Origin of the sequence: Streptomyces solicamelliae, from assembly GCF_045348655.1 — a bacterium.
In the GTDB taxonomy this organism is placed as follows: domain Bacteria; phylum Actinomycetota; class Actinomycetes; order Streptomycetales; family Streptomycetaceae; genus Streptomyces; species Streptomyces solicamelliae.
This window is the reverse complement of record NZ_CP160404.1, coordinates 5,492,184-5,949,905: the sequence shown is the minus strand read 5'-3', so window position 1 is coordinate 5,949,905 and position 457,722 is coordinate 5,492,184. Positions and strand designations below refer to the sequence as shown.

At 72.8% G+C, this 457,722-nt stretch carries 393 protein-coding genes (2 of these 393 running past the window's edge); 159 read left to right on the top strand and 234 right to left on the bottom strand.

The window, feature by feature from the left end; translation table 11 throughout:
- Positions 1 to 39 carry the 3' portion of a S1 family peptidase gene (locus ABZO31_RS27455; protein WP_406863973.1) on the top strand. 1,461 nt of this gene lie to the left of the window's left edge, so 39 of the gene's 1,500 nt are visible here — the last part of the coding sequence; its start codon lies beyond the left edge, outside the window; its stop codon occupies positions 37 to 39.
- Positions 40 to 87: 48 nt separating this feature from the next.
- Here ABZO31_RS27455 and ABZO31_RS27450 read toward each other — a convergent pair whose 3' ends face one another.
- Entirely contained in the window at positions 88 to 393 is a 306-nt protein-coding gene (locus tag ABZO31_RS27450) for a 4a-hydroxytetrahydrobiopterin dehydratase (protein WP_406863972.1), read from the bottom strand.
- Positions 394 to 511: 118 nt separating this feature from the next.
- Between ABZO31_RS27450 and ABZO31_RS27445 the strand changes: the two genes are divergently transcribed.
- Complete coding sequence (locus tag ABZO31_RS27445; protein WP_406863971.1) at positions 512 to 1,330, top strand: helix-turn-helix domain-containing protein; 819 nt, start codon at positions 512 to 514, stop codon at positions 1,328 to 1,330.
- Here ABZO31_RS27445 and ABZO31_RS27440 read toward each other — a convergent pair.
- Complete coding sequence (locus ABZO31_RS27440; RefSeq protein WP_406863970.1) at positions 1,317 to 1,736, bottom strand: hypothetical protein; 420 nt, start codon at positions 1,734 to 1,736, stop codon at positions 1,317 to 1,319. The genes ABZO31_RS27445 and ABZO31_RS27440 overlap by 14 nt on opposite strands.
- Positions 1,737 to 1,973: 237 nt before the next feature.
- Here ABZO31_RS27440 and ABZO31_RS27435 point away from each other — a divergent pair, with 237 nt between their 5' ends.
- Positions 1,974 to 3,176 (top strand): low temperature requirement protein A, encoded by a 1,203-nt coding sequence (locus ABZO31_RS27435; RefSeq protein WP_406863969.1) that lies wholly within the window; start codon positions 1,974 to 1,976, stop codon positions 3,174 to 3,176.
- 14 nt (positions 3,177 to 3,190) lie between these two features.
- On the opposite strand, the gene ABZO31_RS27430 is transcribed toward ABZO31_RS27435, so the two are convergent.
- From ABZO31_RS27430 to ABZO31_RS27420, 3 genes are all read right to left on the bottom strand, one after another.
- Positions 3,191 to 4,633: an amino acid permease gene (locus ABZO31_RS27430; RefSeq protein WP_406863968.1), complete on the bottom strand. Its 1,443-nt coding sequence runs from the start codon at positions 4,631 to 4,633 to the stop codon at positions 3,191 to 3,193.
- A 66-nt stretch (positions 4,634 to 4,699) separates the two neighbouring features.
- A complete protein-coding gene (locus tag ABZO31_RS27425) occupies positions 4,700 to 6,847 on the bottom strand; it encodes a phage holin family protein (RefSeq protein ID WP_406865494.1) in 2,148 nt (715 codons plus the stop codon).
- 87 nt (positions 6,848 to 6,934) lie between these two features.
- A complete protein-coding gene (locus tag ABZO31_RS27420) occupies positions 6,935 to 7,339 on the bottom strand; it encodes a hypothetical protein (RefSeq protein ID WP_406863967.1) in 405 nt (134 codons plus the stop codon).
- 340 nt (positions 7,340 to 7,679) lie between these two features.
- On the opposite strand from ABZO31_RS27420, the gene ABZO31_RS27415 reads away from it, so the two are divergent.
- Together ABZO31_RS27415 and ABZO31_RS27410 are read left to right on the top strand one after the other, a co-directional pair.
- Positions 7,680 to 8,447 (top strand): MBL fold metallo-hydrolase, encoded by a 768-nt coding sequence (locus tag ABZO31_RS27415; protein ID WP_406863966.1) that lies wholly within the window; start codon positions 7,680 to 7,682, stop codon positions 8,445 to 8,447.
- Positions 8,444 to 9,103 carry a DedA family protein gene (locus ABZO31_RS27410; RefSeq protein ID WP_406863965.1) on the top strand — a complete coding sequence of 220 codons (660 nt, stop codon included), beginning with the start codon at positions 8,444 to 8,446 and terminating at the stop codon, positions 9,101 to 9,103. The genes ABZO31_RS27415 and ABZO31_RS27410 overlap by 4 nt, the downstream gene beginning before the upstream one ends.
- On the opposite strand, the gene ABZO31_RS27405 is transcribed toward ABZO31_RS27410, so the two are convergent.
- Complete coding sequence (locus ABZO31_RS27405; RefSeq protein WP_406863964.1) at positions 9,083 to 10,264, bottom strand: MBL fold metallo-hydrolase; 1,182 nt, start codon at positions 10,262 to 10,264, stop codon at positions 9,083 to 9,085. The genes ABZO31_RS27410 and ABZO31_RS27405 overlap by 21 nt on opposite strands.
- Positions 10,265 to 10,310: 46 nt before the next feature.
- Entirely contained in the window at positions 10,311 to 11,528 is a 1,218-nt protein-coding gene (locus ABZO31_RS27400; protein ID WP_406863963.1) for an aminotransferase class I/II-fold pyridoxal phosphate-dependent enzyme, read from the bottom strand.
- Between the two features lie 263 nt (positions 11,529 to 11,791).
- Between ABZO31_RS27400 and ABZO31_RS27395 the strand changes: the two genes are divergently transcribed.
- The 3 genes from ABZO31_RS27395 (at position 11,792) to ABZO31_RS27385 (ending at position 13,458) form a co-directional block, all read left to right on the top strand.
- Entirely contained in the window at positions 11,792 to 12,616 is an 825-nt protein-coding gene (locus ABZO31_RS27395) for a class I SAM-dependent methyltransferase (protein ID WP_406863962.1), read from the top strand.
- Positions 12,617 to 12,626: 10 nt separating this feature from the next.
- The gene (locus ABZO31_RS27390) at positions 12,627 to 12,980 is read left to right on the top strand and encodes a VOC family protein (protein ID WP_406863961.1); all 354 of its coding nucleotides are present in this window, start codon (positions 12,627 to 12,629) and stop codon (positions 12,978 to 12,980) included.
- A gap of 145 nt (positions 12,981 to 13,125) precedes the next feature.
- Entirely contained in the window at positions 13,126 to 13,458 is a 333-nt protein-coding gene (locus ABZO31_RS27385) for a DUF6204 family protein (protein WP_406863960.1), read from the top strand.
- Here ABZO31_RS27385 and ABZO31_RS27380 read toward each other — a convergent pair.
- The 4 genes from ABZO31_RS27380 to ABZO31_RS27365 all read right to left on the bottom strand — a co-directional run bounded on the left by ABZO31_RS27380 (position 13,442) and on the right by ABZO31_RS27365 (position 16,167).
- Positions 13,442 to 13,984: a GNAT family N-acetyltransferase gene (locus ABZO31_RS27380; protein WP_406863959.1), complete on the bottom strand. Its 543-nt coding sequence runs from the start codon at positions 13,982 to 13,984 to the stop codon at positions 13,442 to 13,444. The two genes, ABZO31_RS27385 and ABZO31_RS27380, sit on opposite strands and share 17 nt — an antisense overlap.
- 26 nt (positions 13,985 to 14,010) lie before the next feature.
- Positions 14,011 to 14,361, bottom strand: a complete 351-nt coding sequence (locus ABZO31_RS27375; RefSeq protein WP_406863958.1) for a hypothetical protein — start codon at positions 14,359 to 14,361, stop codon at positions 14,011 to 14,013.
- A gap of 5 nt (positions 14,362 to 14,366) precedes the next feature.
- Positions 14,367 to 14,603, bottom strand: coding sequence for a lipopolysaccharide assembly protein LapA domain-containing protein (locus ABZO31_RS27370; RefSeq protein ID WP_406863957.1), 237 nt, complete (start codon positions 14,601 to 14,603; stop codon positions 14,367 to 14,369).
- 136 nt (positions 14,604 to 14,739) lie between these two features.
- Positions 14,740 to 16,167, bottom strand: coding sequence for an MFS transporter (locus ABZO31_RS27365; RefSeq protein WP_406863956.1), 1,428 nt, complete (start codon positions 16,165 to 16,167; stop codon positions 14,740 to 14,742).
- A 240-nt stretch (positions 16,168 to 16,407) separates the two neighbouring features.
- Here ABZO31_RS27365 and ABZO31_RS27360 point away from each other — a divergent pair, with 240 nt between their 5' ends.
- Together ABZO31_RS27360 and ABZO31_RS27355 are read left to right on the top strand one after the other, a co-directional pair.
- Positions 16,408 to 17,136, top strand: coding sequence for a GntR family transcriptional regulator (locus tag ABZO31_RS27360; protein ID WP_406865493.1), 729 nt, complete (start codon positions 16,408 to 16,410; stop codon positions 17,134 to 17,136).
- Between the two features lie 99 nt (positions 17,137 to 17,235).
- The gene (locus ABZO31_RS27355) at positions 17,236 to 18,342 is read left to right on the top strand and encodes an adenosine deaminase (RefSeq protein ID WP_406863955.1); all 1,107 of its coding nucleotides are present in this window, start codon (positions 17,236 to 17,238) and stop codon (positions 18,340 to 18,342) included.
- Here ABZO31_RS27355 and ABZO31_RS27350 read toward each other — a convergent pair.
- The 8 genes from ABZO31_RS27350 to ABZO31_RS27315 form a co-directional block, all read right to left on the bottom strand.
- Positions 18,339 to 20,129 (bottom strand): CocE/NonD family hydrolase, encoded by a 1,791-nt coding sequence (locus tag ABZO31_RS27350; protein ID WP_406863954.1) that lies wholly within the window; start codon positions 20,127 to 20,129, stop codon positions 18,339 to 18,341. The genes ABZO31_RS27355 and ABZO31_RS27350 overlap by 4 nt on opposite strands.
- 301 nt (positions 20,130 to 20,430) lie before the next feature.
- Positions 20,431 to 21,378 carry a S66 peptidase family protein gene (locus ABZO31_RS27345; protein WP_406863953.1) on the bottom strand — a complete coding sequence of 316 codons (948 nt, stop codon included), beginning with the start codon at positions 21,376 to 21,378 and terminating at the stop codon, positions 20,431 to 20,433.
- Positions 21,375 to 23,363, bottom strand: a complete 1,989-nt coding sequence (locus tag ABZO31_RS27340) for a prolyl oligopeptidase family serine peptidase (RefSeq protein WP_406863951.1) — start codon at positions 23,361 to 23,363, stop codon at positions 21,375 to 21,377. The genes ABZO31_RS27345 and ABZO31_RS27340 overlap by 4 nt, the downstream gene beginning before the upstream one ends.
- 49 nt (positions 23,364 to 23,412) lie before the next feature.
- The gene (locus tag ABZO31_RS27335; protein ID WP_406863950.1) at positions 23,413 to 24,753 is read right to left on the bottom strand and encodes a M20/M25/M40 family metallo-hydrolase; all 1,341 of its coding nucleotides are present in this window, start codon (positions 24,751 to 24,753) and stop codon (positions 23,413 to 23,415) included.
- Entirely contained in the window at positions 24,746 to 25,579 is an 834-nt protein-coding gene (locus tag ABZO31_RS27330; protein WP_406863949.1) for a M55 family metallopeptidase, read from the bottom strand. The genes ABZO31_RS27335 and ABZO31_RS27330 overlap by 8 nt, the downstream gene beginning before the upstream one ends.
- 80 nt (positions 25,580 to 25,659) lie before the next feature.
- Positions 25,660 to 26,007: a hypothetical protein gene (locus tag ABZO31_RS27325; RefSeq protein ID WP_406863948.1), complete on the bottom strand. Its 348-nt coding sequence runs from the start codon at positions 26,005 to 26,007 to the stop codon at positions 25,660 to 25,662.
- Between the two features lie 149 nt (positions 26,008 to 26,156).
- Positions 26,157 to 26,279: a hypothetical protein gene (locus ABZO31_RS27320; protein WP_406863947.1), complete on the bottom strand. Its 123-nt coding sequence runs from the start codon at positions 26,277 to 26,279 to the stop codon at positions 26,157 to 26,159.
- A gap of 189 nt (positions 26,280 to 26,468) precedes the next feature.
- Positions 26,469 to 26,912 (bottom strand): SRPBCC family protein, encoded by a 444-nt coding sequence (locus tag ABZO31_RS27315; RefSeq protein ID WP_406863946.1) that lies wholly within the window; start codon positions 26,910 to 26,912, stop codon positions 26,469 to 26,471.
- A 160-nt stretch (positions 26,913 to 27,072) separates the two neighbouring features.
- Here ABZO31_RS27315 and ABZO31_RS27310 point away from each other — a divergent pair, with 160 nt between their 5' ends.
- Positions 27,073 to 28,101, top strand: coding sequence for an Rv2578c family radical SAM protein (locus ABZO31_RS27310; RefSeq protein ID WP_406863945.1), 1,029 nt, complete (start codon positions 27,073 to 27,075; stop codon positions 28,099 to 28,101).
- 73 nt (positions 28,102 to 28,174) lie between these two features.
- On the top strand, positions 28,175 to 29,815 hold the full coding sequence (locus ABZO31_RS27305; RefSeq protein WP_406863944.1) for an alpha/beta hydrolase: 1,641 nt from the start codon (positions 28,175 to 28,177) through the stop codon (positions 29,813 to 29,815).
- A 47-nt stretch (positions 29,816 to 29,862) separates the two neighbouring features.
- Here ABZO31_RS27305 and ABZO31_RS27300 read toward each other — a convergent pair whose 3' ends face one another.
- Complete coding sequence (locus ABZO31_RS27300) at positions 29,863 to 30,459, bottom strand: HEAT repeat domain-containing protein (protein WP_406865492.1); 597 nt, start codon at positions 30,457 to 30,459, stop codon at positions 29,863 to 29,865.
- Positions 30,460 to 30,782: 323 nt separating this feature from the next.
- Between ABZO31_RS27300 and ABZO31_RS27295 the strand changes: the two genes are divergently transcribed.
- From ABZO31_RS27295 to pssA, 9 genes are all read left to right on the top strand, one after another.
- Positions 30,783 to 32,564 carry a 3-hydroxyacyl-CoA dehydrogenase family protein gene (locus ABZO31_RS27295; protein WP_406863943.1) on the top strand — a complete coding sequence of 594 codons (1,782 nt, stop codon included), beginning with the start codon at positions 30,783 to 30,785 and terminating at the stop codon, positions 32,562 to 32,564.
- 91 nt (positions 32,565 to 32,655) lie between these two features.
- Positions 32,656 to 33,483 (top strand): TetR family transcriptional regulator, encoded by an 828-nt coding sequence (locus tag ABZO31_RS27290; RefSeq protein ID WP_406865490.1) that lies wholly within the window; start codon positions 32,656 to 32,658, stop codon positions 33,481 to 33,483.
- 408 nt (positions 33,484 to 33,891) lie between these two features.
- Positions 33,892 to 35,229, top strand: a complete 1,338-nt coding sequence (gene ccrA / locus ABZO31_RS27285) for a crotonyl-CoA carboxylase/reductase (protein WP_406863942.1) — start codon at positions 33,892 to 33,894, stop codon at positions 35,227 to 35,229.
- 29 nt (positions 35,230 to 35,258) lie between these two features.
- Positions 35,259 to 37,286: a protein meaA gene (locus ABZO31_RS27280; RefSeq protein ID WP_406863941.1), complete on the top strand. Its 2,028-nt coding sequence runs from the start codon at positions 35,259 to 35,261 to the stop codon at positions 37,284 to 37,286.
- Positions 37,283 to 38,248, top strand: coding sequence for an HpcH/HpaI aldolase/citrate lyase family protein (locus tag ABZO31_RS27275; protein WP_055640579.1), 966 nt, complete (start codon positions 37,283 to 37,285; stop codon positions 38,246 to 38,248). Before ABZO31_RS27280 ends, ABZO31_RS27275 begins: the two co-directional genes overlap by 4 nt.
- A 5-nt stretch (positions 38,249 to 38,253) precedes the next feature.
- Positions 38,254 to 38,766 (top strand): MaoC family dehydratase, encoded by a 513-nt coding sequence (locus ABZO31_RS27270; protein WP_406863940.1) that lies wholly within the window; start codon positions 38,254 to 38,256, stop codon positions 38,764 to 38,766.
- A 2-nt stretch (positions 38,767 to 38,768) separates the two neighbouring features.
- Positions 38,769 to 39,974 carry an acyl-CoA dehydrogenase family protein gene (locus tag ABZO31_RS27265; RefSeq protein WP_406863939.1) on the top strand — a complete coding sequence of 402 codons (1,206 nt, stop codon included), beginning with the start codon at positions 38,769 to 38,771 and terminating at the stop codon, positions 39,972 to 39,974.
- 170 nt (positions 39,975 to 40,144) lie between these two features.
- A complete protein-coding gene (locus ABZO31_RS27260) occupies positions 40,145 to 40,801 on the top strand; it encodes a phosphatidylserine decarboxylase (RefSeq protein ID WP_406863937.1) in 657 nt (218 codons plus the stop codon).
- Positions 40,794 to 41,666, top strand: coding sequence for a CDP-diacylglycerol--serine O-phosphatidyltransferase (gene pssA / locus ABZO31_RS27255; protein ID WP_406865489.1), 873 nt, complete (start codon positions 40,794 to 40,796; stop codon positions 41,664 to 41,666). Before ABZO31_RS27260 ends, pssA begins: the two co-directional genes overlap by 8 nt.
- Before the next feature lie 56 nt (positions 41,667 to 41,722).
- Here pssA and ABZO31_RS27250 read toward each other — a convergent pair whose 3' ends face one another.
- On the bottom strand, positions 41,723 to 42,283 hold the full coding sequence (locus tag ABZO31_RS27250) for a GNAT family N-acetyltransferase (protein ID WP_406863936.1): 561 nt from the start codon (positions 42,281 to 42,283) through the stop codon (positions 41,723 to 41,725).
- A 64-nt stretch (positions 42,284 to 42,347) separates the two neighbouring features.
- Here ABZO31_RS27250 and ABZO31_RS27245 point away from each other — a divergent pair, with 64 nt between their 5' ends.
- Entirely contained in the window at positions 42,348 to 43,220 is an 873-nt protein-coding gene (locus tag ABZO31_RS27245; protein WP_406863935.1) for an NAD-dependent epimerase/dehydratase family protein, read from the top strand.
- A 104-nt stretch (positions 43,221 to 43,324) separates the two neighbouring features.
- Here ABZO31_RS27245 and ABZO31_RS27240 read toward each other — a convergent pair whose 3' ends face one another.
- The 6 genes from ABZO31_RS27240 to ABZO31_RS27215 are packed head-to-tail and all read right to left on the bottom strand — an operon-like array spanning position 43,325 to position 48,451.
- Positions 43,325 to 44,599 (bottom strand): ABC transporter substrate-binding protein, encoded by a 1,275-nt coding sequence (locus ABZO31_RS27240; RefSeq protein WP_406863934.1) that lies wholly within the window; start codon positions 44,597 to 44,599, stop codon positions 43,325 to 43,327.
- Positions 44,596 to 45,687: a branched-chain amino acid ABC transporter permease gene (locus tag ABZO31_RS27235; RefSeq protein ID WP_406863933.1), complete on the bottom strand. Its 1,092-nt coding sequence runs from the start codon at positions 45,685 to 45,687 to the stop codon at positions 44,596 to 44,598. Before ABZO31_RS27235 ends, ABZO31_RS27240 begins: the two co-directional genes overlap by 4 nt.
- Positions 45,680 to 46,570 carry a branched-chain amino acid ABC transporter permease gene (locus tag ABZO31_RS27230; protein WP_406863932.1) on the bottom strand — a complete coding sequence of 297 codons (891 nt, stop codon included), beginning with the start codon at positions 46,568 to 46,570 and terminating at the stop codon, positions 45,680 to 45,682. The genes ABZO31_RS27235 and ABZO31_RS27230 overlap by 8 nt, the downstream gene beginning before the upstream one ends.
- On the bottom strand, positions 46,567 to 47,490 hold the full coding sequence (locus ABZO31_RS27225) for an ABC transporter ATP-binding protein (RefSeq protein WP_406863931.1): 924 nt from the start codon (positions 47,488 to 47,490) through the stop codon (positions 46,567 to 46,569). The genes ABZO31_RS27230 and ABZO31_RS27225 overlap by 4 nt, the downstream gene beginning before the upstream one ends.
- Positions 47,487 to 47,639, bottom strand: coding sequence for a hypothetical protein (locus tag ABZO31_RS27220; protein ID WP_406863930.1), 153 nt, complete (start codon positions 47,637 to 47,639; stop codon positions 47,487 to 47,489). The genes ABZO31_RS27225 and ABZO31_RS27220 overlap by 4 nt, the downstream gene beginning before the upstream one ends.
- A complete protein-coding gene (locus tag ABZO31_RS27215) occupies positions 47,636 to 48,451 on the bottom strand; it encodes an ABC transporter ATP-binding protein (RefSeq protein WP_406863929.1) in 816 nt (271 codons plus the stop codon). The genes ABZO31_RS27220 and ABZO31_RS27215 overlap by 4 nt, the downstream gene beginning before the upstream one ends.
- Before the next feature lie 170 nt (positions 48,452 to 48,621).
- On the opposite strand from ABZO31_RS27215, the gene ABZO31_RS27210 reads away from it, so the two are divergent.
- From ABZO31_RS27210 to ABZO31_RS27190, 5 genes are all read left to right on the top strand, one after another.
- Positions 48,622 to 49,458: an inositol monophosphatase family protein gene (locus tag ABZO31_RS27210; protein ID WP_406863928.1), complete on the top strand. Its 837-nt coding sequence runs from the start codon at positions 48,622 to 48,624 to the stop codon at positions 49,456 to 49,458.
- Positions 49,459 to 49,535: 77 nt separating this feature from the next.
- Positions 49,536 to 50,957 carry a phytoene desaturase family protein gene (locus ABZO31_RS27205; protein WP_406863927.1) on the top strand — a complete coding sequence of 474 codons (1,422 nt, stop codon included), beginning with the start codon at positions 49,536 to 49,538 and terminating at the stop codon, positions 50,955 to 50,957.
- Between the two features lie 58 nt (positions 50,958 to 51,015).
- Positions 51,016 to 51,615, top strand: coding sequence for an O-acetyl-ADP-ribose deacetylase (locus ABZO31_RS27200; RefSeq protein ID WP_406863926.1), 600 nt, complete (start codon positions 51,016 to 51,018; stop codon positions 51,613 to 51,615).
- Positions 51,616 to 51,665: 50 nt separating this feature from the next.
- Positions 51,666 to 53,141, top strand: a complete 1,476-nt coding sequence (locus ABZO31_RS27195; protein ID WP_406863925.1) for an AlkA N-terminal domain-containing protein — start codon at positions 51,666 to 51,668, stop codon at positions 53,139 to 53,141.
- Positions 53,142 to 53,156: 15 nt separating this feature from the next.
- Complete coding sequence (locus ABZO31_RS27190) at positions 53,157 to 53,645, top strand: methylated-DNA--[protein]-cysteine S-methyltransferase (RefSeq protein WP_406863924.1); 489 nt, start codon at positions 53,157 to 53,159, stop codon at positions 53,643 to 53,645.
- Between the two features lie 92 nt (positions 53,646 to 53,737).
- Here ABZO31_RS27190 and ABZO31_RS27185 read toward each other — a convergent pair whose 3' ends face one another.
- Both ABZO31_RS27185 and ABZO31_RS27180 read right to left on the bottom strand, forming a co-directional pair.
- Positions 53,738 to 54,898, bottom strand: a complete 1,161-nt coding sequence (locus tag ABZO31_RS27185; RefSeq protein ID WP_406863923.1) for an endonuclease/exonuclease/phosphatase family protein — start codon at positions 54,896 to 54,898, stop codon at positions 53,738 to 53,740.
- A gap of 237 nt (positions 54,899 to 55,135) precedes the next feature.
- A complete protein-coding gene (locus ABZO31_RS27180) occupies positions 55,136 to 55,855 on the bottom strand; it encodes an SIR2 family NAD-dependent protein deacylase (RefSeq protein ID WP_406863922.1) in 720 nt (239 codons plus the stop codon).
- Between the two features lie 65 nt (positions 55,856 to 55,920).
- Between ABZO31_RS27180 and ABZO31_RS27175 the strand changes: the two genes are divergently transcribed.
- The gene (locus tag ABZO31_RS27175; RefSeq protein ID WP_406863921.1) at positions 55,921 to 56,127 is read left to right on the top strand and encodes a type II toxin-antitoxin system VapB family antitoxin; all 207 of its coding nucleotides are present in this window, start codon (positions 55,921 to 55,923) and stop codon (positions 56,125 to 56,127) included.
- Between the two features lie 5 nt (positions 56,128 to 56,132).
- On the opposite strand, the gene ABZO31_RS27170 is transcribed toward ABZO31_RS27175, so the two are convergent.
- Positions 56,133 to 56,633, bottom strand: a complete 501-nt coding sequence (locus ABZO31_RS27170; RefSeq protein WP_406863920.1) for an NUDIX domain-containing protein — start codon at positions 56,631 to 56,633, stop codon at positions 56,133 to 56,135.
- On the bottom strand, positions 56,630 to 57,700 hold the full coding sequence (locus tag ABZO31_RS27165) for an ADP-ribosylglycohydrolase family protein (protein WP_406863919.1): 1,071 nt from the start codon (positions 57,698 to 57,700) through the stop codon (positions 56,630 to 56,632). The genes ABZO31_RS27170 and ABZO31_RS27165 overlap by 4 nt, the downstream gene beginning before the upstream one ends.
- Positions 57,701 to 57,838: 138 nt before the next feature.
- Here ABZO31_RS27165 and ABZO31_RS27160 point away from each other — a divergent pair, with 138 nt between their 5' ends.
- Positions 57,839 to 59,005: a glycerate kinase gene (locus ABZO31_RS27160; protein ID WP_406863918.1), complete on the top strand. Its 1,167-nt coding sequence runs from the start codon at positions 57,839 to 57,841 to the stop codon at positions 59,003 to 59,005.
- Positions 59,006 to 59,551: 546 nt separating this feature from the next.
- Complete coding sequence (fusA, locus tag ABZO31_RS27155) at positions 59,552 to 61,537, top strand: elongation factor G (RefSeq protein ID WP_406863917.1); 1,986 nt, start codon at positions 59,552 to 59,554, stop codon at positions 61,535 to 61,537.
- A gap of 106 nt (positions 61,538 to 61,643) precedes the next feature.
- Here the strand turns inward: fusA and ABZO31_RS27150 are convergent, their stop codons facing one another.
- From ABZO31_RS27150 to ABZO31_RS27125, 6 genes are all read right to left on the bottom strand, one after another.
- Positions 61,644 to 64,553 (bottom strand): TIR-like protein FxsC, encoded by a 2,910-nt coding sequence (locus ABZO31_RS27150; RefSeq protein WP_406863916.1) that lies wholly within the window; start codon positions 64,551 to 64,553, stop codon positions 61,644 to 61,646.
- On the bottom strand, positions 64,546 to 65,523 hold the full coding sequence (locus ABZO31_RS27145; protein ID WP_406863915.1) for an AAA family ATPase: 978 nt from the start codon (positions 65,521 to 65,523) through the stop codon (positions 64,546 to 64,548). The genes ABZO31_RS27150 and ABZO31_RS27145 overlap by 8 nt, the downstream gene beginning before the upstream one ends.
- Positions 65,520 to 67,649, bottom strand: coding sequence for a hypothetical protein (locus ABZO31_RS27140; RefSeq protein WP_406863914.1), 2,130 nt, complete (start codon positions 67,647 to 67,649; stop codon positions 65,520 to 65,522). The genes ABZO31_RS27145 and ABZO31_RS27140 overlap by 4 nt, the downstream gene beginning before the upstream one ends.
- The gene (locus tag ABZO31_RS27135) at positions 67,646 to 68,608 is read right to left on the bottom strand and encodes a hypothetical protein (RefSeq protein ID WP_406863913.1); all 963 of its coding nucleotides are present in this window, start codon (positions 68,606 to 68,608) and stop codon (positions 67,646 to 67,648) included. The genes ABZO31_RS27140 and ABZO31_RS27135 overlap by 4 nt, the downstream gene beginning before the upstream one ends.
- A gap of 61 nt (positions 68,609 to 68,669) precedes the next feature.
- Positions 68,670 to 70,079, bottom strand: coding sequence for an amidase (locus ABZO31_RS27130; protein WP_406863912.1), 1,410 nt, complete (start codon positions 70,077 to 70,079; stop codon positions 68,670 to 68,672).
- A gap of 320 nt (positions 70,080 to 70,399) precedes the next feature.
- Positions 70,400 to 71,908, bottom strand: a complete 1,509-nt coding sequence (locus tag ABZO31_RS27125; RefSeq protein WP_406863911.1) for an NCS1 family nucleobase:cation symporter-1 — start codon at positions 71,906 to 71,908, stop codon at positions 70,400 to 70,402.
- Between the two features lie 237 nt (positions 71,909 to 72,145).
- On the opposite strand from ABZO31_RS27125, the gene ABZO31_RS27120 reads away from it, so the two are divergent.
- The 3 genes from ABZO31_RS27120 (at position 72,146) to ABZO31_RS27110 (ending at position 74,377) form a co-directional block, all read left to right on the top strand.
- Positions 72,146 to 72,622 carry a pyridoxamine 5'-phosphate oxidase family protein gene (locus ABZO31_RS27120; RefSeq protein WP_406863910.1) on the top strand — a complete coding sequence of 159 codons (477 nt, stop codon included), beginning with the start codon at positions 72,146 to 72,148 and terminating at the stop codon, positions 72,620 to 72,622.
- A gap of 189 nt (positions 72,623 to 72,811) precedes the next feature.
- Positions 72,812 to 73,801, top strand: a complete 990-nt coding sequence (locus ABZO31_RS27115) for an Acg family FMN-binding oxidoreductase (RefSeq protein ID WP_406863909.1) — start codon at positions 72,812 to 72,814, stop codon at positions 73,799 to 73,801.
- Between the two features lie 75 nt (positions 73,802 to 73,876).
- The gene (locus ABZO31_RS27110; protein ID WP_406863908.1) at positions 73,877 to 74,377 is read left to right on the top strand and encodes a GyrI-like domain-containing protein; all 501 of its coding nucleotides are present in this window, start codon (positions 73,877 to 73,879) and stop codon (positions 74,375 to 74,377) included.
- On the opposite strand, the gene ABZO31_RS27105 is transcribed toward ABZO31_RS27110, so the two are convergent.
- The 3 genes from ABZO31_RS27105 to ABZO31_RS27095 all read right to left on the bottom strand — a co-directional run bounded on the left by ABZO31_RS27105 (position 74,355) and on the right by ABZO31_RS27095 (position 76,957).
- Positions 74,355 to 74,861 carry a hypothetical protein gene (locus ABZO31_RS27105; protein WP_406863907.1) on the bottom strand — a complete coding sequence of 169 codons (507 nt, stop codon included), beginning with the start codon at positions 74,859 to 74,861 and terminating at the stop codon, positions 74,355 to 74,357. The two genes, ABZO31_RS27110 and ABZO31_RS27105, sit on opposite strands and share 23 nt — an antisense overlap.
- 147 nt (positions 74,862 to 75,008) lie before the next feature.
- On the bottom strand, positions 75,009 to 75,344 hold the full coding sequence (locus ABZO31_RS27100; protein WP_406863906.1) for a hypothetical protein: 336 nt from the start codon (positions 75,342 to 75,344) through the stop codon (positions 75,009 to 75,011).
- Positions 75,345 to 75,904: 560 nt separating this feature from the next.
- Positions 75,905 to 76,957 (bottom strand): PucR family transcriptional regulator, encoded by a 1,053-nt coding sequence (locus tag ABZO31_RS27095; RefSeq protein ID WP_406863905.1) that lies wholly within the window; start codon positions 76,955 to 76,957, stop codon positions 75,905 to 75,907.
- A 176-nt stretch (positions 76,958 to 77,133) separates the two neighbouring features.
- Between ABZO31_RS27095 and ABZO31_RS27090 the strand changes: the two genes are divergently transcribed.
- Positions 77,134 to 77,640 (top strand): hypothetical protein, encoded by a 507-nt coding sequence (locus ABZO31_RS27090; protein WP_406863904.1) that lies wholly within the window; start codon positions 77,134 to 77,136, stop codon positions 77,638 to 77,640.
- Between the two features lie 60 nt (positions 77,641 to 77,700).
- Positions 77,701 to 79,110 (top strand): flotillin family protein, encoded by a 1,410-nt coding sequence (locus ABZO31_RS27085; RefSeq protein ID WP_406863903.1) that lies wholly within the window; start codon positions 77,701 to 77,703, stop codon positions 79,108 to 79,110.
- Positions 79,111 to 79,134: 24 nt separating this feature from the next.
- On the opposite strand, the gene ABZO31_RS27080 is transcribed toward ABZO31_RS27085, so the two are convergent.
- The 7 genes from ABZO31_RS27080 to ABZO31_RS27050 form a co-directional block, all read right to left on the bottom strand.
- Positions 79,135 to 80,148: a TIGR03842 family LLM class F420-dependent oxidoreductase gene (locus ABZO31_RS27080; protein WP_406863902.1), complete on the bottom strand. Its 1,014-nt coding sequence runs from the start codon at positions 80,146 to 80,148 to the stop codon at positions 79,135 to 79,137.
- A 48-nt stretch (positions 80,149 to 80,196) separates the two neighbouring features.
- Positions 80,197 to 81,594, bottom strand: a complete 1,398-nt coding sequence (gene hydA / locus ABZO31_RS27075) for a dihydropyrimidinase (protein WP_406863901.1) — start codon at positions 81,592 to 81,594, stop codon at positions 80,197 to 80,199.
- A gap of 3 nt (positions 81,595 to 81,597) precedes the next feature.
- The gene (locus tag ABZO31_RS27070) at positions 81,598 to 82,893 is read right to left on the bottom strand and encodes an aspartate aminotransferase family protein (RefSeq protein WP_406863900.1); all 1,296 of its coding nucleotides are present in this window, start codon (positions 82,891 to 82,893) and stop codon (positions 81,598 to 81,600) included.
- Positions 82,890 to 83,732 carry a nitrilase-related carbon-nitrogen hydrolase gene (locus ABZO31_RS27065; protein ID WP_406863899.1) on the bottom strand — a complete coding sequence of 281 codons (843 nt, stop codon included), beginning with the start codon at positions 83,730 to 83,732 and terminating at the stop codon, positions 82,890 to 82,892. Before ABZO31_RS27065 ends, ABZO31_RS27070 begins: the two co-directional genes overlap by 4 nt.
- A 274-nt stretch (positions 83,733 to 84,006) precedes the next feature.
- Positions 84,007 to 85,260 carry a UL36 very large tegument protein gene (locus tag ABZO31_RS27060; protein WP_406863898.1) on the bottom strand — a complete coding sequence of 418 codons (1,254 nt, stop codon included), beginning with the start codon at positions 85,258 to 85,260 and terminating at the stop codon, positions 84,007 to 84,009.
- A 128-nt stretch (positions 85,261 to 85,388) separates the two neighbouring features.
- Positions 85,389 to 85,769: a PPOX class F420-dependent oxidoreductase gene (locus ABZO31_RS27055; RefSeq protein ID WP_406865488.1), complete on the bottom strand. Its 381-nt coding sequence runs from the start codon at positions 85,767 to 85,769 to the stop codon at positions 85,389 to 85,391.
- 8 nt (positions 85,770 to 85,777) lie between these two features.
- Entirely contained in the window at positions 85,778 to 86,029 is a 252-nt protein-coding gene (locus tag ABZO31_RS27050) for a helix-turn-helix domain-containing protein (RefSeq protein ID WP_406863897.1), read from the bottom strand.
- Positions 86,030 to 86,062: 33 nt separating this feature from the next.
- On the opposite strand from ABZO31_RS27050, the gene map reads away from it, so the two are divergent.
- On the top strand, positions 86,063 to 86,830 hold the full coding sequence (gene map / locus ABZO31_RS27045) for a type I methionyl aminopeptidase (protein WP_406863896.1): 768 nt from the start codon (positions 86,063 to 86,065) through the stop codon (positions 86,828 to 86,830).
- An 11-nt stretch (positions 86,831 to 86,841) separates the two neighbouring features.
- On the opposite strand, the gene ggt is transcribed toward map, so the two are convergent.
- Complete coding sequence (ggt, locus tag ABZO31_RS27040; RefSeq protein ID WP_406863895.1) at positions 86,842 to 88,638, bottom strand: gamma-glutamyltransferase; 1,797 nt, start codon at positions 88,636 to 88,638, stop codon at positions 86,842 to 86,844.
- A gap of 139 nt (positions 88,639 to 88,777) precedes the next feature.
- Here ggt and ABZO31_RS27035 point away from each other — a divergent pair, with 139 nt between their 5' ends.
- On the top strand, positions 88,778 to 89,509 hold the full coding sequence (locus tag ABZO31_RS27035) for a hypothetical protein (RefSeq protein ID WP_406863894.1): 732 nt from the start codon (positions 88,778 to 88,780) through the stop codon (positions 89,507 to 89,509).
- Here ABZO31_RS27035 and ABZO31_RS27030 read toward each other — a convergent pair.
- Positions 89,463 to 90,758: a cytochrome P450 gene (locus ABZO31_RS27030; protein ID WP_406863893.1), complete on the bottom strand. Its 1,296-nt coding sequence runs from the start codon at positions 90,756 to 90,758 to the stop codon at positions 89,463 to 89,465. The two genes, ABZO31_RS27035 and ABZO31_RS27030, sit on opposite strands and share 47 nt — an antisense overlap.
- Positions 90,759 to 90,916: 158 nt before the next feature.
- Between ABZO31_RS27030 and ABZO31_RS27025 the strand changes: the two genes are divergently transcribed.
- Positions 90,917 to 92,104, top strand: coding sequence for a hypothetical protein (locus ABZO31_RS27025; RefSeq protein ID WP_406863892.1), 1,188 nt, complete (start codon positions 90,917 to 90,919; stop codon positions 92,102 to 92,104).
- A 231-nt stretch (positions 92,105 to 92,335) separates the two neighbouring features.
- Here ABZO31_RS27025 and ABZO31_RS27020 read toward each other — a convergent pair whose 3' ends face one another.
- The 19 genes from ABZO31_RS27020 to ABZO31_RS26930 form a co-directional block, all read right to left on the bottom strand.
- Positions 92,336 to 92,776 (bottom strand): DUF6278 family protein, encoded by a 441-nt coding sequence (locus ABZO31_RS27020; protein WP_406863891.1) that lies wholly within the window; start codon positions 92,774 to 92,776, stop codon positions 92,336 to 92,338.
- Between the two features lie 105 nt (positions 92,777 to 92,881).
- Positions 92,882 to 93,661, bottom strand: a complete 780-nt coding sequence (locus ABZO31_RS27015) for an exodeoxyribonuclease III (RefSeq protein ID WP_406863890.1) — start codon at positions 93,659 to 93,661, stop codon at positions 92,882 to 92,884.
- Between the two features lie 39 nt (positions 93,662 to 93,700).
- Positions 93,701 to 94,333, bottom strand: coding sequence for an MBL fold metallo-hydrolase (locus ABZO31_RS27010; RefSeq protein WP_406863889.1), 633 nt, complete (start codon positions 94,331 to 94,333; stop codon positions 93,701 to 93,703).
- 54 nt (positions 94,334 to 94,387) lie between these two features.
- On the bottom strand, positions 94,388 to 95,668 hold the full coding sequence (locus tag ABZO31_RS27005; RefSeq protein WP_406863888.1) for an alpha/beta fold hydrolase: 1,281 nt from the start codon (positions 95,666 to 95,668) through the stop codon (positions 94,388 to 94,390).
- A gap of 299 nt (positions 95,669 to 95,967) precedes the next feature.
- Positions 95,968 to 97,026, bottom strand: coding sequence for a threonine aldolase family protein (locus ABZO31_RS27000; RefSeq protein ID WP_406863887.1), 1,059 nt, complete (start codon positions 97,024 to 97,026; stop codon positions 95,968 to 95,970).
- Between the two features lie 68 nt (positions 97,027 to 97,094).
- Entirely contained in the window at positions 97,095 to 98,375 is a 1,281-nt protein-coding gene (locus ABZO31_RS26995; RefSeq protein WP_406863886.1) for an MFS transporter, read from the bottom strand.
- Entirely contained in the window at positions 98,368 to 99,723 is a 1,356-nt protein-coding gene (locus ABZO31_RS26990) for an ATP-grasp domain-containing protein (protein ID WP_406863885.1), read from the bottom strand. The genes ABZO31_RS26995 and ABZO31_RS26990 overlap by 8 nt, the downstream gene beginning before the upstream one ends.
- Positions 99,720 to 101,360, bottom strand: a complete 1,641-nt coding sequence (locus ABZO31_RS26985; protein ID WP_406863884.1) for a class I tRNA ligase family protein — start codon at positions 101,358 to 101,360, stop codon at positions 99,720 to 99,722. Before ABZO31_RS26985 ends, ABZO31_RS26990 begins: the two co-directional genes overlap by 4 nt.
- The gene (locus tag ABZO31_RS26980) at positions 101,357 to 102,508 is read right to left on the bottom strand and encodes an NAD(P)/FAD-dependent oxidoreductase (RefSeq protein WP_406863883.1); all 1,152 of its coding nucleotides are present in this window, start codon (positions 102,506 to 102,508) and stop codon (positions 101,357 to 101,359) included. The genes ABZO31_RS26985 and ABZO31_RS26980 overlap by 4 nt, the downstream gene beginning before the upstream one ends.
- Complete coding sequence (locus ABZO31_RS26975; protein ID WP_406863882.1) at positions 102,501 to 102,878, bottom strand: cupin domain-containing protein; 378 nt, start codon at positions 102,876 to 102,878, stop codon at positions 102,501 to 102,503. The genes ABZO31_RS26980 and ABZO31_RS26975 overlap by 8 nt, the downstream gene beginning before the upstream one ends.
- Positions 102,875 to 104,104 (bottom strand): lysine N(6)-hydroxylase/L-ornithine N(5)-oxygenase family protein, encoded by a 1,230-nt coding sequence (locus tag ABZO31_RS26970; RefSeq protein ID WP_406863881.1) that lies wholly within the window; start codon positions 104,102 to 104,104, stop codon positions 102,875 to 102,877. The genes ABZO31_RS26975 and ABZO31_RS26970 overlap by 4 nt, the downstream gene beginning before the upstream one ends.
- 14 nt (positions 104,105 to 104,118) lie before the next feature.
- Positions 104,119 to 105,381: an ATP-grasp domain-containing protein gene (locus ABZO31_RS26965; RefSeq protein ID WP_406863880.1), complete on the bottom strand. Its 1,263-nt coding sequence runs from the start codon at positions 105,379 to 105,381 to the stop codon at positions 104,119 to 104,121.
- Between the two features lie 148 nt (positions 105,382 to 105,529).
- Entirely contained in the window at positions 105,530 to 106,684 is a 1,155-nt protein-coding gene (locus tag ABZO31_RS26960) for a hypothetical protein (RefSeq protein WP_406863879.1), read from the bottom strand.
- An 83-nt stretch (positions 106,685 to 106,767) separates the two neighbouring features.
- Positions 106,768 to 107,346: a hypothetical protein gene (locus ABZO31_RS26955; RefSeq protein WP_406865487.1), complete on the bottom strand. Its 579-nt coding sequence runs from the start codon at positions 107,344 to 107,346 to the stop codon at positions 106,768 to 106,770.
- A 2-nt stretch (positions 107,347 to 107,348) separates the two neighbouring features.
- Positions 107,349 to 108,524 carry an ROK family glucokinase gene (locus tag ABZO31_RS26950; protein ID WP_406863878.1) on the bottom strand — a complete coding sequence of 392 codons (1,176 nt, stop codon included), beginning with the start codon at positions 108,522 to 108,524 and terminating at the stop codon, positions 107,349 to 107,351.
- Between the two features lie 33 nt (positions 108,525 to 108,557).
- Positions 108,558 to 109,364: an ATP-binding cassette domain-containing protein gene (locus ABZO31_RS26945; RefSeq protein ID WP_406863877.1), complete on the bottom strand. Its 807-nt coding sequence runs from the start codon at positions 109,362 to 109,364 to the stop codon at positions 108,558 to 108,560.
- Entirely contained in the window at positions 109,361 to 110,413 is a 1,053-nt protein-coding gene (locus ABZO31_RS26940) for an ABC transporter permease (RefSeq protein WP_406863876.1), read from the bottom strand. The genes ABZO31_RS26945 and ABZO31_RS26940 overlap by 4 nt, the downstream gene beginning before the upstream one ends.
- Positions 110,410 to 111,387, bottom strand: coding sequence for a sugar ABC transporter substrate-binding protein (locus ABZO31_RS26935; RefSeq protein ID WP_406865485.1), 978 nt, complete (start codon positions 111,385 to 111,387; stop codon positions 110,410 to 110,412). The genes ABZO31_RS26940 and ABZO31_RS26935 overlap by 4 nt, the downstream gene beginning before the upstream one ends.
- 206 nt (positions 111,388 to 111,593) lie before the next feature.
- Positions 111,594 to 112,313: a GntR family transcriptional regulator gene (locus ABZO31_RS26930; RefSeq protein WP_406865484.1), complete on the bottom strand. Its 720-nt coding sequence runs from the start codon at positions 112,311 to 112,313 to the stop codon at positions 111,594 to 111,596.
- Positions 112,314 to 112,461: 148 nt separating this feature from the next.
- Between ABZO31_RS26930 and ABZO31_RS26925 the strand changes: the two genes are divergently transcribed.
- Positions 112,462 to 113,460 (top strand): Gfo/Idh/MocA family oxidoreductase, encoded by a 999-nt coding sequence (locus ABZO31_RS26925; protein ID WP_406863875.1) that lies wholly within the window; start codon positions 112,462 to 112,464, stop codon positions 113,458 to 113,460.
- Between the two features lie 179 nt (positions 113,461 to 113,639).
- On the opposite strand, the gene ABZO31_RS26920 is transcribed toward ABZO31_RS26925, so the two are convergent.
- The 3 genes from ABZO31_RS26920 to ABZO31_RS26910 are packed head-to-tail and all read right to left on the bottom strand — an operon-like array spanning position 113,640 to position 116,728.
- Positions 113,640 to 114,818, bottom strand: a complete 1,179-nt coding sequence (locus ABZO31_RS26920; RefSeq protein ID WP_406863874.1) for a cytochrome P450 family protein — start codon at positions 114,816 to 114,818, stop codon at positions 113,640 to 113,642.
- A gap of 9 nt (positions 114,819 to 114,827) precedes the next feature.
- On the bottom strand, positions 114,828 to 115,511 hold the full coding sequence (locus ABZO31_RS26915; protein ID WP_406863873.1) for a response regulator transcription factor: 684 nt from the start codon (positions 115,509 to 115,511) through the stop codon (positions 114,828 to 114,830).
- Positions 115,508 to 116,728, bottom strand: a complete 1,221-nt coding sequence (locus ABZO31_RS26910) for a sensor histidine kinase (RefSeq protein WP_406863872.1) — start codon at positions 116,726 to 116,728, stop codon at positions 115,508 to 115,510. The genes ABZO31_RS26915 and ABZO31_RS26910 overlap by 4 nt, the downstream gene beginning before the upstream one ends.
- Positions 116,729 to 116,874: 146 nt before the next feature.
- Here ABZO31_RS26910 and ABZO31_RS26905 point away from each other — a divergent pair, with 146 nt between their 5' ends.
- Positions 116,875 to 117,096: a hypothetical protein gene (locus tag ABZO31_RS26905; protein ID WP_406863871.1), complete on the top strand. Its 222-nt coding sequence runs from the start codon at positions 116,875 to 116,877 to the stop codon at positions 117,094 to 117,096.
- A gap of 2 nt (positions 117,097 to 117,098) precedes the next feature.
- On the opposite strand, the gene ABZO31_RS26900 is transcribed toward ABZO31_RS26905, so the two are convergent.
- On the bottom strand, positions 117,099 to 118,022 hold the full coding sequence (locus ABZO31_RS26900; RefSeq protein WP_406863870.1) for a DMT family transporter: 924 nt from the start codon (positions 118,020 to 118,022) through the stop codon (positions 117,099 to 117,101).
- A 207-nt stretch (positions 118,023 to 118,229) separates the two neighbouring features.
- Here ABZO31_RS26900 and ABZO31_RS26895 point away from each other — a divergent pair, with 207 nt between their 5' ends.
- Positions 118,230 to 118,961, top strand: a complete 732-nt coding sequence (locus tag ABZO31_RS26895; protein ID WP_406863869.1) for an SDR family NAD(P)-dependent oxidoreductase — start codon at positions 118,230 to 118,232, stop codon at positions 118,959 to 118,961.
- A gap of 97 nt (positions 118,962 to 119,058) precedes the next feature.
- On the opposite strand, the gene alc is transcribed toward ABZO31_RS26895, so the two are convergent.
- The gene (gene alc, locus ABZO31_RS26890; protein WP_406863868.1) at positions 119,059 to 120,180 is read right to left on the bottom strand and encodes an allantoicase; all 1,122 of its coding nucleotides are present in this window, start codon (positions 120,178 to 120,180) and stop codon (positions 119,059 to 119,061) included.
- Complete coding sequence (gene allB, locus ABZO31_RS26885) at positions 120,177 to 121,511, bottom strand: allantoinase AllB (RefSeq protein WP_406863867.1); 1,335 nt, start codon at positions 121,509 to 121,511, stop codon at positions 120,177 to 120,179. The genes alc and allB overlap by 4 nt, the downstream gene beginning before the upstream one ends.
- Positions 121,512 to 121,750: 239 nt before the next feature.
- Between allB and ABZO31_RS26880 the strand changes: the two genes are divergently transcribed.
- Positions 121,751 to 122,560, top strand: coding sequence for an IclR family transcriptional regulator (locus ABZO31_RS26880; protein ID WP_406863866.1), 810 nt, complete (start codon positions 121,751 to 121,753; stop codon positions 122,558 to 122,560).
- A gap of 187 nt (positions 122,561 to 122,747) precedes the next feature.
- On the opposite strand, the gene ABZO31_RS26875 is transcribed toward ABZO31_RS26880, so the two are convergent.
- Together ABZO31_RS26875 and ABZO31_RS26870 are read right to left on the bottom strand one after the other, a co-directional pair.
- Positions 122,748 to 123,431, bottom strand: coding sequence for an ABC transporter ATP-binding protein (locus ABZO31_RS26875; protein ID WP_406863865.1), 684 nt, complete (start codon positions 123,429 to 123,431; stop codon positions 122,748 to 122,750).
- Positions 123,428 to 124,513, bottom strand: coding sequence for an ABC transporter permease (locus tag ABZO31_RS26870; RefSeq protein ID WP_406863864.1), 1,086 nt, complete (start codon positions 124,511 to 124,513; stop codon positions 123,428 to 123,430). Before ABZO31_RS26870 ends, ABZO31_RS26875 begins: the two co-directional genes overlap by 4 nt.
- A 112-nt stretch (positions 124,514 to 124,625) precedes the next feature.
- Between ABZO31_RS26870 and ABZO31_RS26865 the strand changes: the two genes are divergently transcribed.
- Positions 124,626 to 125,819: a sensor histidine kinase gene (locus tag ABZO31_RS26865; RefSeq protein WP_406863863.1), complete on the top strand. Its 1,194-nt coding sequence runs from the start codon at positions 124,626 to 124,628 to the stop codon at positions 125,817 to 125,819.
- Positions 125,816 to 126,442, top strand: coding sequence for a response regulator (locus ABZO31_RS26860; protein WP_406863862.1), 627 nt, complete (start codon positions 125,816 to 125,818; stop codon positions 126,440 to 126,442). Before ABZO31_RS26865 ends, ABZO31_RS26860 begins: the two co-directional genes overlap by 4 nt.
- Positions 126,443 to 126,484: 42 nt before the next feature.
- Here ABZO31_RS26860 and ABZO31_RS26855 read toward each other — a convergent pair whose 3' ends face one another.
- On the bottom strand, positions 126,485 to 126,799 hold the full coding sequence (locus ABZO31_RS26855; protein ID WP_406863861.1) for a DUF5955 family protein: 315 nt from the start codon (positions 126,797 to 126,799) through the stop codon (positions 126,485 to 126,487).
- Between the two features lie 177 nt (positions 126,800 to 126,976).
- Here ABZO31_RS26855 and ABZO31_RS26850 point away from each other — a divergent pair, with 177 nt between their 5' ends.
- The 6 genes from ABZO31_RS26850 (at position 126,977) to ABZO31_RS26825 (ending at position 133,980) form a co-directional block, all read left to right on the top strand.
- Entirely contained in the window at positions 126,977 to 127,609 is a 633-nt protein-coding gene (locus ABZO31_RS26850) for a nucleotidyltransferase family protein (protein ID WP_406863860.1), read from the top strand.
- Between the two features lie 246 nt (positions 127,610 to 127,855).
- Entirely contained in the window at positions 127,856 to 129,478 is a 1,623-nt protein-coding gene (gene aceB / locus ABZO31_RS26845; protein WP_406863859.1) for a malate synthase A, read from the top strand.
- Between the two features lie 294 nt (positions 129,479 to 129,772).
- Entirely contained in the window at positions 129,773 to 130,927 is a 1,155-nt protein-coding gene (locus ABZO31_RS26840; protein ID WP_406863858.1) for a GDSL-type esterase/lipase family protein, read from the top strand.
- Between the two features lie 221 nt (positions 130,928 to 131,148).
- The gene (locus ABZO31_RS26835) at positions 131,149 to 131,955 is read left to right on the top strand and encodes a hypothetical protein (protein WP_406863857.1); all 807 of its coding nucleotides are present in this window, start codon (positions 131,149 to 131,151) and stop codon (positions 131,953 to 131,955) included.
- 260 nt (positions 131,956 to 132,215) lie between these two features.
- Positions 132,216 to 132,791 carry a DUF5819 family protein gene (locus ABZO31_RS26830; protein ID WP_406863856.1) on the top strand — a complete coding sequence of 192 codons (576 nt, stop codon included), beginning with the start codon at positions 132,216 to 132,218 and terminating at the stop codon, positions 132,789 to 132,791.
- Position 132,792: 1 nt separating this feature from the next.
- Positions 132,793 to 133,980, top strand: coding sequence for an HTTM domain-containing protein (locus ABZO31_RS26825; RefSeq protein WP_406863855.1), 1,188 nt, complete (start codon positions 132,793 to 132,795; stop codon positions 133,978 to 133,980).
- Here the strand turns inward: ABZO31_RS26825 and ABZO31_RS26820 are convergent.
- Positions 133,899 to 134,825 (bottom strand): fibronectin type III domain-containing protein, encoded by a 927-nt coding sequence (locus tag ABZO31_RS26820; protein ID WP_406865483.1) that lies wholly within the window; start codon positions 134,823 to 134,825, stop codon positions 133,899 to 133,901. The genes ABZO31_RS26825 and ABZO31_RS26820 overlap by 82 nt on opposite strands.
- A gap of 178 nt (positions 134,826 to 135,003) precedes the next feature.
- Here ABZO31_RS26820 and ABZO31_RS26815 point away from each other — a divergent pair, with 178 nt between their 5' ends.
- A complete protein-coding gene (locus ABZO31_RS26815; protein WP_406863854.1) occupies positions 135,004 to 135,660 on the top strand; it encodes a hypothetical protein in 657 nt (218 codons plus the stop codon).
- Positions 135,661 to 135,679: 19 nt separating this feature from the next.
- Here the strand turns inward: ABZO31_RS26815 and ABZO31_RS26810 are convergent, their stop codons facing one another.
- The 8 genes from ABZO31_RS26810 to ABZO31_RS26775 form a co-directional block, all read right to left on the bottom strand.
- Entirely contained in the window at positions 135,680 to 136,399 is a 720-nt protein-coding gene (locus ABZO31_RS26810; RefSeq protein ID WP_406863853.1) for an aspartate/glutamate racemase family protein, read from the bottom strand.
- Between the two features lie 2 nt (positions 136,400 to 136,401).
- Complete coding sequence (locus tag ABZO31_RS26805; protein ID WP_406865482.1) at positions 136,402 to 137,751, bottom strand: nucleobase:cation symporter-2 family protein; 1,350 nt, start codon at positions 137,749 to 137,751, stop codon at positions 136,402 to 136,404.
- Positions 137,752 to 138,166: 415 nt separating this feature from the next.
- Positions 138,167 to 139,558: an 8-oxoguanine deaminase gene (locus ABZO31_RS26800; RefSeq protein WP_406863852.1), complete on the bottom strand. Its 1,392-nt coding sequence runs from the start codon at positions 139,556 to 139,558 to the stop codon at positions 138,167 to 138,169.
- 101 nt (positions 139,559 to 139,659) lie between these two features.
- On the bottom strand, positions 139,660 to 140,583 hold the full coding sequence (gene pucL, locus ABZO31_RS26795) for a factor-independent urate hydroxylase (protein WP_406863851.1): 924 nt from the start codon (positions 140,581 to 140,583) through the stop codon (positions 139,660 to 139,662).
- Positions 140,584 to 140,588: 5 nt separating this feature from the next.
- The gene (gene uraH / locus ABZO31_RS26790; RefSeq protein WP_406863850.1) at positions 140,589 to 140,987 is read right to left on the bottom strand and encodes a hydroxyisourate hydrolase; all 399 of its coding nucleotides are present in this window, start codon (positions 140,985 to 140,987) and stop codon (positions 140,589 to 140,591) included.
- Complete coding sequence (gene uraD / locus ABZO31_RS26785) at positions 140,987 to 141,496, bottom strand: 2-oxo-4-hydroxy-4-carboxy-5-ureidoimidazoline decarboxylase (RefSeq protein WP_406863849.1); 510 nt, start codon at positions 141,494 to 141,496, stop codon at positions 140,987 to 140,989. The genes uraH and uraD overlap by 1 nt, the downstream gene beginning before the upstream one ends.
- A gap of 156 nt (positions 141,497 to 141,652) precedes the next feature.
- Positions 141,653 to 141,991: a helix-turn-helix domain-containing protein gene (locus ABZO31_RS26780; protein ID WP_406865481.1), complete on the bottom strand. Its 339-nt coding sequence runs from the start codon at positions 141,989 to 141,991 to the stop codon at positions 141,653 to 141,655.
- Between the two features lie 44 nt (positions 141,992 to 142,035).
- On the bottom strand, positions 142,036 to 142,290 hold the full coding sequence (locus ABZO31_RS26775; protein WP_406863848.1) for a hypothetical protein: 255 nt from the start codon (positions 142,288 to 142,290) through the stop codon (positions 142,036 to 142,038).
- 244 nt (positions 142,291 to 142,534) lie between these two features.
- Here ABZO31_RS26775 and ABZO31_RS26770 point away from each other — a divergent pair, with 244 nt between their 5' ends.
- The 3 genes from ABZO31_RS26770 (at position 142,535) to ABZO31_RS26760 (ending at position 145,953) form a co-directional block, all read left to right on the top strand.
- On the top strand, positions 142,535 to 143,368 hold the full coding sequence (locus ABZO31_RS26770; protein WP_406863847.1) for a TIM barrel protein: 834 nt from the start codon (positions 142,535 to 142,537) through the stop codon (positions 143,366 to 143,368).
- A 41-nt stretch (positions 143,369 to 143,409) separates the two neighbouring features.
- Entirely contained in the window at positions 143,410 to 144,300 is an 891-nt protein-coding gene (locus tag ABZO31_RS26765) for a 2-hydroxy-3-oxopropionate reductase (protein ID WP_406863846.1), read from the top strand.
- A 198-nt stretch (positions 144,301 to 144,498) separates the two neighbouring features.
- Positions 144,499 to 145,953 (top strand): catalase, encoded by a 1,455-nt coding sequence (locus tag ABZO31_RS26760; RefSeq protein ID WP_406865480.1) that lies wholly within the window; start codon positions 144,499 to 144,501, stop codon positions 145,951 to 145,953.
- 245 nt (positions 145,954 to 146,198) lie between these two features.
- Here ABZO31_RS26760 and ABZO31_RS26755 read toward each other — a convergent pair whose 3' ends face one another.
- Positions 146,199 to 147,461: an MFS transporter gene (locus ABZO31_RS26755; protein WP_406863845.1), complete on the bottom strand. Its 1,263-nt coding sequence runs from the start codon at positions 147,459 to 147,461 to the stop codon at positions 146,199 to 146,201.
- A 59-nt stretch (positions 147,462 to 147,520) separates the two neighbouring features.
- On the opposite strand from ABZO31_RS26755, the gene ABZO31_RS26750 reads away from it, so the two are divergent.
- Positions 147,521 to 148,492 carry a transcriptional regulator gene (locus tag ABZO31_RS26750; protein ID WP_406863844.1) on the top strand — a complete coding sequence of 324 codons (972 nt, stop codon included), beginning with the start codon at positions 147,521 to 147,523 and terminating at the stop codon, positions 148,490 to 148,492.
- Positions 148,493 to 148,564: 72 nt separating this feature from the next.
- Here ABZO31_RS26750 and gcl read toward each other — a convergent pair whose 3' ends face one another.
- Positions 148,565 to 150,343, bottom strand: a complete 1,779-nt coding sequence (gcl, locus tag ABZO31_RS26745; RefSeq protein WP_406865479.1) for a glyoxylate carboligase — start codon at positions 150,341 to 150,343, stop codon at positions 148,565 to 148,567.
- 232 nt (positions 150,344 to 150,575) lie between these two features.
- Between gcl and ABZO31_RS26740 the strand changes: the two genes are divergently transcribed.
- The 3 genes from ABZO31_RS26740 (at position 150,576) to ABZO31_RS26730 (ending at position 152,930) form a co-directional block, all read left to right on the top strand.
- A complete protein-coding gene (locus tag ABZO31_RS26740) occupies positions 150,576 to 151,298 on the top strand; it encodes a hypothetical protein (RefSeq protein WP_406865478.1) in 723 nt (240 codons plus the stop codon).
- 101 nt (positions 151,299 to 151,399) lie between these two features.
- On the top strand, positions 151,400 to 152,260 hold the full coding sequence (locus tag ABZO31_RS26735; RefSeq protein ID WP_406863843.1) for a TIGR04222 domain-containing membrane protein: 861 nt from the start codon (positions 151,400 to 151,402) through the stop codon (positions 152,258 to 152,260).
- A gap of 139 nt (positions 152,261 to 152,399) precedes the next feature.
- A complete protein-coding gene (locus tag ABZO31_RS26730; RefSeq protein ID WP_406863842.1) occupies positions 152,400 to 152,930 on the top strand; it encodes a GNAT family N-acetyltransferase in 531 nt (176 codons plus the stop codon).
- Here the strand turns inward: ABZO31_RS26730 and ABZO31_RS26725 are convergent.
- Together ABZO31_RS26725 and ABZO31_RS26720 are read right to left on the bottom strand one after the other, a co-directional pair.
- Positions 152,927 to 154,540, bottom strand: coding sequence for an AMP-binding protein (locus ABZO31_RS26725; protein WP_406863841.1), 1,614 nt, complete (start codon positions 154,538 to 154,540; stop codon positions 152,927 to 152,929). The two genes, ABZO31_RS26730 and ABZO31_RS26725, sit on opposite strands and share 4 nt — an antisense overlap.
- Positions 154,537 to 156,213 carry an AMP-binding protein gene (locus tag ABZO31_RS26720; protein WP_406863840.1) on the bottom strand — a complete coding sequence of 559 codons (1,677 nt, stop codon included), beginning with the start codon at positions 156,211 to 156,213 and terminating at the stop codon, positions 154,537 to 154,539. The genes ABZO31_RS26725 and ABZO31_RS26720 overlap by 4 nt, the downstream gene beginning before the upstream one ends.
- 128 nt (positions 156,214 to 156,341) lie before the next feature.
- On the opposite strand from ABZO31_RS26720, the gene ABZO31_RS26715 reads away from it, so the two are divergent.
- Positions 156,342 to 157,178, top strand: a complete 837-nt coding sequence (locus ABZO31_RS26715) for a helix-turn-helix transcriptional regulator (protein WP_406863839.1) — start codon at positions 156,342 to 156,344, stop codon at positions 157,176 to 157,178.
- Here ABZO31_RS26715 and ABZO31_RS26710 read toward each other — a convergent pair.
- On the bottom strand, positions 157,171 to 158,271 hold the full coding sequence (locus ABZO31_RS26710; RefSeq protein WP_406863838.1) for a winged helix DNA-binding domain-containing protein: 1,101 nt from the start codon (positions 158,269 to 158,271) through the stop codon (positions 157,171 to 157,173). The genes ABZO31_RS26715 and ABZO31_RS26710 overlap by 8 nt on opposite strands.
- A 157-nt stretch (positions 158,272 to 158,428) precedes the next feature.
- Here ABZO31_RS26710 and ABZO31_RS26705 point away from each other — a divergent pair, with 157 nt between their 5' ends.
- The gene (locus ABZO31_RS26705; protein WP_406863837.1) at positions 158,429 to 159,562 is read left to right on the top strand and encodes a magnesium and cobalt transport protein CorA; all 1,134 of its coding nucleotides are present in this window, start codon (positions 158,429 to 158,431) and stop codon (positions 159,560 to 159,562) included.
- A 158-nt stretch (positions 159,563 to 159,720) separates the two neighbouring features.
- On the opposite strand, the gene ABZO31_RS26700 is transcribed toward ABZO31_RS26705, so the two are convergent.
- Positions 159,721 to 160,191: an ArsI/CadI family heavy metal resistance metalloenzyme gene (locus tag ABZO31_RS26700; RefSeq protein ID WP_406863836.1), complete on the bottom strand. Its 471-nt coding sequence runs from the start codon at positions 160,189 to 160,191 to the stop codon at positions 159,721 to 159,723.
- A gap of 37 nt (positions 160,192 to 160,228) precedes the next feature.
- Entirely contained in the window at positions 160,229 to 161,593 is a 1,365-nt protein-coding gene (locus ABZO31_RS26695) for an FAD-dependent oxidoreductase (protein WP_406863835.1), read from the bottom strand.
- Between the two features lie 150 nt (positions 161,594 to 161,743).
- On the opposite strand from ABZO31_RS26695, the gene ABZO31_RS26690 reads away from it, so the two are divergent.
- The gene (locus ABZO31_RS26690) at positions 161,744 to 162,109 is read left to right on the top strand and encodes an ArsR/SmtB family transcription factor (RefSeq protein ID WP_406863834.1); all 366 of its coding nucleotides are present in this window, start codon (positions 161,744 to 161,746) and stop codon (positions 162,107 to 162,109) included.
- Positions 162,110 to 162,160: 51 nt separating this feature from the next.
- Here the strand turns inward: ABZO31_RS26690 and ABZO31_RS26685 are convergent, their stop codons facing one another.
- From ABZO31_RS26685 to ABZO31_RS26675, 3 genes are read right to left on the bottom strand one after another with little or no spacing between them, the layout of a single operon-like run.
- Positions 162,161 to 163,246 (bottom strand): ArsO family NAD(P)H-dependent flavin-containing monooxygenase, encoded by a 1,086-nt coding sequence (locus ABZO31_RS26685; protein ID WP_406863833.1) that lies wholly within the window; start codon positions 163,244 to 163,246, stop codon positions 162,161 to 162,163.
- On the bottom strand, positions 163,243 to 164,013 hold the full coding sequence (locus ABZO31_RS26680) for an aquaporin (protein ID WP_406863832.1): 771 nt from the start codon (positions 164,011 to 164,013) through the stop codon (positions 163,243 to 163,245). Before ABZO31_RS26680 ends, ABZO31_RS26685 begins: the two co-directional genes overlap by 4 nt.
- 33 nt (positions 164,014 to 164,046) lie before the next feature.
- Positions 164,047 to 164,355 (bottom strand): ArsR/SmtB family transcription factor, encoded by a 309-nt coding sequence (locus ABZO31_RS26675; RefSeq protein WP_406863831.1) that lies wholly within the window; start codon positions 164,353 to 164,355, stop codon positions 164,047 to 164,049.
- A 325-nt stretch (positions 164,356 to 164,680) separates the two neighbouring features.
- Between ABZO31_RS26675 and ABZO31_RS26670 the strand changes: the two genes are divergently transcribed.
- Both ABZO31_RS26670 and trxB read left to right on the top strand, forming a co-directional pair.
- On the top strand, positions 164,681 to 165,094 hold the full coding sequence (locus ABZO31_RS26670) for an arsenate reductase ArsC (protein WP_406863830.1): 414 nt from the start codon (positions 164,681 to 164,683) through the stop codon (positions 165,092 to 165,094).
- Positions 165,095 to 165,108: 14 nt separating this feature from the next.
- Positions 165,109 to 166,080: a thioredoxin-disulfide reductase gene (gene trxB, locus ABZO31_RS26665; protein ID WP_406865477.1), complete on the top strand. Its 972-nt coding sequence runs from the start codon at positions 165,109 to 165,111 to the stop codon at positions 166,078 to 166,080.
- 135 nt (positions 166,081 to 166,215) lie between these two features.
- Here the strand turns inward: trxB and ABZO31_RS26660 are convergent, their stop codons facing one another.
- The 13 genes from ABZO31_RS26660 to ABZO31_RS26600 all read right to left on the bottom strand — a co-directional run bounded on the left by ABZO31_RS26660 (position 166,216) and on the right by ABZO31_RS26600 (position 181,579).
- Positions 166,216 to 166,923, bottom strand: a complete 708-nt coding sequence (locus tag ABZO31_RS26660; RefSeq protein WP_406863829.1) for a hypothetical protein — start codon at positions 166,921 to 166,923, stop codon at positions 166,216 to 166,218.
- Positions 166,923 to 167,969, bottom strand: a complete 1,047-nt coding sequence (locus tag ABZO31_RS26655; protein ID WP_406863828.1) for a hypothetical protein — start codon at positions 167,967 to 167,969, stop codon at positions 166,923 to 166,925. The genes ABZO31_RS26660 and ABZO31_RS26655 overlap by 1 nt, the downstream gene beginning before the upstream one ends.
- 1 nt (position 167,970) lies before the next feature.
- Positions 167,971 to 168,816 carry a hypothetical protein gene (locus ABZO31_RS26650; protein WP_406863827.1) on the bottom strand — a complete coding sequence of 282 codons (846 nt, stop codon included), beginning with the start codon at positions 168,814 to 168,816 and terminating at the stop codon, positions 167,971 to 167,973.
- Positions 168,810 to 169,625 carry a gamma-glutamyl-gamma-aminobutyrate hydrolase family protein gene (locus ABZO31_RS26645; protein WP_406863826.1) on the bottom strand — a complete coding sequence of 272 codons (816 nt, stop codon included), beginning with the start codon at positions 169,623 to 169,625 and terminating at the stop codon, positions 168,810 to 168,812. Before ABZO31_RS26645 ends, ABZO31_RS26650 begins: the two co-directional genes overlap by 7 nt.
- A gap of 6 nt (positions 169,626 to 169,631) precedes the next feature.
- The gene (locus ABZO31_RS26640; RefSeq protein ID WP_406863825.1) at positions 169,632 to 170,807 is read right to left on the bottom strand and encodes an ATP-grasp domain-containing protein; all 1,176 of its coding nucleotides are present in this window, start codon (positions 170,805 to 170,807) and stop codon (positions 169,632 to 169,634) included.
- A gap of 112 nt (positions 170,808 to 170,919) precedes the next feature.
- Positions 170,920 to 172,671: a hypothetical protein gene (locus tag ABZO31_RS26635; protein WP_406863824.1), complete on the bottom strand. Its 1,752-nt coding sequence runs from the start codon at positions 172,669 to 172,671 to the stop codon at positions 170,920 to 170,922.
- Between the two features lie 112 nt (positions 172,672 to 172,783).
- Positions 172,784 to 174,052: an MFS transporter gene (locus tag ABZO31_RS26630; RefSeq protein ID WP_406863823.1), complete on the bottom strand. Its 1,269-nt coding sequence runs from the start codon at positions 174,050 to 174,052 to the stop codon at positions 172,784 to 172,786.
- Positions 174,049 to 175,104 (bottom strand): GNAT family N-acetyltransferase, encoded by a 1,056-nt coding sequence (locus tag ABZO31_RS26625; RefSeq protein WP_406863822.1) that lies wholly within the window; start codon positions 175,102 to 175,104, stop codon positions 174,049 to 174,051. Before ABZO31_RS26625 ends, ABZO31_RS26630 begins: the two co-directional genes overlap by 4 nt.
- Positions 175,101 to 178,337 (bottom strand): amino acid adenylation domain-containing protein, encoded by a 3,237-nt coding sequence (locus ABZO31_RS26620; protein ID WP_406863821.1) that lies wholly within the window; start codon positions 178,335 to 178,337, stop codon positions 175,101 to 175,103. Before ABZO31_RS26620 ends, ABZO31_RS26625 begins: the two co-directional genes overlap by 4 nt.
- A gap of 14 nt (positions 178,338 to 178,351) precedes the next feature.
- Positions 178,352 to 179,473, bottom strand: a complete 1,122-nt coding sequence (locus ABZO31_RS26615; protein ID WP_406863820.1) for a zinc-binding dehydrogenase — start codon at positions 179,471 to 179,473, stop codon at positions 178,352 to 178,354.
- Positions 179,470 to 180,285 carry a phytanoyl-CoA dioxygenase family protein gene (locus ABZO31_RS26610; protein ID WP_406863819.1) on the bottom strand — a complete coding sequence of 272 codons (816 nt, stop codon included), beginning with the start codon at positions 180,283 to 180,285 and terminating at the stop codon, positions 179,470 to 179,472. The genes ABZO31_RS26615 and ABZO31_RS26610 overlap by 4 nt, the downstream gene beginning before the upstream one ends.
- 53 nt (positions 180,286 to 180,338) lie before the next feature.
- The gene (locus tag ABZO31_RS26605) at positions 180,339 to 180,518 is read right to left on the bottom strand and encodes a hypothetical protein (RefSeq protein ID WP_406863818.1); all 180 of its coding nucleotides are present in this window, start codon (positions 180,516 to 180,518) and stop codon (positions 180,339 to 180,341) included.
- Between the two features lie 203 nt (positions 180,519 to 180,721).
- Positions 180,722 to 181,579, bottom strand: a complete 858-nt coding sequence (locus ABZO31_RS26600; protein WP_406863817.1) for a helix-turn-helix transcriptional regulator — start codon at positions 181,577 to 181,579, stop codon at positions 180,722 to 180,724.
- A 356-nt stretch (positions 181,580 to 181,935) separates the two neighbouring features.
- Between ABZO31_RS26600 and ABZO31_RS26595 the strand changes: the two genes are divergently transcribed.
- From ABZO31_RS26595 to ABZO31_RS26585, 3 genes are all read left to right on the top strand, one after another.
- Positions 181,936 to 183,210, top strand: a complete 1,275-nt coding sequence (locus ABZO31_RS26595) for a PucR family transcriptional regulator (protein WP_406863816.1) — start codon at positions 181,936 to 181,938, stop codon at positions 183,208 to 183,210.
- 231 nt (positions 183,211 to 183,441) lie between these two features.
- The gene (locus ABZO31_RS26590) at positions 183,442 to 183,723 is read left to right on the top strand and encodes a hypothetical protein (protein ID WP_406863815.1); all 282 of its coding nucleotides are present in this window, start codon (positions 183,442 to 183,444) and stop codon (positions 183,721 to 183,723) included.
- Positions 183,723 to 185,345: a cation acetate symporter gene (locus ABZO31_RS26585; protein WP_406863814.1), complete on the top strand. Its 1,623-nt coding sequence runs from the start codon at positions 183,723 to 183,725 to the stop codon at positions 185,343 to 185,345. Before ABZO31_RS26590 ends, ABZO31_RS26585 begins: the two co-directional genes overlap by 1 nt.
- Before the next feature lie 73 nt (positions 185,346 to 185,418).
- Here the strand turns inward: ABZO31_RS26585 and ABZO31_RS26580 are convergent, their stop codons facing one another.
- The 4 genes from ABZO31_RS26580 to ABZO31_RS26565 all read right to left on the bottom strand — a co-directional run bounded on the left by ABZO31_RS26580 (position 185,419) and on the right by ABZO31_RS26565 (position 189,028).
- Complete coding sequence (locus ABZO31_RS26580) at positions 185,419 to 186,207, bottom strand: SDR family oxidoreductase (RefSeq protein WP_406863813.1); 789 nt, start codon at positions 186,205 to 186,207, stop codon at positions 185,419 to 185,421.
- A gap of 5 nt (positions 186,208 to 186,212) precedes the next feature.
- A complete protein-coding gene (locus tag ABZO31_RS26575) occupies positions 186,213 to 187,226 on the bottom strand; it encodes an NADP-dependent oxidoreductase (protein ID WP_406863812.1) in 1,014 nt (337 codons plus the stop codon).
- Positions 187,227 to 187,379: 153 nt separating this feature from the next.
- Positions 187,380 to 188,255 (bottom strand): hypothetical protein, encoded by an 876-nt coding sequence (locus tag ABZO31_RS26570; protein WP_406863811.1) that lies wholly within the window; start codon positions 188,253 to 188,255, stop codon positions 187,380 to 187,382.
- A 155-nt stretch (positions 188,256 to 188,410) separates the two neighbouring features.
- Positions 188,411 to 189,028: a DUF1707 SHOCT-like domain-containing protein gene (locus tag ABZO31_RS26565; protein WP_406863810.1), complete on the bottom strand. Its 618-nt coding sequence runs from the start codon at positions 189,026 to 189,028 to the stop codon at positions 188,411 to 188,413.
- A 179-nt stretch (positions 189,029 to 189,207) separates the two neighbouring features.
- On the opposite strand from ABZO31_RS26565, the gene ABZO31_RS26560 reads away from it, so the two are divergent.
- The 3 genes from ABZO31_RS26560 to ABZO31_RS26550 all read left to right on the top strand — a co-directional run bounded on the left by ABZO31_RS26560 (position 189,208) and on the right by ABZO31_RS26550 (position 193,141).
- Positions 189,208 to 189,981 (top strand): polysaccharide deacetylase family protein, encoded by a 774-nt coding sequence (locus ABZO31_RS26560; RefSeq protein ID WP_406863809.1) that lies wholly within the window; start codon positions 189,208 to 189,210, stop codon positions 189,979 to 189,981.
- 367 nt (positions 189,982 to 190,348) lie between these two features.
- Positions 190,349 to 192,430 (top strand): RICIN domain-containing protein, encoded by a 2,082-nt coding sequence (locus ABZO31_RS26555; protein ID WP_406863808.1) that lies wholly within the window; start codon positions 190,349 to 190,351, stop codon positions 192,428 to 192,430.
- Positions 192,431 to 192,529: 99 nt separating this feature from the next.
- Positions 192,530 to 193,141 carry a hypothetical protein gene (locus ABZO31_RS26550; RefSeq protein ID WP_406863807.1) on the top strand — a complete coding sequence of 204 codons (612 nt, stop codon included), beginning with the start codon at positions 192,530 to 192,532 and terminating at the stop codon, positions 193,139 to 193,141.
- A 16-nt stretch (positions 193,142 to 193,157) separates the two neighbouring features.
- On the opposite strand, the gene ABZO31_RS26545 is transcribed toward ABZO31_RS26550, so the two are convergent.
- Complete coding sequence (locus ABZO31_RS26545) at positions 193,158 to 193,949, bottom strand: DUF4239 domain-containing protein (RefSeq protein WP_406863806.1); 792 nt, start codon at positions 193,947 to 193,949, stop codon at positions 193,158 to 193,160.
- Positions 193,950 to 194,101: 152 nt separating this feature from the next.
- The gene (locus tag ABZO31_RS26540) at positions 194,102 to 194,458 is read right to left on the bottom strand and encodes an STAS/SEC14 domain-containing protein (RefSeq protein ID WP_406863805.1); all 357 of its coding nucleotides are present in this window, start codon (positions 194,456 to 194,458) and stop codon (positions 194,102 to 194,104) included.
- A gap of 263 nt (positions 194,459 to 194,721) precedes the next feature.
- Between ABZO31_RS26540 and helR the strand changes: the two genes are divergently transcribed.
- Complete coding sequence (gene helR / locus ABZO31_RS26535) at positions 194,722 to 196,929, top strand: RNA polymerase recycling motor ATPase HelR (protein WP_406863804.1); 2,208 nt, start codon at positions 194,722 to 194,724, stop codon at positions 196,927 to 196,929.
- Between the two features lie 32 nt (positions 196,930 to 196,961).
- On the opposite strand, the gene ABZO31_RS26530 is transcribed toward helR, so the two are convergent.
- From ABZO31_RS26530 to ABZO31_RS26520, 3 genes are all read right to left on the bottom strand, one after another.
- Positions 196,962 to 197,750, bottom strand: a complete 789-nt coding sequence (locus ABZO31_RS26530) for an SCO2400 family protein (RefSeq protein WP_406863803.1) — start codon at positions 197,748 to 197,750, stop codon at positions 196,962 to 196,964.
- A 184-nt stretch (positions 197,751 to 197,934) separates the two neighbouring features.
- Positions 197,935 to 198,141 carry a hypothetical protein gene (locus ABZO31_RS26525; protein ID WP_406863802.1) on the bottom strand — a complete coding sequence of 69 codons (207 nt, stop codon included), beginning with the start codon at positions 198,139 to 198,141 and terminating at the stop codon, positions 197,935 to 197,937.
- Positions 198,138 to 198,566, bottom strand: coding sequence for a hypothetical protein (locus tag ABZO31_RS26520; protein ID WP_406863801.1), 429 nt, complete (start codon positions 198,564 to 198,566; stop codon positions 198,138 to 198,140). The genes ABZO31_RS26525 and ABZO31_RS26520 overlap by 4 nt, the downstream gene beginning before the upstream one ends.
- Positions 198,567 to 198,708: 142 nt before the next feature.
- Between ABZO31_RS26520 and ABZO31_RS26515 the strand changes: the two genes are divergently transcribed.
- Positions 198,709 to 199,362, top strand: coding sequence for a hypothetical protein (locus ABZO31_RS26515; RefSeq protein WP_406863800.1), 654 nt, complete (start codon positions 198,709 to 198,711; stop codon positions 199,360 to 199,362).
- Here the strand turns inward: ABZO31_RS26515 and ABZO31_RS26510 are convergent.
- A complete protein-coding gene (locus ABZO31_RS26510; RefSeq protein WP_406863799.1) occupies positions 199,316 to 199,948 on the bottom strand; it encodes a TetR/AcrR family transcriptional regulator in 633 nt (210 codons plus the stop codon). The genes ABZO31_RS26515 and ABZO31_RS26510 overlap by 47 nt on opposite strands.
- Positions 199,949 to 200,002: 54 nt before the next feature.
- Positions 200,003 to 201,241, bottom strand: a complete 1,239-nt coding sequence (locus ABZO31_RS26505) for an amino acid deaminase/aldolase (protein ID WP_406863798.1) — start codon at positions 201,239 to 201,241, stop codon at positions 200,003 to 200,005.
- 177 nt (positions 201,242 to 201,418) lie between these two features.
- Between ABZO31_RS26505 and ABZO31_RS26500 the strand changes: the two genes are divergently transcribed.
- From ABZO31_RS26500 to ABZO31_RS26485, 4 genes are all read left to right on the top strand, one after another.
- On the top strand, positions 201,419 to 202,747 hold the full coding sequence (locus ABZO31_RS26500) for a D-arabinono-1,4-lactone oxidase (RefSeq protein WP_406863797.1): 1,329 nt from the start codon (positions 201,419 to 201,421) through the stop codon (positions 202,745 to 202,747).
- Positions 202,748 to 202,779: 32 nt separating this feature from the next.
- The gene (locus tag ABZO31_RS26495) at positions 202,780 to 204,375 is read left to right on the top strand and encodes an AMP-binding protein (RefSeq protein ID WP_406863796.1); all 1,596 of its coding nucleotides are present in this window, start codon (positions 202,780 to 202,782) and stop codon (positions 204,373 to 204,375) included.
- 111 nt (positions 204,376 to 204,486) lie between these two features.
- Positions 204,487 to 205,461 carry an NADPH:quinone reductase gene (locus tag ABZO31_RS26490; protein WP_406863795.1) on the top strand — a complete coding sequence of 325 codons (975 nt, stop codon included), beginning with the start codon at positions 204,487 to 204,489 and terminating at the stop codon, positions 205,459 to 205,461.
- Between the two features lie 78 nt (positions 205,462 to 205,539).
- Positions 205,540 to 207,105 (top strand): class I adenylate-forming enzyme family protein, encoded by a 1,566-nt coding sequence (locus ABZO31_RS26485; protein ID WP_406863794.1) that lies wholly within the window; start codon positions 205,540 to 205,542, stop codon positions 207,103 to 207,105.
- Between the two features lie 60 nt (positions 207,106 to 207,165).
- On the opposite strand, the gene ABZO31_RS26480 is transcribed toward ABZO31_RS26485, so the two are convergent.
- Positions 207,166 to 208,299 carry an N-acetylmuramoyl-L-alanine amidase gene (locus tag ABZO31_RS26480; RefSeq protein ID WP_406863793.1) on the bottom strand — a complete coding sequence of 378 codons (1,134 nt, stop codon included), beginning with the start codon at positions 208,297 to 208,299 and terminating at the stop codon, positions 207,166 to 207,168.
- A 252-nt stretch (positions 208,300 to 208,551) separates the two neighbouring features.
- On the opposite strand from ABZO31_RS26480, the gene ABZO31_RS26475 reads away from it, so the two are divergent.
- The 3 genes from ABZO31_RS26475 to ABZO31_RS26465 are packed head-to-tail and all read left to right on the top strand — an operon-like array spanning position 208,552 to position 211,510.
- On the top strand, positions 208,552 to 209,703 hold the full coding sequence (locus ABZO31_RS26475; RefSeq protein ID WP_406863792.1) for an acyl-CoA dehydrogenase family protein: 1,152 nt from the start codon (positions 208,552 to 208,554) through the stop codon (positions 209,701 to 209,703).
- A gap of 28 nt (positions 209,704 to 209,731) precedes the next feature.
- Complete coding sequence (locus ABZO31_RS26470) at positions 209,732 to 210,517, top strand: electron transfer flavoprotein subunit beta/FixA family protein (RefSeq protein ID WP_406863791.1); 786 nt, start codon at positions 209,732 to 209,734, stop codon at positions 210,515 to 210,517.
- A 36-nt stretch (positions 210,518 to 210,553) separates the two neighbouring features.
- Positions 210,554 to 211,510 (top strand): electron transfer flavoprotein subunit alpha/FixB family protein, encoded by a 957-nt coding sequence (locus ABZO31_RS26465; RefSeq protein WP_406863790.1) that lies wholly within the window; start codon positions 210,554 to 210,556, stop codon positions 211,508 to 211,510.
- A gap of 70 nt (positions 211,511 to 211,580) precedes the next feature.
- Here ABZO31_RS26465 and ABZO31_RS26460 read toward each other — a convergent pair whose 3' ends face one another.
- The 4 genes from ABZO31_RS26460 to ABZO31_RS26445 form a co-directional block, all read right to left on the bottom strand.
- Entirely contained in the window at positions 211,581 to 211,967 is a 387-nt protein-coding gene (locus tag ABZO31_RS26460; protein ID WP_406863789.1) for a hypothetical protein, read from the bottom strand.
- Positions 211,968 to 212,088: 121 nt separating this feature from the next.
- The gene (locus ABZO31_RS26455) at positions 212,089 to 212,793 is read right to left on the bottom strand and encodes a TetR family transcriptional regulator (RefSeq protein ID WP_406863788.1); all 705 of its coding nucleotides are present in this window, start codon (positions 212,791 to 212,793) and stop codon (positions 212,089 to 212,091) included.
- A 56-nt stretch (positions 212,794 to 212,849) separates the two neighbouring features.
- The gene (locus tag ABZO31_RS26450) at positions 212,850 to 213,611 is read right to left on the bottom strand and encodes an SDR family NAD(P)-dependent oxidoreductase (RefSeq protein WP_406863787.1); all 762 of its coding nucleotides are present in this window, start codon (positions 213,609 to 213,611) and stop codon (positions 212,850 to 212,852) included.
- A 41-nt stretch (positions 213,612 to 213,652) separates the two neighbouring features.
- The gene (locus ABZO31_RS26445; protein ID WP_406863786.1) at positions 213,653 to 214,798 is read right to left on the bottom strand and encodes an acyl-CoA dehydrogenase family protein; all 1,146 of its coding nucleotides are present in this window, start codon (positions 214,796 to 214,798) and stop codon (positions 213,653 to 213,655) included.
- A gap of 125 nt (positions 214,799 to 214,923) precedes the next feature.
- Between ABZO31_RS26445 and ABZO31_RS26440 the strand changes: the two genes are divergently transcribed.
- Positions 214,924 to 215,529 carry a TetR/AcrR family transcriptional regulator gene (locus tag ABZO31_RS26440; RefSeq protein WP_406863785.1) on the top strand — a complete coding sequence of 202 codons (606 nt, stop codon included), beginning with the start codon at positions 214,924 to 214,926 and terminating at the stop codon, positions 215,527 to 215,529.
- 217 nt (positions 215,530 to 215,746) lie between these two features.
- On the opposite strand, the gene ABZO31_RS26435 is transcribed toward ABZO31_RS26440, so the two are convergent.
- From ABZO31_RS26435 to ABZO31_RS26425, 3 genes are all read right to left on the bottom strand, one after another.
- On the bottom strand, positions 215,747 to 216,892 hold the full coding sequence (locus ABZO31_RS26435) for a glycoside hydrolase family 6 protein (RefSeq protein ID WP_406863784.1): 1,146 nt from the start codon (positions 216,890 to 216,892) through the stop codon (positions 215,747 to 215,749).
- A 95-nt stretch (positions 216,893 to 216,987) separates the two neighbouring features.
- Complete coding sequence (locus ABZO31_RS26430) at positions 216,988 to 218,139, bottom strand: XdhC family protein (RefSeq protein WP_406863783.1); 1,152 nt, start codon at positions 218,137 to 218,139, stop codon at positions 216,988 to 216,990.
- A gap of 45 nt (positions 218,140 to 218,184) precedes the next feature.
- Entirely contained in the window at positions 218,185 to 219,660 is a 1,476-nt protein-coding gene (locus tag ABZO31_RS26425; RefSeq protein ID WP_406863782.1) for an NCS2 family permease, read from the bottom strand.
- Positions 219,661 to 220,087: 427 nt separating this feature from the next.
- Here ABZO31_RS26425 and ABZO31_RS26420 point away from each other — a divergent pair, with 427 nt between their 5' ends.
- On the top strand, positions 220,088 to 221,776 hold the full coding sequence (locus ABZO31_RS26420) for a PucR family transcriptional regulator (protein WP_406863781.1): 1,689 nt from the start codon (positions 220,088 to 220,090) through the stop codon (positions 221,774 to 221,776).
- A gap of 27 nt (positions 221,777 to 221,803) precedes the next feature.
- Here ABZO31_RS26420 and ABZO31_RS26415 read toward each other — a convergent pair whose 3' ends face one another.
- Positions 221,804 to 222,379 (bottom strand): TetR/AcrR family transcriptional regulator, encoded by a 576-nt coding sequence (locus tag ABZO31_RS26415; protein ID WP_406863780.1) that lies wholly within the window; start codon positions 222,377 to 222,379, stop codon positions 221,804 to 221,806.
- Positions 222,380 to 222,484: 105 nt separating this feature from the next.
- On the opposite strand from ABZO31_RS26415, the gene ABZO31_RS26410 reads away from it, so the two are divergent.
- A complete protein-coding gene (locus ABZO31_RS26410) occupies positions 222,485 to 222,856 on the top strand; it encodes a DUF4267 domain-containing protein (protein ID WP_406863779.1) in 372 nt (123 codons plus the stop codon).
- 39 nt (positions 222,857 to 222,895) lie between these two features.
- Here ABZO31_RS26410 and ABZO31_RS26405 read toward each other — a convergent pair whose 3' ends face one another.
- Both ABZO31_RS26405 and ABZO31_RS26400 read right to left on the bottom strand, forming a co-directional pair.
- Entirely contained in the window at positions 222,896 to 223,528 is a 633-nt protein-coding gene (locus tag ABZO31_RS26405; RefSeq protein WP_406863778.1) for a hypothetical protein, read from the bottom strand.
- Between the two features lie 162 nt (positions 223,529 to 223,690).
- Positions 223,691 to 223,909, bottom strand: a complete 219-nt coding sequence (locus tag ABZO31_RS26400; protein ID WP_406863777.1) for a hypothetical protein — start codon at positions 223,907 to 223,909, stop codon at positions 223,691 to 223,693.
- A 250-nt stretch (positions 223,910 to 224,159) separates the two neighbouring features.
- On the opposite strand from ABZO31_RS26400, the gene ABZO31_RS26395 reads away from it, so the two are divergent.
- The gene (locus ABZO31_RS26395; protein WP_406865476.1) at positions 224,160 to 224,954 is read left to right on the top strand and encodes a hypothetical protein; all 795 of its coding nucleotides are present in this window, start codon (positions 224,160 to 224,162) and stop codon (positions 224,952 to 224,954) included.
- A gap of 30 nt (positions 224,955 to 224,984) precedes the next feature.
- A complete protein-coding gene (locus ABZO31_RS26390) occupies positions 224,985 to 225,503 on the top strand; it encodes a protein-tyrosine phosphatase family protein (RefSeq protein WP_406863776.1) in 519 nt (172 codons plus the stop codon).
- A 7-nt stretch (positions 225,504 to 225,510) separates the two neighbouring features.
- Here the strand turns inward: ABZO31_RS26390 and ABZO31_RS26385 are convergent, their stop codons facing one another.
- Together ABZO31_RS26385 and ABZO31_RS26380 are read right to left on the bottom strand one after the other, a co-directional pair.
- A complete protein-coding gene (locus ABZO31_RS26385; RefSeq protein ID WP_406863775.1) occupies positions 225,511 to 227,235 on the bottom strand; it encodes a hypothetical protein in 1,725 nt (574 codons plus the stop codon).
- Between the two features lie 6 nt (positions 227,236 to 227,241).
- On the bottom strand, positions 227,242 to 228,003 hold the full coding sequence (locus tag ABZO31_RS26380) for a GntR family transcriptional regulator (protein ID WP_406863774.1): 762 nt from the start codon (positions 228,001 to 228,003) through the stop codon (positions 227,242 to 227,244).
- A gap of 149 nt (positions 228,004 to 228,152) precedes the next feature.
- Here ABZO31_RS26380 and ABZO31_RS26375 point away from each other — a divergent pair, with 149 nt between their 5' ends.
- On the top strand, positions 228,153 to 229,010 hold the full coding sequence (locus ABZO31_RS26375; RefSeq protein WP_406863773.1) for a (2Fe-2S)-binding protein: 858 nt from the start codon (positions 228,153 to 228,155) through the stop codon (positions 229,008 to 229,010).
- A 223-nt stretch (positions 229,011 to 229,233) separates the two neighbouring features.
- Positions 229,234 to 230,322: a DUF2637 domain-containing protein gene (locus tag ABZO31_RS26370; protein WP_406863772.1), complete on the top strand. Its 1,089-nt coding sequence runs from the start codon at positions 229,234 to 229,236 to the stop codon at positions 230,320 to 230,322.
- Between the two features lie 36 nt (positions 230,323 to 230,358).
- Here ABZO31_RS26370 and ABZO31_RS26365 read toward each other — a convergent pair whose 3' ends face one another.
- The 4 genes from ABZO31_RS26365 to ABZO31_RS26350 form a co-directional block, all read right to left on the bottom strand.
- Positions 230,359 to 230,817 carry an ATP-binding protein gene (locus ABZO31_RS26365; protein ID WP_406863771.1) on the bottom strand — a complete coding sequence of 153 codons (459 nt, stop codon included), beginning with the start codon at positions 230,815 to 230,817 and terminating at the stop codon, positions 230,359 to 230,361.
- A gap of 146 nt (positions 230,818 to 230,963) precedes the next feature.
- On the bottom strand, positions 230,964 to 232,706 hold the full coding sequence (locus tag ABZO31_RS26360; RefSeq protein WP_406863770.1) for a pyruvate dehydrogenase: 1,743 nt from the start codon (positions 232,704 to 232,706) through the stop codon (positions 230,964 to 230,966).
- A 58-nt stretch (positions 232,707 to 232,764) separates the two neighbouring features.
- Complete coding sequence (locus tag ABZO31_RS26355; RefSeq protein WP_406863769.1) at positions 232,765 to 234,399, bottom strand: protein phosphatase 2C domain-containing protein; 1,635 nt, start codon at positions 234,397 to 234,399, stop codon at positions 232,765 to 232,767.
- A gap of 108 nt (positions 234,400 to 234,507) precedes the next feature.
- Complete coding sequence (locus ABZO31_RS26350; RefSeq protein ID WP_406863768.1) at positions 234,508 to 238,266, bottom strand: S8 family peptidase; 3,759 nt, start codon at positions 238,264 to 238,266, stop codon at positions 234,508 to 234,510.
- Between the two features lie 193 nt (positions 238,267 to 238,459).
- Here ABZO31_RS26350 and ABZO31_RS26345 point away from each other — a divergent pair, with 193 nt between their 5' ends.
- A complete protein-coding gene (locus ABZO31_RS26345) occupies positions 238,460 to 239,443 on the top strand; it encodes a helix-turn-helix domain-containing protein (RefSeq protein ID WP_406863767.1) in 984 nt (327 codons plus the stop codon).
- 145 nt (positions 239,444 to 239,588) lie between these two features.
- Positions 239,589 to 240,071, top strand: a complete 483-nt coding sequence (locus tag ABZO31_RS26340) for a DUF456 domain-containing protein (RefSeq protein ID WP_406865475.1) — start codon at positions 239,589 to 239,591, stop codon at positions 240,069 to 240,071.
- A 4-nt stretch (positions 240,072 to 240,075) separates the two neighbouring features.
- Here the strand turns inward: ABZO31_RS26340 and ABZO31_RS26335 are convergent, their stop codons facing one another.
- The 5 genes from ABZO31_RS26335 to ABZO31_RS26315 form a co-directional block, all read right to left on the bottom strand.
- Entirely contained in the window at positions 240,076 to 241,440 is a 1,365-nt protein-coding gene (locus tag ABZO31_RS26335) for an AlkA N-terminal domain-containing protein (protein ID WP_406865576.1), read from the bottom strand.
- Positions 241,441 to 241,563: 123 nt separating this feature from the next.
- Positions 241,564 to 242,685: a ribosome small subunit-dependent GTPase A gene (gene rsgA / locus ABZO31_RS26330; RefSeq protein WP_406863766.1), complete on the bottom strand. Its 1,122-nt coding sequence runs from the start codon at positions 242,683 to 242,685 to the stop codon at positions 241,564 to 241,566.
- Between the two features lie 330 nt (positions 242,686 to 243,015).
- Positions 243,016 to 245,175 carry a protein kinase domain-containing protein gene (locus tag ABZO31_RS26325; RefSeq protein WP_406863765.1) on the bottom strand — a complete coding sequence of 720 codons (2,160 nt, stop codon included), beginning with the start codon at positions 245,173 to 245,175 and terminating at the stop codon, positions 243,016 to 243,018.
- Positions 245,175 to 247,346, bottom strand: a complete 2,172-nt coding sequence (locus ABZO31_RS26320) for a protein kinase domain-containing protein (RefSeq protein ID WP_406863764.1) — start codon at positions 247,344 to 247,346, stop codon at positions 245,175 to 245,177. The genes ABZO31_RS26325 and ABZO31_RS26320 overlap by 1 nt, the downstream gene beginning before the upstream one ends.
- Before the next feature lie 17 nt (positions 247,347 to 247,363).
- Positions 247,364 to 248,182, bottom strand: coding sequence for a hypothetical protein (locus ABZO31_RS26315; protein WP_406863763.1), 819 nt, complete (start codon positions 248,180 to 248,182; stop codon positions 247,364 to 247,366).
- Between the two features lie 299 nt (positions 248,183 to 248,481).
- Here ABZO31_RS26315 and ABZO31_RS26310 point away from each other — a divergent pair, with 299 nt between their 5' ends.
- Complete coding sequence (locus ABZO31_RS26310) at positions 248,482 to 250,782, top strand: N-acetylmuramoyl-L-alanine amidase (RefSeq protein ID WP_406863762.1); 2,301 nt, start codon at positions 248,482 to 248,484, stop codon at positions 250,780 to 250,782.
- On the opposite strand, the gene ABZO31_RS26305 is transcribed toward ABZO31_RS26310, so the two are convergent.
- On the bottom strand, positions 250,751 to 252,001 hold the full coding sequence (locus ABZO31_RS26305) for a cation:proton antiporter (RefSeq protein WP_406863761.1): 1,251 nt from the start codon (positions 251,999 to 252,001) through the stop codon (positions 250,751 to 250,753). The genes ABZO31_RS26310 and ABZO31_RS26305 overlap by 32 nt on opposite strands.
- A 1-nt stretch (position 252,002) precedes the next feature.
- Entirely contained in the window at positions 252,003 to 252,476 is a 474-nt protein-coding gene (locus ABZO31_RS26300) for a cation:proton antiporter regulatory subunit (protein ID WP_406863760.1), read from the bottom strand.
- Positions 252,477 to 252,686: 210 nt separating this feature from the next.
- On the opposite strand from ABZO31_RS26300, the gene ABZO31_RS26295 reads away from it, so the two are divergent.
- Positions 252,687 to 253,082 (top strand): VOC family protein, encoded by a 396-nt coding sequence (locus tag ABZO31_RS26295; protein ID WP_406863759.1) that lies wholly within the window; start codon positions 252,687 to 252,689, stop codon positions 253,080 to 253,082.
- Here ABZO31_RS26295 and ABZO31_RS26290 read toward each other — a convergent pair.
- Together ABZO31_RS26290 and ABZO31_RS26285 are read right to left on the bottom strand one after the other, a co-directional pair.
- Positions 253,022 to 253,741 carry a helix-turn-helix domain-containing protein gene (locus ABZO31_RS26290; RefSeq protein ID WP_406863758.1) on the bottom strand — a complete coding sequence of 240 codons (720 nt, stop codon included), beginning with the start codon at positions 253,739 to 253,741 and terminating at the stop codon, positions 253,022 to 253,024. The genes ABZO31_RS26295 and ABZO31_RS26290 overlap by 61 nt on opposite strands.
- A gap of 21 nt (positions 253,742 to 253,762) precedes the next feature.
- Positions 253,763 to 254,875 carry a YihY/virulence factor BrkB family protein gene (locus tag ABZO31_RS26285; protein WP_406863757.1) on the bottom strand — a complete coding sequence of 371 codons (1,113 nt, stop codon included), beginning with the start codon at positions 254,873 to 254,875 and terminating at the stop codon, positions 253,763 to 253,765.
- A 17-nt stretch (positions 254,876 to 254,892) separates the two neighbouring features.
- Here ABZO31_RS26285 and ABZO31_RS26280 point away from each other — a divergent pair, with 17 nt between their 5' ends.
- From ABZO31_RS26280 to ABZO31_RS26215, 14 genes are all read left to right on the top strand, one after another.
- Positions 254,893 to 256,539, top strand: a complete 1,647-nt coding sequence (locus tag ABZO31_RS26280; protein ID WP_406863756.1) for an acyl-CoA dehydrogenase family protein — start codon at positions 254,893 to 254,895, stop codon at positions 256,537 to 256,539.
- A gap of 222 nt (positions 256,540 to 256,761) precedes the next feature.
- Positions 256,762 to 258,063 (top strand): GAF domain-containing protein, encoded by a 1,302-nt coding sequence (locus ABZO31_RS26275; RefSeq protein ID WP_406863755.1) that lies wholly within the window; start codon positions 256,762 to 256,764, stop codon positions 258,061 to 258,063.
- A gap of 160 nt (positions 258,064 to 258,223) precedes the next feature.
- Positions 258,224 to 258,796 carry a GNAT family N-acetyltransferase gene (locus ABZO31_RS26270; RefSeq protein WP_406863754.1) on the top strand — a complete coding sequence of 191 codons (573 nt, stop codon included), beginning with the start codon at positions 258,224 to 258,226 and terminating at the stop codon, positions 258,794 to 258,796.
- A 167-nt stretch (positions 258,797 to 258,963) separates the two neighbouring features.
- On the top strand, positions 258,964 to 259,047 hold the full coding sequence (locus ABZO31_RS26265) for a putative leader peptide (protein ID WP_329125294.1): 84 nt from the start codon (positions 258,964 to 258,966) through the stop codon (positions 259,045 to 259,047).
- A 126-nt stretch (positions 259,048 to 259,173) separates the two neighbouring features.
- Positions 259,174 to 260,871, top strand: coding sequence for a nitrite/sulfite reductase (locus ABZO31_RS26260; RefSeq protein ID WP_406863753.1), 1,698 nt, complete (start codon positions 259,174 to 259,176; stop codon positions 260,869 to 260,871).
- Positions 260,868 to 261,050 carry a hypothetical protein gene (locus ABZO31_RS26255; protein WP_406863752.1) on the top strand — a complete coding sequence of 61 codons (183 nt, stop codon included), beginning with the start codon at positions 260,868 to 260,870 and terminating at the stop codon, positions 261,048 to 261,050. Before ABZO31_RS26260 ends, ABZO31_RS26255 begins: the two co-directional genes overlap by 4 nt.
- Positions 261,047 to 261,754: a phosphoadenylyl-sulfate reductase gene (locus tag ABZO31_RS26250; RefSeq protein WP_406863751.1), complete on the top strand. Its 708-nt coding sequence runs from the start codon at positions 261,047 to 261,049 to the stop codon at positions 261,752 to 261,754. Before ABZO31_RS26255 ends, ABZO31_RS26250 begins: the two co-directional genes overlap by 4 nt.
- A complete protein-coding gene (gene cysC, locus ABZO31_RS26245; RefSeq protein ID WP_406863750.1) occupies positions 261,751 to 262,317 on the top strand; it encodes an adenylyl-sulfate kinase in 567 nt (188 codons plus the stop codon). The genes ABZO31_RS26250 and cysC overlap by 4 nt, the downstream gene beginning before the upstream one ends.
- A 91-nt stretch (positions 262,318 to 262,408) precedes the next feature.
- Complete coding sequence (gene cysD, locus ABZO31_RS26240) at positions 262,409 to 263,344, top strand: sulfate adenylyltransferase subunit CysD (RefSeq protein ID WP_406863749.1); 936 nt, start codon at positions 262,409 to 262,411, stop codon at positions 263,342 to 263,344.
- 2 nt (positions 263,345 to 263,346) lie between these two features.
- The gene (locus tag ABZO31_RS26235; RefSeq protein WP_406863748.1) at positions 263,347 to 264,687 is read left to right on the top strand and encodes a sulfate adenylyltransferase subunit 1; all 1,341 of its coding nucleotides are present in this window, start codon (positions 263,347 to 263,349) and stop codon (positions 264,685 to 264,687) included.
- Between the two features lie 197 nt (positions 264,688 to 264,884).
- A complete protein-coding gene (locus ABZO31_RS26230; RefSeq protein ID WP_406863747.1) occupies positions 264,885 to 265,994 on the top strand; it encodes an aliphatic sulfonate ABC transporter substrate-binding protein in 1,110 nt (369 codons plus the stop codon).
- A gap of 34 nt (positions 265,995 to 266,028) precedes the next feature.
- Entirely contained in the window at positions 266,029 to 266,826 is a 798-nt protein-coding gene (locus ABZO31_RS26225; RefSeq protein ID WP_406863746.1) for an ABC transporter ATP-binding protein, read from the top strand.
- Positions 266,813 to 267,700, top strand: coding sequence for an ABC transporter permease (locus tag ABZO31_RS26220; protein WP_406863745.1), 888 nt, complete (start codon positions 266,813 to 266,815; stop codon positions 267,698 to 267,700). Before ABZO31_RS26225 ends, ABZO31_RS26220 begins: the two co-directional genes overlap by 14 nt.
- Before the next feature lie 4 nt (positions 267,701 to 267,704).
- The gene (locus ABZO31_RS26215; protein WP_406863744.1) at positions 267,705 to 268,454 is read left to right on the top strand and encodes a sirohydrochlorin chelatase; all 750 of its coding nucleotides are present in this window, start codon (positions 267,705 to 267,707) and stop codon (positions 268,452 to 268,454) included.
- A gap of 11 nt (positions 268,455 to 268,465) precedes the next feature.
- Here ABZO31_RS26215 and ABZO31_RS26210 read toward each other — a convergent pair whose 3' ends face one another.
- The 6 genes from ABZO31_RS26210 to ABZO31_RS26185 all read right to left on the bottom strand — a co-directional run bounded on the left by ABZO31_RS26210 (position 268,466) and on the right by ABZO31_RS26185 (position 274,271).
- Positions 268,466 to 269,095 carry a DsbA family protein gene (locus ABZO31_RS26210; protein WP_406863743.1) on the bottom strand — a complete coding sequence of 210 codons (630 nt, stop codon included), beginning with the start codon at positions 269,093 to 269,095 and terminating at the stop codon, positions 268,466 to 268,468.
- A 71-nt stretch (positions 269,096 to 269,166) separates the two neighbouring features.
- Positions 269,167 to 269,721 carry a DUF1697 domain-containing protein gene (locus ABZO31_RS26205; RefSeq protein WP_406863742.1) on the bottom strand — a complete coding sequence of 185 codons (555 nt, stop codon included), beginning with the start codon at positions 269,719 to 269,721 and terminating at the stop codon, positions 269,167 to 269,169.
- Positions 269,722 to 269,809: 88 nt separating this feature from the next.
- A complete protein-coding gene (locus ABZO31_RS26200) occupies positions 269,810 to 271,012 on the bottom strand; it encodes a S8 family peptidase (protein ID WP_406863741.1) in 1,203 nt (400 codons plus the stop codon).
- A 180-nt stretch (positions 271,013 to 271,192) separates the two neighbouring features.
- Positions 271,193 to 272,491, bottom strand: coding sequence for an ABC transporter substrate-binding protein (locus ABZO31_RS26195; protein ID WP_406863740.1), 1,299 nt, complete (start codon positions 272,489 to 272,491; stop codon positions 271,193 to 271,195).
- Positions 272,491 to 273,333, bottom strand: a complete 843-nt coding sequence (locus tag ABZO31_RS26190; protein WP_406863739.1) for a carbohydrate ABC transporter permease — start codon at positions 273,331 to 273,333, stop codon at positions 272,491 to 272,493. The genes ABZO31_RS26195 and ABZO31_RS26190 overlap by 1 nt, the downstream gene beginning before the upstream one ends.
- Positions 273,330 to 274,271 (bottom strand): carbohydrate ABC transporter permease, encoded by a 942-nt coding sequence (locus ABZO31_RS26185; RefSeq protein WP_406863738.1) that lies wholly within the window; start codon positions 274,269 to 274,271, stop codon positions 273,330 to 273,332. Before ABZO31_RS26185 ends, ABZO31_RS26190 begins: the two co-directional genes overlap by 4 nt.
- 136 nt (positions 274,272 to 274,407) lie before the next feature.
- Here ABZO31_RS26185 and ABZO31_RS26180 point away from each other — a divergent pair, with 136 nt between their 5' ends.
- Positions 274,408 to 275,265, top strand: a complete 858-nt coding sequence (locus ABZO31_RS26180) for a phosphotransferase enzyme family protein (protein WP_406863737.1) — start codon at positions 274,408 to 274,410, stop codon at positions 275,263 to 275,265.
- A 45-nt stretch (positions 275,266 to 275,310) separates the two neighbouring features.
- Positions 275,311 to 276,141, top strand: coding sequence for an alpha/beta fold hydrolase (locus ABZO31_RS26175; RefSeq protein WP_406863736.1), 831 nt, complete (start codon positions 275,311 to 275,313; stop codon positions 276,139 to 276,141).
- 6 nt (positions 276,142 to 276,147) lie between these two features.
- Here the strand turns inward: ABZO31_RS26175 and ABZO31_RS26170 are convergent, their stop codons facing one another.
- From ABZO31_RS26170 to ABZO31_RS26155, 4 genes are all read right to left on the bottom strand, one after another.
- On the bottom strand, positions 276,148 to 276,867 hold the full coding sequence (locus ABZO31_RS26170) for a 3'-5' exonuclease (protein WP_406863735.1): 720 nt from the start codon (positions 276,865 to 276,867) through the stop codon (positions 276,148 to 276,150).
- A gap of 106 nt (positions 276,868 to 276,973) precedes the next feature.
- On the bottom strand, positions 276,974 to 278,239 hold the full coding sequence (locus ABZO31_RS26165; RefSeq protein WP_406863734.1) for an SAV2148 family HEPN domain-containing protein: 1,266 nt from the start codon (positions 278,237 to 278,239) through the stop codon (positions 276,974 to 276,976).
- Positions 278,240 to 278,338: 99 nt separating this feature from the next.
- Positions 278,339 to 279,664 (bottom strand): copper amine oxidase, encoded by a 1,326-nt coding sequence (locus tag ABZO31_RS26160; protein WP_406863733.1) that lies wholly within the window; start codon positions 279,662 to 279,664, stop codon positions 278,339 to 278,341.
- A gap of 56 nt (positions 279,665 to 279,720) precedes the next feature.
- Positions 279,721 to 280,539: a Tat pathway signal sequence domain protein gene (locus ABZO31_RS26155; RefSeq protein WP_406863732.1), complete on the bottom strand. Its 819-nt coding sequence runs from the start codon at positions 280,537 to 280,539 to the stop codon at positions 279,721 to 279,723.
- A gap of 135 nt (positions 280,540 to 280,674) precedes the next feature.
- Between ABZO31_RS26155 and glgX the strand changes: the two genes are divergently transcribed.
- Together glgX and treY are read left to right on the top strand one after the other, a co-directional pair.
- The gene (gene glgX / locus ABZO31_RS26150) at positions 280,675 to 282,795 is read left to right on the top strand and encodes a glycogen debranching protein GlgX (protein WP_406863731.1); all 2,121 of its coding nucleotides are present in this window, start codon (positions 280,675 to 280,677) and stop codon (positions 282,793 to 282,795) included.
- A gap of 76 nt (positions 282,796 to 282,871) precedes the next feature.
- Entirely contained in the window at positions 282,872 to 285,181 is a 2,310-nt protein-coding gene (gene treY, locus ABZO31_RS26145; protein ID WP_406863730.1) for a malto-oligosyltrehalose synthase, read from the top strand.
- A 49-nt stretch (positions 285,182 to 285,230) separates the two neighbouring features.
- Here the strand turns inward: treY and ABZO31_RS26140 are convergent, their stop codons facing one another.
- The 3 genes from ABZO31_RS26140 to ABZO31_RS26130 form a co-directional block, all read right to left on the bottom strand.
- Positions 285,231 to 287,018: a protein kinase domain-containing protein gene (locus tag ABZO31_RS26140; protein ID WP_406863729.1), complete on the bottom strand. Its 1,788-nt coding sequence runs from the start codon at positions 287,016 to 287,018 to the stop codon at positions 285,231 to 285,233.
- Between the two features lie 178 nt (positions 287,019 to 287,196).
- Positions 287,197 to 288,153 carry a cytochrome P450 gene (locus ABZO31_RS26135; protein WP_406863728.1) on the bottom strand — a complete coding sequence of 319 codons (957 nt, stop codon included), beginning with the start codon at positions 288,151 to 288,153 and terminating at the stop codon, positions 287,197 to 287,199.
- 132 nt (positions 288,154 to 288,285) lie between these two features.
- Positions 288,286 to 288,834, bottom strand: a complete 549-nt coding sequence (locus tag ABZO31_RS26130; RefSeq protein WP_406863727.1) for an FHA domain-containing protein — start codon at positions 288,832 to 288,834, stop codon at positions 288,286 to 288,288.
- Between the two features lie 111 nt (positions 288,835 to 288,945).
- Here ABZO31_RS26130 and ABZO31_RS26125 point away from each other — a divergent pair, with 111 nt between their 5' ends.
- The 3 genes from ABZO31_RS26125 (at position 288,946) to ABZO31_RS26115 (ending at position 292,747) form a co-directional block, all read left to right on the top strand.
- Positions 288,946 to 289,944, top strand: coding sequence for a GNAT family N-acetyltransferase (locus ABZO31_RS26125; RefSeq protein ID WP_406863726.1), 999 nt, complete (start codon positions 288,946 to 288,948; stop codon positions 289,942 to 289,944).
- A 69-nt stretch (positions 289,945 to 290,013) separates the two neighbouring features.
- Positions 290,014 to 291,807 (top strand): malto-oligosyltrehalose trehalohydrolase, encoded by a 1,794-nt coding sequence (treZ, locus tag ABZO31_RS26120; protein WP_406863725.1) that lies wholly within the window; start codon positions 290,014 to 290,016, stop codon positions 291,805 to 291,807.
- 130 nt (positions 291,808 to 291,937) lie between these two features.
- Positions 291,938 to 292,747: a hypothetical protein gene (locus ABZO31_RS26115; protein ID WP_406863724.1), complete on the top strand. Its 810-nt coding sequence runs from the start codon at positions 291,938 to 291,940 to the stop codon at positions 292,745 to 292,747.
- Between the two features lie 21 nt (positions 292,748 to 292,768).
- Here the strand turns inward: ABZO31_RS26115 and ABZO31_RS26110 are convergent, their stop codons facing one another.
- From ABZO31_RS26110 to ABZO31_RS26100, 3 genes are all read right to left on the bottom strand, one after another.
- Positions 292,769 to 293,911, bottom strand: coding sequence for an aminopeptidase P family protein (locus tag ABZO31_RS26110; RefSeq protein ID WP_406863723.1), 1,143 nt, complete (start codon positions 293,909 to 293,911; stop codon positions 292,769 to 292,771).
- 63 nt (positions 293,912 to 293,974) lie between these two features.
- Positions 293,975 to 294,937 (bottom strand): hypothetical protein, encoded by a 963-nt coding sequence (locus tag ABZO31_RS26105; protein ID WP_406863722.1) that lies wholly within the window; start codon positions 294,935 to 294,937, stop codon positions 293,975 to 293,977.
- A gap of 96 nt (positions 294,938 to 295,033) precedes the next feature.
- Positions 295,034 to 295,669: a nucleoside/nucleotide kinase family protein gene (locus tag ABZO31_RS26100; protein WP_406863721.1), complete on the bottom strand. Its 636-nt coding sequence runs from the start codon at positions 295,667 to 295,669 to the stop codon at positions 295,034 to 295,036.
- Between the two features lie 48 nt (positions 295,670 to 295,717).
- On the opposite strand from ABZO31_RS26100, the gene ABZO31_RS26095 reads away from it, so the two are divergent.
- From ABZO31_RS26095 to ABZO31_RS26060, 8 genes are all read left to right on the top strand, one after another.
- Positions 295,718 to 296,896, top strand: coding sequence for a hypothetical protein (locus ABZO31_RS26095; RefSeq protein WP_406863720.1), 1,179 nt, complete (start codon positions 295,718 to 295,720; stop codon positions 296,894 to 296,896).
- A 71-nt stretch (positions 296,897 to 296,967) separates the two neighbouring features.
- Positions 296,968 to 297,090 carry a hypothetical protein gene (locus tag ABZO31_RS26090; RefSeq protein ID WP_406863719.1) on the top strand — a complete coding sequence of 41 codons (123 nt, stop codon included), beginning with the start codon at positions 296,968 to 296,970 and terminating at the stop codon, positions 297,088 to 297,090.
- Between the two features lie 65 nt (positions 297,091 to 297,155).
- Positions 297,156 to 299,015 (top strand): RiPP maturation radical SAM C-methyltransferase, encoded by a 1,860-nt coding sequence (locus ABZO31_RS26085; RefSeq protein ID WP_406863718.1) that lies wholly within the window; start codon positions 297,156 to 297,158, stop codon positions 299,013 to 299,015.
- A complete protein-coding gene (locus ABZO31_RS26080) occupies positions 299,012 to 299,485 on the top strand; it encodes a DUF5825 family protein (protein ID WP_406863717.1) in 474 nt (157 codons plus the stop codon). Before ABZO31_RS26085 ends, ABZO31_RS26080 begins: the two co-directional genes overlap by 4 nt.
- A 3-nt stretch (positions 299,486 to 299,488) precedes the next feature.
- Positions 299,489 to 300,808 (top strand): MFS transporter, encoded by a 1,320-nt coding sequence (locus ABZO31_RS26075; RefSeq protein ID WP_406863716.1) that lies wholly within the window; start codon positions 299,489 to 299,491, stop codon positions 300,806 to 300,808.
- A gap of 588 nt (positions 300,809 to 301,396) precedes the next feature.
- Positions 301,397 to 303,250: a choice-of-anchor P family protein gene (locus ABZO31_RS26070; protein WP_406863715.1), complete on the top strand. Its 1,854-nt coding sequence runs from the start codon at positions 301,397 to 301,399 to the stop codon at positions 303,248 to 303,250.
- A gap of 17 nt (positions 303,251 to 303,267) precedes the next feature.
- Positions 303,268 to 304,722, top strand: coding sequence for a choice-of-anchor P family protein (locus tag ABZO31_RS26065; RefSeq protein WP_406863714.1), 1,455 nt, complete (start codon positions 303,268 to 303,270; stop codon positions 304,720 to 304,722).
- Between the two features lie 92 nt (positions 304,723 to 304,814).
- Positions 304,815 to 305,513, top strand: coding sequence for a DNA alkylation repair protein (locus ABZO31_RS26060; protein WP_406863713.1), 699 nt, complete (start codon positions 304,815 to 304,817; stop codon positions 305,511 to 305,513).
- Between the two features lie 12 nt (positions 305,514 to 305,525).
- On the opposite strand, the gene msrB is transcribed toward ABZO31_RS26060, so the two are convergent.
- From msrB to ABZO31_RS26040, 4 genes are all read right to left on the bottom strand, one after another.
- Positions 305,526 to 305,933, bottom strand: coding sequence for a peptide-methionine (R)-S-oxide reductase MsrB (gene msrB / locus ABZO31_RS26055; protein ID WP_406863712.1), 408 nt, complete (start codon positions 305,931 to 305,933; stop codon positions 305,526 to 305,528).
- A gap of 18 nt (positions 305,934 to 305,951) precedes the next feature.
- Positions 305,952 to 307,358 (bottom strand): UDP-N-acetylmuramate--L-alanine ligase, encoded by a 1,407-nt coding sequence (gene murC, locus ABZO31_RS26050; protein WP_406863711.1) that lies wholly within the window; start codon positions 307,356 to 307,358, stop codon positions 305,952 to 305,954.
- Between the two features lie 266 nt (positions 307,359 to 307,624).
- Positions 307,625 to 308,104 carry an indole-3-glycerol phosphate synthase gene (locus tag ABZO31_RS26045; protein ID WP_406863710.1) on the bottom strand — a complete coding sequence of 160 codons (480 nt, stop codon included), beginning with the start codon at positions 308,102 to 308,104 and terminating at the stop codon, positions 307,625 to 307,627.
- Between the two features lie 105 nt (positions 308,105 to 308,209).
- Complete coding sequence (locus ABZO31_RS26040; RefSeq protein ID WP_406863709.1) at positions 308,210 to 308,986, bottom strand: pyrimidine reductase family protein; 777 nt, start codon at positions 308,984 to 308,986, stop codon at positions 308,210 to 308,212.
- Between the two features lie 35 nt (positions 308,987 to 309,021).
- On the opposite strand from ABZO31_RS26040, the gene zapE reads away from it, so the two are divergent.
- From zapE to ABZO31_RS26015, 5 genes are all read left to right on the top strand, one after another.
- Positions 309,022 to 310,113: a cell division protein ZapE gene (gene zapE, locus ABZO31_RS26035; RefSeq protein WP_406863708.1), complete on the top strand. Its 1,092-nt coding sequence runs from the start codon at positions 309,022 to 309,024 to the stop codon at positions 310,111 to 310,113.
- Positions 310,114 to 310,146: 33 nt separating this feature from the next.
- On the top strand, positions 310,147 to 310,572 hold the full coding sequence (locus ABZO31_RS26030) for an OsmC family protein (protein ID WP_406863707.1): 426 nt from the start codon (positions 310,147 to 310,149) through the stop codon (positions 310,570 to 310,572).
- Between the two features lie 169 nt (positions 310,573 to 310,741).
- The gene (locus ABZO31_RS26025) at positions 310,742 to 312,109 is read left to right on the top strand and encodes an alkaline phosphatase PhoX (RefSeq protein ID WP_406863706.1); all 1,368 of its coding nucleotides are present in this window, start codon (positions 310,742 to 310,744) and stop codon (positions 312,107 to 312,109) included.
- Positions 312,110 to 312,200: 91 nt separating this feature from the next.
- Positions 312,201 to 313,127, top strand: a complete 927-nt coding sequence (locus ABZO31_RS26020) for a PPK2 family polyphosphate kinase (RefSeq protein ID WP_406863705.1) — start codon at positions 312,201 to 312,203, stop codon at positions 313,125 to 313,127.
- Positions 313,128 to 313,133: 6 nt separating this feature from the next.
- Positions 313,134 to 314,123, top strand: a complete 990-nt coding sequence (locus ABZO31_RS26015) for a polysaccharide deacetylase family protein (RefSeq protein WP_406863704.1) — start codon at positions 313,134 to 313,136, stop codon at positions 314,121 to 314,123.
- A gap of 41 nt (positions 314,124 to 314,164) precedes the next feature.
- On the opposite strand, the gene ABZO31_RS26010 is transcribed toward ABZO31_RS26015, so the two are convergent.
- Positions 314,165 to 314,842: an AIM24 family protein gene (locus ABZO31_RS26010; RefSeq protein ID WP_406863703.1), complete on the bottom strand. Its 678-nt coding sequence runs from the start codon at positions 314,840 to 314,842 to the stop codon at positions 314,165 to 314,167.
- A gap of 77 nt (positions 314,843 to 314,919) precedes the next feature.
- On the opposite strand from ABZO31_RS26010, the gene ABZO31_RS26005 reads away from it, so the two are divergent.
- Positions 314,920 to 315,654: a peptidyl-tRNA hydrolase gene (locus ABZO31_RS26005; protein ID WP_406863702.1), complete on the top strand. Its 735-nt coding sequence runs from the start codon at positions 314,920 to 314,922 to the stop codon at positions 315,652 to 315,654.
- Between the two features lie 41 nt (positions 315,655 to 315,695).
- Here ABZO31_RS26005 and ABZO31_RS26000 read toward each other — a convergent pair whose 3' ends face one another.
- From ABZO31_RS26000 to ABZO31_RS25985, 4 genes are all read right to left on the bottom strand, one after another.
- Positions 315,696 to 316,442: an ATP-binding cassette domain-containing protein gene (locus tag ABZO31_RS26000; protein WP_406863701.1), complete on the bottom strand. Its 747-nt coding sequence runs from the start codon at positions 316,440 to 316,442 to the stop codon at positions 315,696 to 315,698.
- Positions 316,439 to 317,026 carry a hypothetical protein gene (locus tag ABZO31_RS25995; protein WP_406863700.1) on the bottom strand — a complete coding sequence of 196 codons (588 nt, stop codon included), beginning with the start codon at positions 317,024 to 317,026 and terminating at the stop codon, positions 316,439 to 316,441. Before ABZO31_RS25995 ends, ABZO31_RS26000 begins: the two co-directional genes overlap by 4 nt.
- A 2-nt stretch (positions 317,027 to 317,028) precedes the next feature.
- Positions 317,029 to 318,312 (bottom strand): DUF7224 domain-containing protein, encoded by a 1,284-nt coding sequence (locus ABZO31_RS25990; protein ID WP_406863699.1) that lies wholly within the window; start codon positions 318,310 to 318,312, stop codon positions 317,029 to 317,031.
- A 61-nt stretch (positions 318,313 to 318,373) separates the two neighbouring features.
- Positions 318,374 to 318,802, bottom strand: coding sequence for a hypothetical protein (locus ABZO31_RS25985; RefSeq protein ID WP_406863698.1), 429 nt, complete (start codon positions 318,800 to 318,802; stop codon positions 318,374 to 318,376).
- A 340-nt stretch (positions 318,803 to 319,142) separates the two neighbouring features.
- On the opposite strand from ABZO31_RS25985, the gene ABZO31_RS25980 reads away from it, so the two are divergent.
- The 3 genes from ABZO31_RS25980 (at position 319,143) to ABZO31_RS25970 (ending at position 322,538) form a co-directional block, all read left to right on the top strand.
- Positions 319,143 to 319,895 (top strand): DUF4142 domain-containing protein, encoded by a 753-nt coding sequence (locus ABZO31_RS25980; protein ID WP_406865474.1) that lies wholly within the window; start codon positions 319,143 to 319,145, stop codon positions 319,893 to 319,895.
- Between the two features lie 271 nt (positions 319,896 to 320,166).
- On the top strand, positions 320,167 to 321,561 hold the full coding sequence (locus ABZO31_RS25975; protein WP_406863697.1) for a DUF692 domain-containing protein: 1,395 nt from the start codon (positions 320,167 to 320,169) through the stop codon (positions 321,559 to 321,561).
- Positions 321,562 to 321,566: 5 nt separating this feature from the next.
- Complete coding sequence (locus ABZO31_RS25970; protein WP_406863696.1) at positions 321,567 to 322,538, top strand: TIGR04222 domain-containing membrane protein; 972 nt, start codon at positions 321,567 to 321,569, stop codon at positions 322,536 to 322,538.
- 175 nt (positions 322,539 to 322,713) lie between these two features.
- On the opposite strand, the gene hemQ is transcribed toward ABZO31_RS25970, so the two are convergent.
- A complete protein-coding gene (gene hemQ, locus ABZO31_RS25965) occupies positions 322,714 to 323,427 on the bottom strand; it encodes a hydrogen peroxide-dependent heme synthase (protein WP_406863695.1) in 714 nt (237 codons plus the stop codon).
- 17 nt (positions 323,428 to 323,444) lie between these two features.
- Positions 323,445 to 324,926 (bottom strand): protoporphyrinogen oxidase, encoded by a 1,482-nt coding sequence (gene hemG / locus ABZO31_RS25960; RefSeq protein ID WP_406863694.1) that lies wholly within the window; start codon positions 324,924 to 324,926, stop codon positions 323,445 to 323,447.
- A 157-nt stretch (positions 324,927 to 325,083) separates the two neighbouring features.
- On the opposite strand from hemG, the gene ABZO31_RS25955 reads away from it, so the two are divergent.
- The 3 genes from ABZO31_RS25955 to ABZO31_RS25945 all read left to right on the top strand — a co-directional run bounded on the left by ABZO31_RS25955 (position 325,084) and on the right by ABZO31_RS25945 (position 328,034).
- Positions 325,084 to 326,088, top strand: coding sequence for a DUF4349 domain-containing protein (locus tag ABZO31_RS25955; protein ID WP_406863693.1), 1,005 nt, complete (start codon positions 325,084 to 325,086; stop codon positions 326,086 to 326,088).
- 27 nt (positions 326,089 to 326,115) lie between these two features.
- Positions 326,116 to 327,537 carry an FAD-dependent oxidoreductase gene (locus ABZO31_RS25950; RefSeq protein ID WP_406863692.1) on the top strand — a complete coding sequence of 474 codons (1,422 nt, stop codon included), beginning with the start codon at positions 326,116 to 326,118 and terminating at the stop codon, positions 327,535 to 327,537.
- A gap of 65 nt (positions 327,538 to 327,602) precedes the next feature.
- Entirely contained in the window at positions 327,603 to 328,034 is a 432-nt protein-coding gene (locus ABZO31_RS25945) for a hypothetical protein (RefSeq protein ID WP_406863691.1), read from the top strand.
- A 49-nt stretch (positions 328,035 to 328,083) separates the two neighbouring features.
- Here ABZO31_RS25945 and hemE read toward each other — a convergent pair whose 3' ends face one another.
- On the bottom strand, positions 328,084 to 329,157 hold the full coding sequence (gene hemE, locus ABZO31_RS25940; protein ID WP_406863690.1) for a uroporphyrinogen decarboxylase: 1,074 nt from the start codon (positions 329,155 to 329,157) through the stop codon (positions 328,084 to 328,086).
- A gap of 91 nt (positions 329,158 to 329,248) precedes the next feature.
- Here hemE and ABZO31_RS25935 point away from each other — a divergent pair, with 91 nt between their 5' ends.
- The 6 genes from ABZO31_RS25935 (at position 329,249) to ABZO31_RS25910 (ending at position 337,121) form a co-directional block, all read left to right on the top strand.
- Complete coding sequence (locus tag ABZO31_RS25935) at positions 329,249 to 329,986, top strand: DUF3000 domain-containing protein (protein ID WP_406863689.1); 738 nt, start codon at positions 329,249 to 329,251, stop codon at positions 329,984 to 329,986.
- 250 nt (positions 329,987 to 330,236) lie between these two features.
- On the top strand, positions 330,237 to 330,899 hold the full coding sequence (locus tag ABZO31_RS25930; RefSeq protein ID WP_406863688.1) for a LuxR C-terminal-related transcriptional regulator: 663 nt from the start codon (positions 330,237 to 330,239) through the stop codon (positions 330,897 to 330,899).
- A gap of 77 nt (positions 330,900 to 330,976) precedes the next feature.
- On the top strand, positions 330,977 to 332,251 hold the full coding sequence (locus ABZO31_RS25925; RefSeq protein ID WP_406863687.1) for an HRDC domain-containing protein: 1,275 nt from the start codon (positions 330,977 to 330,979) through the stop codon (positions 332,249 to 332,251).
- Between the two features lie 198 nt (positions 332,252 to 332,449).
- A complete protein-coding gene (locus ABZO31_RS25920) occupies positions 332,450 to 333,676 on the top strand; it encodes a thiolase family protein (protein WP_406863686.1) in 1,227 nt (408 codons plus the stop codon).
- Positions 333,673 to 335,802: a 3-hydroxyacyl-CoA dehydrogenase NAD-binding domain-containing protein gene (locus tag ABZO31_RS25915; protein WP_406863685.1), complete on the top strand. Its 2,130-nt coding sequence runs from the start codon at positions 333,673 to 333,675 to the stop codon at positions 335,800 to 335,802. Before ABZO31_RS25920 ends, ABZO31_RS25915 begins: the two co-directional genes overlap by 4 nt.
- Before the next feature lie 233 nt (positions 335,803 to 336,035).
- The gene (locus ABZO31_RS25910) at positions 336,036 to 337,121 is read left to right on the top strand and encodes an LCP family protein (protein WP_406863684.1); all 1,086 of its coding nucleotides are present in this window, start codon (positions 336,036 to 336,038) and stop codon (positions 337,119 to 337,121) included.
- A 67-nt stretch (positions 337,122 to 337,188) separates the two neighbouring features.
- Here ABZO31_RS25910 and ABZO31_RS25905 read toward each other — a convergent pair whose 3' ends face one another.
- The gene (locus ABZO31_RS25905; RefSeq protein ID WP_406863683.1) at positions 337,189 to 338,379 is read right to left on the bottom strand and encodes a hypothetical protein; all 1,191 of its coding nucleotides are present in this window, start codon (positions 338,377 to 338,379) and stop codon (positions 337,189 to 337,191) included.
- 59 nt (positions 338,380 to 338,438) lie between these two features.
- Between ABZO31_RS25905 and ABZO31_RS25900 the strand changes: the two genes are divergently transcribed.
- The gene (locus tag ABZO31_RS25900) at positions 338,439 to 338,828 is read left to right on the top strand and encodes an NTP pyrophosphohydrolase (RefSeq protein WP_406863682.1); all 390 of its coding nucleotides are present in this window, start codon (positions 338,439 to 338,441) and stop codon (positions 338,826 to 338,828) included.
- A gap of 24 nt (positions 338,829 to 338,852) precedes the next feature.
- Here ABZO31_RS25900 and ABZO31_RS25895 read toward each other — a convergent pair whose 3' ends face one another.
- The 11 genes from ABZO31_RS25895 to ABZO31_RS25845 all read right to left on the bottom strand — a co-directional run bounded on the left by ABZO31_RS25895 (position 338,853) and on the right by ABZO31_RS25845 (position 352,775).
- Positions 338,853 to 340,373, bottom strand: coding sequence for an amino acid permease (locus ABZO31_RS25895; RefSeq protein WP_406863681.1), 1,521 nt, complete (start codon positions 340,371 to 340,373; stop codon positions 338,853 to 338,855).
- Positions 340,374 to 340,519: 146 nt separating this feature from the next.
- A complete protein-coding gene (dxs, locus tag ABZO31_RS25890) occupies positions 340,520 to 342,445 on the bottom strand; it encodes a 1-deoxy-D-xylulose-5-phosphate synthase (RefSeq protein ID WP_406863680.1) in 1,926 nt (641 codons plus the stop codon).
- Between the two features lie 218 nt (positions 342,446 to 342,663).
- A complete protein-coding gene (locus ABZO31_RS25885; protein WP_406863679.1) occupies positions 342,664 to 343,941 on the bottom strand; it encodes a sugar ABC transporter permease in 1,278 nt (425 codons plus the stop codon).
- Positions 343,938 to 344,732 carry an ATP-binding cassette domain-containing protein gene (locus ABZO31_RS25880; protein ID WP_406863678.1) on the bottom strand — a complete coding sequence of 265 codons (795 nt, stop codon included), beginning with the start codon at positions 344,730 to 344,732 and terminating at the stop codon, positions 343,938 to 343,940. Before ABZO31_RS25880 ends, ABZO31_RS25885 begins: the two co-directional genes overlap by 4 nt.
- Before the next feature lie 124 nt (positions 344,733 to 344,856).
- The gene (locus ABZO31_RS25875; protein ID WP_406863677.1) at positions 344,857 to 345,954 is read right to left on the bottom strand and encodes a sugar ABC transporter substrate-binding protein; all 1,098 of its coding nucleotides are present in this window, start codon (positions 345,952 to 345,954) and stop codon (positions 344,857 to 344,859) included.
- Positions 345,955 to 346,076: 122 nt separating this feature from the next.
- Positions 346,077 to 347,300, bottom strand: a complete 1,224-nt coding sequence (locus tag ABZO31_RS25870; RefSeq protein WP_406863676.1) for an ROK family transcriptional regulator — start codon at positions 347,298 to 347,300, stop codon at positions 346,077 to 346,079.
- A gap of 161 nt (positions 347,301 to 347,461) precedes the next feature.
- Entirely contained in the window at positions 347,462 to 348,391 is a 930-nt protein-coding gene (locus ABZO31_RS25865) for a carbohydrate ABC transporter permease (RefSeq protein ID WP_406863675.1), read from the bottom strand.
- A gap of 14 nt (positions 348,392 to 348,405) precedes the next feature.
- Positions 348,406 to 349,341, bottom strand: a complete 936-nt coding sequence (locus tag ABZO31_RS25860) for a carbohydrate ABC transporter permease (protein WP_406863674.1) — start codon at positions 349,339 to 349,341, stop codon at positions 348,406 to 348,408.
- Between the two features lie 49 nt (positions 349,342 to 349,390).
- On the bottom strand, positions 349,391 to 350,830 hold the full coding sequence (ngcE, locus tag ABZO31_RS25855; protein ID WP_406863673.1) for an N-acetylglucosamine/diacetylchitobiose ABC transporter substrate-binding protein: 1,440 nt from the start codon (positions 350,828 to 350,830) through the stop codon (positions 349,391 to 349,393).
- 318 nt (positions 350,831 to 351,148) lie between these two features.
- Positions 351,149 to 351,802: an MBL fold metallo-hydrolase gene (locus tag ABZO31_RS25850; RefSeq protein ID WP_406863672.1), complete on the bottom strand. Its 654-nt coding sequence runs from the start codon at positions 351,800 to 351,802 to the stop codon at positions 351,149 to 351,151.
- A 10-nt stretch (positions 351,803 to 351,812) separates the two neighbouring features.
- Positions 351,813 to 352,775, bottom strand: a complete 963-nt coding sequence (locus ABZO31_RS25845; protein WP_406863671.1) for an aldo/keto reductase — start codon at positions 352,773 to 352,775, stop codon at positions 351,813 to 351,815.
- A gap of 159 nt (positions 352,776 to 352,934) precedes the next feature.
- Between ABZO31_RS25845 and ABZO31_RS25840 the strand changes: the two genes are divergently transcribed.
- Entirely contained in the window at positions 352,935 to 353,384 is a 450-nt protein-coding gene (locus tag ABZO31_RS25840) for a MarR family winged helix-turn-helix transcriptional regulator (protein ID WP_406863670.1), read from the top strand.
- Between the two features lie 243 nt (positions 353,385 to 353,627).
- A complete protein-coding gene (locus ABZO31_RS25835; RefSeq protein WP_406863669.1) occupies positions 353,628 to 354,719 on the top strand; it encodes a hypothetical protein in 1,092 nt (363 codons plus the stop codon).
- 98 nt (positions 354,720 to 354,817) lie between these two features.
- Here ABZO31_RS25835 and ABZO31_RS25830 read toward each other — a convergent pair whose 3' ends face one another.
- Positions 354,818 to 363,895: a DNRLRE domain-containing protein gene (locus ABZO31_RS25830; RefSeq protein WP_406863668.1), complete on the bottom strand. Its 9,078-nt coding sequence runs from the start codon at positions 363,893 to 363,895 to the stop codon at positions 354,818 to 354,820.
- A gap of 1,125 nt (positions 363,896 to 365,020) precedes the next feature.
- The gene (acnA, locus tag ABZO31_RS25825; RefSeq protein ID WP_406863667.1) at positions 365,021 to 367,735 is read right to left on the bottom strand and encodes an aconitate hydratase AcnA; all 2,715 of its coding nucleotides are present in this window, start codon (positions 367,733 to 367,735) and stop codon (positions 365,021 to 365,023) included.
- 258 nt (positions 367,736 to 367,993) lie between these two features.
- Here acnA and ABZO31_RS25820 point away from each other — a divergent pair, with 258 nt between their 5' ends.
- Together ABZO31_RS25820 and ABZO31_RS25815 are read left to right on the top strand one after the other, a co-directional pair.
- Positions 367,994 to 369,220: a hypothetical protein gene (locus ABZO31_RS25820; protein ID WP_406863666.1), complete on the top strand. Its 1,227-nt coding sequence runs from the start codon at positions 367,994 to 367,996 to the stop codon at positions 369,218 to 369,220.
- Positions 369,221 to 369,485: 265 nt separating this feature from the next.
- Positions 369,486 to 371,015 (top strand): helix-turn-helix domain-containing protein, encoded by a 1,530-nt coding sequence (locus tag ABZO31_RS25815; protein ID WP_406863665.1) that lies wholly within the window; start codon positions 369,486 to 369,488, stop codon positions 371,013 to 371,015.
- A gap of 62 nt (positions 371,016 to 371,077) precedes the next feature.
- Here the strand turns inward: ABZO31_RS25815 and ABZO31_RS25810 are convergent, their stop codons facing one another.
- From ABZO31_RS25810 to ABZO31_RS25795, 4 genes are all read right to left on the bottom strand, one after another.
- Complete coding sequence (locus ABZO31_RS25810) at positions 371,078 to 373,150, bottom strand: nuclease-related domain-containing DEAD/DEAH box helicase (RefSeq protein ID WP_406863664.1); 2,073 nt, start codon at positions 373,148 to 373,150, stop codon at positions 371,078 to 371,080.
- 130 nt (positions 373,151 to 373,280) lie between these two features.
- Positions 373,281 to 374,828 (bottom strand): MFS transporter, encoded by a 1,548-nt coding sequence (locus ABZO31_RS25805; protein ID WP_406863663.1) that lies wholly within the window; start codon positions 374,826 to 374,828, stop codon positions 373,281 to 373,283.
- A gap of 166 nt (positions 374,829 to 374,994) precedes the next feature.
- Entirely contained in the window at positions 374,995 to 375,393 is a 399-nt protein-coding gene (locus tag ABZO31_RS25800) for a RidA family protein (protein ID WP_406863662.1), read from the bottom strand.
- A complete protein-coding gene (locus tag ABZO31_RS25795) occupies positions 375,390 to 376,628 on the bottom strand; it encodes an acyl-CoA dehydrogenase family protein (RefSeq protein WP_406863661.1) in 1,239 nt (412 codons plus the stop codon). Before ABZO31_RS25795 ends, ABZO31_RS25800 begins: the two co-directional genes overlap by 4 nt.
- 109 nt (positions 376,629 to 376,737) lie before the next feature.
- Between ABZO31_RS25795 and ABZO31_RS25790 the strand changes: the two genes are divergently transcribed.
- From ABZO31_RS25790 to ABZO31_RS25775, 4 genes are read left to right on the top strand one after another with little or no spacing between them, the layout of a single operon-like run.
- On the top strand, positions 376,738 to 378,351 hold the full coding sequence (locus ABZO31_RS25790) for an AMP-binding protein (RefSeq protein WP_406863660.1): 1,614 nt from the start codon (positions 376,738 to 376,740) through the stop codon (positions 378,349 to 378,351).
- 4 nt (positions 378,352 to 378,355) lie between these two features.
- Positions 378,356 to 379,195, top strand: coding sequence for a PaaX family transcriptional regulator C-terminal domain-containing protein (locus ABZO31_RS25785; RefSeq protein ID WP_406863659.1), 840 nt, complete (start codon positions 378,356 to 378,358; stop codon positions 379,193 to 379,195).
- Positions 379,192 to 379,593: a hypothetical protein gene (locus tag ABZO31_RS25780; RefSeq protein ID WP_406863658.1), complete on the top strand. Its 402-nt coding sequence runs from the start codon at positions 379,192 to 379,194 to the stop codon at positions 379,591 to 379,593. The genes ABZO31_RS25785 and ABZO31_RS25780 overlap by 4 nt, the downstream gene beginning before the upstream one ends.
- A 32-nt stretch (positions 379,594 to 379,625) precedes the next feature.
- The gene (locus ABZO31_RS25775; RefSeq protein ID WP_406863657.1) at positions 379,626 to 380,027 is read left to right on the top strand and encodes a hypothetical protein; all 402 of its coding nucleotides are present in this window, start codon (positions 379,626 to 379,628) and stop codon (positions 380,025 to 380,027) included.
- Here the strand turns inward: ABZO31_RS25775 and ABZO31_RS25770 are convergent.
- Together ABZO31_RS25770 and ABZO31_RS25765 are read right to left on the bottom strand one after the other, a co-directional pair.
- On the bottom strand, positions 380,005 to 382,395 hold the full coding sequence (locus tag ABZO31_RS25770) for an FAD-dependent monooxygenase (protein WP_406863656.1): 2,391 nt from the start codon (positions 382,393 to 382,395) through the stop codon (positions 380,005 to 380,007). The two genes, ABZO31_RS25775 and ABZO31_RS25770, sit on opposite strands and share 23 nt — an antisense overlap.
- A gap of 2 nt (positions 382,396 to 382,397) precedes the next feature.
- On the bottom strand, positions 382,398 to 383,225 hold the full coding sequence (locus ABZO31_RS25765) for an enoyl-CoA hydratase family protein (protein WP_406863655.1): 828 nt from the start codon (positions 383,223 to 383,225) through the stop codon (positions 382,398 to 382,400).
- A 278-nt stretch (positions 383,226 to 383,503) separates the two neighbouring features.
- On the opposite strand from ABZO31_RS25765, the gene ABZO31_RS25760 reads away from it, so the two are divergent.
- Positions 383,504 to 383,947, top strand: coding sequence for an ATP-binding protein (locus ABZO31_RS25760; protein ID WP_406863654.1), 444 nt, complete (start codon positions 383,504 to 383,506; stop codon positions 383,945 to 383,947).
- Between the two features lie 75 nt (positions 383,948 to 384,022).
- On the opposite strand, the gene argF is transcribed toward ABZO31_RS25760, so the two are convergent.
- The 16 genes from argF to ABZO31_RS25680 form a co-directional block, all read right to left on the bottom strand.
- Positions 384,023 to 385,033: an ornithine carbamoyltransferase gene (gene argF / locus ABZO31_RS25755; protein ID WP_406863653.1), complete on the bottom strand. Its 1,011-nt coding sequence runs from the start codon at positions 385,031 to 385,033 to the stop codon at positions 384,023 to 384,025.
- Positions 385,034 to 385,131: 98 nt separating this feature from the next.
- Positions 385,132 to 386,364, bottom strand: coding sequence for an arginine deiminase (locus ABZO31_RS25750; RefSeq protein ID WP_406863652.1), 1,233 nt, complete (start codon positions 386,362 to 386,364; stop codon positions 385,132 to 385,134).
- Positions 386,365 to 386,397: 33 nt separating this feature from the next.
- Positions 386,398 to 388,713 carry a hypothetical protein gene (locus ABZO31_RS25745; protein ID WP_406863651.1) on the bottom strand — a complete coding sequence of 772 codons (2,316 nt, stop codon included), beginning with the start codon at positions 388,711 to 388,713 and terminating at the stop codon, positions 386,398 to 386,400.
- Positions 388,713 to 390,887, bottom strand: coding sequence for a hypothetical protein (locus ABZO31_RS25740; RefSeq protein WP_406863650.1), 2,175 nt, complete (start codon positions 390,885 to 390,887; stop codon positions 388,713 to 388,715). The genes ABZO31_RS25745 and ABZO31_RS25740 overlap by 1 nt, the downstream gene beginning before the upstream one ends.
- On the bottom strand, positions 390,884 to 393,358 hold the full coding sequence (locus ABZO31_RS25735; protein ID WP_406863649.1) for a hypothetical protein: 2,475 nt from the start codon (positions 393,356 to 393,358) through the stop codon (positions 390,884 to 390,886). Before ABZO31_RS25735 ends, ABZO31_RS25740 begins: the two co-directional genes overlap by 4 nt.
- The gene (locus ABZO31_RS25730) at positions 393,355 to 397,473 is read right to left on the bottom strand and encodes a tubulin-like doman-containing protein (protein WP_406863648.1); all 4,119 of its coding nucleotides are present in this window, start codon (positions 397,471 to 397,473) and stop codon (positions 393,355 to 393,357) included. Before ABZO31_RS25730 ends, ABZO31_RS25735 begins: the two co-directional genes overlap by 4 nt.
- Positions 397,474 to 397,534: 61 nt before the next feature.
- The gene (locus ABZO31_RS25725; protein ID WP_406863647.1) at positions 397,535 to 399,979 is read right to left on the bottom strand and encodes a VWA domain-containing protein; all 2,445 of its coding nucleotides are present in this window, start codon (positions 399,977 to 399,979) and stop codon (positions 397,535 to 397,537) included.
- An 8-nt stretch (positions 399,980 to 399,987) separates the two neighbouring features.
- Positions 399,988 to 400,491, bottom strand: a complete 504-nt coding sequence (locus tag ABZO31_RS25720) for a Pycsar system effector family protein (protein WP_406863646.1) — start codon at positions 400,489 to 400,491, stop codon at positions 399,988 to 399,990.
- A complete protein-coding gene (locus ABZO31_RS25715; protein WP_406863645.1) occupies positions 400,488 to 401,837 on the bottom strand; it encodes a hypothetical protein in 1,350 nt (449 codons plus the stop codon). Before ABZO31_RS25715 ends, ABZO31_RS25720 begins: the two co-directional genes overlap by 4 nt.
- A complete protein-coding gene (locus tag ABZO31_RS25710; RefSeq protein ID WP_406863644.1) occupies positions 401,834 to 404,188 on the bottom strand; it encodes a hypothetical protein in 2,355 nt (784 codons plus the stop codon). The genes ABZO31_RS25715 and ABZO31_RS25710 overlap by 4 nt, the downstream gene beginning before the upstream one ends.
- The gene (locus ABZO31_RS25705) at positions 404,185 to 405,027 is read right to left on the bottom strand and encodes a hypothetical protein (protein ID WP_406863643.1); all 843 of its coding nucleotides are present in this window, start codon (positions 405,025 to 405,027) and stop codon (positions 404,185 to 404,187) included. Before ABZO31_RS25705 ends, ABZO31_RS25710 begins: the two co-directional genes overlap by 4 nt.
- A 79-nt stretch (positions 405,028 to 405,106) precedes the next feature.
- Positions 405,107 to 405,853, bottom strand: a complete 747-nt coding sequence (locus ABZO31_RS25700) for a Crp/Fnr family transcriptional regulator (protein WP_406863642.1) — start codon at positions 405,851 to 405,853, stop codon at positions 405,107 to 405,109.
- Positions 405,854 to 406,102: 249 nt separating this feature from the next.
- On the bottom strand, positions 406,103 to 408,667 hold the full coding sequence (locus ABZO31_RS25695) for a polynucleotide kinase-phosphatase (RefSeq protein WP_406863641.1): 2,565 nt from the start codon (positions 408,665 to 408,667) through the stop codon (positions 406,103 to 406,105).
- Entirely contained in the window at positions 408,664 to 410,157 is a 1,494-nt protein-coding gene (locus tag ABZO31_RS25690) for a 3' terminal RNA ribose 2'-O-methyltransferase Hen1 (RefSeq protein ID WP_406863640.1), read from the bottom strand. Before ABZO31_RS25690 ends, ABZO31_RS25695 begins: the two co-directional genes overlap by 4 nt.
- Positions 410,158 to 410,181: 24 nt before the next feature.
- Positions 410,182 to 411,096: a homocysteine S-methyltransferase gene (mmuM, locus tag ABZO31_RS25685; protein ID WP_406863639.1), complete on the bottom strand. Its 915-nt coding sequence runs from the start codon at positions 411,094 to 411,096 to the stop codon at positions 410,182 to 410,184.
- A gap of 4 nt (positions 411,097 to 411,100) precedes the next feature.
- Positions 411,101 to 412,024, bottom strand: coding sequence for an LLM class F420-dependent oxidoreductase (locus ABZO31_RS25680; protein WP_406863638.1), 924 nt, complete (start codon positions 412,022 to 412,024; stop codon positions 411,101 to 411,103).
- Between the two features lie 274 nt (positions 412,025 to 412,298).
- Here ABZO31_RS25680 and ABZO31_RS25675 point away from each other — a divergent pair, with 274 nt between their 5' ends.
- On the top strand, positions 412,299 to 412,532 hold the full coding sequence (locus ABZO31_RS25675) for a hypothetical protein (protein WP_406863637.1): 234 nt from the start codon (positions 412,299 to 412,301) through the stop codon (positions 412,530 to 412,532).
- Positions 412,533 to 412,555: 23 nt separating this feature from the next.
- Here the strand turns inward: ABZO31_RS25675 and ABZO31_RS25670 are convergent, their stop codons facing one another.
- The 4 genes from ABZO31_RS25670 to ABZO31_RS25655 all read right to left on the bottom strand — a co-directional run bounded on the left by ABZO31_RS25670 (position 412,556) and on the right by ABZO31_RS25655 (position 415,270).
- Positions 412,556 to 413,059, bottom strand: coding sequence for a DUF6099 family protein (locus tag ABZO31_RS25670; protein WP_406863636.1), 504 nt, complete (start codon positions 413,057 to 413,059; stop codon positions 412,556 to 412,558).
- A gap of 126 nt (positions 413,060 to 413,185) precedes the next feature.
- Positions 413,186 to 413,569, bottom strand: a complete 384-nt coding sequence (locus ABZO31_RS25665; RefSeq protein ID WP_406863635.1) for a nucleotide pyrophosphohydrolase — start codon at positions 413,567 to 413,569, stop codon at positions 413,186 to 413,188.
- Positions 413,566 to 414,786: an ATP-binding protein gene (locus ABZO31_RS25660; RefSeq protein ID WP_406863634.1), complete on the bottom strand. Its 1,221-nt coding sequence runs from the start codon at positions 414,784 to 414,786 to the stop codon at positions 413,566 to 413,568. Before ABZO31_RS25660 ends, ABZO31_RS25665 begins: the two co-directional genes overlap by 4 nt.
- 91 nt (positions 414,787 to 414,877) lie before the next feature.
- Complete coding sequence (locus tag ABZO31_RS25655) at positions 414,878 to 415,270, bottom strand: cell division protein SepF (protein ID WP_406863633.1); 393 nt, start codon at positions 415,268 to 415,270, stop codon at positions 414,878 to 414,880.
- A gap of 154 nt (positions 415,271 to 415,424) precedes the next feature.
- Here ABZO31_RS25655 and ABZO31_RS25650 point away from each other — a divergent pair, with 154 nt between their 5' ends.
- Together ABZO31_RS25650 and ABZO31_RS25645 are read left to right on the top strand one after the other, a co-directional pair.
- Positions 415,425 to 416,372: a MurR/RpiR family transcriptional regulator gene (locus tag ABZO31_RS25650; RefSeq protein ID WP_406863632.1), complete on the top strand. Its 948-nt coding sequence runs from the start codon at positions 415,425 to 415,427 to the stop codon at positions 416,370 to 416,372.
- A 239-nt stretch (positions 416,373 to 416,611) separates the two neighbouring features.
- Positions 416,612 to 417,055, top strand: a complete 444-nt coding sequence (locus ABZO31_RS25645) for a hypothetical protein (RefSeq protein WP_406863631.1) — start codon at positions 416,612 to 416,614, stop codon at positions 417,053 to 417,055.
- Here ABZO31_RS25645 and ABZO31_RS25640 read toward each other — a convergent pair.
- From ABZO31_RS25640 to ABZO31_RS25625, 4 genes are all read right to left on the bottom strand, one after another.
- Positions 417,012 to 417,590 (bottom strand): Type-2Aa cytolytic delta-endotoxin, encoded by a 579-nt coding sequence (locus tag ABZO31_RS25640; protein WP_406863630.1) that lies wholly within the window; start codon positions 417,588 to 417,590, stop codon positions 417,012 to 417,014. The two genes, ABZO31_RS25645 and ABZO31_RS25640, sit on opposite strands and share 44 nt — an antisense overlap.
- Positions 417,591 to 417,697: 107 nt before the next feature.
- Positions 417,698 to 418,744, bottom strand: coding sequence for an ABC transporter ATP-binding protein (locus ABZO31_RS25635; protein ID WP_406863629.1), 1,047 nt, complete (start codon positions 418,742 to 418,744; stop codon positions 417,698 to 417,700).
- Positions 418,741 to 420,330 (bottom strand): ABC transporter permease, encoded by a 1,590-nt coding sequence (locus ABZO31_RS25630; protein WP_406863628.1) that lies wholly within the window; start codon positions 420,328 to 420,330, stop codon positions 418,741 to 418,743. The genes ABZO31_RS25635 and ABZO31_RS25630 overlap by 4 nt, the downstream gene beginning before the upstream one ends.
- A gap of 1 nt (position 420,331) precedes the next feature.
- Positions 420,332 to 421,351, bottom strand: a complete 1,020-nt coding sequence (locus ABZO31_RS25625) for an iron ABC transporter substrate-binding protein (protein ID WP_406863627.1) — start codon at positions 421,349 to 421,351, stop codon at positions 420,332 to 420,334.
- Between the two features lie 170 nt (positions 421,352 to 421,521).
- On the opposite strand from ABZO31_RS25625, the gene ABZO31_RS25620 reads away from it, so the two are divergent.
- Entirely contained in the window at positions 421,522 to 424,107 is a 2,586-nt protein-coding gene (locus ABZO31_RS25620) for an AMP-binding protein (protein ID WP_406863626.1), read from the top strand.
- On the opposite strand, the gene ABZO31_RS25615 is transcribed toward ABZO31_RS25620, so the two are convergent.
- Positions 424,046 to 424,585 carry a DM13 domain-containing protein gene (locus ABZO31_RS25615; RefSeq protein ID WP_406863625.1) on the bottom strand — a complete coding sequence of 180 codons (540 nt, stop codon included), beginning with the start codon at positions 424,583 to 424,585 and terminating at the stop codon, positions 424,046 to 424,048. The genes ABZO31_RS25620 and ABZO31_RS25615 overlap by 62 nt on opposite strands.
- A gap of 254 nt (positions 424,586 to 424,839) precedes the next feature.
- Here ABZO31_RS25615 and ABZO31_RS25610 point away from each other — a divergent pair, with 254 nt between their 5' ends.
- Both ABZO31_RS25610 and ABZO31_RS25605 read left to right on the top strand, forming a co-directional pair.
- The gene (locus tag ABZO31_RS25610; protein WP_406863624.1) at positions 424,840 to 425,568 is read left to right on the top strand and encodes a YoaK family protein; all 729 of its coding nucleotides are present in this window, start codon (positions 424,840 to 424,842) and stop codon (positions 425,566 to 425,568) included.
- 19 nt (positions 425,569 to 425,587) lie between these two features.
- Complete coding sequence (locus ABZO31_RS25605; protein WP_406863623.1) at positions 425,588 to 426,631, top strand: 2-dehydropantoate 2-reductase; 1,044 nt, start codon at positions 425,588 to 425,590, stop codon at positions 426,629 to 426,631.
- 26 nt (positions 426,632 to 426,657) lie between these two features.
- On the opposite strand, the gene ABZO31_RS25600 is transcribed toward ABZO31_RS25605, so the two are convergent.
- From ABZO31_RS25600 to ABZO31_RS25555, 10 genes are all read right to left on the bottom strand, one after another.
- Positions 426,658 to 428,265 (bottom strand): FAD-dependent monooxygenase, encoded by a 1,608-nt coding sequence (locus ABZO31_RS25600; protein WP_406863622.1) that lies wholly within the window; start codon positions 428,263 to 428,265, stop codon positions 426,658 to 426,660.
- Between the two features lie 83 nt (positions 428,266 to 428,348).
- Positions 428,349 to 429,176: an ABC transporter permease gene (locus tag ABZO31_RS25595; protein ID WP_406863621.1), complete on the bottom strand. Its 828-nt coding sequence runs from the start codon at positions 429,174 to 429,176 to the stop codon at positions 428,349 to 428,351.
- Entirely contained in the window at positions 429,145 to 430,185 is a 1,041-nt protein-coding gene (locus tag ABZO31_RS25590; RefSeq protein ID WP_406863620.1) for an ABC transporter substrate-binding protein, read from the bottom strand. Before ABZO31_RS25590 ends, ABZO31_RS25595 begins: the two co-directional genes overlap by 32 nt.
- On the bottom strand, positions 430,182 to 430,952 hold the full coding sequence (locus ABZO31_RS25585; RefSeq protein ID WP_406863619.1) for an ABC transporter ATP-binding protein: 771 nt from the start codon (positions 430,950 to 430,952) through the stop codon (positions 430,182 to 430,184). The genes ABZO31_RS25590 and ABZO31_RS25585 overlap by 4 nt, the downstream gene beginning before the upstream one ends.
- A 133-nt stretch (positions 430,953 to 431,085) precedes the next feature.
- On the bottom strand, positions 431,086 to 432,321 hold the full coding sequence (locus ABZO31_RS25580) for a beta-ketoacyl-[acyl-carrier-protein] synthase family protein (RefSeq protein ID WP_406863618.1): 1,236 nt from the start codon (positions 432,319 to 432,321) through the stop codon (positions 431,086 to 431,088).
- Complete coding sequence (acpP, locus tag ABZO31_RS25575; protein ID WP_406863617.1) at positions 432,318 to 432,575, bottom strand: acyl carrier protein; 258 nt, start codon at positions 432,573 to 432,575, stop codon at positions 432,318 to 432,320. The genes ABZO31_RS25580 and acpP overlap by 4 nt, the downstream gene beginning before the upstream one ends.
- 94 nt (positions 432,576 to 432,669) lie before the next feature.
- A complete protein-coding gene (locus tag ABZO31_RS25570; protein WP_406863616.1) occupies positions 432,670 to 435,234 on the bottom strand; it encodes an aminotransferase class III-fold pyridoxal phosphate-dependent enzyme in 2,565 nt (854 codons plus the stop codon).
- A 70-nt stretch (positions 435,235 to 435,304) separates the two neighbouring features.
- Positions 435,305 to 437,779 (bottom strand): hypothetical protein, encoded by a 2,475-nt coding sequence (locus ABZO31_RS25565; RefSeq protein ID WP_406863615.1) that lies wholly within the window; start codon positions 437,777 to 437,779, stop codon positions 435,305 to 435,307.
- A 269-nt stretch (positions 437,780 to 438,048) separates the two neighbouring features.
- Positions 438,049 to 440,325: an MMPL family transporter gene (locus tag ABZO31_RS25560; RefSeq protein ID WP_406863614.1), complete on the bottom strand. Its 2,277-nt coding sequence runs from the start codon at positions 440,323 to 440,325 to the stop codon at positions 438,049 to 438,051.
- A gap of 142 nt (positions 440,326 to 440,467) precedes the next feature.
- Positions 440,468 to 441,097, bottom strand: coding sequence for a TetR/AcrR family transcriptional regulator (locus tag ABZO31_RS25555; protein ID WP_406863613.1), 630 nt, complete (start codon positions 441,095 to 441,097; stop codon positions 440,468 to 440,470).
- Between the two features lie 80 nt (positions 441,098 to 441,177).
- Here ABZO31_RS25555 and ABZO31_RS25550 point away from each other — a divergent pair, with 80 nt between their 5' ends.
- Genes ABZO31_RS25550 through ABZO31_RS25540 form a run of 3 tightly spaced genes read left to right on the top strand, consistent with a single transcriptional unit; the run spans position 441,178 to position 444,354 of the window.
- A complete protein-coding gene (locus tag ABZO31_RS25550; RefSeq protein WP_406863612.1) occupies positions 441,178 to 442,380 on the top strand; it encodes an MFS transporter in 1,203 nt (400 codons plus the stop codon).
- Positions 442,377 to 443,201 (top strand): thioesterase family protein, encoded by an 825-nt coding sequence (locus ABZO31_RS25545; RefSeq protein ID WP_406863611.1) that lies wholly within the window; start codon positions 442,377 to 442,379, stop codon positions 443,199 to 443,201. Before ABZO31_RS25550 ends, ABZO31_RS25545 begins: the two co-directional genes overlap by 4 nt.
- Before the next feature lies 1 nt (position 443,202).
- Positions 443,203 to 444,354, top strand: coding sequence for a sugar ABC transporter permease (locus tag ABZO31_RS25540; RefSeq protein WP_406863610.1), 1,152 nt, complete (start codon positions 443,203 to 443,205; stop codon positions 444,352 to 444,354).
- A gap of 62 nt (positions 444,355 to 444,416) precedes the next feature.
- Here the strand turns inward: ABZO31_RS25540 and ABZO31_RS25535 are convergent, their stop codons facing one another.
- From ABZO31_RS25535 to ABZO31_RS25520, 4 genes are all read right to left on the bottom strand, one after another.
- A complete protein-coding gene (locus ABZO31_RS25535; RefSeq protein WP_406863609.1) occupies positions 444,417 to 445,661 on the bottom strand; it encodes an acyl-CoA dehydrogenase family protein in 1,245 nt (414 codons plus the stop codon).
- 160 nt (positions 445,662 to 445,821) lie between these two features.
- Positions 445,822 to 447,471, bottom strand: coding sequence for a class I adenylate-forming enzyme family protein (locus tag ABZO31_RS25530; RefSeq protein ID WP_406863608.1), 1,650 nt, complete (start codon positions 447,469 to 447,471; stop codon positions 445,822 to 445,824).
- A complete protein-coding gene (locus tag ABZO31_RS25525) occupies positions 447,468 to 449,357 on the bottom strand; it encodes a CoA transferase (protein WP_406863607.1) in 1,890 nt (629 codons plus the stop codon). Before ABZO31_RS25525 ends, ABZO31_RS25530 begins: the two co-directional genes overlap by 4 nt.
- Positions 449,358 to 449,594: 237 nt before the next feature.
- Positions 449,595 to 451,259, bottom strand: coding sequence for an AMP-binding protein (locus ABZO31_RS25520; protein ID WP_406863606.1), 1,665 nt, complete (start codon positions 451,257 to 451,259; stop codon positions 449,595 to 449,597).
- A 274-nt stretch (positions 451,260 to 451,533) separates the two neighbouring features.
- On the opposite strand from ABZO31_RS25520, the gene ABZO31_RS25515 reads away from it, so the two are divergent.
- Together ABZO31_RS25515 and ABZO31_RS25510 are read left to right on the top strand one after the other, a co-directional pair.
- Entirely contained in the window at positions 451,534 to 452,997 is a 1,464-nt protein-coding gene (locus ABZO31_RS25515; RefSeq protein WP_406863605.1) for an MFS transporter, read from the top strand.
- Positions 452,998 to 453,160: 163 nt separating this feature from the next.
- Complete coding sequence (locus tag ABZO31_RS25510) at positions 453,161 to 454,477, top strand: flavin monoamine oxidase family protein (RefSeq protein ID WP_406863604.1); 1,317 nt, start codon at positions 453,161 to 453,163, stop codon at positions 454,475 to 454,477.
- Between the two features lie 78 nt (positions 454,478 to 454,555).
- On the opposite strand, the gene ABZO31_RS25505 is transcribed toward ABZO31_RS25510, so the two are convergent.
- Positions 454,556 to 456,049 carry a long-chain-fatty-acid--CoA ligase gene (locus ABZO31_RS25505; RefSeq protein WP_406863603.1) on the bottom strand — a complete coding sequence of 498 codons (1,494 nt, stop codon included), beginning with the start codon at positions 456,047 to 456,049 and terminating at the stop codon, positions 454,556 to 454,558.
- 403 nt (positions 456,050 to 456,452) lie between these two features.
- On the opposite strand from ABZO31_RS25505, the gene ABZO31_RS25500 reads away from it, so the two are divergent.
- Positions 456,453 to 457,472: an AraC family transcriptional regulator gene (locus ABZO31_RS25500; protein ID WP_406863602.1), complete on the top strand. Its 1,020-nt coding sequence runs from the start codon at positions 456,453 to 456,455 to the stop codon at positions 457,470 to 457,472.
- 219 nt (positions 457,473 to 457,691) lie between these two features.
- Positions 457,692 to 457,722: the 5' end (the start) of a 3-keto-5-aminohexanoate cleavage protein gene (locus ABZO31_RS25495; protein WP_406863601.1), read on the top strand. The gene runs 1,022 nt beyond the window's last position; only the first 31 of its 1,053 coding nucleotides appear in the window; the start codon lies at positions 457,692 to 457,694; its stop codon lies beyond the right edge, outside the window.

Genomic DNA, 457,722 nt, shown 5'->3' with positions numbered 1-457,722 from the left:
GGTTCCGGCGCGTACACCCTCGGCCTGTCGCGGCCGTAAGGGGTGCACGGCCGCTGACGGGGACGCCCCGGGGCGCGGTGCGGGCGGTCAGCTCGCGCCGTGCCCCGGGGCGATCTCCTCGACACGGGCGGCCAGCGCGAAGTCCTTCTCCGTGACGGCGCCGCCCGCGTCGTGGCTGTTCACCGAGACGGAGACGGTGTTGTAACCGAGCGTCAGGTCCGAGTGGTGGTTCAGCTCCTGCTGGATCTGCGCCACATGCACGACCATCGCGGTGGCGGCGAAGTGGTCGCCGAGGCGGTACAGCCGTTGGATCCGGTCCTCGGCGAACGACCAGCCGGGGAGTTCCCGCAGCCGGTCCTCGATCTCCTTCTGCGACAGCGGCTCAGTGGGCATGCGCGGACTCCCTCCGGTTCGTGGCCGACAGCGGTGACGATACGGTCTCGGGCCCCGCTCCCCAGGTCAACACATGCGCGTCGCCCGATCGGCCGAGCCGGTGGGTTACCTTCGGAGCATGACAACTGTCGCGTCCGGTACGGGAGTAGGGCAGCTGCTGCGCGAATGGCGCGAGCGACGACGGCTGAGCCAGTTGGAGCTGGCGCTGCGCGCCGCGTCCTCGTCCCGGCACATCTCCTTCATCGAGACCGGCCGGTCCCGGCCGAGCGAGGAGATGATCCTTCGGCTCGCCGAGCACCTGGACGTGCCGGTCCGCGACCGGAACGCCCTGCTGCTCGCCGCGGGGTACGCGCCGAAGTACGCGGAGTCGACGCTCGACGACCCGGGCCTCGCCACCCTGCGCGAGGGCATCGACAACCTGCTGCAGGGCTACGACCCGTACCCGGCGCTCGTGGTGGACGGCGCGTACACGGTGCTCGCGGCCAACCGGGCCATCGGGATGCTGCTGGACGGCCTGCCGGAGCACCTGCTCACGCCGCCGCTGAACGCGATGCGGATCACCCTGCACCCGGAGGGCCTGGCGCCGCGGATCCGCAACCTGCGCGAGTGGCGGGGCCATCTCCTGGCGCAGATGGAGCGGCAGATCGGGCTGGCCCGCTCGGAGGCGCTGCGGGCGCTGTACGAGGAGGTCGCCGCCTATCCGCTGCCGGACGGCGGCGACCCGGAGGACCGCGAGGACCCGCATCCGTACCCGTACTTCGCGCTGCCGATGCGGATCGAGCACGACGGGCACGTGCTGTCGTTCGTGTCGTCGATCTCGACGTTCAACACCCCGATGGACGTGACCGTCTCCGAGCTGGCGATCGAGACGCTGCTGCCGGCCGACCCGGCGACGGTCGCGTATCTGCAGGGCGTGGCCGCGGCTATGCGCGGGTAGTCGCACGGAGCGCGGCCCACTGCAGGCCGGCGAAGCCGGCGACCGTCGCCGCCTGCATCGGGATCCACAGCAGGCCGGCCGTGGTCGGCTCCAGCCAGCCGGCGAGGGCGAGCAGACTGCCCACCGTCCACAGGATGTTGCAGTCGATGACGGCCTTCACCCCGGCGGCCGGCGGCTGCGGGCGGGCGGCGAGCAGGGCGACGCCGATCGCGTACGCGGTGAGGAAGAGCCCGAGGTCGAACAGCAACCCCGCGTCGAGGCCGAGCAGTTCGCCGAGGGCGTCGGAGGCGAGGAGGTAGGCGAGTCCGTTGCCGCCGGTGACGACGGCGTCGAGGGCCAGGAAACGGCGCAGCGCGGACTGCGGCCGGGTGGTGCGGGAGATGCCGGCGATCAGGGCCTGGGACATGACGGATCAGCCTCCTCGGAAGGCGTACGTGCGGGTGAGGTCCGGTGCCCGGGCGGAGTGCGCCGCCCGGGTCCCGGTGCACTTCACGATGCCGGGTGCGGGGGCGGGGGTCGATTACGTCGGAGGTAATGCGGGCCTGCGCGATATGCCGGTGCGGTCGTGGGCTGCGTGGGTATGCTGCCGCGCGGGTCGGTCCGGAGGGGGAACGCCGTGGGGTGGGGCAGGCAGGGTTCGCGCATGGTGGCGACCGCGGACGACCACAAGGTCACGCCCGCGGAGCTGTTCTTCGATCTCGTCTTCGTGTACGCGATCACTCAGGTCACCGCGCTGATGGCCGCGTCGCCGACGCCTACGCGGGTCGTCGGGGCGATGGTGGTGCTGGCGCTGCTGTGGTGGTGCTGGTGCTGTTTCGCCTGGCTCGGGAACGTCGTACGGGCGGACTCCGGCGCGCTGTTCGCGGTGCTCGTCGCGGTGATGGCGGTGGTCTTCATCGTGTCGCTCGCGGTGCCGGATGTCTTCGAGGACGCCGCCGACGGGCTGCCCGCACCGCTGCTGTTCGTGCTCTGCTACGCCGCCGTGCGGGTGCTGCACCTCGTCTCGTACTGGCTCTCCAGCCCCGGTGACCCGGTGCTGCGGGCGACGCTGCGCCGCACGGCGCTGGCCTCGGTGCTGCCGCCGCTGGTGCCGCTGCTGATCGGGGCGACGCTGGCCGAGGGCACCACGCAGCTGCTGCTGTGGCTGCTCGCGGTGGTGATCGACTACGCGGGCATCTACGTCACCGGCGCGTCCGGCTGGCGGGTCAACTCCCCCGGCCACTTCGCCGAACGGCACGGGCTCATCGTGATCATCGCGCTCGGCGAGTCGTTCATGGCCATGGGCATCGGGGTGTCCGACCTCCCGCTGACGGTGGCCGTCCTCGGCGCGTCGGCGGCCGGTCTGCTGCTCTCGGCCGGGCTGTGGCGGCTGTACTTCCGGCGGCTCGGCGAGTCCGCCGAGCACCGGCTCTCCGCGCTGGACGGCGACGACCGCACCCGGTTCGCCCGGGACGCGTACACCTTCCTGCATCTGCCGCTGGTCGCCGGGGTGGTGCTCACCGCGCTCGGCATGAAGAAGGTGCTCCAGCAGGTCTCCGACACCGGGCACTACGGGCTCGCCGAGCCCCTGCACGGCGTCGCCGCCTGGTCGCTGACCGGCGGCGTCGGGGTGTACCTGCTGGGCGCGGCGGCGCTGGCGCACCGCACCACCGGCCGGCCCTCCGCCGCGCTGCTCGCGGGCGGCGCGCTCTGTCTCGTGGCGGGCGCGGCGGTGACGCTGGTCCCGGCGCTCCTGGCGCTGGCGCTGCTGGCCTGCGCGGTGGCGACGGCGGTGGCCGTGGACGGCCGCGTCGCGGCCCGGCGGGAGCGGACCGCGACGGTGCCCGCGCAGACCGCCCCCGAGTAGCCGCCGGGCGGCCGTCACTCCGCGGTCGCGGCGGCCTTCCGGCGGGCGGAGAGCACCGCGTACACGAGCACACCCGCGAAGAGGAACAGCACACCCTGGTAGACCGCCGCGTACCCGGAACCGGCGGCCAGCCACATCGAGAAGCCGAAGGCGAGCACGGCGAGGGCGGCGTCGCGGACGAGACGGCCGCGGTGCACCCGGTCGCCGCGGCCGGAGGCCAGGAAGTGGATCTGGGCGGCCGTGGACAGCAGGTACGGGACGGTGGCGGTGAACGTGGTGACGAGGACGAGCATCTCGAACACGCCGCCGGAGCCCGCGGTGTAGTTGTAGACGGTGAGCAGCGAGGCCAGGGTGACGGTGACCGCGACGCCGGCCGTCGGGACGCCGCGCCGCTTGCGCAGGAACACCTTCGGGAACAGTCCGTCGCGGGCGGCGGCGTACGGGGTCTGGGCGCTGAGCAGCGTCCAGCCGTTGAGCGCGCCGACCATGGACACCAACGCCATGCAGGCGACGGCGGCGCCGCCCCAGGCCCCGCCGAACATGGCGTCGACGGCGTCGGAGAACGGCGCGTCGGAGTCGACGAGCTTGTCGTGGGCGACGAGGCCGAAGACGGAGACGGTGCCGAGCAGGTAGAGCGCCGCGGCGGCGAGGGTGCCGAGGACGGTGGCGCGCGGGACGTTGCGCCGCGGGTCGCGGACCTCTCCGGCGCTGACGGCCGCGGACTCGACGCCGAGGTAGCTGAAGAGCAGGATCGCGGCGGAGGCGGAGAGCGCGCCGAGGGTGCTCCGGCCGCTCGCCTCGAAGGGGCCGAGGTTGGCGGAGTCGAAGAAGAACAGCCCGCCGACGGCGACGAGCAGCAGCGGGACGAACTTGAGCACGGTGGCGGCGATCTGCACGGCGCCGACGTACCGGGTGCCGGCGAAGTTCGCCAGCGCGGGCAGCCACTGGAGGGTCAGGGCGGCGGCGAGGGTGGCGGCCGTCGACTCCAAGGGGATCAGCACGTCCAGGTAGCCGACCGCGGCGACGGCGAGGGCCGCGTTGGAGACCCAGGCGGTGGCCCAGTACGACCAGGCGGAGAGGAAGCCGGCGAAGTCGCCGAAGGCCTCGCGGGCGTACACGTACGGGCCGCCGGTGCGGGGGTCGCGCCGGGCGAGCCGGCCGAAGACCAGCGCGAGGGCGAGGGCGCCGAGGGTGAGCACGCCGAAGGCGACCAGGCTGACGGTGCCGTACGGGGCGACGGAGGCGGGCAGCAGGAAGATGCCGCCGCCGATGATGTTGCCCATGACCAGGGCGGTGGCGACGGGGAGTCCGAAGCGCCGGGTGTGGGGGTCTTCCGCGCGCCGGTCTTCCGTGTGCCGGTCTTCCGTGTGCCGGTCCCGGGTGTCGCCGGTGTCCGTGTGCGGTGCCGCGTTCCCGGGGTCGCCGGTCCGCTGCTGTGGAGTTGTGGCCGTGCTCATGAGGGGTGGTGCGCCTTCCGTCGTACAACCCGGCCATGCTGGGACAACGACGAACGCACGTACAAATCAGCCGCTTTCGTCCCGTCCGGGCGGGCCGTCCACCGGAAGAAGTCCTTCCTGTACGGCCCTGGACCGCGAATCCTCCACCATCGGCACCTGCGGCCCCGAGCTCTCCCGCAGCCAGCCGCGCAGCACCTCGTGCACCTGCTCGGCGCCCGCCAGGACGGCAGGCGGCGCGGACAGGGTGAGCGGGGAGAGCAGGAAGGGACGGGACTGCTCGCCGCCGAGCCCGCCGTGCGAGCCGATCTGCTCCTCGAAGGCGTGGACGGTGCCGGCGGCCGGGTCGTGCATCGAGTTGACCATGATGTCGGCGACGTGCGGGAACCCGTCCGTGCGGCGCACCGCGTCCGCCGCGCCCGGCCCGAAGCCGGCCAGCGGCCCCTTGTCGTCCTCCAGCTCCGCGACCGGCGTCTGCCGCCCGTCCCGGTCCAGCACCACCGAGCCGTGCTCCTCGCTCGCGACCAGCAGGAAGCCGATCCCGGGATGGTTGGCGAGGGTCCGCAGCAGCGCCGGGTGGCGCAGGTCGATCTGCTCCCGCGTCATCCGGCCCGGCACCTCCGGGAAGGAGACCAGGCCGAGATTGCCGGAGGCGAGCACCATCGGCTCGGAGGGCCGGCCGCGCAGCTGGCGCGCCGCCTCCGCCTCCTCCTCGCGCCCGTCCACGGGCCGGTGCAGGGCGCTGAGCAGCGCGTCCCGGGCCGCGTCGCGGGCCTCGGCCCCGCTGTGGGTGCGGCGCACCCGGCGCGGAACCGGCAGCCCGCAGCCGGCCCGGACCAGGTCCTTCAGGGTCAGTCCGTACGCGCCCTCGAAGGTGGGCCCGGGGCTCTGCCCGTGGTCGGACAGGAGCACGATCCGGTACGGCCGGGGGGCGTGCTCGGCGACCTTGGCGATCAGCGCGATCACCCGGTCGAGGCGGTGCAGGACCTGGTCGGTGTCCCGGCCGTGCGGGCCGGAGTGGTGGGCCACCTCGTCGTACGCGACGAGGTCGGCGTACACGGCGGTACGGCCGGCCAGCAGGTCGCCCATCACCGCGGCGACCACCACGTCCCGCTCGACGACGGTGGCGAAGGCGCGGACGAACGGGTAGAGACCGCCGCGCGGCACCCGCGGGGTCTCCTTGCGGAGCCTCGCGCGGACCGACTGGTACAGCTCCCGGAAGACCTCGGCGAGGAACGAGCCGGCGGTGCGGACCGCGTTGGCGGGGTCGGAGAAGTATGCGAAGTACCCGGACCGGGAGCGGTTGGCCCGGCCGCGCCGGGCGGCCATCGACAGGACGAGGGCGAGCTGGTCGGCGCCGCCGCTGAACAGGTTGCCGCGGGACGCGCCGTCGAGGGTGAGCAGCCCGCCGTCGCCGGTGCGCGCGATGGCGCGGCGCTGCAGCTCGACGGCGCTCGCGGGACGGTTGCTGACCATGAGCCGGCCGGTGTCCTTCTCGTACCAGCGGAAGGCGGGCACGTCCTCGTTGGAGCCGTGCAGGATGCCGAGCTGGCTGGCGCCGGTCTGGCTGGACCAGTCGGTGCGCCAGGGGGTGAGCCGGTGGGTGGTGTCGAGCCAGCCGGCGACGGTCGGCATCAGGCCCGCGCGGACGGCGTCGCGCAGGACGCGGTGGCCGACGCCGTCGAGCTGCAGGAAGAGGGTGCCGGGCTCGGGATGCGGGCCGCCGGTGACCGCGCGCGGCCGTCTGCGGTCGGCGAGCCGGTAGAGCCGGCGGCGGTACGCGTCGTCGTCGCGGACGGCGAGGCCGGTGGAGGTCGCCGAGGCGACGGCGGACATCACGGCGGCGACCACGACGGCGGTCTCGGGGGCGACGACGCCGCGGCTGTCGGGGACCAGCCAGAGGGCGATCAGCAGCAGCGAGCCGTTGAGGAAGAACACCAACAGGCCGAGGACCAGTGCCGGTACGAGCAGCAGCGCCCGCACGACGACCGGCCAGACCAGCGCGCTCAGCAGACCGAACACGCCCGCGCCGGTGGCGGCGGTGAGCGCGGTACGGGTCAGGCTCTCGCCGTCCTCGGAGCGGAGCCGGAAGTCGGGCAGCAGCCCGGCCAGGGCCAGCATGGTCAGCGTCGAGACCGCCCACACCACGAGCACCCGCAGCAGCGCGCCGCCCGTGCTCCGCCAGCGGCCGGTGAACCGCCCGCGCACCTTCCCCACGCCCACGCCAGGTTCGCCTTTCACCCGTTATCCGACTCAAGCGTGGCACAACACCCGCTCGGGTGGATTCGGGCGAAACGCGCGTGCTCAGCAGCCGTCGTAGCCGGCGGTCGGCATCGAGAGCCGCCGGTGCACACCCGCCTTGTCCGCCGCACCGTACGAGGGCTCGTCGAGCCCCGCCGTCTCCAGCCGCACCCCGCGCCGCTCGCACTCCGCGAAGAAGCCGGAGACCGAGGTCAACGCGCGCGCGAGCACCCGTTCGTTGGGTGCGACGAACAGGTCGACGTCACCGGACTCGACGTCGACCCACAGGGCGCTGTGGTCGGGTCTGATCCCGTAGAAGAGCAGCTGCCGGGTGATCACGTAACCCTTGTCGCCGGCCCATCGCGCGCACATCGCGTGCTGGCTGCGCGTGTCCACCAGGAAGGGGTCGCTGTCGAGTTCCTCGAGCGGGGTGAGGCTGGCGATCGCCGCCACCCGAACGTCGTCCATGCGCCGACCCTACTCCGAACGGGCCGGGGCGAGGAGGGCGCGCTCGGGGCACGTTCACGGCGGTGAGGAGTATCCGCAGGTGTGACAGATCCTCCAGCCGTCCTGCGTGACGGCGAGGACGCCCCCGCAACGCGGGCACTGCGCCGAGTGCCGGACGGTCCCGATGCTGCTCGTGGTCCTCACAGCGGCTCCCATCCCTTGCTCTTCGATGGCTACCCGCCGCGCCGCGCGCGACGCCCCCTCGTGATCGCTTCTCCCCCGCCGTCGGCCCCGGACATTTAGGCTCGTACGGGAGGACTGGGGTCGGCGGGGTTCGGTTCCGTGAGAAGGGCGGGCGACGGTGGAGATCACCTGGTGGGGTCATGCGACCTGCACGGTGGAGGACTCCGGGGTCCGGTTCCTGACCGATCCGCTGTTCGTGCGGCGGCTGGCCCATCTGCGGCGGCGGCGCGGGGAACTCCCGCCGCCTGAGGCCGCGGTCGCCGAGGCGGTGCTGGTCTCGCATCTGCACTCCGACCATCTGCACCTGCCCTCGCTGGCCCGGCTCGCACCGGGGACGCTGCTGGTCGTGCCGCGCGGCGCGGCCCGGTCGGTCCCCGCGCTGCGGAAGCTGGACGGGCTGCGGCTGACCGAGGTGGCGCCGGGCGACGAGGTGCGGGTGGAGGGGCTGACCGTACGGGCCGTGCCGGCGAGACACGACGGGCGCCGGCTGCCGGTGGGGCCGCACCGCTCGCCCGCGCTCGGGTACGTGGTGGAGGGCGAGGCGCGGACGTACTTCGCCGGGGACACCGGGCTGTTCGAGGGGATGGCGGAGGCGGTGGGCCCGGTGGACGTGGCGCTGCTGCCGGTGGGCGGCTGGGGGCCGTACCTCGGGCACGGCCATCTGGACGCGGGACGGGCGGCACAGGCGCTGGCGGCGCTGGGGCCGGCGGCCGCGGTGCCGGTGCACTACGGCACGTACTGGCCGATCGGGATGGACGCGGTGCGGCCGCACGAGTTCCACGCGCCGGGCGACGAGTTCGTCCGGCACGCGGCGCGGCTGGCGCCGAAGGTGGCGGTGCACCGGCTGGGGCACGGCGAGCGGGTGCGGCCGGAGGTCGCCCGGTGATCGAGCCGATCGCGGCGGCGCAACGCATCGCGGCGGCCTTCGGGGACCTGCCGCCGGAGTCGACGCAGCAGGCGGTCGGCCTTCCGACGCTGTTCCTGCTGGTGGCCCTGGGGGCGCTGGTGCCGGTGGTGCCGACGGGGGCGATCGTGAGCTCGGCGGCGGTGGTGGCCTTCCACCAGACGGCGCCGCTGTCGCTGCTGTTCGTGTTCCTGGTGTCGGCGGGCGCGGCGCTGCTCGGGGACCTGGCGCTGTACTGGCTGGGACAGCGCGGGGTGCGCTCGCGCAACGGCTCGCGCTGGCTGGAGGCGCTGCGGGCCCGGGCGGCGCCGGAGCGGCTGGCCTGGGCGCAGGACCGGCTGCAGTCGCACCAGGTGTCGGTGCTCGTGCTGTCGCGGCTGGTGCCGGCGGGGCGGATCCCGGTGATGCTGGCGTGCCTGCTGGCGGAGATGCCGCTGCTGCGGTTCCTGCGGGGCGATCTGCCGGCGTGTCTGGCGTGGGCGGCGACGTACGGGCTGATCGGGATCCTGGGCGGCTCGCTGTTCGACGAGCCGTGGGAGGGCGTGGTGGCGGCGGTCGCGCTGACGATGCTGATCAGTGCGGCGCCGGCCTTGTGGCGCAGGCTGCGGCGCCGGAGTTCAGGGCACGAGCACGCGTGAGCCGCCGACCGGCAGGTCCCACAGGCGGTCGGGGGCGAGGCCGGCCGCCGTCCAGGCGGCGCGGAGCCGGGTGAGGGGTTCGAGGACCGGCTCGGCGGAGAGCACGAAGGTCGCCCAGTGCATGGGGGCCATCCGCAGGGCCCCGAGGTCCTGGAAGGCGCGCACGGCCTCCTCGGGGTCGGTGTGCACGTCGCGGAGCCACCAGCGCGGGGCGTACGCGCCGATCGGCAGCAGGGCCAGCTCGATGCCGGGGTGACGGCGGCCGATCTCGGCGAACCAGTGGCCGTAGCCGGTGTCCCCGGCGAAGTGGACGCTGCGGCCGGACCGGTCGGTGAGCACCCAGCCTCCCCACAGCGAGCGGCAGGTGTCGAGCAGGGTGCGCTTGGACCAGTGGTGCGCGGGAACGAACGTGAAGCGCACGCCGCCGAGTTCGGCGGCCTCCCACCAGTCGAGCTCGGTGATCCGGGTGAACCGGCGGCGACGGAACCAGCGGGCGAGCCCGGCGGGGACGAAGACGGGGACGTGCCGGGGCAGCCGCCGGAGGGTGGGGGCGTCGAGGTGGTCGAAGTGGTTGTGGCTGATGACCACGGCGTCGACGGGCGGCAGGTCCTCCCACCGCACCCCGACGGGCGTGATCCGCGCGGGCGTCCCGAAGATCCGCCGCGACCAGACCGGGTCGGTCAGCACGGTCAGCCCTCCGATCCGCACCACCCAGCTCGCGTGCCCGGCCCAGGTGACGGCCAGGGTGTCGGGCCCGGCGACGGGCAGCGGCCCGGGCGCGAACGGCAGCTCCGGAATGTCCCGCAGCCCCTCGGGCCCGGGCCGCACGGCCCCCTCCCGGGCGAACCGCGCCAGCGCCCGGACCCCGGGCAGCGGGGCGGTGAGCCGGTCGACGAAGGAGCGCGGCCAGTCGGTACGGGTGCGTCCGACGGGGTGCAGGACGACGGGGGCGGGCCGGCCGGGGGCGGGGTGGGCCGGGGCGGGTGGTGCGGGTTGGCCGGGGGCGGGTGAGGCGGCGGAGGCGGTCGGGCCGGCGAAGGCGAACCGGGCGCCGGTACCCGCCGGGGAGGAGCCGTCGGAGGCGGGCGGGCTCTCGGGGCCGGTCGCGGGGATGCGGTTCGTCTGTGGCGGCTGTGGTGTCCGCTCCGTCTGTTCCGTCATCTGCGTGCTCCGTTTCGGCGCGGGTCGCTTCCAAGAGGGGCCGGGGTCAGCGGAGTTCTTCCAGTACGGCCACGAAGGCGCGCAAGGCCTCCGCCACATGGGGCAGTTCGAGCGGCTCGGCCGAGCGGAGCGACTCGGCGCGCTCCTCGCGGGTCGCACCGAGCAGCGGCCCGGTGTCGAACCGCACGCGGAGCGCGCCCAGTTCGTCGCCGAACCGGTGGCCGCCGGGTACGGCGAAACCGAGCCGGCCGCTCAGGTGGTCCTCCAGCTCCATGGAGTCGCTGACCCCGCGGGCGGCGAGCCCGGTCCGCAGCGGGCCGAGGTCGGCGTACAGGTGACGGCCGGCCTGCGGGGGCCGGGCGATCGCGCCGGAGGCGAGTACGGCGCGGTGGACGGCGGAGGCGACGCGGGCGTGCAGCGCGGCGCCGGCCGCCGCGTGGGCGGCGACGTCGGCGGGCTCGTCGAGCGCGTGCGCGGCGACGTGCGCGACGGGGGCCGCGACGTGCGCGCCGAGGGCGGTGAGCACGTCGAGGGCGCGCGCCCGCCGGGCCGGGCTGTCGGCGGCCGGCGGGAAGCGGGCGACGGCGCACGGCCAGGCGGCGGGCGCGAGCGCGCCGCACAGGTCGGTGAGGACGGTGATGTCGTCGGGGCACATCTCCGCGGGGCTGAGCAGCACGGTGTCGCGCGGCCGGTGCAGGGTGTCGCGCCAGGTCTCGTCGCTGATGACGTGCAGCCCCTCGGCCACGGCCGCCTCGCAGGCCTCGCGGACGAGTTCCGGCGGGGCGACGGTGGCGGTCGGGTCGTCGGCGACGGAGAGCAGCAGCACGGCGGGCCGCCCGCCCTCGGCCCGGACCCGGCGGACGGTCTCCAGGAGCGCGTACGGGTCGGGCACGCCGCCGCACTCGGCGGGGGTGGGCACGTGGTACGCGGGGCGTCCCAGGAGCCGGGTGTGCGGGGTCCACCACGCCGGGCACGGCCTCGGCATCAGGACGTCGCCCTCGTGGGCGGCCAGCAGGGAGAAGAGCAGGGGCTGCGCGCCGGGGGCGGCGAGGACGTCCTCGGCGTGCGCGTGCAGGCCGCGCCGCCACCAGTAGCCGCAGGCGGCCTCGCGCAGGACGGGCCCGCCGCCGGACGGCTCGGCGAGCGCCCGGCCGGCGGCCGCCGCGAGCACCCCGGCGAGCGACTCGGGCACGGGCAGGCCGGACTCCGGGGCGAGCGGCCCGTACCGCACCGGTCCGCGCCCTTCCGACGCCGCCTGACGCATGGCGTGACCTCCCGAGCGACGCTGCGTGACGTGGTCCCACGCCCCTTTATACGGAGGAATCGCCCGTTTCGCCGCCGGAGCGGGTGAGGGAGGGGGCGGAGGAGGTATCGGAGGGGTGCCGCAGGGGCCGTTGGCGTGCCGTCCGGCTGGTGGGACGCCATCAAGAATCTGTCCACATGGCAAGATTCACGTCTCATGATACGACCGCATCCCGCTACCGTGATCACACCGCTTCACGAGCCCCTGCGAGAGGACGTTCGGCCATGACCCATGCCGTCTACACCCACGGGCACCACGAGTCGGTGCTGCGCTCACACGCCTGGCGCACCGCCGTCAACTCGGCCGCCTATCTGCTGCCCGAACTGAAGCCGGGGCTGGACGTCCTGGACGTGGGCTGCGGTCCCGGCACCATCACCGCCGACCTGGCCGCGCTGGTCGCCCCCGGCCGGGTGACCGCGGTGGACCCCGCGCCGGACGTCCTGGAGAAGGCGGCCGCCGTCGCCGCCGAACGCGGCCTCGACAACGTCGAGTTCGCCGTCGCCGACGTCCACGCGCTGGACTTCCCCGACGACTCCTTCGACGTGGTCCACGCCCACCAGGTGCTGCAGCACGTCGGCGACCCGGTGCAGGCGCTGCGCGAGATGCGCCGGGTGTGCCGGCCCGGCGGCGTGGTCGCGGCCCGGGACAGCGACTACGGCGTCTTCGCCTGGTACCCCGAACCGCCCGTTCTGGAGGAGTGGTTGCGCCTGTACCGCACCGTCGCCCGGCACAACGGCGGCGAACCGGACGCCGGGCGGCGGCTGTTCGCCTGGGCGCGGGCGGCCGGCTTCACCGAGATCACGGCCACGGCCACGAACTGGTGCTTCGCCACCGGGGAGGAGCGGGCCTGGTGGAGCGGTCTGTGGGCGGACCGCACGGTGGCGTCGGTGTACGCGGAGCTGGCGGTGGCCGGCGGGCACGCCACCCCGGAGCTGCTGGCGGAGATCGCCGAGGGCTGGCGGGAGTGGGGCCGCAGCGAGGACGCCTGGTTCATGGTGCCGCACGGGGAGATCCTGTGCCGGGTGTCGTCGTCCGGCGACTCCAACTAGGCTCGCCCGCATGGAGATTCTGGGCACCACACTGCGCATCTGTGTCGACGACCTCGAACCCGCCATCACGTTCTACGAACGGCTCACCGGCTCCCGCGCGCAGCGCTTCGAGCGCGGCGGCGTGTCGGTCGCGGCCGTGGGCTGCTTCCTGCTGATGAGCGGTCCGGAGTCGGAGCTGGAGGTGCTGCGGAAGGTGAGTGCGACGATCTCCGTCGAGGACGTGGACAAGGCGCACGCCACGCTGACCGAGGCCGGCGCCCGCGTCGTGGCCGGCCCGGTGCCGACACCGGTGGGCCGCAATCTGATCGCGGTCCACCCGGACGGGTCGGTCTTCGAGTACGTGGACCGGCGTACGAACGCCTGAGGCCGGCCGAACGCCCGACGTCACCCGGACCGCCCCGGGCCGCCCGCGCCCCGGCACCGCCCGCCCCGGCGGAAATTGCGGTGCCGGGCGGGCGGCGGCTTCGTAGGGTGGGGCCTTCGTGCCCGGACGACGTGAGGACGCAGGAATGAGCACCCAGCACACCTACCGGGTGATCGTGCGCGGCAGGTGGGACGCGCTGTCGCAGGACAGCCGGACCCGGCTCCTCGCGGAGGTGGACGACCACGGCCTGTCGGCGCTGCGCTTCACGGAGGAGGGCGCCCTCGCGTACGACCGGGCGCTGCAGCACTTCTCGTACCGCGTCGTGGTCCGCTCGGACGCGGAGGACGGCGAGGAGATGGCCGCGGCCCTCGCGGAGGACCGGGTGGAAGGCGCGCTGCGCGCACTGGGTCACGGCTACCGGGACCTGAGGTCCACGGTGACGGACCTCGACACCATGAAGATCAATCGCAAGCGGTGATCGCCCAGCGTTCGTGGTCGCGCCAGGCGCCGTCGATGAAGAGCATCGCGGGCGAGTAGCCCTCGAGCCGGAATCCGGACCGCATGACGAGGGCGCGGGACGCCGCGTTCCCCGGCTGGATGTTCGCCTCGAGCCGGTGCAGCTCCAGCGGGCCGAAGGCGTGCCGGACCACCAGTCCGAGCCCCTCGCCGAGCAGTCCGCGCCCGGCCGCGTGGGCGAAGGCGCCGTAGCCGAGGGCGCCGTTGCGGAAGGCGCCGCGGACGATGTTGTTGATGTTCACGAAGCCGGCGATCCGCCCCGCCGCGGCGCGTTCGCAGACCAGCAGGCCGAGCCGCGCGGGGTCCTCGTCGAGGGTGCGCCGGTACGTCGCGTACGCCTCGGCCGTCTCCGGCGGGAACAGCCAGGGCCGGTGCAGGGCGCGGCTGTCGCGGGCCGCCGCGGTGAACTCCTCGGCGTCGGATGCGGAGTAGGGGCGCAGGGCGACCCGCTCCCCGACGACGGTGTACGACTCATGATCATCGGCCATGGGCTCAGACTAGGCGGGCGGAGCGCTCAGCGGCGGGACTCCAGGACCCGGGAGGGGCACCGTTCGGTCCGCTTCACGACGCCGAGGGTGACGCTGCCGCCCGTGCCGCCGCTCGCGCCGGGCAGGGGGTACTGGGTGCAGACCGTCCAGCGCGGGGGCCACAGGACGCGCCGGTCGCCGCCGCTCGCGTCGTGGACGTGCACACGGGTGCGGTGGTCGAGGGCGGCGAAGGCACGCAGCAGGCTGCGCCCGGTGAGGTCCGGCATGGGCTGCGGCGGGGTCCGTGTCCCGGCCTCGTCGTCCTCGTCCGTCTGCTCGGCCGTCCCGGCCACGACCACCGCGAGGGCGACGACCGTGATCGCGCAGACCGCTGCCACGCGCCTCACCGGCGCCGCCTCCGGGTCGCGCCGTACCAGCCGCAGACGGCCCCGATCAGCGCGGTGCCGAGCAGCGCGAGGTACAGCGGCATGGTGACCAGCGGGATCAGCAGGCGGATCTCCACCCGGGTGGTGTTCTCGAAGATGAGGATCAGCGTGAGGACGATGAGGACCGCGATCGCGATCCGGCCCGAGGTGACGCCGCCGCTGCGTCCCGCGTCCGATGTCTCCTTGGGACCCATGGGCCGCCCTCTCGTCCGTCCTGCACCACTGCCCCCGTGTGTTCAGACCAGGATGCGCGGATCCGGTCCGTACGGGGGCGGTGGGCGGAGCCGTACGGGTGATGCCCGGCGGGCCCGGCCGGGGCGTGCGGGCCCGTCAGTGGTGGACGAGCACCCGCTGCGGCTCCTCGGCCGGGGCCTCGGCCGGGTCGGGCCGCTTGATCAGGAAGGCGGTGACGACACCGACGCCGAGCAGCGCCAGGGCCGTGTACATGGCGTTCTGGTAGCCGGCCGTGGTGGGGCCGCCCGCGTCGCTGCCCGCGGTGATCATCGCGGAGGCGAGGGCGATGCCGAGGGAGGCACCGATGCCGAAGCAGGCACCGTTCAGACCGGAGAGCGAGCCCGGCTTGTCCTTCGGGGCGCTGGTGACGGCGAGGCCGTTGAGGCCGGTGAGCATGAAGCCGCCGTACGTGACGCCGAGCGCGGCCAGCGCGGCGATCAGGATCCACTCGTGCTGCAGGAAGAGGGTGGCGACGAGGAAGAGCGCGAAGTTGGCGACGGCGCCGGCGACGACGATCCTGCGCCAGCCGATCCGCGGGCCGATCCGGCCGGTCAGCGGGGCGGAGATCACTCCGATGAGCTGGATCGGGGTGAGGAAGAGGACGGCGGCGGTGACCGCCGACAGGCCGAGGCCGACCCGGGCGTCCTGCGAGAAGAGCGGGATGGTCAGGGCGACCGCGCCGAACGCGCCGCCGAGGGTGCAGACGGTGGTGAGCAGCAGCGGCCAGGCGCGGCGGGAGGCGAGCACCGCGATGTCGATGACCGGGTCCGCGGCGCTCTTCTGGGAGACCACGAAGAAGACCAGCGAGGCGACGCCGCCGAGCAGGAAGCCGAGGGTGAGCGCGGAGGTCCAGCCCCAGGCGGCGCCCTGGGCGAGGCCGACGAGGACGCCGGTGAGGCCGAGCGCGAGGGCGGTGATGCCGCGGGCGTCGAAGCGGCCGCCGGCGGTGGCCGGCCGGGTGTCCGGGACGTGCTTGCGGACGAGGAGCAGGCCCGCGATGGCGATCACGGTGGAGCAGACGAAGATCCCTCGGAAGCCGATGGTGTCGGCGATCTGGCCGCCGGCGATGGCGTCGATGCCGGCGAGGCCGCCGTTGACGGCGGTGATGATGCCCGCGGCCTTGCCGAAGCCGGCCGGGGTGAGCAGCTGGTTCAGGGTGAGGAAGGCCAGGGTGAACATCGCCGCGGAGACGCCCTGGAGGACGCGGCCCGCGATGAAGACCTCGATGTTCGGCGCGAAGACGCAGAGCAGGTTGCCGAGGATCAGCACGCCCGCGCAGAGCAGCATCATCGGCTTGCGGCCGCGCAGGTCGCCGAGCCGGGCGAGGGTGACCTGACCGATCGCCGCCATCAGGAAGAACAGCGTCTGCGAGAGGCCCGCGGCGGCGGGACTCGTCTCGAGGCGCTCGATGACGTCCGGCAGGGCGGGGCTCAGCATCGTGGCGTTGATCTGGTAGCCGAGCACGGCGAGAACCAGCGCCAGGAGCAGCGGCCCGCGGCCCGCGAGATCGGATCGGGTGGACATGTCGGGCCCCTTTGCCTCGTCCGTTTCGAGCTTGTCAGACAAGCGATGCGGAGACAGGTTCGGTTCTACGCGCGTAAAACGTCAAGTCACCCTGGTCTGTGAGATGTGCCAGACATTGCCCGGCGGCCGCTCGTGGGATTAGCTTGCCGACAAGTGGGAGGAGCAGGGCCTGTGGCAGTCAGCGGAAGCGGAAGCGTCAACGGATCCGGCAGCGGGGGCGGCAACGCCGGCGGCCGGCGCATGCGGCCGGTCGTGGTGCTGTACGAGCGCATCGCCGACGCCCTGCACGACGGCACCTACCCGCCCGGTTCCACCCTCCCCTCCGAGCCCCGGCTCGCCGCCGAGCTGGGCGTCAGCCGCCCCGCGCTGCGCGAGGCGCTGCTGCTGCTCCAGGAGGACGGGCTGCTCACGGTGCGCCGCGGGGTCGGCCGGACGGTCAACGACCGGCCGCCGCGGCGCGGCTTCGAGCACGTCCAGCCGCTGGAGGAGCTGATCGGCGCGGGCGGACCGCTGCGCGTCCGGGCCCTGCTGCGGGCGGTCGAGGAACCGACCGACTTCACCACCCAGCACCTGCTGGCCCCGGCCCGCGCGGAGCTGCGGTTCTGGGAATCGCTGCTGACCGGCGAGGGCATCGCGGCGGCGCTCAGCCAGGAGTGGGCGGCCGCCGACGACGTACTGGACCGGGCGCACCCCGCGTTCGCCGAGGCGCTGCGCACCGCGGCCGCGCCGGAGCGCACCTCGATGCTCGCCGTCCTGACCGCCGCCTCCCGCGACGTGCGGCTCAGCGCGCACAGCAGCGTCACGGCGACGCTGCTCGGGCAGCGCCGGGGCGAGCAGCTGGCGCGGCCGGCCGACACCCCGGCGGTGCTGGTCACACAGGTGGTCCGGGTGGACGACGTGCCGATCCTGGCGGCCAAGCACATGCTGCCCACGGGCGCCCCGGCGCTGCCCCTCCTCCAGTCGAACTGAGGCCGCGCCCCGGCTGCGGGGCCTCTGTCCCGGCTGCGTAGCCCACCCTGTCGTCACCGTCACAGCGCTCCCTCCCCCGTTGCCGTACACTTCCGCGCCATGCACTTGTCTGACAACTCCGTCGCCGCCTCCGCCCCCGTGGCCGAGTGGATCCGCCGCGCCCCCAAGGCCGTGCTGCACGACCACCTGGACGGCGGGCTGCGCGCCGCCACCATCGTCGAACTGGCCCGGGCCTGCGGCTACACCGCGCTGCCCACCGAGGACCCGGCCGAGCTCGCGGTCTGGTTCCGGGACGCCGCCGACTCCGGTTCCCTGGAGCGGTACCTGGAGACCTTCGCGCACACCTGCGCGGTGATGCAGACCCGCGAGGCGCTGGAGCGGATCGCGGCCGAGTGCGCCGAGGACCTGGCGGCCGACGGTGTCGTGTACGCGGAGATCCGGTACGCCCCCGAGCAGCACCTGGAGGGCGGGCTGACCCTCGACGAGGTCGTGGAGGCCGTGAACGCGGGCTTCCGCGAGGGCGAGCGTCGCGCGGGCGGGCGGATCACCGTCCGCGCCCTGCTCACCGGCATGCGGCACACCGACCGCTCTCTGGAGATCGCGCAGCTCACCGTGGCGCACCGGGACAAGGGCGTGGCCGGCTTCGACATCGCCGGCGGCGAGATCGGCAACCCGCCTGCCCGCCACCTGCCCGCCTTCCAGCACCTGAAGCGGGAGAACTGCCACTACACGATCCACGCGGGCGAGGCCGTCGGCGCCGAGTCGGTGCACGAGGCCGTGCAGGTCTGCGGCGCCGAGCGGATAGGCCACGGGGTGCGGATCACGGACGACATCGCCGAGGACGGCACGCTGGGCCGCCTGGCCGCGTACGTCCGCGACAACCGGATCGCCCTGGAGGTCTGCCCGACCTCCAACCTGCAGACGGGCGCGGCGAAGGACTACGCCTCGCACCCGATCGACGAACTGCGCCGGCTCGGCTTCCGGATCACCCTCAACACGGACAACCGGCTGGTCTCCGGCACCACCATGAGCGAGGAGTTCCAGCACATGGCGAACGCCTTCGGCTACGGCGCGGAGGTCTTCGAGGAGTTCACCGTCGCCGCGCTCGAGGCCGCCTTCCTGCCGCTGCCGGAGCGGCAGCGGCTGATCGACGAGGTCGTCCGCCCGGGGTACGCGGCGCTCCAGGGCCGTCCGGCCAGGCCCTAGCCCACCCTGCCCCGGACGAGGGGCAGTTCCAGCGTCCCCGTGTCCTCGGGGGCGCTGGTGACGGTGACCGGCTTGACGCCGCGGTTGCCGAAGTACGCCGTGTCGCTCGCCGCGATCACGAACCGCAGCCGGTGGCCGGTCTCGTAGCGGTGCACGATGCCGGGCAGTTCGACCGTGAACGGCCGGGTGACGTCCGGTACGCGTACGGGCGCGACCAGCCGGTTGACCAGGGTCTTCGTGCCGTCGGGGGCCACGTCGTAGACCTTGGCGAAGAGGACCAGTTTGTCGGCGGCGTCGCCGGAGTGCTGGACCCGCTCGGTCTTCGGCGAGATCACCTTCAGGGTGGCCTTCGGCGCGCCCACGAGGTCGACGGGCGCGGTGAGCGGGGCGCTCGTCCAGTCGAGGTACGTGCCCCGGATGTCGTACGGCTTCGGGTCGGGCAGTCCGATCATCCCGGCGAGCGACGACTCCGAATGGCTCGTCGGCACCAGCCAGTTGGCGTACTGACGGGAGCCGCGGGCGACCTTGGCGCGGTTGTCGACGAGCTTGCCGTCGCCGGAGAGGTACAGCTTCTGGCTGAGCGCGGGGACGGAGGGGGCGGTGCCGTACCCGCTCGTCCAGTCCCGGTAGTACGCGAACGTGGGCCCCGTGTCGACGCTCTGACGCTTCTTCAGGTATCGGTCGAACCAGGTGAGGATGCGCTTCCCGACGTAACTGGTCTCCAGATTGCCCTGGCCCAGGTTGAGTTCGCCCGAGGCCGGGTCGGTGAGGCCGCCGCTGTGGCCCCAGGACTGATAGATCAGCTTGGCCGGGACGCCCTGCCGGCGCAGCTGCCGGTAGGTGTCGCGGGCCTCGTTCAGGTTGAACAGGCTGTCGGACTGGCCCTGGACGACCAGGGTCGGCGCCTTGACGCGGTGCAGGTACGAGACGGGCGACACGCTGCGCGCGAACGCGAGCATGTCGCGGGACTCGGCCTCGGGGTAGCGGCCGGAGTTCAGCAGACGGACGGTGTCGCAGGCGTCGCTGACGAAGTGCAGACAGCCGAGGGAGTTGATCCGGGACGGGTCGAGGGAGGGCGAAAGCAGCGGCTGGCCCTCTCCGATCAGGTAGAAGCCGTTCGCCCACTGCCATTTGAAGACGCCGGGGGTGGTCCGGTCGGCGCTGTTGGGCGCGAGCGAATAGGCCAGGTCGTTCCAGGTGATGAGCGGGACGAGGGCGTCGAGCCGGGGGTCGACGGAGGCGGTGGCGAGCTGGATCGCGCCGCCGTACGAGCCGCCGATCATGCCGACCCGGGGGTCGCCCGTGCCGTCGCGGAGCACGTAGTCGACGCGGGTGCCGTCGTCGGCGGCGCCGGTGCCCCCGAGGAAGTCGAGGAGCCGGGCGGCGGCCCGGCCGTCGATCCGCGGGTCGTCGAGCGAGACCAGGCAGCCCGACTTGCCGAAGCCGAGGCCGGAGTAGACGAGGGCGACGTAGCCGCGCGCCGCGAAGGCCTTGCCCGCCGCGGCGGTCGAGCCGTCGGACTTGCTGCCGCCGAAGCCGTTGGTGGTGAGGACGGCGGGGGCGGGGTGCGCGGCGTCCGCGCCGGCGGGCCGGTACAGGTCGGCGTCGACGGCGCAGGTCCGGTCACCGGCGCGGACGGTGAAGGTCAGGGGCGTGACGGTGTACGAGCCGTCTTCGGCCGCCGCTGCCGGCGCGGCGAGCGCGAGCGGGCCGGCCAGCGCGGCTGCGGCGGCGAGCGCGAGGGCTCTGCGAGTGCGGGGCACGGTACGGGACACGGGTACCTCCATGCGGACGACACGGATCACTCGCCGGCCGACGTACCGACCGGTAGGGCAGCGGGCGGCCTCATGGTGTGACACGTGTCAGGGCAGCGTCAACGCGTCGGACAGTGGGAGTTGACGGAGATTCAGTGAAGGCGAGGGCGCCGGGGTCCAGGTGTGCCGGACCTCCCACCGGCGACGGTCCGGACCGACGCGCGGCGCGTCGGCAGCCGTGTCCGGCCGTCGAAGGGCAGCGCTTAAGCCGCCGTACACCGGCCGCGGGCGAAGTGGAGACGTCCACCGGCCGCACGGGGCGCGGCCCCCGCCGTCAGTCCAGCGCCGGGGCGTCCAGCGTCAGCGTGCACGTGTCCGCGTCGAAGGCAGCCGCGGCGCCCAGCGGGATCGTCAGCGTGCTCGGGCAGTGCCCGAAGCCGTACTCCTCGACCACCGGGACGCCGAGCCCCGCGAGGCGGTCCTCGAAGAGGGCGTGGAGTTCGCCGTACGGGCCGCACTCCTCCCACGAGCCGAGCAGGATCCCGGTCACGCCCTCCAGCAGTCCCGCGCGCAGGAGTTGGGTGAGCATGCGGTCGAGACGGTACGGCTCCTCCCCCACGTCCTCCAGGAGCAGCAGGCCGCCGCGGCCGGTGGGCCGGTCGTCCGGCGTGCCGAGACCCGCGGCGAGCAGGCAGGCGCAGCCGCCGAAGGTGACACCGCGGGCCCGGCCGGGGACGAGGGTGCGGGCGGTCTTGAGGGCGGGCACGGTGCGGACCGACTCGGGCTCCAGGAGCGTGGCGCGCAGGTGCTCCTGGGTGGGCGCGTCGTCGAGGAAGGTCGCCGCCGCGACCATCGGCCCGTGCAGGGTGGCGAGTCCGGCGCGCAGCGCGAACGCCTCGTGCAGCGCGGTGACGTCGCTGTACCCGACGAAGACCTTCGGGCCGGCCGCGCGGATCGCCGTCCAGTCGAGGAGGTCCACCATGCGCTGCACCCCGTAGCCGCCGCGCCCGCAGAGCACCGCGGCGACCGACGGGTCGCACCAGGCGTCCTGGAGGTCCCGGGCGCGCGCCCGGTCCGTGCCGGCGAGGTAGTCGTGGCGGGGATGGGCGTCCAGGACGTGCGGGGCGACGACCGGCTCCAGGCCCCAGCCGCGCAGGATCGCCAGGCCGCGCGCGAGCCGCTCCTCGGGGATCGGACCGCTGGGCGCGACGACGGCGACCCGGTCACCGGAGCGCAGCCGCCGGGGCCGGGTCAGCGGGACGAGCGGCGGGGCGGCACTCACGGCTTCAGCTCCAGTCGCGGCACGTCCGGCCGCTCGACCCCGAAGACCTGGGCGTACAGGGAGAGTTCGGCCTCCAGGGCCCGCACCATGGTGTCCGCCCGGCGGAAGCCGTGCCCCTCCCCCGGGAACGCGAGGTACGCGTGCGGGACGCCCCGCCCGGCGATCCGGGCGAGGAAGCGCTCGCTCTGCGCGGGCGGGCAGATCACGTCGTCGAGGCCCTGCAGCAGCACGAACGGCGCCCGGATCCGGTTCACCCCGGACGCCGGTGAGCGTTCCCGGTAACGCGCCGGCACCTCGTCGTACGGGCCGATGAGCGTGTCCAGGTAGCGGGACTCGAAGTCGTGGGTGCCGCCGCCGGCCCAGCCCTCCAGGTCGATGACCGGGTACACGATCGTCCCGCAGGCGTACACGTCCGTGGCGACCAGGGACGCCGCGGTCGTCCAGCCGCCCGCGCTGCCGCCGCGGATGGCGAGCCGCGCCGGATCGGCGGTGCCCTCGGCGGCCAGCGCCTCGGCCACGGCGGCGCAGTCCTCGACGTCGACCACGCCCCACTGCTCGCGCAGCCGGTTGCGGTACGCGCGGCCGTACCCGGTGGAGCCGCCGTAGTTGACCACGGCGACGCCGATGCCGCGCGAGGTGAAGTACGCGATGTCCAGGTTGAGCACGAGCGGCACGTGCCCGGTGGGGCCGCCGTGCGCCCAGATCACGAACGGCGGCAGTTCGTCGCCGGGCGCCACCCGGTCGGGGTTGTGCGGCGGGTGGACGTGGGCGTGGATCTCCCGGTTGTCGGGGCCGGTGAAGGTGCGGATCTGCGGCTCGGGGTAGTACACCGGGTCGACCGGGTCGTCGTGCGCCCGGCCGACCACACGGGTCCGGCCGGTGCGGGTGTCCAGTTCCACGATCTCGTACGCGCTGCGCGGGCTGGCCGCGACGCCGACGACGCGGGTGCCGTGCACGGCGATGTACGCGTCCCATTCGGTCCACGGCCCGGCGGCGTCGACGAGTTCGCCGGACTCGGGGTCGAGGATGCCGAGCGCGGTGGCGCCCTTGCCGTGGACGGCGGCGATCAGCCCGTCGGCCAGCGGGCGGAACCAGCTGAGGCCGATCCGCCACAGCGGGCCGCCGAACTCCTCCTCACGGGGGCAGAGCGCCACCGGCGGCTCGTCCGGGCGGGCGGGGTCATAGCGGTGCAGGTTCCACCAGCCGCTGCGGTCGCCGACGTACAACAGGCGTCCGTCCGGGGCCCATTCGACCTGCGGGATCGACTCCTCGGGCCCGCCGAGGACGGTGCGCACGTCGTGGAAGGCGCCGTCCTCGCCGACGTCGGCAAGCAGCACCTCCGTGCCGTCCCAGGGCATCCGCGGATGGTCCCAGCCGATCCAGGCGGCACGGCGGCCGTCCGGGGAGAGCCGGGGTCCGGTGACGAACCGGTGCCGTTCGGCGGCGAGTTCGAGTACGGCGCCGCGGTCGTCGGCGGCCGAGCCGTCCAGGGGGACGGCGACGAGGACGCGGCGCACGTCGCCGGGCCCCTCGCCGGTGAACTCCTCCAGGACGCACCAGACTTCGCCACGGTCGAGGTGGATCACCGGGTCCGCCCAGCGCCGTCCGCCGCCGAGGCCGGAGACCGGGGTGAGCGGGCGCGGCGGGGCGTCGCCGTCCGGCTCGTGGGCGTACAGGCGCTGGTCGGGGAAGTGGCTGAAGACGATCAGCGGACCGCCGGCGGGGCGCACGGCGCCGGCCCAGGGCCGGCCGCCGTACTCGATGACCCGGCTGCGCACGTTCCACGGCTCCGGCAGCACGGACTCCTCCGTGCCGTCCGTCCGGCGCCGCACGAGCGTCCGGCGGCCGCCCTCCGCGGGGCGGGGAGCGGTCCACCACAGTTCGTCGCCGACCGCGTCCAGGTACTCGGGCCGGCCGTCGTGCGCGGCGGTGAGACGGGCGTCGATCGGGGACGGCCAGGTGCCGTAGGCCGCCGTGGGTACCATCGCAACTCCCCTGTGCGTTCGGTGCGTCACTGACTGCCCGGGGTCCGCGTCAGGCGGACCGCAGATACCGGTCGAGCACCCGGACACCGAAGTGCAGGGCCTCCACCGGCACCCGCTCGTCGACCCCGTGGAACATCGCCCCGTAGTCGAGGTCGACGGGCAGCTTCAGAGGGGAGAAACCGTAGCCGGTGATGCCCAGTCGGGAGAACTGCTTGGCGTCGGTGCCGCCGGCCATGCTGAACGGGAGGACGTGTCCGTCCGGGTCGAAGTGCTCCAGCGCGGCACGCATCCTGGCGTACGTCGGGGAGTCGACCGGGGCTTCGAGCGAGGGCTCGCGGTGGTGGAAGTCCCAGTCGACGTGCGGCCCGGTGAGTTCGTCCATGGTGGCGGCGAACTCCTCCTCGCCGCCGGGCACGGTGCGTCCGTCGACGCGGGCGGTGGCACTGCCGGGGATGACGTTCACCTTGTAACCGGCGCTGAGCATGGTGGGGTTGGCACTGTTGCGCAGGATGGGGGCGACGAGGGCGGCGGCGCGTCCCAGCTTGTCGAGCAGCGGCAGGGGGTCGAAGCCGGGGGCGTGGACGTCGACGTCGAGCCCGTACACGGCGGCGAGTTCGGCGAGGCAGGCGCGGGTCGTGGCGGTGAGCCGGACCGGCCAGTGGTGCTCGCCGATGCGGGCGACGGCCTTGGCGAGGTGGGTGACCGCGTTCTCGTCGTTGATCTTCGAGCCGTGTCCGGCGCGGCCGCGGGCCGTCAACTCCAGCCAGGCGGTACCGCGTTCGCCGGCGCCGATGGGGTAGAGGGTGATGCCGGGCTCGGGGTGGAAGGAGAAGGCGCCGGACTCGCTGATGCCCTCCGTGCAGCCCTCGAACAGTTCGGCGTGCCGGTCGGCGAGGAAGGCGGAGCCGTCGGCGGCGCTGTCCTCCTCGTCGGCGGTGTAGGCGAGGACGATGTCGCGGCGGGGGCGTACGCCCTGGCGGGCCCAGGAGCGGACGACGGAGAGCACCATCGCGTCCATGTTCTTCATGTCGACCGCGCCGCGGCCCCAGACGACGCCGTCGCGAACCTCGCCGGAGAAGGGGTGCACGGTCCAGTCGGCGGCTTCGGCGGGCACGACGTCGAGATGACCGTGGACGAGCAGGGCGGGGGCGGAGGGGTCGGTGCCGGGGATGCGGGCGACGACGTTGCCGCGCCCCGGGGTGCGTTCCAGCAGGACGGGGTCGAGCCCGGCGTCGGTGAGCCGCTCGGCGACGTACTCGGCGGCGGGCCGCTCGCGGCAGTCGCCGCCGCCGCGGTTGGTGGTGTCGATCCGGATCAGCTCGGACGTGAACGCCACGACCTCGTCGAGCGCGACGGCGTCGACCGACTGCGGGTCCTGCTGCTCACCCATACTGCTCCTCCACTGCTGCGGAGACGATCGTGGTGACCGCCTTGAACGTGCGAATGCCCTCGTACATGGTCGCGCTGGTGTACGCGACACGGCGCTCGCCGGAACGCGCCACGCCGGGAACCACCGTCGCGGCGGCGGCCAGATGCTCGGCGTCGAACTCGACCTCGACGGTGTGCGGCCCCCGGGCGAGCGGCTCGTGGCGCACGGCCAGGCCCGCGGCGGCGGTGGCGGCGGCCCGGATGGCGGCGGAGGTGCGACTCGGCGTCCGGCAGACGGCGGCGTACCGCGACACATGGTCCTTGACGGCGACCTTGTGCGCCTCGGGCGCATACCCGAGCGCGTCCTCGCAGGTCAGATCGTCCCCGGTGACCAGCACGACGGGCACCCCGTACTCCGCCACGACATGCGCGTTGAGCAGCCCCTCACTGGCCCGGACCCCGTCGAGCCAGACGCCGGTGATGGAGTTGGCGAGATAGGTGTGCGCGAGCACGCCCTCCGCCCCGGCCCCGGTGTGGTACCCCACGAACGCGATCCCGTCCACGTCACCGTGCTGCACGCCCTCGACCATGGACAGCGACTTGTGCCGCCCGGTCAGCATCTCGACCCGCTCGTCCAGCCGCTCCAGGAGCAGGTTCCGCATGCTCCAGTGCGCCTCGTTGACGAGCACCGCGTCGGCCCCGCCCTCGAAGAACCCGAGCGCCGCCGCGTTGACGTCCGACGTGAACATCCCCCGGCACCGCTCCCACTGCGGCGTCCCCGGCAGCACGTCTCCCGGCCAGGTGACCCCGGTGGCGCCCTCCATGTCGGCACTGATCAGGATCTTCATGCCACTTCCGTTCCCCGGCCGTCCCGCCCGGACACCCGCCTGCCGCCGAACGGCATCCTTGTCGACCGGCCCGGCGCCTGTCACCTTCCGAGCAACTCCGCCAACGGCACGCCCGCCCGTTCGGCGGCAGTCCTGTCCGCGCGGAGCTCCGCGCGGCTGCGGGGGCGGGGTTTCGGTTCGCGGGAGCAGCCACAGGTGGTGCGGCCTTCGTAGCGGAGGCCCTCGGCCAGGAGCGCGGCGACCACGGACCAGGCGCGGGTGTCGCGGCGCGGCGGGGCGGCGAAGTCGTGGCCGGCGCAGAGGAGGGGGGCGGAGCAGTTCGGGCAGCTGTGCCGCGTGTCCGGCTCCGGCGGGTGCCGTTTGAAGCTGACGCGGCAGGAGACGCAGGCGTAGTGGAGTTTGTAGGAGGTCATCGCGTAGACGCACACGCCCTCGACCGTAGCCGCCTCGGCAGGGGAATGACACGGGGTTTGCCGGGCGGCGAGCAAGGCCCGATGACTCTCGTGTTCGAGGGGCCGGTGGTCGACGGAGAGCGGGTGCGGCTGGAGCCGCTCGCTGCGCGGCTCGTGCCTGAGGCTCAGTCCTCGTGCCCGAGCTGCACGTCGCGTTCCGTCCGGCCGCCGCTCGCGACCTGCAGGACCGTGGCGATGGGCGGGTAACCCGCCGCGACGACCGTGTACTCGCCGGAGGACAGGTCCACGAAGCGGAACGTGCCGTCCGGCCGGCGGGCCGACGGCGGGGTGAACGACCCGGCGTGAGGGCGCAGTTGGCGCGCCCGTCAGCGGCTTTCCCGCGCCCCGGGGAGCGCACCGGGGGCGCTCCCGGTTCATGAGCGAGAACCGCTCGAACCGGTGAGCGCCGGGCCGTGACGCGAGCCGGAGGGCGAGGGTTACTTCTCGACCTCGGCGGCCAGCTTCTCGAGCACCGCGTCGTAGATCCGGGCGAGGCCCTTGGGCGCGAAGGTCCGCTCGAAGAAGCCGCCGATGCCGCCGGCGCCGTTCCAGACCGTGGTGACGACGGCCTTCGACTTGCCCTCGCCGGCCGGGGTGACGGTCCAGGTGGTGACCATGGACGAGTTGCGGTCCTTCTCGACCAGCTGCCCGTCGGTGGGCTCGGTGACGTCGAGGAGGCAGTCGCGGACGCGCTTGCTGGTGGCCTGGAGCTTCCAGTGGACGAGGCTGCCCTCGCCGTCGCCGCCCTCGCGGACCTCGTACTCGCTGAAGTGCTCGGGGAGCAGCTTCGCACGGGTGTTCCGGTAGTCGGCCAGCGCATCGAACACGGTCTCCGCGTCCGCCGCGATGATCCGTTCCGTCGTGGCCTCGACCTGCGCCATTCCACTTCCTCCAGCTTCCGGGGTGCTCGGGCGGTACGGGGGTACCGGGGGCCATCCCATCACCTGTGCGGCGCCGCGCGAAATCGGGGTTGCAGCGATCAAGGGAACAAGTGTTCTATTCTCGGATCCGGGCCGAGGAAGTGCTACCGAGGAGGCGTCCATGCGTTGGGACCATCTGGGCGAGGAGCCCGCCGCGACCGCCGACCCCGTCCTGTTCGGCACGGACGCGGTCCGCACGCGCACGTTCGACACCCCGGAGTTCCGCGGGATCACGTTTCACGAGGTCCGGGCCAGGTCGATCCTGAACCGCGTGCCGGGCGCCTCCCGGATGCCGTTCGAATGGACGGTCAATCCGTACCGGGGCTGCACGCACGCCTGCGTGTACTGCTTCGCCCGCAAGACCCACAGTTATCTGGACCTCGACACGGGCCTGGGTTTCGACAGCCAGATCGTGGTGAAGGTCAACGCCCCCGAGCTGCTCCGCCGCCAGCTCGCCTCCCGCCGCTGGCAGGGCGCGCACATCGCGATGGGCACCAATGTGGACTGCTACCAGCGCGCCGAGGGCCGCTACCGGCTGATGCCGGGGATCCTCGCGGCGCTGCGCGACCACGCCAACCCGTTCTCGATCCTCACCAAGGGCACGCTGATCCTGCGCGACCTGGACCTGCTGGTGCAGGCCGCCGAGGTGACCGAGGTCGGCATCTCCGTCTCCGTCGGCTTCACGGACCAGGACCTGTGGCGCACGGTCGAGCCCGGCACCCCCTCGCCGCAGCGCCGGCTCGACGTGGTGCGCACGCTGACCGGCCACGGCATCGGCTGCGGTGTCCTGATGGCCCCGGTCGTCCCCTTCCTCGGCGACCGCCCCGAGCAGCTGCGCGAGACGGTCCGCGCGATAGCGGAGGCCGGCGCGACGTCGGTGACCCCGCTCGTGCTGCATCTGCGGCCCGGGGCGCGCGAGTGGTACATGGCCTGGCTGCGCGAGCACCACCCCGGACTGGTGGGGCGGTACGAGCGGATGTACGCGGACGGCGCCTACGCCCCGACCTGGTACCAGCGCCGGATCACGCGTCAGGTGCACGAGCTCGCCGCCGAGTTCGGGATCGGACCGGCGCATCGGGGCGCGGCCCGGCGCATACCCGAGCCGGACGCGCCGGCGCTCGCGGGCCCGACGCAGCTCACCCTGCTCTGATCGCCCTCCTCCTATGGGGTCAACTCTCGCCGGAAGAGGTCCCTCCGTCCGGCCCCCGGGGCACGGACGCCCTATGAACCCACGCGCAGGAGTGCTGTTCGCCGCGGGGGCGCTGCTGGCCGGGACGGTCACCGCCCTGCCCGCGTCCGCGTCGCCGGCACCGCAAACCCCCACGACGACGCCCGCCGACGACCCGACGACCCGCCCCGCCGCCCCGGTGATCTGGAAGAGCTGCGGCTCCACGCGCTACCCCCGCCTGGAGTGCGGCATGCTCAAGGTGCCGCTGGACCACGCCGACCCGAAGAGCCGGACGATCTCGCTCGCGCTCTCCCGCGTGCCGCACACCGCGAAGACGTCCCAGGGCCCGCTCCTGGTCAACCCCGGCGGCCCGGGCGGCAGCGGACTGGGCATGGCAGGTTTCGTGGCCGCCTCGCTGCCGCCGAAGCTGGCCGCGCAGTACGACGTGATCGGCTTCGACCCGCGCGGCGTCGGCCGCAGCGAGCCCGCGCTGAACTGCAGGCCCGGCCACTTCGAGCCGGTGCGCCACGCGTCCGTGCCCCTCGACGCCGCCACCGAGAGCGCCGCGCTGGAGCGGGCCCGGGGCTTCGCGGAGGCGTGCGGCACCAAGTACGGGGCCCTGCTGCGGCACATCGACACGGTGAGCGCGGCGCAGGACCTCGACGCGATCCGCCGGGCGCTCGGCGCGGAGCGGGTCAACTACTTCGGCTACTCGTACGGCACCTACCTCGGCGCGGTCTACGCCAGGCTGTACCCGGAGCGGGTGCGCCGGTTCGTGCTCGACTCGATGGTGGACCCGAAGGGCGTCTGGTACCGGGGCAACCTGGCGCAGGACTTCGCGTTCGACACCCGGCACAAGGCCTTCATGGCCTGGGTGGCCGAGCACGACGCCGCGTACGGACTCGGCACCGACCCGGCGGCCGTGGAGGCCGCCTGGTACCGGATGCGCGACGAGCTGCGCTCCGTGCCGGCGGGGGACAAGGTCGGCCCGGCCGAGCTGGAGGACACCTATCTGCCGGGCGGCTACTACAACGGGTACTGGCCGCAGCTGGCCGAGGCGTTCGCCGCGTACGTCAACGAGAAGGACACCGCGCCGCTGATCGGCGCGTACGAGGACCTGGGGGCGTCCGACGCCTCGGACGACAACGGCTACTCGGTCTACGCGAGCGTGCAGTGCCGGGACGCGGCCTGGCCGCGCGACTGGCGGGTGTGGCGCGCGGACAACTGGCTGGCGCACGCGAAGGCGCCCTTCTCCACCTGGAACAACGCCTGGTACAACGCGCCCTGTGCGTTCTGGCCGGTGGAGCCGCGCACGCCGGTCGACGTGACGAACGCCGAGGTCCCGCCGATGCTGCTGTTCCAGGCGACGGACGACGCGGCCACCCCGTACGAGGGCGGCGTGAGCCTGCACCGCGCGGTGGGCGGCTCCCGGCTGGTGGTCGAGGAGGGCGGCGGGAACCACGCGGTGACGCTGGGCGGGAACACCTGCCTGGACGCGCATCTGGTGCGGTACCTGGAGTCGGGCACGGTGCCGCGGGCGGCGGAGGGCTCCGGCGAGGCGGACGCGGTCTGTCCGGCGCTCCCGGGCCCGCAGCCTGCGCCGGCGAAGAAGGCCGCGAAGTCCCGTGCGGTTCCGGCCCCCGCCCCGGCCACGGGCGGCGCGGCACTGCACCGGCTGCTCGGCCACCGGCACTGAGGATCCGGCCCCGCGGACCCCGGCACCGAGGGCGAACCACCTCGCGCTCAGCCCTCGATCCGCTGCAGCGCCGTCCGTGCCGCCCCGCCGAGCCGCGGGTTCCGGACGGCCTCCATGAGGACCGGCCGGGCGCGCCGGTCCCCCAGCGCGCCCAGGCCCTCGACGCAGGCGACGCCGACCCGCCAGTGCGGGTCGTCGTCCTGCAGCCGCCGCTCCAGGACGGTGATCAGGGCGGGCACGGACTCGGGGGCGCGCAGCGTGGCGAGCAGACGGACCGGCAGCAGCGCGTAGGCGACGCGGAGTTCGTTGGTGGCGAGGGCGGCGGCGGCCCGCGCGGTGCGCGGGTCGCCGAGCCGTGTCAGGGCGTAGGCGGCGGAGACGCAGCGTTCGGGATCGCGGTGGTTGAGGAGCAGCACCAGGGCCTCGAAGGCGCGCGGGTCACCGGCGAGTCCGAGCCGGAAGGAAGCGAGCTCCCGGGCCCAGAGCGGCTGCCCGGGTGCGGTCAGGACGCGCGCGAACTCCCTTTCGTCCCCGGTCGTGACGAGTTCCTCGAAATCCGCGCGGACGCCTTCCGGCTCCTCCTGGATCTCCTCCCGCAATCGATCGATCATCGATAGGAATTCGGGATCCCGAGCGATATCCATGGCGTTCAGCGTATCCGCGATCCAGATCACATTTTCCGGACTCATCAGGGCTGGCGCGCTCGTTACCCGGCAGTTAATCTCAAGTGAGCGGGCCACCCCCCGCACCTCCCACCACGGCCTGGTGACGCAGCCGTTGTGGGTTCGAGTTTGTCGGTTCGGCAGTTTTCGGCGTGACTCCGGGACAGGGTCCGTCGCTCTTTTCACACGCGTTCCCCGCGCATCTCGCATCTCTTCCCGCGACCGCGCCCCGTGTGTTCCCGAGCGTTCGTGCGCTCCGTATTCGCCGCCCTCAGTCGTCACTCTTCACTTCCTGGAGTCCCCGGATGGACACCCCTCTCTCCACCATCGCCGTCGTCGGCCTCGGCACCATGGGCACCGGCATCGCCGACGTGCTCGCCCGGGCCGGCCGCGAGGTCATCGGCATCGACATCAGCGAGGCCGCCGCCACCCGCGCCACCGCCGCCCTCGAGGCCTCCACCGCCCGCGCCGTGAGCCGTGAGCGCATCACGGAGGAGGAGCGGCAGGACGTCCTGGCCCGCTTCCGTACCTTCACCGATCTGCAGGCCGCCGCCGAGGCCGACCTCGTCATCGAGGTCGTGCCCGAGTCGTACGAGGCCAAGCAGGAGGTGTTCCGGGCGCTGGACGCGATCGTCCGCCCGGACACGATCATCGCCACCGGCACCAACGCGCTGTCCGTCACGCGGCTGGCCGCCGACTCGGCGCGTCCCGAGCGGGTCCTGGGCCTGCACTTCTTCACCCCGGTCCAGGCCATGAAGCTGGTCGAGGTGGTCTCCTCGGTGCTCACCGCCCCGACCGCCGTCGAGGCCGTCACCTCGCTCGCCCTGGACCTCGGCAAGGAGCCCGTGGCGGTCGGCGACCGCTCCGGCTTCGTCGCCGACGGTCTGCTCTTCGGCTACCTCAACCAGGCCGCGGCGATGTACGAGGCCAAGTACGCCTCCCGCGAGGACATCGACGCCGCCATGCGGCTGGGCTGCGGCCTCCCGATGGGCCCGCTCGCGGTCCTCGACCTGATCGGCATCGACACCGCCCGTACGGTGCTCGAGGCGATGTACTCCGAGTCCCAGGACCGGCTGCACGCCCCCGCGCCGATCCTGAAGCAGCTCAGCGAGGCGGGTCTGACCGGCCGCAAGTCGGGCCGCGGCTTCTACACGTACGAGGCCCCCGGCTCCGCGACCGTGGTCGCCGACGCGCTGACCCCGGCCGCGTCCTCCACCGGCGGCGCCGGCCGTGAGGTCCGCTCCGTCGGCGTCGCCGGCTCGGGCACGATGGCCTCCGGCATCGCCGAGGTCTTCGCCAAGGCCGGTTACGACGTGATCCTCGCCGCCCGTTCCGACGAGAAGGCCGAGGCGGCCAAGGCGTTCATCGCCAAGTCGCTGGGCCGCTCCGTCGACAAGGGCCGGATGACCCCGGAGGCGCGCGACGAGACGCTGGCCCGGATCACCCCGGCCGGTTCGCTGGAGTCCTTCGCGGACGTCGACCTCGCGGTCGAGGCGATCGCCGAGGACCTGCAGATCAAGCAGCAGCTCTTCGCCACGCTCGACAAGATCTGCAAGCCGGGCGCGGTGCTGGCCACCACCACCTCCTCGCTCCCGGTCGTCGCCTGCGCCAGCGCCACCTCGCGCCCGCAGGACGTCATCGGCATGCACTTCTTCAACCCGGCCCCGGCGATGAAGCTGGTGGAGATCGTCCGTACCGCGCTGACCGCGGACGACGTCCACGCGACCGTCCGCGAGGTCACCACGAAGATCAAGAAGCACCCGGTGGACTGCGGCGACCGGGCCGGCTTCATCGTGAACGCGCTGCTGTTCCCGTACCTGAACAACGCGGTCAAGATGGTCGAGGCGCACTACGCCACGATGGACGACATCGACACCGCGATGAAGCTGGGCGCGGGCTACCCGATGGGCCCCTTCGAGCTGCTCGACGTGGTCGGCCTGGACGTCTCGCTCGCCATCGAGCAGGTGCTGCACGGCGAGTTCCGCGACCAGGGCCTGGCCCCGGCGGCGCTCCTGGAGCATCTGGTGGCCGCGGGCTGCCTGGGCCGCAAGACGGGGCGCGGCTTCCGCGAATATGCCCGCCGCTGACCCGTACACGGCGTGGGGCGGGCTGCTCGAGCCCACCGGCGGTCCGCCCCCGCAGGAGCACTCCGCGGCGCCGATGCAGTACGTTCAGGACATGTCCAAGGCCGCCAAGACACCCCGTGCCACCGCCCAGCCCGATGCTCCGGAGAGCGCCGCGGGCAGCCGCGCCGCCGCCCAGCGGCTCAAGATGCGCCGCGAGCTCGCGACCGCGGCCATGGAGCTCTTCGCGACCAAGGGCTACGAGGCGACCACCGTCGACGAGATCGCGGCTGCGGCCGGCGTCGCCCGCCGGACCTTCTTCCGGCACTTCCGTTCCAAGGAAGAGGCGATCTTCCCGGACCACGACGACACCCTGGTGCGGGCGGAGGCGGTGCTGAACGCCGCGCCGCCGCACGAGCACCCGCTGGACACGGTCTGCCGGGGCATCAAGGAAGTCATGAAGATGTACGCGGGGTCCCCGGCGGTCTCCGTGGAGCGCTACCGGCTGACCCGCGAGGTGCCCACCCTGCGCGAGCGGGAGATCGCCTCGGTGGCCCGCTACGAGCGGCTGTTCACCCGGTACCTGCTCGGCCACTTCGACGAGCGCGACCACCACGACGGCAACGACGACCCGCTGCTGGCCGAGGTGGCCGCCTCGGCCGTCGTCACCGCGCACAACCACGTGCTGCGGCGCTGGCTGCGGGCGGGCGGCCAGGGCGACGTGGAGGCGCAGCTGGACCACGCCTTCGCGATCGTGCGGGAGACCTTCGGCTCGGGGATAGGCGCGCGGCCCTCGACGGCCGCCCCGGCGGCTCCGGCGGAGCCGGCGCAGCCCGCAGCGAAGGCGTCCACGGAGGGCGGCGTGCTGGTCGCCGTGGCACGTACCGACGCGCCGCTGGACGAGGTCATGCGGACCATCCGGCAGGCGCTCGCGGACGGCTGAGCCTCCTCGAGACGATCGATCAGAACGACGGCCGCCCCTTCCGGGGCGGCCGTTTTCGCTGGTGAGGGGCCATCCTGATCGATCATCGCTCATGTGTGAATGGCAGATTGCATCTGAGTGAAACTGTTGGCACCCAGTGCCTTGCGCGGTGACACGCCGTGCCATACGTTGAGAGTGTCCGGGCGGCCGGCGCGCAGAGTCCAACCTCGTGCGCCGGCTGTCCCCGCAAGATCGTCTCGCGCGCCCGGACGCCTGCGTCACAGGCACCCTTTGCGCCCCACCACCGCGCAGCCACCGCACCACCCGCCGAACCGACGGCACACCTCCACAGCAGCACCCCTCAACCCTCGCTCCGAGGGGGATCTCCCTCACCGGTCCCCCTCGCACCCGCACCGCCGGAGGCACACCGTGAAGGACATCCTGGACGCGATCCAGTCGTCGAACGCCACGTCCGCCGATTTCGCGAACATCAAGCTGCCCGAGTCCTACCGCGCGGTGACCGTGCACAAGGACGAGCAGGAGATGTTCGCCGGGCTCGCCAGCCGCGACAAGGACCCGCGCAAGTCGCTGCACCTCGACGACGTCCCGCTGCCGGAGCTCGGCCCGGGCGAGGCCCTGGTCGCCGTCATGGCCAGCTCCGTGAACTACAACTCGGTCTGGACCTCGATCTTCGAGCCGGTCTCCACCTTCGGCTTCCTGGAGCGCTACGGCCGCCTGTCCGAGCTCACCAAGCGCCACGACCTGCCGTACCACGTCATCGGCTCCGACCTCGCCGGCGTCGTGCTCCGCACCGGCCCGGGCGTCAACGCCTGGAACCCCGGCGACGAGGTCGTCGCGCACTGCCTGTCCGTCGAACTGGAGTCCTCGGACGGCCACAACGACACGATGCTCGACCCCGAGCAGCGCATCTGGGGCTTCGAGACCAACTTCGGCGGCCTCGCCGAGATCGCGCTCGTCAAGTCCAACCAGCTGATGCCGAAGCCCGACCACCTCAGCTGGGAGGAGGCGGCGGCGCCCGGTCTGGTCAACTCCACCGCGTACCGCCAGCTGGTCTCCCGCAACGGCGCCGGCATGAAGCAGGGCGACAACGTCCTGATCTGGGGCGCCTCCGGCGGCCTCGGCTCGTACGCCACCCAGTTCGCGCTGGCCGGCGGCGCCAACCCGATCTGTGTCGTCTCCTCCCCGGAGAAGGCCGCGATCTGCCGCTCGATGGGCGCGGAGGCGGTCATCGACCGCAACGCCGAGGGCTACAAGTTCTGGAAGGACGAGAACACCCAGGACCCGCGCGAGTGGAAGCGCTTCGGCTCGAAGATCCGTGAGCTGACCGGCGGCGAGGACATCGACATCGTCTTCGAGCACCCGGGCCGCGAGACCTTCGGCGCCTCGGTCTACGTCACCCGCAAGGGCGGCACCATCACCACCTGCGCCTCGACCTCCGGCTACATGCACCAGTACGACAACCGCTACCTGTGGATGTCGCTGAAGCGCATCGTCGGCTCGCACTTCGCCAACTACCGCGAGGCGTGGGAGGCCAACCGCCTGATCGCCAAGGGCAAGATCCACCCGACGCTGTCGAAGGTCTACTCCCTGGAGGAGACCGGCCAGGCCGCGTACGACGTGCACCGCAACCTCCACCAGGGCAAGGTCGGCGTGCTCGCGCTGGCCCCCGAGGAGGGCCTGGGCGTGCGCAACCAGGAGCTGCGCGCGCAGCACATCGACGCGATCAACCGCTTCCGGAACATCTGACGGAACCTCTGAGAGGCGAGAGCACTGCGATGACAGAGCGTCAGAAGGACCGGCCGTGGCTCATGCGGACGTACGCCGGCCACTCCACGGCCGAGGCGTCCAACGAGCTGTACCGGCGCAACCTGGCGAAGGGCCAGACCGGTCTCTCGGTCGCCTTCGACCTGCCGACGCAGACCGGATACGACCCCGACCACATCCTCGCCCGCGGCGAGGTCGGCCGCGTCGGAGTCCCGGTCTCGCACCTCGGTGACATGCGCCGGCTGTTCCAGGACATCCCCCTGGAGCAGATGAACACCTCGATGACCATCAACGCCACCGCCATGTGGCTGCTGGCGCTCTACCAGGTCGTCGCCGAGGAGCAGGGTGCGGACATCACCCGGCTCCAGGGCACCACGCAGAACGACATCGTGAAGGAGTACCTGTCGCGCGGGACGCACGTCTTCCCGCCCGGCCCCTCGCTCCGCCTCACGACGGACATGATCTGCTACACGGTCAACAACATCCCGAAGTGGAACCCGATCAACATCTGCAGCTACCACCTGCAGGAGGCGGGGGCCACTCCGGTCCAGGAGATCTCGTACGCGATGTCCACCGCCATCGCGGTGCTCGACGCGGTGCGCGACTCGGGCCAGGTGCCCGAGGAGCGCTTCGGCGAGGTGGTCGCCCGTATCTCGTTCTTCGTGAACGCGGGCGTCCGCTTCGTCGAGGAGATGTGCAAGATGCGTGCCTTCGGCCGCATCTGGGACAAGATCACGCTGGAGCGGTACGGCATCGAGAACGCCAAGCAGCGCCGCTTCCGCTACGGCGTCCAGGTCAACTCGCTCGGGCTGACCGAGGCCCAGCCGGAGAACAACGTCCAGCGCATCGTGCTCGAGATGCTGGCCGTGACGCTCTCCAAGGACGCCCGCGCCCGCGCCGTGCAGCTCCCCGCCTGGAACGAGGCCCTGGGCCTCCCCCGGCCGTGGGACCAGCAGTGGTCGCTCCGCATCCAGCAGGTGCTCGCCCACGAGTCCGACCTGCTGGAGTACGAGGACATCTTCGCCGGCTCGCACGTCATCGAGGCCAAGGTGGACGCCCTGGTCGCCGAGTGCCTGGCGGAGATCGACCGGATCCAGGAGATGGGCGGCGCGATGGCCGCCGTCGAGTCCGGCTACCTGAAGTCCCAGCTGGTCTCCTCGCACGCCGAGCGGCGGGCCCGGATCGAGGCCGGCGAGGACAAGATCGTCGGTGTCAACATCTTCGAGACGACCGAGGAGAACCCGCTCACCGCGGACCTCGACACGGCGATCATGACGGTCGACCCGGCGGTCGAGGCCCGGGTGGTCGGCTCGATGAAGACCTGGCGCGACAACCGCTACCAGCCGCCCTTCAACCACCCGCGCCCGTGCAAGGCGCTGGAGCTGCTGAAGGAGGCCGCGAAGGGCACCGGGAACCTCATGGAGGCCACCCTGGAGTGCGCCCGCGCCGGTGTGACGACCGGCGAGTGGGCCGGGGCGCTGCGCGAGGTCTTCGGCGAGTTCCGCGCCCCCACGGGCGTCTCCTCGGCACCGGTCGCCGTCGCCGCCGAGGCGGGCACGCCGCTGGCCGAGGTCCGCGAGAAGGTCGCCCGCACCGCCGAGGACCTGGGCGCCGGACGGCTGCGGCTGCTGGTCGGCAAGCCGGGTCTGGACGGCCACTCCAACGGCGCCGAGCAGATCGCGGTGCGTGCGCGTGACGCCGGCTTCGAGGTGGTCTACCAGGGCATCCGGCTCACCCCGGAGCAGATCGTCGACGCCGCCCTCGCCGAGGACGTGCACTGCGTGGGCCTGTCGATCCTGTCCGGCTCGCACTCCGCGCTGGTGCCGGACGTCCTCGACCGGCTCCGGGAGGCCGGCGCGCCCGACATCCCGGTCATCGTCGGTGGCATCATCCCCAACGCCGACGCCGCAGAACTGAAGCGTGCGGGTGTCGCCGCCGTCTTCACACCGAAGGACTTCGGTATCACCGAGATCATCGGCCGTATCGTCGACGAGATCCGGAAAGCGAACAAGCTCGATCCCCTGGAGGTCTCCGCATGACCAGCCCCGTGAACCGGCTCCGCCCCCGTCGCTCCTGCCTGGCGGTCCCCGGCTCCAACCCGCGCTTCCTGGAGAAGGCCCAGGGACTCGCCGCCGACCAGGTCTTCCTCGACCTGGAGGACGCCTGCGCGCCGCTGGCCAAGCCGGAGGCCCGGCACACCATCGTCAAGTTCCTGAACGAGGGCGACTGGACCGGCAAGACCCGCGTGGTCCGCGTCAACGACTGGACGACCCACTGGACCTACCGCGACGTCGTCACCGTCGTCGAGGGCGCCGGCCAGAACCTCGACTGCATCATGCTGCCGAAGGTCCAGGACGCCCAGCAGATCGTCGCCCTCGACCTGCTGCTCACGCAGATCGAGAAGACCATGGGCTTCGAGGTCGGCAAGATCGGCATCGAGGCGCAGATCGAGAACGCCCAGGGCCTGACCAACGTCAACGCGATCGCCCAGGCCTCGCAGCGCGTCGAGACGATCATCTTCGGCCCGGCCGACTTCATGGCCTCGATCAACATGAAGTCCCTCGTCGTCGGCGAGCAGCCGCCCGGCTACCCGGCGGACGCGTACCACCACATCCTGATGAGCATCCTGATGGCCGCCCGCGCCAACAACCTCCAGGCGATCGACGGTCCCTACCTGCAGATCCGCAACCCCGAGGGCTACAAGGCCGTCGCGCAGCGCGCCGCCGCCCTCGGCTTCGACGGCAAGTGGGTGCTGCACCCGGACCAGGTCGCCGCGGCGAACGAGATCTTCTCGCCCTCGCAGGAGGACTTCGACCACGCCGAGCTGATCCTGGACGCGTACGACTACTACACGTCCGAGGCCGGCGGCAAGAAGGGCTCCGCGATGCTCGGCGACGAGATGATCGACGAGGCCTCCCGCAAGATGGCCCTGGTCATCTCCGGCAAGGGCCGCGCCGCCGGCATGCAGCGCACCAGCAAGTTCGAGATCCCGGAGGCCTGAGAACCATGCAGTTCGGCCGCACCTACGAAGAGTTCGAGATCGGCGCCGTCTACAAGCACTGGCCCGGGAAGACGGTCACCGAGTACGACGACCACCTCTTCTGTCTGCTCACCATGAACCACCATCCGCTGCACATGGATGTGAACTACGCCGAGAACACGACGGACTTCAAGAAGAACGTCGTCGTCGGCAACTACATCTACTCGCTGCTGCTCGGCATGTCCGTGCCGGACGTCTCCGGCAAGGCGATCGCCAACCTGGAGATCGAGTCGCTGCGCCACGTCGCGCCGACCTTCCACGGCGACACGATCTACGGCGAGACGACCGTCCTCGACAAGACGCCGTCGAAGTCCAAGAGCGACCGCGGCGTCGTCTACGTCGAGACCAAGGGCTACAAGCAGGACGGCACCCTGGTGTGCGTGTTCCGCCGCAAGGTGATGGTCCCGACCGCCGAGTACATCGAGGCACGCGGCGGCGAGCAGGCCGGCCGCCCCGAGCTGAAGGAACAGGGGAAGTAGTCATGGCGCGACTCGCCCAGACCCACGGTCTGACCGATGTGCAGCAGGAGATCCTCTCCACCGTCCGGGACTTCGTCGACAAGGAGATCATCCCGGTCGCGACGGAGCTGGAGCACCGCGACGAGTACCCGCAGCAGATCGTCGACGGGCTCAAGGAGCTCGGTGTCTTCGGTCTGATGATCCCCGAGGAGTACGGGGGCCTGGGTGAGTCGCTGCTCACCTACGCGCTGTGCGTGGAGGAGATCGCCCGCGGCTGGATGTCGGTCTCCGGCATCATCAACACGCACTTCATCGTGGCGTACATGCTCAAGCAGCACGGCACCCAGGAGCAGAAGGAGTACTTCCTTCCGCGGATGGCGGCCGGCGAGACGCGTGGCGCGTTCTCGATGTCGGAGCCGGCTCTCGGCTCGGACGTGTCGGCCATCACGTCGAAGGCGGTGAAGGACGGCGACGAGTACGTCCTCAACGGCCAGAAGATGTGGCTGACCAACGGTGGAACCTCGTCTCTGGTGGCCGTTCTGGTCCGGAGTGACGAAGGACACCCCGAGGGCACGGCGCCCCACAAGTCGATGACGACCTTCCTCGTCGAGAAGGAGCCCGGCTTCGGAGAGGTCCGCCCCGGCCTCACCATCCCCGGGAAGATCGACAAGATGGGTTACAAGGGCGTCGACACGACCGAACTCATCATGGACGGACTGCGCATTCCGGCCAATCGGGTCCTCGGCGGGGAGACCGGCCGAGGGTTTTACCAAATGATGGACGGCGTCGAGGTCGGCCGCGTCAACGTGGCCGCGCGTGGTTGCGGTGTCGCACAGCGTGCCTTCGAACTGGGCGTCCAGTACGCCCAGCAGCGTCACACTTTCGGCAAGCCGATCGCTCAGCACCAGGCGATCCAGTTCAAGCTGGCCGAAATGGCTACCAAGGTCGAGGCTGCTCATGCCATGATGGTGAACGCAGCACGCAAAAAGGACTCCGGGGAACGAAACGACCTCGAAGCAGGGATGGCGAAGTACCTCGCCTCCGAGTACTGCAAGGAAGTCGTGGAGGACGCGTTCCGCATTCATGGCGGGTACGGGTTCTCGAAGGAGTACGAGATCGAGCGTCTCTACCGAGAGGCTCCGATGCTGCTCATCGGCGAAGGTACCGCCGAGATCCAGAAAATGATCATTGGACGTCGGCTGCTCGAGGAGTACCGGTTCCAGGGCTGATTGTCGGGTTTGGGTCGGTTAGGCCGCGAAGAAGATCACACCCCGTCATCGTCTTCCGGCCTCCGACTCGGTTTCTGGCTTTCCCAGTTGCGGCCCGCAACCGATAGCATCGACGGAAAGCCGCCGTCCCCCGATTGCCCGCGCGGCATCATCCGCTACGAAGGTCATCCATGCCCCACAGCCAAACCTCTGCACCTCGCGACAGCCACCTCGGCGTACGTATCGCACGCGGAGCATCGCCGTGGCTTCTGCCGACCGTCGCCACCGCGGCGCTCAGCCTCGCGCGCTCGCGCAGGTCGAAGCGCGCCGCGGCCCTGGCCGTGCCCACCACCGCGCTGGCGGCGGGCATGCTGTGGTTCTTCCGCGACCCCGAGCGCGAGATCGCTCAGGGCCGGGTCATCTCCCCCGCCGACGGTGTGGTGCAGAGCATCATGCCGTGGAAGGACGGACGGACCCGGGTCGCCATCTTCATGAGCCCGCTGAACGTCCACGTCAACCGCGCGCCGCTGGCCGGCACGGTGACGTCCGTGGAGCACATCCCCGGCGGGTTCGTCCCGGCGTTCAACAAGGAGAGCGAGAACAACGAGCGCGTCGTCTGGCACTTCGACACCGAGCTCGGCGACATCGAGATGGTGCAGATCGCCGGCGCCGTCGCCCGGCGCATCGTGCCCTACATCCCGCAGGGCACCAAGGTCGAGCAGGGCGAGCGCATCGGTCTGATCCGCTTCGGCTCGCGGGTGGACATCTACCTTCCGGAAGGGGTCGAGGTCGCCGTCGAGGTCGGTCAGAAGACGACCGCGGGGGTGACTCGCATTGACCGTGATTGATCCCGAGACGCAGGCGAACTGGGTCAAGGAAGCCGAGGCGGAGGCCGAGGAAGAGGAGATGCCGCTGTCGTTGAGGCTGTCCATAGCGGACGCCCTCACGCTCGGTAACGCCACCTGTGGCTTCATGGCGGTGTACTTCACCACCACCGGCATCCTGATCCCGCACCTCACGGGCAGTAACGAGACCGGCATGGCGCGCAACAGCGCGGCGACCGCCGTGATCCTGATGCTGTGCGCGGCGATCTTCGACCTGTTCGACGGCATCGTGGCGCGCAAGCTGCGCTCCTCCCCCATGGGCGCCGAGCTCGACAACCTGTCGGACCTCATCAGCTTCGGTCTGGCGCCGGCCTACTTCGTGCTCGTGTACGGGATGGTCGCGGTCTCGGATCCCGCCCAGCAGAAGGTCTCGGCAGTGGCCGCGGTCGTGGTGCTGCTCGCGGTGGTGCTGCGACTGGCGCGGTTCTCCTGCGTGACGATGAAGGACGGCATGTTCCAGGGCATGCCGAGCCCCTTCGGCGCGCTGACCGTCGTGTCGATCGTGCTGCTCGATCTGCCGTTCGTCCCGACGCTGCTCGCGATCATCGGCGTGGCCTGGCTCATGGTGAGCCGGGTCGAGTACCCGAAGCCGCGGGGTGTCCTCGCGGTGGCGATGCTCAGCTGGATCATCGGCGCGATGGGCATGCTGGCGGCCTGGGCGTTCGACGCCCCGGGCGGTCAGCTGCTGCTCCAGACCGGCTGCGCGCTGCAGGTGGTGATGGGCGCGGTGATCCCGCTCTTCGCCACGGCACGGCGGGTGAACACCTTCCGTGACAACCGGCGCGAGAACCGGGAGGCCCGCGAGGCCGCCCAGGCACAGGCGCAGTAGGCAGGGTTTTCCAGGAAGGGCCCGGAGGCGATCGCCTCCGGGCCCTTCCGCGTCTCCTACGCCGTGCGCTTGTAGTACAGGGTCGTGGGGCGCAGCACGCCGGACGGGTCGGCGGCGTAGTCCGGGATCACGCCGGCGGGCGTCCAGCCGGCCGCGCGGTACAGGCGCTCGGCGGGGCTGCCGGTCTCGGTGTCGAGGACCAGCAGGGTCAGCCCGGCCTCGGCCGCCGCGGCCTCGGCGGTGGCGAGGAGGCGTGCGCCCAGGCCCCGGCCGCGGGCCTCGCGGTGGACGACGAGCCGGGCGATCTCGCCGCGATGCCGTGCGTTCGCCTTGTCGCCGCGGACCAGGGTCACCGCCCCGAGCGGTCGCCGGCCGGGCCCGTAGGCCGCCCAGACGTCCCGTACGCCCCGCTCCGCCTCCTCGGCGGCCGCCCGCCACCAGGAGGCCGCCTCGGCCTCCTCCAGGGGCGCGAGAAAGCCGATGGACGCGCCGCCGTCCACCGCGTCCACGAGCAGCCGGGCGAGCCCGCCGGCGGCCTGGGCCCGGATCTGCGCGGGGTCGAGGCGCTCGACGACGCAGCGGTCGGTCTTGACGGTCTCGATACCGGTGTCAGTCATGGCCCGACCTTCACATTTCGTTGTTTCGCGCGGGTGACGGCGGGGCCGTGCCTAGGCTGGAGCCGTGAAGATCTTCGTCGCGGGTGCCACGGGCGCCGTGGGCCGGGTGCTCGTACCGCTGCTGCTCGACGCCGGGCACGAGGTCGTCGGGGCCTCGCGGAGCGAGGAGGGCGCGGAGCGCGTGCGGGCGCAGGGGGCGCGGGGCGTGCGGGTCGACGCGCTGGACGCGGACGGGCTGCGGGCCGCCGTCGCGGCGGCCGCGCCGGACGCGGTGGTGCACCAGCTCACCGACCTGTCCGCGGCGGACGGCGCGGCGAACGACCGGCTGCGGCGCGAGGGCACGCGCAACCTGGTGGACGCGGCGGAGGCGGCCGGCGTGGAGCGGCTGGTCGCCCAGTCGATCTCCTGGACGTACGCCCCGGGCGCCGGACCCGCCGGCGAGTCCGTCCCCCTCGACGGCACGGACGCGCTGCCGCGGGCGCGGATCGTCGCCGGGGCCCGCGCACTGGAGGAGCAGGCCGCCGAGCTGCCCGGGGCGGTGGTGCTGCGGTACGGGATCCTGTACGGCCCCGGCACCTGGTACGCGCCCGGGGGCGCGGTCGCGGCGGCGCTGGGCGGCGCCCCGGAGGCCCGGTACCTGGGCAGCCTGACGGCGGACGGCTCGGTCTCGTCCTTCGTCCACGTCGCGGACGCGGCCCGGGCGGCGGCGGAGGCCCTGACCTGGCCGCCCGGCACGTACAACGTGGTGGACGACGAACCGGCTCCCGCCCGCGACTGGCTGCCGGTCCTGGCCGCGGCCCTCGGCGTCCCCGCCCCCGCCCCCGCGGAGGGGGCGACCCCCTGGGCCCGCGGCGCCTCGAACACCAGGGCCCGCGCCCTGGGCTGGCACCCGACCCACCCCACCTGGCGCACCGGCTTCACCGCTCAGGACGCGTAAGCCGCGCCCACTGACCGCTGAGCCTGCCGCCACCCCGACGCCCGCACCCCGCCGGGCGCGCCTTCGCCCGGCGGGGTGCGGTGTCGTCGGCCTGCCGAGTGCCGTCAGCCGGCCTTCGGCGTGAAGCCCTTCGCCGCCTCGGAGACGAACGGTTCGCGGACCGTGCGCATGCCTCCGGGGAGGGACTTGTCGGGCTGGAGGATGGCGCTCTCCTTGGACGAGGGGGCCTTCGGGTCGGCGAAGTCGTGCTTCATCCCGAAGCCGGCGTCGTGGGCGGTGAGGGAGAGGAGCGCCTTGTCCACGCCTTCGCGCGTGAGGTCCTTCGCCTCGCAGGCCTTCTTCAGGGCCTCGCCGAAGACCGTCACCGCCGTCCAGCCCGCCACGATGCCGTTGTCGAGGCTGTCCTTCGGGTACGCCGCCTGGTAGTCGGCCACCAGCTTCTTCGCGACCGGCGTGTCCGCGCCGATCGGCAGGCTCGGTGAGGCGACCCAGTACATCTGCTCCAGGGCCGGTCCGGCCGGGGTGCCGAGCAGCTGGGGCGAGAACGCCGAGTTGTTGCCGATGACCGGCACCTTCAGCCCGGTCGCCGCCGCCACGCCGACCAGGGACGCCGCCTGCTTCGGGCCCGCGCTGATGACGACGGCCTTGACCCCGGCCTGCTTGAGCGCCGCGACCTGCGCCGACATGTCGCTGTCGGTCGGCTTGATCTTCTGCTCGACGACGGTCAGCCCGGCCTTGCCGGCCGCGTACTTCGAGCCCGTCAGGGCGTTCTCGCCGTAGTCGCCCTCGAAGTAGACGTGGCCGACCTTGTCGCCCTTCTTGAGGCCCTTCTCGGCGACGAGGAAGTCCACCGCGTTGATCGTCTCCACGTCGTACGTCGAGCCGAGCACCCGGATGTACGGGCTGCCGAGCAGCGAGGCGGACCAGGCCTGCGGGAGGACGAGGACCTTGTCCTGCGCGTCGATCCGCTGCTTGGCCGCGGCGACGAACGGCGAGCCGATGAACTGGGCGTAGCCGACGACCTTCGGCTCCAGCTCGGTGTACGCGGCGAGCGCCTTCTGCGGGTCGTAGCCGTGATCGCGGACCGTCAGCTCCAGCTTGCGGCCGCAGATCCCGCCGGCCGCGTTGGCCTGCTTCACGTACAGCTGCTGGGCCTGCGTGATGCTCTTGCCGAGGGTGGCGTACACCCCGGTCATGTCGGTGAGCGCGCCGATCGAGATGGTCGAGTCGGTGACGCCCTCGCCCGCCTTGACCCCGCCCTTCCCGGCCGCGTCGGAGCCCTCGGTCTTCGCCTTGGAGCTGCAGCCGGCCGCGGTCAGCGCGACCAGGGCGGCGAGTGCGGCGGCCAGGCCCCGCACGGCCGGTCGTCGGTGGTTCATCGTTCCTCCCCAGAGGGTTGTTGCCGAGTGCGCCGGGCGGCGAGCCGGACCAGGCCGCCGGGCAGGAAGAGCACCACCGCGACGACGGCGGCGCCGTAGAGGAAGCGGGCGGCCTCCCCCGGTGCGATCCCGCCCGTCCCGGGGGCGGAGACCAGGGGAAGGGCGTCGCTGTACCGGTTGAGGAGCTGCGGCAGCAGGGAGACGAAGACGCCTCCGATCACCGCTCCGGCGACCGACCCGAGACCGCCGATGACGATCATGGCCAGGTATTCGAGGGAGAGCAGCATGCCGAAGTACTCCGGCACGGTCCGCTGGAAGACCAGCGCGAGCAGCACCCCGGCGAGTCCCGCGTACATCGACGACAGGACGAACACGGCGGCGCGGTAGCGGGCCACGGGGATGCCCATGACCCCGGCGGCGATCCGGTGGTCGCGGATCGCGTTCATGGCGCGGCCGGGACGGCCGCGGAGCACCCCGCGGGCGAACAGGGCGCCGCCGAGGAGCAGCGCGATCCCGAGGTACCAGAGCTTCTCGGCCGAGCCGAACGGGACCTGGGCGACGAGGAGTTCGCTGTCGTCGAAGGTGATCCCGAAGAGGCTGAGCGACGGCACCGCACGCCCGTTGAAGCCGCCGGTGAGGTCGTGCGCGTTGAACAGCACGTGCTGGCCGATGAAGATCAGCGCGAGGGTGGCGATGCCGAGGTACGCCCCCTGGAGCCGGCCCGCGATCGGGCTGAACACCCCGCCGGCCAGGCCGGCGAGCGCGACGGCGAGGACGGCCGCGAGCCACCCGGGCAGCCCGAGCCCGGCGAGCCCGTCGCTGCCGTCGCCGGCGAAGGCGCAGTAGCCGTACGCGCCGACGGCGAGGAAGAAGGCGTGGCCCATGGAGAGCTGGCCGGTGGCGCCGGTCAGCAGGTTGATGCCGATCGCGCCGAGCGCGGCGGCCATGGCGAACAGACCGGCCTGGAGCCAGAAGCGGTCGAGGTAGAAGGGGAGGGCGAGGAGCACGAGGGCGGCGGCACCCCAGCCCCAGACGCGGGGCCGGGCGAGGACGGCGGGGAGGGTGCTCACGGAGGCGGTCTCAGACACGGGCGAGCTCCTTCGTCCCGAAGAGTCCGGCCGGGCGGATCAGCAGCACCGCGACCATCACGAGGTACGGGGCGAGGTCGCCGATGCCGCGGCCGAGGAAGGTCAGGTCGCCCTGGTAGCCGGTGGCGAGGGACTCGGTGATACCGACGAGGAGGCCGCCGACGAGCGCGCCGGTGGTGGAGTCGAGGCCGCCGAGGATGGCGGCGGGGAAGGCCTTCATCGCGGCGAGCGAGGTGGAGCGTTCCAGGCCGGGGGTGGGGAACACGGTGAGGAAGAGCGCGGCGACGGCGGCGAGGCCGCCCGCCACCGCCCAGGCGCCGAGCGAGACCCGGCCCAGGCGGATGCCCATGAGGGCGGCGGTCTCCTGGTTCTCGGCCGCGGCGCGCATCGCGACCCCCCAGGAGGTGAACCGGAAGGCGAGCAGGAAGGCGGTGATGAGCAGGCCGGCGGCGAGGAAGGCGGCGATCCGGGTCTCGGCCACGGAGATCCCGCCGACGGTGACGACGGCGTCGCCCCACGGGTCGCCGAGGGCGAGGATGTCGGTGCCGATGCGCCGGGTGAGCTCGGTGGCGAGCAGGATGTCGACGCCGATGGTGACGATGGCGAGGACGCTCTGGTCCCGGCCGCGGTAACGGCGCATGACGAGGAACTCGACGGCCGCGCCGACCAGGGCCGCGCCGCCGATGCCGACGAGCAGCGCCGGCCAGAAGCCGAGCGGTTCGTGGAGCACGGCGATGGTGTAGCCGCCGGCGAGCAGCAGCGAGGCGTGGGCGAAGTTGACGACCTCGGTGGCGCGGAAGATCACCACGAAGCCGAGTGCGATCAGGGCGTAGATGGAGCCCAGGGACACGCCGTTGAGCAGGAATTCGGCGAAGGTGGTCATCCGGCGGCCTCCTCTCCGAGATAGGCGCGGACGACCGCCGGGTCGTTCTGTACGTCGGCGGGGGCGCCGTCCGCGATGCGGCGGCCGAAGTCGAGGACGGTGACGCTGTCGGCGAGCCGCATCACCACGCCCATGTCGTGCTCGACGAGGACGATCGAGATGCCGAGGCTGTCGCGGACGCCGGCGATGACGGCGGCGGTGCGGCGGCGCTCGTCGGCGGTCATGCCGGCGACGGGCTCGTCGAGCAGCAGCAGCTTGGGCTCCATGCAGAGCGCGCGGGCGAGCTCGGCGAGCTTCTGCTGCCCGTACGGCAGGGCGCCGGCGGGCTGGGCGAGCTGCTTCTCCAGCCCGACGAACGCGGCGATCTCGCGGACCCGCTCGCGGTGCCGGGCCTCCTCGCGGGCGGCGGACGGCAGGCGCAGCCCGGCGGCGAGGAAGCCGGTGCGGGTGAGCCGGTGGCGGCCGAGGAGCAGGCTGTCCTCGACGGTGGCGAGGGGCGGCAGCGCGAGGTTCTGGAAGATCCGCGCGACGCCGAGCCCGGCGATCTTGTGCGGCGGCAGCCCGGTGAGCTCGTGCTCGCCGAAGCGGACGGAGCCGGAGGTGGCCTTGTAGACCCCGGAGAGCACGTTGAAGCAGGTCGACTTGCCGGCGCCGTTGGGCCCGATGACGGCGTGCACGGTGCCGGGCCGGACGGTGAAGCCGACGGAGTCGAGCGCGGTGAGCCCGGCGAACCTGACGGTGACGTCGCGGACTTCGAGGGCGGGGACGGCCTGGACGGGGACGGTCCGGGCGGGGGTGCCGGCGGGTGCGGCCGTGGCGGCGTCGGCGTCGGGGCGGCCCGCCGCGGACTCCGCCGGGGCGGAGTCGGCGGGGACGTCCGTGGGGGCGTCGGTGCGGGCGTCCGTGGGGTCGTGCGTCATCGGGTGGCCTCCTGCCGTCCGGGCCGCACCGCGTGCACGGCAGCGGCAGCGACGACGGCGTCGGCGGGCGCGGGCAACGGCCGGGCCGTGCGGCCCGCCACCGGGGTCACAGGGGCCTGGTCGGTGTGGTCGGTCGGGTCGGGCGTCATCCGGCGGCCTCCTGCCAGCGGGACAGGGTCGGGTGGTGGGCGGTCGCGTCGGCGGCGTCCGCGGCGGCCGTCTCGTCGACGACGCCGAGGTAGCGGCGGCGGACCTCGTCGGAGGCGGCGAGTTCGGCGGCCGGGCCGGACAGGGTGACCTCGCCGACCTCCAGGACGTACGCCCGCGAGGCGAGGCGCAGCGCCAGCGCGGCGTTCTGCTCGACGAGCAGGACCGCGGTGCCCTGGGCGTTGATCTCGCGGATCGTGTCCGCGATCCGCGCGGCCATCAGCGGCGCGAGGCCCAAAGAGGGCTCGTCGAGCAGCAGCAGCTTCGGCGCGGCCATCAGGGCGCGGCCCACCGCCAGCATCTGCTGCTCGCCGCCGGAGAGCAGCCCGGCGGGCTGCGCGGCCCGCTCGGCGAGCACCGGGAAGAGTTCGTGGACCCGTTTCAGCGCGGCGGCCCGGGCCGTCCGGTCGCGGGTCCCGCCGAGCGCGCCGGCGCGCAGGTTGTCCTCGACGGTCATCCGGGCGAACACCTGGCGCCCCTCCGGGACCTGGCACACTCCGGCGGCGACGACGCGGTCCGGCGGCAGCCCGTCGAGGCTGCGGTCGCCGAAGCGCACGCTGCCGGAGACGACGGCGCCGCCGTGGAACGCGAGCGTGCGGGAGATCGCCCGCAACAGCGTGGACTTCCCGGCGCCGTTGCCGCCGAGGACGGTGACGACGGCGCCCTCGGGCACCTCCAGCGACACCTGCCGCAGGGCGCGGACCGGCCCGTACCCCGCCGACAGATCCGCCACTTCGAGGGCGATGGCCCCCATGGTTCACCTCCGTGGCCTGTTCAGTGGCGCTCACCCCAGCAGCACGGAGGCCGCCCGTCCACGCCTGGTGGCCGAAACGCTGCCGGTGACCAGCGGGAAAGGCCCGGCCCTGTGCACGCGCACAACGGCCCCTCGCGGGGACCCGGGGGGCGACGTGCTTAGCTGGACGCATGATCGATGCGAGGGTTGACGAGTTCCTGGACTCCGGCACGGACGCCGTCGAGGCGGCGGTCCGCAAGGCGGCGGCGGACGAGATCATGCCGCGGTTCCGGCAGCTCGGCGCGGACGAGATCGTGACCAAGAACGGCCCGCACGACCTGGTCACGGTCGCCGACCGGGCCGCCGAGGCACGGCTCACCGAGGCGCTGACCGCCCTGCTGCCCGGTTCCGTGGTCGTCGGCGAGGAGGCCGTGCACGCCGACCCCTCGGTGTACGAGGCGCTGCACGGCGAGGCGCCGGTCTGGATCGTCGACCCGGTCGACGGCACCCGCCAGTTCGTCCACGGCGAGCCCGGCTTCTGCACCCTCGTGGCGCTGGCGCAGGGCGGCCGGATCCACGCCTCGTGGACGTACGCGCCCGCGCGCGAAGAGCTGGCGGTCGCCGTCCGCGGCCGCGGCGCGACGCTCAACGGGCAGCCGCTGAAGGCCGGTTCGCCCGAGCCCGGCGCCGTGCTGCGGGTCGCCACGTCGCACCCCGACTACACCACCCCCGAGCAGAAGCGCGCGCTGCTCGGCCTGTACACGGACGGCGTGGCCGCCCGGCCGTGCGGTTCGGCCGGCCTGGAGTACCTGGACGTGGCCCGCGGAGAGCTGGACGGCATCGCCTTCAACTGGGAGTACGCGTGGGATCACGCAGCGGGGCTGCTGCTGGTCACGGAGGCCGGCGGGACCGACCTGACACTCTCGGGCGAGCCGTACCGCATCACCGGCGGCAACGCGCTGCCGTTCACCGCGGCCCGGGACACGGCGACGGCACATCGGATCGTCGACCTCCTGGCCGGCCGATAGCCGCAGCCCGCCGGGTCCGGCCCGGGCCGGGAGGCATATCCTGACGGCCCTGGCCCCGGCTGACGAAGGAGTCCAAGGTGCCGTCGATGCTCGATGCCGTCGTCGTGGGAGCGGGGCCGAACGGACTGACCGCCGCCGTCGAACTGGCCCGCCGCGGTTGCTCGGTGGCCGTGTTCGAGGCCAAGTCCACGGTCGGCGGCGGGGCGAGGACCGAGGAGCTCACCCTCCCGGGCTTCCGGCACGACCCCTGCTCGGCCGTCCACCCGCTCGGCGTCGGCTCCCCCGCGTTCAAGGACCTGCCGCTGGAGCGGTACGGCCTCGAGTGGCTGCACGCGCGGCTCCCCATGGCGCACCCGTGGGAGGACGGCACCGCCGCCGTGCTGGCGCGCTCGGTCTCCGAGACCGCCGCCTCCTTCGGACCGCGGGACGCCGGGACGTACCGCCGCCTGGTGGCGCCGTACCTCGGTAAGTGGGACACCCTGGCGCGGGACTTCATGTCGCTGCCGCTGACCGCGCTGCCCCGCGATCCGGTCACCCTGGCCCGCTTCGGGATCGGCGGCCTGCAGCCGTCCACGTGGCTGCTGCGCCGGTTCAAGGACGACAAGGCCCGTGCGCTGTTCGCCGGGCTCGTCGGCCATGCCATCGCCCCGCTCGACGGCCTCGCCACCTCCGCGATCGGCCTCGTCTTCGCGCTCGCCGCGCACGCCGGCGGCTGGCCGCTGCCGCGCGGCGGCTCGCAGGCGATCTCCGACGCCCTCGCCGCGTACCTGAAGGACCTCGGCGGGGCCGTGCACACCGACTACGAGGTGAAGCGGCTCGACGACCTGCCGCCGGCCAGGGCGTACGTCTTCGACACCGCGCCCTCCGCCCTGGCGCGGATCGCCGGCTTCGGCGGGCTGTACGACGGCTACCGCCACGGCGCCTCCGTCTTCAAGATCGACTACGCCCTCGACGGCCCCGTCCCGTGGACCGCCGAGGAGGCGCGCCACGCCGGCACCGTCCAGATCGGCCCCGGCAGCCGCGACATCGGCCTCGCGCTGCGCCAGGCCTCCACCGGCACCGCGCCGCGCACCCCGTTCCTCATCACGGCCCAGCCCAGCCTCGTCGACCCCGGCCGGGCGCCCGAGGGCCGGCACGTCTTCTGGGCGTACGGGCATGTCCCGCAGCGCTGGGAGGGCGACCTGACGGAGGCGATGGAGCGGCAGATCGAACGCTTCGCGCCCGGCTTCCGCGACCGGATCCTGGCCCGCGCCGTCGCAGGCCCGCCCGAACTGGCCGCCCGCAACGCCAACTACGTCGGCGGCGACATCGCCTGCGGCGCGGCCCGCGGACTCCAGCTGATCCTGCGCCCCCGGCTGACCCTGCGGCCGTACCACACCCCGCACCCGGCGGTCTTCCTGTGCTCCGCCGCGACGCCGCCCGGCCCGGGCGTGCACGGCATGTCGGGCCACAACGCGGCGAAGGCGGTGTGGCGGCACCTGAGGTCGACGGGGCGGTAGGGCGAGTGGGACGGGAAATCGCTGGGCGGGGGCTCGTCGGCCGGACGATGATGGAGCCATGAGCAGCGGATCGACAGGACCCTCGGAACCCACCGGCCCCACCATCACCCTCGTCCTCGGCGACATCACCGAGCAGCACGTGGACGCCATCGTCAACGCCGCCAACAGCTCCCTGCTGGGCGGCGGCGGGGTCGACGGCGCCATCCACCGTCGCGGCGGCACGGCGATCCTGGACGACTGCCGCAGGCTCCGCGCCTCGCTTCCCCAAGCTCTCAGCTCCGTTCGAGCAGGGGAGACCCCAATCGGCAAGGGCCTGCCCACCGGCCGGGCCGTGGCGACGACCGCCGGCGAACTCCACGCCGACCATGTGATCCACACCGTCGGACCGGTCCACAGCTCCTCCGAGGACCGCTCCGAGCTGCTCGCCTCCTGCTACCGCGAGTCCCTGCGGGTGGCCGGGGAGCTGGGTGCCCGCTCGGTCGCCTTTCCTGCCGTCTCGACCGGCATCTACGGCTGGCCGCTGGACGACGGCGCGCGGATCGCGGTGGAGACGGTGCGGGAGACGGGTGCGGGGACGTCCGTCGAGGAGGTCAGGTTCGTCCTGTTCGACGAGACCGCGTACAGGGCGTTCGAAGCCGCCCTGGCAGCGCAAGGGTGATGTCGTTTTTCCGCCAGCCGGGCGGGGTCGGCGTCACCCATCCTTGAGCCATGCACACCGACACCGAGCGCTGCGTACGTGCCGTCCGGTCGAAGGACGCCCGCTTCGACGGCGTGTTCTTCACCGCCGTCCGCACCACCGGCATCTACTGCCGGCCCAGCTGCCCGGTCGTGCCGCCCAAGGCCGAGAACATGGAGTTCCACCCCAGCGCGGCGTCCTGTCAGCGTGCCGGGTTCCGGGCCTGCAAGCGCTGCCGACCGGACACCAGCCCCGGCTCGCCCGCCTGGAACGCCCGCGCCGACGCGGTCGCCCGGGCGATGCGGCTGATCCAGGACGGGGTGGTGGACCGGGAGGGCGTACCGGGACTGGCCTCCCGGCTCGGGTACTCGACCCGGCAGATCGAGCGCCAGCTGCTCACCGAGCTGGGCGCGGGGCCGCTCGCCCTGGCCCGCTCGCAGCGGGCGCAGACGGCGCGGCTGCTGATCGAGACGACGCCGCTGCCGATGGCGGAGATCGCCTTCGCCTCCGGTTTCTCGTCCATCCGCACCTTCAACGACACGGTCCGCGAGGTGTTCGCGCTCACCCCCGGTGAGCTGCGCGCCCGGGCCGCCCGCCGCCCCGCCGCGGGCCCGCCCGCCCCGGGGGTGATCGCGCTGCGCCTGCCGTTCCGCGCACCGCTCGCGCCGTCCAACCTGTTCGGGCACCTGGCGGCGACCGCCGTCCCGGGCGTGGAGGAGTGGCGGGACGGCGCGTACCGGCGGACGCTGAGCCTGCCGTACGGGCACGGCATCGTCGCGCTGGCCCCGCGGCCGGACCACATCGCCTGCCGGCTCTCGCTCACCGACCCCCGCGATCTGACCGTCGCCATCGCCCGCTGCCGCCGGCTGCTCGACCTGGACGCGGACCCGGTCGCCGTCGACGAGCGGCTGCGCGCGGATCCGCTGCTCGCCCCGGTGGTCGACAAGGAGCCGGGGCGGCGGGTGCCGCGGACGGTGGACGCGGCGGAGTTCGCCGTCCGGGCGGTGCTCGGCCAGCAGGTCTCCACCGCGGCCGCCCGCACCCACGCGGGACGGCTGGTCGCCGCGTACGGCACGCCGGTGGACGACCCGGAGGGCGGCCTGACGCACCTGTTCCCGGGGCCGGAGGCGCTGGCGTGCCTCGACCCGGAGGGCCTCGCCCTGCCCGGGTCGAGGCGCACCACGCTGCTCACGCTGGTCGGTGCGCTGGCGGACGGCTCACTGCGCCTGGACGTGGACAGCGACTGGGACGAGGCCCGCGCCCGGCTCTCGGCCCTCCCCGGCTTCGGCCCGTGGACCACGGAGGTGATCGCGATGCGGGCGCTGGGCGACCCGGACGCGTTCCTCCCCGGCGACCTCGGCGTCCGGCGCGCCGCGCAGGGCCTCGGCCTGCCCGCCACCCCGGCCGCGCTCACGGCCCGCGCCGGTCAGTGGCGTCCGTGGCGCGCGTACGCGGTCCAGTACCTGTGGGCCACGGAGTCCCACCCGATCAACTATCTCCCCGAGTAAGGAAGTTGCCGCGCCATGCCGACCATTCAGCACTGGGTGGTGGACAGCCCGTACGACGCGCTGACACTCGTCGCCGTCGACGGCGTCCTCAGCCGCATCCACATGACCGACCAGCGCCACCGCCCGGCGGAGGAGACGTTCGGCGCACCCGACCCGAGCCCCTTCGGCGAGACGATGAGCCAGCTGGACGCGTACTTCGCCGGCGACCTGAAGGAATTCACGCTCCCGTTGAACCTGATCGGCACCGAATTCCAGCTCAGGGTCTGGCAGTTGCTGACCGAGATCCCCTACGGCGAGACCCGCACGTACGGCGAACTGGCCGAAGCCCTGGGCAACCCCGGCGCGTCCCGCGCGGTGGGCCTCGCCAACGGCAAGAACCCGGTCAGCATCGTCGTCCCCTGCCACCGGGTGATCGGCGCAGGCGGCTCGCTGACCGGGTACGGCGGCGGCCTGGACAGGAAGAAGCGTCTCCTGGCCTTCGAGGCGGGCGACGTGCTGTTCTGACCACCGGCGGGCCCGACGGCGGACAGGGCCGATCCGACGGATCCCCTCATGATCCGTGCGGTGGTTCTCGATGTCGCCGAGTGCCTTGACCGTCAGCCTCGCGGCAACCTGAGCGCGGCCGCGACGCCGGCGTGGTCGGAGGGCCACAGCCCTGACGGAGTGCGGTCGGCCTGCTCGTCGCCCACGCGCTCGGCCCGCACCGCCTCGAAGCCGTTGCGGAACAGGACGTAGTCGATGCGCTGGCTGAGGGTCGATGCGGCATTGCGCAGGTCAGGAGCCTGGCAGCAGGTGAAGCCGGGGTCCCTGCGGCGGGTTTCCGTCCAGACATCGCGGAAGCCGGCTGCCAGGAAGTCGGCGTAGGTCGGTGTGTCGCTCATGCCCGGCACCGCCCCGACGCCGCCGGCAGCCGAGTTGAGGTCGCCCAGGAGCACGGTGGGAAGGTCGGTGTCGAGCGGCCCGTCGAGCAGTTCGGCGCCCTGCCGTACCTGGACGGCGGGGCTGAGGGCTTCGAGGTGGGTGTCGACCACGCGCATGGTGCGGCCGCCCAGGGTCGCGTCGACGGCCGCCCAGCCCTGCGGGAAGGCGATGCTGCCGAGCACCGGGTGGGGGATCACCAGGCGGGCCGCGAAGGCACCCTGCTGCGGGTTGGCGACGGAGAACCTCGCCGCGGGCAGGTCGGTGCGCGCCAGGATCACGTTGTAGTCGGTGGAGCGGATGTCCTGCAGGCCGTCGGGCGTGGACCGGGGAATCTCGCGGTCACTGTTGGTGATGGTCGCGACTGCGGCGTAGTGCCTGCCCCGCGCGGCGAGCGCGTCCAGCAGGGTCTGCAGGAAGTCGTACTCGACATCGGTGGCATTGGGCGTGGGACTGAAGTCGGCCGGGCTCTGGCTCCGCCAGAGTCTGACCTCCTGCAGGCCCACCAGATGGGGGTCGGACTCGGCGATCTCGTCCGCCAGGGCCTCGGCGCGCTCAGGGAAGTTCGTGGCTTGGACCTGTGCGTACACCCGGGTCACGGCGGCGATGAGCGACGAGGTGTCGGTGGCGGCGAGGACGGGCCGGAGATCAGCCCCCAGATACATGTTGCGGGTCAGAACCCTCAGCAGGACCGGGCGCTCGTCGGCCGCGGCCGCCGTGAACGACCCGGGCAGGACGAGCAGAAGGGTGCACAGGACGGCGAAGAACGTGGCGCGGGTCCGGCGGCGCCGGATGCGGCCGGCCGACGGCGGCGCTCCGGTCAGGGCGGTTTCGGGCACGACAATGCGACCTTTCGGCAGGGAGAGGGAGCGGAATCGCCGGAGCCGGAGCCGGGGAAACCCGCGTCTGCGTGCGCATGCGCACGCAGACGCGCATGCGCTACAGCGTCCCTTGATCGCCTGCGAGCGTATGGAGGAAGCCGACCGGACAGCCTCAGGCCCGCCGCGCCGGGCGCCCCCGACAACCCGATCGGATGCCCTGTTTGCGCCTGTCGGCTGTGCCGGGTGCGGCCAGGTCTAACGCAACCGGTCCAGCAGAGCGGGCAGCGCGGTGCCGATGGGCTCGCGGAGGATCTCGTCGGCGAGTTCGTCGTACGGGGTGGGCTCGGCGTTCACGATGACCAGGCGGGCGCCGTGTTCGGCCGCGATGCCCGCGAGGGAGGCGGCGGGCTGGACCTGGAGACTGGTGCCGACGGCGATGAACACCTCGGCCGCCTTCGCCACGGACATCGCCTCGCCGAGGACGACGGGGTCGAGCCGCTGCCCGAACATCACGGTCGCGGACTTGAGGACGCCGCCGCAGGCGAGGCACTTCGGGTCGTCCTCGCCTGCCTTCACGCGCTCCAGGGCGTCGGCCATGGAGGAGCGGGCGTGGCAGGCCGTGCACACCACGGAGCGGGCGGAGCCGTGGAGTTCGTACACCTTGCGGTCCGGCATGCCGGCGGCCTGGTGGAGGCCGTCGACGTTCTGGGTGATGACGCGGAGCGCGTGCCCGCTGATCTTCTCAAACGCGGCGACGGCGCGGTGCGCGGCGTTCGGCTCGGCCTTCAGGACCGGCCCGTCGAGCCGTACCCGCCAGGCACGGCGGCGGATCTCCGGGTCGGCCATGTAGTGCTCGTACGTGGCGAGCTTCTCGGCCTCCGGGTCACGCGTCCACACGCCGTTCGGCCCCCGGTAGTCGGGGATCCCCGAGTCCGTGGAGATGCCGGCACCGCTCAGAATCGCGATCATGGTCATGCGGCGAGGGTAGGCGGATCGGCGGAACGGGCGCGAACGGATAATCCGCCTGCTACGTTCCCGCCATGGCCAAGGTGAACATCGCGCTGGACGCGGAGCTCGTGGTGGAAGTCATGGTCCTCGCGGGGGTCGGCAACCCGCAGGACGCGGTGGAACTCGTGGTCCGCGACTACATCGCCCGCGGCCACCGCACCGAGGCCCGCGCGGCGACCCGCGAGGAGTCCCACCGCACCGGCCAGGGCCTGCTTCCGCCGGAGCCGCCGCAGGGCTGACCGCGTCAGTTCGGTCGGTGGCCGTTCTCCAGCTCCGCCGGGCCGGTGCCCGCGGCGAGGGCGTCCAGGGCTGCCAGGACGCGGGGGCCCAGGGCGTGCGGGAGGTGGGCGAGGAGTTCGTCGTGGGCAGCGAGCTTCCAGGACAGGAGTTCTTCCTCCTGGAGGCGGATCGACGCCAGCTGCTCCTGCGTCAGCACCCCGCCGTCGTACACGTACGCCACCAGCGGGGGGCGGACGCGGCCCGGCGTGCTGTGGACCCAGTCGACGGCCAGGAGGGGGCCCAGTGCGAGGTCCAGGCCGATCTCCTCCGCGGTTTCGCGCCGCGCCGCCTGCCTGGGCGTCTCGCCCTGGTCGGATTCGATGGTGCCGCCTGGCAGCGTCCAGCCCTCGCGGTAGTTCGGCTCGACGATCAGGACACGGCCCTGTTCGTCGCGGAACAGGGCCGCGGCGCCCGCGAGTACCTTCGGGAGGCTTGCGATGTACGTAGCGTAGTCCGTCTGTGTCATCCCGTCAGCGTAGCCAGGCGCAGGGTGCGCTTCGCCAGTTCCGTGATGTGCACGCCGTCGAAGCCGAACACGGCGCTGCGCACCCGGTCCTGCAGCGGCTCCGACCACTGGGGCGGGATCGCCCGCGCTCCGCACATGACGCCGGCGACCGAGCCGGCCGTCGCGCCGTTGGAGTCGGTGTCCAGGCCGGCGCGGACGGTGAGCGTGATCGTGCGGGTGAAGTCGCCCTCGCCATAGAGGAGTCCGGCCGTGAGCACCGCCGCGTTCGGGACGGTGTGGATCCAGCCGAGGTGGTTGTGGTCCGAGCCGAGTTCCGCCACCGCGTCCGCCCAGTCGACCCCCGCCTCGTGCAGGGCGATCGCGTGCCGGACCGTGCGGGCGAGCCGGCTGCTCGCGGGGATGCGTTCCAGCGAGGTCTCCAGGGCCTCCCGCGGACCCGGCTCGGTGAACGCGGCGGCGATCAGCGCCGCCGCCCACATCGCGCCGTACACCCCGTTGCCGGTGTGCGACAGGACGGCGTCGCGGCGGGCCAAGGACGCGGCCCGGCGCGGGTCGCCCGGCGAGGTCCAGCCGTACACGTCCGCCCTGATCAGCGCCCCGATCCACTCCTGGTGCGGATTGTCGTACGTCGCCGTCAGCGGCGGTTTCAGGCCGTTGGCGAGGTTGCGGTAGGCGGTCCGCTCGGCGGTGAAGGTCTGCAGGTACGGCAGCCGCAGCAGCCAGTGCTCGCCGACCTGCTCGGTGGTGAAGTCGAAGCCGCGGGTCTCGAGCAGGTGCAGGCCCAGGATGGAGTAGTCCACGTCGTCGTCCCGGCAGCTGCCGCGGATCCGGCCGCGGACGCACTGCGGCCACTCCGGGCGCAGCTCGAAACCGTCCGCGCCGGCGGCGGGCGGTGGTGGCAGATAGTCGGTGAGCGGCAGCGCGTCCGTCAGCCGCAGGTAGCGGTCGATCCGCTCGGGCGTCCAGTGGTCGCCGCGCTCCACCGGCTTGCCGAGCATGTTCCCGGCGATCCGCCCGGTCCAGCCGCCGAGGATCCGGTCGGCGAGTTCGCTGTGCGGTAGGCCCATGCTCCCCGTGTACCCACTGGGGGCGAATCGCCCCGTGATAGTACGGAATATCCCCTTATCAGGGGGTGGCACGCCCTCTGGGGGTGCGGATAGGGTCAGCCCTGGCGCGACTGCCTGTTCGAAAGCAAGGGATGCAAGGTGACGGACGGAGCAGTAACTCAGGTCGCGGACTCGCGGGCACGTGTGCTCGTGGCGGCCGACAAGTTCAAGGGTTCGCTCACGGCCGTGCAGGTCGCGGAGCGGGTCACAGCAGGGCTGCGACGGGTCGTCCCGGAGCTCGAGGTGGAGACGCTGCCCGTCGCGGACGGCGGCGACGGTACGGTCGCGGCGGCGGTGGCGGCCGGGTTCGAGCGGCGTGAGCTGACCGTGACCGGTCCGCTCGGCGAGCCGGTGACGGCGGCGTTCGCGCTGCGGGACGGCACCGCGGTCGTGGAGATGGCGGAGGCCTCCGGGCTGCAGCTGTTGCCGGCCGGCGTCTTCGCGCCGCTGACGGCGACGACGTACGGCTCGGGCGAGCTGCTGGCGGCCGCGCTGGACGCGGGCGCGCGGACGATCGTGTTCGGTGTCGGCGGCAGCGCGACGACCGATGGCGGCGCGGGCATGCTCGCCGCGCTGGGCGCGCGGTTCCTGGACGCGGCGGGCGAGCCGGTCGGACCCGGCGGCGCGGCGCTCGCGGAGCTCGCCTCCGCGGACCTGTCGGGCCTGGACCCGCGCTTCCGCGACGTCGACCTGATCCTCGCCAGCGACGTCGACAACCCGCTGACCGGCCCGAAGGGCGCGCCGGCGGTGTACGGCCCGCAGAAGGGCGCGTCGCCGGAGGACGTGCAGACGCTGGACGCGGCGCTGGCGCACTTCGTGACGGTCCTGGAGAAGGCCATCGGCCCGAAGGCGGCGGAGTGCGCGGTCGCGCCCGGCGCGGGCGGGGCGGGCGGCATCGGGTACGGGGCGCTCGTGGGCCTCGACGCGAGCTTCCGGCCCGGCATCGAGCTGATGCTGGACGTCCTGGGCTTCGCTCCGGCGCTGGAGCGCGCCACGCTGGTGATCACCGGCGAGGGCTCCCTGGACGAGCAGACCCTGCACGGCAAGGCGCCCGCGGGCGTCGCGGCGGCGGCGCGCGCGGCCGGCAAGGAGGTCGTCGCGGTCTGCGGCCGCCTGGCCCTCGCCCCCGAGGCCCTCGGCGCGGCCGGCATCCGCCGGGCGTACCCGCTGACGGCCCTGGAGCCGGACCCGGCGAAGTCCATGCCGAACGCGGGCCCGCTCCTGGAGGAGACGGCGGCCCAGCTCGCCCGCGACTTCCTGAGCTGACCCTCGCCCCGACCCGACCCGACCACGGCACCCGGCCCGCCACGAGCGTGGGCCGGGTGCCGTGCCGTGTGGGTCCTACGGGCCCCACCGGCACCCGCCTCCGGCCGGTGGTGCGGCAGGCCCCGCTCCACCCGGTTCTGCCGGTCCGGCCGTGGCGGGCCGCGCAGCGGCGGCGTGGGGCCGCCCCGACCCACCCCCGCCCCGTACCCGAAAAATCGTTGTCGCCCCCGTGCCCCCGCTCCCTACACTCGCACCGCGCCCCGGCGAAGGGTCCGGTGGCGCCTGGAGTGATCGCTGTGCGACCGAGAGGGGGAGGACGACCGTGCGCTGTTCCCGTACGCCCGTCTCCGCTCCCCCCGCCCGCACCCGTGTCCGGTCGCCGTTCCGGTACGACGTGATCCTGGCCTCTCCCTCCGCCCGGCGGCGGCTGCGCGCCCGCCGGCGGAATCCCGTGACGCACCGCTGACGTCGGCTGTCGACGTCTTTCGCCGCTCGTCCGGGACATCGCGCTGCCCTTTCCCGAACACGCACGAAAGGCCCTGGGCCATGCGCACGCAGCTTCCCCTCTCCCGTATCCGCAACATCGGTGTCCTCGCGCACGTGGACGCCGGCAAGACCACGCTCACCGAGCGCTTCCTGTACCTGACAGGCGCCACCCACAAGCGCGGCGAGGTCCACGACGGGACGACGGTCACCGACTTCGACCCGCAGGAGCGGGACCGCGGGATCACGATCTTCGCGGCGGCCGTGAGCTGCGACTGGGACGGTCACCGGATCAACCTGATCGACACCCCGGGCCACGTCGACTTCACCGACGAGGTCGAACGCGCGCTGCGGGTCCTCGACGGTGCCGTCGCCGTGTTCGACGCGGTGGCGGGCGTCGAGCCGCAGAGCGAGACGGTGTGGCGGCAGGCCGACCGGCACGGCGTACCGCGGATCGCGTTCGTCAACAAGATGGACCGCGCGGGCGCGGACCTCGACGCGGCGGTGGCCTCGATCCGGGACCGGCTCGGCGCCGTACCGCTCGTCGTCCAGCTGCCGATCGGCCGCGAGGACGGGTTCACCGGCGTCGTCGACCTGCTGCGTCCGCGGGCGCTGGTCTGGGGCGCGGACGAGGTCCTCGCCGAGGGCCCCGTGCCCGAGGAGCTCCGCGAGGAGGCGGCACGCCGGCGACGGCTCCTGGAGGAGACGGTGGCGGAACTGCATCCGGGCGCCCTGGAGGAGTACTGCGCCCGCGGCGAACTCGGCGAGCGCACGCTCGCGCACGCGCTGCGGGACGTGACGGCGGCCGGCGACGGCGTGGTCGTGCTGTGCGGCTCGGCGTACCGGAACCGTGGCGTCGAACCGCTCCTCGACGCGGTGGCGGCGTACCTGCCGGCGCCTGCGGACGAGGCGGACGCGCCGTTCGCGGGGCTGGTGTTCAAGGTGCAGTCGACCGCGACCGGGCGGCTGACGTTCCTGCGGGTGTACTCGGGCACGGTCCGGAAGGGGGACGTGGTGCTGGACGCGACGGCGGGCCGTACGGAGCGGGTCGCACGGATCCTGCGGGTCCAGGCGGACCGGAACACGGAGGTCGAGCAGGCGGCGGCCGGCGACATCGTCGCCGTCGTCGGGCCGAAGACGGCCCGCGCCGGTTCGACGCTGTGCGACCGCGACGCGCCACGGCAGTTCGAGCCGCCGCGGTCGGCGACGCCGGTCGTGTCGGTGGCCGTCGAGGCGCGCCGGAGCCTCGACACCGAGCGGCTGGCGACGGCGCTGGGCCGCCTGGTGGAGGAGGACCCGTCGCTGGTCGTGCGGTCCGATCCGGAGACGGGTCAGACCGTCCTGTCGGGTCTCGGCGAGCTGCATCTGGAGGTCGCGACGGAGCAGTTGCGCCGCGTCCACGGACTGGAGGTGACGGTGGGCAGGCCGCAGGTGGCGTACCGGGAGACGGTGGTGCGCGGGGTGACCGGCTTCGCGTACAAGCACGTCAAACAGGACGGCGGGGCGGGCCAGTTCGCTCAGGTGGTCCTGGACGTGCAGCCGCTGGAGGGTACGGACGACGGGGCGTTCGCCTTCGCGTCGACGGTGACGGGAGGGCGCGTGCCGGCGGAGTACGTGCGCGCGGTGGAGGCGGGTTGTCGGGACGCCCTCGCCGAGGGTCCCCTCGGCGGCCACCCGGTGACCGGCGTACGGGTGACGCTGACGGACGGGGCCACGCACGTGAAGGACTCGTCGGAGCTGGCGTTCCGTACGGCGGCCCGGTTCGCGGTGCGTGACGCGCTGCGCGCGGCGGAGCTGACGCTGCTGGAGCCGGTGGCCGAGGTGACGGTCACCGCGCCGGAGGCGTCGGTGGGCGCGGTCCTGGGCGACCTCGCGTCCCGTCGCGCCCGCATCTCGGGCACGACGACCGAGTCGGGCTCGACGGCGCTCACGGCGACGGTCCCCCTGGCCGAACTCTTCGGCTACGCCACCCGCCTGCGCACCCGCACCCAGGGCCGAGGCACCTTCACGACCCGCCCGTCGGGCTACGCCCCGGTGACGGGCGGCTGAGAAACGGGCCCCGGCCTCCACACGGGCCCCGGCCTCCACACGGGGGCCGGGCTCCCGGCGGGGGCCGGGCTTCCGGCGGGGGTCGGGTCGGGGCCGGGACCGCCCTTCAGACCGGGTCGCGTCTGCCTGCGGCCGGCGTCGGCGTCTCGCCCGCGTGGGACGCTCGGGCCTCCGCGACCGTGTGGGCCAGGTGGGGACCCAGGGACTCCAGGGTGTCGGGTTCCGGCGTCCCGGCCGCGGCTCCGGCCGTGTACGGCATGACGCGGGCGAACAGTTCGCGCAGCTCGCGCCGGGCCGCCACGCACTGGTCGTCGCGGGCGTGGCTCGGGACGACGACCCGTACCCACGGGCAGGCGCCGGCGTCCAGGTCGGCGAGCCGGCGGCGCCACGCGGGGTCGCCGAGGAGCCAGGGGTCGAGGAGCAGGACGACCGGGTCCGGGGGCGGCTCGTCGCCGGCGAGCCAGCTCTCGGACTCCTCCCAGGAGCCGACCGTCGCGTCCAGGTTGAGCGAGCGCACCAGGGACGCGGCGACCTGGCCGACGGGCCGTCGGGACTCCGGGTGGTACGGGTTCCAGCTCAGCGCGTCCGCGCCGTACGGGTCGGGCGTGCGGCCGGGCGGGAGTTCGCGTCCCGAGGGCGCGGCGACGACCACCCGGACCCGTTCGGACGGGGCGCCGAAGCCGCCGAAGGCGCTGGGGGACGTGAGGTAGTCGACCGGGGAGCCGGGCGGCAGCTCCGTCTCCTGCGCCACCGAGACGATGCGCTTGGCCAGTTGGTAGACGGCGCGTTCGTACTCCTCCGCATAGGCGTCGAGTCTGAGGAGCGAGTACAGGCCCTCGCTCGCGTACACGTCGCCGAACTCCCGCCCCGGCATGCCCAGTCGGCGCGCCACCGTGGGCAGGGAGTCGGGCGGGACGGGCACCCACAGGGCCGGCACCACCGCGTGGACCGTCCGGTCGCGCTTCGCCTGCTCGTAGATCGTGCGCTGGTCGAAGGCGTACCACTCGCGGCCGCAGGTCTCGCTGGCGAAGTACCGCGGCGAGTAGAGCGGGACGAAGACCCGGCAGGTCGCCAGGACCTCGCCGAGGCGTTCGGACCAGCCCTCGCCGGGGCGGAGCTCGCGGTCCATGAAACCCGCCGGGACCCCGGCCGGCAGGTCCGTCAGCGCCATGACGTGGCCGGTCAGGTCGCGGAAGAGCCGTTCGATCCACCGGTCGGGGTCCCGGCCCGCGGGGCCGGTCGTCCGCGTGTGCGCGTAGCTGAGGAAGAAGTACGGCGGAGGGGTGTCCGCGCGGCGATGCGACAGGCCCGCCGCCCGGGCCTCCCGCCGCTGCTGCGGAGGCGCCGGCGGGGGCTCGTCCAGGGGCCGCGGCCCCGTCGGCGTCCCCCGCAGCGCGACGCGGGCCCGCTTCCACGCGGCGAGCGTCTCCGCCGTGTCCACGGAGTCCGCCGTCTCGGACCCCTCCGCCGTCTCCCCCGTCTCCACGGCCTCCGCCGGCATGTCCGCGATCGGCGGCCGCCCCTCGGTCGCGGCGATCGTCGTGTCGCCGGACGGGGACGGCGTGACCGCCGGGAAGCGGGAGCGGGCGTTCGGGTTCGCCTCGACGAAGCGGGTGATCGCGTCGCGGACCCGGCGGGCGTCGCGGGCGCCGAGCCGGTGCGCGAGGCGTTCGCGGACGCCGGCGTGGAAGCGGAGTACGGGTCCGCTGCGCTCCTCCTCGCCCTGGTCGACGGAGACGAGCCCGCCGACCACCACCTCCGCGAGGTCCGCGGGCGTGGCCTCGGGGACCAGCTCCTGGCGGACCAGGTGCAGCAGCGCCACGCTGAGTTCCGCGTACGAGGAGCAGAGCGCCGCCAGCCGGACCGCGGTCGTGGACGCGCGGTGCAGGAACGACTCGACCAGCTTCTCGCCGTCCAGTTCGGCGTCCCCCAGAACCCCGGGCCGCTCCATCAGCCCCGGCTGCGGCACCAGCACGGCCGCACAGCCCTCCGGCGCGCCGCGCATCAGGGTGCGGGCCCAGCGGTCGACGGAGCGCGGGGTGAGCGAGACGACGGGGACCGGCACCCAGGGTTCGCGGATGCCCTCGGCCGCATACAGGAGCTCTTCGAGCAGCGGCGGTTCGGCGTACGGGAGGCGGGCGTTGGCCGCACCGGGCCGCGGCGGCGGGGCGGTGCGCACGGCCGGCAGGTCGAGGCCGGAGTGCCGCCAGATCGCGGGGGGCAGCGGGTTGACGAGGACGGTCGGCACGGCGCGGGCCCAGCGGTGGATGCGGTCCCACAGGCGACTGTCGCCGGTCGCGGTGGCGACGCAGTCGGAGACGACCAGGACGAGGCGCCGGGACTGGGCCTGGGGCAGCGGTGACGTCGCCGTCGCGGACGGGGGTTCGGGCTCCGGCTCGGGTTCCGGCTCCCAGGTGTTGATCTCCTGGACCCGCAGGGTGCGGAACACTCCGGTGCTGGCGAGCAGCCGGAGCAGTTCGCCGGTGGTGTCGGCCCACACGGCCATGGTCGGCGAGCGGTCGAGGACGACGGTCAGGTCGAACCAGCGCTCGGGCGTCGGCCCGAAGACGGGGAGCAGTTCGCCGCTGCGGGCGAAGTCGGCGACGGTGCCGGCGATGTCGAGCTGTTCGCGCCGTCCCTTGCGCCAGGGGCGGCGCAACGGGCGCAGTGCGGTGGCGAGTTCACGGGCACGGGGCAGGGCCGCGGCGCGCGGCAGGGAGACCTTGCGTCCGGTGAGCCCGCGGCCGCCGGGCGCGGCCGTGGGCTCGTAGACGGGCTGCAGGGAGGGGTCCCGGCCGGCCCGTTCGGTCTCCCGCGGGTCGACGGCCACCCGCTCCCCGCCCCCTCCGGCCGGGGTCCGCGCGGGGGTGCCGTCCTCCGGCTGGCCGGCATCCGACTGCGCGGCGAGCCACAGCAGTTCGGCCAGGGACACGCCGTCGAGCCCGCGGCCCAGAGCGTGCACGGCGCCGACCACGGAGTCCAGTCGCCGTGCCCCCGGCCCCCGGTCGTCAGGCACCGGAGAGGTCCTTCATCAACAGGGCGATGAGACGGTCGCGTTCGCCCCGGCCGCGGACCCTCGCCGCGCCCTGGGCGGCGTCGCCGTGCAGGAGGTGCAGGGTGCCCAGGAGCTGGTCGACGGCGACGCTCTCGCCCGCCGCCACGCGTCGTACGAAGTCGTTCACGAGGTCCGCCTCGGGGCCGGATTCGGGTATCTCCAGCTGAAGATGCCCGCTCACCACCTCGCGTATCAGGGCGGCCGTGGGTTTCGGCATCGTGTAGCGCACGCAGCGGCGCAGAAAGGGCGCGGGGAGTTCCTGTTCTCCGTTGCTGGTCATGACGATGAACGGGAACTCGGTGCACTGGACGTGGCCGCGCTCCACCCGGAACCGGTCCGCGCTGTCCCACATCCGCAGCTCCGCCACGTCCTGGCCCTCGCGCAGCAGTTCGGGGATGCGGAACTCGCCGCGTTCCAGGACCTCCAGGAGGTCGCCGGGCAGGTCGAGGTCGGACTTGTCGATCTCGTCGACGAGCAGGGCACGCGGCCGCCCCGCGGGCAGCAGCGCGGTGCCGAGCGGGCCGAGGCCGATGAAGGCCGCGATGTCGTCCCCGTCGCCGGTGTCGGATCCGGCGCGGGCCTTCTCCTGCTGGAGCCGGTGCGCGTGGATGCGGCCGAGGGCGTCGTAGCGGTACAGCGCCTCGGCGAGCGTGGAGCGGGAGGTGATGTGCCAGCGCAGTACGGGGCCGAGGCCCAGCTCCGCGGCCACCTGCTCGACGACCGTGGACTTGCCGGAGCCGGGCGTGCCGGTGATCAGCAGCGGCCGTCTCAGCGCGAGCGCCGCGTTGACCGCCTCGACGAGTCCGTCCGGCGGCCGGAACACCTCGGCGACCGGGCGCCGGTCCAAGAAGTTGCGCCAGGGCGGCGGGTCGGGCAGCCGGGTGTCGGGCCGGCTCGTTCCGTCGCCCCGGTAGTACGCGTTCCAGGTCATGACATCCCTTCGGCAGCGGTGTCGGAGGCACGGGCGGGCGGCGGCCCGTTCCGGAATGCCCCGCAGAAGCGGAGCCAGTCCGGGTCGTCCCAGACGGCCCGGAGGTCGGCGAGGTCGTCGTCGGCCTCCCGGTCGGCCCAGCGGTCCCGGTAGGCGTACGCGAGCGCGGCGGGCATGGCCCACCATTTGCGGTCGAGGCAGCGGTGGCCGTCCTCGGCGCAGCCGGGGTCGGCTCCGGCCGGGTCGTGCGGCCAGAGCAGGACGGGGGTGTAGGCGAGCAGCAGGTCGAGCAGCGGCGCGTCGGCGCCGGGGTGGTGGAGCAGGCCGAGGCCGCGCCGGTAGCGGCCGGTACGGAGCTTGGCGCGCAGCACCTGCGCCTCGGCGACGTCGTCGCGGCCGAGCCAGTCGACGGGGGCGCGCCGGTCCTCGCCGAGCGGGTCGGAGAGCACGTCCCAGCGCGCGCCGACCACCCGCTCGATGCTGCGCAGCACCGCGTCGGGAGTGAGCCGGCGGCTCCAGTGGAGTCTCACCTCGTAGCGGATACCCAGAAGTGCGGCGACTCCTGCCTCTTCGGGCCGCCAGTCCAGGAGCAGTCCGGCGGGCAGGGCGATGTCGACGCGTTCGAGCGGCAGGTCGAGTGCGGCGCCGTGGTCCTCGGCCCAGGCGGCGGCGTCCTCGACGGCGACCTCGGCGCCGGTCCGGTCGGCGCCGGGGCAGGGGAAGCGCTCGTGGTGGAGGAGGTCGCCGTCGCGCAGCAGCCAGGCGTCGAGTTCCTCGGGCCAGTCGTCGGCGAGGGCGGCGTGCAGGCTGACGACGAGGGCGAGCCGCCGGCCGCCGGCGCGCCGGGTGGCGTACGCGAGGGCGGCGTTGAGCTCGGCGGTGGCGCCGCAGCGGGTGCCCCAGTTGTGCAGTTCGGGGGCGTCGGGCGGGCGGCCGCAGACGCGGCCGAGGAGCGCGACGAACCGGGTCAGTCCGGGCCGCCAGTCGTCGTCGGCGGAGGGGTGGTTGAAGACCAGTTCGTCGACGATGTCGACGTCGGTGCGGAGCCGGTCCCCGGACGGCAGCCGCCCCTCGGCGGCGAGCAGGGTGTGCAGGGCGTGCCGCATGCGCGCGGTGGTGAGGTCGGCGCCGAGCCAGCCGCGCAGGAACGCGACGGTGCGCACGGCGACGATGAGCGCGTCCAGGACGGCGAGGGCGTGGCCGCGGGCCGGTCCGGCGGGGCGGGCGAGGAGGTCCTCGCGGGCGGCGGCGAGGCCGGCGGCGTCACCGGCCGCGTCGGGGGCGCGCAGCCGCGGGTCGACGGCGCGGAAGGCGGCGGCGAGTTCGTCGACGGCGAGCCGGCCGCACAGTCCGCCGGGGGTGGGGCGCTCGCGGACGTTGCGGGCGATCCAGACGGGTGCGCGGGCGGCGCCGTCGGCGTCGTAGTCGAGGCCGGTGACGTCCTGGCCGGGCAGGGCGCCCTTGAGCGCGCGGGCGGCGTCGGTGACGCCGAACTCGTCCTCGGTGTTCGGCAGTCCGTGGACGATCAGGTCGGTCAGGCCGCGGGTGAAGGACAGTCCGGTGGCGGGCTGGGTGACGGCGGAGGCCATCAGCAGGGCGAGCCGGGTACGTCCGTTGCGGGTGCCGCCGGTCAGCTCGTGGACGGGGGGCGGTGCGCCGCCCGCGTGACAGGTGTCGACGAGGGCGAGCACGCCGGGTACGCCGGGGTCGTCGGCGGCGTCCGTCAGGAGTTCCCCGACGCCTACGGAGCCGTTGCGGACGTCCTCGACGGACTCCTCCGTCATCAGGTACAGGCTGCTGCTGCGGCCGGGCACGAAGCCGTGGCCGAGGAGGGCGAGGACGAGGACGGCGCGGCGCCGGGCGGCGTGCCGCACGGCGTCGGAGACGGCGGCGCGCACGTCGGCGCTGGTGATTCCGTCGCCGGTGAGCAGCGCGGACCGGCCGTCGGGCAGTCCGGGGTCGCAGCCGCCGAGGGCGGGGTCGGTGAGCACCTCGTACAGTCCGGTGGCGGCCGGTTCGAGGAGGTCCAGGTGCTCCATCTGCCGGCACTGCGGGGCGATCACCAGGAGGTGGCGGGGGGTGTCGGGGCGGCCGGGCGGGCGGCCGCCGCGCGGGCGGTTCGTCATCCGCGGCCCGGGGTCGCGCCGGCGAGCGCCTCGGCGACGGGTCCGGCGACGGCCGCCTGGGCGAGGTACTTGGTGGCGGTGTGCACCCACAGGCCGTCGGAGTCGACGCGGGCGCTGACCGGCCGGACGCCGGACGTGCCGGGCGCGAGGGCGTGTTCGAGCCGGGGGCGTACGGCGATGACGTCGTCGCGGTCCCAGAAGTTGAGCCAGCGGGCGGTGCCGTCGGGGACGGCGGGCGGCTGGGGCCGCAGCCGGGGCAGCACGACGGTGCGCATGGCGATGGGCGAGCCGAGGGTGACGAACAGCGGGACGTCGGCTCCCTGTTCGTGCAGGGTCTCCAGGGCGACGACGGTGCCGAGGGAGTGCGCGACGACGACGGCGGGGCCGTCGCCGAGGGCCGCGGCGAGGCGGGCGCGGATCCTCTCGTCGAGGGTCGCCCCGTCGGCGTCGGCCTCGGCGCGGGCCAGGTAGCGGGCCACCTGCCCCAGTTGACGTACCATCAGTTTCGGGGTGAGCCACTCCCCCGCGCCGTCCCAGGGCCGCAGCGAGAGCAGGGTGGTGACCGCGTTGAGGGCGCGGCGCGCCAGGTCCGGTGCGCCCTGCTGCTGTCCGGTGGGCGCCGCCTCGGCGCGGGCGTGGGCGAGGATCCCCAGCGCCTCCGGATCGTCGTCCGCGGAGGCCAACTCCGCTGCCTCGTCCACGAGTTCGGTGACGAGCGCGGCGAGCAGCCCGGCCTCGTCGAGTGTGTCGTCGCCGCCCTGCGCCTGCGGGCGGCCGAAGAGGTCGGCGTACGGGACGAACGCGGCGTGTGCGCCGGGCGCGGCCTCCAGCGACGCGGCGAGCGCGGAGTGTCCGGCGGCCCGCATTCCGGCGGCGAGCGCGGCGGACCAGTGGGCGAGTTCGGCGGCCGGGTCGCGCGGCCCGCCGATTCCGTGCACGAACACCAGCCGTGGAGCCATCCCCCGCCTCCCCCGCATCAGGACTGTCCTCGTGCAGGTTAGCCGCCGGGGACGGGCCCCGTCACGAGTCCGCGAAGGCGGGCGGTCGCTTCTCGAACCACCGTAGGTCGTCCTCGAGTTGGGCGGCGAGGGAGATCAGCAGGGGTTCGCTGCCGGCGGGGCCGAGGAGCTGGGCGCCGACCGGGAGCCCGTCGGCCGTGAAGCCGGCCGGGACGTTGACGCCGGGCCAGCCGAGGACGTTCCAGGGCCAGGCGTACGGGCAGGCCGAGGCCATCGCCAGATCGGTCCGCCAGCCGGGCATGTCGTCGAAGGTCCCGATCCGGGGCGGCGGCGCGGCGGTGGTGGGGGCGAGGACGACGTCGTACGTGTCGAAGATGGCGCCGATCCTGCGGTGCTGGCTCGCCTCCCGGCCGCGCGCGGCGCGCAGCGCCCGGCCGCCGAGGAGGCGGCCGGAGCGGGCGGTCTCCCGGGTACGCGGGTCGAGCAGCCGCGGCTCGGGGTGCCGGCCGGCGTACTCGGCGACGCCGGCGGCGGCCCGCGGCAGGAAGCTCAGGCCGATCAGCCCGTACCGGGGCCGGGCCTCCTCGACGGTGTGGCCGAGCCGGGCGAGCGCGTCGCCCAGGTCGGCGACGGCCCGGCGGACGCCGGGGTGCAGCGGGGTGGGGGTGGCCGTGAACGGCGGGCGCCAGGCGAGCGCGATCCTCAGCCGCCCGGGCTCGCGGCGGGCTGCGGCGGAGGCGTCCACGGGGGTGGGCTGGAAGCGCTCGCTGGGGTGGGAGCCGGCGACGGCGTCGAGCAGCAGGGCGGCGTCGGCGACGGTTCGGGCGAGCGGGCCGTTGACGGTGAGGCCGTGGAAGCAGTCGTTGTACGGGTGGACGGAGACCCGGCCGCGCTGGGGCTTGATGCCGACGAGGTGGGTCCAGGCGGCGGGTATCCGGATGGAGCCGGCGCCGTCGGAGCCGAGGGCGGCGGGCACGAGTCCGGCGGCGACGGCCGCGGCCGAGCCTCCGGAGGAGCCGCCGGGGGTGTGGTCGGGGTTCCACGGGTTGCGGGTGGCGCCGAAGGCGGGGCCCTCGGTGAACGGCCACTGGCCGAGTTCGCAGGAGTTCGTCTTGCCGACGATCACCGCTCCGGCGGCGCGCAGCCGCCGTACCGCCTCGCCGTCCTGTCCCACGGCGGGGAGGTCGCCGCCGCACCCGAAGGCGGTGGGCAGTCCGGCGACGTCGGTGTCGTCCTTGACGGCCATCGGTACGCCGAGCAGCGGCAGCCGCTCGCCCCGGGCGAGGCGCCGGTCGGCCTCGGCAGCCTCTTCGAGCGCGGCCTCGGCGCGGGTGACACGGAAGGCGTTGAGGGTGGGCCGAGCGGCCTCGATACGGTCCAGAGCGGACTGCACGAGGGCGGCCGAGGTGACCGCTCCGTCCGCCAACCGCGCTGCCTGTGCGGCCAGTCCGGTGTGTTCGCCCGCGGTCACGGCAGCCCCCTCGTCTCGTCGGCTGCCGGAACCCTACTGGAGCGTAACCTTGCTGTCAGCCCCTGTCCGCGACGGGCGGGGACGGGGACTCGGGCAGGGGCTCAGGGCCTCAGGGCGAGGTGGAAGGCGAGGTCCTCGTCCACGCCGTCGCCGCCGGCCGCGACCGCCGCGTCGATGGCCTCCCGGGCCTCGCGCATGCGGGCGCACACCGAGGCCCTGACGCGGTTGGACCAGGCCCGCGCAGGCTCGGCGTCAGCCCGCACGGTCCGCGAGGCGGTTTTGACCAGCCGGCGGGAACGGGGCCCTGAGGTGAGGCCGGGTCAGCCGCGTCGGCGGCCCGTCATGAGTGCCGTATAGAGGAGCAGCGAGGTGGTGAGGCCGACGGCCCAGCCGTAGTCGGCGAGCGGCTTCAGGAACGGCACCAGTCCGTCCGCGGGGAACGGGCCCTTGCCGGGCGCCGAGTGGGAGCCGCCGACGGCGAGGACGCCGCCGACCACGAAGGCGAGGACGGCGGCCGGGTTCCAGCCGCCCGCGTACCAGTAGCGGCCGCCCGGCCGGTACAGGTCGGGGAGGTCGAGGACGGTGCGCCGCACCAGCCAGTAGTCCGCGATGAGGATGCCGGCGACCGTGCCGAGCAGCCCGCCGACCAGGCCCAGCCAGGTGAAGATGTACAGCTCGGGCGTCTCGGTCAGCTTCCACGGCATGATCAGCACGCCCACCATGCCCGTGATCAGCGCGCCCGTACGGAAGTTGATCAGCCGCGGGGCGAGATTGGCGAGGTCGTACGCGGGCGAGACCACGTTGGCCGCGATGTTCACCGAGATCGTCGCGACGAGCACGGTCACCAGCGCGAACAGCAGCCCGAAGACGTTGTCGGTCTTCGCGGCCAGCGCCACCGGGTCCCAGACGGGCGCGCCGTACACCGCCTGCGAGCCGGAGGTGACGAACACCGAGAGCAGCGCGAACAGCGTCATCGTGGTGGGCAACCCGAGGCTCTGGCCGAGGACTTGGGAGCGCTGGCCGGCGCCGAAGCGGGTGAAGTCGGGGATGTTGAGCGACAGCGTCGACCAGAACGCGATCATGCCCATGAGGGACGGGAAGAACACCGGCCAGAACTCGGCGCCCCAGCCCAGCCGCGACGGCTGGTCCAGCAGCGGGCCGAAGCCGCCGGCCTTGACCGCGATCCAGACGAGCAGCACCAGCGCGCCGAGGATGACGAACGGAGCGGCCCAGTTCTCGAAACGGCGCAGTGCCTCCATCCCCCGGTAGATGATGGCGAGTTCGAGCGCCCAGAACAGCACGAAGCAGAGCCACAGCGTCCACGGCTGGCCGGCGATCTCACCCGCCTCCGCCCAGCCGCCGAAGATCTTGCCGAGCAGCACGAAGATGCCCTGGCCGCCGATCCAGGTCTGGATGCCGAACCAGGCGCAGGCCACGCCGGCCCGGATCAGCGCGGGCAGGTTCGCGCCGCGCAGCCCGAACGAGGCGCGGGCGAGGACCGGGAAGGGGATGCCGTACTTCGGTCCGGCGTGCCCGGTCAGCAGCATCGGCAGCAGCACGATCACGTTGGCCAGCGCGATGGTGAACACGGCCTGTTTCCAGTCCATGCCGAGCGCGACGAGGCCGGAGGCGAGCAGCCAGGAGGGGATGTTGTGCGCCATCCCCACCCAGAGGGCCGCGAAGTTGTAGGTGGTCCAGCGGCGCCGGGCGACGGGGACGGGGAGCAGGTCGTCGTTGACGAAACGGCCGTCGGCGGGGACCGCACCGGGCGCGAGTTCGACCCGCCCGTCGGTCGTGCCGGTTCTGTCGGAGTCAGTGGTCGCGGTCATGCGGCGGAACCCTTCGTTCGGGAGCGGAACGAGGCGTACGGGCCGTGCGATGCGCGGGGGTCCGACGAATGTACGCGCGTAGCACGCTCCGCACCATGGGCCTCGCCTACCGGCAGGCGGTTGCGGCCCCGGCCGACCCGTCGGCAGGGGCCGAACGGCCCTTTCCCGTGCTGTCCACGTGGCCTGTACTGAAGCTCGGGCCCGTGTCCCCGTCCGCCGACAGCCCAGGAAGACGCCGTGCATCAGGAAGCAGCCTCCGCATCCGCCTCGGAGCCGAGGCGGCGCACCGTCGCACTGGACGCCGACGAGGCTCTGCGGCTGCTCGCCGGCGTGCCGCTCGGCCGCATCGTGTTCACGCGCCAGGCGCTGCCCGCCGTCCGTCCCGTCCATCACCTCGTGGACGGCGGCGACGTCGTCGTCCGCACCCACGAGGTCGCGGCGCTCACCCTGCAGGCGGGCACGGCGGGCGTCGTCGTCGCGTACGAGGCCGACGAGATCGATCCCGAGGCGCGCCTCGGCTGGAGCGTCGTCGTCACCGGCTACTGCAGCCCGGTCACCGATCGCGAGGAGGCCGCGCGCTACCGGGCGCTGCTGCGGCCCTGGTCCGACCGGCAGACTGACCACGTGGTCCGGATCCACCCCGACCTGGTCACCGGCGTCCGGCTGATCGCCGACCGGCCCGACCCGGACGACCGACCCGCCCCAGGCGACTGACGCCCCCGGGCGGCAGGGCCGTCCGTACGGGCCGAACGGCCCTGGCAGTCGGCGGTGGGTCGGGGGACAGTGGGGGAAGAGGGGCGGTCCCCCGCCCGGACCACCGGCAGCGGGAGCCCCGGCGGACGGCGCGCCCCGACGGTCCACCGACCGGTGAGGCCACCTGTGCGCCCACAGACAGGACGAACGATGTCCACCACCGCTCCGACCCGACCGCTCGTGACCGCGCTGGTCGCCGACGCCGTCACCGCCCCGTCGATGCACAACGCCCAACCGTGGAGATTCGTCCACCGGACGGGCACGGACACCGTCGAGCTGTACGGCGATCCCGGGCGCGAAATGCCCCGCGAGGATCCCGACCACCGCGCCCTGCACCTCGGCTGCGGCGCGGCGCTGTTCAGTCTCCGGGTCGCCGCCGCGCACCACGGCCTGCACGCGGAGACCCGGCTGCTGCCCGATCCCGACGACCCCTGGCGCCTCGCCGACGTGCGGCTCGTCGACGCCGAGACGCAGGACGAGGAGCTGGCCGTGCTCTGGCCCGCGCTGCGGGAACGGCACACCAGCCGCTTCCCGTTCACCGCGGAGCGGATCCCGTCCGAGCTCCTCGACGCGCTCGCGGCCGCGGCGCTCCTGGAGGGCTGCCGGCTGGTCGTACCGGGCGAATGGCACGCAGACACCGTGATGGAGCTGGTTCACGACTCCGAGCTGCTCGAGGCCGCGGACGAGGCCGTCCGCGCGGAGATCGCCGCCTGGATCCGTACCGGAGCGGAGGGCGAGGGCCCGCAGACGGAGGGGATCCCCGCGTACGCCCTCGGTCCGCGGCAGTACGACGTGACCTCGCCGATCCGGGACTTCGACACGCCCCGCCGCGACGCCGGCCGCGGCGCGGCGCGCTTCGAGGAGCGGCCCCAGCTGGCGCTGCTCGGCACGGCGGAGGACGCCCCGGCGGACTGGCTGCGGGCGGGTCAGGCGATGCAGCGGGTGCTGCTCCAGGCCACCCTCGACGGCCTCTCCACCTCGCTGATGTCCCAGCCGCTGGAGTGGCCCGAGCTCCGCTCCCAGGCGAGGGACCCCGGCTCCCCCACGGGGCATGTGCACATGGTGTTCCGCCTGGGGTACGGGCCGCGGGGGCAGGCCACGCCCCGCCGCCCGGTGTCCGAGGTGCTCTCGTTCGAGTGAACCGATGAGTCCTGCGTCCGCGCCCTGTCTACACGTCCTGAGCGGCGACAGCCGTGGAACGTGGACGGGAGCAGCATGAACACGCACACGCATGAATCCGACGGTGGAGCCGGTGCCCCGGAGCCGGAGCTGGTGACGCTGGAGCCCGTGACGACGGCGGTCGTCCGGGGCATCGTCCCGATGGCCGGTCTGCGGGACTTCTTCGACACCTCCTTCACCGCTCTCGCGAAGACCGTCGGGGCGCAGCGGATCCCTCTGCTGAGCCCCGCCTTCGGCCTCTACCACGGGCCCGTCGGCGAGACCGTGGACCTGGAGGTCGGCTTCGTCACGGACGGCGCGGTCCGGCCGGAGGCGGAGGTGGTGGCCGGTGCGCTGCCGGGTGGCCGGGTCGCGCGGCTGACGCACTCCGGGTCGTTCGACGGCCTCGGCTCCTCCTGGGAGCGGCTGCGCTCCTGGATCGTGGCGCGGGGGATGACGGCCGGCGAGGACCGGTGGGAGGTCTACGTGACGGAGCCCTCCCCCGACATGGACCCGCGCGACCTGCGGACCGAGCTCAACTGGCCGGTGACGGGCTGACGGTCCGCGCCGCGGCGCGGGCCGGGAGGCAGGCCCAGAGCGCGACGCCGATGAAGAGCACCTGCTCGGGGATCCGGAACCACAGCGGCGTCGCGGGCTCGCCGTTGAAGGGGATCTCGGCGACGGCGGCGTGGATGTTGGCGGGGAGCATCAGGAAGAACAGCACGGCGAGCCCGATCCCGGCCGCCGGCCGGTACTTCGTCCACACGAGCCCGGCGGCGCCGAGGAGTTCGAGGACACCCGTCGCGTAGACGGCGGCACGGGGGAAGGGGACGAACGGCGGCACCATCGCGACCAGGTCGTGGTGGCCGGGCATGGGGCCGAGGGCGGAGGGCACGAAGTGGGCGCTCGCCGTGAACACCAGCATGACCGCGAGGCCGTGCAGGACGGACACCCGCCAGGTCGCGAACCGTCCGATCCCGATCGCGCCGAGCAGTCGGAACGCCAGTGAGGGAACGGCTATCAGCATGAGAGTGCCGAACATGGCAGCAGATCCTTTCGGTCGTCGACGGGCGGGCGGCACAGAGGAACGCAGCGACGTGCGTGCCGCACGCGCCACCCGACAACATGGATAATAGCGCTATCCACTATCCGTTATCGAGGATCCGAGCCGCGCGTTCGGTGGAGGTTTCTACGGTCGGCGGCGTTCCGACGCCGCGCGCCGGTTGGTGTCGATGATCGTGAAGAGGACGAGCCCGAGCGCGGACGGAGCGGCGACCGCCAGGAAGGCCACCAGGACGAGGTGGCTCACCCCGAACTCCAGGAGGAGGATCCAGACCAGCGCACCGGCACCGAGGGCGAAGCCTGTCCGCCCCAGGGCGAACGCCTGCCGTCGCGCCCCCTCGGCGGACCAGTCGATCTTCGGGTACGCGTTCAGCTGCCGGAAGACGGCGTCGCCGAGCCCCCACGGATTGATCATGTACAGCAGTCCGAGGGACATGAAGAGAAGGGGGCCCAGGTATGTCATGCGCTGCCTCTCGTCGTCCTCCACCGAGGCACCCATCTTTCAGGGTCTGCGTCGTGATCCGCGGCGTGGGAGGGGTCGAAGTGGCTCACCGCAAGTGCGGCCGCGACGAGGCCCGCAGCCAGCAGCAGGCCGTTCGGCAGCAGGAAGCCGGTGACGACGGCGGACACGGCGACGACCAGGGCCGGCCAGGCCCGGAGGCGCCGGGGCTTCCGTGGCGGCGGGGGACGTCCGGACTCCCGGGCAGCGGGTTCGGGGTCCCTCTCCTCTTCGGGCTCACCCATCGCCTCCAGCTCCTTCGGTCGTGAACACCGCCACGGCGAGCCACGCGGTGACGCTCACGGCGGACTCGGCCCGTCGGGTGCGGACACAAGGGGACTCGAGGGACGCGAGGGACGCGGGGGCGGGGTGGCCATCGGCGCGGGCTCCGTTCGTGCCATGGCCGTACTCCTTGCCTCACGATCCCCTTTCGCCCCTTCTGTCCGCATCGGGGCCGACACCCATTTCTTGCCGCCGGAGCCGCCGCCCTTCCCGCGTCCGGGACTCCCTCAAGACCGGTACGTTCAGAAGGACTTGGCGGGCCAGCCGAGGAGCCGGGCGCCGATGACGGCGGTCTGGAGGGTGTAGCGGTCCGCGGCGTCGGCGGGGTCGGCGCCGGTGAGCCGGTGGATGCGCTCGAGACGGTACGTGACGGCCCGTACGGACAGGTTGAGCTGCCGGGCGGCCTGAGTGGTGACGCAGCCGGCTTCGAAGAACACGGTCAGGGTCTCCAGCAGCGGTTCGACGCCACCGCGCGCCGACCGGAGCGGGCCGAGGACGCTGCGCACGAGGTCCTCCATGGCCTGCCGGTCCCGGGCCAGGACCGGGTAGACGAGCAGGTCGGCGGAGCGCAGGACGGGCCCGTCGAGGTCGAGCCGGTCGGCGAGTTCGAGCGCGCTGAGGGCCTCCTCGTAGGAGAGGACCACCCCGCGGGGGCCGGGCTGGGGGCGGCCGATCGCCACCTGACCGCCCGCCGTGGCGGCGAACGCCTGCTTGGCGAAGTACGTCAGCACGTCCTCCTGGTCCCCCGGGGCGACGCACACGATCCGGCCGCCCTTGGTGGTGAGCAGGATGTGACGGTCGCCGAACCTCCCGATCAGCGCCCGCTCCAGCTGCTGCGGCACGGCATCGGCCTCGCTGTACAGCCGCGGGCCGCGGGCGACCGCGACCGCGTGCGCCTGCGAGAGCTGCAGACCGAAGCGTTCGGCGCGCTCGGCGATGCGCCCGATGTCGCTGCGACCGTACAGCAGGTCGTCGATGAACTCCCGCCGGTCCGCCTCCACCTGACGGACCGCCAGCCGCTGTGCCCGCTCGAATCCTCCGGAGAAGGCGTCGACGGACTGCTCGACGACGCCGAGCAGATCGAGGGTCGTCCGCCGGGACAGGGGCCGCTCGGGCCAGGCGGCCCGGACCGCGGCCAGATGATGGCCGATCAGGGCGCGCAGGGCGAGCCCCTCCCGCGCCGCCCGCTCCCCGGCCTCGCGGCGCAGCTCCAGCTCGTCCCGGTTCAGCCGCCGCCCGCTCGCCGCGACGTCCGCGAACAGCTGCTCGTACTCCTCCACGAATCCGCCCCTCATCTCCCCGCCCTCAAGGTCCCGCGTCGTCAGGCCGCGGGCGGCCGGACATCCGGCGTCCATACGATCACGGCATCAAGAACGCGTAAAGATTGCCGGAGTCCGGCAGTGAACAGGTGTACCAGTCCGTGGAACCCTCCCCTTGGCGGCGGAAACGGTGCACGAAACGGGTGACGCACATGGGATGGCTTCTCGGTCTCGGCATCGCGGGTCTCGTGCTTCTGGTCCTGTCCCTCGTGTTCGACGGGGTGCTGGAGGGGGTCCTCGACGGGATCGGCGGAGGGCTGGACGGGTTTCTGTCGTTGCCGGTGATCGCCGGGTTCGTGTCGGCCCTCGGGTTCACGGGGGCGATCGTGCTCGGGACGACCGGTACGGGGGCGGGGGTCGCCACCGGTGCGGGCGTGGCCGCGGGGGTCGTGGTGTCCTGGCTGACCTGGAGGTTCAGCCGGGCGCTGCTGCGCGGGGGGAGCGCGCCCGCACCGCGGGGCGAGGACCTGACCGGGACGTCGGGCTCGGTGGTGACGGCCATTCCGGCGGACGGCTACGGCGAGGTGCTGCTGTATCTCGCGGATCAGCCGGTCAAGTTCGCCGCGAGGTCCGAGGCCGCCGTCCCGCGCGGCACCGAGGTCTGGGTCGAGTCCGTGCTCTCGCCCACGTCGGTCGCCGTCCGCCCGCTCGAGCGCTGACGCGCCCCCGGCACCCTCCGCTCTTCTCAGATTTCCTTCCTGACCGAAAGGGGTTCCGTCATGAGCCCTGTGCTCCTGTCCGTCCTCGGCATCGTCGTGCTCGTCGTCCTGCTCGGACTCGTCGTCATCACGCGCTACAAGGTCGCGGGGCCCAGCGAGGCGTTCATCATCACCGGACGGCGCGGCAAGAAGTCCACCGACCCGGCCACCGGCCGCGTCTACACCGACAACAGCGGCCAGAAGGTCGTGGTCGGCGGCGGTGTGTTCGTCGTCCCGTTCGTGCAGCAGAAGTTCACCCTCGACCTCTCCAGCCGCCACATCCCCGTCGCGGTCCGGGGCGCGGTCACCCTGCGCGGCGTCAAGGCCAACCTGGAGGGCGTCGCGATCGTCAAGGTCGGCGGCACCGAGGACTCCATCCGGGCCGCGGCCCAGCGGTTCCTGATGCAGCAGAACGGCATCGTCGGCTTCACGCAGGAAGTGCTCTCCGGCGCCCTGCGCTCGATCGTGGGCCGGATGTCGGTGGAGGACATCATCCGCGACCGGGCCGCGTTCGCCGGCCAGGTCGCCGAGGAGGCGGAGGCGAGCCTGTCCGGTCAGGGCCTGGTCCTGGACGCCTTCCAGATCCAGGACATCACCACCGAGGGCTCCTACCTGGAGGACCTGGGCCGGCCGGAGGCCGCCCGCGCCAGGCAGGAGGCCGACATCGCCGAGGCCGTCGCCCGGCGCGCCGCCGAGCAGGCCAGGCTCAAGGCGGAGGAGGAGATCGCCGTCGCGCAGCGGACCCTCTACCTGAAGCAGGCCGAGATCAAGGCCCAGACCGACGAGGCCACCGCCCAGGCCAACGCCGCCGGCCCGCTCGCCGAGGCCGCGCGTCAACAGGACATCCTCACCGAGCAGGAGAAGGTCGCCGCCCGCCAGGCCGCCCTGACCGACCGCCAGCTCGACACCCAGGTCCGCAAGCCCGCCGACGCCGCCCGCTACCAGGCCGAGCAGGAGGCCGAGGCCCGCCGCGTCGGCCTGGTCAAGGAGGCCGAGGCCGACGCCGAGCGCGCCAGGCTCACCGGTGAGGGCGAGAAGGCCCACCGCGCGGCGCTCGCCGAGGCCGTACGCATCGAGGGCGAGGCCCAGGCAGCCGCCATCGCCGCGAAGGGCTCCGCCGAGGCCGAGGCGATGCGGAAGAAGGCCGACGCCTTCGCCCAGTACGGCGACGCCGCGGTCCTGCAGATGCTCGTCGAGGTCCTGCCGCAGGTCGTCGGCAAGGCCGCCGAACCGCTCGCCGCCGTCGACAGGATGACCGTCATCTCCACCGACGGAGCGAGCCGGCTGACCCGTACCGTCACCGACAACGTCACCCAGGGCATGGAGCTGCTCTCCTCCGCCACGGGCGTCGACCTCGCCACACTCCTCCAGGGCATCACCCGGAAGCAGCCGGCGCCGGAAGCCGCGACACCGGTCGAGATCACCGACTAGGGCACGGCCGGGAGGAGGGCGCGATCAGCCGAGGACCGGGATGATGTCGGATCCGTAGGCGTCGATCGTGGCCTCCTTCGCGTCGTGCATGTCGTAGACGGCGAACTGGTCGACGCCCAGCTCCCGCAGGTGGCGCAGCTTCTCGATGTGGGCCTCGGCGGGGCCGAGGAGACAGAAGCGGTCGACGATCTCGTCGGGGACGAACTCGGTGTCGGGGTTCCCGGCGCGGCCGTGGTGGCTGTAATCGTAGCCGTGCCGGTCCTTGATGTACGCCGTCAGCTCGTCCGGGACCATCGCCGAGTGCTCGCCGTACTTGGCCACCAGGTCGGCGACATGGTTGCCGACCATGCCGCCGAACCAGCGGCACTGGTCCCGGGCGTGGGCCAGGGCCTCGGGCGAGGCGTCCTCGGTCACGTACGCGGGGGCGGCGACGCAGATGGTGAGGGCGTCGGGGTCGCGGCCGGCGTCGACGGCCGCCTGGCGGACGGCCTTGACCATCCACTCCGTCAGGAACGGGTCGGCGAGCTGGAGGATGAAGCCGTCGGCCTTCTGGCCGGCCAGGGCGAGGGCCTTCGGCCCGTACGCGGCCATCCAGACGGGCAGTTTGCCGTTCTGCACCCACGGCAGCCGGATCGGGTTGCCGTCCACCTCCGCCTCGCGGCCCTCCGCCAGGTCGCGGATGACGCCGATGGCCTCGCCGAGCCGGGCCAGGGTGTTCGGCTTGCGGCCGGCGACGCGCATCGCGGAGTCGCCGCGGCCGATGCCGCAGACGGTGCGGTTGCCGTACATCTCGTTCAGGGTGGCGAAGGTGGAGGCGGTGACCTCCCAGGTGCGGGTGCCGGGGTTGGTGACCATCGGGCCGACGTGGAGCTTCGTGGTGTGCTCCAGGATGCGGCTGTAGATGACGAAGGGCTCCTGCCAGAGCACGGCGGAGTCGAAGGTCCAGCCGTAACGGAAACCGTTGCGCTCCGCCCGGCGCATGAGCCCGACGACCTGCGAGGCGGGCGGGTCGGTCTGCAGGACGAGTCCGAAGTCCACGACGGGACCTCCAAGTTCAAGTCGGTGCGGTGAGCTCTCGGGGGTGGTTCAGCCCAGGTACTGGCAGAGGGAACGGGGCACGAACGTGCCGTGGCCGGCGTGGCCCACGTACTTGCCCTGGTCGATCACGACCTCCCCGCGGGAGAGGACGGTCTCGACCTGGCCGGTGACCGTCTTCCCCTCGTACGCCGAGTAGTCGACGTTCATGTGGTGCGTCTCGGCCGACAGGGTCTGCGTCGCGTGCGGGTCGTAGACGACGATGTCCGCGTCCGAGCCGGGCGCGATGGTGCCCTTCTGCGGGTACATGCCGAACATCCGCGCCGGGGTCGCGCAGGCGATCTCGATCCAGCGGCGGCGCGAGATGTGCCCGTCCACGACCGCCTGGTGCAGCAGGTCCATCCGGTTCTCGACGCCCGGCAGACCGTTCGGGATCTTCGAGAAGTCGCCCCGGCCCAGCTCCTTCTGGCCGACGAAGCAGAACGGGCAGTGGTCCGTGGAGACCACCTGGAGGTCGTTCGTCCGCAGTCCGCGCCAGAGCGCCGCCTGGTGCTCCTTCGGCCGCAGCGGCGTCGAGCACACGTACTTGGCGCCCCCGAAGTCCGGCTCCGCGAGGTTGTCCGTGGACAGGAAGAGGTACTGCGGGCAGGTCTCGCCGAAGACCGGCAGGCCCTTGTCGCGCGCCGCCGCCAGCTCCGCGACCGCCTCCTCCGCCGACACGTGCACCACGTACAGCGGGGACCCGGCGACGCGCGCGAGCTGGATCGCCCGGTGGGTCGCCTCCGCCTCCAACAGCGCCTTGCGGACCTCTCCGTGGTAGCGCGGGTCGGTCTCGCCCCGGGCCAGGGCCTGCTCCACCAGGACGTCGATCGCGATGCCGTTCTCCGCGTGCATCATGATCAGCCCGCCGGTGTCACCGGCCTTCTGCATCGCCCGCAGGATCTGCCCGTCGTCCGAGTAGAAGACCCCCGGGTACGCCATGAACAGCTTGAACGAGGTCACGCCGTGCTCGATGAGCTTCGGCATCTCCTTGAGCGTCGACTCGTTGACGTCCGACATGATCATGTGGAACGCGTAGTCGATCGCGCACTTCCCGTCCGCCTTCTCGTGCCACGCGGACAGGCCGGCCTGCAGCGGCTCGCCCTTCGACTGCACCGCGAAGTCGACGATCGTGGTCGTCCCGCCCCACGCCGCCGCCCGCGTCCCCGTCTCGAAGGTGTCCGACGCGAACGTGCCGCCGAACGGCAGCTCCATGTGCGTGTGCGCGTCGACCCCGCCAGGGATCACGTACTTCTGCGACGCGTCGATCACCCGGTCCGCCGTCCACGGCTGGCTTCCCGGCGCCGCCAGGGCGACCACCCGGCCGTGCTCGATCAGGACGTCGGCGTGCACCTCGTCCGCGGCGGTGACGACCAGGCCGCCGCGGATCAGCGTACGAGTCGTGGTCATGGGTCAGGCCCCCTCGTTCTGGACGGAGCGCAGCGCCTCTTCGAGGATGCGCGCGCCCTCCTCGGCCTCGGCGGCGGTGAGCGAGAGCGGCGGGGCGATGCGCAGCGCGGTGGTGTGGTGGCCGCCGCCCTTGCCGAGGAGCAGTCCGCGCTCGCGGGCGGCCTCCAGGACGGCGGAGGCGACGTCCGGGTCGGGCTGGTCGGTGCCGGGGCGGACCAGTTCGAGACCGATCATCAGGCCGCGGCCGCGGACCTCGCGGACGAACTCGACGCCCATCACGGCGGAGCGCAGCCGCTCCATGAGCAGGGCGCCGACGCGGCGGGCGTTGCCCTGGAGGTCGTTGTCCTGGAGGTGGGTGAGATTGGCGAGGCCGGCGGCAATGGTGATCGGTGAACCGCCGAAGGTGGAGATGGAGTTGGCGTCGAGACAGTTCATGATCTCGGCGCGGGCGACGACGCCGCCGATGGCCATGCCGTTGCCGATGCCCTTGGCGAAGGTGAGCATGTCGGGCGGTCCGGCCTGGCCGTGGGCCTGCCAGCCCCAGAAGTGGTCGCCGGTGCGGCCCCAGCCGGTCTGCACCTCGTCGGAGATCCACAGGATGCCGTGCCGTTCGAGGACCCGGCGGAAGGCCGCGTACAGCCCGTCGGGCGGGGAGGTGAAGCCGCCGACGCCCTGGATCGGCTCGGCGATCAGCGCGGCCACGTCGCGGGTGTGGCCCAGCAGGTCCTCGAGGTCGGCGACGCAGGCGTCGACGAACCGCTCGTCGGTGTACTGGGCGTAGGGCCCGCGGGTGCGGACGCCGCCGTGCACGTACAGGGTCTGCAGCGGGGAGAGGCCGGTGGGGGACCAGGCGCGGTTGCCGGTGATGCCGACGGTGGAGAAGGAACGCCCGTGGTAGCTGTTGCGCATCGCCAGGATCTGGTTCGAGCCGCGGTACGCGGTGGCCAGGAGCAGGGCGGTGTCGTTGGCCTCGGTGCCGGAGGTGGTGAAGAAGACCCGGGCGTCGGGGACGCCGGACAGGGCGGCGATCCGCTCGGCGAGCTCCACCATGGGGCGGTTCAGGTAGAGCGTGGACGAGTGGATGAGGCGTCCGGCCTGCTCGGCGACGGCCTTGGTGACCTCGGGCAGGGCGTGGGCGGTCATGGTGGTGAGGATGCCGCCGAAGAAGTCCAGGTACCGGTTGCCGTCGGCGTCCCAGACGTACCGGCCCTCGCCGTGGGTGAGCTCGATGGGGTCGCGGTAGTAGAGCGCGAGCCAGTCGGGGGCGACGGCGCGGTGCCGCTCGTACAGACTGCTCACGGCTGCACCAGCCCGTCGTAGGCGTCGGGGCGGCGGTCGCGGTAGAACGCCCACTGCTGCCGGACCTCTTCGATGAGGTCGAAGTCCAGGTCGCGGACGAGGAGTTCCTCCGCCTTGTCGGAGGCGGTCTCGCCGACCATCTGTCCGCGCGGGTCGACGAAGTACGAGGTGCCGTAGAAGTCGTTGTCGCCGTACTCCTCCTGGCCGACGCGGTTGATCGCGGCGACGAAGTACTCGTTGGCGACGGCGGCGGCGGGCTGCTCCAGCTGCCACAGGTACGCGGACAGGCCGCGCGAGGTGGCGGACGGGTTGTAGACCAACTGGGCGCCGCCGAGGCCGAGTTGTCGCCAGCCCTCGGGGAAGTGCCGGTCGTAGCAGATGTACACCCCGACCTTGCCGACGGCGGTGTCGAAGACCGGCCAGCCGGCGTTGCCCGGACGGAAGTAGTACTTCTCCCAGAAGCCCTTGACCTGCGGGATGTGGTGCTTGCGGTACTTGCCGAGGTAGGTGCCGTCGGCGTCGATCACGGCGGCGGTGTTGTAGTAGAAACCGGCATCCTCGATCTCGAAGACGGGGACGACGATCACCATCCCGGTCTCACGGGCGAGCGCCTGCATCCGGGTCACGGTCGGGCCGCCGGGGACGGGCTCGGCCCACTTGTAGTGCTCGGGATCCTGGACCTGGCAGAAGTAGGGGGCGTTGAACACCTCCTGGAATCCGATCACCTTCGCGCCCTGCCGGGCGGCCTCACGGGCGTGTTCCTCGTGCTTGGCGATCATGGATTCGGTGTCGCCGGTCCAGGTCGCCTGGACGAGCGCGGCGCGTACGACGTGGGACATGAGCTGCTCCTTCGGCACGGCGTCAGAGAGCCTCTACGCACGTAGACGCGGTGCGTAGATGGAGAACGTAAGCCCCGTCACACCCCGGAGCAAGACCACCGCCGTGAACCGGCGGAGTCGATCATGTTTCATACCCGAGTGGTCCACGTCCGACACGTACCGACACGTCCTGACACCGGCACAGGCAGGGTGTTCGAATGCGCCGGGAGCTCGGATCGCCGGGGCTTCAGGCCGTCGGAGCCTCAGGCCGTCAGGCCCTCAGGCCGTCAGGCCCTCAGGCCGTCGGGAGGCCGGCCGCGCGCAGGGCGTGGAGCAGGGCCGGCTCGTGGGCCGGGGCGGAGGTGCGGACGGCGGCGAGGAGGAGGGGGACGAGGTGCCCGGGCCGCACCCCGGCGAACTCGGCCGCCTCCTCCGGCGTACGGGTCCGGACCAGCGCGGCGAGCAGCGTACGGGTCTCCTCCGCGCGCCCGCCGGCCTCCAGGGCCGTCACGGCCTCGGCCAGCTCGTCGACGGGCCGGGCGACGCCCTGGCGCAGCAGCTGCTCGCAGTCCTCGGCCCGGCCGGCGTCGGCGAGCGCGCCCACGACGGCGGCGTACGGCTGCGGCGGCAGCGAGGCCGCCTCCCACAGCAGGGTTGCCCAGTCCGCGGCGAGCCCGGCACGGCCCAGCTCGTACGCCAGCGCGGGCAGCCAGCCGGGCGGGCCGGCGAGCGCCTCGCAGAGCAGCGCGTACGCCTCGCCGCTGCGGCCCTGGGCGCGCAGCCGCTGGAGCGCGTACACGGCGTTCCCGGCGGCCCGCCCGGCCCCGGCGTGGTCGGCGGGCGGGACCGCCGGCCTCGCGGGCGCGGGCGTCGGGGTCTCCGGCGCGCCCCCGAAGCGCGCCCCGCGCGGCGGTGCGGCCTGGACGGTGGGCAGTACGGGCGCGGCGGGCGTGGCCGGCGCGTCCTCCTCCAGCCAGGCGTACCGCGCCCCCCGCGGCTTCCGCCTGGCGGGCTCGGGCGCCGGTCGGGGCGCCGCTTCCGGTACGGGCGGGGCTTCCGGCACCGGCGCCGGCACGGCCTCCAGCCGGGACGTCAGCTCCACCACGCGGGCGGCGGCGCGGAGCAGGTCGTCGTGGGCCCAGGACAGCTCGGCCGAGAGTCCGGCCGCCTCGGCGGGCGGGGCGGTGCGCAGCCGCGCGGCGAGCTCCCGGGCGCGGGCCTCCGCGCCCCGGCGCTCGCCGTCCATCAGGGCCCGCCGGGCCCGCAGCGACTCGGCTCCGCCCGGCCGGCGGTCGTACGCGGCCGCGGCCGCGGCGTGCAGGGCGCGGGCGTGCGCGGCGGCCTCCGGGGACTCCCCCAGGTCGCGCAGCAGCGACTCGACGACGTCCCACGGCAGGATCTCGACCCCGTCGAGGCAGGCCCGCAGCCCTTCCGGGTCGCGGGCGGCGAAGACCCCGTACCACCCGGCGTCCGGCACCGAGCGTGCCTCGACGTCGCGCAGGAAGCGCACGAACGCGCCGATCTCCGCCGTCTGTTGCTGCACCGTCATGACACCGTCCGCCCGTCGACTGGAATCCGCCGGTCCGGGTGGTATTGGACCTCAGTCGTGTTACGGGACGGCTACGGAGTGTTTTCGGGCGGACACGCAGTGGCTCACTGCCACAGGAACGCGCAGGTTCAGAACCTCACGGCGATGCCTTCGTGCGGCCGCTTGCCGAGCCGGGCGATCGTGGCGGGCCAGTCGACGAGCCAGTACTGCCAGGTGTACTTGCGCCCCAGGAGCCTCCGTACGCGCTTGAGCCCCTCGGCGTCGAGCAGCCGGCCGGTGCCCTCCAGTCGCACGGCTCCGTCGGCGATCCGTCCGCGCACGTCGCACGCGGCGACCACGACCCGCGGGTCGCGCCGCAGCCGCTTGACCTTCCAGGTGTCGGCCTTGGTCCACACGTACAGCTCGTCGCCGTCGACGGCGAACCACACGGGCGTGGCCACGGGCGTGCCGTCCTTGCGGAACGTGGTGAGGCTGACGTAGCGGGCCCGGCGCAGCTCCTCCGGGATCACGGACGCGTTCACGCGAGCTCCAGCGCGGCCAGGACGGCGAGTTCGTCCAGGGACAGTCCGAGGGCCCCGGCCAGCGCCGCCACCGTGAAGAAGGCGGGGGTCGGGGCACGGCCCGTCTCGATCTTGCGGAGGGTCTCGGCCGAGACGCCGGCCGCGGCGGCGACCTCGACCATCGAGCGGTCGCCGCGGGCGGAGCGGAGGAGGGCGCCGAGGCGTTCGCCGCGCTCGCGCTCTTCTGGGGTGAGGGGTGTGCGCACCATGCGGACCATTCTAATACCGGTATAGTAATTGGCATGATCGAGATGAAGACGGACGCGTCGCTGCGGGCGATGCGTGAGGCGGGCCGGGTCGTCGCCCGTGCGCTGACGGCCGTGCGGGAGCAGGCCGCGCCCGGGGTGTCGCCGCACGAACTGGACCGGACGGCACGGGCGGTGCTGGCGGAGGCGGGGGCCGGTTCGCCGTTCCTGGGCTACCGGCCGGACTGGGCGCCGGTGCCGTTCCCGGCGGTGGTGTGCGTGTCGGTGAACGACGCGATCGTGCACGGCATCCCGGACGGGCGGCCGCTGGCCGACGGGGACCTGGTCAGCGTGGACTGCGGCGCGATCCTGGACGGCTGGGCCGGCGACGCGGCGGTCAGCTTCACGGTCGGCCGGGCCCGGCCGGAGGACACCCGGCTGATCGACACGGCGTGGGAGGCCCTGGAGGCGGGCATCGCGGCGGCGCGGGTCGGCAACCGGATCGGCGACATCGCGCACGCCATCGGCCGGGTCTGCCGCGCCGCGGGCTACGGCATCCCGGACGGCTTCGGCGGGCACGGCATCGGCCGCACCATGCACGAGGACCCGGGCGTCCCCAACGAGGGACGCCCGGGCCGCGGGGTGCGGCTGCGGCACGGCATGGTGCTCGCGATCGAGCCGATGCTCCTCGCCGGCGGCGCGGACGACTGGCGCACCGACGGCGACGGCTGGACGATGCGCACCCTGGACGGCAGCCGGGCCGCCCACACCGAGCACACCGTCGCCATCACGGACGACGGCCCGCGCATCCTCACCGCGCTGTAGCGGAAAAGCCGCTACCCCGCCGGGCGGACCACCATCGCCGAGCCGCCGCCCCGGCGGACCGTCTCCGCGGCCGCGAGCCAGCGGCCGTCGGGCAGTCGCTGCACCCCGGTCGCGGCACCGATCTCCGGGTTCTGCCGGAAGCCGTGGCCGCGCGCCTCGAGCTCGGCGCGCAACGGGCTGCCCCACAGGGCCGGTTCGAGCTCGGTGGTGGCCTGGTTGCGCTGGCTGGCGCGCGGGGCGGCGATGGCGGCGACGAGCGGAAGGCCGCGGTCGACGACGCCGGTCAGCGTCTGCAGCACCGTCGTGATGATGGTCGCGCCGCCGGGCGAGCCGAGCGCGAGCACCGGCCGGCCGTGGGCGTCGAGCACGATCGTCGGGGAGATCGAGGACCGCGGACGCTTGCCGGGACCGGGCAGGTTCGGGTCGTGGACCGCCGGGTTCGCCGGGGCGAAGGAGAAGTCCGTCAGCTCGTTGTTGAGCAGGAAGCCCCGCCCGGGCACGGTGATCCCGCTGCCGCCGGTCGACTCGATGGTCAGCGTGTACGCCACGACGTTGCCCCACTTGTCGGCCGTCGTGAGGTGCGTGGTGTTCTCGCCCTCGTACGTGGTCGGGGCCGCCGCGCCGGCCGTCGCGCACGGCGCCGGGTCGCGCGGGTCGCCCGGCGCGAGGGGGCTGGTGAGCACCGCGTCGTCGCGGATCAGGCAGGCGCGGGAGTCCGCGTACCGCTGCGACAGCAGCTCCCTCACCGGCACGTCCTCGAACGCCGGGTCGCCGACCCAGCGTCCCCGGTCCGCGAACGCGATCCGGCTCGCCTCGACGAACCGGTGCAGATAGTCCGCCTGCGTGGCCTTGGCGAGGTCGGTCCCCTCCAGGATGTTCAGCGCCTCGCCCACGGTCGTCCCGCCGGAGGACGCCGGACCCATGCCGTACACGTCGAGCCCGCGGTACTCGACCTTCGTCGGCCGCCGCCACTCGGTCGTGTACCGCGCGAGGTCCCGCTCGGTCAGATCACCCGAGCGGACGTGTCGCACGGCTCCGTCCCGCACCGGCGGCCGCCGCACGGTGTCCACGATGTCGCGGGCCAGCGGGCCGCGGTACAGCGCGCCGACACCCTCCCGGGCCAGCGTCCGGTACGTACGGGCCAGGTCCGGATTCTTGAACACCGAGCCGACGACGGGCAGTTGACCGCCCGGCAGGAACAGCTCCGAGGAGGCCGGGAAGTCCCGGAACCGGGCCTCGTTGGCCGCGGTCTGCGCACGGAACGTGGCGTCCACGGCGAACCCGTCCCGTGCCAGACGCTCGGCCGGTGCGAGCAGCCGGGACAGCGGCTTGCTCCCCCAGGCGTCCAGGGCCGTCTTCCAGGTGGCCGGCGTGCCGGGCGCGCCCACGCTCCGGCCGCTGGTCATGGCCTCCTCGAACGGGATCGTCCCGCCGTTCTCCAGGAAGAGCGAGGCGTCGGCGGAGCCGGGCGCGGTCTCCCGGCCGTCGATCGTGTGCACCCGGCGCGTCTTCGCGTCGTAGTACACGAGGAAGCCGCCGCCCCCGATGCCCGCGGAGTACGGCTCGGTGACGCCGAGCGCCGCGGCCACCGCGACCGCCGCGTCCACGGCGTTGCCGCCCTTGCGCAGGACCTCGATGCCGGCCGCCGACGCGTCCGCGTCCACGCTGGCGACCGCTCCCCCGTACCCGGCGGCGACGGGGACCTTCGCGAGGGCGGCCTGGTCCGTCGGCGGCGCGGCCGCCCCGACGGACAGGACCGTGCCGGTGACGGCGAGAACCGCGACATACCGTGCTGCGGAGCGACGCATCCGTACCTCCAGTCAACAACCGTCCGCGCAGCGTAACTTCCGCCCCCGGCCGCCGTCAGGACCGCGACACCGCGCGCCTCGTCCGCGCTCCGCCCGGACCCTCGAACACATCTGCGTATCCCCGCTACCATCGCCCCCCATGAACGAAGACCTGCGCAACGTCGTGCTCGGTGTGCTGGCCACCGGGGTGAGCGCTTCCCTGGGCTGGCTGACCCGCACCTACCTCTGGCGCCGCCGGCTCCGCCGCAAGCAGGCCTTCTTCGGGCTGCCCGGGGGCTCCGAGTGCCTGCTGATCGTCAACCGCTCGGCGGGCACCGAGCGGTCGGTGCACCGCTTCGACGTGTTCGCGCTGCTCGAACTGTCCGCGCTCATCAAGGACTGCGGGGCGCACGCGCAGATCATCCAGGACGACCTCGCGCACCAGGGCTTCGGCGACCGCACCGAGTTCTGCGTGGGCGGCCCGCGCTCCAACCGCCGCATGGTGGCGCACCTCGCCTCGCTGCTGCCCGGCGTGCGGGTGAACGTCGACGCGGAACCGCAGGCGGAACGGGGCGCGTTCCTGATCGGGTCGGACGAGTACCGGATGGAGAGGGGGAGGGCCGAGTACGTGATCCTGGCCCGGCTCACCGCCGGTGAGGGCGCCCGGCCGGTCTTCCTGTTCTGCGGTCAGCGGGCGATCAACAACCAGGCGGCGACCCGGTACCTTGCCCGCCACCACGAGAAGCTGACCCGCAAGCACGGCACGAACGGTTCGTTCGTGCTGCTCCTGAAGGTCGTCAACTCCGAGGCGTACGGGCCCGATGTCGTCGAGCTGGTCGCCGATGTCACGCGCGAGGCGCGCACGGCGCCGGCGCCAGTGGCAGCGACTTGATCCCGTTGATGAAGTTGGAGACCAGGCGGCGCGGCGGCCCCGCGGGTACGAGGCCGGGCAGCGCGGCGCGCGTCTCCTCGTAGAGCACGCGCAGCTGGAGGCGGGCGAAGTGCGCGCCGAGGCAGACGTGCGGGCCGTCGCCGAAGGAGACGTGCGGATTCGGCGTACGGCCGAGGTCGAGCCGGTGCGGGTCCGCGAAGACGCGCTCGTCGTAGTTGGCGGAGGCGTGGAAGACGACGACCTTCTGCCCGGCGGCGACCGGCACGCCCGCGAGCTCGGTGGCCCGGCGTGCGGTGCGGCGGAAGGACAGAACGGGCGGGTGCCATCGGAGCAGTTCGTCGACGGCGGTGTCCATGCCGACCTCGCCGCTCCACAACCGCCGCTGCTCCTGCGGGTGTCGGGCGAGAGCGAGCAGGCCGCCGGGGGCGGCGCTGCGGACGGTGTCGTTGCCGGCGACCGTCAGCAGGAAGAAGAACATCTCCAACTCGGCGTCCTGGAGCGGGGACTGTGCCAGCACGGTCATGATGTCGTCGGCCGGGTGCCGGCGCTTGTGGGCGGCGAGCTCCTGCGCGTACCCGAACATCTCGGCCAGCATCGCGGGTGACCGCGGGTTGACCGGCCGCCCCTCGGCGTCGAGGACCGGGGGCTCGTCGGGGTCCTGGTAGGCGATGACCCGCTCGGTCCAGGTGTGCAGCAGCCCGCGGTCGGCGGGGGGCACCCCGAGCAGGTCGGTCAGGTTGAGCAGCGCGTAGTCGTCGGTGACGGCCCGGACGAGGTCCACGTCGGGCCCGGACTCGCGGGCGGCGGCGAGGAGTTCCCTGGCCCGGCTCCGCGCCGTCGCCTCGAAGCGCTCGATCCGTCCGGGCGTGAAGGCGCGGCTGACGAGCCGGCGCAACCGCCCGTGGTCATTGGGGTCTCCCCTGCTCGAACGAAGTGGAGAGCCTGGGGAAGGGTCCTGATTGAGCATCATCCGCCGGATGAACGGCAGGTCGGCGGGGTCCGGGTCGCGGATCTGGGTGGCCCCGAGGTGCGAGGAGTACGTGCCCGCGTCCCTGAGGACCCGGACGACGTCGGCGTGCCGGGTGACGGCGAGGAACCCGGGCCCGGCGGGCCAGCCGAGCACCTCGTACTCCTCCTGCCGGGCGACCGGCCACCGGTCGCGCAGGGCGCGGAACCGGTCGTGGGGGATGCCTGCGGCGTAGATCCGCGGGTCGAATACGTCGGGCTGCGCCTCGCTCGTGTTCTCCACCGGCCCGCTCCGCCTCGGCGACAAGGGTGAAAGCACATCCATCATGACAGGTCAGCGGCGTTTTTCGTAGGACGGAACGCACAGTTGGAGAGCCTTGTCCGGTACGCTCCCCGACTCCCAGAATCTCCGTCGTGCATCACTCGGAGAACAGGGGGAACATGGGGAACTTCGATCACGACGCGGTGCTGCGGGCGCGGGTGCTGCTGCTGGGGTCCGAGCGGCCGGACCTGCTCGAAGAGGTCCACGCGTACCGGGTCCTGGCGGAGGTGAGCCCGAACGCGTATCTGCCGAAGCTGGCCGGCGCGCTCGTCTCGCTCAGCCACCGGGCCCAGGACCCGGAGGTGGAGCTGGCCCTGTGCGCCGAGGCGGTCGACACCGCGCGGAGGATCGATGCGGGAGTGACGCCCCGGACGGCGTCGCTGTGCCACGCGCTGGACGCCTATCAGAGGGTCCTGTTCGCCGCGGGGCGGCGCGCGGAGGGGCGTGCGGCCTGCGAGGAGATGGCGGAAGCGGGGCGGAAGGGGCGGCTGGCCAACGTCCTGGCCGAGGAAGGGCGGTTCCAGGAGGCCGCGAAGCTCGACGAGGGCTTCGTCCGCAACGGGACGGAGTCCTCCTTCTGGTCCACGGTGGAGTGGGCGGCGAACCTGGAGGGCGCCGGACGGCACGAGGAGGCGGTGCACGTCTTCGGCGAGCTGGTGGACGAAGCCCGCCGGGAGGCCGCCGCGGGTGGCGCGGCATCGGCGGCGCTCACCGGGAGACTGCTGCACCTCGCCCTGATGCAGGAGGCGGCGGGCCGTCGGACCGAGGCCACGGCCACCCGGCGGGAGGCTCTGACCGTGCTGGAGGAACTGGCCGCGCCGGACCGGCCGAAGGGGGACGGCATGTATCTGGCCTGGTGGTCCACCCTGTTCCTGCTGTCGGGGCGGACGGGCGAGCCGGCCGCGACCCCGGAAGCGCCGGCGCCGCCGTTCGGCACGCACGGCATGCACTGGTCGCGCGACGTGACCCGCGCCTTCCTCGACGCCCTGCCGCAGCTCGAGGAAGAGGCGGCGCGCCTGCGCGAGGCGGGCCGGCTGTCCGCGCTGGCGGACGTGCGGCGCAGGATCTGCATCCGCGTGGTGCGGCGCCACGGGGACCACCACTATCGGCTCCAGGAGCGCCTCGGGCCGTACTTCGACGAGGGCGTGGCGCTGGCCCGGCAGCTGTCCGACGATCCCGCGCGGCTCGCCCGGGCGCTGACCGACAGGGCCACGTTCCGCCTGGTGACCGGGGCCTTCGAGCCGGCGTACGCCGACCTCGCCGAGGCCGTCGCGCTGCTCGAGCACAACCCGCCGGCGCGCAGCTGACCTTCTCCTCCCCCTCGGGCGGAGTGATCACCGGCTGGCGCCGGACGGGCCGGGCTCCTCACTGATGTCCGTGGGGGCCTGCGGGCCCGCGTGTTCCACGCTGTCGAGTCAGCGCAAACTATTCACGACAGAAGGGGACTTATGGGACGACACACATAAAGGCCACATAAGCCGTATTTACTGCAACGGGGTGGCTCGGGGGAACGGAGCCGGCGGTCTGCCGAGGGCGGCTCAGCTCTCGGCGGCCTCGGCGTACCGCTGCGAGAGCTCCGGCGAGCCGGTCATCGCCCAGTCCAGCCCGGCGTCCACCACGTCGATCTCCCGCCCCGAGGCGAGCCGCACCACGGGGCGGCCACCCGGCCACACACCCCAGGCCGCGCCCGGCACGGTCCGCACGATCACCGTGCCGAGGTACAGACCGGCGTCGTTGCCGATCCAGGGCAGCTCCTCCGGATCGTCGCGCCAGCGCGGCGGCAGCTGGTCGAGCCGTTCGAGGGAGCGCGGCGAGTCGTCGAGCTCCACCCCGGCCTGCGCGACGCGGGCCCGCAGCAGCTCGCATTCCGCGAAGAGTTCCGCGACCCCGTCGGGGTCGCGGGCGAATGCGGAGGCGAGCGAGTCCTCCCGCTCCTCTCCGTGCCGTCGGCGCCAGGCGTCAAGGAAAGGGATACGCATCGTTCCAGCGTCGCACTCGGGGGCCGCGCGCACCACAGGGCGCGCGGGCCCCGGCCCGGGCGGAACGATCAAGCTCGGCCCGGACGCGGAGCTATCACGCCCGGTTCAGACCTCGAGGTCGACGACGACGGGGGCGTGGTCGGAGGCGCCCTTGCCCTTGCGCTCCTCGCGGTCGACGTAGCTGTCCTTCGTCGCGTCCGCGAAGGACCTGTTGCCGTAGACCAGGTCGATGCGCATGCCCTTGTTCTTCGGGAAGCAGAGCTGGCGGTAGTCCCAGTACGTGAAGGGGTGGTCGTACTTGAGGGGGCGCGGGACCACGTCGTTCAGGCCCGCATCGCGCAGTCCGGCGAGCGCGGCCCGCTCGGGCTCGGTGACGTGCGTGGCGCCCTCGAACTGCGCGATGTCCCAGACGTCGTCGTCGGTCGGGGCGATGTTGTAGTCGCCGAGCACCGCGAACGGGCGGTCGCCCGCCGCGTCCTCCGCGACCGCCGCCTTCAGCGCCTCCAGCCAGCGCAGCTTGTACGCGTAGTGCTCGTGGACGACCTCGCGCCCGTTGGGCACGTACACCGACCAGACCCGCACCGGGCCGCAGGTCGCGGAGATCGCCCGGGGCTCCTGCACGCCCTCGTACTCCGGCCCGCCGGGCAGGCCGGTGACGACGTCCTCGAAGCCGACCTTGGACAGCAGGGCGACGCCGTTCCACCGGCCGGTGGCGTTGACCACGGACTCGTAGCCGAGCTCGCGCAGCTCGTCGGCGGGGAACTGCTCGGCGGTGCACTTGGTCTCCTGGATGCACAGCACGTCCGTGCCGGAGCTCTCCAGCCAGGCGAGCAGCCGGGGCAGACGGGCGGTGATCGAGTTGACGTTCCAGGTGGCGATGCGCATGGGCGCAAGCCTAACCGCGGGGTGTGACAGTCACCGTGCTCACAGCTCGGCGGACTCTCCCGGTGCCAGCCGGCCGTGGTCGGCGCCGCCGAGGGCCCCGATCTGGTTGTCGTAGATCGGCCGGGCGAGATCGGTGAGCAGGGCGTCGTGCACGTCGAAGGCGCGGCGCGGCTTCAGCTCCCGTACGTAGTCGATCACCTCGGAGATCTTGCTCCAGGGGGCCTGCACCGGCAGCAGCAGGGTGTCCACCGGGTGCTCGGGGACGGTCAGCGCGTCGCCCGGGTGGAAGACCGCGCCGTCGACGAGGTACCCGACGTTGGTGACCCGCGGGATGTCCGGGTGGATCACCGCGTGCAGCTCGCCGTGCACCTGTACGTCGAAGCCGGCCGCGCCGAAGGTGTCGCCGTGGCCGACGGTGTGGACACGGCCCGGGAAGGCCGCCGAGATCCTGTCGGCGACGCTGCGCAGCGTCCAGATCCCCGCGGCCGGGTTCGCCTCCAGGGCGGCCCGCAGCCGGCCCTCGTGGAAGTGGTCGGGGTGCTCGTGGGTGACCAGGACCGCGTCCGCGCCGACCGCGGCGTCCTCCTCGCTGAAGACCCCCGGGTCGATGACGAGCGTCCGCCCGTCCTTCTCCAGACGGACGCAGGCGTGCGACATCTTCGTCAGCTTCACGGGACTCCACCTCACGGGCGACGCGGCCGGGCCTCGGTCATGATCGCCCTCAGCCTACGCCCGGGGCGTGGTCTCCTCCCGGACGACGTCCTGCATGACGCGCAGGGCGGCGTTGGCTGCGGGCAGCCCGCAGTAGACCCCGGTGTGCATCAGGATCTCCTTGAGTTCGTCGGGCGTCAGACCGTTGCGCAGCGCGGCCCGCGTGTGCCCGGCGAGGTCGTCGAGGTGGCCGCCGGCGATCAGGGCGGTGAGGGTGACGGTGCTGCGCAGGCGCCGGTCCAGTCCGTCGCGTGACCACACCTCGCCCCAGGCGTACCGGGTCACCAGGCCCTGGAAGTCGGCGGCGAAGGCGGCGCCCTCGTCGAGGACACGGTCGACGTGCGCGTCGCCGAGCACCTCGCGGCGCAGCTTGAGCCCGGTGTCGTACGGGTCCGGGCGCACCGGCCCGGAGGTCTCGGCGACCGGGACCTCGGGCGCCGGGGCGTCGCCGGCGGCGGGCGCGGGGACCGGGACGACGGGCGCCGGTACGGCGGCGGGCACGGCGGCGAGGGGGTCGATCGCCGTGCCGGCGAAGTGCTGGACCAGCAGGTCGGTGACGGCGGCGGGCTGCTCGACCGGCGCCAGGTGGGAGGCACCGGGCACGACGGCGAGCCGGGCGTCGGCGATCCCGGCGACCAGGGTGCGGGCCTCGGCGGGGCCGGTGACCTGGTCCTCGGAGCCGACGAGCACCAGCGCGGGGACGCCGACGCTGCCGAGGGCCTCGCGGACGTCGAAGGCGGCGAGGGCCTCGCAGGCGGCGATGTAGCTGGCGGCATCGGTGGTGCGGACCATCTGCACGGCCCATTCGACGATGGCCGGCTGGGCTCCGGCGAAGCCGGGCGTGAACCACTGCTCGGGCGCGGACCGGGCCATCGGGTCGAGGCCGTGGGTCCGTACGATCACGCCGCGCTGCCGGAACTCGTCGGCCGTCCCGAACCGGGGCGAGGCGGAGACCAGGGCCAGCGAGGCGACCCGCTGCGGGGCCCGCAGCGCCAGGTCGAGACCGATCGCGCCGCCGATGGAGCAGCCCGCGTACCCGAACCGCTGGACGCCCAGCTCGTCGAGGGTGGCGAGCAGCCGGTCGCCGAGCTCGGCGACGGAGGAGGCGGGCTCGGCGGGCGCGCCGCCGTGTCCGGGGAGGTCGAAGCGGACGACCCGCCATTGTTCGCTGAGTTCGGGGATCTGCCGGTCCCACATGTGCCATGTGGTGCCCAGGGAGGGCCCCAGGATCAGGACGGGTGCGTCTTCCGGGCCGTCAAGGCGGTACTGCAAGGTGTTCGTTGGTGTCTCGCTCACCCGCCAGACCCTCTCATCTCTCACGGCCGCCCCGGAAACGAGGCCGTGACCGGGCGGGTCCGACCAGGTGAAAGACCTCCCGGGCAGGGCGGCGTGCGAGACATCGGACGACGGGGTGTCCGCCGAGGGCTCCGGCGGTCTCCGTGTCGGCCAGGAGGTCGTCCGGGCCTTCGGGCTGAAGCAGCCGGCCCCGGACACGCGGCGCGGTGGTCCCGCGCCCACGACGGACGGACGAGCCCCGGGGCCGAACGGCCTCGGGGCTCGTCGTGCGCCGACGGCGGCGCGAAACCCGCCGGGGCTCAGCCCGCCGCCAGCTCCTCCGCGATCGCCGCCGCGAAGGCGTCCACGTCGGCCTCGGTGGTGTCGAAGCAGGTCATCCAGCGGACCTCGCCGGCCGCCTCGTCCCAGACGTAGAAGCGGAAGCGCTTCTGCAGACGCTCGGTGACGGCCGGCGGGAGGATCGCGAAGACCTGGTTGGCCTGCACCGGGCGGGGGACCTCCAGGCCCGGCAGGTCGCGCACCGCCTCGTACAGGCGGCGGGCCATCGCGTTGGAGCGCACAGCCGAGCGCAGCCACAGGTCGCTGCCGAGCAGCGCCTCGAACTGCACCGACACGAAGCGCATCTTGGAGCCCAGCTGCATGCTCGCCTTGCGGATGTGGGGCATGCCGCGCGCCGCGTCCGGGTTGAGCACGATCACGGCCTCGCCGAAGAGCAGCCCGTTCTTGGTGCCGCCGAGCGAGAGGACGTCCACGCCGACGTCGGTGGTCATCTCGCGCAGCGAGAAGCCGTGGTAGGCGCTGGCGTTGGCGAGCCGGGCGCCGTCCAGGTACACGAGCATGCCCAGGTCGTGCGCGTGGTCGCAGATCGCCCGGATCTCGTCCGGCGTGTAGCAGGTGCCGAGTTCGGTGGACTGGGCGATGGCGACGACCTTGGGCCGGGCGCGGTGCTCGTCCTCGAAGCCCCACGCCTGCCGGTCGATCAGCTCGGGGGTCAGCTTGCCGTCCGGGGTGGGCACCGTCAGGAGCTTGATCCCGGCGACCTTCTCCGGCGCCCCGCCCTCGTCGACGTTGAGGTGGGCCGACTCGGCGCAGACCACGGCGTCCCAGCGGTCGAGCATGGTCTGGAGCGCGACCACGTTCGCACCGGTGCCGTTGAAGACCGGGTAGGTCTGTGCGGTGGGGCCGAAGTGGCCGCGCACCACTTCCTGGAGGCGCTCGGTGTAGACGTCGGCACCGTAGCTGACCTGGTGACCGCCGTTGGCCTGGGCGATCGCCGCGAGGACCTCGGGGTGCGCCCCCGCGTAGTTGTCGCTGGCGAAGCCGCGCGCGTCCGGGTCGTGTCGTCGCTCTACGGTCATGGGGCTCACATACTCGTTTCGGTCGTGCGGGTGTGACAGATGGTCCGGACGGGCGCCGGCCGGTCCGCTCAGGACGGCACCGGCTCCGTCCGGGCGCGGGCCTTCTCCAGGCCGCGCACCAGCGGCGGTGCGGCGAGCCCGAGCAGGGCGAACAGGGCGGCGAGGACCAGCCAGCCGGTCGCCGCCGCGCCGACGACCAGGGACGTCATCAGCCACGGCCCGGCGAACTGCTGGAGCCCGCGCCCCAGGGAGAAAACCGCCTGGTACTCCCCCTGCCGGCCCTCGGGGGCGAGCCCGAACGACAGGCCCCAGCCCGCCGACGCCTGGTACAGCTCGCCGAGGACGAGCACCAGCGCGCCGCCCAGCAGCACCGCGCTGTCCACGAGCGCGCCGTGCCCGCCGCTGACCGCGAAGACCAGGCAGGACGCGCCCAGCGCCCACCCCGCCCAGCGGAGCATGCGGGCCGCTCCCGCCGGGGTACGGGCGCCTCTGCTGACCGTGACCTGGAACAGCAGCACCAGCACGGTGTCCAGGATCAGCAGGCCCGACACCATCAGGGCGGGCGCGTCGGTGCTGGTGACGATCCACAGCGGCAGACCGACCGTCAGCAGCGGGTGGTACAGCTCCAGCGCGCCGCACACCAGCGCGACGGCCACGTACCGCACGTCCCGCAGCGCAGCGCTGCGCAGCACGCCGCCCGGCGCCTCGGGGGCCTTCTCCCGGGGCCCCTTGCCCGCGGGCAGCCGCATCCCGAGCAGCACGGCGACGGAGACCAGTTGGAGGGCGGCGTTGGCGAGGACCGTGGCGTACAGGGCGGTCGGGGTGCCGGCCGCGATGGCGGCGCCGGCCAGCGCGGCGCCGCCGAGGAAGCCCAGGTTGAACAGGCTGCGCATCTGCGCGCTGACCCGAACCCGCTCCTCCTCGCCCACCAGCGCGTCGGTGAGCGACGCCTGGAGCGCGCCCGCGGAGGTCTCCAGGACCGCGATGCCGCAGGCGACCACGAGGAAGCCGGTGAAGCCGTCCACCAGGCAGTACGCGGTGAAGCCGACGGCCGCGAGCAGGAAGTTGGCGGTGAGCACCCGGCCCGCGCCGATCCGGTCCGCGAGCCGGCCGATGGGCACGGTGCAGAGCAGACCGCACAGCCCGGCCACCGACAGCGCGAGGCCGACGCGCTGGGCGGGGATGCCCATGGTCCGGGTGAAGAACACGGCGCTGGAGGTGAGGAACACCCCGAGCCCCAGGGACTGGATGAGTGTGAGGACTCCGAGCCGGCGCGCGTTCCCGGCGGCCGGAAGGGTCTCCCGGAACCAGGCGCGCAGGACGGCTCCGTACCGGCGGGTGTCAGCCATGCGACTGCTCGGCCCCGCCGTCCGGCGCCTCCCCGGCCTCGGCCCCGCCGTCCGGCGCCTTCCCCGTCTCGGCCCCGGCGTCCAGCGTCTTCCCGGCCTCCTCGGCCCGCTCTGTCCGCTCTGTCCGCTCTGTCCGCAGCCTGTACGCCTCCATCGCGGAGTGCACGGCGGCGCGCACCCCGGCGGCGCTCTCCCCCCGGAAGCGGAAGATCCCGCAGCCCTCGTCGTAGCTGCCGGGCCCGGTCATGACCTGGCCGATCGCGGGCAGTTCCTCGTGGTAGACCTCGGGGACAGCGGCCCGGGGCGAGGTGCGCGCGACGACCCGTGCGGGCAGCTCGCGCGGGGTGGGGTAGATGAGCCAGCCGCCGGCCCGCGGCTCGGCCGGTCCGGATGACGGCCGCCACAGCGGCGGCAGGTCCAGGGCCGCCCGGAACGCCTCGGCGAACAGGTCGATGCCGTACAGGTCGACGTGCAGGAACGGCACCTGCGCGCCGCCCGGCCGCAGCCCGACCTCCAGGAACACCAGCTCGCCCCCCGGGCGGCGGATCACCTCCAGGTGGAACGCGCCGTCGCGCAGCCCGAGCGCCCCCAGGCAGGCGTCGGCGAACGCGGTGAGCTCGTCGCGCTCGGGGCCCGGGTCGAGCAGGACCGAGCCGAGCGGGCGCCCGTGGGCGTAGTCCAGGCAGGTGTGGACGTACTGGGAGGCGGTGACGAAGTGGAGGCGGCCGGAGCGGCGGACGCCGTCGACGTGGAAGATCTCCCCGTCGACGTACTCCTCGCACTCGTACGCCTCGGGGTCGACGCCCCGGAGCGCGTCGCGCAGTTCGCCGGTGCTGTGGACGACCGAGACGCCCTGGGAGCCCGCCGCGGCGCGCGGCTTGAGGACCAGGGGCAGACCGCCGAGGGCCTCGACGACCGACTCCGCGGAGGGCGCGTCGTCGAGGTGCCGGAACCGGGGCACCCGCAGGCCCGCCGCGCCGACCGCGCTCTTCATGGCGGGCTTGTCCTTGAACCGCTCGACGAGGTCGAGGCCGTAGCCGCCGGGGACGCCGAGTGAGGCCGAGAGCCGGGCGGCCGTCAGGATGTCGTACTCGGACTGGCCGAAGACGGCCTGGGGCGTGCCGTGCCGGTCCGCGATCTCCCGGACGAGGGGCAGCAGGTCGTCGTGGGCGAGGCTGTCGCACACATGGACCTCGGTCGCCCCGTCCTGGTCGAGCGCGGGCAGCCCGCCGGGCGTGGTCAGGTACACCATCCGGCCGGGGTGGCCGTCGAGGAAGCGGTGGTACTCGCCGAACTCGTCGCCGGAGCGGTTGAGGACGACGTACAGCGGTGGGGTCCGGTCGGTCACGTGTCCGCTCCCGGTCGCAGGGTCTCGGGCAGGCAGGCGTCCAGATCGGCGGCGCTCACCCGGCCGAAGGCGGGCGCGGGCCGGTCCCGGTGGGCCGGGGTCCTGGCGAGGAAGGCCGCCGCGCGGGGCTCCCCGGTGCCGCCGAGGCCCTGCCAGACGAGCTCGGCGAGGTCCGGCATCACCGGGAACGCCAGCAGGGACAGGCCCTTGAGCCACCAGTAGGCGCCGTCCTCGGCGGCGTGGACGGCCCCGTCGTCGGCGCCGGCGCACCAGCGGTCGAGCGCGGCGACCGCGCGCCGGGTGGAGACCCGGGGGGCGTCGAGCGCCGCGGACTGCTCGGCGAGCAGGGCTTCCAGGAGCTCGACGGCGGCGGGGGCGGGCGCCTGCGGCGGCCCCTCGGGGAGCAGGCTCCAGGCGGTGTCGATCCGCTTGCCGAGCCCGTCGGCGAGCGTGGCGTTCGCGGTGTGCAGGAAGTCCGCCGTCTCGAAGCTCGCCGCCTCGGACTCCAGGTCGGCGCCGGCGAGGAAGTACCGGACGGCGTCCACGCCGATGGCGGGCGACGCGGCGATGTCCGCCGCCCAGATGGCGTGCCGGGCGCTGGTGGAGAACTTCCGCCCGGCCAGCCGGTAGAAGTTGTTGATCAGGCACCGGTCGTACGGCTTCATGTCGCCGTGCAGCAGGCTGGTGCCGACGATCGAGACCAGGGTGGGGATCACGTTGTCGATCCCCAGGGTGGTGATGGTCGTGACGCCGGAGTCCGGGTCGAAGGCGTTCACGCCGGTGCCGGAGAGCCGGCCGTGGACGGCTCCGGCGAGGCGGGCGAACATGAAGATCCCGGCGTACGGGAAGAGGGCGTGCGGCACGTCCGGTTCGGGCGCGGGCAGCGGAAGTCCCCATGTCTGCGGGGCACTCAGCCGCACGGTCAGGCCGTCGCGCTCCAGGAAGCGGCCCACGGTCGCCCGGTGGCGGTCGGCGATGCCGAGGTCCACGAGCGTGGCGTCGAGGACGTCGCGTTCCGGCACCCGCAGGAAGAGGCTGGAGATCTCCCGCCAGGTCAGCGGCCCCTCGTCGAGCAGGGGGCGCGGCTCGACGACCGACTCGGGCAGGAAGTGCGCGCTGCACTCCTCGCAGAAGTAACTGGCGATGCCCGCGCCGCACTCGGGGCAGCGGCCCTGCAGCCAGCCGCCCACCACCCAGCGGTCCGACGCCGCGCAGTGCGGCACCCGCTCGGTGCGGGTCAGCACCGCGCCCCGGGCCCCGAGCCGCTCGATCGAGGCGGTGACCTCCTGCTCGAACTGCTCGCGCCACGGCTCCTGGTCGGGCGTGATGAACACGTCGACGCCGATGCGCAGCGCGGCCAGGTCGTCCTGGATGCGCCGGCCGTAGCGGGCGGCGACCTCGGTGGGCGTGGAGTCCTCGGCGTGCGCCTTGAGCGTGACGTACGACTCGTACACGTCGCTGCCGGTGATCACCAGCGGCAGATCGCCCCGGACCCGCAGGTGCCGCGCGATCATGTCCGACCACAGGAAGGGACCGCCGATGTGCCCGAGGTGCAGGGGGCCGTTGGGCGTGGCCTCGGGCGGTACCAGGAGGTAGTGCCGGGGGGTGCGGGTGTCCCCGGTCAGCAGCAGGTTCATGTCCGCGTTCTCCCGTCGAGCAGGTTCAGTGCGTCCTCGGCCATGGCCGGGGCGAGGCGGTAGCCGGAGCCTGAGCCGCCGATCGCCATGACCACGTCGTCGCCGTCGACGGTGTCGACGACCGGCAGGTGGCCGGGGGTGAAGCAGTCGCTGAAGACCCGGCCGCCGAGCAGGTGCGGCAGGAATCCGGGGACGTACCGGGCCAGCAGGTCGCGGGCGAGTGCCCGGTCGCGGGCGTCGATCGCGAGCGGCTCGTCGGGGCCTCGGTCCCAGTCGGGCGAGGTGATGCTGAAGATCCAGTGGCCGCCGGGGCGGTGGGGCAGCAGGAAGGCGTCGGCATCCTCCAGGACCAGCGCCGGGGCGTCCGGCGGGGGCGGCGTCATGATGTGGAACGCCACCACCTTCTTGACCCGGGCGCCGCGCTCGCGGGCGGCCGCCGCCACCGGGCCGTCGAGGGCCCAGGGGCCGGGCGCGATCACGGCCCGGTCGGCGGTGATCCGGCTGCCGTCGGCGGCGAGCAGTTCGACGCGCCCGCCCGAACGGCGTACGCCGGTGACCCGGAACCCCTCCAGGAGGGTGTTGCCCGGGCCGTCGAGGACCGCGTCGAGCAGCCGGTCGGTCAGCCACTGCGGCTGACCTGCCGTCATCGGGTCGGTGGACAGAAGGACTTCGTCGTCGCCGTGGGCCAGTCCGGGGAACGCCCGGTCGAGCAGATCCCGTTGTTCCCCGGTGACCGGGAGGGTGCGGCCGCCGTCGGCCAGCGTCGCGTCGAGCGCGGCCGTGTGCGCGCGGGCCACCAGCCAGCGGACGTCGACCGGCGTGCGTCCGGCGTCCCCCAGTGCGGCGGCGAGCTTGTGGAAGAGCGCCGTGCTGCGGGCGGCCAGGGCGCGCTGGGCCGGGTTGTGCCCGGTGGGCGTGTCGAACCCGGCCGAGAGCCGGGTCGCGCCGCTCCCCCGCCCGGTGTGGGCGAGCACGGCGACGCGGCGGCCCGGGTCGCGTTGCACGGCGTAGTACGCGGTGAGGGCGCCGACCACGCCCGCGCCGACGACGGCGAGGTCGTAGTGGGGCGCCTCCCCGGCCTCAGGGATGTGGGGCGCCTCCCCCGCCTCGGGAGGCGCCTCGCCGGTCCCCGTGGTGCGCTCACTCATCGGGCGCCGACCACCAGAAGGAGTAGACGACCAGGTCCTCGCCCTGGTCGGCGAAGATCTCGTGGACGGCCCGCGAGGCGAAGCCCACCATCGCACCGGGCCCGACGAGCGACCGTCGGCCGTCCACCTCCAGGGTGCCCGTTCCGGCGTGGACGACCCAGATCTCCTGGACGGCGTGCTGGTCGGGCGCGCTGGTCCCACCCGCCGGCACCACGAAGCGGGCCGCCTTGAACGGCACGCCGGGGAAGACCGACCGGGCGAACTCCGCCTCGGTGACGGTCACGCCGTCGGGCTCCACCTCGGTCGGCCCGAAGGGGACCAGGAAGCCGTCCGACTCGGCCTGGAACTGCGGTACCTGACGCTTCGTCATATCGGGTACCTCGTCTCGCCGAGCATACTGTTGAGGATGACAGCGCTGCGCCAGGCGAGCAGGCTGAGATTGGGATCGGCAACGCCCCAGGAGTGCCGGGCGCCGTTCTGGAGGTAGATCCGGTTCTCCGCGGGCCCGTCCCACGCGACCGAGAAGTCGTCGCCGACGACGAGCATCCCGTCGTCGCGTCGCAGCCGCGCGTCCAGCGGGGCCATGAAGTCCGGCAGCGCGTAGGCGTATCCGGTGCTCAGGATCACCACGTCGGCGGCGAGCACGGCCGGTGCGGCCGGGCCCGAGGACTCGACGGTCAGCTTCCACTCGTCGGGGCCGCCCTCGATCCCGGTGACCGAGCAGTCCGCCAGGAAACGCAGCCTGCCGGGGTTGTCCTCGATGAACTCGTCGCGGTAGCTCAACCGGTAGATGTCCTGCAGGACTTCGAGGTCGATGCCGTCGCTGGTGTACTTCTGCTGCTCCAGGAGCCGGGCCTTGTGCGCGGCGGGCAGCGCGTGGAAGCGGCGCACGTAGTCGGGCGTGTAGAGGTCGTTCGCGAACGGCGAGTCGTCCATCGGCAGGAACGACATGCGCCGGCTCACCCAGGTGATGCTGTCGGGTGACGCGCCGGCCGCCAGATGGCGCACCAGCTCCGCGCCGCTCTGGCCGCCGCCGATCACGACGACCCGTCGTCCGGACACGTCGGGGGCACGCAGCAGGAACTCCCCCGAGTGGAAGACGGTCGGCCCGAGATGGGGCCGGAACGGCTCGGGGACGGACGGGGTGAGCCCGGTGCCGAGCACGAGATGACGCGCCGCCACCTCCTGCTCGCCGGTGCGCAGACGGAAGGCCCCGTCGCGGAAGTCCACGCTGCGTACGTCGGCGCCGAACGTCAGGCTCGGCAGCCGCCCGGCGACCCACCGCAGGTACTGGTCGAACTCGGCGCGCAGCACGGCCGGGAAGTCCGCGGCGAGGAACCGGTAGAGCCGGCCCTCGCTCGCGAGGAACGACAGGAACGAGAAGGGACTGGTCGGATCGACCAGCGTCACCAGGTCCTTGAGCATCGAGACCTGGAGGGTGGCCTCGGGCAGCAGCAGTCCGGGGTGCCAGGAGAAGCTGTCGCGGCGTTCCAGATGGACGCCGCGCAGCCCCTCGACCGGATGCGCGAGGGCCGCGAGGCTCATGTTCGCGGGGCCGACACCGACGGCCGCGTAGTCGAGTATGGGTGCGTTCATGGGGGCCGCCGGGGTCAGGCGGGGACGACGAGGTCGCCGAGCGCCTGCCAGCGGTCGAGGGCGCCCTGCGGCGAGTCGGCCGTGAACAGGGCGTGGCCGAGGCGGGAGCGGCAGTCCTCGACGCCCGGGATGGTCTCGCCGGGCGCGAAGTACACGGCGCTCTCGGTGACTTCGGGCAGCGCCTGCAGCTCCGGCCAGCCGGCGAGCTCCTGGTACGAGGAGCGGCCCGCGGCGGAGAAGAAGCGGATGCCGGCGCTCGCGGCCTGCGGCTGCGCGAAGGCGCCGGCGGCCTCGGGGGCGATGCCGAGCGCCGTGGCGACGGCCACCTTGGGCAGGCTGACGCCGGTGACGAGCCGCAGCAGCTCCACGATCCGGTCGCCCGGCAGCCGGGCGCCGATCTCGATGAGCACCGGACCGTCGGCGGCCAGGCGCAGTTCGCAGTGGAAGGGACCGCCGGTGATGCCGACCGCGCGGACCACGTCGCCGACGTACGCCTCGATGCTCTTGAGGTCTGCGTCGTCGACGAGGGCGGGGGTGAGGTGGCCCATCTCCACGAAGTCGGGCTCGGGGCCGAGCAGCGTGCGGCTGAGCGCGACGACGGTGACCTCGCCGTTCTCCAGGACATAGCCGTCGGCGCTGAACTCGGGTCCCTGGACGTACTCTTCGACGAGCACCCGGTGTTCGTGCAGCTTGCCCATGTCGGGCTCCGGGTCGTTCACCAGCCGGTGGAACGCGGCGGTGAGCCCGTCGAGGTCGTCGGCGCGGCTGACGTGGATGCTGCCGGAGCAGGCGACCGGCTTCATCACGCAGGGGAAGCCGACGTGTTCGGCCGCGGCGTGCAGTTCGGCGTCCGTGGTGGCCTGCGCGAAGCGCGGGGTGCGCAGTCCGGCCTCCGCCACGGCGGCCCGCATGACGCTCTTGTCCCGGACCCGGTCGACGGTCGCCACGGGCAGGCCGGGCAGGCCCAGTGCCGCGGCGACGCGCGCGGTCGCGGCCACGTAGATGTCGGAGCCCGGCAGCACCGCCTCGAACGGCTCGGCCCGGTGCCGGGCGAGCACGGCCGCCTCGAGGGCGGCCTGGTCGTTGGTCTCCACCGTCAGGACCGAGTCGGCCGCCGCGCGGACGGTGTCGGAGAGCCGGCGGTCGCCGGAGTCGGCGGTGGCGACGACGACCCGCAGCCCCATGTCGGCCGCGACGCCGATCAGGGTCGCTCCCCCGGAGGAGGCGGGTTCGACCACCAGGATGCGGGCAGGACGGAGTGCATCAGTGCGCGGCAAAGCGAAATCCCCCGGGGCAGAGCTGTGTTGAACCGGACTCGTGGTCGTGATCTTTCTATCCGGGTGTCTTCGCCCGAGTCAATGGATCACCGGAAGAACATCCGCGGAAGCGAACCGGAACCGCACATTTTCCGGAACGACCACCCTGTCACTGCCGGTTCGGGTCCCGGAAGCGCCCGAAGGCCTTGGTCAGCGCCTTCAGCGGCGAGGCCTCCTCCCTGGCCGCCTCCGGCAGCGGCTGCCGCGGCACACCGTCGCCGCGGGTCGCGTCCGCGAGCGCGGCCATCGCCGACTCGGCCGCCTCCCGGTACAGATCGCAGGAGGCCGTCATCGACTCCAGCGCCCGGGCGTACTGCGTGACCATGGCCCGGGCGTGGACCAGCTCCTCGTCCGGGGTGAGCAGGTGCCAGCCCTGCCGGAGCCGGGTCAGGGCCTGCTCGGCGTCGGCCGGAAGCGGACGCGGCAGGGCGGCGAACTCCACGATCTTGCAGAGGAGTTCGGTCGGTTCCGTGCCGTCCAGGAAGACGTTGCGCACCGTGAAGCGCTCCGCCTCGTACCCCGGGATCTGCGGCGTCATGGGCAGCACGACGGCGCCGCCGCGCGGTACCCCCACGCCCAGCTCCCGCTTCACCACAAAGTCCGCGATCTGTGCCTGCTCGGGGGTGCCCCGGTGCTCGATCACGCGGTGCCGCAGGCTCGGCGGCAGGAACGCCGTGATCGGCTGCCGTCCCCGGGTGCCGGGCGTCATCGCCTCGTGCACCAGGACATGGATGAACCAGCTCTGCTTGGCGCAGTCCCGCAGTCGGCGGCGGAGTTCGCCGTCGTCCTTCGGCAGGTGGTTCGGCGTCCGCAGGCTGATGCCGGGCACGGTGTCGTGGTCCCAGGCGACCCGGTCGCTGTCGGGCCAGAACACGGTGGCGGGCGAGGGCCAGCGCGTGTCCCAGGCCCGCTCCGCCTCGGCGGCGAGGACCCAGGTGACGCCCTCGCCGTCCTTGCGGCGGGACTCGGGCTCGTACGTGGTCAGCTGCGCGCGCACCGTGACGTCGTCGGCGACCCGCCAGCGGGCCTCGAAGAGCCGGCGGGCGGACGGCCCGGGGTCGGCGGACTCGTCCCGGGGGAACATGTCGGTGGAGCGGGCCGCCTCGACGGGGTCGAGGTCGAGGAAGTCGTCGAGCACCCCGGCCGCCTTGAGGGCGATCAGGTTGCGCCGGACGTCCTGCTCGGGCTCGGGCCCGCGGTGGCATCCACGCGCGAGCCAGGCGGTGTCGGGGACGGTGGTCGAAGAAGTGGTGTTCTTGGCCATGGATTCGTTCTGTGAGCGCGGGCGACCTGGGCCCGACCAGTATGGTCCGCGGACCCCTCCGGGAGCGACACCCCCTCGCCGGATCAGGGCGCCGTCGTCGAGACGACGTACACGCGGGGGGCCGCCGGATCCGTCAGATCGATGGTGATGTCCTGGTCGGGGCGCGGGTCGGTGCGCTCCACGTAGGTGCTGGTCCAGTCGTGGCCGTCGGCGAAGTCCCAGCCGGCGATGCCCGCGTCGCGGTCGCTGATGCCGACCTCGCCGTCGCGCAGGTCGGAGCGGCTGGAGCCGACCTTCTGCAGGAACTCGTCGAGCCGGCCGGCCGTGGTGGTGAACTGCACGTACAGCCGGCTGGACTTCCAGTTGCTGGTCTCGTAGTACGCGACGTCCACGGCCCCGGTGGGGATCGGGACCTCGAAGACGCGGCGCTTCATCTGGGAGGGCCAGCTGTCCCGCAGCCCGTCCGAGGAGGACTCGCGCTCCTTGTCCCGGCCGCTGTCCCGGCTCTGCTCGGCGGAGATCACCAGATAGCCGGCGGGGACCCCGATGAGCAGCACGATGACGAACGCGGTGAGGAAACGCCGGCGCAGCATGCGCCACCGGTTCTCCGGGGGCCGGGGCTCCTCCTCGCGCGGCGGCGTGGACTGGGGCGGGACGGTCATGGTCATGCGGGGGGTTCCTGGGAGGTGCGGGACGGGCGGCCGTTGCCGCCGGTGCGGAGGGCCTGGGCGTAGCGCTCGTACCGTTCGTGCCGCTCGACGCGGCGGCGGTTGGCGCGCCGGAAGCGGCGGGCCACGAGCCGGGAGAGGTCGGCGGCGCCGACCATACCGGCCTCGGGGCCGAGCTGGGCCTTGGCGATCCGGGCCTCGGGGCGGTAGCCGCGGCCGGTGAGGTGGCGGCGGAAGGCGTCCCGGGCGGGGCCGATGAGCAGGTCGTCGGCGGCGCTGACGCCGCCGCCGATGACGAAGCAGGACGGGTCCAGGGCGGCGGCGAGGTTGGCGATGCCGACGCCGAGCCACTGGCCGATGTCCTGGAGCAGTTCGACGCACATGGCGTCGCCCTCGCGGGCCAGCTCGGTGATCAGCGGGCCGGTGATCTCGGGCACGTTGCCCTTGACCCGCTCGATGAGACCGTGCGCGACCGGGGAGTCCGCGGCGGCGAGCTCGCGGGCCTCGCGGACCAGCGCGTTCCCGGAGCTGTACTGCTCCCAGCAGCCCCGGTTGCCGCAGGGGCAGCGGTGCCCGCCGGGCACGACCTGCATGTGACCGAACTCGCCGGCGACGCCGTACTTGCCGCGCTTGACCCGGCCGTCCTCGAGGATCGCGCCGCCGATGCCGGTGCCGAGCGTGATCATGACGAGGTGGTCCTCGCCGCGGCCGGCCCCGAAGCGCCATTCGGCCCAGGCGGCGGTGTTGGCGTCGTTGTCGACCATGACGGGGACGGCGAGCCGGTCCTGCAGGGCGTCCCGCAGGGGCTCGTTCCGCCAGGCCAGGTGGGGGGCGAAGAGCACCCGGGCCCGGTCGGCGTCGACCCAGCCGGCCGCGCCGATGCCGACGGCGTGCACGTCGTGCCGGTCGGAGAGGTCGAGGACGAGTTCGGTGATGGTGTCCTCGACGACCTTGGCGCTCTTGGACTTGTCGGGCGTCTCGGTCTTGATCTTCTCGAGGATGTTGCCGTCCGCGTCGACGACCCCGGCCATGACCTTGGTGCCGCCGATGTCGATGCCGACGGTGGGTACGCGGGGTGCGCTGAGGTGCGAGCGCCGCTCACGGGTGCCCACGGTCCGCAGCACGCCGGCCTTGGCGGCGGCGCGGGCGTCGGGGTCGCGGTACGTACTCATCGGTTCGATTCTGCCAGGTGCGGTGTCAAGCGGTTATGAGGACGCGTCGCGCTCCAGTTCGTGGCGGAGGTCGTCCAGCTCGGTGCCGCCGGCCATCTGGCGGGTCAGTTCGTCCAGGGTGACGGAGTCGCGGGTGTGACTCGCGACCATGGTGCCCCGCTTGAGCAGGACGAAGCGGTCGCCGACCAGATGGGCGTGGTGGGGGTTGTGGGTGATGAGGACCACGCCGAGTCCGGCGTCGCGGGCGGCCGCCACGTACTTCAGGACGACGCCGGACTGCTTGACGCCGAGGGCGGCCGTGGGCTCGTCGAGGACGAGGACCTTGGCGCCGAAGTGGACGGCGCGGGCGATGGCGACGCACTGCCGCTCCCCGCCGGACAGGGTGCCGATGGGCTGGTCGACGTCGCGCAGGTCGATGCCCATGCGGAGCAATGCGGCGCGGGTGGTCCCGCGCATCCGCTCGACGTCGAGCCGCTTGAAGGGGCCCTTGCCCCGGGTGGGCTCGGAGCCGAGGAAGAAGTTCCGCCAGACCGGCATCAGGGGGACGACGGCGAGGTCCTGGTAGACGGTGGCGATGCCACGGTCGAGGGCCTCGCGCGGGCTGGCCAGGGAGACCTCCTCGCCCTCGATCCGGAAGGCGCCGGCGTCGTGCCGGTGCAGCCCCGCGACGATCTTGATGAGGGTGGACTTGCCGGCGCCGTTGTCGCCGAGGACGCAGGTGACGTCCCCCGCGTCCACCTCCAGGGAGACCCCTTCGAGGGCGCGGATGTTGCCGTAGTACTTGCTGACGCCGTCGAGCTCGACGAGCGGCGTCGTGATCGTGCCGTCGGCCGTGGTCACTTGGTCGCCTCCACCCTCTTGCGGATCCAGGCGTTCAGCAGGGTCGCGAGCAGCAGCATCGCGCCGAGGAAGAACTTGAACCAGTCGGGGTTCCACTCCGCGTACACGATGCCCTTGCTGGTCATGCCGAAGATCAGCGCGCCGACGGCGGAGCCGATCGCGGAGCCGTAGCCGCCGGTGATCAGGCAGCCGCCGATGACCGCGGCGATGATGTAGATCAGCTCGTTGCCGACGCCCTCGCCGGACTGCACGACGTCGAACGAGAAGAGCAGGTGCTGGCCGGAGATCCAGGCGCAGAACGCGACGCCGAGGTAGAGGCCGATCTTCGTACGGCGGACGGGGACGCCGACCGCGCGGGCGGCGTCGGCGCTGCCGCCGACGGCGAAGATCCAGTTGCCGAAGCGGGTGCGCAGCAGGATCCAGGTGGCGAGGGCGACCAGGCCGAGCCACCACAGGACGGTCACCTTGAGGTCGACGCCGCCGACGGTCAGCGTGGAGGCGAAGAGCGCCTTGGCGGAGGAGAAGCCCTCCATGTCGGCGATGGACTTCGTGGAGACGGTGCCGGTGATCAGCTTGGTGAGGCCGAGGTTCAGGCCGGTCAGCATCAGGAAGGTGCCGAGCGTGATGATGAAGCTGGGCAGCCTGGTGCGGGTCAGCACGAAGCCGTTGAACGCGCCGACGGCGAGGGTGACCAGGAGCGAGACGCCCACACCGACCCAGACGTTCGCGGTCATCTGGTAGCTGAACATCGAGGAGACCAGCGCGGAGCTGGTGACCAGGACGCCGGCGGACAGGTCGAACTCGCCGCCGATCATCAGCAGCGCCACGGGCACGGCCATGATCCCGAGGGTGGAGGCCGCGTACAGGACGGTCCCGAGGCTCGCGGGCCGCAGGAAGCCGTCGGCGACCAGCGCGAAGAAGACGAAGACGGCGAGCGCGCCGACCAGCGATCCGAGCTCGGGGCGGGCGAGCAGCTTCTTCAGCGGCGAGGTGCGCAGCAGCCGTTCGTCGACGTGGTCGAGGTCGTCGGCGGGCGGGGCGGCGGTCACCGGGTGCCCCGCTCGGTGTACTCGAGCAGGGCCGCGGCGTCGTCCTCGGTGACGATCTGCGGTCCGGTGAGGACGGGCTTGCCGCCGCCGAGGACGTCGGCGTTGTAGCGGTACAGCCAGAGCAGGTCGACCGCCTCGTAGCCCTGGAGGTACGGCTGCTGGTCGACGGCGAAGCCGAGGGTGCCCGACTGCAGGCCGGTGGCGACCTTGGGGTTGAGGTCGAAGGTGTCGACCTCGGCGTCGCTGCCGGCGGTCTTCTTCGCCTGGACGGCGGCGTCGGCGAAGGGCGCGCCGAGGGTGACGACGGCGTCGAGGGCCGGGTCGGCCTGGAGCTTGGCCTCGATGGACGCCTGGACGTCGGGCATGTTGGTGCCGTCGACGTAGAGGTTCTGCAGGTCGCCGCCGAAGGTCTTCTTCACGCCGGCGCAGCGCTGCTCGTGGCCGACGTTGCCCTGCTCGTGCAGGACGCACAGGGCCTTCTTCCTGCCCCGCCGGTCGAGTTCCTCGCCGACGGCCTCGCCGGCGACGGTCTCGTCCTGGCCGATGTGGGTGAGCGCGCCGTACGCCTTGGAGACCTCGGAGCCGGAGTTCACGGTGATCACCGGGATGCCGGCCTTGACGGCCCGCTCGACGGAGGCCTTCATGGCGTCGGGCTTGGCGAGGGTGACGATGAGGCCGTCGACCTTCTTGGCGACGTACGAGTCGATCAGCTGGGCCTGCTGCTGGGCCTCGTCGCTGTGCGCGTACAGGAAGTTGATGTTGTCCTTGACCGCGGCCTGCTTGGCGCCGCTCTGGACGATGTCCCAGAAGGTGTCGCCGTCACCGGAGTGGGTGACCATCGCGAAGGTCCACCGGGGCGTGTTCACGGCGGCCCGGCCCTGGGCGGCGGCGGCCTTGCGGGCGTCCTCGGCCCGCTTGCCGCCGGTGCTGCTGCAGGCCGTCAGTCCGGCGGCGAGCACCGTCGCCGCCAGCACGGCGCCGACGGCGCGTACCCCGTGTCCCCGGCGTACCCCGGTCCGAGCCCCTGTCCGAGCGTTGGTCACGACGCGCGCCCCTCCTGCTGTCCCGCTTGTCCTGCTGTGTGCACTGCAGTATCGGTCATGCCGTTCCGGTTCTACGACTTTGACGCGGACCCGTCAATGCATTTGTCAGAACATTCTGACGGCCGGAAGCAGCCCGCTCACGGCCGCACCAGCAGCTGGAAGTCGAAGGAGTAGCGGGAGGCCCGGTACACGTGCGCGCCGAACTCCACCGCGCGGCCGGTGTCGTCGAAGGTGGTGCGCTCCATGGTGAGCAGCGGCGCACCCGGCCGCTCGCCGAGCAGCTCGGCCTCGGCCTCCGTGGCGGCCCGCGCCCCGACGGTCTGCCGCGCGCTGTGCAGGGTGATGCCCGCGCCGCGCATCAGCCGGTACAGGCCGGTGGCCTGCAGGGTCTCGCCGTCGAGGTCGAGCAGGCCGGCCGGCAGGTGGTTGCGCAGCCGGGCCATGGGCTCGTCGTGCGCGCAGCGCAGCCGCTCGACGTACCGGACGTCGCTGCCCTCGGCCACGCCGAGCGCGGCGGCGACCCGGGCGGAGGCGGGCTCGATACGGTTGGCCAGGACGAAGGTGGCGGGGCGCTGGCCGGCCGCCTCCAGGTCGTCGTACAGGCTGGTCAGCTCCAGCGGGCGTCTGACCTGGCTGTGCACCACCTGGGTGCCGACGCCCCGCCGGCGCACCAGCAGTCCCTTGTCGACCAGGGACTGGATGGCCTGGCGGACGGTGGGGCGGGACAGGCCGAGCCGGCCGGCCAGCTCGATCTCGTTGCCGAGCAGGCTGCCCGGGGTCAGCACACCGGTCTCGATCGCCGCCTCCAGCTGCTGGGCGAGCTGGAAGTACAGGGGCACGGGGCTCGTCCGGTCCACCGAGAGGTGGAGCGGCCGGGAACGCGGCGGGGGCGACTGCTTGGACACGGCAGGAGCGTAGTCCGCGGACATCATGACGGGAAGTCGTGAAGTCCGATTGTCCGGACAAACTCTTGACAGCCGGGCCGGGCGCCCGCACCTTGGGGCCATGCGCATCGGACTGATCGGGACGGGACGGATCGGAGCCTTCCACGCGGGTGTGCTCGCCCGGCATCCGGAGGTCGAGTCGCTGGTCGTCGCGGACGCGGTGCCCGTCCGGGCCGCCGAGGTCGCCGGCGCGCTGGGCGCGGAGGCCGCGCCGGACGTCGAGGCGCTCTTCGCCCACGCCCTGGACGCGGTGGTCGTCGCCTCCGCCACCGCCTCGCACGCCGAGCTCGTCGTCCGGACCGCCGGGGCGAGCCTCCCGGTCTTCTGCGAGAAGCCGATCGCCCTCGACCTGCCCGGTACGCGGGCCGCGCTGCGGGCCGCCGAGGAGGCCGGCGTGGAGCTCCAGCTCGGCTTCATGCGCCGCTTCGACGCGGGTTACCTGGCCGCCCGCGACGCGGTGCGCTCCGGCCGGCTGGGCCGGCTGCACACCGTACGGGCGGTCACCTCCGACCCGGCCCCGCCGCCCGCCGCGTACCTGCCGCTGTCCGGCGGGCTGTACCGGGACTGTCTGGTGCACGACTTCGACATCCTGCGCTGGGTGACCGGCCGCGAGGTCGTCGAGGTGTACGCGACCGGCTCCGACGCCGGGCCCGCGATGTTCCGCGAGGCCGGCGACGTGGACACCGCGGCCGCGGTGCTCACCCTGGACGACGGCACGCTCGCCACGGCCACGGCGACCCGCTGCAACGGGGCCGGCTACGACGTGCGGATGGAGCTGGCCGGCGAGCGGGACCAGATCGCGGTGGGCCTGGACGGCCGCACCCCGCTGGCCTCGGTCGAGCCGCAGGGCCCGCAGCCCGCGGAGAAGCCGTGGCCCGGCTTCCTGGAGCGGTTCGCCCCGGCCTACGAGGCCGAACTGGACGCCTTCGTGCGCCTGGTGCGCGGCGAGGCGGCCAACCCCTGCGACGGCCGCGAGGCCCTGGAGGCGCTGCGGATCGCGGAGGCCTGCGAGCGCTCACGGCGCGAGCACCGCCCGGTGGCCCTGGCCGACGTCGGCTGAGCACGCGGGCGCCGGGGCGCGAAGGCGGACGGGCGGGCGCCGGCCGACGACCTGCGGCGGGCTGCCGGCCGACGACGCACAGGCGGGCGCCGGCCGACGACGCACAGGCGGGCGGGCGCCCGCCGACGAGCACGGGCGGGCTGCCCGCCGACGGGGTTGCCGCCCACGCGCGAGCCCGCTCACCATCGGACGGGCAGTCTCCGCACGCCGCGGATCAGGATGCCGGGCAGCCACTCCCACGCCCCGGCGTCCGGGTCGAGTTCCAGCCGCGGGAACCGGTCGAGAAGCGTCCGGACCGCGATCCTCGCCTCCAGCCGGGCCAGCGGCGCGCCCAGGCAGTAGTGGATGCCGTGCCCGAACGCGAGGTGCCCGCGCGGGTCACGGCGGACGTCGAACCGGTCCGGGTCGGGGAAGCGCTCCGGGTCCCGGTCGCCGGAGGCCAACGAGACCAGCACGGGCTCGCCCGCCGGGATCTCCGTCCCCCCGACGGTCAGGGCCTCCCGGCTGAACCGGTACGTGGCGGCCTCCACCGGGCCGTCCCAGCGCAGCGCCTCCTCGATCACCCCGTCGAGCAGCGCCGGTTCGGCCCGGACCGCGGCAAGCTGGTCGGGGTGCGTGAGGAGCGCCCGTACCGAGGTGGTGACGAGGTTCACCGTGGTCTCGTGTCCGGCGATCAGCAACAGATAGGCGAGGCCGCGCAGTTCGGGCAGGGTGAGCCGGTCGCCGTCCTCGGCGCGGGCGGCGATCAGCGCCGAGAGCAGGTCGTCGGCGGGCCCCGCCGCCCGCTTGTCCTCGACGAGTTCGTCGAGGTACGCGGCCAGGCCCTCGATCGCGTCCTGCTCCGCGCCGGTGCCGCTGGGCGTGACGACCTCGCGGGACCAGCGGCGGAAGGTGTCGCGGTCCTCGGCGGGGATGCCGAGGAGTTCGCAGATGACGATGATCGGCAGCGGGAAGGCGAGGGCGTCCACGAGGTCGGCGCGGCCGGCGGGCTCCATCGCGTCGACGAGGTCGGCGGTCAGCCGCTGGACGCGCGGGCGCAGCGCCTCGACGCGCCGCCCCGTGAACTCCCCCGCGACCAGCTTCCGCAGCCGGGTGTGGTCGGGCGGGTCGACTCCCAGCAGGTTCGGGCCGATGACCTCCTCGTCGAGCATGGTCAGCCCCAGGACGGACGCCGACTTGGACAGCCGCGGGTCGTTGAGCGCGGCGCGCGCCTCCTCGTGGCCGACGACCAGCCACACCTCGGCCCCGTCGGGCGTGCGCACGCGGTGGACCGGACCGGCCGCGCGCATTTTCGCGTAGTACGGATACGGGTTCGCGGTGAAGTCCGCGCCGTACTCCCCCAGATCGATGACGGACATCGTCCGAGCCTAGGCGCCGTCCCCGTCCTCGGACAGGCCCGCGTCGTGCACCAGGAGTGCGATCTGGACACGGTTGTTGAGGCCCAGCTTGGCCAGAATCCGCGAGACATGCGTCTTCACGGTCGGCACGCTCATGTAAAGGGCGGCGGCGATCTCGGCGTTGGACGCGCCGCGGCCCACGGCCAGTGCCACCTCCCGTTCCCGGTCGGCGAGTTCGGCGAGCCGTGCGGCGGCTGCGGTGCGGCGGGTCCGCTCCGGCTGTTCCGGGGCCGTGGCCGCCACATGGCTCATCAGCTGGCGGGTCACGGCCGGGGAGAGGACCGGGTCGCCGGCCGCGACCCGGCGCACCGCGGCGACGATCTCGACGGGCGGGGTGTCCTTGAGGACGAAGCCGGCGGCCCCGGCCCGCAGGGCGCGCAGCACCTGCTCGTCGGCGTGGAAGGTGGTGAGCACGACGACCTCGGGGGCGCCGGGGGCGGCGCGCAGCCGCTCGGTGGCGGTCAGTCCGTCGACGTGCGGCATCCGGATGTCCATCAGCACGACGTCGGGGACGAGCCGGCCGACGAGGTCGGGGACCTCCGCGCCGTCCGTCCCCTCCCCCACGATCTCGATGTCCTCGGCGCCGCCGAGCATGAAGGTGAGTCCCGCGCGCACCAGCGGGTCGTCGTCGACGATGAGCAGCCGGATGGTCATGCGGGCCACGGTAGCCAGGCGTGCAGGGCGAAGCCGCCGCCGGGGGCCGGTCCGTGCGACATCCGGCCACCGGCGAGCATGGCCCGCTCGGTCAGCCCGATCAGGCCCTGGCCGGAGCCGGGGACGTGCGGGACGGGCCCGTCGGGTGCCGGGTTGGCGATGTCGACGGTGAGCCCGTCGCCGCGCCGGCCGCGGACGGTGACGGTGACCTCGGCGCCGGGGGCGTGCTTGCGGGCGTTGGTCAGGCCCTCCTGGGCGATGCGGTAGACGGTACGGCCGGTGGCGACGGGTACGGCGGCGGGGTCGTCCAGGTCGGAGTCGAGGACCACCTTCATGCCGGCCAGCCGGGACTCGTCGACCAGCGCGCCGAGGGTCTCCAGGGTGGGCTGCGGCCGGTTCTCCTCCCCCGTGGCGGTGGACTCGCCGGGGGTGCGGAGCACGCCGATGATCTCTCGGAGGTCCTGCAGGGCCTCGTGGGCGCTGTCCCGGATGACGCCGGCGGCGCGGGCGATCTGCTCGGGCGGGGCGTCGGGCCGGAACTCCAGCGCCCCGGCGTGCACGCTGAGCAGGGTGAGCCGGTGGGCCAGCACGTCGTGCATCTCGCGGGCGATCGCCTCCCGCGCCAGCCGCTGGGCCTGCTGGGCGCGCAGCTCGGCCTCGGCCTCGGCACGCCGGGCCCGCTCGCGCAGCGCCTCGACGAGCTTGCGGCGGGAGCGTACGAGCATGCCCCAGGCGGTGACCAGCAGGATCAGCACGAAGCCGATGCCGATGGAGAGCAGGGTGCCCGTCTCGGGGTCGGGCCGGATGAACACCTGCGCCACGGACGCGGCGGCGGCGATCGCCCCGATCCAGGCGACCTCGCGGAACGGCTTGCGCACGGCCAGGCTGAACAGGCTCGCCAGCATGGCTCCGCCGGCGACCGGCGCGACGATGCTGACCAGTGACAGCGCCACGGCGAGCCCGACCGGCCAGCGCCGGCGCAGCCACAGGGCACAGACGGCCGCGGCGCCCAGGAGCTGGTCGGCGAGCACCACGACGTCGCTGTTGTACTTGGCGCTGGTCTCGGAGGCGAGCAGTCCGACGAAGGCGGCGAGCAGGAACAGGGTGGTGTCGACGACCCAGTCCCGCACGGTCCGCCGCGGCCGCCCGGCCCCCTCGGCCGGAGGCTCGGCCATGGCCGAGGGCAGCAGCCAGGCGAGGCGGTCCGTACGTGTCATACGGTCCAAAGTACGCAGGTGGGACCCCGTACGACCGGTCATGGGAGCGGTCCGGCTACCAAAGTCGCGCGGTTCGCTACTTCGGTCGCCCGCCGATGTGCCCTCGGCCGACGCGACGGCGCCGCGCCGCGGATCATGATCGGCGCATGAAGAAGTTTCTGGAGACCACGGGCTTCCTGATCACGATCTTCGCCGTGTGCGGGGTGATCCGTGAACTGACCGACGGCTGGTTCCGCTTCATGGGCATCACCCGGCACCTGACGGACCACGTCTGGTTCCTCCAGGACCGCGCCCTCTTCGCGAACATCGTCCTCGCGGTCGTCGGTGTCGTTCTCATGATCGTCTCGGACCGGGTGCGGAAGAGCTGAGGCTAGGCGGCCTTCTCCGCGGCGCGGCGGCCCCAGGCCGTCCCGGCCAGGACGAGGAGGGCGCCGGCGAGGCCGAGGGCGCCGGGGCGGTCGCCGGCGAGGGCGATGCCGGCGGCCGCGGCCCACAGGGGTTCGGTGCCGAGGAGCAGGCTGACGCGGGACGGGGAGGTGCGGCGGACGGCCCACATCTGCACGAAGAAGGCGAAGAGCGTGCAGAAGACGGAGAGGAAGATCAGCCCGGCCCATTCGCGCGGGCCGAAGCCTAGGGCCACCGTCCAGGGCGATGCGCCGGTGCCGGGGAGGGCGGCGAGCAGCGCGAAGACGGCGACGGCGCCGCCGAGCTGGACGGTGGTGAGGGAGAGCGAGTCGGCGCTCCGCACGGCCTTGATCCGGGACATCGCCAGCACGTGGACGGTACGGGCCACGGCGGCGAGCAGCATCAGCAGGTCACCGGTCGACGGGGCGGTGAACCCGGCGCCCTGGGTGAGGAGCACGACGCCGGCGACGGACAGCGCGGCGGCGGCGAGGAAGGCGCGGGGCGGCCGCGTCCGGGTGACGGCGGCCTCGGCGAGCGGGGTGAGGATCATCGTCAGGCTGATGATCAGGCCCGCGTTGGTGGCGGAGGTGTGGACGACGCCGTACGTCTCGAGCAGGAAGATCCCGGCGAGGATCAGCCCGAGGACGCCCGCGCCGCGCCACTGCGCGCCGCTCAGGGCGCGCAGCCGGCGCCATCCCGCCGCGACCAGGACCGGCAGCACGACCGCGAAGCGCAGGACGAGCACGGCGACGACAGTGTGGGTGGTCGTGATGCCCTTGGCTGCGAGATAGCTGGTGCCCCAGACCACCGCGACGAGCAGCACCGGAAGGTCGGTGAGCCAGGTGCGGCGGGGTGCGGACAGGGGGACGGGCGCGGCGATCGAGGACACGGGCGGCCTGCTCCAACTCGATGGACGGGGTGGAGACTTCGGCGGCTCACACGCGGGGCGATCACCGTACCCGGCGGAGAAGCGTGGCGACTACATCGTTTCCGGGGCGCGCGCCGCCTGGATGTCCGTTTGCCGCCAGCGGCCGAAGCCCCGCCCGCGTTTCATTGAGCCCGCAACCATTACCTACTCTTTTGCGGAGGTTCCGGGATGAACGGCAAGAAGGTCCTGGTCACGGGCGGCAGCCGGGGCATCGGCGCGGCGACGGCGCTGCGGCTGGCCCGGGAGGGCGCCGACGTCGCGTTCACGTACGTACGGGACAAGGAGGCCGCCGAGCAGGTCGTCCGGGGCATCGAGGCGGCGGGCCGCCGCGGCCTGGCCCTGCGGGCGGACGCGGCCGACGCCGGCGACGCGGCGGGCGCGGTCGACTGGGCCGCGGACGCGCTGGGCGGACTGGACGTGCTGGTCAACAACGCGGGGATCGGCGTCCTCGGCCCGCTGGAGTCGCTGAGCCTGGCGGACGTGGACCGGGTGCTCGCGGTGAACGTCCGGGGCGCGTTCCTCGCCGCGCAGGCGGCGGCCGCGCGGCTGGCGGACGGGGGCCGGATCGTCGGCGTCGGCACCTGCATGACGCAGCGGGTGCCGGGGCCGGGCGGCACGCTGTACGCGACGAGCAAGGCCGCGCTGACCGGGCTGACGAAGGCACTGGCCCGCGAGCTGGGCGGCCGCGGCATCACCGCGAACCTCGTCCACCCCGGGCCGATCGACACCGACCTGAACCCGGCGGACGGCCCCTACGCACAGGGCCAGACGGCCATGACGGCGCTGGGCCGCTTCGGGCGGGCCGAGGAGGTCGCCGCGATGGTCGCGTTCCTGGCGGGACCGGAGGGCGCGTACGTGACGGGCGCGGAGTTCGCGGTGGACGGCGGCCACGCGGCCTGAGCGTCGCACGAGTCGGCCCGACCGCCGTACGGAGAGGGCGCGAGGACGCACCGGTGCTGTCGGGCCCGTGCGTCCTCGCGTGCCGGGCGGGCTGTCGTTACCCGCCCAGTTCCTGGTGGCGCGCGGCCAGCCGCGCCGCGCCGTCCTCGGTCAGGGAGCCGAAGAGGCGGAGGCGGGAGATCCCGCCGTCGGGGTAGATGTCGATGCGGACCCGGGAACCGACCACGGGCGCGTCGAGCACGAAGCGGTGGTTGGTGTCCGGCTGCAGCCGGGTCCGGGGAAGGACCTCGGTCCAGTCCTCGGAGCCCTCGGCGGCCACGGACAGCGCGGCCCAGCCGGCGCTGTTGCCCTTGAGGTACGCGGTGTCGATCTCGACCGCGCGGATCTCGGACTCGGCCGCCAGGGAGTAGCGGATCCAGTCGTTGCCCTTGTCGCGACGGCGGCGGGTCTCCCAGCCGTCGTCCATCTTGCGGGACCTGCCCGGCTGGATGGTGTTGGTGGCCGGCGAGTAGAAGCGGTCCGAGGCGTCCTCGACCCGGCCGCCGTTCTCCAGCGCCGCGAGGTCGAAGGTGCCCAGTACGGACAGCCAGCGCGGGTCCGGGGCGACCTCGCCGTACACGCGCAGGCGGGCGATGCCGCCGTCGGGGTGCTGGTTGACCCGCAGGTGGGTGAAGCGCTGCTCGACGTCGACGGCGAAGCCGTTGGCGGCGTGGCCGCCGACGGCGGTGCGCGGGACGAGGGTCGTCCACTTCACGTCGTCGGCGAGGAGGTCCTCGGGCGACGGGGAGCCGGGTACGGAGGCGGCCTCGACCGAGACGGCCTGCGGGTAGTTGCCGCGGAAGTGGGCGGTGTCCACGACGATGCCGCGGATCACGCCGGGCGCGCCGAGGCGTACGAGCGCCCAGTCGTGGTCGTCCTCGGTCGGGTGCGGCTGCGCGGCGGAGACGCCACGGCGGCGGCGGGTCTCCCAGCCGTCCATGATCTTGCCCTTGTGGCCGAAGTGCTCGGGGTCGAACTCGGCTGCCTCGGGCTTGAGCAGGTTCTCGCGCTCGGCGAAGAACTCGTCGTTGGCGGCGATCACCCCGGCGCCGAGCCGGCGGTCCGCGAGGTCGGCGTACCGGGTGAAGGGGAAGTCCGCCGTGCGGTAGTCGGCGTACGGGTCACCGCCGCCGTACGGGCTGGCGTCACCGGTGAAGGACGGTATGACGGTCACGGTCACTGGTTCCTTTCGAGGAGGCGGCCGGTGGGGTCGGTGAGGGTGCCGCGGTGGTGGACGCGTTCGCCGCGCAGCCAGGTGGAGGTGACCACGCCGTGCAGGGTCTTGCCGGCGTAGGCGGTGACCCGGTTGCGGTGCTGCAGCGCGGCCGGGTCGACGGTGAACGTCGCGTCGGGGTCGATCACGGCGAAGTCCGCGTCCCGGCCCGCTTCGATCGCGCCCTTGCGGGTCAGGCCCGCGAGCCGGGCGGGGGCGGTGGACATCCAGCGGACCACGTCCTCCAGGCCGTGACCGCGGCGACGGGCCTCGGTCCAGATCGCGGGCAGGCCGAGCTGGAGGGAGGAGATGCCGCCCCAGGCGGAGGCGAAGTCGGGGGTCTTCAGGTCGGCGGTGGAGGGGGAGTGGTCGGAGACGATGCAGTCGATCGTCCCGTCCGCCAGCCCCTCCCACAGGGCGTCCTGATTCACCGATTCACGGATCGGCGGGCAGCACTTGAACTCCGTCGCCCCGTCCGGCACCTCCTCGGCCGTCAGCGTGAGGAAGTGCGGACACGACTCCACGCTCACCCGCACGCCTTCCGCCTTCGCCGCCGCGATCAACGGCAGCGCGTCGGAGGAGGACAGGTGCAGGACGTGGACGCGGGCGCGGAGGCGGCGGGCCTGGTTGATCAGGTTCTCGATCGCCGTGTTCTCCGCGACCCTGGGGCGGGAGGCGAGGAAGTCGGCGTACTTCTCACCACTGCGCTGCGGTGCCGCGGCCAGCTCGTGCGGGTCCTCCGCGTGGACGATCATCAGCCCGTCGAACCCGGCGATCTCCGCCAGCGACGCGGCGAGCTGTTCCTGGTCGAGCTGGGGGAACTCGTCCACCCCCGACGGGGACAGGAAGCACTTGAAACCGAACACCCCGGCGTCGTGCAGCGAGCGCAGGTCCTTGACGTTGTCGGGCAGCGCCCCGCCCCAGAAACCGACGTCGATGTGTGCCTTCGGACCGGCCACGTCCTGCTTGATCCGCAGGTGCTCGACCGTGGTCGTCGGCGGCAGCGAGTTGAGCGGCATGTCCAGCAGGGTGGTGATGCCGCCGGCCGCGGCGGCGCGGGTGGCGGTCCAGAAGCCCTCCCACTCGGTGCGGCCGGGGTCGTTGACGTGCACGTGGGTGTCGACGAGGCCGGGCAGGACGACGTCGTCACCGACGTCCTCCAGGCGGGCACCGGCCGGGACCTCGGCATCGTAGGGAAGGACCGCCGTGATCGTCCCACCGGACACGGCGACCGACGCCGCACGCGTCCCCTCCGGGGTGACCACACGCGACGAACGCAGGACCAGGTTGACGTCCACCCGTACCCCTTCTCACGAAACAGAAATTCAACGAACTGTTGAAGGAGTTTTCACTCCCGACGAGACGACGTCAAGAGCCCGCCTACCAGCATGACCCTCAGCGCACCCCTCTTGGAGGTTTCCATAAAGTGGAAGAAGGATTTCGTACAGTAGAACGTAACCGAGACCGTGGCCGTGTGTCGGGGGGAGCGGCCCGGTAGGCTGCTGCCTTGCCCGCCCGCCTCGAAAGGACCGTTGACGTGCCGACGTCCAGCGCCAGCACCACCGACGCCGCCAAACCCGCCGCCAGCGGGGGCGTCCAGTCCCTTGAGCGTGCCTTCGATCTTCTGGAGCGCATGGCCGATGCCGGGGGCGAGGTCGGTCTCAGCGAGCTCTCCGCGAGCAGCGGGCTGCCGCTGCCCACGATCCACCGGCTGATGCGGACCCTGGTCGCCTGCGGCTACGTCCGCCAGCAGCCGAACCGCCGGTACGCCCTCGGACCCCGCCTGATCCGGCTCGGCGAGTCCGCCTCCCGGCTGCTCGGCACCTGGGCCCGCCCGTACCTGGCCCGGCTCGTCGAGGAGACCGGGGAGACGGCGAACATGGCGCTGCTCGACGGCGACGAGGTCGTGTACGTGGCGCAGGTGCCGTCCAAGCACTCGATGCGCATGTTCACCGAGGTCGGCCGGCGCGTACTGCCGCACTCCACGGGCGTGGGCAAGGCGCTGCTCGCGAACACCCCGGCGGAGGACGTCCGCGCGCTCCTCGCCCGTACCGGGATGCCGGCCGCGACCGAGAAGACGATCACCACGCCCGAGGGCTTCCTCGCCGCGCTGGACGCGGTCCGCGAGACCGGCTACGCGGTCGACGACAACGAGCAGGAGATAGGGGTCCGCTGCCTCGCGGTGCCGATCCCCAACTCCCCCACCGCGGCGGCCATCTCCATCTCCGGCCCGGCGGGCCGGGTCACCGAGGCGGCGACGGACAAGATCGTCCCCGTCCTCCAGCAGGTCGCCGAGGAGCTGTCGACGGCCCTCGCGAACACCACGGGCAACGGCAACGGCGCCTGAGGCACACGGCAGGCACCACGCGGGCACACGGAGAGCGCCGGCCGGGTCGAACCCGGCCGGCGCTCTCGCGTACGCAGGCCCTGCCGGGGATGCGGGCCGCCGCCTGCTCGCTGCGGCACACGGAGCCGCCCACCTCGTCCTGGGGTGGGCGGCTCCTTGTGCCGGCGGGTACAGACGTGGCGTCGACTCAGACCGCCGCGGCCCGTTCCGTCAGCCGGCCGTCCTGCACGGCGACGACCCGGTCCGTCCGGTCCAGGTGCGTACGGTCGTGCGTGACCAGCACCGTCGCCGTCCCCCGCTCCTCGGTCAGCGTGGCCAGCAGCGCGACGACCGCCGCGCCCCGCTCGTGGTCCAGCGCGCTGGTCGGCTCGTCCACGAGCAGCACCGAGGGCTCGTTCATCAGGGCCCGCGCGATGTTGATGCGCTGCCGCTGACCGCCGGAGAGCTGGTGCGGGCGGCGGCCCGCCTGGCCGGCGAGACCCACCGCGTCCAGGAGCGCCAGGGCCCGGTCCCGTACCGTCTTCGGCTTGGCGCCCGACAGGTGCGCCATCACCTGCAGCTGCTCCACCGCCGTCAGCGAGGCCAGCAGGTTCGGCTGCTGGAAGACGATGCCGATGCGCTCGCGCCGCAGCGCCGCCCGGCCCGCCGCGTCCAGCGACGCGGTGTCCGTGCCCGCCACGACCACCCGGCCGCGGTCCGGGGTCACCAGCGTCGCGGCCACGGCGAGCAGGCTGGACTTGCCGGAGCCGGACGGGCCGACCACGGCGGTGAGGGTGCCGGCCGGCACCTCCAGGCCCACGGAGTCCAGGGCGGTGAGCCGCCCGTCCCCGTCGGGGTAGGTGAGGGTGACGTCGTCAAGCAGCAGGCTCATCGGGCGCTCCCGAGCGCGGTCAGGGGGTCGACGGCGGTGATCCGCCGGATGGACAGGGCGGCGCCGAGCACCCCGAGGACGATCATCACGGCGGCCGGGCCGAGCACGGTCAGCGGTTCGAGGACGAAGGGCACGTTCCCGCCGCTGATCAGCGCGCCGAAGGAGACGGCGAACAGCGTGCCCAGCGCGGTACCGGCGCTCAGCATCAGCACCGCCTGCCCGAGGGCGTCCCTCAGCAGGTACGGGGTGGACGCGCCGAGCGCCTTCAGGACGGCCACGTCGCCGCTGCGCTGAATGGTCCAGACGGTGAAGAAGGCCCCTATGACGAGCGCGGAGATGACGAAGAGGAAGCCCCGCATCAGCTGCAGAGAGCCGTTCTCGGCCTGGTAGGACCCTATGGCGGTGAGCGCCCCGTCGAGGGTCCGCGCCTCGGTGCCCGCCGCCTCGTCGCCGGCCGCGAGGTCCGCGCCGCCGTCCACCCGCAGCGCGACGACGGTGGCGGTCGGCTGCTGCCCGCCGCCGGGGCCGGCGAGCTTCTGCCAGTCGGCGAGCGAGGTCCACACGACGGGCGTGTGGCTGTACGAGGCGTCGCCGGAGACCGCCGCGACCCGGGCCTGCAGCGGCCCGAGGCGTACGGCGTCGCCTTCCGCGACGGCCAGCTCCTCGGCGGCCGACGCGGAGAGCACCACCTGTCCGGGAGCGAGCCGCCCGCTCTCGGGGGCGAGCCGGGCGGACGGCTCCGACCCGAAGGCGGAGACCGCGGCCGTGCGGTCGCCGGCGGCGGCGTTGAGGGTGCGGATGCCGAGCGGGTCGGCGGCGGTCACCCCGGGCCGCCCGGCCCACTGCCGCCACTGCTGCTCGGTGACGGCCGAGTTGGTGAAGGAGACCGACTGGCCGGAGGGCGGCGCGGCGAACGCCAGCCGGTCGGCGGGCAGTCCGGTGATCGCGGAGATGTTCTCCCGCGCGAGCCCGGCGGTCAGCCCCGACAGCAGTCCGACGAGCAGGGTGATCAGTACGACCACCGTGCCCATCAGGGTGAATCGCCCCTTGGCGAATCTCAGGTCTCTCCATGCCACGAACATGGTCACCAGACTGCTGCGCGCGGACGCCCGCGGGCATCGCGCCACGGATGGCTCCGCAATCAAACTTTCGGTTGAGTCCGGATTGTCTGCTCCCGCCTAGGCTGGTCGCATCATGGATCCCCGTTCGCTCACCCCTGCCCTGCGCGCGCTCCGCGTGTGTCTGCATCTCCTGATGGCCGGCCTGCTCGTCCTGGCGGCGGTGCGGTCGGACGACGGTGCGGGGGTGGCCGCGGCGGTGGTCACCGGCGCGGTGTACGCGGCGGGCTCCGCGCTCCCCGTCGTACGGCGGTCCCCGCGGGCGGCCGCGCTGTGGCTTGCGGCGCTGTGCGCGTCGTGGCTGGTGCTGCTGTGGCTGACCCCGGAGGGCCTGTGGGTCGCGTTCCCGCTGTACTTCCTGCAGCTTCACCTGCTGCCGGTGCGCTGGTCGCTGCCGGCGGTGGGGCTGACGGCGTGCCTGGCGATCCTGTCGTACGTACGCCACGGCGCGGCGCTCAACCCGGGCGTGTTCATCGGGCCACTGCTCGGGGCGGCGGTCGCGGTGGCGACGGTGCTCGGCTACCAGGCGCTGTACCGGGAGAGCGAGCGGCGGCGGCGGATGGTCGAGGAGCTGATCGCGACACGGGCGGAACTGGCGGCGGCCGAGCGGCACGCGGGCACGCTGGCGGAGCGGGAGCGGCTCGCCCGGGAGATCCACGACACGCTGGCGCAGGGGCTCTCGTCGATCCAGCTGCTGCTGCGGGCGGCGGAGCGGGCGCTGCCGGAGGGCTCACCGGCCGCCGGGCACATCGAGCAGGCGCGGCGGGCCGCCCAGGACAATCTGGCGGAGGCGCGGCGGTTCGTGCGGGAACTGTCGCCGCCGGACCTGGAGCACGGCTCGCTGGCCGGGGCCCTGGAGCGGCTGTGCGAGCCGGGGCAGGCCGGGCCGGGCGGGCCTCGGGTGCGGTTCTCGGTGAGCGGTACACCGGCGGAGCTTCCGACGCCGTACGAGGTGGCGCTGCTGCGGATCGCGCAGTCGGCGCTGGCCAACACGGTGCGGCACGCGGGCGCGTCGCGGGCGGAGATCACGCTGACCTTCATGGACGCCTCGGTGACGCTGGACGTGGTGGACGACGGCAAGGGTTTCGACCCGGCCGCCGTGAGCCCGTCGTCGGAGGGCGGCTTCGGACTGCCGGCGATGCGGGCGCGGGCGGAGTCGCTGGGCGGGACGTTCACGGTGGAGTCGGGCCCGGGGCAGGGCACGGCGATCGCGGTCACGCTGCCACTGCGGAGTACGGGAGTGACTGAAGTGACGGGAGCGACGTCATGACGATCCGTCTGCTGCTGGCCGACGACCATCCGGTGGTACGGGCCGGGCTGCGCGCGGTCCTGGACACCGAGCCGGACTTCGCGGTGGTCGCGGAGGCCGCCACGGCGGAGGCCGCGGTGGAGCGGGCCGCGACCGGGGGCGTGGACGTCGTCCTGATGGACCTGCAGTTCGGCGCCGGGATGCACGGCTCGGAGGCGACCGCGGCGATCACGTCCCGTACCGGCGGGCCGCGGGTCCTGGTGCTCACCACGTACGACACGGACGCGGACATCCTGGCGGCGGTGGAGGCGGGGGCGTCCGGCTATCTGCTGAAGGACGCCCCGCCGGAGGAGCTGGCCGCGGCCGTCCGCACGGCGGCTGCGGGCCAGTCGGCGCTCGCGCCGGCGGTGGCGCACCGGCTGATGGACCGGATGCGCACCCCGGCGGAGGCACTGACGAAGCGGGAGCTGGAGGTGCTGCAGCTGGTGGGCGAGGGTCTGTCGAACCTGCAGATCAGCAAGGCGCTGTTCCTGAGCCAGGCGACGGTCAAGTCCCATCTGGTGCACATCTACGCCAAGCTGGGCGTCGATTCGCGCACGGCGGCGGTGGCGGCGGCGCGGGAGCGGCGGCTGATCAGGAGGTAGGCGGCCGGGTGCTGCCGGAGGCTCGCGGATGCCGCCGGACGCTCAGGCGCGCGGCGGTTCGCCGAAGAGTTCGACGGCGTCACGGACCGCGCCGAGGGCACGGGTGAGGGCGCTGACCGAGCCGACCGAACCGGCCACGAGCAGCAGCGAGCGGCGCAGCCGCCGTACCTCGGGCACTCCGCCCATGGCCATGGCGTCCATCGCCGCCAGTTCGTCCTCGGCGATCCCGCGGTCGGTGAACTCGACCGGGTAGCCCGCCAGTTCGCGCCGCAGCCGGGCCACGGCCGCGCGCAGTCCGGGCACCCTCGGATCCTCTTCGCCACCGGTCACAGGCATCTGCCCCATGCTCCGCAACAAAGCTCTCCCCCTCGCACGTATGCGTGCTCGCTGTGCAGTTCGCACCGATCGGACCCTGCGAACGGTGGTCAGGCGCCGGGGGTCGCCGCCAGTCAACCCCATCGCGCGCTCCGCGCGCCACTCCGGCGACGGAATTCGGCGGGCGATTTCCACGGGTTCATGCGGTATGCAGATTGCATGGACGCCACCTCACGCCACCCCCTCTCCGCCGGTCCGCCGGCCGCCCCTCCCGTCGCCGGTCTGCTGCTCGCGGCCGGGGGCGGCCGGCGCCTGGGAGGCCGGCCGAAGGCGCTGCTGCCGTACCGCGGCCGCCCGCTCGTCGAACACGCCGTGCGCACGCTCCGGGAGGGCGGCTGCGCGGTGATCCATGTGGTGCTCGGCGCGTCGGCGGAGCTCGTACGGGAGCGGGCGGAGCTGCCCGGCTGTGTCCTGGTCGACAACCCGGCGTGGGAGGAGGGCATGGGCTCCTCGCTCCGCGCCGGACTGGCGTCACTCAAGGAGACCGGAGCGGACGCGGCACTGGTGAGCCTGGTGGACCAGCCGGGCATCGGTCCGCGGGCGGTGGCCCGGGTCCGGGCGGCGTACCGCTCGCGGGCGAGCCTGGCGGCCGCCTCGTACGAGGGGAGGCGCGGCCATCCGGTGCTGTTCGGCGCGGACCGCTGGGCGGCGGTCGCGGCGGGCGCCGTCGGGGACAAGGGAGCCCGCGACCATCTGCGGGCGCACCGGGATGCGATCACGCTGGTGGACTGTTCGGATGTGGCCGAACCGTACGACATCGACACGGAGGCGGATCTGGCGCACCTTGGGTGAGGGGCGTGGCGCCGCGTGAGGAGCGTGGCACCCAGCGCCACGTTCTGTCGACCCAAAGAATCTCGATATCAACAAACGATTGAACTTCCACCATAAGGAAACTAGTATCCACTGTTCAGAAGCGCCTGATCGCCTGTGACGGCGCTCCCGGCCGTATCTCGGCGCCTGTGGCACCGCGTGCCACATGACGACGCCCGGCGGCCGACAGGCACCGCCCGTGAAGTCCGCTGAAGGAAGTGACAGTTCATGTCCGCACCAGCGCCGTCCCCCCTGGCAGTCGTCGACGCCGCCCCCCTGCCCCGGCAGGAGGAGGTGCTGACCGACGCGGCCCTCGCCTTCGTGGCGGAGCTGCACCGCCGGTTCACGCCGCGCCGGGACGCGCTCCTCGCCCGCCGGGCGGAGCGCCGCGCCGAGATCGCCCGCACCTCCACCCTCGGTTTCCTGCCGGAGACCGCCGCGATCCGCGCCGACGACTCCTGGAAGGTCGCCCCCGCCCCGGCGGCGCTGAACGACCGCCGGGTCGAGATCACCGGTCCGACCGACCGCAAGATGACGATCAACGCGCTGAACTCCGGTGCGCGGGTGTGGCTCGCCGACTTCGAGGACGCCTCCGCCCCCACCTGGGAGAACGTGGTCCTCGGCCAGGTCAACCTGATCGACGCGTACACCCGGAACATCGACTTCACGGACTCCCGCTCGGGCAAGACGTACGCCCTGAAGCCGGCCGAGGAACTCGCCACCGTCGTGATGCGGCCCCGCGGCTGGCACCTCGAGGAGCGCCACCTCACCTTCGAGGGCCGCCCGGTCCCCGGTGCCCTGGTCGACTTCGGCCTGTACTTCTTCCACAACGCCCAGCGCCTGATCGACCTCGGCAAGGGCCCGTACTTCTACCTCCCGAAGACGGAGTCGCACCTCGAGGCCCGACTCTGGAACGACATCTTCGTCTTCGCCCAGGACTACGTCGGCATCCCGCAGGGCACCGTCCGCGCGACCGTCCTGATCGAGACGATCACGGCGGCGTACGAGATGGAGGAGATCCTCTACGAGCTGCGCGACCACGCGGCGGGCCTCAACGCCGGCCGCTGGGACTACCTCTTCTCCATCGTCAAGAACTTCCGTGACGGCGGCCCGAAGTTCGTCCTCCCGGACCGCAACGCGGTCACCATGACGGCCCCGTTCATGCGGGCGTACACCGAACTCCTCGTCCGTACCTGCCACAAGCGCGGCGCACACGCGATCGGCGGCATGGCGGCCTTCATCCCGTCCCGCAAGGACGCCGAGGTCAACAAGGTCGCCTTCGAGAAGGTCAAGGCCGACAAGGACCGCGAGGCCGGCGACGGCTTCGACGGCTCCTGGGTCGCCCACCCGGACCTCGTCCCGATCGCCATGGCCTCCTTCGACGCGATCCTCGGCGAGAAGCCGAACCAGAAGGACCGGCTGCGCGAGGACGTCCGCGTCGAGGGCCCGGAGCTCATCGACATCGCCTCGCTGGACGCGAAGCCCACGTACGACGGGCTGCGCAACGCCGTCCAGGTCGGCATCCGCTACATCGAGGCGTGGCTCCGCGGCCTCGGCGCGGTCGCCATCTTCAACCTGATGGAGGACGCGGCGACCGCCGAGATCTCCCGCTCCCAGATCTGGCAGTGGATCAACGCGCAGGTCGTCTTCGAGAACGGCGAGCAGGCCACCCCCGAGCTGGCCCGGAAGGTCGCCGCCGAGGAGCTCGCCGCGATCCGCGCCGAGATCGGCGAGGAGGCCTTCGCGTCCGGCAAGTGGCAGCAGGCCCACGACCTCCTGCTGCACGTCTCCCTGGACGCCGACTACGCCGACTTCCTCACCCTCCCCGCGTACGACCAGCTGGTCGGCTGACCCGCACAGCCAGCCGAACAGCACCTCCCGCACGAACAGCTCCGCCCCCGGTGACGCACAGCACCGGGGGCGGAGCTCTTGCATCCGCCCTTCCCCCGCGCTCCGCGCTTCCGCTCTTCGCAACCGCCAAGAGGCGGCCGGGGCCGAATTCACGGACCGACTTACCGGTCTCCTCCGTGACGAAAGCGAAACCTGACGCTACCTAGCGGTAACAAGCCACGACGTGCCAGATTCCGCCATGCCACCGGCCGGCGGCTGTCCCCCACGTCACTGCGCACCCGCAGGAGCACAGCCATGCCTCTCCCCCGTCACCGCCTCGCCCGCGGCCTGCTGGCCCTCTCGCTGGCGACCGGCGGCCTGCTCACGGCCGGGATCTCCCCCTCCGCCGCAAGCCCCGGCTCGGGCCCCACCGCCGTCGTCGCGATGGGCGACAGCTACATCTCCGGCGAGGGCGGCCGCTGGCAGGGCAACAGCCTGACGAAGACCGGCGGCCGCGACGGCACGGACCGCGCCTGGACGGGCTCCGCATACGATCCGAGCCGGGTGTACGGCACGACGGCGGCCAACGGCTGTCACCGCTCCGACGGCTCCGAGGTGCGCAGCGCGGGCGCGATCGCCGACGCCCTGATCAACCTGGCGTGCTCGGGCGCCACGACGCAGAACGTCTTCCGCGCCTCCAACGGCGGCGTCTCCTTCAAGGGCGAGGCCCCGCAGGCCGACCAGCTGGCGGCGATCGCAAGCTCGCACGACGTCGACACCGTCGTCCTGTCGATCGGCGGCAACGACCTGGGCTTCGCGGACATCATCCGCAAGTGCGCCACGGACTACATCGTCTGGTACTCGTACTGCCACGACGACCAGCAGCCCGTGGTCGACTCGAAGATCAACGGCGTGATGACGAACGTCGGCAAGTCGATCGACGAGATCCGCGCGGTGATGAGCGCCGCCGGGTACTCCGCCTCCGACTACCGCGTGATCCTCCAGTCGTACCCGTCCCCGATCCCCCGCGGCGCGGACAACCGTTACTCCGAGAGCGGCTGGACGCGCACCAACACGGGCGGCTGTCCCTTCTGGAACAAGGACTCCGACTGGGCCCGCGACTCCCTGGTCCCCCAGATCTCGAACCGGCTGAAGGCCGTGGCGACGGCGAAGGGCGCGCAGTTCATGGACCTGCGCGACATGCTCCAGGGCCGCGAGGTGTGCGCGAAGGCGTCGAAGCTGGTCAGCCCCACGGTCCCGGCGTCGGCGACGACGAGCGAGTGGGCGCGCTGGATCGACCAGAACGAGACCCAGGGCCCCATCCAGGAGAACATGCACCCCAACCACTACGGCCAGCAGGCCCTCGGCCGCTGCCTCTCCCTCATGAACGCGAAGCCGACCGGCGACTTCAGCTGCCGCAACACGGCGGGCGCGGGGGCGTCGGGGATGTACCTGACCAGCCTTTCCTAGACGGCCGGACGACAGGGCGCGTGGCGCGGCCGCTCCTCGGGAGCGGAACCGCCCCACGCGCCCTGCTTTTTCGTTTCACCACCGGCTCGGGATGGGCCATGCAGGCGAAAGGTGACGTTGCGTGACCCATACGGCCCATATGTGACGTGACCCGGCAGGTCACGCTTCGTTCTCGGAGCGCAGTTTGTCACTTCCTTTTCACCCAAGCAGGAAGGGAATTCATGCGCTCCATCAAGGCCCTCGTCGTCGCCGTCTCCGTCGGCGCCCTCACCCTGGGCACGACCGCGATCTCGCAGGCGCTCGACCTGAATCACCCCGGCGTGGCCCAGACGCGTTCGTCCGCGCCCGCCGACGGCGATCACAAGGACCACGGCAAGCACCACGGCAAGGGCGGCGACAAGGTCCACATCTCGAAGGACGATCTGGACCACAGCTGCAAGGGCAAGACGTTCGGCTACTGCACGCAGAAGGTCGAGTTCAGCCCCACGATCATCGGCGATCTCACCACGGGTCTGATCGGCCTCATCGGCACGACCACCACGCCGCCGACCACCAACGGCACCACGACCCCGCCGACGACCAACGGCACCACCACTCCGCCCACCACCAACGGCACCACCACCCCGCCGACGACCAACGGCACCACGACGCCGCCCGCGAACCAGTGGTGCTCCCCCGGATTCTGGGCTCAGAACCCCGGGGCGTGGATGGACCCGAACCGCGGGGACACCCCGTACAACCCGGCCCTGACCGTGCCGCCCGGCTCGGCCTACCTCGCCTCGTTCCCGGACGAGGATCCCCTCGTGCTCTCGCAGGCCGGCGAGAACGCGGGGAACGTGCCGCTCAACCCGTCCCTGCGGTACATGCTGCTGAACGCCGAGTACTACGAGGGCCCGCCGTCCCCCGGTGAGCGCCGGGAGCAGATCGCCGACCTGCTGAGCGACGCCGCCGGTCTGCAGTGGACCGACCCGGAGAACCACGCCGGGGCCACCTGCCCGTTCAGCGCTGACGAGGCGAACGGCAACTGACCCACGTGGACACACGGCTCGTGCGGTGGGCGGCGACCGCTCACCGCACGAGCCGTCGGAGCCGAAGGAACCCGATGGAACCATCCAGGGGTACGGACGGACCGGCCCTCCCCCCGCACCCGGAGAGCGGAACGACCACGACAGCGAAATTCCCTCCACCCCGGTCCACGCCGGACGCCGGCGCGAGCATCGCGCCCCCCGAGGGAAACCACCGTCCGCGGTCCCCCTGGTCGGTCGCGGCACTCGCTCTGACCGCCGTCGTGCTGGCGGCTGCCCTGCTGACGCATCTGGCCATGGTGTTCCTGAGCCTGGCTCCGACGAATGCCGTCAGCTCGAAGCACCGGGCGAGGATCGACGCCTACGTGCAGCCGGAGTTCGGCCAGGACTGGCGGCTGTTCGCGCCCAACCCGCAGCAGCGCAACGAGGCCGTCGGCGTCCGGCTGCGCACCACGAGCGCGAACGGGACTCCCGTCCTCTCCGGCTGGGTCAACCTCACCGCCGAGGACGTCGAGAGGATCCGAGGCAGTCTCGCGCCCAGTCACGCCCACCAGAACATGCTCCGCCGGGCGTGGGACGGCTACGTCAACAGCCACAGCCCCAAGGACCGGCCGCGGAGGGGCCCGCTCAGCGAGCTGTCCCGCACGTACCTCAAGCGCGTCGTCCTCCAGCGGATGGGCCGCGAGTGGCAGGGGCGGCAGATCGTCGGGATCCAGGTCGCCGGCCGCTTCACCGCCGTGGCACCGCCGTCGTGGCATCCGGAACAGGCCCCGGACACCACCACCTACCGGGTGCTGCCCTGGTGGCCGGTGACGGACCAGGACTACAGGGAGCTGTGAGTTGAGCACCGTACCCCTCCAGCGGCTCGCCCGGTTCGTCCGCGCCACGCGGGCCCCCTACCAGGCCGCGCTGTTCCGGATCGGACTCGCCGCCGTCGTCGCGGCGTTCCTGCTGCGCGAATGGCCGCACCGCCGCGTCCTGTTCGGCGACCGCAGCCCGTTGTCGTACGACATGGCCCTCACCCTGATCGAGCAGGAGGGGACCTTCACCGTACTGAGCTGGTGGGGCGGACAGCTCTGGTTCGAGATCGTCTACACCCTGACGATCGTGGCGGCGCTCGCCGTCATGGTCGGCTGGCGGACCAGGACCACGACCGTCCTGTTCATGGTCGGGGTGATGTCGCTGGAGAACCGCAACACCCTGGTCGGCGACGGCGGCGACAACATCATCCGCATCATGGTGATCTACCTGGTGTTCACCCGCTGTGCCCAGGTGTGGTCCCTGGACGCCCGGCGCGCCCGCGCCGCCCGTGCCCGCGGCACCGAGTCGACCGCCGACCGGACCGGGATCGCCCTGTGGTCGGTGACGGGCGCCCTGCTCTTCTGGGCCTTCGGACTTCCCGTGCAGGGCGGCTGGCCACTGGTCCTGTGGCTGCTGTGGGCGGTGCACGGCGTCTGGTACGTGGTGAACCGGCGGCTGCCGGGGCACGAGGTGCGCTCGGTACTGGACGACTGCGCGGCCATGCTGCACAACGCCGCGATGCTCGTGATCGCCGTGCAGGTCTGCCTGATCTACTCGACGGCCGGCTGGTACAAGATCCAGGGGCTGCGCTGGCAGGAGGGCTCCGCCCTCCACTACGCCCTGCACCTCGACTACTTCACCCCGTGGCCCTGGCTCTCGGCCACGGTGGCCGCCAACGCCGTGCTGGTCCTGGCCCTGACCTACCTGACGGTCGCGGCGCAGGTGGCCTTCCCGTTCACCCTCGGCAGCCGCAGGGTCAAGAACGTGCTGCTGGCCGTGATGATCGCGGAGCATCTGGGCATCGCCGTCCTGCTCGGCATCCCGTTCCTGTCACTGATCATGGTGGTGTGCGACGCGGTGTTCCTGCCGACGGCCTTGTTGCTCGCGCTGCGCACGCGGCTCGGACGCCTGGCGCCGCGGCCGCCTCAGCGCGTGACCACGGTGCGCTGCGCCGAGAAGGCGCCCCAGGTGCCGTCGGGGAGCTTGGCCCGGAGCATGACGGAGTAGCGGGTGCCGGGTGGGTCCGGGACCGTGAAGGTGTAGGTCGCCCGGCGGGTCGGCGGGGTGGAGCCCCAGACGATGGTGGTGGTCAGGCGGCCGTTGAGGTGGAGTTGGTGTTCCTTGATCTGGGCCCCGTCGGTTTTCGGCGGGGCCCAGGTCAGTGTGATGGCGTTCTTCCCGGCGGTCGCCTTCAGGTCCGTGGGGGCCGTCGAGGTGGGGATCCTGCCGCCGGGGGTGGTGAGGTCGAGGGGGGTGCTGTCGGGGGAGCTGTTCTCGGCGGCGTCGCGGGCGCGGACGGTGAAGGTGTAGATGGTGCCGGGGCGGAGGGTGGTGACCTCTGCGCTCGTCGCGGCGCCCGGGACCGTGTGGATGCGGGTGTCGGCCTGGTAGACGTCGTAGGCCGTGATCGCGGTGTCGTCCTTCGCCGCCTGCCAGGTGAGGGTGGCCGTGCGGGGGCCGGTGGCCCTGCCGGCGAGGCGGGTGGGGCTGGTGGGGGCGGTGCGGTCCTCGGCCTGGGCGGCGAGGGTGGTGACGGGGACGCTCGTGCTGTGCGGGGAGCGGTTGCCGGCGGCGTCACGGGCCAGGACGGTGAAGGCGTAGGGGGTCTGCGCGGTGAGGCCCTCGATGTCGGTCATGAGGGTCGTCGCCGGGACCTCCTTGACCTTGCGGCCCTGTCGGTGGATCTCGTACGCGGTGATGCCCCGGTCGTCGGCGGAGGCGCTCCACATGACGTGCACGGTGGTCGCGCTGCCCGACTGGGCGGTGACGCCGCGGGGGGCGGTGGGGGCGCGGGTGTCCGCGTCGGGGGACGTGGCGCAGGCCGCGAGCGTGAGGGCCGCGGCGACGGCCATTGCGGTCAACTGCGGTGCGGTGCGCGGGCGTTGCACCTGGATGCCTCCGTCCGTCGAACGTCCGGCTATTTGGTCCAGACCTATATCGCACACCTGCGGGACGCCCGGCAAGGGTGCGTTGTCAGTGGCGTGCGCTTCACTGAATTCGTCACTCTCCGTAGTCGGATGTGGGGGAATCATGACGGACCGTACGACGTACACGACGCTGACCGGGCTGCGCAGGCGCGGCTGGACGGACACGATGGTGCGCAGCCTGCTGGGCGAGCCGGACGTGCAGGGGCGGAGCCCGCGGCTCTGGTCGCTCGCGCCGGTGCGGCTGTATCTGCTCGCGCGGGTCGAAGCGGTGGAGCGGACGGAGGAGTTCGCGCTCTGCGCCCGGGCTCCCGGGGGCAGTCGGTCCGCCGCGGCGACCGCGGGCGCGCAGGCCAGGCGACGGGCCGTACTGGCGGCGATCCGCGCCGAGCCCGTCGCCGTACCGTGTCTTCCCCCGCCGGACCTCGAACGTCGTGCGGTGCGTCATCGCCGGCTGCTCGGGGCGCGGGGGTCCGAGGAGATCACGCCGGTCCTGCTCGTCCGCTGGCAGGTCAACTACCTGCGTCACGCCCTGAAGCGCTACGAGGCCCTGCTCGACGGTCTCTTCGGCGACGTCGGCCTCGCGGAGGCGCGGCGGCTGCTCGACCGGCGGCTGTACGAGGCGATCGCCGGCGCCTATCCGGCGCTGGCGGAGGAGTGCCGGCGGCGCATCGTGGCCGGGGAGGAGGTGGGCGCGTTCGGTGACGTGCCCGCGCGGGGCGGGGGCGGTGGGGATCTGGGGGTTCCTCGGCGCGGGTCGTGAGGCGCGCACGGCTCCGGGGCTACTCGGCCGTCCTGCCGAGGGCGGTCAGGACGGCACGGCAGGCGGCCGGGACCGGGGCGATCAGTTCGGTGGGGAAGCGGGGCCGCAGCGCCTCCGCCGCCTCGCCCAACGGGCCGCCGCCGATGACGACCCGGGTGGCGCCGTCCTCCGTCAGGCTGCGGCGGACGGCGACTGCCAGCTGGTCGAGGAGGAGGTCCGGGTGGGCTGCCAGGTGAGACGGATCGTCCGTCGTCAGGCGGATGCCGGTGTAGCGCGGTGTCAGGCCCAGGCCCGCCACGCGCGCGGCGATCGCCCCGGCCAGTTCCGGGGTGGTCGTCGCCACGCCGAAGCGGGCGCCGCCCGCCGCGGCCTCTCGCAACGACGCCTCCGCCAGGCCCACGACCGGTACTCCGGCCCGGGCTCGGAGTTCCGCGAGGCCCGGGTCGCCGAAGGCGCCGACGATCAGGGCCGCGCACTGCCCCCTCGCCACGGACCGCAGGCCCGCGGTGACGACCTGGGGCGCGGCGGCCGCGAGGGCCGCCGGGTCGGTGAGGGTGCGGGGGCCCCGGCGGACGGTCACGCCGTGGACCGGGAGGCCCGACGCGGCCAGTTCGCGGCGGGCGAGGGCGACCATCATCGCCGTCGTCGCCACCGAGGTGTTCGGGTTGATCAGCACGACGCCGGCCCCCGCCGCACCAGCGGCGGGGACCGGCTCCGCAGAAGAGGAAGGAGTCCTCATGCTCAATGCGCGTGCGCCGCCTTCGCGGTGGCCGTGCCGGAGATCTCCTCGCCCGGCTCCATGGGCGCGGTGACCTGGTCGTCGTCCCGGTTGTTGCCGATGTGGTTGAAGACCAGGTTCAGCAGCACCGCCGCGACACAGCCGGTGGAGATGCCCGAGTCCAGGATGATCTTCGCGGTCTCCGGGAACGCGTGGTAGAACTCCGGCACCGTGATCGGGATGATGCCGACCGCGAGCGAGACGGCCACGATCAGGACGTTGTTGTCCTTCTCCAGGCCGGCCTTCACCAGCGTCTGGATGCCGCTGGCGGCGACCGATCCGAACAGGACGACGCCCGCGCCGCCGAGCACCGGCCGCGGCACGACCGAGATCAGCGAGGCGGCCACCGGCGACAGACCCATCAGGACCAGGAAGCCGCCGCCGCAGGCGACCACGAACCGGCTGCGGATCTTCGTCATCGCGACCAGGCCGATGTTCTGCGCGAACGCGCTGCACATGAAGCCGTTGAACAGCGGGCTGATCGCGGAGCCGAGAGTGTCGGCGCGCAGTCCGGCGGCGATGGTCTTCTCGTCGGCCGGCCGGTCGACGATCTCGCCGAGGGCGAGCATGTCCGCGGTCGACTCGGTCATCGACACGAGCATCACGACGCACATGGAGATGATCGCGGCGAGCGCGAACTGCGGGGCGCCGAAGTGGAACGGGGTCGGGAAGCCGACGATGTCCGCCTCGATGACCGGGCTGAAGTCGGTGACACCGAAGGGGACGGCGATGACGGTGCCGATGACCAGGCCGACGAGTACGGCGATCTGCTTGAGGAAGCCGGTGGTGAAGCGGCGCAGCACCAGCACCACCACGAGGGTGATCGCGGCGAGCGTCAGATAGGTGGTCGACCCGTAGTCCTCTGCCTTGGGGTTGGGCCCCTGGGCCCAGCCGAAGGCGACGGGCAGCAGCGAGACGCCGATCAGCGTGATCACCGTGCCGGTCACGACCGGCGGGAAGAAGCGGACCAGTTTCGAGAAGTAGGGGGCGGCTATGAAGCCGAGCAGTCCGGCGACGATGATCGCGCCGAAGATGATCGGGAGGGCGTCGGCCTTGTCGTCGGTGGTGTCGACGATCGCCAGCATCGGCGCGACGCCGGCGAAGGTGACGCCGTTGACGAACGGCAGCCGGGCGCCGATCTTCCAGACGCCGAGCGTCTGCAGGAAGGTGGCGAGTCCGGCGGTGAAGAGGCTGGCTCCGGTGAGGAACGTCAGCTCGGCGCCGGACAGGCCCACGGCCGCTCCGACGATGAGGGGCGGGGCCACCACGCCCGCGTACATCGCGGCCACGTGCTGGAGGCCACTGGTGAGCATCTTCAAAGGGGGCAGGGTCTCGTCGACCGGATGCTTGCTCCGGTCGGCGGGTTCGGCGCTGTCTGCATTGTGAACCTGGGGCTCAGCGGCCACGGCGGTTCCTCCGGTCGATTACACGTCGGCGGTGACGCAGGTTTCAGGGAGGGTGGTGCTGGTGGTGCAGTGGTGCGCCTCACGGGTGCGGCTCATGAGGTGTGGTGCGGTCCGCGTGACGAGGGGGAGCACACGGCGGGTGGAGCGAGCGGTACGGCGGTGGGGGGTGACCGTCCGGGGAGCGCCGCACCGATGGCGGTACGGACGCTCCCCGTCCGGCTGCCACGGGCCCCGCTCGGGTCCGTGGCCGACCGGTCGAGGGCCGTCCCCCTCGACCGGACGCTGCCTCCACGACCCGGGAAGGGCCGTGGAAATCCTTGGTTCAGCCCTGGGCCGTGATCCGGGCCAGGCGCCGCGCCTCGGCGCGCGCGTCGCGGGCGATCTGCTCCTCGTCCGCGAACAGCAGCCGGCCCAGCTCGACGATCTGACGGCCGTCGACGAACGAGGCGGTCACGGGGGCCGCGGCACCGAGTACGAGCGCCGAGACCGGGTCGGCGATCGAGGAGTGGCCGAGGCCGTCGACCTTCCAGAGCACGAAGTCGGCCAGCTTGCCCGGTTCCAGGGAGCCGATGCTGTCCGCGCGCCCGAGGACCTGCGCGCCACCGTACGTGCCGAGGCGCAGCGCCTGGCGGGCGGTGAGCGCGGCCTCGCGGTGGGCGCCGAGCCGGTTGATCAGGAGCGCGTTGCGCAGTTCGGTGTGCAGTTCGCCGGACTCGTTCGACGCGGTGCCGTCGACGCCGAGGCCGACGGGGACGCCGGCCCGGAGCATGTCCGGGACCCGGGCGATGCCGGCGGCCAGGCGGGCGTTGGACGACGGGCAGTGCGCCACACCGGTGCCGGTGCGGGCGAAGGCGGCGATGTCGGAGTCGTTCATGTGGACGCAGTGCGCCATCCACACGTCCTCGCCGAGGAAGCCGGTGGACTCGAAGTAGTCCGTCGGGCCCATGCCGAAGAGCTCGTGGCAGAACTTCTCCTCCTCGACCGTCTCCGAGCCGTGGGTGTGCATGCGCACGCCGAGCCGGCGGCCGAGCGCCGCGCCCTCGCGCAGCAGTTCGGTGGAGATGGAGAACGGGGAGCAGGGGGCCACGGCCACCTGCGTCATCGCGTCGAAGGAGGGATCGTGGTGCTGCCGGACGGTCTCCTCGGTCGCGGCGAGCGCGCCCTCGGTGGTCTCGACGGCGAAGTCCGGCGGCAGACCGCCGTCCTTCACGCTGCGGTCCATGGAGCCGCGGGCCAGGGTGAAGCGGACGCCCATGTCCCGGGCCGCGCCGATGATCGCGCCGGACAGGTCGCCCGAGCCCCGCGGATACACGTAGTGGTGGTCCATGGCGGTGGTGACGCCGCCGCGGGCCATCATCGCGAGCGAGCCCTGCGCGGCGGTCCGGACCATCGACTCGTCGATCCGTGCCCAGGTCGGGTAGAGGGCCACGAGCCAGTCGAACAGGTTGTGGTCGGTGGCCAGTCCGCGGGTGATCCACTGGTAGAAGTGGTGGTGCGTGTTGACCAGGCCGGGCGTGATCAGGTGGCCGGTCGCGTCGATCCGGCGGACCACGTTCTCCAGCCCCTGGGGGGCCCGGCCGGGGCCGAGGGACTCGATCCGGTTGCCGGCGACGACGAGGTGGCCGGAGGCGTACTCGGTGTCGTGCGCGTCGACGGTGGCGATCGCCGCGTTCTCGACGACGAGGCGTGGGGGCGCTGCCGAAGGTGCTGCCATGACGGTGCTTCCTTCATGCGAGGAGGGCGGATGGGCACGGCAGAGCCCTGGGCGGCGGCCCCGCCCGTCGGTGGGCGGGCAGGGCCGCTGCTCGGTGCCGCTTACAGGTTGGTCATGTCGACCGGGATCTGCGCCGTGGCGCCGTCGCGCAGCACGGTGGCCTCGATCAGGCCGTACGGGCGGTCCGCGGCGTAGTAGACCTCGTTGTCGTTCTTCAGGCCGAACGGCTCGAGGTCGACGAGGAAGTGGTGCTTGTTCGGCAGCGAGAAGCGCACCTCGTCGATCTCCGCGCGGTGGTTGATGATCCGCGTGGCCATCTGGTACAGCGTCTGCTGCAGGGAGAGCGAGTACGTCTCGGCGAAGGCGTGCAGCATGTGCTTCTTCGTCTCGGCGTAGGACTTCTCCCAGTTGGGCATCCGCTGCTCGTCGTCGGTCCAGTTGAACCGCCAGCGGCCGGAGACCTGGGTGGCCAGGATGCGGTCGTACGCCTCCTGGAGCGTCGTGTACTTGTCCTTGATGTAGCCCCAGAACTCCGAGTTGGTGGAGTTCATGACGATCAGGTCCTTGAGGCCGGAGATGACCTCCCAGTTCTGACCGTCGTACGTGATCTGGGTGACCCGGGTCTCCTGGCCCTTGCGGACGAAGGAGTGGGCGACCTCGTCGGCGCCGATGAAGCGGGAGTTGGCCTCCGAGGCGGCGATGCGCTCCCAGGCGTACTCCTCGATCCGGATCCGGGCCCGCTTGATGGGCTCCTGGCTGGACACGAAGTGCCGGGCCAGGTGGATGCCGAACTGCTCGGCCGACTCGATCCCGTACTCCTTGGCGAAGGCGTACACGGTGTTCTTGGTCGTGTCGGTGGGCAGGCAGTTGGCGTTGGAGCCGGTCAGGTGGACGTCGTCGAGGTCGCCGGAGAGGGAGACCGAGACGTTCAGGTCCTTGATGTGGTGGGTGGCGCCGTCCCGCGTGATCTTGACGACGCGGTTCTCTGCTTTGCCGTACTGGTTCTGGCCGAGAATCGTGGGCATGTCTGCTAGCTCCCTCGGTAAACGGAGTAGCCGAACGGGTTGAGCAGCAGCGGTACGTGGTAGTGCTCGCCCGGAACGACGGCGAACGTGATCGCCACCTCCGGGAAGAACGCACCGCTGTCCCGATTCGCGGGGGCGTCCTGCTGCGCCTCGGCTTGCTTGTCTTGCTTGCTCAGGAAGTACGCCTCGGTTGCGAAGTCGAGGCGTACGTGGGTGGTGCCCTCCGGCAGGGCCGGCAGGTCCTTGCACCGCCCGTCGGCGTCGGTGGCGGAGCCGCCGAGCGCCGTCCACTCCTTGTCCGAGCCCGAACGGGCCGACAGGGAGATGGCGACGCCCTCGGCAGGGCGGCCGATGCTGGTGTCCAGGATGTGCGTGGACACCGAAGCGGTGGTTGCCGTGCTCATCAGTTCTCTTCCTCCACGAGACGGGTCAGCCGGATCCGGTTGATCTTGCCCAGCTCGGTGCGGACGATCTCCCGCTCCCGCTCGGGCGAGTTCTCGATCCGTTCCCGGACCGCGTCGCGCATCTCCTCACCGGACCTGCCGGTGGCGCAGATCAGGAAGACGTGGCCGAACTTGTCCTGGTAGGCCAGGTTGAGTTCGAGCATCTCGGCCTTGAGCTGTTCGGAGGCCCCGGCCATCCCGCTCTGCTCGCGGGAGGAGGTCGGGTCCCCGGCCTTCGGACGACCGATCGGCGGGTGGCCCGCCATCGCCTCGGCGAGGTCCTCCGCGGTCAGTTCGGCCATGGCGGCGTCGCTGGCGCGGAAGAGGTCTTCGGCGGTGGCGTACGGGCGCTGGGCGAGGAGCTTGCTCCCCCACGCCGAGCTGGAGCACACCTCGTGCAGGGCCGCGACGGCGTCGCTGTCCGCCGAGGTGTTGAACCGGTTGAGGCCCGGTGTCGTACCTGAAGTCACGGGAAAGCCTCCGTGGCTGTTTTTCGCTGTGCGTCGGACGGGCTGCGGATAGCTAACGCCCTCCGCAACACCACGTCAACACTTTGTTGAAAATCTGCTTGCACAGAAGCCGTCGTCCCGACATGTGGACGACGGCTCGTGGCAGAACATGATCGACTAGTCGCTCTTGGGCGACTTTTCCCTGCTCAGGGCCGTCTCCCTGTTCAGGTAGTTGTAGACGGTGAACCGGCTGACGCCCAGCGCGCCGGCCACCGTCTCCACGCCGTGCCGCACCGAGAAGGCACCCCGCGCCTCCAGGGCGCGGACCATCTCCTGCTTGGTCTTGCGGTCCAGCTCCGCCAGCGGCCTGCCGTGCCGGCGCTCCATGGCCGCCAGGATGTGGTCCAGCGACTCGGACAGCTGCGGCAGCCGTACGGCGAGGACGTCCTCGCCCTCCCAGGACAGCACGACGTCGTCCGCCCCGGCCTGCTCGGGACCCAGTATCTCCGCGCCCATGGCGTCGACCAGCGGCTTCACGGCCGCGACGAGGGGGTGTTCGGTCACTGCCCGTCCTCCCCGATCACGTTCACCTGGAGCGAGACCCGCGTGGCGCCGGCCGCCAGCGACCTGCGCAGCAGCGCGTCGACGGCAGTCAGCACCTGGTCGGCGCCACCCTCCGCGGTGTTGCCGAAGGGGCCGACGTCGACCTTGTCCAGCTCGGCGGACTGGATGACTTCCCGGGCCACGACCGCGTGCGCCGGCGCCTCGTCGAGGTCGAACGGCTCGGTCGTGAACTCCACTCTCAAACGCACCATGGCCCCACGCTACTGGCGGGGCGCGAGAAGCGGCAGCCTCCCGCCGGGGCCTCGGCGGGAGACCCCCGCGTCAGGCCGCGGCCTGCGCCTCCCGACCGGTCGGTAGGGCCCACCCCGAGCCCTCCGCTCGACCCCGCGCGGGTCGCCCCGCCCGCGAGGCCCCCTTGACACCTCGCCGCCCGCCCGTGCAACATTCCGTCAGACAGAAAGTTACTTCCGCAATACGGAAGGAGCGCCGCCCCTCATGGGATACACGGACCAGCGCTTCGATGTGAACCTGTCGATCCTCTTCACGGAACTCCCGCTCCTGGAGCGCCCCGCGGCCGCCGCCGCGGCGGGCTTCACCGCGGTCGAGCTGTGGTGGCCCTGGATCGACACCGCCACGCCCGAGCAGAGCGAGCTCGACGCCCTCAAGAAGGCGCTCGACGACGCCGGCACCCAGCTCGTGGGCCTGAACTTCTACGCGGGACAGCTCCCGGGCCCGGACCGCGGCGCCCTCTCCGTACCGGGTGAGGAGTCGGACCGCTTCCGCGCCAACATCGACGTGGCCGCGGACTTCGCCGCCTCGGTCGGCTGCAAGGCGCTCAACGCGCTCTACGGCAACCGCGTCGAGGGCGTGGACCCGCAGGTCCAGGACTCCCTCGCCCTGGAGAACCTCGTCCTGGCGGCCCGCGCCGCCGACCGCGTCGGCGCGATCCTGCTCGTCGAGACCCTCAACAAGCCGGAGTCGCCGCTCTACCCGCTGGTGAGCGCGCCCGCCGCGATCGAGGTCGTCGACAATGTGAACGCGGCCACCGGTCTCGGCAACGCCAAGTTCCTCCTCGACATCTACCACCTGTCGATGAACGGCGAGGACGTCAGCCAGGTCATCGCGCAGTACGCGGACAAGACCGGCCACGTCCAGATCGCGGACAACCCGGGCCGCGGCGCGCCGGGCACCGGCGCGCTCCCGCTGGAGCAGCTGCTCGACGAGCTCAAGAAGGCCGGTTACGACGGCTGGGTCGGCCTGGAGTACAAGGCCGCCGACGCCGCCGCGTCCTTCGCGTGGCTCCCGGCCGAAGCCCGCGCGGCCCGCTGACCCCAACTTCCTTTCGCACCACCTGTTTTGAGAGGCACCTCATGAGCACCCTCCCCAAGATCGCATGGATCGGCCTCGGCATCATGGGCTCCCCCATGTCCGAGAACCTGATCAAGGCGGGTTACGACGTCACCGGCTTCACCCTGGAGCAGGACAAGCTGGACCGCCTGACCGCGGCCGGCGGCACCGCCGCGGGCTCGATCGCCGAGGCCGTCAAGGACGCCGACGTCGTCATCACGATGGTGCCGGCCTCCCCGCAGGTCGAGGCGATCTCCTACGGCCCCGAGGGCATCCTGGAGAACGCCAAGCAGGGCGCGCTGATCATCGACATGTCGTCGATCACCCCGCAGACCTCCGTGGACCTGGCGAAGAACGCCGCCGAGAAGGGCATCCGCGTCATCGACGCCCCGGTGTCCGGCGGCGAGGCGGGCGCCATCGAGGCCGTCCTGTCCATCATGGTCGGCGGCGAGAAGGCCGACTTCGAGACGGCCAAGCCGATCCTCGAGGCCCTCGGCAAGACCATCGTGCTCTGCGGCCCGCACGGCTCCGGCCAGACGGTGAAGGCCGCCAACCAGCTGATCGTCGCGGTCAACATCCAGGCGTGCGCCGAGGCCGTGGTCTTCCTGGAGAAGTCCGGCGTGGACCTCACCGCCGCCCTGGACGTCCTCAACGGCGGTCTGGCCGGCTCGACCGTGCTGACCCGCAAGAAGGACAACTTCCTGAACCGGGACTTCAAGCCCGGCTTCCGGATCGACCTGCACCACAAGGACATGGGCATCGTCACCGACGCCGCCCGCAACGTCGGCGCGGCCCTCCCGGTCGGCGCCGTGGTCGCCCAGCTCGTCGCCTCCCTGCGCGCCCAGGGCGACGGCGGCCTGGACCACTCGGCCCTGCTGCGCGCCGTCGAGCGCCTCTCCGGCCAGCAGGTCTGATCGGCCACCCCGTCTGACGGGGCCCAGATTTCCGGGCGGCGGTGTCGCTGACACCTGTCCTGTCGCGCCCAGGCGCCGCCGCCGTCCGGAACACCCTCCTTCATTTTCAACAAACTGTTGACGTCTCGTTCGCGGCGTATCTACGCTCCTCGCACCGTCCCGCAGATGTCAGCAGAGCTCCCCGTACGGAAGGTCTCCATGTCGAAGCGCGTGCTCACGACCGAGTCCGGCGCCCCGGTCGCCGACAACCAGAACTCCGCCACCGCCGGCGTCGGTGGCCCCCTCCTCCTGCAGGACCAGCACCTGCTCGAGAAGCTCGCGCGCTTCAACCGCGAGCGGATCCCGGAGCGTGTGGTGCACGCCCGCGGCTCCGGCGCGTACGGGTACTTCGAGGTCACCGACGACGTCACCGCGTACACCAAGGCCGACTTCCTCGGCGAGGTCGGCAAGAAGACGGAGCTGTTCATCCGCTTCTCCACCGTGGCCGACTCGCTCGGCGGCGCGGACGCGGTCCGCGACCCGCGCGGCTTCGCGGTGAAGTTCTACACCGAGGAGGGCAACTACGACCTCGTCGGCAACAACACCCCGGTGTTCTTCATCAAGGACCCGATCAAGTTCCCCGACTTCATCCACTCGCAGAAGCGCGACCCGTTCACGGGCCGTCAGGAGCCGGACAACGTCTGGGACTTCTGGGCGCACGCCCCCGAGGCGACGCACCAGGTGACCTGGCTGATGGGCGACCGCGGCATCCCGGCCTCGTACCGGCACATGAACGGCTACGGCTCGCACACCTACCAGTGGACCAACGAGGCGGGTGAGGCCTTCTTCGTCAAGTACCACTTCAAGACGAACCAGGGCGTCCGCTCGCTCTCCGCCGACCAGGCCGCCGAGCTCGTCGGCAGCGACGGCAACTCGCACCAGACCGACCTGCTGCAGTCCATCGAGCGGGGCGTGTACCCCTCCTGGACCCTGTACGTGCAGGTCATGCCGGCCGCCGAGGCCGCCGAGTACCGCTTCAACCCGTTCGACCTCACCAAGGTGTGGCCGCACGCCGACTACCCGCTGCAGCGCGTCGGCCGGATGGTCCTCGACCGCAACCCGGACAACGTCTTCGCCGAGGTCGAGCAGTCCGCGTTCTCCCCGAACAACTTCGTCCCGGGCATCGGCCCCTCGCCGGACAAGATGCTCCAGGGCCGCCTGTTCGCCTACGCGGACGCCCACCGCTACCGCCTCGGCGTCAACCACACCCAGCTGCCGGTCAACGCCCCCAAGGCGACCACGGCCCAGAACTACGGCCGGGACGGCCTCATGGCCACCCGCAACGGCTCGCGTCACGACAAGAACTACGAGCCCAACTCGTACCAGGGCCCGGCCCAGACCGACGCGGCGCTCTCCGCCCCGCTCGCGATCCACGGCTGGACCGGCACCCACGCCGCCCCGCAGCACACCAAGGACGACGACTTCTTCCAGGCCGGCGAGCTGTACCGGCTGATGTCCGAGGACGAGAAGCAGCGCCTGGTCGCCAACATCGCCGGCGGTCTCGCGCAGGTCTCCCGCGACGACGTCATCGAGAAGAACCTCGCGCACTTCGCCGCCGCCGACGCGGACTACGGCAAGCGCGTCGAGGAGGCGGTCCGCGCCCTGCGCGACTGATCCGTCTCCGCCTGAGCAACACCCAGACCGCGTACGGGACCTGACGGGAGGTCATGTTCCGTGCGCAGTCCGGATCCCGGCCCGGATGAGGGGTGGTCGGGAACCGGACGGCTTGAGGACCGCGGCGGCGTGCGAGCCAGTGCGGTGGTAAGGGCCCGTCGCCCCCTTCTTGACCTGAAGGAAGGGGAACGGGGGAGCCCGTCGCCGTCGCCGCGGTCCCGACTGCCTCACCGCTTGTACGAGTCTCACGACTCCGAAGACTCCGCCCGGCGGTGCGAACGTCCTGTCGCGCCAGCCTCGCTCCGTCGGGCGGTCACCAGCAAGAGCGCGGAACCAGGTTTACGGTCCCTGGTTCCGCGCTCTTCTGCGTGCGCGAGCGCGGCCGTGACCGCCAGCGAGAGCCCGGCGAGCACCGCCATCGCCGTCGGCACCGACGTGTGCTGCGCCAGCACGCCGGCCAGTACGGCGCTCACGCCCTGCAGGGTAAGCATCCCCGAGAAGTGCAGCCCCAGCGCCTGACCGCTCAGCTCCTCCGGCGTCAGCGCCATCAGCCGCTCCTGGAACAGCAGGCTCGCCCCGTACCCCACCGTGGCCACCGCGACCGCGACGGCGGCCACGGGCAGCGCGGGCCGGAGGGCGAACAGCAGGAACGGGGCCGCGAGCAGGACCTGCAGCGGCGAGGCCAGCCGGCCCCGCCACCGCTGAGGCAGGAAACGCCCCACCGTCAGGTCGCCGGCCAGCATGCCCGCGGCCGCGCAGCCGAACAGCAGCGCCGCGTGCGCGGAGTCGTACGGCACGAACAGCGACTCGCAGCCCACGATCAGCCCGTTGGGCACCCACAGCGCCAGGTAGATCCGGCGCCGGGCGGGCACGGACCACAGCCGCCGGTTGACCCGCCAGGTCTCCGCGACCGACGGCCGGCCCGCGGCGCGAGGCGCCCGGCGGGAGAGCCCGAAGCGGGCGCAGAGCGCGGCGCAGACGTACAGCACGGTGCCGGTCAGCAGCGCTCCGCGCGGCGACAGCAGCGCCACGAGCAGTCCGCCCGCGCCGTAGCCGGCGATCTGGCAGACGCCGACCGCGATGTTGAGCAGCGAGCGGCCGAGCAGGTAACCCTCGCGGGACAGGATGTCGTTGAGCAGGCCCATGCGCACCCCGCCGCCCACCGAGCCGATCAGGCCCTGGCAGAAGAGCATCACGAACACCGCGGCGACGGGCAGCCCCGGCAGGGACTGCACGGCGGTGCCGAGCGCGAAGAGCAGCGCGATACCCACGATGGCGGCGCGTGGCGGCAGCCGGTCCGCGGCCGACAACAGCGTGGTCGCGCCGATGACTTGGGCGAGCGAGGGGCCGAACAGGGCGAGCGCGGAGAGCAGCGGCGACCCGGTGTCGCGGTACACGAGCGTGGCAAGTCCCAGGCCGGCCACGGTCATCGCGGCGATCTGGGTGGACAGGGTGACGAAGAGCGGCGTGAACTCGGGTGTGCGGAACAGCTCGCGGTAGGTGCGCATGCCAGGGAGTCTGGGAAGCGAGGGCGCGTTGCCGTTAGAGTTTCGCAGGGAGGCGAAACATGGGCTGGTGGCAGATCGACGCGGACGCACTGGCGAAGAGCCGCTTCATGGTGTCGCCGCTCACCGAGACGATCGCGGCGCTCATGGCGCTGAACCGCCCGTCCGCCGCGGACCCCGGCGAGCGGATCTGGCTGGGCGCCCATCTCTCCCGCTACCGGGCCCGGTTGGCGCACGACCCGATGGACGCGCTGCTCGTCCGGGCCGCGATAGGCCCCACCTGGAACGCGGACTTCCTCACCCCGACGCCACTCGGCGACGGCGAGCAGGGCTTCGGGGAGGAGATCGCCGCCGTCCGCGACGCCGACCCGGCCACGGCCGTGGCGGATCTGGCGCTCTCGCTGGGCGGCCCGGTGCCGGAGCCGCTGCGCTCGGCGGTCGATCTGCCGGAGCGGATGGCGGCGGTGCTGACGTGGGTGTGGCGGGAGACGGTCCTGCCGACCTGGCCGCGCCGGCGGCGGATCCTGGAGGCCGATGTCGTCGCCCGGACCGCGCGGCTGAGCCAGGGCGGCTGGGCGGCGGCGCTCGACGAGCTCTGCCCGGGGAAGCTGCGCTGGCTCGGCGACGGCCGACTGCAGGTCAACGCCCGTGATTATCCGCCGCGTTCGGCCGAGGGCGGTCTGCTGATGTTCGTGCCCGTGACGCCGAGCCGGGGCTGGGTCTCCTGGGAGGGAGCGGAGCGCTCCGCGATCGTCTACCCCTGCTCCGGGACGCTGACGGAGCCGGACGCGCCGAATGTGCCGGAGGCCCTGGGGGTGCTGCTCGGCACGGCCCGTGCGGGGGTGCTCGTACGGCTCGAGTCCCCCAAGTCCACGAGCCAGTTGGTGGCGCTCACCGGGCAGGGCCTGGGGTCGGTGGGCCGGCATCTGAAGGTGCTGCTCGACGCCCGGCTGGTCCGGCGGCGGCGCTCGGGACGGTCCGTCCTCTACTACTGGACGGAGGCCGGGGAGATGCTCGTACGGGCGCAGCGGTGAGTCCGCCGGCACAATGCGGAGCGGCCCCCGCCCCGGTGCTCTTCGGGGCGAGGGCCGTGACCTGGCGGGGGATCAGACCTTCAGGGCCTTGATCGCGGTCGGCGCGTGGCCGGGCTCGGTCGCGAGCTCCTCGAACTCGGTGACGTCGCTCATGTCGACCGTCTTGCTCATCGCGATGTTCGTGATGCGCTCCAGGATGGCCTCGACGACGACCGGGACCTGGTGCTCGACGGCGAGCTTCTTGGCCTGCTCGAAGGCCTCGCCCAGCTTCTCCGGGTCGGTGACGCGGATGGCCTTGACGCCCAGGCCCTCGGCGACCTTGACGTGGTCGACGCCGTAGGCGCCGATCTCCGGGGTGTTGATGTTCTCGAACTCGAGGTTGACCTCGAAGTTGATGCCGAGGCCGCCCTGCGCCTGACGGATCAGACCGAGGTAGGCGTTGTTCACGAGGACGTGGACGTAGGGGACCTTGTGCTGGGCGGCGACCGCCAGCTCCTCGATCATGAACTGGAAGTCGTAGTCGCCGGACAGGGCGACGACCGGGACCTCCGGCTGCGCGGTGGCGGCGCCGATGGCGGCCGGGATGGTCCAGCCGAGCGGGCCGGCCTGGCCGCAGTTGATCCAGTGGCGCGGCTTGTAGACGTGCAGGAACTGCGCGGCCGCGATCTGGGAGAGGCCGATGGTGGTGACGTAGCGCGTCTCCGGGCCGAAGGCCTTGTTCATCTCCTCGTACACGCGCTGCGGCTTGATCGGGACGTTGTCGAAGTGCGTGCGGCGCTGCAGGGTGGCCTTGCGCTCCTGCGCGGACGCGGCCCAGGCGGAGAAGTCCGGGAGCGTGCCCGCGGCCTTCCACTCCCTGGCGATCTCGACGAAGAGCTCCAGGGCGGCCTTGGCGTCGGAGGCGACGCCGTAGTCCGGGGCGAAGATCTTGCCCAGCTGGGTCGGCTCGATGTCGACGTGGACGAACTTCCGGCCCTGGGTGTAGGCGTCCATGTTGTAGCCGGTGTGGCGGTTGGCCCAGCGGTTGCCGATGCCCAGGACGAAGTCCGACTCGAGGAAGGTCGCGTTGCCGTAGCGGTGCGCGGTCTGGACGCCGACCATGCCGGCGGCCAGCTCGTGGTCGTCCGGGATGGTGCCCCAACCCATCAGGGTGGAGATGACCGGGACGTTGATCAGCTCGGCGAACTCGACCAGCAGGTCGGAGGCGTCGGCGTTGATGATGCCGCCGCCGGCGACGATCAGCGGACGCTCCGACTCGAGGAGGAAGCTCAGGGCCTTCTCGGCCTGGGCGCGGGTCGCGGTCGGCTTGTAGACCGGCAGCGGCTCGTAGGTCTCCGGGTCGAAGTCGATCTCGGTGAGCTGGACGTCGATCGGCAGGTCGATGAGGACCGGGCCGGGGCGGCCGGAGCGCATCAGGTGGAAGGCCTGCTGGAAGACGCCGGGGACCTGCGCGGCCTCCAGGACGGTCGTCGCGGCCTTGGTGACCGGCTTGGCGATGGTGGCGATGTCGACGGCCTGGAAGTCCTCCTTGTGGAGCTTCGAGACCGGGGCCTGACCGGTGATGCACAGGATCGGGATCGAGTCCGCGATCGCGGAGTACAGACCGGTGATCATGTCGGTGCCCGCGGGGCCGGAGGTGCCGATGCAGACACCGATGTTGCCGGCCTCGGCGCGGGTGTAGCCCTCGGCCATGTGGGACGCGCCCTCGACGTGGCGGGCCAGCGTGTGGCTGATGCCGCCGACGTTCTTGAGCTCGCGGTAGAAGGGGTTGATGGCCGCGCCGGGCACACCGAACGCGTTGGTGACGCCTTCGCGCTTGAGGATCTCAACGGCCGCTGCGGCGGCGGTCATACGGGGCATGGAGTGCTCCTGCTTCGGCCAGGCGGAGACGGGATCCGTTTCCGGTCGTTTCCGTAATGCGGAAATACTGTTCTGCTATACGGAAGCAATGTAGGCGCGGCGCCTGAGAGTCGTCAAGGGAGTCCCGAAGCGGCCCCCCGCGGCGACCTCCTGGGGGACGATGGGACGCGGGACGGCGGACCGGCGCCGGGGAGCGGGGACGAGGGGGCGGGGGCGGGTGGACGTGTCCGAAACGGTGCGGGTGGAGTGTCCGGAGTGCCGCACGACGCACCCGTACACCCCGCCCGCGTACCCCTGCGTCTGCGGCGCCCCCGTGGTGCCGCCGCTCGTCCCCGGGGCGCCCGGGGAGCCCGTGACGCACCGCAGCTGGGCGGACGAGTGGGTCAGGGTCCGCTGCGGGGCCTGCCGGCGCGAGGCCGACTGGCCCCAGCCCGAGCTGGGGTGCCCCTGCGGGACGGTGCTGCGGGTACGGGTACGGCCCCTGGACCCCGTGCAGCCCACGCCCTCCCCGGAGACCGGCCCGACCCGGCGGATCCCCCGGCCCGCGCCGGTCCCCGCCCCGGACGCGGCGCGGGAGCCGTACCGGCCGGTGACGATCAGGACCGCCCGGGACGCCGTCGACGCCGCCGCCCACTACCTGCGGTGGCTCGGCTTCCGGGACGTCGTACGACCCGAGGAGCGGCTCGCCGACGGCGTCGATCTGCGCGGCCCCGGCCTCGTCGCCCACGTCGACGCCACGACCCGGCCGGTCGAGCTGCGGGCCGTCGAATGCCTCTGGCTCAACGGGCTGAGCACCTCGTCCGCCGGGGCGGTGTTCGCGCTCGCCGGGTACGCGCCGGACGCCCGGTCGTGCGCCGAGGACGTCGGCGTCGCCCTCTTCGTCGTCGACCTCACCGGCACTCCGCAGCCCCTCAACACCCACGCCGAGGCCCTGCAGCGGCCCTGAGCGCGAGCGGCTGCCCAAAACCTCAAATCCAGCTCTGAATCCGGCCATTCGCGGGTGACGAGCCCCCTCCCCCGGGCACATCACTCCTGGGGGTGGTTGAAATGCCGACGGTGATGTGGTGGTGCATCGGTACGGCCTTCGCGCAGCTGCTGATCGCGGGGGCGCTGCTGCGCGCCGGCCGGGCCAGGCCCACGAAACTCGCGCCCTCCGCGCTCGCGCTGCTGCGCGGCGGCAACCGGGCCGCCGTCACCGTCGCGCTCGTCGCCCTGCACCAGCGCGGCGCGGTCGCCGCCGCCCGGCGCCGCACGATTCGCGCCAACGGCGGACCCGGCGCCACCCGCGACCCGCTCCAGCGCGGGGTGCACGCCTCCCTGCACCGCGCCATCGGCATCGGCGCCCTGGTGAACCGGCCCCGCACCCGGCAGGCCGTCGACGCGCTCCGCGCCGAGCTGGGCCTGGCCGGCCTGCTGCGCAGCCCCGGCCGCTGGCGCGCTGCCCGCATGCTGCTCGCCCTGGTACCGGTCACGCCGGCCGCCGGCCTCGCCGTGATCACCCTGCGCGGCGACGCCACCCCGCTGCCCTACGTGCTCGCCGCCGTGACGGCGCCGGTCGCGGTACTCCTCTGGCGGGTGCCGCCCACCACCGCCGAGGCCCGGCGCGCCCTGGCCGCCGAGCGGGCCCGCCACCCGCTGCCCGCACACCGCCGCGCGGCGACCGGCGAGACGGGGACGGCGGAGCGGATCCAGCTGTACGTGGCCCTGTACGGCGACGCCGCGCTCGCCCTCTTCTACCCGCACTTCGCCCGCGACGGCGGCCTGCTCGGCGGGGGCCGCGGCAACCCGGACGACGGCCTGCCGTGGAAGCGCGTCCACGCCGTCCCCAAGCTGCACCTGCGCGCGTACCGGGAACTCGGCGAGGGCGGCGACCACGGGGCGAGCTGCGGCGGAGGCGGAGGCGACTGACGACGGCCCGCACCGCGGGCGGCGAGGGCCCGCACCACCGCCGCACCACCGCCGCAGCGGCCGACGACGACCGGCCACCCGTCGGCCGGCCGGTGAAATGCGCCTGCCCGTCGGCGGTCTCCGGCGCGATACTCGACCCATGCGCATCCGCCCGGCCTCTTCCGCCGAACTCCCGCTGCTCCAGGACATCGAACGCGCCGCCGGCGAGCCCTTCCGCTCGCTCGGGATGACGGAGATCGCCGAGGACGACCCCCTCCCGACGGACGTCCTGGAGAGCTACCGCGCGGCGGGCCGGGCCTGGGTCGCGGAGCCGGACGGGGGCGCGGGCCCCGTGGCGTACCTGCTCGTGGACACCGTGGACGGCGCGGCGCACATCGAGCAGGTCTCCGTCCACCCCGCGGCGGCCCGGCGCGGCATCGGCCGGGCGCTCATCGAGCACGTGGCCGCCGACGCCGCGGCGCAGGGCCTGACGGCGCTGACCCTCACCACGTTCACGGACGTGCCGTGGAACGCCCCGTACTACGCCCGGCTCGGCTTCCGCACCCTCGCGGAGGCCGAACTGACCGACGGGCTGCGGGAGATCCGCCGCGCCGAGGCCGCGCACGGCCTGGACGTCTGGCCCCGCGTCTGCATGCGGCGCGACCTCGTACCCGCCCAGCGCGGGGGCTAGCCGGCCGTCCCGTACCGCTCCCGGAGCTCGATCTTCCGCACCTTGCCGCTCACCGTCATCGGGAAGTCGGTCAGGATCTCCACCCGCCGCGGGACCTTGTAGTGCGCGAGCCGGTCCCGGCAGAAGGCGGTGAGCTCCTCCAGGGTGGGCGGGTCGGCCGGATCCCGCGGGATCACACAGGCGAGGATCTCCTCGCCGTACTTCTCGTCCGGCACGCCCACCACCTGCACGTCCGCGATCTTCTCGTGGGCGTACAGGAACTCCTCGATCTCCCGCGGGTACACGTTCTCCCCACCCCGGATGATCATGTCCTTGATCCGCCCGACGATCTGGACGTACCCGTCCTCCCGCATCACCGCGAGGTCGCCGGTGTGCATCCAGCGCCCGGAGTCGATCGCCTCGGCGGTGCGCTCGGGCTCGTCCCAGTAGCCGAGCATCACGCTGTAGCCGCGGGTGCACAGCTCCCCCGCCTCGCCGCGCGGGACGGTGATGCCGGTCGCCGGGTCGACGATCTTCACCTCGACGTGCGGCATCGTGCGGCCGACGGTGCCGGTGCGGCGCTCCAGGTCGTCGTCGCGCCGGGTCTGCGTGGAGACCGGCGAGGTCTCGGTCATGCCGTAGCAGATCGACACCTCGGCCATGTTCATCTCGGCGACCACCCGCTTCATCACCTCCACCGGGCACGGCGAACCCGCCATGATGCCGGTGCGCAGCGAGGACAGGTCGTACGAGGCGAAGTCGGGCAGGTTCAGCTCGGCGATGAACATCGTCGGCACGCCGTACAGCGAGGTGCAGCGCTCCTGCTCGACGGCGCGCAGCGTGGCGGCCGGGTCGAAGGACGGCGCGGGGATGACCATGCACGCGCCGTGCGAGGTGGCCGCCAGGTTGCCCATCACCATGCCGAAGCAGTGGTAGAAGGGCACCGGGATGCAGACCCGGTCCTGCTCGGTGTAGGCGATCATCTCGCCCACGAAATAGCCGTTGTTGAGGATGTTGTGGTGGGAGAGGGTGGCGCCCTTCGGGAAGCCGGTCGTGCCCGAGGTGTACTGGATGTTGACCGGCTCGTCGCAGCTCAGCGCGGCCGGCCGCAGCTCGCCGACGTCGGCCGCGCGGGCGACGAGCGCGTCCCAGCTCGCGTCGCCGATGTACACGACCTCCCGCAACCGCGGGCAGTCGCCGCGCACGTGGTCGACGAGCGCCCGGTAGTCGCTGGTCTTGTGCGCGAGCGAGGCGACCAGGAAGGTGATCCCGGCCTGCCGCAGCACGTACGCCAGCTCGTGGGCGCGGTAGGCCGGGTTGATGTTCACCATGATCGCGCCGATCCGGGCGGTGGCGTACTGGAAGAGCACCCACTCCGGGCAGTTGACCGCCCAGATCCCGACCCGGTCGCCCTTCGCCACCCCGCTCGCGAGCAGCGCGTCCGCCAGCTCGTCGACGTCCGCGCCGAACTGCGCGTACGTCCAGCGGCGCCCGGACGGCACGTCGACCAGAGCCTCCCGGTCGGGCCAGGCGGCGACGGCCCGGTCGAGGTTGGCGCCGATGGTGTCGGCGAGCAGCGCGGTCCCGCTGGTGCCGTGCGCGTAGGACACAGTCGCAGGAATCCGGCTCATCGCAGCTCCCCCTCGTCGAATTCGACGCCCCCGCCCTCGGCGGTGCGCTCCCGCAGCTCGATCCGGCGGATCTTGCCGGACACGGTCTTCGGCAGGTCCGCGAACTCCAGCTTCCGGATCCGCTTGTACGGGGCGAGCACCGCGCGCGAGTGCGCGAACAGCGCCTTCGCGGTCTCCGGTCCCGGCTCCCAGCCGGCCGCGAGCACCACGTACGCCTTCGGCACGGCGAGCCGCAGCGGATCGGGCGCGGGCACGACCGCCGCCTCCGCGACCGCCTCGTGCTCGAGCAGCGCGCTCTCCAGCTCGAAGGGACTGATCTTGTAGTCGGAGGCCTTGAAGACGTCGTCGGCGCGCCCGATGTACGTGATGTAGCCGTCGTCGTCGCGGGAGCCGATGTCGCCGGTGCGGTAGTAGCCGCCGGCCATCGCCTCGGCGGTGCGCTCCGGGTCGCCGTGGTAGCCGGTCATCAGGCCGACCGGATCGGCGGACAGGTCGAGCGAGATCTCGCCCTCCTGCGCGCCCGGCTTGCCGGTGACGGGGTCGAGCAGCTCCACCCGGAAGCCGGGGCTCGGCCTGCCCATGGAGCCTTCCTTGAGCCGCTGACCGGGGCTGTTGGACACCTGGACGGCCGTCTCGGTCTGGCCGAAGCCGTCCCGGATGGTGACGCCCCAGGAGCGCCGCACGGCCTCGATGACCTCGGGGTTGAGGGGTTCGCCGGCCGCGACGACCTCGCGCGGCGGCGTCGCGAGCAGTGTCAGATCGGCCTGGATCAGCATCCGCCACACGGTCGGCGGGGCGCAGAAGCTGGTGACTCCGTTGCGGTCCATCTCGGCCATGAGGCGGGCCGGGTCGAAGCGCGTGTAGTTGTGGATGAAGACGGTCGCCTCGGCGTTCCAGGGGGCGAACAGGTTGGACCAGGCATGCTTGGCCCAGCCGGGCGAGGAGATGTTGAGGTGCACGTCGCCGGGCTTGAGCCCGATCCAGTACATGGTGGCCAGGTGGCCCACGGGGTACGAGGTGTGGGTGTGCTCGACGAGCTTGGGGCGGGCGGTGGTGCCGGAGGTGAAGTACAGCATCAGCGTGTCGTCGCCCTGGGTGACGCCGGTGGGCTCGAACGGCGCGCAGGCGCCGTACGCCTCCTCGTACGCGATCCAGTCCGCGACGCGCTCGCCGACCGCGATCGGGGTGTAGTTCCCCGGCACCTCGGCGAACTTGGCCGTGTCCTCGCTCCGCACGATCACGTGCCGGGCCCGGCCTCGCTCCACGCGGTCCCGCAGGTCGGCGGGGCCGAGCAGCGGGGTCGCGGGGATGACGACGGCGCGCAGCTTCATCGCGGCGAGCGCGGTCTCCCACAGCTCGACCTGGTTGCCCAGCATGACGACGATCCGGTCGCCGGGGCGGACGCCGAGCCCGCGGAGCCAGTTCGCGACCCGGTCGGAGGTCTCGGACAGCTCCGCGAAGCTCCGCCGGACCTCGCTGCCGTCCTCCTCGACGATGTGCAGCGCGGTGCGGTCGTTGTCCCGGGCGATGACGTCGAACCAGTCGAGCGCCCAGTTGAAGCTGCCGAGCCGGGGCCAGGCGAAGCCCTCGTACGCGGTCTCGTAGTCCTCGCGGTGCTGCAGCAGGAAGTCCCGGGCGGCCCGGAACCTCGTCGTCTCGCTGCGTTCCGACATGCGTCCTCCTCGTTCCGGACCGTTGCGGGGCCGATCCGGAACATCGTGTAATCAGTGACCCAGGTCTCACTACCCCCGTTCGGGGGTGGTCAGGGTGCTTCGTCGGTGTGTCGTGTGGAGGAATCGGCGTGATCGGACGGGACGGACGGCTCGGGTGGGACGCGCGCGAAGGTGCGGCGGAACTGCGCGGCGCGCTGCTGCGGCTGCGCCGCACGACCGGGCTCCCCGTCGCCTTCGGCGGTCTGCTGCACGCCGACGGCCGGCGGCTGCGGATCGCCGAGCTGAGCGGCGCGGCGACGGCGGCCCTGGACGGCCTGGCGATCTCGACGGGCAGCGGGCTCGGCGGGAAGTGCCTGGCGCTCTCGCGGCCGTGCGCGGTGACGGACTATCCGTCCGCGCGGCACATCACGCACGAGTACGACGGACCGGTCTCGGCGGAGGGCCTGCGCTCGGTGATCGCGGTGCCGGTGGTCGTCCGGCGCAAGGTGCGGGGCGTGCTGTACGGGGCGCTGCGCGACGCCCTGCCGATCGGCGAGCGCGTCTTCGACGCGGCGGTGGCGGCGGCGCGGGACGTGGAGCAGGCCCTCGCGGTGCGGGACGCGGCGCCTGCCCGGGAGGCGGGCGCCCCGTCGTGGGACGAGGTGCGGCGGGCCCAGGGGGAGCTGCGGGACCTGGCTCCGCAGGTCGACGACCCGGAGCTGCGGGAACGGCTCCTGGCGGTGTGCGGCCGGCTTGCCTCGGCGGCCCCGCCGCCGGACCCGCGGCCGGCCGTGGCGCTGGCCCCGCGGGAGCGGGACGTGCTGGCGGCGGTGGCCACGGGCGCGACGAACGCGGTGGCGGCGGAGCGGCTGGGCCTGCGCCCGGAGACGGTGAAGGCGTACCTGCGCTCGGCGATGCGCAAGCTGGGCGCGCACACCCGGCTGGAGGCGGTGGTGACGGCGCGGGCGGCGGGGGTCCTCAGGTAGCGAACCGCACGTGGGGGTCGGGGACGAGGACGCCGAGGGTGTGGGCGGCCTCGGCCTCGAGGGCGTCCCGCCCGGCGGCGGAGAGCGGCCGGAACGGCTCGACGACGATCTCGGTACGACCGCCGTCGTCCTCCATCCGCCAGATGCCGGCGAGGAACCCGTCGACGAGGAAGGTGCGGTGCGCCTGGTTCCCCGTCCAGGTGCGGCTGCGGTACTCGGGCGGGACGACGCGGCTGCGGTCGGCGTGCGAGAGCAGCAGGTTGTCGAACTCGGGCAGGAAGCGCGGCGGGGCGGGGGCGTCCGGGTCGGGCCGCGGCGCGTCGGGCAGGTCGAAGAGCTCGGTGCCGTCCTCGTCCCGGAAGGCCAGCAGCTCGGGCCGGAGCCGCTCGAAGACCGGGCGCGTCCGGGTCAGTCCCGACCAGGTCTGGAAGTCCTTGACGGAGGCGGGCCCGAAGGCGGCGAGGTAGCGCCGTACGGTCTCGTCGGGCGCGGGCGGCGGGTCGGCCACGGGCCGCCCGAACCACTGCTCGGCGGTGGTCAGCTCGACCTGGCCGCTGCGCCCCCAGAGCCCGCGCGGGGTGACCTGGACCAGCGGCAGCAGGATGCGGGCGGCGACGGTGAGCGCGAGCGGGTCGGCGTCGGGCCACTCGGCGAGCAGCAGCGTCCGGAGCTCCTTGACGGACCGGGGCGCCTCCTCGACGGACTCCCGGCTGAGCGCGGTGAGCCGGTCGAGGTCGACCCCGACGAGCCCCTTCCGGAAGCCCTTCAGCTCCCGTTCGGGCCCGCCGGCCTGCATGAGGGGCCGCAGGGCGAGGCAGTCGTCGGCGGTGTGGGTGTGGATGGTCGACCGCATGGTGACGAGCCGCGCGACGGCCCGGGACTCCATGAGCGAGGACAGCTCCTCGGGCCGGAACCCTTCGATGCGGGCGGCGAGCGCGTAGTACGGCGGCTTGGTGTTCTGCGCCTGGAGACCGACGAGGTGCCGCACGGCGTCGACGGCGGGGAGGGACTGCCTCCGGAGCAGGAACTGCCGGTCGAGGGTGGCCCGGTTGAGGGCGCGACGGCTGAGGACGGGCTGAGCGTGGGCGGCCATGGAGACGAAGCTACGGGCAGTAGCGGACAGATCCGGTCCGCGAACCGAGAAGTCTTGCCCGCACCACAGTGCGGAGCGTGGCCGACGCCGCGGAAAAAGCCCCCGGTTATCCTGCTCCGAGACGCCGATCACCGTACCCGCGGAGGTGAATCCCACGATGTCGGAGCGCCGCCCCCGGGCCTCGCTGTCCCCCCTGAAGCACTCCTGGCGCCGCCAGACGGAGCCCGAGCACTCCTCGGACGCGGAGGAACAGGCGCAGGAGGGCCCGCAGCGGAGCGTGGTGCAGGCGTCGCTGTACCGCGACGGCCGGCGAGTATCCTCCCCGACCACGCTCGCGGAGACGTTCCGGCAGCTGCGGGAGCAGCCGGAGGGCATGGCGTGGATCGGCCTGCAGCACCCCACGGAGGAGGAACTGCACTCCCTGGCGGCCGAGTTCGACCTGCACGAGCTGGCGGTCGAGGACGCGATGGAGGCCCACCAGCGCCCGAAGCTGGAGCGCTACGGCGACACGCTGTTCGTCGTCCTGCGCGCGGCCCGCTATCTGGACGCCCAGGAGGAGGTCGACTTCGCCGAGCTGCACGTCTTCGTCGGCCCCGACTTCGTCATCACGGTCCGCCACGGGGCGGCCCCGGACCTCTCGGCGGTCCGCCGCCGCATGGAGGAGAACCCGGAGCTGCTGGCGCTGGGCCCGGAGGCGGTCCTGTACGCGATCCTGGACGCGGTGGTGGACGGGTACGCCCCCGTGGTCGCCGGCGTCCAGAACGACATCGACGAGATCGAGACCGAGGTCTTCGGCGGCGACCCGGCGGTCTCCCGCCGCATCTACGAACTCTCCCGCGAGATGGTCGAGTTCCAGCGCGCCACCCGCCCCCTGGTGGGCATGCTGCACGGCCTGATGGCCGGCTTCGCGAAGTACGGCACGGACGAGGAACTCCAGCGCTACCTGCGCGACGTGGCCGACCACGTCACCCACACCAGCGAACGCGTCGACGGCTTCCGCCAGGCCCTCAGCGAGATCCTCACGGTCAACTCCACCCTGGTCAGCCAGCAACAGAACGCCGAAATGCGCGCCCTGGCCGAAGCCGGCTTCGAACAGAACGAGGAGATCAAGAAGATCTCCGCCTGGGCGGCGATTCTCTTTGCTCCCACGCTCGTGGGAACCGTCTACGGCATGAACTTCGACTCGATGCCGGAGCTCCACTGGGGCCTCGGATACCCCTTCGCGATCGGCCTGATGGGGGCGGTATGCGTCAGTCTGTACGCCATCTTCAAGCGCCGGGACTGGCTCTAGGAGGCGACCGCCTCACACACAGCACACACCTGCGCCATCAAGCCCGCCCGCCGGCCCGTTCACCGTCCCCTGCACGTCTCACCGAGTAGGACGGCGCGGGGCCGCGACCGGTCCCCGGTTCCGGTCGCGGCCTCACGGGGGTGAAGTGGGGTCATCGATCAGCAGCAGCCACCGGCGGTGACCGTGGTCGTTCCACCCGCCTGGGCGCCGGCGGTGGCCGGGCTGGAACAGCACGTGCCGGCCTGCTGCTTGGCCAGGGTGTCGGCATCGGCCTTGACGACGTACACCTCCCACGGCTCACGGCCTGGGCCGTGGACCCACACCTTGTCCTGGAGGGCGTAGCAGCAGGTGGTGTCGGTCTCCTCCGTGGTGACGAGACCTTCCTGGGCCAGCCTGGCGGTGGCTGCGTGGACGGCTTCGGAGCTGTCGACCTCGACGCCGAGGTGGTCCAGGCGGGTGTCCTCGCCGTCGGCGCCTTCGATGAGGACGAGCTTGAGCGGCGGTTCGGCGATGGCGAAGTTGGCGTAGCCGTCGCGGAGCTTGGCCGGCTCGGCGCCGAAGAGCTTGGTGTAGAAGGCGACGGATGCCGAGAGATCGGGGACGCGCAGGGCGAGCTGTACACGAGTCATGACGAACCTCCTGCTGTGAGTGTGTGGTGGGGGCAGGTCAGCAGCCGCCGGAGGTGGCCGGGGACCCGACGCCGAGCTGGATGAGCGCGGGGGCGGGGGCGCAGCAACCGCCCTCGGCCGCCTCGTCGGTCTGCGGCTGGTCGAAGAGGCCGGCGCCGCCGCACACTCCGGTCTCCGGGAGGACGAGCTCGACGCGCTCGGCCGACTCCCGGTCGCCCGCGATGGCGGCGACGACGGAGCGGACCTGCTCGTAGCCGGTGAGGGCGAGGAAGGTCGGGGCGCGGCCGTAGGACTTCATACCGACGAGGTAGACGCCCTGTTCGGGGTGGGACAGCTCGTTCACGCCGTGGGGGTAGACCGTGCCGCAGGAGTGCTGGTTGGGGTCGATCAGCGGGGCGAGCTCGACCGGGGCCTGGAGGCGCTCGTCGAGACCGAGACGGAGCTCGGAGAGGAAGGAGAGGTCGGGGCGGAAGCCCGTGAGGACGATGACCTCGTCGACCGGGTCGAGCCGGCGGCCGTCCTCGGCCACGAGGACCAGGCGGTCGCCGTCGCGCTCGATCGCCTCCGTACGGAAGCCGGTGACAGCGTCCGCGTGACCCTCGTCCACCGCCGCCTTCGCGGCGAGACCCAGTGCGCCGCGGGCGGGAAGCTGGTCGGCCGTACCGCCGCCGAAGGTGGAGCCGGAGATGCCCCGGCGCAGGATCCACACGGCCCTCGTCCCCTCCTGCTCCCGGGCGAGGTCCGCCAGCGCGGCGAGCGCGGTGAAGGCGGACGCGCCGGAGCCGATGACAGCCGTGCGCCTGCCCGCGTACCGGGCGCGGACGGACGGGTCCTTGAGGTCGGGCACGCGGTAGGTGACGCGGTCGGCGGCGGCCTTCTCCCCGAGGGCGGCGAGGCCGGACGCTCCTGCCGGGCTCGGGGTGGACCACGTGCCGGAGGCGTCGACCACCGAGCGGGCGAACAGCCGCTCCTCACGGCCGTCGGCGTAGGCGACGTGGACGACGAACGGCTGGGCCTCGCGGTCGGCGTCCACGATCCGGTCGCGGCCGGCGCGCGAGACGCCGGTGACCGTTGCGCCGGTGCGGACGCGGTCGCCGAGGACGTCGGCGAGCGGCTGAAGGTACTTCTCCGCCCAGTCGCCGCCGGACGGGTAGGTCTTCGCGTCGGGCTTCACCCAGCCGGTGGCGGCCAGGAGCTTCTCGGCGGCCGGGTCCGTGACCTCACCCCACGTGGAGAAGAGACGGACGTGGGCCCACTCGCGTACCGCCGCACCAGCCGCCGGTCCGGCCTCCAGGACCAGCGGTTCGAGGCCGCGCTCGACGAGGTGGGCGGCGGCGGCCAGGCCCGCGGGCCCGGCCCCGATGACCACGACGGGCAGCTGGTCGGTGGCGGTGGTGTTCACGACGATTCCCCTTTGTTTCGACATCTGTCGATCTCTTGCGCTGCAAGCATGGCACCTGGATCGACACCCGTCAACATAGACATTCATCGAAATGAATCGCGCGTCGAGCACCCCTTGGGCGGCTGCTTCGACATGTGTCAACATAGATGCATGTCGAATGTCACCGCGCTGCCGCTCCTTGAGCCCGCCGAGGCCGCCCCCTGCTGCCCGCCGCTCACCGAGCGCCCGTTGAACGCCGAGGAGGCCGAGCGGACCGCCAAGATGTTCAAGGCCCTCGGCGATCCGGTCCGGCTGCGCCTGTTCTCGGCGGTCGCCTCGCACGAGGGCGGCGAGGCGTGCGTCTGCGACATCTCCGACGTCGGCGTCTCCCAGCCGACCGTCTCCCACCACCTGAAGAAGCTGAAGGAGGCAGGGCTGCTCTCCTCCGAGCGGCGCGGCACCTGGGTCTACTACCGCGTCGAGCCCGCCGTCCTCGCCGCCATGGGCGCGCTCCTCACCAAGGCCGCCGCCTCATGAGACGGCAGCGTGGCCGCATGCCCGCCGGCACTTTCCGGGACCGGGCAGTACTCAGCGCAGCGACTCGGCGATCGCCCGGGCGGCTTCTCGGGCCGGCCGGCCGACGCCGATGAGAGTGGCGGAGGCGGGGCCGGTCCAGTCGCCGTAGCCGAGCAGGTGGAGGCGGGGCTCGCCGATCGCCCGGGTGCCGGCCGTGGGGATGTGACGGCCAGGGCCGCGCAGGCCGAGTGGGGCGAGGTGGGAGAGGGCCGGGCGGAAGCCGGTGCACCAGATGATCGCGTCGGCCCCGGTGGCCGTGCCGTCGGCCCACTCCACCCCGGTCCGAGTGAGGCGGGTGAACATCGGCTGGGCCTTGAGCAGGCCGGCATCGCGGGCTTCGCGTACGGGCGGGACGGCGACGATGTCGCCGCGGGAGGCGACGCCGCCGGTGTCGGTGCGGCCTTCGTCGAGGGCTCGGCGGCGGGCGGTTGCGTGGTCGAAGAGGGCGCGGCCGTCGATGTCGTCGGCGAGGTAGCGCGGCTCGCGCAGGGTGACCCAGGTCAGGTCGGTGTCGTACGCGAGGTCGGCGGCGATCTGCGCGCCGGAGTTGCCCCCGCCGACCACGATCACCCTCCCCCGAGGGCTTCGCCCTGGGGGGACCCCCGGTCCGGCGAAGTCGCGCGGGCCGGCGTACTCGACCGTGTGGAGCTGGGTTCCCTGGAAGGCCGTACGCCCGGGGACGGCGGGGACGAAGGGGCGTGACCAGGTGCCGGTGGCGCTGATGGCCGCCCGTCCCCGCCACGTACCGGAGTCGGTCTCGACCCGCAGGAGTGCGCCGTCGCGGTGCACGCCGGCCACGCGGACGGGGCGGTGGACGGGAAGCTCGTACCGCTGCTCGTAGTCGGTGAGGTAGTCGACGACGTGGGCCGCATCCGGGTACGTCTCGCCCGGCTGCGGCGGCATCAGCCGACCCGGGAGTGATGAGAACGCAGCCGGGGAGAACAGGTGGAGCGAGTCCCAGGTGTGCTGCCAGGCCCCGCCGGGGCTCGGCTGGGCGTCGAGGATGACGAAGTCCAGACCGAGGCGGCGCAGGTGGTAGCCGGCGGCGAGCCCGGCCTGGCCGCCGCCGATCACCACGACGTCCACGGCCTGGGTCACTCGGCGTCCGTCTTCCCGCGCATGAAGATGACCGCGACCAGCGCCAGGCCGACAGCCGCTCCGATGATCTGCGTGCCGATGAATGCGGGCACGGAGGCGGGGGCGATGCCCGCGAAGGTGTCGGTGAAGGCGCGGCCGATCGTCACCGCCGGGTTCGCGAAGGACGTGGACGAGGTGAACCAGTAGGCGGCGCCGATGTACGAGGCGACCGCGACGGGCGCGAAGCGGAGCCGGTCGGTGCGGGCCAGGCCGAAGATCAGCAGGATCAGGCCGGCGGTCGCCACGACCTCGCCGAGCAGGAGGTTCCCTGCCGAGCGGTCGTGCGTGGACCACTTCACCAGCGGCTCGCCGAACATCGCGTCCGCCAGGATCGCGCCGAGGATCCCGCCGACGATCTGGGACGGGACGTAGACGGCGAGTTCGCGGCCCGTCACACCCGCGCCGCCGCGGCGGGCGGTCCACCACTCGGCGAGGCTGACGGCCGGGTTGAAGTGGGCGCCGGAGACCGGGCCGAGGAGGGCGATGAGCACGCCGAGGCCGAAGACCGTGGCGGTGGAGTTGGCGAGCAGCTGCAGTGCCACGTCGTCGGTGAGGTCCGTGGCCTGGATGCCGGACCCGACGACGATCGCCACCAGGGCGGCGGTGCCGACCAGCTCGGCGGCCGCGCGGGCGGCGAGCGGGGTACGGGGCGGGGTGGCGCCGGGTGCGGGCCGCGGCGACGGGGCGATGGCTACGACGTCGCTCGCAGCGGGCTCGGTGGCGGTCACGGGCAGGTACTCCTCGGCAGGTGAGGCGAGAGGCTACGGGCAGGCTCTCTTGGCGTCGGCGTTGGCGCGGGCGGCTGCGGCCAGGTCGGCGAACTGACCGGCCAGGGCCTCGATGACGTCCGGCTTGAGCCGGTAGTAGGTGAACCTGCCGCACGGCTCCGTCTCGACGACCCCGGCCTCGCGCAGCACTCTCAGGTGGTTGGAGAGGTTGGTCTGCTTGGCACCGGTCTCCTCCACGAGGTGGGTGGTGCACAGCGTCTCGCGGGCGAGCAGGCTCACGATCTGGAGGCGCAGGGGGTCACCCAGCACCCGAATCAGATCAGTATCGACTGACGTCATCATGGGCTGATACTGTCACATCACCCGGAGCTGATACCAGTCTGGGCTGACCTCTTTGGACCCAGGGGGTTCTCGCCATGACCGCGTCCTCGCACCCGTCCAGGCCGCCGACATCGTGATCACGATGGGCTGCGGCGACGCCTGCCCCGTCTTCCCCGGCCACCGCTACCTGGACTGGCCGGTCCCCGACCCCGACGGCCCCGATCGCCGTCGTGCGTGAGATCCGCGACGCCCTCGACGCCCGGATCACCGCCCTGCTGGACACCCTTCCGTCCCGCTCCTGAACCGTTCCGTCCCCCGCACCGTCCCTGCCCCCAAGGAAGAACCGATGACCGCTCCGCTCGCCTCCGTGCTCTTCGTCTGCGTCCACAACGCCGGCCGCTCCCAGATGGCCGCCGGGTTCCTGCGCCACCTGGCCGGCGACCGCGTCGAGGTCCGCTCCGCGGGCTCTCTCCCGGGCGACCGGATCAACCCCTCCGCCGTGGCCGCCATGGCCGAGCTGGGCATCGACATCTCCGAGCAGAAGCCCAAGGTCCTCACCACCGAGGCCGCCCAGGCGTCGGACTACATCATCACCATGGGCTGCGGCGACGCCTGCCCGTACTTCCCCGGCAAGACCTACCTCGACTGGCAGCTGGAAGACCCCGCGGGCCAGGGCGTCGAGGCCGTCCGCCCCATCCGCGACGAGATCAAGACCCTCATCGAGGGCCTGATCGCCGACATCGACGCCAAGAAGGCGTGACCGGCGTGAGCGACATCGACCGGACCGACGGCATACGCGACGTCGTCATCATCGGCTCCGGCCCCGCCGGATACACCGCCGCCCTCTACACCGCCCGCGCCCAGCTCAAGCCCCTGCTCTTCGGCAGCTCGATCTTCGTCGGCGGCTCGCTCACCACGACCACCGAGGTCGAGAACTTCCCCGGATTCCCCACCGGCGTCGACGGCCCCGACCTCATGGACAACATGCGGGCCCAGGCCGAACGTTTCGGCGCCGAGATGATCGACGACGATATCGTCGAAGTCGACCTCACCGGCGACATCAAGCTCCTCACCGACTCCGCCGGCACCGTCCACCGCGCGAAGACGGTGGTCATCGCCACCGGCTCCGGCTACCGCAAGCTCGGCCTCCCGAACGAGGACGAGCTCTCCGGCCGCGGCGTCTCCTGGTGCGCGACCTGCGACGGCTTCTTCTTCCGCGACCGCGACATCGTCGTGGTCGGCGGCGGCGACACCGCCATGGAGGAGGCCACCTTCCTCACCCGCTTCGCCCGCTCGGTCACCGTCGTCCACCGCCGCTCCACCCTGCGCGCCTCCAAGGCCATGCAGAACCGCGCGTTCGCCGACGACAAGATCTCCTTCGCCTTCGACAGCGAGATCGCGGAGATCAAGTCCGAGAACGGCATGCTCGCCGGCGTCGTCCTGCGCGACACCTTCACCGGCAAGACCCGCGACCTCGACGCCACGGGCCTGTTCATCGCCATCGGCCACGACCCGCGCACCGAGCTCTTCACCGGCCAGGTCGACCTCGACGACGAGGGTTACATCACGGTGGAGTCCCCCTCCACCCGCACGAACCTCCCCGGCGTCTTCGCCGCCGGCGACGTCGTCGACCACACCTACCGCCAGGCCATCACCGCCGCCGGTTCCGGCTGTCAGTCCGCGCTCGACGCCGAGCGCTACCTCGCCGCCCTCTCCGACAAGACCCCGGCCGCGGTCACAGCCTGACCGACGGCGCCCCTGCGCCCGGGAGGGCGCGGGACCCGGTCTGTCGAGCGTCGTCGCCGTCGCCCGGGCCCACAGGGCCAAGGCGACGGCGACGGCCGGCACGGAGGGCGGCGGACTGATCGTGCGGGTGGTGTTCTAGGACGCCGTACGACGGACGCGCAGTCGGCTGCGCAGCCGCGCGAGCTGTTCGCCGTCCTCGGCCATGACCCCTTCGAAGTACACCCAGTCCGTCGCTCCCGGGTCGGAGACGTGCAGCAGGTTCTCCAGGGCGTCGTAGTGCGTCGTCGGGTAGCGGACGACGCGACGTACCACCTCCTTGAGGATGTGAAGACTGCTCAGGCTCTGGTCGCCTTCGAGGAGGAGGATCTCGCCCTCCTTGCCGGACAGGTACGCGGTCAGGTCGCCGGCGAGTCTCGTGTAGTGGGTGTTGTGCGCGTAGAGGCCGAGGACGTCCCGGTGGGTGAAGCGGCGGCGGCGGCGTTCGCCGACCTGGAAGCCGAGAGCGTCCGTCATACCGAGTACCAGGTCAGCCGTCGGCACACCGGACTCGCCCGCCAGGGACGGCGAACCGAGGAAGTCGCCCAGGCGATCCAGGTGTTCGCGCGGGTCGTTCAGCTCCTTGTCGTACCAACTGCGCGCCGCGGTCTTCCGGTCCACGTTCCGCCGGGCCCAGCGGACCGCTGCGCCGGACGTCTCCACCTCGTACGGTCCCGGCGGCCGTCCGGTGTAGATGTCGACGAGCCCCCGCACGGCGTCCCTGGCAACCGGTCGGGGGCACTCGGCGTGCGGGCCGACGAGAACATCGGGCTTGAGGATGACGACAGCGTCGGAACGGGGGGTCATCACCCCTCCTCCCCATGGTCCGTGGTCTGCGCGAGGCGCTCGACGACGAAGTCGAGCAGGCCGAGCAGGCGCTCGAGGTCGGTCGTGTGCAGCGCGTCGTACAGGCCGATGCCGAACGCCCGCGGATCGGCGGGATCGGTGAGCCCGTAGGCGAGATGGTTCGTCTCGAGGAACCGGCCCGTCGCGGCAACCACGCGGGGCGCCAGGGAGGTGGCCAGCCGGATCGTCAGCTCACCGCCGCCTCCGGGCACGGGAGGAACGATCCAGTCACGGGTGGCCGCCCAGTCGACGACCAGGGCGCGGCGGGCCGCACGCTCGGCAGCCGCCCGCGCGGTGTCACTCTCCGCCAGGGCGCGTACGGCGTGCGCGAACATGATCAGGTCGCCGGCACCGACCGCCCTCCCGGCCGAGTCGAGGACGCGGGTCAGTCCGGGTGAGACCGCCGAGGCCCGGGGTGACAGGACGGCCACGGTGAGGCCGACTCCCACCCCGAGCAGTCCGCTGGGGCAGAGGAACGCGACGTCGGCCCTGTCCGGCCCGGCCCCGGTGAGCACATCGGCCGTGCCGGACAGCTCCGCGGCGAGCCAGGTTCCCTCGGGGGCGGCGTCGAGCCGCTCCCGCCATCGCGGCTCCTCGCGGGCCACCACGGCGAGCGGCGGCGGCGCGTCGGCCCGCCGGGGGCCCGCGGCGGCGGTCCGCCAGGCCTCGGCGACCGGTCCGGAGCCGGCCACGTCGAGGCCGGCGGCCCACGGCTGGGCGGCGGTGGCCTGGCACAGCTCCGCCGGGGTCGCGGCCACGACGGCGAGCGCGTGGCCGTCCGGCACCTGGAGCAGCGACCGGGTCTCGGCGAGGACCGATGCGCGGAACTCGATGAGGTGACGGTCCTCCGGCCGACGGCCGAGCAGCACCGAACCGGTGCTGTGCAGGGCCGCGATCCGGGCCGGCGGCACGGGTACGGCCGCCGCGCCGAGCCGGGGCTCGCCCGGCACCAGATGGTCCGGTATCTCGTGCAGGGAGAGCATGGGGAGGCTGAGGAGAGTGCTCATGTCAGCCCAGTTTCCGGTCGACGACGCGCCGCAGGTACGGGCCGACTACGGCGCCGGGGGCGTGGTCGACCACGGTGCGCAACCGCTCCCTGATCTCGGCCAGTGCCGCGGGCAGGTCCTCCTCGTGCTCGGTGAGCAGTTGCGCGAGGCGGGACCTGAGCCGGGGTTCCGGACCGCCCCGCTCCAGCAGCCGGACGAGCCACTTGGGCGCCGGGTTGGTCTCCCCGTCGAGGGCGAGCACCAGGCGTGCGACGTGGGCGACGGCCTCCCGGAACATCCAGGACGCCGAGGCGTCGTTGCCCTCGGCCAGCTCGCCCTCGACATCGGTGAGCCGGTTGACGGCGGCGACGGCCTGGACGTTGACGTGGTACTCGGCCAGCCGGTCGGTGCCCGTCGACCGGCGCAGCTGCTCCAGCCGTTCGCCGCCGCGCAGCGGGACGCCGGTGCGCAGGCGGTGCAGCACCTTCAGATCGTTCTGGCTCTCCAGCTGGACGATTCCGCTGTCGGCCGAGAGCGCGGTCAGGCATTCCCGGAAGGAGCGTGCCAGTTCCTCGATCCCGGAGGGTTCCAGGACGGAGAGGCTGATCTCCCGACCGTCGAGCACGGCGACGGTGCCGCTCTTCTCGCCCTTGCGGACCGTGGTGTCGGATCCGACGACCGGGGCCGCGTCGCCGCCCAGGAAGTAGACGTCCAGGTCGGAGTTGCGGTTGGCCAGTCCGTCGACGACCGAGCCGGCGACGAACAGCACGCCGTCCTCGGGGTGTCCGACGGCCGCGAGTGCCGTCCGCGCCACGGTGTCGAGGAACGACGGAGAGAGGTTCGGTGTCTCACGGGAGAGGTTCAGCACGTCTTTCTCTTCTCTCTGCGCAGGCGGCAGCGCCGCCCGAATGATGCGAGGACGGCCCGGTTCAGCGCACTGTCCTCGGTGTGCTGCTCGAAGTGCCACTGGATGCCGAGGACGTACCGTTCGGGCCAGTCGAGGCTGACGGCCTCCGGCACCCCGTCGGGGGCCCGGGCCTCGATGCGTACGTGGGCCGGGAGGGCCGAAACGATCTGGGAGTGCTGCGAGTTGACGGGCGCGGTGGTCCCGGCGAGGGATCCGGGGATGCCGTCGAGCAGTCCGCCCGGGCGGATGTGCACAGGGTGGGCGTCCGCCCACCGGTCGCCGCCCGGCGCCCCGGGGGTGAAGCGGTGCACCGCCGCCTCGGGGCCCTCGGCGTCTCTCAGGTGCGCGCCGGCCGCGACGGCGATCTCCTGCATGCCCCGGCAGCTCCCGAGGACCGGCAGGTCCGGCAGCTCGCGGGCGCGGTGCAGCAGGGCCAGGGCGGCGGCGTCCCGGTCGGGGTCGTACTCCCGCCCCTCGACCTCCTCGTCGGGCTCGCCCCAGAAGCGGGGGTGCACGAACGACCCGCTGCCCGGCAGGACGAGCCCGTCGAGGTCGCCCAGGGTCCCGGCGGCGGCTTCGGCGGGTGGCACGATGAGCGGCAGAACGCGGGCGTATCGCAGCAGGCTGTCGGCCAGGACGTCGTTGACCCTGGAGTAACTGGTGCCGTTGGCACGCCGTTTGCGGCAGGCGAGCACGCCCACGACGGGCAGGTCGGCGTCCGGGCCGTCCGGTCGGGACGAGTCGTGACGGTGCGTCAGATGGGATGCCACGTGGTTCTACCGTCCGACCAGCCGGCCGAGTTCGTCGAGGATCGCGGGAATGGCGCGCGGGTCCGGCGCGGTCACGACGACCGCCACCTCGTTCTCCGGCGAGGGCCACTCGACGGCCATCCGTACGGCAGGGTGCTCTTCGAGGCGGGCAAGCAGCGCCGGGAGGTCGCTGTCGCCCGGCACGGGCAGGAGGCGCATGGCCGCGGTGGTCACGAAGGGGGCGGGCCGCGGCAGTGCGCCGTCCGCGAGTGTCTCGACGAGCGCGCGGTACGGCTGGGCCGCGCCGCCGGTGGCGAGGGGCACGAGATGGGAGTTGATCAGGTCGCCGCCGAGACGGGCCCCGACCTCGAGCACGACGGGGCCCGCCGTCGAGTACCGCAGGTCCACATGGAAGCCGCCGGTCTCCATGCCGACCGCCCGGATCGCCCGCTCGGTCGCCTCGTGCACCTTCGCGAGCCGCTCCGGGGAGAGCGCGGAGGGGACGACCGTCGTGGTGGTGCGCAGCTCCGCCTCCTCCAGGGTCTTGTCGGACACGGCGAGGATCACCACGTCGCCGTCGTGGACGAGGCCGGAGACCGAGTGCTCGCTGCCGTCGACGAACTCCTCGACGAGGAAGGCGTCGGAGTCCTCGTAGTTGAGGGACGTCAGCTTCATGAGGTCGTCGGGATCCGTGTCCGCCTCGATCACGGTGGAGCCGCGGCCGCCCGAGGAGTGGGCGAGCTTGAAGATCAAGGGGAGTCCGAGCTCCCCGATCGCCGCCTTCAGCTCCTCGGGCGTGCTCCCGCCGCGCCACCGGGGGTTGAGACCGTGCGGTTCGAGCGCCCGGCGCTGCGCGGTCTTGTCCAGGCAGACGGCGGCGGCCGTGTCGCCGGGCCCGCGCAGTCCGAGCCCCGCCGCCACCTTGGCGGCGATGTCCACGTACCTGTCACCCCAGCACAGGACCGCGGCGGGCGTGTGCCCGGCGTCCCGCGCCTGCTCCAGGGCCCGGGCCGCCACGGCCTCGGCCGGCTCGGAGCGGGAGAACGCGGCGATGCGGTCGTCGGGCAGCCCGGTGTGGCCGAGGCCGGTGTCCGAGTGGACGTAGACGGCGTGGCCCAGTTCGGCCGCGGCGTCGATCTCGGCCCGCCACTCGGGATCGGGCCGGCGCAGGCCGAGGTAGAGCACCGAACGGGAGACGGTCATGTGGGGTTCCTTAGGTGAGTCGGTCGGGACGGAGGGAGCGGGTGGCACAGGGCAGGGTTCACGCGGCGGGATTCACCGGGCGGGATTCACGGGCGAGCTTCACGAACGGGCCTCACAGCGCGGCCGCCGCCGGCGCGTACCGCTGCTGGTACCAGGTGTTGCCGAAGTCCGAGACGACGGGACCGGACCGGGCCCGCTCCGAGCGGCGCGCGTGCGCCTGGTACAGGCTCTGCAGGACCTGCCCGATGGCGATGGCGGCGCGCAGCTCCGGGATCCCGTACACCTCGCCGTCCGTGCGCATCAGCCGGAAGTCGTGCAGCCCGGGCCGATGGGCACCCGCCAGGGTCAGGCCGAGCGGGACGCGGATGGCGTGCCGTACCCCGTTCGCGACATGGCCCTGGTGGTGGTGGGACGTCCACTCCGTCATGTCGGGCATGGTCGGAGCGTAGAACCAGTCGCGGCCCTCGAAACTCGGGTCGTCGCTCACGCCGCTGGCGTGCGGCATGAAGTGCCATCCGTTCCAGCGCATCCGGGCGGCGATGGCCCTGATCACCTGCGGCAGTTCCTGCGGGGCCTGGTCGAAGCGGCGGGTGAAGTCCTGGCCGGGCACCACGCAGCAGTAGTAGTCGCTGGTCTTCCAGTGGCCGGGTTCGGTGCTGCGCAGCGCGACGAGCCGGGCCAGCGCGGTGATGTCGCGGGGGCCGCGGGACATCCCGACGTGGGACCCCGTCGCCTCCGTGCCGGCCTGCACGAGATCGTGGATCACTTCCTCGAGACCGGTGGTGAAGCCGCCCGAGGCGGGAGAGTGCAGCGCGGGCATCGACTCCGACCAGGCGTCGACGAGTCCGTCCGGTCGGGAGAGGTCCGCGAGCGGCAGGAGTTCCGCCACCCGCGCGGCGAAGGCGGCCGGCAGGTCGGCGGCGGTCACCGGGCGGTCGAGGAACCGCTCCTGCTTGTTGATCGTCATGGCCTGGACCGTGCGGTAGATCTGCGGGCCTCGCTCGAGCTTTCGGGGGCGCAGCTCCTTCGCCTGTGCCGCAAGGACGAAGAGGCGGTCCACCAGGGGCAGTTCCCCGACCGACGGGTCGACCTCGCCGTCGTACGAGGCGATCTTGGCGCGTATGAAGGTCTCCAGCCGCTCGGCCGTCAACTGGGTCCCGCTGAACTCCTCGGTTCTGGAGGGTGTTCCGGAGGCGATGAGGGCGGACATGCAGACGACGAAGGCGGCGTCGTGGGACGTCCAGTGCTCGACCGCCACTCCGCTGATGCCGTTGAGCCGGCACTTGTCGGAGTCGGCCGAGACCGACTTGCCGATCAGATTGCCGTGTTCCCGGCCCAGGTTGGTGTAGCAGTGGGGGCCGATGTAGACGCGCATGGGCCCCACGTGGTCGAGCGTGGTGCGCAGATCCCCGACCAGGGTGTCCGCCACGGTGCCCGGGCGGGCGCGCAGCCAGTCGTGCACCGTGGCCAACTCGGCCTCTTCCTCCCGGCGCAGGAGGTCCAGACGTCGGTCGAGGTCCGCGGGGCGGCGGCCGCCCCAGTCGATCCGGCCGATCTCCAGGGCGCCCACGGGTGCCGGCTCGCCGTCGGTGAGGATGCGCAGCCGTCCGGTGCCGGTCAGGGCCATGCGTTCGCCCACGGTGCCCGGCATCAGGGTGAGGTGGCGCCGGGCGCGGTGCTCCCGCGCTTCGGCGAGCACGAGGGACTCGGTCCGGCTCAGCGCGCCGAGGCCCACCTCTGTCTGGAGACGGCCGCCGAGCGTCGCCGTGTGCAGGGCTGCGGCGTACGCCGAGTCCAGCGTGTCGGCCTCCTCGGCGATGCGCTCGAGGAGTTTCGCAAACCCTTCTGTACGAAGGAGACCCAACGTAAGACACCTCGCTCTGGAACGGTGAAGAAAACAGTGGAAAGTGGGATGAATCGCTTGGACGCGGGCAGACGGGGGCCAGGACCGGTGCCTGCCTGGGGGTGAGTGACCCTCAGCGGCCCTGCAGGGCGTGGTCGACCAGTGGGGCGGGTTCGGTCACGCGCGGCCGGGCGACGAGGAGCGGCAGGGTCGCGCCGGTGCCGAAGAGGAGCAGGGCGAGACCTGCCCAGCCGAGCCGGCCGCCGTCCAGGCAGGCCACGACGAGGGCGTACGGGGCGATGATCTCGGCCACGCCCATGCCGAGCCCGAACACCCCCTGGTACTCGGTCATCCGGTCTTCCGGCGCCAGTCCGTAACTGAGCTCCGACGCCCCCGCCGCGTGGCACATCTCGCCGACGGTGTGCAGTCCGATGCCGGTCACCAGGAGCACGACCGCGGGCACGGCGGGCGCCGATCCGGCGAGCACCAGCAGGGTCAGGCTGATGAGGAAGATCCCGCCGGAGAGGCGGACCGAGCGGGCTGCCGAGAGCACCGTGCGGGCCCTTCGGCTGATCCTGATCTGGAAGACCGCCACCAGCAGCATGTTCAGCGCGAAGAGGGCGGGTACCACCGCCCGTGGCGCCGAGGTGTGCTCGACGACCCAGAGCGGCAGCACCAGGGTGATGACGAAGTACTCCAGGCACATCACGCCGTCGGCCAGCGTGACCGACAGATAGCGGCGGTCGCGCAGCGCGGAGCCGGAGGAGGAGGTGGACGAGGAGGTGGAGGAGGGGGTGGACGCGGGGCTGCGGGTACCCCGCCCGGCCGTGGCGAGCCGGCCCCCGGCGCGCACCGCGGGCACGAGCGCCGCAGCCAGCAGGAAGGTCACGGCATCGGCGTAGACGAGGAGTTCGTACGCCTGGTCGGTTCCGTTCACCACGGCTGTCGTGGACAGCAGCGCTCCGCCCGCGGTCCCCAGGTTGTTCACGGACCGTGAGGTGGCGCGCACTTCGGCACGTCGCTCCCCCGCCACCTGGCCGATGAGCGCGTTGTTCACCGCCCTCGCGCTCTTCTGGCCGACGGCCCCCAAAGCCAGGACGGCGACCAGGACGCCGAACGAACGGGACAGTGGCAGCAGCGCCATGGCCACGGCCTGGACCACGAGCAGCGTCATGTACGCGGCGCGCAGCGGACGGCCGTCGAGGGCGCGGGTCACCGGCACACTGGCGGCGAGCCCCAGGGCGGCGGCGAGAGTCAGGCCGAGCCCCATCCGGACCGGCGTCATGTCCAGGGCCTGGACGAAGAACAGCGTGCCGGCGACGGTGAACAGACCGTTGCCGACGGCGTTGACGAGGGTGACGGAGTGCAGGGCGAACTCGGAGCGGCGGGTGCTGGCCGTCACCTCGCCTCCACCCCCGCGGAGAACACGTCGAGCCGAACGGCCGTCGTGTTGCTGAAACCGGCCTTGAAGTGGCCGATCGCCCGGAACTTCTCCGGCAGGTCCGGATACATGCCGAGGTAGAGCTGCTCACCCAGCTCGAAACGGACACAGCCCAGCGCGCGAGCGTGCTCCATGGCCCGCCACAGCACCCGGTGGCTCAGCCCGCTGCCGTAGTCGGCGGTGTCGTTGACGCCCGAGGCGTACAGGCAGTAGCGCTCGGACACCGCGAAGTAGGCCATCGAGACGGTCCTGCCGTCCTGCCGTCCGACCACCATGAAACCCTCGTCGGCCCGGACCGAGGCCAGGATCGCGTCCCACGACGCCCGCGTCCGCAAGGTCTTGCCGTAGAAGTCGAGGTGCAGGCGGACGAACGTGTCCAGGTGGGCGGAGGTCACATCGCGTCCGGTCACCACGTCGAGGTCGAAGCCGTCGCGCGGTCTGCGCAGGATCTTGCGGAAGTTCTTCCGCAGTTCGGCGAAGCGCTCCTCGGCGGGCGGGCGCAGGTCGACGGTCTGGGTGAAGTGGTGGTGGCTGACTCCTCCGTGTCGCAGCATCACCTCGGTGAGCGGCGAGATCTCCCCGCCGACCAGGTAGTCCCTGGCGTGGTAGCGCTCGGCGCCGTGCCGCTCGGTGAGCTCCTGGAGCCGGGTGTGGATGGCGGCGGCGGCCTGTCGGCGCAGCCGGGCGGGTGCCGTGCGGTCCTCGACCAGCATCAGCGGCCGGCCGAAGGCGGACAGCCTGCGGCGTCCGGGGAGCACCTCGACGGTGAGCGCGAGTCCGGCCACCGGCCCCTCGGGGCCGGTCGCCAGCAGGTGGTGCGGGATGAACTCCTCGGCGCTCGGCCGGTACTGGCTCACGTCGTGTTCGTCGGGCAGGTAGTAGAGCCGGGTGTAGTGGGCGGCGCCGGCGGCGAGCGAGGTGACCGTGTAGTTGGCGTGCTGGTGGTCGTCCGCCTGCCACAGGCGCTGCCATTCCCTGTCGGCGTCGAGGTCCTCGATCTCGGTGAGTATCACCGGTCCTCCTCTCCCTGGATGTGCCCGAGGCAGGACATGACGTGGTCGAGTTCCGCCATGAGCGCCTCGGCGCGCTCCGGGGCGACGAGGCCGGGCAGGAAGGCGAGTTCGAGCGCGATGTGATCCCCGTTGTCGCCGGCCCTCAGGCCGAGCGCGAAGGACGGCGTGAGGGCGATGTCGACGCGTACCGGCCGCGAGGTGGTGCCGTCGAGCTCAAGGCGGTCGAGGCCCGACCGGTCCTGGCTGCGGACGTTCAGGAACGCGTAGCGCGCGCTGCCCGCGAGGTCCTCGTGCCCGGGCAGCATCGTGTCGAGCCAGAACGGGAACGGAACGGCTTCCCGTTGTGCCGCGCGGCCCACCTCGCGGGCGGCGCGGTCGATCACCGCGTGCAGCGAAGAACCGGCGGCGCGGCCGAGGAACACCGGGACGTTGTTGGCGAAGAAGCCCACGGAGCGGTCGGCGGAGGGAATGGTGCGGTTGGCGAAGGTCGAGACCAGGGCGATCTCGTCGCGTCCCGACCAGCGGGCGAACGCGGTCGCGTACAGCGCCGTGAGCACCGAGCCCATCGGGTGCCTGGTGGTACGGGCGAGTTCGTGCACGGCCGAGGTCCGCGCCGGGTCGAGCCGCCTGCGGATCAGCTGTTCCCGCGCGTAGTGCTCGGGCGGGCCGGGCTCGATCGCGGGGAAGAGCAGGGCGGCGGCCGGGTCCTCGGGCGCCCCGGGCCGCCGGCCGAAGTCCTCGCGGACGGTACGGGCGAGCTCCTCGCCCGTCCAGGCGTGCTCGGCCCTGGCCCAGTCCAGGAAGGTGAGGTCCGGTTCGGGCGCGGTGGGTGTCTCGCCCCGCAGTGCCGCGCGGTAGAAGGCCGACAGGTCCTCGTTCAGCACCCCGGCCGACCAGCCGTCGAACACGATGTGGTCGGCGCAGAGGAACAGGTAGTGCTCATGCTCCGCGACCTGGATCAGCGTCGCGCGCAGCAGTCCGTCGTACCCCGCGCCGTGCCGGACGAAGGGCTGCTCGGCGTCCTGCTGGACGAGGGCCAGCGCCCGCTCCCGGGCCGCGTCGCCCGACAGCTCCGGGTGGAGTGTCACCGTGCGCAGCGTGGGCGTCCAGTCGGTGAGGCGCTGCCGGTGTGCGCCCGGGGTGTCGTCGACCTCCAGTCCGAGCACCGGGTGGCGGGTGACGAACCGCCGCAGCGCCGATTCCAGGGCCGCGGTGTCCAGTGGCCCGTACAGGTGGTGGGCCATGGGTACGTTGCTGATGCTGGGCAGTCCGTGGCGGGAGCGCCATGCCTCCCGGTTCATGCGATGCGCCTGGGTGAGGGCGACCGGCAGCCAGTCCCCGCGCGGCGTGTCGCCCGTGGGCGCGGCGGGCCGGAACGCGTCGTTCGTCGTCGCCGACTCGAAGAAGGCCACGCACTCCTCGAAGTCGGGCGAGAGCAGCAGATCGCCGACGGAGATCCTGCGGTCGAAGCACTTGTTGAGCTCGACGACGAGGCGTACGGCCGTGAGCGAGTCCCCGCCGACACCGAAGAACTGGGCGCCGTCCGGCACGGCCGTGCCCAGGACCCGCTGCCACACCGCGCGTACCGTCTCCCTGGTGCCCTGGGGGGTGTCGGCCGTGTCCGTGTCCGGCGAGGCCGGGGCGGCGGTCGCGGCGAGGGCCCGCCGGTCCACCTTGTTGGTGGCGGTCCGGGGCAGGACGTCGGTCAGCAGGAAGCGCCGTGGCACGGCGTGGGCGGGCAGCAGCCGGGCCGTGAAGGCCCGCAGACCGTCCTCGTCGGGTGTCGCCCGGGGGCGTGGGACGACGAAGGCCGCCAGGTGCCGGGTGGTGGGTCCGTCACCGACGGGGACCACCGCGACCTGTCCGACGCCGGGGTGGGCCGAGACGGCGGCCTCGACCTCGCCCATCTCGATCCGGTGTCCGCTGATCTTCACCTGGTCGTCGCGGCGGCCGCGATAGAGCAGGACACCGTTCTCGACGATCCCGAAGTCGCCCGTCCGGTAGAGCCGTTGGGCGCCGTCGTGGTGGGGTGACCGGACGAACCGGCCCCGGGTACGGTCGTCGTCGACGGTGTAGCCGTCGGCGAGGGAGATCCCCGAGATGCAGATCTCGCCCTCCGTGCCCTCGGGCACGGGGGCCAGCGCGTCGTCGAGGAGACGGATCTCGCAGTTGTCCAGCACCTCCCCGAGCGGGGGAACCCGCGGCCAGTCCCCCGGCGCGCCGCGCAGCACGCTCTGCGTCGCCGCGTGGGTCTCGGTCGGCCCGTACTGGTTGGCCAGAGTGGGGCGTCCGGTGAGTTCGACGAAGCGCTCCAGGGCGGGGGTGACGATCGGCTGCTCGCCGGCGGTGATGATCTCCGTCAGGCGGGGCAGTGCCTGACCGCCGTCGAACGCCCAGTCGGCCATGGACTGGAGGACGGCGAACGGCACGAAGATCCGCTGCACTCCGTGGTGGTGGGCGAGTTCGAGCACCCGGGCCGGGTCGCGGCGGTCCCGTTCCCCGATGAGCACCAGTTCCCCGCCGCTGCACCAGGTGGAGAAGATCTCCTGGAAGGAGACGTCGAAGCCGATCGGCGCGAACTGCAGGGTGCGGGTCCCGACCCCCGCGGTCGAGGAGTCCCGCTGCCATTCGATCAGGTTGACCAGCGGGCGGTGGGGCATGACGACACCCTTGGGCCGGCCGGTGGAGCCCGAGGTGAACAGCACGTACGCCTCGGCGTGCGCGCTCGGCCGGACGTCACCGGACCGCACAGCGCGCCGGACGGGACGGCCGGCGGCTTCCGGCGCCGCGGTCGACTTCGGCGCCGCGGACGCCTCGGGTGCCGCGACCACGGCACCCGACGGCCGGGGCCCGGTGTACGCGTCGTCGCTCACCATCAGCTTCAGACCGGCGTCCTCGATCATGCCGCGCAGCCGTTCCTCGGGCAGCGAGGGGTCCAGCGGCACGTAACAGCCGCCCGCCATGAGGATCGCCAGGACGGACACCATCTGCGGAATGCCGCGCCGGGTGGCGAGCCCCACCCGCAGACCGGCGGCCACCCCGTGGTCGTGGACCAGATCCGCAGCCATCTCGGCGGCCAGGTCGTGAAGTTGACCGTACGTCAGCGTGTGGTCGCCGTGCCGTACGGCCACGGCCCCGGGGTGTCGCCCGGCCTGCCGCACCACCAGTTCCACGACCGTGTCCGCCGTGAGCCGCCGGGGCGCCCCCGTGCGCACGGATGCTGTCGCCGTCATCGCATGCCTCCCCTTCAGGACCGGCCGGAACCGGCCAGTACCGCCTTCATCACCGAGCCGTCCGCGACGGCCGCCAAAGCCTTCTCGTGGTCCGCCAGCGGGTACGCCGTCACGAGGTCCGCCAGCTCGAACCGGCGCGCCAGGGCGGGCAGCAGCCGTACGTACTCCACGAGATGGGCCCCGGTGAACGCCCAGGAACCGACGACGTCGAGCTGCCGGTACACGATCTGATGCGGATTGATCGAGGTGTCGCCGCTGTCGGTGTACTGACCGACGACCAGATAGGAGCCACCCCGCCGGGCGAGTCCGAGCCCCTGCCCGATGGCCGCCGGCACGCCGGTGCACTCGACGACGAGGTCCGCGCCCGCACCTCCCGTGAGCCATACGACCTCCGCCAGCGCGGCGTCGGTGTCCGCGGCCTCGACCAGGTTGACGTGGTGGTCGCCGATGCCCGCCCGCGCGGCGAGTTCGAGTCGCTGCGCGGGGCCCCCGACGAGGATGACCTGGGCGGCCCCGGCGAGCTGCGCGAGGGCGGCCGCGGCAAGGCCTACGGGGCCGGACCCCTGCACCACGACGGTCTCGCCGACCCGTACCGGCCTGCGCTCGAAGTAGGCGTGGACCATGGTCGGCCCCGCGCAGGCCAGGGCCATCGCGGCCCGCGGATCGACGCCCTCGGGGACCTTCACCACGGTGGTGCCGGGATGCAGCACGATGTGGTCGGCCCAGGAGCCGGCGAGCGGATGCGCGCCGGTGGCGGGCCGGTTCACTCCGTACGTACGACGCTGCTCGCACAGCGTCGGCTCGCGATGCAGCCGGCACGGCGAGCAGGTCCCGCAGGCGATCGAGGACGCCCACATCACCTCGTCGCCCGGCGCGAGGACAGCACCGGACGCGTCGCGGTGCGTGCCGGGGGCGAGGCTGTGCACCGTGCCCAGACCTTCGTGGCCGAGGACCAGCGGCACCGGCACCGGCAGGTGCCCCTGCCGCAGGTGCAGGTCGGTGCCGCAGACGCCGCCGTACCCGCCGGTGACGACCATGCCGCCCTCCGGAGGGCCGGGAAGCTCGAACTCCCGTAGGGCGAGCGGGCCGCCGAAGGACTCGAGCACCACCGCGCGGCTGCGCTCCTGCCCGCTCACACCGCCTCCCCGGCCGTCGCGAGCACCGGCGTCCCGTCGAGGACCTGCAGGGGTGTGGTGTCACGGCAGACGACGTAGTCCGGCCTGGGCTCGCCCAGGGGCCGCGGCTCGTTGGTCACGTCGTTGTACGTGAGGATCAGGAGGCGACGGTCGTAGGGCGACATGTTGGGCGCGGAGCCGTGGACGATCTCAGGGTCGAAGAAGACCACCGAGCCGGCCTTGCCCTTGGGGCTGGTCATGCCGTGCTGTGCCGCGAGCGACACCATGTCGGAGGGCCTCAGTGCGATGTCGTCGGGGTCCAGGTGCTGTTCGGACCGGGCGGTGTCGTGGCGACGGGCGCTGCTCACCAGACCGTCCCGGTGCGAGCCGGGTACGAAGATGACGGGTCCGTTGAACTCCGTGACGTCGTCGAGGAACACCCCCACGTTCACGAGCCGCGGAGCCCGCAGGTTGTCGGCGACGCGCCACGCGGCGAAGTCCTGGTGCCAGGCCCAGCCACCGCCACCCATCGCGGGCTTCGCGTTGATCTTGAACTGGTATACGTAGACCTCCGCGTCGAGCAGTTGGCGTACCGGCCCCAGGACCCGGGGGTGTCGCACCAGGGCCGCGAACTCCGACTGCCGCTGGTGCGAGGCGTACACCGCCCGGACGGCCCGGCCGTCCTCCTCGACGATGCGGTGTTCCCCCGGGATCTCTCCGTCCCGGCGGAAGGCGTCGCACAGGGCTTCCACCTCGTCCGGGGCGAACAGCGAATCCAGTACAAGAAAGCCCTGTTCCCGGTACGTCCCGACCTGCTCTTCACTGAGAAGCATTTCTCTCCCGCTCACGTTCGGTTCCTGATCTCCGCGTTCACGTTCCGCGGGCGTCACGGGGTGGGCGCGGGCCACGAGGTGTCGAGCAGAACGACCGCAGGCTCGGCAGCCCGCACCTCGCCCTGGGAGGAGGGCCCGGAAATCACCAGGGCGGCTCCGGAGAGAACGGCGAACGTCAGCCCGAGGGCGGCTCTCCTCGTCACATTCCGCATCTTCTTCTTGCGCTGATCCACGACTGCGCCCCTTTTTCCGTCGAACATGTCTCCAGCGGTGAAAACACTGGCCGACCGCCGGTCCGGGGTCCAGATGTTCGCACTGACCTCGTAAGGCCATGGCCGCAGGCGGTCAGGCCGGCCGGATCGCCGGGAAACACGAAGAACACCCCGACGGCCACACGGCCGTCGGGGTGTTCTCGAAAGGGAAAAGGAGCGGTGCGCTAGCCGCGGTGGGCGGTGTCGAGCCAGCCGCGGGCCATGGCCTCCACGCCGGCCTGGAACCGGCTGTCGCAGTCGAGGCGTCGCATCAGGTCGGCGATCAGTCTGCGCAGGGTCCGCGGCGATACACCCAGGTCCCGGGCGATTGCTTCGTCCTTGAGCCCCTTCGCCATGAGCCGCAGGAGCGCCAGCTCCCGTCCGGACGGTCGCTCCGGGTCGCCGTCCGTGTCCTCCGGTTCGCTCTCCCTCTCCAGGGTGCCCTCCATCGCCGCGGCGAGCGGGACGGCTTCATGCACCCAGAGGTGGTCGAAGAATCCGACCAGGATTTCAAGAACGGCACCGTATTCCAGGCGCACGGCGGTTCTTTCCTGCTCCATGGAAGCCGTGGAAACCAACGCCACGCGCCGGTCGGTGATGACGAGCCGGATCGGCAGGACCGGCGCGATGCGAACGGTCGCCCCGATGCCCTCAAGGTCCCGGAGATGCCCCGGACCGAATGTGGTGCGCAGCATCGCCGACAGATGCAAGGAGCGCATGGCGATGCCCCGCTCCAGCAATTTCCTGTTTCGAATGCGGCCTTCCGCGAGCCGTTCCGGAGAAATGGGTACTCCGGGATGCATTCCGATCACTTCGCTGCGGGCAAGACCCACGGCCTCTTCGAGGGCGCGGGATATCTCTTCTCCACCGCTGAGAACGGTCGCATGTGCCCAGTTCAGATCTCCCGTACGCGCCGCCGACAGCTGTTCGGCTATCGCCTGGAACAGGACTCGCGTCTGCTGGACTTCACTGGAGTAGCGGTCGAGGGATCGCTTCTGGGATTCCAGCAGATCCACGAGGGCCGTTTCGGGCGAGGTGGTCACGCTCCCCGGGAGTGGCACCCCTGGCACGACGGCCGACCGAAGGCCCGCGTCCCGACGTGACTCGGCATGGCCACGCTGGTACATTTCCGCCCTTCGCCGAGTTACCCGGCTCACGACGTCAGTGGCGTGATGCCCTCCTGGCCTGGATCTACTGCCACGTCACCCGGCCCCGCATGACTATAAGTTGATCATTCTGTGTCCTCAAGTGGTCGTCTTGCCATACGAGATCACGCGCTCGGCACCCCGACGTCGTCCCGCTGTGCGCGGTTCATCACGAATCGGCCGAGGCCTCCCCCAAGGAGTGACCGACTGCTTAGCATGTGGCTTCCTTGAAGGGGTGTCCGTCGGGAGGGCCCATGCACACCAGTTCCGACCGTGGCACCGCCGTCGGCCCGCGGCCCCGGGCCGTGGCCGATCCGTCGCCGCTCCAGTTGTTCGACCACGCCTGCCGCCTCCTTCTTCGGCGGGGTGCCTCGTTCACCGACTCCGTGGGCCACCGGATCCGCGCCGAAGTGCCGTACTACGCCGATCCGGTGCTCTCGCCGCCCGACCTCGATCAGTCCGTGGACACCGGCATCCGCCTGGCACTGGAGGCCGCCCTCGACCCGGGCCGCATCGTGGACATCGAGCGCTACACCCGTGAGCTCGGCAGACGCCGTGCCGAGGAGGGCCGCCCCCTCGACGAGGTGATGCACGCCTTCCGGGTCGCCGGCTCGGGGGTCTGGAGCGGGATCGTCGGTGTCGTGGAGCGGGACGGGCTCGGCGATCCCCGTCACCTCGTGCACGTGGCGGAGGTGGTGTGGAAGATGAACGACCGCGACGCCGTCCTGTTCGCCGACGCCTACCGCCAGGTCGCCAAGGGCGTGGCCAGCCGGCACGACGAGCGGGTGCGCCTGATCCTCGCCTCCGTCCTGGAGAGCCGTGGCGACCCCGCGTTCCTCCGGGACGCCGCGTCGATCCTCGATCTGCCGCCCGACGGACGCTTCGTCGTGGCGGAGCTGCGGGCCACGCCGCCCTTCGGGCGGGTACCCGACGCCGGTCCGGAGGTCCGCGGCATACGCGTGCTGCGTCACGTCGGCGCACAGCGCCAGGTGCTCGTCGCCCACCTCGGCGACCGCCCGGTCGACGCGCTCGTCTCCGCCCTCGACGCCGGACCCGGCCTGCGCATCGGCATCAGCCCCGTCGTCCACGGCCTGGAGAACCTCCCGCGGGCGCGGGACATGGCCGGACTCGCCCTCCGTACCTGCCGGGCGGACGGGGAGGTCGCCCGGCTCGACACGCGTCTGCCCGACGGTCTGCTGGTCTCACGCCCGGATCTGTCCGCCGAGCTCGCCCTGCGGGTGCTCCGGCCGCTGTACGACCTGGAGCCCGCCGACCGCGACATACTGATCGACACGCTCGGAGTGTGGATCGAGAAGGGCGGCTCCGCGGCCCAGGCGGCCCGGCACATGCTGTGCCACCGCAACACGGTGCTGAACCGGCTGCGCCGCTTCGAGCAGATCACGGGTCTCGAACTGTCCCGCCCCCGCGATCTCGTACGGCTCACGCTCGCCTTCGACACACTCCGGCTGCTCGGGCCGGAGGCCGTCCTCGGCTGCGGGGACGGCTGGGATTCCGCCCCGGAGGGCTGAGGCCGGACGGCGGTACGCCCTTCCCGCGGCCGGGCGCATGGGCATCTGCACAGCCGGTCACCCACGGCGTTGGGAGCACACAACGAGGTGCCCCGGGCGCATGGACCGACCCCGTCGGTACGTGCTCTGGTGAGCCCTCATCAGGGGCAATGCCGTCAGGGGCAATGCCCTCGCGCGCGCATCGCCCGGGCAGGGCGACCCGCCCGCGTCCCTGTCCGCCAGGAGAGCTCCATGGCCCATCCGCACACCCGGCCGCACACCCCTCGGTTCCGAGAAAGACCCCGGCCCCTCCGGCCGGGCAGGTCCTTCGCCCTCGTCAACGGCGTGACCTTCGTGGTCCATCTCCTGCTCGCCTGTGCCGCGAAGGACCTGATGGCCACCCCTGTCGTCGGTCAGGTCAGCCTCGGCGTCGTCGCCCTTCTCGCGCAGGGCTCGCTCCTGCTGTGGACGGCCGCGCGGTACGACCGCGCCGCCCACGAGGAGGCCGCGTACGCGCCGACGGAGGACGACTGATGCTCTCTCAGATCCTCCTCGCCGCAGGGGAACCCGGCACGCTCGACCTGGACGTGGACACCCGCTCCTGGGTGCTCGTCGGCTTCCTCACCTTCATCGTCCCGGTTCTGTTCTTCTGCGTGCTGGGCGGCCCCGAGCGGGACCGGGTCGACGACTTCTACACGGCGGGCCGCAGGCTGCGGCCCGCCCAGGGCGCCCTCGTCCTCACCGGCGTCTACCTCTCGGCCGCGACGGTGCTCGGCACGTCGGGAGCCGTCGCGCTCTTCGGCTTCGACGGCCTGCTCATCGCCCTGTGCACCGTGCTGTCGCTCGGCGTCCTGCTCCTGCTGTCCGGCCCGCTGCGGGAGCGCGGCGGCTACACCCTCGGCGACACGTTCGCCCTGCGGGCCCCGGGGCCCTCGGTCAGAATCGCCGTCGCCGCCGTCACGCTGAGCGCGTGCGTGCCGTATCTGATCGTTCAGCTCTCCGGCGCGGGCAGGACCACCGCCATGCTGCTCGGCCTGTCCGGTCCCGGCGCCGAGCAGACCGCCATCGTCATGATCGGCGCTCTCGTCGTCTGCGCCACGGCCTTCGGCGGGATGCGCGCGATGATCGCGATCCAGGTGGTCAAGACGGTGATCCTGCTCGCCATGGCCGTGGCCGTGGCGGCGGTGCTGCTCCACCGCTTCCACTGGAGCCCCGACTCCCTCATCGAGGCCGCCGGGCAGGGCAGTGGCCGGCCCGACGGCTACATGCGTCCGGGCCTGCGGTACGCCGCCGGCGGCCCGGTCGAGGGGACCCTCGACTTCCTCGGTCTGATGATCACCGTGGTCCTGGGCGTCGCGTGCATGCCCCATGTCGCCACCCAGCTCAACACCGCGCCCGACGCCCACGCGGCACGCCGTACGGTCCGCCACACCATCGCCCTCGTCGGCGCCATCTGTCTGCTCACCACCGTGCTGGGTCTCGGGGCCGCGGCGCTGATCGGCGCCGAGAAGGTCCTCGCCGCCGACCCCGCGGGCACCAGCAGCCTGCTGATGCTCACCGGCGAACTGGCGGGCGGCTCGTCGGCGCAGGCGGGCGAGGCGTGGCTGGTCGTCCTGGTCTCCTGCGCGGTGTTCCTCACCACGCTGGCGATCGTCGCGAGCGTGACGCTGGCGGCCGCGGCCTCGGTCGCCCACGACCTCGTCACCAACGTCGTCCGCCCCGGGCGCACGACCGAGGGCCGGGAGGTGGCCGCGGCCCGCCTCACCTCCGCCTTCGTCGGAGTGCTGAGCATCTGCCTCGCGGTGTGGGTGCAGGGCTGGAACATGGGCTTCCTGTCCACGATCTCCCTGGCGGTGGCGAGCTCCTGCCTGCTCCCGGCGCTGGTGTACTCCCTGTTCTGGCGCGGCTTCACGCGCAGGGGGCTGCTGTGGACGCTGTACGGAGGTCTCGGCTGCGCGCTCGGGCTCCAGGTCGTCAGCCCCGTGTTCTCCGGGAGCCCGGCGGCGCTGTTCCCCGAGTGGGACATCGCCTGGTTCCCGCTGCAGACGGTCGTCCTGGTGTCGCTGCCCGTCGCGTTCCTGCTCGGCTGGCTGGGGAGCGTCACGGGGCAGCGGCGGGCGGCCGCGTTGCCTGAGCGGCAGCCCGCCGGCGCCTGACGCACGGACGCGGCGGCCGGTGGAGCGTCCTCACTCGCCCCACCGGCCGCGTGCCGCGTTCAGCCCGCGGTGTTCAGCCCGCGGCGACGTCGTCGATACGCCGGCGCAGGCGCCGCATCCCGCGCAGCCACCGGTCGGTGTCCGCCGCGCGGAAGGCGTAGTGGTCGCGCACCTCCGCATGGGGAAGGATCAGGAAGCGACCGTCCTCGAGCCCCTTCATCACCTCGTCGGCCACGTCCTCCGGGTCGAGCACCGAGCCGCCGAGCACCTCCTTCGCAGCGGCGTCCGACTGCTCGTACATCTCGGTACGCACACCCAGGGGGCACACGACCTGGACCGTGACGCCCTTCTCGCCGTAATTGGCCGACAGCCACTCGGCGAAGGCCAGCGCACCGTGCTTGGACACGGAGTAGGGCGCCGATTCGAGGTGGGTGAGCAGACCGGCCGCCGAGACGGTGGCGATCAGCCGGCCGCGGCCGCGCTCCAGCCACGGTCCGATCAGATGGCGGGAGGCCCGGACATGGCCCATGACGTTGACCTGCCAGACGCGTTCCCACACCTCCTCCGGGGCGTGCTCCGAGCCGCCGGGTTCGATCCCGGCGTTCGCGCAGTACAGGTCGATCTCGCCGAGATGGTCACGCGCCGCGGATATCAGGGCGGCCACGCTCTCCTCGGCCCCCGCGTCGCCCGGTACGGCGAGCCCGCCGACCTCGTCGGCCACCCGGCCGGCGGCATCGGCGTCCAGGTCGTTGATCACGAGCCGGGCACCCTCGGCGGCGAAGCGCCGGGCGAGCGCCGCTCCGATGCCCGAGCCGGCTCCGGTGACGACGACCCCCGCACCCTTGAGCTCCATGGCTGCCATCGGGCTCACTCTCCTGCGACGGCGAGCACGAGCTTGCCGTGGTTCTCGCCGCGGAAGAGCTTGAGGAGGGTGTCCGGGAACGCGCGCACCCCTCCGTCCACCACGTCCTCCACGGACGTCAGGCTGCCCTCGGCGCGCCACTGGGCCAGCTGCCTGACGCCCTCGGCGTAGCGGTCGGCGTAGTCGAAGACGACCATGCCGGTCATGGTGGCCCGGTTCACCAGCAGCGACAGGTAGTTGCTCGGACCCTTGACCGGTTCGGTGTTGTTGTACTGGGAGATCGCGCCGCAGAGGACGATCCGGGCCCCGCGGGCGAGACGGGTCAGCACCGCGTCCAGGATGTCGCCGCCGACGTTGTCGAAGTAGACGTCCACGCCGTCGGGGGCGTGCTCGCGCAGGGCTTTGCGCACATCCTCCGAGCGGTAGTCGATCGCCGCGTCGAAGCCGAGGTCGTCGACCAGGGCACGGCACTTGCGCTCGCCACCGGCGATACCGATGACCCGGCAGCCCTTGATCCTGGCGATCTGGCCGACCACGCTGCCGACCGCTCCCGCCGCACCGGACACCACCACGGTCTGCCCGGCCTCGGGACGGCCGATGTCGAGCAGCCCGAAGTACGCCGTCATGCCGGACATGCCGAGCGTGCCGAGGTGCACCGGCAGGGGCGCGAGGTCCGGGTCGGCCGGGGTGACGCCCCTCCCGTCGGACAGGGAGTACTCCTGGACGCCGAAGGCGCCGGAGACATGGTCGCCGACCGCGAAGCGGGGGTGCCGGGAGGCGATGACCTCGCCGACCGCGCCCGCGCGCATGACCTCGCCGATGCCGACCGGCGCGATGTACGACTTGGCGTCGTTCATCCAGCCGCGCATCGCCGGGTCGATCGACAGGTACTTCACCCGGACCAGGAACTCACCCTCGCCGGGCTCGCCCACCGGCTCCTCGGTGTGCTCCCAGTCGCCGGGACGGGGCTGTCCCACGGGACGCGCGGCAAGGCGCACTTGACGGTTGACTCGGCTCATTTCCGCGGCTCCTCGGCTGGTCGGCGGTCGGTCGTCCGCGGACACAGTGGCATACCTACTGGTCGGTACGACCCCTCGCGAGGCTAAGCGCTCGCCCAGCCGGGAGGCAAGAGCCGCGGTGCACGACAGCGCGATCGGGCCACTTCGCGAGGGTCAGGCGGTACGCCAGACCCAGGCCAGGGCCGCCCCAGGGGTGAAACAGGAAAGGAAGGCGGCCGGACCGGCCGGTTGCCACGCGAGGGCGGTCGGCAGCAGCAGGAGCAGTCCGAGGACGAGGATCCCGAGGGCCGGAAGGTGGACGACGGGTCTGAACCTCCGTACGCGGGGCGTCATGTCCCAGTCGAGGGCCCCCTTCAGGATCGCCGCCGGCGGAACGGTCAGGACGAGTCCGAGGAGGAGATAGAAGTTGAGGCCGGCCAGGCCCGGCCGCTGGCGACGGCCGTCGGTCAGCACCGGCGAATCCGGGCGAGGGTCGCCCGGCGCGTAGTACAGCCGGATCGTCGCGCCCGCCTTCGGAGCGCTCCGGGTGGTCATCGCGCGCTTGGTCACCTCGCGGGGCCCGTCGTCGTAGGGGATGCGCAGGACGACGTCGGTCTGGTGGTAGACCGGCCCGTCCGAGTCGTCCTGCCTGCGGACCGGATCCCCGGCGAGCCGGACCACGGTCGCCGGATGCTCCCCCCATCCGGCCGCGTCCAGCCGAGCCGTCTCCCGTCCGTACTCCGGCGTGACCATGAACGCGACGGCGAGGGAGGCCAGGGTGGCCAGCGGCACCAGCAGGGCGACGAACCACACCAGCACGCGGCCGCCGTACTCGCCACCGTCGCCCGCGGTGTCGCGGAAGGGCCTGGTACTCGCGGGGCCGCGCCGCGGCCAGTAGGACTTCCGCCGAGGGGCCCGGCGCGAAGAGACGATCCAGGCGGCTGCGAAGAGCAGGGACAGTGCGGCCATCGCCGTCTCGGCGTACAGCGGCGGGTACGGCCCGACGCCCCACAGCACGCACCCGACCGCTCCGGCGGCGCTGAGCACCATGCCCCAACCGGTGACCCCGGTCCACACGCTCCGCCCGTACCGGTCCGTGCGTCTCCCTGCCGACCGCTTCATTCCCGCCCCCTGTTCGCGCGACTCGCGCATGGCAGGATAGATCGACTCCGCAGGACCGGGGCCTGTTCAGGGAGATGGGGCTTCTAGCCCTGCGTCGGGTTGCCCTGCAGCCTGCGGCGTTCTCGGCGGTCGGGGTGGCGGATGATCACTCCACCCATGCCGCCGGAGCCGGTGAGGCGGATCAGAGGGGTGCCCGGGAGGCGGTCGGGAGTGGTCTCGTTCCTCAGGCCGCCGCGGCCGGGATCCATGCCGCGGGTGTCGGCGGCCCAGCCGTCGGGGATGACGATCGTGACGCCGGACGTCTCCCCGTACGCCTCCACCACGACCTCCGTGAGGCGGCACTCGACGCGGGTGAAGTCGAGCTTCACACCCCCTACTCCTCCGTGCGCGATCACGCGCCCGGGCACCTCCCATCGTGCGGGGCCCCGAGAGGCGCCGTACATGCCGCCCTTGAGGACCAGAGGCGGCTGGGGTTCGGGGGAAGCCGGTCTCGGCAGGTCGGCGGTCAGGACTGCCAACTCGGCGTGTGTCCTGGCCTTCAGCGCCCGCCCCACGCGCGCATCCAGCTCGTCGAAGTCGATGCGTCCCTCGGCCGCCGCATCACGCAACTGCTCCACCACCGCATCCCGTTCGTCGTCGGAGGCGCGGAGCAAGTCCGAGGGAAGGGGGCAGCGAGAGGGCTTCGAAGGCTGGGCGGTCATGGTCGCCAGGATAGGCAGCGAGCCGACCCTGGCGACGTCGAGTTGTCCCTGAACTCTCCCGGATCTGTCCGTGATCCGTAACGGGCGCAGCCGCCGGCCGTCGGGCGTCGTCCTGACGAGTGGTCGCAAGGCGACCGGGAGCCGGTGAGGCGAACTGCGGGACGGACTGGGGGCGGACAATGGCGCGGCACGGTGCGGGGCGGAACTGGTACGGCAAGCTGGTCGGGGCGGCACTGGGGGTGACGCTCCTCGCCACCGGTGCCTCGGTGTGGGCCGCGCAGGCCGGTCCCGCGAACGACGCACCGCCGCAGGCGAGCAGGCCGGCCACGCCGAGCCAGGTCGTCAAGCCGGTCTCGGCGGTCATCGCGCACGCCTCGGAGGCCGGCGCGCGGGGCGTCAACATCACCATCGACGACGGCCCCGACCCCGTGTGGACCCCGCAAGTGCTCGACGTGCTGGAGGAGTACGGGGTGAAGGCCACGTTCTGCATGGTGGGGACGCAGGCGCAGGCCCACCCCGACCTCGTCAAGAAGGTCGTCGCCGCCGGACACCGGCTGTGCAACCACTCCGTCTCGCACGACACCACCATGGACAAGGCCTCCGAGGCCTACCAGAAGCAGCAGATCCTCGACGCCGAGCGCATGATCACCAAGGCGTCCGGAGGCGTCCGCCCCGTCTACTACCGGGCACCCGGCGGGGCCTTCACCCCCTACAGCCGCAAGCTGGCCGCCTCCCGCGGCATGCGCCCCCTCGGCTGGAACGTCGACACCAAGGACTTCGAACGCCCCGGCGCCGACGCCATCGTCGCCACCGTCGAGCGCGAACTCCCCAACGGGCCCACGCTCCTCTTCCACGACGCCGGCGGCGACCGCGCCCAGACCGTCCAGGCCCTGCGCCGGATCCTCCCCCGGCTCAAGGAACAGGGCTACACCTGCGGCTACCCCGTCCGCTGAACCCTCGGCTCCGCCCACCAGCCGTTTGCAGCCGTACACAGACCCCGCCCCGCCTTCTCTCGAACTCTCCCTCGCGCACCCTTCGTGATCACACCAATTCGCGCCGTGTCAGCAAAAGTTGAGGGTGTGCTAATTGAAACCCGCTTATAGGTCACGATCTGGTCACGACGTTTCCGGATTGGGCTGGACCAGTCACCGGTGACGCGCGTAACTCCCTTTATCTATAAGCGAATTGACGTGTCATCAAATCGAGAGACTTCGTGACCGGACGGCCCGCACGGGGCCGTATCCCATTTGCCTGAATGCTTCGCAAAAGCGATCTGGCAGGCTGCGCGCACCGTTCCCTGACCAAGGAAGAGGTGCAGACATGTCCGGAAGACGAAGACTCAGGAAGCCCCAGCGCCGCAGACCCCGCCGGCTCATACTCGCCACGGCGGCCGTCGCCGCGATGGCGGTGATGGGATCCGTCGCGTACGAGACGTGGGGATCCGGACCGGGGGAGAACCGTCCGCAGCCGCTGGCCCAGGGGGAGCCCGCCGCGGCCGCGGAGCCGGCGAAGGAGCCGGAGCGCGAGAAGCAGCCCGAGCCGCTGAAGCAGGTACCGAAGAGCGAGCCCGAGCGGGGCCTCGTCTACAAGGGGTTGGCCGCCGCGCCCGAGGGCGACCGGTGCGCGGGGGTGTACCGCACGGCCGCCGGCGCCTGCACGCACGGCCCCGACGCCCCGCCCAAGGGCGTCGACATCAAGAAGGACATCCCGCCGGCGGTCCCGGCGACCGCACCCGCGGACGACCCCACCAAGTCCGGCAGCGGGCGCGGCGGTTCCGCCACCGGCGGCCTCCCGACCTCCGCGGCGGGCGCGCTCGACGCCGCCGCGTCCGGCGGCGCCGCACAGAAGGCCCCGGCCGAGAACCCGTCCGGATCGGCCGCCCAGGCCCCGGCGGCAGGACCCGCCGGGCAGACCGTGCAGTGCGACGGCGACGGCAGCACCGGGAACCGCGTGCAGGTCGTGTACGTCCACGGACCGGGTCGCGACCGGTACGCGCAGTACGTCGCGTCGTTCCGCAAGTGGGCGGCCGACGCCGACCTCATCTACTCCGAGAGCGCCAAGGACACCGGCGGCGTCCGGCACATCCGCTACGTCACGGCCGCCGACTGCACGCCCACCGTGCTCAACATCGAGCTCCCCGACTCCGCCCTCGCGGAGTTCAGCGCCACCAACAGGGCGCTCGCGGCCAAGGGCCTCGACCGCCGCGACCGCAAGTACATGATCTTCGCCGACACCCAGGTGTACTGCGGCATCGGCACCTTCGCCGGGGACGAGCGCCCCGGGCAGAACAACCTCAGCAACTTCGGCCCCTCGTACGGCCGTACGGACTCCGGCTGCTGGGGCGGCCACACCGCGGCGCACGAACTCGGGCACAACCTGGGCGCGGTGAACAACAGCGCGCCCAACACCAGCCGCGGCGCCCACTGCACGGACGAGTGGGACGTGATGTGCTACTCGGACAGCCCGTACTACCCGCGGATGCGCACCGTCTGCCAGGACCAGAACTACGAGAACCGGCTGGACTGCAACCACGACGACTACTTCCACACCAACCCCAAGCCGGGCAGCTACCTGGCCACGCACTGGAACATCGCCGACAACCAGTTCCTGACGCGTGGCGGCGGCGGCACGAATCCGGACCCGGGGCCGTCCCCGAAGCCGACGCCCACGCCGACGCCGTCGCCCACCGGCGGGACCGACACCACGCCCACGGTCACCGTCGGGCAGATCGCCGCCGACTCCGCCGTCGCCACCTGGAAGCCGGTCGCCGGCGCGGCCTGGTACCAGGTCTTCCTCGACGGGCGGGCCGTCGGCTGGGTTCAGACGAACAGCGTCCGTCTCTACAACCTGAAGGCCGCCACGAGTTACACCGTGGCCGTCTCCGCCCGTGACGCCTCCGGGCGGGACGGCGCCCGGAGCAGGGCGACCTCGTTCCGCACCGTGGGCGGCGGGGGCGGGGGCACGACTCCCCCGCCCGGCACCCGCCAGCTGTTCGTCAACGGGGCCACCGGCGCGGCCGCGGAGATCTGGGGCGGACGCAGCGCGGACAACACCGTGCTGGTCGGCTCGCAGCGCAACGGCTACGCCCAGCAGCAGTGGTACGTCGACGCGGCCGGCAACGGTCTCAGCCGTATCCGTTCCGCCGTCTCCGGCAAGTGCCTCCAGGTGGGCGGCGCCCCGAGCGCCGGCATGTGGGTGGCGCAGCAGCCCTGCCGGGACGTCGCCTCCCAGCAGTGGCGGATCACGGCGGCCGGCAACGGCCGCGGCATGACCATCGCCTCCGGCACCAGCCGTTACGTCCTCGGCGTCAGCAACCGCCCGTACTACGGGTCCTGGCTGATCGAGCTGCAGAACGCGACGGGCGCTCCGGCCCAGACCTGGACGGTCCAGAAGGCGTCCTGAGCCGCCGATCCCGACGGCCGGCGGGCTCCGTCCCGCCGGCCGTCCCCATGCCCCACCACCCGAGCCACCCGTAGCCCTCCTGCGTTGGAGTACATCCTCATGCGCCGAACGCTTTCCGCCGCCGTCGCCACCGCCCTGGCGGGGGCGGCCCTTTCCCTGGCCCTCGCCGACGGAACCGCCCACGCCCACGGCGACACCCTGAAGGTGGAGATCACCGGGCACGACTTCGGCAAGGTGCGCGCGAACGTCGTCTGGGAGAACGACGACGACCCCGTCGAGGGACGCGTCGCCGCCTCGGTCAACGCCCGCAGCGCCGACGGCCGGACCGCGGGCCCGTGGAAACTGGTCCGCGAACCGTCGTCGGCCTCCGGCTGGACCACCTCCGAGGCGCTGCCGCCCGGCCGGTGGACGATCGTCGTGGAGGCCGGATACCCGGCACTCGGCCGCGACGAGGAGGAGATCACGGTCTCCCCCGGCACCCCCGCGTCACCGACCACGGCCCCGCTCCCGACCACGGCCCCCACGCCCCGGTCGACCGCCGCATCGCCGGCGACGGCCGCGTCGCCAACCGCCTCCGGCACGAAGCCCACCGCCGCACCCGAACCGCGGTCCTGGCCGTGGCTGATCGCGGGCGGCTGCGTGCTCGCGGCCGTCGCCGGGACCGTCACCGTCCTGCGCGCACGCGGCCGGCGTGCCGGCGCGGGCCGCTGAGGACCGCGGCCGCCCGTCAGCCGCTCCAGTAACGGGCCAGCGCACCCTCCCGGTACGGGGCCGGGGTGACGCTCAGTTCGCCGGAGAAGGGGCGGTCGAGGACGACGACGAGGAGGAGGCTGAAGCCGATCAGCGCGGCGACCGAGGCCACGAAGAGGAGCTGGATGCGCAGGCGGCGCATGCCGTACAGGAAGGTGAGCGGGATGAGGACCAGTGCGCCGCCGAACGCCAGGATCTGGAGCAGGGCCGGGAGTTGCTGTTCGGCCATCGTGAGGCGGGCGCGGCGCTGGGCGGTGACGTCGTTGAGCCGGGCGACGGCCTCCTCGTAGAAGACCTGCTCGCGGACGGTCTTCGGCTCGTACGCCTGCAGGACGTCGTACGCGGCCAGGAGCCGTTCCTCGGTGGCCCCGTAGGCCGGGGCGCCCGCGCGCATCCGCGGCCACTGCTGTTCGACGACCGCGTGGACGTAGCCGCTGAGCGCGTCGTCCAGGCGGGCGCGCACCGGGGGCGGGAAGGCAGCGGCGTCGCGGGCGATCAGGGCGACGTCGGTGGCCTCGGCGGCCACCACGGTCTGGGTGTTCTCCAGCTGCGTCCAGAGGGTGACGATGACGAACGCCAGGATGATCCCGTAGATCGCGCCGAACATGCCCAGCGCGACGCCCACCATCTCGTTGTGCTCGCCGCCGGCCAGCGACGGGTAGCGGCGACGGGCCAGCACGCTGCCGGCCAGGGCCAGGGCGACCGTTCCGCCGACGGTGATCAGGGCCAGGGTGAAGGTGCTGACATTGTTGAGCAGCCAGAGGGACATGTGCGGGGAGTCTAGGGACGGCACAGGGCCCGATCGCGCCGTCCGTGCCCGTACGGCTTCATGATCACCGGGTTGTGTGGGGTGGGGAACACCCGGTCGTCAACACACCGGTTCCGCGCCGCTCACCCGGTCCGTACCCGCTGTCGGCTCACTCAGCCCGCGACCCACTCCGTCGCCTCGGCGCACTGCGCCAGCGGGAAGACCTTGACCTCGCCCGGGCTCATCCAGCCGAAGAAGGCGGTGGCGTGCGTCATCCACTCGATGTCCGTCACCAGCGCGATGCGCTTCCAGGCACGCAGATGCTCGACCCCGACCTTGAGGTCCTCCCACAGCGCCCCGCCGCTCATGCCGTCGAAGGACGGTACGACGAGCAGGAAGCGCACGTCGCCGGCGCGGGCGGCCTCGGTGAGGGCCGGGATGACCGTCCTGCGATAGTCCACGGCGGCGATCTCGCCGGTCGCCTGGAATCCGACGACGCCCTCGGGCATGCCGTCCAGCTTCGTGATCACGGGGTCTCCTCGGCGCGCGCGGCGACTCGTACGTCTTCGAGGCTTCCCACAATCGCCCCGCCCCGCAGGCCGGGGCCCACCGAACGAGTGAGGCGGAGGGGCGAAAGGCGCGGAAATGAGAAAGGGCAAGGTGCTCATGCACTCCTTGCCACTCTCAAGGTATAGCGCACCGGGGGGCTTGCGGCAAGGCCCCCGTGGTGGCGCACAATCGCTCGCCTGAGCCGGAAGCCGGGGATTGGGAGATTTACGTCTTGCGTTCATCCATGTCTGTTGTCGCATCGTGCGAGTCCACGCCCGCGTCCGAGTCCACGCCCGCATCCGAGTCCGCGTCCGCATCCGCCTTCCTGCTGCCCGCGCAGCTCTCCGCCAAGGCGGATCCCGCGCTCATCGGCGACGACGAGAAGCACTTCGCGGCCGTCGCGGAGTGCGTCGAGGAGTCGGTCGCCGAACTGACCGACCGGCTCGCCGAGCTGCGCAGGGCGCCGGGCGGCGTCGGGCGGGAGGCCCTGGAGCGGGACAGCGAGATCCATCGGCTGACCGCGCGGCTGCGCACCCTGCGGCGGTTCGGCCTCGACCTGTGCCTCGGGCGGATCGTCGGCGCGGACGGCGCCGAGCCCGCGTACATCGGACGGCTCGGGCTGACCGACCGCACCGGGCGCCGGCTGCTGCTCGACTGGCGCTCCCCCGCGGCCGAACCGTTCTTCGCCGCGACCCACGCCGACCCGATGGGCCTGGCGAGCCGGCGCCGCTACCGCTGGAGCGGCGGCCGGATCGGCGACTACTGGGACGAGGTCTTCACCGCCGACGCGCTCGAAGGTCATGCCGCTCTCGACGACCAGTCCGCGTTCATCGCGAGCCTCGGCGGCGAGCGCTCGGAGCGGATGCGGGACGTCCTCGCGACCATCCAGGCCGACCAGGACGCGATCATCCGCGCCGGTTCGCGCGGCGCGCTGGTCGTGGACGGCGGTCCGGGCACCGGCAAGACGGTCGTCGCGCTGCACCGTACGGCGCACCTGCTGTACTCCGACCCGCGCCTCGGCCACCGGCGCGGCGGGGTGCTGTTCGTCGGCCCGCACCAGCCGTACCTCGCGTACGTCTCCGACGTGCTGCCGAGTCTCGGCGAGGAGGGCGTGCTGACCTGCACCGTGCGGGACCTCGTCGCCGAGGGCGCGACCGCCGGGACGGAGCGGGATCCGGAGACGGCGCGGCTCAAGTCGTCCGCGGAGATGGTGCGTTCGGTCGAGCTGGCCGTCCGGTTCTACGAGGAGCCGCCGACGGAGACGCTGACCGTCTCGACGTCCTGGGCCGATCTCCGGGTGACCGCCGACGACTGGGCGGAGGCCTTCGAGTCCGTGGAGGGGACGCCGCACAACGAGGCGCGCGACCGCATCCGGGAGGAACTCGTCGCGATCCTGCTGGACCGGCTGGGCGACGACGAGGTGCCGGAGGACGCCTTCCGGCGGGAGGTGCTGCTCGACGAGGAGCTGACCGGGGCGCTGGACCGGGCCTGGCCGCTGCTCGATCCGGCCGACCTGGTCGGTGACCTGTGGTCCGTACCCGCGTATCTGCGGCTGTGCGCGCCGTGGCTCGGCCCGGACCAGGTGCGGCGGCTGCAGCGCGCCGACGCGCCCCGGGCCTGGACGGTCTCCGACCTGCCGCTGCTCGACGCGGCGCGGCGGCGGCTGGGCGATCCGGAGGCGTCACTGCGGCAGCGGCGGCGCGAGGCCGCGGTGTCGGCGGAGCGCGCCCGCATGGCGCGGGTCATCGACGACATCGTCGCGTCGGACGCCGACGGCGAGGGCGCGGTGACGATGCTGCTCGGCCAGGACCTGCAGGAGACGCTGGTCGACGGGGCGGCGCTGCCGGGTGCGGACCGGGAGCCGCTCGTCGGGCCGTTCGCGCACATCGTGGTGGACGAGGCGCAGGAACTGACGGACGCGGAGTGGCAGATGCTGCTGCAGCGGTGCCCGTCGCGGAGCTTCACGATCGTCGGGGACCGGGCGCAGACGCGGCACGGGTTCGCGGAGTCGTGGCGGGAGCGGCTCGAGCGGGTCGGTCTCGACCGGATCGAGGTGGCGTCGCTGAGCATCAACTACCGCACGCCGGAAGAGGTCATGGCGGAGGCGGAGCCGGCGATCCGTGCGGCGCTGCCGGACGCGAACGTCCCGACGTCGGTGCGGAGCAGTGGCGTTCCGGTGGTCCACGGGTCGGTCGCGGATCTGGAGTCGGTGCTCGACGAGTGGCTCGCCGAGCACGCGGAGGGCGTCGCCTGCGTGATCGGCGACCCCGGGTACCGGCCGCGGTCGGAGCGGGTGCGGTCGCTGACCCCGGGGCTGTCGAAGGGCCTGGAGTTCGACCTGGTGGTGCTGGTGGATCCGGAGCGGTTCGGCACGGGGGTCGCGGGCGCGGTGGACCGGTACGTGGCGATGACGCGGGCGACGCAGCGGCTGGTGATCCTCAGGAGTACCTGAGGGCCTTCGGTCGCCCCGTCCTGCCGTACGCGTCAGCCGACGCAGATGACGAGGAGGCAGAGCTGCTGGTCGGAGCGGTCCGGCCGGGTGGGCTGATTCGGCTCCGTCGTCCCGGTCGTGGGCGGTGTGGTCGGGGCGGTCGCGGCGGGCTGGGTGGCCTGCTCCGGCTCGTCGGCGACGGCGGGCGGCGGAGCGGAGGGCAGGAGGGTGGCCGGCCGGTCGGCGGACGGGGCGACGGAGGGGGCCTTGGGCGCGGCGGGCGTCGCGGCGCGGTGGGCGTCCCGCTCGGTGTGCCCGGGGGCCGTCGCCGGGGGCGGGGTGTCGCGGTCCCGCGCGGAGTCGGCGGCGACGGACGGAGGCGTGGACGGCTGCCCGGCGGACGGGGTGTCGGGCGTGGGTTCGTGCGACGGCGTCCGCTGGTCCGGCGAGGTGGTGGGGAGTTCCTGCGGGGCGGACGCGGCGAGGGCGCGGCCGGAGCCCTCGCGCTCCAGCGCGGCGACGGTCAGGCCGCCGCCGACGAGGGCGAAGGCCGTGGCCACGACGGCACGGCGCCGGCTCTTCTGCCACCGCGCCCGCTGCCGGCGTCGCGCGGCCCGCCCGTCCGGGGCAGCGGCGTCGGCCGCCTCCTCGACATCACCGGACGCGGGCGTCGGGGGCGGTGGCGCGGGCGATGCGCTCGCGAACGCGGTGTCCCACGTCGGATCGGCGCTCGCGGCCGACGGCAGCACGATGTTCGGCGCGATGTCGGGCGCGTAGGCGCCGCAGCCGGGGCAGACGAGGGCACCGTTGAGGTGCCGACGACACGCGGAGCAGTAGTCCATCTGCGTCTTCCTGAGTCGACTCCGCCGTCGGCCGACGCACCGGCCACGACCTGATCACGTTCGCGAGTGGAACCGAACGGTCAGCAACGCTAGCCAGATGATCGGAAGAGTCTGTGCAGCCCCTGTGACGCTCCTGAGCGGATTCTCGTCAGCCGCCGGGACGCCAACTCTCCCTACCCGCACGTTACTTACTGGTAGGCGTGAGCGCCAGTACGCGGGCGAGGGCCTCGCCCACGGGCCCGGCGTGGCCGGGAACGTGCCGGGAGGCCCACGCCACGGCGCTGTCGAGGAACGCGGTGAGATCACGCTCGGCGCCGGCCAGGAGTCGGCGGAGTTCGACGGCCGGGACCTCGACGACGGGGCTGTCGGCCTGCTCGACGTCGAGGGTCAACCGCACCGTCTCACCGAGCCGTTGAGCGGTGGGATCGGGATCGTGGCCGAGCCAGGGGCTTCCGTCACCGAACACGTCGTACCACTCCCGCCAGTCCTCCAGTCCGCTGCAGCACCCGGGACGAGGGCGATGCCCGTGGACGTGTCGGTGACCCGCAGACCGCCGGACGCGAACGGAGTGTCGAACGTGAGCAGACCGTGCAGGAAGGACCCCACGGGGTCGGCGGGCCGCGGCGGCCGCTCGTCCCCGTCGACACCGGGATCGAGGTCGTTGCACGCGGCGACGAGCATCACCGCCGTACCGATCTCGGCCTCGGACATCCCCCCACCGAGCGGCAGGAAGCCGTACGCCCGGTCGGCGACGACGGGCCACAGCGGGAAGGCGGCGCGGCTCGGATCCTCCAGCACCGGATGCATCACGATCACCCCGGAAGTGTCCCGCGCCCCCGTGCACTTCGCGACCGGATAGCGGGACGCGTCACCGCCCCCCTGATACCCTGCGATCTTCGCCGGTCGCCCGGACGGAGTCCCCCGGCAGGTCTTCATGTCGCGCTTCGAGCAGAAGCTCATGACCGCTCTCGACACCCTGGATCACGCCTTCGCCTCGGAAGAGCCGTTCCCCGTCACGGGCTGTACGTACTGCTACGGCGAGCGGGGCCTGGCCGAGCTCTCCGGCCCCCTGCATCTCGTCACGGATGACCTGGTGGCCTCGGTCGCGGGAGAAGGACCCGATCATTGGGACGACTTCCCGCGTCTGTACCGCCGGTTCGTCCCGCGCATCATCCGCCCGCTCGTCACCGGCCGGCTGCACGTCGAGCCGGAGCTCGTCGCCAGCCGCCTGGTGCAGGCGGGCTGGACCACCTGGGACCCGCCCCTGGCCCAGGCTCTGCGCGACGTCTGGTCCGCGTGGTGGCGGCGCACGCTGCACGTCCATCCCGGTCCGATCCCGGTCAGGGACGTACTGAGCGTCGTCACCGTCGCCACCGACCGCCTCCGCCCGTGGCTGGACACGTGGACCGAAACCGGTACCCCGGCGGCCGACGCACAGCTGGCGGACCTCGTCCGCGACGTGCTGATCGAGTTCGAGATCACCGACCTGAGCATGGGCTTCTACGACGAGTACCACGCCACCACCGAGCTGCTCGACTGGCTGCTCACCGATGTACGCGAGCGCGTCACCGACCCGCGGCTCGACGACCCGTACCTTCGGCGGAGTCCATAGGCGTCGCCACCGACGCCAGGTAGCGGGCGAACTCGTCCAGGGCCGCTGTGGCCGCCTCGTCGTCGCGGTCGACGAGCCAGGTCAGGGTCAGGCCGTCCAGGGCGCTCATGCCGTAGCGGGCGAGGACCGGGAGGGTGATCGTCCAGCGGATGCCGAGGACGCGCGCCATGGAGTCCAGGTAGTCCGTGCTGGTCGCGAGGTAGTGGCCGTACTGGCGGCGGGCCGCCTCCGCGAGGCCCGGCTGGCGGAGGGCGTACTGGGTGAGTTCGTACGTGACCTGGTGCTCGTCCGGGCGGCTGCGCACCCGGTCCCAGTAGACGTGCAGGTTGGCGCGGATCGCCTCGTACGGCGTGGTGCCCTCCGGGACCTCGCGCGGCGGGGTGAGGGTGCGTTCCATGATCCGTTCGGTGACGGACTGCAGCAGCTCCTCCTTCGAGCGGAAGCAGTAGTGGAAGGCACCCAGCGGCACCTCCGCCTCCGCGACGACCGCGCGCGTGGTCGTCCTGGCCACGCCGTCGCGGATCATGACCCGGATCGCCGCCTCGACCAGCTGCTCGCGTCGGTCGTCGGCTGACAGGCGGGGCATCTCTACGGCTCCTCGGGGCAGGGGGCTGTGGCCGTCAACGTATCCCAGGCAGCCTTACAGGAACGCGTGCCGTTCTCCGCGGTACGTCGGGACCTCGTCCACGATCCGGTCGCCCTCGACCAGGTGCAGCCGGTCCACCCGCTCGCACAGTTCGCCCGCCTTCGCGTGCCGGAACCACACCCGGTCGCCCAGCCGGAGACCGTCCGTGGCCGCGCCGGTCAGCGGGGTCTGGACCTCGCCCGCGCCCTCCGAGGGCAGCAGGCGCAGGCCCTCGGGGTACACGGGGACGGGGAGCCGGTCCCCGCCGGGTACGCCCGAGGCGATCCAGCCGCCGCCCAGCACCGTGACGTGGCGCGGCGCGGGGCGGCGTACGACGGAGAGCGCGAAGTACGCGGCGGGCAGCGGGCGGAAGCCGCGGTAGTGGTCGAACAGCACCGGGGCGTAGACCCCCGAGCCCGCCCCCAGCTCCGTGACGGCCGGCTCCGACGAGGTGGACTCCAGGCTGCCGGTCCCGCCGCCGTTCACGAACTCCAGCGGTGCGACGGCGCGCACCGCCCGGATCGCGGCGGCGCGGCGGGCCCGCAGCTCCTGCGCCGAGATCCGCTGCACGAGCCGTACGGCGGTCTGCCGCAGTCCCCCGCCGGGCCGGTTGTCGCCGAGGCCGGCGATCTGGCCCTCGTACGACATGACGCCGACGAGCCGGAGCCGCGGCCGGGCCACGACGGCCCGGGCCAGCCGCTCGGCCTGCTCGGGCGCGTGCAGCGGCGAGCGGCGCATGCCGAGGTGGACCCGGCCGCCGAGGAGCCGCAGGGAGGCGTCGAGGTCGAGGCAGATGCGAACGGGCGGGCCGGAGGGGCCGACGGCGTCGGTGATCAGGTCGAGGTGCTCGACGGAGTCGATCATGAGGGTGACGCGCGCGGCGGCCCGCTCGTCCGAGGCCAGACGGCGCAGGGCGGGCACGTCGGCGGTCGGGTAGCCGACGAGGACGTCCTCGGGGCCGTCCGAGCCGCCCGCCAGCCACAACGCCTCCGGCAGCGTGAAGGCCAGGACGCCCGCGAAGCCCGGCATGCTCAGCACGTCGTCGATCAGCGGACGGCAGCGCAGGGACTTGCTGGCAAGCCGGATCGGCTTGCCCCCGGCGCGGCGGACCATCTGGGCGGCGTTGGCCCGCAGCGCCCCCAGGTCGACCACGGCGAACGGCGGCTGGAGGCCGGCGGTGGCCGCCTGCAGCTGCGCGAACCCGGCCGGGGCGACCGGGCGCCGGGTGGCGTTCTCCGGAACGGCGCTTCCCATGGCGTACCGCCTCTCTGCGTGATGACGCGTGCTGTCCGTGACGTCCGTGATCGTTCGCTGCGCCTCGCCACCGTCGCTTGGTCAAGCGTCCAAGTCAAGAGTTCCGGACTCTTGACCGGGACACTTGACCAAGTTCAGGCTGCTCCCAACCGCCGACCGGCCGAGAGGACACCTGGCATGACGGGCACGAGCAGCATCTGGCGCAACTGGGCGGGCAACGAGGAGGCACGCCCCCGGCTCGTCCTGCGTCCGGCGAGCACCGCCGACGTGGCCGCGGCCGTGAAGGACGCGGTGGGGGACGGACTGCGGGTCAAGGCCGTCGGCGCCGGGCACTCCTTCACGGGCGCCGCCGTCGCGCCGGACGTGCAGCTGCGGCTCGACCTGCTCGACGAAGCGGTCTCGGTCGACGCGGAGTCCGGCCTGGTCACCGTCGGCGCGGGCATGCCGCTGTGGAAGCTCAACCCGCTGCTCGCCGCGCACGGCCTCGCCATGGAGATCCTCGGCGACATCGACCGGCAGACGATCTCCGGCGCGATCTCCACGGGCACGCACGGCAGCGGTACGGCGTTCGGCGGCATCGCCACGCAGGTGCGGGCCCTGGAGCTGGTCCTCGCCGACGGCTCGGTGGTGACCTGTTCCGCCACCGAGCGGCGGGAGCTGTTCGCGGCGGCCCGGATCGGCCTCGGGGCCCTCGGCGTGATCACCCGGGTGACGCTCCAGTGCGTGCCGCTGTTCGCGCTGCACGCCCGCGACACGGCGGCGCCGGTCGAGGAGACCCTCGCGCGGGCACAGGAACTCGCGGACGCCGAGGACCACTTCGAGTTCTTCTGGTTCCCGCACAGCACGACCACGCTCACCCGCCGCTTCCGGCGGCTGCCCGGCGACGCGCCGCTCGCACCGATCGGCGACTTCGCCCGCCGGCTCGACGAGACGGTGAGCGGGCTCGGCTTCGAGGCGCTCAACCGGCTCGGCACCCGCGTCCCCGCACTCGTGCCGCCGATCGCCCGGTTCGCCGCCCGCGCCATGTCGGCACGCGAGTGGACGGACCACTCCTACAAGGTCTTCGCCTCGGCGCGCGACGTCCGCTTCCACGAGGGCGAGTTCGCGATCCCGCGCGAGCACGCCGTCGACGCGCTGCGGGAGATCAAGCGCTGGGTCGACAGCACCGGCGAGCGGGTGTCGTTCCCGCTGGAGGTCCGGTTCGCCGCCGCGGACGACATCTGGCTGTCCACCGCACAGGGCCGCGCGAGCTGCTACATCGCGTTCCACCAGTACCACCGGATGCCGTACGAGCGGTACTTCCGGGCCTGCCAGGACATCCTCGGCGGGTACGGCGGCCGGCCGCACTGGGGCAAGATGCACGACCTGGACGCGGCGGCGCTGCGCCCCCGGTACGCGCACTTCGACGACTTCGTCGCCCTGCGCGACACGCACGACCCGACGGGCGTCTTCACCAACCCCTACCTGGACCGTATTCTCGGCCCGGCCCCGCAGGCGACACGGTAGCGCCGCGGTCACCACCCTCGAGGAGAACCATCGTGATCTTCCGCAGTCCCCACCCCGACGTCGCCATTCCCGATGTCACCGTGCACGAGCTGCTGTTCGGCACCATCGACGCGGCCGACCGGGACCGGGTCGCGATCGTCGACGGGCCGTCCGGGCGGGCGCTGACGTACGGGGAACTCGCCGAGCGGGTCGAGCTGTTCGCGGGGGCGCTGGCCGAGCGCGGGCTGAAGCCGGGCGAGGTCGTGGCGCTGCACGCGCCCAACTGCCCCGAGTTCGCCGTGGCGTTCCACGGCATCCTGCGTGCCGGCGGCACCGTCACCACCGTCAACGCCCTCTACACACCCCGGGAGATCGCGACGCAGCTGCGCGACTCGGGTGCCGTGCGGTACGTGACGGTGAGCCCGCTCCTGGCGGCCGCGCTCGCGGCGGCCGACGAGGTCGGGATGCCGGCCTCCGACGTGTACGCGCTCGACCCCGTCGAGGGACACGACACGCTGGGCGCGATGCTCGCGGAGGGGCGTCCGGCGCCCGAGGTGACGATCGACCCGGCGACGCATCTGGCGGTGCTGCCGTACTCCTCCGGTACGACCGGCCGCGCCAAGGGCGTGATGCTGACGCACGCCAACCTGGTGGCCAACATGTGCCAGAACGAGTACGTGCTGCCTATGTCGGCCGAGGACACGGTCCTCGCGGTGCTGCCGTTCTTCCACATCTACGGGATGAACGTGCTGCTCAACGGAACGCTCAAGGCCCGCGGCACGCTCGCCTCGCTGCCGCGCTTCGACCTCGGGGACTTCCTGCGCACGGTGCAGGAGCGGCGCTGCACGTTCCTGTACGTCGCGCCGCCGATCGCGGTGGCCCTGACGAAGCATCCGATGGCCGAGCAGTTCGACCTGTCGTCGGTGGACACGGTGGTCAGCGGCGCGGCGCCGCTGGACGAGGCGCTCGGCGACGCGCTGGCGGCCAAGCTGGGCTGCCGGATGATGCAGGGCTTCGGCATGACGGAGCTGAGCCCGGTCTCCCACCTGACCCCGGTGGACGGCTCGCTGTCGGTCGGCTCGATCGGCTTCGCCGTGCCGAACGTGGAGTTCCGGCTCGTCGACCCGGAGACCGGCGGCGAGGTCGAGGCGGTCGAGGGCGACTACAGCGGGACGGGCGAGCTGCAGGTCCGCGGGCCGAACGTGATGGCCGGGTACCTGGGCAACGCGCGGGCCACCGAGGAGACGATCCTGCCGGACGGGTTCCTGCGCACCGGCGACATCGCGCGGCTCGGGCCGCAGGGCGAGGTGTACATCGTCGACCGGCTGAAGGAGCTCATCAAGTACAAGGGCTACCAGGTGCCGCCGGCCGAGCTGGAGGCGCTGCTCCTCACCCACCCGGGCATCGTGGACGCGGTCGTCGTGGGCTACCCGGACGAGGACGCCGGCGAGGTGCCGCGGGCGTTCGTGGTGCGCCGGGAGGGCGCGGGGCTGACCGCCGACGAGGTGGTCGCGTTCGTGGCCGAGCGGGTCGCGCCGCACAAGAAGGTGCGCATCGTGGAGTTCACCGACGCCGTCCCGAAGTCGGCGGCCGGCAAGATCCTCCGCAAGGACCTCCGGACCCTGCCGCTGAGCGCCGCCGAGGCGTAACACGGGCTCCGGCGAACGGAGTTGACGGAGTAGAGCGGAGCGGCTCAAAAACCTGACACAGTCGCCCCGCGGGCCGACCGGCGGCCTCCTCGGGTGGACACAATCCGAGCCATGCGTGCTGCCTACATCGCGCAGTTCGGGCCGCCGGAGGTCATCCGGTACGGGGAGCTGCCGACGCCTCAGCCGGGACCCAGCGACGTGCTCGTGGACGTCGAGGTCTCGGCCGTCAACCATGTCGACACCTTCGTGCGCTCCGGAGCCTGGCGCACGCCCGTCCCGATGCCGCTGGTGGTCGGACGGGACCTCGCGGGCACCGTCGCCGCGGTGGGCCCGGGCGCGGTCGGCTTCGCCGTCGGCGACCGGGTCTGGTGCAACAGCCTCGGCTACGCCGGCCGGCAGGGCGCCGCCGCCGAGCGGGCGGTCGTGCCCGTGGACCGGCTCTACCCGCTGCCGGACGGCGTCGCCGCCGCGGAGGCGGTGGCCGTCGCCCACCCGGCGACGACCGCGTACCTGGCCCTGTTCACGCACGGCCGGCTGCGGATGGGCGAGACCGTGGTGGTGCTCGGCGCCGGCGGGAACGTGGGCAGCGCCCTGGTCCTGATGGCGGCGCTGGCGGGCGCGCGGGTGATCGCGGTGGCCGGCGCGCGCAGCGCGGAGGACGTCCGCAGGCTCGGGGCGGCGGAGTTCGTCGACTACCGGGACCCGGACGTCACCGGGCGCATCAAGGAGCTGGCGCCGAAGGGCGTCGACATGTTCGTCGACACCTCCGCGCGCAACGACCTGTCCGAGGCCGTGGACGTGCTGGCGCGGCGCGCCCGGATCGTCCTGCTCTCGGGCCTGACCACCCGTCCGGAGCTGCCGGCCGGTCCGCTGTACACCAAGGACTGCTCGATCGTCGGCTTCGCGATCTCGCAGGCGTCGATCGACGAGCTGGCGGAGGCGGCGGCGGGGCTCAACCGGCTGCTGGCCTCGGGGCGGTTGCGCCCGCCGGCGGTCGAGCCGATGCCGCTGAGCGAGGCGGCGGAGGCCCACCGGCTCGTCGAGTCCGGCAAGGCGACCGGGAAGGTCGTCCTCTTCACCCGCTGACCCCGCGGACGACCTCGCCGCGACGCCGCGGCGCAGCAAGGAAATCACCGACACTCACACCGAGGGGATGTGCTCGCGATGATCCTGCAGCGCATAGGTAACAAGGGCATACGCCTGGCAACACTCTTCGACAGGGCCGCCGCGAAACACCCCGCGAGCCCCGTGGTCCTCGACCACGACCTCGACATCGCCCCCGAACTCGGCCGGCGTCCGACGCTCACCGAAGTGGCCGCTCTGATCGCCGACTTCGGCGCCCGACTGTGGGCGGCCGGGGTCCGCCCCGGCAACCGGGTCGTGGTCCACAAGACCAACGGCTTCGACATCACCCTGCTCGCCTGCGCCGTCAACCGGGTCGGCGCGGTACCGGTGCTGCTGTCCCCGAAGCTCGACGGCGACACCGTGGCCGAGCTGCTGCGCCGCGTGGACCAGCCGTATCTGATCACGGACGAGGCCAAGCTCGCCGAGGACCTGCCGGCCGAGGTGCTGAAGCTGTCCGTGAAGACGCTCCTCACCTCGGGCGCGTACGAGGGCACGACCACGTTCGCCTCGCTGGCGGGCTCGCCGCGCGTCGCGCCGGTCGTCATGCCGGCCGACCACCCGACGCTGATCACCCACACGTCCGGCACGACCGGCGTGCCGAAGCTGGCCGTGCACACGGGCCGCACCTTCCAGTCGCGCTACCGCCCGCAGGGCACGGTGGCCAAGCTGGTCGGCCCGAACGAGCCGGTCGCGATCCACGTCTCGTTCGTGCACTCCCGGATGTTCACCGCGCTGCCGATCTCGATCCTGCAGGGCCACCCGGTGATCATCCTGAAGGAGGACGAGCCGGAGGTCGTCGGCGAGCTGTTCAGCCAGATCCCACCGGGCCTGATCGAGGCGCACCCGAACACCTTCATGCGCTGGGAGGAGCTGGTCGACGACCCGCGCCGGCCGCTGGCGAAGGTGAAGTACTTCAGCTCCACCTTCGACGCGATCCACCCGCGCACCGTGCACGCGCTGCTCGGTGCCTCGCGCCGCAAGGGCGCGCTGTTCATCCAGATGTACGGACAGAGCGAGGTCGGACCGATCGCCGGCCGCACCTACAGCCACAAGCGGGGTGCGGAGGCCGACGGCCGCTGCGTGGGTTCGCCGTTCCCGGGCATGACGGGCGTCCGTGTGGTCAGCCGGGACGGCAAGCCGGTGTCGAAGTCCAACCCGGGCTTCATCGAGGTCCGCAGCGACGGCCGCATCGTCACGTACCTGGGCGAGCACGAGCGCTGGGCGAAGCAGGTCAATGACGGCTGGTGGCGGATGGGCGACCTCGGCTACCGCACCAAGTGGGGCTGTCTGCACCTGCTCGACCGCGAGGTGGACCGGATCGACGGCATCGACAGCACGCTGGAGATCGAGGACAAGCTGTTCGCCCGGCTGCCCGAGCTGACCGAGGCGATCATCGTGCCCGGTCCGGACGGGCGCGCGGTGCCGGTCGTCTCCACGAAGGACGACAAGCCGATCGACCCGGTGGCCTGGCGCGCCGCGGTCGCGGACCTGCCGGCGCTGGCGGAGCCGGTGCTGTACCGGCTCGAGGACCTGCCGCAGACCGCCACCACCAAGATCAAGCGCCTGGAGCTGATCCGGCAGCTGGAGGCCCTGCAGCAGGGCTGAGCCGGCACACACAGCGAAGTCCGGCCGGGCGCCCGAGGCCCCGGCCGGACTTCGGCGTGTTCAGCCGGCGGCGTGGGCCGTCTGCCGGATCGCGGGGAGGTCTCCGTAGAGGTTGTTGCCGGGGCATTCCGTCGGGTAGCCGTCGCGGTGGCCGGAGATCCTGTTGAGAAGGACCTTCTGCCCGTTGGTGTAGAGGCCGTTGCTCGCGCCCGAGGTCAGCGTGACGGTCCCGGCGGGGTCGTACCCGCGCAGGCGCAGCTTCCAGGCGGCGACCCGGGCGACGGCGTTCCGCGCGGCGGCCTCGGTGGTGGCGGTGCTGTAGTTGCCGAGCACCGAGATGCCGGTGGTGTCGGTGTTGAACCCGTAGGTGTGCGCGCCCTGGACCGGCCGGTCGATGCCGCCGGAGCGGCCCTCGAAGACGGTGCCGCACTTGTCGACGAGGAAGTGGTAGCCGATGTCCCGCCAGCCCTGGCTCTGCACGTGGTAGAGGAAGATCCCGCGGACCAGGGAGGCCGACTGGCCGCAGTCGTACGCGTTGGTGCCGGCCGTGTGGTGGACGAAGACGGCCTTGACCTCCTGGGTGTACACCGGGGAGCCCGCCAGGGACTCGTCGGCGCCCCATCCCGCGCGTGAGGTGACCGGCGGCGGCCCCGTCTCGGTCGGCGCCTCGGTCTCGGGGACCGCCTCCGGGGTCGGCGAGGGCAGCTCCGGGTCGCCCGGGTCGACGAGTTCCACCCGCAGTCCGGCGGGCAGCCGGTCGCCGGTGGCCCGGAACTGGACGCCGTCGGAGGCCCCGGTCCACAGCGGCTGCGCCCCGGCGCGTACGCCGTCGGCGACGCCCTCGCGGCCGGACTCGGGCACACGGGCGTCGGTGTCGAGGGTGCGCCAGGTGCTCCACAGGCCGGTGCGCGCGTCGCGGGTGCGGATCCGGGCGGTGCCCTCCAGCGTCACCCCGGGGTCGTCCCAGGTGAGGCCGATCATGCTGAAGGGTCCGGTGCTGCGCGCGGGCAGGGCTCGGGAGCCCGGGTCGGCGCCGGTGGGAACGGGGACCGAGTGGACGGACCCGGGGCGGCCGGGCGGCTGGCCGGCCGGGCTCTTGGTGGCGGTGGCGGTGGTCGCCGCGGACAGGGACAGGAGGGCCGCCGCGGCCCCCACCACCGCGGTCGCCGCGGTCAGGGTGCGTGCATGTGCCATGGGTACTCGGTGCTCCCGGTGCGAGTGCGAGGCGTCGCACGGCTCTGTACCGGGCCGACGATCCGAGAAAACCTATAACCCGCCTAAAGCGGGACATTGCCCTACGATCGGCCGCATCCGGCGGGCGGGCGCGACCTTCGTCACGGAACGGCGTTCCCCGACTCGCTGGCATCGTGGCACTGAGTGTGTTTTGCTGAGGGTACTCAGTGCCAAAAGCCACGCTGAAGCCGTGTTTGTAGGGAGAACGCCAGGATGGGCAAGGACTTCGACCTGTACCGGCCGTCCGAGGAGCACGACATGCTCCGCGAGACGGTCCGTTCGCTCGCGGAGGCGAAGATCGCTCCGTTCGCCGCGGCCGTGGACGAGGAGGGCCGGTTCCCGCAGGAGGCCCTGGACGCGCTGGTCGCGGCCGACCTGCACGCGGTCCACGTCCCCGAGACCTACGGCGGCGCCGGCGCCGACGCCCTCGCCACGGTCATCGTGATCGAGGAGGTCGCCCGCGCCTGCTGCTCCTCCTCGCTGATCCCGGCGGTGAACAAGCTCGGCTCGATGCCGGTGATCCTCTCCGGCTCCGAGGAGCTCAAGCACAAGTACCTGGGCCCCCTGGCCAAGGGCGACGGCATGTTCTCGTACTGCCTGTCCGAGCCGGACGCCGGTTCGGACGCGGCGGGCATGAAGACCCGCGCGGTGCGTGACGGCGACTACTGGGTGCTGAACGGCGTGAAGCGCTGGATCACCAACGCCGGCGTCTCCGAGTACTACACGGTCATGGCCGTCACCGACCCGGAGAAGCGCTCCAAGGGCATCTCCGCGTTCGTGGTGGAGAAGGGCGACGAGGGCGTCTCCTTCGGCGCCCCGGAGAAGAAGCTCGGCATCAAGGGCTCCCCGACCCGCGAGGTCTACCTCGACAACGTCCGCATCCCCGCCGACCGCATGATCGGCGCCGAGGGCACCGGCTTCCAGACGGCGATGAAGACCCTGGACCACACCCGCGTCACCATCGCCGCGCAGGCCATCGGTGTCGCGCAGGGCGCCCTGGACTACGCCAAGGGCTACGTCAAGGAGCGCAAGCAGTTCGGCAAGCCGATCGCGGACTTCCAGGGCGTGCAGTTCATGCTCGCCGACATGGCCATGAAGCTCGAGGCCGCCCGCCAGCTCACCTACGCCGCCGCGGCCAAGTCCGAGCGCGTCGACGGCGACCTCACCTTCTTCGGCGCCGCCGCCAAGTGCTACGCCTCCGACGTCGCCATGGAGGTCACCACCGACGCCGTCCAGCTCCTCGGCGGCTACGGCTACACCCGCGACTACCCCGTCGAGCGCATGATGCGCGACGCCAAGATCACCCAGATCTACGAGGGCACCAACCAGGTCCAGCGCATCGTCATGGCCCGCAACCTCCCGTAACCCACCGCCTCTTGAAAGGAGCCAGGCCGTGACCCTCAGGATCGCTGTCTGCGTGAAGTACGTACCGGACGCCACCGGCGACCGCGGTTTCGCCGACGACCTGACCACCGACCGCGAGGCGGTCGACGGTCTGCTGTCCGAGCTCGACGAGTACGCGGTCGAGCAGGCGCTGCGGATCTCGGAAGAGGCCGACGACGCCGAGGTCACCGTGATCACGGTCGGCCCGGACGACGCCAAGGACGCGCTGCGCAAGGCGCTTTCGATGGGCGCCGACAAGGGCGTCCACGTCAACGACGACGACATCCACGGCTCGGACGTCTTCGGTACCTCCGCCATCGTCGCGAAGGCCCTGGAGAAGACCGGCTTCGACCTGATCGTCTGTGGCATGGCGTCCACCGACGGCACCATGGGCGTACTGCCGGCACTGCTCGCCGAGCGGCTGAACCTGCCTCAGGTCACGCTGCTCTCCGAGGTCTCCGTCGAGGGTGGCGTGGTGAAGGGCCGTCGCGACGGCGACGCCGCCACCGAGCTGCTCGAGGCCCCGCTGCCGGCCGTCGTGTCGGTCACCGACCAGTCCGGCGAGGCCCGTTACCCCTCCTTCAAGGGGATCATGGCCGCCAAGAAGAAGCCGGTCGAGGAACTCGACCTGGACGACCTGGACATCGACGCCGACGAGGTCGGCCTCGCCGGGTCCTGGACCCTGGTCGACTCGGCGACCCCGCGCCCGGCGCGTACGCAGGGCACGATCGTCACGGACGAGGGCGACGGCGGCAAGCAGCTGGCCGCGTTCCTCACCACCCAGAAGTTCATCTGACCGCACCGCTGTTCACTGTTTCAGGAGCAATGAATCATGGCTGAGATCCTGGTTCTCGTGGACCACGCCGACGGTGCGGTCCGCAAGCCGGCCCTCGAACTGCTGACCCTGGCCCGCCGCATCGGCGAGCCCAGCGCCGTCGTCCTCGGCGCGGGCGACGCCGCCGCGTCGGTCGCCGCCACCGCCGCCGAGTACGGCGCCGCCACCGTGTACGTCGCGGACGGCCCGGAGTTCGCCGAGCAGCTCGTCGTGCCGAAGGTCGACGCGCTCGCCCAGATCGCCAAGGACAAGGGCGCCGCGGCCGTCCTGGTCACCTCGTCCGGCGAGGGCAAGGAGGTCGCGGCGCGCGTGGCGCTGCGCCTCGAGTCGGGTCTGATCACCGACGCCGTGGAGCTGGAGGCCGGCGAGAACGGCCCGGTCGCCACCCAGTCCGTCTTCGCCGCCTCGTACCAGGTGAAGTCGACGGTCTCGCACGGCGCGCCGGTCATCACCGTCAAGCCGAACTCCGCCGCACCCGAGGCCGCTCCGGCCGCCGGCACGGTGGAGAACGTCACCGTGGCCTTCACCGGCAACGCCGCGAAGGTCGTCTCGCGCACCGCGCGGGTCTCCTCCGGCCGCCCGGAGCTGACCGAGTCCGCCATCGTGGTCTCCGGCGGCCGCGGTGTCGGCGCCGCCGAGGGCTTCGAGGTCGTCGAGAAGCTCGCCGACTCGCTCGGCGCGGCCGTCGGCGCCTCGCGCGCCGCGGTGGACGCGGGCTGGTACCCGCACTCGAACCAGGTCGGCCAGACCGGCAAGCAGGTCTCGCCGCAGCTGTACGTCGCGGCGGGCATCTCCGGCGCGATCCAGCACCGCGCGGGCATGCAGACCTCGAAGACGATCGTCGCGGTCAACAAGGACCCGGAGGCCCCGATCTTCGACCTGGTCGACTACGGCGTGGTGGGCGACCTGTTCGAGGTGCTGCCGCAGCTGACGGACGAGATCGGTACGCGCTGACGGTCTCACGTACGAGAGAGCCGGCCGGGGCCCTGGGCCCCGGCCGGCTCTCTCGTCGTGCGGTCCGTTTTCAGATCCAGCCGTCGAGCGGGACCTCTTCGCAGAGCCGGACGACCGGCTCGGTGCCGGGGCGCGCGGAGGCGGCGGCGAGCTTCACCCGGACACCGGGGCGTACCGCGTGCAGCGGGCCGTCGACACGGCAGCGCACCACGAAGCCCTCGGTCATGTGGACGGGCCACAGATCCGCCTCGGCCGCGGAGACGCCGCGGCGGACGGAGACGATGCCCTCGCCCGTGCTGAGTTCGGGGGTGAGGTCGGTCGACCCACAGGTCGGGCAGAGCAGGCGCTGGAAGGTGGTGTTCTGACACCACTGACAGCGCTGGAAGTAGAGGTCCGAACCGGCTACCGGCTCGTCGGTCCGGGTGGCGGTCCCGTTCCTGAATCCCGTGTGGAACACGATGCCTTCTCCTTGCACTCGACGGCTCGACTGTGCATGGAGCAAAGATATGGCACTGAGTGCCACGAAAGAAAGCACTCAGTTCCCTCTGTTATCAATTCTCAGCCGGATTCGGCGGCCCTCAGCCGTCGCCGAGGCTCGACTCCATCTCGCGCACCACGCGCCACATCGGGGTGTTGCGCCGGGTGATGACCACGACGACGTCCTCGTCGGCCCGGTCCGCCGGGTCCTCGGCGCCCGCGCCGGCCGGGTTCCAGGTGTCGCGGACGAACTGCAGCGCCCGGTCCACCTCGGCGAGCGGGTCGCCCTGGCCGCCGGAGCGCAGCCAGGAGCGGAGCACGTGGTTGTGGGCGGCGACCACGGCGGCGGCGACGACATTGGCGCGCAGCGTGCCGTCGCGGCGGTCGGCGAAGCGGGTGCGCAGGTAGTCGCCGAGGGTCTTCTCGTACCGCCAGACCACCGAGAGCTCGTAGGTGCGCAGCCCGGTCACCTCGCGGGTGAGCCGGTAGCGCTGGACGGAGAAGGTGGGGTTGTCCGCGTACATCCGCATGACCTGGCGGGTGGCGTCGCAGACCCGGACCAGCGGGTCGTCGGTGTCGGCGCTGGCGGCGAGGAACTCCTGCATCTGCGCCAGGGCCTGCTCGTGGTCGGGGAAGACCACGTCCTCCTTCGACGGGAAGTACCGGAAGAAGGACCGCCGGCCGACCCCCGCGGTCTTCACGATGTCGTCGACCGTGGTCTGCTCGTAGCCGCGCTCGAGGAAGAGCTGGAAGGCCGCCGCGACGAGGGCGTCGCGCATCGGGGACTTTGCGGGGCTGGTGCTCATGCCCCGAACCTAACACTCAGACCCCTCGCGCGGCGGCACTTGGTGCCACGCTGGGATCAGCGTGCGGACATGCGCAGGGCGCCGTCCATCCGGATCGTCTCGCCGTTCAGGTAGTCGTGCTCGGCGACCATCGTGACGAGCTTCGCGTACTCGGCCGGCTCCGCGAGGCGCTGCGGGAAGGTGACGCCCGCGGCGAGACCGGCGCGGATCTCGTCGCTGAACCCGGCCATCATCGGCGTGTCGACGATGCCGGGGGCGATGGTGACCACCCGGATGCCGTACTGGGCGAGGTCACGGGCCGCGGTGATGGTCATGCCGGCGACGCCCGCCTTGGAGGCGGCGTACGCGATCTGGCCGACCTGGCCCTCGAAGGCGGCGATGGACGCCGTGTTGACGACGAGGCCGCGCTGCCCGTGCGCGTCCGGCTCCGCCTTCGCGATGGCCTCGGCGGCCAGCCGCATCACGTTGAAGGTGCCGAGCAGGTTGACGTCCAGGACCGTACGGAACAGGTCCAGGTCGTGCGGGCCCTTGCGGCCCAGCACGCGGGCGGACGGGGCGATGCCTGCGCAGTTGACGGCGAGCCGCAGCTCCGCGCCGTCGGCCTCGATCCGCGCGAGCGCCTCGCGGACCGGGTCCTCCCGGGTGACGTCGGCGGCCAGCAGGGTGACACCGTCGGGCTGCGGCCCGGCCGCGTCGACCGCCTTGTCCAGGTCCAGGCCGTAGACGGTGGCGCCGCGGGCGGCGAGAGCGGCTGCGGTGGCGGCGCCGAGGCCCGACGCCGCGCCGGTGACGAGCGCGGCGGAACCGGCGATGTCCATGGAACTCCTCGAAGGCTGACTCGATGGGTGGAGTGGAGTGGTCAGGCGGCGAGCTGGCGGCTGATGACCAGCCGCTGGATCTGGTTCGTACCCTCGAAGATCTGCATGATCTTCGCCTCCCGCATGTAGCGCTCCACGGGGAAGTCGCGGGTGTAGCCGTACCCGCCCAGGACCTGGACCGCGTCGGTCGTCACCTTCATGGCGGTGTCGGTGGCGATCAGCTTGGCCGCGCTGGCCTGGCGGCTGAAGGGGCGGCCGAGGTCGCGGCGGCGGGCCGCGTCGAGGTACGTGGCGCGGGCGGAGTCGACGGCGGCGGCCATGTCGGCGAGCAGGAAACCGAGGCCCTGGTGGTCGATGATCTTCCGGCCGAAGGTGGTGCGCTCGTTGGCGTACGCGACGGCGGCGCTCAGCGCGGCCTGGGCGAGGCCGGTGGCGCAGGCGGCGATGCCGAGGCGACCGTTGTCCAGGGCGCTGAAGGCGATCTGCAGGCCCTGGCCCTCGTCGCCGATGCGCCGGTCGGCGTCGAGCAGCGCGCCGTCCCAGTGGGCGGAGGTGGTGGGCACGGCCTGGAGGCCCATCTTGCGCTCGGGCAGGCCGAAGCTCAGGCCCTCGGTCTGTCCGGGCGCGAGGAAGCAGGAGACGCCGCGGCTGCCCGGGGCGGTGCGGGCGAACAGGGCGTAGAAGCCGGCCTTGCCGCCGTGGGTGATCCACGCCTTGTTGCCGGTGATCCGGTACGCCGAGCCGTCCTCGGTGGGCTCGGCCTTGCAGGTGAGCGAGGCGGCGTCGGAGCCGGCCTGCGGCTCGGAGAGGCTGTAGCCGCCGACGGCCTCGCCGGCGAGCATCGCGGGCAGCCAGCGCTCCTTCTGCTCGGCCGTGCCGAACGAGTGCAGCGGGTGGCAGGCGAGGGTGTGCACGCTGGTGGCGACGCCGACCGCCGCCCAGCGGGCCGCGAGCTCCTCCAGGACCTGCAGGTACACCTCGTACGGCTGGCCTCCGCCGCCGTACTCCTCGGGGTAGGCGAGACCGAGCAGGCCGGCCTGCCCGAGCGTCGTGAACAGGCCCTCCGGATACGACTCGGCGGCCTCGTGCTCGTCCACACGGGGGGCGAGCTCCTTGTCGGCGATCTCCCGGGTGAGGGCGATCAGGTCCGCTGCTTCGGGGGTGGGGAGCAGGCGGTCGACGTCCATGACGACTCCAGTGGCGCAAGGGCGGCGGGTGAACCGGTACTGCGAGCGGTACCGCAGTACCGTCAAGCGTAGCGCAGACGGCCTGCGGAGTAACCCCCGGAAGGGCCTCCCGGCATACTGTTCGGGTGATCGAGACCCCCGGAGCCGACGCACCGAAGCTGACGGGCCGCGGCGCGGCCCGCCGGACCGAGCTGTTCGACGAGCTCGTGGCGCTCCTGGTGGGCGAGGGCTTCGCCCGCTTCACGCTGGACGACCTGGCGGCGCGGCTGCGCTGCTCGAAGCGGACGCTGTACGGGCTCGCCGGCAGCAAGGAGCAACTGGTCCGGGCGGCGGTCGTGCAGTTCTTCCGCCGGGCGACGACGAGGGTGGAAGCGGTCCTGGCCGCGCAGACCGAGCCGGCGAAGCGGCTGTCCGCCTATCTGCGCGCCGTCGCGGCCGAACTCGCCCCGGTGTCCCCGCAGTTCTTCGATGACGTGGCGGCCTTCGAGCCGGCCGCGGAGGTGTACGAGCGCAATACGCGCGCGGCGGCGGGCCGGGTGCAGCAGCTCATCGAGGAGGGCGTCCGCGCCGGTGTCTTCCGCGAGGTCCACGTCGCCTTCGCGGCGGACGTGATCTCCTCGGTGATGGTGCGCATCCAGCAGCGCCAGGTCGCCGCGGCCACCGGCCTCAAGGACGCCGAGGCGTACGAACAGCTCGCGGAACTGCTGCTGAGCGGGCTGCGGAAGGCCTGAGGCGAGGGCGGCGCGCTCCGGAGGGGCGGCCGAGCGGTCGGCGCGGCCGGGGGGCCGAGCGGCCGGGGCGGCGCGAGGCGGGTTCGGGCGGTGGCGTGGTCGCTCGCCGGGGCGGGCGGCGGGGGCGCGTGGCTCTCCCCTCCGCCGCCGGCAGGTGCTCGTCCGCGGGCACCTCGCCGCATCGGCCGGATGCCGCGGTCCGTCCGGGCCGCAGGCCCTAACCCGCGGCCTCCCGGAACGCCGGGTTCGCCAGGCGGACCAGTTCCAGGGCCTGCCGGGGGAACCACTCCCCCGCCGCCGGGTCGACCGTCTGCCGTTCCGGGTCCTCGGGACCCTCGGTGCCGCGCAGGCAGCGGCCGTCCGACTCGCCCGGGGTCTTGATCCACAACCGGGCGTCGTGCAGGGGGTCCCCGGTGACTGCCGTCGGCCGGGCGCCGGCGCCGCGGCCGGGCGGATTGCACCAGTCCTGCGGATCGGTGTACCTGCCGGCCGGCGCCGTCCACGGGCCGCGCCCGTTGCGGCTGGAGTCGGTGACGAAGTGTGCGGTGCCGGCGTGCCCGGCCAGCCAGGCGCGGGCCGTGTCGCGGGGCGACCGCTGGTTCGGGCAGGCCGCGGGGTCGCCGCCGTCCGCCGCGTGCGCGAGGCAGGAGGCGAGGAGGCGGCCGAACCAGGTGGTGGCGTCGTCCGTGTGGTGGTTGGAGACGTTGACCGCGAAGCCGGTCGCCCGCTCGACGCCCGCCGCGATCAGCCGCGGTGTCAGGGTGTTGACGGTGTGCCAGCCGGGGTGGCCCGCGTCGAGGTAGACCCGTACGCCGGGCAGCGGTTCCAACGCGTCGACGGCGTACCGGAGTTCGGCGTAGCGGGCGGTGGTCCTGCCGCCGGTCGCGTCGTCCTGGCCGCAGTCCGACGGCAGCAGTGCCACCGCGTCGGGCTCCAGGACGACCAGCGCGCGGTGGCCGTCGATGCCGCGGGCGACGGCGTCGATCCAGGCGCGGTACTCGGCGGTGGTGCCGGCGCCGCCGCCGGAGTAGCCGGAGCAGTCGCGGCCGGGGATGTCGTACGCGACGAGGACGGGCACGGTGCCGGCGCGGGCGGCGGCCCGGACGACCGTGCGCGCCTCCGCCTCCGTCCGCGCCGGTCCCCCGTCGCCGAGCCAGACGGCGTGCGGCGTGCGGATCATCGCGAGGAGCCCGGCCGCGTCGCGCGTCTCGCCCCTCGTCAGCAGCTCGCGGTACTGGGCGTGCGCCTCGGCCGAGGCCTCGGGTGTGTGGAACCGTACGGGTTCCTCGGCTCCGGCGGCGCCGGGCGACAGCGCGGCGGCGAGGGCGAGGCCGAGAGCGGCGATGAGGCGGCGACGACGCATGAACCGTCCTTCGGCACACGGGGCAGGGGTTCCGGAGGAACCTTCCGCCGGGCGCTCCCGGATTCACGCTCCGCCGCGCCGCACCGGGCCGCACGTCACCCGGGCGTACCCGCGAGGGTGTGGCTCGATCGCCGTGCGGCGTCCTTGTGGATCGGGGTGTGCGCGCCGGCCAGCGGGGCGCCGCTGCCGCCGCGGCGGTGCGCGACGATCTCCGCGGCGATGGACAGCGCCGTCTCCTCGGGCGTGCGGGCGCCGAGGTCGAGTCCTATCGGGGAGCGCAGCCGGGCGAGTTCCGGCTCGGCGACACCGGCCTCGCGCAGCCGCCGGTCGCGGTCCTCGTGGGTGCGGCGGGAGCCCATCGCGCCGATGTAGGCGACGGGAAGCCGCAGGGCCCGTTCGAGCAGGGGCACGTCGAACTTGGGGTCGTGGGTGAGGACGCAGAGCACGGTACGGGAGTCGAGCCGTCCCGCTTCGGCCTCCGCCGTCAGATAGCGGTGCGGCCACTCGACGACGATCTCGTCGGCGTCCGGGAAGCGGGCGGGGGTGGTGAAGACGGGGCGGGCGTCGCAGACGGTCACCCGGTAGCCGAGGAACGCGCCGACCCGGGTCAGCGCGGCCGCGAAGTCGATCGCGCCGAAGACCAGCATCCGGGGCGCGGGCCGGGAGGACTCGACGAGCAGGGTCACCGGTCGGCCGCAGCGGCTGCCGTCGGCGCCGATCTCCACCGTGCCGGTGCGCCCGGCGTCGAGCAGGGCGAGGGCCTCGCCCGCGGCGGTGCGGTCCAGCTCGCGGTGGCCGCCGAGACCGCCCTCGTACGAGCCGTCGGGCCGGACGAGCAGCGCAGCGCCGCGCAGTTCCTCCGGGCCCTCCACGAGCCGGACCAGCGCCGCCGCCTCGCCGGAGGCCGCGGCGGCCAGGGCGGCGGGGACGACCCCGCCACGGACCGGGGTGACGAGGACGTCGATGGTGCCGCCGCAGGTCAGGCCGACCGCGAAGGCGTCCTCGTCGCTGTAGCCGAACCGCTCGACGACGGTCCTGCCGTCGTCGAGGGCCTGCCGGCACAGGTCGTACACGGCACTCTCCACACACCCGCCGGAGACCGAGCCGATCGCCGTGCCCTCGCCGTCGACGGCGAGGGCGGCTCCCGGTGGCCGGGGCGCACTGCCGCCGACCGCCACGACGGTGGCGACGGCGACATCACGGCCCTGCCGGACCAACGCGTCGAGCTGTTCGGCGATGTCCAGCATCTCGGCCTCTCCTCGCGGGTGACGTGGAGGGCGACGCTATCGGCGTCAGCCGACGCCGAGCCAGCTCTCGATCGGGTGGATGGCGAAGTAGACCAGGAAGATCACGGTCAGGCCCCACATGAAGGCCCCGACCTCCCGCGCCTTGCCCTGCGCGGTCTTGATCACCGCGTAGGAGATCACACCGGCCGCGACACCCGTGGTGATGGTGTAGGTGAACGGCATCAGCACCACGGTGAGGAACACCGGGATGGCGACGGAGCGGTCGCTCCAGTCGACGTGCTTGGCGTTCTGCATCATCATCGCGCCGATGACCACCAGGGCCGCGGAGGCGACCTCGGCGGGGACGATCGCGGTGAGCGGGGTGAAGAACAGGCAGAGGGCGAAGAAGCCGCCGGTGACCACCGAGGCGAGACCCGTACGGGCCCCCTCGCCGACGCCGGTCGCGGACTCGACGAAGACGGTCTGGCCGGAGGCGCCGCCGCCACCGCCGATGATGCCGCCCGCGCCGTCGATGAACAGCGCCTTGGACAGACCCGGCATGCGGCCGCGCTCGTCGGCGAGCTTGGCCTCGGTGCCGACGCCCAGGATGGTGGCCATGGCGTCGAAGAAGCCGGCGAGCACCAGGGTGAACACGATCATGGTGACCGTGATGTAGCCGACGTCGCCCCAGCCGCTGAACGAGACCTGGCCGATCAGCGAGAAGTCGGGTGCGGAGACCGCGCTGCCGTGCAGCTCGGGAGCGCCCGCGAACCAGGAGCCGGCGCCCTTGGCGGGGATGTCGGCGATCGCGTTGACGATCACGGCGACGATCGTGCCGACGACGATGCCGATGAGGATGGCGCCGGGGACGTTGCGGGCCTGCAGCGCGAAGATCAGCAGCAGGGTGACGGCGAAGAGCAGGACGGGCCAGCCCTGGAGTTCGCCGAGCGGGCCCAGGGTCACGGGGCCGCCGCCGGGGGCGGGGTTCTCGTGCACGAATCCGGCCTTCACGAAGCCGATGATGGCGATGAAGAGACCGATGCCGATGGTGATCCCGTGCTTCAGCGCGAGCGGGATCGCGTTCATGATCATCTCACGCAGGCCGGAGACGACCAGGAGACAGATCACGGCGCCGTACGCCACCGACATGCCCATCGCCTGCGGCCAGGTCATCAGCGGGACGACCTGGGAGGCCATCACGCCGGAGACGCTCAGGCCGGCCGCGAGGGCGAGCGGCACCTTGCCCCAGAAGCCCATGAGCAGCGTGGTCGCCGCGGCGCAGAGCGCGGTCGCGGTGATCAGCGCGGGCTGGCTGAGGACGTTGCCGTCCACGTCCTTACCGCCGAGGATCAGCGGGTTGAGCAGGAGGATGTACGCCATCGCCATGAAGGTGGTGACGCCGCCACGCACCTCCGTACCGACGGTGGATCCTCTTTCGGAGATGTGAAAGTACCGGTCGAGCCAAGAACGGCCGGCGGGAACGTTCGAGCCGGAGCCCGCGTCCTCCGCGGCGGTCTTGGGCTCCACAGACGACTGGGTCATGGGGCCTACTCCCAAGGTTCACAGGGGCACCCGCCGCTCTCTGGGGCGGGATTTGGGATATGGAACTGGCTGCACGACCCGGGGGACGGCCCGAGACGAACGGGTGAATCGGTACTGCGGGGAAGGCGGCGGGGTCTCCACTGCTTCGGGGCGGCGCGGATCGTGAGGTTCCGGTGGGGAGGACCGGTCCCGACGTCTGTTCATGTGCCGTTAACGCGGTGTGTGGCCTAGTACACAAGCCGGGATCGCCCGGGTGCAGTCACCGAAACCATGAAGGAGTTGGCTGGTGTCCGGTCTCGTCTTGTAGATTCGAACGAAAGGCGGAGCACTGAGGGCTCGCTGTTTCCCTCCGGAAACATGAGTACCCGATCACCGCCGAGCACCAGACACCTTTGAGACCACTTCCGAGAAGAACGGCGGCGACGAGATGCGGCTGCGCGCACTGCTGGACACCGACGCGCTGGGCCTGCGACTGCTCGGCGGCGAGGACGAGCTCGACCGCACGGTCCGTGGCGTGATGACGACGGACCTGAAGGATCCCAGCCGCTACCTGTCCGGCGGCGAGCTGGTACTCACCGGCCTCGCCTGGTTCCGGGAGCCGGAGGACGCGGAGCCGTTCGTCCGGATCCTTGCGGCCGCCGGCGTGGCCGGGCTGGCGGTCGGCGAGGCGGAGCTGGGCGACATCCCCGACGATCTGGTGCAGGCGTGTTTGCGCCACCGGCTTCCGCTGTTCGCAGTTCACGAGTCCGTTGCGTTCGCGACGATTACGGAGCACGTTGTTCGACAGGTCTCCGGCGAGCGGGCGGGCGACCTGGCGGCCGTCGTCGACCGGCACCGGCGGCTGATGACGTCCGGTCCGGCGGGCGGCGGGCCGGAGGCCGTACTGGATCTTCTGGGCTCCGACCTGGACCTCCGTGCCTGGGTACTCTCCCCCACCGGGCGCCGGATCGCGGGCGCGGGCGAGGCGCTCGACGCCCCCCGCGCGGCCTCCCTGGCCGGGGAGCACCTGGCCGCCACCCGCACCGGGCGGCGCGGTCCGCACCGGGTCTCCGTCGGAGGATCCACCTACTCGCTGTTCCCGATCCGAAACACCGGGCGCGCGGCCACGCCCGCCTCGCGCGACGTACGGGAGACGGTGCTCTCCGACTGGCTGCTGGCCGTCGAGGCGGACGCCGGCGACTGGCCCGCCGCGCGGCTCGATCTACTACAGGGCGTCACCCAGCTGATCGCGGTCGAGCGCGACCGGCGGGACGCGGCGCGCACGGTGCGCCGCCGGCTGGCGCAGGAGGTCCTGGAGCTGGTGCAGACCGGTGCCGCGCCGGCCGAGATCGCGGCGCGTCTGCGGGTCGCCGCGCCGGTCCTGCTGCCCGGTCTGGGCACCGCGCCGCACTGGCAGGTCGTCGTGGCCCGCGTGGAGTGGGACGGCGGGACGGGCCAGGCGGTCGAGGCCGGCCCGGTGGCGCAGGCGCTCCTGGAGGAGATCCTGGTCGACCCCGGGACGACCGGGGCGGAGTCCGCCGACCGGATCGCCGTCGCGCACACCGGCGAGGAGGCGATCGCGCTCGTACCCCTGGCGGCGATGCCGCTGCCGGACAGCGAGGACGAGTCCGCGCCGGAGCTCGGGCTGCACGCGGACGCGCTGCTCGCGGCCGTCCGCGAGCCGCTGACCGCGGGCCTCGCCGACGACGGCCGGCTGACGCTGGGCGTCTCCGCGGCCGTCCACTCGGCGGAGGGGCTGCGCGGCGCCCTGGAGGAGGCCCGGCACGCCCGGCGCGTCGCCGCGGCACGCCCGGGGCGGGTCTGCGCGGCCGGCCACCACGAGCTGGCCTCGCACGTCCTGCTGCTGCCGTTCGTCCCGGACGACGTGCGCCGCGCCTTCACGGCCCGCCTCCTGGACCCGCTGCGGGACTACGACCGCCGCCACCGGGCCGAGCTCATCCCCACCCTGGAGGCCTTCCTCGACTGCGACGGCTCCTGGACCCGCTGCGCGACCCGCCTGCACCTGCACGTGAACACGCTGCGGTACCGGGTGGGCCGGATCGAGCAGCTGACGGGCCGCGACCTGTCCCGTCTGGAGGACAAGCTGGACTTCTTCCTGGCGCTGCGCATGTCGTAGGGCGGTGCGGGGCTTGCGCGCCCGCATTCAGGCCGCGAAGTGGCCCACCAGCAGGGCCAGCCGGCGGTCGTGGGCCTCCGCGGGAAGACGGCCGCTGCGGGTCAGGGCCGCCAGGCCGTGGAGGCTCGCCCAGTAGGTCTCCGTGAGGAGACCGATGTCCTCGCCGGGGGCCGCCGTCGGCGCGACGGCGAGGCGGAGTTCGTCGAACCCCGCCTGCAGTTCGGCGGGGACGTCGGCGGTGGCGAACGGCAGGTCCACGGAGAGCGTGAACATCGCGTCGTACAGCGCGGGCCGCTGCCGGGCGAACGCCGTGTACGCCTCGCCGACCGCGGCCAGCGCGCCGCGCGCGTCGTCCGCGCCCGTACGCGCGTCGCGCAGCGCCGTCGCCAGCTCGGCGAACGCCTGCACCGCGACCGCCGCCATGATCGCCTCCTTGCCCTTGAAGTGGCTGTAGAGGACCGGCTGGCTGTACTCGACCTCCGCGGACAGGCGCCGCGTGGTCACCGCGTTCCACCCCTCCGTCTCCGCCACCCGCCGCGCGGCCGCCACGATCAGCCGCTCCCGCTCCGCCCGCTCGCGCTCCCGGCGCGTCCGAATCGTCATAGCCGAAATTCTAGCAGCGCTAGAATTCCTGCCACTGCGACTGCTAGCGTCACTCTCACCGCTAGCGCCGCTAGCAGTCAGAGCGAGCCCAAGGAGAGACCCGTCATGACCGTGACCGCGTACACCCTCGCCGTCGTCCTCGACCTGTTCGTCGTCTACATCGGAGCGCGCTTCCTCCTCCAGCCCGCCCCGTCCGCCGCCGGCTACGGCGTCCCGGCCTCCCCGAGCGGCGGCGACCCCGCGTACCTGACCGTCAAGGGCCTCCGCGACCTCGCCTTCGGCCTCCTGGGCCTGGCCCTCCTGGCCTTCGCCGGCGCCCGCGCCGAGGCGTGGTTCATGCTGCTCGTCGCGCTCGTGCCGCTCGGCGACACGCTGATAGTCCTCCGCAACGGCGGCAAGAAGGCGGTGGCCTTCGGCATCCACTTCGCCACCGCCGCGGTGGTCCTCCTCAGCGCGGCCCTCCTGTTCGCCGTCTGAACCCCGGCACGTGACAGGCACACACCCCTGCCCGTCCTGTCACCCGACGCGGTACTCGATGTGGAGTTCGCGTGCGTTGCCGAGGGTGCCGTCGTCGCTGTGGAGGCGGGTGCAGACGTGCGGGTCGGTGGAGCGGGGGCCCTCGCGGGCGACTTCCAGGAAGCGGCCGGCGGTATCGCGGAAGACCTTCGCGCTGCCGGTCATGAACAGCGTCTCGGCGTGCAGGTGCTGGTGGAAGAGGTCGCGGTTCTCGCGGTGGTGGCGGGTCACGTGGTCGATCGCCGTGGCGCCGTCGTGCTCGGCCTCGGGCAGCCTCACGGTCTGCGGGCGGCCGGGGCCGAGGCGGCCGCGGAGCTGCTTCCAGCGCGCGGGGGCGAACTGGAGCGAGTGGTGCAGGAGCACGAGGCCGAGCAGCCGGGGGGCCGCGTCGTCCGGCACCTCCTCGGCCGGTGGGCGGTTGGCGCGCATCGGCACGTGAACCAGCGAGCGGGGCGAACGCGCGGCGAGCAGCCACAACCCGGCGACGCTTCGAGCGGCGTCCTCGTCCACGTAGAGGTCCAGGTACCGGTCGCGGTCGACCAACGCGGCACCGGCCGGCGGCCGGGCGGGCCGGACGACCCTGAACTCCTCGGCTCCCAGACGGGCCTGATGGACGAGAACGGCTAGCTTCATCGGTACTCCGGTGTGGTCGCGTGCGGTCAGGCCGGCGGAGGACGGTCAGCCCCGGGCGAACCGGACGTCGACCGCGCCACCGGGGATCAACGGCCGACGGGGATCGTCGAATTATCCGTCGCCGCGGACTCCGTACGGCGCCCCCGCCCCGCCTCCTCGGGGTCAGGTCCGTCCGGACATCCCGCGCGAACCCCGGGCCGCGGCCGGGAACGTCTCCGCCGTGATCTCGTCGGCGGCCTCGTCCCCGAGTCTGCGGCCGCAGAAGTGGTGGATGTCCGCGGCGTACCGGTGGTACAGCTCGGCGAACAGCTCCGGGTGCGCGAAGGACCGGACGACGACCGCGGCATCGCCGTTCTCGTCACGCTCCAGTGGATCGTTCAACGTGGCCTCCGTTTCCGACGTGCCGGCGCGTGTGCTCACGCGCTGCCCGCAGTCGTTGTTGCCCGGAGGCGCCGAAGGGGTTCACAAGATCGCACCGACCGGTAATTCATGTTCGATTACCGGTAAGTGAACGGTGATTGTGAATTGATTCACCTAACCTCTTGGCCGAGCCCGCCCGTTCATGCTGAGATTCGATCTGACTCAACAGCTCAATGGCGCGCTCGGGGAGGGCAATGTGGCGGACACCGCCATGTCTGGTTCCGGTTCCGAATCAAGGGATGGCGACGATCCGTCCCTCGCACATGGCAAGGAGACGCCCGTGCAGACCGCCATATGGCGGCTGCGCTCCCGTGGTTGCTGGACCGACGCGGCCGCGCTGCTCCTCCCGCACACGGACGATCCGGCCGCCGCGCTGCAGCGTGCCGCGCTGCTGATCGAGCGGTGTCTGTACACGGAAAAGGGCTGGGCGGAGGCCGAGGAGGCGCTGCGGGCGGCCGAGGCGGTGGCCCAGGACGACGAGGAGCGCGGGGCGGCCGCCTGCGAGCGGGGGTATCTCGCGTACGCCTCCACGCTGTTGGGCGTCCGTGACCGGGCCGACGAGGCACGGGCCGCGCTGGGCCGGGCGGCCGCGCTGATCGGGCCCTCGGCGCAGGGACGGCCGCTGCTGGACTTCCGGCGCGGCCTGATCGCGCAGAACCTCGGCGACTCGCCGCAGGCGGCGCGCGCCGCGTACCGGAGGGCACACGCGGGCGCGACCGCGCAGAACGACACGCTGCTGCTCTCCTCCACCTGGCGTCATCTCGCCGGAATCGCCCTGCACGAGGGCGAGTTGGCGGAGGCCCGGCACGGCTTCGCCGAGTCGCTGCGGATCCGGGAGGAGCTCGGCTATCTCGTCGGTACGGCCCCGGCGCTCGCCTCGCTCGCGGCGACCGAGACCGAGCCGGAGGCCGGGCGGCTGCGGGCCGAGGCGCGCCGGCTGTTCCATCTGCTCGGCGGGGTGCCGACGTGGCTGGCCGCGCATTTGTCCGCGCGGCCGGCGGTCTGAGGCCCGGAAGGGGAAGCGGGAGAGAAACGCATGATCGCGGGGCGCGGAAAGGACGACGAGGTGCCCGAGCCCGGTGCTCCCTGGAGCGAGATCATTCCGGGGCTGTGGATGGGCGGGCACTTCTGGGACGATGGTTCGGGAATTCCCCGGCCGGCCGTCGCGAGGAGTGAATTCTCGCTGGTCGTGAGTATGTTCACTCGTTCGGGTCATGGTCCGGACGACGGAGTGGATCATCTCGTCCATGAAATCCCCGACAGTCCGCTGACGTTCGAACAACTGGGGTCGGTACGGGAGGCGGCCGCGCGCACCGCGGCCGCGGTCCGGGAGAACCGGCCCACGCTCGTCCGCTGTTTCGCCGGATACAACCGCTCCGGTCTGGTCGTCGCGCAGGCGCTCGTGGAGCTGGGGCTCGACGCGGAGGAGGCCGTCGCGCTGATCCGGCGGCGGCGGTCGCGGTGGTCACTGCACAACCAGGTGTTCGTGCAGTACCTGGAGACCGGGCTCGACGTCGCGCAGTTGCTGACGGGGCTCGACTCGCCGGCTCCCTGACGGCCCGTCAGCCCGTCCGCAGCAGGATCAGCGACTCGTCCGTGCCCACCACCGCCGTGCCGTCCGGCACGAGCGCCACGGCACGCACCGGCGGGCCCGGGCGGAACGGCACCGGGGCCGGGCCGCCGGGGCGGTGCAGTTCGACGAGGCCGTCCGCCCAGGCGACCAGCAGCAGCGGGCCGTCCGGGCCGGGGGCGGCGGCCAGCGCGACGACCGCGCAGGCGCGCTCCGCGACGGGCGCCGGGCGCGGGGTGCAGCCGGGGCGCCAGGTCCGGACCGCGCCGTCCGCGCCGCCGCTGCAGGCCAGCGGGGACGGACCGGCGACGTACGCCAGGGCGGTCACCCGTCCGGCGTGCAGGGCGGCCTGGTGGACGCCGTCGATGCCGAAGGCGTGGACCGAGCCCATCCGGTCGCCCACCAGGACGGCGCCGTCGGCGGTGGTCAGCGCGGTGCCCGGGTGCACGGCCAGGGTGTCGGCGACGGCGCGCGTGAGCCAGCTCCCGGGGCCCCGCTCGCTACGCAGCCGGCCCCGCTCGTCCAGCAGGAGCAGCGTGCCGTCGTCGAGGGCGGCGAGGGACCGGGGGCGTCGTACGGCGGTGGTGACCGCTTCGGCGGCGGGGGCGGCGTCGAGCGCGTCCAGGACGTGCACGGTCCCGAGGTCGTCCGCCAGCAGCAGCCGCCCGTCGCCGTCCACGGCCAGCGCGGCGGCGGCCCCCGGCCAGGCGGGGGCGCGGTCGCCCCGGACCCGCGCGGCGACGAGCCACCAGGGCTCGTCCGCGGCCAGCGCGGTCAGCTCGGCCCTGAGCCCCGGGTCGGCGTCCTCCCCGAGCGCGGTGAGCAGCGCGAAGGCGCGAACGCCGGCGGGCACGTCGCGCACGACCGCCTGCCCCGCCCGCAGCCAGGCCGGCCCCAGGCCCCCGTACGCGGCCGCCTCACGGTCGTACGCCACGGTGACGTACCGCGGATCCGCCGCGCAGACGGCGCCGGCGGCCCCGAGATCCAGCCCTTCGCCGAGATCCTCCGGCCGCCGCGCACCGGGCAGGGAGGAACGGGGGTCCTGCTCCACCGTCACCGCCGAGGCCGCCGACGTCCCGCGCACGGGCGCGACAGGCGCGACAGACGAGGCGGACGGGGCAAGCTCGCCCGATCCGGGAGTCACGCCCTCGGCCGACGGCTGCCCCTCGCCGCCCGGCACGGCCGGCCCCGCGCCGACCGGCACGCGCACCGGCGCCGCGGGCGAGGCCGGCGGAGGCACGGCGCGCCGCAGCGGCGCGACGCTCTCCCCCGGCACGGGCACGTCGTCCATCAGGCTCGTCAGGTCGTCGTCCTCCGGCCCGTGGGCCCGCTCCAGTTCCTCCAGCAGGATCGCCGGGCCCTGGGAGAGCCGGGGCGTCAGCGGGTCCGGGGACTCGACCAGGAGGCGAAGGCAGCCCAGGTCGGCGAGGGAGAGGATGAGTTCCGCCAGGCCCTTCGGATCGTCCGCGTCCCCGAGGCCGGGCAGGGCCAGGGTGCGGCGGCGGCCCTCCGACAGGAGGGCCGTCAGGAGCTCCGCCGGGGTGCGCGCGGCGACGCCCAGCGTGTTGGCCAGCGACCAGACCGCGCCAGGCACGCCGAGCCCCGCGAGCGACAGGACCGTCACGCCGGGCAGCCGCACCGGCGGCAGCTCGGGGACCAGGCAGAGCCGGGGTGCGCGCGGGTCGGCGAGCCAGGCGCGCAGAAGAGCCTCGGGCAAGGGGCGTCAGCCTTCCGATCCGGTGAAGTGCTCCCGTACGAGGGACCGTACGACGGGCAGGTCCTGCGCGATCAGCGCGTCCAGCAGCGCGCTGTGCTCCGCGGCGTCCGCCACGAGGTCCGCGTGGCGGGCCACCGGCGCACTGGCCAGCGGCCACTGGGAGCGCCGGTGCAGGTCGTCCGCGACGGCCACCAGCTGGGCGTTGCCGGACAGCGCGAGCACCGCGCGGTGGAAGGCGCGGTCGGTCTCCGCGTAGTGCGCCCGGTCGCCGCGTGCCGCGGCGGCCCCCGTCGCCTCGGCCAGCGGCCGCAGCTCGCGCCAGCGGTCCGCCGGGACCGTGCGGGCCAGGTCCAGCATCACCGGGACCTCGATCAGGGCCCGTACCGCCGCCAGCTCGGCCAGCTCCCGGGGAGTGCGTTCGGTCACCCGGAAGCCGCGGTTCGGGACGACCTCCACCGCGCCCTCCAGGGCCAGCTGCTGCATGGCCTCGCGCACCGGGGTCGCCGACACGCCGAAGCGCTCGCCGAGCACGGGCGCGGAGTACACCTCGCCGGGGACCAGCTCGCCGCCGACGAGCGCGGTGCGCAGGGCGTCGAGGATCTGTCCGCGTACGGAATGCCGGCGCACGACCCGCGCGGCGGGCGCGGGCGGCTCGCTGTGGGTGTGCTCACCACGCACCTGCTCCGGCACCCGGGGCGCGACGTCGGCGCCGCCGTACGCGGCGTACGGCTGCTCCGCCGCACGCTCGCGCGCTCTGCCCTGCTCCACCCGGGTCCTCCTGCGGCCTCGTGCCGAGCCCGGCTCGCGGTACCGGGTTCCCCTGTGCACCATAGGCGGACAGACCGGGAGTTCAAACATCGAAGGCGTCGGGTAAGGTAAGGCTAACCTGCTAACGATCGCGATTCGGTGGTCCCTGAATGGCCGTCCCCACGCTGCTCCCCGCCGTGCCCGCAGTCCCCGCCTCCCCGGTCGCGGCCGCGTACGCCCGGCTCGCCGAGGTGTTCCCCGGGCTGCGGATAGAGGAGCTCGGGCCCGGCGAACGCGCCCCGCGCGGCGGCGGCTGGGTCGGCGCGGACGAGCTCGCGGCCGGCGGCCCCGCGCTCGACGCGTTCCTCGCCTGGGACGACGCGCAGGTGCTGCGCGACTACGGCGCACAGGCCCGGCCCGACGTGGTCGCCAGCTTCGGACTGCACCGGTACGCCTGGCCCGCCTGTCTGCTGGTGACGATCCCCTGGTTCCTGCACCGCCGGGTGCCCCGGATCCCCGTCGCGGACGTGGCCTACCAGCGGGCGCGCGGCCGGATGACCGTCCGCGTCGCCGACTTCGCCTGCCTGTCGGGCGACCCGGCCGCGGCGCTGCCCGGCGCGCGGGTCGTGCCGGACGAGGAGGCCCTGCGCGCCGAGGTCCGCGCGGCCCTGGCCGAGCACCTCGAGCCGGTCCTGGCGGGCTTCGGGCCCCGGATGCGGCGCGGGCGGCGGGCCCTGTGGGGCATGGCGACGGACGAGATCGTCGAGGGCCTCTGGTACCTCGGCACGCTGCTCGGCGAGGAGCCGCGCGCCATGGCGGAGCTGGAGCTGCTGCTGCCGGGCACGGCGAAGCCGTACGTGGGGTCCGCGGGCTTCCGCGAGCTGGCCGGGCCGGACGGGGCGGCGCTGCCGACCCGGGACCGGGCGAGCTGCTGCCTGTTCTACACGCTGCGTCCCGAGGACACCTGCGTGACCTGCCCGCGCACCTGCGACGCGGAGCGGCTGCGGCGGCTCACCGCCGCCGCCTGATCCACGGACAGGCTCACCCGTCCCGGGGTACTTCATGCCACCCGTCCGGGTGGCATGAATCGAACGTAACTCGTGCGTCCAGTACGGCAGTTCGAGTAGATCGCACCTATTCGTATGCCTCGCCGCCTCATTGGCGTGCTCTTGCTCCGAAACCCCCTGAGGAGCCCCGGCCTTCGGTCAATATGGGCGGCCGAAACGCCTTACGCGATGCAAGGGACACCGCATGAGACTGACCGACATATCGCTGGACTGGCTGCTTCCGGGCGGGGTGATGCTCGTCGGAGTCCTGACGGCGGTTGCGGTGCTCGCGCGCGGGAAGCGCGCCGGTGACCAGGCCGCGGCCGAGGACTCCTGGGAGCGCAGCGAGGAGCGCCGCCGCCGCAAGGAGGCGATCTACGGCACCGCCTCCTACGTCCTGCTGTTCTGCTGCGCGGCCGTCGCCGCCGCGCTCTCGTTCCACGGTCTGGTCGGCTTCGGCCGGCAGAACCTGAACCTCACCGGCGGCTGGGAGTACCTCGTCCCGTTCGGCCTCGACGGCGCGGCGATGTTCTGCTCGGTGCTCGCCGTCCGCGAGGCCAGCCACGGCGACGCGGCCCTCGGCTCCCGGCTCCTCGTCTGGACCTTCGCCGGCGCGGCCGCCTGGTTCAACTGGGTGCACGCCCCGCGGGGCCTGGGCCACGACGGCGCCCCGCAGTTCTTCGCCGGCATGTCGCTGTCGGCGGCGGTCCTCTTCGACCGGGCCCTCAAGCAGACCCGCCGGGCGGCGCTCCGCGAGCAGGGCCTGGTGCCCCGCCCGCTGCCGCAGATCCGTATCGTCCGCTGGCTGCGGGCCCCCAGGGAGACCTTCGCGGCCTGGTCGCTGATGCTCCTGGAGGGCGTCCGCACCCTGGACGAGGCGGTCGACGAGGTGCGCGAGGACCGGCGGGAGAAGCAGCAGAACCGGATGCGCCGGCGCGAGCAGCAGAAGCTGGACCGGGCCCGGCTCCGGGCCATCAGCGGCCAGCACCGGGCGTTCGGCCTCGGCCGGGGCGGCCGTCAGGTCGTGGTGCCTCCGCTGGCCGCGGGTGCGGCGCCGCTGGCCCCCGGCACGGCCTCCGCGGCGACGGGCGTCGGCCCGTCCGTCGCGGAGCCCGCCATAGCCGACCCGACCGACCCCGGACAGCTGCCGCTCCGGCCCCGGCCCTCCCTGCAGGCCGTACGGGGCGCCGAGTCCCGGACGGTGGACCTCACCGCCGAGGACGACACCCAGACACTGCCCCGGCTCGACTCCCTGGAGCGCAAACTCGCCGATCTGGAGCAGCAGTTCGGGTGAGCCCCCGCCCGGAGACGACTCGTCGGCGCGGCACGCTCACGCGGCCGCGCCGACGAGTTCGAACCAGACGACCTTCCCGGGCCCCGAGGCCCTGATCCCCCAGGCGTCGGCCAGGGCCTCGACCAGGACCAGCCCCCGGCCGTGTGTGGACTCGTGGGCGACGGGTCCCTCCCCGGCGGCCGGGCCGTGCGTACCGCTGTCGGCGTGCGGTGCGTACGGCTCCGGCAGTTCGGGGACAAAGTCCCGTACCTCCACCCGCAGGGTGTCCCGGGTGTCGGGGACGACGGTGGCGGTCACCACCGCTCCCCGGTCGGTATGGATCAGCGCATTGGTCACCAGTTCACTGGTGAGCAGCTCCGCGACGTCGCTGGCTCCGGGTTCGCCCCAGTGCCGGAGCATCGTCCGCAGGGCACGTCTCACCTCCGGTATCGCCGCTATCTCGGCGCAACCCACCTTTCTGCGCAGTTGAGTCGGTCGCCCTGCCTCCCCGTTCATAACCCCCACCCACACGTCGGAACGACCCTTTCTCTCGAACACGCTCACGGGGATGCATGCCCCGACAGAACGCCCGCATTCCTGACCGATCGCCGACGAGCGGATGCATCGGGGTAAGTCGCTCCACCACGGCGCACGCCGGGAGTTCAGGGACGGGGCACATGGCGCAGATTCGAGCGGGCCATCTGGAGCATCCGGCCGACCCCGCCGTCCAGCACGATCTTGCTCGCGGAGAGCGCGAAGCCGGACACCATCTCGGCACTGATCTTCGGCGGGATGGACAGCGCGTTGGGGTCGGTGACCACGTCCACCAGGGCCGGGCCGCGGTGCTTGAAGGCGTCCTTCAGCGCGCCCGCCAGGTGCTTGGGCTTCTCGACCCGTACGCCGAAGGCGCCGCAGGCGCGGGCGACGGCGGCGAAGTCGGGGTTGACGTTGGTCGTCCCGTAGGAGGGCAGCCCGGAGACCAGCATCTCCAGCTCGACCATGCCGAGGGACGAGTTGTTGAACAGCACCACCTTCACCGGCAGGTCGTACTGGACGAGGGTGAGGAAGTCGCCCATCAGCATGGAGAATCCGCCGTCGCCGGACATCGACACGACCTGCCGCCGCCGGTCGGTGAACTGCGCCCCGATCGCCTGCGGCAGCGCGTTGGCCATCGAGCCGTGGGTGAACGAACCGATGATCCGGCGCCGGCCGTTGGGCGAGAGATAGCGCGCCGCCCAGACGTTGCACATCCCCGTGTCGACGGTGAACACGGCGTCGTCGTCGGCGAGTTCGTCGAGGACGGAGGCGACGTACTCGGGGTGGATCGGGACGTGCTTCTCGACCTTGCGGGTGTACGCCTTGACCACGGTCTCCAGCGCGTCGGCGTGCTTCTTCAGCATCCGGTCCAGGAAGCGGCGGTCGGTCTTGGCCCGGACCCGCGGGATCAGACAGCGCAGGGTCTCGCGGACGTCGCCCCAGACGGCCAGGTCCAGCGTGGAGCGCCGGCCGAGGCGCTCGGGCCGGACGTCCACCTGGACGATCTTCACGTCGTCGGGCAGGAAGGCGTTGTACGGGAAGTCGGTGCCGAGCAGGATCAGGAGTTCGCACTCATGGGTGGCCTCGTAGGCGGCGCCGTAGCCCAGGAGTCCGCTCATGCCGACGTCGAAGGGGTTGTCGTACTGGATCCACTCCTTGCCGCGCAGGGCGTGCCCGACCGGCGCCTTGATGCGCTCGGCGAACTGCATGACCTCGGCGTGCGCGCCGGCGGTGCCGCTGCCGCAGAACAGCGTCACCCGGTCGGCCGAGTCGATCAGCCGGACGAGGGCGTCGATCTCGGTGTCACCGGGCCGGACGGTCGGCCGGGTGGTGACCAGGGCGGTCTCGACGGACTGCTCCGGCGCCTGCTGGGAGGCGATGTCGCCGGGCAGCGCGACGACCCCGACCCCGCCCTGTCCGACCGCGTGCTGGATCGCGGTCTGCAGCACGCGGGGCATCTGGCGCGGGTTGGAGATCAGCTCGCTGTAATGACTGCACTCGCGGAACAGCTGGTCGGGGTGGGTCTCCTGGAAGTAGGAGAGGCCGATCTCGCCGGACGGGATGTGCGAGGCGAGGGCGAGCACCGGGGCCATGGAGCGGTGAGCGTCGTAGAGGCCGTTGATCAGGTGCAGGTTGCCGGGGCCGCAGGAGCCGGCGCAGGCGGCGAGCTTCCCGGTGAGCTGCGCCTCGGCGCCGGCCGCGAACGCGGCGGTCTCCTCGTGCCGGACCTGGATCCAGTCGATGCCGGAGTGGCGGCGGATCGCGTCGACGACCGGGTTGAGGCTGTCGCCGACGACCCCGTAGAGCCGCTGGACCCCGGCGCGTACGAGGATGTCGACGAACTGTTCTGCGACGTTCTGTCTGGCCATGGGTCCATCAACCCACGGGCCGAGGGATCGCGCCTGTGCGGTTACGCCTCCCAGACGGTCACGCCTCCCAGACGGCGACGCCGGTGCGGTCGTCCGCGTAGCCCTTCACCCGCATCTGGGTGTCGGCGAGGAAGGCCGCGAGGCCCGGCGGCTCCCGGTCGGCCCAGCGGGCCGCGAGCTCGGTGCCGAGCGCGGGTTCGCCGCGGAGCGGCTCCGCGAAGCCGTTGGAGGCGAGCAGCAGGATGTCGCCGGGGCGGGCGACCGAGGCGCGGAACCGAAACGGTTCGGCGGGCGGCGGCAGGGGGTCCTCGACGAACGGGCCCGGTGGGGTGACGATGCCGAGGTCCACGGTGAGCCCCTCGGCGGGGGGCGCCTCCTCCGGTGCGGCCACCGGCGGACCTCCCCCGGCCTCCGGCCGGGGGGACCCCCATCTCGCTTCGCTCGCCACGACGGCCGCGCCGGTCAGCGCGCCGGACTCCGGGACCAGGGGCTCTATGTCGTGCCAGGCGCCGTCGCGGAGGCGGAACAGGCCCCCGCGGCCGATGCCGAAGAACACACGGGTGCGGCACTCCGGGTCGGCGGAGATCAGCAGACAGCGCAGGGTGGCGGTGTACTCCTCGGGGTCCACGCCCCGTTCGGCGGCGCGGTTGCGCAGCCGGCCGTAGGTGCGGTCGGTGAGCCGGTGCAGTCCGGACTTGAGGTCGCCGCGTCGGCCGGCCCGGATGTCCTCGGAGAGCCGGGCGTGGCTGCGGCCCACGGCCTCGCCGATCCAGCGGCAGACGTCGGCGGCGGCGAGATGGGCGCATTCGGCGGCGCGGACACCTCCGGCGACGGCGACGAGCACGAGCGCGGCCTCGTCGTGCCCGAACCGCGCGGTGAGCAGCGCGTCGCGGCGGGGCTCGCCGCGGTACCGGGCGGAGTCGCCCCGGACGGATGCGGCGCGCAGGGTGCAGGCTCCGTAGCGGGCCCCGTCGAGCACGGTGTCCGCCACGAGTTCGGCCAGCTCGCCGGGGCGGGCGGGGGGCAGCGCGGTGGGCTCGGCCTCGTACGTGGGCGGCCGGTCCCCGACATGGCCGGTACGGGGCCGGGGCACGGCGGCGGTCGCGGATTCGGGCGCGGGGGCGGGCGGCACGGGGGGCTCCGGCGGTACGGGCGGCTGCGCCGGCCGCGAGGGAAACGTCCGCGGCACCCGCGCCCCGGTCACCGGCACCTCCCACGGCGCCCGGCCCAGGGGGGCGGACGGGGGCGAGGCGGGAGAGGAGGGCGGCGGGCACACCGGTGGCTCGGGGCACGCCGGGGTCGCTGCTCCCGGTGTCACCGTGTCCACGCCGCCGGACGACGGCGGAGCACTGGGCGGCGGCGGAGCCGTCGGGGGCCGGGGCACCTCGGCTCCCCCCGACGGCAGGGCTGTCGGAAGGGGAGGACCCTCACCTCGCCGTGACGGCGGAGTCGTCGGAGGCGGGGGAACCTCGCCTCCGGGCCGCGTCTGTTCCACGGGCGGCGCGGGCGGGCCGTCGGCCGGAGGGTCCGGGAGGCCCGGCTCCCCCGGTTCCCCCGGTTCCCCCGGCTTCCCCGTCGCTCTCGTCGCCGAGGCGAAGCGGTCGTCCAAGGTGTCGCCCGACGACGTGGGCGCCGTGTCCGGGGCCGTTCCGTCGTAGAGCTTGTCCCACCAGTTGTCCCCCTGCTGAGTCATGCCCTTATTGTCCACCCCGAGGGGCATGCGAAAACGGGACATCAGGAAAAAGTGGTCCGCCGGGCGGCCCCACCCCCCACGGGAAGGTCGCCCGGCGGACCGGCGTGATCAGCGCACGTCGTAAGCGCGGACCACGGTCTGGGTGACGGAGTTGCCGTTGGCGTCGGTCAGTTCGGACTTCAGGGTGACCTGCTTGCCGGACGCGCCCGCGTGGTTCACGGTCGCGGTCCAGGCGTCGCCCTGCCGGCTGACCTGCGCCGCCGTCCAGGTGGCGCCACCGTCATAGGAGTAGGAGAGCTTCGCCGAGGTGAGCGCACCGGGCGTGTAGCCCGCGTGTCCGGTCACGGTGAGGCCGATGTGCCGGCCGTCGGTCGCGGCGAGGGTCTTGAGGCCGTCCTCCGGAAGGTCGTACCGGGGGAAGAGAATCGGGATGCCTTGAGAGTAGACGTTCTCATCCGCCTTGGAGGTGAATTTCCAGACGGAGTTGACGGAAGTCGAGCGGTTCCAGACCTTGCTGCTGAACTTCATCACGTTCTGTTCGAGCGTGTACTCCGCACTCTCGGACGGGACTTCGAAGACCCCGAACGGCCATGCGCTCGCACCGAGCACCTCGTCGCCCTTGCGCAGCCGGAGGTTGCCGACGTCGCCGAAGGAACCGGGCTCGCCGTGGTGGGTGTTGTCACCCCACATCGCGTCGGCGAAGCCGATCAGGTTGCCCTGGCGCTCGGACACGAGGACCGGCCTGCCGGCCGCGTCGCGCGGGGCGGTGGGGGCGACCACACCGTCGTACCAGCTCTCCGTGCGCTTCTCGCCCGCCCGGTACGCGTGCGGCGTGCCGATCATGAACTCGCCGAACGGGAAGCTGGAGCAGAGCATCTTGTCCCAGACGGTGTCCCCGGCCGTGTAGTACTCGGTGCGGGCGCCGGGCGCCGGAGCCGTCTCCAGGCCGGCGAAGCCCACCGCCGCGCCGCTCGGACGACGGGCGGAGCCGAAGTCGAGGAAGTCGTTGGCGATGCCCATGGCGGTGTACGTCGACTCGGTGCGGCCGAGTTCGGCGTCCCGGACGCGGTACGCCCGGTCGTCGCGGATCGCGCCGGACTCGGGGAACGCGAGGTTGTACACGTAGGGGCTCTTCGCCGTGGCCTTCCAGTGGAGTGTGACCTCGCCCGCGGCGAGCTTCTCCCGCAGCGCCGTGGCCTCGGCGGTCTCGACCGCGAGGACCGGCAGACCGGCGCTGCCGAAGCCGGCGGACGGGTACCAGCGGCCGGGGGCCGCGCGGTGGCCGAGGACGGCGACCGCGCCGGCGGCCTTGGCGTTGCGGGCGATCGTGGCCGAGAAGGTGTCGTCGTCCGGGAAGCGGACGAGCGCGACCTTGCCCTTGACCTGGGCGGCCGTCAGTTCGGCCGGGGTGCCCGCGCCCGCGTCGACCAGACCGGCCGTGCCGGTGCCGTCGAGGTTGTCGGAGCCGGTGGAGCCGGTGACCGGGTGCAGGGTGAGGCCGTCGGCGGTCGTCAGCGAGGAGACCTGCGGGGCGGCGGTGCGCCAGTAGCTGCCGAACTCGAAGTCGCCGTTCTCGGCGGCGCCTTCGACGGAGGCGTAGTAGCCGCGGAGGGTGCGCGGTCCGGCGGCGGTGCCGGCGTGCAGCCAGGTGTCGTCCCAGGAGCGGGCGAACGCCAGGGTCGCGCCGCGGACTTCGCCGGGCTTGTCGGTGCGCACGGACAGCTTGTGGGCCCTGCGGGCGTCGAGGGTGACGACGGTGTCCTTCTTCAGCTCCAGCTGCGGGCGGCCGAGGTAGCTGACCGAGTCGTTCAGCTCGGCGCCCGCTCCGGCGTCGGGGGTGGTGACGAAGGAGGAGAGGAAGTAGCTGCCGGGGCGCAGCCGGTAGACCTGGTCGGTGGCGCCCTCGTTGAAGCGGCGCTCGCCGGAGGCGGTGTCGGTCCCGATGACGTCGAGGGACGACGCGCCCGCCGCGGGCTTGCCCTGACGGTCGATCAGCTTGACGCGCAGGCTGACGGTCTCGGGCTCGACGTACAGCGAGAACGGGGTGGAGACGTGGACGCCGCCGGGGGCGGTGGCCACCACGCGGCCGGTGACGTCGCCGTACTGGGCGCGGTCGAGGCCGGCGGCGGGGTCGAGCTTCAGCGGGACCTCGGCGGTGCCGCCGGCCGGGACGGTGACGGTGCGCTGTCCGAGGCGGGCGACGGAGGAGCTGACGGCCGAGCCGTTGTTGCCGGTGACCTTCTCGACGGCCAGCGTCAACGTGACGGGCTTGTCGGAGGTGTTGGTGTACGGCACGGCGACCGTGGTGCGATCGGAGCTGTTCTGCGGCCAGTGGTAGGTGCCGCCCTGGACGGCGGAGGCCCCGAGGACGGTCTGCTCGATCGCGGCCCTGACGTCGAGCCGGCCGCCGCCGACCTCGCGGACGTCGCCGGGGACGCCGTTCTCGGCGGAGGAGACGAGCGCGGCCTTGATCTGCTGCGCGGTCCAGTCGGGGTGGCGCTGCTTGAGGATCGCGGCGGCGCCCGCGACGTGCGGGGTGGCCATCGACGTACCGGACATGCCCTGGTACGCGTACACGCCCCGGCCGCCGGCCGCGGCGGCGGAGATGCCGACCCCGGGGGCGGCGATCTCCGGCTTGAGGGTGTGGCTCAGCGTCGTCGGACCGCGGCTGGAGAAGTACGCGGTGGAGTCGTCGCGGTCGGTGGCGCCGACGGTGAGGACGCCGGGCGCGCAGCCGGGCGAGGAGACCGTGTTGAGCGAGGGGCCCGTGTTGCCGGCGGCGACGACGAACAACGTGCCCTTGTTCTGGGCGAGTTCTTCGGCGGCGATGCTCATCGGGTCGGTGCAGTCGGTCTCGGACGGGTTGCCGAGGCTCATGGAGACGACGTCGGCGCCCTGGGCGACGGCCCACTCCATGCCGGCGATGATCCAGGACGTGGCTCCGGAGCCGTAGTCGTTGAGGACCTTGCCGTTGAGGAGTTCGGCGCCGGGCGCGACGCCCTTCTTCTTGCCGCCGCTCGCTGCGCCGGAGCCGCCGACGGTGGAGATGGTGTGGGTGCCGTGGCCCTGGCGGTCGTCGGCGCTGTCGGAGTCGGTGAAGTTCTGCGCGGCGACGATGCGGCCCTTGAGGTCCGGGTGCTCGGCGTCGGCGCCGGTGTCGAGGACGGCGACCTTGGTGCCCTTGCCGTCGTAGCCGGCGGCCCAGGCCTCGGGGGCGTGGACCTGCTGGGTGGACCGCTCCAGGGTGGCCCGGACCTTGCGGTCGAGCCACAGCTTCTTCAGGCCGGAGGCGTTGCGGGCGGTCGGGGCCTCGACGTCCTTCCAGAACGCGGCGGCCTGCTTCTTGTCGGCGGCGAGGGCGACGCCGTGGACGGTCTTGAGGACCTTGCCACGCGTGGCGCCGCGCGGGGCGGCGGGCACGGAGCGGGCGACGTCGGAGCCGTACACGGCGATCAGCGGCAGGGTGGCCGTGGCGGTGTCGTCGTAGCCCTGCCGGATCAGTCCGGTGACGTTGAAGAGCTCGTGGTCGACGCGGCCCGCGGCGAGGGCGGCGGTCGCGCCCTCGGGGTACACGTACAGGTCCTCGCCGGTGCGGCGGGTCTGTACGAACGGCACGGTGCCGTCCTCACGGGGCAGGGCCGCGGCGGCCGGTGTGCCGGCGGCGTCGCGGGTGACCACGACCCGGTCGCCGGTGACGAGGGTGACGGTGCTCGACCTCTCCCCCGTGCGGGCGGCCTGGCTGCCGACCGGCGGACGCTTCTCGGCCGGGTCGTCCTGCGGCATGGCCGCGGTGGACGGCGCGACCGCGGTGACGGCCAGGACGGCAGCGGTCGCCGCGCCTAGCGCCGTACGCGATATCGGACGCATCGCTCTCCCCAGATGAAACCGGGCATGCACCGCCGAAACGGCGCGAACCCGGAGGCTGTTGGTGCTGCGGTGGCGCCACATTGGCAGAGGAGCGGGTGGTGCAGCGATGATGAGCCGAGGCGGGAATGCGCCGTGGCCGATTCCCGCCAGGCGCAGGTTGGAACGTGTGGGTCCGGTGAGGGGTGGGGCAGCGGTGCTGGGAGCGATAGGTCTCGACGAACGCCAGGAGTCCGCGTACCGCGCGCTGGTCGCCCTGGGGGCGGCCGAGGTCGCCGATCTCGCCCACCACCTGGCGCTTCCCGAGTACGACACGGAACGCGCGCTGCGGCGGCTGGAGGCGCAGGGGCTCGCGGCGCAGTCGACGGCGCGGACCGGCCGGTGGGTGGCCGCGCCACCCGGGGTGGCGCTGGGTGCGCTGCTGACGCAGCAGCGGCACGAGCTGGAGCAGGCGGAGCTGGCGGCGGCGCTGCTGGCGGAGGAGTACCGCGCGGAGGCGGCCGAGCCGGCGGTGCACGACCTGGTGGAGGTGGTGACCGGGCGGAGCGCGGTGGCGCACCGTTTCCTGCAGCTTCAGCTGGGGGCGACGGAGGAGGTCTGCGCGCTGGTCACCGGCAAGCCGATCGCGGTGACCGCGATCGAGAACGACGCGGAGGAGCGGGCGGCCAGCCGGGGCGTGTCGTACCGGGTGGTCCTGGAGCGCGAGGTGCTGATGGCGCCCTCGGGGCTCGGCGAGCTGACGGCGGCGCTGGGCCGCGAGGAGCAGATCCGGGTGGTCGACAAGGTGCCGACCAAGCTGGTGGTGGCGGACGGGACCCTGGCGATGGTGCCGCTGACCGGCCGGGGCGTGGAGCCGGCGGCCCTGGTGGTACACGCCAGCGGGCTGCTCGAGTCGCTGATGGGCCTCTTCGAGTCGGTGTGGCGGGAGGCGCTGCCGCTGCGCCTCGGGGCGGGCGCGCAGGTCACCCAGGCGGAGACCCCGGGCCCGGACGCCACGGACCTGGAGGTGCTGTCCCTGCTCCTCGCCGGCATGACGGACGCGAGCGTGGCGAAGCAGTTGGACCTGGGCCTGCGGACGGTACAGCGCCGGGTGAAGGGCCTGATGGAACTGACGGGCGTCACGACCAGGCTGCAGCTGGGCTGGCACGCCTACGAGAAGGGGTGGGTCTCGCGCCACTGACGGGGGCGTGGCGCCGGCCGGGTGGCTGCGGCGTTCGTCGGCGGGCCCGGCGGCGCGGGCCGAGTCGGTCCCTCCTCGCAGCCCGTTCGGGGGGTGCCGGCCTGCATGGACAGGGGAACTCGGTCACCCTTGGCAGATGGGGCAGATGGGTGTCTGGCAGCTCCTGCTGATCGCGATGGTCATGCTGCTCGGCCTGTTCGGCGTGCTGGTTCCCGGTCTGCCGGGACCGTGGCTGGTGTGGGCGGGCATGCTGTGGTGGTCGCTGAACGAGCAGACGAAGCTGGCCTGGATCCTGCTGGTCTCCTCGACCGCGCTGCTGCTCGTCACCCAGGTGGTGGTGTGGCAGCTGCCGCCCCGCAAGATCCGCGGCCTCGGGATCACCCGGCGGATGGTGGCCTCCGCCGGCCTGGGGGCGCTGCTCGGCTTCTTCCTCGTTCCGGTGATCGGCGCGATCCCGGGTTTCGTCGGCGGTGTGTACCTCACGGAACGGCAGCGGCTCGGCGGCCACGGTCAGGCCCGCGCGTCGACGCGCCGGCTGATGCGGGCGGTGGGCACGAGCGTGCTGGTGGAGCTGTTCGCGTGTCTGCTGATCGTCGGGGCATGGCTGGGGGCGGTGATCTGGGGCTGACGCGTCACCCCGCGTACGCGGCCTCCAGATACCTGGCGGCGTACGAGCGCCAGGGCCGCCACGCCTCCGGCGCCGGCTCCCCCGCCGGGCCGACGTCCGGGTCGCCGAGGGCGCGCCGGCGGATCGCGGCGGCCGCGGCCGGGGTGACGCCGTCGACGGCGAGCAGCGCCCGCTCGGCCCCGTCCCGGTCCGCGCCCGGGTCGAGCCGTACGGCCCCGGCGGCGAGCGCGGCGGCCAGCGGACCGGCGACGGGGTGCCCGGCGAGCGCGCCGGGCTCCGGGAACAGGTGCGTGAGGCCGCCGCACGGGGTGTCGAGGGCCGTGCCGTACGCCCCGACCAAGCGGGCGGCCTCGTCGGGGCCGAGCAGCACCCGCAGCGCGTACTCGTCGGGCGCGGCCGCGCCGGGCGACCGGACACCGGGCCGGGCGGCGACGCGCGGGGCGAGCAGGGGATCGGCGGCGAGCCGTTCGGCCACCGCGTACGGGTCGGCGTCCAGGTCGAACAGCCGCCGCAGCCGCTGGACGGCGGTGGTGAGGTCGCGCAGGTCGGCGAGGTGGATCCGGGCCTCCAGCCAGGCCCCGGGGGACGCCTCGTCGACGGCGGCGACGCCGTGGCCGTACGGGAGGCGCAGGGTGCGCCGGTAGGTGCGGGCGCCGGACGGGCCGGTGACCTCCTCGACGCCCGGCAGGGCCTCTAGGGCGAGCAGGTCGAAGACCTCGCGGGCCGCGTACGGGCCGCGGTGGGCGAGCCGCAGCGGGACGCCGGCCGCGGTACCGGTGCGGGTGCCGGCGCCCGTACCCGACTCGGCGCGCAGGGCGCTGGGGGTGCGGGCGTAGATCCGGCGGATGGTGTCGTTGAACTGCCGGACGCTGGCGAAACCCGCGGCGAAGGCGATGTCGGTGACCGGCAGCGCGGTCGTCTGGAGCAGCAGCCGCGCGGTGTGGGCGCGCTGGGCGCGGGCCAGGGCGATCGGCCCTGCGCCGAGCTCGGCGGTGAGCTGGCGCTGCACCTGGCGGGCGCTGTAACCGAGCCGGCCGGCGAGGCCGGGCACGCCCTCGCGGTCCACGACGCCGTCGCCGATGAGCCGCACGGCGCGGCCGACGACGTCGGCCCGGGCGTTCCACTCGGCGGAGCCGGGCACGGCGTCCGGCCGGCAGCGCCGGCAGGCCCGGAAGCCGTGGCCCTGCGCGGCGGCGGCGGTCGGGAAGAAGCACACGTTGGCGCGCTTGGGGGTGACGGCGGGGCAGCTGGGGCGGCAGTAGATCCCGGTGGTCCGGACCGCGAAGAAGAACGCCCCGTCGAACCGGGCGTCCCGGCTGCTGACCGCCTCGTACCTGCTGTCGTCGTCCGTCACGTCGTCGTCCCTCACATCCCCAGTGTGGGGGACGGGGCACGGGGCGACTCGCGGTTTTCGGACACCGCGCTCGCCGCCCCGTGCCGGACGGGACAGCGAGCCGCCGACGGGCGTGTCACCGCCCTGCGTCCCCGCGGCTCACCGGATGCGGCCACCCCGCTTCAGGGCCATCGCGGCGCGGCCCTCCGCGCCCCGGCGCTTCCAGGTCTTGAGCATCTCCGAGCGGACCCGGGCGTCGGTCTTGGCGACGATGCGCTCGTTCTCTCGGAGCAGCTTGCGGTAACTCTCCAGGCGGCGCACGGCCAGCGTGCCGTCCTCGATCGCCGCGGTGACGGCGCAGCCGGGCTCCTGCTCGTGGGCGCAGTCGTGGAAGCGGCAGTCCTCGGCCAGTTCCTCGATCTCCGCGAAGACCTGGCCCACGCCGCTCTCCGCGTCCCACAGGCCCACGCCGCGCAGCCCCGGCGTGTCGATCAGGGTGCCGCCGGCGGGCAGCAGGAGCAGGTTGCGGGTGGTGGTGGTGTGCCGGCCCTTGCCGTCGACGTCCCGGGCGGCCTGCACCTCCATGGTGTCCTCGCCGGTCAGGGTGTTGGCGAGGGTCGACTTCCCGGCGCCGGAGACGCCGAGGAGCACGCTGGTGCCGCCGGAGACGTGTCCCCGCAGCGTGTCGACGCCCTCCCCGGTCCGCGCGCTGAGCGGCAGCACCTCGACGCCGGGGGCGACCCGCTGCACGTCCTCGACGAGGTGCGACAGGGTGACCGGGTCGGGGACCAGGTCGGCCTTGCTGAGCACGACCATCGGCGTCGCCCCGGACTCCCAGGCCAGGGCGAGGAAGCGCTCGATCCGGCCGAGGTCGAGCTCGACGGCGAGCGAGACGGTGATGATCGCGTGGTCGACGTTGGCGGCGAGGATCTGCCCCTCGGACCGCTGGGAGGAGGTGGAGCGGGCGAACTCGGTCCGGCGCGGCAGGTAGGCGCGGACGTAGCGGGGGTTGCCGGCGGTCTCGACAGCGGCCCAGTCGCCGGTGCAGATCACCCGCAGCGGGTCGTGCGGGGTGACGAAGGCGGTGTCGGCGCGGACGAGTCCGTCCGCGGTGACGACGTCGCACTGGCCGCGGTCGACGCGGACGACACGGCCGGGGACGAGCCCTTCGGCGGCGTACGGGGCGAAGGCGGCCTGCCAGTCCTCGTCCCAGTCGTACGGGGCGAGCGGAGAGGCGGAAGCAGATGAAGCGGAAGAAGCGGATGACGCGTGGAGAGACAAGGGAAACCCTTCACAAGGGCGGCCCCGGCGACGCGCACACGGGCGCGGGAAAGTCTGGGTGAGTTCAGCCGGCGGCCACGGAGGTGGTGTGGACGGTCTTCTGGATGCGGGCAGTGCCCTGCGCGACGACAGCCATCGGTCACACCTCCTGGTTCGCTTCACCGGCCGCGGCGGCCGACGGCCGCTGCGGGAACGACGGGTACGTTACCCCTGCCTTCCGCCGGCCCGCCAACTCTTTTTCCCGCACCGCCCGCACCGCCCGCACCGCCCACACGGCCCGCACCGCCACACGGCTCGCACGTCTCCCACGGCCCGCACGGCTCCCGCGGGTCACACCTCGAACGCCAGCAGCGTCCCGGAGCGGGCGGCGAAGAGGCGGTCGCCGGTGAGGGCGCTCGACCAGTACGCGTCCGCGGAGCCTCCGGTGACGGGGTGGTGCCAGAGCCGGTCGCCGGTGGCGACGTGGAAGGCGTACAGGCCCTTCGCGTCCGTCGCCAGGTACAAGTCCCGTACTCCACCGATGAGTTGGAGTCCAACGAGGCCGCTTCCGGCCGTCCAGCGGGACGCCCCCGTACGGACGTCGACGGCGCGCAGGGCGCCCGCGTCCAGGATGCAGACGGTGTCGCCGGAGCGGGCCCAGCCGCGGCTGCCGCGGGCGGAGGTGCTCACGGTCCAGCGGGTCGCGCCGGTCTCGGGGTCGAAGGCGGCGAGCAGGCCGCCGGTGGAGCCGTTCGCGCCGGTGCCGGGGTAGGCGAACAGGGTGTCGCCGTCGAGGGTCAGCGCCCTGTTCCACATCAACAGGCGGCTGTTCGTCGGGGGCAGCGAGGTGGGCCGGCCCCGGCGTTCGGTGCCGTCGGACGGATCGAGGGCCACGAGCCTCATGGTGCCGTCGAGCCCGAAGAGCACCTCTCCGCTCGGCGGCGCGTACAGCACGACGAGGTCCTTGGACCAGCGGCGGACCCCGGTGTCCGGATCGAGCACGCTGTACCCGTTGAGGTCGGCGGTCCCGGTCGTCTGCGACGCACTGCCCCAGACGACGAGTCCGCCGTCCTTCGTGGCCCCGTCCACGGACAGCACCCCGTCCACGTCCGCCTGCCACTTCACCGCGCCGCTCGCCGCGTCCACACCGTGCAGGCGGTCGCCGCCGGTGGCGGCGACGAGCAGGGAGCCGTTCGCGAACTCCAGGCGCGGGGCGTTCCGTCCGGCCGGGGCCGCGGCCCACAGCTCGGCGCCGGAGCGCGCGTCGAGGGCGTGGATCCTGCCGTCGGTACGCAGGGTGTAGACACGCCTGTCGTCGGCGCGAGCATCGGTGTTCTGGCCGCCGAGGTCCTTCCAGAGCAGCTTGCCGGTGCCGCGGTCGAGGGCCCCGCCGGACGTCTTTCCCGCGACCAGCAGGGTGTTCGGGGTGTGGGCGATCAGGCCCATGCCGGGTTGCGGCAGGGTCGCGGTCCACAGGAGTCCGGGGAGGTCGGCGTCGGGTGTCTCCGGCTGCCGCAGCCACCAGGTGAGCCCGCCGGCGGCCGCGGCGGCCGTGAGCACCGCGCCGCCGCCGAGCAGCCGGCGGCGGCTGAGCAGCGGGCCGCGCAGCCGGTCGCGGAGCTCGGCCTCCGAGTCGTCGACCTGCTGCCGGACGGCGCCCAGCCAGCCCTCGGTCGTCCGCGGGCGCAGCCAGACCTGGAGTTCGGGGACGCTGGGCCGGCGGGCCGGGTCCTTGTCGAGGCAGGCGGCGACGAGTCCGTACAGCGCGGGCGGCACGCCGTCTAGGCGCGGCGGCTCGTGGGCGGTGCGGTAGAGCAGGGCGTGCAACTGGCCGGTGCCGAAGGGCGGTTCGCCGGTGGCGGCGTAGGCGAGGACCGCACCGAGGGAGAACACGTCGCCGGCGGGGGTGAGTTCGGCCCCGGTGGTCTGCTCGGGCGACATGAAGCCGGGCGAACCGACGATCTGGCCGTCGGCGGTGAGCACGGTGCCGTCGACGGCCCGGCTGATGCCGAAGTCGATGACGCGGGGGCCGTCCGCGGCGAGGAGGATGTTGGAGGGTTTCAGGTCCCGGTGGATCAGCCCCGCGCGATGGACGGCGGCCAGCGCCTCGGCGAGGCCCGCGCCGAGCACCCGCAGCGTCGGTTCGGGCATCGGCCCGTGCCGGCCGACGGCGGCGGTGAGCGAGGGGCCGGGGATGTACGCGGTGGCCAGCCAGGGCTGCGACCCCTCCGGGTCGGCGTCGACGACCGGTGCGGTGAACGCGCCGCCCACCGCGCGGGCCGCGTCCACCTCGGCCCGGAACCGCCGCCGGAAGCCGGGGTCGGCGCTCAGTTCGGGCCGGACGACCTTCACGGCGACGGCCCGGCCGCTGCGCGAGGCGGCCAGGTACACCCGGCCCATGCCGCCCGCGCCGAGCTCGCGGAGCACTCGGTACGGGCCGATGTACGTGCCGGGAGCGGTGGGGGTGGCACCGGCGGGAGCCGCGGGGGTGGGTGCGGCGGGCGTGGTCATCAGGTTTCGCTCCGGAACGCGTACAGAGTGGTGGAGGACGCGGCGTACACGGTGGTTCCGGCGGCCGTGACGGACCACTGGTTCGTGCTCGCCGTCTCGGCGCCGGCCGCCCGGCGCGCCCACAGCGGGCGGCCGTCGGAGGCCCGGAACACCATGACGCCCTGGGTGCCGAACGTCGGGATCGCCACCAGCGAGGCGGTGGCCGCCGGACCCGGGAGGGTGCCGCCGCCGGGGGCGAGGTTCGACGGGCTGGGGACGTGCCATTTCTGGCGGCCGTCGCCGAGGTCGAGGGCGAAGACGGTGTCCTGGCCGTCGGCGACGTAGCCCGTTCCGCCCACGACGGCGGTGCCGTTGAGGTGGGTGGTCTCGTTGACGGCGGTCCAGCGGGCGCGGCCGTCGGCGGCGCCGTACGCCTGCACCTTGACGGTCGTGAGGAGGACCGCGCCGCCGCCGACGGCGAGCTTCGGGTAGTCGCCGGGCCGGCTGACGCCCTTCGCCGTCCAGCGGACGGCGCCGGTCCGCAGGTTCAGCCCGAGCAGGTCGCCGTCGTCCTGGAGGTAGCAGCTGCCGCCGTCGGCGACGGCGCGGTAGTCGCTGCCGCCGGCGGTGCGGGACCAGAGCAGTCTGCCCGTGGCGAGGTCCACGGCCCGGACGCCCCAGGCGTCGCCGAGGGTGTTGAGGACGGCGACGGAGCCGGCGACGTCGAACACGCCGTTGACGCTCTCCGCGTACGAGGCGGCGCTGCGGCGGGTGGCGGTGTGGGCGAAGCGCAGCGTCCCGCGGGCGTCGAGGCCGATCAGGTACTCCCGGTCGTCGCCGCGGGCGCTGCCGAACAGCAGCGAGCCGTGCACGCCGAGCCACTTCGGCGGGCTGTCGACGTCGGACGGCAGCCGGGGAGCTGCCGTCCAGCGGGGCGCTCCGGTGGCGGCGTCGTGGCCGACCGCGGTCTGCCCGTTCCAGTACACGAGGGTGCTGCCGAGCAGGGCCACGCGGCCGTCGTCGAGCCGGCGGGCGAGCGGCCGCGTCCACAGCGGCTTCGGGGCGGGGGCCACGGCGGGGCTGCTCGCCCGGACCGTGGTGCCCGGCGCGGGGCCGGCGGCCGCCTGGTCGCGGCGGGACCACCAGAAGACGCCGCCTGCGGCGGTCCCGGCGAGGACGGTCCCGGCGGCGGCGAGCCCCAGGACGCTGCGGCGGCCCGGCGGCACCCCCATGCCGGCCGGGCCGCCGGGCCGGGTGACGGGCACCGGCGGGGCGGCGGCCAGGGCGGCGGCGTACGCCTCCCGGGCCGCGAGGTCCTGGCGCAGGCCGGGCGTGAGCAGCGCGGCCGGGTCGGCGGGCCCGAGGGCGGCCAGTACCTCGGAGACGGAGGGCCGGCGGGCCGGGTCCTTGTCGAGGCAGGCGGCGACGAGCGGGCGCAGTCCCCCGGGCACCTCGTCCAGGGAGGGCGGGGCGTGCACGGCGCGGTACAGGACCTCGGCGCCGGTGCCGGAGCCGAACGGGCCGGTACCGGTGGCCGCGTGGGCGAGCACGCAGCCGAGGGCGAACACGTCGGCGGGCGGCCCGGCCTCGCGGCTCGCCACGATCTGCTCCGGGGCCATGAAGCCGGGCGTGCCGATGACCGCGCCGGTGCGGGTGACCTGGGTGGCGTCGACGGCCCGGCTGATGCCGAAGTCGATGACGCGGGGCCCGTCGTCGGTGACGAGCACGTTGGCGGGCTTGAGGTCGCGGTGCACGACGCCGACGGCGTGGATGGCGAGCAGCGCCTCGCCGAGTCCGCTGCCCAGGGCGCGCAACGCCGGCTCGGACAGGGTGCCGTGGCGGTGGACGGCCTCGTGCAGGGAGGGCGCGGGGACGTACGCGGTGGCCAGCCAGGGCCGTTCGGCGTCGGCGTCCGCGTCGAGCACGGGCGGGGTGAAGAAGCCGCTGACCCGGCGGGCCGCGTCGGCCTCGCGGCGGAAGCGGCCGCGGAAGTCGGGGGTCTCGGCGTACGCGGCACGGACGACCTTCAGCGCGACGAGCCGCGCGCCGGGCGACCGCGCGAGGTACACCTCGCCCATGCCGCCCTCGCCGAGGAGCTGGAACACCTCGTAGGGGCCGATGCGGTGCGGGGTGAACGCGGGCGGCCGCGGGGCGGCGTACGGGAACGTGTACGCGTGCGTCGGGGAGGTCACCGGTGGCCCGGGGCGGGTCAGGAGAGCGCGCCGAGGACTTCGCGGGCGGCCGCGATCACGGACTCCTCGGCCTGCTGCTGCGTCGTGCCGGTCTCCTTGGGGTTGTAGTCGAACTGCACGCTGAGCGCGGCGTTGCCCTCGTGGACGAGCACCTCCGCCTGGGCGCTGTCGAAGGGCGCCTTGTCGACGTGGTGGACGACCGTGGCCTCCTGGCCGAATCCGTCGAGCGCCCGGCCGGTGTTGGTGCGCATGTCCTTCAGCGCGGTCAGGGCGGACTTCTTCTTCATGTCGTACAGGCCCTTGGCGTGCGGGCTGACGACCAGGTCCACCCGCAGGTTCAGCGCGGGGCCGCCGGAGCCCATGCGGGTGGTCCAGTGCGGCATCTTCGTGATCATCGTGGACAGGGTGGCGTTGTCGACGGGCGACGGCGTGCACTCCCCGCCGGGCACGAGCCGGGCGACGGTGGCCGGCTTGAGCAGGTCGCAGCCCTCGGGCACCTTCGTGTACGCCTTGCCGCCGGGCTCCGGCCGGGCGGCTCCCGGGCCTCCCGGGATGCCCGCGGGGTTCCCCGGCGCGGCGGTCGTGCCGTCGTCGCCCGACGTGGCGACGACCACCCCGATGACGACGGCGGCCACGAACGCCACGGCGCCCCCGATCAGCCAGGGCATCGGGACGCCCCCCGGACGTCCCGTGCCCGTCGCGCCGTTCTGCCCCGGGACCGGCGGGAGCGGCTGCGTCCACGCCGAGGTCGGCGCCGGGGTGCCGGCCGGAGGCAGCGGCTGGGTGGGGCCCGTCGGGACGGGCGGCTGCTGCGGGTGCATCGGGGTCTCGCTCACGGGGTGTCCCGCTCTCCGTTCGGCTGTCGGCGTCGGGGACGGCGTGAGCCGTCCTTGGGGGGGCCGGGGCTCGGCACGGGTACGTGCCGGGCCCGGGCGCGACGTGCCGAAGCGTCTCGCGGCGCGCTGCAATTCCGATGAATTCCCGCTGAAGCGCTCCGGCACCGCTGACCAGCGGCTTCGGCAAAAGGGAGGCCCCTACCCCGCCCCCGCCGGAAGAAACCTTTCCGTTACCCGATAGGTTGCGCGCGACGCCCGCGCGCCGACGCGCGGGGCACGGACACAAGGGGTGGGGCCGCATGAAGCGGCGGCGCGTGTGGGGCACGGCGATCGCCGTGGTCGCGGGGATCTCCGGGGTCCTGGTGTTCGGGGGGATCACCGGGAACGCGGACGGGGAGTACGACGGCAAGGCGCAGGGCCCTGTCGACACGAAGACCAGCAGCGTGGCGCTGAAGACCGCCGACGGCGGGCGCAGCGCCTCGCTGTCGCAGGAGGACACCGAGCCGTTCAGCATGCTCGGCGTCACCTGGGCCGACCCGGCCGCCCGGATGCCGGGCAAGGTCGAGGCGCGGGCCCGCGGCACGGAGTCCGGCGAGTGGTCGCGCTGGATCGAGCTGGACGACCACGGCACCTCCGACCCGACGGCCGAGCGCGGCGGCACCGAGCCCGCCTGGTTCGGCGCGTCCGACGGCGTCGAGGTCCGGGTGGTCGCGAGCGGCAGGGCGACCGCCGTGCTGCCGTCCGACCTGCGGCTGACGCTGGTCGACCCGGGTAAGGGCGGCGGCGCGAAGCCGCAGGCGATGGCGCCGGCCGGATTCTCGGCCGAGGAGAGCGCGACCCCGACCCCGACCGCTCCCGAGCCGGGCACCGAGAGCCCCGCACCCGAGCCGTCGACGCCCACCGCGACGCCCACGACGGAGGAGCCGCCGCCGGCGCAGTCCACCGAGCCCGCGCCGCCGGAGCCGAGCACCGGCACGTCGGAGTCGGCCGCGCCGTCCCCCTCGGCCTCCACCACCCCGGCCCCGGCGCCCACCGCGACCGGCCCGACGCCTCCGCCGTCGACGGCCGCCCGGCCGGCGATCACCTCGCGGGCCGGCTGGGGCGCGGACGAGTCGCTGAGCCCCGAGGCGCCGACGTACCTGCCGGGCGGGAAGATCAAGGCGGTCGCCGTGCACCACACGGCCGCCACGAACGACTACTCCTGCGCCGATTCGGCCGCCATCGTGCGCGGCATCTACGCCTATCACATCAAGCCGGCCAGCCAGGGCGGCAACGGCTGGAAGGACATCGGCTACCACTTCCTCGTCGACAAGTGCGGCACGATCTTCGAGGGCCGCAAGGGCGGCGTGGACCTGCCGGTGGTGGGCGCGCACACGTACGGCTTCAACAGCGAGACCACCAGCGTCTCGCTGATCGGCGACTACTCGACCACCGTGCCGTCGAAGTCGCAGCTGATCTCGGCCGCGCGGATCGCCGCGTGGAAGCTCGGCCAGTACGGCGTGGACCCGGCCGGGACGACCACGCTGACCGCCGGTGACGTCGGCACCAACTACTTCGGCAAGTCGTGGGCGAAGGGCGCCCAGCTGCCGTTCTCGACGGTCTTCGGTCACCGGGACGGCTTCAACACCCAGTGCCCGGGCACGGCCGGGTACGGCCAGCTGGCCACGATCCGCTCCTGGGCCGCCGGCCCGGTGGCGGGCCTGAAGGTCACCTCGGTCACCGGGGCGACGCAGTCCGGCGGTTCGTACTACACGCGCGGTCCGCTGACCGTCGCCTGGACGTCGACCACCCCGTCCGCCTTCGTCATCCGGCACGAGGTGCTGGTCGACGGCAACGTGGCCGCCACCGCCACCGGTTCGGCGACGTCCGCCTCGGTCACCGTCCCGGCCGGCAGCCACGCGGTCGCGGTGCGCGCGGTGCACACCTCGCGCAAGACCGTGACGACGCCCGCGCTGACCGCGGTCGGCGACACCACCGCACCGGTCTTCTCCACCACCCCGCGGGTCTACCTGCGGGCCGGCACGGTGAACGCCACCGCCGCGCCGGTCAGCCTGGTGTGGAAGGCGACGGACGCCGTCTCGCTGCGCGACGTCCGGCTGACCACGCCGGTGGCCGCCACGTACGGCCCGACGGTCACCACCGCCGCGCACACGGCGAAGCCGGCCGTCACCACGACGTGGACGCTCAACGCGTACGACCGGGCGGGCAACCGGACCACCGCGTCGGTCGGTTCGACACCGATGATCCTGCAGGAGACCTCCGCGGTCCGCTCCGGCACCTGGGCGGCGAAGTCGTCGACCAGCTACCTGGGCGGCAAGTCCCTGTCCAGCGGCACCAAGAACGCCTCGCTGAGCTGGACGTTCACCGGCCGCTCGGTCGCGTGGGTGGTGTCCCGGGCGTCCAACTCCGGCCAGGCGTACGTGTACGTGGACGGGGTGAAGCTCGCGACGGTCGACCTGCGGTCGACGACCACGAAGTACCGGGACGCGGTCTGGACCCGCAACTGGTCCTCGGCGGGCAAGCACACGGTGAAGATCGTGGTGGTCGGCACGGCCGGCCGGCCGACGGTCACCACCGACGGTCTCGTCTACCTGCGCTGAGCAGCGTCGGACGGGCGGCGCCGGCTCCCACCCCTCGCGGGTGCGGAGCCGGCGCCGTTCCGCGTCCGAGGGCGGCTCTGAGGCGGGTGACGAAGGGCTCGGTCCAGCGCGCGGCGAGCGGGCCGACGAGCACCATGAGCAGGACGTAGGCGGTGGCGAGGGGGCTGATCCGCGGATCGGTGGCGGCGGCGAGGCCGGCGATCACCACGGAGAACTCGCCGCGGGCCACCAGCGCCCCGCCGGCTCTCAGCCGGCCGCGCGCGCCGACGCCGGCCCGCCGGGCCGCGTACCAGCCGGTGGCGACCTTGGTGAGGACGGTGACGACGGCGAGCAGCGTCGCGACGCCGAGGACCGGCGGGATGGCGCCGGGGTCGGTGGACAGTCCGAAGAAGACGAAGAAGACCGCGGCGAACAGGTCGCGCAGCGGGGTGAGCAGCCGGTGCGCGCCCTCGGCGACCTCGCCGGAGAGCGCGATGCCGACGAGGAACGCGCCGACCGCGGCGGAGACCTGGAGCCGCTGGGCGATGCCGGCGACCAGGACGGTGAGGCCGAGCACGACGAGCAGCAGCATCTCGGGGTTGTCGGAGGAGACGGCGCGGCTGAGGTGGTGGCCGTGGCGGATCGCGACGTACAGCACGATGCCGACGGTGCCGAGGGCGACGACGAGGGCGATGCTGCCGCCGGCCAGTCCGATGCCGGCCACGAGGGCGGTGAGCAGCGGCAGGTAGACGGCCATGGAGAGGTCCTCGAGGACGAGGACGCCGAGGACGGCGGGGGTCTCGCGGTTGCCGAGCCGGCCGAGGTCGGCGAGGACCTTGGCGACGACGCCGGAGGACGAGATCCAGGTGACGCCGGCGAGCGCGACGGCGCCGACGGGGCCCCAGCCGAGCAGCAGGCCGGCGACCGCGCCGGGGGCGGCGTTGAGCACGAAGTCGACGAGGCCGGAGGGGTATTGGGTGCGCAGGCTGCCGACGAGTTCGGAGGCGGAGTACTCCAGGCCGAGGGTCATCAGGAGCAGGATCACGCCGATCTCCGCGCCGACGGCGACGAACTCCTCGCTGGCGTCGAGCGGCAGCAGGCCGCCCTTGCCGAAGGCGAGGCCGGCGAGCAGGTAGAGCGGGATGGGCGAGAGTCCGATGCGGGCGGCGAGCCGTCCGATCAGCCCGAGGGTGAGGAGCAGCGTGCCGAGTTCGAGCAGCAGGGCGGTGGTGTCGTGCACGTCATCCTCCGCCTCCGCCGATGATCACGGCGAGCGCGTCGACGCCGTCGCGGGTGCCGACGGCGACGAGCGTGTCCCCGAGGGCGAGCCGGAACTCGGGGCCGGGTGACGGGTGGACGCTGGTGCGGCGCAGTACGGCGACGACGGACGCGCCGGTGCGGGTGCGGGCGCGGGTGTCGCCGAGGACCCGGCCGGCGTACGGGGAGCGGGAGCCGACCGGGATGTGCTCGGTGACGAGGTCGAGCCCGTCGGTCTCGATGCCTTCGAGACGGGCCGGGTCGATCAAGTGGGCGAGCTGGGTGGCCTCTTCGGGTTCGAGCGCGACGGACTCGCAGGAGTCGGGGTCGTCGTGCCGGTACACCCCGACGAACCGCCGCCCGTCGTGGTGCACGACGACGGAGAGGTGCTCGCCGGACTCGGTGGTCACGTCGTACTGGGTGCCGACGCCGGGAAGCGGGATGCGACGCGTGCCCATGACGGTCGCCTCTCTGGGAACAGCGGCCGGGTGCGGCAGCGTCGCGACCGGTCAACGATTCGGACTTTCCACCGCAAAAACGACGCTCTCACGGTACCACCGGGGCCTGCCGGGAGCGGTTTCGGAGGCCGGCCGGGCCGGGCCGGCGCTACGGCCTCCGCGTCCGAATCGTTCAAGACCGGGGCCGGGTCGGGTACCTAGCGTGGGGGCATGAACGCACCTCGACTTGATCTCGTAGGACTGGTCGTGGCCGACATGGCCGCGTCGCTCGCCTTCTACCGGCGGCTGGGACTCGACCTCCCGGCCGGCGCCGAGAACGCCCCGCACGTGGAGGCCGTGCTGCCCGGGGGTCTGCGGATCGCCTGGGACACGGAGGAGGTCGTGCGGTCCTTCGACCCGCAGTGGACCCGGCCCGGCGGCGGCGACCGCATGGGGCTCGCCTTCCGCTGCGACTCCCCCGCGCAGGTGGACGCCGTGTACGAGGAGCTGGTCGCCGCCGGGCACCGCGGTCATCTGAAGCCGTGGGACGCGGAGTGGGGGCAGCGCTACGCGGTGGTGCTCGACCCGGACGGCTGCGGGGTCAGCCTCTTCGCGGACGCCACGTAGGCGCTCAGCGTGGTGCCGGCCAGCTCCCGGACCTCGCGCGCGAGGTGGGCCTGGTCGGCGCAGCCCGCCGCGCCGGCGGCGTCGGCGAACGGGACCCCGGCGGCGACCAGCGCCAGGGCGCGGCGCATCCGGAGGATCCGGGCGAGGGTCTTGGGCCCGTACCCGAAGGCCGTCAGCGAGCGCCGGTGCAACTGGCGGGCGCCCAGCCCCACCGCGTCGGCCGTCTCGGCCACGGGCCGCCCCGCCCGCAGCGCGGCCACCACGGCGCGCAGGACAGGATCCGGGGCGGGCGCCCGGGTCAGGGCCAGCTCCTCCAGGGCGGCCGCGGGGTCGGGGGCCACCGCGATCCGCTCACCGAGCCGTCGCGCCTCCGCGGCTCCCCACAGGTCCGCGAGCTCGACCCGCAGGTCCCGCAGCTCGTGCGCGGGGACGCCGAGCAGCCCCGGCGCGTCGCCGGGCGCGAACCGCACCCCGGCCCAGGCCCCGCCGTCGGCGGGCGGATGGGGGCGGGTGTCGGGCCCGGCGACGAGCAGTCGGCCCTCGGTCCACAGCAGGTCCATGCAGCCGTCGGGCAGCACCGGGCGCGCGTCACCGGCCGGCCGCCGGCCGACCGTCCAGACCACGGCCCCGTCGAGACGGGACGCCCGTTCCGCGTACACGCCCCCAGCCTAGGGGCGTCCTCAGTCGCGTTCCCAGCCGCTGTGCAGACGGGCCTTGACGTCGTCCGGCGGGAGGAACCGCGACCAGCGCTCGGGGAACTCCGAGGGCATGTCCGGGTCGTCCTCGTCGACGTCGTCCGCCTCCGCGCGGGCGCGGGCCAGCAGCTCGGCCGCCTGCGCGGCGCGGGCGCGCTCGGTGGCCTCGCGGGCGGCGGCGGTGGCGACCGAGGGCCAGACCCGGTCGATCGCCGCGTTCACCGCCGCGCCGACCAGCACCGCGAACGCCGAGATGCCGATCCACAGCAGCACCGCGATCGGCGCGGCGAGCGAGCCGTAGATCGTCGGGCCCTCGACCTGGCTGGTCAGGTAGATCCGCAGCAGGAAGCTACCGAGCACCCACATCCCGAGGGCGACCAGCGCGCCGGGGATGTCCTCGATCCACGGCGAGCGAACCGGTACGGACACGTGGTACAGCGTGGTCAGGAAGGCGACCGAGAGCAGGATGACGGCCGGCCAGTACAGCACCGACACCACTTCCGTGCCCCACGGGATCAGCTCCACCACCCGGTCGGGGCCGACCACCGCGAGCGGCAGCACCACCGCGCCGATCAGCAGCGCGACGATGTAGAGCAGGAAGGCCAGCAGCCGGGTCGCGACGATCCCGCGGTGGCCGTCGAGCCCGTACATGACCGTGATGGTGTCGATGAAGACGTTCACGGCCCGCGAGCCGGACCACAGGGCGATCGCGAAGCCGATGGAGATCAGGTCGGGCCGGCCGCCCCGGGTGACGTCCTCGAGCAGCGGTTTGGCGATGTCGTTGACGCCCCGGTCGGACAGCACCGTGCCCGAGGCTCTCAGGATGTTCTCCTGGATGGACGCGACGGTCGTGGTGTCGGTCCAGTCGTCGACGTAGCCGAGCAGACCCAGCAGACCCAGCATCAGCGGCGGCAGCGACAGCAGGGTGAAGAACGCCGCCTCGGCCGCGAGCCCGAGGATGCGGTACTCGATGCACGAGTTGACGGTGTCCTTCAGGAGCAGCCAGACCAGCTTCCGCTTCGAGACGTTGCGGTAGAGGACTCTGGCCCGGTGAAGTCGTCCCGGGGGCCGCTCGGGTGTTTCGTTTGCTGCCTGCACCTCCTTACCGTATCGGCATGGCAGCCACCACCCACACCGTGACCAACCAGGCTCCGCCCCTGGTCGGACACGACGTCTTCACGTCCGACCGGGTACTCGTCGAGGCCCTGGAGCGCCATCTGGACCCCGGGCTGCTGCCCGAGGCGCGGGAGGAGCTCTCCACGCTCGGCCTCGCCGCCGGTTCCGCGCCGGCCCAGGAATGGGGCGCCCTCGCCAACGAGTACCCGCCGAAGCTGCGCACCCACGACCGGTACGGGCACCGGATCGACGAGGTCGAGTTCCATCCTGCCTGGCACCGGCTGCTCGGCCACGCCGTGGGCGCGGGCCTGACGAACGCCTGGGGCCGGCCGGGCGGTCATCTGCGGCGCGCCGCCGGGTTCCTGGTGTGGACCCAGGTGGAGGCCGGGCACGGCTGCCCGCTGTCGATGACGCACGCCGCGGTGCCCGCGCTGCGGGTCGACCCGGAGCTGGCCGCCGAGTGGGAGCCGCGGCTGACCTCGCAGGTGTACGAGCAGGGCCTGCGGCCGGCCGCGGAGAAGGCCGGCGTGCTCTTCGGGATGGGCATGACGGAGAAGCAGGGCGGCAGCGACGTCCGGGCGAACACCACGCGGGCGCGGCGGCTGGACGCCGAGGGCGAGTATCTGCTGACCGGTCACAAATGGTTCTGCTCGGCGCCGATGTCGGACGGGTTCCTGGTCCTGGCGCAGGCGCCCGGCGGGCTGACGTGCTTCCTGGTGCCGCGGGTGCTCCCGGACGGCAGCCGGAACGTGTTCGCGATCCAGCGGCTCAAGGACAAGCTGGGCAACAGGTCGAACGCGTCGAGCGAGGTGGAGTTCGACGGCACCTGGGCGCGCCGGGTCGGCGAGGAGGGCCGCGGGGTGCGCACCATCATCGAGATGGTGGCGGCCACCCGCCTCGACTGTGTCCTCGGCTCGGCGGCGCAGATGCGGCAGGCGCTGACGCAGGCCGTGCACCACGCCGCGTACCGCAGCGCGTTCGGCGGGCCGCTGATCGACAAGCCGCTGATGCGCAACGTGCTCGCGGACCTGGCGCTGGAGTCGGAGGCGGCGACGACGCTGGGCATGCGGCTGGCGGCGGCAGCGGACTCCGTCCAGAGCACTGGCTCCGACGCCGAGCGGGCGTTCCTGCGGCTCGCGGTGCCGGCCGCCAAGTACTGGGTGACCAAGCGCTGTACGCCGATGGTGGCGGAGGCGCTGGAGTGCCTGGGCGGCAACGGGTACGTCGAGGAGTCGGGGATGCCGCGGCTGCTGCGCGAGGCGCCGCTGAACTCGATCTGGGAGGGCTCGGGCAACGTCCAGGCGCTGGACGTGCTGCGGGCGCTGCAGAGCGAGCCGGAGGCGCTGAACGCGTTGCTGCAGGAGGTCGGGCGGGCGCGCGGGGCGGACCATCGGCTCGACCGGGCGATCAAGGACCTGCTGACCGAGCTGGCCGATCTGGACGGGATCGAGGCGCGGGCGCGGCGGGTGGTGGAGCGGATGGCGCTGGTGCTCCAGGGCTCGCTGCTGGTCCGGTTCGCGCCGCCGGAGGTCGCGGACGCGTTCTGCGGTTCGCGGCTCGGCAGGGACTGGGGGACGGCGTTCGGGACGCTTCCGCACTCGCTCGATCTGGCGAAGGTGGTGGAGCGGGCGCGGGTGGCCGTCTGAGCCCTCCGGGAACGTGAAAGCCGAGGGTGGTGCTGCGCCGACACGGCACCACCCTCCGCTGGTGCATCAGATTCACGCACCTTCGGGGGATCCGCCAGAGTTGCAGACAGTTGCAGGATTGTCCGAACCGCCCCGCGCCGGGGAGGCCGGGGCGGCACGATGGCCCTGCAAGGCCGCGCAGTGCAGAACCGATACAGCACCACCGGTGCCCGGGGGATACCGATGAACGACACCGCGCTCGACCTGCGCCGGCTGGCCGCCATGGACGCCGCCCAGGCTTCCCGGCTGCTCCACCGGGTACGGGAGGAGACACTGGCCGGCCGGCGGCCGCCGATCGCACCGCGTCCGGTGATCGGCGCGTCGTGGCGGCGGATGACGCGGCTGGGCCTGGACCCGGACCAGAGCAGCGCGTCCGAGCTGCTGCGTCTGGACGAGCTGGAGGAACGCCGGCGGACGACGACGATCGGCGAGGTGATGCGGACGCTCAGCGCCGGTCTCGCCGGGATCGCCGACGCCTCGCTGCAGATCATGGTGGTCACCGACGAGCACGGCCGGGTGCTGTGGCGCCAGGGCAACCTGTCGGTGCTGCGCAAGGCGCACGGGATCTGCCTGGAGGAGGGCGCGGCCTGGGCCGAGGCGAGCACCGGCACGAACGCGGTGGGCACGGCGCTGGCGGTACGGAAGGCCGTTCAGGTCCACTCGGCCGAGCACTATCTGCAGACCCTGCACAACTGGACCTGCGCGGCCGCGCCGGTGCACGATCCGCGCGACCAGCGGCTGCTCGGGATCGTGGACGTGAGCGGTCCGGCGTCGAGCTTCCACCCGGCGACGCTGGCGCTGGTGGGTTCGGTGGCGCAGCTGGCCGAGGCGGAGCTGCGGGAGCGGCATCTGCGGTCGGTCGAGCGGCTGCGGGCGGTGGCCGCGCCGATCCTGTGCCGGGTGGGTGGCCGGGCGATCGCGGTGGACGCGCACGGCTGGACGGCGGCGGTGACCGGGATGGCGCCGGTGGACCGGGTGACGCTGCCGAAGTCGTTCCGGGCCGGACGGGTGTGGCTGCCGGCGCTCGGGATGTGCGCGGTGGAGCCGCTGCCGGGCGGCTGGCTGCTGCGGGTGGAGGACGGGACGCCGGCCGAGACGGCCGGCAGCCGGGTGGTGCTCGACCTGAGCCGGCCGCGCCGCTGGACGGTCGCGGTGTCCGGGGCGGCGGGCAGCTGGACGCAGGAGCTGAGCCCGCGCCACGCGGAGCTGCTGTGGGTGCTGGCCCGCAGCCCGCAGGGGCGGACGGCCGCGGAGCTGGCGGAGGACGTGTTCGGCGACCGGACGCGGACGGTGACGGTGCGGGCGGAGATGTCCCGGGTCCGCCGCAACCTCGCGGGCGTGCTGGCGCACCGTCCGTACCGCTTCCGCGAGGAGGTCGCGGTGGAACTGATCGCGCCGGACGACCCCGACGGTCTCCTCCCCCACTCGACGGCTCCCGCGGTCCTGGCGGCCCGCACGGACCTCCCGTCGGAGGGCGCCCCCTAGCCGAGGGTGTCCGCCATACGGACGGGTGGCTCACAGAGCGGATGGCCGGGCTGTGCGGCCGGCTGCCGAGCCCCGGAGCCGCCCGGCCCGGGGCCGGGCGGGGTCGGCCCCGTACCCACCCGGCCTGGGAATCTCGCCCTCCGCATGATGCGATGGGCCCATGAGCACCATCACTCTCACCACCTGGTCCCTCGAACAGACCGCCCCGTCCGACCTGCACCCCGCCGCCCCGCCCGAGGGCGACGACATAACCGTCGTGCGGGCGGAACTGCCCTCGCCGGAGTTCAGCCGCTTCCTCTACACCGCGGTCGGCGGCGACATCCGGTGGAACGACCGGCTGCCGCTGACGTACAAGGAGTGGCAGCAGATCGTCGAGAAGCCGGGCGCCGAGCTCTGGGTGGCGTACGAGAAGGGGACGCCGGCCGGGTACGTGGAGCTGGACCCGCAGGACGACGGTGTGGTGGAGATCGTCTACTTCGGCCTCATCCCGGCCTTCCGGGGCCGCCGGATCGGCGGCCATCTGCTCTCCGAGGGCGTACGGCGCGCCTGGGACCTGGCCGAGCGCTGGCCGGACCGGGAGCCGACCCGGCGGGTGTGGCTGCACACCTGCTCGCTGGACGGGCCGCACGCCATGGACAACTACAAGCGTCGTGGGTTCCGGCTGTTCGACACCAAGGTCGAGGAGGTCGAGGAGTCCGCGACCCCCGGCCCCTGGCCCGGCGCGCACGCCTGACGCACACCGCACGCGCACCTCTCGCCCGCCCGGGTCCGGGCGGCGTCCCTGGGCCCGCAGGAGGGCCCGACGTGACCCAGAGCACACCGTCTCGCGATGCGGGACGGTGATGTCCACATGATGGATGAAGCTGGACTGGGTCCAAAGTCCCGTGACACTCTGCGGTCATGTCTGGAACTGGAATTGCCTTGGTGAGTCGGCGGCACGTCGACCTAGGCCGCATGTCCAGCGCCATGTGTCCGGTGCGCTGAGAGAACCAGCAACACCGCGATTCCCTTTCTGCCCGATTCTGCTGCGCACCGTCGCGCCATCCTCTGACGCCTGCCTGAAGGTGCAGGTCAGAGCCGCCCTCCTGCAGTCCCGAAGGACGAAACGCCATGGCCGCCACCCCGGAAAACCCCACCCCCGCCACGCCCCGCCGCAAGGTGAGCCGTCACCGTGGTGAGGGCCAGTGGGCCGCGGGGCACTTCACCCCGCTGAACGGCAATGAGCAGTTCAAGAAGGACGACGACGGTCTCAATGTACGGACACGTATTGAGACGATCTACTCCAAGCGCGGTTTCGACTCGATCGACCCGAACGACCTGCGCGGCCGCATGCGCTGGTGGGGCCTCTACACCCAGCGCAAGGAAGGTCTGGACGGCACCAAGACCGGCGTCCTGGAGCCTGAGGAGCTGGACGCCGAGTACTTCATGCTCCGCGTCCGCATCGACGGGGGCCGGCTGACCACCGAGCAGCTCCGGGTGATCGGCGAGATCTCGGAGGAGTTCGCCCGCGGCACCGCCGACATCACGGACCGGCAGAACGTCCAGTACCACTGGATCCGGATCGAGGACGTCCCCGAGATCTGGAACCGCCTGGAGGCCGTCGGCCTGTCCACCACCGAGGCCTGCGGCGACACCCCGCGCGTCATCCTCGGCTCCCCGGTCGCCGGCATCGCCGAGGACGAGATCATCGACGGCACCCCGGCCATCGACGAGATCCAGCGCCGGATCATCGGCAACAAGGACTTCTCCAACCTGCCCCGCAAGTTCAAGTCCGCGATCTCCGGCTCGCCGCTGCTCGACGTGGCGCACGAGATCAACGACATCGCCTTCGTCGGCGTGAACCACCCGGAGCACGGCCCCGGTTTCGACGTCTGGGTCGGCGGCGGTCTGTCGACCAACCCCAAGCTGGGCGTGCGCCTCGGCACCTGGGTCTCGCTCGACGAGGTCCCGGACGTGTACGAGGGCGTCATCTCGATCTTCCGCGACTACGGCTACCGCCGGCTGCGCAACCGCGCCCGGCTGAAGTTCCTGGTCGCCGACTGGGGCCCGGAGAAGTTCCGTCAGGTCCTGGAGGACGAGTACCTGAAGCGGAAGCTCACCGACGGCCCCGCGCCGGAGGAGCCCGCCGGTCGGTGGCGCGACCACGTCGGCGTCCACAAGCAGCAGGACGGCCGCTACTACGTCGGCTTCGCGCCGCGGGTCGGCCGGGTCGACGGCGCCACCCTGACGAAGATCGCCGAGACCGCGGAGGCACACGGCTCCGGCCGGGTGCGCACCACCGCCGAGCAGAAGATGCTCGTCCTCGACGTCGAGGAGGCGCAGGTCGAGTCGCTGGTCTCCGCCCTGGAGGCGCTGGACCTGCGGGTCACCCCGACGCCGTTCCGCCGCGGCACGATGGCCTGCACCGGCATCGAGTTCTGCAAGCTGGCGATCGTCGAGACCAAGGGCCGCGGCTCCTCGCTCATCGACGAACTCGAGCGCCGTATCCCCGAGTTCGACGAGCCGCTCACCATCAACATCAACGGCTGCCCGAACGCCTGCGCCCGTATCCAGGTCGCGGACATCGGTCTCAAGGGCCAGCTGGTCCTGGACGACGACGGCAACCGCGTCGAGGGCTACCAGGTCCACCTGGGCGGCGCCCTCGGCCTGGAGGCCGGCTTCGGCCGCAAGGTCCGCGGCCTGAAGGTCACCGCCGCCGGGCTGCCCGACTACGTCGAGCGGGTGCTCCGCCGCTACCTCGCCGAGCGCGAGGACGGCGAGCGTTTCGCCACCTGGACGGCGCGCGCGTCGGAAGAGGCCCTGTCGTGAGCGGGCGGGCCGCGCCGTTCCACTGCCCGTACTGCGGCGACGAGGATCTGCGCCCGCACGAGCAGGGCGGTCACGGCGCGTGGGAATGCCGGGCGTGCAGTCGAGCCTTCCAGCTGAAGTTCCTGGGGCTCCTCGCCCCGGGCGCTTCGAGCAACTCCATCGGAGGGGAAGAGATATGACGATCACCCAGGACGCGACCGCGGCCGACCTGAAGGCACTCGCGGAGCAGGCCGGCCGTGAGCTGGAGGACGCCTCCGCGCTGGAGATCCTGCAGTGGGCGGCCGAGACCTTCGGCCCGCGCTTCTGCGTCACCTCGTCCATGGAGGACGCGGTGGTCGCCCACCTCGCCGCCCGCGCCATGCCCGGCGTGGACGTGGTCTTCCTCGACACCGGCTACCACTTCCCGGAGACCATCGGCACCCGGGACGCGGTGGACGCGGTGATGGACGTCAACGTCATCACCCTGACCCCGCGTCAGACGGTGGCGGAGCAGGACGCCGAGTACGGCCCGAAGCTGCACGAGCGCGACCCCGACCTGTGCTGCGCGCTGCGCAAGGTCAAGCCGCTGGAGGAGGGCCTGACCGAGTACGCCGCGTGGGCGACCGGTCTGCGCCGTGACGAGTCCCCGACCCGGGCGAACACCCCGGTCGTCGGCTGGGACGAGAAGCGGCGGAAGGTCAAGGTCTCCCCGATCGCCCGCTGGACGCAGGACGACGTGGACGCGTACGTCGCCGAGCACGGCGTGCTCACCAACCCGCTGCTGATGGACGGTTACGCCTCCGTCGGCTGCGCCCCCTGCACCCGCCGGGTCCTGGAGGGCGAGGACGCCCGCGCCGGACGCTGGGCGGGCCGGGCCAAGACGGAGTGCGGGCTGCACGGATGACGGACACTCAGGAAGTTCAGGAGAAGCACGTGACGGGTGCCACCATCTGGCTCACCGGTCTGCCGAGCGCCGGCAAGACGACCATCGCCTACGAACTGGCCGGACGGCTGCGCGGCGAGGGCCACCGGGTCGAGGTGCTCGACGGCGACGAGATCCGCGAGTTCCTCTCCGCGGGCCTCGGCTTCAGCCGCGAGGACCGGCACACCAACGTGCAGCGGATCGGCTTCGTCGCCGAACTGCTCGCCTCCCACGGCGTGAAGGTCCTCGTCCCGGTCATCGCCCCGTACGAGGACAGCCGCGAGGCGGTCCGCAAGCGGCACGCCTCCGAGGGCACCGCGTACGTCGAGGTGCACATCGCCACTCCGGTCGAGGTGTGCTCGGTCCGCGACGTGAAGGGGCTGTACGCCAAGCAGGCCGCGGGCGAGCTCAGCGGACTGACCGGTGTCGACGACCCGTACGACGAGCCGAAGAACCCCGATCTGCGGATCGAGTCACAGAACCAGACCGTGCAGGAGTCGGCAGCGACCGTCCATGCGCTGCTCACCGAGAGGGGTCTGCTGTGAGCGACGCACGCGCGGCCACCGGCCCGCAGACAAGCACGAAAGCCGCAGCGGTGCGCCGCGCGGGCGGAGAAGCGAACGAAGGGGTTGCAGCATGACGACCGTCGCTCATGTCCACGAGGCGACGGACAGCCCGTTCGCGCTGTCGCACCTCGACTCGCTGGAGTCCGAGGCCGTCCACATCTTCCGCGAGGTGGCGGGCGAGTTCGAGCGGCCGGTGATCCTGTTCTCCGGCGGCAAGGACTCCATCGTCATGCTGCACCTGGCGCTGAAGGCCTTCGCCCCCGCGGCGATCCCCTTCACGCTGCTGCACGTCGACACCGGGCACAACTTCCCCGAGGTCCTCGAGTACCGCGACCGCGTCGTCGCCGAGCACGGGCTGCGGCTGCACGTCGCCTCCGTGCAGGAGTACATCGACGCCGGCAAGCTGCGCGAGCGCCCCGACGGCACCCGCAACCCGCTGCAGACCGTCCCGCTCACCGAGGCGATCCAGCAGCACCGCTTCGACGCCGTCTTCGGCGGCGGCCGCCGCGACGAGGAGAAGGCCCGCGCCAAGGAGCGGGTCTTCAGCCTCCGCGACGAGTTCTCCCAGTGGGACCCGCGCCGCCAGCGCCCCGAGCTGTGGCAGCTGTACAACGGCCGGCACGCCCCCGGCGAGCACGTCCGCGTGTTCCCGCTGTCCAACTGGACCGAGCTGGACGTCTGGCAGTACATCGCCCGCGAGGGCATCGAACTGCCGGAGATCTACTTCGCCCACGAGCGCGAGGTCTTCGCCCGCAACGGCATGTGGCTGACGGCCGGCGACTGGGGCGGCCCCAAGGACACCGAGACGGTGGAGACGCGGCTCATCCGCTACCGCACCGTCGGCGACATGTCCTGCACCGGCGCCGTCGACTCCGACGCCACCACGCTGGACGCCGTCATCGCCGAGATCGCCGCCTCCCGCCTCACCGAGCGGGGCGCGACCCGCGCCGACGACAAGATGTCCGAGGCCGCGATGGAAGACCGCAAGCGCGAAGGGTACTTCTAGCCATGACGAGCACGACCGAGCAGTTCGCCGACGTCGCGGCGACCACCCTGCTGCGTTTCGCCACCGCCGGATCCGTCGACGACGGCAAGTCCACCCTCGTGGGCCGGCTCCTGCACGACTCCAAGTCCGTCCTCACCGACCAGCTGGAGGCCGTGGAGCACGCCTCCCGGTCCCGCGGCCAGGAGGCCCCGGACCTGGCGCTGCTCACCGACGGTCTGCGGGCCGAGCGCGAGCAGGGCATCACCATCGACGTGGCGTACCGCTACTTCGCGACCCCGCGCCGCCGGTTCATCCTGGCGGACACCCCGGGGCACGTGCAGTACACCCGGAACATGGTCACCGGCGCCTCGACGGCCGAGCTGGCCGTGGTCCTGGTCGACGCCCGCAACGGCGTCGTCGAGCAGACCCGCCGGCACGCCGCCGTGGCCGCGCTGCTGCGCGTCCCGCACGTGGTCCTCGCCGTGAACAAGATGGACCTCGTCGACTACGCGGAGCCCGTCTTCGCCGCCATCGCCGAGGAGTTCACCGCGTACGCCACCGACCTCGGCGTCCCGGAGATCACCGCGATCCCGATCTCCGCGCTGGCCGGCGACAACGTCGTGGAGCCGTCCGCCAACATGGACTGGTACGGCGGCCCGACGGTCCTGGAGCACCTGGAGACCGTGCCGGTCAGCCACGACCTGACGGCCTGCCACGCCCGTTTCCCGGTCCAGTACGTGATCCGCCCGCAGACCGCCGAGCACCCCGACTACCGCGGCTACGCGGGCCAGATCGCGGCCGGCGCGTTCCGGGTCGGCGAGAAGATCACCGTCCTGCCGTCGGGCAAGCAGTCCACGATCGCCGCGATCGACGCGCTCGGCGAGCCGGTGGACATCGCCTGGGCCCCGCAGTCGGTGACGATCCGCCTCGCGGACGACATCGACATCTCGCGCGGCGACCTGCTCGCCCCGAGCGGCGACGCCCCGGCGACCAGCCAGGACGTCGTGGCGACCGTCTGCCACGTGGCGGACCAGCCGCTGACCGTCGGCCAGCGGGTGCTGCTCAAGCACACCACCCGCACCGTCAAGGCGATCGTGAAGGAGATCCCGTCCCGGCTCACCCTGGACGACCTCTCCCAGCACCCGAACCCGGGGCAGCTGGTCGCCAACGACATCGGCCAGGTCACGGTCCGCACGGCCGAGCCGCTCGCGCTCGACGCGTACGCGGACTCCCGCCGCACCGGCTCCTTCCTGCTGATCGACCCCGCCGACGGCACCACCCTCGCGGCCGGCATGGCCGGTGAGTCGTTCGCCTCCACCGCGCAGGCGAAGGCGACCGACGACGAGGACGGGTGGGACTTCTGATGACCGACGTCTACGCGACCTTCGCCAAGGAGGGCGGCCGGGTCGGCTCCGGCACCCTCGGCGCGGGCACGGGAGGTGTCACGCGATGTGCGTGCTGACACCGCTGCGCGCCGTACGCGGCGCGCTCCCGCTCCGCCCCGCGCGACATCGACACAGACGAAGATCCAGAAGACCCTGAACCGGAGGGGACCACTCCCGTGTCTGCCACCACCCGTACCGCCCTGCGCCGCGGCCTCGCCGCAGCCGCCGCTCTGCCTCTGCTGATCGGCGCCCTGGCCTCGTGCGGCTACGGCTCCCAGGCCAAGAGTGACGAGAAGAAGGTGGCCGCCGAGGGCAAGAAGCTCTCCGCCGACTCCGTACGACTCGGGTACTTCCCCAACCTGACGCACGCCACCGCCCTGATCGGGCATCAGGAAGGCATCTTCCAGAAGGAGCTGGGCGGCACCGAGCTGAAGGTCTCGACCTTCAACGCCGGTCCCTCCGAGATCGAGGCGCTGAACGCCGACTCGATCGACATCGGCTTCATCGGCCCCTCCCCCGCGATCAACGGCTACACCAAGTCCAAGGGCTCCAACCTGCGCATCGTCGCCGGCTCCGCATCCGGCGGCGTGAAGCTCGTGGTCAACCCGACGAAGATCAAGACCCTGGACGACGTCAAGGGCAAGCGGATCGCCACCCCGCAGCTCGGCAACACGCAGGACGTGGCCTTCCTCAACTGGATCTCGGAGCAGGGCTGGAAGGTCGACTCGCAGTCCGGCAAGGGCGACGTCTCGGTGCTCCGCACCGACAACAAGGTGACCCCCGACGCGTACACGTCCGGTTCCGTGGACGGCGCGTGGGTGCCGGAGCCGACCGCCTCGAAGCTGGTCGGCGAGGGCGCGAAGGTGCTGCTCGACGAGTCGGACCTGTGGCCCGACAAGAAGTTCGTGATCACCAACATCATCGTGTCGCAGAAGTTCCTGAAGGAGCACCCGGACGTCGTCGAGGCGGTGCTGCGCGGCTCGGTGAAGACCAACGCCTGGATCAACGCCAACCCGGAGCAGGCGAAGGCCGCGGCCAACGCCAAGCTCAAGGAACTCACCGGCAAGCCCCTGGGCGACAAGGTCATCGACGGCGCCTGGCCGTCGATCCAGTTCACGGACGACCCGCTGGCCGCCACGCTCCAGGCCCAGGCCGAGCACGCGGTGAAGGCCGGGCTGCTCGACAAGCCCGACCTGGCCGGCATCTACGACCTGAAGCCGCTCAACAAGGTCCTGAAGACCGCGGGCCGGCCCGAGGTCGCCGACGCGGGCCTCGGCGCGAAGTAAGCCGGCAGACACCCAACCCCAGGAGGTGACGACCATGGCCACGACCACGACGCTCGCCAAGGCCGAGGACCGCGCCGAGGCGCTCGGTCACGCCGCGCGCATCGCGCACGTCTCGAAGTCCTTCGGCGGCCCCTCGGGCGGCCAGCTCGTGCTGGACGACATCTCGCTGGATGTCGCCCCGGGCGAGTTCGTCACCCTCCTGGGTGCCTCGGGCTGCGGCAAGTCGACGCTGCTCAACCTGGTCGCCGGGCTCGACCGGCCGTCCGCGGGGTCCATCGAGACCCCCGGCGGCCGGCCGGCCCTGATGTTCCAGGAGCACGCCCTGTTCCCGTGGCTCACCGCGGGCAAGAACATCGAACTCGCGCTGAAGCTGCGCGGGGTGCCGAAGGCCGAGCGCCGCCCCGAGGCCGAGCGGCTGCTCGAACTGGTGCGGCTCGGCGGCTCGTACGGCAAGCGGGTGCACGAGCTGTCCGGCGGCATGCGGCAGCGGGTCGCCCTGGCCCGGGCACTGGCCCAGGCCAGCGATCTGCTGCTGATGGACGAGCCGTTCGCGGCGCTCGACGCCATCACCCGGGACGTGCTGCACGACGAGCTGACCCGGATCTGGCGGGAGACGAAGCTGTCGGTCCTCTTCGTCACCCACAACGTGCGCGAGGCCGTGCGGCTGGCCGAGCGCGTGGTGCTGCTGTCGTCCCGGCCGGGCCGGATCGCCCGCGAGTGGACGATCGACATCCCGCAGCCGCGCCGCATCGAGGACGCCGCCGTGGCGGAGCTTTCCGTCGAGATCACCGAAGAACTGCGTGGGGAGATCCGCCGTCATGGCCAGCACTGAGACACCCGCCCGGAAGGGCGACGACCTCGCGGGTCTGGAGGCCGGGCTCGACGCGCTGGACAGCGTGCAGATCCGCCGTACCCCGGTGCGCGAGGTGCTGCTGAAGAAGGTCCTGCCGCCGGTCATCGCCGTCGTGCTGGTCCTCGCGGTCTGGCAGGCCCTGGTCATCGCCGAGGTCGCCGACGAGGGCAAGCTGCCCTCCCCCGGCGCGGTCTGGGCCAGCCTGGAGACCATGTGGCTCGAGGGCACGCTGCTCGACGTGCTGTGGACCAGCGTGTCCCGGGCCCTGCTCGGCTTCCTGCTCGCCCTCGCCATCGGCACCCCGCTGGGTCTGCTCGTGGCCCGGGTCGGCGCCGTGCGGGCGGCGATCGGCCCGATCCTGTCCGGACTGCAGTCGCTGCCGTCGGTCGCCTGGGTGGCCCCGGCCGTGCTGTGGCTGGGCCTGAACGACCAGATGATGTTCGCCGTCATCCTGCTCGGCGCGGTCCCCTCGATCGCCAACGGCCTGGTGGCCGGCGTCGACCAGGTCCCCCCGCTGTTCCTGCGGGCCGGGCGCACCCTCGGCGCGACCGGACTCAAGGGCGCCTGGCACATCGTCATGCCGGCCGCACTGCCCGGCTACCTCGCGGGCCTGAAGCAGGGCTGGGCCTTCTCCTGGCGCTCGCTCATGGCCGCCGAGATCATCGCCTCCTCCCCCGACCTCGGCCTGGGCCTCGGCCAGCTGCTCGAGAACGGCCGCAACAACTTCGACATGCCCGGCATCTTCCTCGCCATCATCCTGATCCTGCTCGTCGGCGTCGCCATCGACCTGCTGATCTTCAGCCCGCTCGAGCGCACCGTGCTCCGCCGCCGCGGCCTGCTGGTGAAGAGCTGATCCCATGAGCGCGCCGACCCTCCTCGTCATCGCCCACGGCAGCCGCGATCCGCGGCACGCCGCGACCGTGCACGCGCTGGTGCGCGCCGCCGCGGCGCTGCGGCCGGGGCTGCGCGTGGAGACGGCGTTCCTCGACTTCGACCTGCCGTCGGTGTCCGGGGTGCTCGACCGGCTGGCGGCGGAGGAGGTCCGCGACGTGGTGGCGCTGCCGCTGCTGCTGACCCGGGCCTTCCACGCGAAGTCGGACGTGCCCGCCGTGCTGCGGGCCGCCCCGGCCTCGCTCCGGATCCGGCAGGCCGAGGTGCTCGGCCCGTCGCCGCTCCTGCCGGCGGCGGTCGAACGGCGGCTGTACGAGGCGGGCCTGACGCCCGCCGACAAGAGCGCGACCGGGGTCGTCCTGGCCTCGGCGGGCTCCACCGACCCGGAGGCGATCGCAGCGATCGCACACACGGCGCGGGAGCTGCGGCGCACCGGTTGGTGCTCCGTGCGTCCTGCGTTCGCCTCCGCTGTAACTGCCGGGGGCTTCCCGCGTACCGAGGACGCGGTGCGCGCGCTGCGCGCCGACGGGGTCCGCCGGGTGGCGGTCGCCCCGTACGTGATCGCCCCCGGGCGGCTGCCGGACCGCATCGCGGCAGGCGCCCGGGACGGCGGCGCGGACGTGCTCGCCGACGTGCTCGGCCCGTCGCCGGAGCTGGCCCGGCTGCTGCTCGAACGGTACGACGGCGCGCGGGCCGAGGAGCGGCTGGCCGCCTAGCGCGGTGCCGCTCACCCGAAGTCGAGGCCGCCGGTACGGGTCCGCTTCAGCTCGAACAGGTCGGGGTGGCTCGCGAGCACGCGGAAGCTGTCGAAGAGTTCCGCCGCCTTCTCGCCGCGCGGGATGGCCCGCAGCACCGGGCCGAACCAGGCCGTGCCGTCCACATGGATCGTCGGGGTGCCGACGTAGCCGCCCGCCTCGGGGTCCTGGCCGGCGTCGTGACTGACCCGCACGGTGTCGTCGAACGCGGAGTCGTGGGCCGCGGCGGCCAGTTCGGCCGGCAGGCCCAGCTCGGCGAGGGACTCGGCGACGACCTCGTCGAAGTCCTCCATCTTCTTCTCGTGGATCCGGGTCCCGTACGCGGTGTACAGGTCCCGCAGCACCTGCGGACCGTGCAGCGAGGCCGCCGCGGCGGCGACCCGCACCGGGCCGATCGACTTGTCGACGAGCGTGCGGTACCAGTCCGGGAGCTCGTTGCCCTCGTTGTGGAAGTACAGGCTCATCACGTGGAAGCGGAGTTCGACTTCGCGCTGCCGCTCGACCTCCAGCATCCAGCGGGAGGCGATCCAGGCGAACGGGCAGGCGGGGTCGAACCAGAAGTCGACGACGGGCGGGGCGACGGGTGCGGTCTCGGTGGTCATGACAGCGAGCCTAGTCAGCATGTGGCCTGTGTCAGCGGGCCAATCCGCACTCCGTCAACTGGGCCATCCACTCAGTCGCGGGTCATCTCCAGGAGCTTGACGACGGTGTTCCAGTTGCGCGAGGTCGCCACGATCCCCTTGGTCCGCGACGGCCGGTGGAGCGCCTCGCCGAGCTTGGAGCGGCCCAGGCCGTCGGGGGCGTAGAGGTACAGCACCCGGTCGCCGAGCCGGAACTCCTCGGGCAGGAAGGCCGCCGCGTCCAGGTCGGCGAAGGCCTCGGGGCCGACGGGCGCGGAGTAGTACGTGACGTGCAGCTGCCTGCCCTCCAGCTCCGCGGCCGGGAACGGGCAGGCGTCGGCGACGGCCGCGAGGTAGCCGGCGTCGCGGACGAGACAGTCGACCCGGAAGCCGAAGTGCCCCTCGATCGCCTGCTCCAGCTCGGCGGCCAGTTCCTCGTCGCGGGCGTCGTCGGCCTCGGTGGTGAAGACGGCGTTGCCGCTCTGCAGGTAGGTGCGCACCCCGGTGTGGCCGAGGCTCTCGATCAGCGGGCGCAGTTCCGCCATGGGCACCTTGCGGTGACCGCTCACGTTGATCCCGCGCAGCAGGGCGGCGTAGGTGGTTGTCATGGGCACACGATAGGGCGGCCGCCGTGCCCCGTGGGGGAGGGCACGGCGGCCGCCCGGTCATCGGTGTGCCGTGACTACGGCGCGACCACTACTCGACGATCTTGAGCAGCTTGTTGGCCGTGCCTTCGGACGGGTTCGAGATCTTGCCCTCGTTGGCGCCGTCGACGAGGGCCTTGGCGACCGCGTCGGGGGTGGCGTCCGGGTGTCCGGCGAGGTAGATCGCGGCCGCGCCGACGACGTGCGGGGTGGCCATGGAAGTGCCGGATATCGTCTTGGTGCCGGTGTCGCTGTCGTTCCAGGCGGAGGTGATCTCCGAGCCCGGGGCGTAGATGTCCACGACCGAGCCGAAGTTGGAGAAGTCCGACTGCTTGTCGTCCTCGGTCGAGGAGGCGACGGTGATGGCCTCCTGGACGCGGGACGGGGAGCCCTGGCCGGCGTCGGAGGACTCGTTGCCGGCCGCGACGCCGAAGGTGACACCGGCGGCGATGGCCTTCTTGACCGCCTCGTCCAGGGCCTCGTCGGCGCCGCCGCCGAGGCTCATGTTGGCGACGGACGGGCCCTGGTGGTTCTTGGTGACCCAGTCGATGCCGGCGACGACCTGCTCGGTGGTGCCGGAGCCGTTGTCGTCGAGGACGCGGACCGCGACGATCTTCGCCTTCTTGGCGACGCCGTGGGCCGTGCCGGCGATGGTGCCGGCGACGTGGGTGCCGTGGCCGTTGCCGTCGTCGGCGCTGTCGTCGTTGTCCACGGCGTCGAAGCCGTGCGAGGCCCGGCCGCCGAAGTCCTCGTGGCTGATGCGGACGCCGGTGTCGATGACGTACGCGGTGACACCCTCGCCGGCCTTGTCCGGGTAGGTGTACTTCTTGTCGCCGGCGGTCTCGGCCTGGTCGACGCGGTCCAGGCCCCAGGACGGCGGGTTGTCCTGGGTCTCGTTGATCGTGAACTTCTTGTTCTGGACGACCTTGGCGACGGCCGGGTCGGCGGCGAGGCGCTTGGCCTCGGTCTCCGAGAGGCCGCTGGCCGAGAAGCCGTTGACGGACGAGTTGTAGGTGCGGCGCAGGGTGCCGCCGTACTCGGCGGCGAGCTTCTTCTTGTCGGCCTTCTCGTCGAGCAGGACGACGAAGCTGCCCTCGACCGCGCCTGCGGCATCGAGGCCGTAGACCTTGCCCTCGGCGGGGGCGGACGTTGCACCGGCGAACGGCATGGTCATCGCGGTGATACCCGCGGTGACGACCGCAGCGGTGATTCCGGCGGTCAGCGTCAGCTTGCGGGCACGCTTGTGAGTTGCCATGAAGAGGGGTCTCCTCGTGAGCATGTGTGGGGGGTTGGGCCGCCGGCAGGAAAATCTCCGGCGACTGACAAACGACCCTTGCCCAATGACGCGCTCAGATCAAGACCTTCATACAGCTGTGATTTACTCAACAACACTTCGCAATAACAAGTCGGACGTACCTCTCAACTCGCCTGCCTACTACCGCTGGTAGCGGGCGAGAACGCGATTTCCGTCCTTCACAAGCCTTTTACGCAGCTCCCTCAAATCGATCGCACCGCTGTAGTACTCCTGGAATGCGGGCGTCGCGACTTTGTCCTTCCACTCGGGATATCCGCGCACCGACTGGGCAGGTGCGGAACGCAGTTGGGCGGCCATCGCCGCGCCGGTCGCCCAGCCGTCCTTCGCGGTGCGCAGAGAGGGATCGGCGAGCGCGGCCGTGCCCGTCGGCAGCATCCAGTCGCCGCGGGCGAGTCTCACCATGTTGTGCGGTTGCAACAGGAAGTCCAGGAAGGCGGCGGCCTGTTGCTTGTACGGGCTATCCTCGGCGATGGACAGGGTCTGCGGGCTGACGCCCTGGGCGAGGCCGTCCGGGCCCGCGGGCGCGGGGAGCACCGTCCAGTCGAAGCCCTCGGGCGCCTGCTGGACGATCTGCTGCCGGTACGAGAAGCCCAGCGGGACCATCGCGTACTTGCCGGCGAAGAAGCCGGGCAGGGTGTCGGAGCCACCGCTGCCCAGCGTCGAACGTGAGGCGCTGCCGTCGGAGTTGACCTGATCGCGGACGGTGCCGGGGACGACGGCGTCGGCCTCGGTGAAGCGGATGGTGACCCGGCCGTCCTCGCCGCGGTGGAACAGCCGGCCGCCGGCGGAGAGGCCGAGGTTGAGGCTGACCGAGACGGGTTCCTTCAGCGGCCAGGCGATCGCGTGCCTCCCCTCGCCCATCCTCGCCGTCAGGTCCTTCGTGACCTGTCTGAACTCGTCCCAGCTCCAGGGCTGTTCGGGGGTGGGGATGCGGACGCCGGAGGAGGCCAGGATCTTCCGGTTGGCCATGATCACGCGCGGCTCCTGGAGGAACGGCACGCCGTAGATCCCGTCGCCGAAGGTCGTGGTCTCCCAGCTGCCCGCCGGGATGTCGGCGCGCAGCCGCTCGGGCAGCAGGCCGCGCAGATCGGCGAGGTAGCCGCCGTACGCGAAGTCGGCCAGGTCGTCGGAGGCGTCGTGGATGACGTCGGGGGCCTCGCCGCCCTCGAAGGAGGTGAGCAGCTGGTCGTGGACGCTGTCCCAGCTGCCCTGGACGTACTCGACCTGGACGTCGGGGTGGGCGGCGTTCCACTCGGCCACCAGCTGCTTGTTGGCGTCGACGGACTCCTTCTGCCAGGCGAGGGACTGGAAGCGGAGCCGGACCTTCCCGTCGCCGTCCCGGTTGTCGCCGTCCGCGGCGCAGCCGGTGAGCAGCAGGGTCAGCGCGGCGACGGCGGCGGCGAACCCGCGGGCCCGCATCAGGACTTCACCGCCCCGGTCAGCATTCCGCCGGTGATCCGCTTCTGGATGATCGCGAAGATGACGAGGGAGGGCAGGGTGGCGAGGAACGCCGCGGCGGCGAGCGGCCCGAGGTCGGCGACGCCCTCCGCGCCGAGGAAGTGGGTGAGGACGACCGGCAAGGTCTGCTTCTCCGGGGTCTTGAGCAGGACGAGCGCGAAGAAGAACTCGTTCCATGCGGTGATGAAGGCGAACAGCGCGGTGGCCACGATGCCGGGGGCCAGCAGCGGCGCGGTGACCGAGACCAGGGTGCGCAGCCGGCCGGCGCCGTCGACCGCGGCCGCCTCCTCCAGCTCGGCCGGGACGGCGCGGACGTAGCCCACGAGCATCCACAGCGCGAACGGCAGCGCCCACACCACGTACACCAGGACCAGACCGGCCAGGGTGTTGATCAGATGCAGGTTCTTCAGGACGAGGAACAGCGGGATGATCACCAGGACGAACGGGAACGCCTGGCTGACCACCACCCAGCCGGTGGCGGCGGTCGCGAGTCTGCTCCGGCGGCGGGCGATCACCCAGGCCATCGGGGTGGCCACGAGGACGGCGATCAGGGCGGCGAGGAGCGCGGCGAGGAGGCTGTTGCCGGCCGCGCGGAGCAGCGGCTGCTCGTCGAACGCCTGGCGGAAGTTGTCGAGGGTGGGGTCCTGGGGGATCCAGGTGGGGTGCAGCGAGCCCAGTTCGCGGGCGGGTTTGAAGGCGGTGGAGACCAGCCAGAGGAACGGGAAGGCGAGGAAGACGAGGTACGCGAGGAGGGCCAGGTACTGGCCGGCGCGGGCGGCTCTGCCGGTACGGAACGCGCTCATCGTTCCTCCCCTCCCCTGAGCCGGCCGACGAGGTACAGGGCGAGGAACACGGAGATCACCGCGACCATCACACAGCCCATCGCGGCGGCGTAGCCGAACTGCCCGTACCGGAAGGCCTCTTCGTAGGCGAAGAGCATCGGCAGCCGGGTGCGGCCGCCGGGTCCGCCGCTGGTCAGTACGTAGACCAGGGCGAAGGAGTTGAAGTTCCAGATGAAGTTGAGCGCCGTGATGGCCAGGGCGACCGGGCGGATGGCGGGCCAGGTGACGGTGCGGAAGCGCCGCCAGGCGCCGGCGCCGTCGAGGGCGGCGGCCTCGTGGAGTTCCCGCGGGGTGTTCTGGAGGCCGGCGAGCAGGGTGACGGTGGTCTGCGGCATGCCCGCCCAGATGCCGACGAGGATCACGGCGGGCAGGGCGGTGGCCAGTCCGGTGAGCCAGTCTCGGCCGTCACCGAGGCCGAGGTCGCGGATCGTCTCGTTCAGGACGCCGGCGTCGGGGTTGTAGACCAGGCGCCACATGATGCCGACGACGACCTCGGGCATGGCCCAGGGGACGATCGCGAGCGCCCGGGCCAGCCAGCGCAGCCGGAGCGGCTGGTTGAGCAGCAGGGCGAGGCCGAGGCCGAGCAGGAACTGCGGGACGGTGACGCCGACGGCCCACAGCAGGCCGATCCGGAAGGACTCCCAGAACAGGCCGTCGTGGAGCAGGTCCCGGAAGTTGAGCAGGCCCACCCACTGGGTGGCCTGGGTGCGGCCGGACTGGGCGTCGGTGAGGGCGAGGGCGAGGCCGTAGAGCAGTGGGCCGACGCTGAGCAGCAGGATCGGGAGGAGGGCGGGCAGTACGAGGAACCAGGCGCCGTGGTCGCGCCGTCTTCGTTCCGGTCTTCGTCCGGCGGCCGGCTCCGTGACGCCGGACGGCTTGGTCGCGGTCACTGAACTCACTGTTCGACCCCTTTTGTGGCCTTCTGTGATCTCGCTTCCGCCTCCGTCATGGTCCTGACGGTCCGTCGGTTCGTCAAGGTGGCCCGCGCCGGTGCGAGACTTTGTCGCGATTCGCACCTGAGCTGGGGAGACATCGATGGACGAGGCGCGGGCCCGGGAGATCCTGGCCGCCGCGGGACTGCCGGAGGCCGGGGCCGAACTGCTGGCTCTCGGCGAGAACGCGGTGTTCGCCGCGGGCGGTCTGGTGGTGAAGATCGGCCGCGACGCGGAGCTGCTCGCACGCGCCGAGCGGGAGCTGGCCCTGGCCGGCTGGCTCGCGGAGGCGGGCGTGCCGGCGGTCCGCGCGGCCGAGCCGAAGGCCCGGCTGGTGGACGGGCATCCGGTCACCGTCTGGCACCGGCTGCCCGAGGCGGTCCGCCCGGCGGAGCCGCGCGACCTCGCGCCGCTGCTGCGGCAGGTGCACGCCCTGCCCGAACCGGCGGGCCTGGCATTGCCGCGCCGTGAACTGCTCGGTGGGGTCGAGCGCTGGCTGCGGCTGGCCGGCGACGCGATCGACCCGGCGGACGCGGCCTTCCTGCGGGAGCGCCGGGACTCCTTCGCCCCGGCGGCCGCCGCGCTGACCCCGCGTCTGACGCCGGGCCCGATCCACGGCGACGCGCTCCCCCGCAATGTGCACGTCGGCCCGGACGGGCTGGTCCTGGTCGACCTGGAGACCTTCTCCTCCGATCTGCGGGAACACGATCTGGTGGTCCTCGCGCTCTCCCGCGACCGGTACGGCCTGGACCCGGCGGCGTACGACGCGTTCACCGAGGCGTACGGCTGGGACGTGCGGGAGTGGGAGGGCTGCGCCGTGCTGCGCGGGGCGCGGGAGACCGCGAGCTGCGCCTGGGTGGCCCAGCACGCGCCGTCGAACCCGAAGGCCCTGGCCGAGTTCGAGCGGCGGGTGGCCTCGCTGCGGGACGGCGACCCCGAGGTGCGCTGGTACCCGTTCTGACATCATGGCCGGGACCGAAATCGCTTGTCAGGACGGGGTGTTGCGATGCGTGTGGAACTGTCCCAGGTGACGTTGGACGTCGAGGTGAGCGGTGAGGGACCGGCGGTGCTGCTGGTCCACGGCTTCCCCGACTCGTACGAGCTGTGGCGCCACCAGGTCGCCGCGCTGAACGCGGCCGGGTACCGGACGATCGCTCCCACCCTGCGGGGCTTCGGCGGCTCGGACCGGCCGGAGGGCGGCCCGGAGGCGTACCACCCCGGGAAGCACGTGGGCGATCTGCTCGAACTGCTGGCCCGGCTCGAGGTGGACCGCTTCCATCTGGTCGGCCACGACTGGGGCTCGGGCATCGCGCAGGGTCTGGCGCAGACCGTGCCGGACCGGGTGGCTTCGCTGAGCATTCTGTCGGTGGGCCACTGGGCGTCGATCCAGGACGCGGGCTGGGAGCAGAAGCAGCTGTCCTGGTACATGCTGCTGTTCCAGTTCGCCGGCGTGGCCGAGGACTGGATGACCCGGGACGGCTGGGCCAACCTCCAGGAGATGCTGGGCGAGCACCGCGACGCGGAGGCCGTCCTGGAGACACTGAAGGAGCCCGGCGCGCTGACCGCCGCCCTGAACATCTACCGGGCGGCGCTGCCCGCCGACCAGATGTTCGCCCCGGTGCAGGACCCCGCTCCGCTGCCCGGCCCGGTCATGGGCGTGTGGAGCACCGGCGACCGGTTCCTCACCGAGCGGTCGATGACCGGCACCGCGAAGCACGTGGACGGCTCCTGGCGCTACGAGCGGATCGAGGGCGCCGGACACTGGCTCCAGCTGGACGCCCCGGAGCGGCTGAACGCGCTGCTCCTGGACTTCCTCGCGGAGCACCCCCTGGGCTGAGCGCGCTCAGTTGGCGGCGGGGACGAGCTCCCGCAGCGGCCACGACGGGTCGACGACGGCGTCCGGGTCTCCCTTCCTGCGCAGGAAGGCCTGGAAGTCCTCGGCCCGTTCGCGGTACCAGGAGATCTGCCGTTCGTGCAGCTCGGCGGGGGCCAGCGCGGCCACCGCCGGGTGCCGCTCGGCTATCGCCACCGCGACCCGCACCGCCGCCAGCGCGTCCGCGGCCGCCTGGTGCGCGGCCTCGAGGACCACGCCGTACTCCGCGCAGACCGCCTCCAGCGTCCGCTTGCCGCGCCGGTAGCGGTCCACGGAGCGGTCGATGGTGTACGGGTCGACGACCGGGCCTATCGCCCCGCCGATCCGGTCCCCGAGCGAGGGCAGCCCGTGCCGGCTCAGCTCGGCCTCCAGCAGCGTCAGGTCGAAGGAGGCGTTGTACGCGACGACGGGCACGCCCCGGTTCCAGTACCCGGTCAGGGTCTCGGCCAGCTCCTCGGCCACCTCGCGCCCCGGCCGCCCCTCGGCGGCCGCGCGCTCGCTGGTGATGCCGTGGATGGCGGACGCCTGCTCCGGGATCCGGATGCCCGGATCGGCGAGCCAGTCGCGCTGGTGCACCACCCGGCCGCCCTCCACACCGACGACGGAGGCGGTCACGATCCGCGCCTCCCGCGGATCGGTGCCGGTCGTCTCCAGGTCGAAGCCGACCAGCAATTCCCCATGCCAGGCCATCGGGTCCTCCTTACGTGATCTCCCCCGTGGTGAAACAACCCTCGCACGGGCCACTGACAACGCCCCCGGACCGGCCCGCCACCCGAGGACAGAAACGGACAAACAGTCAGGAAACCGGACGGGAATCGAGCCAGACCGACTCGAACTCCTCCCGGTAGGTGGTGAAGAGTCCGTGTTCCCCGAGACTCCCCGGCCGCCCCTCCCGGAGCACGTTCCGCCCGCCGCCGCGCAGCACGAGCACCGGCGCCTCCATGCCCCGCGCCCGGCGCAGATAGGACTGCACGACCGCGACGCCGTCCGGCCCGTCGCCGTCCACCAGGTACGCCGTGAACCGCGGGGTCTCGTCGAAGACGTGGATCTGGAAGGCGCCCGGATCACGCAGCTTGGAGCGCACCCGCCGCATGTGCAGGATGTTCATCTCCACCGAGCGGCTCAGCTCGCCCTTCTTCAGCCCCAGTTCCCGCTCGCGCCGCTTGACCGCGCTGCTCGCCGGGTTGAGGAACAGCAGCCGTATCCGGCAGCCAGACTCGGCAAGCCGCACCATCCGCCGCCCGGAGAAGTTCTGCACCAGCAGGTTCAGGCCTATGCCCGTGGCGTCGAGCCGGCGCGCCCCGCCGAACAGGTCCTCGGCCGGCAGCTGTCGCTGCAGCCGCACCCGGTCGGGGTGCACCTGGACCACGTCCGCGTACCGGTCCCCCACCAGGTCCTCGACCGCGTCGACCGGCAGCCGGTCGGCGGACGGCACGTCCGCGCCGGTGCCCAGGATCTCGAGCAGCCGCGCCGAGGCCCGCTCCGACTGGGCGAGGACCGTCAGGGACAGTGCCCGGTTGCGGGAGACCACGTTCCGGGCGACCTCCAGCTCGTCCAGGGCCAGTTCGACCTCGCGCCGGTCGTCGAAGTACGGCTCGAAGCAGGGCCAGTGCTGCACCATCAGCTCCCGCAGCTGCGGCAGCGTCAGGAAGCTGAGCACGTTGTCGTCCGCCGGGTCGAGCAGATACCCCTTGCGCCGGGACACCTCGCGCACCGCGACCGCCCGCTGCACCCACTCCTGCCCGGCCGGCCCCGCCGCGGCCACCACCCAGTCGTCGCCGTGCACCGGCTCGTACACCGGGCGCAGCACGGCCGCGACCACGGCCCGCAGCCGCTGCTCGACGAGATTCAGCCAGATGTACGCGCGGCCGGCCCGCTGGGCGCGGGTGCGCACCTCGCTCCACGCCTCCGCGCCCCAGTCGAGCTCCGCCCCGATCTCCAGCGGCCGCACGAGCGGGACCGTGCCCGGGGGCACGATGACGACGTCCGGGTCGACAGGGTTCACGGGGTCCCCCTCGTGACCCGCGTCACCTGGGGGAAGCTCCAGACCTCCCGAGCTCACCCACGCACCGCCTTCTGCTCCTGGACGCCCGTTTCCAACGATCAAGGAAGGTTACTCCGGGAGAAGGAGGCGGTGCAGCAGGATCGACAGGCTCGGGGCTCAACTGCCCAGCGGCGGAGCCCCGTTCTGGTTGGCGAGATCTGCCGGAGTGAGGGGATTCATAGCGGTTACGTCCCTGGGTGCGAGCTGGAATCCCTGCCAGTGGACCGGCATCGGCTGTTGGTCCTCGTCCCGGGCGACATGGTGGAACCCGATGTTGACCCAGACCGCCGGATCGGTCAGCGTCTCGCCGTTCACCCACTTGTCGACGCTGTCGGGCGCGCCCGTTCCGCAGTCCCGGATGTTGTTGCTGGCGAACTGCTCGCAGGGCTTGGTCTGCGTGAAGTAGACGTCGTGCCGGGTGAAGCCGCGGCCCGCGTGCTTGGACGAGGGCCCGGGCACGAGCTCGTACGAGCGCGGGTGGCCGTCCTTGTTCTTGCCGTTGGCGCTCACCACCCTCCACCAGCGCATCGTCTTCGCGTCCCCGGCCGTCTCCTTGGTGACCTGGGTCCGGGTGGTCTTCACGGTGGGCTGCCCGTTCCCGCGCGGCGGGGTGACGGTGGAGTCGAACTGCTCGATCCGGTCCTTCACGCTGCCGTCGAGGCCGAAGTCCAGCCGCCAGAACACGTTGTGGGCATGGCTGGTGGCGTAGGAGCGGGCGCCCGGCCCGATGGGCCAGCCGCGGCCGTCGGTGGCGTTGTAGTCGCCCGGCGAAAGACTGCCGGTGGCGCCGACGTTGGCGGAGATCAGGCCGTCGGAGGAGAACCGCCACTCGGTGATGTACTCGTACCAGGCCACCTTGTTCACGGTGTAGACGAGCAGGTCCTTGCCCTGGGACTGCCAGACCTTGGTGCCCTCGTCGTTCGCCATCCGGTAGGCGTGGCCGCGGGCCCGGGTGGTGGTGCACAGGCCGTTCACGGTGCCCGTCTCGGGGATCTTCACGGGTGTGAGGGTGCCGCCGGGGCACTCCGCCGGGCGCAGGTTCTGCAGGCCCCAGCCGAAGCCGGCGCCGGTGAGGTCGTCGTACTCGGCGTTGCCGTCGTCGTACGGGACGTGGATCTGCGCCAGCTTGGCGCTGTTCAGGACGCGGATGGGCGCGGCGGCGCCCTTGGGCTGATAGGTGATCTTGTTGAGGATCAGCCCGTGGTCGGTGTCGTAGCGCCAGCACATGCGCCACGTCGTGCCGCCGTCGAGCTTCTGCTCGATGCGGTACGCGGCGGAGCAGTCGGGCGCGGCGGGCGGCGCGGGTGCGGCCGGGGCGGCGGCGGGACCGGCGGCCGGGGCGGCGGTGGCCGGGCCCGCGGCTGCGGCGGTCGTGCCGAGCAGCGCGGCGGCGGCCAGGACGGCGCCGCGCCGGCGGGCACGGCGGAATCGGGAAACGAGCATGACGGACGAACTCCCTCGTACGGAGGCGCTGAAGCAGCGCAGGCAGGCGGCGGTGGTCAGCCGACGCGGGTCACGGTCCGGGCGCTGAGGTCGACGATCAGGTTCCGGGTGTCGATCCACGAGCCGTTGCGGATCTTGGTGACGAGCCGGACGCAGCGGTGCTCGCCGCACTTCTCCAGCGCCGCGGGCACGTTCGCCTCGCGGTAGGTCCGGTACACGTCACCGTTGAACCAGAGCTGGTCGGGCGAGGCGAGGACCTTGCCGGTGGCGTCCCGGTAGTCCTCCTTCACGCCCGTGCCGAGCGGGCTCGCCAGGATCAGCTCCAGCGCCTCGCGCAGTTCGCGGGGGTGCGCCGACGGCTGGACGCCGCGCAGCGCCCGCGCGCCCTCGACCGTGCCGGTGTCCAGGTTCACGGTGCGGGTCACCAGAGCGTCCGACTTGTAGTCGTAGTACCGCACCTCGGCCCGGCGCGGCGGGGCCGGGGCGTCCGCCTCCGCGGCGGGCGGCTCGGCGAGCACGGTGGCCAGGTGCTGCGGGCCGCGCGCCCCGTCGACGTTGCGGTACGCGGCCCGCGCGGGCGGGGTCAGCGCCAGCGCCTCGGCGCGTTTCAGTTCGTCGTCGGTGAGCGGATCGGTCCCCACGCCCTTCGCCCCGGCGGGCGGCACGCTCGCCACGGTCCCGGGTGCCGGCGCGCCCTGCGCGGCCGTCTCCCCCTGCTGCTCCGGCTGCGCGGCTCCCCCGGCGAGCCCCTTCGGGCTCTCGTCCGCGCCCGCCGGACCCGGCAGCGTGACGGCGACCATGGCCGCCGTCGCCGTCACCGCCAGGGCCGTACCCGCCACCACCTTCCCCAGATGGCGACGTACTTTTTCGTACACGTATCCCCCTCTGTCCCCCTATGGAGCGTTGGTCACCCGGTAGGACGGGCCGAAGTCCTAGGAGGTTGCGCGTCTTTCCGGCAGGATCTGGCCGAAAGGCCCAGTACCCGGATCAGAAGTGGAAGAGTCGTATCTATGCAGGTCTGGCCGGGACAGGCGTATCCCCTCGGCGCCACCTACGACGGCGCCGGTACCAATTTCGCGGTCTTCTCCGAGGCCGCCGCGCGGATCGAGCTGTGTCTGATCCACGACGACGGCTCGGAGACCGCGGTCGAGCTGCGCGAGACGGACGCGTTCGTCCGGCACGCCTATCTGCCCGGGGTGATGCCCGGACAGCGCTACGGCTTCCGGGTGCACGGCCCGTACGCGCCGGAGAGCGGGCTGCGCTGCAACTCCGCGAAGCTGCTGCTCGACCCGTACGCGCGGGCGGTCGCGGGCGCGGTGGACTGGGCCGAGGCGGTGTACGGCTACCACTTCGGGCGGCCGGACTCCCGCAACGACCTGGACTCCGCGCCGCACACCATGACCTCGGTGGTGGTGAACCCGTACTTCGACTGGGGCGACGACCGCCGGCCCCGCACCGACTACCACCGCACGGTGATCTACGAGGCCCATGTGAAGGGCCTGACGATGCTCCACCCGGACCTGCCGGAGGAGCTGCGCGGCACGTACGCCGGGCTCGCGCACCCGGCGGTCATCGGCCACCTCCAGGAACTGGGCGTCACCGCCCTGGAGCTGATGCCGGTGCACCAGTTCGTGAACGACCACCGGCTGGTCGACGCGGGGCTGTCGAACTACTGGGGCTACAACACCATCGGCTTCTTCGCCCCGCACAACGCGTACGCCTCCTGGGGCGACCGCGGCCAGCAGGTGCTCGAGTTCAAGTCGGCGGTGCGGGCGCTGCACCAGGCGGGCATCGAGGTCATCCTCGACGTGGTCTACAACCACACCGCCGAGGGCAACCACCTGGGCCCCACGCTCTCCTTCCGGGGCCTGGACAATCCCTCGTACTACCGGCTCGGCAACGACCCCCGGTACTACACGGACACCACCGGCACCGGGAACTCGCTGCTCATGCGCTCCCCGCACGTGCTCCAGCTGATCATGGACTCGCTGCGGTACTGGGTGACCGAGATGCACGTCGACGGCTTCCGCTTCGACCTGGCGGCCACCCTGGCCCGGCAGTTCCACGAGGTGGACCGGCTGTCGTCGTTCTTCGACCTGGTCCAGCAGGACCCGGTGGTCAGCCAGGTGAAGCTGATCGCCGAGCCGTGGGACGTCGGCGAGGGCGGCTACCAGGTGGGCAACTTCCCGCCGCTGTGGACGGAGTGGAACGGCAAGTACCGGGACTGCGTACGGGACCTGTGGCGCGGCGAGCCGCGCACGCTGGCCGAGTTCGCCTCCCGGCTCACCGGCTCCTCGGACCTGTACCAGGACGACGGCCGCCGGCCGCTCGCCTCGGTCAACTTCGTGACCTGCCACGACGGTTTCACCCTGCGCGACCTGGTGTCCTACGACGGCAAGCACAACGAGGCGAACGGCGAGAGCAACCGGGACGGCGAGAGCCACAACCGCTCGTGGAACTGCGGCGCCGAGGGCGAGACCGAGGACATCGGGATCGTCGAGCTGCGGGCCCGGCAGATGCGGAACTTCATCGCCACGCTGATGCTGTCGCAGGGCGTGCCCATGCTCAGCCACGGCGACGAGTTCGGCCGCACGCAAGGCGGCAACAACAACGCGTACTGCCAGGACAACGAGGTCTCCTGGGTGGAGTGGCCCAAGCCGGGCTCCGAGGCGGACGGCACGCTCCTGGACTTCACCCGGGCGATGGTGCGGCTGCGCCGCGACCACCCGGTGTTCCGGCGGCGGCGCTTCTTCCACGGCCGGCCGGTGGAGGGCACCCACGACGAGCTCACCGACATCGCCTGGTTCACCCCGGAGGGCGAGGAGATGACGGCCCGGGACTGGCAGGCCGCGCACGCGCAGGCGCTGACGGTCTTCCTCAACGGCAACGCGATCTCCGAGCCGGGGCCGCAGGGCGAGCGGATCGCGGACGACTCGTTCCTGCTCATGTTCAACGCCTCGCAGCAGGAGCTGTCGTTCGCGGTGCCGGACGACCACGGGCGGAGCTGGCGGATGGTGGTGGACACCTCGCACCCGGAGGGGATGCCACCGCGGGAGGGACCGGAGGTCTCGGCGGGCGAACGGGTGCCGCTGGCCCCGCTGAGCCTGACGGTGCTGCGCCGGCCGGCGTGACCCGAAGGGGTGATACATGCGATCGGACGTATGACCGGAGGAAAGGTGCGGCGCTCCGGCGGGTACGTACGTTCGCATGACGTCTGCGCCCCTCGCCACCTACCGGCTCCAGCTCCAGCCCGCGTTCCCGTTCGCGGCCGCCGAACGGGCCGTGCCGTACCTGGCCCGGCTCGGCGTGTCGCACCTGCACCTGTCACCGGTCCTGGAGGCCGTTCCGGGCTCCACGCACGGTTACGACGTCACCGACCACCGGGCCGTCCGCGCCGAGCTGGGCGGCGAGGAGGGACTGCGGTCCCTCTCCGGGACCGCCCGGGCGCACGGCCTCGGCCTGGTGGTGGACCTGGTGCCGAACCACATGGCGGCCTCGCCCCGGCACAACCACGCGCTGCGCGCGGTGCTGCGGGAGGGGCCCGAGTCGCCGTACGCCCGCTGGTTCGACGTCGACTGGGCGGCCGGCGACGGGCGGATCCTGCTGCCCGTGCTGCCGGGCCGGGTCGGCGGGGTCCTGGACGGGATGCGGGTGGCGGACGGCGCGCTGCACGTGGCCGGGCAGGAGTTCCCGCTGCGCGCCGGCACCGAGCGGCTGCCGCTGCCGGAGCTGCTCGACGCGCAGTGGTACCGGCTCGGCTGGTGGCGGCTGGCCCGCACGGAGCTCAACTACCGGCGCTTCTTCACCATCTCGGACCTGATCGGGGTGCGGGTCGAGGACCCGGAGGTCTTCGCCGCCACGCACGGCACGATCGTGGACCTGGTGCGGGACGGGGTGATCGAGGGGCTGCGGATCGACCATCCCGACGGGCTCGCCGACCCCGACGGCTATCTGGAGCGGCTGCACGCGGCGACCGGCGGCTGCTGGACGGTCGTCGAGAAGATCCTCACCGGTCCGGAGCGCCTGCAGTCCGGCTGGCCGGTCGCCGGCACCACCGGATACGACGCGCTGCGGCACGTCGACGGCGTCCTCACCGACCCGACGGGCTTCGACGAACTGCAGGACCTGTACCGGGAGTTCGCGGGCCGCGCCGGCGACCGGGGCGGCCACTGGGACGCGACGGCGCGCCGCGCCGCGTACAAGGTGGTCACCCACGAGCTGGCGGCGGAGACCGCGGCGCTCACCCGCACCGCCGCCCGGATCTGCACCGCCGACCCGGCGCTGCGCGACCACGCGCCCTGGGCGCTGCGCACGGCGGTGCGCGAACTGCTGGTGCGGGTGCCGGTGTACCGCACGTACCGGAGCGGCGGCGAGGAGGTGCTGACCGAGGAGGCGGCCCGCGGCGCGAAGGCGGCGTTCGCGGTGCCGGAGGAGGCCGCGGCGGTCGACCTCGTACGGGACCTGGCGCTCGGCCTGCTCGGCGACGGGCCCGAGCACCGGGCGTTCCGGACCCGGTTCGCCCAGACGTCGTCGGCGCTGCGGGCGAAGTCGGTGGAGGACACCGCGTTCTACCGGTACACCCCGCTGCTGTCGGCCAACGAGGTCGGCGGGGATCCGGGCAGGCCCGCGGTCACTCCGGAGGAGTTCCACGCGTACTGCGCGCACCTCGCGCGCGACTGGCCGGCCACCGGCACGGTGCTGACCACGCACGACACCAAGCGCAGCGCGGACGTACGGGCGGCCATCGCGGTGCTCGCGCAGTGCCCGGACCGGTGGGCGGAGCTCCTGGAGGAGGTCGCCGGGATCCCCGCGCCCGACCCGCACCTGGCGTGGACGGCCTGGCAGACCGCGTTCGGGTTCGGCGCCCCCGACCCGGACCGGCTGGGGCCCGCCCTGCTGAAGTCCGTACGGGAGGCGGGCCTGCACACCAGCTGGACGGAGCCGGACCCGGCGTACGAGAAGGCGGTGACGGAGTTCGTGGCGGAGGGTCCCGGCCGGATCCCGCTGCGCACGGCGTCGGAGGCGGCCTTCGCCCTGGAGCCGCACATCCGGGCGCAGTTCCTCGGCGCGGCGCTGGTGCAGCTGACGATGCCGGGAGTGCCGGAGCTGTACCAGAACACGGAGCGGGAGTACCGGGCGCTGGTCGACCCGGACAACCGGGCGCCGTTCGCGATCGGCGCCGACGACGAGAAGACGCTGCTGACCCGGGCGGCGCTGGCGCTGCGCCGGAGCCGCCCGGAACTGTTCGGCCCGACCGGCGGCTACACGCCCCTGCCCGCCGAGGGCCCGGCGGCCGGCCACTGCCTGGCCTTCGCCCGCGGCGACGGCGCGGTCACCGCGGTCACCCGGCTCTCGCTGCGCCTCGCGGAGTCGGGCGGCTGGCGGGACACGGTCCTGACGGTGCCGGCGGGCGAGTGGTCGGCACTCCTCGACGGCCGGGCGTTCACCGGCGGTCCGCTGCCCCTGGCGGAGCTGTTCGCGGACCGGCCGGTGGCCCTGCTGGAACGCCGGCCCTAGGGGGTGTCTGACGATTCGTCGCGACGCCGCGGGGAATTTCAGACACTCCCTAGCAACGGGGCAGGTTCACGGTCCCGTTGGAGAGCTTGCTGGCGGAGGCCCAGCCCTCGTTCGACGTCCCCTCGGCGCGGGCGTAGATCCACTTGTTGCCGTAGGCGTTGGTGATGTAGCAGTGGTAGTAGAGCTTCACGCCGGTCTTGATCTCGCTCTTCTGCCCGCATTCCGCGTACGGCCCGCTGTACAGGTGGGTCGTCGAGGCCACCGTGCCGAACGCGTCGCTGCGGTTCGCGTGGGCCCAGCCGGTGCAGGCGGTCGAGACCGGAGTCGGCTTGGTCGCCGTCGGAGTGGGCTCGGCCGTCGGCGGGGCCGACGGGGTCTCGGCCGGCTTGTCGCCCGCGCCGCCGGGCTTCTGCGTCGGATCCGGCTCCTTCTCCTCGTCCTTCTCGCCGTCCGGCGCCTTCGAGGCCGACGGCTTCGACGACGCGTCGGGGGACGTGAGGGACGACGGGTCGCCGCCGGCGCTGGGCCAGGGGGTGTCCGCCGGAGAGTCGGTGGCGGGCGGGGCCTCCTGCGCGTTGCCGGTGGGCGTGCCGTCCGGCCCGGAGGTCAGTGCGTAGGTGATGCCGCCGCCGGCGGCGATCAGCACGACGACGGCCGCGGCCGCGAGGAGCGGGCGTCCGCTGCTCTTACGGGCGCGGCGGGCCGCGGTCCGGCTCGTCACGGGAGCGGGGAATCCGGCGGCGGCCACGCCCGGAGCGGCGGCCTGCGGAGGCGGACCGGACTGCGGCGGGACGGCCTGGGGCGGGTAGCCGTACGACGGGGTCTGCTGCACGGGCTGCTGCTGCGGGTACAGCGGGGGGCCGAAGCCGGGGGTGGCGGCGGTGGGATCCGACATGGGTGCCGGCATGGGAGCGGGAGCCGGGGCGGCGAGGGACACCGTCCCTCCCGAGGCGACCCGCTCCAGCATCTCGCGCGCCTGCTCGGCGGTGGGCCGGTCCTGCGGGTCCTTCGCCATCAGCGCCTGCAGCACCGGCGCGAGCGGGCCCGCCCGGAGCGGCTCCGGCAGGGGTTCGGTGACGATCGCCGACAGGGTGGACCAGGCGGACGTGCGGCGGAACGGCGCGGCGCCCTCCACGGCCGCGTACAGCGTCATGCCGAGCGCCCAGATGTCCGACGCGGGACCGGGCTCGCGGCCCTGTGCGCGCTCCGGCGGCAGGTAGTCGAGCGAGCCGATGATCTCGCCGCTGCGGGTCAGCTTGGCCATGGGGTCGTCGCCGGACGTCTCCATCGTGGCGATGCCGAAGTCGGTGAGGACGACCCTCCCCCAGCCTCCGGCCGGGGGGACCCCCGTCTCGCTTCGCCCGCCGTGCTCCAGGAGCACGTTCGCGGGCTTGACGTCGCGGTGCAGCACGCCGACCCGGTGGGCGGCGTCGAGCGCGTCCATCAGCTTGGCGCCGATCGCCGCGGCCTCGCCCGGCTCCAGGGCGCCGCGCTCCGCCAGCACGTCGTCGAGGGAGCCGCCCTCGACGAGTTCCATGACGATGACCGGCAGGCCCTGCTCCTCGGTCACGTCGTGCACGGTGACCACGCCGCTGTGCCGGATGCGGGCGGCGGCCTGCGCCTCCCGCTGCATCCGGGTCCGCAGATCGGCCAGTTCGGCGGCGGAGGCGTCGGTGAAGGCCCGCAGCACCTTGACGGCGACCTCGCGGTTCAGCAGCTCGTCCACTGCCCGGGCGACCACGCCCATGCCGCCGCGTCCGATCACGGACGTCACGCGGTAACGCCCTCCGAGCAACCTGCCTATCAGGTCCGTGGCGTTCGCATCCCCCGCCGTCACCGCATGCCCCGTTCCTCGCCGTTCGTGATCTGTCAACCCAGAGGCCTCAAGACTAGAGGCAGAAGTGTGAGGGAAATGCGGCGGGCATGCGCAGGTATCGACGGGCCCGTTTGAGCCGCGCCGCGGCCGCGGGCGGGCCGCGGGGGCCAGGGCCCGGCCATGATCCGCCGGACAGGCCCTAGCCGCCCGGCCGGACCAGCAGACTGCGCGGGGCGCGGGTGATCAGGCCGGTGAACTCCGGCCGGAAGCCGTCCGCCGGGCGCAGCTTCGGCATCGCATCGAAGAGCGCGCGCAGGGCGTACCGGGCTTCCAGCGCGGCGAGCAGCACGCCTGGGCAGGGGCCGGTGCCGTACGTGAGCTGGCCGGCGTCGTCGCGCCGGTGGTCGAACGCGTCCGGCTCACGGAACCGCTCCGGGTCCCGGCCCGCCGAACCGATCAGCAGGGCGACGGGCGCGCCGGCCGGGAGGACGCCGCCGCCGACCGGGACCTCCGAGGAGGTGCGGCGCATCGCGATCTGGACGGGCGGGTCGCGGCGCAGCGCCTCGGTCCAGGCGCGGGCGACGTCGTCGTCCGGGGCGTCGCGCAGTGCGGCGGCGCGGTCCGGGTCGTCGAGGGCGTGGGCCAGGAAGGTGGCGAGTGCCTTCTCGCGGACGGCGAGCTGGGCGGTGCACCGGCCGGCGAGAGCGCTCGCGGCCCGGCCGCGGACCAGCCGCATCATGTCGCGGTAGGGCACACCGACCGCCGCGGCGACGGTGCCGGCGGGCAGCCAGTGGCAGAACTCGGCGACCAGGTCGACCTGCGGCCGGCCGGCGATCCGCCGGGCCAGCACGTACGCGGTCCGCTCGGCGACCTCGCGCAGCTCCGTCTCGTCCACGTCCTGGTGGCCGGTGGCGCAGGGCGGGTCGCCGGGCCGGTGACCGTGGCCGAAGCGGGCGTCGGTCAGGGCGGCGGCCACGTCCGCGTACCGGCTGAGCAGCCAGGCCCGCAGCAGCGGGTCGTACGCGAGCGGGTACTCCTCGCGCAGCGTGCGGTACAGCCGGTACGGGTCGCGGCCGGTGCCCGGCTGCACGGGGCTGGGCGGCACGGTGCGGGGGACGGGCGCGCCGGGCACGCCGGTGGGGAGGTGCTGCGTCATGCGGGCCCCCTGGGTTCGGTGCGGCCGCCGGGAGGACGGCCGCTCCGTCGCGGCACGCCTGGCCCCAGCTCACCACCGGAGCGCGGCGCCCGCAGTCCGCGTTGCGCCGAACGGGTGACGCCGGGGGCGGTCTCAGCCGGTGGCGAGGGTGAAGCTCATCTGGCCGAAGCCGACGACGTCGCCGGCCCGCACCACCACCGTGCCGGTGACCCGGCGGCCGTTGACCGTCGTGCCGTTCGTCGAGCCCAGGTCACGCAGCAGCCACAGGCCGCCCTGCTGCCCCAGCTCGGCGTGCAGCCGCGACACCGTCTCGTGGCTGAGCCGCAGCCCGTTCACCGGGTCACGGCCGATCCGCAGCGGGTGCGGGCCCGGCGCGGGCAGCAGCAGCTTCGGCAGCCGCTCCGCCGACCAGGCGCGGCCGAGGCGGGCGGTGAACGCGGACACCTTCTCGACGGCGCCGACGACCTTGCGGGTCCAGCGGCCGTCGGTGCGCAGATCGGCGGTGAGCACCGCCAGTTCGTCGGGGCGGCGGGCCGCCAGGGCCTTCTCCATACGGAACAGGAACGTGTCGTGCGAGAGCCGGCCCTGCGCCGCGCCCTCCCGCAGTATCACCAACGCCCGGTCCCGCTCGGCGTCGGAGACGCGAGCGGACTGCGTGGGGAGCTCGAAAGGGGTCGTCACATCGTGATTGTCGGCCCGAACGGCCCGAAGTGTCCAGAAGCCGAATTCCGCACGCCCGTTCCAAGATCGCTGATACGGTCGCGCTTTCGACTTCCGTGGAGGAACCCCCTGTTGACTGCTGATCGAACCCCCGTGCCCGGCGACCGCGACGACATCGTGCTGCGCCCGCTGGCCGGACCCGAGGAACTGGACCTGTTCCTCGGCCTTGACTACGTCCTCGACGAGGAACTGGCCGATGACCTGGAGACCGGCCGCCGGCTGCCCGCGTGGATGTGGGTCGCGCTGCGCGGCGACCGGGTCGTGGCCCGGCTCTCCTGGTGGACCAAGGCCCGGGGCGAAGCGCCCATGTTCCTGGACTTCTTCGACCTCGATGCCGCCCTGCCCGAGGAGGAGCGCGGCGCGATCGGGCTGCGGCTCCTCGAGACGGCGACCGCCGCGGTGATCCCGGCGGGCACGCGGCGCCCCGAGTTCGGGCGCTTCCTGCCCGCGGACTGGCGCGAGGACGACACCGTCCGCGCCGAGCTGGAGACCCTGTTCGCGGTCCTGGAGAAGTCCGGCGCCAGGCCCCTGGTGGAGCGGCTGCGCCTGGAGTGGCGGCCCGGGACGCCGGTGCCGGAGCCGTCCGGCCGGCTGGTCTTCCGTCCCGTACGGGACCGGGAGGACCTGCTGGAGCTGATGACCCCGGTCATGGAAGGCACCCTCGACGCGCACGGGCAGGCCGACCTCGCGTCCGGGCTCTCGGCGCGGGAGGCGGCGGAGCTCCACTACGACGACGAACTCGCGCACTACACCACGCCCCGGGAGTGGTGGCGGATCGCGGAACTGCCCGGGACGGGCGAGCCGGTCGGCTTCGTGATCCCGGCCCGCAACAACTACCACCCGATCATCGCCTACATCGGCGTCCTCCCGGCCCACCGAGGCAAGGGCTACATCGACGAGGTGCTGCGCGAGGGCACCGCGGTCCTCGCGGCCGAGGACGTGCCCCGCATCCGGGCCGCGACCGACGTCGGCAACGTGCCCATGGCGCGCTCCTTCGCACGGGCCGGGTACACGACGTTCCAGCGGGCGATCGACTTCGTGTGGGACGCGCCGGACCCCTCGGGTTCCTGACCGCGCGGCGGCGTCCGCTGCCAGGATGGGTTCCGTCGTGCTCCGATCCGTCGGCGAGGGGATCCGCCAGTGCTCTTCGAGGTGTGGGCGCCGCACGCCCGCGACGAGGTCGTCCTTGAACTGGGCAGCATGGGGGTCCCCCCGCTCGAGCGAAGCCGAGAGTGGGGGAGGCACCCGTTGGACCGGGATCCGGTGCGGGAGGGCTGGTGGCTGACGGAGGCGGAGGCCGCCGACGGCGACCGGTACGGCTACCGCCTGGACGGCGGGCCGCTGCTGCCCGACCCGCGCGCGCGCCGGCTGCCGGACGGACCGGACGGCCCCGGCGCGGTCGTCGACCACTCCGCGTACGCCTGGCGGCACCCGGTCCCGCCCCGGTCGCTGCGCGGCGCGGTCCTGTACGAGCTGCACATCGGCACCTACACCCCGGAGGGCACGCTCGACGCGGCGGCGGCCCGGCTCGGCGAACTGGCAGAGCTGGGCGTCACGCACGTCGAGCTGATGCCGCTCTGTCCGTTCCCGGGGGTGCACGGCTGGGGGTACGACGGGGTCGCGCCGTGGGCGGTGCACGAGCCGTACGGCGGGCCCGAGGCGCTGAAGCGATTCGTCGACACGGCGCACGGCCTCGGGCTCGGCGTGGTCCTGGACGTGGTGCACAACCACCTCGGCCCGTCCGGGAACCATCTGCCTGCCTTCGGCCCGTACTTCACCGACACCCACCACACGCCCTGGGGCGCGGCGGTGAACCTGGACGCGCCGGGCTCCGACGAGGTCCGCGCGTACTTCCTCGGCAGCGCGCTCGGCTGGCTGCGGGACTACCGGATCGACGGGCTGCGGCTCGACGCCGTGCACGCGCTCGCCGACACCCGGGCGCTGACGTTCCTGGAGGAGCTGTCGGCCGCGGTCGACGCGCTCGGCGCGGAGGAGGGCCGGGAGCTGTTCCTGATCGCCGAGTCCGACCAGGGCGACCCGCGCACCACCCGCCCGCGGGCGGCCGGCGGCCTCGGGATGCACGCCCAGTGGAACGACGACTTCCACCATGCCCTGCACACCGCGCTGACCGGCGAGGCGCAGGGCTACTACGCGGACTTCGCGCGCGCCCCGATGGCCGCGCTCGGCAAGACCCTCGGGCATGTCTTCTTCCACGACGGCAGCTGGTCGGCCTTCCGCGGCCGCCACCACGGCCGCCCCGTCGACCGGGTCCGCACGCCCGCGCACCGCTTCCTCGGCTACGCCCAGACCCATGACCAGGTCGGCAACCGGGCGCTCGGCGACCGGCTCTCCGCCTCCCTCTCCCCCGGCCTGCTGGCCTGCGCGGCGACGCTCGTGCTGACCGGGCCTGCGGTGCCGATGCTGTTCATGGGCGAGGAGTGGGGCGCGCGGACGCCCTGGCAGTACTTCACTGACCACACCGACCCCGAGCTGGCCGAGGCGGTCCGGCAGGGCCGGCGGCGGGAGTTCGCGGCGCACGGCTGGACGGAGGAGCAGGTGCCGGACCCGCAGGACCCGGCGACCCGGGACCGGTCCGTGCTCGACCGCGCCGAGCGGGACCGCGCGCCGCACGACCGGCTGCTCGCCTGGTACCGCGAGCTGATCGCCCTGCGCCACAGCCAGCCCGACCTGACGGACCCGGACCTCGCCTCGGTGCGCGCGGCCTTCGACGAGCAGGCCCGCTGGCTGGCGTTCCGCCGCGGCGACCTGCGGATCGTGGTGAACCTCGCCGACCGTCCGGCGGAGATCCCGCTGGGCGGCCGGCACCGGGTCCTGGCCGCGTGGGAGCCGGTCGAGGCGCCCGGTCCGGACGGGCTGCTGCGGCTGCCGGCGGAGTCGTGCGTGGTGCTCGCGAACGGCCTGTCGCGGGGGTAGGTGGGACGCCTCTGGGCCAGTCGGATCACGGTCCGGCCTGTCTGTGATCCGCGGCCGTCGGACCATGGTGGGCTGAAGCCCCGCCGGGCGGTGTCCGGTAGGACGTCGATCTGCGCTCGGGGCCCCGCACATGACCACGTTTCTCACCGTCGCCGCCATCGTCGCCGCGCTCGTCGTCGGCCTCCTCGCCAACCGGGTGCGGAGCAACCGCACCGCGGACGAGACGGAGGACGCCGAGGCGTCCGTCAGCGACCTGGTCAGTCCGCTGGAGACCCTCGCCGTGCTGCTGGTCGCGTTCGTCATCGTCGTCGCGGCGGAGTCCTTCAGCGCGGCGAACACGGCCGTCGGCGCGGAGGCCGGCCGGGTGGACCAGCTCTACGAGGTGGCCGACTACGCCCCCGAGCCCCAGCGGGAACGCCTCCAGGCGGCGGCGGTCTGCTACGCGCGGGCCATCCCGGCCGCGGAGTGGCCCGCCATGGCCGAGGACGCCGGGCCCTCGCCCCGCGCCTCGGAGTGGTCCACCGAGTTCCGCGCGTCCTTCAAGGAACTCGCCCACCGCGAGGACACGACGTTCGAACTGCTCGTCCAGGCCGACGACGAGCGGTCCACGGCCCGCCACACCCGACTCGGGGAGGCGACGCCCGCGATCCCCACGGTCGTCTACTGGTTCATGGTGCTGTCGCTGGCCGCGACCGTCGGCGCCTTCGCCTTCGGGCTGCCCCGCAGACGCGGCCCGGCGCACCTCCTCCTGCTGTGCGTGCTCGCCGCGCTGCTCACCGGCTCGCTGCTGCTGATCCAGGACCTCGACCGGCCCTTCGACGGCCGGATCCGCATCTCGGACCAGGCGATGAGGGACACCGCCGGGGACATCTCGGAGGACTTCGCCGCGGACCACCCGCGGGCGACGCTCCCGTGCGACGAGGGTGGCCGGCGGGTGTGAGGCGGTGTCTGTGGGCGGTCGTTACTCGACGATCGCCATGGTGTGCGGGGTGGCGTTCAAGCGGCGGCCGCCGTTGTCGGTGACGGTGACGATGTCCTCGATGCGGACGCCGAAGCGGCCCGGCAGGTAGACGCCGGGCTCGATGGAGAAGCACATGCCGGGGACGAGCGGCTGCTCCTCGCCCTCGATCATGTAGGGCGGCTCGTGGGTGGTGACGCCGATGCCGTGGCCGGTGCGGTGGATGAAGTACTCGCCGTAGCCGGCGTCGGTGATGACCGCGCGGGCCGCCCGGTCGACCTCCTGGCAGGCGACGCCGGGCCGTACCGCCTCGAACCCGGCCTGCTGCGCGGTACGGACGAGGTCGTGGACGCGCTGCTCCTCGCCGGTCGGCTCGCCGACGTGGACGGTGCGGGTGGTGTCGGAGCCGTAGCCGTGCTTCAGCCCGCCGAAGTCGAGGACGACCATGTCGCCGCGCTCGATGGTCCGGTCGCCGGCCTCGTGGTGCGGGTCGGCACCGTTCGGGCCGGAGCCGACGACGGTGAAGTCCACCTGGGAGTGGCCGAACCGCAGCAGCAGCGCGGCCAGGTCGGCGGCCACCTCGGTCTCCTTGCGGCCCGCGAAACGGACCTTCAGGATCTCCTCGTACGCCCGGTCGGCGGCGACGCCGGCGGCCTCGATCCGGGCCAGCTCGTGGGCGTCCTTGACGGCCCGCAGCATCGGCAGGGCCTCGGTGAGCGAGACGTACGAGGTCGTGGGCAGCGTCTTCTGCAGGCCGAGCAGGTGCATAGCCCAGGCGTTGTCGCTGACCCCGAACCGGCCCCCGGCGTCGAGCAGCGGGGCGGTCACGGCGTACGGGTCCTTGCCGTCGGTCCAGTCCCGCAGGGTGAGCGCGCCCGCGCCGACGGCCTTCCCGGCGTCCGGGGCCTCCAGGGTGGGAACGACGAGGACCGGGTCCCGGCCGGCGGCGAGCACGAGGACGGTGAGGCGTTCGGTGATCGCGGTCGGCTGGTAGCCGGTCAGATGAACCAGGTCCGGTCCGGGTGCGACGAGCACCCCGGCGAGCCCGGCGTCGGCGGCGGACCGCGCGGCGCGGTCCATGCGGGCGCGGTAGTCGTCGACGGTGAACGGGACGGGCGCGGACTCGGACTCGTGCGTGCTGGGCATGGCGGGGTGCCTCCTCGTCGACGTACAGCATCCTGCCCGTCGGCACGGGAACGCGCGACCGCGTCACTCCGGTCCGGGGTTCTCCGCGACGAGACGTTCCAGCAGGTCCTCGAAGTCGCCGCCGACGACGATCCGCAGCCCCTCGCCGTCCTCGTCGTGGTCGCTGAGCTGGGTGAGCGTACCGTTCCGCCGCCACCAGAACACGTACGGGCTGATCGCGCCCGGGGTGTCCGCGTAGCCGGCGGCGGCGAAGGACGCCATGGCGCCGAGGGCCGGGATGATCCCGGTGTCGCGGATGGGGTGGAAGGCGAGCTGGTGCCGGAACGGCATGGCGACCAGCGCGCCGTGCTCGCCGAGCGGTTCGCCGGTGACCCGGCGGACCACCGCGTCGAGGTCCAGGACCCGGCTGGCGGTGTAGAAGGAGTCGCCGAGCAGCACCTCGAAGCGCATGCCGTCGCGGTCCTGCACGGTCTCGTGGCCCTCGTAGGGCAGCCCGCGCAGATTGACGAACGCCCGGTCGCGCAGCTGCTGGAGGTCGCCCAGGGGTTCCAGGGCCTCGTCGGTGAGCATCATGACGCTCTCCGGGAGGTCGAGCGCGAGGATCTCGTACAGACCGGGGGCCACGCTGCGGGCGTAGCGGAAGGCCGACGGGTCGATGCCGTCGGCGCCGACCACGCGCGGGTACAGCTGGGCGCGGATCTGCTCCGGAGAGAGGGTGTCGAGCGCGGACGGCGCGTCCAGGGTGCGCAGCACCCGCTCGACGTGCTTGCGGATCAGGTCCGGCCAGACCCGTGGTCCGCGGTCGTCGTTGTGGCAGACGGCGGCGAGGTTCCCGAGCCCGAAGTGCCGGTCGCTGTCGTCGCTCACCATGTCGGCGTAGACGGTCACCTCGAGCCCGTGCTCGGCGAACGCCTCGCGGACCTGACCGCGGAAGAGCGCCCCCTCGCGCTCGGAGAAGTAGCCGAACTCGCCGTCCCGGGGAGCCTCGTCCCCGTCCCGCTTGACCTTCCGCCGGAACAGACCCACGCCCGCCGCCTTCCGTCGAACCCTGTCGCGCCACCCTACCGAGGGGTGAGTTACCCACGTGGGGGCGGAGTCATGGGCGTCGCCGTGCGCCGGAACTCACGTCATGTGCACGACGAGGTGGGCGCGGTGGCGGCCGCGGGCCACGAGGCGGGCATTGGCTTCGTCGGAGTCGTGGACCCAGCGTGCGGCGTGGTCGGGGTCCTTGCCGAAGCGGACGTGGCGCTCGACGAGGCGGGGAATGCGACGGCGGTCGTCGAGCTCCAGGTACCAGACCTCGTCGAGCAGGGCGCGGACGGCGGCCCAGTCGCCCTCGTCGTGCAGCAGGTAGTTCCCCTCGGTGACGACCAGCGGTACGTCGGCCGGGACGGGGACCGACCCGGCGACCGGCTCCTCCAGGGAGCGGTCGAAGGCCGGGGCGTACACGGTCGTGCCGGGTGCGGTGGTGCGGAGGCGGGCGAGGAGGTGCGCGTAGCCCGCCGCGTCGAAGGTGTCCGGTGCGCCCTTGCGCTCGGTACGGCCGAGGCGGCGCAGCTCGGCCCCGGCAAGGTGGAAGCCGTCCATGGGGACGAGCACGGCCAGCCCGTCGAGCCGGGCGACGAGCCGGTCCGCGAGCGTGGACTTGCCCGCGCCGGGCGGCCCGGCCAGGCCCAGGATGCGACGGACGCCGGGGACCGCGAGGCGGCGGGCACGGGCGGCGAGCTGGTCGATGCGGGCGGCTTCCATGCGCGCCATTGTCGCCCGCCCGCCGGGCCGCGGGCGGGCGCTGTTACGTTCGGCGGCATGACGGATGTCCTGCTGAGCACGCTGCGCGCCCGCCCCCGGCTGGCGGAGCTGGCGGCGTACCCCTTCAACTTCGACGTGGCCCGCGCCGATCACGGCGAGGAGGTCGTCCTGGCCTCCGGCGCCCCGCTGGAGCCGATCGCCGGGGACGACACGGGCGGCACGTACTTCCTGTGCGACGGCGGGGCGGTGCTGTACGCCTCGTCGGAAGGCGAGGCAGGGCTCATCGGCGACAGCGTCACGGAGGCCCTGGAGCTCCTGATCGGCCTGCCGGGCTGGTGGGACGTGCTCGTCCCGGACGCGGACGCCGGGGAGGCGGCGGTGATCCCGTACGGCCCGGACCCGGAGGCGGCGCGGGCGGAACTCCGCACCGGCCTGGGGCTCCCCGAGCGCACCCCCGAGGAGCTGCTCGCCCGGCTGCACGGGGCGCTGCTGCGCACGGACCCGGAGTACACGCTGCTGACCGTGGAGGAGGGCATGGCGTACGAGCTCCTCGACGAACTGCCCCGCCCGACGCTGCGGGAGCGGTTGCTCGCGGCGGGCGGGACGGGCGCGGCGGGCGTCCCGGCGGAACTCCCGCCCGAGGAGGACGAGTTCGCCTGGATCGCGACGGCGACCGCGGCGGGCCTGGCTGCGGAGGCCCGCGTCCGCCTGATCCGCCTCCTGGACGACACCGGCCCCGACGCGGTCCGCCTCGGCCGGATCGCGACGGCCCTGGAGGCGGCCGGCGACCCGGCGCAGGCGGCCCGCGCCCAGCGCCTGTTCCTCTCCCTCCAGGACACGGCCCTCGACCGCGGCTCGGCGGGCCGCACCCTCGCCCGCCTGGAGCGCCTGGCGGGCGACCCGGAGGCCGCGCGGCGCGCGCTGGACGGGGCCGTGGCGGCCCTGGACCCCCGCCCGGCCGTCGACCGGACGGACGGCCAGGAGGAGCTTGACCTCGGCCTCCCGCAACCGGCCGCCGACACCTCCACCCGCAACTGGCGCCGCCTCGGCATCGGCCGCATGGTCGCCGAGGAGTACTTCGAACTGGCGCTGGCGGAAGCGGAGTCCGGCCACCCGGAGGCGGCCCGTACGGCGCTGCGGGAGGCCCGTGAGCTGCTCGCGGTCAGGGGCGGTCCGCACGACGCCCTCGGCGAACTCGCCCAGCGCGCCACGTGGGCCGTCCAGCGCCTCCGCTGACCGAAAGCGTCCCTTGCGTACCAGTGGTAACGCTGCCTACGGTCAGCGGACTCGAGGAACGGGAGGGAACCGTGGAAAGCAGCAAGCGAACCCAGGACGACGCCCCGACCAAGCCGGAGATCAAGAAGGTCGCCGTCCGGGACGAGGGCAGGAAGCGCGACCGGCTCACCATCGAGAAGCGGCCGGCGTCCTGAGCGGGCGGGAGCCGGCGTCCGTCGCGGTTTCCCGGGCGCCGGGCGCCGGCGTCCCGTCCCTGCGCGTGCGTCTCGTGACGATGCCCTGGCAGCCGGTCGATCTGCCGTCGCTGCAGATCGGGCTGCTGCGCGCGCTGCTGGCCCGGACCCGGCCCGACGACGAGGTAAGGGAGTTCCACGGGTCGCTGCGCTGGGCGGAGTTCCTGCTGGAGCGGACCGGCGGGCTGCTGCGGCCCGCCGACCATGTCGAGGTCGGCAGCGACGCGATCTTCGACGGGCTCGGCGACTGGGTCTTCTCCGGGGTGCTGTACCAGGACCCCGGCTGGGGCGTCGAGCGGCTCGGCGCGTACGCGGAGCGGCGCGGGATCCCCGTGGACAAGGCGCGTGCGATGCGGGCGCACGCGGGCGCGTTCGTCGACCGGACCGCCGCCGAGATCCTTGCCGGTGAGCCGGACGTCGTCGGGTTCACCAGTACCTTCATGCAGAACGTCGCCTCGCTCGCGCTCGCCGCCGAGCTCAAGCGGCGCCGCCCCGGCCTCACCGTGGTCTTCGGCGGCAGCAACTGCGACGGGCCGATGGGCCACGCCCTGCACCGCAACCATCCGTTCGTCGACCATGTCGTGCGCGGCGAGGGCGAGTACGCGTTCCCCGCCCTCCTCGCCCACATCGCCGCCGGCACGGCGCCGCGCGACGTGCCGGGGCTGTGCTGGTGGGACGGCGACGTCTCGCGGGCGAACGAGGAGTCGCGGCGTACGGTCGCCCCGGCCGACATCCCCTCGCCGGACTACGACGTCTGGCACGCCGAGGTCGAGGCCTCCCCCGTCGCCGAGTACGTCCGGCCCAAGCTCGTCGTCGAGGGCGCGCGGGGCTGCTGGTGGGGCGAGAAGCACCACTGCACGTTCTGCGGGCTCAACGGCTCGGCGATGGCGTTCCGCGCCAAGCCCGGCGAGCGGCTGTGGCAGGAGGTGGAGCGGCTCGTCCGGCGGCACCGGATCCTCGACGTCGTCACCGTCGACAACATCATCGACATGGCCTACTTCACCGACTTCCTGCCGCGCGCCGTCGAGAGCGACTGGGACCTGCTGATGCACTACGAGGTCAAGTCCAACCTGACGCAGGCACAGTTGGAGCTGCTGGCCCGCTCGGGCGCGGTGCACATCCAGCCCGGTATCGAGAGCCTGAACAACCGGGTTCTCGGGCTGATGGACAAGGGCGTCACCGGCGCGCGCAACGTCCGGACGCTGCGCGCGTGCGCGGATCTGTCGCTGACGTGCACGTGGAACTACCTGTACGGCTTCCCCGGCGAGACCGCCGCGGACTACGACCCGGTCGTGGCGCAGTTCCCCGCGCTGGTCCATCTCCAGCCGCCCGGCGGCGCGTTCCGCATCCAGCTGGAGCGCTTCAGCCCGCACTTCGCCGATCCGGCGCTGGGTTTCGCGGAGCGGAGGCCGGCCGAGATGTACGGGCACGTCTACGACCTGCCCGAGTCCGAACTCGCCGATCTGGTCTACCTCTTCGACGCCCCGCCGCGCGGCCTCGGCGGCCCGGCCGAGCAGCGGCTCGTGGCGGCGGTGGCCGACTGGCGGGCCGGGCACGCCGGTTCGACGCTGCTGCGGGAGACGGAACCGGACGGCTCGCTCCTGGTGCACGACCGGCGCTCCGGCTGGCCCGAGCGCACCCACCGGTTCCCCGGTTGGGAGGCCGCCGCGTTCCGCCGCCTGGAGGACGGGCGTTCGGCCGCCGCGCTGCGGCGGCTGCTCGCCGAGGACGGCACGGACGTGCCGGCCGGGCGGCTGGCGGAGTGGCTGGACGAGGGCGTGGCGCTCGGGCTGCTGTTCTTCGACGGCCGCGCGTACGTCGCGCTGCCGCTGCGCCACGCCCCGATCGGCGCACCGGTGCACGACGCCGAGGCGGTGACGGTGTGAGCCGTACGGTCCTCCCCCTCGGCGCCGGCGGGCGCGACACGGCCGACGCCGTACGGCTGCTGCGCGACTGCCAGAGCGCGGCGCGGACCCTGCGCTGGGCGCCGGACACCGACGACCCGCCGTTCGACACCGCGCTTCTGCACCACCTGCCGCCGCCGGAGACCGGCGCGCCGGCGTGGCGGGAGCGGTACGCGTACGGGCTCCTGTACCACCGGCGCGGGCCGGGCTTCGTGACGGTGATGGACCGCCGGGACCCGGCCGCGTCGGCCCGGTTCACGCTGGACGCGCCCGCGCTGGTGGAGGCGTTCCTGTCCGTCCAGGAGCCGGCGGAGCTCGACGCGCTGGACGCTTCCGTACGCGAGTCGGTGGCGCTGCTGGCGGAGGAGCGGCTGGTCCTGGTCACGGACGGCTGGGCGGTGGCGCTGCCGCCGCGGCTGCGCCGCTGGCCCGTCCCCTGCACGAGCGTCTGACCCGTGACCGGTGCGCACGGCCCTTCCACGGCGGACCAGGACAAGGACGAGGCGGCCGGCGCCGGTCGCCCCGCGCCCTGGCGGGCGCTGCGCCGGCAACGCCCGTTCCTGCTGCTCTGCGGGGAGCAGGCGGCCAGTTCGGTGGGCCGGCAGATCACGGCGCTCGCGCTGGCGCTGCTGGCGGTGACGCAGCTGAACGCCGGGCCGTTCGGGGCGTCGGCGCTGCTGGCGCTGACGTATCTGCCGGGTGCGGTGCTCAGCCCGTTCGCGGGGCTGCTCGCGGACCGGGCCCGGCTGCGCGCGCTGGCGGTCACGCTCACCGGACTGCAGGTGCTCGTGGTCGGTTCGGTGCCGCTGGCGGGGGCGCTGGGGCGGCTCACGCTGCCGCAGTTGTACGTCGTCGCGGGCCTGTCGGGGGCGCTGACCTGGACGCTTTCGGTGGTGCTGCAGGCGGCGCTGCCGCGGGTGGTGCCCCCGGAGCTGCTGCTGACGGGCAACGCCGCGCTGACCGGGGCGCGTACCGCGGGGCAGATCGGCGGGCCCGCGCTCGGCGGGGTCCTCGTCGGCCTGGTCGGCGCCTCGCCGGCGCTGCTGGCCGGTGTGGTCGCGTACGGCGTGGAGACGGTGCTGCTGTTCGCGCTGCCCGCGGCGCTGAACCGGCCGGCCGCGCCCGTCGCCGCCGGGCCCCGGTTCTCGGGGCTGTGCGAGGGCTTCGCCGTGGTGCGGGCGGAGCCGGTGCTGCGCCGGCAGGTGCTCGCGGGGGCCGGGTTCAATCTCGGCAGCGGGGCGGCGGACGCGCTGTTCGTGCTGTACGCGGGCCGGGAGCTCGCTCTGAAACCGTGGCAGTTGGGTGCGGTGTACGCGACGTTCAGCGTGGCCACGGTCGCCGGGGTGGTGCTCGCGGGCCGGTTCGCGCGGACGATCGGGCTGTACCGGGCGACCCGGATCTGCGCCCTGGTCGCCGCGCTCGCGATCTTCCTGGTGCCGGCGGCCTCGCTGGGGCTCGCCTTCCCCGCCCTGCTCGCGTACCAGCTGGTCTTCGGCGGCGCGGCAACGGTCTGGGCGATCTCGATGACCACGACGCAGCAGCTGATCGCCCCGCCGGGCCTGCAGGGCCGGGTCGCCGGTTTCGCCCAGGCGGCGCTGCTGACCACGGTCCCGGTGGGCGCGCTGTCGGGCGGGGCGCTGGCGTCCTGGCTGGGGAACGTGCCGGTGCTCACGGGCGCGGCGGGGACGACCGTCCTGGCCGCCCTGTCGTTCTGGCTGCCGCAGCGGCGCGGGGCGCGGACACCGGCGGCGAAACCGCCCACCACCGCGGAATGAACCGTACCGGCATCGACATCCGGACAAGCCCGTCCGGTGAAGAGAGCGTGGCGCATGTGTGGCGGGGCGCCGTGCGGGCGTCCGGGGGCGAAAGGCTGACCCGGTGCTTCACCGGGCCCTCACACGCCACGTTCGAACACGTTGCGGGGGATGTGTCGACCCCGCTTCGGTGACCCGTCGGTAGCCCCGACCGGATCGATGAATCGTCAATTGACTGATACACGTCACTGCGCACAGTCTCGCCGGGTCACTGCCCGAGCGCGTCGCTGCACTCGCCGGCGACGCCTGGTTCTGGGGGGAACCATCACTCAGCGCAGACGATCACGGAGCGCCGGCACCATTCTTCGCGGCGCACTCCTCGCACTCACCACCGTCACGGCCCTCGCGGCCGGATCGCTCGGCCGGGCGGAGGCGGCCGAGACGCCGGCTCCGCAACCGGTCAGCAGTCCACAACCCACCGCCGGCCGGCAATCGGCCGCCACCACTCAACTCACCTACCGGGGGCATGAGTTCACCGTCCCCGCGTCCTGGGACGTCGTCGACCTGGAGAAGGACCCGGACGCCTGTGTCCGGTTCGACCGGCCGGCGGTGTACCTGGGCGAGGCGGGCAGCCGACAGGACTGTCCGGCCAAGGCGTTCGGCCGCGCCGAGGCGCTGCACGTCCGCCCGGCCCCGGCCGGCCCGGACACCGCCGCGTCGCAGGCCCGCGTCACGGAGAACCGCGCCGCGCACACGTACCGGGCCACCGCCCGCGGGATCGCGGTCACCGCCTCGTACGGCGGCGACCGCGAGCTGATCCGGCGCGTGCTGCGCAGCGCCTCGCTGCCCGTCGACACCGCTCGCGCCGAGACGGCGGGCACACGACCGCTCGCGGCGCTCCCCGCGGATGCCACGTCCTTCCAGGGCAAGGGCTTCGACCGGTGCGCCGCACCGCCGTCGGGCCAGATGGACACCTGGAGGCAGTCCTCGCCGTACGGCGCGGTCGGCGTGTACATCGGCGGGGTCAACGCGGGCTGCGGCGTCACCGTCGACGCGGCCTGGATGCAGGCCCAGTACGACAAGGGCTGGCGCTACTTCCCGATCTACGTCGGTCCGCAGGCCTCGCACGACGCGGGCAGCTGCGACGAGGACTGCGAGGTCATCACCGACCCGGTGCCCGAGGGCGCGGCCGCCGCACGGGACGCCGTCGCCCAGGCGAACGCGCTGGGCCTGCCCGCGGGTTCGGTCCTCTACTACAACATGGAGGCGTACGCCTCCCCGACGCACACCGGCAAGGTCCTGCCGTTCATCCAGTCCTGGACCTCGACGCTGCACGGACTCGGGTACCGGTCCGGCGTCTACGGCAGCCTGATGTCGCTGATCATCGATCTGGTGGCGGCGGACGAGGGCTATCTCCAGCCCGACGTCATCGACTTCGCCAAGTGGGACGACGAGCCCACGACGCAGGACCCGCGGATCCCGGCCGCCATGTGGGCCGACCACCAGCGGATCAAGCAGTACTCCGGCGACATCCGGGAGACGCACGGCGGGGTGACGCTCGACATCGACGCCAATCTGCTCGACGTGGGCGAGGGCGTCGTCCAGCCGCCGGCCAAGAAGGACACCTCACTCGCCTGGTCCGGCCCCGCGACCGTGTCCAACGGCTCGCCGGCCGCGCTCGCGGCCACGCTCACCGAGAAGGACGGCGGCGCGCCGGTCGCCGACCGCGAGGTCAGCCTCTCGCTCGGTACGGGCACGGGCGCCCAGAGCTGCGCGGGCACGACCGACGCGACGGGGAAGGCGAGTTGCACCGTACCGTCGGTGAACCAGCCGCTGAACGCGGACGCGACCGTCCCGGCGGCGGCGACGTTCGCGGGCGACGACGCCTACAAGGAGTCGGAGGCCACCGCCACGGTCAGGCTGCAGTACGTGTCGGGCCGGGCGTACGGGCTCAAGGCCGACGTCCCGCTGCTCGGCCTCCCGGTCCGCATCGAGCCGACGCCCGACACGGGCCCGGTCCTTACCGCCGGAGCCGGGACCAAGGCACCGGCGTGCGCGAGCGGCGTCAACGCCCTGATCCTGTCCGCCGACACGCTCTGCGCCCGGGTCGAGACCAGGACCGGACCCGGCAGCGCCACGGCCACGGCGAGCGTGGAGGAGGCCCGGATCGGACTGCCCGGTCTGCCGGTCGTCGGCCTCTCCGGGGTCGAGGCCACCTCCACCGCCGGCTGCACGGCGGCCACGGGCGGCACGAAGCTGACGCTCACGGTCGCGGGGGCGCCCGTCCGGGTCGGCGACGTCCCGAACGTCACGGTCGACCTGGGGCTCGGCGCGAAGCTCGTCGTCAACGAGCAGGTCCGCACGGCCGGCGGGCTCACCGTCAACGCGGTGCATCTGACCGCGCCCGGCGGCATCGACGTCGTCGTCGCGTCGACCACCGCCGCCGCACACAACTGCGCGTGAGGAAGGGGGACTTCACCATGAGGAAACTGATCGCACGAGTGAAACGCGGAGGCGTGCTGCTCGCCGCCCTGGCCGCGGCGGTCGGCCTGACGCTGACCGCCCCGGCGGGAGCGGCGGCCGCGGAGCCGACGGACCCGCCGGCCACGGGGACGCTGGCCAAGCCGACCTTCCTGGCGCCGTTCGAGTGCGGCTCCCAGTGGACGTACTCCACGTACCCGGGACACGGCAACGTCCTGGACTTCATCCGCTCCGACGGCAAGCCCTCGCTCGGCTCGCCGGTCCTCGCCTCCGCGCCCGGCGTCGCCACCCGGCGGTACCAGGAGGGCGGCGCGGGCCAGTACATCGTGCTCGACCACGGGGACGGCTGGGTCACCGAGTACATGCACCTCGACACGTACGGCGTCGAGGACGGCGCGCGAGTCACGCAGGGCCAGAAGATCGGCACGGTGGGGAGCACGGGCGGCAGCACCGGTCCGCACCTGCACCTCCAGCACAAGCTGAACGGCGCGCTGCAGGACATCGAGCTGGAGGGCGGCTCGCTGGTGCCGTACCCCGGCGAGTACGGCCAGAAGTTCATCAAGAGCACCAACGGCTGCGGGGGCACCGAGCCGCCCGAGCCGGTCCAGAAGGAGACCCGGCTCGCCTGGACCGGTCCCGCGAGCACCTCGAACGGCTCGGCGGCCCGGCTGTCGGCCACGCTGAAGGAGAAGGACGGCGACGCTCCGGTCGCCGGCCGCAAGGTCGCCTTCACGCTCGGGTCCGGCGCGGGCGCGCAGGGCTGCGAGGGCACGACGGACACGCGGGGCGCGGCGAGCTGCACGGTGCCGTCGGTGGACCAGCCGCTGAACGCGGACGCGACGGTGCCGGTGGCGGCGGCGTTCGCCGGCGACAAGGACTACAAGGCGTCCGAGACGACGGCGTCCCTGAAGCTGCAGTACGTCTCCGGCCGGGCGTACGGCCTTTCGGCCCGCGTCCCGGTCCTGATCCTGCCGCTGACCATCGCGCCGACCCCGGACACGGGCGCGGTGCGCACGGCGGGCGCGGAGAGCAAGGCGCCGCCCTGCACGCAGAACGTGAACGCGCTGGTCCTGTCGGCCGAGGCGCCCTGCGCCGAGGTCGTGACGACCACCGGCCCGAGCCGCTCGACGGCCACGGCGACGCTCGCGCGGGCCACGGTGGGCCTGCCGGGGCTGCCGGTGATCCGGGTCTCGGGCGTGACGGCCACCTCGGCCAGCAGCTGCACCGCGAAGGAGGGCTCGGCCTCGCTGGACCTGAGCATCGCGGGTACCCCGGTGACGGTGCCGGACACGCCGAACCACACGATCGACCTCGGCGTGGGCGTGCGGCTCGTGGTGAACGAGCAGACCGAGACCGCGGAGGGCCTGACGGTGAACGCGGTGCACCTGACGGCCCCGGGCGGCGTGGACGTGACCCTCGCCTCCAGCACCAGCGGCGCGCACCACTGCGCCTGACCGCCTGCGGCCGGGCCCCGGCGGACGTCACGTCCGCCGGGGCCCGGTCCCGTCGTACGCTGAAGGCCGCACGCGAGGAACAGGAGACCGCGGTGGCCGAGACGACACCCACCGAGACGCAGGTGACCGAGCTGCTGGCCGAGCTGGCCGGGCTCGAGGACCCGAAGATCCGCGAGGTGAACGAGCGGCACGGCGACGACCACGGCGTGAACCTCGGCAGGCTCCGCGCGATCGCGAAGCGCCTGAAGACCCAGCAGGACCTGGCCCGCGCCCTGTGGGCCACGGGCGACACCGCGGCCCGCCTGCTGGCCCTCCTGATCTGCCGCCCGAAGGCGTTCACCCGCGACGAGCTGGACACCATGCTCCGCGAGGCCCGCACCCCCAAGGTGCAGGACTGGCTGGTCAACTACGTCGTGAAGAAGAGCCCGCACGCCGAGGACCTGCGCCTGACCTGGACCGCCGACCCGGACCCGGTGGTCGCGAGCGCCGGCTGGGCCCTGACGGCCGAACGCGTCGTGAAGAAGCCCGAGGGCCTGGACCTCACCGCCCTCCTGGACGAGGTCGAGGCGGACATGAAGTCCGCCCCCGACCGCCTCCAGTGGGCCATGAACGCCTGCCTGGCCCAGATCGGCATCGAGCACCCCGCCCACCGCCCCCGAGCCCTCGCCATCGGCGAACGCCTGGAAGTCCTGAAGGACTACCCCACCTCCCCCGGCTGCACCTCCCCCTTCGCCCCGGCCTGGATCACCGAAATGGTCCGCCGCAAGGACGAGGCACCGGCGAAGGCCTGACCGGCCCCGGCCTCAGCCCTCGTCGGGAGTGAGGCGCAGGGAGATGGAGTTGATGCAGTAGCGCTGGTCCGTGGGGGTCGGGTAGCCCTCGCCCTCGAAGACGTGGCCGAGGTGGGAGCCGCAGCGGGCGCAGCGGACCTCGGTGCGGACCATGCCGTGGGAGGTGTCCGCGAGGAGTTCGACGGCGTCGCTGTCCTTCGGGTCGAAGAACGACGGCCAGCCGCAGTGCGAGTCGAACTTCTCGTTCGACGTGAAGAGCTCCGCGCCGCAGGCGCGGCAGGAGTAGACGCCCTTCGTCCTGGTGTCGGTGTACTCACCGCGGAAGGCGGGCTCGGTGCCGGCCAGCCGGAGCACCTGGTACTCCGACGGGGTCAGCTGCGCCTGCCATTCCTCGTCCGGCTTCTCGACCTCGTACGCCATCGTTCGCTCCTCCGCAGCTCAGCTCGACAGGCGGGCGAGGATCCGCGGTCCCAGGTCCGTGACGTCGCCCGCGCCCATGGTGAGAACGAGGTCGCCCGGCTTCGCCATTCCCGCGATCACGTCCGGGACGGTGTCCTTGTCGTGGACGGGCGTGACGTCGGCGGCGGCCGCGCGGGCCGCGTCGATGATCAGCTCGCTGGTGATGCCGGGGATCGGGTCCTCGCGGGCCGGGTAGATGTCCAGGACCACGGACGCGTCGGCGAGGGCGAGGGCGTCGCCCATCTCCTTGCCGAGTTCCTGCGTGCGCGAGAACAGGTGCGGCTGGAAGACCACGAGGAGCCGGGACGCTCCGGCCGCGCCGCGCATCGCCTCCAGGTCGGCGGTCATCTCGGTGGGGTGGTGCGCGTACGAGTCGATCACCTGCACGCCCGCGGCCTCGCCCTTGAGCTGGAGGCGGCGGCCGACGCCGGTGTACGCGGTGAGGGCCTGGGCCAGCTCCGCCGGGTCGATGCCCACGCGGGAGCCGGCGGCGAGGGCCGCGGCCGCGTTGTGCGCGTAGTGGCGGCCGGGGACGGAGACGGTGAAGGTGTGCTCGACGCCGTCGAGGGCGACCGTCACCTCGCTCTTCATCCCGTTCGGGGTGATCGCCAGGATGCGGGCGTCGGAGTCCTCGGACTCGCCGACCGTGAGGACGCTCAGGCCCTCGCGGTCCGCCACCCGGCGGGCCAGCTCGCGCGCGCCCGCGTGCTCGCCGACGACCAGCGTGCCGCCCGGACGGATCTTCGCGACGAAGGCCTCGAAGGACTCGTAGATCTCGTCCATCGACGCGTAGTTGGCGTGGTGGTCCAGCTCGACGTTGAGGACGATCGCGACCTCGGGGTCGTACTTCTGGAAGCTGCGGTCGCTCTCGTCCGCCTCCGCCACGAACACCGCGCCGGCGCCGTGCCGGGCGTTGGTGCCGGGGCCCGCGAGGTCGCCGCCGATCGCGTACGAGGGGTCCAGGCCCAGCTCGGTCAGGGCGACGGCCAGCATGGAGGTGGTGGTGGTCTTGCCGTGCGTACCGGCGACGGCGACCGCGCGCAGGCCGTCCATCAGGGACGCCAGCGCGTCCGAGCGGTGCACCACCGGGATGCCGAGCCCGGCGGCCCGGGCCAGCTCCGGGTTGTCGGAGCGGATGGCACTGGAGACGACGACGCAGCTGGCGTCGTCCGCGAGGTGCGCCGCGGCGTGGCCGATGTGGACCGTCGCGCCGAGCGCCCGCAGTGCCTCGGCGGTCGCGGACTCCTTGGCGTCGCTGCCGGCGACCTTCGCGCCGCGCTGGGCGAGGATCTTCGCGATGCCCGACATTCCGGCACCGCCGATACCGATGAAGTGCGGCCGCTCCATGGCGGCGGGAACGGCGGCGGCAGGGATGGCGGAGGCCATGCGGTTGTCTCCCCGAGGTGCGGCGTACATGTACTCAGAGCCCCCAGCGTAGTGGCTGGGGGCGACAGCAGGGTGCGGGCGGGGCGGGACCGCGCTGAGCGCCGGGCCGTACGCCCTGCGTTCCGCTCGTACTCAGCTCGTACTCCGCTTGTACTCCGCGCCCGCGCCCGCACGTGCGGCGCGAGGCCCGCCCCGGAACCCCGTGCTCCTCCCGGGACCGACCCCGCGCCGCACCTCTGCGGGACCGTACCTCTGCGGACCGCGCCCTACTCCTCCTCGTCCGCGTGGGCGAACAGCTTCAGGACCGGGACGCCCACCTTGTGACGGGCTCTGGACGCCCAGTCCCGGTGGAAGAACTCCTCCACGTAGTGCGGCGCGGTCAGCACGATGACCTCGTCCGCGTCCGACTCCTCCACCACGGCCTTCATCTTGTTCAGGGGGTGGTCCTCGACCACCTGTCCGACCGCCTCGCAGCCCGTCTCCCGGAGCCTGTGCAGCGAAGCCTCCAGGGCCCGCTCGGCCAGCGTCCGCGCCTCCGTCCCCTCCGGTTCGTCCCCCTCGTGGGCCGCCTCCTTGAGCTCACCCATCGCGACGTCGTCGATGGCGCGCAGCAGGACATCGGCCTGGTCGCCCCTGGGCTGCATCAGCACGATGAACGAGACGGTCTCGTCGCCGTGCAGGGTGGTGACGAATTCCACGTCGACGTTCGTCAGGGGCTTCTCGATCATCAGAACGCTTGTGAACACTTCAAAGCCCTTCTGCAAAAACCATCCTTCCCCGTGCCCGCACGGGGTTGCCGTGAGTAAGTGTGCCCAGCGGAAGCGAAGCGGAACGGGATATTCCGCTTCGTGTCAGAACCGACGGTAGCGGGTGTAGAGGAACCCGGCCTCCTCCAGCACGGAGGCGAGCGAGAACCGTGCAGGGACGGTCACGGAAGGGCCTCCGGTGATCCTCTGCGCACTTCCGGCGGTCATGGTCGGAGACACCGAGAGGCACAGCTCGTCCAGGGCGTCGGACGCCACGAACTGCCCGAGCAGCCGCGGACCGCCCTCCGTGAGCTGGCGCCGCAGCCCGCGGGCCGCCAGTTCGCGCTTCGCGCGTTCCGGATCCACCCGGGTCCCGTCACCCGCCGTGACCACCTGCGCCCCGGCCCGCTCGGCCGCCGCCACCCGGTCCGGCGGCGCGGCCTCGCCGGCCAGCAGCAGGGTGGGGACCAGGGGCGAGGTGAAAAGCGGAAGGGAGAAGTCGAGGTCGAGGGAGGAGCTGACGATCGCGATCACCGGCGCGGGAGCCTGCCCGGCGGCGGCCCGGCGGGCGGCGAAGACCTCGCGGGCGCGGGCGGGGCGGTACTGCTCCTGACGTACCGTTTCGGCCCCCACGACCACCACGTCCGCGAGGGCCCGCAGAGTGCCGAAGATCCGCATGTCGGTGTCGGAGGAGAGGGGCTGGGAGCGGCCGTCGTGCTGGGCCGCGCCGTCGAGGGAGGAGACCATGTTGGCCCGCAGCCAGACGCCGTCCGGGCCGTCGGCCTCCTCGGGGTAGGCGTAGGCGTCGGCGAGTTCGTCGAGGGACCACTCCCTGTCCGGCTCGGCTGCTGTCATGTCCGTCACAGGGAACAGTTGGCGCATCCTCGCAGTCTGGCACGCCCCTTACAGTGGGGAACGTGTCGACCCGTGCCCTCACCGACGCGTCCCCCAACGAGGCGACGCCCCTGTCCCTGTGCGCCCGCGAGCCCCACGTCCCCGCAGACCGGCTGGTCAGGGAGATGGTGCCGCCACCGCGCTTCGACTCGGTGCGGTTCGACACCTATATCCCGGACCCGAACCAGCCCAGCCAGACCGAGGCCGTCAAGATATTGAGCGGCTTCGCCGACGGACTCGGCGGAGCGCACGCCTCCGGCTCCGGCCGGCGCCGCTGGTTCTCCCGCACCCCCAAGCAGACCGCCCCGGCCGGACCCCGCGGGGTGTACCTCGACGGCGGCTACGGCGTCGGCAAGACCCACCTGCTGGCCTCCCTCTGGCACGCCACCCCGGCCGAGCCCGCGCTCAAGGCCTTCGGCACCTTCGTCGAGCTGACGAACCTGGTCGGCGCGCTGGGCTTCCAGCAGACCGTGCAGACCCTGAGCGGACACCGTCTCCTCTGCATCGACGAGTTCGAGCTGGACGACCCGGGCGACACCGTGCTCGTCTCCAGCCTGCTCGCCCGCCTCGTCGAGCAGGGCGTGGCGCTCGCCGCGACCTCGAACACGCTGCCGGGCAAGCTCGGCGAGGGCCGGTTCGCCGCCGCGGACTTCCTCCGCGAGATCCAGGGCCTCTCGGCGCACTTCCGCCCGCTGCGGATCGACGGCGAGGACTACCGGCACCGCGGACTGCCGGAGGCGCCCGCCCCGTACTCCGAGGAGGCGGTGACCAAGGCCGCGTACGCCACCCCCGGCGCGAGCCTCGACGACTTCCCGCACCTGCTCGACCACCTGGCCAAGGTGCACCCCAGCCGGTACGGCGCGCTGACCGACGAGCTGACCGCCGTCTGCCTCACCGACGTGACGGCCGTGCCCGACCAGTCGACGGCGCTGCGCCTCGTCGTCCTCGCCGACCGTCTGTACGACCGTGAGATCCCGGTGCTGGCCTCCGGGCTGCCCTTCGACCGGCTGTTCAGTGAAGAGATGCTGAAGGGCGGGTACCGGAAGAAGTACTTCCGGGCGATCTCCCGGCTCACCGCGCTCGCTCGCGACGCCAAGGGCCTGGTGGCGCAGTAGGTTGGGGCCATACCCGATCGAAAGGGATCCACCATGGCCGCAACGCGCAGCGCTCACGCCGTCTGGGAGGGCGACCTCCTCAAGGGCAAGGGCGTCGTCTCCCTCGACTCCTCCGGCCTCGGCTCGTACGACGTGTCCTGGCCCGCCCGCACCGAGGAGCCGAACGGCAAGACCAGCCCGGAAGAGCTGATCGCCGCCGCGCACTCCTCGTGCTTCAACATGGCGTTCTCCAACATCCTGGCCAAGGCCGGCAACGCGCCGACCCGTCTGGAGACCAAGGCCGACGTCACGTTCGTGCCGGGCACGGGCATCACCACCAGTCACCTGACGGTGCGGGGCGAGGTCCCCGGTCTGGACGCGGACCAGTTCCAGTCGCTGGCCGAGGACGCCAAGAAGAACTGCCCGGTGAGCCAGGCCCTCACCGGCGTGACGATCACGCTGACCGCCGAACTCGCCTGATCTCCGGCTGCTCGTCCGTCACTTGAGGCGACGTGGACCCGCATGGTTCACGTGTCACCACCGTGCGTGGTACACACATGCGGGTCACACGTCACACGAACCACGTCTGCCTGTCCTCCCCCAAGGCTTCGTCCAGGGGGTGCCCCCAGAGGAAGTGGGTAGTTGCCTCATGTCCGCAACACGACGTCAGATCCTCTCCCGCACCGGCGCGGCCGTCGCCGGCATCGCCTTCTCCGGTGCGTTCGCCGAGCTGTTCGCCGGCACCGCCGCCGCCCGCGGCCACTCCCCCGCCGCCGGCTACGGCCCCCTCGTCCCCGACCCGGCCGGGCTGCTCGACCTGCCGAAGGGCTTCCGGTACGCGGTCCTCTCCCGCGAGGGCGACCCGCTCCGCTCCGGCGAGGGGCCGGTCCCGAGCAACCACGACGGCATGACCGCCCTGCCCGGCCGCCGCGGCCGCGTCCATCTCGTCCGCAACCACGAGAACCGGTCCACCGCCAGAATCGGCGTGCCGACGGTGAAGGGCCTGACCTACGACCCGGCCGCCAAGGGCGGCTGCACGGCGCTCACCCTCGACGGCCGGAACAACGTGCTCGACGAGCGGGTGGCGATCGCCGGCACCGCCGTCAACTGCGCGGGCGGGCCCACTCCTTGGCGAACCTGGCTGACCTGCGAGGAGACCGAGGACAAGGCCGGCACGAACGGCTACGCCAAGGACCACGGCTTCATCTTCGAGGTCGACCCGGCCGACTCGCACCGCACCGGCGCGGTCCCGCTCACCGCGATGGGCCGCTTCCAGCACGAGGCGATCGCCGTCGACCCCGAGAGCGGCATCGTGTACGAGACGGAGGACGCGTTCCAGCACCCGTTCGGGCTCTTCTACCGCTTCCTGCCGGAGCGGCCGCTGGGCGGTACGGGCTCCCTGCGGGCCGGCGGCACGCTGGAGGCCATGCGGGTGCCGGGGGTGCCGGACCTGTCGGCGATCCAGGAGACCGGTGCGCGGTTCGAGGGCGTCGAGTGGGTACCCGTACCCGATCCGCAGGCCGTCGAGACCCCGATCCGGCTGCAGGACTTCGGCCCGAAGGGCATCACCCACGCGCAGAAGCTGGAGGGCTGCTACTGGGGCGGCGGCGCCGTGTACTTCGTGTCCAGCTTCGCCCGCGCCAGGGACGGCTCGGCCGCGACGCACTACGGCCAGGTGTGGAAGTACGAGCCGCACCGCCGCCGGCTCACCCTGGTCGTGGTGTTCGGGCCGAGCACGGACATCCAGTTGCCGGGCGAGTCCCCCGACAACATCTGTCTCGCGCCGACCGGCGGGCTGATGGTCTGCGAGGACGGCGAGGGCGCGCAGCACGTGTACGGCGTGAACCGGCGCGGCCAGGTCTACGCGGTGGCCCGCGGGGCGAACAACATCGGCACCCCCGATGCCCCGGAGTGGGGCGAGTTCGCGGGGGTCGCCTTCTCGCCGGACGGCCGGACGATGTACGTGAACTGCTACACGCCCGGCACGACCTTCGCCGTCACCGGCCCCTGGCGCTGACGCCTCCTTCCTGATCCGTCCGCCGGGCTCGCGGTCGCGGGCCCGGCGGTTCCGTCGCAGGATCGAGAAAGCGGACCGGAAGGGGCACACGGTGGCGAAGAAGCCGGCGGCGAGGAAGCCGCCGAAGAAGGACAGGGGCCTGAGCGAGCTGCTGCGGGTCCCGCCGGGCTCCCGGGTCGACCTCTCCGTGTACGACGCCTCCGCCACGCCGGGCGGCCCGCGCGACAAGGCTGCGGGGCTCGCGGCGACGGCCGCGATGGGCCCGCGTCTCGCCGGGCTGCAGGAGCGGCTGTTCGCGGCGAGCACGGCGGGCGACCGCCGGCGGCTGCTCCTGGTACTGCAGGGCATGGACACCAGCGGCAAGGGCGGCACGGTCAAGCACGTGATCGGCTTCTTCAACCCGTCCGGCTGCCGGATCAAGGCCTTCAAGGCACCCACGCAGGAGGAGCTGAACCACGTCTTCCTCTGGCGCGTCATGCAGGCGGTGCCACGGCCCGGCGAGATCGGCATCTTCGACCGCTCGCAGTACGAGGACGTGCTGATCGCCCGGGTCCACGGGCTGGCTCCGCGGCCGGTGCTCGACCGTCGGTACGAGCAGATCAACCGCTTCGAGGAGGCGCTGGCGGAGGACGGGGTCACCCTCGTCAAGGTCTTCCTGCACATCTCGTACGAGGAGCAGCGCCGCCGGCTCCTGGAGCGGCTGGACAACCCGGACAAGCACTGGAAGTTCAGCCCGGGCGACATCGAGGAGCGGGTGCTCTGGCCGCAGTACCAGGAGGCGTACGAGCTCGCCCTGGAGCGCTGCTCGACCGAGGAGGCGCCCTGGTTCCTGGTCCCGGCCGACCGCAAGTGGTACCGGAACTGGGCCGTCAGCACGCTGCTGCTCGAACATCTGGAGGCGCTGGACCCGGCGTATCCACCCGGGAGTTTCGACGTGGCGGCGTCGCGGAAGCAGCTGCTGCTCGACAGCCTGGTCGAGCCCCCCGCCCGGTTGCCCGAGGTGTCGGGTCGCAAGTGAGAGGTGATGATCGGATATTTTCCGGTCGTGACCATCTCTGTACGAAGACTGACGGCACGTGCCGTTTCGGGGGCAGTTCTGGGGGCCGTGCTGGCGGCTACGCTCGTCGGCTGCGGCACGGACGACGGCGGAGGCACCGGTGCCGGTGCGAGTTCCGGCACCAAGGCACGCCCGCCCGTGTCCGCGTCCCCGGCGAAGCCTCCCGTCCCCGCGCCTGCTGGGAAGCCCTCCCCGTCCGCGCCCTCCGCGAGCGCCGCGCCCGGACCGGGGACGGCGGCGCGCCAGGCGCCGCCGACGATCGCCCCCGGCCCCGGCGGCCGCACGGCGGTGTTCGAACGGGGCGCCGCCTCGTCCGGCAAGGTCGTCGCGCTCACCTTCGACGCCGACATGACGGCCGACCAGGGACCGCGCGCCGCCCGCGGCGAGCACTTCGACAACCCACAGCTCATCGCCACCCTGCGCCGGCTGAAGGTGGACGCCACGGTCTTCATGACCGGCCGCTGGGCGGAGGAGTACCCCGACCAGGCCCGGTCCATCGGCACCGATCCGCTCTTCGAGATCGCCAACCACTCCTACAGCCACTACGCCTTCGCCGCGCCCTGTTACGGGCTGCCGACGGTGGCGCGCGGCGACATGGCGGCCGACGTGCGCCGGGCGTTCGACGCGTTCCGGCGGGCCGGGGCGCGCAACGTGGTGCCGTACTTCCGCTTCCCCGGCGGCTGCTACGACGACGACGCGCTGCGCGCCCTCGCCCCGGCGAAGGTGACCGCGGTGCAGTGGGACGTGGTCAGCGGGGACGCCTTCGCGAAGGACGGCGACGCCGTCGCCGAGCAGGTCCTGGCGGGCGTGAAGCCCGGCTCCCTGGTGGTCATGCACTGCACGCGCAGCGCGGCCCCGGTCACCGAGCGGGCGATCCGCCGCATCGTGCCCGAACTGCGCGCCCGCGGCTACCGCTTCGTGAAGGTCTCGGAGCTGATGGCCGGGGCGCGGACCTGACGGCAGGACGGAGCCGACGGGCGGGGTCCGGCTGACGGGGGCTAGTTGGCCGCGTGCTTCTGCGGGGTCAGCTCGCTCGGGCGGACGACGACGAAGCCCTCGCCGTCCAGGCGCAGCTGGACCGCCTCGCCCGAGCCGCCGCGGATCATCGAGCCGATCGACTGGGAGCGGTGGAGCGAGGTGTTGAGCGACGCGCTCCAGCCGACCACCGCGTCCGTGTCGACGAAGACCGGGGCGTGCGGGGCGACGGGGATGACGATCGGGCTGCCCTCGCAGACCAGCGCCAGCTTGCCGTAGCCGGTGAAGAGGCTGTTGAACAGCCCGCCGCCGGTCATGCCGGCGCCCTTCACCGTGCGTATCTCGTAGGAGAGGGTGGCGTCGAAGCAGAGCACGTTGCGGCCGTTGACGGTGAGCGCGTCGCCCTGCTCCATCTCGACGATGAAGCAGTTCTGCGCCTCGTGCGCGAACCAGGCCTCGCCCTGGCCGCGCACCGCCATCAGCGGCAGGCCCTCACCGGTGACGGCGCGCTTGAGCATGCCGCCGATGCCCTGCCCCTTGCGCTCGAACTGCAGATTGCCGCGGAACGCGATCATCGCGCCCTGCCGGGCGTGCATCTCGCCGTTCACCGCGTACTTGACGGACTTGGCGTTCTGCAGGGTCATGCCGGGTGCGGTGGCCTGCGTCGCCAGATTGTCTGCTGCAAAGAGATCGCTCTTCATGTCGGGCATCCTGACCCGGAATACTCAGTTCCGGCAAAGCCCCCCTGTGGAGAACGATCGGGCCGAAGATCCCGGTGATGGCAGACTGGGCCTCCGTGAGCAGCGACGACACCTCGAACACCCCCGCACGGCCCCCTGCCGATCCCCGCGATGACGCCCCGCAGTTCGTGCTGCCGCTCGTCGTCCACATCGAGAAGGCCGACCCCCCGGCCCGTACCGACGCGCTGGAGACCGCGGCCCGCGCCGTCCTGGAGATCCTCGCGGACGAGCGGTCGAACGGCGACGGCGAGTGGGCGGAGGCGATCCGCGACTGGCAGGACGCCCGGATCCGCAAGGTGGTGCGCCGCGCCCGCGGCGCGGAGTGGCGGCGCGCCTCCGCGCTGCCGGGCATCACGGTGACCGGGGAGCGCGCCGAGGTACGGGTCTTCCCGCCGGTCCCCCTGGACGGCTGGCCCAAGGACCTGGTCAAGCTCCAGGTCTCCGGTACCGAACTCGACGACCCGGCCGCACCGTCGGAGCCGGCGGAAGGCACGCCCGTGCTCTGGCTCAACCCGGAGCTCGGCATGTCGGCGGGCAAGACGATGGCCCAGGCCGGGCACGGCGCGCAGCTCGTCTGGTGGCGCCTGTCGGACGCGCAGCGCACGTCCTGGCGCGAGGCCGGCTTCCCCCTGTCGGTCCGCACCGCCCCGTCCGCCGAACGCTGGGCCGAGCTCACCACAGGCGACCTGCCGGTCGTCCGCGACGCGGGCTTCACGGAGATCGCGCCCGGCTCGTACACGGTGGCGGGCGACTTCCCGGGCCTGCGGGGCTGACCTCCGGGTCTGCGGGACCGGTCGCCGGCCGGCTCGGTCAGCTAGCTGCCGTCGAGCCCCATGAGGACGGAGTACGCGGACTCGGCCCGGCGGGCGGGAGCGGCGTCGTCGCGTGCGTGGTCCAGGAAGCTCCGGGTTCCGCCGTGGTGGAGGATGCGCCCCTGGTCCATGAGGGAGACGGTGTTCGCCTCGTCGGCCAGGTCGGCGATGTCGTGCGTGGACATCAGCACCGGGACCCGGGCGGCGACCTCCCGCACCACGTCCCGGAACACCGTGCGCTGGTGGGGGTCCAGGCCGGCGGTGGGCTCGTCGAGGAGGATCACCCGCGCGTCATGGGCAAGGGCGCAGGCGATGCCGACCCGGCGGAGCTGGCCTCCGGAGAGCTTGGCCGTCTTCCGGCCGCTCTGCTCCGCGAGGCCCACCTGGTCGAGGACCTTTCCGGCGCGTTCCCATGCGCCGGTGCGGTCCTCGCCCTTCAGCCAGGCCACGTACGCCACGTACTCGCGGGCGGTCAACTGGCGTGACGTCGGCACCCGCTGGGGCAGCCAGGCCACGTGGCGGCGGTACTCGCGGCTGGCGGAGGTGAGGTCCGAGTCCTTGAAGCGGACGCGGCCGGCCAGGGGTACCGCGGTTCCGGCCAGAAGCGACATCGTGGTCGATTTGCCCGCTCCGTTGGGGCCGAGCAGGATCGTCAGACCTTCGCCGGGGACCTCGTAGCTGAAGTCGCGGAGAACCGGGCGCTCCCAGCGGCGGTAGCGGAAGGAGACGTGGTTGAGCAGCAGAGTCATCGGTCGGTCCTTGGTGCGAGGCACATGAGCGAGAGAATCCCGGCCAGGAAGACGGCGGCGGCCCCCACGGAGGCGTGAGTGACGTCGGCCGCCTCGGTGACGATCACCCAGGGGTACGGGTCGTCGCGGCTGCGGCCGCCGACGAACATGGCCTGGATCATCCAGAAGACGGGGAGCAGGGGCGCGCGGTGCCCCGTCAGGGGCCAGACGCCCAGGGCGAGTCCGCAGAAGAGCAGGTTGTTCCGCGCGGCGGTCAGCGTGGCCTCGGAACCCACGAGGGACATTCCGGCGGCCACCGCCGACGCGAGGAGCGCGAAGGCGGACACCAGCATGATGTCGCGCGCGTCGATCCGGCGGACGGCGGAGCGCTCCACACCGGGCATCCGCCTCTCGAGGCAGGCGATCAGGCAGACGCTCGGGACGAGGGAGACGAAGTTGCTGAGCTCCGTCACCATCGCGTAGTGCCCGATGAAGGCGGGGAAGACGAGCTCCACACCGCCGGTCATGACGACACCCAGGACGAAGGCGAGCAGGGCACCGGGCAGCAGTCCGAAGGCGCCTCGCTGGCGCAGCCACCAGATCATGTTCAGCGACCTGCCCGGCAGGCGGACCGGAGCTGCTGCGCGTACCAGGCCTTCTGCTCCTGCGGGGGCAGCTTGCTCACCCGGGCCGTCTCGGTCAGGAGCTGAGCCTTGGTCTGCCCCTGGCTGAACCCCTTGGTCTCCCGGGAGAGCCATGCCAGATAGTCGTTCTCGACGCCGATGGTCCGGGCCGCCCAGAGGGTGTTGTAGTGGAGAACGTTCCAGTCCGGCTGCTCGCAGGGCATGCCGACCACGGAGATGGCGATGTTCTCGCGAAGGACCTGGCTGGCGTCGCCCGGTGCGAGGGCGAGTGTCCAGTCCTCTCCGTCGGTGTCGATCCGCGGATCGTCCGCCACGGCGGCGTCGGTGATACGCCGGGGCTGCCGGTCGACGATGCCCTTGGCCTCCAGCCGGCCCGTCATCCGCGCGAGTTCGGCCTGGACGTCACCGAGGTGATCGGCGCCGGCCTCCGGCAGGCAGACCTCGGGCCGCTTTCCTTCACAGGTGACCGGAGCCAGGCCCGTGGAGGTCGGCGGCATCGAGCGCCAGTCCATGGTGATGCTGTAGGCGCCGAGCAGGCCGCCGACCGCGAGGACGAGGGACAGGCCGACGGAGGGGATCCGGACGCGGCTCGGCCCCGCCAGGACGACGCAGGCGAGGGCCAGGCAGACGGTGGGCAGGAGCACGGCCACCGTCATGGCCGGCGAGTACGCCTCGCCGAATCCCACCCACTCGATCGATCCGCTGATGTGGTGCGCCCAGAAGGCGTCCGTACCCAGCGGGAAGCTGATGCCCACGAAGACCGCCACCGACAGGAGCGGCGCGGAGTACAGCGCGTGGAGCCGGCGGCCGATGACGAATCCGATGACCGCGTGCGCGGTGAGCAGGACGACCACGATGGCCATGAGCTGCAGGACGTACAGGTCGGGCAGGACGCCGACCACCCAGAGCCCGCCCGCCATGACTCCGGCGGTCAGCGTCGACAGGGTCACCACGGTGATGAGCACGGGTCGCACCGCGATGCGCCACGTGGGCTGGGCGGCACCCAACTCCCAGGTCCCCAGCGCCTTGAGCCGGGTCGCCTCCACGGCACTCAGCCCCGCCGCGGCCGCGGCGGCCATCGGAACGGGGGCATGCACCGCGTACGACGCCGCCTGCACCGCCCAGGGCAGGGTGATGAGCTGCTCGATATGCCGGGTGCTCGTGAAAAAGATGTAGCCGAAGAAGAGGCCGATAAAAGGCATGGCCAGCACGGCGGGATGCGTGCGGAGAGAGGTGGAAATTCGCATGAGGCCTCTTATGGAGAGCAAATCCGGGCCTCCGCGCAGAACGCGCGGAGGCCCGGCAGGATCAGTCCGCCTGAGTGGTGTCCACGTTGACCGTGTTAACGGCGACAGCGCAAGAAATGCACCCCGAACCGATCTTGTCGATTTCGAAGTAGTAGCTGTCGTACGGCAGACCCGTCTCAGTGGCGGTGCTCTTGTAGCCCGAGCCCTTGAAACAGTTGGTGAGCGTGGAGGTGTCGTGCTTCTTGTCAGACCCCCAGTCTATCTGCTGCCACAGCGCCACATCCACGCTGGTCCGACCGTAAACGTCCTTGCAGCCGGTGAAGTTGATCTCGTTGTACGACTCGTCAACCCACTGCTGGGAGAGCTTCCCCTCGTTTCCCACCCAACCGTTCGCGGTCCAGTTCGCCCAGGCACCCGTAGATGCGGCGAGCGTGAAAGCCGCAGCAGCTCCGACGACGAAACCCGCCTTGCGCAGACGATTTCCTGCCAACGGAATCCCCTCCCCAATACCTTTCCGATTACCGAGGCTCCCCCGGTCCGAAAATCGAAAAGTCGATCGACAGTAGCAGTGATCATCCAGGGATGGGAAGCCAATATCGAACGCCCTCCCCTTACGCCCCGTTCGGCCCTTTTGGTGGCGTCCGGCGTGGAATGATGATTGAACTTTGGACGATTGCGCTGCATCCGGTCGGCCGAGGTTCGTCCTGCGGAGGCTGAACGCGGGGCCCGGGGCGTACGTACCTCCCCATATCGGCAAGCGGGTTGAACCTCCGGGCGGTTGGCGGTTCAGTCTGCGGTGTTGGACTCACCCCGGGAGGCACGCCACAGTGTTGCAACGCGTCAACGGAACGGCTCTCATCATCGCGGCCCTGGTCGCCACGGTCGGCGCGCTCGCGTTCCCCGTGTGGACCTATGCCGACCGTTCCGGCACAGGCGAGGCCAATCTGGCCGCCTCCTCCGTGGCCACGCAGTGGGGGCCGCTGTCCGCCACCGACCGGGACTTCCTGATCAAGGTGCGGCTGGCGGGACTGTGGGAGCTGCCGGCCGGGCAGCAGGCCATCGAGCGGGCGCCGAGCCAGGCCATACGGGACGCCGGCGACCACCTCGTGGTCGGTCACGCCGACCTCGACCGGCGGGCCCGGGACGTCGCGGCCAAGCTGGGCGTCGAGCTGCCGAACCAGGCGAACGAGCAGCAGCAGGGCTGGCTGCGCGAGCTGTCCGCGGCGAGCGGCGAGGAGTACGAGCGCAAGTTCGCGAACCTGCTCCGCAACGCGCACGGCAAGGTCTTCGCGCTGGTCGCCGAGGTCCGGCACACCACCCGCAACACCCTGATACGTCAGCTGGCCAGCGACGCGAACCAGACCGTCCTCGACCACATCACGATGCTGGAGGCCACCGGCCTGGTCGACTTCGACGCGATCGCCAACGAGGCCGCCGGCCGCAAGACGGCCAGCCCGTCCGGTCCGCCGCCGCCGAACGGCAACCTGCCGCCCGCGCCGACGCCCGCCGTCCCGACCGGCGAGGACCAGTCGTTCACCTCGCGGCCGGTGCCGGGACCGGTCATCAACACCGACCGGCCCTAGGGGGTGTCTGACAATTCCCCGTGGAAGAAGGAGCGGCGTCCGGTGCGTGCGATCGCAAGGCGCCGGAGAGCCCTCGTAGCGGAGCTACTAGGGCTTTTCGGCAACGCGGCGAGCGTGCGTGCCGGGCGTCGCGACGCCGCGGGGAATTGTCAGACACCCCCTAGGCCGCGCCGGTCCGGCCGAAACCTCAAATCAACCTCTGAACGTCCCCCTCCCTGGATTCGAACCCGCGCCGCGGGGCCATCAGCTCAGGGACCGAAGGAGGGGGAACATGGCGGAACTCGGCATCGGCATCGGCTGGCGGCCGGAGATCGCGCAGGCGGTGGAGGAACTGCCCGGCGTGGACTGGGTGGAGGTGGTGGCCGAGAACATCTGCGCCGGGCACCTCCCCGACTCGCTGACGCGGCTCCGCGAGCGCGGCGTCCGGGTCGTCCCGCACGGCGTCTCGCTCGGCCTGGGCGGCGCGGACCGCCCGGACCCGGCGCGGCTCGCCGAACTGGCGGCCAAGGCGGAGGCGCTCGGCTCGCCGCTGGTCACCGAGCACATCGCGTTCGTCCGCGCCGGCGGGCCGCTCACTGCGAGCCCCGCCCTGGAGGCGGGCCACCTGCTGCCCGTACCGCGCACCTGGGACGCCCTCGACGTGCTGTGCGAGAACGTCCGCATCGCGCAGGAGGCGCTGCCGGTCCCGCTGGCCCTCGAGAACATCGCGGCGCTGGTCTCCTGGCCGGGCGAGGAGCTGTCCGAGGGGCGGTTCCTGGCGGAGCTGGTGGAGCGTACGGGGGTACGGCTCCTCATCGACGTCGCCAACCTGCACACCAACCACGTCAACCGCGGCGAGGACCCGGCGCGGGCGCTCGCCGAGCTGCCGGTGGAGGCGATCGCGTACGTGCATGTCGCGGGCGGCGAGGAGCGCGACGGCGTCTGGCACGACACCCACGCCCACCCGGTCCCCCGTCAGGTCCTCGACGTGCTCGCGGACCTGGCCTCCCGGATCTCCCCGCCGGGCGTCCTGCTGGAGCGGGACGACGACTTCCCCCCGGCGCAGGAGCTGGCCTCGGAGCTGACGGGGATCGCGGAGACGGTTCGCACGGCGACGGCCCGCCGGACCCAGGACGCGCACCGCCCGCTCCTGGTGGGCGCGGGCGCCCGCGTCTCCGGCGGACCGATGCCCGCACCGGCCGACACCGCGCCCGACGACGTCACTCCCGACATCACGCCCGACGACGTCGCCCCCGCCGCCCGACCCGCGCCGCGCCCCGGCGCGCGGGAGCGGGTCGGGCTCGCGCAGGCGGCGCTGCTGTCGGCGCTGGTCGCCGGGACGCCCGCGCCGGAGGGCTTCGACGCGCGGCGCCTGAGGGTGCAGAGCCGGGCCCTGATCGCCAAGCGGGCGGCCGTCGTCGCCAAGGTCGCGCCCGAGCTGAAGGAGATCCTCGGGGCCGAGTACCGCCCTGCGTTCTTCGCGTACGCGGCCTCCCGGCCGATGCCCGGCAGCTACCGCCGCGAGGCGCTCGACTTCGCCGAGCACCTGCTGGTCGCCGGCCGCCCCTCCGACCAGGAGGCCCGCCGCAGGCTCACCCACTGGTGGCAGGACCGGGTGGGGGCCCGCCCGCCGGGCCGGGCCGCCCGGCTCGTCCGCGCCGCCCGCTCCGTCCTGGCAGGAAGGTGACCGTCATGGCCGCCAACGCACTCGCCGTACTCGTCTACCTCGCCGTCGCGACCAGCGTCGTCCTGCTGATCGTCCGGCTCTCGAACGCCCGCGGCGGCCCCGGCGGTCCGCTGCACGACCTCCCGGAGGCGGCCTTCGTCCAGGGCGGCCCGGCCCGTGTGGTCGACTCCGTGCTGGCCACCATGCACGCCGACGGCCTCATCGGCATCGGCGGCCCCGGCATCGTCGTCCCGCTCGGCCCCGGCCCCCGGCACCCCGTCGAACAGGCCGTCCTCGCCGAGCTGGCCGCCGCCCCGCACGGCGCGCTGCACACCCTGCGGCTCGCGGTGATGCGGCACCCGTCGGTCCAGGAGATCGGCAACCGACTGGCCGCCCGCCGGCTGCTGGTCGCGCCCGCCGAACGCAGGCGCGTGGTCCGCTGGGCGATGATCCAGGGCTTCGGCTCGTTCGTGATGATCTTCGTCTCGCTGCTCGTCACCTTCATCGTCCTCGACACCGGCACGGACGCGCCGCTGCCGTTCATCGTGAAGGTGATCCCCGCCCTGGGCATCGGCATCGTCAGCGCGCTGATCTGCGGGGCGATCGCCGCGGGCCGGGTGACCGCGGCCGGTCACCGCGCGCTCCTCTCCTACCGGCAGCAGTTCCCGTACCGGACCGACGCCGGGTACCTGGTCGCGCTGCGCGGCCTCGGCGCGCTGCCGGACCCGGACCTCCAGGCGCAGCTGATCACCGCGGCCCGGATGCCCCGGACACCGGCGCACCGCGGCAGCTCCTCGGACGACGCCGCCTACGCGGCCACCGTCTGGTGCGCGGGGATCAGCGGCGGCGGAGGCGGCTGCGGAGGCGGCGGGGGCGACGGCGGCTCCGCCTGCTCCAGCGGCTCGACCTGCTCCTCCAGCAGCTCGTCCTGCTCGTCCTCGTCCAGCAGTTCGAGCTGTTCGTCGAGCAGCGGCTCCAGCTGCGGCAGCTCCAGCTGAGAAGGAGAACCCGGAAATGACGGCGGGTGCGACGCGCAGTGAACTGCGCGCCGCACCCGGAGCCGGACCCGGTGTCGCTGGAGCGGTGGACGATGCCCCGTCCGCCGTCTGATCTTCCGGGTCAACGGGCGGCGGCCCGGCTGGGAGCCGGGCCGCCACCAGGTTCGTACGACGGTCAGGCCAGGCCCGCCACCAGTTCGGCCACGCTCTTGCGGCGGCCGGTGTAGAACGGCACTTCCTCGCGCACGTGCATCCGCGCCTCCGAGGCGCGCAGGTGGCGCATCAGGTCGACGATCCGGTGCAGCTCGTCGGCCTCGAAGGCCAGGATCCACTCGTAGTCGCCGAGCGAGAACGAGGCGACCGTGTTGGCCCGCACGTCCGGATAGCCACGGGCCATCTTGCCGTGGTCCGCCAGCATGCGGCGGCGGTCCTCGTCCGGCAGCAGGTACCAGTCGTAGGAGCGCACGAAGGGGTAGACCGAGACGTAGTCGCGCGGGGTCTCGTCGGCCAGGAAGGCCGGGATGTGCGACTTGTTGAACTCGGCCGGGCGGTGCAGGGCCATGTTCGACCACACCGGCTCCAGAGCGCGCCCGAGCCGGGTGCGGCGGAAGAGGTTGTACGCCTCCTGCAGCTCGTCCGCGGTCTCGGCGTGCCACCAGATCATGACGTCGGCGTCGGCGCGCAGACCGGACAGGTCGTACGTGCCGCGGATCGTGATGTCCTTGGCGGCGAGCTGGTCGAACAGCTCCTGGACCTCGTCGGCGTAGCCGCTCCGGTCCTCGGGAAGAACGTCGCGCAGCTTGAAGACGGACCACAGGGTGTAGCGGATGACCTCGTTGAGGTCCTTCGCCTTCTTACCGGCGTTCGGGATCTTTTCGGGCGCACTCATGCGTCCATTCTCGCCCGTCACGGACAGTGCCCTGCACCGGGGTGTGCCGTTTCGGACGTGGCGATGATCTCGTCCGCGGCGCGGCGGGCGGAGGCGATGCAGGCGGGGATGCCGACGCCGTCGTACACCGCGCCCGCCACCCGCAGTCCCGGCAGCTCGGCGACGGCCGCGCGGATCCGGGCGACGCGGGCGAGATGGCCGACGGGGTACTGCGGCAGGCCGCCGATCCAGCGGGTCACGGTGGTGGCGACCGGCGCGGCGGTGAGCCCGACGGCGGTGCGCAGGTCGGTGCGGGAGGCGTCGACGAGCTCGGCGTCGTCACGGTCGAGCTGTTCCTCCTCGCCGTGCCGGCCGAGGGAGGTGCGCAGGAGGAAGAGGTCGGGGGCGCCGTCGGCGACCCAGCTCCACTTCTGGCTGGAGAACGTGGACGCCTTGATGGCGCGGCCGTCGACCGGCGGCACGAGGAAGCCGGAGCCGGGCAGGCCGGTGACGTCGGCGCGCCGGAAGGCGAGGGTGACCAGGGCCATGGAGGCGTACTCGACCGCGCCGAGCTCGGCGGACGCGGCCGGCGACTCGGCGGCGAGCAGTTCGGCGGCGGCCCAGGCGGGGGCGGCGAGGACGACACCGTCGGCGTGCAGGACCTCGTCGGCGGCGACGATCCGCCACCGGGCGGCGTCGCCGTCCTGGACGCGGCGGAGTTCGGTGACCGGGGCGTGGGTGCGGATCTCGCCGCCGGCGGCGAGGATCGCGTCGGCGACCGCGCCGGGCAGCAGGCCGATGCCGCCGGCGAGGCCGGCGAAGGCGGCGCCGCCCAGGCCGGTCGCCGCGCCCGCGACGTCGGCCGGGGTGGCCGCGCCGGCCCGCTGGACGGCGCGGACGGCGTCGGTGAGGGTGCCGTGGGCGCGGGCCTCGTCGAAGAGCTTCGGCACGGCGGCCCGCATGGAGATCCGGTACGCGTCGCCCGCGTACACCCCGCCGAGGAGCGGTTCTACGAGCCGGTCGACGACCTCGCGGCCCATGCGCTCGGCGACGTACGCGCCGATGGCGACGTCCTCGCCGAGCTCCGCCGGCGGCAGCTCGCGATCCTGCTCGACCCGGCGCAGGCCCTCCGAGGAGAGCAGCCCGGCCAGCGCGGCCGCGTCGCCGGGGACGCCCATGACGTGGCCCTTGGGCATCGGGCGGAGCGCGTCGCGGGTCCACACGGAGGCGGTCGTGGTGGCGGGCGCGAGGATCCGGTCGCCGAGGCCGACGGCCCGGGCCAGGGCCACGGCCTCCGGGCGGCGGGCGAGCAGCGACTCGGCCCCGAGGTCGACGGGTGCCCCGGCGAGCTCGCCGGCCTGCAGCTTGCCGCCGACCCGGCCGGAGCCCTCCAGGAGCGTCACCCGCACCCCGGCCTCGGCGAGCCGGTGCGCGGCGGCCAGTCCGGCGATGCCGCCGCCCACGACGACGACATGACGGCCGGCGGGCGCGGAGGCGCCCGTGCGTGTGTCCGCGTTCATGCCTCCACTCTCTCAAAGCACGGCACCGTCCTCGACGGCCCCCCATGGTCACGTTCCGAGTCCTGAACGTGACCGCATCGCTATCGGGAGAGGGCAACCCGCTGCCCCGTCCCGCACGTCGAAGGGGCATCATCCGGCGGATCCCTGGGGGGACCTCATGCGAAGAACACGGATCGTCGCGGCGACGCTGCTCGCCGCCTCGCTGGCCCTGGCGGGCTGCGGCGCGAACGACAGCGGCGGCGACGCCAAGACGGCGGGCAAGAGGGGCCTGACGGCTCCTCAGGAGGCCGCGCGGGAGGGGGCGGCGGACTCGGCGTCCGGTGCGGAGTCCGGCGCGGGCGGCGCGCAGAAGCCGGCGGACGGCAAGAGCCAGGCGTCCCTGCCGCGTCAGCACATCGTGCGGACGGCGGAGCTCCACGTGGAGGTCGCCGACGCGGCCAAGGCGCTGGCCGCGGCCAAGGGCGTCGTCGAACGGGCCGGCGGGCACGTCGCCGACGAGACGACGGAGCGGGTCGACGACACCCACATCACCTCGCGCGTGGTGCTGCGCGTCCCGCAGGAGAAGTACGCCTCCGTGCTCGCGGAGCTCTCCGGCACGGGCAAGCTGCTCTCCCGCTCGGCGGACGCGAAGGACGTCACCGAGCAGGTGGTGGACGTCGAGAGCCGGATCGCGACGCAGCGGGCCAGCGTGGAGCGGGTGCGCGAGCTGATGGAGCGGGCGACGGCGCTGAGCGACGTGGTGAGCCTGGAGGGCGAGCTGAGCCGCCGTCAGGCGGACCTGGAGTCGCTGCTCGCCCAGCAGGCGTCGCTGAAGGACCGGACGTCGCTGGCGACGATCACACTGGGGCTGACCGAGCCGGAGGCGCCGGGGAAGCCTCGGGGCGACGACCGGCCGGGCGTCCTGGAGGCCCTCGCCGGGGGCTGGGACGCGCTGGTGACCTCGCTGGCCTGGCTGGCGGTCGTGCTCGCGGCGCTCGCGCCGTGGCTGGCCGTGCTGGCCGCGCTGTACGCGGTCTGGCGGCTGGTGATCCGGCCGCGGCGGCGGCAGCGTCCGGCAGCGGCGGGTGCGACCCGGCCCGCGTGGCCGGCCACCCCGACGCCGGTGCCGTCACCGCGGCCTGACGAGGCCGCAGGTGCCGCCCGGGAACCCGGGGAGGACTGAACCCCCGCGCCGACGTAGCGTGTTCGTATGAGGCAGCGACTGGTCGTCATCGGCGGCGACGCGGCGGGCATGTCCGCCGCGTCGCAGGCCCGCAGGCTCAAGGGCCCCGAGGAGCTGGAGATCGTCGCCTTCGAGCGCGGCCACTTCTCCTCGTACTCGGCGTGCGGGATCCCGTACTGGGTGGGCGGCGACGTCGCGGGGTGCGACGAGCTGATCGCGCGTACCCCCGAGGAGCACCGGGCCCGGGACATCGATCTGCGGATGCGGACCGAGGTGACCGAGCTGGACCTGTCCGGGCGGCGGGTGCGGACGCGGGACCTGGAGAGCGGCGCGGAGTCCTGGACGGGCTTCGACAAGCTGGTGATCGCCACCGGGGCGCGTCCGGTGCGGCCGCCATTGCCGGGGATCGACAGTCCGGGCGTGCACGGGGTGCAGACCCTGGACGACGGGCAGGCGCTGCTCGACTCGCTGGCGGCCCTGGAGCGGAACGGCGGCACGGGGGTCCCCCCTGCTCGGGCGCAGCCGAGAGCTCGGGGGAGGGCGGTCGTGGTGGGCGCGGGGTACATCGGCGTGGAGATGGCCGAGGCACTGCTGAACCGCGGCTACGAGGTGACGGTGCTCAACCGCGGGCCGCAGCCGATGGCCACGCTGGACCCGGACATGGGCCGGCTGGTGCACAAGGCGATGGACGGGCTCGGCATCACGACGGTCGGGGACGCGGAGGTCACCGAGATCCTGACGGGCCCGGACGCCCGGGTGCGGGCGGTGGCGACGGCGGACGGCACGTACCCGGCGGACGTGGTCGTCCTGGGCATCGGGGTGCGCCCGGAGACGGAGCTGGCGAGGGCGGCGGGCCTGCCGCTGGGCGGCCACGGCGGCCTGCTCACCGACCTCGCGATGCGGGTGCGCGGCCACGAGGACATCTGGGCGGGCGGCGACTGCGTGGAGGTGCTCGACCTGGTGTCGGGCCGCGAGCGCTACCTGCCGCTGGGCACCCACGCGAACAAGCACGGCCAGGTGATCGGCTCGAACGTGGGCGGCGGGTACGCGACGTTCCCGGGCGTGGTGGGCACGGCGGTCAGCAAGGTGTGCGACCTGGAGCTCGCCCGGACGGGCCTGCGCGAGAAGGACGCCCGCGAGGTGGGCCTGAAGTACGTGACGGCCACGATCGAGTCGACGAGCCGGGCCGGGTACTACCCGGGCGCGGCCCCGATGACGGTGAAGATGCTGGCCGAACGGCGCACGGGCCGCCTGCTCGGCGTCCAGATCGTGGGCCGCGAGGGCGCGGCGAAGCGCGTGGACATCGCGGCGGTGGCCCTGACGGCCGGGATGACGGTGGACGCGATGACCGCCCTGGACCTGGGCTACGCGCCGCCGTTCTCCCCGGTCTGGGACCCGGTCCTGATCGCGGCGCGCAAGGCGGTGGCCGCCGTTCGGGCGGCAGACTGACTCGACCGGACCATGACGCCCGGTGACGGTTTGCGAGCGCCCGGGCACCATGCGTCACTGATCGCATGATCAAACACACCGTGCGAGCGCTCTGCGCCGCCTCCCTCGTCATAGCCCCGCTCGCCCTGAGCACCCCCGCCCACGCCGCCGTCACGTGCACGGTCAACGGCGCTCCCGTCTCCGCCGACATCGTCAACGGAACGGCGGGCCCGGACTTCATCCGCTGTGGCGCGGTCCCCTCGTTCAACGCGGTCCAGGGCCTGGGCGGTGACGACTACATCGTCATCACCGGCGCCGTCGCCGGCCTCGTGGCCGGCGGCGACGGCCGCGACTTCGTCACGGCGGACGCCGGGACCACCGGGACAGGAGCCGTCAACGGAAACGCGGGCAACGACTTCCTCCGCGTCGGCCCCAACGCCGGCAGCGTCAACGGCGGACTCGGGATCGACTTCTGCCGGGTCGCCTCCGGCAACCCGCCCGTCAGCTGCGAGGGCTGAACCGGCCCGCCGCCGCCCGCCGCCGCACCGGCGGCGGGCGGCGGCGTTCTCAGCGGGCCGTGCGCGTGTGGACGTACTCCACCAGCCGGGTCAGCGCGTCCGGATCGGTCGTCGGCAGCACCCCGTGACCGAGGTTGAAGACATGACCCTCGAGCCCGCTCGCGGCGGCCAGGACCTCGTCCGTCTTGGCCGCCACGGCCTCCGGGGTGGAGAACAGCACGGCCGGGTCCAGGTTGCCCTGGAGCGCCTTGCCCGGGCCGACGCGGCGCGCGGCCTCGTCCAGCGGCACCCGCCAGTCGACGCCCACGACATCCGCGCCCGCCTCGCCCATGAGGCCCAGCAGCTCACCGGTGCCCACGCCGAAGTGGATCCGCGGCACGCCGTACGAGGCGACCGCGTCGAAGACCTTCGCCGAGGCGGGCATCACCGAGCGGCGGTAGTCCTCCGGGGCGAGCGCGCCCACCCACGAGTCGAAGAGCTGCACGGCGGACGCGCCGGCCTCGATCTGGACCTTCAGGAAGGCCGAGGTGATCTCGGCGAGCCGGTCGAGGAGGTCGGCCCACAGCTGCGGGTCGCCGTACATGAGCGCCTTGGTGTGCTCGTGGTTGCGGGACGGACCGCCCTCCACGAGGTAGCTCGCGAGGGTGAAAGGCGCGCCGGCGAAACCGATGAGCGGGGTGCCGCCGAGCTCCCCGGTGAGCATGCCGATCGCCTCGGTGACGTACGAGACGTCCTCGGGCGTCAGGTCCCGCAGCCGGGCCAGGTCCTCACGGCGCCGGATCGGGTCGGCGACGACCGGGCCGACGCCCGGCTTGATGTCGAGGTCGATGCCGATGGCCTTCAGCGGCACCACGATGTCGCTGAAGTAGATCGCCGCGTCCACGTTGTGGCGGCGCACCGGCTGCAGCGTGATCTCGGTGACCAGCTCGGGCCGCATGCACGACTCGAGCATGGGGATGCCCTCGCGGACCTTGAGGTACTCGGGCAGGGAGCGCCCTGCCTGCCGCATGAACCAGACCGGGGTGTGCGGTACGGGCTCACGGCGGCACGCCTTCAGGAAGGCTGAATCCTTGACGGCGTCGATCTGCGTCTTCTGGCCCGAGGGGCTTCCGTTGGCACTCACGCCCAGAATCTTCGCATGTGCCGGGAAGCCGCCCGCGCGGGCCGGGTGTCCCTCCCTGCGCGAGGGCCCCGTTCCGCCTACTCTTCCCCGCATGGCTGCGGCGCAGGGAAAGTTCTCCGATCATCCTGATCCATCCGATCGGTCCGACGACTCCGATCACTCCGATCGGTCCGACGGCGGCAACGGCGGGACGGGCGGCACGGGACGGGAACCCGTGCCGCCCGCCTTCCGCAGGGCGGTCGACGGACTGTGTACGGCCCGGCTGCGGCCGGAGATCGAGATCGATCCGACCCGGCCGCCGCAGCGCCTGGCGCCGTTCGCGTACGCACTTGAGGCGGCGGTCGTCGCCGACGACGAGGACCTGGCGGACGGCCGTCTGGTGCTGCTGCACGATCCGGCCGGGCACGAGGCCTGGCAGGGGAACTTCCGCCTGGTGACCCTGGTACGGGCGGAGCTGGAGCCGGAGATGGCGGCCGACCCGCTGCTGCCGGAGGTCTGCTGGTCCTGGCTGACCGGGGCCCTGGAGGCGCGCGGTCTGGGGTTCGGGGAGGCGAGTGGGACGGTCACCCAGGCCGGCTCGCACTACTTCGGCGGGCTCGCGGACCGGCGGCCGGCCAGCCAGATCGAGATCCGTGCGTCGTGGACGCCGCACGAGGTGCTCGGCGGGGCCCCGGACACCGCCTCGCACCTGGCGGCCTGGTGCGATCTGCTGTGCCAGATCGCAGGGCTGCCGCCGTCGCCGCTGGGGCAGACGGAGGGCGGGGCGGGGACGGCTCCGGGCGCGGGCGTGGTGTCGCTGCCGCAACGGCGGGGCCCGCAGCAGCCCTGACCGGATTTTTCGGCGCGCCGGCACGGGAGCGCTCCCGTGCTTAAACGGGGGCGGGTCCTGGGCCCGGCTCACTCGTAGGATGATCGATCACGTGTCCGAATTGCCCTGAATGTTACTCACCAAATCGTGATCTTTCCCTAAAGGCGGGCGGCCGAGCTGCCGAAGAGGTCAGTGACCCCTCACGCAGGAGTCCACCCCCCGGCTTCTTCCCCGAGCCGGCTCCGTCCCGCACCTTCCCCCAGGAGGCCTGGTGTCCGTTCTCCTCGAGCAGCCCGCAAGCCTGGTCGCCTACCGCCCGAACAAGCCGACGGCCATGGTCGTCGTGGCCGACCCGCGCGTCCGCTCCACCGTCACCCGTCATCTCTGGGCACTCGGCGTGCGCGACGTCATCGAGGCGTCGTCCATCGCGGAGGCCCGTCCCCGCGTCGGCAGCCCGCGCGACATCTGCGTGGCCGACGTCCACCTGCCCGACGGTTCCGGGCTGACCCTGCTGTCCGAGACCCGCGCGGCGGGCTGGCCGAACGGCCTGGCCCTCTCCGCGGCCGACGACATCGGCGCCGTACGCAACGCCCTCGCCGGCGGCGTGAAGGGCTACGTGGTCACCGGAACCCGTACCAACATCGGCCACCCCACCCGCCCCGGCGCCGCCCCCATCGGCTCCGCGGCCGCCCGTATGCACCGCCGCCCCCCGGGTGCCCCGAGCCACCCGGGCGGCTACCGCGAGCTCTCCGGCCGAGAGGTCGAGGTGCTCCGCCTGGTCGCGGAGGGCCAGTCCAACAAGGCCATCGGCGTCTCGATGGGCCTGTCCGCACTCACCGTGAAGAGTCACCTCGCCCGTATCGCGCGCAAGCTCGGCACGGGCGACCGCGCGGGCATGGTCGCCGTCGCCCTGCGCACCGGCATCATCCACTGACGCCCGGCCGGGCAGCCGCGCCCGTCGACGGAACGTTCCGTCGACGGGCGGCGTCCGTTCACGGATACCCTTGACTGGTGACCGACGCCCATGAGACCGCAGCAGACACCGCACTGCGCACCACCGGGGGCGGCCCCCCGGACGAAGATGTCCCTGCGAACGGGCTGCCGACCCCCCTTCTGGTGCCCCGCGAGGGCGTGCCGCCCGTGGTGGCGACCGAGGACGCCCTGGACGAGGTGATCGCCGCCTTCGCCGCCGGCCGCGGCCCGGTGGCCGTCGACGCCGAGCGGGCCTCCGGCTACCGGTACGGGCAGCGGGCCTACCTGGTCCAGCTGCGCCGCGAGGGCGCCGGCACGGCGCTGATCGACCCGGTGGGCTGCCCCGACCTGTCCCGGCTCGGTGCGGCGCTCGACGGCACCGAGTGGATCCTGCACGCCGCCACCCAGGACCTGCCCTGCCTGCGCGAGATAGGCATGCTGCCCACATCCCTGTTCGACACCGAGCTGGCCGGCCGGCTCGCGGGCTTCCCGCGGGTGGGTCTCGGCGCCATGGTGGAGAGCGTGCTGGGGTACGCCCTGGAGAAGGGGCACTCCGCGGTGGACTGGTCCACCCGCCCGCTGCCCGAGCCCTGGCTCCGGTACGCCGCGCTGGACGTCGAGCTGCTCGTCGACCTGCGTGACGCACTGGAGAAGGAGCTGGACCGGCAGGGCAAACTGGAGTGGGGCCTGCAGGAGTTCCACGCCATCGCCTCGGCCCCGCCCGCCCCGCCGCGCAAGGACCCCTGGCGCCGTACGTCGGGCATGCACAAGGTCCGCCGTCGCCGGCAGATGGCGGTGGTACGGGAGCTGTGGACGGCCCGCGACGCGGTGGCGCAGCGGCGCGACGTGTCGCCGGGCAAGGTGCTGAGCGACGCGGCCATCGTCGAGGCCGCGCTGGCGGTGCCGGTGAACGTGCAGGCGCTGTCCGCGCTGCCGGGCTTCGGGCACCGGATGGGCCGGCGGCAGCTGGAGCAGTGGCAGGCCGCGGTGGACCGCGCCCGGGCCCTGCCCGACGCGCAGCTCCCGCAGCCCGGCGCGGCGGCCGCGGGCCCGCCCCCGCCGCGCGCCTGGGCGGACAAGGACCCGATCGCCGCGGCACGCCTGTCGGCCGCCCGTACGTCGGTCTCGGCGCTCGCGGAGCAGCTGCACCTGCCCCAGGAGAACCTGATCACCCCGGACACGGTCCGCCGGGTCTGCTGGGAGCCGCCGGTCGACGGCGACGTGGCGACCGCCCTGCGCGGCTACGGCGCCCGCCCCTGGCAGGTGGACCTGGTGACGCCGCTCCTGGCGAAGGCGATGCGGGCGACGGCGTGACCGCCTCCGACCCCCGTGTGAAGGCCCCCGGCACCCGGTGCCGGGGGCCTTCGCGCACCCCGGCCCGGTGTGACGTTCGCCGCTCCGGCCCACGGGACTGGGCAGCCTGGTTACCCGCAAGTAGCATGGGGGGAGCAAGCGCGCGCTTAGTCCCGCGCGCCGCAGCAGTGCCATCCCGCACCCTGGAGGAGAGCCATCGTGCCTCGTACCGTCAGGGACGTCGTCTTCGTCGACGGCGTCCGCACCCCGTTCGGCAAGGCGGGCCCGAAGGGCATCTACCACGAGACCCGCGCCGACGACCTCGTCGTGAAGGCCATCCGGGAGCTGCTGCGCCGCAACCCGGACCTCGACCCCGCGAAGATCGACGAGGTCGCCATCGCCGCGACCACGCAGATCGGCGACCAGGGTCTGACCATCGGCCGCACCGCCGGCATCCTCGCCGGGCTGCCGCAGTCGGTTCCGGGCTACTCGATCGACCGCATGTGCGCCGGCGCCCTGACGGCCGTCACCGCCGTCGCGGGCGGCGTGGCCTTCGGCGCGTACGACATCGCCGTCGCCGGCGGTGTCGAGCACATGGGCCGCCACCCGATGGGCGAGGGCGTCGACCCGAACCCGCGCTTCGTGTCGGAGAAGCTCGTCGACGAGTCCGCCCTGTTCATGGGCATGACCGCCGAGAACCTGCACGACCGCTACCCGACCATCACCAAGCAGCGCGCCGACGAGTACGCCGTGCGCTCGCAGGAGAAGGCGGCCAAGGCGTACGCGGACGGCAAGATCCAGCAGGACCTGGTGCCGATCTCCGTCCGCCGCACCAGCGCCGACGCCGGCGAGACCGGCTGGGGCCTGGTCACCGCCGACGAGCCGATGCGTCCGGGCACCACGCTGGAGAGCCTGGCCGGCCTCAAGACGCCGTTCCGCGTCCACGGCCGCGTCACCGCCGGCAACGCCGCGGGCCTGAACGACGGCGCCACCGCCTCGCTCATCGCCTCCGAGGACTTCGCCCGGGAGAACAACCTCCCGGTCAAGATGCGCCTGGTGTCGTACTCCTTCGCCGGTGTCGAGCCCGAGGTCATGGGCTACGGCCCGATCCCGGCCACCGAGAAGGCCCTCGCCCAGGCCGGTCTGTCGATCTCCGACATCGGTCTGTTCGAGATCAACGAGGCCTTCGCCGTGCAGGTGCTGGCCTTCCTGGAGCACTACGGCATCGCCGACGACGACGCCCGCGTCAACCAGTACGGCGGCGCCATCGCGTTCGGTCACCCGCTGGCCTCCTCCGGCGTCCGTCTGATGACGCAGCTGGCCCGCCAGTTCGAGGAGCAGCCGGAGGTCCGCTACGGCCTCACCACGATGTGCGTCGGCTTCGGCATGGGCGCCACCGTGATCTGGGAGAACCCGCACCACAAGGACGCCGGAGGCAACAAGTGAGCACCACCGCAGAGCTCCTGAAGGGCGCGGCCGAGCTGTTCCCGGACGAGGTCGTCACCTCCGCCCACGTGCGGCACTTCGAGCTGCCGTTCGGCGCGGGCCGCTTCGCGCTGATCACGCTGGACAACGGCTTCGACCACACCAAGCCGACCACCTTCGGCCCGCAGTCCCTCGCCAACCTGAACACGGCGATCGACCAGGTCGAGGCGGAGGCCGCGAACGGCGAGATCGTCGGCGTCGGCCTCACCGGCAAGCCGTTCATCTTCGCCGTCGGCGCCGACCTCAAGGGCGTCGAGCTGCTCAAGCAGCACTCCGACGCGCTCGCCATCGGCAAGGGCGGCCACGACGTCTTCAAGCGTCTCTCGGCCCTCGCCGTCCCGACCTTCGCGTACTACAACGGCGCGGCCATGGGCGGCGGCGTCGAGGTCGGCCTGCACTGCACCTACCGCACCGTCTCCAAGGCGCTGCCGGCGTTCTCGCTGCCCGAGGTCTTCCTCGGCCTCGTCCCCGGCTGGGGCGGCTGCGCGATCCTGCCGAACCTGATCGGCGCGGAGAAGGCCGTCCAGGTCATCATCGAGAACTCGCTGAACCAGAACCGCCAGCTCAAGGGCAAGCAGGTCTTCGAGCTCGGCATCGCCGACGCGATCTTCGAGGGCGCGGACTTCCTGGAGCAGTCGCTGCTCTGGACCGCCCGGGTCCTCAAGGGCGACGTCACCGTCGAGCGCCCGGAGATCGACCGCGGCGAGGCCTGGGACCAGGCCGTCGCCAAGGGCCGCTTCGTCGCCGACTCCAAGGTGCACGGCGCCGCTCCGGCCGCCTACCGCGCCCTGGAGATCATCGAGGCCGCCAAGGACGGCGACCTCCAGAAGGGCTTCGACGCCGAGGACCAGGCCCTCGCGGACCTGATCATGGGCGGCGAGCTCCGGGCCGGCATCTACGCCTTCAACCTGGTGCAGAAGCGCGGCAAGCGCCCGGCCGGCGCGCCGGACAAGTCGCTGGCCCGCCCGGTCACCAAGGTCGGCGTCGTCGGCGCCGGTCTGATGGCCTCGCAGCTGGCCCTCCTCTTCCTGCGCCGCCTCGAGGTGCCGGTGGTCCTCACCGACATCGACCAGGAGCGCGTCGACAAGGGTGTGGGCTACGTCCACGCCGAGATCGACAAGCTGCTCGGCAAGCGCCGCATCAACCAGGACAAGGCCAACCGCCTGAAGGCCCTGGTCACCGGTGTCCTGGACAAGGCCGAGGGCTTCGCGGACGCGGACTTCATCATCGAGGCCGTGTTCGAGGAGATGAGCGTCAAGCAGAAGGTGTTCGCCGAGGTCGAGGCGGTCGCCCCGGCGCACGCGATCCTCGCCACCAACACCTCCTCGCTGTCGGTGTCGGAGATGGCCTCCAAGCTCCAGCACCCGGAGCGCGTGGTCGGCTTCCACTTCTTCAACCCGGTCGCGATCCTCCCGCTGCTCGAGATCGTCCGCGGCGAGAAGACCGACGACGCCTCGCTGGCCACGGCCTTCGGCGTCGCGAAGAAGCTGAAGAAGACCGCGGTCCTCACCAAGGACGCCCCGGCGTTCGTCGTGAACCGCATCCTCACCCGCTTCATGGGCGAGATCCAGAACGTCATCGACGAGGGCACCCCGGTGGCCACGGCGGAGAAGGCGGTCGAGCCGCTCGGCCTGCCGATGTCCCCGCTGGTCCTCCTGGAGCTCGTCGGCCCGGCGATCGGTCTGCACGTCTCCGAGACCCTGAACCGCGCCTTCCCGGAGCGCTTCAAGGTCTCCCCCAACCTGAAGGCGGTCGTCGAGGCCGGCAAGCGCGGCTTCTACACCTACGACTCCGGCAAGCCGGAGCTCGACCCGGAGGTCGCCGCCCTCCTCAAGCAGGGCGACGTCGTCCTGACGGAGGAGCAGGTCCGCGACCGCGTCCTGGACGCGGTGGCGCAGGAGATCGGCCTGATGCTGGAGGAGGGTGTCGTCGCCGAGGCGCAGGACATCGACCTCTGCCTCATCACCGGTGCCGGCTGGCCCTTCCACCTGGGCGGCATCACGCCGTACCTGGACCGCGAGGGCGTCTCGGAGCGCGCCAACGGCAAGCGCTTCCTGGCCCAGGGCGTGGCGAGCGTCCCGGCGTAACACCCGGTCACACGCACGCCGGTGGCCCGCATCCCACGAGGGGGTGCGGGCCACCGGCCGTTCGGCGGAGAGGTCAGCCGGGCTCGACGCGCACGGTCACCCGGCCGACCAGAACACGGTGGTCGGAGCTGCCTATACTGCACGATCTACAGGAGCCTGCGGATCCTGAGCCCCGGGGGGGTACAGGGTTCCCCAATGCCCGACCGGGCCACGATTCGAGGACTCACCACACCATGACCCAGGACATACGCACGCCCGAAACCCGCAGCGAGCGCGGGGAGTCCTCCTCCCGCGGGCGGGGGCGGAAGAAGCGGCGGGCCGGGACGATCGTGCTGCTCGTGCTGCTCGCCCTCGTGCTCGCCGCCGGTGGCGGGCTGTACTGGATGTACAGCAGCCTCGACTCGAACATCAAGGGCGTCGACATCGACAAGGCGCTCGGTGACAACCGGCCGCAGAAGCTGCCGACCGCCGGGCAGAATCTGCTGGTGCTCGGGTCCGACTCGCGGGCCGGGGCCAACGGGGACATCGCGGGCGGCAACGTCGGCGGGGCCCGGTCGGACACCGCGCTCGTGGTGCACATCCCCGAGGGCCGCACCGAGGCCGTGGCCGTCAGCATCCCCCGCGACACGCTCGTGACCCGGCCCGAGTGCACCCGCGCGAACGGCGAGGCCGCGCCGTCCGCACAGCGCGTGATGTTCAACTCCGTGTACGCGCAGTACGGCCCGGCCTGTGTGGTCAAGACCGTCGAGGCGATGTCCGGCGTCCGGCTCGACCACTACCTCGAGATCGACTTCGCCGGGTTCAAGGACCTCGTCGACACCATCGGCGGCGTCACCATCGACGTCAAGGAGCCGATCAAGGACGGCGCCAGCGGGCTCGACCTGGAGGCCGGTCCGCAGAAGCTGGACGGCACCCAGTCGCTCGCGTACGTGCGCACCCGGCACGGCGTCGGCGACGGCAGCGACCTCGGGCGCATCGGCCTCCAGCAGCAGTTCCTGATGGCCCTGCTCAGCGAGGTCAAGCGGCAGGACCTGCTGGGCAGCCCGGCCAAGGCGTACGAGATCGCCGGCTCCGCCACCAAGGCGCTCACCACCGACTCCGGGCTGGCCTCCCTGAAGTCGCTCAGCGAGTTCGCGCAGAGCATGCAGGGCGTCGACCCGCAGAACATGGAGACGATCATGCTGCCGGTCGCGTACGACAAGAAGGACCCGAACCGCGTCGTGGCCCACGAGCCGAACGCCTCCGCGCTGTGGAAGGCGATCCGGGAGGACGCGGAGATCCCCGAGTCCGCCAAGAAGTCGCCCGCCACGGGCGGTTGATCGCCCCGGTGCACGACGCGGCCCCGGAACTCATGGAGTTCCGGGGCCGCTTGCGTCGTACAGGGCGTCAGGCGCGGGTCCACTCCTCGAGGGCCAGGCCCGACTCGTCCTTCTGGCGCGTCACCAGCAGGCCGCCGTCCTCGGCGAGCGCCGCCAGGACGATGCGGCCGCGGCCGTCCAGGCACAGGGCCGGGGCGCCGGTCGTGACCGGGCCGGTCAGGGTCCAGTCGAGTCCGGCGTCCTCGTGCTCCGTCGGGTACGCGGCGAGCGCGACCCGGCCCGAGGCGTCCCGCTGGGCCAGCAGGGTGCAGTCGACGCCGTCGACCGGGGTGCGCAGCAGGGCGACCGGGCCGGTGCCCGTGGCGCCGCCGAGGGACCGCGGGCCGGTGTCCGGGCGCCAGGCGATCACCTCGCCGGAGTGCGCGTCGCGCCAGAAGCGGGTGACGCCCGTGGCGCCGGTGCGCAGCGCGGTGAACGTGCCGTCGGCGACCGCCGCCCCGGCGAGGTCCTCGTCGAGCCGGGGGAAGACCGCGCCCGCGGCGTCCTGGCTCCAGCGCAGCACGTGGCCGGCACTGGGCGCGAACACGTCGATGTGACCGGCCTCGTTGACGGTGGCGCCGAGGGTCCCGGTGACGTCGCTGCCCTTGAGGTCGGCCCACTTGGGCTGCCAGCGCACCGGGTTCTGGCTGCGGGAGCTGACGCCGCCCCCCGCGTTGTTGAGGAACACGTGCAGCGAACCGGCCTCGTCCACGAAGGTGACCGGCACGCCCATCTGGGCGGCGAAGTGCTTGACCCGGGCCACCGGGTACGGGTTGGCGAGCGGATGCCAGTCGCGCATCGGGCGGCCGGTCTGGTACTGCACGCCGTACACGACGTCCACGTCGAGCAGCCCGTCCGCGCCGGGCAGCCGGCGCAGACCGGTCAGGAACACATAGCCCTCGGTGCTCTGCACGATCGAGAGGTACGGCACCAGGCCGGGCGCGGGCAGCACGTCGGGGGCGCTCCAGCCGGGCCCCCCGGCGACGCTCTCGGTCCAGCGCAGCACGCCGCCGTCGACGGGCGCGTACGCGGTGAGCCGGCCGTCCTTGCCGCGGAGCAGCCAGTTGACCGTGGCCGGGAGCGGGGTCTCCGTGGGGACCCCGGGCTTCAGACCCTCGACGCTCGCGCCGGGCGGACCGCCGGGAGCTCCGGGTGCGGAACCGGACCGCCGCTGTTCGGCTTTCCGCCCCTGTGACCTGCGCGGGGACCACCCTGCCATGGTCTGCCGACCACCTTCCCTGACACCCTTGAAATCCTGGCGACAATAACATTGGCTCCATGGCCGAGCCGATCCGCCCCATGATCGTCGTCGACGGCGCGAACGTCGTCGGCTCCGTGCCCGACGGCTGGTGGCGCGACCGCCGCGGCGCCGCCGAGCGACTGCGCGACGCACTCGCCGGCCGGGCCGACGGCGGCGTCGCCGATGTGGCCGGTCCGGTGGAGCTGGTGCTGGTCGTGGAGGGCGCGGCGCGGGGCGTGGAGTCGGTGCCGGGAGTACGGGTGGAGTCCGCGCCGGGCAGCGGCGACGACCTGATCGTGGAGCTCGCTCGGCAGGCGGAGCGCGACGGTCGGCCGTGCGTCGTGATCACGGCCGACCGGGAGCTGCGGGAGCGGGTGGAACGGCACGGCGCGCGGTGCCTGGGCCCGCGCGCCGTACGGGGCCGCTGAGCGGCCCGGGGATCAGCGTCCCTGTCAGTACTCCGCGCCGCGGCCCAGCTTGCCGAGCCGGCTGTGCTGACGGCCGTACAGGAAGTACACGACGATGCCGATGAGCATCCACACGCCGAACCGGAACCAGGTCTCGCCCGGCAGGTTCAGCATCAGCCACAGCGAGGCGGCGATGGACAGGATCGGCAGCACCGGCACCCACGGGGTGCGGAAGGCACGGTGCAGGTCGGGGCGGGTGCGGCGGAGCACCATCACGCCGATGGCGACCACCACGAAGGCGAACAGGGTGCCGATGTTCACCAGCGTCGCCAGCTCGTTGATGCTGGTGAAGCCGGACACGATCGCGATGATCACACCCAGCAGGATGGTCGGCCGGTACGGGGTGCGGAACTTCGGGTGGGTGATGGAGAAGAACCGCGGCAGCAGCCCGTCCCGGCTCATCGCGAAGAACACGCGGGTCTGGCCGAGCAGCAGGATCAGACAGACCGTGGTGAGGCCGACGGCGGCGCCGAAGCTGATCACGCCCGCGTAGAAGGGGTGGCCGACCGCCTTGAAGGCGTCGGCGAGCGGGGCGCTGACGGACAGTTCCGTGTAGTGCTGCATACCGGTGACGACGAGGGCGACCGCCACGTACAGGACGGTGCAGATGAGCAGCGAGCCGAGGATGCCGCGGGGCATGTCGCGCTGCGGCAGCTTGGTCTCCTCGGCGGCGGTGGCCACCACGTCGAAGCCGATGAAGGCGAAGAAGACGACGGACGCGGCGGTGAAGATGCCCATCACGCCGAAGTTGGTGGGCTCGTAGCCGAACATCAGCTGGACCAGGGGGGCGTCCTGCCAGCCGGCGCCGCCCTCCGGGGTCACCGCGGGCGGGATGAAGGGCTCGTAGTTGTCGCCCACGATGAAGAACAGACCCGCGATGATCACGATCATCACGACCGTGACCTTGATCGCCACGACGAGCGCGGTGATCCGTGCGGACAGCTTCATGCCGACGACCAGGATCGCGGTCAGCACCAGGACCAGCAGGAAGGCGAGGATGTCGAACGTGCCGCCCGGTGCGTCCGGTCCTTCGAGTGCCGCTGGTAGATGCCAGTCGACGTTGTCCATCAGGGACCGTACGTAGCCGGACCAGCCGACCGCGACCACCGCCGTGCCGAGCGCGAACTCGAGCACCAGGTCCCAGCCGATGATCCAGGCGGGCAGCTCGCCGATGGAGGCGTACGCGAAGGTGTACGCCGATCCGGCCACCGGGACCGTCGAGGCGAACTCCGCGTAGCACAGGGCGGCCAGCGCGCAGACGATGCCGGCGGCGACGAAGGCCAGCGCGGTGGCGGGTCCGGCGTTCTCCTTGGCCACCTTGCCGGTGAGCACGAAGATGCCGGTGCCGATGATGACACCGACGCCGAAGACGGTCAGATCCCATGCCGACAGGGATTTCTTGAGTGCGTGCTCGGGTTCCTCGGTGTCCCTGATCGACTGCTCGACCGTTTTGGTCCGGAACAGCGACTGGTTCCCGTTCCCGTTCGACTGCTGGTCCACGCTCACCGGCGTACCTCCGTACCCATGGCCGTACGCCCATGATCGAGGCAGACCGCCGTACGCGCGCGCCGAGCTGAGCCCCATTCACACGAACGGGCCGGTCGACACTCCCCTGGGGGAGCCCGACCGGCCCAATGCGCGGGCGCGGGAGGTCAGTCGCGCGCGGGTTCCACGGCGGCCTCGGCGGCGTCGGTGTCGTACCTGCCGTCCAGGCGCGAGACCAGGCCGGTGACCTGGCGGGCGATGTCCGGGGCGGTCAGCCCGATCTCGGCCATGACCTCGGCGCGCGACGCGTGGTCGAGGAACTGCGGCGGGATGCCGAAGTCGCGCAGCGGCACGTCCACGCCCGCGTCGCGCAGCGCCTGCGCGACGGCCGAGCCGACGCCGCCGACGCGGCTGTTGTCCTCGACGGTGACGACCACGCGGTGCCGCGCGGCCAGCGGGGCCATGGCCTCGTCGACCGGCTTGACCCAGCGGGGGTCGACGACGGTGGTGGAGATGCCCTGCTTGTCGAGCAGGTCGGCGATCTCCAGGCACATCGGCGCGAGCGCGCCGACCGAGACGAGCAGCACGTCGGCCTTCTCGCCGCCGGTCTCGCGCAGCACGTCCATGCCGCCGATCCGGCGTACGGCCGGTACGGCGGGGCCGACGGCGCCCTTGGAGAAGCGGACGACGGTCGGGGCGTCGGTGACCTCGACGGCCTCGCGCAGCTGGGCGCGGACCTGCTCGGCGTCGCGCGGGGCGGCGAGCCGCAGTCCGGGCACGACCTGAAGGATCGACATGTCCCACATGCCGTTGTGGGAGGCGCCGTCGGTGCCGGTGACGCCGGCCCGGTCGAGGACGAAGGTGACGCCGCACCTGTGCAGCGCCACGTCCATCAGGACCTGGTCGAAGGCGCGGTTGAGGAAGGTCGCGTACACCGCGAAGACGGGGTGCAGCCCGCCGGTGGCGAGACCGGCCGCGGAGACCGCGCCGTGCTGCTCGGCGATGCCGACGTCGAAGACCCGCTCGGGGAACGCCTTGGCGAACCGGTCCAGGCCGACCGGCTGGAGCATGGCGGCGGTGATCGCGACGATGTCCTCGCGCTCCTTGCCGAGCTCGACCATCTCGTCGGCGAAGACGCCGGTCCAGTCGGCGCCGGAGGCCGAGATCGGCAGACCGGTGTCCGGGTGGATCTTGCCGACGGCGTGGAAGCGGTCGGCCTCGTCGGAGAGCGCGGGCTGGTAGCCGCGGCCCTTCTGGGTGATGCAGTGGACGATCACCGGGCCGCCGAAGCGCTTGGCGCGGGTGAGCGCCGACTCCAGGGCCTCCATGTCGTGGCCGTCGATGGGGCCGACGTACTTCAGGCCGAGGTCCTCGAACATGCCCTGCGGGGCGATGAAGTCCTTCAGGCCCTTCTTCGCGCCGTGCAGCGTCTCGTACAGCGGCTTCCCGACGACCGGGGTGCGCTCCAGGATGTCCTTGCCGCGGGCGAGGAAGCGCTCGTAGCCGTCGGTGGTGCGCAGGGTCGCCAGGTGGTTGGCGAGGCCGCCGATGGTGGGGGCGTAGGAGCGCTCGTTGTCGTTGACGACGATGACCAGCGGGCGGTCCTTCGCGTCGGCGATGTTGTTGAGCGCCTCCCAGGCCATGCCGCCGGTGAGGGCGCCGTCGCCGATGACGGCGACGACGTGGTCGTCCTTCTTCAGGATCTGGTTGGCCTTCGCGAGGCCGTCGGCCCAGCCGAGGACGGTCGAGGCGTGCGAGTTCTCGATGACGTCGTGCTCGGACTCGGCCTGCGAGGGGTAGCCGGACAGGCCGCCCTTCATCTTCAGCCGGGAGAAGTCCTGGCGGCCCGTGAGCAGCTTGTGCACGTAGCTCTGGTGGCCGGTGTCCCACAGGACCCGGTCCTTCGGGGAGTCGAAGACGCGGTGCAGGGCGATGGTCAGCTCGACCACACCGAGGTTGGGGCCGAGGTGGCCGCCGGTCTTGGAGACGGCGTCCACGAGAAACGTCCTGATCTCCGCGGCCAGCTGCTCCAGCTGTTCCGGCGAGAGCCGGTCCAGATCGCGCGGCTCCTTGATACGGGTCAGCAATGCCACCCGTGCCTCCTTGCGTTTGAGCTGGTCGAAGCTTGCCGATTTTGTCGAGTCTAATGTTCCGCCCGGACGCCGGGGTCTCCGGGCCGGAGGTTCCGTGCCACTCGGGTGGCCGACACGCCGGTGCCCCGGGCGGCGACCCCACTGGTCCGGACGCAGCAGTGCCCGGCGCCGGTTCGCGGCGCCGGGACACTGTGGGGTTTGTTACGTGGTGCCTGCCGCTATGCGCGACCGGCGGTCTTCTGGGTACGGCGGGAGACCGAGTCGATCACGACGGCGGCGAGCAGCACCGCGCCGGTGATCATGTACTGGATCTCGTTGGCCATGCCGATCATGTTCAGGCCCTGCTGGATCGACTGGATCACGATCATGCCCAGGAGTGCCGACCAGACCTTGCCGCGGCCGCCGAAGAGGCTGGTGCCGCCGATGACGGCCGCCGCGATCACCAGCATCAGGGTGTTGCCGGAGCCGAGGCTCTTCGTGGCGCCGCCGGAGAGGCTGGCGACGAACAGGCCGCCGAAGGCCGCGAGCATGCCGGAGAGACCGAAGACGATGATCCGGACCCGGTCGACGTTGATGCCGGCGCGGCGGGCCGCCTCGGCGCTGCCGCCGACCGCGAAGACCTTGCGGCCGAACAGGGTGCGGCGGGCGACGAAGTCGGCGATCACCAGGACGGCCAGGAAGAGGACCAGGGCGAGCGGCAGGCCGCGGGCGCCCTCGGGCTCGTTCAGGATGTAGGCGCCGGCGAAGCAGAGGACCGCGACGACGCCGGTGCGCAGCACGATCTCACCGGCCGGGCGGGCCGGCAGGGCGGCCGCGCGGCGACGCTTCGAGTCGAGGAGCAGCGAGACGGCGTACGCGAGGACGGCGACCGCGGCCAGGCCGTACCCGGCGGCCTTGTCCTCGAAGTAGTACTGGGTGAGGTTCTCCACGATCGAGCCGCTGGGGGCGTTGATCGAGCCTTCCTTGCCCATCAGCCAGATCTGCAGACCGCTCCAGCCGAGGAAGCCGGCGAGGGTGACCACGAAGGCCGGGACGCCGATCTTCGCGAAGAAGAACCCGTGCAGCAGGCCGATGACCAGGCCGGAGGCGACCGCGAGCAGCACGGCCAGCAGGTCGTTCATGCCGTTGGTGACGCTGAGGACGGCCCAGACGGCCGCGCCGACGCCCGCGACGGAGCCCATCGACAGGTCGATCTCGCCCAGGATCAGGACGAAGACGATGCCGACGGCCATGATGCCGAGGCCGGAGGAGTACACCGCGATGTTGGCGACGGAGCTCGCGGAGAGGAAGTTGGCGTTCTGGGCCTGGAAGACGATCGCGATGACGATCAGGCCGAGGACGACGGGTAGCGAGCCGAGTTCGCCGCCGCGGATCTTGCGGGTGAACTCGGTCAGGTACCCCTTGAGGCCCTCCTCGCGGACGAGGAGGCGCGGGTCGACGGCCGGCACGGGGGCGGCGGCGCGGTGCGACGGGGCAGCCTTCTTGGTGACGCTCACAGGACGTCCCCCTTCGCGGCCGTGCGGGCCTGCCGACGGGTCACGGCGTTGTCCGTGGCGCCCGTGATGGCGGCGATGATCGTCTCGTGGGAGGTCTGGGCGACCGGGAAGACGCCGTTGTTGCGGCCGAGGCGCAGCACGGCGACCTTGTCGGCGACGGCGCGCACGTCGGCCATGTTGTGGCTGATGAGGATGACTCCGTGGCCGCGCTCGCGCAGCCGCTCCACGAGGTCGAGCACCTGTGCGGTCTGCTCGACGCCGAGGGCGGCGGTGGGCTCGTCCAGGATGACGATCTTCGGGTCGCCGATCAGGGCGCGGGCGATGGCCACGACCTGCCGCTGGCCGCCGGAGAGGGCGGCGACGGGTATGCGGACCGACGGGATCCGGATGGACAGGGTGTCCAGGAGCTCACGGGCCCGCTTCTCCATCGCGATCTCGTCGAGGACGGAGGCGGAGCGCAGTTCGCTGCCGAGGAAGAGGTTGGCGACCACGTCGAGGTTGTCGCAGAGCGCGAGGTCCTGGTAGACGGTGGCGACGCCGAGGTCCGAGGAGTCGTGGGGCCTGGTGATCTGGACCGGGCGGCCCTCCCACTCGATGACGCCCTCGTCGATCGGGTGGACGCCCGAGATCGTCTTGACGAGGGTCGACTTGCCGGCGCCGTTGTCGCCCACGAGGGCGACGACTTCTCCGGCATGGATCTCCAGATCGACGTCGGTGAGCACCTGGACGGCGCCGAACCGCTTGGAGACCCCGCGCAACGCCAGCACGGGCGTAGCGGACACGTGAATCATCTCCTTGCCGCCTGACCGGCGGGGATGAGGGGTGCTGAGGGGGGTGCGAGTCCGGCGGCCCCGCCCCCGCTTGCGGGGCGATGAACGGGGCGGGGTCCGCCGGACCGGTATGAGGGGGACGGGCTTACTTGATGCCGGCCGCGTCGCAGGCCGCCTTGTAGTCGGCGGTGCAGATCTCGGCGGCCTTGTAGACACCGTCGGCGACGATCGTGGAGGCGATGTTCTCCTTGGTCACGATCTGCGCGTCGTACAGCCGGGCCGGGATGTCCTTGAACTCGCCGGTGAGGCTGGTGACCTTGGTGGGCGTGTAGGCCGCGATGTCCTTGCCCTTGAGGAGGGCGACCGCGATCTCGGCGGTGGTCTCGGCCTCGGGCTTGATCTGCTTGTAGATGGTGAAGGACTGGTCGCCCTTCAGGATCCGCTGCAGACCCGCGAGTTCGGCGTCCTGGCCGCCGACCGGGACCTTGATGCCCTGCTTGGACAGGGCGGTGATGATGCCGCCGGCCATGCCGTCGTTGGCCGAGTACACGCCCTGGAAGCCGGTCTTGCCCAGCGAGTCGATGGCGGCGCCCATCTTCTTGTTGGCCTCGTCCGGGGACCAGTCCGGGATGTCCTGCTCGTAGACGACCTTCTTGACCTGGCCGTCGAGGACGCTGTGGGCGCCCTTCTTGAACAGCGGCGCGTTCGGGTCGGTCGGCGAGCCGTTGATCATGACAACGTTGGCTTCCTTGGCCTTGGCGCCGAGCGCCTTGACCAGACCCTCGCCCTGGAGGCGGCCGATCTTCTCGTTGTCGTAGGAGACGTAGGCGGAGATCGGGCCCTCGGCCAGACGGTCGTACGCGACGACCTTGACGCCCTTCTTCTCGGCCTGCTGGACCCAGGACTTGGTGGCCTTGTAGTCGACCGAGTCCAGGATGATCACCTTGACGCCCTGGGTGACGAGGGCGTCGAACTGCTTCTTCTGGGTCTCGGTGTCCTGCGCGGCGTTGTTGTACTTGACCTCGCACTCGGCGCAGAGAGCCTTGATCTTCGCCTCGATGATCGGGCGGTCGAAGGTCTCGTAGCGCGTGGTCTTGTTCTCGGGGAGCAGCAGGCCGATGGTCTTGCCGTCGCCCTTGTCCTCCGCAGCACCGTCGCCGCCCGCCTTGCCGCAGGCGGAGAGGGCGAGGGCCATGGATACGGCGGCCGTGCCTATGACGACGCGGCGCGTCATTCCGTTCATGTGGGGTTGCCTCCCTGACGAGGCCGCGTCCTTGCGGCCGAGGTGGCTCGAAGTCAACTCGGCCGCAGTCCCGGCGTCAAGAAGTGAAACCTTAACGAGATGACAACGACGGCAATCGTTCTCTAAGTGAACGCAGGCTGGGCAGCACGCCCGGCCGTCGGCGCAGCCCCCGGCAACGCACTCTCCAACAGGGTCGAATCGCCCATTTCACTCAGCACCAGGGCCAGCGCGCCCAGGACTTCGGCGCGCTGCCCGAGGGCCCCGGGAGCCACCGAGAGCTGCCGGGCGGCACTGGGGATCGCGTACCGCGAGACGGAGTCCCTGATGGGCCCCAGGACCAGCTCACCGGCCTCCGCGAGGTCGCCGCCGAGCACCACCCGGCTGGGGTTCAGCAGATTGCAGAGGTTGGCGACACCGCTGCCGATGTGCCGGCCGACGTCGCCGACCACGCGCCGGCAGCCCGGGTCGCCCTCGCGGGCCAGCTGCACGACCCGTTCCATCGTCAGGTCCGGGCCGTGGCTGGACTGGAGCAGCGGCAGCACGTACCGGGCGGCCGTGAAGGTCTCCAGGCAGCCCCGGTTGCCGCAGCGGCAGACGGGGCCGGACTCGTCCAGGGTGATGTGGCCGATCTCGCCGGCGGTGCCGCCGGGGCCCCGGTAGACCCGGCCGTCGATCACCAGGCCGGCGCCGACACCGCTGGCCACCTTGATGTACGCGAGGTCCTTCACCCCCCGCCCGCTCCCCCACACCAGCTCGCCGAGCGCGCCGAGGTTGGCGTCGTTGTCGACGTGCACGGGCACGCCGAGCCGGCCGGAGAGCTCCTCGGCCGGGTTGATGCCGCTCCAGCCCGGCAGGATCGAGGTGGAGCCGAGGGTGCCGGAGGACAGGTCGATCGGACCGGGCACACCGAGGCCCACCCCGACGACCTTGTCCGGGCCGATCCCGGTGCTCGCGATCAGCCGGGTGACCAGGCGTTCCGCCCGGTCGAAGCCCTCCGCGGAGGAGGCGTCGACGTCCAGCGGCTCGGACTCCTCGGCGAGCACCTGGTGGGCGAGGTTGCCGACGGCGACCCGCAGATGGGTGTGGCCGAAGTCGACGCCGATGACGATGCCGGCGTCGCCGGAGAGGGAGACACTGCGGGCCCGGCGGCCGCCGGCGGAGGTCGGGGTGACCTCGACGGTGCCGCCGTCCTTCAGTTCTCGCACGATGTTGGAGACCGTGGCGGCGGACAGGCCGGTGGCCCGGGCGATCTCCGCCTGGGTCAGGGATCCGGCCATGCGTACCGCACGGACGACGCGTTCGAGGTTGGCCCTGTGCAGAGACGTCTGCGACCCGGGAGTCTCCATCGACTCACTCACTCCTGCCGTTTTCTCCAACATGTGAACTCTAAGTCGACGCTTTGGCCTCCGTCCCCGTCAAGACCTGGTGGGGGTGGTGTACACAGACGCAACCGAGCCCCGGCGGTCCGTGGGACCGCCGGGGCTCGGTGCGTAGAGCGTTTTCGGCCTTATTTCAGCGTGGCGGAGGTGAGTCCGGCCTGGACCTGGCGCTGGAAGGAGAGGTACACCACCAGCATCGGGATCATGGCGATCGTCACACCGGCGAAGAGCACCGGCAGGTCGGTCTCGTAGCCCTGCTGCTGCTGGAGCTGGATCAGGCCCTGGGTGAGCACGTACCGCTCGGGGTCGTCGCCGCTCTGCGGCTGCATGAGCACGGTCGGCAGCACGAACTGGTTCCACTGGCCGAGCGTGTTGAAGATCCCGACGCTGAGCAGTCCGGGCTTGGCCATCGGCATCATGACCTGGAAGAAGGTCCGGGTGTGCGAGGCCCCGTCGAGCACCGCCGCCTCGAAGACCGCCGTGGGCAGGGTCCGGAAGAAGGCGTGCATGAAGAACACGGTGAACGGCATCGAGTAGGCGACGTAGACCAGGATCAGCCCCTGGTACGTGTTGAGCATCCCGAGCAGCTTCACCATGAAGAAGAGCGGGACGAGCGCCAGGAACACCGGGAACATCGCGCCGGCCACGAAGAAGTAGTACAGGAGGCGGTTGCCCCAGAACTGGTAGCGGGCCAGCACGTACGCGGCCATGGAGCCGAAGAGCATCGTCAGCGGCACGGAGAACACCAGGACGATCACGGTGTTCAGGAAGTAGTCGCCGATGCCCTTGTCCCAGGCTCGGCCGAAGACGTCGAAGGTCCAGTTCTGCGGCCAGCCGAAGGCGGAGCCGGCGATCTGGGAATCGGTCTTGAAGGAGCTGAGCACCAGCCACAGCAGCGGCAGGACGATCATCAGCGCCCACAGGGCGAGGAAGCCGTGCGAGAAGACGTTCAGGACGACGCCCTCGGTCTTCGGGCCGCCCGAGCCGTCCTTGCGGACCGCGCGCTGCTTCGGGATCGTGCCGCCGCCCGAGGCGGTCTCTTTGGTGATTGCGTTCATCGTGGCTCTCCCGCTCAGAACTCGATGCGCTCGCGGCGGCTGGCGCGCAGCGTGACCGCGGACAGGATCAGGGTGAGCAGGAGCATGATCACGCCCATGGCGCAGGCGTAGCCGCTCTTGCCGTAAATCAGGAAGTTGCGCATCAGAACGGTCGACATGGTCTCGCTGGCGTGGTCGGGGCCGCCACCGAACTCACCGCCGGGCCCCGTCATCGTGGAGACCAGGATGAACATGTCCATCGCGACGATGCCGAGGTAGACCCAGGCGGTCTGCACCGAGTCCCACAGCAGCGGCAGCGTGATCTTGAAGAAGGACTGGGCGCGGCCGGCGCCGTCGATCAGCGCGGCCTCGTAGATGTCCCGCGGAATGGACTGCATGGCGGCCGAGAACAGCACCAGATAGAAGCCGACGCCGTGCCAGACGACGACCGCGATCAGCGCCCAGAGCACGAAGTTCGGCTCGTTGAGCCATTCGACCGGCTTGCCCGCGTCGACCAGTCCGAGTTTCTCCAGGAGACCGTTGAGCATGCCGCCGGTGTCGCTGCGGTACACGGCACCGAAGAGCACCGAGAGAATCGCCAGCGAGAGCACCTGCGGGAAGAAGTAGACGATTTTGTAGAAGCCGGCCCCGGTGACGCCGGAGACACCGCCGGCCCGGCTCCGGCCGCCCGCGTTCACCATGAAGGCGAAGAACAGCGCGAGCAGGATGGTGAGCACCGGGATGAACACCAGGAACAGGATGTTGTGCCAGATGGCCCTGAGGAAGATGTCGTCCTTGAACAGCGCGACGTAATTGTCGAGGCCGACGAACGAGAATTCCTGGGACTGCCCCTTCCAGTCGGTCAGCGAGTAGCCGAAGGTCTGGATGTACGGCCAGATGACGAAGACCAGATAGAGCGCCACGGGGACGAAGAGAAATCCCGCGACGAACTGGTACTGCCCTTTGCGCATGGCGTTCCTGCTCCTGGTGTTCCCGGCGGATGCTGCGGTCGGCGCGCGATCAGTCGCGGCGGTTCTTCTTGGACGCCGGGTCCTTGGCCGCCTTGTCGACCGCGGCCTGTGCCCGCTTCAGCCATTCCGCGGGCTGGATGCGCTTGGCCATCAGCTCGTTGGACGCGTTCTGGATGGCGGTGTCCATCTCGCTGTACCACTCGGTGTAGAGGAACCGGAAGGTGTTGGTGCCGGCCTTCTTGGCGACCTCGACGGTGGACTGGGTGCCGGGGCGCAGCTTGACGCTCGGGTCCACGCCGTCCTGCAGGATGGTGAGGGAGTTGGCCTCCTTGGCGAACGACGTCGACCATTCCTTGGACAGCATCATCCGCATGAACTCCTTCGCCTCGGCGAGGTTCTTGGCCTTGGCGGGGATGATGAACGGCTCGCCGGAGCCGGCGCGGATCGCCTCGTAGGGCATCGTGCTGCCGGGCAGCAGCGGCATCGGCATGAACTTCATGTCGAAGTCGGCCGGGGTCTGCTTGAGCTGCTCGTTCTCCAGCCAGGAGCCGGAGGTGATGAAGACGGCCTTGTACTGGTTCCACCGGGTCTGGGACTCGGTGTGGGTCAGGCCGTTGGTGCCGGGCATCAGATAGCCCTTCTCCACGACCTCGTAGATCGCCTCGACCGCGGCCTTGGCGGCGTCGGAGCCGACGAACGCCTTGGGGTCGAGGTTGTCGATCGCCTTCATGGCCTCCAGACCGCCCTTCTTGGCGATCAGGTCCATGATGGCGACGTTGATGTAGTACGGGTGCTTGCCCTGGTGGGCGAGACCGCCGATGCCCTGCGAGGTGGCGTCCTTGCAGATGGCGAGGAACTCGTCCCAGGTCTTGGGCTCGGTCCAGCCCTTCTCCTTGAAGAGCTTGCCGGAGTACCACAGGCCCCACACCGTGTAGATGTAGTTGAGGGCGACGACCTTGCCCTCCTGCAGACCCGGGTCGATGGTGCCGGGGATGAGGGTGTCGCGGACCTTCTTGGACGGGTCGTCGACCGACGGCGCGTCGAGGACCTCGGCGAGGTCGAGAAGCTGCCCGTTCTTGTGCAGCACGTCGATCTTGATCTTCTGGGCGCCGGAGTTGTCGACGAGGTCCGGCGGGTTGCCGGCGTTGAAGCGCGGCTGGAGCTTGCCGGTGATCTCCTGGGTGCCGGTGTGGGTGGCGGTGACGCCCCACTTCTTGTTGAAGGCGGCTTCCCAGACCTTGGCGTACTCGTCGCCGTATCCGCCCTTGAAGATCACGACATCGATCTTGCCGCCCTTGGCCACGCCGAACGGATTGTCCTTGGACGTCTGCCCCTTGGGCTTCTTGTCCTCCGAGCTGTCGCCACCACTGGAGGCGCAGGCGGACAGGAAGCTCATCGTCGGTACCGAGATCAGACCGAGTGCGACGGAACGCTTGATCAGATCGCGGCGGCCGAGGCCCTCATTGGTGTGGGCGGAGGTGGATCCCATGCTCAAGTCCTCGCCTTCGTCAGGACTCAGGCGGTGTACCGGTCGCCCGTACTGCTCGCCTGAGGCGAAGGGCCCCGCCACCGCGGTCTATTGCAGCTGGGTTCGTGCAGTCGTGCGGTCGTGCGGTCATGCGGTCGCTCTGCCGTCGTACTGCCGCCGTGTGCGGTACGACGGGTCGGACGCGACAGGTATAGTCCACTTCCCGCCAGGAGAGCAAGATCGAAAGCAAGGTTGGTCGGCGGTCTTTCCCGAGTTGAGACCTCCCGGCAATTCCTGACGGTTCATCACGCACGGCCCCGGTGAACTCCTCCGCGCCGGCTACCGGAGAAAGGCGTGCACCTCCCGTTCCCGCCCCAGGGTCGTCCTCGCGCCGTGACCGGGCAGGACGACGGTGGTGTCGTCCAGCGGCGCGCAGGCCCTCGCCAGACCCGCCCGCAGCCGGCTCGCGCTGCCGCCGGGGCCGTCGGTCCGGCCGAGCGCCCCCGCGAGCAGCGCGTCGCCGCTGAGCAGCAGCGGCACGTCGGCCTCGCAGTGCAGGACGACGGAGCCGGGGGTGTGCCCGGCCACGTGGACGGTGTGCAGGGTCAGTCCGGCGAGGTGCAGGACACCCCGGTCGGGCGCGAAGGGCCGTACGTCCGCGGGCTCCTCGTTCGGGTGCCCGGCGAGCAGCTCCGGCGGGAAGTCCGCGGGCAGCCCGGCGGCCGGCGCCCCGAGCATGAACCGGTCCTCGGGGTGGATGTACACCGGCACGCCGTGGCGCCGGGCGACGGGGACCACGTCCCAGGTGTGGTCCATGTGCCCGTGGGTGACGAGGACCGCCTCGGGGACGAGACGGTGCTCGGTGACGAGTTCGGCGATCCGCCCGGCGGACCGCTGCCCGGGGTCGACGATCACGCAGCCCGCCCCCGCTCGGGGGGCGAGCAGGTACGCGTGGGTCCCGAACGACCCCGCGGGGAATCCGAGGACGAGCACGGCGCGCGCCTCAGTACCGGGTGCCGGTGACGGCGGGGAGGTCGGCGAGCTCGGCGAGGTCCTCCGCGGTGAGCGTCAGCGCCTGCGCGGCCGCGTTCTCCGCGACGTACCTCGGCGTCTTGGTACCGGGGAGGGCGACGACCCGCTCGCCCTGGGCGAGCACCCAGGCGATCGACACCTGCGCGGCGGTGACCCCGCGCCGCTCGGCGACCTTGCGGACCGGGTCGACGACGGCCTGGTTGGCGGCCAGGGCCTCCGGCGTGAAGCGCGGGATGAAGTGCCGGCCGTCCACCTCGGGAAGGTCCTGCGAGGTGCGGTAGCGCCCCGAGAGGAAGCCCCGGCCGAGCGGCGCGTACGCGACGAAGGTGATGCCCTCGCGGGTGCAGTGCTGCAGGACGCCGTCGGCGAGCGGCTCCCGGCTCCACAGCGACAGCTCGCTCTGGACGCTCGCCACCGGGTGCACGGCGCTCGCGCGCCGGATCTCCTCGACGGTGGCCTCGGAGAGGCCGAGCGCGCGGACCTTGCCCTCGGCGACGAGCTCGGCCATCGCGCCCCAGCTCTCCTCCACGGGGACCTCGGTGTCCACGCGGTGCAGCTGGTACAGGTCGACGTGGTCGACGCCGAGCCGCCGCAGGCTCGCCTCGCAGGCGGCACGGAGGTGCTCGGGCCGGCCGTCGCGGTGGGCGCGGAAGGTGGCCGGGTCGTCCACGACGAGCCCGCCCTTGGTGGCGAGGACCAGCTCGTCGCGCCGGCCCGCGATCGCGCGGCCGACGAGCTCCTCGTTGGTGAAGGGGCCGTACTGGTCGGCGGTGTCGATCAGGGTGCAGCCGAGGTCGAGGGCGCGGTGCACCGTCTCGATCGAGGTCCGCTCGTCGCGGCCGCGCTCGTCGTACCCCCAGGACATCCCCATGCAGCCCAGCCCGATCACGCCGATCTCCGTCGTCGTGTCACGCCCAAGTGTCGCCGTACGCATGCCAGTTCCTCCCGTTCGAGTGGCAAGTGCCAGAACTCTAACCTATGACAGACCCCTGTTACATCGGTGATTGATGCGTCAGGGTGGCCGTAGCCTGCTGAGGACAGGAACTCCGGGGAAGGACGGCGAGGGACGATGGCCGACTCACACAGGGACGCCATGAGCGGAGACGCCGTGAGCGCGGTGGCCGCGGGCCGGATCGGGCACACCCTCAAGCGCGCCGAACAGGCGCTGATCGGCCGGAAGACGCAGGTGCTGCGCGCGTACGGCCTGACCGTGCCGCAGTACGCGGCCCTGCTGCTGCTCGCGCACTCGGACGGCATGTCGGCCGCTCAACTCGCCCGCGAGTGCATGGTCACGCCGCAGACGATGTCGACGGTCCTGACCAATCTGGAGAAGGGCGGCCTGATCGAACGGCACTCCTCGCCGCTGCACCAGAAGGTCCAGGTGGCCCGCGCGACCGACGAGGGACGGGCGGTGCTGCGGAAGGCGGACGAGGCGGCGCTGCGGGTGGAGGGCGCGCTGGCGGAGGCGTACACGCCGGAGGAACGGGCGGCGTTCGAGGCGTACTTGGAGCGCGCGATCATAGTGCTGGACGACCTGGGCTGAGAGGTCGCCGGACCGGCTCGCGAACGGCACGAGGGCCGCACCCCCGGAACCGGGTATGCGGCCCTCGTGACCGACTGTCGCCTGATGCGTCAGCCGCGGACCAGGTTGCGCAGCACGTGCTGCGACGTGCTCCCGCTGCACGGTAGTTCTGCAGGATCTCGAGGACGCCGGCGTGGTCCGGATCCCGCGACTCTCCCCGCGGCGGCACGCTACCTGCCACTCGGGTGTGGAAGCATGCCGGCCATGTCCACCGATCCCATAGACGCGGCCGCTGTGGCACACACGGCCCGCCTCGTTGCCACGGTCCCCACCCCCCTCGGCGCCGCGGACGCCGACGCTCCGCGCATCCAGCACTGGCCCGGCCACAGGCTGCTCGTCCAGCGCGGGGACGACGAGCTCGCCGTGGTCGGGCTCGGCCCCACAGGGCAGGAGCACGGCGCCGAGTTCCGCTTCCCCGCCCCCTGGCCTCGGCCCTTCGGCGATGTCACCGTCTCTCCCACCGGCGACCTCGCCGTGTTCAGCGGCGTGCACGCCGTACGGGCCGTGGACCGGACAGGCAAGGTCCACTGGGAGCTCCCGCACGGGTGCTGGTCCGCCGCCAAGTGCACGGCGCCCGAAGCCTCGTTCGAGGAGTACGCGGACGACCCGCGGCATCGGCGCGCAGACCGCGGTTCCGCCGCGTTCAGCCCGGACGGCACGCTGGTGTGGGCCCACGTGCGGCACGCACAGGACTGGCCGCACGAGGAGTGGCTGGTCCTCGACGCGGCCGACGGGTCGGTGCTCGGCCGGACCAGGACCTCGACCGTGGGTTCGGCGTCCGCCCACTTCCCGCATCCCGACGGCTCGTACATGGGACTGACCGTCGGTGAGGGGCATGAGGACTCCCCTTCCCTGTGGGGGCATTGGGACGGTACCGACCTGAGCTTCGAACGCATCGAAGGGGTACTGCTGCAGGACGTCAGTCCGTCCGGTGGGCAGTTCCTGTGTACGGATCCCGGCCAGTGGGCGCTGTATCTGCACGAGTCACCCGGCGCGCGGGAAGCCGGACGCCTCAACGCCAGGGATGTCGTGCCACCCGCGCCGGGGGAGGACATGGCGCGCTGGGACTACGAGGGCGCCTACCCCTACGAGGACGGCGCCGTCGTCAGCACCGATGGGGACACCGCCGAGCCCCGTCACTGGCTCGTGGACCCGGGCACACTCGCGCTCCGCGGGCGGATCGTCTACTCCCTGCCGGTCTCGGGCGGCCCGTTGCCGGCCGGGCCCGGCCTGTGGGCCACCCTCGCCGAGGACCGTACGGCCGTGCACCTGTGGAGTCTGGCCGACGCGAGCTGAGCTCGTCCCGTGACGCGAACGCCCGGCCGGGGAAGCTCCCCGGCCGGGCGTCCTGCTTGCGTGTCCGGCGGCGCCACTGGAGGTGGCGCCGGTGTTGCCTAGCGCCTCATGCGCCAGAACGTCCGGAAGTCGGTCTTGTCGGACGCTCCGCCGAACACCTCACCGTCGAGCTTCATCTTGCTCTGCTCGACGAGTGGTGCGCAGATGTCGGAGCACACGTTCTTCGACGTGCCGCCGTACAGCACCTCGTAGTCCGGGTTCTCCTCGAGCCACCTGAACACCGATTCCTCGGCGTGCTCGTAGGCGGGATTGCCCTTCTTGGTCACACGTCCGGGCACCAGGTTGCCGGGCACGAACGACTCGCCGTCGGAGAGCTGCAGAAGGTCGCCCTTCTGACCGGAGCTCATGCCCACCTTCTCGATGATGTCCTTGGTGCCCTTCTTCCGGACCCCGATGACCGCGACGGTCGTCATGGACTCCTTGAAGAAGTGGAGCTGACCGGCGAGTTCCTGGGCGCGCTGCTGCGCCCTGACCGCCTCGTCCTTGTAGCCACAGTTGTGGACCAGGACCGCGGCGGCACCCGACCCCACGTAGTACGTGTGGACGCCCTCGACCGACAGGTTGTAGACCCTGGCCGAGCGGTGGGCGGTGTCGACCGCACTGATCTGGACCCAGGTACCGGCCGAGGTCTGCAGCCACATACCGGACTTGAGGTCCTTGGCCGGGACCCACCTGCCGAAGTCCGGCAGCCAGTACAGGTGCGCGGCCGTCGAGGTCAGCTTGAGCGCCTTGCCCTTGCCGCCGGAGTCGACGGTCAGGGTGACGAGGTCCTTGGCGCCCTCGTGATCACGCGTCCCGGTGACCTCCCGGGCCCGGGTGTCCCCGGTCTCCGGGTCGGTGGCCACGACCAGGTCGCCGACCTCCAGCTTCTCGATGGCCCGGGTGGTGCCGTCCGCGAGGACGACCTGGGTGCCCGGCAGGAAGCTGTTCACCTTGCAGGTGGACGCCTGCGGACTGTCCGGCGACTTCGTCGTCGGGGCGTCCACGCCGTCCGCCTTGCGGGCGTCGCCCGCGGCGTTCGCCGCGTCACCGGCGTTGTCCACCGTCTTGCGCACGTCGTTGGCGGAGTCCACCGCCTCGACACCCTTCTCGACGTAGCGGCCGGCCTTGACGGCGGTTGCCGCGTACCCCGCGAGCGGGATCGCCGAGGTCATCGACAGCGCGGCGTCGACATAGTTGCCCTCGGCGGCGTACCAGATGCCGTTGGCGACGTCGGCGACCTCACCGACGACGGGGATCAGGCCGACCACGTCGAGCGTGGCATGGCCGATGTCCGAGAGCGACAGACCGAACAGGTGCCCGTCGAGCTCGACGAAACTGATCGGGTTGCCGCCGGCGAACGCGTACCGGTTGCCGGTGAACGGGTCGGTGGCCAGGGACATGTCGGCCAGAGCTCCACCGTACGAGTCCCGGGTGAGGAAGCGGTTCAGCCCCGGGTCGTAGTTGCGGAAGCCCATGTCGTACGTGCCCGAGGCACCGTCCCAGCGCGAGGAGTTGAAGCGGAACGCGTTGTAGTCGCTCTTGCCCTCGGTGCCGCTGCCCGGCTTGTCCGCACCGGTCATCTGGGACGAGTCGTCCGAACCGTAGGCCGTGTAGCCGTACGTGGAACGGGTCTTGCCGTCCTCCTTCGTGATCGCCTCGACGTCGCCGCGCGGACTCGTGACGTACTGCGAGACCTCCTTGCTGCCGTCGTCCTTGTGCTTGATCTGCGTGGCGCGCTGACCACCGGCTATGTACTGGTAGTCCTTGTCCGCCTTGCCGTCGACCGTCTCGCGCAGCAGCGTCTTGTCCATGGCGAGATAGGTGAACGCCGTGGTCTTGCCCTGGTCGCCCGAGGTGGTCTGGGAGACCGTCCGGTCGAACGGGTCGTAGACGTACGAGGTGGTCACCGCGGTGGCGCCCACGCCCTGCCGGGCCTTCGCCTCACGGTCGAAACCGTCGTAGTAGTGCTTCTCGACGGTCTGACCGCCGGTGCTGACGGTGTCGAGCCGGCCCAGCGGGTCGTAGTTGTAGGTGGACGTGACCCCGCCCGAACTCGCCGACAACAGGCGGTTGCGGTCGTAGCGCTGGGTCGTGGTGACGTTGTCCACCGTCTGCTCGACGATGTTGCTGTTGCGGTCGTAGCGGTAGGACTCGGTGGACGCGTCGTCGCCGCTCTTGGTGACCTTGGTGATGCGGTCCTGCGGGTCGTAGTCGAAGGTGTACGTGTTGTTGATGTAGGCCGCGTTGTCATCGGCGTTCATCAGCTTCAGGACGTCCTTGGAGCGGTGCCCGTTGGGCGAGTACTCCAGGTCGTGCTGCGCCACCACGGCGCCGCCCGAGGTCTTCTCGAGCGACTGCTCCACCGACCCGTCCGGGTAGTAGCGCATATCGAGCGTGTTGCCGTTGGGCTTGGTCTGCTTCAGGAGCTGGCCGCGCCCGGTGTAGGTCATCGTGGTGATCTGCTGATCGCCCGCGGTGGGCGAATCGGCGTTGGTCACCTTCTTGACCATGTCGCGCTCGTCGTACTCGATCTTCGTCCAGGTCAGATCGTGCGTGGACGTGACGGGGTTGCCGTTCTCGTCGTAGGTCAGCGAGGTGGTGTTCTTCACCGTGCCGCCCGCGGACTCCTCCACCTTGGTGATGTGGTTGAGGCCGTCGTACGAGATCTTGTACGTGTCGATCTTCGCGCCCGGCGAGAGGTCACGGACCTCGGTCATGTTGCCGTTCGCGTTGTAGCTGTAGGTGAAGTCCTTCTTCTCGTTGTCCGTTTCACCGGAATTCGAGCGGACCAGCTTCACCGCGTCCGCGAGCACCGTGCCGTTGGCGGCGTCGGTCAGCGTGACCTTCTGCGGACCGTCCTCCACGAACGCGTAGGACCCGAGGGAGACCCACGCGCCGGTGTTCGCGGTCTGGTCGACGGTCTTGGTGGCGCTGCCGCCGTCGTGGTCGACCTTGAACTTGGCGTCCGAGGCGGCACCCGTCAGCTTCGGGTAGCGGACGAACACCTCGTAGGTGCCGTTCTGCGGGACGTTCAACTGCCAGGACAGCGACGAGGTGCCGGTACCCGCGGGGTGCGAGTACGTGTCGTAGCCGTACTGCTGCTCGGCCTGCGTCCGCGACCAGTTGCCCTGGGTCGCGGTGTTGTTGAAGTCCGAGCTGTCCACCAGGACGACCTGGTTACCGACCGGCACACCGTCGTCCGAGCGGGCCTTCTTGTTGCCCGACGGGTAGTAGTCCCACGTCATGGTGCGCTGCTGGGAGCCGCCCGCCGAGGTCAGCGTGTTCTTCGTCTGCTGGCCCAGCTTGTTGTACTCGTAGGCCGTGGTGATGTCCCACGGGTCCTTGGCCGTACGTGTCCAGCCGTTGTCGAAGTACGTGTACTCGGTGACGTTGCGGACCGTCTGGCCGTCCGACGGGGGAGCCGAGACCGACTGCAGGTTGCCGACGGAGTCGTACGCGTAGAACACCGAGTCCGGTGAGGAGTAGACCGCTTCGTCCTTGTCGTAGGGCGAGCGCTCCTCCTTGACCCGGTTCAGCTCGTCGTAGACCGTCTCCGACATGAAGTCCGCGTCGTCGTCACCGGTGGCGACACCGCGCGGGGTGGTGGTCTTCGTACGGTTGCCGACCTGGTCGTACGCGTACTTGGTCGTGCGGTAGGTGATGCTGCCGGAGGTGTCCTTCTTGACCGGCACCTTGGACTCCACGAGCGCGCCGCGTTCGTCGTACGTCGCGAGCGACTCGTTGCCCTCCGCGTCGGTCTGCGCGATCTGGAGGCCGTCCTTGTCGTAGCGGACCGAGGTGGCCCACTCCAGGGCGTCGACCGTGCGCTTGACCCGGTGGTTCAGGTCGTATTCGTAGCGCGTGGTGTAGTCGTCGGCGTTCGCGGTGGCGTTCTTGCGCGCGTCCACGACCTTGACGACGTTGCCGACGTTGTCGTACTCCACCGTCGCCTTGTTGCCCTCGGCGTCCACCATCTCGATCGGCTGGTAGATCGCGTCGAACTTGGTGGTGGCGGTGTAGTCGCCCTCGGTCGCCGTCAGGTTGCCCTGTGCGCCGGTACCGGAGACGAGGTTGCCGACCTTGTCGTAGACGGAGGTGGACTTGCGCACCGGACCGCCGGGCTCGTCGGACGGCTTGACCGACTCGATCCGCTGGTCCGCCTTGTCGAACACCGCCGTGGTCTCGGTCCCGTTGGGGGCGAAGGCCTTGGTGACGTTGTCGTTGGCGTCATAGACCGGCTGCGGCGTGACGATGAACTCGCCTGCCTGATGGTCCTTGGGCTCGCGCTTCTCCAGCGGCCTGCCGAACGCGTCATAGGCCTGGGTGACCTCGGCGCCCTGGGCGTTGGTCACCTTGGTGACGTTGCCTCGCACGTCGTAGACGAAGTGCGAGGGGTTGCCGGCCGCGTCCGTGATGGTCTTCGGGTAGCCGACCGGCTCGAACTCGCCGTACCGTGTGGCGTGCCCGTTGGCGTCGGTCTCCTTGATGACCTGGCCCAGCGCGTCGTACTCCGTGCGAGAGGTGTAGTCGCCCTCGGTGGCGGATGCGACACCCTTGGGGTCGGTGACCGAGGTCAGGTTGCCCTTGGTGTCATAGCCGAACCGGTAGGTGCGGCCCTCCGGGGACTTCTTCTCGAAGAGGTCCGCGATATGGCCGTCGAGCCCGTAGGAGTAGGTGAGGGTCTGCGCCGCGGTGCCGTTCTTGTTGGCCTCGGCGTCCTTCATTTCCAGCGGATAGCCGGTGCTGGTGTCGTACTTCCACGTGGTGACCGCGCCGTTGGCCTCCTCCAGGCGCGTCACGTTGTTGTCGGTGTCCCAGGCCGTCTTGGTGGTCTCGGACTTGGCGTTGGTCATCTGGGTGGCGCGGCCGTACCCGTCGAGCACGTACTGCGTGTCGCGGTTCTCGGCGTCGGTCACCCGGGTCTCGACGAAGGAGCCCGCGGTGCCGTCCGGGTCGGTGTAGACGTACCCCGTGTCACCGCCGAGACGGTCGCTGATGGTCTGGGTGTTCCAGTGGAACTTCGGGTCGTCGCCCTCGCTCGGGTAGTAGTAGTCCAGCGAGGTCGAGTTGCCGCGGGGGTCGGTGACCGTGACCAGCTTCGCGTTCTTGTTGCCCTGCTCCATGTCGTACGTGAAGCGGAAGACCTTCGGCTGCGCGCTGCCCGCACCGTCGGTGAGGGTGGTGAGCAGGCCCTTGTCCGAGTATGCGAAGGTGACCTTCCGGCCCGAGATGTCGGTCATCGACTTGACGTGGTCGATGATCTTCGGGCTGGTGGTGTCGTCCTTCGTGTAGTACTCGACCGTCAGCGACTGACGCGCGGCAGGGTCCTCGATGTAGGTGAGGAACTTGACCGGCTTGTTGTTCGACTTGCGCTCGGCGTACGTGTACGTCTGCGTGTTGCCGTTCTTGTCGACGATCGACGTCAGGTAGCCGTCGCAGTCGAAGAAGAACTGGGTGCGGTCCGGCCGGGTCAGCGACCAGGCCTTCGGGTCGCCGTCCTTGTCCGGCGTGCAGTCCACGCCGGTGCCCTGCCGCAGCAGGTAGTGCACACCCGCCGGCGCCAGCCACGTCCCGTCCGCCTGCTTGCGGAAGACGTGGGCGGTGCCGTCACCGTCGGGGAGGGTGACCTCGGTCGGGTTCGGGTTGGGGTGGAAGTCCAGCGCGGCGCCGAGACGCAACGGCATCGCGGCCTGAGCCGACCAGCCGTGCCCGAGGACCGTGTCGGAGGTGTCCTGGGAGTTGTACGCGAACCGGGCGAACGTGGAGATGCCCCGGCCCGGGTTGGAGAACGCGTTGTACTGCCAGACGCTGTTGCCCGCGTACAGGTTCGTCATCAACGACGAACCCGCGCCCGTGTTCTTGCCCGCGTACGAGTAGAACTTCTCCAGACCGAGCTGGTTCGACGTCGGGTCCTCGGTGCGGACGTTCTGCGCCAGCGGGGCGATGGACTCCGACTGGGACAGCCAGGTGCCGGTGGTGGTGTTCTTCAGGTCCCACTTCAGCACGTAGTCCAGGCGCTTGTTGCCGGAGTCCGAGTTGATCGGGGCCTTCAGCTTCGCCGGCACGGTGACCGAGTCACCGGGCAGAACCTCCTCCGGCAGCGCCGTCTGCAGCTGGTTGCCGCCGGTGGTGGCGTCGGTGCCGTCCGGGAGCGACCAGGTGTAGGACAGGGCGTGGCTGCCCGCCGCCCAGCTGCTGGTGGTGGTGTTGGTGAGGGTGACGTCGACGGTGTACTCATCGCCCGGGATCACCCGGGACGGCGTGTACGGGGCGTGATAGGTCGCCTCCGTCGACTTCGTCAGGTACGTCACGACCAGCTGGGGGCGCAGCTGCGGCTCCTCGGCCTCGGAGGAGAGGAACAGCGTCCGCTCGCGCGGGCCGCTCGTCGACTCGTCGCGCAGTCTGACGGCGACGCCGTGGTTGCCGGCCGGGTCGGATATCCAGCTCTGGGCCAGCGAGGTGATGTACCAGGACTGCCGTGCCGGGTCGTTGGTGACCGTGCCGACCGTGTCGGCGACGGCGGCGTCCATGTCGCCGCCGGCGGTCGTCCACGAGGTGGTGGAGTTCGCCTTCGTCCAGGACGCGGTCGCCTCGTCGAAGTCGCGCGTCAGACCGTGCGCCTCGTAGATCGCGCCGCTGGAGTCGGTCGCCGTCTGGAAGCCCCACATGTTCAGTTGCGCCTCGAGGACCCGGGCGTTGCCCGGGATCTCGCTGACGCCGGGGAACTTCAGCACGGCACGGCTGTTTCCGTACGTGGCCGAGTTGTTGCCCACCGACAGCCACGGGTGGGCGACACCCGCGTCGGTCAGCGTGTCGTGGCCGGTGGACGGCTGCGCCGAGGAGAGCGTGGTGTCGCTCTGCCCGGACTGCAACACCACCGTGGTGCGGCCTGCCTTGGGCAGACGCACCAGCTCCGTGACAGACGGGAGGATCCGTCCGTCACGGGTCTTCACCGCGACCATGTAGTAGTACGCGTCGCCGAACTCCTCGGCGGAGTCGACCGGGGTCGGCCGGGCCGAGGTGTCCGTGTACGTGTGCGTGTCCTCGGCGACCGGGGAGACCAGCGTCTGCGAGGACGGCGTGAAGTGCTGGAAGACGCTGCGGTGGACCTGGTACTCGGCGATGTCGTCGCCCGGCGAGGTCGACGGGTCGGTGTACGCGGGCCAGCTCAGCTCGGCACCGGTGGAGTGGATGACCTTCGGCGGATTGACGTCGACGCCCTGGTCGCCCCAGGTGAGGACCAGCTTCGGGTAGTTGGCGACCTCGCCCTTGTAGGCGTACTCGGCAGCCTCGTACCGCGGGCCGCCCTTGGGGGCGCTCGCGGACTCGTCGGCGGCCTTCACCACGAAGCCGTGGTTGTCGTAGGTGCCGTCGAGCCACTGCTGGACGGTCTTGGTCACCGGGAAGGAGTGCCAGGTGTTGGCCTCCTGCGGCTGCTTGGTGACCACACCGCCCTGGGTGAAGCGCACCGCGTCCGCGAGGACGGCCGTGGAGGTCGAGGCGGGGCCGTCACCGAGCACGACCCGTCCGGTGGTGCCGGCCTTGAACGGGTGCTTGCCCAGCGGCTTCCAGACGCCCTCGGTGCCTGCCCGCTGGTCGACCTGGTAGGTCTTGGCGCCGCCGTCGTACGTCACCGTGTAGGGAGCGTTGGCGGCGCGGTCGGAGGCCGGGACGTAGTGCACGTCGACCTGGTACTCGCCGTCCTCGGGAAGGCTCGGCCGCCAGGTGTACGTGTCACCCGCCGTGGCGTCCTTGTTGTACCGGTAGTCCTGCCCGATCGCGTACTGGGTGTACGCGGTGTTCCCGGAGGTGGGCCAGGCGCCTTGGGCGGCCGTGGTGCCCGCGTCGCCGTCGTCGACGAGGACCGACGTGCCGGACAGCTCCCCGGTGATGTCCTTGGCACTGTTCCAGGTGGCGCCCGTCTCGGTCCACGCCGTGGTGGCCCGGTGGGCCTCCAGCTGGACCTCGGTGCCGCCGGTGGTGTGCGTCTGGTCGTAGTACAGCTTCAGTTCGGCCGAATCCAACGGCGTGCCGGCGGGTATGCCGGACAGCCCGAACCTCAGCAGCGCACGCGACGTGCCGGTGCTGGTGTTGCCGACCGAGAGGCGCCAGAGGTCCGCGTAGTTGGCGCTCGGGTCGTCCGAGGAGATCATCGTGTCCGCGGACTGCGACGGAGTCGGCGCGATCGTGACGGTCGGGTCGACCGTCACCGGGTACTGGCGCTCCGGCGCCGCCAGCCACTTGGCGTCCGGCTTCAGGCTGATGCCGTACGACCCGTCCTTGCCGGACAGGGTCTGACGGACGGCGTCGGTGCCGGTGGTGCCGTACGCCGAGGCGGCGTCCTTCCTCGCGTCCGTCATGAACGGCGCGGGGATCACCAATGCGGGAGCGCCGACGGGTGAGTTCTCGCCGTACAGCGAGATGGTGCCGTTCTTCTCCGACTTCGCGGTCAGGCCACCAGTGGTGAGCGTGAACTCGAAGGACGGCGTGCCCTTCGGACGCTCGTTGAGGACGATGTCCTCCTTCACACTGCCGTTGCCGACCGTGTAGGAGAGATCGATCCCCTGGCCCAGGGCGTCCTTGTAGGTGACCTTGTTGCCGTCGACCGCCGGCGTCAGCTTTTTGGCACCGGCGTTCTTGAGGCCGATGGCGACCCAGTGGCCCTCGTCGAGCTCGAAGCGGACCAGCTCACCCGGGCGTGAACCGAAGTAGGTGCGGGCGAGGTTGGTGGTGTTCGCCTTCTCGAAGCCCTTGCGGTCGGTGTCCGTGACCGCGGTGTCGATCGGCTTCCACTCGGCGTCCTCGCCCTTGCCCGTCTCGTAGGCGGTGGGCATGGCCGAGACCTCGGACTGGACCCGCCCGTCCGACATGCGCCAGTGACGGGAGAACGGTGTCCGCCGGTCCGTCAGCTCCTTGACGCGCTTGGCCTTCGGCGCGTCCTTCGCCTTGGTGAGCTTGTCACTGGACGGGACGTCGGTGTCGGGGAGTCGGGGCGGACCGGCCGGTTCGGCGTCCCCGTCGGTGAAGAAGTCGCGCAGGCTGTCGGCGAGTCGTTCCGTGTCGGGTGGTGCGGCGAATGCCGGTGTCAGCGGTGCGATGGTCGCGAGGACCGCCAGCGCCGCACTCGAGGCCAAGAGCCTTGCGACCCGTGGTCTGTACATCGGTTTCCCTTCGAAGGAACCAAGGAGCATCTGCCAGACGGCAGTTGTCAGCCGTGATTCCTAACAGGCGGCCCCCTTTCCATGTCAACCGCACAGACTATTGACACAACTCACCTATACCAGCCGTAAGTTGTTGCCTGAGCTGCGAGTTTCCTCTTCTTCGCAGGATCGTTCCGCAAAGCGACGCGATGGGATCAGGGCAGCCCTGACCGTTGCGCCGAGATCGCTTGACAGAGGATTCCCCACGGCTCTCGGATCGGGCGGGGCCCGTCCGGGCCCACGGTTGAAGGGAATTCGCGTGGGCGGCGAGACGCGCGAGGCGGGGCTTTCCACGCCTACCCTCGATCAGGCGGCGGCAGGCGCGGACGCTCCGGAGACGACCGGGACGGCCGACGCCGGGAGCGACGGAGACAGCAGGGCTCCCCCGGCCGGCACCGAGGACGGCAACCGCAGGATCTCCTCAGACCGCTCCGTTCTGCTCGCGGCCGTCGGCTTCCTCGTGCTCTGCCCCGGCGTCGTGCTGTTCGGTATGGTGCGCGGCGGCGACGAGGGCAAGGCCGAGCCTGAGATCCCGGAAGACGGTCGAGGTGCCTCTCGGTCAGAACCCTGTCATCAGCATCACTCTGGGCGAGCAGGGCGGTCAGGCCCGCCCGCTGCGCGGTCGCCGTGCGCGGGCGGCACGTGCAGAGCGCCACGGCCGGCGGTGAGTTCGGCCGGGCGACCTGGCGGGTGGCGATGGACGGAGCGGGCCCGCGCTGGGTTCGTGCGTCTCCATGTCTCAGCTGAACGGGTCGCAGCAGGTCACGGGCCCGACTCGAGGCCAGATGGTTCGAGACGGGACAACGATCTCCGGCTGACCGGGAAGCGGTCTTCAACCGTTTCCGTCCCGCCTGGTCAGAGACGTACGTGAACAGGACGACGAAGAACCCCGCACCTGGTGCCAGGTGCGGGGTTCTTCGTCGTCGTAGGATGCGCAGCTCCGCTCTGGGAACAGATCGCGTGCGATCATGCTCGCAGGCGGCGTCTTCCGCCCCGTCGAGCGCGAGCGCCCCGCTCCCCGCGAGATGCAGGGGCGGGGCGCTCGTTCACGTCAGCTCATCAACCGACAAGCTGGCGCAGCACGTACTGCATGATGCCGCCGTTGCGGTAGTAGTCCGCCTCACCGGGGGTGTCGATGCGGACGACCGCGTCGAACTCGACACCGGTGTCGGTGGTGACCTTGACCGTGCTCGGGGTGGTGCCCTCGTTCAGCTCGGTGATGCCCGCGATGGAGAAGGTCTCCTCACCGGTCAGGCCGAGCGAGTCGGCCGTCTGGCCGGCCGGGAACTGCAGCGGCAGGACGCCCATGCCGATGAGGTTCGAGCGGTGGATGCGCTCGTACGACTCGGTGATGACGGCCTTGACGCCGAGGAGGGCCGTGCCCTTGGCCGCCCAGTCGCGGGACGAGCCGGAGCCGTACTCCTTGCCGCCCAGGATGACCAGCGGGGTGCCGGCGGCCTGGTAGTTCTGCGAGGCGTCGTAGATGAACGACACCGGCGCGTCGGCCTGCGTGAAGTCGCGGGTGTAGCCGCCCTCGGTGCCCGGCGCGATCTGGTTGCGCAGGCGGATGTTGGCGAACGTGCCGCGGATCATGACCTCGTGGTTGCCCCGGCGCGAGCCGTAGGAGTTGAAGTCACGACGCTCCACACCGTGGGCGGTCAGGTACTGACCCGCCGGGGTGTCGGCCTTGATGGCGCCGGCCGGGGAGATGTGGTCGGTGGTGACCGAGTCGCCCAGCTTGGCCAGGACGCGGGCACCGGTGATGTCGGTGACCGGGGCCGGGTCCATGGTCATGCCCTCGAAGTACGGGGGCTTGCGGACGTAGGTGGACTCGGCGTCCCACTCGAAGGTGTTGCCGGTCGGGATCGACAGCGCCTGCCACTGGGCGTCGCCGGCGAAGACGTCCTGGTAGGACTTGGAGAACATGTCCTCGCCGATGGCGTTGGCGACGACGTCGTTCACCTCGGCCTCGGAGGGCCAGATGTCCGCCAGGTAGACCGCGTTGCCCTCGGTGTCGGTGCCGAGCGCGTCCTTGGTGATGTCCACCTTCATGGAGCCCGCGATGGCGTACGCGACGACCAGCGGCGGGGAGGCCAGGTAGTTCATCTTGACGTCGGGGTTGATGCGCCCCTCGAAGTTCCGGTTACCGGAAAGGACGGACGTCACGGCGAGGTCGTGGTCGTTGACCGCCTTGGAGACCTCCTCCGGCAGCGGGCCGGAGTTGCCGATGCAGGTGGTGCAGCCGTAACCGACCAGGTTGAAGCCGACCTTGTCGAGGTACGGGGTCAGGCCCGCCTTGTCGAAGTAGTCGGTGACGACCTTCGAGCCCGGGGCGAGGGTGGTCTTGACCCACGGCTTGCGGGTCAGGCCCTTCTCCACGGCCTTCTTCGCGACGAGCGCGGCGGCGACCATGACGTACGGGTTCGAGGTGTTGGTGCAGGAGGTGATCGCGGCGACGGTGACGGCGCCGTGGTCGAGCTCGTACGTGGAGCCGTCGGGGGCGGTCACGGTGACCGGCTTCGACGGGGCGCCGTTCGGGTGGTTCACCGGGGCGTCGGAGGCCGGGAAGGACTCCATGCCGGCCTCGTCGGCCTCGGTGACGTAGTTGCGGACGTCCTGGGCGAACTGCGCGGCGGCGTTGGCGAGGACGATGCGGTCCTGCGGACGCTTCGGGCCGGCGATGGAGGGGACGACCGTCGACAGGTCGAGCTCGAGCTTCTCGGAGAAGTCCGGCTCGGCGGACGGGTCCAGCCAGAGGCCCTGCTCCTTGGCGTACGCCTCGACGAGCGCGACCTGCTGCTCGGAGCGGCCGGTGAGCTTGAGGTAGTTCAGGGTCTCGCCGTCGATCGGGAAGGTCGCGGCGGTGGAGCCGAACTCCGGCGACATGTTGCCGATGGTGGCGCGGTTCGCGAGGGAGGTGGCGGCGACGCCCTCACCGTAGAACTCGACGAACTTGCCGACGACGCCGTGCTTGCGCAGCATCTCGGTGATCGTGAGGACCAGGTCGGTGGCGGTGGTGCCGGTCGGCAGCTCGCCGGTCAGCTTGAAGCCGACGACGCGCGGGATCAGCATGGAGACCGGCTGGCCGAGCATGGCGGCCTCGGCCTCGATGCCGCCGACGCCCCAGCCGAGCACACCGAGGCCGTTGACCATGGTGGTGTGCGAGTCGGTGCCGACGAGGGTGTCGGGGTACGCCTGGCCGTTGCGGACCATCACGGTGCGGGCCAGGTGCTCGATGTTCACCTGGTGGACGATGCCGGTGCCCGGGGGGACGACCTTGAAGTCGTCGAAGGCGGTCTGGCCCCAGCGCAGGAACTGGTAGCGCTCCTTGTTGCGGCCGTACTCCAGCTCGACGTTCTGCGCGAACGCGTCGTTGGTGCCGAACTTGTCGGCGATGACGGAGTGGTCGATGACCATCTCGGCCGGGGAGAGCGGGTTGATCTTCGCCGGGTCGCCGCCGAGCGCCGCGACGGCCTCACGCATGGTCGCGAGGTCCACGACACAGGGAACACCGGTGAAGTCCTGCATGATCACGCGGGCCGGCGTGAACTGGATCTCCTGGCTCGGCTGGGCCTGGGAGTCCCAGTTGCCCAGGGCCCGGATGTGGTCGGCGGTGATGTTCGCGCCGTCCTCGGTGCGGAGCAGGTTCTCCAGCAGAACCTTAAGGCTGTAGGGGAGCCGGGCAGAGCCCTCGACCTTGTCCAGGCGGAAGATCTCGTACGACTCGTCGCCCACGCGCAGCGTGCTGCGGGCGTCGAAGCTGTTCGCCGACACGACAGTCTCCTTCATCAAAGTGCGCGTACTACCGTCATGCTGCCGCCACGACCCCTCGCCGATCCGCTAAGGTAAGACTTAGTTAGGTAACCCTTACCGGGGTGGCGGCTGCGGTGCGCCGTAAGCAGTTATCTCGATGTCGAGATAACTCTAGTGCATCCCCGCCTCGCGGTCATGCCCGGCGTGCTTGTGTCCTGTCTCGGCAGAGCCCGGGCGGCCGGACAGCGGGTTCGGAGCACCGGGCACTACGGTGTCCGGATGACTCGGATCGAGGTCGTGGCACGCACACAGGTCGGCAACGGGCATTCCGTCGGTCGGCTGGTCTGCCATCCGCGACTCCCCCTGGTCGCCGGCCTGGACCCGGAACGCCCCGCGGTCCACATCTGGGCCTGTGACGCGGGGCGGCTGCGCGACCGAGGTTCGGTCGAGGCGGAGCCGGGTGTCGCCGCTGCGGCATGGCACCCCCATCAGCCACTGCTCGTCGTCGCCGGCGAGAGCCGAACAGTGCAGTGGACCCCCTCCGGGCTGTCCGAACCGGAGGGCCTGCCGTCCGCCGGCTGCTACGACAGCCTGGCATTCAGCCCGGACGGCCGGACGCTGTGGGCCTCACCGTCATCGGGCGACGAGGACGACGCGTGGGAACGCACCGACGCCCTCGACCTCGCTTCACAGGTCGTCAGCACCGGGCCCCGCTGGGACACCGGCGTCACGGAGCATCCCGGTGGCGGATTGATCGCCACTCTCGCGAGCGATCAGGGCGCGACGCTCGGCCTCTTCGCACGGATCGATCCAGAGACCACCCCCGCGTCGATGCGCATGCTGCGCCGCGCACTGGTCCTGGATGCCGACGGCTACGAGACACCGGTCTTCAGCGCGGACGGACGTCATCTCGCGATCCGCGGCAACGCATACGACAACTCGCTGGAAGTCTTCGAGTTCCCCTCACTCCGCCGCGTTCTGGCGACGACTTTCGGCGAACCCAGCCCCGGCTACCCGTATCCGCAGGAGTGGCTCGACCGGATGCGCGCCTGGTCACGCCAGAACATCGCATTCGGAGCCCGGCCCGGCGCGCTCTGGGTCGGAACCCCCGCCGGGGCCCTCATGGAGATCGACGTCGAGAGCGGGCAGGCGGTCGAGCACGACGTGTTCGCCGGCACCCCGGTGTCCGCGCTGGGCCGCACGCCGACAGGCGAACTCGTCATCGCCAGCGGCGGAGGCGACCTTGTGCTGCTGTCCGTGGGGGCCGGCTCCCCCGAGGCGGACGGCACGTGCGGCGACACACCACAGGCTGCGGTCACAGCCTTCCTGGAATCGACGTCCGAGGTTCCGGACAACGGCGACCTTTGGGAACATCTGGTCACCACCGACGGGGACCGCACCTGGGAATCGGACGACTTGGCAACCGTCACCACGGCATCCGAAGCAGATCCGAGCTGGCTCCGACTCCAGGCGGCCGTCAACACCGTGCTCAACCAGGACAAGTGAGGGCCACCGACTCTCCGGCCGGCTCCGACTTTCCACAAACAGCTCGAATCCGCCAGACCTGCGGAAACAGGACACTCCGACACCCGGGCGGACATCCCGCCAACCCTCATAAGGCGGCGGCATGATTGCCGGAACGGCGGGACGGGGCGACGATCGGCGGGCGACCGAGGACGATCCGTCAGCGGGGCTTCGACTTTGTCCCGAATCACCCGATTGACACACCCTCAACGTCAGTGCCATCTCATATCTGAGATAGCCTGCCGCCATGGCAGACGATTACCTCGTACGCATCGGCAAGCTCATCCGTGACGCGCGTCAGCATCGCGGCTGGACACAGTCCCAGCTCGCGGAGGCCCTGGCCACCAGCCAGAGCGCGGTGAACCGGATCGAACGCGGCAACCAGAACATCAGCCTTGAGATGATCGCCCGCATCGGTGAGGCGCTCGACAGCGAGATCGTCTCCCTCGGCTACGCCGGTCCGATGCATCTGCGAGTCGTCGGCCGCCGCCGGCTCTCCGGCGCCATCGACGTCAAGACCAGCAAGAACGCCTGCGTGGCGCTGCTGTGTGCCTCGCTGCTCAACAAGGGCCGTACGGTCCTGCGCCGCGTGGCGAGGATCGAAGAGGTCTTCCGCCTCCTCGAAGTCCTCAACTCCATCGGCGTGAAGACCCGTTGGATCAACGACGGGGTCGACCTGGAGATCGTGCCGCCGGCCGAGCTCGACATGGAGGCCATCGACGCCGAGGCCGCGATCCGTACCCGCTCCATCATCATGTTCCTGGGCCCGCTGCTGCACCGCCTGGACCGCTTCAAGCTGCCCTACGCCGGCGGCTGCGACCTCGGCACCCGCACCATCGAGCCGCACATGATCGCGCTGCGCCGCTTCGGCCTGGAGGTCACGGCGACGGAGGGCCTGTACCACGCGCAGGTCGAGCGCTCCGTCGCCCCCGGCCGCCCGATCGTCCTGACCGAGCGCGGCGACACGGTGACGGAGAACGCCCTGCTGGCCGCGGCCCGCCACGACGGCGTCACGGTCATCCGCAACGCCTCGTCAAACTACATGGTCCAGGACCTGTGCTTCTTCCTGGAGGCCCTGGGCGTCCGCGTCGACGGCATCGGCACCACGACGCTGACCGTCCACGGCATCCCGGACATCGACGTGGACGTGGACTACTCCCCCTCGGAGGACCCGGTCGAGGCGATGAGCCTCCTGGCGGCCGCCGTGGTCACGGAGTCGGAACTCACGATCCGGCGCGTCCCCATCGAGTTCATGGAGATCGAGCTCGCGGTCCTGGAGGAGATGGGCCTCGACCACGACCGCTCCCCGGAGTACGCCGCGGACAACGGCCGCACCCGCCTGGTCGACCTCACCGTCCGCCCCTCCAAGCTCGAAGCCCCGATCGACAAGATCCACCCGATGCCGTTCCCGGGCCTGAACATCGACAACGTCCCGTTCTTCGCGGCGATCGCGGCGGTGGCCCAGGGCAAGACCCTGATCCACGACTGGGTCTACGACAACCGCGCCATCTACCTCACCGACCTCAACCGCCTCGGCGGCCGCCTCCAACTCCTGGACCCCCACCGCGTCCTGGTGGAAGGCCCCACCCGCTGGCGCGCCGCGGAGATGATGTGCCCGCCGGCACTCCGCCCGGCGGTGGTCGTCCTCCTCGCGATGATGGCGGCGGAGGGCACGTCGGTCCTCCGCAACGTGTACGTCATCAACCGCGGCTACGAGGACCTGGCGGAGCGGCTGAACTCGGTCGGCGCGCAGATCGAGATCTTCCGGGACATCTGAGCAGGACGGATGCCGCCGCACCCGAGGGTGCGGCGGTGTCCGGGCCGTTGCTGCCGCGTCGCTCAGCCGGCGCGGACGCTGCCGAGCCAGAGGACGTCGCGTGCCCGTGTCATGGCGACGAAGAGCTGGCTGCGCGCGAGTTGACGGCGTTCGTCCTCCGTCTCGGCGGGTCCCGGCCGGCCGGCGACGGACTCGTCGTGGCGGGGCAGGTAGACGCGCTTGAACTCGAGGCCCTTGGCCCGGCGGTAGGTGCCGAGTTTCACGGCCGGCACAGCGTGTCCGCTGTAGTGCTCCAGCAGGCACACCGGGATGTCCGCGCGCGTCAGCAGCCGCTGGTAGTGACCGATCGCGCGTATCGAGGGACACAGCACCGCGGCATCGCCCTGTTCGTCGGGCGACAGTGCGCGGAGAGCCTCGACCAGGGCCTGGTCGTGTGCCGCAGCCGTCGGATGCACGCCGTGCAGGACCTGTCCGTCGCGGTAGGTCAGGTCCACGTCCCGGTGTCCTTGTATCCGGATGCCGTCGATGTCCTCGAAGGCGTCCTCCGCCACCACGGCGAGTGCCGTGTCCAGGATCTGTTCGGCGTTGCGGTAGTTGGTGCGCAGCACCTGCCCGCGGTCGCCCCGGACGTCGATACCCGCCTCGGACAGCCGGAAGCCCCCCGGGTAGACGGCCTGCTGGCCGTCGCCGATCAGGAGCAGTCCGTTGGAGGAGTCGCCGACGAGTGCGTGCAGCAGACGGACTCCGACGAGGGACAGGTCCTGCACCTCGTCGACGATCACACCCGCGTACCCGGACTCCCGGGCCCCGTCGCGCCGCGCCTCCGTCAGGGCCAGCGAGAGGACGTCGTTGAAGTCGTGCACGCCGCGCTCGATGCGGAGCTTCTCGTAGGTCTCGTACAGGCTCCAGACCGCCTCGCGATGGACACGGCGCAGCGCGGTGCCGCGCCGTACCCGGCGCACGGTGGCGTACTCGGCGAAGGACCGGAGGCCGCGTCCCTTGATGACGTGATCGATCTCCTCGCGCCAATAGTGCGGCGCGGGATCGATCTCGACGAGGAGGCTGTCGCGGCCGGCGTGCTTCCAGGCCAGGCTGAAGGCCGTCTCCGCCTTGTCACCATGGAGGCGGACCTCGGCGCCGCGCTCGCGGAGGAATTCCTGTGCCCACTGATGCAGGCTGCGGAAGTCGACGCGCGCGGCCACGGCCGGAGCCATGGTCGTGAGGAACGTGCTCTGCACACGCGGCAGGTTCTTGGCGAACGTGACGTACAGGATGCGCCCGGTGGTGCGCCGGGCCAGATACACCGCACGGTGCAGACCGACCACCGTCTTGCCCGTGCCCGCTGGTCCGCTGATCCGTGCCGGTCCCGACCAGTTGCGACGCACCAGCGCCACCTGGTCGGGGTGGAGGAAGGTCATCCACTGCTCGATCGGCGCCCTCAGTGCCTCCTCTAGCGCCGCGTCCCTCAGTCCCGCGAGGTCGAACAGCCCGTCGTCCCCGTCGCCGGACGCCGCCGGCGGCGCCGCCTCCTCTGTCATGGTCACGGCGGCCGGCTCGTACTCGGGGAAGGACCGCCCGAGAAGCTCGGCGATCGCGCGAACCCCCTCTCGCGTCAGCCGGCGCGGCTCCCTCGTCAGCATCGGGCCGAGCTCGTGCTCACCGAGCAGCCTGGCCTGGCCGAGCGTCGCGTTCACGCGGCGGCCCGCGAAGACCATCAACGGCTGGACCGCCACCGGCGACAGCCCCAACGACGTGACGGCTCCCTCCACCGCCCTGGACATCGCCAGAAGCTTGTGCACCTGCTCGTCGCGGTCCTCGCCGCCTGCGGCGAGCCGGCCGCCCGAAGTCTCCGGGACAGCAGTCCAGTTCTTGACGTCGACGACGAACACACCGCCCGGACCGACCAACAGCAGGCCCACGTGGGGCGCCCGGGTCCCGGGCCATCGCCGGTCCTTCAGCAGACGCCAGCCGCGTTCCGTGAGGACCAGCAGCTGTGCGGCGACCCGGCGCTCCCCCTCGTCGGCGGCCTCCCAGCGATGCGCTTCCTGTCTGGCCGCCTGCCACTGCTCGCGCAGCAGCCGCTCCTGACGCCTCTCCTCCTGCGTACGCCGCGACGCCGATCCACCAGCCGCCATGTCTCCCCCTTGCACGCGGAGTCATGATCGTAAAACGCAGTGCGACGGGCTCGACAGGCGGCGAACGCGCCAACGGCCGAAAGTCGAGTACGCCCGCCCCGGCGGGAACTCGACCTCCGGCCTTCGCCCCTCACCCCGCGGGTGGCCCCATGCCGCCCTTGAGGCGTTCTATGTCGGAGGGGCGGACCTTGATGGCTGTGACGGCGATGATGAAGGCGACCACGGCGAAGGCGGCGGCGATGATGAAGCCGGCTGCGACGCCTGCGGTGAGGACCTCGTCGCCCCAGGGGGGTGGGAGTTGGCCGGTTCGGGCGAACTGGGCCTTCTCCAGGGGGGTGGCCTGGGCCAGGAAGGCCGGGATCTGGTCGTCGGCCTCGTTGCGGCTGACCGTGCCGAAGACCGTGACCAGGATCGACAGGCCCAGCGAACCGCCCACCTGCTGCGTCGCGTTGAGCAGGCCGGACGCGGCGCCCGCCTCGTGGGGTTCCACGCCGGACAGGGCCATCAGCGTCAGGGAGACGAACATCAGGCCCATGCCCGCGGCGAAAGTCAGCATCGGGCCCAGGATGGAGCCCGCGTACGTGGAGTGGACGTCGGTCAACGTCAGCCAGGACAGACCCACCGCCAGGAACAGCGAGCCGGCGACCATGAAGGGTTTCGGGCCCCATCTGGGGAGCAGTTGCGACGTGAAGCCCGCCGCGACCGCGATGACCGCGCTCACCGGCAGGAACGCGAGCCCCGCCTCCAGTGGGCTGAAGTCCAGGACCTGTTGGACGAACAGGGTCAGGAAGAAGAACATGCCGAAGATCGCCGCGGCGAGACAGAGCATCATCCCGTAGGTGCCCGCGCGGTTCCGGTCGGCGAACATGTGCAGCGGCGTGATCGGCTGCCGCGAGCGCTGCTCGACCAGGATGAACCCGACCAGGAGGACCACCGCCACGGCGAACGACGCCAGGGTGAGCGGGTCCCGCCAGCCCTCCTGCGCGGCGCGGATGAAGCCGTACACCAGCGCCACCATGCCCAGCGTGGACGTCAGCGCGCCCATGAGGTCGAAGTGGCCGGGGTGCCGCTCCGACTCCTTGACGTGGCGCGGCGTGAGGAAGGCGATCAGCAGCGCGATCGGCACGTTCACGAAGAAGATCCAGCGCCAGTCGAGCCATTCCACGAGGATGCCGCCGGCCAGCAGGCCGATCGCGCCGCCGCCCGCCGAGACGCCCGCGAACACGCCGAAGGCCCGGTTGCGTTCGGGCCCTTCGTCGAAGTTCGTGGTGATGAGGGAGAGCGAGGTCGGGGAGGAGATCGCTCCGCCGACGCCCTGGAGGGCGCGGGCGGCGAGCAGTTGCCAGCTGGACTGGGCGACGCCGCAGAGCAGGGACGCCAGCCCGAACAGCAGCACGCCGAAGATGAACACCCGGCGGCGGCCGAGGATGTCGCCCGCTCGTCCGCCGAGCAGCAGCAGGCCGCCGAACGTCAGCGTGTAGGCGTTGACCACCCAGGACAGGTTGGTCGTGGAGAAGTCGAGTGCGCTCTGGATGTGCGGGAGCGCGATGTTCACGATCGTGATGTCGAGGACGACCATCAGCTGACAGGAGGCGATCACGAAGAGGGCGATGCCCTTTCCGTCGCCCTTCTTCGGGGCGGCGGCCTGTGCGGGTGTCTTCGGCTGGGGATGAGTCATGGCGCATCGCGCCCTCACGTGAGGGTCCCGTGGGCCGGTCAGTCCACCCCTCGAAAATAAGCCCCGCGTCAGGGGCTCACCAGTCGATCAAGGACCCTGTCGGAGGCCGTGCGGGACGAACACCCGCAGCCGCTGCGCGTGTTCTCCCGCCACGTCTCGGTCCACCTCAGTCCACCACCGCGAAGCCGTCCAGCTCGACCTTCGCCTGCTCGTCCCAGAGTCGCACCACGCCGATCACGGCCATCGCCGGGTAGTCGCGGCCCGCCAACCGCCGCCAGATGCGCCCGAGTTCGGAGGCGTGGGTGCGGTACTCGGCGACGTCCGTGGCGTACACGGTGACCCTGGCCAGGTCGGCGGGGGCGCCGCCGGCGTGGCGGAGGGCGGCGAGGAGGTTGGTGAGGGCGGTGGTGAACTGTTCGGGCAGGGTCTCCCCCACCACCTTGCCGTCGGTGTCGAGGGCGGTCTGCCCGGCGAGGAAGACCAGCCGGGAGCCGGTCGCGGTGACGGCGTGCGAGAAGCCGGTGGGAGGGGAGAGCTCGGCGGGGTTGTGACGGTGCAGGGTCATGCGCGGGCCTCCTCACCCGTCGGCGTGCGGGCGGCGTGCTGTTGCTGTTGCTGTCGCTGCTGTTGCTGTTGCTGTTGCTGCTGTTGCTGCTGTTGCTGCTGTTGTTGCTGCTGCTGCTTGTACAGCTCCTTTGCGATGATCGAGCGCTGTACCTCGGTGGCCCCCTCGTAGATCCTCGGCGCGCGCACCTCGCGGTAGAGGTGTTCGAGCAGGTGGCCTCGTTGCAGGGCGCGGGCGCCGTGCAGCTGTACGGCGGCGTCGACCACGTACTGCGCCGTCTCGGTCGCGAGCAGTTTCGCCATCGCGGAGCGCCGGGGCACGTCCGGGGCGCCGGAGTCGTACGCCGCGGCTGCCGCGTACACCAGGAGGCGGGCGGCCTCGGTACGGGTGGCCATCTCGGCGACCTGGTGGGCGACGGCCTGCAGGTCGGCGAGGACGCCGCCGAAGGCGGCCCGGCCGGCGGTGTGGGCGAGCGTGGCGTCGAGCGCGGCCTGCGCCATGCCGACGGCGAAGGCGCCGACGCTGGGGCGGAACAGGTTCAGGGTGTTCATGGCGACCCGGAAGCCCCGGTCGGGCTCGCCCAGCAGGTCGTCGGGGCCGACGGGGACGCCGTCGAAGCGGAGGGCGCCGATGGCGTGCGGGCTGAGCATGTCGAGGGGCTCGCCGGTGAGCCCGGGGCGGTCCGCGGGTACGAGGAAGGCGGTGACGCCGCGGGAGCCCGCGCCGGGCGTCGTCCGGGCGAAGACGGTGTAGAAGTCGGCCTCGGGGGCGTTGGAGATCCAGCACTTCTCGCCACTGAGCCGCCAGCCGCGACCCGCGGGGCCCGGGTCGGGCGCGGCGTCGAGGGCGAGCCCGGCAGCGTCCGAGCCCGCATCCGGCTCGCTCAGCGCGAAGGCCGCGACCGCGCGGCCCGCCGTGACCTCCGGGAGCCAGCGTTCGCGCTGCTCCCGCGTGCCTGCCGAGGCCACCGGGTGGGCGCCCAGGCCCTGGAGGGCCAGGGCGGTCTCGGCCTCGGTGCAGGTGGTTGCCAGGGACTCGCGGAGCAGGCAGAGCTCCAGGGCGCCGGCGGTGAACAGGCGTTCCAGCAGGCCGAGTTCGCCCAGGGCGGCGATCAGGGGGCGGTTCACCCGGCCCGGCACGCCCTTCTCGGCGAGTGGGCGGAGCCGGTCCGCGGCCAGGGTGCGCAGCGCGGCACACCAGTCGATATGTGTCGGATCGAGCGAGAATTCGGGCATTCTGGCCCCCACCTCCGTCGCGTCGCACCTCTTTATCGCGAGCCGTTGACTGTCGTCACCATCACGATACGCTCGTGGGGCGACCCCACCACGACAAGGGGCGAAACCCATGGAGCTGACACCCTCGGCGCACCAGGACACCTTCACCCGCGACCATCTGCCACCCGCGGGGCAGTGGCCGGACCTGCACTTCGATCTGCCCGAGCTGCGCTATCCGGAGCAGCTCAACTGCGGGAGCGAACTTCTCGACCGCACCGTGGAGCGCTTCGGCGCCCGCCGCCCGGTCTTCCGCGACGCGGCCGGCGCCGTCTGGACATACGGCGAGCTGCGCGAACGGGTGAACCGGATCGCCCATGTGCTCACCGACGACCTGGGCGTCCGCCCCGGAAACCGGGTGCTGCTGCGCGGCCCCACCACCCCGTGGCTGGCGGCCTGCTGGCTGGCCGTGATGAAGGCCGGCGCGGTCGCCGTCACCGTCCTCGCCCAGCAGCGGGCCGGGGAACTGGCCGTGATGTGCGAGATGGCCCGGGTCACCCACGCGCTGTGCGACGTCCGCAGCGTCGACGACCTGGTCAAGGCGGAGGTCCCCGGGCTGGGGATCACCGCGTACGGCGGCGACGCGCCCGACGACCTGCTCTCCCTGGCGATCGGCAAGCCGGACGCGTACCAGGCCGTGCCGACGGCCGCGGACGACGTGGCGCTGATCGCCTTCACCTCCGGGACGACCGGCCGCCCCAAGGGCTGCATGCACTTCCACCGGGACGTGCTCGCCATCGCGGACACCTTCTCCGCCCAGGTGCTGCGCCCCGGCCCGGACGACGTCTTCGCCGGCAGCCCCCCGCTCGGCTTCACCTTCGGGCTCGGCGGACTGGTGATCTTCCCGATGCGGGCCGGGGCCAGCGCCCTGCTGCTCGAACAGGCCGGTCCGCGGCAACTGCTCGAGGCGGTCGCCGAGCATCGCGTGAGCGTGCTGTTCACCGCCCCGACCGCCTACCGCGTGATGCTCGACGAGATGAACGGGCACGACCTCGGCTCCCTGCGCCGCTGCGTCTCCGCCGGCGAGAACCTGCCGGCCGCGACCTGGGAGGCATGGCGCGACCGCACCGGGCTGCGGCTGATCAACGGGATCGGCGCGACGGAGCTGCTGCACATCTTCATCTCCGCCGCCGAGGGCGACATCCGCCCCGGCACCACCGGCGTCCCCGTCCCCGGCTGGCAGGCCAGGGTCGTCGACCCGGCCGGCGAACCGGTCCCCGACGGCGAGGAGGGCCTGCTCGCGGTGCGTGGCCCGGTCGGCTGTCGCTATCTCGCGGACCCGCGCCAGACCGAGTACGTGCGCGGCGGCTGGAACCTCACCGGCGACACCTACGTCCGCGAGCCGGACGGCTACTTCCGCTATGTGGCCCGCGCCGACGACATGATCGTCTCCGCCGGGTACAACATCGCCGGCCCCCAGGTCGAGGAGGCCCTGCTGGCCCATCCGGACGTGCTGGAGGCGGCCGTGGTGGGCCGCCCGGACGAGCTGCGCGGGCAGATCGCGGTGGCGTACGCGGTGCTCCGGGACGGCGTGCCCGGGGACACCCGGACGGCGGACGCGCTGCGCGACTTCGTGAAAACCCGGCTCGTACCGTACAAATGCCCCCGCGAAATCGTCTTCCTGGACACCCTGCCCCGCACGGCGACGGGGAAGCTTCAGCGCTACCGGCTGCGCGATCTAGAGTGATCGGGTGGCCGAGCAGCACACTCCCCGTTCCCTGATCGTCTCCCTGTACGGCGCGTACGGGCGCACCCCCGACGACGCGCCGCTCCCGGTGGCCGAGCTGATCAGGCTGCTCGGCGTGCTCGGCGTGGACGCGCCCTCCGTGCGCTCCTCGGTGTCCCGGCTGAAGCGCCGCGGGCTGCTGCTGCCCGCGCGCACGGCCGGCCGGGCCGCCGGGTACGCCCTGTCGGCGGAGGCCCGGCAGCTCCTGGACGACGGCGACCGGCGGATCTACGCCCGGACGGAGCCGTCCCTGGACGACGGCTGGGTCCTCGCCGTCTTCTCCGTCCCCGAGTCCGAGCGGCACAAGCGCCACCTGCTGCGTTCCCGGCTGGGCGGGCTGGGCTTCGGCACGGCCGCGCCCGGCGTCTGGATCGCCCCTGCCCGGCTGTACGAGGAGACCCGCCACGTCCTGGAGCGGCTGCGCCTGGACCCGTACGTGGACCTGTTCCGCGGCGACCACCTGGGCTTCGCGGCCACGGCGGAGGCGGTCGGGCGCTGGTGGGACCTGGCGGCGATCGCCAAGGCCCACGAGGACTTCCTGGCCGTCCACGAGCCGGTCCTGCACGCCTGGGAGGCGCGTGCGGACACCCCGCCGGAGGACGCGTACCAGGACTACCTGCGCACCCTGGACTCCTGGCGCCGGCTCCCCTACATCGACCCGGGACTCCCGCCCGAGCTCCTCCCGGCCGGCTGGCCGGGCGCCCGGTCGGCGGAGGTCTTCACGGCGCTGCACACGCGGCTGCGGGACGCGGGGGCGCGGTTCGTGCAACCGGACGGCGCCGACGACCGTCTTTCGCAGTCATGAGCGCGCACCCCGTCTCCCGGCTGCAGTGGCTGTCGTGGGGAACGGCTGCCCTGGCCGGCACGGTCGCCGCGTACGCGGTGGGAGCGCTGGCGTCCTCGGCGCGGTCGTCCTGTGGCGCGGCCGTGGAGGCGCAGCATGGTGTCGCATACGGCTCCGGGTGGCTGCTCCCGACAGCGGCGGCGGCCGGACTCGCCGTGGCCGCCGCGGTCCTCGCGCGCTGGGCGACGGTCCGCGGACCGCGGTCCGGGCGGGCCTCCGGCCAGGTGGCCGTGGTCCTGTTCGTACTCACGGCGCTGGGCTGGTGGTACGTGACCGGCCACACGCCCCCGGCGGGCGGTACCGGACCGTGCCCGGACGGAGGCGTCCCGCCCTGGTGGCCGGGGTGGTTCCCGTCCTAGCCGAAGAAGGCGGCCTTGAACCGACGTGGCTGGTGGCCGCCAACGTCGTGGCGTGGCGGCGGTGGGGCGACTTCGGACAGGAGCTGCGGCCGGGCACGAAGGCGTTCAAGGGCGGGGCGAAGGTGTACGTGATCGGCACCTACCCCGGCTTCGGCGACGAGCAGCTGGAGGCGGTGGGGCGGGGTCGGCACCACGGGCGGTGGATCAGCATCAAGATGCCCACCCGGCATCTGCACACCTTCCGCGCCAAGCTGGTGCACGCACCTGCCGTGCTGCGCCGGTACGACTGGCATCCCGTGGAGCGGGAGGCGGCGGAGCGGCAGGCCGAGCGGCTCCACCGCATCGCCCGCGAGCAGCGGCAGACCTACCACGGCGGCCCGCATCCCGACCCCTGCCTGTGCCACGCCTGTCTCACGGGCGAGGCGTCAGGCTGAGCCGGGGCTTCGGCGCGTCCGTGCGGCCCGTCGGCGGGCGGCGGCTGCCGGCCTTGTACGGGTCGGGCCAGGGGGCCGCGGGGCCGGTGTACTCCTGCTCGGCGGCCGCGTGCAGGGTCCAGTGCGGGTCGTACAGGTGCGGCCGGGCCAGCGCGCAGAGGTCGGCGCGGCCGGCGAGCAGCAGGGAGTTGACGTCGTCCCAGGACGAGATCGCGCCGACCGCGATCACCGGGACGCCGACGGTGTTGCGGATCAGGTCGGCGTACGGGGTCTGGTAGGAGCGGCCGTACTCGGGGCGCTCCTCGGGGACGACCTGCCCGGTGGAGACGTCGATCGCGTCGGCGCCGTGCGCGGCGAAGGCGCGGGCGATCGCGACGGCGTCCTCGGGGCCGTTGCCGCCGTCGGCCCAGTCGGTGGCGGAGATGCGGACGGTCATGGGCCGGTCGTCGGGCCAGACCTCGCGGATCGCGTCGAAGACCTCCAGGGGGAAGCGGAGGCGGTTCTCGACCGGGCCGCCGTACGCGTCGGTGCGGTGGTTGGTGAGCGGGGAGAGGAAGCCGGACAGCAGGTAGCCGTGGGCGCAGTGCAGTTCGAGCAGATCGAAGCCGCTGCGGGCGGCGCGTCGGGCGGCGGCGGCGAAGTCCTCGCGGACGGCGGCCAGTCCGGCGCGGTCCAGGGCGTGCGGGGTCTGGTTGATCCCGGGCCGGTACGGCAGCGGGGACGCGGCGGCCAGCGGCCAGTTGCCGGCCGGCAGCGGCTGGTCGATGCCCTCCCACATCCGCTTCGTGGAGCCCTTGCGGCCGGAGTGCCCGAGCTGGACGCCCAGCGCGGTGCCGGGGGCCTGCGCGTGGACGAAGTCGGCGACGCGGGTCCAGGCGGCGGCCTGCTCGTCGGTCCACAGGCCCGTACAGCCGGGGGTGATCCGGCCCTCGGGGCTGACGCAGACCATCTCGGTCATGACCAGACCGGCACCGCCGAGGGCGCGGGCGCCGAGGTGGACGAGGTGGAAGTCGCCGGGGACGCCGTCCTCGGCGACGTACATGTCCATGGGCGAGACGACGACGCGGTTGCGCAGCGTCAGGTCGCGCAGCCGGAACGGGGTGAACATGGGCGGGGTGCCGGGCGGGCAGCCGAAGTCGCGTTCGACGGTGTCGGTGAAGTGCGGGTCGCGCAGCCGCAGGTTGGCATGGGTGACCCGGCGGCTGCGGGTGAGCAGGTTGAACGCGAACTGGCGGGGCGGCTGGTCGAGGGTGCGGGCCAGGTCCTCGAACCAGCGCAGGCTGGCCGCGGCGGCGCGCTGGGTGGACTCGACGACGGGCCGACGCTCGGCCTCGTAGGCGGCGAGGGCCTCGTCGAGGGTGGGCTGCTCCTCGACACAGGCGGCCAGCGCGAGGGCGTCCTCGACGGCGAGTTTGGTGCCGGAGCCGATGGAGAAGTGCGCCGTGTGCGCGGCGTCGCCGAGGAGCACCGTGCGGCCGTGGGACCAGTGCTCGTTGACGACGGTGCGGAAGGCGGTCCAGGCGGAGTTGTTGCCGCGCAGCGGGCGGCCGCCGAGGGTCTCGGCGAAGATCTTGGCGCAGCGCTCTGCGGACTGCTGCTCGTCGAGCTCGTGGAAGCCGGCCGCGTGCCAGACCTCTTCGCGCATCTCGACGATGACGGTCGAGGAGCCGGAAATATTCTGCGGCCCGAAGGGCCTCGTCGAGGGGGATGGCGTCTCCCCTGCTCGAGCGGAGTCGAGAGCTTGGGGAAGGTCGGGCGACGGGCGGGCGTAGGGGTAGGCGTGGAGCTGCATCACCCCGTGTTCGGTCTCGGCGATCTCGAAGCGGAAGGCGTCGAGGGCGAAGTCGGCGGCGAGCCAGATGTAGCGGCAGAGGTGCGGGGCGATCGTGGGGCGGAAGACGTCGGCGTGCTGCTCGCGGGTCCGGCTGTGCACGCCGTCGGCCGCGACGACCAGGTCGTGGGTCGCGGCGAGCTCGGCGGCCGGCGGGGCCTCGGTGCGGAAGCGGAGCCGTACGCCGAGGTCGGTGCAGCGGGCGTGCAGGAGTTCCAGGAGGCGGCGGCGGCCGAGGGCGGCGAAGCCGTGTCCGGAGCTGGTGAGGGTGCGGCCGCGGTGCACGATCTGGATGTCGTCCCAGCGGACGAACTCGTCCTGCAGGGCCCGGTAGACCTCGGGGTCGGCGTGTTCGATGCCGCCGAGGGTCTCGTCGGAGAGCACGACGCCGAAGCCGAAGGTGTCGTCGGGCGCGTTGCGCTCCCAGACGGTGATCTCACGGGCCGGGTCGAGCCGCTTGAGCAGGGCGGCCGCGTACAGCCCGCCGGGACCGCCGCCGACGACGGCGACGCGCAGGGGGCCTTCCTGGCGCGGCATCGTCACCGCCCCCGCCACTTCGGCGGGCGCTTCTCGGTGAAGGCCGCGTGGAACTCGGCGTAGTCCTCGCCGTTCATCAGCAGCGCCTGGGTGGCGGCGTCGAGCTCGACGGAGGCGGCGAGCGGCATGTCGAGCTCGGCGGTGAGCAGGGCCTTCGTCTGGGCGTGGGCGAGGGCGGGGCCGTCGGCGAGCCGGCGGGCGAGCGCGGCGGCCCGCTCGCCCGCCTCGCCCTCCTCGGTGAGCTCGCTGATCAGGCCGATCCGCTCGGCCTCGGGCGCCCGGACCGGCTCGCCGAGCATCAGCAGCCGGGTGGCGTGGCCGAGCCCGACGACCCGGGGCAGCAGATACGCGGCGCCCATGTCGCCGCCGGAGAGGCCGACGCGGGTGAACAGGAACGCGAAGCGGGCCGTGGGGTCGGCGATGCGGAAGTCGGCGGCGAGCGCGAGGACGGCCCCGGCACCCGCGGCGACCCCGTGCACGGCGGCGATCACCGGGAAGGGGCATTCGCGGATCGCGCGGACGACCTGGCCGGTCATCCGGTTGAAGTCGAGGAGCTGCGCGGTGTCCATGGACAGCGTCGCGCCGATGATCTCGTCGACGTCACCGCCGGAGCAGAAGCCGCGGCCCTCGCCGCCGAGGACGAGCGCCCGGACGGAGCGCTCGCGGGCGAGTTCGGCGAGCAGATCGCGCAGGTCGGCGTAGGCGCCGAAGGTGAGCGCGTTGAGTTTGGCGGGGCGCGCGAGGGTGACGGTGGCGACTCCGTCGTCGACGGCGAGCCTCAGATGGCGCCATTCCTGGGTGCGCGGCGCGGATCCGGTGAAGGGGCTCATGCGGACGGCCTCCCGAGTGCGGGCGAGCGTGCGAGGGCGGACTCCGTCCTGAGCGTATCACTCGCACGTGACTGTCGTCACGATCACGCGATATGCGCGCGATATGCATGCGGTGATATGACCGCGCGGACCCGCCTCCGGGGTCGCAAGGTGCCCCCGGTAAGGTTGAAAACAGGACGTCACGGACGACGGTGTCCCCGGCCGCCGGAGACGTCCCGTCGCATGCCCGCTTTCCGGCGCATCCTCCCCCGGCCCGAACGGACCCGAACGGACCCGTCATGGACGACTGCTCCACGCTGCCCACCTGGCGGTTCGAGCTGCCGCACACCACCGCGGCGGTCCCTCTGGCGCGCTCCCTGGTCCGTCGCGCGCTCGCCCAGCTCGACACCGGCCCCTGCGAGGACACGGCGGAGCTGCTGACCGCCGAGCTGGTGGCCAACGCCGTCGAGCACACGGCCGGGACGGGCCCCATCGAGCTGGTCCTGGAGCTCCGGGAGACCGGCTGTCACGTCGAAGTGCACGACGCCCTGCCGGCCGGACCGGGCGAGCTGATCACCGCCGGGCCCGTCGAGCCGCCGGACCCGTGGCAGGAGCACGGCCGGGGGCTGCTGCTGATCCGCACGCTCAGCTCCGCCTTCGGCCACCGGCCGACCGACACGGGCAAGGCGGTCTGGTTCCGCCTGCCGTGGATCCCGGCGCAGCGGCAGCGGCCCGCGATCTGACCGCCCGCGGACGCACGCTCCGGCCGGCCCCGGGATCAGACGGCCGGCCCCGGGATCAGACGGCCGGGCCCGGGATCAGGCGGCCGGGCCCGCCATCGTCGCCACCAGGACGGCCTTGATCGTGTGCATCCGGTTCTCGGCCTCGTCGAAGACGACCGAGTGGGCGGACTCGAAGACCTCGTCCGTGACCTCCAGCTCGGTCAGCCCGTGCCGCTCATGGATCTCCCGGCCGACGGCCGTACCGAGATCGTGGAAGGCCGGCAGGCAGTGCAGGAACTTCACGTCCGGGTTGCCGGTGGCGCGCAGCACGTCCATGGTCACCGCGTAGGGGGCGAGGACGGCGATCCGCTCGTCCCAGATCTCCTTGGGCTCGCCCATGGAGACCCACACGTCGGTCGCCACGAAGTCCGCCCCGGACACGCCCTCCGCGACGTCCTCGGTCAGCGTGATGCGCGCGCCGCTGGCCGCGGCGAGACCCTGCGCCCGCTCGACGATCTCGCCCGTCGGCCAGTACGCCTTCGGGGCCACGATCCGCACGTCCATGCCGAGCAGCGCGCCGGTCACCAGGTACGAGTTGCCCATGTTGAAGCGGGCGTCGCCGAGGTACGCGAAGGCCGTCTCGGTGAGCGGCTTGTCGGAGTGCTCGGTCATGGTGAGCACGTCGGCGAGCATCTGGGTGGGGTGCCAGTCGTCGGTGAGGCCGTTGAAGACCGGGACGCCGGCGTGCGCGGCGAGGTCCTCGACGGCGGCCTGGCTGTCGCCCCGGTACTCGATCCCGTCGAACATCCGGCCGAGGACCCGGGCGGTGTCCTTCACCGACTCCTTGTGCCCCATCTGGGAGGCCACGGGGTCGAGGTAGGTGGTGGACGCGCCCTGGTCGGCGGCGGCGACCTCGAAGGCGCAGCGGGTGCGGGTGGAGGTCTTCTCGAAGATCAGCGCGATGTTCCTGCCGCGCAGCCGCGGGACCTCCGTCCCGGCCTTCTTGGCCGCCTTCAGCTCGGCGGCGAGCGCGATCAGGCCGCGGAACTCCTCGGCGGTGAAGTCCAGCTCCTTGAGGAAGTGGCGGCCGATGAGGTTCGTGGCCATGAGGGCGCTCCTGCTCTCCGATGACGTGACCATGGAAGTCTATACGTTCATCGGCATTCTTATTCAATGAGGTCCGCTACACCTCCGGATCCCCTCCCCTACACCGCGTCCCGCTCCACCGGGCAGCTCATGCAGCGCGGGCCGCCACGGCCCCGGCCGAGTTCGCTGCCGGGGATCTCGATCACCTCGATGCCCTGCTTGCGCAGATGGGTGTTGGTGGTGACGTTCCGCTCGTACGCCACGACCACGCCCGGCTCCACGGCCAGCACGTTGCAGCCGTCGTCCCACTGCTCGCGCTCCGCCGCGTGCACGTCCTGCGTCGGGGTGAGCACCCGGATCTCGGTGAGCCCGAGGGCGGCCGCGATCGCGCTGTGCATCTGCTCCGGCGGGTGGTCGCTGACCTGCAGGGTCTGCGCCCCGGCGCCCGGCTCGATGGTGTACGAGCGGAGCATGCCGAGGCCCGCGTACTGGGTGAAGGTGTCCTTGTCGACCATCGTCATGACCGTGTCCAGGTGCATGAACGCCCGTCGCTTCGGCATGTCGAGCGCCACGATCGTACGGGCGGAGCCGGCCGCGAACATCCCGCGCGCCAGCATCTCGACGGCCTGCGGAGTGGTGCGCTCGCTCATGCCGATGAGCACCGCGCCGTTGCCGATGACGAGGACGTCGCCGCCCTCGATGGTGGACGGGTAGTCGGCCTGGCCCTCGGTCCAGTGGTGGAACGGTCCTGCTTCGGGGCCGGCGAAGAGCGGGTGGTGCTTGTAGATCGCCTCGAAGTGCACGGTCTCGCGCTGCCTGGCGGGCAGCCGCATCGCGTTGATCGCCACGCCGTCGTAGATCCAGGCGGAGGTGTCCCGGGTGAAGAGGTGGTTGGGCAGCGGGCCGAGGAGGAAGTCGTCCAGGTCCATGACGTGGAAGCGGACGGAGCTGGGCTCGGTGTGCCCCGCCAGGAACTCACGCTTCGTCATCCCGCCGATCAGCGCCTCGACCAGCTCGCCGGTGTCCATCGCGTCGAAGACGGCGCGCAGATGGTCGGTGGCGAGCGGGCCGTACTGCTTCTCGTCGAAGACCCGGTCCAGGACGAGCGCGCGCGCCTCGGGGATCTCCAGGGTCTCGCGCAGCAGGTCGCCGAAGAGGTGCACGGCGACGCCGCGGTCGCGCAGGACGTCGGCGAACCCGTCGTGCTCCTGGCGGGCCCGGCGGACCCAGAGCACATCGTCGAAGAGCAGAGCGTCCTTGTTGGACGGAGTGAGCCGCTTCAGTTCGAGGTCCGGGCGGTGCAGGATGACGCGGCGCAGCCGCCCGGTCTCGGAATCGACGTGGAATCCCATGGGCCCATCCTGGCCGAGCCGGGCGGCGAACCGCTATCGCACCGCGATCAGAACGATGACGAGCAGGAAGACGGCAAGCAGCCCTCCGATGAGGGCGAACACCAGGTTTCGGTCATCCCTGGGCAGAGGTTCGGCTTGATAGGGAGGTGGGGCCACCGGAGCGGGGGCGGGGGGTGCGGGCGGCGGTGGCGGCTGCGGGGGCGGAACGGGTGCGGAGGGGGCGGGTGGGGGCGGTGGTGCCTGGGCCGGTACGGGTGCCGGTGTCTTCCACGCCTGGGGCGGGCGGGCGTACGCCTCCCTGAGCAGGGCGAGCCAGACCGCCTCGGGCAGGCCCGGTTCCGGTTCCTCCAGGATCCGGGCGACGGCCGCGCGGCCGGCGGGCGCGGGCCCGTTGCCGAGCCGGGACAGCAGGGCCGCGAGGCGGGCCTCGGTCTCCGGTTCGTGCGCGTGGGGACGGACGGCCCAGCCGTACAGGGCGGCGGCGTTGGCCGCGCGGACGGCGTCGGACGGGGCCTCGGCGGTCACGAAGAGCTCCCGGGTGAGGACCGCGGTGCAGAACTCCCTGCGACGGTCGCGGTTCCAGTGCGGCAGGCGGCGAGCCGCCTCGGCCAGGAGGAGGCTCGTGGTCCGGTACGGCAGCCGGTGGCTGTACACGGTCTCGACCAGTTCGTCGTCCCCGATCCGCGGCACGGCGGCCGGGACGCGCGGGTCGTCCGGGTACTCGATGACGAGCCGCAGCGCCTTGGCGTCCCCGCGCACCGAGCGCCCCCGCACACCGCGCTTCGCCGCGGGCGCACCCCACTCGGCCTCGGCCCGCGGCACCCCGCTCGCGAACGGCCCGGCGGCGGGGGCGGCTCCCTGCGGCGACGCCTTCGCGGGCACCGCGTACCCGTCCCCGTACCGCGCCCCGGCGGGGACGGCGGCCCCGGGCGCGGAGGCGTACGCGTAGGGGGTCTGGGCCGGAGCCGGTTCCCGCACGCGGGCGAGGTCTCCAACGTCGCTCGGTGCCGCCTGCGCCGGCCGGGTGCCGGAGCCGTACGGATCCGGGCGCCCGGCCGCGCCGGAGTAGGGGTCCGGGCGCTCGGGCGTGCCGCTGTACGGGTCCGGGCGCCCGGGCGTGCCGGTGTACTCGTCCGGCCGCTCGGCCGTACCCGCGTACAGGTCATGCCGCTCGGCGCGGGCCTCATACGGATCCGTGCGCTCGGCCGTGCCGGAGTACGCCTCCGACCGCTCGGCGCGGGCCGGGTTCGCGTCCCGTCGCTCGGCGTCACGCGCGTACGGCTCGGGCGGCTCGTCCCGGCTCCGGTCCGGCTGCTCGCCGCAGCGCGGGTAGGGATCCGGCTGCCCGTCCCCGGCCGCGTACGGAGCCTGCTTCTCGCCTCGGGTGTGCGACCCCGATCGCTCGCCGCCCCTCGGGTGCTCCCGCGGGGACGGGTGGGCCGGGGTCAGGGAGAGGAGGGCGCGGGTGGCCGTGTCCAGGAGGGGGGCGCGGCGTTCCGCCGCCACGATGGCCAGTGCCTCGGCGACCTCGAACTCGGCGCCGTCGCCGCGTTCCAGGCCGTCGAGATGGCGGGCCACCAGGCCCCGGGCCACCGAGGCCGCGCGGTCGTCGAGGAGTTCCAGCGGGTCGGTGCGGCGGCGGTCCGTGCTGCGCGTCGCCGCTCCCGCCCAGCGGCCGACGAACACGTACCGCAGGTTGGGCAGTTCGGCGGTGTCGTGGGTGGCGAAGGTCCACGGCCACGGCACGGCCCTGCCGAAGATCCCGTGCAGCCCGAACAGCACCCCGCAGGCCCCCGCCCCACCGCTCCGGTCGAGGAGCGTGAACCGGCCGTCCGGGTGCCGCAGCAACTCCGCCACCGCGCCGGCGAGTTCGTCACGGTGCCGGGCGAGCCCGGCCGTGAGCCGCTCCTGGCCGACCACCGCGGAGCGGATCAACTCGGCCTCCGGCACCCGGTCGAGCGTGCCGCGCACCCGCGCGAGCGGCAGTTCCGCCGCGCCCGACCAGTCCCAGGCGTGCAGGCCCAGACACGTGTCGGGGTCGAGCACCTCGCTGGTGCCGGCCAGGACGTGGCAGACCGTACCGGCCCGGCCGCCGGCCTCCTGGACGGGAGCCCGGCGCACCAGCACCACCCGCCCGCCCGCGTCCTCGACGCGGACCAGCGCCGGCCGCGTCTCCTCTCCCCCGGCGTCCCCGCCGGCCCGCAGCATCGCGCCGGTGATCCGGAAGACCGTCTCGACCTGCTCGCGCGAGCCGGACCAGGCCACCGGCCCGAAGCCGGTCGTGCCGGAGGCGTTCTCGGCGTCCCAGCGGAAGACGATCTGGTCGACCCATTTCTCCGGACGGGCCATCAGAATCCCACCTCTCTCGACTCCGTACCCGGCAGCAGCCCGCACATGGCGAAGACGGACAGCAGCGGCGCGAGCACCCGTCGCGGCCGGGCTCCGTGCGGGAACCGGTCGTCCTTCGCCCGGCCGCCGGTGGCGGCGACGAAGTGCAGGGTGCAGCGCGCGCAGTCGTCGAACGGTTTGAGCCAGGCGGAGCTGGCGTGGTGCGCCAGGAACGCGTACGCGTCCCGGCTCTCCTCGCGGACCGCCGCCGCGTCGAAGCGGGCCGGCAGGGCCCGCCCCAGCCAGCGGTCGACGGTCGGTTCGAAGCGCACGAGGTCGCTCTTGTTGACGGCGAGGGCCGCCGGGGCGGTGACGTGTCCGCCGGTGCGGGGCACGCGGTTGAGGACGGTGGCGAACGCCTCGTCGCCGAGGTCGCGCAGCGGCAGCCGCTGCTCGGCGCGGACCGGGTCGAGCGAGGGCAGCCCGAGCGCCCGCAGGGGGTCCAGGACGAAGACGAAGGCGTCGACGCCCATCAGGAACCGTGTCACCTCGCCGTCCTGGGCGAGGTCCTCGCCGGCGAGGTCGAAGAACACGACCGGCCGCGGCATCGTGCCGGGCGCGGAGACCAGCAGCCCGTCCGCGAAGCGGGCGAAGGTCTGCTGGCCGGTACGGGCGAGCTGCCGGCCCTGCTGGAGGTGCTGCACGCGGTCGCGCAGAAAGGTGCGGTGGTCCTCGGGGTTGAGCGGCAGGCACTTCAGCCCGTACGGCTCCAGACCGCCCTGCTCGACCTCGCCGAGCATCGCGGCCAGCAGGTGCGTCTTGCCGACGGAGGAGCTGCCCACGAGGGCGATCGACAGGGGTTCGCCGTTGGTGAGGTACGGGACGGGCAGCTCGTGCGCCTGCTCGCCGTCGGCGTGCGGGCAGCGGTGGTACGCCTTGCGCAGCGCGTCCTGGCGGTGGGCGGGGCGGTGTTCGGCGCTCAGGTCGAGCGGGATGCGGTCGCCCTTGGCGTCGATGATGACGAGCAGGCTCTCGTCGTACTCGACGGGCAGCAGGCAGTGCGGGCACTGCCTGCCCCGGTCGGGGACGGGCGGGGCGGGCGGTCCGGCCGGCGGGTCGAAGGCGGAGTCCGCGGCGGGCCGGGGCGGCCGTGGGGCGGCCGGCGGGCCGCCGAACAGGCGCTCGCGCAGCGAACGGCGCGCGGGGGGTACCCATTCGAGTGCCTCCGCGCCGTCGTCGTCGGCCTGCTCGGGACCGAGCCCGGCCCGCCGGGCGCGCTTGCGGGCGAGCTGGGCGTCGAACTCGGCCCGGCGCGGGCCCAGCGCATCGGCGGCCGCGGCGGCGGTGACCAGCGGGTCGGCGACCGGGACGAGCCGCAGCAGTTCGGCGGGCGCGGCGCGGTCGGCGGCCCTCGGCGCGTACAGCCGGGCGCGGTCGAGGGGAGCGAGCCGGCGGAGGTCGGGAAGGTCGGCGGGCGGGCCGGTGCCGGCTCCGGCGCGGCCGGACACCACGTAGTACAGCACCTGCGCGACGGACCACAGGTCGTCGCGCGGGTCGGCCGTCCCACGGCCCTCGCGCTGCTCCGGCGCCGCCCAGGGGGCCGCGCCGAAGGGCTCGCGCGGGTCGCCGGAGCGCTGGGCCGCGTACGGCTCGGCGAGGCGGACGTGCCGGCCGTCCCAGCGGACGGTGTCGGGGGCGAGGGCCCGGTGGACGAGCCCGACATCCTCCAACAGCCGCACTGCGAGGGTGAGTTCCTCCATGACCTGGTGCTGCTGGTCGCCGCCGAGGGCGCCGGAGCAGGCGGTGAGGGGTTCGTCGCGGGACATGCGGTAGAGGAGGAAGGGCTCCGGCGCGTCGAGGTCGTAGCCGACGAGCCGGGTGAAGAGGTGCGCGTGCGCGCCGCCGCCGTGGCGGCGTTCGAGCGCGACCGAGGCGGCCGCCTCGCGCTCCAGGCCGGCGAAGGCGTGCGGGGCGCCGTGCGCGGAGACCGGGATGCGGTACTGGACCGCCGTCCGGCCCGCGTCTAGCCGTACCGGGCGCGCGAGCACGCCGGGGCGGCCGGGCGCGGGGCGGTCCGGGCCGAACGCGGGGGCGGGGACGCGGACGCGGGTCTCCTGCGGGGTCAGGAAGTCGAAGGAGGAGCCGGTTTCGGTGGTGCCGGGGGGCGGGCTGGGGGTGGGGCTGGGGGTGTTCACGGTGCTTCGCTCTCCTCTTCCCTGACCGTGCGCACCACGTCCGCGCGGAGCGGGACGAGGTGCACGACACCGGCGTGCCGGCCGCCCGGCGTCCACACGACGTCCTCGGCCGCGCCGAGCCGGCCGTCGCGCTGCTCGTCCCGTCCCGCGTCGCGGCGCATCGCCTCGGGCACGAACGCCACGCGGCGCACCGCGGACGGGTCCTGCGACAGCAGCCGCCGATGCTCCGGTCCGCAGAGGGGGACGGTCTGCTCGGCGTCCTCGGCCGTGACGAGCCGCGCGACGCGGTCGGTGGCCACGCCGGTGAGCCGGGCGGCGTCGGGGCGGTCGTGCGGGTCGGCGGCGTACCGGGGCGGGGAGGCGGCCGCGTCGCGCAGCAGCCGCTCGTGGGTGTCGTCGAGCAGCTGCCCCATCGGCGCGTCGAACGCGTCCCCGGTGACGCCCGCGGGGTCCCGCTCGAGCCCGGCCCAACAGCCGTCGAGGACGAGCACGGTGCCCTGCACCAGGTCGTCGACGAGCGTGTCGAGCAGGGCGGGCCCCCCGTCCCCGAGCTGCCGCTCCAGCCAGGAGGGCAGCGTGTCGGCGTGGAGGGGACGGCGGGGGTGGGGGACGGTGGGGTGAGGTGGGGTGGGGCCGTCGGGCGGGCCGTCGATCCGTCCGTCCGTGCGGTCGGAGGCAGTCCCGGGCGACGACCAGGTGTCGCCGGACGGCTCGTCCCAGGCGTCCGCGGAGCCGTCGGACCACGCGTCCGCGGCGTCGTCCCAGTCGGTCCAGTCGTCCCAGGAGTCGGACGCCCCAGGGGGCTTCTCGGCGGTGGGGGCGGAAGGGGCGGTGGTCCATGGGCGGTTGTGGTCGTCCGCCGTGCGGGCCAGGCGGCGCAGCAGGTGCGCCAGCGTGCCCGACGCGTCCGAGCAGTGGTGGCGCACCTCCGCGAACAGCCAGTCGTGGACGGCCGTTTCGGCGACCAGGGCCTGGACGTCGCGGGTGATCCGGCCCGCGTACTCGGCGTCCGTACGGGTCCACCAGTCGTCGACGCCCCGGCTCCAGTCGCGCACGGCGAGCAGCAGGATGGTCAGGACCCCGACGAGCAGTCCGGCCGCTCCCGCCCAGGCGGGCGGACCGAGGAACTGGCCGGTCGCCGCCCCCGCGAGGCCGCCGAGGACGCCCCCGAACAGGCGGGGCGCCGCCCCGGTGGAGCCGCCGCCGTCGAGCCGTCCGCCGGGCGAGCGGCTGGGCCTGCGGCGCAGCACCAGCACGGCGAGTCCGGCGGCGAGGAGCCCCGCGACCGGGCCGAGGCCCCAGCCGAGCAGCGGCCAGAGCCCGGCCAGGTAGGCGAGTACGCCGGTGACCACGGCGGCGACCGGACGCGAGCCGCCCGCCGTGAACGGCACGGGCCGCGCCAGGTGCCGCAGGTAGCCGGGGTCGCAGAGCTCGTCGAGCCGCGCCAGCCGGGCGGCGCTGCCCGCCGGTGCCGAGCGGGCGGAGAGCGCGGCGAGCCGCGCGGCGACCGAACGCAGCGGCAGCGGGCGGGCGACCAGCGCCTCGGTGTGGTCGCGCAGGCCGGGCACGACCCCGGCGCGGGTGACCTCCGGCGGGAGTTCGGGCAGGGCGATGCCGAACTCCTGGATCCGGGCGCGGTGTTCGGCGGTCAGCCGCGGACCGCTCGCGGCGGTGAAGGCGTCCGCGACGGTGTTCCGGAACCGGGTCAGCGCCTCGGCGAGCCGCTCCAGGCCGCCGGGCAGGTCGGGGGCGCGGGACACGCCGGTGAACAGCCCGGCCGGGCCGCGGATCTGCTCGCAGTCCGCGACGACGTCGGCGAGCGCGGCCACGCAGTCCCGCAGCCGCGCCCCGGCCCGGCCGCCGGCCGGCAGCCAGTCGTGGCCGGCCAGGCTCGCGGGCAGCGAGTCGTCGAGCAGCGGGGCGAGTGCGGGGGGCGGCGGCTCGCCGCCGCCCTGGGCGGGCGCGTCCGGTCCGGCGAGGCGCTCCAGCGCCTGGCGCCAGACACGGGCCCTGGCCTCGTCGGTGAGGTCGTGCTCCAGGAGCCGTACGGAGGGGACGGCGACGCCGTGCACGACGCCGCCGAGGGCCCGGAGCAGGGCGTCGAAGACGTCCGGCGGGGCGAGGACGTCGACCAGCGGGCGCAGCGCCGCGTCGGGGTCGCCGGCGCGGTTGCCGCCCCCGTGCGGGTCGAGCAGCCAGAGCACGCCGGCGTTCGTCGGGCGCAGGGTGAGCGAACGGCGCAGCGTCCGCTCGCCGTTCGCCCCGACGGCGAGGCAGACGATCCGGGCGGGGCCGTAGGAGGACAGCTGCTCGTACTCACGCTGGTGGGCGACGATCCGGTCCGCGTCGTCGACGACGATGAACCGCCGGTCACGGCCGGGCTGAGGGACGTCGAGGGCCGCCTGGACGTCCGCCGCGGGATCCCTGAGGTCCAGGCATACGGCGTGCCCGGGCGGGGTGTGAACGATCACGCGTCCTCCCCGTCCGTCGACCAGGGGTACCGCTCGCTCTCCGGCTCGTCGGCCTCGTGCCGCCGCCGACCGGTGGCCCCGTCGGCCTCCTCGAAGCCGTCCCGCCGCGCACGGAACCCACCCTCGTACGCCCCGTCCTCACCGGCCCGCTCGTCGTCCCCTCGGCGACGCCCGTCATTGCCACTCGCACGGAAACCGTCCTCGTCCCGACCGGCTTCGCCGAACCCACGCCGAGCCCCGTCCTCCTCCCCACGACCACGCCCGTCACCGCCGGCCGCACGGAAACCGTCCTCATCCCGACCGGCTTCGCCGAACCCACGCCGAGCCCCGTCCTCCTCCCCACGACCACGCCCGTCACCGCCGGCCGCACGGAAACCGTCCTCATCCCGACCGGCTTCGCCGAACCCACGCCGAGCCCCGTCCTCCTCCCCACGACCACGCCCGTCACCGCCGCTCGCACGGAAACCGTCCTCATCCCGACCGGCTTCGCCGAACCCACGCCGAGCCCCGTCCTCCTCCCCACGACCACGCCCGTCACCGCCGGCCGCACGGAAACCGTCCTCGTCCCGACCGGCTTCGCCGAACCCACGCCGAGCCCGGTCCTCCTCTCCTCCGCCGCGCGGCTCACCGCCTGCTCCGCGGAACCCTCTGTCCTCCTCGCGGACTTCGCCGAACCCGCGCCGCGCGCGGTCCTCCTCCCGGCTGCGTCCGCCGTCCGTGCGCCCGTACTCCGCGTCCCGCCGTGCACCGGCACGGGACCGTTCGGCGGCGTCGTCGTCCCGCTCACGCCGTCCTCGTTCCTCGTCCCACCGGCCGCGCTCGTCGTACCGGCGGTCGCGGTCCTCGTCCCAACGGCCCCGGTCCTCCTCCCGTCGCCCCGCCGGGTCCTCGCGGCGGGTGCGTTCGTCCTCGCGCTGGCGCGGGACCCGGCGGTCGTAGTCGTCCGGTTCCGCGTCGTGGCGGGGGCGGCGGGGGCGTTCCTGGGAGGGGTCGGGGGCGTGGCGGTCGTACAGGGCGCGGAGGGTCGGGCGGGTGGCCTTCGCGCCGCCGGAGAAGCGCATGTCCAGGGCTCCCGGCACGGTCTGTTCCCAGAAGCGGCGCAGGGGGGCCAGCCACTCCTGGTCGTCCGGGTCGTACTCCAGGGCGAGTTCGTCGAGGAGCCGCAGTTGGCGCGGGAGCACCTTCTCGACGAAGTACGCGAACAGCGGCGACGGGGCGATCGGGGTCGTCGACAGGCCCGTCGGCAGCGTCCGCATCAGGCGTTCGCAGAAGTCCTCGATGATCTGGCCCTCGTCGAGCAGCGCCCAGCGCTCGTACTCGCGCAGCAGCCCGGCCCAGCTGGACAGGGAGCCGTCGAAGCCCTCCAGGCGCAGCGACATGGTCGCGGACTCGCCGTCCTGGAGTCGGATGCGGACCACGTCCGGCGATTCCGCCGGGCCCTCGATCTCGAGGCGGCCGTTCCACATCGCGCAGAGCAGCCGGTGCAGGATCCGCTGCCGGTCCTCCTCGGTGCTGACCAGCCAGTCGTCCTGGTGGCCGAGCCGCTGCCGCCAGTGCAGGAAGTCGTCCTCGCCCGCCGACTCCCGTGCCTCGGACCAGATCTTGAGGACACCGCGGACCTCGGAGATGTCGGTCAGGTTCATGCCGCTGCGGAAGAGGACGACCGTGATCGACTCGGTGTCGACCGCCCGGTACTCCTGGGCGGCCCGCGCCGGCAGGTTGAGCTCCTGGGCGAGATGGTTCGACGCCCGGTTGTCGGCCTCGGTCGCCGGGTGGACGATGAGGATCTTCATCGGCCCGCTGCCGTCGGGCGTGAAGCCCACCGGCAGCAGCCCGGCGAGCCGGGAGCGGAACTGCTCCAGCCAGCGCGGGTCGACCTTCGACTCGGCGGACTCGTCGCCGGCCGCGGCCCGCAGCAGCAGGCCCATCGAGGGCAGCAACGGCCGGGAGAAGCGGTCCTCGTTGGCCTCGCCGAAGAGCTTCTTCACGCGCTGCTCGACGACCTGCTTGATCTCCTTGACCGCCGCTCCGGGCGAGCGCCGCACCGCGTCGAGGGCGCGCAGCCAGTCCTCGGTGCGCAGCATCCGGTCGAGGAGCCCGGCGGCGTCGGTGTTCTCCGGCAGGCCCTCGCTCTGCACCAGCCGGTCGAGGACGTCGTCGTAGAACGCGCGCAGGCTGTTCTGCGGCGGCAGCAGGTACGCGATGCCGGTGCGGTCGTCGCGGTACAGCTCGCGGCGCCGGTCGGCGAACAGCTTGCCCTCGTCCTGCTCATGGGCGCGCAGCACCTTGGTGAGCTCGGCGAGTTCGGCGGTGACGCGGGTGAGCGGGGGCCGCCACTGGCTCTCGCCGGTCTGCCAGCCGCGGTGCCACAGCGCGTTGGCGCGCCAGCGGTACCAGGCGTCCTGCTCGGCGAGCGCCTCCTGGACGTCGGGGTCGTTCCACCGGGCGGGCACGATCCCGCCGACGCCGCCCTTGATGCGCGGGATGTGCGGGGCGGCGACCTGGATGTGCGGCGGGCGCTCGGGGTCGTTCCTGCGGTTGTCGAGCATGCCGGTGAAGCCGGCCCGGCCGATGCGGTTCGGGTGCCCGGGCAGACCGGCGAGGACCGACTCGAGCTGGAACGGGTCGATCCGGGCGAGGAGTTCGCGTGCCCCGGTGCCGGGCTTGAAGTCCTCGGTGAGCCGCGGGATGTCGCGGGCGAGCTCCCGCTCCAGCCGCTGCAGGGCGTCCTGCATGTCGCCGATCCGGTCGCGCAGGGCCTGGCTGATGGCTCTGGCGCCTTTGGGAAGCTGCTCGGGAGGCTCGATGTCGGGGGCCTCGCGGGTCCAGAGCCGGCCGACGCCGGAGCGGCCGAAGAGGTCCTGGACCTGTTCGGCGGCGTCGGCGGCGGGCCGCCGGGCCCGTTCGGTCATGCCGCGGACGGCCTGGGCGAGCAGCCGTGCGGCGACGATCTCGGCGAGGTCGTCGACCGGGACGGTGAGGGAGGCGGCGAGGCTGGTCGACATGCCGCGGTAGCCGATGCCCGAGCGGGCGGGCGTGGAGCGCTCGACGCTCTTGTTGATGAAGCTCGCGGCGAAGGACTGATAGTCGTCGTCGGCGCGGGCGGCGGCCCCGCTGTCCTCGCTGAGTTCGGTGCCGACGAGGGACATCACCATCGCGGTGATGGAGCGGCGCAGGTCCTCGGTGCGGATGACGGCCGGCTTGGAGAACAGGAACGCCGTCTGGACGGTGGAGGGCCGCAGCGCGACGACCCCGTCGCCGGGGTAGTGGACGCTGATCCGGCCGCGTTGCTCGACGTCGCCGACCTCGGCGAGGGCGTCCGGCACGTTCTGGTCGTCGACGAGGCGGGACAGGTCCACCAGGGCGCGGGCGGAGTTCAGTTCGGCCTCGCGGCCGCCGCCGGCCTCGGGTGGGAAGGCGGACGGCATGACGACCAGCGGGTAGATCTTCACGCCGGGCACCTTGGACTTGCGGAACTCGTGCCCGATGAGGTGGATGAAGTCGTAGAAGATGCCGGCGCCGGTGCCGCCGGCGACGGAGAAGGCGACGAAGACGTCGCAGCCGCGGATCCGGCCGCCGCCGACCCGCTGCAGGTCGCCGGCCGAGTTGCCGATCGCGCCGATGGCCTCGCGCAGTTGCCGCAGCACCGGCTCGAGGCCGGTGCGCATGGTGGCGAACAGGGCGGCCCGGCCGACGGTCGGCAGCTGCCCGGCCCCGTTGTGCAGCGGGGCGACGCGGGGCTGGCGGGCCTGTGGCGGGAGCCAGGTACGGGTCTCCTCGTGCAGCGCGACCCGGAGCATCCGGGTCACCTCGGGCGAGCTGTCGTACTCGGTGGGCAGCAGGTCGCGGACCATGCGGGAGGTCCGCGCGTACGCGGCGCCCTCGGCGCCCTTGGCGCGGAACTGCGGCTGGCGCAGCAGCTCGGCCTCGCTGAAGTCCGCGTACACGAACTGCAGGCAGTCGGGCAGCTGGAACGGCAGCCGGCGGCCGCCGTCGACGAGCGCGGTGCCGTCGGGGCCGCACAGTTCGCGCCGCAGTCCGCGCTCCAGCTCGCTGCCGATGCGCCCGCCGGTGCCGCCCAGGCCGACGAAGAGCATGGGCTGGTAGATCTTCATGTCGTCTCCCCCTGGAGCGCGTGCTGGTGCGTGGTGCGGGTGCGGTGATGGCTCGGTCGTGTCAGAAGTCGGGGTCCCATGTGCCCGCTCCCGCCGGGTGCTCGTCGGTCCGGGGAGGGGTGCGTCCCGGCTCGCGGTCGTCGCGGCCGCCGGACGACCGGTCGCGGTCCCGGTCGCCCGTACGGTCCCGGTCGCCGTTTCCGGGGCGGGTCCAGCCGCCGCGCGGGTCCCGCGGGCCGGGCGGGCGGCCGCGGCGGCCGAGGCCGGTGAGCAGCCCGAGCAGCCGGGACGGTCCGGAGGCGGTGGTACGGCGGCCGGCGGGCCGTACGCCCTGGACGACCAGGGTGCAGTCGTCGCCGAGGTCGACGGGGTCGCCCGCGCGGACCGCGGTGTCCCGGCCGCGGTGGGCGCGGAGCAGGAGTTCGCCGCCGCCGGTGCGGCGCAGCCGGTGCGCCCCGGCCGCGCCGGAGCGGGAGCGGCGCAGGGTGGGTGCGGCCCCGCCGACGTCGTCGACGGTGAACCAGTACTCGCCCCCGGCACTCTGGCCCGCGTGGATCGTCCGGCTGTCGAGTTCGCGTCCGTCGCGGGAGAGGACCAGCCGCAGTCCGGTGAGGTCGCGGCGCCGGCGGCGGGCGGCGATCCGTACGCCGAGGAACGCGCCGAGCAGCAGCAGGACGGCCACGCCGCCGAGCACCGCGCCCCACCACTTCTCCCACCAGGTCGGCGGGGCCTCGACGCGTACCTCCAGGAAGGCGGTGTCGAGCGTGCGGCCGTCGTCGTCGGCGTCCAGCACGGCCACCTGGCCGCCGAGTTCGCCGACCGGGCTGCTGCCGGCGCCGACGGTCACGGTGAAGTCGACCTTCCGCTTGCCCGGCGGGGCGGTGACCGTGGCCGGTTCGACGCGGAGTTCGACGCCGGGCGCGATGTCCTCGAGGGCGAGCCGCAGGGTGTGCGGGGCGGTGTCGTTGTTGGTGAGGTCGAGGGTGCCCCGGAGGGTGTCGCCGGGGTGCACGGCGGCACGGTCGACGGTGAGGCCGGCGGTGACCTGCGGGGTGCCCTGGGTCGTCCGGGCGTGCAGCGGGCGGAGGTCGGAGGTGACGCCGGGCGCGCTCATCAGGGTGGTGAGCTCCAGATCGCCGTTCGCGCCCGCCGGGACGGTGACAAAGCCGGTGTAGCGGACGTCGCCGGCCTTCCGGTCGGCGCCCTTGCCGTCGTCGGCGAGCGGAACGGTGACCGGCGCGAAGCCGTCCCCGGCCAGCCTGGCCCGGACCTCGATGCCGGAGAGCTGGCCGGGGTCGGTGATGACGACGCCGCGCCGGGTCTGCATCCGCACCTCGATCACGGCCTTCTCGCCGGCCCGCGGCGAGGCCGGGTCGAGGGTGACGGCGGACCGGAGCTTGCCCTGCCAGATGGCGCTGACCCCGACCTCGCGGTCGCGGTGGCCCTCGGGGGCCTCGATGTGCACCCGCCACCTGCCGGGCAGCGGGTTGGTGACCCGCAGGGCCTCGACCGGTCCGTCCTGGCCGCTGAGTTCGAAGGAGGAGCCGTCGAACGTGTCGCGCACGGGCACCTTGCGGCCCAGCGGGTCGAAGTAGGTGACGGTGACCTTCGGGTCGTGCTTGGCGACGGTGAGGGAGCCGTCGGTGGCGATCGGCGGGATGGTCACGGTCAGGTCGGCGGGCGGCCGGCCGGTGTCGCCGGGGGCGAACTGCGCGCAGCGGGCGTGGGCGAAGGTCTCCTGGAGCGCCCGGTCGATGCCGGCGGAGGTCTTGAGGACGCGCATCTTCGGGCGGGTCTCGGGCCGGTCGGCGCAGCCGCCGGTGTACCCGCCGGCGGCCATGGCCCTGAGCGCGGCCCGGTCGATCTTCTCCCCGAAGCCGAGCGGCCAGATCTGTACGGACGCGGCGCGGGCGCGGGCGAGTTCGTCGGTGAGCCGCTTGGCGCCGTTGGCCTGACGGCTGGCGGGGTCGGAGCCGTACTCGGGGCTGCCGCTCACGTCGAGACGGCCGTCGGTGAGCAGGAAGACGACCTTGTGCGTGCCGGTGCGGCCGTCCTCGGTGAGCCGGGTGACGGCCTGGCGCAGCGCGGACGGGAAGTCGGTGCCGGGCCCGACGCGGGAGTCGCGCTTCGTCAGCTGCTGCACGCAGTCGCTGAGCCGCTGCCGGCCGGCCGCGTCGGCGACGGTCCGCGGGCAGACCTCCCGTACCGGCGACTGGCCGGGCTTCTCGGAACTGCCGAAGCCGATGACGGTCGCCCGGGAGCGTTCGGATATCTCGCCCTGCGCGATCAGCGCGGCGGCCTCGACCTCGCGGGCGAGGTCCTCCGGCGCGAGGCTCTCGGACTGGTCGACGACGACGGCGAAGTCGACCGGGTCGGGGCCGTCGGCGGGGGCGGCCTGCCGCTGCGCCGCCGTGGGCGCCGCGCCGAGGGGTCCGGCGAGCTGGCCGGCGAGCGCGAGGAACGCGCCCGCGAGGGCCAGGGCGGCGGGCCTGAGTCTCCACTGCATCGTCGGTCTCACCACAGTTCGCTGAGAAGGGCCAGGAGCGCGCCGAGCACGAGGCAGCAGACGCCCGCACGCAGCCACTTGTACTTGGCGGCGAGCACGGAGCCGTGCACGCTCGCCTGGTCCAGGAGCCAGCCGGTGGCGTCCTCCCCGGACGCCCGCAGCCGGTCGAGGAGTTCGCCGGCCGGGGAGCCGGCGGCGAGATCGCGCAGCAGGGTGCGGTCGGCGTGCAGCCGGGTGCGCGGCAGGATCACGGAGACGAGCATCAGGATCCCGGCCGCCCACAGCAGCCCGCCGACGGTCAGCAGCCACAGGCCGGGTCCTGCGGTGGGCAGCGAGGCGCCGTCCCGGGAGAAGACGACGGCGAGGAAGGCGATGCCGCCGGAGAGCATGATCGCCGCCTTGGTGTCGGCGCGGCCTATGTCCTCGCGGACGGTGGTCAGCAGCCGCTCCGCCATGAAGCGCACGTCCTCGGCGCCGGGGCGGGCGGGGTCGGTGGCCGGTGTGGTGCTCATTCCTCGTCCCAGTCGTCGAAGTCCTCGCTGTGGCTGCGGCGGCCGGAGTCACGGTCACGGTCGCGCCGGCGGTCCCGGTCGCGTTCGGCGGAGGACTGGACGCGGGTGGGCTCGTAGACGTGCCCGTCCCGGTCGCGGTCCCGGTCTCGGTACGCGTCGTCGCCGTACGCGTCGTCCCCGCGCTCCTCGTCGTCCCAGGGCGGGCTGATCGGCTCCGGCCGACTGCCCTCGTCCAGCTCGCGGCGCGAACGCCCGCCGCTGCGGGGCGGGTTGAGGACATGTCCGGCCACGCCGCCGAGCACGGTCCCGGTGCTCTGCCGCAGGAACTCCAGGACCTGGTACATGGGTTCGCCGATGTCGTGGCGCTCCAGGACACCCGTGTCGAGCAGCCGGTTGAAGACGGCCAGGAAGTCCGCCTGCCCCTCGCGCTTCTCGTGCTGGAGCTCGCGGCGGATCTCCCACTGCTTGTCCGGGTTCATCGCCATGTGATGGGCGATCTCGGCCATGCTTCCGCGCCGGAACATCTCCTCCAGCTCGCGCGCCCGGTCCGCGATCAGCCGGCGATCCGCCTCCTCCTTGCGGCGGTTGGCCTCGGCGACCCGCTCGTGGGTCTGCATCGTGACGTCGATGGCGTCGCGCCGGAACACCTCCTCGCGGATGCCCTGGTCGAGGTCGACGAAGACCCGCACCCGGGTGCGCAGCCCGAGGTCGCGGCCGAGGGCGAGCCGTCCGGTGGCGATCTCGTCGCGTACGGCCTCGTCGGCGCGCTGCGCCTCGGTGAGCCGGAACCGGCGGGACACCGACCGCAGTCCGTCGAGCAGATCGTCGTGGAGCAGCTCGGCGACGTCCCGCACCTGCTGGGTGACGACGAGGTACGGGTCCTCGACCTCCCACTGGACGCGGGCGATGGCCTGGAAGAACACGCCGTCCCCGGCGGCGGGCAGGGCCAGCTCGAACTCGGTGACATGGCGGCCGAGCTGGACCTCGCCGTAGGTGTACGGGCTGCCGAGCAGGGGCTTGTTGGTGTCCTCGTGGCGGTCGGGCCAGACGATGCGGTGACCGCCGTTGCGGTACATGAGTACGGCGGCGATCTCGGCGCTTGTGCGCTTGAACGGCGGCTCGCAGAAGCCCTTGAGCGGGCCCAGGATGCGCTCGGCCTCGGACTGCCGGGCGGCGGAGTGCGGGGCGGGCGCGGCGTTCCGGTTCTGCCGTTGCTGCAGATTCCGGTTCCGGTTCGAATTCGAGTTCGGGTTGTTGCGGTTCTGGTTGTTCTGTCGCTGATTCTGATTGTTCTGGTTCTGGTTCTGGTTCTGCGCGTTGTTCTGGTTCTGGTTCTGCGCGCTCATCGCCGCGCCCCTTCCGTCACGGCGTCCCACATGTGGCCCGCCGCCGTCTTGTCGAGCGGCCGATCCCTGTCGCTGACCAGTTCCTTCAGCAGCCCGCGCAGCCGGTCGCGGTCGCGCCGGCTGACCGCGATCAGCGGCAGGAAGCCGCACACCGCGTCCAGCGCCTCCCCGTCCTTCGCCGCGCGCCGCACCAGGACGGCCATGGCGTCCAGTGCCGCCTCGCCGGAGCGGGCGGTGGACAGGGCCCGCCGGACCAGCTCGGCCAGCGCGGGCGCGAGGTCGGGCCGGGTCATGAGCAGGGCCACGAGGAGCGGCCGGGCGGCGTGCGGTTCGAGTGCGGGAACGTCGCGGAGGCCCCAGAGGTACGTGGTGCGCATGGTGAGGGTGTTGATCGTGGAGACGAGGACGAGATTGGCCAGGGTCATCCGTCCGTCGCCGAGCCAGTCGTGCATCCGCCGCACCACCGGCCCCGGCTCGCCGGAGGCGAGCAGCCGGATCACGCTGAACCCGGCCGAGCCGAGCACCTCGGTGTCGGTCGGCTCGCGGCCGCGCACCACGCGGGCGAGCGCGTCGAGCGAGCCGCTCACGGAGCCGGCGGCGAGCACATAGCCCTGGGTGAGCAGCGCGGACTCCAGCAGGGCGGCGTCGTCGCTCGCCGCCCAGTCCTTGAGGACGGAGACGACGGCGGGCCGGACCCGCGGGTTGCGGGCCGCCTCGGCGAGCGCGGTCGCGGCGGCCATCCGGGCGACCGGGCTGTCCATGGCGGCCATCGGGCCGATCAGTTCGCGGTAGCCGTGGATCCAGTCCCAGGAGCAGAGCACCCCGGCCGCGATCGAGGCCCGGACCCAGACCTCCGGCCGCGGGTCGTCGCACAGCGCCCGCAGCCAGCGGCAGACCGGGCCGCGCACGTTGTGGTAGCCGTGCCAGACCTCGCCGAGCACGGCGGTGGCCAGGGCCTTGCCCTGGAACCGGACGGCCAGCGTCGGGACCTTGGCGGTGCCGAGGTCGATCTCGCCGTCCTCCAGGACGGACCGGGCGAGCGCCGGACGGTTCTCGGTGTGACCGCCGAACAGCCGTCGCCCGGCGGCCTGTTCGGGGTCGAGGGTGACCGCGAACTCCCAGGCGAGGAGTTCCGCGGCCTCGGCGGTGATGCTGTACGCGGAGCGGTCGAAGACGGCGACGGCGATGCGGAAGGCGGCGGTGTTCAGCGCGGGCAGCGCCTCGGGCAGGCTGCCGGGGCGGTCGGCGCCGGCGAACCAGGCGCGCGCCTGGGCCCGGACGAAGGTGGCGCAGTCCTCGAGGAGCTGCTCGTGGCCGAGTTCGTCCTTCTGGTGCCGGGCCAGGTGGTCGGCGAGCCGGGCGGCCTCCCGCGGGCGTAACTCCTCCAGGCCGAGGGCGTCGGTGACCTCGGGGTCGGCGGCGAGCCGCAGCGCCCGCTCGAGGGCCTCGTCGGGTTCGCCGCGCAGCAGGACCCGCAGGTGGCGGTGGAGCACGTCGGCGGACGGCGGGGGCGGGCAGGTCACCCCGTACCGGCCGCGCGACAGCCGGTCGGCGAGGTCGCCGCTCTCGACGACCACGATGCCGTACGCCTCCTTGCGGCACAGCAGTTCGGCGAACCGGTCGAGGTGCAGCTCGGCGAGGCGGACCGGGGTGCGGTGCGGCTCGCGGCGTTCGCCGGAGCGGTCGCGGCGCGGTTCGGCGTCGCCGCGGCCGTCGTCGGAGGGCAGTCGCAGGAGGTGGCCGGTGCCCTCCTCCAGGGCCTCGGCGGTGATCTCGTCGACGGCGTGCCGTGGGTCCAGCCGGCTGACCTTGTCGTCGGTGAGCTCGGCGAGCAGGGCGAGCGCGGTGGACTCGCGGCCGCTGCCGGGTTCGCCGCACAGGACCAGGACCCGCTGGGCGCGCAGGAGTTCCTTCATCCGCTGGTAGCCGGCGACCTCGCAGTACACGTCGTCGAGGTGGGCGAGGGTCTCGCGGGGCACGGCGCCCTGGACGAAGTCGGCGGGGCCGCCGCCCCAGTTGATGAAGGTGTTGCCCTCGATGACCTGGCCGTCGCCGCCGATGGAGTACGTCCGGCCGGCGGCGAGGGCGTGCCGGGCGGCGCGGGCGGTGGCGGAGCCGCCGGTGCCGCCGGCGCCGTCGAGGGGGCTGCGGCCGGCCCGGTCGAAGGGGTTGGCCTCGGGCGGCGGGGCTTCGCCGCCATCCTTGGCCGAACCCTTGTCGGGGCCCTTGTCGGAGCCTTTCTCGGAGCTCTTCTCCGCGTTCTTGTCGGAGGCGTCTGCCGTGCCGCCTTCGGACTGCGGGGAGTCGTCCCTGCCGGAGTCGGGGCCCTGGACCTCGTCCTCGTCGCTCATGCGGGCTTCCCCTTGCCGTTCTGGCCGCCGTTCCTGACGATGCCGGCGACGTCGCCGTGGATCTCGTTGCCCTCGAACACGGCCAGGTCGCCGCCGACGTGGTACTGGCGGCCGCCGATGGGCTGCGGCGCGTTCTCCGGCGTCCTCGGTGGCGGTGGGCCGTCCCCCGTCGACGGTCCACCGCCGGTCTCGGATCCCGCGGGCAGCACCGCGCCGTGCTCGTCGAGCGGCGGCGCGGGCCTGCGGGGAATGTGGAACCAGGCGTTCTCGTCGGTCTCCTTGGAACGCACCCGGGCCGGCCGGTAGTGGCCCGGTTCCACGTAGCGGCCGCCTTCGGCGACCACGTTGTCGTACAGCCAGCCCGAGACCACGACGAGCAGGTCCGCCGTCGGTTCGGCGGTCATGATCTCCTTGGCGGTGGGGCTGTCGCACAGCCGGCAGGCCAGGTCCACGGCGCGGCCGACGAGTCCGCGGCCGTCGTCGAGGACGAGTCCGGCGTTCATGCCGACGCGCAGCCGGAGCCGCTGCTCGCGGCCGGCGTTGTACTCGCGCAGGCACTCGTAGAGCGTGTCGATCCAGCGGCCGACCATGAGCGTCGGCGGCATGTCGGGGCGGAGCGCGCCGAGGATGCCGTCGCCGCGGTCCTCCTGGTGGACGGTGCCGGGTTCGACGCCGACGGCGGCGTACGCCTCGCCGAACGCCTCGTACATGGCGGCGCGCAGCCGCCGCTTGGCGTCCATGCCCAGCGTCCCGGAACCCACGGCGTCCCCGAAGACGACGAGTCTGTGGAGGGCGCCGGCGCCGGCTTCCGTGCCCGTGAGGGCTCCCGCACTGCTCACTCGGATCTCTCCCTGTGTGCCGTGTCGCTGTGGTGACAGGTCCAGCCTGGCCGCGTCCGGCGGCCGGCGATGTAGCCGTTTACACACCCGGCGGGGTTTTCTCCGCCGGTCCGTCGGGTGCTGCTCCGTGGCCCTTCGCGGGCCCGGCCGACGGGGGCCGGCCGTCGCGGGCGAGGAGGAGCAGCAGGGGCATGTCGGTGACGATCACGCGCCGGTTGGCGGTGCGGACGACGTTCTGTTCGCGCAGCAGGCGCAGGGCCTTGGCGACCGCCTCGCGGGTGGCGCCGATGGCCGAGGCCAGGTCGTGCTGGGGCAGTGGCAGTTCCAGGACGGTGCCGGACTCGCCGCGCCGGCCGGCCCGTTGGGCGAGTTCGACGAGGCGGGCGGCGAGCCGCTGCAGGACGGTCTCGGAGGCCAGCGCGCGGCGTTCGACGTCGGCGCTGCGCAGCCGGGTCGAGAGCTGGCGCAGGACGAGCGCGGTGGCGTGCGGCCGGGCGCCGAGGAAGCGGCGGAACCGGTCGCCGGGGACGGCGACCGCCTCGACGCGGCCGAGGGCGGTGACGGTGGCGCTGCGGGGGCGCTGGTCGACGGCGGCCAGGTCGCCGGCGCCGCGCAGCGCGAGTATCAGCCGGGCGCCGCGCTCGGTCTCGACGGAGACGACGGACCAGCCGGAGAGCAGGGCGAGGACATGGGCGGTGGTGTCGCGTTCACGTATGAGCACCTCGCCGGGTTCGTAGTGGCGCGGCCGGCCCTCGGCGAGCAGGGCGGTGCGGTCGACGGGCGGCAGGGCGTCGAGGAACGGGCGGTCCTGGTCGAACAGGCTCATCCGTCACCTCGCCCCGTGCGGTTCCAGCAGGCCGGCGGCGGTGTCCGCGGGTATGCGGACAGAGCGCGGCCACTGGCGCCTCGTGTGTGTGGTCCCACCTCGGTCGCCGTGCGCAGTCACAGTGTTGACGCTGCGTCACGCAGTGGGGTGAAGAACGCTAGGCGGTGGCACAGATCCGCGCAACGAGCATGGGGGGCGCAGGGGAGCGCCGTGATCGGCGCCCCTGCGCCCCCCGTGGGACGTGGGGTTTCAGAGCCTCGGATCGACCGGTTCGGACTCCAGTGCCAGTACGGCGAACACGGCTTCGTGGATCCGCCAGAGCGGCTCCCCGGCGGCGAGCCGGTCGAGCGCCTCGAGGCCGAGGGCGTACTCGCGCAGGGCGAGCGAACGCTTGTGCCCCAGCGAGCGGTTGCGCAGCCGCTCCAGGTTCTCCGGACGGGTGTACTCCGGTCCGTAGATGATCCGCAGGTACTCGCGTCCGCGCACCTTGATGCCGGGCTGGACGAGCCCGCCCCTGGCGTCGCGGACGAGCGCGGCGAGCGGCTTGACGACCATGCCCTCGCCGCCGGCCTCGGTCAGCTCCCGCCACCAGTCGACGCCGGCCCGTACCGAGGTCTCGTCGCCGGTGTCGACGACGAGCCGGCGGGTGACCTGGAGCAGACCCGTCGGGTCGTGCTCGACCAGCCGGTCCAGCCAGGCCAGCTGCTCGTCGTGCGGCCGGTCGGCGAGCGAGCGGCCGCTGCCGGCGAGCAGCTGGAACGGCGCGAAGCGCACGCCGTCGAGCCCGTCGGTCGGCCAGCAGTAGCGCCGGTACGCCTCCGTGAACGCGGCCGCGTCCGCGGCCCGTTCGCGCTGCCGCCCGGCGAGGTCGCCGGTGTCCACGCCGCGCGCGGCGGCGGCCTCCAGGGCGGCAAGCGCCTCGGGGAACACCGCGCCGGAGGCGGCGCCGACGGCCGCGTACTGGCTGCGCAGCAGGCCGCCGGCCTTCAGCGACCAGGGCATCAGCTCGCCGTCGAGCAGCAGCCAGTCGCCCGCGCCGGAGGCGCTGTCGGACCCGGCGAGCTCCTCCCAGAGCCCGGCGGCGGTCACGGCGGCGCGCAGCCGCTCCAGGACCTGCTCGGTGACGGCCGGGTCGTCGAAGAACGGCCGTCCGGTGCGGGTGTGCAGCGCGCCGGTGGGGCCGTTCACCCCGAAGCGTTCGCGGGCGGCCTCGGCGTCCTTGCAGACAAGGGCGACGGCCCGGGAGCCCATGTGCTTCTCCTCGCACACGACCCTCTCGACGCCGTCCGCGCGGTACTGCGCGAACGCCTCGGCCGGGTGCTCCAGGTAGCCCTCCTCGCGGGAGGTGGCGGTGGGCGCCATGGTCGGCGGCAGGTAGGCGAGCAGCCGCGGATCGACGGCGAACCGGCTCATGACCTCGAGCGCGGCCGCCGCGTTCTCCTCGCGGACGTTGACGTTGCCGAGCTGCCGGGTCTCGACGATCCGGCGGCCGTGGACGTCGGCCAGGTCCAGCGGCCGGCCCTGGTGGCCGCCGGGAGCCTCGACGGCCAGCGGGCGGGCGGGCTCGTACCAGACCTTCTCGGCGGGCACGTCGACGAGTTCGCGCTCCGGCCAGCGCAGCGCGGTCATCTTCCCGCCGAACACCGCTCCGGTGTCCAGGCAGATGGTGTTGTTGATCCAGGTCGTGTGGGGCACGGGGGTGTGGCCGTACACCACGGTGGCGCGGCCGCGGTAGTCCTCGGCCCACGGGTAGCGCACGGGCAGCCCGAACTCGTCGGTCTCGCCGGTGGTGTCGCCGTACAGGGCGTGCGAGCGGACCCGGCCGGAGGTGCGGCCGTGGTACTTCTCGGGCAGCCCGGCGTGGCAGACCACGAGCCGGCCCTCGTCGAGGACGTAGTGGCTGACGAGTCCGTCGATGAAGGCGGCGACCTCGGCCCGGAACTCCTCGGGCTCCCGGCCGAGCTGCTCGATGGTCTCGGCGAGGCCGTGGGTCTCCTGGACCTTGCGGCCCTTGAGCCAGCGGCCCAGCTTGTTCTCGTGGTTGCCGGGGACACAGAGCGCGTCGCCGGCGGCGACCATGGACATCACGCGGCGCAGCACGCCGGGGCTGTCGGGGCCGCGGTCGACGAGGTCGCCGACGAACACGGCGGTCCGGCCCTCGGGGTGGTGTCCGTCGACATAGCCGAGCTTGGTGAGCAGGGTCTCCAGCTCGGAGCGGCAGCCGTGGATGTCGCCGACGATGTCGAACGGGCCGGTGAGGTGGCGCAGGTCGTTGTACCGCTTCTCCAGGACGACCCGGGCCTGTTCGGCCTCCTCGACGGTGCGCAGCACGTGCACCTTGCGGAAGCCCTCGCGCTCGAGGCCGCGCAGGGAGCGGTGGAGTTCGCGGCGGTGCCGCTGGACGACCTGCCGGGGCAGGTGGGCGCGGTCGGGCCGGCCGGCGTTGCGCTCGACGCACACGGACTCGGGCATGTCGAGGACGATCGCGATGGGCAGCACGTCGTGCTCGCGGGCGAGCTGGACGAGCTGGCGGCGGGACTCCTTCTGCACGCTGGTGGCGTCGACGACGGTGAGCCGGCCGGCCGCGAGCCTCTTGCCGGCGATGTAGTGCAGGACGTCGAAGGCGTCGCGGCTGGCGCTCTGGTCGTTCTCGTCGTCGGCGACGAGCCCGCGGCAGAAGTCCGAGGAGATGATCTCGGTGGGCTTGAAGTTCCGGCGGGCGAAGGTCGACTTGCCGGAACCGCTGGCGCCGACGAGCACGACGAGGGACAGGTCGGTGACGGGCAGGGTTCGGACGGAAGTGGTGCTGGTCATGCGGCCGGTTCCTCCTTCGTGGTCGTGGTGGTGGCCGGGGCGGCCGGGGCGGCGTTCTGGGTGAAGACGGCCATCTGGGTCGGCGGGCCGACCTCGGGGTCGTCGGGGCCGACGGGGGTGAACGCGACGCCGTAGCCGTACTGTCCGGCGACGCGGTCGGCCCAGGCACGGAACTCCTCGCGGTTCCACTCGAAGCGGTGGTCGCCGTGCCGGACGTGTCCGGCGGGCAGCGACTCCCAGCGCACGTTGTACTCGACGTTCGGCGTGGTCACGAGCACCGTCCGGGGCCGCGCCGAGCCGAACACCGCGTACTCCAGGGCGGGCAGCCGCTCCAGGTCGACGTGCTCGATCACCTCGCTGAGCACGGCCGCGTCGTAGCCGGTGAGCCGCTTGTCGGTGTACGCGAGCGAGCCCTGCATCAGCTTGACGCGCCCGGCCTGCCGCTCGCCCATCCGCTCCAGGCGGAGCCGGCGGGCGGCGACGGCCAGCGCCCGGGCGGACACGTCGAGGCCGACGATCTCCGTGAACCGGGCGTCCTTGAGCAGCGCCTGCACCAACTGGCCCTGTCCGCAGCCGAGATCGAGCACCCGGCTCGCCTCGGCCGCGCGCAGCGCGGCGAGGATCGCCTCCCGGCGCTGCTCGGCCAGCGGCACCGGTCGCTCCTCCGTGTCCGTCGTCTCGTCCACCGCGTTGTCGACGTCCTCGACCTCGAGGTCGTCGGCCTCGGCGAGCCGGACCAGTTCCAGTCGCTCCATGGCCTGCCGGGTCAGACCCCAGCGCCGCGACAGGTAGCGGCTGGTGATCAGCTTCTGCTCGGGGTGGCCGGCGAGCCAGCCGTCCCCGGCGCGCAGCAGCTTGTCCACCTCGTCGGGGGCGACCCAGTAGTGCTTGGCGTCGTCCAGGACCGGGAGCAGCACGTACAGCTGGCGCAGCGCCTCGGAGAGCCGCAGCTCCCCTTCGAGGACGAGCCGTACGTACCGGGAGTCGCCCCACTCGGGGAACGCGGCGTCCAGCGGCACCGGTTCGGCCGTGACCGAGTCCCAGCCCAGCGGCCCGAACAGCCGCCGCACCAGCTCGGCCCCGCCGCGGGCCGGCAGCGCCGGCACCTCGATCCGCAGCGGCAGCGGCTCCGCGGCCCGGTCCGGCCGCTGCTCGCACGTGCCGCGCAGCGCGGTCTTGAAGACGGAGCTGAGCGCGACCGCCAGCAGCGACGAGGCGGCGTAGGGCCGGTCGTTCACGTACTGCGCGAGCGCGGCGTCGGGTGCGCCGCCCCGGCCCTTACCGCGGCCGGCCCGGACCAGGGCCACCGGGTCGACCTCCAGGAGCAGCGCGGCCGTGCACCGCTCCGCGGTCGCCTCGGGGTACAGCACATGCGCCGTGCCGTGGGCGGTGGAGAACCGCTGGGCCTTGCCGGGATGCTTGTGCAGCAGAAAGCCGAGGTCGGTCGCGGGTCGCTGGGGAGTACCGGTGGTACTGATCGTCAGGAACACACGTCCGAGTATTCCCCTCCCTTCCTACTGCGACCAGGTATTTTCCACTTCGCCCGCCAGGGCGGCGATCCGGTCCGGACCGACCCTGCAGCAGCCTCCGATCAGCCGCGCCCCGGCCGCCGCCCACTGCCGTGCCCGCCCGGGATCGAACGTCCCGGCGCCCCGCCACGCGCGCTCCCGCGCGTCCCACACCTCCCCGCTGTTCGGATAGACCACGAGCGGCTTCCCGGTCACCCGGGCGGCCTGCTCCACCGCCGGCCCGACGTCGGCCGGCTCGCAGCAGTTCACCCCGACCGCCGTCACCTGCTCCACGCCCGCGGCGAGCGCGAACGCCTCCGCGAGCTCCTGCCCGGCGCGGGTCCGCCCGCCCGCGACGGTGTACGTCAGCCACACCGGCACCCCGCACCCGGACGCGGCCCGCAGCAGCGCCTCCGCCTCGTCGGCGTCCGGCACCGTCTCCAGCGCCAGCACGTCCGGCCCGGCGGCCGCCAGCGCCTCGATCCGCGGCCGGTGGAACCGTTCCAGCTCCCGCACGCTCAGCCCGTACCGCCCGCGGTACTCGCTGCCGTCCGCGAGCATCGCCCCGTACGGCCCCACCGACCCGGCCACCCACACCTCCCCGGCGGCCCGGTCGCCGGCCGCCCGGGCCAGCTCCACGCTCCGCGCCAGCAGCCGGGCCGCCTCCGCCCGGCCGATCCCCCGGTGCGCGAAGCCCTCGAAGGTGGCCTGGTAACTGGAGGTGATCAGGACCCGCGCACCCGCCCGTACATAGGCCGTGTGCGCGGCCTCGATCTGCTCCGGCCCGTCGGCGAGCAGCCGCGCGGACCACAGCGCGTCGGACAGGTCGCAGCCCTGCGCCTCCAACTGGTTGGAGAGCCCGCCGTCGAGGACGAGGACCTCCTCGGCGAGCGCGTCGGCCAGTGCGCGGACGGGTCGCACCGGCTCAGCCCAGCTGGGTCTGGACCTGGGCGGAGATCAGCTCCAGGTGGTCCAGGTCGGCCAGGTCCAGGACCTGGAGGTAGATCCGGGACGAGCCGATCGCGCCGTACCGGCCGATCTTGTCCACCACCTCGGCGGGCGTGCCCGCGAGCCCGTTCGCCTTCAGCTCCTCCACCTCGCGTCCGATCGCCGCGGCCCGGCGGGCGACCTCCGCGTCGTCCTTGCCGACGCAGACCACCAGGGCGTTGGAGTACACCAGGTCGCCCGCGGGACGGCCCGCTTCCTGCGCCGCGGCCCGTACCCGGCCGAACTGCCGCTCGCTGTCCTCGATCGAGCCGAACGGGATGTTGAACTCGTCGGCGTACCGGGCGGCCAGCCGCGGGGTGCGGCTGGCGCCGTGGCCGCCGATGAGCACCGGGACCTTCGCCTGCGCCGGCTTGGGCAGCGCGGGCGAGTCGGTGAGCCGGTAGTACGTGCCCTCGTACGAGAACGTCTTGCCGATCTCGGTCTCCCACAGTCCGGTGACGATCGCCAGCTGCTCCTCCAGCCGGCCGAACTTCTCCTTGGGGAACGGGATGCCGTACGCCTCGTGCTCCTCCTCGAACCAGCCCGCGCCCAGGCCCAGTTCGATCCGGCCGCCGGACATCCGGTCCACCTGCGCGACCTGGATGGCCAGGACGCCGGGGAGCCGGAAGGTGCCGGCGGTCATCAGCGTGCCGAGCCGGATCCGCTTGGTCTCGCGGGCCAGTCCGGCCAGGGTGATCCAGGCGTCGGTCGGACCGGGCAGCCCGTCCCCGGAACCCATCCGGAGATAGTGGTCCGAGCGGAAGAAGGCGTCGAAGCCGAGGTCCTCGGTGGCCCTGGCGACGGTGAGAAGGGTGTCGTAGTCGGCCCCCTGCTGGGGCTCGGTGAAGATTCGAAGATCCATGCCTCCATCCTGCACGCGTCGGCGCCGGGCCGCCCCGTGTCGCCGCGCGCGCGTCAACCTCTCCGTCAGCGGCCGGCCCGCCGCGGCTCGGTCGGGTGAATATCCGACCACCTGGCGGGCCGCGTCCGGCCCGGCCAGTGACCCTCCGCAGTCGCCCGTCGTTGGCTCGGGCGGAGCCGGACCGCCCGGCCCGCGTGCCGGCGGCCGCTGCCGGCGCGTCGTCATTTCCTGTGGCCTTCCCCCTGGTGGGAAGGCCTGCGCCGAGGAGGCAGTCATGTCCCAGGAAGCCGTGCCCGACCGGGCGACGCCACCGCACTTGGTGCAGCAGACCGCGCAGTCGATGCAGCAGTCCGTGCCCGAGCAGAAGAGCGGCGGCGCCCCCAAAGGTCTGCTGCAGCAGATGGAGGAGCTGATGGCCGCGCTCAACGCCGATCTGAACCGGCTCGACGCCGAACTGCAGTCCTCGGCCGACCGCACTCCGGCGCCGGCCGACGACGACACCCGCTGACCGGGGCGCCGCCGCCACGGTCGTCACGGTCCCGCCGGCGAGTCCGCCGGGTCGGCGCGGCCCCGTGCCGCATCGGGCGGCCTGCCGCGCTCCCGCACAGTGAGCCTTCGCAGCATGCCGCGCACCCGGTCGTTGGACTCGTCGGCGGCGTCGATCGCCTCGATGCACTGCCAGTAGAGCCCTTCCTCGTCGGTGTCGCAGGCGACCCCGACGAGGGCGATGCCGACCTCCCCGAGCAGCGCGCTCAGCGCGTTCAACACCGTGCGCACATCCGTCACTTCGGACAGCCGGTCGGCACGCGGGGTCCCGGTGCGCAGCACCGTCTGGTCCAGGACTCCGCGTCCGCCGCCGATCTCGCTCAGCGCCCGTGCCTCGCCGCGCAGCTCCAGCGGTCCGCGGACCGCGAGATGACTGCCGATCGCCTGGGCGAGGGCCTGGGCCTGCCAGGCCTCCGCCACGATGTCCAGGGCCGCACGGCTCTGCGCCAGTGCGTGCCGCCCCGCTGAGATCAGTCGCTCCGCTTCCATGGACGCCGCCCCCGTTCGTACGACTTACTGCTCACTGAGTCCACTACCCAGCGTGAGGGCGTACGAGCACAAAAGCCAGAGGAATTCGGAAATCTGTGGACAGGAAGCTCGATCGGCGAAACCGGCTCACTCCGAAGAGTGACTGTCCTCCCCCGTGACGGGGCGCGCGCCCCCTGCCGGGCGCCGTCCGGCCGGGAAACGCACCTCGTTCCGGTCGATCTTGGCCGCCAGCGCGGCCAGCACATCGACGCCCAACACCTCGCAGAACTGCAGCAGATACGCCAGCACATCGGCGACCTCGTCCTCCACACGGTGCGCCGAATCCGCGTCCTCCATCACCCGCGCCGCCTGCTCCGGCGTCAGCCACTGGAAGATCTCCAGGAGTTCGGCCGCCTCCACGCTCAGCGCCGCCGCCAGGTTCTTCGGCGTGTGGTACGGCTCCCAGCCCCTCGCCTGCGCGAACTCGGCCAGCCTCCGCTGCAGTCCCGCCACATCCAGTTCTTCCGTCACGCCCCCAGGTCTACCACCGTGACGCCCGGCAGCTCCCGCGCCCGGGCCGCCGTCGCCGCCCCCGCCGTCCCCACCAGCCGCAGATGCCCGCCGGCGCAGATCTCGGCGGCCAGCGCGAGCAGTTCGCCGGTCTGCCGCGGATCCATCCCGCGGTCGAAGCCGTCGGCGAGCACGGTCAGACTCTGCAGCGCGTCCGGCACCTCGGCCACCTGGTCCACCGCGAACACCCCCGGCCCCGTCAACAGCACCGACGCGAGAGCCAGGTAGCGGAGTTCCCCCTCACCCAGGCGTTCCAGGGGGGTACCCACGGCGCCCCGGCCGTCCCGCGCGAGCACCGCCCGCACCCGCCCGTCGGCGAGTTCCTGCACGTCGAGCCCGGCCACCGGCCCGGCGCAGCCGCCGCGCGCCACGGCCGCGATCCGGGCGTGCCGCCGCCGGCACCCGGTCCGCGTCCGTTCCAGGACCTCGGCGAGGTTGTCGCAGCCGCGCCGCAGCCGCCCCTCGCCGCGCGCCGCCGGGGCGCGCATCCGGTGCGGCTGCGGGTCGCAGGCGAAGACGGAACGCAGCCCGACGACGACCTGTTCGGCGGCGGCCAGCACCTGCCGCTGCCCCTCCGTCTTCCCCGCGACCCGCAGCGGCAGCAGCGCGGTGCCGAGCACGTCGTCCGGGAACGGGGCGCGGGTCACCGGTACCGCGCCCGCCGTGTGCCACTCGGCCTGCACGCTGCTGCGCCCCGGGTCCCGCAGCGCGGTCGTCAGCAGCGTCCGGCCGCCCAGCGTCAGGCGCTCGCCGACGACGCGGAGTTCGGGCTCGGCCTGGACGGCGAGGTCGAGCCGTACCGGCCCGGCCGGTCCGTCGACCGTGCAGCCGACGCGGAAGCCGCGCCGCCCCTGCGCGTCCGGCCCGGCGCTCTCGGGGACACAGCCGGCCGGATCCGGGAACACCCGCCCCAGCTCGTCGCCCGCACCGAGCCCGGCCAGCGCCTCGTACACCTGCAGCACACCGGACTTGCCGCTCCCGCTGGCGCCCGCGAACAGCGTCACCGGCCCGATCGGGAAGACCGCCGAGCGATGCCCCTTGAAGGCGGACAACCGCACTTCGGTGACGGTGGGACGGGAGGGACGGTCAGGACCTGACGGACCGGACGGACCCGACGGACCAGGGCGACTTGAGGGTTCGAAGGGGAGGGAGACAGGCGAGGGGCAGGTGGCGTCCATGGACACGGACCGTAGGACGGCCGCCGCACGACGAACCGTTCCACCGTCACGACCTTCCACCGTACGAGGGACGGCACCCCGCCCCGCGCGGCTACGCCTCCGCCGCCTCCGCCGAGCCCTCCACCTCGGTACCGGCCGGGGCGAGCAGGAAGACGTTGCGGTCGACCCGGTGCATGCCGCTGCCGAGGCCGAAGACGACGCCGCTGCTGAAGTCGAGGATGCGCTTGGCCACGTCCGGGTCCGCGCTCGTCAGGTCGAGCAGCACGGGGATCCGGGCGATGAGGTACTCCGCGACCTCGCGGGCGTCGGCGAAGACCTGGACGCGGAGCACCACCATGCGGCGCTGCTCGGCGGACTCGTACCGGTCGGGGATCGCGTGGTGATCGACCCTGGACGGCCATTCGTCACGTCCGCGCAGCGGCAGGACCTGGGCGAGGCCCTCCCACTGCTCGTCGGTGACGTCGTACCTCTCGTACCTACTCATGCGCCCATCCTCGCCTTCCTCACCCGTTCGGCCCAACAGCGACACGGCTCCGCCGCCCGCCGGAACAAGATCATCGCGCTCGGACGCACGCGCTCCGCCGTCACCCCGGGTGAACTATCTTGGGCAGAAGCGTGACACCAGAGGGAGGCACCCCGTGCCATCAGATCAGCAGGCGCGCGCCCAGGCCGCCGCGATCACCCCGGGCAGACGTCCGGGCGGACGACCACACCCGTCCGATTCGGACGCGACCCCCGCGGACCGGGTCCGGGCCCTGTTCGGCGGCCACCGGCTGTCCCCGGGGCAGCGGCGCATCGCGCAGTACATGACGGACCACCTCACCGAGGCGGCGTTCCTTTCGATCACGGACCTCGCGGAGCGGGTGGGCGTGAGCCAGCCGTCGGTGACGCGGTTCGCGACCTCGCTCGGCTTCAGCGGCTTCCCGGCGCTGCGCGAGGCGCTGCAGCCGATCGCGCTGAAGGCGGTGGCCGCCGCGCCCGAGTCCGCCGACGTGCGCGCGGACCGCGGCAACGAGCTGCAGGCGGCGGTGGACGCGGAGATCGACAACCTGGAGTCGCTGCGCCGGGTCCTCGCCGACACCGACCAGGTGCTCGACGTCGGCCGCGAGCTGGCCCGCTCGATGCCGCTGACGGTGCTGGGGCTGAGGATCTCGGTGTCGCTCGCGGAGTACTTCGCGTACGCGGCCCGGCGCATCCACCCCGACGTACGGGTGGTGACGCGGGGCGGCAGCGTCTCGTACGACGCGCTGCTGCAGTCCCGGGAGGCCGGTGGCACCTGGGTGCTCGCGTTCGCGATGCCGCGGCACGCGAAGGAGACGCTGGCGGCGCTGCGGGCGGCACGCCGGATCGGGCTGAAGGTCGCGCTGATCACCGATCTGGCGCTCGGCACGCTCGTGGACGAGGCCGACGTGGTCTTCACGGCGGGCACGGGGTCACGGCTGGTGTTCGACTCGTACGCGGCTCCGCAGCTGGTCGCGGCCTCGCTGCTGCAGGCGATGGCGGACGCCGACCCGGAACGGACCCAGCGACGGCTGGAGGGATACGAGCAGGCCGCGGACCAGCACAGCTTCTTCCTGGACGACTGAGGGCCGGAACCGGCGGGTACGCGCGGGGTTCACGGCCCATATTCACGCCCTCGAACGGAATGAAATTTTTCATACTCTTGCTTACTCAACAGTATATATATTTACTGTCCTGGACGCCGGGCCTCTACCGACCCCCCTCCTCATCCGTCGGACCCCTGGTGTCCTCCGCGGCGGTCCCGGTCAACCCCTGGGCCGGGACCGCCGCGCCCCTCCCGAACACACCGTCGGAACGGACAACGATGTCCCCGAGCTTCTTCCTCGTCGGCGCCGACTGGCCCTCGCAGGTCAGACCCCCCGGCAACCGCGACTGGGAGCGCACCGCCACCCGCTGGCTGCGCGAACTCCTGCCGGCCCGCTACGCCGGCTACTCCCCGCTCTCCCGTCACCCCGTCCTGCTCGCGCGGCATGCGCAGCTCCAGCTCCAGCAGGAGATCAGGACGGTCCGGGTGGCCATGCAGACCGCGCGGGCGGAACTGCCCGCACTCGGTGTGCCCGTACCCGTGATCGAGAACGCGATCCAGATGTACGCCGTCGAGCTCGACCACCTCGGACGGCTGGCCCGCGGCGTCCGCCTCGTCACGGAGGCGCTGCGCACGAACGGCGGCACGGCCCGGGACGGCGGGCCGGCGCGCGTCGCGGTCACGCCGCGAGCGACAGTTCCTGACGCAGCACGATCGCGTTGAGGCGGAGCCCGAAGGGCACCACGTCGGTCAGCTCCAGGGCCTCGGCCCGGGCCCGGTCCACACCCAGCGTCACGTCGATACAGAACGCGATGGCGTACAGGTGCCGGCCTGTCTCGGCGTCCTGCAGGGCGAAGAACAGATCGCGGTAGTAACTCGTGCGCTCGGGGCCCTCGTCGTAGTACGCGAGCCCCGGCGCGTCCTGCTGCGCGGCGAGCCCGGTGAACGCCGTGACGAGCTCCTGCTCGACGGTCGTCCAGAAGGCCGCGTCGGCGAACTCCTGCGGCAGCGCCTGCCGGACGGCCTCCTTCAGGGACATCACCATCACCATGACGGGGGCGTTCTCCTGGAGTCCCCAGCCCCGGACCATGCGCACGATCTCACTGTCGGGGACGGCGGCGGCCGCCGCCCGGATGTGCTCGAAGTCGAAGTTGACGGTCGCCGGGGCGATCGCCTCCTGGAACAACCGGTCGACGGCCCGGGCCTGTTCGAGGTGCTCCTCGCCCACCTCGATGACGGTCCTGAAACTCGCGGCCATGCTTCCTCCTGCGGGTGCAGCGGTGATCGGAAGCGGTCAGTATGCCGATCACCACGCCCCCGCAGCAGTGCCGTCCCGCGTGCCGGACGGGCAGAGGAGAGACCCCGTCACATCGGCGCGTGCAGCGTCGCCTCTCCGGTGACCGTGATGCCGACGAGCTCGCCCGGACGGGCCGGGATCGGCCCCGGGGAGCGGACCGTCAGCGGCTCGTCGAGGCCCTCGACCGAGACGGCCAGCAGCGCGTCGTGGCCGAGGAAGCGGACGTCCGTCACCGTGCCCCTGGCGTGCGCGGTCTCCGCGGCGGTGACCTGGAGCTGCTCGGGGCGGAGCAGGACCGTGCCCGACGTGAGCCCGGTGGGCGCGGGGCTGAGCGGGATGGTGCCGAGGGCGGTGCGGACGGCGTCCCGCTCGGCCTCGCCGGGCAGGAAGACGGCGTCGCCGACGAAGGACGCGACCCACGGGTCGGCCGGCCGGCGGTACAGCTCCTCCGGCGCGGCGCACTGGGCGACCCGGCCCTCGCGGAGCACGGCGACCAGGTCGGCGGTGGACAGCGCCTCCTGCTGGTCGTGGGTGACCAGGACCGCGGTCGCGCCGCTGGCCCGGAGCACGGCGCGGACATCGGCGCGGACGGCTTCGCGCAGCCCGGTGTCCAGGGCGCTGAACGGCTCGTCGAGCAGCACGAGGTGGGGTTCGGGGGCGAGCGCGCGGGCCAGCGAGACGCGCTGCTGCTGGCCTCCGGAGAGCTCGTGCGGCATGCGGTCGCCGTAGCCGGCGAGGCCGACCAGGTCCAGCATCTCGGCGACCCGGGAGCGCTTCACCGAGCGGTCCGCGCCGGTGAGACCGAAGGCGATGTTCCTGGCCACGCTCAGGTGCGGGAAGAGCGCGCCCTCCTGCGGCACGATGCCGATCCGCCGCCGCTCGGGCGGCAGATGGACGCCGGGGCCGCCGAGCGTCCGCCCGGCGACGGTGACGGTCCCCTCGTCGGCGCGCAGGAAGCCCGCGACGACCCGCAGCAGCGTCGTCTTGCCGCAGCCGGACGGCCCGAGGACGGCGGCGAGCGCACCGCCCGGAACGGTCAGGTCGAGGCCGTCGAGGACGGGCGCGGTGCCGGGGCCGTACGCCTTGACCACGCCGGCAACCTGAAGGTCGTTCATGAGCGGTGCCTTCCGAGGAGGTACGAGGGGACGGCGGCCAGCAGGATCAGCGCGGCGGCGTACGGGGCCGCAGCGGCGAACGAGCCGCTGCCGGTCTCCGTCCACAGCCGGGTCGCCAGGGTGTCCATGCCGGTGGGGCGCAGCAGCAGGGTGGCCGGGAGTTCCTTCATGCAGACCACGAAGGTGAGGGCCGCCCCCGCAGCGATGCCGGGCGCGGCAAGCGGCACGGTGACCTCGCGGAGCACGCCGAGCGGGCTGCGCCCGAGCGAGCGGGCGACGTCGTCGAGGACCGGCGGCGCCTGGAGCACCGCGGCCCGGGTGGCGGCCACCGCGACGGGCAGGAAGAGCACCGCGTACGCGCAGATCAGCAGCGGCGTCTCCTGGTAGAGCGGACGGGCGTACCGCACGGCGAAGAAGACCATCGCGAGCGCGACGGTGATCCCGGGCACCGCGTGGCCCGCGTACGCGGCCTGTTCCAGCAGGTGCGCGAGCCGGCCCCGGTGGCGGGCGGCGATCACGCCGACCGGGAGCGCGAGCGCCGTGGTGAGCGCCGCGCCGCCGGCGGCGACGCCGAGGGTGGTGAGCGCGGCGGAGGTGAGACCGGCCGGGTCCCAGGTGGCGGAGGTGCCGACGACGAGCCAGTAGCCGAGGACCGCGAGCGGGAAGCCGACGGCCGTGGCGACGAGGCCGCCGCACCAGGCCAGGGCGACGGGCTTCCACCGGCCGAGGGCGGCGGGCACGGCCCGGCGGGCGGTGCCGGTTCCGGTGCGGGCGTAGTCGGCGCGGCCGCGGGTGCGGGTCTCGGCGTAGACCAGGGCGACGGTCATCACGACGAGGACGGCGCCGAGCGCGGCGGCCGGGGTGCGGTCGAAGCTGGCCCGGTAGGAGGTGTAGATGCCGAGGGTGAAGGTGTCGTACCGCATGAGCGAGACGGCGCCGAAGTCGGAGAGCGTGTACAGCGCGACGAGCAGTCCGCCGCCCGCCGCGGCGGGCCGCAGCTGCGGCAGGGTGACCTTCAGGAAGGTCCGCAGCGGCCCGTGTCCGAGGGACCGGGCGACCTCCTCGTGCCCGGGGTCGGTGCCGCGCAGCGCGGCGGCGACCGGCAGGTACACGTACGGGAAGCTGGCCAGGGTCAGCGCGAGCGCGGAGCCGGTGTAGCCGGCGAGCGACGGCGCGGCGGACAGCCAGGCGAAGGCGGTGACGTAGCTGGGCACGGCCAGCGGCAGGGTGACGAGCACGGACCAGGCGCGGGCCCCGGGCAGGGCGGTGCGGACGGTGAGCCAGGCGAGCGAGACGCCGATGACCAGGCAGGCGACGACGACGGTCACCGTCAGGGCGAGGCTGCGCAGCAGGAGTTCGCCGGTGCGGGCGTCGGCGATGACGTCCCAGGCGTACGCCGGGCCGCGTTCGAGCGCGCGGACGGCGAGGTAGGCCAGCGGCAGCACGGCGAGCAGAGCGGCCGCGGCGGCGGGCACGATCAGGATCCAGCCGGGCCGGTTCCCGGCGCGCCGCCGCCCGGCGGGCGCGGGTGCGCTCGCCGGGCGGGGGTCGCGACGGGCCGGGGCGGAGCGCTCCGGTGAGGTCACGTCAGACCAGTCCGACTTCCTGGAGCATGGCCAGGGTCTGCTTGAGGGAGTCCAGCTTGCCGAGGTCGATCTTCGGCGGCTGGAGGCTCTCCATCGGGGGGACGCCCTCGGCGGTCTTCACGCCGGCGGCCAGCGGGTACTCCTTGGTCTCCTGGGCGAAGTACTCCTGCGCCTCGGCGGAGAGGAAGTAGTCGGCGGCCTTCTGCGCGAACGCGGCCTGCTTCTTGTCGGCGCCCTTGAGGATGCCGACGCCGGCGACGTTGACGAGGCCGCCCGGGTCGCCCTTGGGCAGGTAGTGGACCTTGGCCTTGAGCTTGCCCTCGCCCTTCTCGGCGGCCTGCTCGTACCAGTAGTAGTGGTTGATCAGGCCGAGCGGGACCTCGCCCTTGTCGACCGCCTCGAGGACCTTGAGGTTGTTCTCGTACTTCTTCGGCTCGTTGGCCTTCAGGCCCTTGAGCCAGGTGCGGGCGGCGTCGTCGCCCTCCAGGACGCGCAGACCGGTGACGAACGCCTGGAAGGAGGCGTTGGTCGGGACGAAGCCGATCTTGCCCTTCCACTCCGGCTTCACCAGCTCGTGGATGCTGTTCGGCGGGGTGGGGACCTTCGCCGGGTCGTAGGCGAGCACGCGGACGCGGCCGCTGACGCCGGTCCAGTCGCCGGCGGCGCCGCGGTGGGCGGGCGCGACCTTGTCCAGGGTGGCCTGCGGCAGCGGGGCGAGCCGCTTCTCCGCCGAGAGCGCGCCGAGGGCGCCGGCGTCCTGGGAGAAGAACAGCCCCGCCTCCGTCTGGTCGCCCTCTTCGAGGAGCTGGGCGGAGAGCTCGGCGCTGTCGCCGTAGCGGACCTCGACGTTGGCGTTGAGGTGCTTCTCCAGCTTCTCGATCAGCGGCTTCACAAGGTTCTCGTTGCGGCCGGAGTAGATGACCAGGTCGGCCGGTTCGTCGCTGCCGCAGGCGGCGAGCATCGGACCGAGCAGGGCGGCCGCGGCGAGCGCGGTGAGCGTGCGGGCCAGGGGGCGGCGCATGGGACTTCAGAAGCCTTCCTGCGGGACCAACGAACCAATGGATATCGAATTAATAAGGTAAAGCTAACCTAATGGTCAAGCCACGCCTTGATAACGAACCAGTCGCGAGCGGTATTCGGAGGGGATCCCCCCTCTTTTCGATCAGGTAAGCCTTACCTACTATCCGCGATGTGACGCTCCTGCCCTCGCCGCCCGCCCGCGGCAGCCTGCTCCCCCTCGCCGCCGGCCTCGCGCTGCACGGCGACCGCACCGCCCTGGTCACCGCCGGCGGGACCCTGTCGTACCGGGAGCTCGCCGAGCGGGTCGGCCGGACCGCGGCCCGGCTCGGCGCCGGCCGCCGGCTCGTGCTGCTGCCCGGGGCCAACGACGTGGAGGCACTGGTCGTCCACCTGGCCGCGCTCTCCGCGGGACACCCGGTGCTGCTCGTGCCGGGCGACCACCCCGAGGCGGTGGCCGCGCTGATCGAGGCGTACGACCCCGACGTCGTCGTCCGCCCGGAGCCCGGCGAGTGGCGCGTCGAGGAGCGGCGCGCGGGCTCCGCCCACGTCTTCCACCCGGACCTCGCGCTGCTGCTGAGCACCTCCGGCTCCACCGGCTCCCCCAAGCTGGTCCGGTTGTCGTACGAGAACCTGCAGGCCAACGCCGAGTCGATCGCCGCCTACCTGGGCATCCGCGAGACCGACCGGGCCGCGACGACCCTGCCGATGCACTACTGCTACGGCCTCTCGGTGCTGCACAGCCACCTGCTGCGCGGGGCGGGCCTGGTCCTGACCGGGCTCTCGGTCGCCGACGCCTGCTTCTGGGACCTGTTCCGGTCCGCCCGCGGCACCGCGCTCGCCGGCGTGCCGTACACCTTCGACCTGCTCGACCGGGTCGGCTTCGCCGACATGGACCTCCCCCATCTGCGATACGTCACCCAGGCCGGCGGCCGGCTCGCGCCCGAACGCGTCGTCCGCTACGCCGAACTGGGGCAGCGGCGCGGCTGGGACCTGTACGTGATGTACGGCCAGACCGAGGCGACCGCGCGGATGGCGTACCTGCCGCCGGAGCGGGCCGCGACGGACCCGGGGGCGATCGGGATACCGGTTCCGGGGGGCTCGTTCGTACTGGAGCCGCTGCCGGACGACGAGCACGCGTCCTCCGGCGTCGGCGAACTGGTGTACTCCGGCCCCAACGTCATGCTCGGCTACGCCCACACCCCCGACGACCTCGCGCTCGGCCGCACCGTCGACGTGCTGCGCACCGGCGATCTGGCGCGGCGCACCGACGACGGTCTGTACGAGATCGTGGGCCGGCGCTCCCGCTTCCTGAAGATCCTCGGCCTGCGCATCGACCCGCAGCAGGTGGAGGCGATGCTCGACCGGCACGGGGTGCGGGCGCTGTGCGCCGGCGACGACGAGCGGATCGTCGTCGCCGCGGTCCGCCGGCCCGGCTGGGACGCGCGGCGGATCCGGCGCCGGGTCACCGAGGAGTGCGGACTGCCTGCGCGGGCCGTGGACGTGCACCTCGTCGGCGAACTGCCCCGGCTGGCCAACGGGAAGCCGGACTACTCCGCGGTCCGGGCCATGGCGACGCCCGTCGCGGCTCCGGTGGCCGACTCCGGCGGCGCGTCGCCCGAGGACCTGTGCGCCCTGTACGCCCGGGTCCTGGACCACACCGACGTCACCCCGGACAGCTCGTTCGTGGGTCTGGGCGGCGACTCGCTCTCGTACGTGGAGATGTCCGTCCAGCTGGAGGAACGCCTCGGGCATCTGCCGCCGGGCTGGCACATCACCCCGATCCGCGAACTCAGGCGTTCCGGCGGCCGACGCCGGGCCATGGAGACCAGTGTCGCGCTGCGCGCTCTCGCCATCGTGGCCGTCGTCGGCACCCACATCCGGCTCTTCGAGATCCGCGGCGGAGCCCATCTGCTGCTCGCGGTCGCGGGGTTCAACTTCGCCCGCTTCCTGCTCACGTCCGACGAACGCCGGGACCGAATGCGCCGCACCGGCCGCGGCATCGCGCGGATCGCGCTGCCGTCCATGGCCTGGACCGCGTTCGCGCTGCTCGTGAGCGACGACTACGACCTCAGCAATCTGCTGCTCGTGCACAATCTGCTGTTCCCGCAGGAGATGGGCTCGGGCATCCATCTGTGGTTCGTCGAGGCGCTCGTCTACATCCTGCTGACGATGCTGCTGCTGCTCGCGGTCCCGGCCGTCGACCGGCTGGAGCGCCGTGTCCCGTACGGGCTTCCGCTGGCGCTCGTCGGCCTGGGGCTGCTGACCCGCTACGAGCTGATCGGCCTGCCCGACCGTACGCAGATCACCGACGCGGTCACCGTCTTCTGGCTGTTCGCCCTGGGCTGGGCGGCGGCGCGGACCCGCACGTCGTGGCAGCGGGTGCTGGTGACGGTCGCCGGTCTGGCGACCGTACCGGGCTTCTTCCCGGACGAGCCGCGCCGCGAGGCGTTCGTGATGGTCGGGTTCGCGCTCCTGGTCTGGTTCCCCACACTGCCGAGCACGCGCCGTCTCAACCGGCTCGCCGGGCTGCTCGCGGGCAGCTCGCTCTCGATCTACCTGACGCACTGGCAGATCTACCCGCTCTTCGACCAGATCTCGGAGCCGCTGGCCCTGGTGGTGTCGCTGGTCTTCGGCATCGCCTACGCGTGGGCGGTGGCCGAGCTGATCCGGCGCTTCCCGTCGCTGGTGGCGTCCCTCAGACGCGGGTCAGGGTCGCTGCTCCGAAGGACACGTCGAAGCGATCGCACCAGATGCTGACGCTCCGGTAGTCCGACCAGTCGACCCCGGCGGGGAGCGGGTAGTTCTGGTCGCCCTTGTTGCCCTTGAGGTCGGCGAGGTCGGTTTGCCGACCATCGTCGAACACCCGCCACCCCGCCACGCCCTCCTTGACGGGGGCGTCGCTGAGAAAGACGTGCAGGTCGGGCCCGTTGCTGGTGTCCAGCCCCTCGATCCGGAGGGTGTGACTGCCGTCGGCGAGCCGGACGACTTTGGCGGTGCCCTCGGTCCGGTGCTCGTGGCTGATGAACGTGCCCTGGGCGACGGTGACGGGAGTTACGGGGGGCACCGGTGTCGCCGCCGATGCGGTCGGGGCGGGCGCGGCGTCCGCGGCGGGCAACGTCTCGCTCACCGTCTCGTCCACCCACAGCGCCCACGGCTGGAACCACACCAGCCCGCCGGCCACGACCACCGCCGCCGCTGCGGCGACCCACCACCACTTCCTGGCAACGCGTCCCACGACGCCCCCTCACGATCGCACTCTTTCTTCGTCACCATCCAACGCCCCCCGGAGCGGGGACGGGAGGTCCTGGGTGATGACGTAAGTCTTACGGCGCGGCGGCACAGCCCCACACGGTCCGGATGAGCCGGGTGCCGCGCCGGATCGTCGTCCACGACCAGGACCCGGGCGCCCGCTCGGACGGATCGTGCTCACCCGTGCCGCACACGGTCGCATGCGGTGTCGGCCGCCGTGCCCGGTGGAAGGGACGCTCCATGCGCCGACGACTGCTGACTGACGCCTACCGCACGCTCGTTCCGCCCCGGGACGACCCGCACGGTCCCCTGCCTCCCCTGATGCTCACCCTCACCGTCGTGACCGGAGTGGTCGACGCCGTGAGCTATCTGGCTCTCGGGCACGTCTTCGTCGCCAACATGACGGGAAACGTGGTCTTCCTGGGCTTCGCCCTCGCGGGCGACACGAGCCTGTCGGCGTCGGCCTCCCTGGTCGCGCTGGCGGCGTTCCTGACGGGCGCGGTCGGCGGCGGCCGCTTCGGTACGCGCTTCGCGGCGCACCGGGGCCGGCTGCTGACGGCCGCCACCGCGGTGCAGGCGGTCCTGGTCGCGGTCACGCTGGTCGTCGCCGCGGTGGCCGGCGGGGAGGCGTCCACGGGGCCCCGGTACACCTTGATCGTGTTCCTCGGCCTCGCCATGGGACTGCAGAACGCGGTGGCCCGGCGCCTGGGCGTCCCGGACCTGACCACGACCGTCCTCACCCAGACGCTCACCGGCCTGGCCGCGGACTCGGCCGCGGCGCGCCCCGGCCGCCGGCTGCTGTCGGTCCTGTCGATGTTCCTCGGCGCTCTGGCCGGCGCCGCGCTCCTCCTGCACGGCCGCCTCGAACTCGTCCTGGGCCTCGCCCTGCTGCTGGTGGCGTTCACGTCCGTGCTGACCTGGCGCCTTTCCGTGCGGGAGGGGGCAGACTGGACCCGCCCACCGTCGTGACCCTGGTGCAGGAGTCCCCGTGTCCAAGCCCCGTTTCGCCGTCCTCGGAGCCGGAAGCATCGGCTGTCATCTCGGCGGCCGTCTCGCCGCGGCGGGATACGAGGTGGCGTTCATCGGCCGCCCCGCCGGCATGGACGTGCTACGGGACCGGGGCCTGACCCAGACCAGCTCCGCCGGCGAACCGGTCCATCTCCCCCCGGACAGCCTGACCCTGGCCACGGACCCCGCGGCGGCCGCGGACGCGGACTACGTCCTGGTCACGGTGAAGACGGCAGGCACGGAGGGCGCCGCCAGGAGCCTGGCCCCTCATCTCGCCCCGAGCGCCACGGTCGTCAGCTTCCAGAACGGCCTGCACAATCCCGCCACCCTGCGCACCGCGCTCCCCGGCCACAGGGTCCTGGCCGGGATGGTCCCCTACAACGTGGTGCAGTCGGAACCGGGGACCGTGCACCAGGGCATGCCCGGCAGGCTCATGACCGACCCGGACGACACCCTGCACACCGCCCTCCGCACCGCGGGCCTGGCGACCGAGGCCCGCACGGACATGTCCGACGTGCAGCACGCCAAGCTGCTGATGAACCTCAACAACGCGATCAACGCGCTCTCCGGGCTCCCGCTCCGCGACCAGCTCGGCCGGCGGGCCTACCGCCGCTGCCTCGCCCTCTGCCAGCGCGAGGCCCTGACCGCCTACCGCGCCGCCGGGATCTCCCCCGCCCGGCTCGGCCCGACCGCCCCCGGCGTCACTCCGTACGTACTGTCCCTGCCGGACGCCCTGTTCCGTCGCGTGGCGGCCTCCGCCCTCCGTATCGACGCCCAGGCCCGCTCGTCGATGTGGGAGGACCTGCAGCGCGGCCGCCCCACCGAGATCGACTCCCTCCAGGGCGAGATCGTCGCCCTGGCCACCACCCACGGTCTCACGGCCCCCGCGAACGCCCGCCTGATCACCCTGGTCCGCGAGGCCGAATCCACCCCCCGGACCTGGCCCGGCGAGGCCCTCCTCGGCGAGCTGCGGGCCGCGAGGGGGCTCGCCCCGGGACAGGACGCCTCGTCGAGCTGCCGGTGAGGAGGTGACCGTCGTGTCCCGCCAGGTCACGGGAGTTCGAGGGGGGCTTCCCTGGACAGGACGGTGCACACGACCTTCAGGAGGGTGTCGTCGGCGTGCGCGACGGAGCCCGGGGTGCGCCAGGCGACATGACCGTCGGGGCGGACCAGGACGGCTCCGGAGGGGGTGATTCCGTAGAGGTCGGTCCAGGTCCCGGCGATCTCGCCGGAACCGCCGCCGAGGACGTGCGCCCGGAGGGGTACGCGCAGACGGGCGGCGGTGCGGGCGGCCGCGGCCGCCCAGGGGCCGCCGTCCGGGCCCGCGAGCAGGACCGGCGCCGTGCCGAAGAGGTCGAGGAGGGAACCCTGGCCGTCGGGGCCCATGGGGTGGTGCGGGGCACGGTGACCGGGGCGGGCCGTGGGCGCGTAGTGGGTGTACGGGTCGCCGGTGTCCGGGGGCGGGGTGCCGTCCGGGAGCAGGGCGCCGCGTTCGTAGTGGTGGCCGAGGATCAGGCCGTCCTTGACGCGGCGGCCCGGGAGTTCGACGCGCCAGCGGTCCCAGTCGCCGGTCGTGACCGCGTCCGCGTTGTTGGCGCGGTCCTCGCGCACGACCCATTCGGCGACCGGACGGCGCTCGGAGTCGTAGGTGTCGAGGAGGCCGGGCCCGGCCCGGCCGTGCAGGACCGCGGCGAGTTTCCACGCCAGGTTGTGCGCGTCCTGGACACCGAGGTTGAGGCCGGAGCCGCTGAACGGGGTCACCAGGTGCGCGGCGTCGCCCGCGAGGAACGCGCGGCCGGCCGACATGCGCGCGGCCACCTGACTGCGGCTCGTCCAGGGTCCTTCGCCGAGGATCGTCACGGGCAGGTCCGGGCGCCCGACGACGGCGCGCACGACGACGTCGGCCGGGGTGTCGTGAGGGCGGGTGCCGGCGCCCGGGTCGAGGATCCGGTTGAAGGTCCAGCGATCCGGCTGCCGGGTGGGCTGGAGGTATCCGCGGACCCCGTCTGCGTGCAGGAAGGTGATCCCGGCGGGCCGGTCGCCGAACAGCGGGGCGAGGGGGGCCTCGAACAGGATGTGCCGGTTCTCCGCCGTGGGCCCGCCGCCGCGAAGGGCCAGCCCCAGCGCGGCGCGCACCGCGCTGTGCGCGCCGTCGCAGCCCACCACGTAGTGGCAGCGCCGCCGCTCCGGGGTGCCGTCCGGGGCGGTGAGCGTGACCGTGACGTGGTCGTCGTCCTGCTCCAGGGCGGTGAGGGTCGTCCCCCGTCGGATCCGGTCCGGTGGGAGCCTCCGTCGCAGGATCTCCTCGACGGCGTCCTGGGGGCAGATCACGGTGGCGCAGGGGCTGTGGGCGGCCCGCCGTCCGGCGACCACGCTGCGCGCGAGCAGGGCATCGGGCGCGTGGAGCGAGTCGAGCGTGCGGGCGAAGGCGAAGGGCAGCCCCGCGCGTTCCTGTCCGAGGGCCGCCGCCCGGATCTCGTCGGCGACGCCCAGGTGGCGCAGGATCTCCATGGTCCGGGTGTTCACCGCCCTGGCCCGGGGCAGGAGCGAGGGCTCGGTGCGCCGCTCCACCAGCAGGGCCGGTACGCCGGACTGCTCCAGGAGCAGGGCGAGGGCGAGACCGGTGGGGCCGGCCCCGACGATCAGGACCGGGATCACGGGGGCTGCCGCGTCGCCGTCGGGGCGTGGGGGAACGGGCGCTGTTCCGTCGCCGTCGGGGCGTGGGGGCGCGGGGTGTGGCCTCATGGGGTTCGGTGCACCGCTTTCTCGGTGAGGGCGAGGGCCGCGCGGGGGACGCCCGCCCGGTCGGTCCGGACGCCGCCGGCCCGCCTGCGCAGGGGCCCGACCAGCAGGTGCTCGACGAGCAGGGCGACGGCGACGGTGGCCGCCGCCCAGGCGAACACCTCGTCGGTGGCGAGGGTGGTACGGGCCTCCGCGATGCGCGCACCCACCCCGTCGTGCGCGGCCAGGAGTTCGGCCATCACGGTGGTGCGCAGCGAGGTGGTGGTGACGAGTGCCACGGACGCCAGCAGCGGGGCGGACAGCGAGGGCAGCACGAGATGCCGCAGCCGGTGTCCCGCGCCGACCCGGAAGGCCGCGGCCATCTCGAGGAGGTCGGCGTCGAGGGACCGCACCGCCTCGGCGATGCCGACCACGACGATCGGGACGGAGACCAGGGTGGCGACGAAGACCGGCACCCCGGAGCCGGTGCCCCACCAGATCATGCCCATCACGACGGGGATGATCGGCGGCACCCCGAGCAGGAGGGCGCGCAGCGGCCGTCCGAGCCCGTCGGCCACCCCGTACCAGCCGCTGAGGAGGCCCCAGGCGACGCCGACGAGCAGGGCGAGGCCGGAGGCGAGCGCCGTGCGGCCGAGCGTCCGTCCGATCTCCGTCGCCAGCCGGCCGTCGTCGGCGAGGCGGGCCAGCGCCTGCCCTGTCTCGGACGGGGAGGGGACGAGGACCGCCGGATGGCCGGCGGCCCACAGCTGCCAGGCGCCCAGCAGGACGGCGCAGCCGAGGAGGACGAGCGTCGTGTCACGCAGGCGGTGCGGCGTAGATGCCGTCATCCGGGGCCCTCCCCCCGAGCAGGGCGGGGGCGGTGGTGGCCAGTTCCCGGAAGAGGGCGGTGAGTTCGGGGCGGGCGGCGCTCGCGGGGCGGTATCCGGGCGAGAGGCGGTTCAGCAGCTCCGTCACCGTCGCCGGGGGCACCTTGGTGCGGGCGGCGACCTGGGCGGTGACCCGGTCCGGCGAGCCCGAGGCGGTCTTCGCGGAGGCCCGGAGGGCGCGGTCGATCTCCTTGAGGAGTTCGGGGTGCCGGTCCGCGAACTCGCCGCGCACGCCGACCGCGTACGTGGGATAGCCGGTCTGCCCCGTGGTACGACGCCACTGCTCGCCGAGTTCGAGCAGCCGCCCCAACGGGGCGCCGGCGCCGGATGCTTTCGCCGCCGCCAGGGTGGCCTGGTGCTCGGGCAGCAGCGCGTACGCGGCCCTGCCGGAGCCGACGGCGGTCAGCAGATCGGCGAGCGTCGGGTGGTGGACGACGGTGAAGTCCTTGCCGGGCTTCAGCCCGTTGCGTTCGGCGAGCGCGTGGAAGACCACGTCGTTGACGTCGCCCTTGAAGGGGATGTGCACGGTGGCACCGCGCAGGGACGACCAGGACGCCGACGCGGACGCCGGTCCGAGGAGCACGTCCGAGGGGCCGTCGACGACTCCGAGGACGCGGACGTCGACACCCCGGTTGTGCAGGTTGGCGGCGATGTTGGTGGGCAGGGTCAGCAGGTCGACCGAGCCGCTCGTCAGCCGGGTGCGGATCTCGTCGGGGCCGCGGAGCTCGACGAAGGACACCGGACCGGCTGCCGCGGCCAGGGCCTTGTCGGTACGCATGCCCGAAGTCGCGGCGTCCAGGACGACGTTGGGCGCCACGCCCACGCGCAGACCGGGCGCGCCGGAGCGCGAGGTGCCCGGGGAGTCGCTCCCGCCGGTGCCGACGCAGCCCGCCAGCGCGGCGGCGCAGAGCCATCCGGCTGCCGCGAGACGGAGAAGGCGCCGTCGGCCGGAGCCGGTCGGTGGGGTCACGGGTGATCTCCAAGCGGATCGGCGGCCGACGGGCCGGCGTGGGAAGGAGCGGGTGAAGGCGTGCCCGTCGCGGTCAGACACCGGGTGATCGCCCGCGCCGCCGCGTCGACGTCCTCCGTGGAGCGGAGACTGCGCGGGACGAGGGGGACGGACGTGTGACGGGTCGACGCGGCCGGAGTGAGGACGAATACCTCGTCGGCCACCTGGGCGGCCTCGTACGGATCGTGGGTCGACCACAGGACCGCGGACGCGGCGTCCGCGCTCAGTTCGAGCAGCGCCGTACGGACCTCCGCGCGGAGCCGGACGTCGAGCGCCGAGGTGGGCTCGTCCAGGACCAGCAGCGGGGCCCCGGGCATCAACGCCCGGGCGAGGGAGACGCGTTGCCGCATGCCGGTGGACAGCTCCGCGGGGCGGGACCCCTCGGAGCCGGCGAGGCCCAACCGCGCGAGCAGGGAGCGCCCGCGCTCCAGATCCGGCTGCCGGGCGCGGCGGCCCAGCGCGAACACCACGTTCTCGAGCGCCGTCCGCCAGGGCAGCAGCCGGGGTTCGGCGAAGGCGTATCCCATGCGGCGGGGGGCGGTGACCGTCCCGGTCGTGGGCCGGACCAGCCCGGCGGCCATGCGCAGCAGGGTGCTCTTGCCCGCCCCCGAGGGGCCGAGGACGGCGAGGACCGCCCCGGGAGGAACGTCGAGGTGGACGTCCTCGAACAGGGGCCTGTCGCCCAGGACATGACCGACGCCGCGGAAGACGGCTCCCCCGTCGGGCATGCGCACCCCCTCACCCCTCAAGCCAACTTAGGTGAGCCTAACTATAGAGTGCCACTAAAGGCAAGATCCCTACCCTCCGCCGGCCGGGCGGGTGCCTCCCCTGGTCGGGTCGGCACCCGCCCGGCACCGCGGCTCAGGCCCGGCCGAAGGCGAGGACCACGTTGTGCCCGCCGAAGGCGAAGGAGTTGGACAGCACCGCGGAGACGGGGACGTCCCTCGGGGCGCCCGCGACCAGGTCCAGCCCGATCTCCGGGTCGGGCCGGTCGAGGTTCGCCGTGGGCGGCACCACCTGGTACATCAGCGCCTGCACCGCGGCCACCGCCTCGATGGCCCCGGCCGCGCCCAGCGTGTGCCCGGTCAGCGACTTCGTGGCGGTCACCGGCACGCGCCCGGCCACCGGGCCGAGGGCGATCCCGAGCGCGACGGCCTCCGCCGCGTCGTTGAGGAGGGTCCCCGTCCCATGGGCGTTGACGTGGGAGACCTCCTCGGGCGTGAGACCGGCCGAGCGGAGCGCGGCGCCGATCGCCCGGGACGCGGCGGCCCCGTCGGGGCGGGGCGCCACGATGTGGTGGGCGTCGCTGGTGCGGCCGTAGCCGCGCAGTTCGGCCAGCGGCGCCGCTCCCCGCCCGCGCGCGTGCTCGGCGCTCTCCAGGACGAGGACCGCGGCCCCCTCCCCCAGGACGAATCCCGTACGGTCCGCGCCGAACGGCCGGCTCGCCCGCTCAGGCTCGTCGTTGCGGGTGGAGAGCGCCTTCATCTTGGCGAATCCGCCCACCAGGAGGTCGGTGACGGGGGCCTCCGCCCCTCCCGCGAGCACGACGTCGGCCTCGCCCGAGGCGATCATCCCGTGTGCCGTCGCCAGCGCGTCGGCGCCGCTGGCGCAGGCAGTGACGGTCGAGGTGACCGGCCCGCCGAGCCCGTACCGCATGGCGACCCAGGCCGCCGGACTGTTGCCCATGGACATCGGGACGAAGCGCGCCCCGACGGCGCCGGCGCCCCGGAGCGCCAGGGCGACTCCGTTGTTCCGGATGCTCTCGACACCTCCGCAGCCGGTGCCGAGCACCACGCCGATCCGCTCCCGGTCCGCCGTGTCCGGGGCCAGCCCGGCATCCTGGAGGGCGAGTTCGGCGGCGGCCAGGGCGAGATGGGTGATCCGGTCGGTGACGGCGGCCACCCGCCGCTCCGGGACGAGCTCCTCCGGAAGGTCCACCTCCCCCGCGATCCGCACGGACAGCTCGGACGCGTCGAACCTGCTGATGGGGCGGATCCCGCTGCGCCCCTCCAACTGCCCCACGTGAAACGCCTTGGCGCCGACCCCCACCGCGGTCACCGGGCCGAGCCCGGTGACCACCACGCGCCGCCCGCTCACGCCGCCGTCTCCGCACCCGCCTGGTGGGACTCCACGTACGCGACGACCGCGCCCAGCGAGGTCAGCGAGAGCGCGACCTCGTCGGCCACCGGCACGCCGAGCTCGTCCTCCATGGCCGAGACCAGTTCGACCATGTCCAGCGAGTCGAGGCCCAGGTCCTCCTTGAACCGGGCGTCGGACGTGAGCTCCCCGGGCTCCAGGCCCATGCGGTCCACCATGAGGTCGACGATGCGCTGTTCGACGGTGCTGCTCATGGACGTGCTCCTTCTGCTTCGAGTGTTTTCTGTTCCGTGTACCGGGACTTCAGCTGGTACCGGTGGTTCCGGTGGTTCGGCTGGGTCAGGGGGCTCAGGTGGTGCGCGGTCGCCATGCGTCGAGGTCCGCGTGCAGCGCCAGTTCGCGGCAGACCGCCTCGACGCCTTCGACGAACCGGTCGGCCTCGGCCGTCGAGAGCACCAGCGGGGGCTGGATCCGCATCACCCGTGTGTGGTTGGCCGTGACGAAGGTGAGGATGCGGTGGTCGCGGGCGAGCGCGGCGACGAAACGGAGGCACATCATGTCGCCGAGGGTCGACTCGACCGCCTCGCCCGTGCGGGCCAGCGCCGTGCGCAGGTCGTCCGGCAGCCAGTCGGCGAGCGCGTGGAGGTCGCCGGGGACCCGGGTCAGCAGTTCGTCGGTCAGGGAGGAGACCGCTCCCGAGAAGTCGCCGTCGAACTCGATCGCCGTCATCAGCCCGAGCCCACGGATGTCCTTGACGAATCCGTACGGCGCGCACGCCGTGCGCAGCGCGTCCCGCAGGTGCTCCCCGACCTTCAGGGCGTGCTCAGGCAGGCCCTCCGAGGTGAGCACGTCCAGCGTGGCCAGGCCGGCCGCCGCCGCGAAGTTGCCGCCGCCGAAGGTGGAGGAGTGCAGCAGCGCCCGGTTGGTGGTTCCGTAGGCCGCGTCCCAGAGGTCGCCCCGGCACAGCGTGGCGGCGATGGGGACCAGGCCGCCGGAGAGCGACTTGGCCAGGCACAGCACGTCGGGGTCGAGCCCGTCGTAATCGGCGGCGAAGAGCCGCCCGGTGCGCCCGAGTCCGGTCTGGATCTCGTCGAGGACGAACGCCGCGCCCGCCGTGCGGCACAGTTCCCGCGCCGCCTTCAGATAGCCGGCCGGCGGCAGGACGACGCCTCCCTCGCCCTGCACCGGTTCGACGATGAACGCGGCCGCGCCGTCGATGACGGCGGCCAGCGCGTCCAGGTCCCCGAACGGCACGGCCACGGTGTCGGGGAGCAGCGGGCCGAACGCCTCCCGGTGCTGGGCGCGGCCGGTGACCGAGAGCGCCCCCAGGGTCTTGCCGTGGTAGCTGTTCTCGGTGTGGACGAGGCGGGTGCGGCCGGTCGCGGCGCGGGCCACCTTCAACGCGGCCTCCACCGCCTCGGTGCCGGAGTTGCTGAAGAACACCCGCTCGGGACGGCCCGGGGCGAGGTCGCTGAGCCGCTCGGCGAGTTCGGCGGCCTGCTCCGGCATGGACACGTACTGGACGAACGTCGGTGATCCCCGGTCGAGGAAGTCCCGCAGCCGGTCGGTCACCGCCGGGTGGTTGTGGCCGAGGTTGAGACAGCCGTATCCGGCGACGAAGTCGAGGTAGTCGGTGCCGTCCTCGGTGGTCAGCGTGCAGCCGCGGCCGCTGGTGAACACGCGGTCCAGGCCGTGGGCGCCGAACAGCCGGGCCATCGGCGGATTGATCCGCTCGCGGAACCGCCGCTTGGTCAGCTCGGTGACGCCGGTCGCCGGGGACGCGGAGGTGCGGGCCGGACGGTGGTGGTGGGCCAGCCGCAGCACCTCCTCGTCGGCGACGGGGCGGCCGAAGGAGGCGAGCGGAACGGGGGTGAACCCGTGCCGCGCCGCGATCTCCCCGATCGTGCGGACCCGGTCGAGGGGCAGGTCACGGCCGAGGGAGAACGACTCCGCGCGTCCTTCGAGGGCGAGCACCATCGTCTCGGCGAGACAGCCGTTGAGCTGCTGGGTGGGCCCGGGCAGGGCCCCGTCCCCGAGGATGACGTCGGCGGAGCCGCTGACCAGACCGCCGTCGATGACGAGGACGTCGCTCGCCGCGCCGGGCGGCGCCGTGACGTCGCGGGGCAGGGCCACGTCCACGACCACCGAGCCCGGCCGGAGCAGGGCCGGGTCGACCAGGCCGCCGACCGACGAGGCGGTGACGAACAGCCGGGTCCCGGGCGAGCACTGGGCGACCTCGTCGACCAGGCGCACGCGGGCGTGGTCCTCCGCGGGAAGGTGCGCGAGCAGCGCCGCGGGGGCCCGCTTGCCGCGACGGCACACCAGGTCCAGTTCGAAGCCGTCGGCGAGGAGCAGGCGCGCGACCGCGAGACCGATCGAGCCGGGGTAGCCGACGACGGCCACCCGCGTGCTCTCCGGCTCCAGTTCGAGCATCCGCACGACGTGCAGCAGTTCCTGGTGCGCGGCGTACACGGTGAGCGAGTTCCCGCTCGTCACCGCCGTGCCGAGGCGGCCCTGCGTCCACACCCCCCGGTCGCCGACGATGGAGGTCGCACCGCCCAGACCGATCAGCGCGGCACCCGCGTCCCGCAGCCGGGCGGCCTCGTCGACGACCATGTCGCGGGCGGTGATGGGGCGGCGCAGCATCTGCTCCGCGGTGTACGGGAGATAGCGGACCTCGCCCGTGCACCGGGCGCCGGTCGGCGAGGTGATCGAGGTGAGCAGCGGCATGGGGACGCTGTGGCGGACGCCCTCCTCGCGCTCGATGCCTCGGTGTTCGTCGAGGAGCCGGCCGAACAGGTCGAGGGCGCGGACCTGGTTGCGGTGTCCGGTGCTGATGGGATGGGCGAGGAAGCCGAAGGTGACCGGCGGGGGCGCCTGGGCGTGGCCGGGCGCGGACATGGTGCTGGACAAGGCTGTGCCTCCGAGAAGGGGCGGGCAGACGGAAGAAGGTGCGGGACCGGCCCGCGAAGGACGTCGCCGCTCAGGAGCGGTCGTGCGCCGGGCGGCCGGCCGGCCGGCGCGTGGGCAGGGCGAGCGCGGAGAGTTCGTCGCGCTGCCAGCCGAGGGAGGACAGCAGGCTGAGGCCGTCGCCCTCGTTGTTGTGGGAGAGCAGGACGGAGCAGATGCCGACCGTCGAGGGCTGGGTCAGCCAGTCGCGCAGCCGCTCGGCCGGGACGTCGGGTACGTGCCGGTGCTGAACCGTGAGTCCGCCGAAGTTCCTGGTCCACTCGGGCTCGAGCAGGTGCAGCACCTGGTTCTGGCGGCTGAGTCCGGAGCCGGAGCGTCCTTCGTGGTACGAGCGGATCACCGAGTGTCCGCCGTCGATGAGCCGGAAGACGGTCACGTTGCGGCGCAGCCGGTTCCCGTAGAGGCACACCTGCTGGACGAGGGTCGGGACGATGTCGGGGACGAGCGCCGAGGCTCCGTCGCCGACGAAGGCGAGGACGTTGTCGTCGCGGGTCAGGGCGACCGCGGGGACCGCCTGCAGGGCGTCTCCCATGAGGGCGCGCCCGTACCAGCCGGAGAAACCGGGCCCGGTCCGGGGAAGGTTGCGTATCGCCGAGAGCCCCCCGCGGCCTACGTCGAACACTCCCGTGTAGGTGTAGCCCTGCTCCGTGATGAGTTCCTCCAGGACCCGGCCGACCTGGTGGAAGAAGTAGTTGGCGGACATGGGCAGGACGGGCAGGTCGTGGACGGCGTCGTCCGCGCTGTGCCGCGCCTCGGCGAGGGTGGCCCTGCGCCGGGAGCACAGGCCGGGGTCCACGGCGAGACGCTCGCGCACGGCACGGAGGAACGGCAGCGCCTCGGCGTGCACCGGAAGGTCGGTGAAGGGCGCGAGGTGGGCCGCCTCGCGGGTGACCTGGGCGACCCGCAGCCCGCGGGTGAGGGCCCGCGGCGAGAACGGGGTGGACGCCTCGCCGACGCGGCTCTTGAGGAAGAGCACCGCCTGTTCGTCGCGGAGGCGCAGCCGGCCGCCGCGGTGCAGGTAGGCATGGACGCGCGCCGAGTAGCCGTAGAGCCCCAGGCTCCCGAGGTACTCCTCCACCTTCCGCCCCGCGCGGTGTCCGGCCACCGTGCCGGGGCGGGTCAGGGAGTCGGCGAGGGCGACACCGGCCCGGGCGGCGATGTCGTGGACGAGCGCGGACTCCTCGGTGCCGAGCCGCCCGCACTGCCACAGCAGCCTGTCCGGGCCGGAGTTGACGAGGTCCACGACCGGGCCGAGCTGGTCCTCCCGGACCTGGAGCACGGCGTGCTGCCGCCGGGGCCGTACCGGGGCGACCGGCGTCGCGGAGGACAGCACGGCGGGTGCCGCGAGCAGGACGACCGGGCCTTCGTCCCGGTCGTACGCCTCGTACGCGGCGGCCAGGTCCTCGGCGAGCGTTCCGGGGTCCTCCAGGTACACGTGGGGGATCCGGCGCGCGGCGAGCACCGCGCGCGAGTCCTCCGCGTCGTGCACCGTGCCCTGGAACGGGAACCACGTGTCCTGCGGGGAGTCGGCGCAGACGATGAACCCGCGGGCCCCGGCCTGGCGGAGGTTCGCCAGCGTGCCGCGGAACTCGTCGACCATGCCGCTGGTGACGACGATCAGGAACGGCGCCTCGTCCAGCTGCCAGCGGGCCAACGCGCCTGCGGCGAGGCTGTGTTCGCTCGGGCCCCGCAGGACGGGGTTGCCCGACTCGGCGGCGAGGCGGTCGAGTTCGTCGATGAGGCCGGAGACGACCGATCCGGTGTAGTAGTGCAGACCCCAGCGGTCGCCGGCCTCCTCGTCGAGGAACCCGTGCAGGGCCGCGGCGAGTGCCGGGGGTCCGGTACGGGAGGCGGACCGCAGGGCCGAGGCGCCGTGGCCGTGCTGCACGTGGTCCGTGAAGCGGCGCAGCACGTCGGCGGCGAGCACCCGGCCGTCGCCGGGGAGCCGCATCACCTCGTGGGTCTGGGCGACACGGACGGAGCCCAGCGGCCCTTCCGCGTAGACGGCGACGTTCTCCGCCGGCAGGGCGGCGGGCGCGGTTCCGTCCGTACGCGGGGCCAGGCCGGCGACCGCCTCGGCGATCGCGGTGTCGAGCGGGGCGGCGGAAAGGTCCGCGCCCGCCGCGTCGATGAGGACGAGGGGCTGGGGCGCGGCGTCGTCCGGCTGCTGCCGGAGGGCTCGTCCGGCCTGGTCCAGGGTGTCGGCCACGATCAGCCGGAGCTCCGCCTCGGGTAACGCGGCGTCGAGGTAGCGGCGGGCCTTGGCCAGCAGCTCCGTGTACGCGGGTGTCGCGGCGGGTTCGGCGGGGTCGATGGCGTCAGTGGTCTCGGCGTGGCCGCTGCTTCCGGCGCCGTTCTCGCCGAACGGGCCCTCCCGCAGGGTGCGTCCGGCCGCCTCGGTCAGGTCGGTGAGTGCCTGCCGCACGGCGGTGTGGAAGGCGGCACGCTTGCCCACGGAGACGATGAGGAAGTGGGGTGGACCCTTCATGATCTGGGCAGGGTTCAACGTGATCTCCGTTCCCGGTCATGGAGCGTGAGCGAGCGAACGCGTACGCGTGCGCGCAGCCGCGACAGACCAGCACGGATCCCGCTTGATTCCCCGTTGTCCCCCGACAGCGCGCGCCACCGGCACGGAGCCGGCGCGTTCGCACCACTTCACTATATGCCCACTCTAGTTCCTCCATCTATAAATAATGCGTGAACAAGACCTCCCCCGCCCGGCGAGGCGGGGGAGATCTTCGAAGCGGACGGAGCGGATCAGCCGTCGCGGAGGCCGACCTTGGCGTGGAGGCGCCGCAGAGGCCCCGGCGCCCACCAGTTCGCGCGGCCGCACAGCTTCATGACGGCCGGCACGAGAATGCCGCGCACCAGAGTGGCGTCGACCAGGACGGCCAGGGCGAGACCCGCCCCCAGCAGCTTGAGCAGGCTCAGCTCCGAGGTCGCGAGCGCCCCCAGGACGGTCGCCACGACGAGGGCGGCGGCGGTGATCAGTCGGCCCGTGTGGTCGATGCCGAAGACCACGGCCCGCGTGTTGTCGCCGGTGGCCAGGTACTCCTCCCTGATCCGGGAGAGCAGGAAGACGGTGTAGTCCATGGAGAGGCCGAAGGCCACGCAGAACATCAGCACCGGGACCGTGACCTCCAGCTGGCCGGTGGTGATGAAGTCGCCGACCAGCCACTTGAGATGGCCGTCCTGGAAGACGTACACCATCGCCCCGAAGGAGGCGGTGAGGCTGAGCGTGTTGAGGATCAGGGCCTGGATCGGGACGACGACGCTCCCCGTGAAGAGGAACAGCAGGATCAGCATGCTCAGCGCGATGATCGCGCCGGCGTACGGAATGCGGTCCTGGAGCGCCTCCTTGGTGTCCACCAGAGCCGCCGCCTCGCCGCCGACCAGGGCCTCGGCGGGCGCGTCCACGGCGCGTACCCGCTCGGTGTGCCGTTCACCGGCCTCCGAGTTGGGGTTGGTGTCGGAGACCACGCTCAGCCAGACGCCCTTCGGGTCCGCGAGGGCCGCGGAGGCGGGACCGGCGGGGGCGATCTGCCTGCCCTCCGCCCAGCTGCCGAGCGGACCGTCGACCCGCACCGTTCCCTCGGTGCGGGAGAGTTCCGCCAGGTAGCCGGCGAGGGCCGCCTCGCGGCCGTCCGCGGGAAGCTTCGGCAGGACCACCGTCACCGGGTCCGTCCCCGCGCCGGCGAAGTCCGTACGGATGCTCTCGGCCGCGGCCTGGGCGGGCGCGCCCTGCGGAAGGATGCGGTCGTCGGTGAGCCCGAAGCGGGCGTGCGCGAAGGGCAGCGCGAGCGCGATCAGCAGGACGGCGACGGCGCCGCCGGTCGCCACGGGGCGCCGCATGACGCGGGTGGCCAGCCAGTGCCACATGCCCTGCGCCGTGTCGGCCCCCTCGGACGGCTTGCGCCGCCACCGGGCGAAGACGTCAAGGCGGTCGATGCGCCGGCCGATGACGGCCAGCACCGGCGGCAGGATGATCAGCGAGGTCAGCGCGGCCAGGCTCACCACCGCGATGCCGGCGTACGCGAGCGAGCGCAGGAACATCATGGGGAAGACCAGCAGGGCTGCCAGGGAGAGGACCACGGTGAGCGCCGAGAACAGCACGGTCCGGCCGGCCGTGCGCAGCGACTCGGTGACCGCCTCCAGGACCTCGCGGCCGCGCTCCAGCTCCTCGCGGTAGCGGGTCACGATGAACAGGCTGTAGTCCACGGCGAGTCCGAAACCGAGCGCCGTCGTCACGTTCATCGCGAAGAGCGAGACGTCGGTGAAGGTGGCCAGCAGACGCAGGACGGCGAGGGTGCACACCACGGAGACGACGCCGACGAGCAGCGGCAGGAGCGAGGCGACGAGCGAGCCGAACGCGACCAGGAGGATGATCAGGGTGAGCGGGGCGCCGATGAGCTCGGCCTTGGTCAGGTCCTCCTCGCTCTGCTTCTCCAGCGCGTCGTTGATGACCGCCCGGCCGGTCGCCGTCACGGTGAACCGCCCCTGCTCACCCGTGAGTTCGGCGGTGAGTTCGCCGGCCCGGTGGGTCGCCTCGCTCTCGTCGCCGGACAGTCGCACCAGGACGAGGCCGGAGCGCCCGTCCTCGGACCTCAGCGCGGGGTCCTGGGAGGTCCAGAACGAGGTGGCGTACCCGACGCCGTCCAGCGAGCCGACCCGCTCGGTGAACTTCAGCCCGTCCTTTGCGGCTTCGGCGTCGGTGACCGGCTTGTCGCCCTTGACCAGCAGGACCATGTTCGGGGACCCGGCCCCGAACCGCTCGGTCAGGATCTGCTCGGCCCGCGCGGACTCGGACCCGCTCGCCGTGTAGCCGCCGCTCGAGAGGTCGTCCGCGGCACCGGCGCCTAACAGCGCGGCGGCGAGCGAGACGACCGCGATGATCAGGAAGACGGGCGCCTTGAGCCGGACCAGGCCCCGCGCCAGCCCGGCGAGTCCGCCGGACGGCGGCGCGGAGGGGGGTGGCGGCCCCAGGGCCCCGGCGTCCGCCGTGCCGGGCGGGCGCGTCGAGTGCTGTGTCGTCACGTGGTGCTCCCAAGGGGATGATGGGACGGTTCGGCCGCCCCGCCGCCCTCCGACGGACGGCGGGGCGGTCTCGTGAGGTGGGTCATGCGTGCGACGGGCCCACCCGGCTCCGGGCGGGTCCGTCAGTCCCGGCGGAGGGCTGTCATGCCTCGCCGAGCAGGTGGCGGCAGAGGCCGGCGTGTACCCAGTCCGCCCACTCCTCGGAGCTCCAGCCGCGCTCGGTGACGAGCAGGTGGTAGATCTCCGGGCCGAGCAGGGTGTAACTGGTGTCCACCGCACGGTCGAGGGTCATACCGGCGGGCAGGGGGTGCTTCTCCGTCAAGGTCTTGACCAGCTGGGCCTGGACCTCGTGGCGCTGCTCCTTGTTCCGCTCCCAGAGCGGGCTGATCTCCTCGTTGGCGATGGCCGCGTTCCGCAGCACCTCCAGGAGGTCGACGACCCGGTCGTAGATCTCCCGTGCCCCGTCCACCTGGTGGCGCAGGTGGACGCGGGGATCCTCGGCCGCGACAGCGCTGCGGAACCAGTCGCGCTCCACCGTCGGGACGGGCTCGTGGTCGCCGGCGACCCGGACGTCCATCAGCTCCTTGAGGATCGCGATCTTGGTGCCGAACTTGAAGTACACGGTCTGCACCGCGACCCCCGCCGCGCGGGCGATCGCCTCGATGGTGGTCCCGTCGTACCCGTGCGCGACGAACAGCTTGAGTGCCGCGTCGAGCAGACGAGCCCGTGTCTCGTTGGAGCGTTGGCGCCGCGCGCCCGTTTTTCCGGCCATGGTCCTACTACCGTTCTACTTTCTAGAGTGTTCATCTAGAGTACGACAACAGATACAGCTCTTCGCACCAGGAGGCAAGCGTGGACACGCAGGAACGCGCCAAGGCCGCGCAACCCGGCGGGAAACACCCACCCGGAGGACTGCTGACTCTGACGACCACGAGCATGGGTCTGTCCATGTTCGTGCTCTTCGCGTTCGGTGCCCTCGGCCCGACTCTCCTCGGGGACCTCGGTATATCGCGGTCGCAACTGGGCTCGCTCCCCGCCGTGGCCTTCGGCACCGCGTCGGTGCTCTCCCTCTTCAGCGGACACCTGACCGACATGATGGGGGGCCGACGCTCCCTGCTGGCACTGCTGTTGACGGTGGCACTCGCGTTCACCGTGCTCTCCCTGGCGGAGGGCTACGGCTGGCTGCTGGCCGGTCTGGTCCTGGCCGGCGCCGCCCAGGCGTGCGCCAACCCCGCGACGAACCACCTCATCGCCACGCACCTGCCGCCCCAGCGGCGCGCCGCCGCCATCGGGATCAAGCAATCGGGCGTCCAGATCGGCGCGTTCGCCGCGGGCCTGTTCGTCCCGTCCCTCGCCGCGGCGACCTCGTGGCGCGCCACGCTCGCCCTCGTCGTCCCGGTGGCCCTGGCCGCCGCCGCCGCGGCCCTCCTGCTGCCGGGCGACCGGCCGAAGCAGGACGCGGGCAGGGCACTCTCCCTGCCTGCCCGCCCCAACCGGGCGGCCCGCTGGCTCATCGTCTACTCCCTCGGCGTCGGCACCGGACTCGCCGCCCTCAACACGTACCTCCCGCTGTACGCCCACGAGGAACTCGGCATGGGCGAACGGGCGTCGGGCGCCCTGATCGCGGCCGTCGGCGTCGCGGGGATCGCCGCCCGGGTGCTGTGGACGCGGGTGAGCGGACGCCTCTCCGACATCGGCGTGCCGCTGCTGGTGCTGGCGGGGGCGGCCGCCTGCTTCCTGCTGCTGGTGCCCGCCGCCGGCCTGCTGACCCCGCTGGTCTGGATCGGCGCCGTCGGGCTGGGCGGCTCCGCCGTCGCCGCCAACGCCGTGTCCATGGTCGCGGTCGTGCGCGGCACGGCCTTCGGGGCCACCGGACACGCCTCCGCGCTGGTGTCCATGGGCTTCTTCGGCGGCTTCGTCGTGGGCCCGCTCGGCTTCGGTCTGATCGCCGACAGCTCCGCGGGCTACGTGGGCGGCTGGGCGCTGGCGGGCGGGGCCTTCCTCGCCTCCGTCCTGAGCGCCCTCCAGGTGCGACGGGCGGTGGCGGCGGCATGACGACGCACACGGAGCGGGGCGGAAGGGCCCCCGGGCGGCGGACCACCGGCACGAACGCCCGGCTGTTCCACGCGTCGGACGGCGTCTGGCTGCCGTCCCCGCCGGCCGCCGGCCCCTGGGCCCCCGGCCGCCTGCACGGCGGAGCCGTCGCCGCGCTCATGGCCCACCACGCCCAGGCGGCCCTCGGCACGGACCGGCCGCTCGCCCGGCTGTCCGCCGACTTCCTGGGCCCGTTACCCGCCCTCCCCCTCGAACTGCGCACCCGCGTCGTCCGCGCCGGGCGCAGCTTCGGCCTGGTCGACGTGCAGGTGTACGCCGACGGCGCGGAGGTCGCCCGGGCGAGCGCCCTCGGCGTGCGGGCCGCCGAACTCCCGCTGCCGGAACTGCCCGACGAACCCGCCCTGCCGCCCCGCGCGGAGGGACTGGCGGTGTACTCCGCCCCGTCCCCCGAACCGTCCTTCAACCACGACGCCGTGGAGCTCCTGGTCGTCGACGACCCGGCCAACCCGCACGGCGGAAGCGCCTGGGCCCGGCTCGGTGTGGGACTCACCGCTCCCGGGCCGCCGTCCCCGTGGGTGGCGGCCGTCGCCCTCGCGGACCTGACGTACGGGATCGGCGCCGCGCTGCCGCCCGACCGCTACCGCTGCGTGAACGTGGACCTCGCCGTCCACTTCGTGCGGCCGCCGGCCGGTGACTGGACCGGTCTGCGCGCCCGGACGCGTACCGGCCCGGAGGGACGGGGCAGCGCCGAGGCCGTGCTGTTCGACGACGAGGGCTGCTTCGGCACGGCGGTGCAGACCCTGCTCATCAGTGAGGAGTGAGATGGAGAAGGTCATGGACCGCGCCGCCGTCGCAGCGGCGGCGGCGTCGCTGGTCCGGAGAACGAGAAGCACGGCCGGAGAGGTGGGCGACCGCTTCCCGCTCTACGCCGACCCGGCGGACGGACGCTGGACGTCCACCCGGCGCGGCTCGTGGACGGGCGGCTTCTGGGCCGGGCTGCTCTGGCTCACCGCCGAGGCGGACGCGGCCGACGGGACGGGTGGGGCCGGCGGGTCCGACGCGGGCTGGGACGACGGCGAGGCCGTGCGGCGGGCGCGGGAGGTCACCGAACGGCTCCGGGAGCGAGCCCACGACGACACCGACACCCGTGCCCTGACCTTCTGGTACGGGGCCGCACAGGGGCACCTGCGCTGCGGCGACACCGACGCGGCCCGGGTCGCGCTCGAGGGAGCCGCGGCCCTGGTGGCGGCGGCGCACCCCCGGTACGGGATCGTCCCGGCCGGCACCGGTCTGGGGCGCGGGGAGCCGGGAACCGAGGAGTTGACGGTGGATTCGGCCGCCGCCGTGATCGCGCTGCTCTGCTGGGCGGGCCGGGAGCACGGACTCGCCGGTGCCGAGGAACTCGCCCGACGGCACGCCGCCGCCGTGCGCGACCGCTGCCTGGAGAAGGACGGCGGCATCCGCCCCGGGGCGCGGCTGGACGGCGCCGGGGACGAGGCGGCCGCCGGCGTCTGGACGCGGGGGCAGGCGTGGGGCATCCTCGCCCTCGCCACCGCCGCGCGGGCCTTCGACGGCGGTCAGGGGGCGGGGCACGGCGGGAACGGCTACCGGGACGCGGCGCTCCTGGCGGCCGACCACTGGCTCGGACGCGTGGGCGACACCGTTCCTCCCTGGAGCTTCGCGGACCCGGACGGGCTCCGCGACACCTCCGCCGCTGCGATCACCGCGCAGGCCCTGCTGGAACTGGCGGAGCTCACCCCGGGACCCTACGGCCAGGCGCTGGAGGACGCGGCGACCTGTCTGCTGGGCCGGCTCGTCTCCGGCCACCTGCGGGACGGGATGCTGACCGACGGCTGCTACGACCGGGCGTCGGGCACGGCGACCGCCCACGAACTGATCTGGGGGGACTACTTCCTGCTGTCCGCCCTGATGCGGCTCGCGGGGTCCCGGGCCGGGGCCGCGACCGCGCACTGAAACAGTGCCGGGCCCCCGACGCGATCGCGTCGGGGGCCCGGCACTGTTTCCCTCGCCCGGAATCAGAAGACGTCGGCCTCGATGTCCGGAGCCCCCGCGTACGCCTTCAGCAGACGCTTGGCCACCGTGTGGGCGTGCAGCTCGTCGGGACCGTCGTAGATCCGGGTGGCCCGCGCCTTGCGGTACATCCGGCTGAGCGGGGTGTCGTCGATCAGCCCCTCCGCGCCGTACACCTGCACCGCGCGGTCGAGCACCTGGCACAGGGTCCGGGAGGCGAGCACCTTGGCGGCGGCGACGTCGACGTACGCCGAGCGGCCGGCCTGCACGGAGGCCGCCGCGCGCAGCACCTGGGAGCGGGCCGCCTGGATCTCCGTGTACGAGTCGAAGACATGCTGCTGCATCAACTGCTTGGAGGCCAGGGGCTCCTGGAACGCCGTGCGCTGGTGGAGCCGGCGGCACATCAGGCCGAAGGCCCGTCGGGACTGGCCCAGCCACTGGACGGCGCGCAGGGTGCGCCCGAGGTCGAGCCGGTCCCCGGCCACGGCGAATCCGGCGCCGCGCTCGCCGATCATGTTCTCGTCCGGCACCGTCACCCCGTCGAGCCGGACCTCGCGGTGCTGACCGTCGGTGCCCAGGACCGAAAGCTCCCGGACGAGGGTGAAACCGGGGGTGTCGGTGGGGACGAGGAACATCGTGAACGCCTGCCGGTTGGGCACGCCCAGGGGTTCCGTCCGGCACATGACGGTCATGAAGTCGGCGCCCGCGGCCCGGCTGAACCATTTGCTGCCGGTGATCTCCCAGCCGCCGGCCGTCTTCTTCGCCCGGGTCGTCATCAGGGAGGGGTCGGAGCCGGAGCGGCCGGGCTCGGACATCCCGTAGCACGGGGTGACCGTGCCCCCGAGGATGCCGGGCAGGTAGCGGTCCCGGGCGGCGGGTGTCGCGTGACGGTGCAGCATCAGGGCGTCGAGGAGGTGCTCCGAGCCGAGCACCGCGGGGCCGAACTCCGACTCGCCCTCGACCTCGCCGAGGTGGACGTAGTCGGCCAGCGGGAGTCCGCGGCCGCCGATCTCGACGGGATGGGAGAGCCCCCACAGTCCGTTGGCGCGAGCCTTGGCGCGCAGGTCGTCGAAGGCCGCACGGGCGGCGTCGCCGCCGGCGAGGAGCACGGGCTCGGCGGGGATCACCTCGCCCCGCACGAACTCGCGTATCCGGTCGCGCAGGACGAGCAGATGGTCGGGCAGGGCGAAGGGGTCGGAGGCGGCCGGCCGGGCCGGCGCGTCCGGGGCGTTGTCCGGAGAGGTGTTCATGAGCAGGCTGTGTCCTTCGGCGGGAGCGCGCGGTCGCCGGAGGGGACCGCGGGAGAGGAAGGGGTGCCGGGCCCTCGACGGGGGATTCCGGGGCCCGGCACCCGGTTCGGGGGCCGCCGGCCGCGCGGGAGACGCGGGACGGCGGCGTGGAGGGCTCGGTTCAGGAGGTGGTGAGCGTGGTGACCGAGGCCCGCAGGGCGTGCTTGTCGACCTTGCCGGCCGGGCTGATCGGCAGCTCGTCCACGACGTGGAACAGCTCGGGCAGCTTGGCCCGCTCCAGTCCCTGCTTCTCGTAGAGGAAGCTCCGCATCCCCTCCAGGTCCGGGACCTCTTCTCCGGCGTTGGGGACCACCCAGACGCAGACCCGCTCGCCGAGGGCGTGGTCCGGGACGCCGAGGCAGACGGCGCTCTTGACCGCGGGGTGGGTGTTGACCATCTGTTCCACCTCGGCCGGGCTGATGTTCAGCCCGGCGCGGATGATGATCTCCTTCTTGCGGCCGGTGATGTTGAGCCGTCCCGCCGCGTCGATCCGGCCCAGGTCGCCGGTGCGGACCCAGCCGCCCTCCGTGCGGTACAGGCGGTCCAGCTCGGGCGCGTTGACGTAGCACAGGGGGCTCATCGGGCCCCTGGACCAGATCTCGCCGACCTCGCCGGGGGCGACCTCCTGCCCGTCGTCGCCGGTGATCCGGATGACCGTCACCGCCGGGTTCGGGCGGCCGGCCGTGGTCTGCACGGTGGTGAGGTCGTCCTCGACCTGGGTGTGGCAGTTGACGCCGTCGGCCGATCCGTACAGGTTCACCAGCGCGCAGCCGAAGGCGCGGACGCAGTCCGCGACGGTCTGCGGGTCCACTCCGGCGCCGCCGCAGACGAGGGCGGTGAGCGAGGAGGTGTCGATCCGGTCCGCCGCCCCGGGCGCCAGGCGCGGATCGGCGAGCATCTCCTGGAACATCGTGGGCACGCCCATGATGTGGGTGGGCCGGTGCCGCTCGATCGCGGTGACGGCCTCCGCCGCGTCGAACCGCGGCAGCACCACGAGTGTCCCGCCGAGCACCGCGAGCGTGACCGACGTGCCGCCGGACCCGAACGCCGAGGCCAGCGGGACCAGGAACATGACCCGCGGCGGCTCCTCGCCGCGGACCAGGGAGCGCACGAACTCGCCGCGCCCGCCCGCGAGGGCGTTGTGCGAGTACGCGATCATCTTGGGCTCGGCCTCGGAGCCGGAGGAGACCAGGATGCGGGCGGCGGAGTCCGGATCGGCCCGGAACGGCGTCTCGAGCGCCTCCGGCGGGTCGGCGAGCAGCGGGGCCAGGGCGTGCATCCCGGCCGGCGGCTCGCCGTGGACGAACACCTCACGCAGGTCCGGGAGTTCGGCGCGGAGCTCGTCGAGCATCAGACCGTAGTCGGTGCCGCCGATCTGCCGGGTCACGATGGCGACCGAGGCCCGGGAGCGGCTCAGCATCGCGAGGGTGTCCTGGCGGCGCCGGCCCACCGGGTACGGCAGGCACACCGCCCCCACGGCGGCCACGGCCAGGTCGACGACGCAGGCCGAGCGGCCGTTCGCCAGGTTGACCGCGACCACGTCACCGGGCCCGGTGCCGGCCTCGGCCAGCGCGCGGGCGAGGCCCAGGGAGACGCGGTACAACTCCCCGTAGCTCATGGTGCCTTCGCCGTCGATCACCGCGGGGGCCTCGGGGTTCTCCTCGACGCGCTCCTCGAAGAGCTCGAAGAGGGTCTTGCCCGGGTAGCGGCCCTCGGCGCCCCACTGCGCGCGCAGCTCGGCCGGGATCAGGTCGTGGAACAGGGTGCTCATGACTCGAACCTCCAGGGAGCGGTGACGAAGACGCATTCGGCGCGGTCGAGCGCGTGGGGGGCCACGGGGGTCGCGTCGAGCGTCGCGAGATCCGTGACGACCTCGGTGGCGACGACGCGGGCCTCGGCCAGGCGGGCGCGCCAGGCCGCGGCGGGCTGCTCGAGCAGCCGGGCGGCCACCTCGGCGCGCAGCCGGTCGCCGGCGAGATCGGGGTCGACGCCGAGCGCCGCGCAGACGCGGCCGTTCTCGGTGTACGAGGAGACCGACAGGGCGAGCCAGCCGTCGGCGGTGGGCCACGGACCGGCGAGGTCGGTCAGCGGCGGCTTGGCGCAGCCGCGGACCTGCTCCTCCTGGGCCTGCTCCAGGACCTCGTACTGCAGCACGGTCGAGGCGGAGAGCAGGGAGGAGTCGACCCGGGTGCCCCGGCCGGTCCGCTCGCGCAGCAGCAGGCCGGCGAGCATCCCCTCGGCGGCCACCAGTCCGCCCAGGACGTCGATCAGCGTCATCAGCGAGGGCCGCGGCGCACCGTCCACCGCCATCATCTGCGCGAGTCCGGAGTGCGCCTGGGCCATGAAGTCGGTGCCCAGCGGCGGATTCTCCCCGAGGGCGTCGCCCCAGCCGGAGGAGTAGGCGTACACCAGGCGGGGGTTGACGGCGGACAGGTCGTCGGAGTCCAGGCCGAAGCCGGCGGCCTTGCCCGGCGCCCAGTTGTGCAGGAAGGCGTCGGCTCCGCGGGCCAGGTCCACGATGTCCGCGCGGCCCTCGGCCGACTTGAGGTCGGCCTCCAGGACGCGCTTGCCCTTGTTGAGGGCGAGGAAGCGGGCCGAGCAGTCCCCGGACATCGGGGGCATGCCCCGCAGCGGGTCGCCGCCCGGCGGCTCCACCCGGACCACGTCCGCTCCGAGGAGCCCGAGGACGTGGGTGGCGAGCGGGGCCTGGATCCGGCGGCCCGCCTCCACCACGGTGATCCCCTCCAGGGGCCGGCTCGCGTGCGGGGCCCGGAAGGCCGGCGCGGGGGCGTTCCCGGTGGTGCCGTACGACGTGAAGTCCCACGGGCCGGTGACGGTGCCGTCGACGACGAGTCCGGCGTCGGCGCGGCGCTCGGCGACGGTGCGGACCCGGCAGAGGCTGAGGCCCGCGCGGGCCGCCACGTCGGCGATGTCCGCGTAGTCGCGGGCCGCGACGGCCTCCGACAGGGAGCGGGGCAGCGGGGAGACGGCCTTGGGGTAGCGCAGCACGAAGGGCTGCCAGGCGCGGCTGATCTCCGGTACGGGCACGCCGAGTTCGGACCAGAAGGTCTTCCAGGGGCGCGGGTCGAGCGCCTCGGCCTCGAACCAGACGCCGTCCCGGCTGCGGAACGGCGGCCCGGCCTCGGGGTCGTCCTCGGGCAGCAGTTCGTCCTCGTCGGCGGTGGCGGCGGCCAGGTACTGCGACACCGTCAGCAGCGCGGCGTGGCTGACCGAGGTTCCGGTCCGGGCCACCGGGGTTCCGCGTTCCCGGGCGATGAGCGCGGCCAGCACCCCCTGCACGGCCAGGACGCCGGCGCAGGCGGAGGCGTAGTCCAGCGGGAGCCGCGCGGGGGCGCCGGTGCGTCGCCCGTGCACGGCCATCACCCCGGTGGCGGCCTGTACGGATATCTCGTCGGCGAGGCCGGGGGCACCGTCGCAGGCCCAGTCCAGCCGACAGGTCAGGACGGGGTCGGTGTGACCCGGCGGCACGATGTCCAGCGTCCTGGGGTCCCCGTCGGCGCCCGGACGCCGGAGCGTCCGGGCGCCGAGACAGGACAGGTGCCGCAGGGCCACGTCGGCCGCTCGTGAACGGTCGGTGTACAGCACGGTGTAGCCGGACAACGGCTCGGGGCCGTGTCCGTGACGCGGGCGGGGCACCCTGGAGTGAGTTGCGGAAGCAAATTCTTGAGAGGTGGTCATGCTCATCTGAGAAATTCCCTTCGGCGGGCTTACGGAGAGGGAAAGAAATGCTTTTCAGTCACGCTGTTGGGCACGGCGCAGCGAGAATTCGCCGCACGGCGGAGATCGGCCGGGAATCGGGCAACGGGATGCCGCTCGCGCACGGCGGCGTGCACGGTCGGGTGACGGAGAACGAGGGGGTGAGCGGGCGCCCGGTCAGCCGAGCGGGAGCTCGCCGGTGAGTTCGAGCGAGCCGTCCATGCGCAACTGGCCGAGGCGGCCGGAGCGCAGGTCGTGTCCGGAGAGGCTGCGCGCCATGGCGCCGTCGCGCAGCAGGAGTTCGTCGGGGAGGGCGCCGCCCTCGGCGCAGACCTCGCCGATGAGGCCCGGCGGCAGGGAGCGTCCCGACTCGTCGAGGACCAGGAGGCGGACGTTGGCCGAGGGCCGGCCCACGCCGGGCAGCAGCCTGCACTCCGCGTCCGCCGGGCCCAGCTCCCGGGCGGTCCAGGGGAGCGGCCCGTGGTCGCCGCTGAACTCGGCGAGCAGACGCGTGCCGGCCGAGCGCGCGAAGTGCCGCTTGACCAGGTCGCCGGTGCAGGGGGCGCCGGTCACGACGACGGAGCCGATGCCGTCGCCGCGGCCTTCCGGGTCGAGCGTGTCGAGCATGCGCCCGTACTGCTCGGGCGAGAAGAGGGCGTCGGGCGCCCTCGTACCGGCGCGCCCGTCGAGGCCGCGCGGCACGGTGAGCGGCTCGGAGGAGCCGAGCCACCGCAGACTCGCGCCGCAGGCGAACGCCCACCACATCGCGGAGAGCCCGGCGGGCGAGGAGAGGTCGCCGCCCGCGAGCACCTCGGCCGACACATGGCCGACCCGCTCGATCCGCGCCGCGATGGCGGAGGTCCAGGCCGTGTGCGCCGACAGCTGCGCCCGTACCGGGCGCCGGGTGCCGCCCTCGACGAGCAGGAACGCGGTCTCGGTGAAGTCCGAGCGGGGCAGCGAGGCGTCCACCGGCGGCTCGCCCGGCCCGACGGCGGTCCGCGGGTCGGCCGGCACCCGGCAGTGGCGCTCCCAGACCGCCCGGGACTTCGGCGCGCACAGCACCCAGCGCGCCCCGCTGAGGCCCGCGATCCGCCGGGCCTGCTCCGGGCCGACCCGGCCGACGGGGACGCACACCGCCCCGGCCTTGAGGACCGCCAGCAGGTCGATCGCCGCGCGGGCCGGGTTCTCGCACTCCACGATCACCGGCTCCCCCAGCTGGATCCCCGACCGGACGAGCCCGGAAGCCACCAGACCGGCCTCCGCCTCGACCCGGCCGTAGGTGATCCGTCGCGCGGAGGGCGACGTGCCGGCCTTGGGCGGGAGGTGCACCGCGACCCGGTCGGGGTGCGCCCGGGCGATCCTGGCGAAGGCGCGGTCCAGGGTGGTGGCGGGCATCGGGGCCGGATTGCGCTCCCAGGCCCGGAGATCGTCCTCGTCGGCGGGGCAGGCGGCGGGGACGTCCCGCACGGTGCTGTCCGGCTTGTACGGGTGGCGCAGCGCGTGGACCAGCCGGTCCATCTGCCGCGCCGCGCAGGTGCCGCGCAGGGTGAGTCCGCCGTCCTCCCCGGGGGCGATCTCCAGTTCGATGCGCTCAGGGAGGTCGGACTCGGGGTTGGGCGTGATGACGGCGAGCGGCCGGTCGACGGCGGTCAGGTGACGACCGGTCCGTTCGGCCGCCTCGCGGAGCGGCAGGCCCGGCGGGAACGTGAGCCGTAAGCACTGCCCCTCACCGGTTCCGACGTGGGTGGCGCCGTCGGCCGTCTGGCGGGACAGCGCCGCGAGGACCACCGCGAGGGCGACGTGGGTGCGTGTCGTGGTCCACCGGGCGGCAAGGTCGTCCAAGCGCCGCGTGGAGTCTCCGAAAAGACTTCGACAGTGATCCTCGGCATCCGAATTCTGACTCATGAGCACACTCCCCCAGGCTGCCTACGAGCGGTGAACGAATCATTACTGCAGTGCATTTGTTCGGTCAAGAAATTTGCACTTGTGACGCCACTTGGAGGCCCCTCGGCAGCCCCTCGGCAACGTCGCCGCTTGAATAGTGCCTCACTCTAGTGACATTCTCTAGTGGCTGGCTCGACTCGGTGGTCGGGTCGCCGGAAAGAGGGAGGACGTCGTGTCGTCGTCGGTTCTGCAGGGCAAGAGAGGTGTGCTGTTACTGCTCACCTCCGTGGAACTCGTGGTGTTCCTGGACGTGTCGATCGTCAACGTGGCGCTGCCCGCGATCGGCGCCGCTCTGGGGCTCACCGTCGTCGGTCTCGCCTGGGTCGGCACCGCCTACCAAGTCACCTTCGGCGGCTTCCAGTTGGGCGCAGGCCGGGCCACCGACATCCTCGGTCGCCGCCGGCTGTTCCGGGTCGGCCTCGCCGTCTTCACGGTGGGCTCGCTGCTCGCCGGCGTCGCCGTGTGGCCCTGGCTGCTGATCGCCGCGCGGGCCCTGCAGGGCGTGGGCGCGGCCATCCTGGTACCCGCCGAGCTCTCCCTGATCACCGTGATCTTCACCGAACCGGCCGCCCATCGCAGGGCCTTCGGCTGGTGGAGCGCGATGGGCGCGGTCGGCGCGGCCGGCGGCGTGGTCATCGGCGGCGTGATCGTCGAGCTGTTCAGCTGGCACTGGATCTTCCTGATCAACGTGCCCATCGGCATCGCCGGACTGCTGCTGAGCGGCAAGCTGCTGCCCGCCGACCCGCCCGTCACCGACTCCCGGTCGCGGCTCGACATCCCCGGGATCGTCACCGGCACCGGGGCGCTGCTCCTGCTGGTGTACGTCGTGACCGTCGCCGCCGAGGGCGACCTGGACGCGCTCACCGGCGTCCTCGCCCTGGTCGGACTGGTGCTGGCCGCCCTGTTCGTCCGGATCGAACTCCGTTCGCCGGACCCGCTGCTGCCCTTCCGGTTCTTCCGCAACCCCGACATCACCGGATCCACCGTCGCGAGCGCCATCGTCGGAGCCGCGCACGTCCCGGCCTTCGTCTTCCTCGCCCTGTACTTCCAGGAGGTACGCGGCTACAGCGCCCTGCAGAGCGGCCTCGCCGTACTGCCGGTCGCGGCGGTCAACCTGGTCGTGTCGCGCACGCTCGTGCCCACCGCCCTCGCCAAGTGGGGTCCGCGCGTGGTCCTCACGGCCGGCATGGCCCTGCTGTCCCTGGGACTCTTCATGCTGAGCGGGCTCCCGGTGGACGGCTCGTTCCTCACCGACTACCTGCCGGGCGCGCTGATCTTCGCCGCCGGTCTGCCCGCGGTGTTCGTCGGGGCGACCGTGCCCGCGGTGAAGGCGGTGGCCGAACACGAGACCGGCGTCATGTCCGGCGTCGTGAACACCGCCCAGCGGATCGGCGCGGGTCTGGGCGTCGCCGTCCTCGCCGCCATGGCCACCAGCCGCACGGAGACGGCCGGAGGATCGCGCCTCGCCGCGCTCAACGAGGGCTACCAGCTCACCTTCCTCGGCGCCGGCGCACTCGCCGCCCTCGGCGTGCTCGTCGGGCTCTGGCTCGTCAAGCGCGCTCCGCGGACCGCGCCCGCGAAGGACGACACGCCGCCCAGGGAGACGACCGACTCCGAGGACACCGCCCGCGCGTGAACACCGCGCACCGGGACAGCGGCGCCCGCACGTGAACACCCGGCGCGCGGGCGGACCGCCGCGCGCCGGGTGAGTACATGACCAGCACGGCCAGGACCAGCACAGCCACGACCAGCACGACCAGGAGTCCGTCAGCGGACGGACCGAACACGGGGAGACACGCATGACCGTCGAGAACCACCGCACCGACTTCGACGCGATAGTCGTCGGGGCCGGATTCGCCGGAGTCACCGCGGCGCGCGAACTGCGCGCCCGAGGACGGCGGGTGCTCCTCCTGGAGGCCCGCGACCGGCTCGGCGGCCGCACCTGGACCGACACCTTCGCCGGACAGCAGATCGAACTCGGCGGAGCCTGGGTCCACTGGAGCCAGCCGCACATCTGGACCGAACTGACGCGCTACGGCGTGCCGGTCGTCGAGGACGCCTTCCCGGAGCGCATCGTCCTGCCCACCGAGGGCGAGCAGCGGTCCTACGAGCTCATCGACGCCTACGTGCGGATCACCGAGCTCCTCAACAAGGTCTTCGAGGGGACCGAGCTGCACTTCCCCCGGCCGCACGACCCGCTGCACCACGCCGACCAGCTCGGCGCGTTCGATGCCCTGTCCCTCCAGGACCGCCTCGACCAGCTGGACCTGACGCCCGACGAGATCACCTGGATCTCCGGTCTGCTCGCCACGGAGCTGGGCGGCTCGACCGAGCGCGGCGCCTTCTCGATGCTGGCGCAGTGGTGGGCGCTCGGCATGCTGAACCAGCGCGGCTACTACTCCATCGTCAGCCTCCGCCCCCGGACGGGCATGACCGGCCTGCTGGAGAAGATGGTCGAGGACAACCCGCCGGAGATCCGCCTCGACTCCCCCGTGACGTCGATCGACGACCACGGCGACGGCGTCACGGTCACGACCCGCTCCGGGGAGCGCTTCACGGCGCGCACCGCCGTCGTCGCCGTCCCCACGAACATGTGGCGGACCATCGACTTCCCCGCCGGCCTGCCGAACGCCCACGCCGCCGTCGCCGCGACCGGGCTCGGCGTGCCCCACGGCAGCAAGCTCTGGCTCCACCTCCGCGGAGACCTGGACAACTTCATGGCCCAGGGCCCGCAGGGCGCCCCGCTCTCGGTGCTGTTCCCGCACAGCGAGCTCGGCGACGGCCGCCTCATGATCGCCTTCAGCGTCGACCCGGAGCTGGACCTCGGCAGCTTCGCGGCCGTCGAGAAGGCCGTGCAGCTGCTGGAGCCGAAGGCGGAGCTGGTCGACTACCGCGTCCAGGACTGGGGCAGGGACGAGTTCTCCCAGGGCGGCTGGGGCAACCGTCCGCCGCGCCACCTCACGACGGTCCACCGGGAGCTGCAGCAGCCGCACGGCCGCCTGACGTTCGCCTCCGGCGACATCGCGGACGGCTGGGCCGGCTGCATCGACGGCGCCGTCGAGTCCGGTCTCAAGGCCGCCCACCAGTCGGCAGCCCTCCTCAACACCCGCGCCTGACCCCGACAGCGCGACGCCTTCGCCCCGTCCACGAGGACCGGGGCGAAGGCGTCGCGCCCGGGGCGGGCCCGGCGTGCCTCACCGCTCCGTGACGACGATCTCGCGCTTGAGGATCTTGCCGGTGGGGCCCTTGGGCAGCTCGGCCGCGACGGTCACGATCCGCGGGTACTTGTACGCCGCCACCCGCTCCTTGACGTGGTCGCGGATCTCCTCGGCCGTGGCCTCCGCGCCGGGCCGGAGGGTGACCACGGCCGCGACCTCCTCGCCGAGCACCGGGTCGGGCACGCCGACGACCGCGGCCTCGGCGACGGCCGGGTGCTCGTACAGCACTTCCTCGACCTCACGCGGGTAGACGTTGTAGCCGCCGCGGATGATCAGATCCTTCTTGCGGTCGACGATGAAGTAGAAGCCGTCCTCGTCGACGCGGGCCAGATCACCGCTGTGGAACCATCCGTCCCGGATCGCCTCCTCCGTCGCCTCGGGGCGGTTCCAGTAGCCGGCCATCACGTTCTCGCCGCGGATCGCGATCTCGCCGACCTCGCCCGGCGGCACCTCACCGCCGCCCTCGGCGACGAGCTTCATCTCGACCCCGCGGACGGGCTGACCGATCGAGCCCGCCTTGCGCGGCCGGTCGGGGTGGTTGAAGGCGGCGACCGGCGACGTCTCGGAGAGCCCGTACCCCTCCAGTACGGTGGCGCCGAAGCGGCGCTCGAAACCGTGCAGCACCTCGACCGGGAGCGAGGCCCCGCCGGAGACGGCCAGGCGCAGCCGGCCGGCGTCGAAGCCCTCGGGGAGCTCGGCGTGGAGCAGCGCCGCGTACATCGTCGGCACGCCGAGGAACACGGTGACGCCGTCACGGGCCATGATCTCCAGGGCGCGCGCCGGCTCGAACCTCGGCAGCAGGGTCAGCGTGGCGCCGGCGGCGACGGCGGTGTTGAGCGCGCAGGTCTGGCCGAACGCGTGGAAGAGGGGCAGACCGCCGAAGAACACGTCGTCGGGTCCCGCCTGGAGCAGGGTCTCGGCCGTGGTGGCGGTGTTCGTGGCGAGGTTTCGGTGCGAGAGCGCGGCGCCCTTCGGCGTCCCGGTCGTGCCCGAGGTGTAGAGGATCAGGGCGGGGTCGTCGTCGGACCGGTCGACGACGCGGGGCATCGGCTCCTGGGCGCGCAGCAGCTCGTCGAACGCCGACGGCTCGGTGACCAGGCAGGGGGTTCCGGTCTCTGCGGCGGCCTTCGCCACCTCGTCCGCGAACAGGGGGAACACGAGCGCGAGCCGCGCCCCGCAGTCGCGCAGGGTGAACGCCACCTCACGGTCCTTGAGGAGCGGATTCATCGGCACGACGACGGCCCCGGCGCGCAGGACGCCGTAGTAGACGACCGGGAACAGCGGGACGTTGGGCATGGTCAGCGCGACGCGGTCGCCGGGCAGGACGCCGCGGTCGCGCAGGAGGGCGGCGACTCTGGCGCTCGCGTCGTCCAACTGGGCGTAGGTGAGCGTGCTGTCGTCGTGGCGTACGGCGATGCGAACGCCGTGGGTGGTGGCGGAGTCCACCAGGAACGTGGCGAGGTTGGTCATGTCGGCAATCTCCTTCAGTTCGTCTCGGCCCGTGAGGCGGCACGCCGGGGGCGGATCACGTCGCGCCGCGTGATCCCGGCGCGCGGGCGGCAGCGGGGCGAGCGTGGGGAGCGGGAAGTCCGCGGCCGTCAGCCGCAGCAGCGTGAGGGTCCATTCCTCGCGGTGGCTCGCCTGCTCTGCGCCCCTCCACACCGACGGGCCCGAGCAGGGCAGATACCGCGTGTCGTCCCCGTCCGTCGTCCCGGTCGTCGCGCCTCCGTACCTCGCGTGCCCCCCGGTCCGGTGCGTCTGCTGCGAACGGACCGGCCCGGTGAACGGCGCCATGCTAGGTTCCCCACTCCCGCCGTGCTTAACTTGGAGTGACATCAGGCTTGTCCTTTCGGGACAGTCTTGGAGGGTGCACATGAAGCCCCTGGTCCGCACCGCAGCCCTCAGCGGCTACGTCGAGCTGTGCCGCTCGCTCGGCATCGACCCGCAGGCACTGCTGAAGAGCGTGGGTCTGGACACCGCCGCGCTCGTCGTCCAGGACAGATGGATCTCCGGCGCGGCCGTGGTCCAGGTACTGGAGCTGTCGGCGGCCGCCTCGGGCCACGAGGACTTCGGCGTCCTCCAGGCGGAGTTCCGGCGCTTCTCCAATCTCGGCCCCATCAGCCTGGTCGTCCGCGAGGAACCCGACGTGCGGAGCGCACTGGAGCTCCTGATCCGTCATCAGCACATGTTCAACGAGGTCCTGCACGCCCGGCTGCAGGAAGGGGACGGGCTGGCCACGCTGAAGGTCGACCTGCTGCTGGGCGAGGCGATGCAGACCCGGCAGGCCACTGAGCTGGCCGTGACCGCCTTCCACCGGATCCTGCGCGCGTTCCTGCACCCCGGGTGGCACCCGCTCTCCGTCTGGTTCACGCACCCGGCCCCGGCGGACGCCTCGACGCACCGGCGCGTGTTCGACTCCGCCGTGGAGTTCGACCAGAAGTTCAACGGCATCGTCTTCTACGCCCGCGACCTGGACGCGCCCAACGCGATGGCGGACCCGTTGCTCCACGAGTACGCCCGCCAGTACATGAAGCCGATCACGACGTCCCAGGACACCACCGCCGCGGATCGGGTGCGCGAGTTGATCGAGGTCCTGCTGCCGAGCGGGCGCTGCTCGATCGAGCAGGTCGCGCGCAGCCTCGGTGTCGACCGGCGCACGGTCCACCGGCATCTGGCCGCCTCGGGCGAGACGTTCTCCTCGCTCCTCAACGCCACCCGCATGCACCTCGCCGAGCAGTTCGTCGCGAATCCGAGGCGCTCGCTGACGGAGATCTCCGACCTGCTGGGCTTCTCGTCACTGAGCGCGTTCTCGCGCTGGTTCCGCGAGCAGTTCGGGTGCAGCCCGAGGGCGTGGCGCACCGGCGCAAGCCGGCAGCGGACCGACCGGGACTGACACCCCACCCAGGGGCGAGGTCCCCAAAAGTCAAGTTATCCGTCCCTGAGGGTCAAGCGGAGCCGCGTGCGCGGTCCTACCGTGAGACCACGCCGAGACGCGGTCGGCCGCCGGAGGGGACGGGTCCCCCTGTGCGCGTTTCCTCCGGACCGCCGGTCCACCCCGGGCCCCCGCGCCCGCTGCCACTCGGTGATCCGCATCGACGAAGGAGACGGACCCGTGCACTTCCACGACGACTCGCTCTTCCCGG

Coding starts and splice junctions, on each gene's coding strand:
- ABZO31_RS27450 (WP_406863972.1), bottom strand. CDS start 393: ATGCCCACTGAGCCGCTGTCGCAGAAGGAGATCGAGGACCGGCTGCGG.
- ABZO31_RS27445 (WP_406863971.1), top strand. CDS start 512: ATGACAACTGTCGCGTCCGGTACGGGAGTAGGGCAGCTGCTGCGCGAA.
- ABZO31_RS27440 (WP_406863970.1), bottom strand. CDS start 1,736: ATGTCCCAGGCCCTGATCGCCGGCATCTCCCGCACCACCCGGCCGCAG.
- ABZO31_RS27435 (WP_406863969.1), top strand. CDS start 1,974: ATGGTGGCGACCGCGGACGACCACAAGGTCACGCCCGCGGAGCTGTTC.
- ABZO31_RS27430 (WP_406863968.1), bottom strand. CDS start 4,633: ATGAGCACGGCCACAACTCCACAGCAGCGGACCGGCGACCCCGGGAAC.
- ABZO31_RS27420 (WP_406863967.1), bottom strand. CDS start 7,339: ATGGACGACGTTCGGGTGGCGGCGATCGCCAGCCTCACCCCGCTCGAG.
- ABZO31_RS27405 (WP_406863964.1), bottom strand. CDS start 10,264: ATGACGGAACAGACGGAGCGGACACCACAGCCGCCACAGACGAACCGC.
- ABZO31_RS27400 (WP_406863963.1), bottom strand. CDS start 11,528: ATGCGTCAGGCGGCGTCGGAAGGGCGCGGACCGGTGCGGTACGGGCCG.
- ABZO31_RS27395 (WP_406863962.1), top strand. CDS start 11,792: ATGACCCATGCCGTCTACACCCACGGGCACCACGAGTCGGTGCTGCGC.
- ABZO31_RS27390 (WP_406863961.1), top strand. CDS start 12,627: ATGGAGATTCTGGGCACCACACTGCGCATCTGTGTCGACGACCTCGAA.
- ABZO31_RS27385 (WP_406863960.1), top strand. CDS start 13,126: ATGAGCACCCAGCACACCTACCGGGTGATCGTGCGCGGCAGGTGGGAC.
- ABZO31_RS27380 (WP_406863959.1), bottom strand. CDS start 13,984: ATGGCCGATGATCATGAGTCGTACACCGTCGTCGGGGAGCGGGTCGCC.
- ABZO31_RS27370 (WP_406863957.1), bottom strand. CDS start 14,603: ATGGGTCCCAAGGAGACATCGGACGCGGGACGCAGCGGCGGCGTCACC.
- ABZO31_RS27365 (WP_406863956.1), bottom strand. CDS start 16,167: ATGTCCACCCGATCCGATCTCGCGGGCCGCGGGCCGCTGCTCCTGGCG.
- ABZO31_RS27360 (WP_406865493.1), top strand. CDS start 16,408: ATGCGGCCGGTCGTGGTGCTGTACGAGCGCATCGCCGACGCCCTGCAC.
- ABZO31_RS27355 (WP_406863955.1), top strand. CDS start 17,236: ATGCACTTGTCTGACAACTCCGTCGCCGCCTCCGCCCCCGTGGCCGAG.
- ABZO31_RS27350 (WP_406863954.1), bottom strand. CDS start 20,129: ATGGAGGTACCCGTGTCCCGTACCGTGCCCCGCACTCGCAGAGCCCTC.
- ABZO31_RS27340 (WP_406863951.1), bottom strand. CDS start 23,363: ATGGTACCCACGGCGGCCTACGGCACCTGGCCGTCCCCGATCGACGCC.
- ABZO31_RS27335 (WP_406863950.1), bottom strand. CDS start 24,753: ATGGGTGAGCAGCAGGACCCGCAGTCGGTCGACGCCGTCGCGCTCGAC.
- ABZO31_RS27330 (WP_406863949.1), bottom strand. CDS start 25,579: ATGAAGATCCTGATCAGTGCCGACATGGAGGGCGCCACCGGGGTCACC.
- ABZO31_RS27315 (WP_406863946.1), bottom strand. CDS start 26,912: ATGGCGCAGGTCGAGGCCACGACGGAACGGATCATCGCGGCGGACGCG.
- ABZO31_RS27310 (WP_406863945.1), top strand. CDS start 27,073: ATGCGTTGGGACCATCTGGGCGAGGAGCCCGCCGCGACCGCCGACCCC.
- ABZO31_RS27305 (WP_406863944.1), top strand. CDS start 28,175: ATGAACCCACGCGCAGGAGTGCTGTTCGCCGCGGGGGCGCTGCTGGCC.
- ABZO31_RS27300 (WP_406865492.1), bottom strand. CDS start 30,459: ATGGATATCGCTCGGGATCCCGAATTCCTATCGATGATCGATCGATTG.
- ABZO31_RS27295 (WP_406863943.1), top strand. CDS start 30,783: ATGGACACCCCTCTCTCCACCATCGCCGTCGTCGGCCTCGGCACCATG.
- ABZO31_RS27290 (WP_406865490.1), top strand. CDS start 32,656: ATGTCCAAGGCCGCCAAGACACCCCGTGCCACCGCCCAGCCCGATGCT.
- ABZO31_RS27280 (WP_406863941.1), top strand. CDS start 35,259: ATGACAGAGCGTCAGAAGGACCGGCCGTGGCTCATGCGGACGTACGCC.
- ABZO31_RS27275 (WP_055640579.1), top strand. CDS start 37,283: ATGACCAGCCCCGTGAACCGGCTCCGCCCCCGTCGCTCCTGCCTGGCG.
- ABZO31_RS27270 (WP_406863940.1), top strand. CDS start 38,254: ATGCAGTTCGGCCGCACCTACGAAGAGTTCGAGATCGGCGCCGTCTAC.
- ABZO31_RS27265 (WP_406863939.1), top strand. CDS start 38,769: ATGGCGCGACTCGCCCAGACCCACGGTCTGACCGATGTGCAGCAGGAG.
- ABZO31_RS27260 (WP_406863937.1), top strand. CDS start 40,145: ATGCCCCACAGCCAAACCTCTGCACCTCGCGACAGCCACCTCGGCGTA.
- ABZO31_RS27250 (WP_406863936.1), bottom strand. CDS start 42,283: ATGACTGACACCGGTATCGAGACCGTCAAGACCGACCGCTGCGTCGTC.
- ABZO31_RS27240 (WP_406863934.1), bottom strand. CDS start 44,599: ATGAACCACCGACGACCGGCCGTGCGGGGCCTGGCCGCCGCACTCGCC.
- ABZO31_RS27230 (WP_406863932.1), bottom strand. CDS start 46,570: ATGACCACCTTCGCCGAATTCCTGCTCAACGGCGTGTCCCTGGGCTCC.
- ABZO31_RS27225 (WP_406863931.1), bottom strand. CDS start 47,490: ATGACGCACGACCCCACGGACGCCCGCACCGACGCCCCCACGGACGTC.
- ABZO31_RS27220 (WP_406863930.1), bottom strand. CDS start 47,639: ATGACGCCCGACCCGACCGACCACACCGACCAGGCCCCTGTGACCCCG.
- ABZO31_RS27215 (WP_406863929.1), bottom strand. CDS start 48,451: ATGGGGGCCATCGCCCTCGAAGTGGCGGATCTGTCGGCGGGGTACGGG.
- ABZO31_RS27210 (WP_406863928.1), top strand. CDS start 48,622: ATGATCGATGCGAGGGTTGACGAGTTCCTGGACTCCGGCACGGACGCC.
- ABZO31_RS27200 (WP_406863926.1), top strand. CDS start 51,016: ATGAGCAGCGGATCGACAGGACCCTCGGAACCCACCGGCCCCACCATC.
- ABZO31_RS27195 (WP_406863925.1), top strand. CDS start 51,666: ATGCACACCGACACCGAGCGCTGCGTACGTGCCGTCCGGTCGAAGGAC.
- ABZO31_RS27190 (WP_406863924.1), top strand. CDS start 53,157: ATGCCGACCATTCAGCACTGGGTGGTGGACAGCCCGTACGACGCGCTG.
- ABZO31_RS27180 (WP_406863922.1), bottom strand. CDS start 55,855: ATGACCATGATCGCGATTCTGAGCGGTGCCGGCATCTCCACGGACTCG.
- ABZO31_RS27175 (WP_406863921.1), top strand. CDS start 55,921: ATGGCCAAGGTGAACATCGCGCTGGACGCGGAGCTCGTGGTGGAAGTC.
- ABZO31_RS27170 (WP_406863920.1), bottom strand. CDS start 56,633: ATGACACAGACGGACTACGCTACGTACATCGCAAGCCTCCCGAAGGTA.
- ABZO31_RS27165 (WP_406863919.1), bottom strand. CDS start 57,700: ATGGGCCTACCGCACAGCGAACTCGCCGACCGGATCCTCGGCGGCTGG.
- fusA (WP_406863917.1), top strand. CDS start 59,552: ATGCGCACGCAGCTTCCCCTCTCCCGTATCCGCAACATCGGTGTCCTC.
- ABZO31_RS27145 (WP_406863915.1), bottom strand. CDS start 65,523: ATGACCTGGAACGCGTACTACCGGGGCGACGGAACGAGCCGGCCCGAC.
- ABZO31_RS27140 (WP_406863914.1), bottom strand. CDS start 67,649: ATGACGAACCGCCCGCGCGGCGGCCGCCCGCCCGGCCGCCCCGACACC.
- ABZO31_RS27135 (WP_406863913.1), bottom strand. CDS start 68,608: ATGGCTCCACGGCTGGTGTTCGTGCACGGAATCGGCGGGCCGCGCGAC.
- ABZO31_RS27125 (WP_406863911.1), bottom strand. CDS start 71,908: ATGACCGCGACCACTGACTCCGACAGAACCGGCACGACCGACGGGCGG.
- ABZO31_RS27115 (WP_406863909.1), top strand. CDS start 72,812: ATGTCCACCACCGCTCCGACCCGACCGCTCGTGACCGCGCTGGTCGCC.
- ABZO31_RS27110 (WP_406863908.1), top strand. CDS start 73,877: ATGAACACGCACACGCATGAATCCGACGGTGGAGCCGGTGCCCCGGAG.
- ABZO31_RS27105 (WP_406863907.1), bottom strand. CDS start 74,861: ATGTTCGGCACTCTCATGCTGATAGCCGTTCCCTCACTGGCGTTCCGA.
- ABZO31_RS27100 (WP_406863906.1), bottom strand. CDS start 75,344: ATGACATACCTGGGCCCCCTTCTCTTCATGTCCCTCGGACTGCTGTAC.
- ABZO31_RS27095 (WP_406863905.1), bottom strand. CDS start 76,957: ATGAGGGGCGGATTCGTGGAGGAGTACGAGCAGCTGTTCGCGGACGTC.
- ABZO31_RS27090 (WP_406863904.1), top strand. CDS start 77,134: ATGGGATGGCTTCTCGGTCTCGGCATCGCGGGTCTCGTGCTTCTGGTC.
- ABZO31_RS27085 (WP_406863903.1), top strand. CDS start 77,701: ATGAGCCCTGTGCTCCTGTCCGTCCTCGGCATCGTCGTGCTCGTCGTC.
- hydA (WP_406863901.1), bottom strand. CDS start 81,594: ATGACCACGACTCGTACGCTGATCCGCGGCGGCCTGGTCGTCACCGCC.
- ABZO31_RS27065 (WP_406863899.1), bottom strand. CDS start 83,732: ATGTCCCACGTCGTACGCGCCGCGCTCGTCCAGGCGACCTGGACCGGC.
- ABZO31_RS27060 (WP_406863898.1), bottom strand. CDS start 85,260: ATGACGGTGCAGCAACAGACGGCGGAGATCGGCGCGTTCGTGCGCTTC.
- ABZO31_RS27050 (WP_406863897.1), bottom strand. CDS start 86,029: ATGGTGCGCACACCCCTCACCCCAGAAGAGCGCGAGCGCGGCGAACGC.
- map (WP_406863896.1), top strand. CDS start 86,063: ATGATCGAGATGAAGACGGACGCGTCGCTGCGGGCGATGCGTGAGGCG.
- ggt (WP_406863895.1), bottom strand. CDS start 88,638: ATGCGTCGCTCCGCAGCACGGTATGTCGCGGTTCTCGCCGTCACCGGC.
- ABZO31_RS27035 (WP_406863894.1), top strand. CDS start 88,778: ATGAACGAAGACCTGCGCAACGTCGTGCTCGGTGTGCTGGCCACCGGG.
- ABZO31_RS27025 (WP_406863892.1), top strand. CDS start 90,917: ATGGGGAACTTCGATCACGACGCGGTGCTGCGGGCGCGGGTGCTGCTG.
- ABZO31_RS27020 (WP_406863891.1), bottom strand. CDS start 92,776: ATGCGTATCCCTTTCCTTGACGCCTGGCGCCGACGGCACGGAGAGGAG.
- ABZO31_RS27015 (WP_406863890.1), bottom strand. CDS start 93,661: ATGCGCATCGCCACCTGGAACGTCAACTCGATCACCGCCCGTCTGCCC.
- ABZO31_RS27000 (WP_406863887.1), bottom strand. CDS start 97,026: ATGACCGTAGAGCGACGACACGACCCGGACGCGCGCGGCTTCGCCAGC.
- ABZO31_RS26995 (WP_406863886.1), bottom strand. CDS start 98,375: ATGGCTGACACCCGCCGGTACGGAGCCGTCCTGCGCGCCTGGTTCCGG.
- ABZO31_RS26985 (WP_406863884.1), bottom strand. CDS start 101,360: ATGAACCTGCTGCTGACCGGGGACACCCGCACCCCCCGGCACTACCTC.
- ABZO31_RS26980 (WP_406863883.1), bottom strand. CDS start 102,508: ATGAGTGAGCGCACCACGGGGACCGGCGAGGCGCCTCCCGAGGCGGGG.
- ABZO31_RS26975 (WP_406863882.1), bottom strand. CDS start 102,878: ATGACGAAGCGTCAGGTACCGCAGTTCCAGGCCGAGTCGGACGGCTTC.
- ABZO31_RS26970 (WP_406863881.1), bottom strand. CDS start 104,104: ATGAACGCACCCATACTCGACTACGCGGCCGTCGGTGTCGGCCCCGCG.
- ABZO31_RS26960 (WP_406863879.1), bottom strand. CDS start 106,684: ATGGCCAAGAACACCACTTCTTCGACCACCGTCCCCGACACCGCCTGG.
- ABZO31_RS26955 (WP_406865487.1), bottom strand. CDS start 107,346: ATGACCGTCCCGCCCCAGTCCACGCCGCCGCGCGAGGAGGAGCCCCGG.
- ABZO31_RS26950 (WP_406863878.1), bottom strand. CDS start 108,524: ATGAGTACGTACCGCGACCCCGACGCCCGCGCCGCCGCCAAGGCCGGC.
- ABZO31_RS26925 (WP_406863875.1), top strand. CDS start 112,462: ATGCGCATCGGACTGATCGGGACGGGACGGATCGGAGCCTTCCACGCG.
- ABZO31_RS26920 (WP_406863874.1), bottom strand. CDS start 114,818: ATGTCCGTCATCGATCTGGGGGAGTACGGCGCGGACTTCACCGCGAAC.
- ABZO31_RS26915 (WP_406863873.1), bottom strand. CDS start 115,511: ATGACCATCCGGCTGCTCATCGTCGACGACGACCCGCTGGTGCGCGCG.
- ABZO31_RS26910 (WP_406863872.1), bottom strand. CDS start 116,728: ATGACACGTACGGACCGCCTCGCCTGGCTGCTGCCCTCGGCCATGGCC.
- ABZO31_RS26905 (WP_406863871.1), top strand. CDS start 116,875: ATGAAGAAGTTTCTGGAGACCACGGGCTTCCTGATCACGATCTTCGCC.
- ABZO31_RS26895 (WP_406863869.1), top strand. CDS start 118,230: ATGAACGGCAAGAAGGTCCTGGTCACGGGCGGCAGCCGGGGCATCGGC.
- ABZO31_RS26875 (WP_406863865.1), bottom strand. CDS start 123,431: ATGAGCCTGCTGCTTGACGACGTCACCCTCACCTACCCCGACGGGGAC.
- ABZO31_RS26870 (WP_406863864.1), bottom strand. CDS start 124,513: ATGTTCGTGGCATGGAGAGACCTGAGATTCGCCAAGGGGCGATTCACC.
- ABZO31_RS26865 (WP_406863863.1), top strand. CDS start 124,626: ATGGATCCCCGTTCGCTCACCCCTGCCCTGCGCGCGCTCCGCGTGTGT.
- ABZO31_RS26860 (WP_406863862.1), top strand. CDS start 125,816: ATGACGATCCGTCTGCTGCTGGCCGACGACCATCCGGTGGTACGGGCC.
- ABZO31_RS26850 (WP_406863860.1), top strand. CDS start 126,977: ATGGACGCCACCTCACGCCACCCCCTCTCCGCCGGTCCGCCGGCCGCC.
- aceB (WP_406863859.1), top strand. CDS start 127,856: ATGTCCGCACCAGCGCCGTCCCCCCTGGCAGTCGTCGACGCCGCCCCC.
- ABZO31_RS26840 (WP_406863858.1), top strand. CDS start 129,773: ATGCCTCTCCCCCGTCACCGCCTCGCCCGCGGCCTGCTGGCCCTCTCG.
- ABZO31_RS26835 (WP_406863857.1), top strand. CDS start 131,149: ATGCGCTCCATCAAGGCCCTCGTCGTCGCCGTCTCCGTCGGCGCCCTC.
- ABZO31_RS26820 (WP_406865483.1), bottom strand. CDS start 134,825: ATGGCCGTCGCCGCGGCCCTCACGCTCGCGGCCTGCGCCACGTCCCCC.
- ABZO31_RS26815 (WP_406863854.1), top strand. CDS start 135,004: ATGACGGACCGTACGACGTACACGACGCTGACCGGGCTGCGCAGGCGC.
- ABZO31_RS26810 (WP_406863853.1), bottom strand. CDS start 136,399: ATGAGGACTCCTTCCTCTTCTGCGGAGCCGGTCCCCGCCGCTGGTGCG.
- ABZO31_RS26805 (WP_406865482.1), bottom strand. CDS start 137,751: ATGCTCACCAGTGGCCTCCAGCACGTGGCCGCGATGTACGCGGGCGTG.
- ABZO31_RS26800 (WP_406863852.1), bottom strand. CDS start 139,558: ATGGCAGCACCTTCGGCAGCGCCCCCACGCCTCGTCGTCGAGAACGCG.
- pucL (WP_406863851.1), bottom strand. CDS start 140,583: ATGCCCACGATTCTCGGCCAGAACCAGTACGGCAAAGCAGAGAACCGC.
- uraH (WP_406863850.1), bottom strand. CDS start 140,987: ATGAGCACGGCAACCACCGCTTCGGTGTCCACGCACATCCTGGACACC.
- ABZO31_RS26780 (WP_406865481.1), bottom strand. CDS start 141,991: ATGGGCGCGGAGATACTGGGTCCCGAGCAGGCCGGGGCGGACGACGTC.
- ABZO31_RS26775 (WP_406863848.1), bottom strand. CDS start 142,290: ATGGTGCGTTTGAGAGTGGAGTTCACGACCGAGCCGTTCGACCTCGAC.
- ABZO31_RS26770 (WP_406863847.1), top strand. CDS start 142,535: ATGGGATACACGGACCAGCGCTTCGATGTGAACCTGTCGATCCTCTTC.
- ABZO31_RS26765 (WP_406863846.1), top strand. CDS start 143,410: ATGAGCACCCTCCCCAAGATCGCATGGATCGGCCTCGGCATCATGGGC.
- ABZO31_RS26760 (WP_406865480.1), top strand. CDS start 144,499: ATGTCGAAGCGCGTGCTCACGACCGAGTCCGGCGCCCCGGTCGCCGAC.
- ABZO31_RS26755 (WP_406863845.1), bottom strand. CDS start 147,461: ATGCGCACCTACCGCGAGCTGTTCCGCACACCCGAGTTCACGCCGCTC.
- ABZO31_RS26750 (WP_406863844.1), top strand. CDS start 147,521: ATGGGCTGGTGGCAGATCGACGCGGACGCACTGGCGAAGAGCCGCTTC.
- gcl (WP_406865479.1), bottom strand. CDS start 150,343: ATGACCGCCGCCGCAGCGGCCGTTGAGATCCTCAAGCGCGAAGGCGTC.
- ABZO31_RS26735 (WP_406863843.1), top strand. CDS start 151,400: ATGCCGACGGTGATGTGGTGGTGCATCGGTACGGCCTTCGCGCAGCTG.
- ABZO31_RS26730 (WP_406863842.1), top strand. CDS start 152,400: ATGCGCATCCGCCCGGCCTCTTCCGCCGAACTCCCGCTGCTCCAGGAC.
- ABZO31_RS26725 (WP_406863841.1), bottom strand. CDS start 154,540: ATGAGCCGGATTCCTGCGACTGTGTCCTACGCGCACGGCACCAGCGGG.
- ABZO31_RS26720 (WP_406863840.1), bottom strand. CDS start 156,213: ATGTCGGAACGCAGCGAGACGACGAGGTTCCGGGCCGCCCGGGACTTC.
- ABZO31_RS26710 (WP_406863838.1), bottom strand. CDS start 158,271: ATGGCCGCCCACGCTCAGCCCGTCCTCAGCCGTCGCGCCCTCAACCGG.
- ABZO31_RS26705 (WP_406863837.1), top strand. CDS start 158,429: ATGTCGGAGCGCCGCCCCCGGGCCTCGCTGTCCCCCCTGAAGCACTCC.
- ABZO31_RS26700 (WP_406863836.1), bottom strand. CDS start 160,191: ATGACTCGTGTACAGCTCGCCCTGCGCGTCCCCGATCTCTCGGCATCC.
- ABZO31_RS26690 (WP_406863834.1), top strand. CDS start 161,744: ATGTCGAATGTCACCGCGCTGCCGCTCCTTGAGCCCGCCGAGGCCGCC.
- ABZO31_RS26675 (WP_406863831.1), bottom strand. CDS start 164,355: ATGATGACGTCAGTCGATACTGATCTGATTCGGGTGCTGGGTGACCCC.
- ABZO31_RS26670 (WP_406863830.1), top strand. CDS start 164,681: ATGACCGCTCCGCTCGCCTCCGTGCTCTTCGTCTGCGTCCACAACGCC.
- ABZO31_RS26660 (WP_406863829.1), bottom strand. CDS start 166,923: ATGACCCCCCGTTCCGACGCTGTCGTCATCCTCAAGCCCGATGTTCTC.
- ABZO31_RS26655 (WP_406863828.1), bottom strand. CDS start 167,969: ATGAGCACTCTCCTCAGCCTCCCCATGCTCTCCCTGCACGAGATACCG.
- ABZO31_RS26640 (WP_406863825.1), bottom strand. CDS start 170,807: ATGACCGTCTCCCGTTCGGTGCTCTACCTCGGCCTGCGCCGGCCCGAT.
- ABZO31_RS26620 (WP_406863821.1), bottom strand. CDS start 178,337: ATGACGGCGACAGCATCCGTGCGCACGGGGGCGCCCCGGCGGCTCACG.
- ABZO31_RS26610 (WP_406863819.1), bottom strand. CDS start 180,285: ATGCTTCTCAGTGAAGAGCAGGTCGGGACGTACCGGGAACAGGGCTTT.
- ABZO31_RS26595 (WP_406863816.1), top strand. CDS start 181,936: ATGCACACCAGTTCCGACCGTGGCACCGCCGTCGGCCCGCGGCCCCGG.
- ABZO31_RS26590 (WP_406863815.1), top strand. CDS start 183,442: ATGGCCCATCCGCACACCCGGCCGCACACCCCTCGGTTCCGAGAAAGA.
- ABZO31_RS26585 (WP_406863814.1), top strand. CDS start 183,723: ATGCTCTCTCAGATCCTCCTCGCCGCAGGGGAACCCGGCACGCTCGAC.
- ABZO31_RS26580 (WP_406863813.1), bottom strand. CDS start 186,207: ATGGCAGCCATGGAGCTCAAGGGTGCGGGGGTCGTCGTCACCGGAGCC.
- ABZO31_RS26575 (WP_406863812.1), bottom strand. CDS start 187,226: ATGAGCCGAGTCAACCGTCAAGTGCGCCTTGCCGCGCGTCCCGTGGGA.
- ABZO31_RS26570 (WP_406863811.1), bottom strand. CDS start 188,255: ATGGTGCTCAGCGCCGCCGGAGCGGTCGGGTGCGTGCTGTGGGGCGTC.
- ABZO31_RS26565 (WP_406863810.1), bottom strand. CDS start 189,028: ATGACCGCCCAGCCTTCGAAGCCCTCTCGCTGCCCCCTTCCCTCGGAC.
- ABZO31_RS26560 (WP_406863809.1), top strand. CDS start 189,208: ATGGCGCGGCACGGTGCGGGGCGGAACTGGTACGGCAAGCTGGTCGGG.
- ABZO31_RS26555 (WP_406863808.1), top strand. CDS start 190,349: ATGTCCGGAAGACGAAGACTCAGGAAGCCCCAGCGCCGCAGACCCCGC.
- ABZO31_RS26550 (WP_406863807.1), top strand. CDS start 192,530: ATGCGCCGAACGCTTTCCGCCGCCGTCGCCACCGCCCTGGCGGGGGCG.
- ABZO31_RS26545 (WP_406863806.1), bottom strand. CDS start 193,949: ATGTCCCTCTGGCTGCTCAACAATGTCAGCACCTTCACCCTGGCCCTG.
- helR (WP_406863804.1), top strand. CDS start 194,722: ATGTCTGTTGTCGCATCGTGCGAGTCCACGCCCGCGTCCGAGTCCACG.
- ABZO31_RS26530 (WP_406863803.1), bottom strand. CDS start 197,750: ATGGACTACTGCTCCGCGTGTCGTCGGCACCTCAACGGTGCCCTCGTC.
- ABZO31_RS26515 (WP_406863800.1), top strand. CDS start 198,709: ATGACCGCTCTCGACACCCTGGATCACGCCTTCGCCTCGGAAGAGCCG.
- ABZO31_RS26510 (WP_406863799.1), bottom strand. CDS start 199,948: ATGCCCCGCCTGTCAGCCGACGACCGACGCGAGCAGCTGGTCGAGGCG.
- ABZO31_RS26505 (WP_406863798.1), bottom strand. CDS start 201,241: ATGGGAAGCGCCGTTCCGGAGAACGCCACCCGGCGCCCGGTCGCCCCG.
- ABZO31_RS26500 (WP_406863797.1), top strand. CDS start 201,419: ATGACGGGCACGAGCAGCATCTGGCGCAACTGGGCGGGCAACGAGGAG.
- ABZO31_RS26490 (WP_406863795.1), top strand. CDS start 204,487: ATGCGTGCTGCCTACATCGCGCAGTTCGGGCCGCCGGAGGTCATCCGG.
- ABZO31_RS26485 (WP_406863794.1), top strand. CDS start 205,540: ATGATCCTGCAGCGCATAGGTAACAAGGGCATACGCCTGGCAACACTC.
- ABZO31_RS26480 (WP_406863793.1), bottom strand. CDS start 208,299: ATGGCACATGCACGCACCCTGACCGCGGCGACCGCGGTGGTGGGGGCC.
- ABZO31_RS26475 (WP_406863792.1), top strand. CDS start 208,552: ATGGGCAAGGACTTCGACCTGTACCGGCCGTCCGAGGAGCACGACATG.
- ABZO31_RS26465 (WP_406863790.1), top strand. CDS start 210,554: ATGGCTGAGATCCTGGTTCTCGTGGACCACGCCGACGGTGCGGTCCGC.
- ABZO31_RS26455 (WP_406863788.1), bottom strand. CDS start 212,793: ATGAGCACCAGCCCCGCAAAGTCCCCGATGCGCGACGCCCTCGTCGCG.
- ABZO31_RS26450 (WP_406863787.1), bottom strand. CDS start 213,611: ATGGACATCGCCGGTTCCGCCGCGCTCGTCACCGGCGCGGCGTCGGGC.
- ABZO31_RS26445 (WP_406863786.1), bottom strand. CDS start 214,798: ATGGACGTCGACCGCCTGCTCCCCACCCCCGAAGCAGCGGACCTGATC.
- ABZO31_RS26435 (WP_406863784.1), bottom strand. CDS start 216,892: ATGCGTCGTCGCCGCCTCATCGCCGCTCTCGGCCTCGCCCTCGCCGCC.
- ABZO31_RS26430 (WP_406863783.1), bottom strand. CDS start 218,139: ATGCTGGACATCGCCGAACAGCTCGACGCGTTGGTCCGGCAGGGCCGT.
- ABZO31_RS26425 (WP_406863782.1), bottom strand. CDS start 219,660: ATGACCCAGTCGTCTGTGGAGCCCAAGACCGCCGCGGAGGACGCGGGC.
- ABZO31_RS26420 (WP_406863781.1), top strand. CDS start 220,088: ATGCGGCTGCGCGCACTGCTGGACACCGACGCGCTGGGCCTGCGACTG.
- ABZO31_RS26415 (WP_406863780.1), bottom strand. CDS start 222,379: ATGACGATTCGGACGCGCCGGGAGCGCGAGCGGGCGGAGCGGGAGCGG.
- ABZO31_RS26410 (WP_406863779.1), top strand. CDS start 222,485: ATGACCGTGACCGCGTACACCCTCGCCGTCGTCCTCGACCTGTTCGTC.
- ABZO31_RS26405 (WP_406863778.1), bottom strand. CDS start 223,528: ATGAAGCTAGCCGTTCTCGTCCATCAGGCCCGTCTGGGAGCCGAGGAG.
- ABZO31_RS26395 (WP_406865476.1), top strand. CDS start 224,160: ATGTCTGGTTCCGGTTCCGAATCAAGGGATGGCGACGATCCGTCCCTC.
- ABZO31_RS26390 (WP_406863776.1), top strand. CDS start 224,985: ATGATCGCGGGGCGCGGAAAGGACGACGAGGTGCCCGAGCCCGGTGCT.
- ABZO31_RS26375 (WP_406863773.1), top strand. CDS start 228,153: ATGGCCGTCCCCACGCTGCTCCCCGCCGTGCCCGCAGTCCCCGCCTCC.
- ABZO31_RS26370 (WP_406863772.1), top strand. CDS start 229,234: ATGAGACTGACCGACATATCGCTGGACTGGCTGCTTCCGGGCGGGGTG.
- ABZO31_RS26365 (WP_406863771.1), bottom strand. CDS start 230,817: ATGAACGGGGAGGCAGGGCGACCGACTCAACTGCGCAGAAAGGTGGGT.
- ABZO31_RS26360 (WP_406863770.1), bottom strand. CDS start 232,706: ATGGCCAGACAGAACGTCGCAGAACAGTTCGTCGACATCCTCGTACGC.
- ABZO31_RS26355 (WP_406863769.1), bottom strand. CDS start 234,399: ATGACTCAGCAGGGGGACAACTGGTGGGACAAGCTCTACGACGGAACG.
- ABZO31_RS26350 (WP_406863768.1), bottom strand. CDS start 238,266: ATGCGTCCGATATCGCGTACGGCGCTAGGCGCGGCGACCGCTGCCGTC.
- ABZO31_RS26340 (WP_406865475.1), top strand. CDS start 239,589: ATGGGTGTCTGGCAGCTCCTGCTGATCGCGATGGTCATGCTGCTCGGC.
- ABZO31_RS26325 (WP_406863765.1), bottom strand. CDS start 245,175: ATGACCACGCCCGCCGCACCCACCCCCGCGGCTCCCGCCGGTGCCACC.
- ABZO31_RS26310 (WP_406863762.1), top strand. CDS start 248,482: ATGAAGCGGCGGCGCGTGTGGGGCACGGCGATCGCCGTGGTCGCGGGG.
- ABZO31_RS26300 (WP_406863760.1), bottom strand. CDS start 252,476: ATGGGCACGCGTCGCATCCCGCTTCCCGGCGTCGGCACCCAGTACGAC.
- ABZO31_RS26295 (WP_406863759.1), top strand. CDS start 252,687: ATGAACGCACCTCGACTTGATCTCGTAGGACTGGTCGTGGCCGACATG.
- ABZO31_RS26280 (WP_406863756.1), top strand. CDS start 254,893: ATGGCAGCCACCACCCACACCGTGACCAACCAGGCTCCGCCCCTGGTC.
- ABZO31_RS26275 (WP_406863755.1), top strand. CDS start 256,762: ATGAACGACACCGCGCTCGACCTGCGCCGGCTGGCCGCCATGGACGCC.
- ABZO31_RS26270 (WP_406863754.1), top strand. CDS start 258,224: ATGAGCACCATCACTCTCACCACCTGGTCCCTCGAACAGACCGCCCCG.
- ABZO31_RS26265 (WP_329125294.1), top strand. CDS start 258,964: ATGTCTGGAACTGGAATTGCCTTGGTGAGTCGGCGGCACGTCGACCTA.
- ABZO31_RS26260 (WP_406863753.1), top strand. CDS start 259,174: ATGGCCGCCACCCCGGAAAACCCCACCCCCGCCACGCCCCGCCGCAAG.
- ABZO31_RS26250 (WP_406863751.1), top strand. CDS start 261,047: ATGACGATCACCCAGGACGCGACCGCGGCCGACCTGAAGGCACTCGCG.
- cysC (WP_406863750.1), top strand. CDS start 261,751: ATGACGGACACTCAGGAAGTTCAGGAGAAGCACGTGACGGGTGCCACC.
- cysD (WP_406863749.1), top strand. CDS start 262,409: ATGACGACCGTCGCTCATGTCCACGAGGCGACGGACAGCCCGTTCGCG.
- ABZO31_RS26235 (WP_406863748.1), top strand. CDS start 263,347: ATGACGAGCACGACCGAGCAGTTCGCCGACGTCGCGGCGACCACCCTG.
- ABZO31_RS26225 (WP_406863746.1), top strand. CDS start 266,029: ATGGCCACGACCACGACGCTCGCCAAGGCCGAGGACCGCGCCGAGGCG.
- ABZO31_RS26220 (WP_406863745.1), top strand. CDS start 266,813: ATGGCCAGCACTGAGACACCCGCCCGGAAGGGCGACGACCTCGCGGGT.
- ABZO31_RS26215 (WP_406863744.1), top strand. CDS start 267,705: ATGAGCGCGCCGACCCTCCTCGTCATCGCCCACGGCAGCCGCGATCCG.
- ABZO31_RS26210 (WP_406863743.1), bottom strand. CDS start 269,095: ATGACCACCGAGACCGCACCCGTCGCCCCGCCCGTCGTCGACTTCTGG.
- ABZO31_RS26205 (WP_406863742.1), bottom strand. CDS start 269,721: ATGACAACCACCTACGCCGCCCTGCTGCGCGGGATCAACGTGAGCGGT.
- ABZO31_RS26200 (WP_406863741.1), bottom strand. CDS start 271,012: ATGGCAACTCACAAGCGTGCCCGCAAGCTGACGCTGACCGCCGGAATC.
- ABZO31_RS26195 (WP_406863740.1), bottom strand. CDS start 272,491: ATGCGGGCCCGCGGGTTCGCCGCCGCCGTCGCCGCGCTGACCCTGCTG.
- ABZO31_RS26190 (WP_406863739.1), bottom strand. CDS start 273,333: ATGAGCGCGTTCCGTACCGGCAGAGCCGCCCGCGCCGGCCAGTACCTG.
- ABZO31_RS26180 (WP_406863737.1), top strand. CDS start 274,408: ATGGACGAGGCGCGGGCCCGGGAGATCCTGGCCGCCGCGGGACTGCCG.
- ABZO31_RS26175 (WP_406863736.1), top strand. CDS start 275,311: ATGCGTGTGGAACTGTCCCAGGTGACGTTGGACGTCGAGGTGAGCGGT.
- ABZO31_RS26170 (WP_406863735.1), bottom strand. CDS start 276,867: ATGGCCTGGCATGGGGAATTGCTGGTCGGCTTCGACCTGGAGACGACC.
- ABZO31_RS26160 (WP_406863733.1), bottom strand. CDS start 279,664: ATGCTCGTTTCCCGATTCCGCCGTGCCCGCCGGCGCGGCGCCGTCCTG.
- glgX (WP_406863731.1), top strand. CDS start 280,675: ATGCAGGTCTGGCCGGGACAGGCGTATCCCCTCGGCGCCACCTACGAC.
- treY (WP_406863730.1), top strand. CDS start 282,872: ATGACGTCTGCGCCCCTCGCCACCTACCGGCTCCAGCTCCAGCCCGCG.
- ABZO31_RS26135 (WP_406863728.1), bottom strand. CDS start 288,153: ATGACGCAGCACCTCCCCACCGGCGTGCCCGGCGCGCCCGTCCCCCGC.
- ABZO31_RS26115 (WP_406863724.1), top strand. CDS start 291,938: ATGACCACGTTTCTCACCGTCGCCGCCATCGTCGCCGCGCTCGTCGTC.
- ABZO31_RS26110 (WP_406863723.1), bottom strand. CDS start 293,911: ATGCCCAGCACGCACGAGTCCGAGTCCGCGCCCGTCCCGTTCACCGTC.
- ABZO31_RS26100 (WP_406863721.1), bottom strand. CDS start 295,669: ATGGCGCGCATGGAAGCCGCCCGCATCGACCAGCTCGCCGCCCGTGCC.
- ABZO31_RS26095 (WP_406863720.1), top strand. CDS start 295,718: ATGACGGATGTCCTGCTGAGCACGCTGCGCGCCCGCCCCCGGCTGGCG.
- ABZO31_RS26065 (WP_406863714.1), top strand. CDS start 303,268: ATGAGGAAACTGATCGCACGAGTGAAACGCGGAGGCGTGCTGCTCGCC.
- msrB (WP_406863712.1), bottom strand. CDS start 305,933: ATGGCGTACGAGGTCGAGAAGCCGGACGAGGAATGGCAGGCGCAGCTG.
- murC (WP_406863711.1), bottom strand. CDS start 307,358: ATGGCCTCCGCCATCCCTGCCGCCGCCGTTCCCGCCGCCATGGAGCGG.
- ABZO31_RS26040 (WP_406863709.1), bottom strand. CDS start 308,986: ATGCGCCAACTGTTCCCTGTGACGGACATGACAGCAGCCGAGCCGGAC.
- ABZO31_RS26030 (WP_406863707.1), top strand. CDS start 310,147: ATGGCCGCAACGCGCAGCGCTCACGCCGTCTGGGAGGGCGACCTCCTC.
- ABZO31_RS26025 (WP_406863706.1), top strand. CDS start 310,742: ATGTCCGCAACACGACGTCAGATCCTCTCCCGCACCGGCGCGGCCGTC.
- ABZO31_RS26015 (WP_406863704.1), top strand. CDS start 313,134: ATGATCGGATATTTTCCGGTCGTGACCATCTCTGTACGAAGACTGACG.
- ABZO31_RS26010 (WP_406863703.1), bottom strand. CDS start 314,842: ATGAAGAGCGATCTCTTTGCAGCAGACAATCTGGCGACGCAGGCCACC.
- ABZO31_RS26005 (WP_406863702.1), top strand. CDS start 314,920: ATGGCAGACTGGGCCTCCGTGAGCAGCGACGACACCTCGAACACCCCC.
- ABZO31_RS26000 (WP_406863701.1), bottom strand. CDS start 316,442: ATGACTCTGCTGCTCAACCACGTCTCCTTCCGCTACCGCCGCTGGGAG.
- ABZO31_RS25995 (WP_406863700.1), bottom strand. CDS start 317,026: ATGATCTGGTGGCTGCGCCAGCGAGGCGCCTTCGGACTGCTGCCCGGT.
- ABZO31_RS25990 (WP_406863699.1), bottom strand. CDS start 318,312: ATGCGAATTTCCACCTCTCTCCGCACGCATCCCGCCGTGCTGGCCATG.
- ABZO31_RS25975 (WP_406863697.1), top strand. CDS start 320,167: ATGGCGGAACTCGGCATCGGCATCGGCTGGCGGCCGGAGATCGCGCAG.
- ABZO31_RS25970 (WP_406863696.1), top strand. CDS start 321,567: ATGGCCGCCAACGCACTCGCCGTACTCGTCTACCTCGCCGTCGCGACC.
- hemQ (WP_406863695.1), bottom strand. CDS start 323,427: ATGAGTGCGCCCGAAAAGATCCCGAACGCCGGTAAGAAGGCGAAGGAC.
- hemG (WP_406863694.1), bottom strand. CDS start 324,926: ATGAACGCGGACACACGCACGGGCGCCTCCGCGCCCGCCGGCCGTCAT.
- ABZO31_RS25955 (WP_406863693.1), top strand. CDS start 325,084: ATGCGAAGAACACGGATCGTCGCGGCGACGCTGCTCGCCGCCTCGCTG.
- ABZO31_RS25950 (WP_406863692.1), top strand. CDS start 326,116: ATGAGGCAGCGACTGGTCGTCATCGGCGGCGACGCGGCGGGCATGTCC.
- ABZO31_RS25945 (WP_406863691.1), top strand. CDS start 327,603: ATGATCAAACACACCGTGCGAGCGCTCTGCGCCGCCTCCCTCGTCATA.
- ABZO31_RS25935 (WP_406863689.1), top strand. CDS start 329,249: ATGGCTGCGGCGCAGGGAAAGTTCTCCGATCATCCTGATCCATCCGAT.
- ABZO31_RS25910 (WP_406863684.1), top strand. CDS start 336,036: ATGACCCAGGACATACGCACGCCCGAAACCCGCAGCGAGCGCGGGGAG.
- ABZO31_RS25905 (WP_406863683.1), bottom strand. CDS start 338,379: ATGGCAGGGTGGTCCCCGCGCAGGTCACAGGGGCGGAAAGCCGAACAG.
- ABZO31_RS25900 (WP_406863682.1), top strand. CDS start 338,439: ATGGCCGAGCCGATCCGCCCCATGATCGTCGTCGACGGCGCGAACGTC.
- ABZO31_RS25880 (WP_406863678.1), bottom strand. CDS start 344,732: ATGATTCACGTGTCCGCTACGCCCGTGCTGGCGTTGCGCGGGGTCTCC.
- ABZO31_RS25875 (WP_406863677.1), bottom strand. CDS start 345,954: ATGAACGGAATGACGCGCCGCGTCGTCATAGGCACGGCCGCCGTATCC.
- ABZO31_RS25870 (WP_406863676.1), bottom strand. CDS start 347,300: ATGGAGACTCCCGGGTCGCAGACGTCTCTGCACAGGGCCAACCTCGAA.
- ABZO31_RS25865 (WP_406863675.1), bottom strand. CDS start 348,391: ATGAACGCAATCACCAAAGAGACCGCCTCGGGCGGCGGCACGATCCCG.
- ABZO31_RS25860 (WP_406863674.1), bottom strand. CDS start 349,341: ATGCGCAAAGGGCAGTACCAGTTCGTCGCGGGATTTCTCTTCGTCCCC.
- ngcE (WP_406863673.1), bottom strand. CDS start 350,830: ATGGGATCCACCTCCGCCCACACCAATGAGGGCCTCGGCCGCCGCGAT.
- ABZO31_RS25845 (WP_406863671.1), bottom strand. CDS start 352,775: ATGCGTACGGCGACACTTGGGCGTGACACGACGACGGAGATCGGCGTG.
- ABZO31_RS25840 (WP_406863670.1), top strand. CDS start 352,935: ATGAGCGGAGACGCCGTGAGCGCGGTGGCCGCGGGCCGGATCGGGCAC.
- ABZO31_RS25835 (WP_406863669.1), top strand. CDS start 353,628: ATGTCCACCGATCCCATAGACGCGGCCGCTGTGGCACACACGGCCCGC.
- ABZO31_RS25820 (WP_406863666.1), top strand. CDS start 367,994: ATGACTCGGATCGAGGTCGTGGCACGCACACAGGTCGGCAACGGGCAT.
- ABZO31_RS25815 (WP_406863665.1), top strand. CDS start 369,486: ATGGCAGACGATTACCTCGTACGCATCGGCAAGCTCATCCGTGACGCG.
- ABZO31_RS25810 (WP_406863664.1), bottom strand. CDS start 373,150: ATGGCGGCTGGTGGATCGGCGTCGCGGCGTACGCAGGAGGAGAGGCGT.
- ABZO31_RS25805 (WP_406863663.1), bottom strand. CDS start 374,828: ATGACTCATCCCCAGCCGAAGACACCCGCACAGGCCGCCGCCCCGAAG.
- ABZO31_RS25800 (WP_406863662.1), bottom strand. CDS start 375,393: ATGACCCTGCACCGTCACAACCCCGCCGAGCTCTCCCCTCCCACCGGC.
- ABZO31_RS25795 (WP_406863661.1), bottom strand. CDS start 376,628: ATGCCCGAATTCTCGCTCGATCCGACACATATCGACTGGTGTGCCGCG.
- ABZO31_RS25790 (WP_406863660.1), top strand. CDS start 376,738: ATGGAGCTGACACCCTCGGCGCACCAGGACACCTTCACCCGCGACCAT.
- ABZO31_RS25780 (WP_406863658.1), top strand. CDS start 379,192: ATGAGCGCGCACCCCGTCTCCCGGCTGCAGTGGCTGTCGTGGGGAACG.
- ABZO31_RS25770 (WP_406863656.1), bottom strand. CDS start 382,395: ATGCCGCGCCAGGAAGGCCCCCTGCGCGTCGCCGTCGTCGGCGGCGGT.
- ABZO31_RS25765 (WP_406863655.1), bottom strand. CDS start 383,225: ATGAGCCCCTTCACCGGATCCGCGCCGCGCACCCAGGAATGGCGCCAT.
- ABZO31_RS25760 (WP_406863654.1), top strand. CDS start 383,504: ATGGACGACTGCTCCACGCTGCCCACCTGGCGGTTCGAGCTGCCGCAC.
- argF (WP_406863653.1), bottom strand. CDS start 385,033: ATGGCCACGAACCTCATCGGCCGCCACTTCCTCAAGGAGCTGGACTTC.
- ABZO31_RS25750 (WP_406863652.1), bottom strand. CDS start 386,364: ATGGGATTCCACGTCGATTCCGAGACCGGGCGGCTGCGCCGCGTCATC.
- ABZO31_RS25745 (WP_406863651.1), bottom strand. CDS start 388,713: ATGGCCCGTCCGGAGAAATGGGTCGACCAGATCGTCTTCCGCTGGGAC.
- ABZO31_RS25730 (WP_406863648.1), bottom strand. CDS start 397,473: ATGAAGATCTACCAGCCCATGCTCTTCGTCGGCCTGGGCGGCACCGGC.
- ABZO31_RS25725 (WP_406863647.1), bottom strand. CDS start 399,979: ATGCAGTGGAGACTCAGGCCCGCCGCCCTGGCCCTCGCGGGCGCGTTC.
- ABZO31_RS25720 (WP_406863646.1), bottom strand. CDS start 400,491: ATGAGCACCACACCGGCCACCGACCCCGCCCGCCCCGGCGCCGAGGAC.
- ABZO31_RS25715 (WP_406863645.1), bottom strand. CDS start 401,837: ATGAGCGCGCAGAACCAGAACCAGAACAACGCGCAGAACCAGAACCAG.
- ABZO31_RS25710 (WP_406863644.1), bottom strand. CDS start 404,188: ATGAGCGACGAGGACGAGGTCCAGGGCCCCGACTCCGGCAGGGACGAC.
- ABZO31_RS25700 (WP_406863642.1), bottom strand. CDS start 405,853: ATGAGCCTGTTCGACCAGGACCGCCCGTTCCTCGACGCCCTGCCGCCC.
- ABZO31_RS25695 (WP_406863641.1), bottom strand. CDS start 408,667: ATGACCAGCACCACTTCCGTCCGAACCCTGCCCGTCACCGACCTGTCC.
- ABZO31_RS25680 (WP_406863638.1), bottom strand. CDS start 412,024: ATGGATCTTCGAATCTTCACCGAGCCCCAGCAGGGGGCCGACTACGAC.
- ABZO31_RS25675 (WP_406863637.1), top strand. CDS start 412,299: ATGTCCCAGGAAGCCGTGCCCGACCGGGCGACGCCACCGCACTTGGTG.
- ABZO31_RS25670 (WP_406863636.1), bottom strand. CDS start 413,059: ATGGAAGCGGAGCGACTGATCTCAGCGGGGCGGCACGCACTGGCGCAG.
- ABZO31_RS25660 (WP_406863634.1), bottom strand. CDS start 414,786: ATGGACGCCACCTGCCCCTCGCCTGTCTCCCTCCCCTTCGAACCCTCA.
- ABZO31_RS25655 (WP_406863633.1), bottom strand. CDS start 415,270: ATGAGTAGGTACGAGAGGTACGACGTCACCGACGAGCAGTGGGAGGGC.
- ABZO31_RS25645 (WP_406863631.1), top strand. CDS start 416,612: ATGTCCCCGAGCTTCTTCCTCGTCGGCGCCGACTGGCCCTCGCAGGTC.
- ABZO31_RS25640 (WP_406863630.1), bottom strand. CDS start 417,590: ATGGCCGCGAGTTTCAGGACCGTCATCGAGGTGGGCGAGGAGCACCTC.
- ABZO31_RS25635 (WP_406863629.1), bottom strand. CDS start 418,744: ATGAACGACCTTCAGGTTGCCGGCGTGGTCAAGGCGTACGGCCCCGGC.
- ABZO31_RS25625 (WP_406863627.1), bottom strand. CDS start 421,351: ATGCGCCGCCCCCTGGCCCGCACGCTCACCGCGCTCGCCGCGGCCGCC.
- ABZO31_RS25610 (WP_406863624.1), top strand. CDS start 424,840: ATGCGCCGACGACTGCTGACTGACGCCTACCGCACGCTCGTTCCGCCC.
- ABZO31_RS25595 (WP_406863621.1), bottom strand. CDS start 429,176: ATGACGGCATCTACGCCGCACCGCCTGCGTGACACGACGCTCGTCCTC.
- ABZO31_RS25585 (WP_406863619.1), bottom strand. CDS start 430,952: ATGCCCGACGGGGGAGCCGTCTTCCGCGGCGTCGGTCATGTCCTGGGC.
- acpP (WP_406863617.1), bottom strand. CDS start 432,575: ATGAGCAGCACCGTCGAACAGCGCATCGTCGACCTCATGGTGGACCGC.
- ABZO31_RS25565 (WP_406863615.1), bottom strand. CDS start 437,779: ATGAAGGGTCCACCCCACTTCCTCATCGTCTCCGTGGGCAAGCGTGCC.
- ABZO31_RS25555 (WP_406863613.1), bottom strand. CDS start 441,097: ATGGCCGGAAAAACGGGCGCGCGGCGCCAACGCTCCAACGAGACACGG.
- ABZO31_RS25545 (WP_406863611.1), top strand. CDS start 442,377: ATGACGACGCACACGGAGCGGGGCGGAAGGGCCCCCGGGCGGCGGACC.
- ABZO31_RS25540 (WP_406863610.1), top strand. CDS start 443,203: ATGGAGAAGGTCATGGACCGCGCCGCCGTCGCAGCGGCGGCGGCGTCG.
- ABZO31_RS25535 (WP_406863609.1), bottom strand. CDS start 445,661: ATGAACACCTCTCCGGACAACGCCCCGGACGCGCCGGCCCGGCCGGCC.
- ABZO31_RS25530 (WP_406863608.1), bottom strand. CDS start 447,471: ATGAGCACCCTGTTCCACGACCTGATCCCGGCCGAGCTGCGCGCGCAG.
- ABZO31_RS25510 (WP_406863604.1), top strand. CDS start 453,161: ATGACCGTCGAGAACCACCGCACCGACTTCGACGCGATAGTCGTCGGG.
- ABZO31_RS25505 (WP_406863603.1), bottom strand. CDS start 456,049: ATGACCAACCTCGCCACGTTCCTGGTGGACTCCGCCACCACCCACGGC.
- ABZO31_RS25500 (WP_406863602.1), top strand. CDS start 456,453: ATGAAGCCCCTGGTCCGCACCGCAGCCCTCAGCGGCTACGTCGAGCTG.